Annotated in this window: 402 protein-coding genes, 4 tRNA genes, 2 pseudogenes and 3 riboswitches (1 of these 411 running past the window's edge); of the genes and pseudogenes, 189 read left to right on the forward strand and 219 right to left on the reverse strand. The window is 69.2% G+C overall.

Annotated elements, in window-relative coordinates:
* Window positions 1-2,704, reverse strand: partial view of a glycoside hydrolase family 32 protein gene (locus H5398_RS01085; RefSeq protein ID WP_182798678.1) — the 5' portion only. It extends 161 nt beyond the left edge of the window; 2,704 of the gene's 2,865 nt are visible here — the first part of the coding sequence; it begins with the start codon at window positions 2,702-2,704; its stop codon lies beyond the left edge, outside the window.
* A 99-nt stretch (window positions 2,705-2,803) separates the two neighbouring features.
* Here H5398_RS01085 and H5398_RS01090 point away from each other — a divergent pair, with 99 nt between their 5' ends.
* Window positions 2,804-3,829, forward strand: a complete 1,026-nt coding sequence (locus H5398_RS01090; protein ID WP_220489037.1) for a LacI family DNA-binding transcriptional regulator — start codon at window positions 2,804-2,806, stop codon at window positions 3,827-3,829.
* Window positions 3,830-3,891: 62 nt separating this feature from the next.
* Here the strand turns inward: H5398_RS01090 and H5398_RS01095 are convergent, their stop codons facing one another.
* Entirely contained in the window at window positions 3,892-4,956 is a 1,065-nt protein-coding gene (locus H5398_RS01095) for a hypothetical protein (protein ID WP_182798679.1), read from the reverse strand.
* A gap of 188 nt (window positions 4,957-5,144) precedes the next feature.
* Here H5398_RS01095 and H5398_RS01100 point away from each other — a divergent pair, with 188 nt between their 5' ends.
* The 4 genes from H5398_RS01100 to H5398_RS01115 all read left to right on the forward strand — a co-directional run bounded on the left by H5398_RS01100 (window position 5,145) and on the right by H5398_RS01115 (window position 8,415).
* Window positions 5,145-5,816, forward strand: a complete 672-nt coding sequence (locus tag H5398_RS01100; protein ID WP_182798680.1) for a fructose-6-phosphate aldolase — start codon at window positions 5,145-5,147, stop codon at window positions 5,814-5,816.
* 81 nt (window positions 5,817-5,897) lie between these two features.
* Window positions 5,898-7,271 (forward strand): MBL fold metallo-hydrolase, encoded by a 1,374-nt coding sequence (locus H5398_RS01105; RefSeq protein WP_182798681.1) that lies wholly within the window; start codon window positions 5,898-5,900, stop codon window positions 7,269-7,271.
* Window positions 7,268-7,615 carry a rhodanese-like domain-containing protein gene (locus H5398_RS01110; RefSeq protein WP_220489038.1) on the forward strand — a complete coding sequence of 116 codons (348 nt, stop codon included), beginning with the start codon at window positions 7,268-7,270 and terminating at the stop codon, window positions 7,613-7,615. The genes H5398_RS01105 and H5398_RS01110 overlap by 4 nt, the downstream gene beginning before the upstream one ends.
* Window positions 7,612-8,415 (forward strand): sulfite exporter TauE/SafE family protein, encoded by an 804-nt coding sequence (locus H5398_RS01115; protein WP_182798682.1) that lies wholly within the window; start codon window positions 7,612-7,614, stop codon window positions 8,413-8,415. Before H5398_RS01110 ends, H5398_RS01115 begins: the two co-directional genes overlap by 4 nt.
* On the opposite strand, the gene H5398_RS01120 is transcribed toward H5398_RS01115, so the two are convergent.
* Entirely contained in the window at window positions 8,385-10,052 is a 1,668-nt protein-coding gene (locus H5398_RS01120; protein WP_182798683.1) for an alpha/beta-hydrolase family protein, read from the reverse strand. The two genes, H5398_RS01115 and H5398_RS01120, sit on opposite strands and share 31 nt — an antisense overlap.
* Window positions 10,053-10,177: 125 nt before the next feature.
* Here H5398_RS01120 and H5398_RS01125 point away from each other — a divergent pair, with 125 nt between their 5' ends.
* From H5398_RS01125 to H5398_RS01145, 5 genes are read left to right on the forward strand one after another with little or no spacing between them, the layout of a single operon-like run.
* A complete protein-coding gene (locus tag H5398_RS01125) occupies window positions 10,178-10,606 on the forward strand; it encodes a hypothetical protein (RefSeq protein ID WP_182798684.1) in 429 nt (142 codons plus the stop codon).
* Window positions 10,607-10,652: 46 nt separating this feature from the next.
* The gene (locus tag H5398_RS01130) at window positions 10,653-10,955 is read left to right on the forward strand and encodes a helix-turn-helix transcriptional regulator (RefSeq protein WP_182781656.1); all 303 of its coding nucleotides are present in this window, start codon (window positions 10,653-10,655) and stop codon (window positions 10,953-10,955) included.
* A 3-nt stretch (window positions 10,956-10,958) separates the two neighbouring features.
* Entirely contained in the window at window positions 10,959-11,999 is a 1,041-nt protein-coding gene (locus H5398_RS01135) for a permease (RefSeq protein ID WP_220489039.1), read from the forward strand.
* A 21-nt stretch (window positions 12,000-12,020) separates the two neighbouring features.
* The gene (locus H5398_RS01140) at window positions 12,021-12,257 is read left to right on the forward strand and encodes a thioredoxin family protein (protein WP_182798685.1); all 237 of its coding nucleotides are present in this window, start codon (window positions 12,021-12,023) and stop codon (window positions 12,255-12,257) included.
* Between the two features lie 23 nt (window positions 12,258-12,280).
* A complete protein-coding gene (locus H5398_RS01145) occupies window positions 12,281-13,330 on the forward strand; it encodes a biotin/lipoate A/B protein ligase family protein (RefSeq protein WP_182781653.1) in 1,050 nt (349 codons plus the stop codon).
* Between the two features lie 267 nt (window positions 13,331-13,597).
* Here H5398_RS01145 and H5398_RS01150 read toward each other — a convergent pair whose 3' ends face one another.
* The 7 genes from H5398_RS01150 to H5398_RS01180 all read right to left on the reverse strand — a co-directional run bounded on the left by H5398_RS01150 (window position 13,598) and on the right by H5398_RS01180 (window position 22,202).
* Complete coding sequence (locus H5398_RS01150) at window positions 13,598-14,035, reverse strand: RbsD/FucU family protein (protein WP_182781652.1); 438 nt, start codon at window positions 14,033-14,035, stop codon at window positions 13,598-13,600.
* Window positions 14,036-14,150: 115 nt separating this feature from the next.
* Entirely contained in the window at window positions 14,151-15,134 is a 984-nt protein-coding gene (locus H5398_RS01155; RefSeq protein ID WP_182798686.1) for a LacI family DNA-binding transcriptional regulator, read from the reverse strand.
* Window positions 15,131-16,543 (reverse strand): FGGY-family carbohydrate kinase, encoded by a 1,413-nt coding sequence (locus tag H5398_RS01160; protein WP_182798687.1) that lies wholly within the window; start codon window positions 16,541-16,543, stop codon window positions 15,131-15,133. Before H5398_RS01160 ends, H5398_RS01155 begins: the two co-directional genes overlap by 4 nt.
* A gap of 105 nt (window positions 16,544-16,648) precedes the next feature.
* Window positions 16,649-18,418 carry an L-fucose isomerase gene (locus tag H5398_RS01165; RefSeq protein WP_182798688.1) on the reverse strand — a complete coding sequence of 590 codons (1,770 nt, stop codon included), beginning with the start codon at window positions 18,416-18,418 and terminating at the stop codon, window positions 16,649-16,651.
* Between the two features lie 147 nt (window positions 18,419-18,565).
* Window positions 18,566-19,615 carry an ABC transporter substrate-binding protein gene (locus H5398_RS01170; RefSeq protein ID WP_182798689.1) on the reverse strand — a complete coding sequence of 350 codons (1,050 nt, stop codon included), beginning with the start codon at window positions 19,613-19,615 and terminating at the stop codon, window positions 18,566-18,568.
* Between the two features lie 65 nt (window positions 19,616-19,680).
* Window positions 19,681-20,688 (reverse strand): ABC transporter permease, encoded by a 1,008-nt coding sequence (locus tag H5398_RS01175; RefSeq protein ID WP_370585674.1) that lies wholly within the window; start codon window positions 20,686-20,688, stop codon window positions 19,681-19,683.
* On the reverse strand, window positions 20,685-22,202 hold the full coding sequence (locus tag H5398_RS01180) for a sugar ABC transporter ATP-binding protein (protein ID WP_182798690.1): 1,518 nt from the start codon (window positions 22,200-22,202) through the stop codon (window positions 20,685-20,687). Before H5398_RS01180 ends, H5398_RS01175 begins: the two co-directional genes overlap by 4 nt.
* 143 nt (window positions 22,203-22,345) lie before the next feature.
* On the opposite strand from H5398_RS01180, the gene H5398_RS01185 reads away from it, so the two are divergent.
* A complete protein-coding gene (locus H5398_RS01185) occupies window positions 22,346-22,696 on the forward strand; it encodes a rhodanese-like domain-containing protein (protein ID WP_182781646.1) in 351 nt (116 codons plus the stop codon).
* Between the two features lie 72 nt (window positions 22,697-22,768).
* On the opposite strand, the gene fbaA is transcribed toward H5398_RS01185, so the two are convergent.
* The 6 genes from fbaA to H5398_RS01215 all read right to left on the reverse strand — a co-directional run bounded on the left by fbaA (window position 22,769) and on the right by H5398_RS01215 (window position 28,259).
* Complete coding sequence (gene fbaA / locus H5398_RS01190; RefSeq protein WP_182781645.1) at window positions 22,769-23,797, reverse strand: class II fructose-bisphosphate aldolase; 1,029 nt, start codon at window positions 23,795-23,797, stop codon at window positions 22,769-22,771.
* A 97-nt stretch (window positions 23,798-23,894) separates the two neighbouring features.
* The gene (locus H5398_RS01195) at window positions 23,895-24,434 is read right to left on the reverse strand and encodes a hypothetical protein (RefSeq protein ID WP_182798691.1); all 540 of its coding nucleotides are present in this window, start codon (window positions 24,432-24,434) and stop codon (window positions 23,895-23,897) included.
* Between the two features lie 22 nt (window positions 24,435-24,456).
* On the reverse strand, window positions 24,457-25,092 hold the full coding sequence (locus H5398_RS01200) for a TrmH family RNA methyltransferase (protein WP_182798692.1): 636 nt from the start codon (window positions 25,090-25,092) through the stop codon (window positions 24,457-24,459).
* 91 nt (window positions 25,093-25,183) lie between these two features.
* Window positions 25,184-25,729 (reverse strand): YceI family protein, encoded by a 546-nt coding sequence (locus tag H5398_RS01205; RefSeq protein WP_182781642.1) that lies wholly within the window; start codon window positions 25,727-25,729, stop codon window positions 25,184-25,186.
* Between the two features lie 204 nt (window positions 25,730-25,933).
* Window positions 25,934-26,713, reverse strand: a complete 780-nt coding sequence (locus tag H5398_RS01210; protein WP_182781641.1) for a LemA family protein — start codon at window positions 26,711-26,713, stop codon at window positions 25,934-25,936.
* Window positions 26,714-26,786: 73 nt separating this feature from the next.
* Window positions 26,787-28,259: a helix-turn-helix transcriptional regulator gene (locus H5398_RS01215; RefSeq protein WP_182798693.1), complete on the reverse strand. Its 1,473-nt coding sequence runs from the start codon at window positions 28,257-28,259 to the stop codon at window positions 26,787-26,789.
* Window positions 28,260-28,405: 146 nt separating this feature from the next.
* Between H5398_RS01215 and aceA the strand changes: the two genes are divergently transcribed.
* Window positions 28,406-29,668 carry an isocitrate lyase gene (gene aceA / locus H5398_RS01220; protein WP_370586031.1) on the forward strand — a complete coding sequence of 421 codons (1,263 nt, stop codon included), beginning with the start codon at window positions 28,406-28,408 and terminating at the stop codon, window positions 29,666-29,668.
* A 34-nt stretch (window positions 29,669-29,702) separates the two neighbouring features.
* A complete protein-coding gene (locus H5398_RS01225; protein WP_220489041.1) occupies window positions 29,703-31,940 on the forward strand; it encodes a malate synthase G in 2,238 nt (745 codons plus the stop codon).
* On the opposite strand, the gene pyrE is transcribed toward H5398_RS01225, so the two are convergent.
* The 10 genes from pyrE to H5398_RS01275 all read right to left on the reverse strand — a co-directional run bounded on the left by pyrE (window position 31,933) and on the right by H5398_RS01275 (window position 41,026).
* Window positions 31,933-32,475 (reverse strand): orotate phosphoribosyltransferase, encoded by a 543-nt coding sequence (gene pyrE / locus H5398_RS01230; RefSeq protein ID WP_182798695.1) that lies wholly within the window; start codon window positions 32,473-32,475, stop codon window positions 31,933-31,935. The genes H5398_RS01225 and pyrE overlap by 8 nt on opposite strands.
* Window positions 32,472-33,281, reverse strand: coding sequence for a sortase domain-bontaining protein (locus H5398_RS01235; RefSeq protein ID WP_182798696.1), 810 nt, complete (start codon window positions 33,279-33,281; stop codon window positions 32,472-32,474). The genes pyrE and H5398_RS01235 overlap by 4 nt, the downstream gene beginning before the upstream one ends.
* 236 nt (window positions 33,282-33,517) lie before the next feature.
* Window positions 33,518-34,573, reverse strand: a complete 1,056-nt coding sequence (gene cobT, locus H5398_RS01240) for a nicotinate-nucleotide--dimethylbenzimidazole phosphoribosyltransferase (RefSeq protein ID WP_182798697.1) — start codon at window positions 34,571-34,573, stop codon at window positions 33,518-33,520.
* A 341-nt stretch (window positions 34,574-34,914) separates the two neighbouring features.
* Window positions 34,915-37,689, reverse strand: a complete 2,775-nt coding sequence (locus H5398_RS17060) for a cobyrinate a,c-diamide synthase (RefSeq protein WP_255443437.1) — start codon at window positions 37,687-37,689, stop codon at window positions 34,915-34,917.
* The gene (locus H5398_RS17065) at window positions 37,683-37,808 is read right to left on the reverse strand and encodes a hypothetical protein (protein WP_255443438.1); all 126 of its coding nucleotides are present in this window, start codon (window positions 37,806-37,808) and stop codon (window positions 37,683-37,685) included. Before H5398_RS17065 ends, H5398_RS17060 begins: the two co-directional genes overlap by 7 nt.
* Complete coding sequence (cbiT, locus tag H5398_RS01255; RefSeq protein ID WP_182781635.1) at window positions 37,805-38,404, reverse strand: precorrin-6Y C5,15-methyltransferase (decarboxylating) subunit CbiT; 600 nt, start codon at window positions 38,402-38,404, stop codon at window positions 37,805-37,807. Before cbiT ends, H5398_RS17065 begins: the two co-directional genes overlap by 4 nt.
* Window positions 38,401-39,213 (reverse strand): energy-coupling factor ABC transporter ATP-binding protein, encoded by an 813-nt coding sequence (locus H5398_RS01260; protein WP_370585683.1) that lies wholly within the window; start codon window positions 39,211-39,213, stop codon window positions 38,401-38,403. The genes cbiT and H5398_RS01260 overlap by 4 nt, the downstream gene beginning before the upstream one ends.
* A complete protein-coding gene (gene cbiQ, locus H5398_RS01265; protein WP_182798698.1) occupies window positions 39,198-39,941 on the reverse strand; it encodes a cobalt ECF transporter T component CbiQ in 744 nt (247 codons plus the stop codon). The genes H5398_RS01260 and cbiQ overlap by 16 nt, the downstream gene beginning before the upstream one ends.
* A gap of 142 nt (window positions 39,942-40,083) precedes the next feature.
* Window positions 40,084-40,359 carry an energy-coupling factor ABC transporter substrate-binding protein gene (locus H5398_RS01270; protein WP_220489042.1) on the reverse strand — a complete coding sequence of 92 codons (276 nt, stop codon included), beginning with the start codon at window positions 40,357-40,359 and terminating at the stop codon, window positions 40,084-40,086.
* Window positions 40,352-41,026, reverse strand: coding sequence for an energy-coupling factor ABC transporter permease (locus tag H5398_RS01275; protein WP_182781632.1), 675 nt, complete (start codon window positions 41,024-41,026; stop codon window positions 40,352-40,354). The genes H5398_RS01270 and H5398_RS01275 overlap by 8 nt, the downstream gene beginning before the upstream one ends.
* Before the next feature lie 213 nt (window positions 41,027-41,239).
* On the opposite strand from H5398_RS01275, the gene H5398_RS01280 reads away from it, so the two are divergent.
* From H5398_RS01280 to H5398_RS01295, 4 genes are all read left to right on the forward strand, one after another.
* On the forward strand, window positions 41,240-41,893 hold the full coding sequence (locus H5398_RS01280; RefSeq protein ID WP_182781631.1) for a precorrin-8X methylmutase: 654 nt from the start codon (window positions 41,240-41,242) through the stop codon (window positions 41,891-41,893).
* Window positions 41,894-41,933: 40 nt separating this feature from the next.
* Window positions 41,934-42,749, forward strand: a complete 816-nt coding sequence (locus H5398_RS01285; protein ID WP_182798699.1) for an alpha/beta fold hydrolase — start codon at window positions 41,934-41,936, stop codon at window positions 42,747-42,749.
* A gap of 164 nt (window positions 42,750-42,913) precedes the next feature.
* Window positions 42,914-43,996, forward strand: a complete 1,083-nt coding sequence (locus H5398_RS01290; protein ID WP_182798700.1) for a histidine kinase — start codon at window positions 42,914-42,916, stop codon at window positions 43,994-43,996.
* A complete protein-coding gene (locus H5398_RS01295; RefSeq protein WP_182781628.1) occupies window positions 43,993-44,649 on the forward strand; it encodes a response regulator transcription factor in 657 nt (218 codons plus the stop codon). The genes H5398_RS01290 and H5398_RS01295 overlap by 4 nt, the downstream gene beginning before the upstream one ends.
* Here the strand turns inward: H5398_RS01295 and H5398_RS01300 are convergent.
* On the reverse strand, window positions 44,646-45,017 hold the full coding sequence (locus tag H5398_RS01300) for a hypothetical protein (protein WP_182798701.1): 372 nt from the start codon (window positions 45,015-45,017) through the stop codon (window positions 44,646-44,648). The genes H5398_RS01295 and H5398_RS01300 overlap by 4 nt on opposite strands.
* 229 nt (window positions 45,018-45,246) lie before the next feature.
* On the opposite strand from H5398_RS01300, the gene H5398_RS01305 reads away from it, so the two are divergent.
* On the forward strand, window positions 45,247-46,341 hold the full coding sequence (locus H5398_RS01305; RefSeq protein WP_182798702.1) for a cobalt-precorrin-5B (C(1))-methyltransferase: 1,095 nt from the start codon (window positions 45,247-45,249) through the stop codon (window positions 46,339-46,341).
* A gap of 223 nt (window positions 46,342-46,564) precedes the next feature.
* Here H5398_RS01305 and H5398_RS01310 read toward each other — a convergent pair whose 3' ends face one another.
* From H5398_RS01310 to H5398_RS01335, 6 genes are all read right to left on the reverse strand, one after another.
* Window positions 46,565-47,635 carry a hypothetical protein gene (locus tag H5398_RS01310; protein ID WP_182798703.1) on the reverse strand — a complete coding sequence of 357 codons (1,071 nt, stop codon included), beginning with the start codon at window positions 47,633-47,635 and terminating at the stop codon, window positions 46,565-46,567.
* A gap of 3 nt (window positions 47,636-47,638) precedes the next feature.
* Complete coding sequence (locus H5398_RS01315; RefSeq protein WP_182798704.1) at window positions 47,639-48,283, reverse strand: ABC transporter ATP-binding protein; 645 nt, start codon at window positions 48,281-48,283, stop codon at window positions 47,639-47,641.
* On the reverse strand, window positions 48,274-49,374 hold the full coding sequence (locus H5398_RS01320) for a peptidoglycan-binding domain-containing protein (RefSeq protein WP_182798705.1): 1,101 nt from the start codon (window positions 49,372-49,374) through the stop codon (window positions 48,274-48,276). Before H5398_RS01320 ends, H5398_RS01315 begins: the two co-directional genes overlap by 10 nt.
* A complete protein-coding gene (locus H5398_RS01325; RefSeq protein ID WP_182798706.1) occupies window positions 49,371-49,886 on the reverse strand; it encodes a hypothetical protein in 516 nt (171 codons plus the stop codon). The genes H5398_RS01320 and H5398_RS01325 overlap by 4 nt, the downstream gene beginning before the upstream one ends.
* 304 nt (window positions 49,887-50,190) lie before the next feature.
* The gene (locus H5398_RS01330; protein WP_182798707.1) at window positions 50,191-50,811 is read right to left on the reverse strand and encodes a response regulator transcription factor; all 621 of its coding nucleotides are present in this window, start codon (window positions 50,809-50,811) and stop codon (window positions 50,191-50,193) included.
* A 4-nt stretch (window positions 50,812-50,815) separates the two neighbouring features.
* On the reverse strand, window positions 50,816-51,922 hold the full coding sequence (locus H5398_RS01335) for a histidine kinase (RefSeq protein WP_182798708.1): 1,107 nt from the start codon (window positions 51,920-51,922) through the stop codon (window positions 50,816-50,818).
* A gap of 134 nt (window positions 51,923-52,056) precedes the next feature.
* Here H5398_RS01335 and H5398_RS17070 point away from each other — a divergent pair, with 134 nt between their 5' ends.
* The 9 genes from H5398_RS17070 (at window position 52,057) to H5398_RS01375 (ending at window position 58,542) form a co-directional block, all read left to right on the forward strand.
* A complete protein-coding gene (locus tag H5398_RS17070; RefSeq protein ID WP_255443441.1) occupies window positions 52,057-52,182 on the forward strand; it encodes a hypothetical protein in 126 nt (41 codons plus the stop codon).
* 637 nt (window positions 52,183-52,819) lie between these two features.
* Window positions 52,820-53,371 carry a hypothetical protein gene (locus H5398_RS01340; RefSeq protein ID WP_182798709.1) on the forward strand — a complete coding sequence of 184 codons (552 nt, stop codon included), beginning with the start codon at window positions 52,820-52,822 and terminating at the stop codon, window positions 53,369-53,371.
* Window positions 53,372-53,420: 49 nt separating this feature from the next.
* The gene (locus H5398_RS01345) at window positions 53,421-54,524 is read left to right on the forward strand and encodes a peptidoglycan-binding domain-containing protein (protein ID WP_182798710.1); all 1,104 of its coding nucleotides are present in this window, start codon (window positions 53,421-53,423) and stop codon (window positions 54,522-54,524) included.
* Entirely contained in the window at window positions 54,521-55,168 is a 648-nt protein-coding gene (locus H5398_RS01350; RefSeq protein WP_182798711.1) for an ABC transporter ATP-binding protein, read from the forward strand. Before H5398_RS01345 ends, H5398_RS01350 begins: the two co-directional genes overlap by 4 nt.
* 38 nt (window positions 55,169-55,206) lie before the next feature.
* Entirely contained in the window at window positions 55,207-56,259 is a 1,053-nt protein-coding gene (locus tag H5398_RS01355; RefSeq protein ID WP_182798712.1) for an ABC transporter permease, read from the forward strand.
* Window positions 56,260-56,601: 342 nt separating this feature from the next.
* The gene (locus H5398_RS01360; RefSeq protein WP_182798713.1) at window positions 56,602-56,796 is read left to right on the forward strand and encodes a hypothetical protein; all 195 of its coding nucleotides are present in this window, start codon (window positions 56,602-56,604) and stop codon (window positions 56,794-56,796) included.
* A 415-nt stretch (window positions 56,797-57,211) separates the two neighbouring features.
* Window positions 57,212-57,550 (forward strand): hypothetical protein, encoded by a 339-nt coding sequence (locus H5398_RS01365; protein WP_182798714.1) that lies wholly within the window; start codon window positions 57,212-57,214, stop codon window positions 57,548-57,550.
* A 60-nt stretch (window positions 57,551-57,610) separates the two neighbouring features.
* The gene (locus H5398_RS01370) at window positions 57,611-58,009 is read left to right on the forward strand and encodes a hypothetical protein (RefSeq protein ID WP_182798715.1); all 399 of its coding nucleotides are present in this window, start codon (window positions 57,611-57,613) and stop codon (window positions 58,007-58,009) included.
* Window positions 58,010-58,230: 221 nt separating this feature from the next.
* The gene (locus tag H5398_RS01375) at window positions 58,231-58,542 is read left to right on the forward strand and encodes a hypothetical protein (RefSeq protein WP_182781614.1); all 312 of its coding nucleotides are present in this window, start codon (window positions 58,231-58,233) and stop codon (window positions 58,540-58,542) included.
* 280 nt (window positions 58,543-58,822) lie between these two features.
* Here H5398_RS01375 and H5398_RS01380 read toward each other — a convergent pair whose 3' ends face one another.
* A complete protein-coding gene (locus H5398_RS01380; RefSeq protein WP_220489043.1) occupies window positions 58,823-59,098 on the reverse strand; it encodes a helix-turn-helix transcriptional regulator in 276 nt (91 codons plus the stop codon).
* Between the two features lie 235 nt (window positions 59,099-59,333).
* On the opposite strand from H5398_RS01380, the gene H5398_RS01385 reads away from it, so the two are divergent.
* Window positions 59,334-59,879: a hypothetical protein gene (locus H5398_RS01385; protein WP_182781613.1), complete on the forward strand. Its 546-nt coding sequence runs from the start codon at window positions 59,334-59,336 to the stop codon at window positions 59,877-59,879.
* Window positions 59,880-59,943: 64 nt separating this feature from the next.
* Here the strand turns inward: H5398_RS01385 and H5398_RS01390 are convergent, their stop codons facing one another.
* Window positions 59,944-60,336: a hypothetical protein gene (locus H5398_RS01390; RefSeq protein ID WP_182798716.1), complete on the reverse strand. Its 393-nt coding sequence runs from the start codon at window positions 60,334-60,336 to the stop codon at window positions 59,944-59,946.
* A gap of 191 nt (window positions 60,337-60,527) precedes the next feature.
* Here H5398_RS01390 and H5398_RS01395 point away from each other — a divergent pair, with 191 nt between their 5' ends.
* The 3 genes from H5398_RS01395 (at window position 60,528) to H5398_RS01405 (ending at window position 62,671) form a co-directional block, all read left to right on the forward strand.
* Window positions 60,528-61,073, forward strand: coding sequence for a sigma-70 family RNA polymerase sigma factor (locus H5398_RS01395; RefSeq protein ID WP_182781611.1), 546 nt, complete (start codon window positions 60,528-60,530; stop codon window positions 61,071-61,073).
* Entirely contained in the window at window positions 61,066-62,043 is a 978-nt protein-coding gene (locus H5398_RS01400) for a hypothetical protein (protein WP_182798717.1), read from the forward strand. Before H5398_RS01395 ends, H5398_RS01400 begins: the two co-directional genes overlap by 8 nt.
* A gap of 385 nt (window positions 62,044-62,428) precedes the next feature.
* Window positions 62,429-62,671 (forward strand): hypothetical protein, encoded by a 243-nt coding sequence (locus H5398_RS01405; protein ID WP_182798718.1) that lies wholly within the window; start codon window positions 62,429-62,431, stop codon window positions 62,669-62,671.
* A gap of 406 nt (window positions 62,672-63,077) precedes the next feature.
* On the opposite strand, the gene H5398_RS01410 is transcribed toward H5398_RS01405, so the two are convergent.
* The 7 genes from H5398_RS01410 to H5398_RS01435 all read right to left on the reverse strand — a co-directional run bounded on the left by H5398_RS01410 (window position 63,078) and on the right by H5398_RS01435 (window position 65,614).
* Window positions 63,078-63,311 (reverse strand): CopG family transcriptional regulator, encoded by a 234-nt coding sequence (locus H5398_RS01410; protein WP_182781607.1) that lies wholly within the window; start codon window positions 63,309-63,311, stop codon window positions 63,078-63,080.
* Window positions 63,305-63,811: a tyrosine-type recombinase/integrase gene (locus tag H5398_RS16735; protein WP_220489086.1), complete on the reverse strand. Its 507-nt coding sequence runs from the start codon at window positions 63,809-63,811 to the stop codon at window positions 63,305-63,307. Before H5398_RS16735 ends, H5398_RS01410 begins: the two co-directional genes overlap by 7 nt.
* Window positions 63,733-64,266, reverse strand: a complete 534-nt coding sequence (locus tag H5398_RS16740) for a phage integrase N-terminal SAM-like domain-containing protein (protein WP_220489044.1) — start codon at window positions 64,264-64,266, stop codon at window positions 63,733-63,735. The genes H5398_RS16735 and H5398_RS16740 overlap by 79 nt, the downstream gene beginning before the upstream one ends.
* A gap of 76 nt (window positions 64,267-64,342) precedes the next feature.
* The gene (locus H5398_RS01420; protein WP_220489045.1) at window positions 64,343-64,630 is read right to left on the reverse strand and encodes a HigA family addiction module antitoxin; all 288 of its coding nucleotides are present in this window, start codon (window positions 64,628-64,630) and stop codon (window positions 64,343-64,345) included.
* Between the two features lie 16 nt (window positions 64,631-64,646).
* A complete protein-coding gene (locus tag H5398_RS01425) occupies window positions 64,647-64,925 on the reverse strand; it encodes a type II toxin-antitoxin system RelE/ParE family toxin (RefSeq protein ID WP_182798719.1) in 279 nt (92 codons plus the stop codon).
* Window positions 64,926-64,997: 72 nt separating this feature from the next.
* A complete protein-coding gene (locus H5398_RS01430) occupies window positions 64,998-65,390 on the reverse strand; it encodes a type II toxin-antitoxin system VapC family toxin (protein WP_182781606.1) in 393 nt (130 codons plus the stop codon).
* Window positions 65,387-65,614 carry an antitoxin gene (locus tag H5398_RS01435; RefSeq protein ID WP_182781605.1) on the reverse strand — a complete coding sequence of 76 codons (228 nt, stop codon included), beginning with the start codon at window positions 65,612-65,614 and terminating at the stop codon, window positions 65,387-65,389. The genes H5398_RS01430 and H5398_RS01435 overlap by 4 nt, the downstream gene beginning before the upstream one ends.
* A 214-nt stretch (window positions 65,615-65,828) precedes the next feature.
* On the opposite strand from H5398_RS01435, the gene H5398_RS01440 reads away from it, so the two are divergent.
* Window positions 65,829-66,374 (forward strand): hypothetical protein, encoded by a 546-nt coding sequence (locus H5398_RS01440; protein ID WP_182798720.1) that lies wholly within the window; start codon window positions 65,829-65,831, stop codon window positions 66,372-66,374.
* Window positions 66,375-66,532: 158 nt separating this feature from the next.
* Here H5398_RS01440 and H5398_RS01445 read toward each other — a convergent pair whose 3' ends face one another.
* Window positions 66,533-67,231 (reverse strand): MBL fold metallo-hydrolase, encoded by a 699-nt coding sequence (locus H5398_RS01445; protein ID WP_182798721.1) that lies wholly within the window; start codon window positions 67,229-67,231, stop codon window positions 66,533-66,535.
* A gap of 249 nt (window positions 67,232-67,480) precedes the next feature.
* Between H5398_RS01445 and H5398_RS01450 the strand changes: the two genes are divergently transcribed.
* From H5398_RS01450 to H5398_RS01465, 4 genes are read left to right on the forward strand one after another with little or no spacing between them, the layout of a single operon-like run.
* Window positions 67,481-67,684, forward strand: a complete 204-nt coding sequence (locus tag H5398_RS01450; protein ID WP_182781602.1) for a CopG family transcriptional regulator — start codon at window positions 67,481-67,483, stop codon at window positions 67,682-67,684.
* Window positions 67,681-68,043: a type II toxin-antitoxin system death-on-curing family toxin gene (locus tag H5398_RS01455; protein WP_182781601.1), complete on the forward strand. Its 363-nt coding sequence runs from the start codon at window positions 67,681-67,683 to the stop codon at window positions 68,041-68,043. The genes H5398_RS01450 and H5398_RS01455 overlap by 4 nt, the downstream gene beginning before the upstream one ends.
* Window positions 68,034-68,330, forward strand: coding sequence for a hypothetical protein (locus H5398_RS01460; RefSeq protein ID WP_220489046.1), 297 nt, complete (start codon window positions 68,034-68,036; stop codon window positions 68,328-68,330). Before H5398_RS01455 ends, H5398_RS01460 begins: the two co-directional genes overlap by 10 nt.
* Window positions 68,331-68,335: 5 nt before the next feature.
* Window positions 68,336-68,605: a hypothetical protein gene (locus H5398_RS01465; RefSeq protein WP_255443444.1), complete on the forward strand. Its 270-nt coding sequence runs from the start codon at window positions 68,336-68,338 to the stop codon at window positions 68,603-68,605.
* A 199-nt stretch (window positions 68,606-68,804) separates the two neighbouring features.
* Here H5398_RS01465 and H5398_RS17635 read toward each other — a convergent pair whose 3' ends face one another.
* From H5398_RS17635 to H5398_RS01500, 6 genes are all read right to left on the reverse strand, one after another.
* On the reverse strand, window positions 68,805-69,005 hold the full coding sequence (locus H5398_RS17635) for a ribbon-helix-helix protein, CopG family (RefSeq protein ID WP_370586020.1): 201 nt from the start codon (window positions 69,003-69,005) through the stop codon (window positions 68,805-68,807).
* A gap of 343 nt (window positions 69,006-69,348) precedes the next feature.
* Window positions 69,349-69,552 (reverse strand): hypothetical protein, encoded by a 204-nt coding sequence (locus tag H5398_RS01480; RefSeq protein ID WP_182798724.1) that lies wholly within the window; start codon window positions 69,550-69,552, stop codon window positions 69,349-69,351.
* Window positions 69,553-69,655: 103 nt separating this feature from the next.
* Window positions 69,656-69,955 (reverse strand): ribbon-helix-helix domain-containing protein, encoded by a 300-nt coding sequence (locus tag H5398_RS01485; protein ID WP_182781596.1) that lies wholly within the window; start codon window positions 69,953-69,955, stop codon window positions 69,656-69,658.
* Window positions 69,945-70,235: a hypothetical protein gene (locus H5398_RS01490; protein WP_220489047.1), complete on the reverse strand. Its 291-nt coding sequence runs from the start codon at window positions 70,233-70,235 to the stop codon at window positions 69,945-69,947. The genes H5398_RS01485 and H5398_RS01490 overlap by 11 nt, the downstream gene beginning before the upstream one ends.
* Window positions 70,236-70,362: 127 nt before the next feature.
* Window positions 70,363-70,629, reverse strand: a complete 267-nt coding sequence (locus H5398_RS01495; protein ID WP_182798725.1) for a Txe/YoeB family addiction module toxin — start codon at window positions 70,627-70,629, stop codon at window positions 70,363-70,365.
* Window positions 70,626-70,868 carry a type II toxin-antitoxin system Phd/YefM family antitoxin gene (locus H5398_RS01500; protein ID WP_068751161.1) on the reverse strand — a complete coding sequence of 81 codons (243 nt, stop codon included), beginning with the start codon at window positions 70,866-70,868 and terminating at the stop codon, window positions 70,626-70,628. Before H5398_RS01500 ends, H5398_RS01495 begins: the two co-directional genes overlap by 4 nt.
* Before the next feature lie 438 nt (window positions 70,869-71,306).
* Between H5398_RS01500 and H5398_RS01505 the strand changes: the two genes are divergently transcribed.
* Window positions 71,307-72,110, forward strand: coding sequence for a hypothetical protein (locus H5398_RS01505; protein ID WP_182798726.1), 804 nt, complete (start codon window positions 71,307-71,309; stop codon window positions 72,108-72,110).
* A 278-nt stretch (window positions 72,111-72,388) separates the two neighbouring features.
* Window positions 72,389-72,685: a hypothetical protein gene (locus H5398_RS01510; RefSeq protein ID WP_182798727.1), complete on the forward strand. Its 297-nt coding sequence runs from the start codon at window positions 72,389-72,391 to the stop codon at window positions 72,683-72,685.
* A 346-nt stretch (window positions 72,686-73,031) separates the two neighbouring features.
* Here H5398_RS01510 and H5398_RS01515 read toward each other — a convergent pair whose 3' ends face one another.
* Complete coding sequence (locus H5398_RS01515) at window positions 73,032-73,511, reverse strand: GNAT family N-acetyltransferase (protein ID WP_255443446.1); 480 nt, start codon at window positions 73,509-73,511, stop codon at window positions 73,032-73,034.
* Window positions 73,512-73,728: 217 nt separating this feature from the next.
* Between H5398_RS01515 and H5398_RS01520 the strand changes: the two genes are divergently transcribed.
* Both H5398_RS01520 and H5398_RS01525 read left to right on the forward strand, forming a co-directional pair.
* Window positions 73,729-73,932, forward strand: coding sequence for a CopG family transcriptional regulator (locus H5398_RS01520; protein WP_182798729.1), 204 nt, complete (start codon window positions 73,729-73,731; stop codon window positions 73,930-73,932).
* Entirely contained in the window at window positions 73,929-74,291 is a 363-nt protein-coding gene (locus H5398_RS01525) for a type II toxin-antitoxin system death-on-curing family toxin (protein ID WP_182798730.1), read from the forward strand. The genes H5398_RS01520 and H5398_RS01525 overlap by 4 nt, the downstream gene beginning before the upstream one ends.
* 287 nt (window positions 74,292-74,578) lie before the next feature.
* Here the strand turns inward: H5398_RS01525 and H5398_RS01530 are convergent, their stop codons facing one another.
* The 6 genes from H5398_RS01530 to cobI form a co-directional block, all read right to left on the reverse strand.
* Complete coding sequence (locus tag H5398_RS01530) at window positions 74,579-75,328, reverse strand: phosphotransferase (protein ID WP_182798731.1); 750 nt, start codon at window positions 75,326-75,328, stop codon at window positions 74,579-74,581.
* A 95-nt stretch (window positions 75,329-75,423) separates the two neighbouring features.
* Window positions 75,424-75,780, reverse strand: coding sequence for a hypothetical protein (locus tag H5398_RS01535; RefSeq protein ID WP_182781591.1), 357 nt, complete (start codon window positions 75,778-75,780; stop codon window positions 75,424-75,426).
* A 106-nt stretch (window positions 75,781-75,886) separates the two neighbouring features.
* Window positions 75,887-77,113, reverse strand: coding sequence for a CbiX/SirB N-terminal domain-containing protein (locus tag H5398_RS01540; protein ID WP_182798732.1), 1,227 nt, complete (start codon window positions 77,111-77,113; stop codon window positions 75,887-75,889).
* The gene (gene cobJ, locus H5398_RS01545) at window positions 77,110-79,494 is read right to left on the reverse strand and encodes a precorrin-3B C(17)-methyltransferase (protein WP_182798733.1); all 2,385 of its coding nucleotides are present in this window, start codon (window positions 79,492-79,494) and stop codon (window positions 77,110-77,112) included. Before cobJ ends, H5398_RS01540 begins: the two co-directional genes overlap by 4 nt.
* Window positions 79,491-80,321, reverse strand: a complete 831-nt coding sequence (gene cobM, locus H5398_RS01550; RefSeq protein WP_182798734.1) for a precorrin-4 C(11)-methyltransferase — start codon at window positions 80,319-80,321, stop codon at window positions 79,491-79,493. The genes cobJ and cobM overlap by 4 nt, the downstream gene beginning before the upstream one ends.
* A complete protein-coding gene (gene cobI / locus H5398_RS01555) occupies window positions 80,318-81,088 on the reverse strand; it encodes a precorrin-2 C(20)-methyltransferase (RefSeq protein WP_182798735.1) in 771 nt (256 codons plus the stop codon). Before cobI ends, cobM begins: the two co-directional genes overlap by 4 nt.
* Before the next feature lie 29 nt (window positions 81,089-81,117).
* Window positions 81,118-81,241: riboswitch (cobalamin riboswitch) on the reverse strand.
* Between the two features lie 125 nt (window positions 81,242-81,366).
* Between cobI and H5398_RS01560 the strand changes: the two genes are divergently transcribed.
* Complete coding sequence (locus tag H5398_RS01560) at window positions 81,367-82,290, forward strand: alpha/beta hydrolase (protein ID WP_182798736.1); 924 nt, start codon at window positions 81,367-81,369, stop codon at window positions 82,288-82,290.
* A gap of 263 nt (window positions 82,291-82,553) precedes the next feature.
* Here H5398_RS01560 and H5398_RS01565 read toward each other — a convergent pair whose 3' ends face one another.
* The 3 genes from H5398_RS01565 to H5398_RS01575 all read right to left on the reverse strand — a co-directional run bounded on the left by H5398_RS01565 (window position 82,554) and on the right by H5398_RS01575 (window position 85,474).
* Window positions 82,554-84,008, reverse strand: coding sequence for a cobyric acid synthase (locus tag H5398_RS01565; RefSeq protein WP_182798737.1), 1,455 nt, complete (start codon window positions 84,006-84,008; stop codon window positions 82,554-82,556).
* 109 nt (window positions 84,009-84,117) lie between these two features.
* Window positions 84,118-85,053, reverse strand: coding sequence for a cobalamin biosynthesis protein (locus tag H5398_RS01570; RefSeq protein ID WP_370586021.1), 936 nt, complete (start codon window positions 85,051-85,053; stop codon window positions 84,118-84,120).
* A 73-nt stretch (window positions 85,054-85,126) separates the two neighbouring features.
* The gene (locus H5398_RS01575; protein WP_182798739.1) at window positions 85,127-85,474 is read right to left on the reverse strand and encodes a carboxymuconolactone decarboxylase family protein; all 348 of its coding nucleotides are present in this window, start codon (window positions 85,472-85,474) and stop codon (window positions 85,127-85,129) included.
* 120 nt (window positions 85,475-85,594) lie between these two features.
* Between H5398_RS01575 and H5398_RS01580 the strand changes: the two genes are divergently transcribed.
* Entirely contained in the window at window positions 85,595-86,422 is an 828-nt protein-coding gene (locus tag H5398_RS01580) for an aldo/keto reductase (RefSeq protein ID WP_182798740.1), read from the forward strand.
* Window positions 86,423-86,826: 404 nt separating this feature from the next.
* On the opposite strand, the gene H5398_RS01585 is transcribed toward H5398_RS01580, so the two are convergent.
* Window positions 86,827-87,483, reverse strand: coding sequence for a TetR/AcrR family transcriptional regulator (locus H5398_RS01585; RefSeq protein WP_182798741.1), 657 nt, complete (start codon window positions 87,481-87,483; stop codon window positions 86,827-86,829).
* Between the two features lie 138 nt (window positions 87,484-87,621).
* On the opposite strand from H5398_RS01585, the gene H5398_RS01590 reads away from it, so the two are divergent.
* Window positions 87,622-89,895, forward strand: coding sequence for a glycoside hydrolase family 3 N-terminal domain-containing protein (locus H5398_RS01590; RefSeq protein WP_182798742.1), 2,274 nt, complete (start codon window positions 87,622-87,624; stop codon window positions 89,893-89,895).
* A 92-nt stretch (window positions 89,896-89,987) separates the two neighbouring features.
* Here H5398_RS01590 and H5398_RS01595 read toward each other — a convergent pair whose 3' ends face one another.
* The 4 genes from H5398_RS01595 to H5398_RS01610 form a co-directional block, all read right to left on the reverse strand.
* Window positions 89,988-91,031, reverse strand: coding sequence for a hemolysin family protein (locus H5398_RS01595; protein WP_182781576.1), 1,044 nt, complete (start codon window positions 91,029-91,031; stop codon window positions 89,988-89,990).
* Entirely contained in the window at window positions 91,024-92,388 is a 1,365-nt protein-coding gene (locus tag H5398_RS01600) for a hemolysin family protein (protein WP_182798743.1), read from the reverse strand. The genes H5398_RS01595 and H5398_RS01600 overlap by 8 nt, the downstream gene beginning before the upstream one ends.
* Window positions 92,389-92,461: 73 nt before the next feature.
* A complete protein-coding gene (locus tag H5398_RS01605) occupies window positions 92,462-93,715 on the reverse strand; it encodes an MFS transporter (protein ID WP_182798744.1) in 1,254 nt (417 codons plus the stop codon).
* 15 nt (window positions 93,716-93,730) lie between these two features.
* On the reverse strand, window positions 93,731-94,150 hold the full coding sequence (locus tag H5398_RS01610) for a metalloregulator ArsR/SmtB family transcription factor (protein WP_182781573.1): 420 nt from the start codon (window positions 94,148-94,150) through the stop codon (window positions 93,731-93,733).
* Window positions 94,151-94,254: 104 nt separating this feature from the next.
* On the opposite strand from H5398_RS01610, the gene H5398_RS01615 reads away from it, so the two are divergent.
* The 5 genes from H5398_RS01615 (at window position 94,255) to H5398_RS01635 (ending at window position 101,936) form a co-directional block, all read left to right on the forward strand.
* Complete coding sequence (locus tag H5398_RS01615) at window positions 94,255-95,424, forward strand: sensor histidine kinase (RefSeq protein WP_182798745.1); 1,170 nt, start codon at window positions 94,255-94,257, stop codon at window positions 95,422-95,424.
* Window positions 95,421-96,104 (forward strand): response regulator transcription factor, encoded by a 684-nt coding sequence (locus tag H5398_RS01620; protein ID WP_182798746.1) that lies wholly within the window; start codon window positions 95,421-95,423, stop codon window positions 96,102-96,104. Before H5398_RS01615 ends, H5398_RS01620 begins: the two co-directional genes overlap by 4 nt.
* Before the next feature lie 78 nt (window positions 96,105-96,182).
* Complete coding sequence (locus tag H5398_RS01625) at window positions 96,183-98,360, forward strand: ATP-binding cassette domain-containing protein (RefSeq protein ID WP_182798747.1); 2,178 nt, start codon at window positions 96,183-96,185, stop codon at window positions 98,358-98,360.
* A complete protein-coding gene (locus H5398_RS01630) occupies window positions 98,357-99,667 on the forward strand; it encodes an ABC transporter permease (RefSeq protein WP_182798748.1) in 1,311 nt (436 codons plus the stop codon). The genes H5398_RS01625 and H5398_RS01630 overlap by 4 nt, the downstream gene beginning before the upstream one ends.
* Window positions 99,668-99,758: 91 nt before the next feature.
* A complete protein-coding gene (locus H5398_RS01635; RefSeq protein WP_182798749.1) occupies window positions 99,759-101,936 on the forward strand; it encodes a copper-translocating P-type ATPase in 2,178 nt (725 codons plus the stop codon).
* A 205-nt stretch (window positions 101,937-102,141) separates the two neighbouring features.
* Here the strand turns inward: H5398_RS01635 and zupT are convergent, their stop codons facing one another.
* From zupT to H5398_RS01685, 10 genes are all read right to left on the reverse strand, one after another.
* On the reverse strand, window positions 102,142-102,948 hold the full coding sequence (gene zupT, locus H5398_RS01640; RefSeq protein ID WP_182798750.1) for a zinc transporter ZupT: 807 nt from the start codon (window positions 102,946-102,948) through the stop codon (window positions 102,142-102,144).
* Window positions 102,949-102,966: 18 nt separating this feature from the next.
* On the reverse strand, window positions 102,967-104,232 hold the full coding sequence (locus H5398_RS01645) for an acyl-CoA desaturase (RefSeq protein WP_182798751.1): 1,266 nt from the start codon (window positions 104,230-104,232) through the stop codon (window positions 102,967-102,969).
* 10 nt (window positions 104,233-104,242) lie between these two features.
* Entirely contained in the window at window positions 104,243-105,361 is a 1,119-nt protein-coding gene (locus tag H5398_RS01650) for a ferredoxin reductase (protein ID WP_182798752.1), read from the reverse strand.
* 54 nt (window positions 105,362-105,415) lie between these two features.
* A complete protein-coding gene (locus H5398_RS01655; RefSeq protein ID WP_182798753.1) occupies window positions 105,416-105,973 on the reverse strand; it encodes a hypothetical protein in 558 nt (185 codons plus the stop codon).
* Window positions 105,970-107,253 (reverse strand): DUF58 domain-containing protein, encoded by a 1,284-nt coding sequence (locus tag H5398_RS01660; protein WP_182798754.1) that lies wholly within the window; start codon window positions 107,251-107,253, stop codon window positions 105,970-105,972. Before H5398_RS01660 ends, H5398_RS01655 begins: the two co-directional genes overlap by 4 nt.
* Window positions 107,253-108,227 carry a MoxR family ATPase gene (locus H5398_RS01665; RefSeq protein WP_182798755.1) on the reverse strand — a complete coding sequence of 325 codons (975 nt, stop codon included), beginning with the start codon at window positions 108,225-108,227 and terminating at the stop codon, window positions 107,253-107,255. Before H5398_RS01665 ends, H5398_RS01660 begins: the two co-directional genes overlap by 1 nt.
* Complete coding sequence (locus H5398_RS01670; protein ID WP_182798756.1) at window positions 108,224-108,739, reverse strand: hypothetical protein; 516 nt, start codon at window positions 108,737-108,739, stop codon at window positions 108,224-108,226. Before H5398_RS01670 ends, H5398_RS01665 begins: the two co-directional genes overlap by 4 nt.
* Window positions 108,736-109,464, reverse strand: coding sequence for a DUF4129 domain-containing protein (locus H5398_RS17640; RefSeq protein WP_182798757.1), 729 nt, complete (start codon window positions 109,462-109,464; stop codon window positions 108,736-108,738). Before H5398_RS17640 ends, H5398_RS01670 begins: the two co-directional genes overlap by 4 nt.
* A gap of 124 nt (window positions 109,465-109,588) precedes the next feature.
* Window positions 109,589-109,852, reverse strand: a complete 264-nt coding sequence (locus H5398_RS01680) for a hypothetical protein (RefSeq protein ID WP_182798758.1) — start codon at window positions 109,850-109,852, stop codon at window positions 109,589-109,591.
* A gap of 14 nt (window positions 109,853-109,866) precedes the next feature.
* Window positions 109,867-110,409, reverse strand: coding sequence for a mechanosensitive ion channel domain-containing protein (locus tag H5398_RS01685; protein ID WP_182798759.1), 543 nt, complete (start codon window positions 110,407-110,409; stop codon window positions 109,867-109,869).
* Window positions 110,410-110,488: 79 nt separating this feature from the next.
* Here H5398_RS01685 and H5398_RS01690 point away from each other — a divergent pair, with 79 nt between their 5' ends.
* Window positions 110,489-112,087, forward strand: a complete 1,599-nt coding sequence (locus tag H5398_RS01690) for an NAD(P)/FAD-dependent oxidoreductase (protein ID WP_182798760.1) — start codon at window positions 110,489-110,491, stop codon at window positions 112,085-112,087.
* Between the two features lie 9 nt (window positions 112,088-112,096).
* Here the strand turns inward: H5398_RS01690 and H5398_RS01695 are convergent, their stop codons facing one another.
* Window positions 112,097-112,642, reverse strand: coding sequence for a histidine phosphatase family protein (locus tag H5398_RS01695; protein ID WP_370586022.1), 546 nt, complete (start codon window positions 112,640-112,642; stop codon window positions 112,097-112,099).
* Between the two features lie 7 nt (window positions 112,643-112,649).
* On the reverse strand, window positions 112,650-113,453 hold the full coding sequence (locus tag H5398_RS01700) for a spermidine synthase (RefSeq protein ID WP_370586023.1): 804 nt from the start codon (window positions 113,451-113,453) through the stop codon (window positions 112,650-112,652).
* 35 nt (window positions 113,454-113,488) lie between these two features.
* Between H5398_RS01700 and H5398_RS01705 the strand changes: the two genes are divergently transcribed.
* Complete coding sequence (locus H5398_RS01705; protein ID WP_182798762.1) at window positions 113,489-114,796, forward strand: MATE family efflux transporter; 1,308 nt, start codon at window positions 113,489-113,491, stop codon at window positions 114,794-114,796.
* Window positions 114,797-114,802: 6 nt separating this feature from the next.
* Here H5398_RS01705 and H5398_RS01710 read toward each other — a convergent pair whose 3' ends face one another.
* Window positions 114,803-115,678: a helix-turn-helix domain-containing protein gene (locus H5398_RS01710; protein ID WP_182798763.1), complete on the reverse strand. Its 876-nt coding sequence runs from the start codon at window positions 115,676-115,678 to the stop codon at window positions 114,803-114,805.
* Between the two features lie 151 nt (window positions 115,679-115,829).
* Here H5398_RS01710 and H5398_RS01715 point away from each other — a divergent pair, with 151 nt between their 5' ends.
* Both H5398_RS01715 and H5398_RS01720 read left to right on the forward strand, forming a co-directional pair.
* On the forward strand, window positions 115,830-116,864 hold the full coding sequence (locus tag H5398_RS01715) for a zinc-dependent alcohol dehydrogenase family protein (RefSeq protein WP_182798764.1): 1,035 nt from the start codon (window positions 115,830-115,832) through the stop codon (window positions 116,862-116,864).
* Between the two features lie 251 nt (window positions 116,865-117,115).
* Window positions 117,116-118,303 (forward strand): PQQ-dependent sugar dehydrogenase, encoded by a 1,188-nt coding sequence (locus H5398_RS01720; RefSeq protein ID WP_182798765.1) that lies wholly within the window; start codon window positions 117,116-117,118, stop codon window positions 118,301-118,303.
* Window positions 118,304-118,405: 102 nt separating this feature from the next.
* Here the strand turns inward: H5398_RS01720 and pdxH are convergent, their stop codons facing one another.
* Window positions 118,406-119,050, reverse strand: a complete 645-nt coding sequence (gene pdxH, locus H5398_RS01725) for a pyridoxamine 5'-phosphate oxidase (protein WP_182798766.1) — start codon at window positions 119,048-119,050, stop codon at window positions 118,406-118,408.
* 157 nt (window positions 119,051-119,207) lie between these two features.
* On the opposite strand from pdxH, the gene H5398_RS01730 reads away from it, so the two are divergent.
* Both H5398_RS01730 and H5398_RS01735 read left to right on the forward strand, forming a co-directional pair.
* Window positions 119,208-119,582 (forward strand): hypothetical protein, encoded by a 375-nt coding sequence (locus H5398_RS01730; protein ID WP_182798767.1) that lies wholly within the window; start codon window positions 119,208-119,210, stop codon window positions 119,580-119,582.
* A 72-nt stretch (window positions 119,583-119,654) separates the two neighbouring features.
* A complete protein-coding gene (locus H5398_RS01735) occupies window positions 119,655-120,290 on the forward strand; it encodes a DUF1707 domain-containing protein (protein WP_182798768.1) in 636 nt (211 codons plus the stop codon).
* Window positions 120,291-120,370: 80 nt separating this feature from the next.
* Here the strand turns inward: H5398_RS01735 and clpB are convergent, their stop codons facing one another.
* The gene (gene clpB / locus H5398_RS01740) at window positions 120,371-122,938 is read right to left on the reverse strand and encodes an ATP-dependent chaperone ClpB (protein WP_182798769.1); all 2,568 of its coding nucleotides are present in this window, start codon (window positions 122,936-122,938) and stop codon (window positions 120,371-120,373) included.
* Window positions 122,939-123,199: 261 nt separating this feature from the next.
* Between clpB and treS the strand changes: the two genes are divergently transcribed.
* The 4 genes from treS to H5398_RS01760 all read left to right on the forward strand — a co-directional run bounded on the left by treS (window position 123,200) and on the right by H5398_RS01760 (window position 127,554).
* The gene (gene treS, locus H5398_RS01745) at window positions 123,200-125,440 is read left to right on the forward strand and encodes a maltose alpha-D-glucosyltransferase (protein WP_370585672.1); all 2,241 of its coding nucleotides are present in this window, start codon (window positions 123,200-123,202) and stop codon (window positions 125,438-125,440) included.
* Between the two features lie 113 nt (window positions 125,441-125,553).
* A complete protein-coding gene (locus H5398_RS01750; RefSeq protein WP_182798770.1) occupies window positions 125,554-125,919 on the forward strand; it encodes a winged helix-turn-helix domain-containing protein in 366 nt (121 codons plus the stop codon).
* Window positions 125,920-125,992: 73 nt separating this feature from the next.
* Complete coding sequence (locus H5398_RS01755; protein WP_182781545.1) at window positions 125,993-126,490, forward strand: carbonic anhydrase; 498 nt, start codon at window positions 125,993-125,995, stop codon at window positions 126,488-126,490.
* Between the two features lie 104 nt (window positions 126,491-126,594).
* Window positions 126,595-127,554 carry an L-lactate dehydrogenase gene (locus tag H5398_RS01760; protein ID WP_182798771.1) on the forward strand — a complete coding sequence of 320 codons (960 nt, stop codon included), beginning with the start codon at window positions 126,595-126,597 and terminating at the stop codon, window positions 127,552-127,554.
* A gap of 52 nt (window positions 127,555-127,606) precedes the next feature.
* Here the strand turns inward: H5398_RS01760 and H5398_RS01765 are convergent, their stop codons facing one another.
* Both H5398_RS01765 and H5398_RS01770 read right to left on the reverse strand, forming a co-directional pair.
* Window positions 127,607-128,176: a 1,4-alpha-glucan branching protein gene (locus H5398_RS01765; protein ID WP_182798772.1), complete on the reverse strand. Its 570-nt coding sequence runs from the start codon at window positions 128,174-128,176 to the stop codon at window positions 127,607-127,609.
* A complete protein-coding gene (locus H5398_RS01770) occupies window positions 128,173-128,454 on the reverse strand; it encodes a DUF2277 domain-containing protein (RefSeq protein WP_182798773.1) in 282 nt (93 codons plus the stop codon). Before H5398_RS01770 ends, H5398_RS01765 begins: the two co-directional genes overlap by 4 nt.
* Window positions 128,455-128,521: 67 nt before the next feature.
* Here H5398_RS01770 and tdh point away from each other — a divergent pair, with 67 nt between their 5' ends.
* From tdh to H5398_RS01800, 6 genes are all read left to right on the forward strand, one after another.
* Complete coding sequence (tdh, locus tag H5398_RS01775) at window positions 128,522-129,550, forward strand: L-threonine 3-dehydrogenase (protein WP_182781541.1); 1,029 nt, start codon at window positions 128,522-128,524, stop codon at window positions 129,548-129,550.
* 17 nt (window positions 129,551-129,567) lie between these two features.
* Window positions 129,568-130,767 carry a glycine C-acetyltransferase gene (locus H5398_RS01780; RefSeq protein ID WP_255443498.1) on the forward strand — a complete coding sequence of 400 codons (1,200 nt, stop codon included), beginning with the start codon at window positions 129,568-129,570 and terminating at the stop codon, window positions 130,765-130,767.
* Between the two features lie 111 nt (window positions 130,768-130,878).
* Window positions 130,879-130,974, forward strand: a riboswitch (TPP riboswitch).
* Window positions 130,968-131,843 carry a hydroxyethylthiazole kinase gene (gene thiM, locus H5398_RS01785; protein WP_182798775.1) on the forward strand — a complete coding sequence of 292 codons (876 nt, stop codon included), beginning with the start codon at window positions 130,968-130,970 and terminating at the stop codon, window positions 131,841-131,843. Its footprint overlaps the riboswitch before it by 7 nt.
* The gene (locus H5398_RS01790; protein WP_182798776.1) at window positions 131,840-132,520 is read left to right on the forward strand and encodes a thiamine phosphate synthase; all 681 of its coding nucleotides are present in this window, start codon (window positions 131,840-131,842) and stop codon (window positions 132,518-132,520) included. Before thiM ends, H5398_RS01790 begins: the two co-directional genes overlap by 4 nt.
* Window positions 132,517-133,377: a bifunctional hydroxymethylpyrimidine kinase/phosphomethylpyrimidine kinase gene (thiD, locus tag H5398_RS01795; protein WP_182781537.1), complete on the forward strand. Its 861-nt coding sequence runs from the start codon at window positions 132,517-132,519 to the stop codon at window positions 133,375-133,377. Before H5398_RS01790 ends, thiD begins: the two co-directional genes overlap by 4 nt.
* Complete coding sequence (locus tag H5398_RS01800; RefSeq protein WP_182781536.1) at window positions 133,374-134,060, forward strand: TenA family protein; 687 nt, start codon at window positions 133,374-133,376, stop codon at window positions 134,058-134,060. Before thiD ends, H5398_RS01800 begins: the two co-directional genes overlap by 4 nt.
* Before the next feature lie 3 nt (window positions 134,061-134,063).
* Here H5398_RS01800 and H5398_RS01805 read toward each other — a convergent pair whose 3' ends face one another.
* A complete protein-coding gene (locus H5398_RS01805; protein ID WP_182798777.1) occupies window positions 134,064-135,548 on the reverse strand; it encodes a hypothetical protein in 1,485 nt (494 codons plus the stop codon).
* Window positions 135,549-135,719: 171 nt separating this feature from the next.
* Between H5398_RS01805 and H5398_RS01810 the strand changes: the two genes are divergently transcribed.
* A complete protein-coding gene (locus H5398_RS01810; RefSeq protein WP_182798778.1) occupies window positions 135,720-138,278 on the forward strand; it encodes a glycogen/starch/alpha-glucan phosphorylase in 2,559 nt (852 codons plus the stop codon).
* A gap of 245 nt (window positions 138,279-138,523) precedes the next feature.
* On the opposite strand, the gene H5398_RS01815 is transcribed toward H5398_RS01810, so the two are convergent.
* The 11 genes from H5398_RS01815 to dnaK form a co-directional block, all read right to left on the reverse strand.
* Window positions 138,524-139,330 carry an ABC transporter ATP-binding protein gene (locus tag H5398_RS01815; RefSeq protein ID WP_182798779.1) on the reverse strand — a complete coding sequence of 269 codons (807 nt, stop codon included), beginning with the start codon at window positions 139,328-139,330 and terminating at the stop codon, window positions 138,524-138,526.
* Window positions 139,323-140,342, reverse strand: coding sequence for an iron chelate uptake ABC transporter family permease subunit (locus H5398_RS01820; protein ID WP_182798780.1), 1,020 nt, complete (start codon window positions 140,340-140,342; stop codon window positions 139,323-139,325). Before H5398_RS01820 ends, H5398_RS01815 begins: the two co-directional genes overlap by 8 nt.
* Window positions 140,339-141,313, reverse strand: a complete 975-nt coding sequence (locus H5398_RS01825) for an iron ABC transporter permease (protein WP_182798781.1) — start codon at window positions 141,311-141,313, stop codon at window positions 140,339-140,341. Before H5398_RS01825 ends, H5398_RS01820 begins: the two co-directional genes overlap by 4 nt.
* A complete protein-coding gene (locus H5398_RS01830) occupies window positions 141,310-142,359 on the reverse strand; it encodes an iron-siderophore ABC transporter substrate-binding protein (protein ID WP_182798782.1) in 1,050 nt (349 codons plus the stop codon). Before H5398_RS01830 ends, H5398_RS01825 begins: the two co-directional genes overlap by 4 nt.
* A gap of 27 nt (window positions 142,360-142,386) precedes the next feature.
* Window positions 142,387-143,229 (reverse strand): siderophore-interacting protein, encoded by an 843-nt coding sequence (locus H5398_RS01835; protein ID WP_182798783.1) that lies wholly within the window; start codon window positions 143,227-143,229, stop codon window positions 142,387-142,389.
* A gap of 811 nt (window positions 143,230-144,040) precedes the next feature.
* Complete coding sequence (locus H5398_RS01840; RefSeq protein ID WP_182798784.1) at window positions 144,041-144,643, reverse strand: DUF1707 domain-containing protein; 603 nt, start codon at window positions 144,641-144,643, stop codon at window positions 144,041-144,043.
* 9 nt (window positions 144,644-144,652) lie between these two features.
* On the reverse strand, window positions 144,653-145,108 hold the full coding sequence (locus H5398_RS01845) for a hypothetical protein (RefSeq protein ID WP_182798785.1): 456 nt from the start codon (window positions 145,106-145,108) through the stop codon (window positions 144,653-144,655).
* Between the two features lie 126 nt (window positions 145,109-145,234).
* Window positions 145,235-145,660 carry a heat shock protein transcriptional repressor HspR gene (locus tag H5398_RS01850; RefSeq protein WP_182798786.1) on the reverse strand — a complete coding sequence of 142 codons (426 nt, stop codon included), beginning with the start codon at window positions 145,658-145,660 and terminating at the stop codon, window positions 145,235-145,237.
* Between the two features lie 5 nt (window positions 145,661-145,665).
* Window positions 145,666-146,820, reverse strand: coding sequence for a molecular chaperone DnaJ (dnaJ, locus tag H5398_RS01855; RefSeq protein WP_182798787.1), 1,155 nt, complete (start codon window positions 146,818-146,820; stop codon window positions 145,666-145,668).
* Window positions 146,821-146,853: 33 nt separating this feature from the next.
* Window positions 146,854-147,399: a nucleotide exchange factor GrpE gene (locus H5398_RS01860; protein ID WP_182798788.1), complete on the reverse strand. Its 546-nt coding sequence runs from the start codon at window positions 147,397-147,399 to the stop codon at window positions 146,854-146,856.
* Window positions 147,396-149,246, reverse strand: coding sequence for a molecular chaperone DnaK (dnaK, locus tag H5398_RS01865; protein WP_182798789.1), 1,851 nt, complete (start codon window positions 149,244-149,246; stop codon window positions 147,396-147,398). Before dnaK ends, H5398_RS01860 begins: the two co-directional genes overlap by 4 nt.
* A gap of 203 nt (window positions 149,247-149,449) precedes the next feature.
* On the opposite strand from dnaK, the gene H5398_RS01870 reads away from it, so the two are divergent.
* Entirely contained in the window at window positions 149,450-150,217 is a 768-nt protein-coding gene (locus H5398_RS01870; protein ID WP_370586033.1) for a JmjC domain-containing protein, read from the forward strand.
* On the forward strand, window positions 150,214-151,164 hold the full coding sequence (locus tag H5398_RS17645; protein WP_182798790.1) for a sucrase ferredoxin: 951 nt from the start codon (window positions 150,214-150,216) through the stop codon (window positions 151,162-151,164). Before H5398_RS01870 ends, H5398_RS17645 begins: the two co-directional genes overlap by 4 nt.
* 104 nt (window positions 151,165-151,268) lie before the next feature.
* On the opposite strand, the pseudogene H5398_RS01880 reads toward H5398_RS17645, so the two are convergent.
* A pseudogene (locus H5398_RS01880) lies at window positions 151,269-152,009 on the reverse strand (hypothetical protein); the annotation flags it as partial.
* A 207-nt stretch (window positions 152,010-152,216) separates the two neighbouring features.
* Here H5398_RS01880 and H5398_RS01890 point away from each other — a divergent pair.
* Window positions 152,217-152,570, forward strand: a complete 354-nt coding sequence (locus tag H5398_RS01890; protein WP_182781522.1) for an iron chaperone — start codon at window positions 152,217-152,219, stop codon at window positions 152,568-152,570.
* A gap of 652 nt (window positions 152,571-153,222) precedes the next feature.
* On the opposite strand, the gene pulA is transcribed toward H5398_RS01890, so the two are convergent.
* Entirely contained in the window at window positions 153,223-159,345 is a 6,123-nt protein-coding gene (pulA, locus tag H5398_RS01895; RefSeq protein ID WP_182798792.1) for a pullulanase-type alpha-1,6-glucosidase, read from the reverse strand.
* Between the two features lie 232 nt (window positions 159,346-159,577).
* A complete protein-coding gene (locus tag H5398_RS01900; RefSeq protein ID WP_182781521.1) occupies window positions 159,578-159,886 on the reverse strand; it encodes a hypothetical protein in 309 nt (102 codons plus the stop codon).
* 197 nt (window positions 159,887-160,083) lie between these two features.
* Between H5398_RS01900 and H5398_RS01905 the strand changes: the two genes are divergently transcribed.
* The gene (locus tag H5398_RS01905) at window positions 160,084-161,109 is read left to right on the forward strand and encodes a beta-propeller fold lactonase family protein (protein WP_182781520.1); all 1,026 of its coding nucleotides are present in this window, start codon (window positions 160,084-160,086) and stop codon (window positions 161,107-161,109) included.
* A 54-nt stretch (window positions 161,110-161,163) separates the two neighbouring features.
* Here H5398_RS01905 and H5398_RS01910 read toward each other — a convergent pair whose 3' ends face one another.
* From H5398_RS01910 to mptB, 7 genes are read right to left on the reverse strand one after another with little or no spacing between them, the layout of a single operon-like run.
* Window positions 161,164-162,204 carry a glutathione synthetase gene (locus H5398_RS01910; protein ID WP_182798793.1) on the reverse strand — a complete coding sequence of 347 codons (1,041 nt, stop codon included), beginning with the start codon at window positions 162,202-162,204 and terminating at the stop codon, window positions 161,164-161,166.
* Window positions 162,201-163,373: a flavohemoglobin expression-modulating QEGLA motif protein gene (locus H5398_RS01915; protein WP_182798794.1), complete on the reverse strand. Its 1,173-nt coding sequence runs from the start codon at window positions 163,371-163,373 to the stop codon at window positions 162,201-162,203. The genes H5398_RS01910 and H5398_RS01915 overlap by 4 nt, the downstream gene beginning before the upstream one ends.
* On the reverse strand, window positions 163,366-164,130 hold the full coding sequence (locus tag H5398_RS01920; RefSeq protein ID WP_182798795.1) for an N-formylglutamate amidohydrolase: 765 nt from the start codon (window positions 164,128-164,130) through the stop codon (window positions 163,366-163,368). Before H5398_RS01920 ends, H5398_RS01915 begins: the two co-directional genes overlap by 8 nt.
* 37 nt (window positions 164,131-164,167) lie before the next feature.
* Window positions 164,168-165,595 carry a threonine synthase gene (gene thrC / locus H5398_RS01925; protein WP_182798796.1) on the reverse strand — a complete coding sequence of 476 codons (1,428 nt, stop codon included), beginning with the start codon at window positions 165,593-165,595 and terminating at the stop codon, window positions 164,168-164,170.
* Between the two features lie 31 nt (window positions 165,596-165,626).
* On the reverse strand, window positions 165,627-166,502 hold the full coding sequence (locus tag H5398_RS01930; RefSeq protein ID WP_182798797.1) for an ABC transporter permease subunit: 876 nt from the start codon (window positions 166,500-166,502) through the stop codon (window positions 165,627-165,629).
* The gene (locus H5398_RS01935) at window positions 166,499-167,473 is read right to left on the reverse strand and encodes an ABC transporter ATP-binding protein (protein ID WP_182798798.1); all 975 of its coding nucleotides are present in this window, start codon (window positions 167,471-167,473) and stop codon (window positions 166,499-166,501) included. Before H5398_RS01935 ends, H5398_RS01930 begins: the two co-directional genes overlap by 4 nt.
* A 59-nt stretch (window positions 167,474-167,532) precedes the next feature.
* Window positions 167,533-168,996, reverse strand: a complete 1,464-nt coding sequence (gene mptB / locus H5398_RS01940; RefSeq protein WP_182798799.1) for a polyprenol phosphomannose-dependent alpha 1,6 mannosyltransferase MptB — start codon at window positions 168,994-168,996, stop codon at window positions 167,533-167,535.
* 144 nt (window positions 168,997-169,140) lie between these two features.
* Here mptB and H5398_RS01945 point away from each other — a divergent pair, with 144 nt between their 5' ends.
* The 5 genes from H5398_RS01945 (at window position 169,141) to deoC (ending at window position 174,117) form a co-directional block, all read left to right on the forward strand.
* The gene (locus H5398_RS01945) at window positions 169,141-170,499 is read left to right on the forward strand and encodes an NAD(P)/FAD-dependent oxidoreductase (RefSeq protein ID WP_182798800.1); all 1,359 of its coding nucleotides are present in this window, start codon (window positions 169,141-169,143) and stop codon (window positions 170,497-170,499) included.
* A 2-nt stretch (window positions 170,500-170,501) separates the two neighbouring features.
* Entirely contained in the window at window positions 170,502-170,972 is a 471-nt protein-coding gene (locus H5398_RS01950; protein ID WP_182781510.1) for a DoxX family protein, read from the forward strand.
* Window positions 170,973-171,012: 40 nt separating this feature from the next.
* Window positions 171,013-171,738, forward strand: a complete 726-nt coding sequence (locus H5398_RS01955) for a response regulator transcription factor (RefSeq protein ID WP_182781509.1) — start codon at window positions 171,013-171,015, stop codon at window positions 171,736-171,738.
* Window positions 171,735-173,204: an ATP-binding protein gene (locus H5398_RS01960; RefSeq protein WP_182798801.1), complete on the forward strand. Its 1,470-nt coding sequence runs from the start codon at window positions 171,735-171,737 to the stop codon at window positions 173,202-173,204. The genes H5398_RS01955 and H5398_RS01960 overlap by 4 nt, the downstream gene beginning before the upstream one ends.
* 217 nt (window positions 173,205-173,421) lie before the next feature.
* Window positions 173,422-174,117, forward strand: coding sequence for a deoxyribose-phosphate aldolase (deoC, locus tag H5398_RS01965; protein ID WP_182798802.1), 696 nt, complete (start codon window positions 173,422-173,424; stop codon window positions 174,115-174,117).
* 661 nt (window positions 174,118-174,778) lie between these two features.
* Here the strand turns inward: deoC and H5398_RS01970 are convergent.
* Window positions 174,779-176,656, reverse strand: coding sequence for an ABC transporter ATP-binding protein (locus H5398_RS01970; RefSeq protein WP_182798803.1), 1,878 nt, complete (start codon window positions 176,654-176,656; stop codon window positions 174,779-174,781).
* 123 nt (window positions 176,657-176,779) lie between these two features.
* On the opposite strand from H5398_RS01970, the gene dcd reads away from it, so the two are divergent.
* Window positions 176,780-177,355 (forward strand): dCTP deaminase, encoded by a 576-nt coding sequence (gene dcd / locus H5398_RS01975; RefSeq protein ID WP_182781505.1) that lies wholly within the window; start codon window positions 176,780-176,782, stop codon window positions 177,353-177,355.
* A gap of 751 nt (window positions 177,356-178,106) precedes the next feature.
* On the opposite strand, the gene H5398_RS01980 is transcribed toward dcd, so the two are convergent.
* A complete protein-coding gene (locus H5398_RS01980; RefSeq protein ID WP_182798804.1) occupies window positions 178,107-179,858 on the reverse strand; it encodes an aminotransferase class I/II-fold pyridoxal phosphate-dependent enzyme in 1,752 nt (583 codons plus the stop codon).
* Window positions 179,859-180,076: 218 nt separating this feature from the next.
* Between H5398_RS01980 and ileS the strand changes: the two genes are divergently transcribed.
* The gene (gene ileS / locus H5398_RS01985) at window positions 180,077-183,226 is read left to right on the forward strand and encodes an isoleucine--tRNA ligase (protein ID WP_182798805.1); all 3,150 of its coding nucleotides are present in this window, start codon (window positions 180,077-180,079) and stop codon (window positions 183,224-183,226) included.
* Window positions 183,227-183,347: 121 nt separating this feature from the next.
* On the opposite strand, the gene H5398_RS01990 is transcribed toward ileS, so the two are convergent.
* Entirely contained in the window at window positions 183,348-184,343 is a 996-nt protein-coding gene (locus H5398_RS01990) for a Gfo/Idh/MocA family protein (protein WP_182798806.1), read from the reverse strand.
* 68 nt (window positions 184,344-184,411) lie between these two features.
* Window positions 184,412-185,584, reverse strand: a complete 1,173-nt coding sequence (locus H5398_RS01995; protein WP_182798807.1) for a DUF480 domain-containing protein — start codon at window positions 185,582-185,584, stop codon at window positions 184,412-184,414.
* A gap of 81 nt (window positions 185,585-185,665) precedes the next feature.
* Between H5398_RS01995 and H5398_RS02000 the strand changes: the two genes are divergently transcribed.
* Both H5398_RS02000 and ngcE read left to right on the forward strand, forming a co-directional pair.
* Window positions 185,666-186,940 (forward strand): aspartate kinase, encoded by a 1,275-nt coding sequence (locus tag H5398_RS02000; RefSeq protein WP_182781501.1) that lies wholly within the window; start codon window positions 185,666-185,668, stop codon window positions 186,938-186,940.
* A 114-nt stretch (window positions 186,941-187,054) separates the two neighbouring features.
* On the forward strand, window positions 187,055-188,446 hold the full coding sequence (gene ngcE / locus H5398_RS02005) for an N-acetylglucosamine/diacetylchitobiose ABC transporter substrate-binding protein (protein WP_182798808.1): 1,392 nt from the start codon (window positions 187,055-187,057) through the stop codon (window positions 188,444-188,446).
* Between the two features lie 12 nt (window positions 188,447-188,458).
* On the opposite strand, the gene H5398_RS02010 is transcribed toward ngcE, so the two are convergent.
* Window positions 188,459-190,105 (reverse strand): helicase HerA-like domain-containing protein, encoded by a 1,647-nt coding sequence (locus tag H5398_RS02010; protein ID WP_182798809.1) that lies wholly within the window; start codon window positions 190,103-190,105, stop codon window positions 188,459-188,461.
* Window positions 190,106-190,226: 121 nt separating this feature from the next.
* On the opposite strand from H5398_RS02010, the gene H5398_RS02015 reads away from it, so the two are divergent.
* A complete protein-coding gene (locus H5398_RS02015; protein WP_182798810.1) occupies window positions 190,227-190,520 on the forward strand; it encodes a type II toxin-antitoxin system VapB family antitoxin in 294 nt (97 codons plus the stop codon).
* Between the two features lie 34 nt (window positions 190,521-190,554).
* On the forward strand, window positions 190,555-191,106 hold the full coding sequence (locus H5398_RS02020; protein ID WP_182798811.1) for a LytR C-terminal domain-containing protein: 552 nt from the start codon (window positions 190,555-190,557) through the stop codon (window positions 191,104-191,106).
* A 126-nt stretch (window positions 191,107-191,232) separates the two neighbouring features.
* Here the strand turns inward: H5398_RS02020 and H5398_RS02025 are convergent.
* Window positions 191,233-191,317, reverse strand: a tRNA-Ser gene (locus H5398_RS02025).
* A gap of 116 nt (window positions 191,318-191,433) precedes the next feature.
* Here H5398_RS02025 and H5398_RS02030 point away from each other — a divergent pair.
* Window positions 191,434-192,609, forward strand: coding sequence for an MFS transporter (locus H5398_RS02030; protein ID WP_182798812.1), 1,176 nt, complete (start codon window positions 191,434-191,436; stop codon window positions 192,607-192,609).
* 13 nt (window positions 192,610-192,622) lie between these two features.
* Here the strand turns inward: H5398_RS02030 and tadA are convergent, their stop codons facing one another.
* Complete coding sequence (gene tadA, locus H5398_RS02035; protein ID WP_182798813.1) at window positions 192,623-193,054, reverse strand: tRNA adenosine(34) deaminase TadA; 432 nt, start codon at window positions 193,052-193,054, stop codon at window positions 192,623-192,625.
* Between the two features lie 38 nt (window positions 193,055-193,092).
* Entirely contained in the window at window positions 193,093-193,680 is a 588-nt protein-coding gene (locus tag H5398_RS02040; RefSeq protein ID WP_182798814.1) for a tRNA adenosine deaminase-associated protein, read from the reverse strand.
* A 112-nt stretch (window positions 193,681-193,792) separates the two neighbouring features.
* Here H5398_RS02040 and upp point away from each other — a divergent pair, with 112 nt between their 5' ends.
* Both upp and H5398_RS02050 read left to right on the forward strand, forming a co-directional pair.
* Window positions 193,793-194,434, forward strand: coding sequence for a uracil phosphoribosyltransferase (gene upp / locus H5398_RS02045; RefSeq protein WP_370586024.1), 642 nt, complete (start codon window positions 193,793-193,795; stop codon window positions 194,432-194,434).
* A 122-nt stretch (window positions 194,435-194,556) separates the two neighbouring features.
* Window positions 194,557-195,318, forward strand: a complete 762-nt coding sequence (locus tag H5398_RS02050) for a YwiC-like family protein (RefSeq protein WP_182798816.1) — start codon at window positions 194,557-194,559, stop codon at window positions 195,316-195,318.
* Window positions 195,319-195,384: 66 nt separating this feature from the next.
* On the opposite strand, the gene H5398_RS02055 is transcribed toward H5398_RS02050, so the two are convergent.
* From H5398_RS02055 to rfbA, 4 genes are all read right to left on the reverse strand, one after another.
* Entirely contained in the window at window positions 195,385-196,290 is a 906-nt protein-coding gene (locus H5398_RS02055; protein ID WP_182798817.1) for a 1,4-dihydroxy-2-naphthoyl-CoA synthase, read from the reverse strand.
* 45 nt (window positions 196,291-196,335) lie between these two features.
* A complete protein-coding gene (locus tag H5398_RS02060) occupies window positions 196,336-197,070 on the reverse strand; it encodes a glycerophosphodiester phosphodiesterase (RefSeq protein ID WP_220489049.1) in 735 nt (244 codons plus the stop codon).
* Between the two features lie 105 nt (window positions 197,071-197,175).
* A tRNA-Arg gene (locus H5398_RS02065) sits at window positions 197,176-197,248 on the reverse strand.
* 86 nt (window positions 197,249-197,334) lie between these two features.
* Window positions 197,335-198,198 (reverse strand): glucose-1-phosphate thymidylyltransferase RfbA, encoded by an 864-nt coding sequence (rfbA, locus tag H5398_RS02070; protein WP_182798819.1) that lies wholly within the window; start codon window positions 198,196-198,198, stop codon window positions 197,335-197,337.
* 97 nt (window positions 198,199-198,295) lie between these two features.
* Between rfbA and rfbB the strand changes: the two genes are divergently transcribed.
* Entirely contained in the window at window positions 198,296-199,294 is a 999-nt protein-coding gene (rfbB, locus tag H5398_RS02075; RefSeq protein ID WP_182798820.1) for a dTDP-glucose 4,6-dehydratase, read from the forward strand.
* Between the two features lie 66 nt (window positions 199,295-199,360).
* Window positions 199,361-199,843, forward strand: coding sequence for a methylated-DNA--[protein]-cysteine S-methyltransferase (locus H5398_RS02080; RefSeq protein ID WP_182798821.1), 483 nt, complete (start codon window positions 199,361-199,363; stop codon window positions 199,841-199,843).
* Between the two features lie 68 nt (window positions 199,844-199,911).
* Here H5398_RS02080 and H5398_RS02085 read toward each other — a convergent pair.
* Window positions 199,912-200,005 (reverse strand) — tRNA-Ser (locus H5398_RS02085).
* A 108-nt stretch (window positions 200,006-200,113) separates the two neighbouring features.
* On the opposite strand from H5398_RS02085, the gene H5398_RS02090 reads away from it, so the two are divergent.
* Window positions 200,114-201,811 carry an LCP family protein gene (locus tag H5398_RS02090; protein WP_182798822.1) on the forward strand — a complete coding sequence of 566 codons (1,698 nt, stop codon included), beginning with the start codon at window positions 200,114-200,116 and terminating at the stop codon, window positions 201,809-201,811.
* 143 nt (window positions 201,812-201,954) lie between these two features.
* On the opposite strand, the gene H5398_RS02095 is transcribed toward H5398_RS02090, so the two are convergent.
* The 5 genes from H5398_RS02095 to H5398_RS02115 all read right to left on the reverse strand — a co-directional run bounded on the left by H5398_RS02095 (window position 201,955) and on the right by H5398_RS02115 (window position 203,737).
* Window positions 201,955-202,281, reverse strand: coding sequence for a hypothetical protein (locus H5398_RS02095; RefSeq protein WP_182798823.1), 327 nt, complete (start codon window positions 202,279-202,281; stop codon window positions 201,955-201,957).
* Between the two features lie 43 nt (window positions 202,282-202,324).
* Window positions 202,325-202,636: a hypothetical protein gene (locus tag H5398_RS02100; RefSeq protein ID WP_182798824.1), complete on the reverse strand. Its 312-nt coding sequence runs from the start codon at window positions 202,634-202,636 to the stop codon at window positions 202,325-202,327.
* Window positions 202,636-202,854: a hypothetical protein gene (locus H5398_RS02105; protein ID WP_182798825.1), complete on the reverse strand. Its 219-nt coding sequence runs from the start codon at window positions 202,852-202,854 to the stop codon at window positions 202,636-202,638. The genes H5398_RS02100 and H5398_RS02105 overlap by 1 nt, the downstream gene beginning before the upstream one ends.
* A 320-nt stretch (window positions 202,855-203,174) precedes the next feature.
* Complete coding sequence (locus H5398_RS02110) at window positions 203,175-203,612, reverse strand: hypothetical protein (RefSeq protein ID WP_182798826.1); 438 nt, start codon at window positions 203,610-203,612, stop codon at window positions 203,175-203,177.
* A gap of 40 nt (window positions 203,613-203,652) precedes the next feature.
* Window positions 203,653-203,737: transfer RNA gene (locus tag H5398_RS02115), tRNA-Ser, on the reverse strand.
* A gap of 168 nt (window positions 203,738-203,905) precedes the next feature.
* Between H5398_RS02115 and H5398_RS02120 the strand changes: the two genes are divergently transcribed.
* The 6 genes from H5398_RS02120 (at window position 203,906) to H5398_RS02145 (ending at window position 211,059) form a co-directional block, all read left to right on the forward strand.
* A complete protein-coding gene (locus H5398_RS02120; RefSeq protein ID WP_220489095.1) occupies window positions 203,906-204,724 on the forward strand; it encodes a pseudouridine synthase in 819 nt (272 codons plus the stop codon).
* Between the two features lie 33 nt (window positions 204,725-204,757).
* The gene (locus tag H5398_RS02125; RefSeq protein ID WP_182798828.1) at window positions 204,758-205,417 is read left to right on the forward strand and encodes a VOC family protein; all 660 of its coding nucleotides are present in this window, start codon (window positions 204,758-204,760) and stop codon (window positions 205,415-205,417) included.
* A 20-nt stretch (window positions 205,418-205,437) separates the two neighbouring features.
* Window positions 205,438-206,409, forward strand: a complete 972-nt coding sequence (locus H5398_RS02130) for an NAD(P)H-quinone oxidoreductase (RefSeq protein ID WP_182798829.1) — start codon at window positions 205,438-205,440, stop codon at window positions 206,407-206,409.
* A gap of 99 nt (window positions 206,410-206,508) precedes the next feature.
* Window positions 206,509-208,482: a glucosaminidase domain-containing protein gene (locus H5398_RS02135; RefSeq protein WP_182798830.1), complete on the forward strand. Its 1,974-nt coding sequence runs from the start codon at window positions 206,509-206,511 to the stop codon at window positions 208,480-208,482.
* Window positions 208,483-208,657: 175 nt separating this feature from the next.
* Complete coding sequence (locus tag H5398_RS02140; RefSeq protein ID WP_182798831.1) at window positions 208,658-209,956, forward strand: nucleotide sugar dehydrogenase; 1,299 nt, start codon at window positions 208,658-208,660, stop codon at window positions 209,954-209,956.
* Window positions 209,956-211,059: a glycosyltransferase gene (locus H5398_RS02145; RefSeq protein WP_182798832.1), complete on the forward strand. Its 1,104-nt coding sequence runs from the start codon at window positions 209,956-209,958 to the stop codon at window positions 211,057-211,059. The genes H5398_RS02140 and H5398_RS02145 overlap by 1 nt, the downstream gene beginning before the upstream one ends.
* Window positions 211,060-211,078: 19 nt before the next feature.
* On the opposite strand, the gene H5398_RS02150 is transcribed toward H5398_RS02145, so the two are convergent.
* The 3 genes from H5398_RS02150 to H5398_RS16745 all read right to left on the reverse strand — a co-directional run bounded on the left by H5398_RS02150 (window position 211,079) and on the right by H5398_RS16745 (window position 215,906).
* Window positions 211,079-212,938, reverse strand: a complete 1,860-nt coding sequence (locus tag H5398_RS02150) for a nucleoside-diphosphate sugar epimerase/dehydratase (protein ID WP_182798833.1) — start codon at window positions 212,936-212,938, stop codon at window positions 211,079-211,081.
* Window positions 212,939-213,083: 145 nt separating this feature from the next.
* On the reverse strand, window positions 213,084-214,340 hold the full coding sequence (locus tag H5398_RS02155; RefSeq protein ID WP_182798834.1) for a glycosyltransferase family 4 protein: 1,257 nt from the start codon (window positions 214,338-214,340) through the stop codon (window positions 213,084-213,086).
* A 162-nt stretch (window positions 214,341-214,502) separates the two neighbouring features.
* On the reverse strand, window positions 214,503-215,906 hold the full coding sequence (locus tag H5398_RS16745; RefSeq protein WP_370586034.1) for a L,D-transpeptidase: 1,404 nt from the start codon (window positions 215,904-215,906) through the stop codon (window positions 214,503-214,505).
* 416 nt (window positions 215,907-216,322) lie between these two features.
* Here H5398_RS16745 and H5398_RS02165 point away from each other — a divergent pair, with 416 nt between their 5' ends.
* From H5398_RS02165 to H5398_RS02185, 5 genes are all read left to right on the forward strand, one after another.
* Window positions 216,323-218,224 carry a cell wall-binding repeat-containing protein gene (locus tag H5398_RS02165; protein ID WP_182798835.1) on the forward strand — a complete coding sequence of 634 codons (1,902 nt, stop codon included), beginning with the start codon at window positions 216,323-216,325 and terminating at the stop codon, window positions 218,222-218,224.
* 477 nt (window positions 218,225-218,701) lie between these two features.
* Window positions 218,702-220,711 carry an acyltransferase family protein gene (locus H5398_RS17650; protein ID WP_182798836.1) on the forward strand — a complete coding sequence of 670 codons (2,010 nt, stop codon included), beginning with the start codon at window positions 218,702-218,704 and terminating at the stop codon, window positions 220,709-220,711.
* Between the two features lie 162 nt (window positions 220,712-220,873).
* Entirely contained in the window at window positions 220,874-221,494 is a 621-nt protein-coding gene (locus tag H5398_RS02175; protein ID WP_182798837.1) for a Wzz/FepE/Etk N-terminal domain-containing protein, read from the forward strand.
* A 12-nt stretch (window positions 221,495-221,506) separates the two neighbouring features.
* Complete coding sequence (locus H5398_RS02180; RefSeq protein ID WP_182798838.1) at window positions 221,507-222,733, forward strand: O-antigen ligase; 1,227 nt, start codon at window positions 221,507-221,509, stop codon at window positions 222,731-222,733.
* Window positions 222,718-223,821: a glycosyl transferase family 1 gene (locus tag H5398_RS02185; RefSeq protein WP_182798839.1), complete on the forward strand. Its 1,104-nt coding sequence runs from the start codon at window positions 222,718-222,720 to the stop codon at window positions 223,819-223,821. Before H5398_RS02180 ends, H5398_RS02185 begins: the two co-directional genes overlap by 16 nt.
* Here the strand turns inward: H5398_RS02185 and H5398_RS02190 are convergent.
* Together H5398_RS02190 and H5398_RS02195 are read right to left on the reverse strand one after the other, a co-directional pair.
* On the reverse strand, window positions 223,791-224,855 hold the full coding sequence (locus H5398_RS02190; RefSeq protein ID WP_182798840.1) for a glycosyltransferase: 1,065 nt from the start codon (window positions 224,853-224,855) through the stop codon (window positions 223,791-223,793). The genes H5398_RS02185 and H5398_RS02190 overlap by 31 nt on opposite strands.
* On the reverse strand, window positions 224,845-225,900 hold the full coding sequence (locus H5398_RS02195) for a glycosyltransferase (RefSeq protein ID WP_182798841.1): 1,056 nt from the start codon (window positions 225,898-225,900) through the stop codon (window positions 224,845-224,847). The genes H5398_RS02190 and H5398_RS02195 overlap by 11 nt, the downstream gene beginning before the upstream one ends.
* 94 nt (window positions 225,901-225,994) lie before the next feature.
* On the opposite strand from H5398_RS02195, the gene H5398_RS02200 reads away from it, so the two are divergent.
* From H5398_RS02200 to H5398_RS02220, 5 genes are all read left to right on the forward strand, one after another.
* Window positions 225,995-227,293, forward strand: coding sequence for an O-antigen ligase (locus tag H5398_RS02200; protein ID WP_182798842.1), 1,299 nt, complete (start codon window positions 225,995-225,997; stop codon window positions 227,291-227,293).
* A complete protein-coding gene (locus tag H5398_RS02205; RefSeq protein WP_182798843.1) occupies window positions 227,280-228,611 on the forward strand; it encodes an oligosaccharide flippase family protein in 1,332 nt (443 codons plus the stop codon). Before H5398_RS02200 ends, H5398_RS02205 begins: the two co-directional genes overlap by 14 nt.
* A gap of 79 nt (window positions 228,612-228,690) precedes the next feature.
* Entirely contained in the window at window positions 228,691-229,746 is a 1,056-nt protein-coding gene (gene wecB / locus H5398_RS02210; protein ID WP_182798844.1) for a non-hydrolyzing UDP-N-acetylglucosamine 2-epimerase, read from the forward strand.
* A gap of 29 nt (window positions 229,747-229,775) precedes the next feature.
* On the forward strand, window positions 229,776-230,936 hold the full coding sequence (locus H5398_RS02215) for a DegT/DnrJ/EryC1/StrS family aminotransferase (RefSeq protein ID WP_370586025.1): 1,161 nt from the start codon (window positions 229,776-229,778) through the stop codon (window positions 230,934-230,936).
* Window positions 230,933-231,547, forward strand: coding sequence for a sugar transferase (locus H5398_RS02220; protein WP_370586026.1), 615 nt, complete (start codon window positions 230,933-230,935; stop codon window positions 231,545-231,547). The genes H5398_RS02215 and H5398_RS02220 overlap by 4 nt, the downstream gene beginning before the upstream one ends.
* Before the next feature lie 7 nt (window positions 231,548-231,554).
* Here H5398_RS02220 and H5398_RS02225 read toward each other — a convergent pair whose 3' ends face one another.
* On the reverse strand, window positions 231,555-232,535 hold the full coding sequence (locus tag H5398_RS02225; protein ID WP_182798845.1) for an ATP-grasp domain-containing protein: 981 nt from the start codon (window positions 232,533-232,535) through the stop codon (window positions 231,555-231,557).
* A 32-nt stretch (window positions 232,536-232,567) separates the two neighbouring features.
* Entirely contained in the window at window positions 232,568-233,752 is a 1,185-nt protein-coding gene (locus H5398_RS02230; RefSeq protein ID WP_182798846.1) for a hypothetical protein, read from the reverse strand.
* 171 nt (window positions 233,753-233,923) lie between these two features.
* Between H5398_RS02230 and H5398_RS02235 the strand changes: the two genes are divergently transcribed.
* The 8 genes from H5398_RS02235 (at window position 233,924) to H5398_RS02270 (ending at window position 243,541) form a co-directional block, all read left to right on the forward strand.
* The gene (locus H5398_RS02235; RefSeq protein ID WP_182798847.1) at window positions 233,924-234,529 is read left to right on the forward strand and encodes an acyltransferase; all 606 of its coding nucleotides are present in this window, start codon (window positions 233,924-233,926) and stop codon (window positions 234,527-234,529) included.
* Window positions 234,526-235,617, forward strand: a complete 1,092-nt coding sequence (locus H5398_RS02240) for a DegT/DnrJ/EryC1/StrS aminotransferase family protein (protein ID WP_182798848.1) — start codon at window positions 234,526-234,528, stop codon at window positions 235,615-235,617. The genes H5398_RS02235 and H5398_RS02240 overlap by 4 nt, the downstream gene beginning before the upstream one ends.
* A 2-nt stretch (window positions 235,618-235,619) precedes the next feature.
* Window positions 235,620-236,609 (forward strand): Gfo/Idh/MocA family protein, encoded by a 990-nt coding sequence (locus tag H5398_RS02245; protein WP_182798978.1) that lies wholly within the window; start codon window positions 235,620-235,622, stop codon window positions 236,607-236,609.
* Window positions 236,610-237,003: 394 nt separating this feature from the next.
* Window positions 237,004-238,353: a polysaccharide deacetylase family protein gene (locus H5398_RS02250; protein WP_182798849.1), complete on the forward strand. Its 1,350-nt coding sequence runs from the start codon at window positions 237,004-237,006 to the stop codon at window positions 238,351-238,353.
* Window positions 238,354-238,562: 209 nt separating this feature from the next.
* The gene (gene argG, locus H5398_RS02255; RefSeq protein ID WP_182798850.1) at window positions 238,563-239,984 is read left to right on the forward strand and encodes an argininosuccinate synthase; all 1,422 of its coding nucleotides are present in this window, start codon (window positions 238,563-238,565) and stop codon (window positions 239,982-239,984) included.
* Window positions 239,985-240,303: 319 nt separating this feature from the next.
* Window positions 240,304-240,843, forward strand: a complete 540-nt coding sequence (locus H5398_RS02260; RefSeq protein WP_182798851.1) for a winged helix-turn-helix domain-containing protein — start codon at window positions 240,304-240,306, stop codon at window positions 240,841-240,843.
* Between the two features lie 77 nt (window positions 240,844-240,920).
* The gene (locus H5398_RS02265; RefSeq protein WP_182798852.1) at window positions 240,921-241,877 is read left to right on the forward strand and encodes a TIGR03885 family FMN-dependent LLM class oxidoreductase; all 957 of its coding nucleotides are present in this window, start codon (window positions 240,921-240,923) and stop codon (window positions 241,875-241,877) included.
* 5 nt (window positions 241,878-241,882) lie between these two features.
* Window positions 241,883-243,541, forward strand: a complete 1,659-nt coding sequence (locus tag H5398_RS02270) for an alpha-amylase family protein (protein ID WP_182798853.1) — start codon at window positions 241,883-241,885, stop codon at window positions 243,539-243,541.
* 33 nt (window positions 243,542-243,574) lie between these two features.
* Here the strand turns inward: H5398_RS02270 and H5398_RS02275 are convergent, their stop codons facing one another.
* Window positions 243,575-244,369, reverse strand: a complete 795-nt coding sequence (locus H5398_RS02275) for an HAD family hydrolase (RefSeq protein WP_255443450.1) — start codon at window positions 244,367-244,369, stop codon at window positions 243,575-243,577.
* 99 nt (window positions 244,370-244,468) lie between these two features.
* Entirely contained in the window at window positions 244,469-245,743 is a 1,275-nt protein-coding gene (gene serS, locus H5398_RS02280) for a serine--tRNA ligase (RefSeq protein WP_182798854.1), read from the reverse strand.
* 216 nt (window positions 245,744-245,959) lie between these two features.
* Between serS and H5398_RS02285 the strand changes: the two genes are divergently transcribed.
* Together H5398_RS02285 and H5398_RS02290 are read left to right on the forward strand one after the other, a co-directional pair.
* The gene (locus tag H5398_RS02285) at window positions 245,960-247,165 is read left to right on the forward strand and encodes an MFS transporter (RefSeq protein WP_220489052.1); all 1,206 of its coding nucleotides are present in this window, start codon (window positions 245,960-245,962) and stop codon (window positions 247,163-247,165) included.
* A 54-nt stretch (window positions 247,166-247,219) separates the two neighbouring features.
* Window positions 247,220-248,764 (forward strand): diacylglycerol kinase family protein, encoded by a 1,545-nt coding sequence (locus tag H5398_RS02290; protein WP_182798855.1) that lies wholly within the window; start codon window positions 247,220-247,222, stop codon window positions 248,762-248,764.
* Window positions 248,765-248,846: 82 nt separating this feature from the next.
* Here H5398_RS02290 and pheA read toward each other — a convergent pair whose 3' ends face one another.
* Genes pheA through aat form a run of 4 tightly spaced genes read right to left on the reverse strand, consistent with a single transcriptional unit; the run spans window position 248,847 to window position 252,237 of the window.
* The gene (pheA, locus tag H5398_RS02295) at window positions 248,847-249,746 is read right to left on the reverse strand and encodes a prephenate dehydratase (protein WP_182798856.1); all 900 of its coding nucleotides are present in this window, start codon (window positions 249,744-249,746) and stop codon (window positions 248,847-248,849) included.
* Between the two features lie 43 nt (window positions 249,747-249,789).
* Window positions 249,790-250,602, reverse strand: coding sequence for a DUF1206 domain-containing protein (locus H5398_RS02300; RefSeq protein ID WP_182798857.1), 813 nt, complete (start codon window positions 250,600-250,602; stop codon window positions 249,790-249,792).
* Between the two features lie 29 nt (window positions 250,603-250,631).
* Window positions 250,632-251,495 (reverse strand): DNA-formamidopyrimidine glycosylase family protein, encoded by an 864-nt coding sequence (locus H5398_RS02305; RefSeq protein ID WP_182798858.1) that lies wholly within the window; start codon window positions 251,493-251,495, stop codon window positions 250,632-250,634.
* The gene (gene aat / locus H5398_RS02310) at window positions 251,488-252,237 is read right to left on the reverse strand and encodes a leucyl/phenylalanyl-tRNA--protein transferase (protein WP_182798859.1); all 750 of its coding nucleotides are present in this window, start codon (window positions 252,235-252,237) and stop codon (window positions 251,488-251,490) included. The genes H5398_RS02305 and aat overlap by 8 nt, the downstream gene beginning before the upstream one ends.
* A gap of 88 nt (window positions 252,238-252,325) precedes the next feature.
* Here aat and H5398_RS02315 point away from each other — a divergent pair, with 88 nt between their 5' ends.
* Window positions 252,326-253,012, forward strand: a complete 687-nt coding sequence (locus H5398_RS02315; protein WP_182798860.1) for an EcsC family protein — start codon at window positions 252,326-252,328, stop codon at window positions 253,010-253,012.
* A 3-nt stretch (window positions 253,013-253,015) separates the two neighbouring features.
* On the opposite strand, the gene alr is transcribed toward H5398_RS02315, so the two are convergent.
* Entirely contained in the window at window positions 253,016-254,131 is a 1,116-nt protein-coding gene (gene alr / locus H5398_RS02320) for an alanine racemase (protein ID WP_182798861.1), read from the reverse strand.
* Between the two features lie 71 nt (window positions 254,132-254,202).
* Window positions 254,203-255,309 carry a YihY/virulence factor BrkB family protein gene (locus H5398_RS02325; protein ID WP_182798862.1) on the reverse strand — a complete coding sequence of 369 codons (1,107 nt, stop codon included), beginning with the start codon at window positions 255,307-255,309 and terminating at the stop codon, window positions 254,203-254,205.
* A 200-nt stretch (window positions 255,310-255,509) separates the two neighbouring features.
* Here H5398_RS02325 and H5398_RS02330 point away from each other — a divergent pair, with 200 nt between their 5' ends.
* Both H5398_RS02330 and H5398_RS02335 read left to right on the forward strand, forming a co-directional pair.
* Window positions 255,510-255,989 carry a transporter substrate-binding domain-containing protein gene (locus H5398_RS02330; RefSeq protein WP_182798863.1) on the forward strand — a complete coding sequence of 160 codons (480 nt, stop codon included), beginning with the start codon at window positions 255,510-255,512 and terminating at the stop codon, window positions 255,987-255,989.
* Window positions 255,986-256,981, forward strand: a complete 996-nt coding sequence (locus H5398_RS02335) for a cation diffusion facilitator family transporter (RefSeq protein WP_182798864.1) — start codon at window positions 255,986-255,988, stop codon at window positions 256,979-256,981. Before H5398_RS02330 ends, H5398_RS02335 begins: the two co-directional genes overlap by 4 nt.
* A gap of 291 nt (window positions 256,982-257,272) precedes the next feature.
* Here the strand turns inward: H5398_RS02335 and H5398_RS02340 are convergent, their stop codons facing one another.
* The 3 genes from H5398_RS02340 to H5398_RS02350 are packed head-to-tail and all read right to left on the reverse strand — an operon-like array spanning window position 257,273 to window position 259,313.
* On the reverse strand, window positions 257,273-257,929 hold the full coding sequence (locus H5398_RS02340; RefSeq protein ID WP_182798865.1) for a DUF3618 domain-containing protein: 657 nt from the start codon (window positions 257,927-257,929) through the stop codon (window positions 257,273-257,275).
* Window positions 257,929-258,462 carry a phage holin family protein gene (locus tag H5398_RS02345; protein ID WP_220489053.1) on the reverse strand — a complete coding sequence of 178 codons (534 nt, stop codon included), beginning with the start codon at window positions 258,460-258,462 and terminating at the stop codon, window positions 257,929-257,931. The genes H5398_RS02340 and H5398_RS02345 overlap by 1 nt, the downstream gene beginning before the upstream one ends.
* Window positions 258,459-259,313 carry a hypothetical protein gene (locus H5398_RS02350; protein ID WP_182798866.1) on the reverse strand — a complete coding sequence of 285 codons (855 nt, stop codon included), beginning with the start codon at window positions 259,311-259,313 and terminating at the stop codon, window positions 258,459-258,461. The genes H5398_RS02345 and H5398_RS02350 overlap by 4 nt, the downstream gene beginning before the upstream one ends.
* 286 nt (window positions 259,314-259,599) lie before the next feature.
* Here H5398_RS02350 and H5398_RS02355 point away from each other — a divergent pair, with 286 nt between their 5' ends.
* Window positions 259,600-260,100 (forward strand): DUF892 family protein, encoded by a 501-nt coding sequence (locus tag H5398_RS02355; protein WP_182798867.1) that lies wholly within the window; start codon window positions 259,600-259,602, stop codon window positions 260,098-260,100.
* Here H5398_RS02355 and H5398_RS02360 read toward each other — a convergent pair.
* From H5398_RS02360 to H5398_RS02400, 9 genes are all read right to left on the reverse strand, one after another.
* Window positions 260,097-261,518, reverse strand: coding sequence for an ANTAR domain-containing protein (locus H5398_RS02360; protein WP_182798868.1), 1,422 nt, complete (start codon window positions 261,516-261,518; stop codon window positions 260,097-260,099). The genes H5398_RS02355 and H5398_RS02360 overlap by 4 nt on opposite strands.
* A gap of 105 nt (window positions 261,519-261,623) precedes the next feature.
* A complete protein-coding gene (locus H5398_RS02365) occupies window positions 261,624-261,992 on the reverse strand; it encodes a hypothetical protein (protein WP_182798869.1) in 369 nt (122 codons plus the stop codon).
* Window positions 261,993-262,139: 147 nt separating this feature from the next.
* Window positions 262,140-262,310, reverse strand: a complete 171-nt coding sequence (locus H5398_RS02370; RefSeq protein WP_182798870.1) for a CsbD family protein — start codon at window positions 262,308-262,310, stop codon at window positions 262,140-262,142.
* A gap of 77 nt (window positions 262,311-262,387) precedes the next feature.
* Window positions 262,388-263,950: a dihydrolipoamide acetyltransferase family protein gene (locus tag H5398_RS02375; protein ID WP_182798871.1), complete on the reverse strand. Its 1,563-nt coding sequence runs from the start codon at window positions 263,948-263,950 to the stop codon at window positions 262,388-262,390.
* A 9-nt stretch (window positions 263,951-263,959) separates the two neighbouring features.
* On the reverse strand, window positions 263,960-264,919 hold the full coding sequence (locus H5398_RS02380) for an alpha-ketoacid dehydrogenase subunit beta (RefSeq protein WP_220489100.1): 960 nt from the start codon (window positions 264,917-264,919) through the stop codon (window positions 263,960-263,962).
* 14 nt (window positions 264,920-264,933) lie between these two features.
* Window positions 264,934-266,031 (reverse strand): pyruvate dehydrogenase (acetyl-transferring) E1 component subunit alpha, encoded by a 1,098-nt coding sequence (gene pdhA / locus H5398_RS02385; RefSeq protein ID WP_370586027.1) that lies wholly within the window; start codon window positions 266,029-266,031, stop codon window positions 264,934-264,936.
* 238 nt (window positions 266,032-266,269) lie between these two features.
* Window positions 266,270-267,256, reverse strand: a complete 987-nt coding sequence (gene argF, locus H5398_RS02390; protein ID WP_182798873.1) for an ornithine carbamoyltransferase — start codon at window positions 267,254-267,256, stop codon at window positions 266,270-266,272.
* Between the two features lie 75 nt (window positions 267,257-267,331).
* Window positions 267,332-268,339 carry an NAD-dependent epimerase/dehydratase family protein gene (locus H5398_RS02395; RefSeq protein WP_182798874.1) on the reverse strand — a complete coding sequence of 336 codons (1,008 nt, stop codon included), beginning with the start codon at window positions 268,337-268,339 and terminating at the stop codon, window positions 267,332-267,334.
* A gap of 64 nt (window positions 268,340-268,403) precedes the next feature.
* The gene (locus H5398_RS02400) at window positions 268,404-268,862 is read right to left on the reverse strand and encodes a low molecular weight protein-tyrosine-phosphatase (protein WP_182798875.1); all 459 of its coding nucleotides are present in this window, start codon (window positions 268,860-268,862) and stop codon (window positions 268,404-268,406) included.
* Between the two features lie 98 nt (window positions 268,863-268,960).
* On the opposite strand from H5398_RS02400, the gene H5398_RS02405 reads away from it, so the two are divergent.
* From H5398_RS02405 to H5398_RS02440, 8 genes are all read left to right on the forward strand, one after another.
* The gene (locus tag H5398_RS02405) at window positions 268,961-269,647 is read left to right on the forward strand and encodes a response regulator transcription factor (RefSeq protein ID WP_182781433.1); all 687 of its coding nucleotides are present in this window, start codon (window positions 268,961-268,963) and stop codon (window positions 269,645-269,647) included.
* 32 nt (window positions 269,648-269,679) lie between these two features.
* Window positions 269,680-271,068, forward strand: coding sequence for a HAMP domain-containing sensor histidine kinase (locus tag H5398_RS02410; RefSeq protein WP_220489101.1), 1,389 nt, complete (start codon window positions 269,680-269,682; stop codon window positions 271,066-271,068).
* A 16-nt stretch (window positions 271,069-271,084) separates the two neighbouring features.
* The gene (locus H5398_RS02415) at window positions 271,085-271,786 is read left to right on the forward strand and encodes an AzlC family ABC transporter permease (RefSeq protein WP_370586028.1); all 702 of its coding nucleotides are present in this window, start codon (window positions 271,085-271,087) and stop codon (window positions 271,784-271,786) included.
* Window positions 271,783-272,094, forward strand: a complete 312-nt coding sequence (locus H5398_RS02420) for an AzlD domain-containing protein (RefSeq protein WP_182781431.1) — start codon at window positions 271,783-271,785, stop codon at window positions 272,092-272,094. The genes H5398_RS02415 and H5398_RS02420 overlap by 4 nt, the downstream gene beginning before the upstream one ends.
* 260 nt (window positions 272,095-272,354) lie before the next feature.
* On the forward strand, window positions 272,355-272,690 hold the full coding sequence (locus tag H5398_RS02425) for a type II toxin-antitoxin system Phd/YefM family antitoxin (protein ID WP_182781430.1): 336 nt from the start codon (window positions 272,355-272,357) through the stop codon (window positions 272,688-272,690).
* A 39-nt stretch (window positions 272,691-272,729) separates the two neighbouring features.
* Complete coding sequence (locus H5398_RS02430) at window positions 272,730-273,308, forward strand: type II toxin-antitoxin system RelE/ParE family toxin (protein WP_182798877.1); 579 nt, start codon at window positions 272,730-272,732, stop codon at window positions 273,306-273,308.
* Window positions 273,309-273,787: 479 nt separating this feature from the next.
* The gene (locus H5398_RS02435; RefSeq protein WP_182798878.1) at window positions 273,788-274,342 is read left to right on the forward strand and encodes a carboxymuconolactone decarboxylase family protein; all 555 of its coding nucleotides are present in this window, start codon (window positions 273,788-273,790) and stop codon (window positions 274,340-274,342) included.
* 166 nt (window positions 274,343-274,508) lie between these two features.
* On the forward strand, window positions 274,509-274,727 hold the full coding sequence (locus tag H5398_RS02440; RefSeq protein ID WP_220489054.1) for a DUF4332 domain-containing protein: 219 nt from the start codon (window positions 274,509-274,511) through the stop codon (window positions 274,725-274,727).
* Window positions 274,728-274,753: 26 nt separating this feature from the next.
* Here the strand turns inward: H5398_RS02440 and H5398_RS02445 are convergent, their stop codons facing one another.
* Window positions 274,754-275,725, reverse strand: coding sequence for an NAD(P)-dependent oxidoreductase (locus tag H5398_RS02445; RefSeq protein WP_182781416.1), 972 nt, complete (start codon window positions 275,723-275,725; stop codon window positions 274,754-274,756).
* Between the two features lie 71 nt (window positions 275,726-275,796).
* Here H5398_RS02445 and H5398_RS02450 point away from each other — a divergent pair, with 71 nt between their 5' ends.
* A complete protein-coding gene (locus H5398_RS02450) occupies window positions 275,797-276,480 on the forward strand; it encodes a DNA alkylation repair protein (protein ID WP_182798879.1) in 684 nt (227 codons plus the stop codon).
* Here H5398_RS02450 and H5398_RS02455 read toward each other — a convergent pair.
* Complete coding sequence (locus H5398_RS02455; RefSeq protein ID WP_182798880.1) at window positions 276,477-277,826, reverse strand: ATP-binding protein; 1,350 nt, start codon at window positions 277,824-277,826, stop codon at window positions 276,477-276,479. The genes H5398_RS02450 and H5398_RS02455 overlap by 4 nt on opposite strands.
* Window positions 277,827-277,830: 4 nt before the next feature.
* Complete coding sequence (locus H5398_RS17095) at window positions 277,831-278,484, reverse strand: response regulator transcription factor (RefSeq protein WP_182781413.1); 654 nt, start codon at window positions 278,482-278,484, stop codon at window positions 277,831-277,833.
* 81 nt (window positions 278,485-278,565) lie between these two features.
* On the opposite strand from H5398_RS17095, the gene H5398_RS17100 reads away from it, so the two are divergent.
* The 7 genes from H5398_RS17100 (at window position 278,566) to H5398_RS02495 (ending at window position 284,730) form a co-directional block, all read left to right on the forward strand.
* On the forward strand, window positions 278,566-279,771 hold the full coding sequence (locus tag H5398_RS17100; RefSeq protein WP_182798881.1) for a hypothetical protein: 1,206 nt from the start codon (window positions 278,566-278,568) through the stop codon (window positions 279,769-279,771).
* Window positions 279,768-280,709, forward strand: coding sequence for an ATP-binding cassette domain-containing protein (locus tag H5398_RS02470; protein WP_182798882.1), 942 nt, complete (start codon window positions 279,768-279,770; stop codon window positions 280,707-280,709). The genes H5398_RS17100 and H5398_RS02470 overlap by 4 nt, the downstream gene beginning before the upstream one ends.
* Window positions 280,696-281,529, forward strand: a complete 834-nt coding sequence (locus H5398_RS02475; protein WP_182781410.1) for an ABC transporter permease — start codon at window positions 280,696-280,698, stop codon at window positions 281,527-281,529. Before H5398_RS02470 ends, H5398_RS02475 begins: the two co-directional genes overlap by 14 nt.
* A 101-nt stretch (window positions 281,530-281,630) precedes the next feature.
* On the forward strand, window positions 281,631-282,041 hold the full coding sequence (locus H5398_RS02480) for a hypothetical protein (protein ID WP_220489057.1): 411 nt from the start codon (window positions 281,631-281,633) through the stop codon (window positions 282,039-282,041).
* Window positions 282,042-282,075: 34 nt separating this feature from the next.
* On the forward strand, window positions 282,076-282,519 hold the full coding sequence (arfB, locus tag H5398_RS02485) for an alternative ribosome rescue aminoacyl-tRNA hydrolase ArfB (RefSeq protein ID WP_182781409.1): 444 nt from the start codon (window positions 282,076-282,078) through the stop codon (window positions 282,517-282,519).
* Between the two features lie 125 nt (window positions 282,520-282,644).
* Window positions 282,645-283,634: an SDR family NAD(P)-dependent oxidoreductase gene (locus H5398_RS02490; RefSeq protein WP_182798883.1), complete on the forward strand. Its 990-nt coding sequence runs from the start codon at window positions 282,645-282,647 to the stop codon at window positions 283,632-283,634.
* Between the two features lie 217 nt (window positions 283,635-283,851).
* Window positions 283,852-284,730 (forward strand): aldo/keto reductase, encoded by an 879-nt coding sequence (locus H5398_RS02495; RefSeq protein WP_182781407.1) that lies wholly within the window; start codon window positions 283,852-283,854, stop codon window positions 284,728-284,730.
* Window positions 284,731-284,755: 25 nt separating this feature from the next.
* Here the strand turns inward: H5398_RS02495 and H5398_RS02500 are convergent, their stop codons facing one another.
* The 5 genes from H5398_RS02500 to H5398_RS02520 all read right to left on the reverse strand — a co-directional run bounded on the left by H5398_RS02500 (window position 284,756) and on the right by H5398_RS02520 (window position 290,961).
* On the reverse strand, window positions 284,756-285,301 hold the full coding sequence (locus tag H5398_RS02500) for an NAD(P)H-dependent oxidoreductase (protein WP_182781406.1): 546 nt from the start codon (window positions 285,299-285,301) through the stop codon (window positions 284,756-284,758).
* Window positions 285,302-285,467: 166 nt separating this feature from the next.
* The gene (locus H5398_RS02505; protein ID WP_182798884.1) at window positions 285,468-287,330 is read right to left on the reverse strand and encodes a hypothetical protein; all 1,863 of its coding nucleotides are present in this window, start codon (window positions 287,328-287,330) and stop codon (window positions 285,468-285,470) included.
* Window positions 287,327-287,836: a SigE family RNA polymerase sigma factor gene (locus tag H5398_RS02510; protein ID WP_220489058.1), complete on the reverse strand. Its 510-nt coding sequence runs from the start codon at window positions 287,834-287,836 to the stop codon at window positions 287,327-287,329. Before H5398_RS02510 ends, H5398_RS02505 begins: the two co-directional genes overlap by 4 nt.
* 697 nt (window positions 287,837-288,533) lie before the next feature.
* Window positions 288,534-290,228: a long-chain-fatty-acid--CoA ligase gene (locus tag H5398_RS02515; RefSeq protein ID WP_182798885.1), complete on the reverse strand. Its 1,695-nt coding sequence runs from the start codon at window positions 290,226-290,228 to the stop codon at window positions 288,534-288,536.
* Between the two features lie 61 nt (window positions 290,229-290,289).
* Window positions 290,290-290,961, reverse strand: a complete 672-nt coding sequence (locus tag H5398_RS02520) for an SDR family oxidoreductase (RefSeq protein WP_182781403.1) — start codon at window positions 290,959-290,961, stop codon at window positions 290,290-290,292.
* Between the two features lie 153 nt (window positions 290,962-291,114).
* Here H5398_RS02520 and H5398_RS02525 point away from each other — a divergent pair, with 153 nt between their 5' ends.
* The gene (locus H5398_RS02525) at window positions 291,115-291,951 is read left to right on the forward strand and encodes a type II CAAX prenyl endopeptidase Rce1 family protein (RefSeq protein WP_182798886.1); all 837 of its coding nucleotides are present in this window, start codon (window positions 291,115-291,117) and stop codon (window positions 291,949-291,951) included.
* Between the two features lie 22 nt (window positions 291,952-291,973).
* On the opposite strand, the gene H5398_RS02530 is transcribed toward H5398_RS02525, so the two are convergent.
* The 3 genes from H5398_RS02530 to H5398_RS17655 form a co-directional block, all read right to left on the reverse strand.
* A complete protein-coding gene (locus tag H5398_RS02530; RefSeq protein WP_182781401.1) occupies window positions 291,974-292,192 on the reverse strand; it encodes a dodecin in 219 nt (72 codons plus the stop codon).
* A gap of 113 nt (window positions 292,193-292,305) precedes the next feature.
* Window positions 292,306-292,701, reverse strand: a complete 396-nt coding sequence (locus H5398_RS02535) for an ACT domain-containing protein (RefSeq protein ID WP_182781400.1) — start codon at window positions 292,699-292,701, stop codon at window positions 292,306-292,308.
* 4 nt (window positions 292,702-292,705) lie between these two features.
* Window positions 292,706-293,668 (reverse strand): NAD(P)-dependent alcohol dehydrogenase, encoded by a 963-nt coding sequence (locus H5398_RS17655; protein WP_182798887.1) that lies wholly within the window; start codon window positions 293,666-293,668, stop codon window positions 292,706-292,708.
* Window positions 293,669-293,739: 71 nt separating this feature from the next.
* On the opposite strand from H5398_RS17655, the gene H5398_RS02545 reads away from it, so the two are divergent.
* The gene (locus tag H5398_RS02545) at window positions 293,740-294,423 is read left to right on the forward strand and encodes a TetR/AcrR family transcriptional regulator (protein ID WP_182798888.1); all 684 of its coding nucleotides are present in this window, start codon (window positions 293,740-293,742) and stop codon (window positions 294,421-294,423) included.
* 166 nt (window positions 294,424-294,589) lie between these two features.
* Here the strand turns inward: H5398_RS02545 and H5398_RS02550 are convergent, their stop codons facing one another.
* The 3 genes from H5398_RS02550 to H5398_RS02560 form a co-directional block, all read right to left on the reverse strand.
* Complete coding sequence (locus H5398_RS02550) at window positions 294,590-295,000, reverse strand: type II toxin-antitoxin system VapC family toxin (protein WP_220489059.1); 411 nt, start codon at window positions 294,998-295,000, stop codon at window positions 294,590-294,592.
* Entirely contained in the window at window positions 294,997-295,233 is a 237-nt protein-coding gene (locus H5398_RS02555) for a type II toxin-antitoxin system Phd/YefM family antitoxin (RefSeq protein ID WP_182781396.1), read from the reverse strand. Before H5398_RS02555 ends, H5398_RS02550 begins: the two co-directional genes overlap by 4 nt.
* Window positions 295,234-295,300: 67 nt before the next feature.
* Complete coding sequence (locus tag H5398_RS02560; RefSeq protein ID WP_182798889.1) at window positions 295,301-296,113, reverse strand: hypothetical protein; 813 nt, start codon at window positions 296,111-296,113, stop codon at window positions 295,301-295,303.
* A gap of 191 nt (window positions 296,114-296,304) precedes the next feature.
* On the opposite strand from H5398_RS02560, the gene H5398_RS02565 reads away from it, so the two are divergent.
* Both H5398_RS02565 and H5398_RS02570 read left to right on the forward strand, forming a co-directional pair.
* Window positions 296,305-299,526 (forward strand): DEAD/DEAH box helicase, encoded by a 3,222-nt coding sequence (locus tag H5398_RS02565; protein WP_182798890.1) that lies wholly within the window; start codon window positions 296,305-296,307, stop codon window positions 299,524-299,526.
* A 90-nt stretch (window positions 299,527-299,616) separates the two neighbouring features.
* On the forward strand, window positions 299,617-299,901 hold the full coding sequence (locus tag H5398_RS02570) for a hypothetical protein (protein WP_182798891.1): 285 nt from the start codon (window positions 299,617-299,619) through the stop codon (window positions 299,899-299,901).
* Between the two features lie 16 nt (window positions 299,902-299,917).
* Here the strand turns inward: H5398_RS02570 and H5398_RS17660 are convergent, their stop codons facing one another.
* Together H5398_RS17660 and H5398_RS02580 are read right to left on the reverse strand one after the other, a co-directional pair.
* Window positions 299,918-301,114 (reverse strand): galactokinase family protein, encoded by a 1,197-nt coding sequence (locus H5398_RS17660; RefSeq protein WP_182798892.1) that lies wholly within the window; start codon window positions 301,112-301,114, stop codon window positions 299,918-299,920.
* Entirely contained in the window at window positions 301,111-301,959 is an 849-nt protein-coding gene (locus H5398_RS02580) for a nucleotidyltransferase family protein (RefSeq protein ID WP_182798893.1), read from the reverse strand. The genes H5398_RS17660 and H5398_RS02580 overlap by 4 nt, the downstream gene beginning before the upstream one ends.
* A 182-nt stretch (window positions 301,960-302,141) precedes the next feature.
* On the opposite strand from H5398_RS02580, the gene H5398_RS02585 reads away from it, so the two are divergent.
* Genes H5398_RS02585 through H5398_RS02595 form a run of 3 tightly spaced genes read left to right on the forward strand, consistent with a single transcriptional unit; the run spans window position 302,142 to window position 305,710 of the window.
* On the forward strand, window positions 302,142-303,557 hold the full coding sequence (locus H5398_RS02585) for a phosphoglucomutase/phosphomannomutase family protein (protein ID WP_182798894.1): 1,416 nt from the start codon (window positions 302,142-302,144) through the stop codon (window positions 303,555-303,557).
* Window positions 303,558-303,617: 60 nt separating this feature from the next.
* Window positions 303,618-304,502 carry an ABC transporter ATP-binding protein gene (locus H5398_RS02590; protein WP_182798895.1) on the forward strand — a complete coding sequence of 295 codons (885 nt, stop codon included), beginning with the start codon at window positions 303,618-303,620 and terminating at the stop codon, window positions 304,500-304,502.
* Entirely contained in the window at window positions 304,499-305,710 is a 1,212-nt protein-coding gene (locus H5398_RS02595; RefSeq protein WP_182798896.1) for an ABC transporter permease, read from the forward strand. The genes H5398_RS02590 and H5398_RS02595 overlap by 4 nt, the downstream gene beginning before the upstream one ends.
* Before the next feature lie 34 nt (window positions 305,711-305,744).
* Here the strand turns inward: H5398_RS02595 and H5398_RS02600 are convergent, their stop codons facing one another.
* The gene (locus H5398_RS02600) at window positions 305,745-306,719 is read right to left on the reverse strand and encodes a sugar-binding transcriptional regulator (RefSeq protein WP_220489060.1); all 975 of its coding nucleotides are present in this window, start codon (window positions 306,717-306,719) and stop codon (window positions 305,745-305,747) included.
* 383 nt (window positions 306,720-307,102) lie between these two features.
* On the opposite strand from H5398_RS02600, the gene H5398_RS02605 reads away from it, so the two are divergent.
* Together H5398_RS02605 and H5398_RS02610 are read left to right on the forward strand one after the other, a co-directional pair.
* Window positions 307,103-307,798, forward strand: coding sequence for a response regulator transcription factor (locus H5398_RS02605; RefSeq protein WP_182781387.1), 696 nt, complete (start codon window positions 307,103-307,105; stop codon window positions 307,796-307,798).
* A gap of 11 nt (window positions 307,799-307,809) precedes the next feature.
* Window positions 307,810-308,874: a sensor histidine kinase gene (locus H5398_RS02610; protein WP_370586029.1), complete on the forward strand. Its 1,065-nt coding sequence runs from the start codon at window positions 307,810-307,812 to the stop codon at window positions 308,872-308,874.
* A gap of 249 nt (window positions 308,875-309,123) precedes the next feature.
* On the opposite strand, the gene H5398_RS02615 is transcribed toward H5398_RS02610, so the two are convergent.
* The 3 genes from H5398_RS02615 to H5398_RS02625 all read right to left on the reverse strand — a co-directional run bounded on the left by H5398_RS02615 (window position 309,124) and on the right by H5398_RS02625 (window position 310,888).
* Entirely contained in the window at window positions 309,124-309,861 is a 738-nt protein-coding gene (locus tag H5398_RS02615; protein ID WP_182798898.1) for a DUF2202 domain-containing protein, read from the reverse strand.
* A gap of 98 nt (window positions 309,862-309,959) precedes the next feature.
* Window positions 309,960-310,622 (reverse strand): PIG-L deacetylase family protein, encoded by a 663-nt coding sequence (locus H5398_RS02620; protein WP_182798899.1) that lies wholly within the window; start codon window positions 310,620-310,622, stop codon window positions 309,960-309,962.
* 32 nt (window positions 310,623-310,654) lie between these two features.
* A complete protein-coding gene (locus H5398_RS02625) occupies window positions 310,655-310,888 on the reverse strand; it encodes a hypothetical protein (protein ID WP_182798900.1) in 234 nt (77 codons plus the stop codon).
* 76 nt (window positions 310,889-310,964) lie between these two features.
* Between H5398_RS02625 and H5398_RS02630 the strand changes: the two genes are divergently transcribed.
* Both H5398_RS02630 and H5398_RS02635 read left to right on the forward strand, forming a co-directional pair.
* Window positions 310,965-312,728 carry a DNA integrity scanning protein DisA nucleotide-binding domain protein gene (locus H5398_RS02630; protein WP_220489061.1) on the forward strand — a complete coding sequence of 588 codons (1,764 nt, stop codon included), beginning with the start codon at window positions 310,965-310,967 and terminating at the stop codon, window positions 312,726-312,728.
* Window positions 312,729-312,985: 257 nt separating this feature from the next.
* Window positions 312,986-314,758 carry a SulP family inorganic anion transporter gene (locus H5398_RS02635; protein ID WP_182798901.1) on the forward strand — a complete coding sequence of 591 codons (1,773 nt, stop codon included), beginning with the start codon at window positions 312,986-312,988 and terminating at the stop codon, window positions 314,756-314,758.
* A gap of 5 nt (window positions 314,759-314,763) precedes the next feature.
* Here the strand turns inward: H5398_RS02635 and H5398_RS02640 are convergent, their stop codons facing one another.
* Both H5398_RS02640 and H5398_RS17665 read right to left on the reverse strand, forming a co-directional pair.
* Window positions 314,764-315,426 carry a response regulator transcription factor gene (locus tag H5398_RS02640; RefSeq protein ID WP_182781381.1) on the reverse strand — a complete coding sequence of 221 codons (663 nt, stop codon included), beginning with the start codon at window positions 315,424-315,426 and terminating at the stop codon, window positions 314,764-314,766.
* Complete coding sequence (locus H5398_RS17665) at window positions 315,423-316,574, reverse strand: sensor histidine kinase (RefSeq protein ID WP_182798902.1); 1,152 nt, start codon at window positions 316,572-316,574, stop codon at window positions 315,423-315,425. The genes H5398_RS02640 and H5398_RS17665 overlap by 4 nt, the downstream gene beginning before the upstream one ends.
* Window positions 316,575-316,738: 164 nt before the next feature.
* On the opposite strand from H5398_RS17665, the gene H5398_RS02650 reads away from it, so the two are divergent.
* Entirely contained in the window at window positions 316,739-318,214 is a 1,476-nt protein-coding gene (locus tag H5398_RS02650; protein ID WP_182798903.1) for an alpha/beta fold hydrolase, read from the forward strand.
* A 17-nt stretch (window positions 318,215-318,231) separates the two neighbouring features.
* Here H5398_RS02650 and H5398_RS02655 read toward each other — a convergent pair whose 3' ends face one another.
* From H5398_RS02655 to H5398_RS02665, 3 genes are all read right to left on the reverse strand, one after another.
* On the reverse strand, window positions 318,232-318,597 hold the full coding sequence (locus tag H5398_RS02655) for an RNA-binding S4 domain-containing protein (RefSeq protein ID WP_182798904.1): 366 nt from the start codon (window positions 318,595-318,597) through the stop codon (window positions 318,232-318,234).
* A 233-nt stretch (window positions 318,598-318,830) separates the two neighbouring features.
* Window positions 318,831-319,112 carry a hypothetical protein gene (locus H5398_RS02660; RefSeq protein ID WP_182781377.1) on the reverse strand — a complete coding sequence of 94 codons (282 nt, stop codon included), beginning with the start codon at window positions 319,110-319,112 and terminating at the stop codon, window positions 318,831-318,833.
* Window positions 319,112-319,756: a hypothetical protein gene (locus H5398_RS02665; RefSeq protein WP_182798905.1), complete on the reverse strand. Its 645-nt coding sequence runs from the start codon at window positions 319,754-319,756 to the stop codon at window positions 319,112-319,114. The genes H5398_RS02660 and H5398_RS02665 overlap by 1 nt, the downstream gene beginning before the upstream one ends.
* A 1,288-nt stretch (window positions 319,757-321,044) precedes the next feature.
* Here H5398_RS02665 and H5398_RS02670 point away from each other — a divergent pair.
* A complete protein-coding gene (locus tag H5398_RS02670; protein ID WP_182798906.1) occupies window positions 321,045-321,701 on the forward strand; it encodes an LON peptidase substrate-binding domain-containing protein in 657 nt (218 codons plus the stop codon).
* Window positions 321,702-321,763: 62 nt separating this feature from the next.
* Here the strand turns inward: H5398_RS02670 and H5398_RS02675 are convergent, their stop codons facing one another.
* Complete coding sequence (locus H5398_RS02675) at window positions 321,764-322,597, reverse strand: alpha/beta fold hydrolase (RefSeq protein WP_182798907.1); 834 nt, start codon at window positions 322,595-322,597, stop codon at window positions 321,764-321,766.
* 277 nt (window positions 322,598-322,874) lie between these two features.
* Between H5398_RS02675 and chvE the strand changes: the two genes are divergently transcribed.
* On the forward strand, window positions 322,875-324,029 hold the full coding sequence (gene chvE / locus H5398_RS02680; protein WP_182798908.1) for a multiple monosaccharide ABC transporter substrate-binding protein: 1,155 nt from the start codon (window positions 322,875-322,877) through the stop codon (window positions 324,027-324,029).
* 99 nt (window positions 324,030-324,128) lie between these two features.
* On the opposite strand, the gene H5398_RS02685 is transcribed toward chvE, so the two are convergent.
* Window positions 324,129-324,470: a cupin domain-containing protein gene (locus tag H5398_RS02685; protein ID WP_182781372.1), complete on the reverse strand. Its 342-nt coding sequence runs from the start codon at window positions 324,468-324,470 to the stop codon at window positions 324,129-324,131.
* 134 nt (window positions 324,471-324,604) lie between these two features.
* Between H5398_RS02685 and H5398_RS02690 the strand changes: the two genes are divergently transcribed.
* Window positions 324,605-325,843: a glycosyltransferase 87 family protein gene (locus tag H5398_RS02690; protein ID WP_182798909.1), complete on the forward strand. Its 1,239-nt coding sequence runs from the start codon at window positions 324,605-324,607 to the stop codon at window positions 325,841-325,843.
* A gap of 18 nt (window positions 325,844-325,861) precedes the next feature.
* Here the strand turns inward: H5398_RS02690 and H5398_RS02695 are convergent, their stop codons facing one another.
* Window positions 325,862-327,178, reverse strand: a complete 1,317-nt coding sequence (locus H5398_RS02695) for a glycosyltransferase (RefSeq protein WP_182798910.1) — start codon at window positions 327,176-327,178, stop codon at window positions 325,862-325,864.
* A 46-nt stretch (window positions 327,179-327,224) separates the two neighbouring features.
* Between H5398_RS02695 and H5398_RS02700 the strand changes: the two genes are divergently transcribed.
* The 4 genes from H5398_RS02700 to H5398_RS02715 all read left to right on the forward strand — a co-directional run bounded on the left by H5398_RS02700 (window position 327,225) and on the right by H5398_RS02715 (window position 331,567).
* On the forward strand, window positions 327,225-328,256 hold the full coding sequence (locus tag H5398_RS02700; RefSeq protein ID WP_182798911.1) for a GNAT family N-acetyltransferase: 1,032 nt from the start codon (window positions 327,225-327,227) through the stop codon (window positions 328,254-328,256).
* A 54-nt stretch (window positions 328,257-328,310) separates the two neighbouring features.
* Entirely contained in the window at window positions 328,311-328,667 is a 357-nt protein-coding gene (locus H5398_RS02705; protein WP_182781369.1) for a helix-turn-helix transcriptional regulator, read from the forward strand.
* Window positions 328,668-328,669: 2 nt separating this feature from the next.
* Entirely contained in the window at window positions 328,670-329,158 is a 489-nt protein-coding gene (locus H5398_RS02710) for an SRPBCC domain-containing protein (protein WP_182798912.1), read from the forward strand.
* An 84-nt stretch (window positions 329,159-329,242) separates the two neighbouring features.
* Window positions 329,243-331,567 carry an excinuclease ABC subunit UvrA gene (locus tag H5398_RS02715; protein ID WP_182798984.1) on the forward strand — a complete coding sequence of 775 codons (2,325 nt, stop codon included), beginning with the start codon at window positions 329,243-329,245 and terminating at the stop codon, window positions 331,565-331,567.
* A gap of 653 nt (window positions 331,568-332,220) precedes the next feature.
* Here H5398_RS02715 and H5398_RS02720 read toward each other — a convergent pair.
* The 11 genes from H5398_RS02720 to H5398_RS02770 form a co-directional block, all read right to left on the reverse strand.
* Window positions 332,221-333,246, reverse strand: coding sequence for a Gfo/Idh/MocA family protein (locus H5398_RS02720; RefSeq protein WP_182798913.1), 1,026 nt, complete (start codon window positions 333,244-333,246; stop codon window positions 332,221-332,223).
* A gap of 42 nt (window positions 333,247-333,288) precedes the next feature.
* Window positions 333,289-334,185: an oxygenase MpaB family protein gene (locus tag H5398_RS02725; protein WP_182798914.1), complete on the reverse strand. Its 897-nt coding sequence runs from the start codon at window positions 334,183-334,185 to the stop codon at window positions 333,289-333,291.
* A gap of 87 nt (window positions 334,186-334,272) precedes the next feature.
* A complete protein-coding gene (locus tag H5398_RS02730) occupies window positions 334,273-334,449 on the reverse strand; it encodes a hypothetical protein (RefSeq protein ID WP_182798915.1) in 177 nt (58 codons plus the stop codon).
* Window positions 334,450-334,536: 87 nt separating this feature from the next.
* Window positions 334,537-334,983: a 50S ribosomal protein L9 gene (gene rplI, locus H5398_RS02735; RefSeq protein ID WP_182798916.1), complete on the reverse strand. Its 447-nt coding sequence runs from the start codon at window positions 334,981-334,983 to the stop codon at window positions 334,537-334,539.
* Between the two features lie 17 nt (window positions 334,984-335,000).
* Window positions 335,001-335,240 carry a 30S ribosomal protein S18 gene (rpsR, locus tag H5398_RS02740; RefSeq protein ID WP_182781363.1) on the reverse strand — a complete coding sequence of 80 codons (240 nt, stop codon included), beginning with the start codon at window positions 335,238-335,240 and terminating at the stop codon, window positions 335,001-335,003.
* Between the two features lie 98 nt (window positions 335,241-335,338).
* The gene (locus H5398_RS02745) at window positions 335,339-335,893 is read right to left on the reverse strand and encodes a single-stranded DNA-binding protein (RefSeq protein WP_182798917.1); all 555 of its coding nucleotides are present in this window, start codon (window positions 335,891-335,893) and stop codon (window positions 335,339-335,341) included.
* A gap of 157 nt (window positions 335,894-336,050) precedes the next feature.
* Complete coding sequence (gene rpsF, locus H5398_RS02750) at window positions 336,051-336,338, reverse strand: 30S ribosomal protein S6 (RefSeq protein WP_182781361.1); 288 nt, start codon at window positions 336,336-336,338, stop codon at window positions 336,051-336,053.
* A 266-nt stretch (window positions 336,339-336,604) separates the two neighbouring features.
* Window positions 336,605-337,357 carry an SGNH/GDSL hydrolase family protein gene (locus H5398_RS02755; protein WP_182798918.1) on the reverse strand — a complete coding sequence of 251 codons (753 nt, stop codon included), beginning with the start codon at window positions 337,355-337,357 and terminating at the stop codon, window positions 336,605-336,607.
* A gap of 1 nt (window position 337,358) precedes the next feature.
* Window positions 337,359-337,736, reverse strand: coding sequence for a rhodanese-like domain-containing protein (locus H5398_RS02760; protein ID WP_182781359.1), 378 nt, complete (start codon window positions 337,734-337,736; stop codon window positions 337,359-337,361).
* A gap of 45 nt (window positions 337,737-337,781) precedes the next feature.
* Window positions 337,782-338,114, reverse strand: coding sequence for a hypothetical protein (locus H5398_RS02765; RefSeq protein WP_182798919.1), 333 nt, complete (start codon window positions 338,112-338,114; stop codon window positions 337,782-337,784).
* Entirely contained in the window at window positions 338,111-339,901 is a 1,791-nt protein-coding gene (locus tag H5398_RS02770; protein ID WP_182798920.1) for a long-chain fatty acid--CoA ligase, read from the reverse strand. Before H5398_RS02770 ends, H5398_RS02765 begins: the two co-directional genes overlap by 4 nt.
* Before the next feature lie 151 nt (window positions 339,902-340,052).
* Here H5398_RS02770 and H5398_RS02775 point away from each other — a divergent pair, with 151 nt between their 5' ends.
* The gene (locus H5398_RS02775) at window positions 340,053-341,990 is read left to right on the forward strand and encodes an AarF/ABC1/UbiB kinase family protein (RefSeq protein WP_182798921.1); all 1,938 of its coding nucleotides are present in this window, start codon (window positions 340,053-340,055) and stop codon (window positions 341,988-341,990) included.
* Window positions 341,991-342,000: 10 nt separating this feature from the next.
* Window positions 342,001-342,795 carry a deoxyribonuclease IV gene (locus tag H5398_RS02780; RefSeq protein WP_182798922.1) on the forward strand — a complete coding sequence of 265 codons (795 nt, stop codon included), beginning with the start codon at window positions 342,001-342,003 and terminating at the stop codon, window positions 342,793-342,795.
* 44 nt (window positions 342,796-342,839) lie between these two features.
* Here the strand turns inward: H5398_RS02780 and H5398_RS02785 are convergent, their stop codons facing one another.
* A complete protein-coding gene (locus H5398_RS02785; protein WP_182798923.1) occupies window positions 342,840-344,009 on the reverse strand; it encodes an ATP-binding protein in 1,170 nt (389 codons plus the stop codon).
* A gap of 167 nt (window positions 344,010-344,176) precedes the next feature.
* Between H5398_RS02785 and H5398_RS02790 the strand changes: the two genes are divergently transcribed.
* The 6 genes from H5398_RS02790 to mnhG are packed head-to-tail and all read left to right on the forward strand — an operon-like array spanning window position 344,177 to window position 350,452.
* Window positions 344,177-347,197, forward strand: coding sequence for a Na+/H+ antiporter subunit A (locus H5398_RS02790; RefSeq protein WP_220489062.1), 3,021 nt, complete (start codon window positions 344,177-344,179; stop codon window positions 347,195-347,197).
* Entirely contained in the window at window positions 347,194-347,622 is a 429-nt protein-coding gene (locus tag H5398_RS02795) for a Na(+)/H(+) antiporter subunit C (RefSeq protein WP_182798924.1), read from the forward strand. The genes H5398_RS02790 and H5398_RS02795 overlap by 4 nt, the downstream gene beginning before the upstream one ends.
* On the forward strand, window positions 347,619-349,172 hold the full coding sequence (locus H5398_RS02800; RefSeq protein WP_255443456.1) for a Na+/H+ antiporter subunit D: 1,554 nt from the start codon (window positions 347,619-347,621) through the stop codon (window positions 349,170-349,172). Before H5398_RS02795 ends, H5398_RS02800 begins: the two co-directional genes overlap by 4 nt.
* Entirely contained in the window at window positions 349,169-349,759 is a 591-nt protein-coding gene (locus H5398_RS02805) for a Na+/H+ antiporter subunit E (protein WP_182798925.1), read from the forward strand. Before H5398_RS02800 ends, H5398_RS02805 begins: the two co-directional genes overlap by 4 nt.
* Window position 349,760: 1 nt before the next feature.
* Window positions 349,761-350,081: a monovalent cation/H+ antiporter complex subunit F gene (locus H5398_RS02810; RefSeq protein WP_182798926.1), complete on the forward strand. Its 321-nt coding sequence runs from the start codon at window positions 349,761-349,763 to the stop codon at window positions 350,079-350,081.
* Window positions 350,078-350,452: a monovalent cation/H(+) antiporter subunit G gene (gene mnhG, locus H5398_RS02815; protein ID WP_182798927.1), complete on the forward strand. Its 375-nt coding sequence runs from the start codon at window positions 350,078-350,080 to the stop codon at window positions 350,450-350,452. Before H5398_RS02810 ends, mnhG begins: the two co-directional genes overlap by 4 nt.
* A 10-nt stretch (window positions 350,453-350,462) precedes the next feature.
* On the opposite strand, the gene H5398_RS02820 is transcribed toward mnhG, so the two are convergent.
* Window positions 350,463-351,530 carry an LLM class flavin-dependent oxidoreductase gene (locus H5398_RS02820; protein WP_182798928.1) on the reverse strand — a complete coding sequence of 356 codons (1,068 nt, stop codon included), beginning with the start codon at window positions 351,528-351,530 and terminating at the stop codon, window positions 350,463-350,465.
* Window positions 351,531-351,698: 168 nt separating this feature from the next.
* Between H5398_RS02820 and H5398_RS02825 the strand changes: the two genes are divergently transcribed.
* From H5398_RS02825 to H5398_RS02870, 10 genes are all read left to right on the forward strand, one after another.
* The gene (locus tag H5398_RS02825; protein WP_182798929.1) at window positions 351,699-354,806 is read left to right on the forward strand and encodes a S8 family serine peptidase; all 3,108 of its coding nucleotides are present in this window, start codon (window positions 351,699-351,701) and stop codon (window positions 354,804-354,806) included.
* Window positions 354,807-355,511: 705 nt separating this feature from the next.
* Window positions 355,512-357,569 carry a phosphate acetyltransferase gene (gene pta, locus H5398_RS02830; RefSeq protein WP_182798930.1) on the forward strand — a complete coding sequence of 686 codons (2,058 nt, stop codon included), beginning with the start codon at window positions 355,512-355,514 and terminating at the stop codon, window positions 357,567-357,569.
* An 18-nt stretch (window positions 357,570-357,587) separates the two neighbouring features.
* Window positions 357,588-358,778, forward strand: coding sequence for an acetate kinase (locus H5398_RS02835; RefSeq protein WP_182781346.1), 1,191 nt, complete (start codon window positions 357,588-357,590; stop codon window positions 358,776-358,778).
* A 149-nt stretch (window positions 358,779-358,927) separates the two neighbouring features.
* On the forward strand, window positions 358,928-359,704 hold the full coding sequence (locus H5398_RS02840) for an SDR family oxidoreductase (RefSeq protein WP_182798931.1): 777 nt from the start codon (window positions 358,928-358,930) through the stop codon (window positions 359,702-359,704).
* Window position 359,705: 1 nt separating this feature from the next.
* Entirely contained in the window at window positions 359,706-360,509 is an 804-nt protein-coding gene (locus tag H5398_RS02845) for a lysophospholipid acyltransferase family protein (protein WP_370585666.1), read from the forward strand.
* Window positions 360,506-362,212 (forward strand): FAD-binding oxidoreductase, encoded by a 1,707-nt coding sequence (locus tag H5398_RS02850; protein ID WP_182781344.1) that lies wholly within the window; start codon window positions 360,506-360,508, stop codon window positions 362,210-362,212. The genes H5398_RS02845 and H5398_RS02850 overlap by 4 nt, the downstream gene beginning before the upstream one ends.
* A 318-nt stretch (window positions 362,213-362,530) precedes the next feature.
* Entirely contained in the window at window positions 362,531-366,130 is a 3,600-nt protein-coding gene (locus H5398_RS02855) for a hypothetical protein (protein WP_182798932.1), read from the forward strand.
* A gap of 21 nt (window positions 366,131-366,151) precedes the next feature.
* On the forward strand, window positions 366,152-366,922 hold the full coding sequence (gene yaaA, locus H5398_RS02860; RefSeq protein ID WP_182781342.1) for a peroxide stress protein YaaA: 771 nt from the start codon (window positions 366,152-366,154) through the stop codon (window positions 366,920-366,922).
* 236 nt (window positions 366,923-367,158) lie between these two features.
* Window positions 367,159-368,712: a sodium-dependent transporter gene (locus H5398_RS02865; RefSeq protein WP_182781341.1), complete on the forward strand. Its 1,554-nt coding sequence runs from the start codon at window positions 367,159-367,161 to the stop codon at window positions 368,710-368,712.
* The gene (locus H5398_RS02870; protein ID WP_182781340.1) at window positions 368,709-368,831 is read left to right on the forward strand and encodes a methionine/alanine import family NSS transporter small subunit; all 123 of its coding nucleotides are present in this window, start codon (window positions 368,709-368,711) and stop codon (window positions 368,829-368,831) included. The genes H5398_RS02865 and H5398_RS02870 overlap by 4 nt, the downstream gene beginning before the upstream one ends.
* Window positions 368,832-368,936: 105 nt before the next feature.
* Here H5398_RS02870 and H5398_RS02875 read toward each other — a convergent pair whose 3' ends face one another.
* From H5398_RS02875 to ptsP, 5 genes are all read right to left on the reverse strand, one after another.
* Window positions 368,937-369,563 carry a hypothetical protein gene (locus H5398_RS02875; protein WP_182798933.1) on the reverse strand — a complete coding sequence of 209 codons (627 nt, stop codon included), beginning with the start codon at window positions 369,561-369,563 and terminating at the stop codon, window positions 368,937-368,939.
* A 740-nt stretch (window positions 369,564-370,303) separates the two neighbouring features.
* Complete coding sequence (gene ppdK, locus H5398_RS02880; RefSeq protein WP_182798934.1) at window positions 370,304-372,952, reverse strand: pyruvate, phosphate dikinase; 2,649 nt, start codon at window positions 372,950-372,952, stop codon at window positions 370,304-370,306.
* A gap of 119 nt (window positions 372,953-373,071) precedes the next feature.
* Window positions 373,072-373,959 (reverse strand): pyruvate, water dikinase regulatory protein, encoded by an 888-nt coding sequence (locus H5398_RS02885; RefSeq protein WP_182781337.1) that lies wholly within the window; start codon window positions 373,957-373,959, stop codon window positions 373,072-373,074.
* Between the two features lie 196 nt (window positions 373,960-374,155).
* Window positions 374,156-375,919: a PTS transporter subunit EIIC gene (locus tag H5398_RS02890; RefSeq protein WP_182798935.1), complete on the reverse strand. Its 1,764-nt coding sequence runs from the start codon at window positions 375,917-375,919 to the stop codon at window positions 374,156-374,158.
* A gap of 13 nt (window positions 375,920-375,932) precedes the next feature.
* Window positions 375,933-378,533 (reverse strand): phosphoenolpyruvate--protein phosphotransferase, encoded by a 2,601-nt coding sequence (ptsP, locus tag H5398_RS02895; protein ID WP_182798936.1) that lies wholly within the window; start codon window positions 378,531-378,533, stop codon window positions 375,933-375,935.
* 230 nt (window positions 378,534-378,763) lie between these two features.
* Here ptsP and H5398_RS02900 point away from each other — a divergent pair, with 230 nt between their 5' ends.
* Together H5398_RS02900 and H5398_RS02905 are read left to right on the forward strand one after the other, a co-directional pair.
* Window positions 378,764-379,162: an SRPBCC domain-containing protein gene (locus H5398_RS02900; protein WP_182781334.1), complete on the forward strand. Its 399-nt coding sequence runs from the start codon at window positions 378,764-378,766 to the stop codon at window positions 379,160-379,162.
* 271 nt (window positions 379,163-379,433) lie between these two features.
* Window positions 379,434-381,953: a sodium-translocating pyrophosphatase gene (locus tag H5398_RS02905; RefSeq protein WP_182781333.1), complete on the forward strand. Its 2,520-nt coding sequence runs from the start codon at window positions 379,434-379,436 to the stop codon at window positions 381,951-381,953.
* A gap of 339 nt (window positions 381,954-382,292) precedes the next feature.
* Here H5398_RS02905 and fumC read toward each other — a convergent pair.
* Together fumC and H5398_RS02915 are read right to left on the reverse strand one after the other, a co-directional pair.
* Window positions 382,293-382,523: pseudogene (gene fumC / locus H5398_RS02910) on the reverse strand (class II fumarate hydratase); the annotation flags it as partial.
* Between the two features lie 338 nt (window positions 382,524-382,861).
* Window positions 382,862-383,233, reverse strand: a complete 372-nt coding sequence (locus tag H5398_RS02915) for an FKBP-type peptidyl-prolyl cis-trans isomerase (protein WP_182798987.1) — start codon at window positions 383,231-383,233, stop codon at window positions 382,862-382,864.
* Between the two features lie 212 nt (window positions 383,234-383,445).
* Here H5398_RS02915 and H5398_RS02920 point away from each other — a divergent pair, with 212 nt between their 5' ends.
* Genes H5398_RS02920 through H5398_RS02930 form a run of 3 tightly spaced genes read left to right on the forward strand, consistent with a single transcriptional unit; the run spans window position 383,446 to window position 386,256 of the window.
* Window positions 383,446-384,063: a DUF4282 domain-containing protein gene (locus tag H5398_RS02920; protein ID WP_182781331.1), complete on the forward strand. Its 618-nt coding sequence runs from the start codon at window positions 383,446-383,448 to the stop codon at window positions 384,061-384,063.
* 37 nt (window positions 384,064-384,100) lie between these two features.
* Window positions 384,101-385,228 (forward strand): peptidoglycan bridge formation glycyltransferase FemA/FemB family protein, encoded by a 1,128-nt coding sequence (locus tag H5398_RS02925; protein WP_182798937.1) that lies wholly within the window; start codon window positions 384,101-384,103, stop codon window positions 385,226-385,228.
* Window positions 385,229-385,230: 2 nt separating this feature from the next.
* Window positions 385,231-386,256, forward strand: a complete 1,026-nt coding sequence (locus H5398_RS02930) for an alanine racemase (protein WP_182781329.1) — start codon at window positions 385,231-385,233, stop codon at window positions 386,254-386,256.
* 7 nt (window positions 386,257-386,263) lie between these two features.
* On the opposite strand, the gene H5398_RS02935 is transcribed toward H5398_RS02930, so the two are convergent.
* From H5398_RS02935 to H5398_RS02955, 5 genes are all read right to left on the reverse strand, one after another.
* Window positions 386,264-387,607 (reverse strand): glycosyltransferase 87 family protein, encoded by a 1,344-nt coding sequence (locus tag H5398_RS02935; RefSeq protein ID WP_182798938.1) that lies wholly within the window; start codon window positions 387,605-387,607, stop codon window positions 386,264-386,266.
* Window positions 387,608-387,648: 41 nt separating this feature from the next.
* Window positions 387,649-389,901, reverse strand: a complete 2,253-nt coding sequence (locus H5398_RS02940; RefSeq protein ID WP_182798939.1) for a transglycosylase domain-containing protein — start codon at window positions 389,899-389,901, stop codon at window positions 387,649-387,651.
* Window positions 389,902-389,993: 92 nt separating this feature from the next.
* Window positions 389,994-390,401 carry a hypothetical protein gene (locus H5398_RS02945; protein WP_182781326.1) on the reverse strand — a complete coding sequence of 136 codons (408 nt, stop codon included), beginning with the start codon at window positions 390,399-390,401 and terminating at the stop codon, window positions 389,994-389,996.
* Window positions 390,398-390,853, reverse strand: a complete 456-nt coding sequence (locus H5398_RS02950; protein WP_182781325.1) for a hypothetical protein — start codon at window positions 390,851-390,853, stop codon at window positions 390,398-390,400. Before H5398_RS02950 ends, H5398_RS02945 begins: the two co-directional genes overlap by 4 nt.
* A 712-nt stretch (window positions 390,854-391,565) precedes the next feature.
* Window positions 391,566-392,438, reverse strand: coding sequence for a mechanosensitive ion channel family protein (locus H5398_RS02955; protein ID WP_182781324.1), 873 nt, complete (start codon window positions 392,436-392,438; stop codon window positions 391,566-391,568).
* A gap of 9 nt (window positions 392,439-392,447) precedes the next feature.
* On the opposite strand from H5398_RS02955, the gene H5398_RS02960 reads away from it, so the two are divergent.
* Genes H5398_RS02960 through murJ form a run of 3 tightly spaced genes read left to right on the forward strand, consistent with a single transcriptional unit; the run spans window position 392,448 to window position 399,655 of the window.
* The gene (locus H5398_RS02960) at window positions 392,448-393,971 is read left to right on the forward strand and encodes a CCA tRNA nucleotidyltransferase (protein WP_182798940.1); all 1,524 of its coding nucleotides are present in this window, start codon (window positions 392,448-392,450) and stop codon (window positions 393,969-393,971) included.
* 43 nt (window positions 393,972-394,014) lie between these two features.
* Complete coding sequence (locus H5398_RS02965; protein ID WP_255422003.1) at window positions 394,015-395,910, forward strand: DUF6049 family protein; 1,896 nt, start codon at window positions 394,015-394,017, stop codon at window positions 395,908-395,910.
* A complete protein-coding gene (murJ, locus tag H5398_RS02970) occupies window positions 395,894-399,655 on the forward strand; it encodes a murein biosynthesis integral membrane protein MurJ (RefSeq protein ID WP_182798941.1) in 3,762 nt (1,253 codons plus the stop codon). The genes H5398_RS02965 and murJ overlap by 17 nt, the downstream gene beginning before the upstream one ends.
* Here murJ and H5398_RS17670 read toward each other — a convergent pair.
* The 5 genes from H5398_RS17670 to H5398_RS02995 form a co-directional block, all read right to left on the reverse strand.
* The gene (locus H5398_RS17670; protein ID WP_182798942.1) at window positions 399,642-401,879 is read right to left on the reverse strand and encodes an ATP-dependent DNA ligase; all 2,238 of its coding nucleotides are present in this window, start codon (window positions 401,877-401,879) and stop codon (window positions 399,642-399,644) included. The genes murJ and H5398_RS17670 overlap by 14 nt on opposite strands.
* A gap of 696 nt (window positions 401,880-402,575) precedes the next feature.
* Window positions 402,576-404,093, reverse strand: coding sequence for a glycerol kinase GlpK (gene glpK, locus H5398_RS02980; protein ID WP_182798943.1), 1,518 nt, complete (start codon window positions 404,091-404,093; stop codon window positions 402,576-402,578).
* A gap of 22 nt (window positions 404,094-404,115) precedes the next feature.
* Window positions 404,116-404,889: an MIP/aquaporin family protein gene (locus tag H5398_RS02985; RefSeq protein ID WP_182781318.1), complete on the reverse strand. Its 774-nt coding sequence runs from the start codon at window positions 404,887-404,889 to the stop codon at window positions 404,116-404,118.
* Window positions 404,890-405,105: 216 nt separating this feature from the next.
* A complete protein-coding gene (locus H5398_RS02990; RefSeq protein ID WP_182798944.1) occupies window positions 405,106-407,469 on the reverse strand; it encodes a YhgE/Pip domain-containing protein in 2,364 nt (787 codons plus the stop codon).
* Complete coding sequence (locus tag H5398_RS02995) at window positions 407,466-410,123, reverse strand: MMPL family transporter (RefSeq protein ID WP_182798945.1); 2,658 nt, start codon at window positions 410,121-410,123, stop codon at window positions 407,466-407,468. The genes H5398_RS02990 and H5398_RS02995 overlap by 4 nt, the downstream gene beginning before the upstream one ends.
* Before the next feature lie 110 nt (window positions 410,124-410,233).
* On the opposite strand from H5398_RS02995, the gene H5398_RS03000 reads away from it, so the two are divergent.
* The 4 genes from H5398_RS03000 (at window position 410,234) to H5398_RS17145 (ending at window position 412,671) form a co-directional block, all read left to right on the forward strand.
* A complete protein-coding gene (locus H5398_RS03000; protein ID WP_182781315.1) occupies window positions 410,234-410,824 on the forward strand; it encodes a TetR/AcrR family transcriptional regulator in 591 nt (196 codons plus the stop codon).
* Window positions 410,821-411,426, forward strand: coding sequence for an MBL fold metallo-hydrolase (locus tag H5398_RS03005; RefSeq protein WP_182798946.1), 606 nt, complete (start codon window positions 410,821-410,823; stop codon window positions 411,424-411,426). Before H5398_RS03000 ends, H5398_RS03005 begins: the two co-directional genes overlap by 4 nt.
* A gap of 82 nt (window positions 411,427-411,508) precedes the next feature.
* On the forward strand, window positions 411,509-412,498 hold the full coding sequence (gene galE, locus H5398_RS03010; RefSeq protein WP_182798947.1) for a UDP-glucose 4-epimerase GalE: 990 nt from the start codon (window positions 411,509-411,511) through the stop codon (window positions 412,496-412,498).
* 47 nt (window positions 412,499-412,545) lie between these two features.
* Entirely contained in the window at window positions 412,546-412,671 is a 126-nt protein-coding gene (locus tag H5398_RS17145) for a hypothetical protein (RefSeq protein ID WP_255443458.1), read from the forward strand.
* A gap of 95 nt (window positions 412,672-412,766) precedes the next feature.
* Here the strand turns inward: H5398_RS17145 and H5398_RS03015 are convergent, their stop codons facing one another.
* Window positions 412,767-415,382, reverse strand: a complete 2,616-nt coding sequence (locus H5398_RS03015; RefSeq protein ID WP_370586035.1) for an FAD-dependent oxidoreductase — start codon at window positions 415,380-415,382, stop codon at window positions 412,767-412,769.
* Between the two features lie 68 nt (window positions 415,383-415,450).
* Between H5398_RS03015 and H5398_RS03020 the strand changes: the two genes are divergently transcribed.
* Together H5398_RS03020 and H5398_RS03025 are read left to right on the forward strand one after the other, a co-directional pair.
* Window positions 415,451-416,656, forward strand: coding sequence for a histidine kinase (locus H5398_RS03020; protein WP_182798948.1), 1,206 nt, complete (start codon window positions 415,451-415,453; stop codon window positions 416,654-416,656).
* Window position 416,657: 1 nt separating this feature from the next.
* Window positions 416,658-417,311, forward strand: a complete 654-nt coding sequence (locus H5398_RS03025; protein ID WP_182781311.1) for a response regulator transcription factor — start codon at window positions 416,658-416,660, stop codon at window positions 417,309-417,311.
* A gap of 16 nt (window positions 417,312-417,327) precedes the next feature.
* On the opposite strand, the gene H5398_RS03030 is transcribed toward H5398_RS03025, so the two are convergent.
* Both H5398_RS03030 and H5398_RS03035 read right to left on the reverse strand, forming a co-directional pair.
* Window positions 417,328-418,656 carry an MFS transporter gene (locus tag H5398_RS03030; protein WP_182798949.1) on the reverse strand — a complete coding sequence of 443 codons (1,329 nt, stop codon included), beginning with the start codon at window positions 418,654-418,656 and terminating at the stop codon, window positions 417,328-417,330.
* 9 nt (window positions 418,657-418,665) lie between these two features.
* The gene (locus H5398_RS03035; RefSeq protein WP_220489065.1) at window positions 418,666-419,856 is read right to left on the reverse strand and encodes a TerC family protein; all 1,191 of its coding nucleotides are present in this window, start codon (window positions 419,854-419,856) and stop codon (window positions 418,666-418,668) included.
* Window positions 419,857-420,066: 210 nt separating this feature from the next.
* Between H5398_RS03035 and H5398_RS03040 the strand changes: the two genes are divergently transcribed.
* Window positions 420,067-421,974, forward strand: coding sequence for a penicillin-binding transpeptidase domain-containing protein (locus H5398_RS03040; RefSeq protein WP_182798951.1), 1,908 nt, complete (start codon window positions 420,067-420,069; stop codon window positions 421,972-421,974).
* A gap of 52 nt (window positions 421,975-422,026) precedes the next feature.
* On the opposite strand, the gene H5398_RS03045 is transcribed toward H5398_RS03040, so the two are convergent.
* Window positions 422,027-422,401 carry a multidrug efflux SMR transporter gene (locus tag H5398_RS03045; protein ID WP_182798952.1) on the reverse strand — a complete coding sequence of 125 codons (375 nt, stop codon included), beginning with the start codon at window positions 422,399-422,401 and terminating at the stop codon, window positions 422,027-422,029.
* Window positions 422,398-422,712, reverse strand: coding sequence for a multidrug efflux SMR transporter (locus H5398_RS03050; protein ID WP_182781305.1), 315 nt, complete (start codon window positions 422,710-422,712; stop codon window positions 422,398-422,400). The genes H5398_RS03045 and H5398_RS03050 overlap by 4 nt, the downstream gene beginning before the upstream one ends.
* 18 nt (window positions 422,713-422,730) lie before the next feature.
* Window positions 422,731-422,796: riboswitch (guanidine-III (ykkC-III) riboswitch) on the reverse strand.
* Window positions 422,797-423,108: 312 nt separating this feature from the next.
* Between H5398_RS03050 and H5398_RS03055 the strand changes: the two genes are divergently transcribed.
* The gene (locus tag H5398_RS03055) at window positions 423,109-424,149 is read left to right on the forward strand and encodes an LLM class flavin-dependent oxidoreductase (protein WP_182798953.1); all 1,041 of its coding nucleotides are present in this window, start codon (window positions 423,109-423,111) and stop codon (window positions 424,147-424,149) included.
* 26 nt (window positions 424,150-424,175) lie between these two features.
* Complete coding sequence (locus H5398_RS03060) at window positions 424,176-425,840, forward strand: DUF885 domain-containing protein (protein WP_182798954.1); 1,665 nt, start codon at window positions 424,176-424,178, stop codon at window positions 425,838-425,840.
* Here the strand turns inward: H5398_RS03060 and H5398_RS03065 are convergent.
* From H5398_RS03065 to H5398_RS03075, 3 genes are all read right to left on the reverse strand, one after another.
* Window positions 425,831-426,580: an extensin family protein gene (locus H5398_RS03065; protein WP_182798955.1), complete on the reverse strand. Its 750-nt coding sequence runs from the start codon at window positions 426,578-426,580 to the stop codon at window positions 425,831-425,833. The genes H5398_RS03060 and H5398_RS03065 overlap by 10 nt on opposite strands.
* Before the next feature lie 95 nt (window positions 426,581-426,675).
* On the reverse strand, window positions 426,676-427,173 hold the full coding sequence (locus H5398_RS03070) for a flavodoxin domain-containing protein (RefSeq protein WP_182798956.1): 498 nt from the start codon (window positions 427,171-427,173) through the stop codon (window positions 426,676-426,678).
* A 90-nt stretch (window positions 427,174-427,263) separates the two neighbouring features.
* On the reverse strand, window positions 427,264-427,866 hold the full coding sequence (locus tag H5398_RS03075) for a DsbA family protein (RefSeq protein WP_182798957.1): 603 nt from the start codon (window positions 427,864-427,866) through the stop codon (window positions 427,264-427,266).
* A 172-nt stretch (window positions 427,867-428,038) separates the two neighbouring features.
* On the opposite strand from H5398_RS03075, the gene H5398_RS03080 reads away from it, so the two are divergent.
* The gene (locus H5398_RS03080; protein ID WP_182798958.1) at window positions 428,039-428,713 is read left to right on the forward strand and encodes an AAA family ATPase; all 675 of its coding nucleotides are present in this window, start codon (window positions 428,039-428,041) and stop codon (window positions 428,711-428,713) included.
* Between the two features lie 46 nt (window positions 428,714-428,759).
* Here H5398_RS03080 and H5398_RS03085 read toward each other — a convergent pair whose 3' ends face one another.
* From H5398_RS03085 to H5398_RS03095, 3 genes are read right to left on the reverse strand one after another with little or no spacing between them, the layout of a single operon-like run.
* A complete protein-coding gene (locus H5398_RS03085) occupies window positions 428,760-429,995 on the reverse strand; it encodes a dicarboxylate/amino acid:cation symporter (protein ID WP_182781298.1) in 1,236 nt (411 codons plus the stop codon).
* Between the two features lie 48 nt (window positions 429,996-430,043).
* A complete protein-coding gene (locus H5398_RS03090; RefSeq protein ID WP_182798959.1) occupies window positions 430,044-430,820 on the reverse strand; it encodes a fructosamine kinase family protein in 777 nt (258 codons plus the stop codon).
* The gene (locus H5398_RS03095; RefSeq protein ID WP_182798960.1) at window positions 430,817-431,761 is read right to left on the reverse strand and encodes an NAD-dependent protein deacetylase; all 945 of its coding nucleotides are present in this window, start codon (window positions 431,759-431,761) and stop codon (window positions 430,817-430,819) included. The genes H5398_RS03090 and H5398_RS03095 overlap by 4 nt, the downstream gene beginning before the upstream one ends.
* A 172-nt stretch (window positions 431,762-431,933) precedes the next feature.
* Here H5398_RS03095 and H5398_RS03100 point away from each other — a divergent pair, with 172 nt between their 5' ends.
* Window positions 431,934-432,863 carry a DUF808 domain-containing protein gene (locus tag H5398_RS03100; protein ID WP_182781295.1) on the forward strand — a complete coding sequence of 310 codons (930 nt, stop codon included), beginning with the start codon at window positions 431,934-431,936 and terminating at the stop codon, window positions 432,861-432,863.
* Window positions 432,864-433,143: 280 nt separating this feature from the next.
* Here the strand turns inward: H5398_RS03100 and H5398_RS03105 are convergent, their stop codons facing one another.
* On the reverse strand, window positions 433,144-434,748 hold the full coding sequence (locus H5398_RS03105) for a carbohydrate-binding domain-containing protein (RefSeq protein WP_182798961.1): 1,605 nt from the start codon (window positions 434,746-434,748) through the stop codon (window positions 433,144-433,146).
* 298 nt (window positions 434,749-435,046) lie between these two features.
* A complete protein-coding gene (locus H5398_RS17675; RefSeq protein ID WP_370586036.1) occupies window positions 435,047-435,493 on the reverse strand; it encodes a VTC domain-containing protein in 447 nt (148 codons plus the stop codon).
* Here H5398_RS17675 and H5398_RS03115 point away from each other — a divergent pair.
* A partial coding sequence (locus tag H5398_RS03115; RefSeq protein WP_182798963.1) for a transposase domain-containing protein occupies window positions 435,384-435,999 on the forward strand: 616 nt, incomplete at its 3' end. The two genes, H5398_RS17675 and H5398_RS03115, sit on opposite strands and share 110 nt — an antisense overlap.

The following is a 435,999-nucleotide window of genomic DNA, read 5'->3' on the forward strand; positions in this document are numbered from 1 at the left end:
CCGAAGAGAGCGTGACGATCATCCGCTCGTCGGTGGGATTGGTCACTGTCACTGTGGCGCCCGCCGAGCAGGAGTTCTTCACCGACACCTCAGGAGAGGTGGTGCCGGTGTGGACCGATTGGGCGAGCGGCGTGGCCACCACGGAGGTGAACCTCGCCTTGCCCCCGAGGCTCACCAGCGACAACCCAAGCGAGTCGGCCGCAGGGAAGACCTGGTTGGTGAGGGTGCGCACGCCGTCCTCGGCGAAGACCTCCACCGAGGACCTGTCGACGTAGACCTGGAAGGTCAGCGAGCCGTCGGGGTTGGTGAGCGGTGCGGAGGTGACGACGGGGAAGTCGGGATCGAAGTCCACGGCGCCGGACCTGGTGCGGTCCACGACGATCTTGCCCGCCTCCGTGTCGATGCCGACGAAGGTGCCCTCGCCGGAGTCGGGGCCGTAGTCGTTGCTGGTGCGCACGGCCACGCCCGCCAGTTCGGCGTCCTTCGGGTCGACGGTGACGTCGAGCACGTAGGCGTCCGAGCTCCAGGGCAGCGCGACGGCGCCGTCCTTGACGCTGACGTTGCGCTTCCGCAGGGAGTCCTTGGTCACCTCGAGAGTGGCGACCTCCTCCACCGGTGCCTGGACGAGTTCGTACTCACCGTCGATCACCTCGAGGGTCACCTCTCGCGGGAGGGCCATGGCGCTGCGCCACTCCCCCGTCGGGATGTTCTCGGCGTAGGACCAGTCGTTCATCCAGGCGAGCATGACCTGACGGCCGTCGGGGGTGTTGCTGAAGGAGATGGCCGCGTAGTAGTCACGGCCCCAGTCCAGCCAGTCGTACCGTTCCACCTGCCGTGGCTGCGGGGCATCGCTCGCCACGATCTGGTCCACCAGGATGTGTCCCCATCCCGCGCGGTTGTTGTCGATGATGCGGATCTGCGCCGTCTCACCCTGCAACCCGGACAAGTCCCACGACACCCAGTCCAGATTCTCGGAGTTCTGGCCGGTGGCGGACCGCACCACCTGGCCGTCGACCACCAGGTTGACCGTGGTCTCGTCGGTGCGGGGCAGCGCCCTTTCGTCACCGATCACGACGTGGTCGAGGGTCAGGTGCCCCCAGCCGCCGGTGGCCTGGTCGACGATGCGCAGCTGAGCCGTCGAGCCGTCCAGCTCGGACACGTCCCAGGAGTGCCAGTTGAGCGATCCGCCGTCAGTGCCGGAGGCCGAACGAACGGGCTCGCCGCCCACCAGGAGCTGGACCTCCAGGCCCCCCTCCTTGTCCCGTCCACCGCCCACGAGGAAGCTGACGTAATCCCCGTCAAGCGTGAACTCGGGAGAGGTGAGCGTGCCGACCCTGCCATCGCCCCCGAGCCCTCCCTCGAAGGTGTTGATCCGGGCTTCGCCGATGTAGTAATCCCCGCCCGCGTAGGACGGACTGGCGTTGGCCGCGAGATCACCGGACCCCGTCCAGCCGAACTCCTCCAGCGTCTGGCCGCCCTCGAAGCCGTTCCACAGCAGCGTGCCGGCCGGAGGCTCGTTGTCGAGCCTCCCGCCCTCGAGGTGCGGATGGTTGCCGCCGCCCACCAGGAGGTTCAGCCACGTCGTATCCACGGTGAACGGCTCGGAGGTCAGGGTGCCGACGGGCCAGTCCCATCCCACGAAGCTGTTGACGAGCTGCTCGCCTCGGAAGCCGCTGACCGGCTGTTGATCGGCGAACGTTCCGGGGAACGGGCCGGTCGCGAACGGCCCGTCCTGCGCGTTGCCCGGCTCGTTCTGCACGGTCCACCCGGAGCCGTCCCAGGACTCGAACTCGAAGTCCTCGATCACCGTGCCGAGGGGGTCAGCCGCCCCTTCCACGATGGTCTCGGCGGTGAAGCTGGTGCCATCGAACTCGCCCACGAAGTACTGCGCGCCCGACCCGCCCGCCACGGCTCCGGGGTTGAGGTTGACCACCATGACCCACTTGGTCTCACCCGTGTCACCCACGGGGAGCTCGAACAGGTCCGGCACCTCCCAGATGCCGCCGGCGGCGTTGGCGGGTCCGAACGTGGAGAGGTAGGTCCAGTCCACGAGGTTGTCCGAGCGGTAGATGACGACCTCGTGGTTCACCGCCTCGACCGCCACCATGACCCAGTAGGCCTCGCCGTTGGCCGCCGTGTAACGTATAACTTTCGGGTCGCGGAAGTTGTTGGAGTTGCGGTTGAGGACGGGGTTGCCCTCGTACTTCTGCCAGGTGTAGCCGCCGTCGAGCGAGTAGGCCAGCGACTGGGCCTGTTTCCCGGCCAAGGTGGGATGCGCTTGCGTGTACGCGCTGGTGTAGACGGCCACCAGCGGCGGGTTCTCCGCGGTGCCGAGCCCACTGGAGTTGGTCTCGTCCACCACGATGGAGCCGGAGAAGATGTCCTCCACCGCGACCTCGTCGTCATTGAACGTCTGGGGGATGGCGAGCGGCTGCTCGGTCCAGGTGACCAGGTCCGGGCTGGTGGCGTGGCCCCAGGACATGTTGCCCCACCGGGTGCCGAGCGGGTTGTACTGGTAGTACATGTGGTAGACGCCGTCGTGGTAAACGAGTCCGTTGGGGTCGTTCATCCAGTTGTGCTCCGGCGACCAGTGGTACGCCGGCCGGTAGGGCTCCTGGCCCGCGGAGTGCTCCGCAGCCGCCGGGACGGTGAGACCGCCGAGCAGCACCGCCCCCGCCAGTCCGATTCCTAGTGCCTTCTTCACGTCTTCTCCTTGCCTATGACAACGTTGTCATGACCAGGGTCACACGGCGTCCGGTGAGATGTCAACCCCCTTCCAGCCGCTATCGAGGAGAATGACGGAGTGGCACTCCACTCACACAGGCCCACCATTCGCGACGTTGCAGTCGCGTCCGGCGTCGCGATCAAGACCGTCTCCCGCGTGATGAATGGCGAGCCGCATGTGCGTCCCGAGACCACGCAACGGGTGCGCGCCGCCGCCGCCGAGTTGGGCTACGTACTGCACGAGCAGGCCGCCGAACTGCGCCGCCGCGACGGCGGGAGCCGCGCTCTGGGTCTGCTTGTCTCCAGCGTCAGCAACCCGTTCGACAGCCAGGTGCACGGGGCCGTGGAACGGGTTGCCCGGGCCGCCGGGCTGATGGTCATCGCCGCCAGCACGGGCGACGACCCTGACCTCGAGCTCACCGCCCTCACCACGCTCCTGGGCCGGCGCCTCGACGGTCTGATCATCTCCACCATCCGCGAGGAGCACGGGCTCCTGGCGCGGGAGATCGCCAGGGGCTGGCCCGTGGTGTTCGTGGACCGCACCGTCGACGACATCGAGTGCGACACGGTGACCGTGGACAACGTCGGGGGCGTCCGTGCCGCCGTGCGACACCTGCGCGCCCACGGGCATCGGCGCATCGCCTTCCTGGCCAACAAGATGGCCATCCGCACCACCCAGGAGCGGCTTCGAGGCTTCGAGGAGGAGACCCACGGCGATCCCGACTGCCTTCGCATCCCGGACCTGGCCGTCGAGGACGACGTGAGCGCAGCCGTCACGGCACTCCTGACTGGGGAGGACCCACCCACAGCGTTGGTGACCGCCCGCAACGAGATCTCGATCGCCACCATGCGGACGCTCCAGCGCCTCGGGAGACAGCACTCCGTGGCGCTCATCGGTTTCGACGACATCCCGATGGCCGATCTGGTGACGCCTGGGCTCAGCGTCGTGGCTCAGGATCCCGACGCCATCGGCGAGCTGTGCGCGCGCAAGGTCCTCGCCCGGCTCGCGGGTGATGTGTCCCCGCCCCAGCACACGGTCCTTCCCACCACCCTCATTCCGCGAGGCAGCGGGGAGATCAGGGCTGAGCCCGGCGCCGGTCGTTGAGCGTCACAGGCGAGCCATCGGACTCGACTCTCCCCCGTGGCCCGGAATCGTGAACGAGGCCGTCAGCCCGTGGGCGACGGCTCCGGACCGAGGAACGCGTGCAACTCCTCAGCCAGGTCGACCGGCGGCTTCCAGTAGGTGAACTCGGTGAGGGCGCCCGGGTCGACGGCGAAGTTGCCGTCGTGCAGCGGCACCAGCGAGATCGTCGAGCCCCACCCGTCGACCAGGACGAACGCACCGCGGTCGTCGATGCCCATCCCGGGGACCTCCCCGCCCACGTCGGTCTTGAGCGACTCCGCCATGCGCGCCAGCAGATCGTCGGGGACCTCCTGCAGGATCCGGATGTCGCCGAAGTTCCGGGAGCAGACGTAGCCGGCCATCACGTCGTCAGGGGTGGCTGCAACAAGCGTGGTGAGCGGCGGGCACACCTCCGGCGCCTCCGTCGGGGCCGGAAGCCCTGCGCGCTGGTCCTCCCACAGCCTGACGACCGTGGCCAGGAACCCGTCGGCTCCGGCGAGCCGGCGCTCGCCGTCGCTCACCGCCCGGCAGCCGTGCAACTCTCCGCTCAGCCGCTTGGCCCCATCCGCGTAGTCGACGACCACCACGTAGGTCATCCGGTACTCCATGGTGCAAGCGATGTCCTGGGGCAGTGGCTCAAGGGCGTTGAACGCGGCCACCAGCTCGTCCACCCCCTTGGTCAGCGCCTCGGCCGGGCCACCCGTGGACGTGAAGCCCTCATTGGGGTCGCCGCACAGCCACGCGCTCACGGCTCCGTCGGGAAGGTCGCCGTCGAACGGGGTGAGCTGGAAGCGGTCCTGTGCGGCCTCCTCCGAGCTGCCCGGGCACCGGTTCTCACCGGGGCCCACGGGAGGCTCCGACGACGCGGAGGGCAGACCGACCGACGGGGTCGGACCCACCGGCGTCTCTGGGCCCGAAACGGTGGGACTGGCGCTCGGGGTGTCGCCCGGGACCGCGCGGTCGGGACCCCACAGCGCCTGATACCCCAGCGGGATGGCGACGGCGGCGAGAATCAGTCCGCCGACCACGGCACCGGTCACCCACCGCCGCGACCCTCGAGCCTCGGGACCCGGGTGCGCGCCCGCAGCCGCACCGTCGTCGTCCACCATGGAGCACCTCGTTCCTGAACCACCCCACGGCCACCGTGAGGCAGGCTGAGCCCATTGTCCCGCCGGAGCACGACGGGCGGTAGCCCTGGCTGGGCATCTGCCCGGATCCGCCGCGACACTCCCCGTCCGCGGCACCCCGGTGCTGGAATAGTCACAGGGCCTCCGCCCCGCTCTCCCGAAAGGCTCCCATGGACATCCTGTTCGACACCGCCAACCTCGACGACATCGAGCGCCTCACCCCGATCTACCCTGTCACCGGCGTGACGACGAACCCGTCGATCCTCAAGAAGGAGGGCCAGATCGACTTCTACGCCCACCTGAAGCGGATCCGCTCGATCATCGGCCCGAACCGCACGCTTCACGTGCAGGTGCTGGCCAAGGACGCGCAGGAGATGATCGACGAGGCCCACCGCCTGCTGGACAAGATCGACGCCAACGTCTACCCCAAGATCCCCACCACCGAGGCCGGCATCCAGGCCATGCGCACCCTCAAGGAGGAGGGTGTGAGGGTCACGGCGACCGCCATCTATTCCAAGACGCAGGGATTCCTCGCGATCGCGACCGGCGTCGACTATCTGGCGCCCTATTACAACCGCATGCAGAGCCTGGACATCGACACCCGCGGAATGATCAGCACCCTGGCCAGCTTCATCGACCGCTTCGACGCACCGAGCAAGATCATGGCGGCCAGCTTCAAGAACATCTCGCAGGTCTCACACGCTCTGGAGTCGGGCGCGCACGCCGTCACGCTGTCGCCGAAGCTGCTGCGCCAGGCCTTGTCGGCGCCCATGATCGAGGACGCCGTCGACGCCTTCATCTCGGACTGGAAAGAGGTGCACGGGACGACCACGCTCCCCTGAGCGCACCCCGTCATGGTCTGCTGAGGCTCGACGACGCATACCCCCTGGGGTATATACTCCTGTGAAACGAAGGAGTGACCCATGGCCAAGATCATCACAATTGCCACCCCGACCCTCGGCGACCGCAGCTACGTGGTCCACGACGGGAACGTGGCGTTCGTCATCGACCCCCAGCGCGACATCGATCGCGTCACGACGATCCTCGACGACGAGGGCGTGCAGCTGAGTGCAGTCTTCGAGACCCACATCCACAACGACTACGTCACCGGCGGCCTGGCCCTGGCGCGCGAACGCGGCGCGGACTACTACGTCAACGCCGCAGACACGGTGTCGTTTGAGCGCACGCCCATCGTCGACGAGCAGGTGGTGGAGGTGTCACCCACCATGTCGGTCAAGGCGCTGGCCACCCCCGGGCACACGTTCACCCACCTGTCCTACGTCCTCTTCAACCCCACCGCGGACGACGACGACGCCCAGGGTCAGGCGGTCTTCAGCGGGGGATCCCTGCTGTTCGGTGCCACCGGACGCCCGGACCTGCTCGGCGCCGCGCACACCCACGACCTGGTCCGGCACCAGTACCACTCTGCACACCGCCTCGCCACCGAGCTCCCGGACGCCACGGAAATCATGCCCACGCACGGCTTCGGCAGCTTCTGCGCCGCCACGCAGACCAGCGGCACCGAGTCCACGATCGGGCGCGAGAAGCGCACCAACCCGGTGCTGACGCAGGACGAGGCCGAGTGGATCGACGAGATCCTGGCCGGCCTGGACGTCTACCCCGCCTACTACGCGCACATGGCCCCGGCCAACTCGTCCGGTCCCGGCGCGCCCGACCTCGCCGAGCCCACGCAGGCGGACAAGGACGAGATCCGCGCCCGCCTCGAGAAGGGCGAGTGGGTGGTGGACCTGCGCAATCGCACGGCCTACGCCGCCGGCCACGTGCCCGGCAGCTTCAACTTCGGCCTGGACGGCCAGCTCTCCACCTACATCGGCTGGATGATCCCGTGGGGCACCCCGCTGACGCTTCTCGGCGAGTCGAGGGAGCAGGTGGCCGAGGCGCAGCGGGAGCTGGTGCGCATCGGCATCGAGCACATCGCCGCCAGCGCCACCGGCACCCCGGAGGACTGGACCGACGCCCCCGCCACGCTGCAGCAGGCGAACTTCGGCGACCTCAGCCAGGTCCGGCACCACCGTCAGGTGGAGATCCTCGACGTGCGGCGCACCTCCGAATACGACACCGCGCACATCGACGGCGCCGTCAACATCCCGCTCCACGACCTGCTCACGCGCATCAGCGAGGCCCCAGACGGCGAGATCTGGGTGCACTGCCAGAGCGGCTACCGCTCCTCCATCGCTGGCTCGATCCTGGCGGCGAAGGGCCTCAACGTCGTCATCATCGACGACAACTTCGAGAACGCAGAGAAGAACGGCCTGCCGATGGCGAGTGCGCAGTGAGCACGGCCGATGTCGTCGAGTGCACCATCTCGGAGCTGCACGCGGCCTGGAAGCGGGGCGACTTCATCCTCGACGTCCGTGAACCGGATGAGTACGCCGAGGGCCACGTGCCGTCGGCGATCCTGATCCCGCTCGGCGAGGTCGCGTCGCGGGTCAACGAGGTGCCGACGGACCGCCCCATCTATGTGGTCTGCCGCAGCGGCCGCCGGTCGATGACCGGGGCGCGCGCGCTGGCCGACGCCGGGCGTCAGGCGATCTCCGTCAGCGGCGGGACCCTGGGCTGGATCTCCGCGGGTCTCGCCGTCTCGGCGCGCCTCCACGGGGCGGGCTCAGGCAGCCGATGACGTGGTGGATCGCCCCCCTGGCCATTGCCGTGGGCCTCATCATGGGGGCACTCGGGGGCGGCGGGGCGATCATCACCGTCCCGGTGCTGGTGTATCTGGCGGGTCAGCCGCCTGCCGCCGCGATGGCCGGCTCGCTGATCGTGGTCAGCGTCACGGCCAGCGCCGGGATGATCGGGCACTGGCGGGCCGGTCTTGTCCGCCCCTCCGAAGGGGTGGCGTTCGCCGCACTGGGCTCCGCGGGGGCGATCGGCGGATCGCTGATGTCGATGCAGATGCCGGGCAACGTGCTCATGGCCCTGTTCGCGGTGCTGCTGCTCGTCGTCGCGGCTGTGATGGCGAAGAAATTCCTTCGCCCGTCGTCGGCCTCGCCGCGCCACGTGCCGCCCATGATTGAACGCGAACCGCTTCGCGTCAACTGGCGCCAGGTCGGCCTCGCGGCGCTGACCGCGACCGGGGTAGGCCTGCTGACAGGGTTCTTCGGAGTGGGTGGCGGGTTCGCCATCGTCCCCGCACTCGTGCTCGCCCTGGGGTTCACAATGCAGCAGGCGGTGGCCACGTCTCTGCTGGTCATCGTGCTGAACTCGCTGGTGGCGCTCGCCACCAGGCTGACGGTGGCCACCGACATCGACTGGGCGATGATCGGATGGTTCAGCGCGCTGGCCGCCGTCGGCGCCATCCTCGGCGGCAGGGTGGGCCGACGGCTCCCGGCCAGGACCCTGGGCCTCGGTTTCGCGGCGCTGCTCGGCGTGACTTCGCTGGCGATCCTGGCTCAGACGTTGACGGGCTTGATCACCCAATAGTCCTCGATGACGGCGCGGATCTCCGCGATCGTCGCCTCATCGAGGCCCCCGTCGCCGGTGACGGCCACCCAGCCGTCGATCATCACGTCGCCGAACGCGTGCCCGTGCCTGGCGGGGACGTCCACGCTGACAAGCATGTCCAGGAATACCTGGACCGCAGTCACCACCGGGATCCAGCGCATGTGCGGACTCACGTCCGGCGCCCTGCCGCCCTCGGTCAACCACTCCGGGCGCTGCCAGATGAGCTCAGGCCCCAGCCAGGTGATCGGATCAGTTGCGTGCTGGAGGATGGCCACCCGCGGCTCGGACCAGTCCCCCTCCAGCGTGTCGAAGTCTCCGGACTGCGAGGCCCAGCGCACCCGTTGCCCGCCGTCGAGGACCGGCTGCCACGGCGGTGATCCTGCGTCGCGCGCGGCCTGCAGCTCCTGCCACAGGGGCGTGGCGTAGGTGGGCCCGACGAGCAGCGCACCCTGGGTGCGCTCGGTGAGCGCACCCAGGGTGCCGAATGCGTTCATCAGGCCCTGGGCGCCGAGGCTGAGCCCGTAGACCACCAGCTTGGGGCGCTCCTCCTCCGGCAGGGTGAGCCAGTGACCCCGCACCCCGGTGAACAGCGCGGAGGCGGCCTCGACCGTGAGCTCCGGCGCCGTGACCGCGGACACGAAGCTCGGCGTGTAGGCGTACTGGAGGGCCACCGTGGCGGTGTCACCCGAGTGCAGGTACTCGACGGAGTCCACGCCCTGCGGCTCCACCCAGCCTGAGCCGGTCGTGGCGGCGACCACGAGCACCTCGCGCTCGAAGCCGCCGGTGCGCACGAGTTCCCGGACGGCGGTGGCCACCCGGTCCGCGAGCGTTCCGCCGGCCCCGACGCCCACATACACGCGCACGGGCGTCATCGCCGGCTTCCCCGTGAGCGCGCTGATCTCGTCGGCCGTCGGGCCACCGGTGACGAAGTCTCCACCCTGGCGCCCCAGCTCATCGAACGACACCTCCGACCCCGGCCCGCCTGAGCGCTCCGGGGAGTCCGGCGCGACGACACCGCCCGCCGGCTGGCCGTTGATGCCCCGGTATGCGACGTTGAGCAGCCCGAAGAAGCCGATGCCCAGCAGGGCCAGGATCAGGACCGACGCCACGGCGGCCCGGAGGCTCGCCAGCTTGAGGGCGACGGCGGGCGTGCGTCCGCCCTCCACCATCCGACCCAGCGTGCGCCGCCACGCGGAGCGGACCAGGCGGCCGAGTCCGAGGCTCGCCAGGCTGGCAACAGCCAACGCCACCACGAACCCGAGAATGTTGACGTTGTCCTGCGGGGGCAGCTCGACGAGGCGGCGCACCTCGTTCTGCGCGGCGACGCCGCCGATCATGGCAGCGATCAGGACCGCGCCGTACAGGGGCCATCCCACCAGACGCAGCCAATGCAGCCACTCCTGCGGTGGACGCCACCGGGTCAGCCTCGCCCCCAGGACGGCCAGCGCCACGCCGATCAGGTAGCCGACGCCGAACACTATGCCGGAGCCCACACCCTGCAGGACCGCGGGCCTCGGAAGCAGCGACGGCGTGAGCGACAGCGCCAGCAGGACGGCCCCCACCGCGACACCTACCGGGTTCAGGCTGCGCAGAAACTGCTGAAGGTGCTGCTTCATGTGACCCTCCGTGTGCGGTGCGGGTCCAACGCCCCCACCGGGCGTACCGCCGGCACACAGGCTACGGCAGTGTGCCTCGTGGGCACCTCCCCCGATCCGGGGGGACGCGTCCCTAGGATGAGCCCATGGCAGATCCTGCGGCACCCCGGCGTCGGTGGCTGTCGGCCGCAGATGTGGTCGATGTCTTCGTCTACGTGGTGGTCCTCAACCTGGCCGCGGAGTACATGCCCGCTGTGATCTCAGAGACTTTCACGCTCTCGTTGCTCACGGCCGTCATCCTCAAGCTGGTGCTGGAGGTGGTGGTGGCATTGAAGGATCGGGCCAAGGCACGGTTCAAGGCAGCCACGACGCCGGTGGGCCGCATCGTCGCTGGCCTCATGCTCTGGGCGCTGCTCATCAGCAGCAAGTTCGTCGTCCTGGAGCTGATCGCCCTGCTCTTCGGCGACAGCGTGAAGCTCGGCGGCTTCTGGGCCGTCACCGCTCTCATCCTCGCCCTCATGTTCGCCCGCAGCGGGGTACGCCGGCTCCTTGCCACCCCGGATTCCAGCGCCTAACCCACCCCGGCCTGCCGCCCGTCCACCAGAGGCGTACGATTCAACCATGCTTGAATCAAGCCTCATTGAACTGACCCTGCGCGAGGACCGCGCGGTGGCGGTGCTGCAGGCCGTCGCGGACCCCATCCGGTGGCGGGTGCTGTCGCGGCTGTCGTCGTCGACACAATGCGTCTGCGACCTCCAGGCCACGATCGACATCGCCCCCAACCTGCTCAGCTACCACCTCAAGGTGCTGCGCGAGGCCGGCCTGATCGTCGGCACCCGCCGCGGCCGCTGGATCGACTACACGCTGGCCGACGGCGCCGCCGCGCTTGTCCGCTCCGCCCTGCCCGGCGAGTTGAGAGGCTGACCGGTGTCCGCGACACTCACCCCCCGCTCCACCAGAGGCCTGATCGCCGCCCTGGCGGCGGCCGCCGTCGTCTGGGCCGGGCTGTACGCGCTCAACGAGGTCCTCTGGGACGCACTGTTCGAGCGCGCCATGGGGCTGGACCTGGCCCAGCGCATCCCAGGCGCCGTCCACTTCTTCCTGTACGACACCTCCAAGATCCTCCTGCTGCTGGTCGGCATGATCTTCGTGATCGGCCTGGTTCGCACCACGCTGCGCCCCGAGCGGGTGCGCGTGTTCCTGGAGGGGAAGCCGCTGTGGCTCTCGCTCGTGTTGGCCGCCCTGTTCGGGGCCATCACACCGTTCTGCTCCTGCAGCTCCATCCCGCTGTTCATCGGCTTCGTGGGCGCGGGCATCCCGCTGGCAGTCACACTGACGTTCCTCATCGCGTCTCCGCTGGTCAACGAGGTGGCCGTCGTGCTGCTGGCAGACACCTTCGGGATCCCCAACACCATCGCCTACGTGGTCGCGGGGCTGACCGCAGCCGTGACCCTGGGCTTCATCTACAGCCGGCTCAAGCTGGACCACCTCGTCGCGGACTTCGTCTTCAAGACCCCCGTCGCCGTGTTGCACGCCGACGGCCACCGCCCGACACTGCACGAGAGGGTGGAGGCGGCCCTCGAGGAGACCCGCGACATTGTGGGCCGGGTCTGGAAGTGGATCCTCGTCGGCGTCGGAGTGGGCGCGGTCATCCACGGCTGGGTGCCCACCGATTTCTTCGCCACCTACGCCGGCGCGGACAACCCGTTCGCGGTCGTGCTCGCCACGCTGGCCGGCGTGCCCCTGTACGCCAACGCGGCAGGGGTGATCCCCATCGCCGAAGCGCTGTGGACCAAGGGCATGGCGCTTGGCACGGTGATGTCGTTCATGATGGCCACCGTCGCCCTGTCCCTGCCGGAGTTCATCCTGCTCAAGCAGGTGCTCAAGCCCAAGCTCCTGGCGCTGTACTTCGGCAGCGTCGCGATGGCCATCATGGCCATCGGATTCGTCTTCAACCTGTTCGTCTGACCCAAGAGAGAAGGAACCCCCATGCTGATCAAGGTCCTCGGCCCCGGCTGCAAGAACTGCGTCAACCTCGAGAAGAACGTCCGGGAAGCGCTGACCCGGCTCGGCGTCGACGCCGACGTGGAGAAGGTCACCGAATACGCCGACATCATGGCCCACGGCGTGATGTCCACCCCAGGATTGGTGATCGACGGCGACGTCGTCTCCTACGGCCGCGTCCCCACGCCCACCCAGATCGTGGAGCTGATCCAAGCCCGCTAGGAGTGCCCCGATAGGGTCGGGGCATGCGTGGTGAGTACAAGGTCCCGGGCGGCAAGCTGGTCGCGGTCGATGTGGAGAGTGACGACGGCCAGATCACCGAGGCCGCGGTCTCGGGGGACTTCTTCCTGGAGCCCGACGAGGCGCTCGACGACATCAACGGCGCCCTGCTCGGCATGCCGGACACGTCGTCTGTCGCGGATCTCGCCGCCGCCATCGTCGCCCGGCTGGACCCCGCCGCGACACTGATCGGCTTCACCCCCGAGGCAGTGGGCATCGCGGTGCGCCGCGCCCTGGGGCACGCCTCCGACTGGTCGGATCACCTGTTCGACGTCATAGGCCCGGTCTCGATGGATCCGCGGATGCACGTCGCCCTCGACGAGGTGATCGCAGGCAGGCTCGCCCGAGGCGAGGCCAACCCCAGCCTCCGCATCTGGGACTGGGACCAGCCGCTGGTGGTGATCGGATCCTTCCAGTCCTACCGCAACGAGATCGACGACGAGGGCCGGGGGCGCCACGGCATCAACGTGGTGCGCCGGATCACCGGCGGCGGGGCTATGTTCATGGAACCCGGCAACTGCGTGACCTACTCGCTGGTGGTGCCCGCGTCGCTGGTGGAGGGGCTGAGCTTCGAACGTAGCTACGAGTTCCTGGACCAGTGGGTGATGGGCGCTCTGGCCGAGCTCGGCGTCAACGCCCGCTATGTGCCGCTCAACGACATCGCCTCGGACAAGGGCAAGATCGCCGGCGCCGCTCAGCGTCGCGTGACGGGTGGAGTGGTGGTGCACCACGTGACCATGGCCTACGACATTGACGCGGACAAGATGCTCGAGGTGTTGCGCATCGGCCGCGAGAAGCTTTCCGACAAGGGCACGAAGTCCGCGAATAAGAGGGTAGACCCGCTGCGATCGCAGACCCGCCTCCCCCGCGATCAGATCATTGCGTCGTTCCTCGCCCATTTCGAGGGGCGCTACGCCACCCAGCGTCGGGGCTACACCGACGCGGAGCTGGCCGCCGCTCAGCACCTGGTGGAGACGAAGTTCTCCTCCGAGGCGTGGACCAAGCGGATCCCCTGACCTCGCTCCTCTGAGGAGTTGCACGTCGCGAAGCGACCGTGGGACCCACTACCCCGCTCCCTGAGGAGTTCCGCGTCGCGAAGCGACCGTGGGACGTCTCGAAGGGTCGTCACTCAAACCCGCAGCAAGAACCCTTGCCAGGTCACGACACGACCCTTCGAGACGGCACCCGCGCCTACGGCGGTGCGCCTCCTCAGGGATCGAAGGGAAGACACCGCCACCCCCGCTTCAGCGGTGCACCTCCTCAGGGATCGAGTCACCGGACACTTACTCGCCGGGCTGGCGGACCCCGACAGTGAGGATCAGGTTCGCGTACAGCCGCTGGTCCGCGCTCACGATCACGACGGACACGTCCTCGGACTTCGCAACGTCGTAGAAGTCCCACCGCGGGATCTCCACCACCTCGATGCCCGGCAATGCCGCGCGGTACTCGTCGTGCGCCGGGATGGACTCGGGCACCTCTGTGGCGTCCGCGGCGGGGACCATGATCCCCGCCTGCTCGATCGGGATGGTGAGCTTCAGCACCTCGAGGATGTCTGAGACCGTCAGCAGCCCGGGCGCCAGGTTGAGGTAGATCCGCTCCGCCGAGACGGGGGCGCCGGTGGCCGCCGGGTAGTTGCCGTCGGTGATGAGGACCTTGGAGCTGTGGCCGGCGCGACCGAGAGCGCCGAGGAGCTGGGGGTGGGTCATGGGTCCGTAGAGCATTGTTCTCCTTTGATCTGGGCCGACGCGGAGGGCCTCCGGCGGATTGGGTTGTCCTGAGGTTCAACGGCCGAAGGGGTGCACCGGGACGGTGCACGGCTTCCTGCCGCCGTGGTGATCACGTGCTGGAGCGCACCACCAGGGTGGGCGTGATGATGGTGGAGTGGGCCTCGTCACCGTTGAGCAGGAGGCTCAGCGCTGCCACGGCCGCTTCTCCCACCGCCCGAAAGTCCTGACGGACGGTGGTCAGCGGCGGCAGGAACGACTCCGAGCCCAACGCATCGTCGAACCCCACCACCCGGACCTCGCCGGGCACCCTCCGCCCCGCCAACTGGAGTGCGGTCATGGAGCCCAGTGCGAGGTGGTCGTTGGCCGCGAAGATCCCGTCCACGCGCCGATCCAGACCGGTCATCAACGGGCTGGCAGCCGCGGCGTCCCAGGATCCGGCCTGGAGGACCAACGGCTCGAGGGCGGCCGCCGCGCAGCCGGCGAGGTAGCCCTCGTGCCGCAACCGCGCGTCGATCCACTCAGTGGGCCCCTCCACGTGGGCGATCCGCGTGGCGCCCCTCCCGACGAGGTGTTCGACGGCCATCAGCGCTCCGGCCCGGTGATCCACCGCGACCCCGACGGCCAGCGGCGGCAGCTCCTTGACCTGACCCACGTAGACCGTAGGCAGCCGGGTGGCCACCGTGTTGACCCACTCCCCCGGCTCGTAGCGACCGCCGAGGATCACCACACCGTCGGCGCCTACCGGCACGAGTTCGCGCAGCGCGAGCCCGCCGAGCTCGGACCTGACGACGGAGGTGGAGATATGCAGGCCCAGCGCCGCCAGCTGCTGGCAGATCACGACGTAGGTGGTGGCGTGGCCGTGGAGCAGCGGCACCGCGTCGATGATGTGGATGGACCCGGTGCGGCGGGCCGACAGCGAGCGCGCCGCCATGTTGGGCTGGTAGTTGAGCTCCTCGATGGCGGCCAGCACCCGGGCGCGCGTGGCCTCGGCCACCACGTCAACGCCGCGCACCACCCGCGACGCCGTCTGCATCGAGACCCCCGCGGCCTCGGCGATGTCGCGGAGATTCGCCCGCTCGCCCCGCCTACTCATGGCCGCGGCTCGTAGCGCACGGTTCTCGCCGACGCGCCGATCACAGCGTTACGTTCGCCCGGATCCAGCCGGCCCATGATCTCGAGCTGCGCCAGCAGCGAGCCGAGGACGGAGGCCTCAACCGGCCCGGCGATGACCGGCACCCCGATCGCGTCGGCGGTCAGCTGGCAGAGGAGCGCGTTGCGGGAGCCTCCACCGACGAGGTTGAGCTGCTTGGCCGGGCGGCCGGTGAGGGCCGCGAGATCCGCCGCCCCTCGCGCGTAGCGGGCGGCGAACGACTCGAGGACCACCCTCACGACGGCCCCCTCGTCGAGCCGGTCCACGTCAGCGCCCTGGGCGCGCAGCGCGTCGGTCACCCGCCCCACCATGCCTCCGGGCTGCGCGAACTGCGGCTCGTCGGGGTTGATCAGGTAGCCCAGCGGCTCGGCGGCCCTGGCCCGCCCCACCAGTTCCACGATGTCGTGGACGCCGCCGGTGGCCCTCCACTCACGCTGGCACTCCTGCAGGATCCACAGCCCCGTGATGTTGAACAGGGGGCGTAGCCCGTCGTCGGCGCGCGCCTCATTGGTGAGCCCCAACTGGTAGGCCTCACGTGACACGAGCGGCTCGTCGCGGAGCACGCCCAGCACCGACCAGGACCCGCAGGACAGGAAGTAGGACTCGTCGTCCACGTCGCGTTGAAGTGCGTGAACCGCGCAGGCGGTATCGTGCGCGCCGGCGGTGACCACCGTCAGCTGCTCCAGCCCTGCGACGGTGCACGGCCCGACGACGGCGTGCTCTCGGGTTACCTCCCCCACCCAGAGTCGCGGGATGCCGAGCGCGGCGAACACCTCGTCGCTGAACTCGTGGGCCCCCGGGCGGCAGAGACCCGTCGACGACGCGTGCGACCGGGACCAGCCACGGACCCCGGAGAGCAGGAAGGTGAAGTAGTCGGGCAGCAGAAGAATCTGATCCACCCTCGCCGCGACCTCCGGCTCCTCCGCCAGGAAGGCGAACAGCTGGTTGGCGGTGTTGATGGTGGCCGGGGCGATGCCGGTGGCGTCCCAGGCGGCCTGATCACTGAGCTGAGCGCGGAACGCCGCGTGGGTCCGGGCGGTGCGCTCGTCGCGGTAGGCGCGTCCGGGGGTGAGCCGATCGCCCTCGGCATCGAGGGGGACGTAGTCCACGCCCCAGGTGTCGACCGAGACGCTGATCGCGTCGGGGAAGCGGGCGACGGCGTCCCGCAGCCCCTCCACCACCTCGGCCCAGATGAAGTCCAGATCCCAGGACAGGTACCCGCGCTGCATCGAGGCTTCGTGGGCGAACCTCCGCACCTCCACCTCCTCCACCCTGCCGTCGCGGAAGGTGCCGGCGATGACCCGACCCGACGACGAACCGAGGTCCACGGCCAGCGCGGTGACTGGATTCACGGTGGTCCTCCTGGTGGGATCGGGGCGGCGGGGGGTGAAACCCCGCCGCGTCACCAGTATGGGTCGCGGCGGGGTCACTGCCTCAGGCTGGGGGAACCCGAGACGTCAGTTGTAGAGCGGACCGAACTGCGCGCAGGCGCGGTAGTCGGCGCTCTCCAGATCGGCGGAACCGAAGCCCAGCCAGTTCTTCGGGCGGAAGATCCGCTCCCTCGACACGTTGTGCATGTTGACGGGGATGCGGAGCATCGAGGCCATCGTGATGAGCTGGTGGCCGATGTGGCCGTAGCTGATCGCGCCGTGGTTCGAGCCCCAGGCGTTCATCACGTCGTAGACGGAGGTGAAGGCGCCCTCGCCGGTGATGGTGGGCACGAACCAGGTGGTGGGCCAGCCCGGATCGGTCCTCAGCTCGATGGTCTTGGCCACCTCGTCGGGCAGTTCGACGGTGTAGCCCTCGGCCAGCTGCAGGACCGGCCCCAGCCCGTCGACCCAGTTGATCCGGGTCATGGTGACCGGCACGTCTCCCGCTGAGCGGAAGTGGGTGGAGAAGCCGCCGCCGCGGAAGTAGCCGGTGTTGGCCGGGTGGAAGGTCGTGGCCTCGGTCATCGCGGCGATGTCCTCGTCCGTCAGGTCCCACCAGGGCTTGATGCAGGCGTTGCCGTCGGCGTCCTTCGCGGCGAAGGTGCCGTCCAGGGTTGTGGCTCCGGAGTTGCGCAGATCGATGATGCCTTGGGCTGCGCGGCCCTCGGGGCGGTGCCCCGTGACGCGTTCGATGGCATCTGCGCTCCAATAGGTGCGCACGTCGGAGAAGATCTGCGCGCGGTTGGTCAGCAGGTAGTTGAACAGCATCGAGGCGCCGTTGAGGTTGTCGTTCTCCGTGGCCATGACCTGCGGCTGGCGCTTGCCGTTCCAGTCGAACTGGGTGTTGAGGAGGGTCTCCATCAGGTCGCCGTTGGGCAGGTAGTCGGTCCACTGGCGCTGCCCCTGGAAGCCGGAGACGAGCGCGCCGTGACCCAGCGCCTCCTCCCCGAACCCCTTCTCGGCGAGCTTCGGGTTGCCGATCATGAGGTCGCGGCCGATCAGGACGAGCTTGGTGACGTAGGCCCACCACTCCTCGTGGTCCTCGGCGGAGCGCTGCCATTCCTCGGGGTTGAAGTCCTCCCCCTGGACGAGGTTCTCGCGCACCCAGGCGTAGGCCTTCTCGTACTCGGCCTCGTCGTAGATGCCGAGCTTGATGCGGCGCTCGAGCTCCACCATGTCCACGTACTCGTTGCGCATGCCGAGCCAGTAGTTCCAGAACTCCTCCTTGACCACGCAGCCGGCGATGCCCATGGACACGCCGCCGATGGAGAGGAAGGACTTGCCCCTCATGAGCGCGACGGCGAGGCCCGCGCCCGCGTAGTCCAGCAGCCGCTGGCGCACATCGTCGGGAATGGAGTCGTCGTCGGCGTCGCGGACCTCTTCGCCGTAGATGCCGAAGGCGGGGATGCCCAGCTGGGTGTGACCGGCGAGCGCGGCGGCGAGGTAGACGGCCCCCGGGCGCTCCGAGCCGTTGAAGCCCCAGATGGCGTGGGGCATGGTGCGGTCCATGTCGATGGTTTCGGAGCCGTACGCCCAGCACGGCGTGACCGACAGCGTCAGGCCAACGTTCTCGCGCTTGAACTTCTCAGCCGTGGCCTGGGCCTCGGGGACTCGGCCGATCGTCGAGTCGGCGATGACCACCTGGACGGGGGTGCCGTCGGGGTAGCGCAGCTCGGCCTCATACAGTTCCTTGACGCGCAGCGCCATGTTCATGGTCTGGTCTTCGAGGCTCTCACGGACGCCGTTGCGCCGCCCGTCGATGATGGGGCGAATGCCGATCTTGGGGTAGTTGGACACGAAACACACCTTCTTTGATCAATGTCTTGCGGTTCTCATGGGTGCCGGTGCGGTGCGGTGGGCGCAGCTGGCCGGCAGGGGCTGCGCCCGGGGTACGGGATGTGGGGGCGTGGGACGGGGTGGGCCCGAAGGCCCACCCCGTATCTCTCACTCGTAGAGGTTTGCGGCGATGTCGGGATCGTCGATGTTGCTGGCGTCGTACCAGGCGAAGCCGGAGTCGATGATCTTCGGCAGTTCCTGGCCGTCGATGGCGCGGATGGCGGCGACGACGGTCTCGTAGCCCATCTTGACGGGCGACTGGGTGATGGCGCCGGCCTGCTGGCCGTTGCGGATGGCGTCGAGCTGGGCCTTGCCGGAGTCGAAGCCGACCACGGTCAGTTCCTTGCCGGACTCGATGGCGCCCTGGAGCGCGCCGATGGCCGAGGCCTCGTTGGAGCCGTAGATGCCGGTGATGTCCGCGTTGGCCTGGATGAGCGCCTTGGCGGTGTTGGCGGCGAGGCCGACCTCACCCGCGTACTGGGGGTCAAGGACCTTGATGTCGGGCGCGTTGGCGGCCATGTACTCCTGGAAGCCCTCGCAGCGCTGCTTGCCGGTGGCCGAGGTCTGGTCGTGGCAGACCATGCCGACGGTGCCGGTGCCGCCCAGCAACTCCACCATGTTCTTGGCAGCCTCAGCGGCGGCGGCCTTGTTGTCGGTGGAGACGGTGGTCAGCGGGATGTCGGAGTCCACGCCGGAGTCGAAGGCGATGATCGGGATGTTCGCGGCCTGGATCTCGGCCAGGACGGGGCCTGCTGCGCCGGAGTCGAGGGCGGCGAAGCCGATGGCGGCGGGCGCGGACTGCAGGGCGGTGCGGAGCTGGTCGAGCTGCTGCGTGACGGCCTGCTCGTTCTCCGGGCCGACGAACTCGACCTTGTAGTTGTATTCCTTGCCGGCCTCCTCCGCGCCCTGCTTGACGGCCTGCCAGAAGCGGTGCTGGAAGCCCTTGGAGACGAGGTAGATGGTCTGGGTGCCGTCGCCCATGGGGACGTCACCCTCGGCGGGAGCCGAGGACTCGGCGGGAGCCGACGACTCGGCGGGAGCCGAGCTGCTCTCTGCCGGGGCCGGCGCGGAGGAGGTGGTGGTGGACGAGGTGGAGCAGGCGGTGAGGCCCAGGACAAGCACTGACGACACTGCCAGTGCGGAGCGCAGCATGCGCATGGCGGTTTCCTTTCGGTTTCTGGGAGGACCGCCCTCCCGTGACGTGGATGAAGTTGTGGGTGGATCTAGACGGCGGAGGCGCGCTGACGGCGCAGAATGTCCGCGTAGACGGCGAGGAGGACGACGACGCCGGTCACGACGAGCTGCCACTGCTGGGCGACGCCCATCATCTGGAGGCCGACGGTCAGCGTCATCATGAGCAGGGCGCCCATCATGGTGCCGACGATGTTGGCGCGGCCACCGGAGAGCGAGGTGCCGCCGATGACCACGGCCGCGATGACCTGGAGCTCCATGCCCAGACCCTCAGCGGGCTGGACGAAGCCGAAGCGGCCGGAGTAGAGGATGGCGCCGAAGGCGGTGAACACGCCGGCGGTGACATAGACGAGCGCCTTCCAGAACTTCACGTTGATGCCCGACAGCCGGGTGGCCTCCTCGTTGGAGCCGATCGCCAGGGCGTAGCGCCCGAGCAGGGTCTTCCCGAGGATGACGGCGGCGATGATGCCCATGAAGACGAAGATGAGCGCCGCGTTGGACAGGAAGGGGATGATCCGCCCGTTGGAGATCAGCGAATAGTCCGGGTTGGCGATCTTGATGCTGGAGGCGTTGGAGATGATCAGAGACAACCCTCGGGTGACCATCATCATCGCGAGCGTGGCGATGAACGGCGGGATGTGGAGATACGCGATGAGGAGGCCGTTGACCAGGCCCATCGCCGCGCCCACCACGATGGTGAGGAGCAGGCCGATGCCCAGGGGGAGGTTCATGAACTCCGCGGACATGAACACGCCCGCCATGACGGCGGTGAACGTCATGCCGGTGCCCACCGACAGGTCGATGCCGCCGGTGGCGATCACGAACGTCGCCCCGAGCGCCATCGTGCCGATGGCGGCGGCTTGGAGCAGGATGTTGGGGATGACGACGCCGGCGTTGAAGTTGGGCGCGAAGATCATGAAGAAGACGAACACCACGATCAGCGCGGCGAAGACGAACACCTGCTGCAGCGACGATTTGAGGAACTGCTGCACCCGGGATGGTTCGGCTGGTGCTGCCTTGGTGGCGGTGTCAGTGCTCACGCTGCGTGTCCTTTCAACTGAGCCATGCCGACGGTGGCGAGCTCCATGATGTTCTCCTGGGAGGCGTCCTCGTTGTCGAGGAAGCCGGTGATGTGCCCGTGTGCCATGACGGCGATGCGGTGCGACACGCGCAGCACCTCCGGCAGCTCGGACGAGATGACGATGATCGCCTTGCCCTGCCCGGACAGTTGCTCGATGAGGTTGTAGATCTCCTCCTTGGCGCCGACGTCGATGCCGCGGGTGGGCTCGTCGAAGATCAGCACGTCGCAGTTGCGCACGAGCCATTTCGCGATGACCACCTTCTGCTGGTTGCCGCCCGAGAGCTTTCCCAGCAGCTGATTCACGTTGGGGGTCTTGACGCGCAGCTTCTGCGAGTACTCGGTGCCGACAGTCTTGATCTTGCCGTCGAGGATGAAGCCGCCGATGTGGAAGTCCTTCATGGCCGCCATGGCAGTGTTGGCCTTGACGTCCTGATCCAGCAGGACCCCGAACTGCTTCCGGTCCTCGGAGAGGTAGCCGATGCCGGCGCGGACGGCGTCTGCCGCGGTGCGGATGTTCACCTTCTGGCCGTGCACGAAGATGTCTCCGCTGGTGCGTGGGTCCGCGCCGAAGACGGCACGAGCCACCTCGGTGCGCCCGGCGCCCATCAGCCCTGCGAATCCGAGCACCTCACCCTTGCGGACCTCGAAGCCCACGTCCCGGACAAGTTTCTTGCTGTTGAGGCCTGCGACCTTGAGGACCACCTCGTCGGAGACCGGCTTGGTGCGGGGTCGGGCGTCGCCCGAGACCTCGCGGCCCACCATCATCGAGATGATCTCGCGGATCTCGACCTCCTTGGTGACGACGGTGCCGATGTACTGGCCGTCACGCAGCACGGAGACTCGATCGGTGATCTCCTCGATCTCCGGCATACGGTGGGAGATGTAGATCAGGCCGGTCTCCGGCGTGATGAAGTCGCGGATCATGCCGAAGAGCGCGTCGGTTTCGGCGAGCGTGAGGGCCGCCGTCGGCTCGTCCATGACCAGGATCCGCGAATCGTAGGACAGGGCGCGCGCGATCTCGACCATCTGCTGGCGCGCGACGGAGAGGTCGCGGACATAGGTCTTGGGATTGAGGTTCATGCCGAGCCTGTCGATCAGCTCTGCGGCCTCACGGTTGAGCTTGGCGTCGTCGATGTAGCCGCCCTTGTGGCTGCCGGGGCGGCCGAGGAACAGGTTCTGGGCGACGGTGAGGTCAGGAACCATGTTGAGTTCCTGATGGATGATGCTGAGGCCAAGGTCACGGGCATGGTTGGTGTTGCGTACCTCCACCCGCTTGCCCTGCAGCCAGATTTCCGCCCCGGGATCCGGGGTATAGATGCCGGTGAGGATCTTCATCAGCGTGGACTTGCCGGCGCCGTTCTCGCCGCACAGGCCGAGCACCTCGCCCGCGTTGAGATCCAGGTGGACGTTGCTCAGCGCTTTCACGCCCGGGAACGTCTTCGAGACGTTCTTCAGCTCTAGAAGTTTGGTCACACGTACTCCTTCGTACCTGCCGGATCGGTTGGGCTCTCGCGCCCAGCCCGACGGATGCTAACGCTATCATTCCGCGATCCGAGGTGCCACCGTCGTTACCGAACTGTGACGAACGTATACCCGTAGGGGTATAGACTGTGCGCATGAAGCTACGCATGCCCCTCCTCGCCCTCCTCGTCGCCGTCGCCGCCCTGCTCGGGCTCAGCGGATGCTCCGACGCCGGCGCCGACACCGCACGCACGGCAATCACCGACGGCGCCACGGTCATCGATGTGCGCACCCCCTCCGAGTACGCGGCCGGCAACATCGAAGGCGCGCTCAACATCGACGTCCAGGCCGCGGACTTCGCCGACCGCGTCGGAGAGCTCCCCAAGGACGACACCTACGTCGTGTACTGCCGCTCCGGCAACCGGTCCGCGGCCGCGATCGACATCATGGAGGACCTGGGCTTCACCAGCCTCATCGACGGCGGCGCCTACACCTCCCTGAAGTAGCCCCAGACCGAAAACGGCGTGTGGCCGGCCCCCGAAGGGACCGGCCACACGCCGTTCGAACCGTGGTTCAGCTCACTTGGCGCCCATGGTGGTGCCGGCGGAGCGGAGGTTCTCGCACGCCTCCACGATGCGGGCGGCCATGCCGGCCTCGGCCAGCTTGCCCCACGCGCGCGGGTCGTAGTGCTTCTTGTTGCCCACCTCGCCGTCGACCTTGAGGACGCCGTCGTAGTTGCTGAACATGTGACCGACGACGGGACGGGTGTACGCGTACTGCGTGTCCGTGTCCACGTTCATCTTGATGACGCCGAAGTCAACCGCGTCGGAGATCTCCTGTGCGGTGGAGCCGGAACCGCCGTGGAAGACCAGGTCGAACGGCTTGTCCTTGCCGTACTTGGCGCCGACGGCGTCCTGGATCTCCTTGAGCACCTCGGGACGCAGCTTGACCGCGCCCGGCTTGTACACACCGTGCACGTTGCCGAAGGTGAGGGCCGTCATGTAGCGACCCTTCTCGCCCAGGCCGAGCACCTCGATGGTGCGCATGCCGTCTTCGATGGTGGTGTAGAGCTTGTCGTTGATTTCGGCGGAGACGCCGTCCTCTTCGCCACCGACGACACCGACCTCGATCTCGAGGATGATGTTGGCGGCCTTGGTGAGGGCGAGCAGCTCGTCAGCGATCTGCAGGTTCTCCTCCATCGGCACGGCCGAGCCGTCCCACATGTGGGACTGGAACAGGGGGAGCTGTCCGTTCTTCACGCGCTCGGCCGAGATGGCCAGCAGCGGACGGACGAACGAGTCCAGCTTGTCCTTGGGGCAGTGGTCGGTGTGCAGCGCGATCTGGATGGGGTAGTTCTTCGCCACCTCCTGCGCGTACGCCGCGAGCGCAGCGGCGCCGGTGACCTTGTCCTTGATGGTGGACCCGGAGGCGTACTCGGCGCCGCCGGTCGAAACCTGGATGATGCCGTCAGAGCCAGCCTCCGCGAACCCCTGGATGGCCGCGGTCACCGTCGACGATGAGGTGATGTTGATAGCCGGGTAGGCGAACTTGTTCGCCTTGGCCCGATCGAGCATTTCGGCGTAGATCTCGGGAGTAGCAATGGGCATGGATGCCTCTTTTCTGAGTGAGACTTCGGGTCGCCCCAACCTTATCGCCTCAGGGTCCCGGGAGGGAGGGCGGGGTCAGCACTCAGGAGCGCTCAGCTCAGAGCACCCTGTCGAGCGCTGAGACGTCCAATCCGACGCGGCCGAGCGAGTAGGCCCGGGCAGCCGAGTCGATCACCGCCGGGCTGGCGTCGACGAAGCTTGCGGGCACCTTGGCCACCGCGACACCGTCGGCCTCCAGTACGACGGACGGCCCGGCACCGGAGAGTCCCCCGGTGAGCTTGAGGGCCGTGACGCGATCCCACGGGACTGGCGGCGCAGGCGGGGTGACGAACTCGACACCGTCGGGATCGAGGTAGAACGCGACTCCGTCCTGGATGCGGCCAAGGTCACGCTTGGCGCGCTGCAGGCCGAACACCGAGACCACGATCCAGAAAGCCGACGAGCCCACCCAGATCGCCACCATGGCGATGGTCCACTCCTGCGGCCAGTCGCGTCCGATGGTGAGGATGATGACGGCCAGGATGGCCAGCGAGATGACGGTGGAGATGATCCGCCAGCGGAGCGCACCGCGCTTCTGTGTCACGCGGGCCGCCGTCGGAAGGGGGGTCAGGCCCGCCGCGAAACGCTCTGGCTGCATGGTCGCCACAATAGCCCGCGGGTCAGCGAGGGCCGGCGTGCTGGAGGCTCCAGTGGTACATCGCGATGGCCGCGGCGGCGCCGGCGTTCATCGAGCGGGTCGATCCCCGCTGCGTGATCGCGACGAGGCGCTCGCACCCCGCGACCATCGCCTCGGTCAGGCCCGGGCCCTCGGAGCCGAAGACCAGGCAGCAGCGCTCTGGGAGCTGTGCGGTCTCGAGCGGCACCGACCCTGGAAGATTGTCGACCCCGATCGGGGTCACGCCCTGCTCGGCGAGGTGAGCCAACAGCGACGCCTCGTCCTCGTGGTGGACAACGTGCAGGTAGCGGTCGGTCACCATCGCTCCCCTGCGGTTCCACCGTCGCCTACCCACGATGTGCACCGCCGCGACATTGAAGGCGTTGGCTGTGCGGACGATCGAGCCGATGTTGAAGTCGTGCTCCCAGTTCTGGATTGCCACGTGCAGGGGCACCCGCGTCCGGTCGAGGTCCGCGACGATCGCCTCCATCCGCCAGTAGCGGTACCGGTCGATCACGTTGCGGCGGTCGCCCTCAGCGAGGAGCTCGGGATCCAGGCGCTCGTCGTCGGGCCAGGGCTGGGGGTGCGGGCCGACGCCGACGGTGGGCGCCGTCGGGTCGTGGGGCTCGGCGTCGGTCACGGAGCGAAGCTTGTCCCACTCCGCCCTGAGAGGCAAGCGCCGGGGACGCACCAGCGCCCCGGCCGACCGGCCGGGGCGCTGTGTGGGTGGATCAGGCGGCCTGCTGGATCGCGGAGATCTCAACCTCGATGGCGACCTTGTCCGAGACCAGGAAGCCGCCGGTCTCGAGGGCGGCGTTCCAGGTGAGACCGAAGTCAGAGCGCAGGATGTCGGTGGAGCCCTCGAAGCCCACGCGGACGTTGCCGAAGGGGTCCTTGGCGGCGCCCTGGTACTCCAGCGGGAGGGTGATGGGACGGGTGGTGTCCTTGATGGTGAGGTCGCCGGTCACCTCGACGACGTCGCCCTTGATGGCGAAGTCGGTGCCCTTGAAGGTCCAGGTGGGGTGGTTCTCGACGTCGAAGAAGTCGGCGGAGCGGATGTGACCGTCGCGGTCGGCGTTGCGGGTGGTGATCGACGCAGCGTCGATGGTGACGTCCAGCTTGGTGTTGGCGGGGTTGGCGGCGTCGACAACTGCCGCACCCTCGAACTGCTCGAAGGAGCCGCGGACCTTGGTGACCATCGCATGGCGGGTCACGAAGGAGAAGGTGCTGTGGGAGGGATCGAGAACGTAGGTGCCGTTGAGTTCGTTGAGGGCCATGAGATGTTCCTTTCGTGGGCTGTTGGTACAACCTTAAACGACTGTTGTTGAAATGTCAACCAGTTCAGAGTTTCATCACACCCGAGTCCATTTCGACGCCGCCGCGGGCGCTTCGCGCCGCGGCGGGCTCAACCAGCGAGGATCCTTCCCCTGGGCATGCGCGAGGCCCGCCCCCACGCATGGGAGCGGGCCTCGGCGCGCAGGTCAGCTGGAGAACGGGGGACGGTAGCCGCCCTCGCCCTGCGTGGGATTCTGCGACGGCGGGGGCACCGCCGGCTGGGCCGGGGGCTGATCCTGGGCGCGCTGCGGCGGCTGGTAGGGCTGAGCCACGTCGTCGTACCTGGGCGCCTGGATCTGCTGCTGCGGCTCAGGTGAGGCGGTGGGACGCTGCGAGATCTCCCCGAAGTTCACGTCGGGGGCCTGGCGCACGATCGGGTCGTTGACCTCGAAGTAGGTGGCCTTCTCGAACTTCGCGAAGCCGGCGATGATGTTGCTCGGGACCGACTCGATGCGCGTGTTGTAATCACGCACGTTGGCGTTGTAGAAGCGGCGCGAGGCGGCGATCCGGTCCTCGGTATCGGTCAGTTCGCGCTGCAGCTCGAGGAAGTTGGTGTTGGACTTCAGATCCGGGTAGGCCTCGACCGAGACCAGCAGGTTGTGCACGGCCTGCGTCAGCTCGGACTCGACGGCGGCGCGCTGTTCGCTCGGCTGCCCGTGGCTCTGCTGGGAGAGGGATCGGGCGGTGTTGCGCAGGGCGGTGATCTGCTCGAGCGTGTTGCGCTCGTGCGCGGCGTAGCCGCGGACGGTCTCGACCAGGTTGGGGATCAGCTCGTAGCGGCGGTTGAGCTCAACATCGATCTGGCGCCACGACTCCTGGATCAGGTTGCGGCTCCGGACGAAGCCGTTGTAGGCGCTCACGCCCCAGCCCACCACGGCGAGAGCGACGACGACCAGGACGATGAGGATGATCAGGATGATGTCCACGGGGGTCTCCTTCTAACAGTCGACTTCACGGTAGCGCAGCCGAGGATTCACCCGCAGCAACACCACCGGCCCACTACTGCTGGTGGTGGGCGTCCAGGAACTGGTAGACCTCGGTGTCATCGACGCCGGGGAAGGTGCCGGGCGGCAGCGCCGCCAACAGGTGGGCGTGGGTGCGGGCGCTCGGCCAGGAGTGCCCCGACCACCTCGTCGCCAGATCCTCGGGGGCACGCCTACAGCAGGAGGGGTCCGGGCACGTGGACACTGAGTGTTCCCTCGTGTCGCGGCCGCGGAACCACTTCGAGTCCCGGTACCGCACCCCGATCCCCGTGGAGAAGAGACCCGAGCCGGTCCGTTCGACCCGCGCGGTGCACCAGAAGGTGCCCGTGGGCGTGTCGGTGTACTGGTTGAAGGCGTTGAACTTGTCCGCGACATCGAACACCTCGCGAGAGGTCCAGTACCTGCAGGCGGGCTGACCCTCGATGGCGCCGAGATTGTCGCGGGGGAACGCCACTCCGTCGTTCTCGTAGGCCTTGTAGATGATTCCCGACTCGTGGACTCGCTGGAAGTGCACTGGGATCCCGAGGTGCTTCGTCGCCAGGTTGGTGAACCGGTGCGCGGCCGCCTCGTAGCTGACGGCGAAGGAATCCCGCAGGTCTTCGAGCGCCAGCTCCCGTCGCGCCTTCGCCTTCTGGAGGAACTCGACGGCGGGTCCCTCCGGGAGCAGGAGGGCCGCGGCGAAGTAGTTGGTCTCGATGCGTTGACGGAGGAAATCGCCGTAGTTGGCCGGCGGCGCGTGGTCCAGGATGTGATGGCCGAGCGCCTGCAGGAGGACCGATCGGGGGTCGTACTCCCTGGACCAGGCCGCGGCCAGGTAGATGCGTTTGTTCTTCAGGTCCATCACCGAGCGCGTGGAATGCGGCAGGTCCCCCACGTGGTGCAGCGTGAAGCCGAGGTGCGTCGTGATCTCACCGATGAGGTGCTGGGAGAGGGGGCCGGAGACATAGCCGCACCGCTTCAGCAGGGCGGCGGCCTGAGCCTCGATGGCACCGAAGTAGTTGTCGCGCCCCCGCATCTCGTCGCGGAGCTGCGCGTTCGCCCGCCGCGCCTCCTCAGGCGTGGCCATCCGTTCCGCGGCGTCGTGGGCGAGCTCCCGGTGCAGGGCGACGAGCGCCTCGAGCACATCGATTGGCATCCGGGGCGAGATCCGCACCATGGGCAGCCCCTTGGCCCGGGCCAGCGGGGACCGCATCAGGCGCTCCAGCTCGATCTCGAGCTGCGCCCGGCGGCTGGGCACGGGTGCGGTCAGGTCATCCAGGGTCGCCCCGTAGACCCGGGCCAGCGTCTGGAGCTGCGAAAGGCGGGCCTCGCGCTTGCCGTTCTCCATGAGCGAGAGCTGGGAGGCGGCCAGCCCGGACTCCCCCGAGACCTGCGCCAGGGTGAGGCCGCGCTCCTTGCGGAGGTGGCGGAGCCGTCGTCCCAGTGAAAACGGGTCGAAAGGCCCCTCCTGGTCCTGGGTGCGCACGGGTCCATCGTCGTCGACTGGCATGAAATTGATGCTAACGGAATTTCTGCGTTTCTTCACCAGGAATTTCTGACCAAATGCTGGCAGAGCCGCCCAGGATGGTGACATCGCACCGCCCGAGGCAAGCAGAGAAGCCGCCACCACCGGAAGGAAATCCCATGAACGACCCGATGTCCGCAGAGCTCCTGAAGTACGACTGGAAGATCAACCCCCGCTGGACCCACGTCCAGCGCGACTACACAGCCGACGACGTGGTCCGCCTCCGCGGCCGCGTCCAGGAGGAGCACACCCTGGCGCGCCGCGGCGCCGAGAAGCTCTGGGAGCAGCTGCACAGCGAGGACTTCGTCAATGCGCTGGGCGCGCTGACCGGCAACCAGGCCGTGCAGCAGGTCAAGGCCGGCCTGAAGGCCATCTACCTCTCCGGCTGGCAGGTGGCCGCCGACGCCAACCTCTCCGGGCACACCTACCCGGACCAGTCGCTGTACCCGGCCAACTCGGTGCCCCAGGTGGTCCGGCGGATCAACAACGCACTGCTGCGCGCGGACCAGATCGAGCACGCCGAGGGCATCCGCACGGTCGAGGACTGGCTGGTTCCCATCGTCGCCGACGCCGAGGCCGGCTTCGGCGGGAGCCTCAACGCCTACGAGCTGATGAAGTCCATGATCTCCTCCGGCGCAGCCGGGGTGCACTGGGAGGACCAGCTGGCCGCGGAGAAGAAGTGCGGCCACCTCGGCGGCAAGGTGCTCATCCCCACCAAGCAGCACGAGCGCACCCTCAACGCGGCCCGGTTGGCGGCCGATGTCGCGGGCGTGCCGACGGTGATCATCGCCCGCACGGACGCCGAGGCCGCCACCCTGATCACCTCCGACGTGGACGAGCGCGATCAGGAGTTCATCACCGGCGAGCGGACCAGCGAGGGCTTCTACAAGGTGCGCCCCGGCATGGAGCCGAGCATCGCCCGCGGCAAGGCGTACGCCAAGTACGCCGACCTGCTCTGGATGGAGACCGGCGTCCCGGACCTGGCCGCCGCCAAGGAGTTCGCAGAGGCCATCAAGGCGGAGCACCCGGACCAGATGCTGGCGTACAACTGCTCGCCGTCGTTCAACTGGAGGAAGCACCTCGACGACGACACCATCGCGAAGTTCCAGCGCGAGCTGGGCGCCATGGGCTACACGTTCCAGTTCATCACCCTGGCCGGGTTCCACGCACTCAACTACTCGATGTTCGAACTGGCGGAGGGCTACGCCACCCGCCAGATGAGCGCCTACGTGGAACTGCAGGAGCGCGAGTTCGCCGCCGAGGAGCGCGGCTACACCGCCACCCGTCACCAGCGGGAGGTCGGCACCGGCTACTTCGACGCCATCGCCGCCGCGATCAACCCCTCCAGCTCCACCACCGCCCTCGAGGACTCCACCGAGTCCGCGCAGTTCTGACCCCCCACCTCGCGTGCAAGCAAGGAGCACTCCCATGACGATGACACTCACCGCCCCCACCCAGCCGCACCCCCCGTCGGCGACCCACGCCCCCGTCGGGCGCCTGTGGGTGGACCGGACGCTCGTGGACTTCCTGGACCGCGAGGCGCTGCCCGTGGCCGGGGTTGACCGAGAGCGGTTCTGGGCCGGCTTCGAGCGCGTCTTCGGCGAGTTCTCCGAGCGCAACCGAGGCCTCCTCGACGAGCGGGAGCGGATGCAACGCGCCATCGACGCCTTCCACCGCGCCACCCCCGGAACCCCCTACGCGCCGCACTACCGGGCGCTGCTGCGGGAGATCGGGTACCTGCTCGACGAGCCCACCGGGATCCGGGCCCGCACCACGAACGTGGACGCGGAGATCGCGGAGATGGCGGGCCCGCAGCTGGTGGTCCCGGTCACCAACCGCAGGTTCGCGATCAACGCCGCCAACGCCCGGTGGGGCTCGCTGTACGACGCGCTGTACGGCACCGACGCCATCAGCGACGACGGCGGCGCGGGCCGTGGGGCCAGGTACAACCCGGCGCGCGGCCAGCGGGTCATCGCATGGGCCAGGGAGTTCATGGACCGGGCCGCCCCCCTGGCCTCGGGCTCCCACGGCGAGGTGGTGAGCTACGCGGCCGGGAAGGAGCTGCGGGCGACCCTGGGCTCGGGCGAGACCATCGGACTGGCGACGCCGTGGGCGTACGTGGGCTACCGGGGTCCGGCGGAGTCGCCGTCGGCCATCCTGATCGAGAACAACGGCCTCCACATCGAGCTCCGGATCGACCCCACCGGGCCGATCGGCCGCTCCGATCTGGCCGGGATCGACGACATCGTCCTGGAGTCCGCCGTCACCGCGATCATGGACTTCGAGGACTCCGTGGCCACCGTCGACGGCCCCGACAAGGCGATCGGCTACCGCACCTGGCTCGAGCTCAACGCAGGCACCGCCTCGGAGGAGATGGAGAAGGGCGGGCACTCGTTCCTCCGGACCCTGGCCGACGACCGCACCTTCACCCGGGCCGACGGCGGGGAGCTCACCCTGCACGGGCGGGCGCTGATGCTGTGCCGCAACGTGGGGCACCTGATGACCACACCCGCCGTCCTCGACTCCGAGGGCCGCGAGCTCCCCGAGGGCATCCTCGACGCCCTGGTCACCAGCCTGTGCGCCATCCCGGGGATGTCGTCGCACAACCCACGGCGCAACTCACGCACGGGATCGATCTACATCGTCAAGCCCAAGCAGCACGGGCCGGCCGAGGTGGCCTTCACCAGCGACCTGTTCGCCGCCGTCGAGGACGTGCTGGGCCTGCCCCGCACCACGCTGAAGATGGGGATCATGGACGAGGAGCGGCGCACCACCCTCAACCTCGCGGCGTGCATCGCGGAGGCGGCGGACCGGATCATCTTCATCAACACCGGATTCCTGGACCGGACCGGCGACGAGATCCACACCTCGATGGAGGCCGGGCCGATGACCCGCAAGGCGGAGATGAAGCAGGCCGCCTGGATGCAGGCCTACGAGGACTGGAACGTCGACGTCGGCATCGCCTGCGGCCTGCCGGGCCGGGCGCAGATCGGCAAGGGCATGTGGGCGAAGACGGACCTGATGGCGGACATGGTGGCCGAGAAGATCGCTCATCCCTCCTCGGGGGCGACCACCGCATGGGTGCCTTCCCCCACCGCCGCGACACTGCACGCCACCCACTACCACCGCGTCGACGCGCGGGGGCGGCTGGACGAGATCGCGGAACGTGGGCGGCGGGCGTCGCTGGATCAGCTGCTGGAGATCCCACTGGCGCCCAGCACCCGCTGGACGCCTGAGGAGCGGCAGCAGGAGGTGGACAACTCCTGCCAGTCCATCCTGGGCTACGTCGTCCGCTGGATCGACCAGGGCGTCGGGTGCTCGAAGGTGCCCGACATCACCGACACCTCGCTCATGGAGGACCGCGCCACCTGCCGGATCAGCTCCCAGATGTTGGCCAACTGGATTCGGCACGGCATCGTCACCGAGGGCTTCGTCGTCGAGGCGCTGAAGCGGATGGCGCGGGTGGTCGACGCGCAGAACGCCGACGACCCGGCCTACCGTCCGATGTCGCCGGGTGTCGCGGGCGGCGGGGCGTTCGAGGACTCGATCGCGTGGTGCGCGGCCAGGGACCTGGTGATCCAGGGCGCGTGGTCGCCCTCGGGCTACACAGAGCCGATCCTCCACGCGCGGCGCCGGGAGTACAAGGCGCGCTACGGGCTCAGCTGAGGCCGAGGTCCGAAAGGTCCACCGCGTAGCGGTACTCCAGACCGGCGTCGCCGACCTTCTCGGCGGCGCCGGTCCCGCGGTCCACCACCACGGCCACCGCGACCACCTCGCCCCCGGCCTCGCGCACGGCCTCGACGGCGGTCAGGGCCGAGCCCCCCGTCGTGGAGGTGTCCTCGACCACGAGCACGCGGCGACCCGCCACCTCGGTGCCCTCGATCCGGCGCTGCATCCCGTGCCCCTTGGCGGACTTGCGCACCACGAAGGCGTCAAGCCGGCCGCCCTCGGCGGCCTTGGCGTGCAGCATCGCGGTGGCGACGGGGTCAGCGCCAAGCGTGAGCCCACCGACGGCGTCGAAGTCCAGGTCCGCGACCAGCTCGTTCATCACGCGACCGACCAGGGGCGAGGCGGCGCCGTCGAGGGTGACGCGGCGCATGTCGATGTAGTAGTCGGCCTCTTTGCCGGACGCCAGCGTGACCTTGCCGTGCACGACGGCGAGGGCCTTGATGTGTCCGATGAGTTCGCTGCGGTCTGTCATTTCATCTCCGTTGTATCCAGGACGCCGAAACCGACGGCGCGGTCCGGGGTGTCGATGAGGTCTTCGTGGGTGGTCAGAGTGAGGATGGCCTCGGTGGGCGCGAGGTCGGGTTTCCCGGGGACGGGCTCGAGGACCCAGGAGTCGTCGCGGTGCACCGTCAGCTGCGAGGGCGGGAGCGTGACCCGGTAGGTGTAGATGGCCTGGGCTGTCTCGATGACCACCTCATCGTCCACCTGGACGCTGAGCAGGTCCGCGAAGGGTGCCCCGTGCGTGAGCCTGAGCCCGGCGAGGGCGACGTTGCCGACCTGCCCCGGGAGCGCCGTCGACGGGTACCACCCGACGGATTCTGTGAGCAGGTCTTCGTCCACGCCTGCGGCGATGGGCCATTCGAGGTTCTGTCCCGGGAGGCGCAGGATCCAGGCCAGCTCGCCCGGGCCGGGGGCCAGCTCCGCTGGGAGTTCGCCGTCCTCGGCGGGCGGCGTAGGTGTCGCGGTGGCCCACTGGTCGCGGAGCTGGGCCACGCTTTCGGCGGCGGCGCCGCGGGCGAGCCAGGTGGTGCCGAAGACCTGCCAGGCGAGGAATCCGGTGACGGCGAGTGTCGCGGCGAGGATCACGAGCCCGCTGACGGTCAGCGGCGACACGCGACGCCGCGACTCGGCGCCGCGGGACGGCTGCTCAGGCCCTGCCTGGTCCGACTCGGGCTCGACGGCACGGGATGGGCTGACGGGCTTGCCCGAGCCGTCTCGCTCAGCAGCGACCGCAGGCTCGTCACCCTCGCCCTCGCCGGCGGCCCGCTTCGCTTCCATGCGCGCCATTCTTCCCTAACCGGCCCGCCGTGGTGGTCCCGCTCCCAGGCGCCAACCACATCGGGCGATTCGAGGCCGCCGCGCGGTAGAGGCCAGGCGTCAGGCGCGACGCCCGCGGCAGCGGGACGCGAGTTCGAGGCTTCACGCTCAGGAGGAGGTGGGGTGACCGGCACTGGGGTCCCGTCTCCGCGCTTGGGCGCCTCGGGCCGAGGGGAGAGCGGTGAGGGGAGCGCCCGTCACCCCTCCGCGACACCCGCGGAGTCGAACGTCGCCATCTCCCGCAGGATGCGCGCGGCCGCCTGGACCGTCGGCAACGCCAGCGCGGCGCCGGTGCCCTCGCCGAGGCGGAGATCCAGGTCCACGAGCGGCTGCAGGTCCAGCCACGTGAGCGCCGCCTTGATGCCGGGCTCGACGCCCGCGTGACCCGCGATCAGGTATCCGGTCACCGCCTCGTCGAAACCCGCCGCGACACACGCCGCCGATGCCGCGATCACCCCGTCGATGATCACCGGCACCCGGCGCGCCGCCGCGCCGAGGATGAAGCCCGCCAGGGCTGCGTGCTCGAGCCCGCCGACTGCGGCCAGGACCCCCAGCGGGTCCGCGGGGTCCGGGCGGTGCAGGGCCAACGCGCCCTCGATCACGGCGATCTTCCTGCTCAGCATGTCGTCGCCGGCGCCGGCCCCGCGGCCCGTCACGGAGGTCACGGGCAGGCCCGAGAACGCGGCGATCAGCGCGCTGGCGGGCGTGGTGTTCCCGATGCCCATCTCGCCGGTGAGGAGGATGTCGGCGCCGCCGTCGATGGCCTCGTTGGCCGCCTCGATGCCCACCTCGAGGGCCGCCCGGGCCTCATCGAGCGTGAGGGCCGGCTCGACGGAGAAGTCGCGGGTCCCGGACCGGACCTTGCGGGCGCGGATCCCGGGGTGCTTCGGCACCTCCACCGCGACACCCACATCCGTGACCCACACGTCGGCCCCCACCTGGCGGGCGATGGCGTTGATGGCCGCGCCGCCCGAGGCGATGTTGAGCGCCATCTGGACCGTGACCTCCTGCGGCCAGGGGCTGATGCCCTGCACGCAGACGCCGTGGTCGCCGGCGAACAGGCCGATGACGGCGTGCTCGGGCAGCGGGGGCGGGCAGGCGTCGGCGATGGCCGCGAGCCGGTTGCCGATCTCCTCCAGCCGGCCGAGGCTCCCGGCGGGCTTGGTGAGGGTCAACTGCCTGGCGCGGGCCGACGCCAAGGCGTCGGCGGAGGCGGGGCGGAGGGCGGCGAGGGTGTCGTCGAGGAGGGTCATGGCGTCCTTGTCTTCGATGGTTGGATGGGCTGGTGATTCTGATCCTTGGTGGCACCGCGGAGGGCTGACGGCTGGCCGAGGTGTTGGTGGGACGCGATGCGGTGCTCTCGTTGGCCGGCCGGACCCGCGCCCCCCCCCTCGTGGCGGGAGAGGTGCGGATCGGAGGCTTCGGAGGGGTCGACGTGCTGGTGACCAAGGACGCCCGCGGCCCGCACACCGACGCGAAACTGGCTGTGGCCGCGGAGCGGGGCGCCGCCGTCGTGATGATCCGGCGTCCTGCGTCGCCCTTGGGTGCCCGAGGTGGCCGATGTCGCGGCCGCCCTGGCCTGGCTGGGCTGACGTCACGGCCAGCCGTTGAGGTCGGAGAAGGCTGCGGCCAACCGACGGTGGACGTCGGGGGTGCGAACGGCGAACCGCAGCCAGGTGGGGCCGAGGCCGGGGAACGTCTCTCCGCGCCGCACGGCGAATCCGCGTTCGGCAAGCGGCTCCCGCAGCGACATCGGCGACAGCGCCGAGGCGTCGGCCAGCACAAATGGCGCGTGACCATGGACGACGGCGAGTCCCGCGTCCGTGAGGCGCGCGGCGAGATCCGCTCTGGCCCGTGCGGCCTCCTCCGCGAGGCGGGAGGCCTCGGCGGAGGCGCGCGGGGAGGTGCAGGCCACGGACGCGCGGATCGCGGGTGTGGACACCGACCACGGCGGTTGCTGGGCAGCCAGGAGCGCGATGAGGGCCGGGTCGCCGATCACGTAGCCCACCCGCAGGCCTGCTAGCCCCCAGGTCTTCGTGAGCGAGCGCAGCACGAGGCGCCCCGGCATCGTGGGCGCGATGAGGGTCTCGGTTTCGCCAGGGATCGCGTCCATGAAGGCCTCGTCGACGACGAGAATCCCGGCCGGGAGCGCGGCGAGGTCCGCCGCGAGGTGGAGGACGCCGGTGGGGTTGGTGGGGTTGCCGACGATGATCAGGTCCGCCGCCGGAACCTGGGAGGGGACGAGCCGGAAGCCTGTGTCGGGCCGGAGCAGGTGGCGGCGGGGGTCGCGGCCGGCGGCCCGCAGCGCCGCCTCAGGCTCGGTGAACTGCGGGTGGACGACCAGCGCGTCGCCGGGGAGGGCGCGGGCGATGAGGGTGAACGCCTCGGCGGCGCCGGCGACCGGGAGCACGATGGCGGGGTCGACGCCGTGGTGGGCGGCGATGGCGTCGCGGGCGGGGCGGGGGTCGGGGTAGGCGGCGAGATCGCCGTCGCCGAAGATCTCCTCTGCCAGCCAGGTGGGTGTCGCGGGGACCCGGACGTTGACGGCGAGGTCGACGAGGCCGGGGGCGAGGTCGCGGTCGCCGTGGTGCAGGAGGTCCACGGTGCCGGGCACGAGCCGGGTCGGGTCGGGGGTGCGCGGTTGCTGTTCCTCCAGGCAGGGTCTCGGCCCCCTCAGGGGGTCGGGATCCGATCTGGAGGAACGCTGGCCGCGCGCGTGGGTCGAGCCTGCCTCGGGATCGTCCAGCTCCGCCGTCTCCCCCCGCTCCCTGAGGAGCCCCGGCACCGAAGGCACCTCCGGCGCCCCCACCCGCTCCCTGAGGAGCCCCGGCACCGAAGGCACCTCCGGCGCCCCCACCCGCTCCCTGAGGAGCCCCGGCGCCGAAGGCGCCTCGGGCGTCTCGAAGGGTTGTGACCCAGGTCCCCACGCAGGCTTGGGTTCTCGACCCTTCGAGACGGTCCCCGCCGCTTCGCGGGCGGACCTCCTCAGGGAGCGAAGAGAGACGGCCGCTTCTACTCGCTCCTGGGCATGTGCTGCGTCGGCGAAGCGCTGGGCCAACTGTGGGTGGCCGGCCCAGTGGACGTGCAGGTACGACGCGTGGAGGGTCTCCCCCGCGACACCGTCATCCCTGCCGTCCAACAGCCAGGCCGGCCCGACAGCTGCGGTCTCGCCCGCGGCCGCATCCAGACTCACCGTCGTGCGGTGGAACTCGTGCCCCGTCACCTCCTCGTCGGGGCGGCCGAGCAACGTGTCCCGCGACGACACCGCGACCCTGTAGCCCATCGTCAATCGCGGCCCCATCGTCGCGTCCGCCTCGACGGCGCCCACCATCCCGCGACCGTCCAGGCTCCGGCACAGGTACAGCAGCCCGGCGCACTCCGCGACCGTCGGCAGCCCGCCCGCGACAGCAGCCCGGATCTCCCCCGTCAACGGCGAATTCGACGCCAACTCCCCCGCGTACACCTCCGGGAACCCGCCGCCGAGCCACAGCCCGGCCGTCCCCTCCGGCAGCGCGGAATCCACGAGCGGGTCGAACTCCACCACCCGGCACCCCGCCGCCTCCAACAGTTCGTCGGTCTCCGGATAGCGGAACGTGAACGCCCGTCCCCCGGCCACGGCCACCACCGGCCGCCGGTCCGACGGCGGCGACACCTCCCGCGCCGGATCCCACGGGGCGACGTCCAGCTCCGGCGCCCCAACGGCCACCGCCAGCAGCGCCTCCACATCAACGTGCTCGGCCACCACCTCGCCCATCGCCGCGACCCTCGAGTCGTCGCGTTCGGCCACCGGCACCAGGCCCAGGTGTCGCGACGGCGCCTCGATGTCCAGCGCCTTCGGCAGCACCCCCAGCACCGGCAGCCCCACCTCCTCGACGGCGGCGCGGGCCTCCGCGGCGTGCCGGTCGCTGCCCACCTGGTTGAGGATCACCCCCGCCACGCGCACGCGGGGATCGAACCGCGCCATGCCCAGCGCCACCGCGCCGACGCTCCGCGACGTGTGCCGGGCGTCGATCACCAGCACCACCGGCGCGTCCAGCAGCCGCGCCACGTGCGCCGTCGACCCGAATCCGCCGGTGCCGAGGCGCCCGTCGAACAGCCCCATCACGCCCTCGATCACCGCGACATCCGCCCCCACCGCACCGTGCGCGAACAGGGGCCCCATCCGCGCCTCGCCGCACAGGAACGGATCGAGGTTCCGGCCCGGTCGGCCGGTGGCGAGGCCGTGGTAGCCGGGGTCGATGTAGTCCGGCCCCACCTTGAACGGCGCAACCTCCAGCCCGCGCGCCCGCAACGCGGCCATCAGCCCCGTCGCCACCGTCGTCTTCCCCTGCCCCGACGACGGCGCCGCGATCACCAGCCGGCTCACCATTCGATGCCGGCCTGCCCGCGCTGGCACTGCTGGGAGGGGTGCTGGACGAGGGCCATCTCCGTGACGAGGCACCGCGACGATCGGCCGCTGCCGCAGGTCGCGCGTGTGGGCGCGCTCACCGCGACCCCTCCACCACGTACGCCCAACTCACCACTGCGCGCGCGGGCGTCCACCCCAACAGGCGGCCGATGGGTGCGGCGTGCTCGTGGTGCAGCCGGGCGAGCTGCCCGCCCCACCGTCGGTACGCCGCGACACACACCTCCTCGGCCTCCACCGTCACCCCGTGCACGACGAGCCGGCCCCCCACCGGAAGCGCATCAACCGCCCGCTCCAGCAACGAGGCAGTCGCTCCCCCGCCGATGAACACCGCGTCGGGCCGGGGCAGGCCATCCACCGCCTCCGCGACACCGGCCTCCACCAGCCGAACCGCCCCCGCGGGCGCCAGCCGGGCCGAGTTCGCCGCGACCCTCGCCGCCCGCTCCGGCACCCGTTCGACGGCGACCGCCCGGGCCCCGTCGGCCGCCCGGCACCACTCGATGGCCACCGAGCCGGCCCCCGCGCCGAGGTCCCACAGCAACTCGCCTGCCAGCGGCCGCAGCAGCGCCAACGCGGACGCGCGGATGTGTCGCTTGGTGATGAGCCCGTCGTGTTCGAAGACGTCGTCCGGGAGGCCGGGGGTGCGGCCGAGCAGGGCGCCGTCGGGGTCGATGATCATTGGCGGATTCCATCCGGAAGGAGAGCGAGTACCTGGTCGAGGTCGCGCGGCGCGCCGGCGAGCCCCAGGCGGGCCGCGAGCTCCAGGGGCCAGGGGCGGCGCAGCTGGGCGGCGCGGAGCAGGACCTCGTCTCCGAGCAGCGACGGCGGCCCCTGCGTCACGTGACCATCCAGCACCACGGCCACGTCGTCGGCCCAGGCCAGGGCGAGGTCGACGTCGTGGGTGGCCAACACGATCCCCGCGTCCAGACCGGACAGCGTGGCCAGCAGGTCGGCGACCCCTGCGGGATCGAGCCCGGCCGTCGGCTCGTCGAGCAGCAGCAGGTCTGGCCGCATCGCCACCGCCCCCGCCAGCGCCACGCGCTTGCGTTCGCCGAAGCTCAGCTGGTGCGTGGGGCGGGCGGCGAGGTGGGCGATGCCGAGCAGCGCGAGAGCCTCATTGGTGCGGGCGCGGGCGTCGTCGTCGCTGAGTCCGAGGTTGAGCGGGCCGAAGGAGACGTCCTGGGTGACATCGGCGGAGAAAAGCTGGTCGTCCGGGTCCTGCAGCACCAACTGGACGCGGCGGCGGTGCGCCCGCAGCGCGGCCCGCGTGTGGGTGAGCGGCTGCCCGTCGAGGGTGACCCGGCCGTCGGCGGCAGGCAGGGCCCCGGCCAGGCACTGCAGAAGTGTGGTCTTGCCCGAACCGTTGGCGCCGAGGAGCGCCACCCGCCGCCCCGACGCGGCGGAGAGGTTCGCCCCCGTCAACACGGCCGAGCCGCCCGGATACCCGACGACGACTCCCTCGGCCCGGAGCATCACGCCACCGCCCAGCAGGCCAGCCAGATGCCGGCGACGAGGGCGGCCCCCGCAGCCGGGGCCCAGGGGCGGGTGCGGCCCACGGGCCGTAGCGTCGGCAGCGCATCCTCATAGCCGCGCAACTCCAGGCCCGCCTGCAGCCGGGTGGCGCGGCGCCAACTCATCAGCAGGACGGTGCCGATGCCGTCGACGGCGGCCTGGAACCGACGACTGAAGGGCGCGTCGCCCCCGAGACGGGCGGCCTGCGCGGCCTGCAGCGCCAGCGCGCTGCTGAGCAGCACGAACAGCAGCCGGTACATCAGTGCGGCGATCTCCAGCAGCGGGCCGGGGAGGCCGCGGCGATGCAGCCAGCCCAGCACGTCACTCATCGGCGTGGTAGTGGCCAGCAGCAGGACGGCCAAGGTCCCCGCGACGCCGTGCGCGAGCATCTCCGCCGCCCGGAGCCCGCCGTCGGCGGTGATGCGCAGCCCGTCGCCCACCTCGACCGCGAGCGGCAACGCCCCCACCACGAGGAATGCCAGCGGAGGCATCGCGACGGCGGCCACCAGACCCGGCCGGATGCGGGCCGGTCCTAGCATGAGGATCAGCGACGCCCCCGCCACCAGCAGGGTCCCGGGCCAGGCCGGCGTCAGCAGAGCGGTCAGCACCAGAGCGACGGCGAGCCCCACCTTGTGCCCCACAGGGATCGCCCGCCAGGGCCCTGCCCAGGCGGCGTCGTCGACGGCGGTGACGTGGATGCTCACGGGCGTGCGCCGGACGTCGAATGACGGGTGAGGTGGCGGTCGCTGCCGCGCACCGCGCCCCGAGTGTGACTCCCGTGGGTGAACTCAACCCAGGAATTCACACTCGGACGACGGGCCACCCCGGCAACCGTCGCGAGTTCCCTCATGACGCGCGCCGAGCCGTCAACCGGCCGAGGACGAAGCCCAGCAGGATGCCGCCCAGGCCCGCCTGGAGGGCGAAGAGTCCAGACTCGAGCTCCGCGCTCTCGGGCGCGAACAGCGGCTCGAGCCACGGCACGCCGCCGGTCAGGTCCCCCGCGGCGGCGTCGCTGCCCAGGAACTCCGCCCCCGTGGGGGCCAGCGCCAGGCTGCCGAGGTACACCCCCATGACGGCGACCACGAGCGCCACCCCGATCCACACGTCGCGACGGCTAAACACCGGCGTCCTCCTTGAGCAGACCCAGCCGGGCCAACTCCGGGCGCGCCGCACGCGTCAGGAACCCGACCAGCAGCACACCCAGCAGCCCCTCGGCGACGGCCAGCGGGACCTGCGTGACCGCGAACAGCGCGAGGAACTTCACCAGCGCGCCCCCCAGCCCGCTCACCGGGTCCGGATACGCCAACGCCAGCTGCACCGACGTCACGGCATACGTGGCGATGTTCGCCACCGCCATCGCCAAAAACACCGACGCCCACAGCGGGGCCGACAGCCGCGCCGTCGCCCGGTAGATCCCGTACGCCGCCCACGGCCCGACGATTGCCATCGAGAACACGTTCGCCCCGAGCGTCGTCAGCCCGCCGTGGGCGAGCAGCGTCGCCTGGAACAGGAGCACCAGCGTGCCGAGGAACGCCATCACCGGTGGCTTGAGCAGCACCGCCCCCAGGCCTGTCCCCGTCGGGTGCGACGAGCTTCCCGTGATCGACGGCAGCTTCAGCGCGCTCACCACCAGCGTGAACGCGCCCGCCGCGGCGAGGATCAGCTTGCGCTCCGGGTGCTCCCGCACGGTGGTGAGCACGGCGCGGGCGCCGTGGACGACGAACGGGGTGGAGGCGGCCAGCCAGGCCGCGCAGTGCAACGGGGGAAGCATCCCCTCGGCGATGTGCATCGCTCTCTTAGGTCCCTTCGCCCGGGATGACGCGCCCCAGGCAGTCGGCCGTGAGGGTCCAGTTCCTGACTTCCCGCCCGACGGCGGTCCACAGTGGCGCGACCGTGCCGGCTCGTTCCGGCTTCCTGGTCCCCTCGCGGTGTGAATGTGTGGGGCCCAGTCAACCAGAGCCCTGCGTCCCCCGCTATTGCGGGGTCCACTACGGTGAATGGCGTGCGCTACGACTACCTGACCGACGGCTCCGACATCTACCGCGAATCCTTCCGGATCATCCGCGAGGAGACCGATCTCACCCGCTTCCCCGACGACGTGGCCCGCGTCGTCGTGCGGATGGTGCACGCGGCCGGCGCCCCGGACGTCGCCGACGACGTGGCCTTCACTCCCGGCGTCGTGGCCGCCGCCAACGCCGCGCTGCGGGCCGGAGCACCGATCCTCTGCGATTCCTCCATGGTGGCCACCGGCATCATCGCCTCCCGCCTCCCCCGCGACAACGACGTCGTCTGCCACATCAAGGACCCCGGCCTCGCGGCGCTGGCCGCCGAGAAGTCGATGACCAAGACAATGGCCGCGATCGACCTGTGGCTGCCCCGCCTCGACGGCGCCGTCGTCGCCATCGGCAACGCGCCGACGGCGCTCTTCCGGCTGCTCGAGGTGGTCGCGGAGACCGGCGTGAGGCCGGCGGCGGTGATCGGCGTCCCGGTCGGGTTCGTCGGTGCCGCCGAGTCCAAGCAGGCGCTGGCGGCAAACGACCTAGGCCTCGAGTATCTCGTCGTCCACGGCCGACGGGGCGGCTCGGCCCTCACCGTCGCCGCTGTCAACGCCATCGCCAGCACCGACGAGCTGACCAACACCTCACGCCAAGCCTGAGGACCGCTGGCACGTCCGCGTGACGGCTACGCTGAGCCGCATGTCCGCCCGCCGCCACACCACCCGCGAAGAGGTGGTCTACAAGAACAAGTACGTCGGCACGGTGGAGTACCACACCAGCCGCTCCGGGTTCGGCGACGCATCGCTGGTTGCCTACCGGTTCCCCTGCCAGGTCCCGCAGAAGACGAGCCCGGACTTCGTGCTCATCCACGGGATCGGGGTGTCGGCTCGCTCGTACGGCCCGACGGCGGTGGAGCTCGCCAACCACGGTGACGTCCACCTGATCGACCTGGCCGGATACGGCCGTTCGCCCCGCCCTGACCGCGACCTGAGCATCGCCGATCACGCCGCCCTCGTCGGCAAGTACCTGGCGGAGAAGGACCTCGACCACCCGGCGGTGGTGGGCCACTCGATGGGCACCCAGGTGGTGGCGCAGCTGGCCGCCGACTTCCCCGAGGAGGTCGACCACATCGTCCTGATCGCGCCGGTGGTGACGCCGTCGGCCCGCTCGCTAGCGAAGGTCGCGGGGCTGCTGATGGCCAACGGGTTGAAGGAGCCCCCGCAGGTCGCGGCGATGGCGATCTACGACTATCTGTTCCGAGCCGGGGTGCCGTACATGGTCCAGCAGACCCCGCACCTGCTTCAGATGGATATGGAACTGGTCGCGGGGCGGATCGACGCGAAGACCCTGGTGCTCTGCGGGCTCGACGACCCCATCGTTCCCCTCGACTGGGCCGAGAAATTGGCGGGCACGTTCAAGCACGGCTGGTTCGCAACGGTGCCGGGGCCGCACGCCACGATGTTCGCGTCGCCGAAGCTCATCGCCGACCTCATCGACGAGCACGCCCACCGCTGAGCGCCATCGTGACACGGCAGAAGTGATGCCGAGGTCCCCCCAAGACCTCGGCATAGCCGCAGTGTCGCCGCGATTCGGCGCCAACGCATCCGGGAGGGTACGAAAGTACCTTCCCGCGCTCCTCGGCTGGTCAGGCGAGCGTTGCCGACCCATAGGATGACGGCGTGGGACGGAAAGCACTCTCGAGCGGCGCGCTGGAGGTCCTCATCGCGCTCGTGATCATCACGGCCGAGCTCCTCGCGCCCCGAGCGCGGATGGTCCTGACTCCTGAGGTCGTGGCACTCGACATCGCCGCGTTCGTCACGGTGGTGGTCGCGGTCCGGTGGCCGCAGGTCGGCGCGGCATTGACCATCACCCTGGCCGTCGCGGCGGCCGCAATCGACGAAAACTCCCTCGGCTTCTGGCCCTACCTCCTCATGCTCCCTGTCGTCGCCGCCTTACGGAACGGGCGATGGGCCCAGGCAGCGGTGATGGCAGCAACCGTGTTCACGGCGTCGGTGACCGCCACGGCTCGCCAGCTCGCGGAGGACTTCAATCCCTTCGAGGTGATCCTCGGGTGGTTCGCGCTGGACGCCGTGTTCGTGCTCGTCGGATTCGGCCTCAACGCCGTCTCGCGCAACGCCGCCGAGGCCGAGTCCAGGCGCCAGCGGGACCTCAGGCTCCAAGCCACCCTCGACCTCCACGACTCGGTGGCCCGCGAGCTCACTCTCATCGCGATGGAGGCCGACGCCGCGCACAACGCGGGCGGAGCATCTCCGGAGGCGCTGGCCGCACTGTCCGAGCGGGCCCGCAACGCTGGGGCCGCCCTCCGCGACACCATCCGCATGATGCAGCTGGGAGAGAGCGCGCCGACGGACGCGGACTTCCGGGAGACCTTGGCGCAGGAGGTCCGCGAGCTCAAGCGTCGCGGCCACGAGGTGACCACCTCCGGAGACCTCAGCCCCACACTGCATGCGTCCATCGACCGCGCGCTAGCGCAGATCCTCCGCGAGGCGCTCCACAACGTGGCCAAACACGGCCTGAAGCACGGGCCCTGCACGATCGTGGGCGAGCTGTCCGCCGTCGACTACCAGCTGATCGTCACCAACCAGATGCCGCCTGATCGGACGACCGGCGCGGGCCTCGGCACGCTCGGCATGCGCCACCGCGCCACGCTCGCCGGCGGTAGTCTCCGGCTGGCATCCGCGAACGGCACCTGGACGTGCCTGGTGGAGATGCCGCTGACCGTGCGGCAATTGCAGACATGATCAGCGTCGGGATCTGCGACGACGACCCGCTCGTCCTGAGCTACCTCGCCGCGACCCTCGCCCGCGTCGACGACATCGCCGTCGTCCACCAGTGCGCCGGGGGTCACGAGGCATTGGCTGCGCCCCCAGTCGACCTGTGGCTCATGGACATCCGGATGCCCGGTATCTCCGGGGTGGAGACGTGCCGCGCGCTGACCTCCCGCCCGGACCCGCCGCGGGTCCTGCTGCTCACCAGCCTCAGCACCACGAGTCTCACCGAGGCGGTCGGCGCCGGCGCCTGCGGCTTTCTCTACAAGGACACCCCGGCCAAGGCGCTCGCCGCGGCCATCCGGACCGCGGACGCCGGGATCTTCGTCCACTCCCCCGACGCGGCGCGGGGGCTGACCACCAGGGTGACCAGCCGGGAGTCGGCCCCCGACGGAGTGCTGCGCGACGCCGTCGACCACGAGCTGATCCGCGCCATCAACGCCGGACGCGGCTACGACCAGATGGCCGAGGCGCTGGGCATGTCGGTGTCAGGGGTCAAGAAGCGGGTCGGCACCCTCATGAGGCGCGCGGGCGTCAGCAGCCGCCCCCAGCTGATGGCACAGTCCGTCTCCTGGTCAACGCAGCCATCGGAGTCGCCCCGCCCGGATAGTCCTGCTCCGTCCTAGTTGACGGTCCAGCGCGGCTTGGTGAGATCGCACTCTTTGGGGATATGCGTGTCATCGGAGACCTCAGCCGAGGCCGCGGACTCACCGCCGGTCAGTTCAACCGGCCGACCGAGTTCGAAGGTACCTTGCTCTGTCTCGAGTGCACCCTGGTCAGCCCAACTCGGGGCGCCGCGGAAGACCGGGAGATAGTCGGTCCCATCTTCGGCAGTCAGGTACAGGCAGCCATCGTTGAGCTGCAGCATCCCGCTGACCAGGGCCGTGGGTCCGCCGTCGTTGAGCGCCCCCTCCCGCCAAGCTACCTCGGGGGCAGCCTGGCTCGCCGTGCAGCCGAGGCTCAGACCAACCGCAGCCCAAACCAGCCACACCATCAAGTGCTTCATACCGCCTACATATACGCTGCGGCCCGTCGCCGAACAGAAGCGGGACCCCAGAGGGTACTTATGTGCCCACCCATGAGTCCGCGCTACCTGTTCTTCTGCACACTGCAAGGCAGGGAGCGACGCTCGGTCCGACCCCGGCCCACTCACGATGGCGCTCCCGGCTACGCTGGCTACGTGCCCGTCACCGCCCCTCACCCTGTGACTCGAGGCTGCTGAGATGGCGCGCCGCGGGCAACTCGACGACTCCTCGCTCCGGCCCGGCTGGACCACCGGCGCCTGCGCCACCGCCGCCGCGACGGCCGCCTACGAGGCCCTGCTCACCGGGGAGTTCCCGGACCCCGTAGAGATCGAGCTACCCCAGGGCCGCCGGCCGTCGTTTGCCTTAACCCTCGAGCATGTGACCGACGGTGTCGCGATGGCCGCCGTCACCAAGGACGCCGGCGACGACCCCGACGTCACGCACGGCGCCCTCGTCCGCGCCTGGGTGCGCCCGGGCCCGTCGGGCTCGGGCGTGCGGCTCCTCGGTGGCCCCGGCGTCGGCACCGTCACGCTGCCCGGGCTCCCGCTCCCTGTGGGCGAGCCGGCCATCAACCCCGCACCCCGGGCGATGATCAGGGCGAACCTCTCCGCCGTCGCCCGCCGACACGGCGTGCCCCTCGACCTCGAGGTGACCATCGGGGTCGACGACGGCGAGGCCCTCGCGCGGCACACGTGGAACCCGCGCATCGGCATCCTGGGCGGGATCTCCATCCTCGGCACCACCGGCGTCGTGGTCCCCTACTCGTGCTCCGCGTGGATCGACTCGATCCGCCGCGGCGTCGACGTCGCCCGCGCCGCCGGCATGCAGCACCTGGCCGCCTGTACCGGGTCGACGTCGGAGCGCGTCGTCGCAGAGCTGTATGGCCTGCCAGAGCTGGCGCTGCTGGACATGGGCGACTTCGCCGGCGCCGTGCTCAAGTACGTCTCCCGGCACCCCGTCGAACGCCTCACGATTTGCGGAGGGTTCGCCAAGCTCACCAAGCTCGCCGCCGGACACCTCGACCTGCACTCCCACCGCACCCAGGTGGACCTGTCCCACCTCGCGGGCCTGGCCATCGAGGCAGGCGCCGGAGAGGCGCTCGCCACGGCGATCCGTGCCGCCAACACCGCGGCAGAGGCCCTCGACCTGGCCGAGGCAGACGGCATCCCGCTGGGCGACGCCGTCGCCACCGCGGCCCGCGATCACGCCCTCACCGTCCTGCGCGGCTCTCCCGTGGCGGTCGACGTCATCTGCATCGATCGGGGCGGCGCCATCGTCGGCAACTCGGCTTGATGAGGGATGCGGCACGCCGGTCCGGTGAATGTCGGGGATGAGCGCAGACGTTTCAGGGTCCTACCGCCTCAGGTTCTTGAGTCCCTCCCCTACGATCTCGAGCCGCTCCACAGCCGAGCGCCGCAACTCATCACGCAGATAGCCGTCGAGATCCAAAACACGTGCAACTTCCTCACGGTCGAGGTGGGGGCTTAGATTCATGGGCTCCCGGTCTATCGCCGGCTCACCTGTCCTTGAGCTGCTCATGAAGGCCGCCCCGCAGCGCGAGCGGAACCAAGGCTACCCCGAGTGCCCACCCGGACGCGGCGGCCGCACCGATGGCGAGGAGACCTGCACCCAACGTCGCCGCGACGCCGGTCGGCGGGACGGCCTGCAGCGACACGGCCACTGCGAGCGCGGCGACGGTGGCGGCGCAGGCGAGAATCACCGACGGCACGAGGACCAGGGCCACCTCCCCCAACGCGAGGAACATGAGCTCCGCGCGGCTGCTGCCGAAGGTGCGGTAAACCGCGAGCTCTGGGCGCCTGCCCCAGTTGGTGAGCAGGACAAGCAACCCGATCAGCACGCCCGCCACCAGACCCGGGGCCAGGCCCGCGTATCGTTGCCACTGCTCGTGAGGGCTGAGGAGGGCCGAGTCGTCGACGGCGAACGGGCTGACCGCCACGCCGTGCCCTGCGAAAGAGAAATCGAGCAGGTCGCGACCCGCCTCGAACGCCCCAGGGTCCATCCGCACCCAACACTCGCTCATCGCGAAATCGGGCGGGCGCGTCACCACCACATTGGCCAGGAGCCGGGCCGGCTTCACCGAGTCTGGCGTCCGTGCGTCGATGCGATGCGAGTTGCCCTCACCGTCGTAGAGCACCATTCCCACGGCAGCCAGCCCGGTGTCGGCGAGGTCTGATCCTGCAACAACTTCTCCAGGTGGCTCGGCAACCGCCCAGGCAGCCCAGATTCCGGGGGTGGCGACATCGACGGTCACCCCCCGCGCCCCTGAGAACGCATGCCACTCACGCTGCTCCTGCCCGACGGCCCCGGCGCCGATCACCCCGGGCTGACCGTTGAGTTGGGCGCAGAGTCTGGCCGGCACCGGCTGCCCATCCGAATCGGCCTGAATCCACCAGACAGTTCCTCCACGGACCAACTCACCGTCGTGCTGGTTGAGGACGCTCGAAGCGGACATGACGGTGGCAACCCCGCACATGGCGAGCACTGCGGCTGTGACCACTGCCAGCACAGCATGCCGGGGACCGAGGTTTCGGAATGCCTCGCGCAGCAGAAGACCCGGATGCCACACAGTTCAGCCTTCCTCCAGGGATCCGTCGGGCCGGATCCGCACGATCCGGTCCGCCATCGCCCCGATGCGCTCATCGTGGGTGGCCAGGAGCACCGCCGTGTGGCCGGCCGTCGCGAACAGCGCCTCCGCCACCACGTCCGCGGTGCGGGCGTCGAGGTTCGCAGTCGGCTCGTCGGCAAGCAGCAGGCTGGGGCGGGAGATCAAGGCGCGGGCGACAGCAACGCGCTGCGCCTCGCCTCCGGAGAGCGTTCGCGCATCTCGTTGATCCGATGGATCCAGCCCGACGCTGAGCAGCAACTCGCTGGCCGTGGCATCGGCGGTGCCCGACGTGGAGCCCGCGGCCAGCGCAGGGAGCGCTACGTTGTCCAGAGCACTTCGCCGTGGTAACAGGTTGACGCTCTGGAGGATCCACGCGATCCGCAGCCGATGGCGATCCTGCACCGAGCACGCGATCCCATCGATCTGCACCCGCCCCGTCGTGGGAGCCGCGAGAAGACCCGCGACGTTGAGAAGTGTTGTCTTGCCCCTCCCTGAGGCCCCCATCAGGGCTACCGACTCCCCTGATGCAACCGTCAGATTCACCCCGTCCAGCACGGCCCGGTCTGCCCCCGCGTACCTGAACGCCACGTCGACCAGCCTCAGGGACATTCAGCCTCCGGTACGACCTCCAAGGGATTGACCAGCACCCGAGCGCCCTCGCCCAGCTCAGGTGCGATCAGGGCGCTGCCGTCGACCGCCGAGCCGATCAACGTCACTGCCGCAGGACTGTGGTCACCGGCCAGCAGAACGCAAGACGCACCTGACGGGTCCAGCACCAACGCCGCCGGGGGCACTGCCTGCCCGGGCTCCGGATCGGTCAATGCCACTCTGCCATCCACCGTCACACTCCCCGTCGTGTCCGAGGGGGGAGTGGTCTCCTCCTCGACGGCGCCCTCGGCATCAGAAGTTGCGCCAGGTTTCGGATCCAGCAGTGCGGCCAACGCGGCTTCGTCGACAAGCGTCCAAGCCCCCTCGCTCAACGTGACATCGTACGAACTGCCCAGGTAGGAGAACCGGTACGCTCCATCCGGCCCACCGCCCTCCACTTCAAACTTCAGACCCTCGACGGTCGTCACTCCGTCGAGGAAGGCCGCACCGGGGGCCGGCGCCGGCTGCCCGACGCGCAGGGCGACGGACGCGACGCGGTATGTGTCGGTTGGGAGCATTAGGAACCACCGCGGATCCAACACTCCGGTGGGCGTCGTCCCGAGCGATTTCTCGTAGGCGCGCACGGCCGAGGCCGTTGCACTCCCGAAGGTGCCCGACACAGACAGTGATGCACCGGGGACGAGAACGTTGAGAAGTTCCTGGGCCACCTTCACGTCGGCACCCTTGTCTCCCCGCGACAGTGACCTGAACAGTGCAGTGCCGGCGGTGTAGGCACGCAGCGTCACCCCGTCGACATCCACGATTGCGCTGCCCGTTCCCAACTCATCCGAGCTCCCGGCATGGACAGCGGTGACAGTGCCCGCCGAGCCGTTCCACAGCACCGGCTCCGGCGCGACCCTGCGACCCGTCAGCGACGCCGCAGACGAGTAGTCGAGTTGCGCCTCGCGGACCTCGACAACCACCGGTACCGGCGGTGCATCGAGCGCCGCCAACTGACCGCGAAGCGCCAGTGCCAGCCAGGCGCCCGCGCCGATCAAGACCGCCACCGCGATGAACACGGTGACGGGGTACAACCACGACCGACGCCTCACGGGTTGTTCGCGTCTCCCTTGGGCCAGACGCCGCGGTAGCGCTCCATGCACGCCATGGCCTCAATCTCCTCTGGGGTGTCCGACAACTGCTCCCAAATGGCCTTGACGAAGACCCGCGAATCGTTCGTCCCGGCATCCAACCCTGTGACACCGAGGTCCCCCAGGCACTCCATGAGTTCTCGCATCACCGCTTCACGCTCGCTACCCGAGACCCGTTTGGTCTCCTGGTATGCGTTCACAATCTCGTCCATATGCTCCGCATAGCACTCGTTGTAGGCTTCATCGAGCTCAGCGTCACGACCCTGTGTGTTCTGGATTTCCATGGCGTAGTCGTTCGACAGCTCGCTCCAGTCAACGCGCGCATCGAATCCCTTGGAAACGAGGCAGTCCGCACCTGCCTGCCACGCCGCGCGATACTCGGCCTCGGTTGGCGCCTGAGAGTCCGTCGCAGAAGCGGTGCAAGCGCTGAGCAGCAAGACCGCACACGCAGCGGCCGTAATGCGTTCTAACATGTCAACGATGCCGAGGGGCTGTGCCGTGTCAAGGTGGTTTCGGAGCCCACCACACATCCTGCGGCGACAACGCTGACAACCAAACCCCGAAGCCCCATGAGCCCCAACTCCTTCGATCGAGTGGGGACGGCGGAAGTCGCCCCACACACAGACCCTGCACGATCCGGGAGATGATTCGCGGGACAACCGCAGAACGCGGATCGAAAGTACCTGGACACGGTACAGAAGTGCCGTGAATCAGGCCGGTGTGCTCCTTGTGCATCACGGTTGCGATCCGCGCCATCCACTGCAGGCCGGCACTCTCCTACCGCCCGAGGTCCAGGTCTCGGAGCTTGGCCATGAGTTGGGGGCGCGAGTGGACGTCCAGGCGTTTCATGAGCGCCGCGACACGCTTCTTCAGCCCGGACTCGGACATGCCAACACGCGGAGCAATCTGCGCGTACGTCTTGCCCGTCATCACCTCGTCCGCGATCCTCCGCTCGTCCGCGGCCAGGTCGGGAACCTCGACCGGGAGACGGGGCGAGGCGGCGTCGCGTGACCGGGGGATGATGACCGCGGCTTGCGGAGATTGAACCTGGAACCCCGCTGCTGCGGCCCGGACAGCGGTGTGGAGCCGTTCCGGCTGTTCGTCCTTGAACAGGTAGCCCGAGGCTCCTGCCCGGTACGCCTCGGAGACCGTCTCCGAGGTGGAGGCTGTCAGGATCAGCACGCGGGGCGCATCCGTGCCGGCAGTCAGGACGGCACACGCCTGGATACCGGTCATCTCCGGCATGCGTTGGTCCATCAGCCACACATCAACCGGCTCATCGACAGCGATGGCTTCGTCCCCGGAGCGGCAGACCGCAACCACGACAAGGTCGTCCGCGCGGCCGATGACATCGGCGACCAGCCTAAGGACCAGCGGGTCGTCATCACAGACGCCCACCCTATCATGCGACGCCACTGCGGGTGTCCTGCACGAGCGGAAGACTGGCCTCAAGTACCCACACGCCGTGGGAAAGGCCAGCCGACACCAAGCCCCCTCGCGCCCGCGCCTGGTTCCCCATGCTCTCCAGCCCCAGCCCCGAGTGGCCGCCCGCTGCCCCGGCGCGGGGTGTGTTGGTCACCGCGAAATCAAGGGCATCGTCGGTGGCCTCGACCATGATCAAGCACGGCCCGTCGGGGTTCCCGTGCTTGGCCACGTTGTGCAGCCCCTCCAGCATGATCCGGCCCGCCGCGTGATCCACCGCGGTGCGGAGTGGAGCGTCCACCTCGATGCTCACCCGAACCTCGAACCCGAGCCTCTCCAACTCAGCACGCCCCACATCCACCGCCATAGACAAACCCGTGTCCCGCTCGGGGGCTGCGGGCCGACCCCCCAGCAGCTGCATGGTTCGACGGATCGCGACACTCGCCTCGCGCGCCATCTGCGCCATCGACTCCAACTGCTCCGGAGTGGCCGAACCCGCCACAACGGCAGCATCCGCCTGCATGGCCAGAACAGCAAGATTCCGTGCGGTCGAATCATGCAGGTCCCGGGCCAGGTCAAGAGCACGCTCCTGGTAGTCACGGTGCACGCGCTCCTCGGCTACCCTCGCGAGCGCGCGACCCGCGAACCCGACCGCCCACACCAGCCCGTACGTGAACAGCCAGGTGATCGTGATCCCGATCAGGTCCCTGTCGTCCGGGTGAACCCGATAACTCACCCACCACCCCGCGGCACCCCCGATTGCCGTCGCAGCACCCGCCAGTCCGATCCGGCCAAGCCGGATCGCCGTCACGGTCGGCAGCGCGCACAGATACAAAGCCATTCCCGAACCGTCAGGATCCAGCCAGAGAACGACAGCCAGCCCGGGCAGCAGAAGGCCGATCCCCAACCCCAGCCAGCGCAGAGCGACAAGCGCCAGCACCAGCGCCAGCACATCCGCCGCCAACGCAGACACAGAGATCCGGCCGCCCACGAACGCAAAGAACGAAGCCGCAATCATCAGCAGCGCGACGGCTGACTCAGCCCCGCCCCACGCCAGCAGGCGATTCACCACCATTGCACGCTTCACGAGCACCCACCCTAGGACGCCCACAACTCCGACACCCGCAAGAAGGATCTTTCGTACCCAATCCGGGCACGAATGAACCCACCCACACCCCACGGGCGCCTACATCCGCCGGGACCCCTGTCTACTTGGGCAGCATGCCGATCATGGTCTCGCTCCTCGCACTGCTACTCCTCATCGTCGCCCCCGCCGAGGCGCCTTCGCCAGCCGGGGCCGAGGCCCGGGACATCTGCACGGTCTTCCCCTGGTACCCGGGCTGCTGACCGAGGTCAGCCCTCAAACGCCGAGAGAAGCCATGCCCATATGAGTGATACTCGCGCACCTGAAGCAGATCATGCGGGGCCCAGCATTCAAAGGTTCACGAAGGTACTTAAGTACCCTGAGGCGTGCAGCCGCCTATTGAAGCAGTCGTTCCACGTGTTAGTGTCCGACACATGCACAGAAGACATTTCGCGACGGCATTGACATTCATCGCCGCTCTCTCACTGTCCGTTGCTGCACCACTGTCCGCCGGTGCCGCGACGGAATCAGGAATCACACCGACGTGTGTTGCCGGGGCGCGGCCTCTTGTGCGGGGAGAGCAGACGAGTCTCAATACCCTCCGTGTCGACATGCCCAGTGGCACAATTCGTCACAACAACGCGACAAAATACTACCTCGCCTATCAGCATCCAACCATGACCCGCGCTTCATGGTACGCGTCGTCCATCTCCTTGAAGGACTCAGGAACGTATGGTATTTGCGCGCCGGTCTAGTTCCATCGCGGCTGCGCTGCTGGCAGTTCTTGGTCTCTGCGGATGTGTTGCGCAGGAACCGGTTGCTGCCGCTTCCAGCTCGTCGGCGCCCGTCTTCGACCGCAATGAGCCTTGGGCGCCTTATCAGAACATCACTCTCCCGCCGATGACAATGGAGCAGAAGCTGGAGTTCCGGCAGCAGTGGCTCGATGCGGAGTGGCAATCCGTTGTGCAGCAATGGCCAGAGCTGGCAGACGAGGATGCACGCCCGACGGTGGAACTGGTCTCGTTCGGGGATCCCCTCGGCGGAGATGAATTCTTGGCACAGTGTTTCACAGATGCTGGATACCCGGCCGTCGCGGAGGAGGGTGGAGTCAGTTTCCCGGGCGGGGTCCAGGCGTCGCCACAGTATGGCCTGGCACATTACGTCTGCTACTCGAAATTCACGCCCGATCCGCTGATGCTTCGCGATTGGAACGATGATCAACTCGGTCTCCTGTGGGAGTATCTGACTCAGTGGCGCAATCCTTGCCTGGAATCCTTTGGGCTTGTCACCAGTGAAGGTCCGGACCGCGCGTCGTTTATCAACGAGTTTTTCACAGACGGCTCCGAAGCCCGCGCTTGGGCATTCAGCGACCCCACCGTCGGATCCGACAACCGAGACGACATTCTAGCGGCGTGCCCCTCGCTCCCACGGGAACACTTCTATGGCTCCTGACATCGCCACATCCGACACGGCTCCGCCAGGTCCGCCTCGCCGATGGCCAGTGATTCTGGGCGGTGCCCTGCTGCTGGCCACCGCGGCCTTCTGGGCGGGAAGGGTCACCCTGACTCCACCGCCCGGGTTACTTGAGACTGCGGACGAGGATCTGGTGGTCACGGTGACCGAGCGCACGATCGGCCAAACCCTCGACTACGGTGCCCGAACATCCCGCGCATCCCGAACCATCGCCACCAACGCTCTGGCTGGGGTCGTCACGGCGGCGCCGGACCAGCCGGTGGCTGTCCGCGCCGTCGGCGACGTGCTCTACGAAGTGGGGGGCATTCCAGTGCGCATCGTCGAAGGAGAGGTACCGTTCCACCGCGATCTGTCCCTGGGCGTGGCCGGCCGTGACGTGGAGCAGTTGGAGGGCGCGCTCGTCGCTCTGAAATACCTCGACGTGGCAGACTCCACCTTCGACGAGGCCACCGGCCGCGGCGTGTCCGAGTGGCAGCGCAACCTCGGCGTCGCCCCTACAGGAATGGTGGGCCTCGGAGAGCTGGTCGCCGCCGACTCACTGCCCGCCGGCGTTGTGGTCGACGCGCAACAGGTGTGGGCGGGGGCTGTGCTGGGCGGCGGCGAGGTGGCCGTCTCGATGACGACAGGCGACCCTCAGTTCATCCTCCCGTTGTCACCCGGACAGATGAGCCTGGTCCCAACGGACGCGCCGATGACGGTCGAGGGTCTCGGGCACAGCTGGCCCGCGGTATGGGGGGCGAGCCGGCCCAACGACGAGCTGGGCGCGGGCGAACTCGTGACGTTGACCAGCCCGGACGGCGGGCCGGTGTGCGGAGACGACTGTGACGCCGTGCCTGCCGAGCAAATGTGGGTGACGGTGCACATCGAGGTAATCCCCAGGACCACCGGCCCCACGGTCCCGGTGGCCGCCGTCTCTACCGACGCCACCGGGCAGGCCTGGGTGACCGTGGTCGACGGCAACGCGCGCGAACGCAGACCCGTGACGGTCAGCAGGTCGCACGCGGGGCTCGCCGTCGTCGAGGGAGTCGAGGTAGGCGAGTCCGTACAGGCCCTCGCCTCGGCCGACGTCACACCCGAGGCGTCAGCCACAGCGACGTCCTCCGCGAGGCCGTCACCGAGCGAGACTCCGTGACATCGGTGCTCTCCGTGTCCGGGCTGCGGTTCACCTATCCGAGGGGACGCGAGCCGGTCCTCGTCGATGTGTCGGCCGAGTTCGACGCCGGCGAGACGGTTGCGCTGACGGGCCCCAGCGGACGCGGGAAGTCCACCCTCCTCTACCTACTCGGGCTGCTGCTCACGTCGGACGAGGGTGAGGTGGAAGTGCACGGACGGCCCACCTCCACGCTCAACGACGCCCAGCGCTCCACCATGCGCGCCCGCCACATGGGCTTCGTGTTCCAGGACGCTGAGCTCGACCCCGCCCGCACCGTCCTGGATTCAGTGGTTGAACCCGCCCTGTACGCCGGCCACCGCAGGAGGGATGTCATCGCCAGAGCGGGAGAACTGCTCGGCGCGTTCGGCGTGGAAGCCCGCGCTGATCACCTCCCGGGGCAGATCAGCGGCGGCCAGGCGCAGCGGGTGGCGCTGTGCCGGGCGCTGATGAACCGCCCCACGATCCTGCTGGCGGACGAGCCCACTGGCAACCTCGACCGCACCAACGCGGAGAACGTCTTGGACCGCCTCGTCGGGGCCGCCAAGGACGAGTCCGTGGCGCTGATCATCGCCACGCACGACCCCTTCGTCATCTCCCGGGTCGACAGGGTGGTCGAGCTGTGAGGGCGGTCTCGCTTCTCCGGGAGGCCGTTGCCTCCGCGATGGCTGCCCGGGTCCCCACGATCCTCATCCTGCTGGCTGCGGCCGCAATGACCTTCGCCGCAGCCGCCACCTCCGGGCGCGGGGCGGCCCTGCAGGAGCAGTTGGAGCAGCGCCTGGAGGACGCCGGCGCTCGCGTAATCGCGGTCACCGATCAGGGCTCCGATGGGTTCCTCACCCCCGAAGCGGTCAGCGTCATCGCGGACCTCTCCAGCGTCGACACCGTCGCAGCGGTGACCAAGGCGTCCACGGTCACCAACGCCGCCCTCGGCTGGGGCGGGCCGACGGTGAGCGTTTGGGGCCTCGTCGGTACCAGCCCCGACGACGTGGTCACCCTCCGCGCCGGCCGTTGGCCCGAGCCTGGTGAGGCGATCGTCTCGGCCACCTCGGGCGCCACCCTCAGGATGGAGGCCCCGTCGGGGGCACTAGTCACGAGGGACAACCACACCTACGCCGTCGTCGGCACCTACGACGCGGCAGCCCCGTTCGACTGGCTCCGCGACGGCGCCATCTATGTTTCCGCGACACCCGGGGTTGGTGAGCAGGCACGAGTCATCGTCGACGATGTGGGTCAACTGGGCCCCACCGAACGCGGTCTCCGGAGGTTGCTGGCGCCCACCGACCCCGCGAACCTGGGCCTCTCCTCCCCACGGGACCTCGCCGAGACCTCCCAACTGGTGGGCGGGGACGTCCGGTTGGCCGGCTACGAGACCACCCTCATCGTCCTGCTCGTCGGCGCGCTGTTCGTGGGCGCCGTCGCCCTGGCCGACGTGCTCATCCGGCAACGCGACCTCGGCCGGCGGCGAGCCCTCGGCATCACCCGCGTCGACCTCATGAGCCTGATCGTTCTTCGCGCCGCGCTGTCCACCACCGCCGGCGCGGTGCTGGGCATCGTCGCGGTCACGGCCTTCGGCACGGCCACGGAAACCATCGCTCCGCTCGGGCATACCGCCGCCACCGCCACCCTCGTGGTCGTGGCGGCCCTCGTCGCGACGGTGCCCGCAGGCATGGTGGCCGCGCACCGCGACCCCGTGGCGGTACTCCGAACGGCCTGACCATCGCGGATTGTGGGATCCGGTCGCTGGCCCCACGTGCCCGCCGGACCCAGCTGGACCTACCTCACCGGGGCCCTGTCGCGTGACCTGGCCGACGAGCAGGGCGTGACCGTGGGTCGACCCGCCAGTCTGCGCGCCTGGATCACCGCGTACGCCACCGCCACCGCTGGCACCGCGGACTGGGAAACCAATCAGGACCGCCGCAAGCCCCGGCGACGCGGACCCCGCCCAGCAAGGCGACCACCAGCCGCTACCGGCGAACTCAATGGTACGACACCCGCTGAGGGAAGGCTGTGCGCAGGTAACGTGATGCGCACGGCGCGCAGGCGAAGGAGGCCAGGAGTGGTGCGATTCATCCTCGACCTGATCATCGACCTCTCCGTGGCGGCGATCGTCTCCGCGGCCGTCATGGTCACGATGTTCTACCTCGGCCCCTGGGCCGATCCGCTCGGGATGGACGCACTCTGGTGGCTGCTGTCGACCGCAGCGGTCCTACTCGCGTCCTGGCGATGGTGGGCACGCCGATACACCCCTTGATCGCGCGAACTCCTCCCATCGCGGCAGATCCGGATGTTCGGGGCGTCGTCCGAGGCGAGCCTGCCACTGTTCACGGAGTCGGGTCCGCGGGTCGGTTCCCCCTGAGGCATCGAGTCCTTGACGGCATGGAAGGACACGGGACGTCGACCGTCGGCGTGAACCGGCACCCGTGGGACAGTTGTGCTCGACACGAACACAAGCACCGCTGACCGGGGGGCAGCACCATACCCCGGCCGGGACAGGCCCCGAGGACACGCCCATCGTCGTTGTCCCGGTGGAGCCATCTGAGTCATCCGGAGCGACGTCTGAACCCGGTCGGTCCGAGCCTGTTCCCGACGCGGCGCTGGCTGCTCAGATGGTATGCGAGCCGATCAGCCGCGCGACGCGTCTGAGCCATGAATCACGGTGGGGGCCGGTGGACTGGGACGAGGCCGTGCAGATCGCGGTGGGTGAAGGCCTGACCGCGGGAATCAACTGGTGGGTCGTCGTGGCAACCCCCGACGGCGTCACGGGCCGCGCCCGGCTCACCAACGCCGACAGCCTGGATGACCCCGCCGACGGGGAATGGCTGATCGCATCGGGCTGGCAGGCCTACACCGGCGAAGGCATGGCCTCCAACGACTCCTTCTACTGGCAGTACTTCCCCCACGTGAAGTGGGACGCTGCCGGCCATCAGCGCCTCCACGCCGCCGTCGCGAAGGGCTTCGAATGTCTCGACCTCGAATACCCTGAACCCGACCCGTTGAACCGTTGACCACCGGGCAGAGCGACCATCCGCGGCGGGGTGGACCCCTCTGTGGAGTACCTTCGCGGTATGGAGAGCATGATTCGCAACACCAGGATATGGATTCTGGTGCTTCTCGCGATCGCCGGACTGGCGATCGTCCCCAGCTCGGCGTTCGCGGAGACACGGGCGTCCTGGTGCGGTTCGTACTGGTTCCGGGATTTACCCGTGAAGCTCAGAATCGTCAACTGCTCAGTCATGACTCCGAGCGCCAAGTACACCTCCTCGGTTCAGACAATCGGCTACGTGGCAGCGGTGGGTCAGTCCCCGTACTGGATGAGAGTCGAGTTGCGAACCTCTGCCAACGTCCTCGTGGGTACCACATCTGATGCCGGCCAGATCGAGGTTGCAGATGTCACTGCCTCGCACAAGGCCGTGTGCCAAAACGCCTCCGGATACTCGAATGCCATTCAATGCGGCGTTGTCTGAGCGTTTGCGTCGCCCTGGCGCTGCTGCCGACCGGATGTGTGCCACCCCCGTCCAGCCATTCCGACGTGGCGACATTCTCGGCTGTCAGCACCAGCACTGAGGTCTTACCGGCACTGTCCAGTCGATTTGAGAGGCACCTTGGTCCGGAATTTCAGGCCTTCTCTCCGAGCGGCCCACCGGGGATTGACGCCTACATCGCCACCGGCAATGGGCGGGTGTGCGTGGGCATCATCCACGACCAGGTGGCCACATCATGCAACGAGCTGAACTCGCCCGACCAGACCTTCTCGATACTGTCGGTGGAGGTTCCCGGGAGAACCTCGCTAACGCTCGTCGCCGCTCCTGATGGCTACACCGCCGGCAGCATCGGTGCTCTCGAGTGCCGCGTTGAGTCCAATACATTGATGCTTCTCAATGCCGACCTTTCCGAGGAACTCGTTCTGACAGGACCGGGGATGAGAACGTGGCGATTCGCCGGTCAGGTCATGGCCGACGAGTCAGCCACAGAGGGCGCATGCTTTGTGAGCCGGTGATCCCCTCCTCTCCGAGAGGACTGGTGGACTTTGGCGCTATCGCCACGGCAGCCTGGACCGAGCGTCCAGGATGGACGAACTCTGGACGCTGCTGGCGCCCACGGGGCTCCCGTGCGCGTCCTGGCGACGGTGGGCACGCCAACGAACTCCTTGACACGCGAGCTCCACCCAACGCGGATGAGCAGAAATGCGGCTCCTGGTGCCGAGGCCATCACCACGACATGGGATTCTATCAATCCAGTCGCACCCGAGACGATCTTCAACATTCAAACGACCCGGATCAACCCCTGAACCTGATCAAGGTGACCAAGACGGCGCCTCGTCGATTCACAGAATCGGCTGAGTCGCCGTCCTCATCAGCGATGAACTCAAGGATCTCACCCGGCTGGCAATCGAGCACCCGACACATCGCCTCAAGGGTGGAAAACCGCACAGCCTTCGCCCGGCCATTCTTCAAAACCGATACATTCGCCGCGGTGATCCCCACCGCCTCCGCGAGCCCCTGAACCGATAGTCCCCTGTCCACCAAGAGATAGTCCAGTCTCACCCGGATCATCAGATTGGGCCGTCCACGTCCTAACGCCGCATGCGCGCCTGGGGACGACGCTCAGGAAACTGACGTCCGCCTGAGGCACAGGCACTGAACCCCGACTGACGGCCAACGCACATACCCAACGCGGCAATTGAGGGCGGTCGTGCTCGGGGACACCGGAGCCGAAGGCTACCCTCGCACACCGCGGCATGAGAGTAAGCCTGTCGGTGGTGAACCCCGTCCGGTCTACAGTCTCGTCATGGGCAACAAGGGCACGGCATGGATCGCATGGAGCCTGCTCACCGCAGCCAGCACTGCGGGCTGCGCCGTTGGCCCGTCTCTGGAGGTGCCTGACAACAGCACCCGAATCTGCCAATCCACACTCGCTGGCGACACCGACTACTGGTTCGGCGTGCCGATCACGAACACGAGCCCACACGCAATCACGCTCAAGTCCGTACAGGTCGGCGAGCATGACCACGTCAAACTCAGCGACGTGGTGGTCGTACCCCCAATAAGACTCGAAGACGGCACAACCCTGGGGTTCGGAGTCACCCATGACCCAGCGGCCCAGAATGCCGCCCTATGGGCCGGACGCCAACCCGTCGCCGCATACCTGATACCTCCAACCGCCACAGTGAGCCTGGCCATCGCATTGCGACCGGAGGCAGCGGACACAGGAAGCGCCGCCAGCCAAGTGGTCACCTACCGCGTCGACGGAGAGCCGCGCGATAGGACTGCGACATCGCGTCTCACCCTGGTCCTGGCGAGCGACTGCCCAGCCGCGCTGGAAGAAGACTCGTAAAGAGACTCCCGCCTTCATCTGCGACGCGCAGGATGCGGCAAATGCGCGCATTCTGCAGGGGGTCTCAGTTCGCGAGGAAGATGTCGTGTTCCGCGCACTTCGCAGGGACAGTGACACCGCCCGCGAGGAAATCGCCTGCCTCAACGTTTCGCGACGAATGCTCCAGAACGTAACCTCCAGCGACAAGCACCTCGTCGCCAAGGGTGTAAGTCCCCACGGTGGGGATCCGGATCGTCAACGGCTGGTCCTGGACAACCTGAGTACCGTGCGGCCACACGATGACCGAGCCACCCGCTCCGAGGCAACCGCCAACCACTTCCAGCGTCCCTCCACCTTGAGCGGCCATGCCACCGTCGGCGCGTTCCGACACCAAGACGGAGACGTCACCGGACTGGACGACCTCCCCTTGCCCACCGCACGCCGCCAGACCAGACACCATCAGAACCGTCAGCCCCACCCTCGCCAAACATCTCACATCCCGCCCCCTTCATGCGACCGCATCTGCGCTCAGTATGCCGGGGCATCAATCCAGGCATCGGCCGTGCGGGCTAGACGAGGATGGGACGATGGGGAACCGCCGCGGGAACGGACAGTGAACAGATTGCGGTCCCGTTGTGACGCGCGGGCCCGATCCGGGAAGTACCAGATGTGAGCCGCTACCAGCCTTCCGACCATGAGCGCCTCGAAGATCTCTTCGAACTCCACTCGAGGGCGGTTCGCGCATACGCCATCCGCCGGATCGGACCCCATGCCGCAGACGACATCGTGAGCGAGGTGTTCACCACAGCGTGGCGCCGCCTGGGGGACGTCCCCGATCCTGCGCTGCCCTGGCTGTTCAGGGTGGCCCACCACACGATCCTCCACGAACGGCGCTCCCTGGCCCGGCGCATGAGGGTACGCGACGCAGTCGCCGATGACCCGCCGCGTCACCACCCGGCGCCCGAACACAGTAGCCGGGCTCTCGCTGAGAGCGTGTTAGCCCAGCTGCCGGACCTCGACGCGGAGATCCTGCGACTGACGGCCTGGGAAGGCTTGACGCCCACCGAGATCGCCGTCGTTCTCGACCTCAGCGGCTCAGCCACCCGCAACCGCCTGATGCGCGCCCGACGACGCGCTCAGCAACTGCTCTCCGACGACCACACCTCACTGCCTCTGGCCGTCGTCCCCGCACCACAAGGAGCCCACCATGCGTGACATCGAAACCCTCCTGCGCGAAACCGACCCCGCAGCCCACACCCCCGCCTACAGTCAGGACGAACGTCGCCGCCTCCTCACCCAGGCACTCACCGCCCCCACCCCGAGACGGAGCCACACGTGGCGCATCGCCGCGGTCGCCGCGGCCAGCGCACTCGTCGTCGGCCTGGGGCTCTTCCAACCCCCAGGCACCGGCGCAACAGCACAAGCCCAGGAAGTCCTCACCGAGGCAGCCATCAACGCCGTCGACGAACCCACCGAACCGGGGCAATACTGGAAGATCGTCAACCAAGGCGAGACACTGCTCATCGACAATGCGGCAACCTGCCTCGTGAGCTTCACAGACACCATGTACGTCTCCGTGGACGGAACTGAACCCACCTGGTACGACCGAACTCAACGCGAACTCGCCCAGGTACTCCACGGTGACGGGTGCCGGGTCGACGGCCCACCCGAGGCGTGGGCCGGAGACCTCGGACCCAACGACCTACCCGCCTCCTGGCAATCACCCTCCATGCGGTTCTTCGCGGAACTCCCCCGCGACCCCGACGCGCTGCTCGAACGCCTCCAGGCCGACACGGAAGACCGGGGCCGCGGGAAAGACCACGCCGTCCACGTCTACGTCGCCGACGTACTGCGCTCCGGTATCGTCCCCGCGGACCTACGCAGCTCACTCTTCGAAGTCCTGAAGAAGCTCCCCACCGTGGAAGTCACCAGCCAGCGCGTGATGGACGGAATCGACGTCACCGTGATCGGCGCCAAGGACAGGTACGGCTACACAGACGAACTCCTCATCGACCCCGCCCGCGGCCAAGTGGTCGGAGAGATCTGGCGACACCCCGACGAAGAGCATGAGTCCGTCGAGACGATCCACCGACAACTGGTCGACGATATCCCGCTGGAACTACAAGAACGCGCCGACCGATGCCAGTACCAAGTACACGACAACGGCTCAGTGGGCTGCCAGTAGACACCCTCGCAGCAGCCCTCCACATCCTGCGGCCCCACCCGAAGAAGGTCAACACACCATCGTGCAAGGCATCGAGTCGATCCATCCCAACCAAACGACCGACACCCTTCGCCTCGACTCACATCCCAAGCCATCCCAGCGGAACCCGGCAGCGGGATTCCGATGAACCCCACGCCGCGCCGCTGGCCCACGGTCCTGCCGGCATTCCTGGCCACAGTGATCGTGGCGGCTCTTGCTACATGGCAGTTCACGAGTAGCGACCACTCCGTTTCCGACCCGGCCCCGGCAACCCCGAGCACCATGAGCGAGTGTGCGCGAGCAGGTCCGACCCAACCGCACCGGTCAGCACCTTCACACAGGCCGTCCCCGATGGCATCCTCGGAAGATGACCGTCTCGCCACTGCCCCGGCGCGGGATCGCACTTGAAGGACGCGACCGTCCTGGCCGTGTGCTGCGCGTCTCGTCTCATCCCGAGACCGGCAGGACGATCCTGTCCATCTGGGAGGACAACACCTGCCGTGCCACGGTGCGACTCTCGCCTGCAGACGCCGCCGAACTCATCGGAGCACTCGCGAGCTCCATCGCAGAAGCGAACCAGCTCAAGGAGTTCGGGAACAACGTCAGCTGACGCCCCCGCACCCACTCGCCCCCTGAACAGCTGTACATGCCTCGCGGTTGCTTGAGAGGCCCGACGACGACCCTTGCAAGGGTTCGCTGTAACTCCATGCCGAACTGTGTGCCAAGGTCCCCGGCTCAACGCACGAGGCGCGGCATGAGCGAGCATCGACCGGTCAGCTCAGGGCAGGAGGTCCCAATACTGCTTGCGCGCAGGCATGGCATGAATGACCATCTCCTCACCACTCTCGAAGACCAGGACCACGGTCTCGAGTAGACGAGCCTGGGTGTCGAAGCCGAGTCGCAGTTCTCGTTGCGGCCAGCCGTCATCGTCAAGCGGCTCAATCCACAGGACCAGTCGGCGGCCTGCACCGCGTCCTCGGGCAGGACCCCATGCTTGCCTGCGCTGCGGTGTACCTTCACGCGGCGTAGCCGGCAAGCGCGCGCCGGATCGCTTCAGAGCGTGACACATTGTCACGCTCGGCCAGCGCGTCCAATGCCGTGATTTCCTCGGCCGTCAGGCGTACCGCGATGACCTGCATCGGCTCGGCACCGCGCCCGGGACGGCCACGGCCGCGACGCTTCAACTCCGCAACGTCGTAGCCGGCTTCGGCCTCATTCGTCCATTGTCGGATCTGCTCTTCACTCACCATACAAATATCGTATAACGGAATCTGCAGCCGCGAAAGAGCCCCGCAGTCAGGTCCCGGAGGCCATGTAGGCGGCGGGGATGTAGTTGGGGATGCCCGTCGAGGTTCCTGCGGGCACGGTCGTAGCGCATGGTGGTTCTTTGGTCGGCGTGGCGGGCGGCGATCTGGACGTCACGTAGGTCGACTCCGGCATCGAGCATCGTGGTGACGAAGGTGTGCCGCAACATGTGCGGGTGCATCCGCGGAAGCTGGATCGCGGCGGAGTTGTCGAGGTGCTTCAGCCGCCGGGTGGCAGCGTGACGGTCCATCCGTGAGCCACAACGGTTGAGCAGAATCGGCCCCTCCGCTCGTCCCGCGACGGCACGTTCGATCGCCCGCTGAACAGCCGGCGCCAGTGGAGTGAGAACAACCTTGCCGTGAACCCTCAGCACGCGATGGCCATGCTCCTCTCCCAGCTCCTCGACGTTGGCGCCGCATGCTTCGAAGATCCGGAGCCCAAGCAGCCCAGCATCACCAGAGCGAAGTCATTGACATTGGCAGACAGCCGGGAAGCGCTGAGCAAGGCTTCGAACTGAAGATGAGACAAACCCAGAGTCGGAGACTCAGCCGGCACGTTCGGGCGCCGCACGTAGTCCGCCGGTGAAGCAGCGATCACCTGGTCAATGACACAGGTCCGGTAGAAGCCCGCTATCACAGAGACACGCCGGCTCACGGTCGAGGGCTGGAAGTGACGGACTTCTTGCATCCAGCGCACGTACAACTCGACCTGAGCGCGGCTCGCACCCAGGGGGTCGACACACCGCTCGCGGCACCACACCAAGAAGCTACGCAGGTCCGACTCGGTATGGACGCGGGTCTGCCCACGGTAGCGGGCGAGGTAGGCGGCGACTGCCCTCACCAGAGGATCGGTCGCAGCATCGAGGAGGACCGGGAACAAGATGGGCTCAAGACTGGTCATACATGATGCTGCGCTCACCCCGACCACAACGCCAGAGGCAGCATCTTCGAACTGGCTGCGGCATTTGCGGATGTTGTCAGGCGACGGGGTCGAGCCTGCGGACGGTGGGTAATCCGGCGGCACGCTCGGCCGCGAGGTCAAAAGCCGACTGCAGGGCCAGCCAAACGCGGGCGGTACCAACGCCTGCTCCCTCCAGTCGAACAGCAAGGTTGGGGCTCACGCGGGCATGGCCGTGCAGGACTCGGCTCAACGTCACCCGGGAGATCCCGAGCCGGGACGCGGCCTCCCCAACACTCAGCCCGAGATCGGCCAGCACGTCCTCGCGAAGGATCTCGCCGGGATGGACCGGGGTCCTCATCACCATGTTGTCCACCTCCTGGTCAGTGGTAGTCCTGATAGTCGACGAGTTCGACGTCGCTCTCAACGAAGCGGAACGTCACTCGCCAGTTGCCGTTCACCCAGATCGACCAGTGCCCGGCCAGGTCCCCTGTGAGGGGGTGGGTCCGAAACGACGGGATCGCGAGGTCGTCGGGGGTCTGTGCCACGTCCAGAAGCGACAAGATGCGAAGCAACTTGGGGATGTGAGTCGCTTGAACACCCTTCTTCGAACCGTCGCGATACAGCCGCTCCAGACCCTTGTGCCGGAAGCTGACGATCACAAAAAGCATCGTATCGCGTAGCGCTACACGATACAAGCCCCACCCACGCCGTCAACGACCACCAGCGGCAGATCAGTGCGTTCGGTGGAGCAGGTGAACCTTGGCGTGGTGGCCGCCGCGGTCGAGCTTCGCGTCACAGGTGTACAGCGGTGCGTCCAGCGCCTCTGCCAGAGCGAGGTACGCGGCGTCGTAGCTCGTGTACTGGTGACGCAACTGCCAGATCCGATCAGCCAATGGTGAGACCTCGTAGCGATTGATGACGAACGCGAAGTGGTCGCGACGAACCTCCTCCGCAACAGCAGGATCGAGTTTGCCGCCCAGGAGCAAGCCCCGGAGTACGGACAACACCTCGACGTCGAGCAGGTGCGGTGCGTGCACGTCGCCGGTGAGAGCATCCAGCAACTCGTCGGCCACCTCGCTGCCGATCAGCGCCTCGACCATCGCGGAGGCGTCTAGCACGATCACCGGCGGCCCGCCTGCACGGCAGCGACGATGTCGTCGGAACTGGGCCCACTGGAGCGATCCCGCGCCCTGAGCCGAGCAACGATCTGCTCGTTCGTGGGCCGTGCGGCGATCTTGGCCAACTCTGCGGCGACGTAGGCCGACAACGACATACCTTCCGACGCCGCCCGCTCCTTCAAGGTAGCGGCGACATCGTCGGAGACGTCACGGATATACAGGGTCGTCATGACAACATGCTAGCACTCTGCAAGCACGCTCAGTCAACACGCGGGTCCCTCACAAGAGGATCGGTCGCAGCATCGAGGAGAGGACAAGGAACAAGATGGGCTCAAGATTGGTCATACGTGATGCTGCGCTCACCCCGACCACAACGCCAGAGGCAGCATCTTCGAACGGGCTGCGGCATGAGGGTGCGAGAGTCTGCATGGCAGACTGGTCGAGGTGACGAATGTTCGCCCCGCAGAAGACGCGGCGCCTGCTCAATGGCTGTTTCAGCCTGGTGCTGATTGGTGGGAGCTCGTTCGTTACGGGCCGCCGGGCTTTGACGTGTACGTGCGGATTGCGTTCCCGGAGAACGATGCCGGCGACGCCGTCCGCGAAGCTCTGGCCATCCTTGCCTCGTGCACATCCACGGCAGGCAAAGGCTACGCGGCGGTTTGGGAGGGGTGGGGCGGAAATCCGCCCGCACCTGCAGCACCACGCTTGAACATTCCCAACCGAGAGATGCTGCTCTTCACTGGTCCCATCGAAGTGTTAAGGGATGCACCAGCCCTAGCCTGGGACGAGCCAGGAATCCACGTCGCCCCTCATCTCGCATGGCCTGAGGACAAGGCCTGGTGTCTCGCATGCGAAGTCGACGAGGAGATCGAGTTCACCGTCGGATGCTCTCTCGTCGTGGCACACGTCCTTGCCAACGCCTTCCCGGAAAGGACCCGACAGGTGGAATACGGCGCCGAGCTTCCGTTGTACCGAGACCAGCTTGAGTAAGTCCGTCTGCGGCACCACCTTTTGGTCAGGTGCGGACGACTGAGAGCTGGCCGCCCATAGGGGTTGCCGTCCATTGAGAGGCGCGAGCCTGGCGGCGGTGAAGGCACCCTTGGGATTGTTGAGTTCAAGCACTTACCAGCACCTAGTAATTGCAGGAATCAACCGAATCGCCGGCCCGGTATCGGTAGTTCGCTCAACGGGAACGGTTTGCCGTGCCCTGGGTAGAGGGTCTCGACGCCGAGGCCGCTCAGCTTGCGGATGCTCTCGTGCGCTTGGGCCAAGTCGTCTATGTAGTAGTGGAGTGAAGGTCTCATCACGTTCACGAGCAGGTCCCCACAGAACAGGACCCCACCGCCCGCAAGGATACCGATTGATCCGCTCGAGTGACCCGAAAGATGCACAACCCGCGCATCGAGCCCATAGGCCGAGAGGTCCTGCTCATCCTCCAGGAGTACGTCCGGCTCGAAGGCTTCGAAGTCCACACCCGTCCTGGTGATTTTGTACAGCAGCCCAGAAGCCCATGTCAGGAACCGAAACGCGAGAGTGTGCCTGTCGGGCTTGTCCGTCCGGCCGGCGGTCATGTCTCCGCTCCGGACTATCTCGGCATCTTGGCGATGAATCGCAATGGGGGCATGGTGAGTACTGCGCAGATGTGCACAGTTGCCCGCATGATCGACATCGCCGTGGGTCAGGACGATGAGGCGCAGATTGTCAGGCCCGCAACCTGCTGCAGCAAGTTCGGCGTCGAGCTTGTCCCGCTGGTTCGGGAAGCTCGTGTCGATGAGAACGTAGCCGCCCTCAACATCAATGAGATAGCAGTTCACGCCGAAGTCGATCCTGCGGATTCTGCCGACCATGCTGTCCCCCCGGTCTCGGCGAGCCGCACCTTCCGGACCCGCGACACCCACGCTACGCCTCACAGGCCCGGAAGACCGAGACGAGACCGGACCCACAGCCGTCCTTGACTAACGGGGGCCGAATCCGGGCGAGCGTATCCGCCCTCAGCGCGGTAGTTGAGGGCGGTCGTGCCCGGCGACACCGAAGCCGAAGGCTACCCTCGCACACCGCGGCATGATCGCGAGATACCACACTGGTATCATGACGGCATGGCAATGACACTCCGGCTGGAACCTGAGGACGAGAAGGCCCTCGCGCTGCTCGCCGAGGCAGAGGGTGTGAGCAAGCAGGAAGCCACAGTGCGCGCTATCCGGGAAGCCGCCGCACGACGGCTCCGCGAGGATAAGGTGCGGCTCCTCTCCACTGCGGCTCGGACCCGCTACGCAGACCTGCTCGACCGGTTGGGCCAGTGATCGAGTACCTCACCCTCGAGGACATCTTGTCGTTGGTGGAGGACCTTGGAGTCGGCCCCGTTCGCGACATCGGACTGCTCGACTCCGCGGTCCACCGCCCGCGTGTGAGCGTCTTCGGCCGGGATGCGTACCCCGGCGTCGATGACAAGGCTGCCGTGCTCCTGGAATCGTTGGTCGGCAACCATGGCCTGGTCGATGGGAACAAGCGTCTCGGCTGGCTGTCGCTGGTGGTGTTCTACGGACTCAATGGCATCGATTTGGACGCGCCTGACGACGAGGCGTACGACCTGGTCATCGCGGTCGCCAGCGGGACCGCGACGTACCAAGAGGCATCGGCGCGCCTCGCGTCTTGGCACTGACCACCACCAGCACATCCGGATATTCCCGGGCACTTGACCTGCATGCTCGCAAGTTATCTTGGGACGATGGACGATCCAGTCTTCGCACCGTCCGCGGCGGGCATGGACTTGGTGAAGCTGAGATCCTCCACGCCGACCGCAACCCGGTCCGGATCTGGGATCTCGGCGACGGGTTCATCATGATCGTGGGTCCCAACCAGTCCGCGATCTTCTTGGAGGTCGGCTATGTCGATGGCGATCACGTCATCGTCCACGCAATGAAAACCCGCGAGAAATTCCTGGGGTGATGACCATGCCACGCACTGTTGACGAGATCCTGCAGCACGCCGACGAGCTGGCGGCGCGCTTCGAGTTCCACGAACCCAATCCCGACGACGCGCCCGACGCCGGTGCAGTTGCCCTGCTCCGAGCAGCGGTGGCGGAGAGATCCGAGGCCGAGCGCCACGTGATTGATGCCATCCGCACAGCCCGCGAAGCCGGCATGCCATGGTCGGCGATCGGCGCTTTCGTCGGCACCAGCGGAGAGGCCGCCCGCCAGCGCTACGCAAGCAAGGTCGCCTGACGCACCAGGCGCGGCATGAGCGAGCATTGATCGGTCAGCTCAGGGCAGGAGGTCCCAATACTGCTTCTGCCCAGGCATGGCATGAATGACCATCTCCTCACCACTCGCGAAGACCAGGACCACGGTCTCGAGTAGACGAGCTTGGGTGTCGAAGCCGAGTCGCAGTTCTCGTTGCGGCCAGCCGTCATCGTCAAGCGGCTCAATCCACAGGGACCAGTCGGCGGCCTGCACCGCATCCTCGGGCAGGACCCCGTGCTTGCCTGCGCTGCGGTGTACCTTCACGCGGCGTGCCAGCAAGCGCGCGCCGGATCGCTTCAGAGCGTGACACATTGTCACGCTCGGCCAGCGCATCCAATGCCGTGATTTCCTCGGCTGTCAGGCGTACCGCGATGACCTGCATCGGCTCGGCACCGCGCCCGGGACGGCCACGGCCGCGACGCTTCAACTCCGCAACGTCGTAGCCGGCTTCGGCCTCATTCGTCCATTGGGCAGGAAGTCCGTCACTTCCAGCCCTCGACCGTGAGCCGGCGTGTCTCTGTGATGGCGGGCTTCTACCGCACCTGTGTCATTGTCCAGGTGATCGCTGCTTCACCGGCGGACTACGTGCGGCGCCCGAACGTGCCGGCTGAGTCTCCGACTCTGGGTTTGTCTCATCTTCAGTTCGAAGCCTTGCTCAGCGCTTCCCGGCTGTCTGTCAACGTCAATGACTTCGCTCTGGTGGTGATGCTGGGGCTGCTCTTCACTCAGCACATCCAGCGCACGTACAACTCGACCTGGGCGCGGCTCGCCCCCAGAGGGTCGACACCCCGCTCGCGGCACCACACCAGGAAGCTACGCAGGTCCGACTCGGTATGGACGCGCGTCTGCCCACGGTAGCGGGCGAGGTAGGCGGCGACTGCCCTCACCAGAGGATCGGTCGCTGCATCGAGGAGGACAGGGAACAACATGGGCTCAAGACTGGTCATACATGATGCTGCGCTCACACCGACCACAACGCCAGAGGCAGCATCTTCGAACTGGCTGCGGCAGAGGCGGATGTTCGGGGGCCCGTCAGGCTACACGGGTTGCAAGGTCGTCGAGTTCTGCCCGGATCCTGGCAATCAGCGCCTTGGCGGACTCGTCTGGGCCCGCCAATTGTGACAGCAGGAGGTCGCGAGCCAGAGTGGAAACGGGAAGCCCGCGCTGCTCGGCCAGCCGCGTCAACGTCTCCAACTCCTCGACGTTCAGGCGAACCTGGAGCGTCTTGGCACGCTGATGGCCGCGGGTGACCTTGCTGCCGGGCTTGATCACGGCGTCGGGGTTGCGTTCAGCCGCCTCGGCCTCGGTCGCGATGAGATCACTAATCGACATTTGTCCGCTCCTCTCTGTAACGGCGCTGATCGGTGGTGTTCGATGGCCACGCGTTGACTCCCCAAATGACGTCCTCGTCGGGAAGGACAATGATCGTGACCAGTCTCCGGACGGAGGCTGCCCAGCCGATGACCCGAATGGTTCTGCCCGACACGGACGCGGGATCCGGATCGATGACCAGCCTGTTGGGATCGGCGAAAGCTTCGTCGGCAACAACTGGGGTCAGCCCATGCTTGGCGATGTAGTCGCCCCGATGGCGCCAGTCGATGCCTTCATCCACCATCCCAGCGTACTACACGCGCAATACGGCCACCAAGCCCGTCGTCACCCCGTCTCAGACAAGTCGTCACCCGTCTCAGACAAATCGTCCGCGCACCACGCGGCATGTCCGGATGTTCGGTGAGTGGCTACTCGTAGTGGGTCCACATCCTCAGGATGTGGACGACGTGGCGATCAGGGAGCACCTCATAGACAAGTCGGTGCTGGATGTTGATGCGCCGTGAGTAGCAGCCAGCGAGGTCGCCGACCAACTTCTCGTACTTGGGTGGCGTGGTGAACGGGTCCTGGGCCAGAACCTCTAGCAGGTGCTGCGCCTTCGTCTTCAGCCCTGAGGAGGCCAGCTTCTTGGCGTCCTTCTGGGCTTGGCCTGAGTACACCAGAGTCCAGGGACTCACCAGTCAAGCTCGGTCGAGCCCGCGTCGACGCCCTCCGCGCGGGCGCGCCGGATGGAATCGGCCAACCCCGGTACCGACTCAAGGAACAGCGTCTCCTGGATGGCGAGCCAGTCCTCCTCGCCGATAAGCACCGCGTTGCCACGCTGGCCGGTGATGGTCAGCGGCTCGGACTCCTCGTTGACCTGGTCGATCAACCGGTACAGGTTCGCGCGGGCAGACGTTGCGCTTACAGCAGTCATGGGCACCACCTCCACCAAGCAGCGTACGTTATGACGTACGTTCCTGCAAGTATGGACGGAAGAGTCAAGGTCACGCGGCAGGGGCAACGATGCGATTCGGTCTGGCTATACACCTGCCACACCGGATTCAACCGTCCCAGGAGCGGCATGATCAGACGTTTAGTAGAGCGTTGCTGCAACGGATCAGGGTTCGCGAGACTGAATCGCCGTTGTGGCGAGGTTCAGGCAGGGACCGGGTAGACGTGGCGGCACAGGCAGGTGTGTACTTCCGACATGAGTGATTTCGGGACCCGGATCCGGGAGAGTCGCCGCCGAGCGTCGCCAATCCCGGTTTCGGCGGTCCCGCTCGGTCCGGTCGACCGCGCCGCCCGACCGGGCCACCAACCTGCCGTCCCTACAGTACGGCGCTGGCTGGCGGCAGCCGTTGGCATCGTCGTGGTGGCCGGCATCGGACTGGCCGCCTCGGGCTGCAGCACGCCAGTCTCCGACGCGCCCGCGGCCCCGCCCGGCCGGACCACCGTGATGGTCGACCTTTACTCGGGACGGGAGAACCCGCAGCTCCCGCTCGACCCTGACGTTGCCGAGGAAATGTACCTGATGATCGGCGATAGTGCGGCTGCCGGGGAGGTGATCCCTGCCGACCCGCCGGACCCCGGGCCCGGCTTCCGCGGCTTCGTCGTCACCCCCGCCGACGCGGACCTCCCGGTGCTGCGGATCCTGCCGACGGCCGTCTATCTGGACGAGTCGGGCACCCCCGGGCGCGTCGACGACCCCGGCAGCGGCTTCTACAACCGGGTGTACGACGCCGTCCGCCCGCTGCTTGACGACGCGACCCGGACCGCCCTGCCAGATTCGAACCCGGCGATCCCCGATGTCACCGCGACGATCCCGCCCCAGGTGGGCGCAGCCGCGACCTGGACCCTCGCCGACTCCGAGCGCGTGACCGCCACGTCGACGACCGTCACTATCGAGGTCACTCGCGCAGAGTGCTCCAGCGGGGTGACCGGGGCGATCGCCCAGCCAGTTGTCTCACTCGGCATCGACGACATCATCATCCGAGTCGACGCCGAACCGCTCCCTGGCAACGAGCCCCAGAACTGCCAGGGCAACGACAGCGTCCAGATGACCGTTTCCCTTCACGAGCCCCTCGGCGATCGCGCCCTGGTCGACGCTGCCTGCCTCGAAGGCCCGGCAGTCCGCACCAGCTTCTGCGAAACCGGAGCCACCCGCTGGAGCCCATGACGTCGCCAAGCGACTGTGGCCCACGGTGGCCGCAGGTCTGCTTTCGCTGGTCGCTGTCACTGCGTGGTTTGCATCCTTGGCTGTGCAGCCCTCCGTCGGGCCGTGAGCGCACTCAGATCCTCAGGTCCGAGCCTCACCGCGTGGGAAGCGGTGTCGGCAGACATCGGGTCGTTTGGCTTCTGAGCCCGATCTGGTTTCGCGGCATGGATCCACTCGGACGGGCGGGGTGTTCCCAGCTCCAGGGTCCGAGAGGGCTGGCCCGCTGTCAGACTGGGCCCATGGAACGCGTAATGCCGCCCGCGGAAGAGCGGTTCGACCCGATCACCGGGCGGTGGATCAACGATCCACTTCCCGATCCCGCCCGGACCTGGGTTAACCCAGCCGGCGACGCTCCCGTGACCGTCGTCGGCGAGATCCCGCCTGAACTCTCCGAGCACGACAGGCCACCCACCCCCGGCTCCACCGCTGGAGAGGCGCGGGCCACGCGGACCCAGCGCCTGCGTTGGCTGATCATCGTCGTTTTGGTGGTCGCGGTCATCGCGCTCGGGATTGCGACACTTATCGCCACGGCGTAGACGCAGCATCAATCGCAGGCCCACGAGTTCGACGTCGAAGACCCGCCGACTCAAGCCCAGGATCACGATCGCGCGAGCCCGACCGCAGACTTCTCAAGGCGGAGCGCAGCTGGACATGCAAACGCGAGAAACGTACGCTCGGTCGGCGGCAATTGAGGGCGGTCGTGCTCGGGGACACCGAAGCCGAAGGCTACCCTCGCACACCGCGGCATGACCGGATGTATCTGACCGAAGCGGACAGTTCAACACCTGCTCGGGCGGGCCTCCCTCGGGGCGGCTCCCAGGCCACGGGAGCAAGGCGCAGTCCGAGTGGCCCACCGCGTGGAGCGCCACTCGGACCTCGCTGTCAGCGTTGCTGGAACCCTGCCCGGGTGTAGAGCGCGAGAGCCGCTGGGGAAGTGCCCTCGCCGACGCGCAGCGAGAGGGTGGCATCCTCGGCCCGCGCGCAGGCGTGCACCGCGTCGTCGAGCAGGGCTCGGCCGACGCCCATGCCTCGTACGTCGGGATGCACGAAAAGGTCGATGATGAAGGGCCCGTGCAACTGGGGGTCCCAAATCGACTTACCTACCACCAGGATCGCACCGACGGGTCGGTCCTCGAAGGTGGCGACCCGGGTGAGATCGTGGCGCAGTGCGCCGAACTCTCCAGTGAAGGTGTCGTCCATCTCCTGCCGGGCGTCGTTCAGGCTGGTGGCCGCGACACCTGGCGGGTATGCCGCGAGATAGGCGGTGGCGAGGGCGTCGCGATCAGAGGTCTGGATGCCTCGGAGCTCGACGGCGTCGAGGTTGGCGGGAGTGGTTGTGCGACGGGTAAGTGAGAGGGTCATCAGGTCAGAGGGCATGGTTGTTCCGTTCGTGTCGATGGGCGTTGGTGATCTGTCCTCAGGAGCGGAACATGAGCCCATAGTAGGCACGGGTGACGAGCTTCACGGAGAAATCAGCTGTCGAAGATCTGGGTGCCGCACGGAGCATTTTGCCCGCCGAACTTGGGAACACCACTCGCAGCGGCATGAGCGTGAGATACCACACCGGTATCATGATGGCATGGCTATGACACTCCGGCTGGAACCTGAGGACGAGAAGGCCCTCGCACTGCTCGCCGAAGCCGAAGGGGTGAGCAAGCAGGAAGCCACCGTGCGCGCCATCCGGGAAGCAGCCGCACGACGGCTCCGCGAGGACAAGGTACGACACCTCTCCACCGCGGCTAGGGCACGCTACGCCGACCTGCTCGACCGGTTGGGCCAGTGATCGAGCACCTCACCCTCGAGGACGTCTTGTCGTTGGTGGAGGACCTTGGGGTCGGGCCCATCGCCGACATCGGACTGCTCGACTCCGCGGTCCACCGCCCGCGCGTGAGCGTCTTCGGCAGGGATGCGTATCCCGGCCTCGACGACAAGGCAGCGGTGTTACTGGAATCGTTGGTCGGAAACCATGCCCTGGTCGACGGGAACAAGCGCCTGGGCTGGCTGTCGCTGGTGGTCTTCTTCGGACTCAATGGCATCGACTTGGACGCGCCTGACGACGAGGCGTACGACCTGGTGATCGCGGTCGCCAGCGGGACTGCGACGTACCAGGAAGTATCGGCGCGCCTCGCGTCTTGGCACTGACCACCAGCGGCATAGGAACGCGCGTGGCTGAATCACACATGCGGGCCCCCACCTCGCCGTCGCGTGCCACACCGAGGGTGCTCAACACCACTGTCGGCTCACCGTCGGGACCCACGCCACGAACCGCCACATGACGACCCGCCAGGTCAAAGACTCGACCATCGAGCGCTACCGGGGGCCAAGACATGCCGCCATGCTAAACGCCACGCGGCAAGCCCCCGAGCCCGGCCCGCACTCAGCGTGTTCCCCAGGCAGACCAGCCACCTCATGCGCGGCATGATCGTGCGTTACCGCTGTAGTACGCGGCTCCAGTCAGCTTGGTGTCGCTGGATGAACTGGGTCGTGTTGAGCCAGTGGTCGCCGTGGAAGTCGGGGTACATGCTCGCCCAGGGTTCGCGTCCGATCTCATGGGAGGTGCGCAGGAGTTCATACATGGCGACGGACCGGTCGACCATGAGTGCAGGCAGTTGCTCGCGGAGCGCCTGGTCAGCATCGTAGCCCTCGGCGAAGGCGGCGAGGCGGTCACAGCTGTCGCGGACATCAGCCCCGGGGAACAGGTGCCCGAACGCGATCGCGGCATAAGCCACGTCCCAGGGCCGGCTGCTGGGGGCCGCGCCGTCCCAGTCGATGAAGACGAGCCGGTCGCCGTCGATGACGAGGTTCCACGTGGCCAGGTCGTTGTGGCAGATCAGATCGGCGTGCCGTGCGGGCAGCAGGCCCTCAGGCCAGTCGGCAGGGACGGGCAGTCGTGCGCTGACGTCGTGGATGCTGCGGATCAGCGAGCCCACACGTCGCACGACGTCGAGCGGCAAGGGGGCAAGGTCGATGGCCATCGTTCCTGGCACGAAGTCGAGTACGAGGCGCCCCTGCTCATCGCGGCCGTGCGTTCCAGGGACGTCGATCCCTCCCTCGCGCAGGGACTTCATGAACGCCACGACGCGCGGTGTCGTCGCCAGCCAGGGCTTGCGCACCGTGTCGCCGACACGGACCACATCACCCGACGTGTTTCCTCCGTCGAGCGCCTCTGTTTCCTCCATGCCCAGACCATGCCCGCTGGGTTGCAGTCGTGGCAAGAATGCGTCGCGCCTGGGCCACTCGCGATGCCACGCACCGAGTGCGGCAGTTGAGTGCGTCACTGGCCGTAGGAGAAGCGGAGGTCAGCGAACAGCAGGTGGTTGAGTCGTCTCCGCATGTGTCCGAGCTTGCTGGCGTCGGGTTCCTCGTCGGGCGTCGACAGGATGAACCGCAGCAGCGTGCCACCGTCCTTGGGGCTGAGCTCGAGGTCCACGAGGTCGTTGGGCCGCGAGGGCCACAGGGAGCTCCACTGGACACGGTGCGGCTCGTGACTGCTGAGGATGACGGGTGGCACCTCGTCGTCCAGGAGCACCAACCAGGGACGCGCCCCGGGAAGGCCTGGGTGTGTCAGGGAGGTGAACACGACGTGCGGCGGCGCCGGCAATTGTCGGGTCCTATCTCCCAGGATCTGCATGGGGCAAGGCTAGACAAGGGTCCGTGAGCGTCGCGCGAAAGCTCGCTTCTCGGCATGAGCGGAAGTAGCCCGGCGCATTCGGGCAGCACGCTGGAACGAGAGCCGGTCATTCACCTTGAGTCGAGTGTGGCGGCTCCGAGAGTGCCGCCACGATCGCATCGCGGACATCGCGCGTTCGTCGCGGCTCCCGGTTCCCGACCACGCCCACCGTCACACCCCGCACCTCCGCCGTCGCCGGGGTCCACGCCGAACCGCCGCGGGCGTCGTCGGCCCGCACGCAGAACGTGTGCCTCAGCTCCGCGCCCTCCGCGACCTTCGCATTCACCTCCGGCGAGTCGGTGGCCGCCATCACGTACCAGGTGCCGTCGAGGTCGGCGTCGTCGAACTCCCGCGCCAGCCAGGTCAGCCGACCGGCGTCGGCAAGGGCCTCCACGGCCCGCGTGACCGACGGCGCCACCACCCGCACCCGGGCACCTGACTCCACCAGCCGCGACACCCGCCGGCTGGCCACCTTGCCGCCCCCGACGACGAGCACGTCACGCCCACCCAGCATCAGCCCGGCCAGGTAGGCCGGCGACCCGCCCTCCGACACCGGCAGCGTCTCCCGGTACCGCTCGGCCACCACGTCGGCCAGCGCCGCGCACGCCCCGATCACGTTGGCCACCCGCACCTCCGCGTCCGGGTGCGCCCCCTGCCACTCCGCGGCCTGCTCTCGGGTCCAGCCCTTGAGCCGGCCCGCGAACAACCAGTGCCCCATGACGACGATGCGCCGCGCGCCGTGCGCGTAGGCCCGGTCCAGCGCCTCCGGCAGCGACGGCCGGGTCACCTGGATGAACGCCGACTCGACGTCGGCCCACCCGCCCCGCTCGTAGAGCAGCCGCGCCACCCGGAGGTGGTCGGCGTTCGCCTCGGGCACGAGGGCGCCTCGGCCCACGAACACCACCGTCGTCTCGCCGGGGACCCACTCTTCCGCGGCCTCCGTCAGCCGCGCCTCGACGGCCTCGATCAGCCTCGGCTCCGGGCCCAAGTGCCGCGCGTATTCCACGCGGCTGCCCGGCACCCGCGCCGTCGCTTCGGCGATGAACTGCGGGATGTCGGAGCGGACGTGGCCGCCGGTGCCGAGCATGAGGGGCACGACGACGGCGCGGCGCCCGCCATGGGCCAATGCGTCGACCAGGGCGTCGGTGATGGTGGGCTCCGCGAGCTCGACGTAGCCGACCGTGACCGGGACGCCGGGCAGCCGCTCCGAGACCAGCCCGGCCAGTTCCTCGCACTGCGCGACACCCTCGCCCACGCGGGTGCCGTGGGCGGCGATGATCAGCGGCACGCTCATGCGTCCACCTCCTCCGCCGTGTCCGGCATCCACTGATAGTCGCGCGGCGTGACGATCAGCCGCCGCCCGCCGCCCGAGGTGACAAACCTCGTCGTCGACGATCCCACCACCACCAGCGAGTTCATGTCCACCCACTCGGGCTGGAACTCCGCCAGCGTGCTCATGATCACCTTCTGCCGCGGCCGGCACGCCTGCTGCACCACCGCGACGGGGGTCTCCGGCGAGCGGTGCGCGCCGAGGATCTCCAGCGCGCGGGGCAGGTGGGCCGTGCGGGTGCGGGATCGGGGATTGTAGAGCGCGACCACGAAATCGCCGACGGCCGCGCCCTGCAGCCGTCGCTCGATGTTGGGCCACGGGGTGTGGAGGTCGGACAGCGAGATGGTGGCGTGGTCGTGGCCCAGCGGTGCGCCGAGGATCGCCGAGACAGCGAGGCTGGCGGTCACGCCCGGCACGATGTCGACGTCGATCCCGTCGGTGCCCTGCTCCAGGACGGGGCTGGCCATGGCGTAGACGGCGGGGTCGCCGCCGCAGACCAGTGCCACGTTCTCGCCGTTGCGCGCGGCCTCGATCGCGGCGGAGGTGCGGGCCTCCTCCGTGCCCATCTTGGAGGCCATGACGCGGACGCCGGGGCGGATGAGGTCGCGGATCTGCTTGACGTAGGGACCGTAGCCGACCACGAACGTCGCCTGCTGGAGGCGCTCCTTGGCTCGCGGGGTGAGGAGGTCGCGGACGCCGGGGCCGAGACCCACCACACTCAGCCGCCCGCGGGCTGGGAGGCGGCCGACGGCGCACGTCGCGTCGGTGCTGCGCTGCTTGGGCACGATCAGCTCGGCGCCGTGCGCGAGGACGGACGCCTCGGCCACCGACGGCGTGCCGACGTGCCCCTCCACCATTGCGCTGGGCGTCGGCACCGGTTGGGCGGCGAGCTCGTCGGCCGGGTAGTCGACAAGCTTCACGCCGAGCTGCTTGACGAGTTGGAGCAGGCCGATCTCGCCGGCCTTGAGGTCGACGGTGGTGATCGCGGCGACGGAGTCGAGGGCGAGGCCGTGGTCGGAGAGGGTGCGCTCGAGGAGGTCGCGGAGGTGGGCGACGTCGGTGCCGCGGTTGCAGCCCATCCCGACGACGAGACTCTTCGGGTGCAGGACGACCGTGCCGCTGAGTGGTTGCGCTTCATAGGCTTCGAGGCCGCTCCGCGGCACCTCAGCCAGCGGATCCGGCGCGAGCTCATCGGTCACGACGATCCGCACGACGGCGTCGTCGGCGTCCGGCGACACGTTGGCGGGCAGCGGCGGCAGCGGCCACGGCTGGGACTTCTCCAGCCGCACGGGGCGACCATCGAGGATGGCCCTGGTCACGCCCGCGACGTCGCCGTGATACGCCCACCCGAGCGTGTCGAGGGCGGGGATGTTGAGCGCGTCGGTGGCGGTGGTGAGCACCGGCGTGCCCCCCGTCGCGTCGGCGATGCGCTCGGCCAGCTCGTTGGCGCCGCCTGCGTGTCCGCCCACAAGCGGGACGGCGAACCGGCCCGCCTCGTCGACCACCACCACGCCCGGGTCGGCCTTCTTGTCCGCGAGCAGCGGGGCCAGGATTCGGGCGGTGGCGCCGAGCGCGAGGTGGGAGACGACGAGGTCGCACTCCCGCCACGCCCGCACCAGTCCCTCTGCGGCCGGGCCGTCGTAGCGGCGGGTGGCGGCGCCGAGGGCTGCGTCGATCGCGTCGGCGTGCCGGCGCGAGGCGTCCGAGTTGGTCACCTGCCCGATGACTGGGCCGTGGGCGTCGCGCGCCGCAGGGGCGGAGTCGTCGAGGATCAGCACGACGTTCGGCTCCGCCACCTCGGCGACGGCGGCCTCCTCGGCGCTCAGCTCGCGCACCCGCTGATCCGGCTCCCCGAGGCGCTCCGCGACCACGTAACGCCGCGACCATCCCTCGAGCGCCGCGGCCAGCTCGCGGACCCCGGCGCCGGGCCCGGTCAGCACCGCGACCTTGGGGTGCCGCCGCGCCGCTGCCACGGCGTCGTCGATGGGGCGGCCGTGGGCGGAGACCACGACGGCGTCGTCCCAGGGCAGCGCGACGGCGGCGAACGCGGCCGCCACCGAGCTGACCGCCGGCGTGACCGCGAGCTCCAGCCCCTCCTCGCGGAGGCGGCGGACGATGCCGTGGAATCCGGGGTCGCCGCTGGCCAGCACCAGCGCGTCGTCGCCGTCGGGCAGGGCCTTCAGCCGTTCGACGGCGGGGCTGAGCGCGCCGAGGACGACGCGCCGCTCGTCGGGCACGCCGAGGGCGTCGAGGTGGCGGCGCCCGCCGACGACGAGCGCCACCCGTCCGGCGAGGCTGCGGGTGGCCGGCGAGATCTCGCCGAGGTAGCCGTGGACGTGGATCATCGGTCCTCCTCCAGGACGCCGCGGGTGCCGTGGGCGCGCAGGTCCGCCTGCGCCTCGGGTTCGGCCGCGCGGTACTCGTGCCGGAAGCCGGGGTGGTAGAGGTGGCTGCGGGTGGCGAGGGTGCCCTCGGCGAGCGCCGGCCCGACGAGGACGACGGTGTGCTTCCACAGTTTGTGCTCGCGCATGGTCTGGGACAGGTCTTTCAGCTCGCAGCGCAGCATCAGCTCGTCGGGCCAGGACACCTGGTAGCCGACGATGCAGGGCGTCTCGGGTGGGTAGCCGCCGGCGAGCAGTTCCTCCTGGAGTGCCTTGTTGCGGGCGGCGGACAGGTAGAGCGCCATGGTGGTGCCGTGGGCGGCGAACCCGCGGACGGTCTCGCGCGGGGGCATGGGGGTGCGGCCGCCCTCGAGGCGGGTGAGGACGAGGCTCTGCGACACCTCCGGAACCGTGATCTCCACCTCCATCCGCGCCGCGGCGGCGGAGTAGGCGGAGACGCCCGGGACGGACTCGAAGTCCAGGCCGAGGCTGCGGATGAGGTCGCGCTGCTCTGCGGTGGCGCCGTAGATGGCGGGGTCGCCGGTGTGGACGCGGGCCACCAGCAGGCCCTCGTCGCGGGCCCGGCGGTAGAGGGGCTCGATGTCCTCCAGCGACGCCGACGCCGAGTCGACGAGCTGGGCGCCCGGCTTGGCGCCCGCGACGATGCCGGGGTGGACCAGGCTGGAGGCCCAGATGATGATGTCGGCCTCGGCGATGACGCGGGCGCCGCGGACGGTGATGAGGTCCGCCGCGCCGGGGCCCGCGCCGACGAAGACAACCTTGCCGGTCACAACCGGCCCCCCGTCGTCGCACGGCTCGGGGCCGCGAGGACGGTGGAGAAGTACGGGGCGGACTCGCCGTCGGCCAGGTCCGAGAGCCGGACCAGGCGCTGGTTCGGGAGGGAGACGTCCACGCCCATGACCGCGTCGCGACCCTCGCCGCGCAGCAGCTCCGCGACCTCCGGAAGCCGCCGTCCGCCCTTGTACGCGACGGTGGAGTCCGCCACGGCGAGCACCTCGCGCAGGCGCTCCAGTCCGGCCGTGACCGGCACCAGCGCGAGCACTTCCTGCCCCTCGACCAGGGGCGTACGGCTGGCCGCGGCCAGCGCCTGCATCGCGGTGATGCCTGGGATCACCTCCACCTCCACGTCGGGCAGCTGCTCGACGACGTGCGCGGCGAGGTAGGAGAACGTGGAATACACGCTGGGGTCGCCGACGGTGGCGAACGCGACGGTCGCGGCGCCGTCGGCGAACGCGTCGACGGCGGCCTGGGCCGAGGTCAGCCACGCCTGCTTGCGTCGCGGCGAGACCCCTGACTTGTCGGCCATGGAGAAGGGAACGCGGACGATCCGGGTCGCGGCGTCGGGGCAGGCCTCCTCGACGATCCGCTCCGCCCGGCCCGGCCCGTCGCCGGACTCCTCAGTCGCGGGGACGAGGATCGCGTCGGCGGCTAACAGGGCGCGCACGGCCTTGACGGTGATCAGCTCAGGATCCCCAGGGCCGACGCCGACACCGATCAGTCGTCGTCCTGGAACAGGGGGAAGGGTGGGTACGGTCATCTGCCGTGGCCTCCTGGGGTCGCTCGCCCGAATGGTTGGCCGCGCAGGCCCGAGTTCCTGACTGCCCCATCGGGGTCACAGTGGCGGCACCGTCCCGGACTCACACCGGGTTCCTCGAAGTCGCCTGCGCGCAGCCTCAGTCTGTCAGAGCCCGCAGTTCGACCTGACTTGGGGTCGTCTAGCAGATTCGCGCCTCCGAGCCGTCTGCGGCGGCGCCGAGCGGCGCTCCCCGCGGGCGGGCGAGAACTAGGGTGGTGGCATCGAGAAGGCAGGGTCGGATGAAGAGGTTGTTGGCGGCAGCAGGGTGGGTGGCGACGGGCGTCGCGCTCGGCGTCGGGGCCGTGGCGGGGGCCACCGCCTGGACCCTGAACGGGCCGAGGCGCCCCTGGCCGAACTACACCTTCACCCCGTTCGAGGTGGGGGCTCCGTCGGAGGACGTCCACTTCACCGCAGCCGACGGAGTTCCCTTGGCGGGCTGGTGGCTCGACCAACCAGCGTCGTCCACGGTCGTCGTCTGCGCCCACGGCCATCGAGGCAACAAGTCGGACATGTTGGGGATCGGCTCGGGTCTGTGGAGGGCGGGTCATAGTGTCCTGCTCTTCGATTTCCGTGGCAACGGAGATTCCGGTGATGGCCCACAGTCCCTCGCCCACCACGAGCAGCGGGACCTGAGTGCCGCCTTGGACCTGGTGCGCGAGCGCCGCCCGGACGCCCGGATCGCCGTCGTGTCATTCTCGATGGGCGCGTCCACGGCCATCCTCACCGCCGCTCAGGATTCCCGGGTTGAGGCTCTCGTCGCCGATTCACCGTTCGCAACGCTCAGTGACGTCGTCGCCACGGGATATCGCCGTCACCGCCTGCCGAGCGAGCCGCTCATCCCGATCGCCGACCTGGCGAACCGATTGCGCTACGGCTACGCCTTCTCCGAGGTCCGTCCCCTCGACAGGATCGGCGCGATCTCCCCTCGTCCGCTTCTGCTGCTACACGGGACGAACGACAGGGTCATCCCCTACGACCACGCGCTGCAGTTGGCCGCAGCAGCGGCCCCGGGGCCGGTCGAGCTCATCACCTTCGACGGCGCGGACCACTGCGGCGGCCATTTCGCAGACCGGGCGGCCTACATCGCGCTGGTGGCAGATTTCCTTGACCGTTGGCTTGGTAACCAGCAGGACTTGGAGTTGCGCCATGCCGACAACGCTTGACCTGACGTATCCCTTCGCGGGCCGGTGGCTGGCCCGGAACAGCCCCGCCACCAGGGTCCCGAGCCACGGCACCACACCGATCCCTGAGGTGCGCGCGTCGCGAAGCGGCCGCGTGGGTCTCGAAGGGTCGTGACGCGACACCCTCAGGCAAACTCCCAGTCAGGTCACGCTACGACCCTTCGAGACGGCCCAGGCTGCTTCGCGGCTGGGCCTCCTCAGGGAACGAGAAGGCCGCCACTGGGATGTCACGCGAAGGCTGACCGTCAACGGGCCAAACCCATTAGTCGATCCAGGTCTGCGTGGGCCTCCAGGGCGTCGGCGACCGTCTCGATCATCGACTCCCGCCTGGCCGCGAAGCCGGGCGCCTCCGTCGGCACCCACGCCACTCCAGCGGCGTCCGCGACCTCAGCGAGCCACGCACGGCGGAACCCGTCGGACTCCAGCGATCCGTGCCACATCGTCCCCCACACGGCGCCGGACCGGACACCCTCGAGGAACGGCTCGTGCCCGTCGTCGACCCGCACCCGCCCATGGTGGATGACGTAGCCCTCGACGTCGTGCCCCCGCCAGTCTCCCGACGGCCGGCCCAGCACCTTGTCCGGGTGGAACACGGTGTCCGCGGGCAGTAGCCCCAGGCCCGGAACCGCGCCGGGGTGGCCGGCCTCGACGGGGTCCGTGATGGTGCGCGTCAGCATCTGGAAGCCACCGCAGATTCCCAGCACCGGCCGCCCGGCCTCAGCTCGGGCAGCGATCGCCGCCGCGATACCGGTCTCCCGCAGCCACGCCAGGTCCGTCAACGTGGACCGAGACCCCGGCAGCACAGCCAGGTCAGCCGCGGCCACCACACCGGGGTCAGTCGTCACCACGACGTCGACCCCCGGCTCCTGGGCAAGCGCATCGACATCGGTGGCGTTGGAGATGCGCGGCAGCCGGACGACGGCCACCCGCAGCGTCCCGCTCCCAGCGCGAGAGACGGGCCGGGCGTCGCCGCGCCACCGGCCCACCTCGAGCGCGTCCTCCCCGTCGAGCCACACGCCGGTCAGCCAGGGCAGGACCCCGAACGACGGCAGCCCACAGCGTCGGGTGAGCTCGGTGAGGCCCGGGTCGAGGATGGCCTGGTCGCCGCGGAACTTGTTGATCAGGTACCCGGCCAGGAGGGCGCGGTCGTCATCTGCCAGGAGGCCCCAGGTGCCGTAGATGGAGGCGAGCACGCCGCCGCGGTCGATGTCGCCGACAAGCACCACCGGCAGGTCGAAGGCCCTGGCCAGGCCCATGTTGGTGTAGTCGCCGTCGCGGAGGTTGATCTCCGCCGGGGAACCGGCCCCCTCGCAGATCACCAGCTCGTGCGCGGCGGCTAGTTCCCGGTACGCCTCGTGGGCGGCCTCGGCCAGCAGACGCCGACCCGTGGCGTACTCCCCCGCCTCCAGCGCTCCGGCGGGCTCGCCGCGCAGGACGACGAAGGAGCGGCGGTCGCTGCCGGGCTTGAGCAGCACCGGGTTCATCGCCGACGTCGGTGTCTTGCCCGCCGCGATCGCCTGCAGGTACTGAGCCCGGCCGATCTCAGCGCCGTCGGCGCACACCATGGAGTTGTTGCTCATGTTCTGCGCCTTGAACGGCACCACGTCGATCCCGCGACGGCGGGCGGCGCGGCAGAGGCCGGTGACCACCAGGGACTTGCCCGCGTCCGACGACGTGCCCGCAATGAGGATCCCGGTCATGCGCCACTCCCCTCCGAGACTTGTTCCAACAGCGTGCCCGCAAGGTCGCGTTTCCTAGGCTTCGAGGCCGCTTCGCGGCACCTCAGCCAACGGGTGTCGAGGAGCACCGTCAACGGGGGCACCTCCTCATCGAGGCTGCTGCGGCGAGTCCTGTCGCCATCGCCGTCACCACGCCCACGAGCCGCGCGGCCCTCCGCACCTCGGCCGCGCGCGGGCGAGGGCCGTCGCCGAGGAGGCCCCGCTCCTCCACGCGGGAGAAGTACACGTTGCGGCCGCCCAATTGCACGCCGAGGGCGCCGGCCCAGGCCGCCTCGCACCACCCGCCGTTGGGTGAGGGGTGGTTGCGGGCGTCGCGGCGCAGCACCCGCCAGGCCTCCGCCGTCGACCCGCCGACGACGGGCGCGGCCACACATGCGAGCGCGCCGGTGATGCGGGCCGGGATGTAGTCGAGGGCGTCGTCGAGGCGCGCCGACGCCGTCCCGAAGCGGGCATAGCGGTCGTTGCGGTGGCCCACCATGGCATCGAGGGTGTTGACCGCCCGGTGGGCGAGGAGGCCGGGGATCCCGGCGACGGCGCCCCAGAACAGCGACGCCACAACGGCATCGGCCGTGTTCTCCGCCATGGACTCGACGGTGGCGCGGGCGAGCTCGGGCTCGTCGAGGCCGGCGGGGTCGCGGCCGCAGAGATGGCCGAGCCGGGCGCGGGCGCCGTCGAGGTCACCCTCGTCGAGGCGCTCGGCCATCAGCCGGCCCTCGCGGGCGAGGCTGCGGGCGCCGAGGACGGCCCAGGTGGCCAGCGCGGTCGCGGCGAGGTGGGCGACGGGGTGACGGCGCGTGGCGCGCTCGGCCACGACCCCTGCCGCGAGAACCGGCGCCACCGTCGCGGCGGTGAACGCGGCGCCTCGGGCGCGGTCGTCGGCGTACAGGGGCTGCTCGACGCGCCCCGCGAAACTCCCGAACCACGCGACGGGATGATGCCGGGCGGGATCTCCGAGTACGGCGTCGGCCGCCACCCCGAGGACGATGCCGAGCGCGCGCGTGATCACGGCGCCGACGCTAGCAGCAGCCAGAGGCGGGTCGGGTGGGCGCCTCGGCAAAGGCGCGCCAGTGCGCGGACCGCTACTCCAGGAACTCCAGGAAGGCGTCCATCGCGCGCGGACCATAGACCGTCGCGGGACCACCGCGCATGAGGATGGCCACCCCGAGCGCCTCGGCCACCTCGTCGGCGGTCGCACCCGCGCGCGCCGCTCCGCGGGCGTGGCTGGCGATGCACCCGTCGCACTTGTCCGTCACGCCGATCGCGAGCGCGATGAGCTCCTTGGTCTTCGTGTCGAGCGCGCCCGGGCCGAGCACCGCCTTGTGCATGGCCGAGTAGCCGGCGTACACCTCCGGAATCCGGGAACGCAGTTCCTTGGCGGGCGCCTGGAGGTCCTGCAGCACCTTCTTGCCGTGTTCGTGGGTGGTCATGTCTCTCCTGACTGCCGTAGTGCATGGTGAGCCTTGACCAATTATCAGCCTCCCGGGGCACCGACGTCGGCGGCCGGCGACATTCCCGCCGAGGCTTGACCGGTCCGCAAGAATGGGCCCATGACAACGCTTGCTCCCCGAATTCCCCTGACCGGCGGCACTGCGATCCCGGCGATCGGCGTCGGCACCTGGCCGCTCAACGACGACGAGGTCCGCGCCATGTGCCTGACCGCGTTCGAGATCGGCTACCGCCTCGTCGACACCGCGGAGAACTACCGCAACGAGGCAGGAGTCGGGCGGGCCGTGCGCGAGTCGGGGCTGGCTCGCGAGGACGTGTTCGTCACCACGAAGTTCAACAAGACGTGGCACGGCGACGCCGTCGCGGGAGTGGAGGGAAACCTCGGCCGGCTGAGCCTCGAGTACGCCGACCTCGTCCTCATCCACTGGCCCAACCCGGATCAGGACCTGTACATCCACGCCTGGGAGGGGCTGATCGAGGCGCGCGAGCGCGGGCTGACAAGGGCGATCGGGACGTCGAACTTCAAGCCCGAGCATGTGCAGCGCCTCATCGATGCCACGGGTGTCGCGCCGGAGGTCAACCAGATCCAGTGCAACCCGTTCACCGACCGCACGGCTGAGAGGGCATTCCATGAGAAGCACGGGATTGTGACGGAGTCGTGGGCCCCGTTGGCCGCCGGCACCGGGCTGATCGGCCATCCTGCCGTCTGGGAGGTCGCGGACGCGCATGACGTCTCCCCCGCCCAGGCGGTGCTGGCCTGGCACCTCCAGCAGGGCCTGCTCCCCATTCCGAAGTCGTCGAACAGGGAGAGGCTGGCCGAGAACTTCGCCGCCCTCGGCCTCCAACTCACCGACGACGAGGCCCGGACCCTGACCGCGCTCAAGAGTTCCGACTACCACCTCATGGACTCGGACCACTTCGGCCACTGAGCCCCCACCTGCTGAGTGAGGAGTGAGGAGCGCGCCCGCGGGCTGAGGCGCGAGGAGCGCAGCGACGAGCCTCGAAGCCTCAAAACGTCCCTTGTCAGCCTACGTTTCTTAGGCTTCGAGGCCGCTTCGCGGCACCTCAGCCAGCGGTTGGGGTCGCGCAGATCCGAGGGGTTTAGGCGGAGCGGTGGATGAGGGGGACCGGTCGCGGTGGGTCGGGCGTTGGGCAAGGCACGCCGCGTTTGGGCGTGCCGAGGGCGCCCATGGGCGAGGCCGGTCCCCCTCAGCCACCGCGGAACCCCAGGCGCCTGGGAAGCCAACGTCGACGCACGCTGCGCCGCTTCGCGGCTTGGCCCGGCTCAACCCGCGGGGGCGGCGGGACTCGACCCAGGTTCAGCGAGACCGCGTCAGATGCGGGACAACAGGTCCTGAACCGCCGCCCTTGCCTCCATCGCGTTCTGGCCGCTGATCTCGCGGAACGCCTCGGTGATCTCCTCGGCGAGGTCGAAGTCGCGGCGGATCAACCAACTCTGCTGCAGCCCGTCCCACACCGCGACGAACTGGCGAGCCATCCGCACGGGGTCGCGATCCGGATGCACCACGCCCGCTGCCTGCCGGGCCTTCATCAGATCGATCATCTCGGCCATGACCCGCTCGTAATGGCGCCGGAAGAACGCATGGGCCGGATGCGCAGGGTCCTGCGCGGCCGAGGCCAGCGCCACCTGGAGTTGGAGTCGCTTGTCCTCACCGGGCGACCGGTGGGCGAGTCGGTCGATCAGGTCACGGAAGTCCTCAGGCGGAGCCAGCGGCCGCTCGCCCTCCGGCCCCTCTCCCTGCACGATGAAGCCCTCGAAGTAGTCGATGGCCGCCACAAGCAGGTGGTCCCGGGTTGGGAAGTGGTAGAGCATCGTGCGCTCCAACATGCCCGCCTTGGCGGCGACCGCCGCCGTCGTCAGCTGAGGATGCCCCACCTCCATCACCACCTCATAGGCGGCCTTGGCGATGGCGGCGCGCTTCTGAGCAGACTTGGCGTACGGTCCACGCTTCGACGGGGTTGTCGACACAGCCACCTCCTTCTAAAGTTTCCTCAACCAAAACCTTGAGGCCTCATCCTACCTGATGTCGACCTCTTGACCGTCTTGAACTATGCTGTTCACTACGAATTGAACTCGACCCGTCGATCCCGATCGCGAAGGACCTCCATGACCGACTCCCCCTCCTACCGAGACCCCTCCCTCCCCGTGGAGGAGCGCGTCGAGGACCTCCTCGGACGCCTCACGCTGGAGGAGAAGGCCGGCCAGCTGACGCAGTACTTCTACTTCGGCCAGCTCGACACCCCGGAGGTCTCCGACGAGGACCTGGCAGCGATGCCGTTCGAGCAGCGGCAGTTCCTCGACTTCCCGCGGATGGTGGACAAGGAGATCGACGCCGGACGCGTCGGCTCGCTGCTGTTCGTCCGCAATGCGGCACTGGCCAACCACCTGCAGCGCAGGACCATCGCCGGCAACCGCCACGGCATCCCGGCCCTCTTCGGCTTCGACGTCATCCACGGCCTCCGCACCACCTTCCCCGTGCCGATCGCCGTGGCGGCCAGCTGGGACCCCGAGGTGGCCGAGCAGGGCCAGCGGGTCGCAGCCCGCGAGGCCCGCGCCGTCGGCATCCACTGGACGTTCGCGCCCATGGTGGACATCGCCCGCGACCCCCGCTGGGGCCGCATCATCGAAGGCGCCGGCGAGGAGCCGTGCCTGGGCGGCGCGATGGCGGCCGCGCAGGTCCGCGGGTTCCAGGGCGACGGCGGCGCCGAGTCCGTCATCTCCGGCCCCAAGCACTTCGCCGGTTACGGCGCCGCCCGCGGCGGCCGCGACTACGAAGACTCGGACATCTCGGACGCGGAGCTGCACAACGTCTACTTCCCGCCCTTCAAGGCGGCCATCGATGCCGGCGCCAAGAACATCATGAGCGCCTACATGGACCTCAACGGCGTGCCCGCGAGCGGCAACCGTTGGCTGCTCACCGACATGCTCCGCGACGAGCTGGGCTTCGATGGCTTCGTCGTCTCAGACGCCAACGCGGTGCGATCGCTCGAGACCCAGCACTTCGCCCGCGACCTCACCGACGCCGGCGCCCTCGCGGTCTACGCCGGGCTGGACATGGAGATGGCCATGTTCGACGCCTCCTATACGCGCCTCCCGCAGGCCGTGGCGGACGGGCTGGTCGACGAGGCCACCATTGATCTGGCCGTCCGACGCGTCCTCACCGCCAAGTTCGCCGCAGGACTGTTCGAGCAGCCCTTCGTCGACGAGGCCACCAGCGCCGCGATCCTCGGCGATCCCGCCCACCGCGACGCCGCCCAGGACGCCGCCGAACGCACCGCCGTCCTGTTGAAGAACGACGGCGTCCTCCCGTTGAAGGCCCCCGCCTCCATCGCTGTGCTCGGCGACCTCGCCAACTCCACGCGCGACATCCTCGGCCCCTGGATCTTCGACTTCGACGAGTCCGAGTCCGTCACCCTCCTCGACGGCATCCGCCGCCGCGCCGGAGAGGGGACGCGCGTCGAGTACGCGCCGGCCACCGCCGTCGCCACGCGGCTCTACCCGTCGATGTTCGACAGCCACGAGTCCGGCACCCTGCCGCACACCCCCGAGGGCTTCGACGAGGACGCCGAGCTGGAGCGCGCCGTCGCGCTGGCGGCAGAGTCGGAGGTCGCCGTCGTGGTGGTGGGCCAGCCGCAGAACATGATCGGCGAGAAGGCCTCGGTCTCCACTCTCGATCTGCCCGGCCGCCAGCTCGAACTCCTGCAGCGCGTCCACGCCACCGGCACGCCGATGGTCGTGCTCGTCATGTCGGGCCGCCCGCTCGACCTGCGCTGGGTCGACGGACACGCCGACGCCATCGTCGAGGTCTGGTACCCGGGCGTGCGCGGCGGAGACGCCGTCGCCCGGGTGCTGTTCGGCGACGTCTCCCCCGCCGGCCGCCTGCCCTTCACCTGGCCGCGACACGTGGGCCAGGTGCCGATGGTTCACTCGCACTACCGCACCTTCCAGCCCGAGGAGGCGGACAAGCGCTACTGGGACGAGGAGAGCACCCCGCTCTACCCCTTCGGCCACGGCCTCACCTACGCGACGGTGGGCTACTCGGAGCTGCGGGCGCCGGCGAGTGTCGCGGTGGGCGAGACGGCCACGGTTGCGGTGACGCTCACCAACACCTCCGAGGTGGATTCCGACGAGGTGGCCCAGCTGTACATCCACCAACGCTACGGCACCTCCACCCGTCCGGTCCGCGAGCTCAAAGGCTTCCAGCGCGTGCACGTGCCCGCGGGTGCCTCGGTGGAGGTCGAGTTCGAGCTGGGTCCCGACCAGTTGCGCTACTGGAGCGCCGCCACCCGCACCTGGGTGCAGGACGCCACGGTGATCGATGTCTTCGTCGGAGGCAGCTCCGCCTGCAACCTGACCAGCACCCTGGAGATCACCCTCTGATCGGCATCGATCGTCTGCAACTATCTACCTAGAGAGCGGCATCTGCGTATATGCACAGATGCCGCTCTCTAGGTAGCAGAATGCAGAGGCGCCTACCGCCGCGCCACCGTCGCAGCGTCCTTGACCTCACCGATCAGCCGCTCGACGACATCCTCCAGCATGGCCGCGCCCACCGTCTGCTCGCCGTCAATGACGAGCGCGAAGTGCGTGCCTCCGGCCTGCATCGCGGCGAGCGTGGCCTCCAGGGTGGCGTCCTTCGCGATGGTGGCCAGCGGCCGGACCACGTGCTCGCCTAGGGGACGGGTGAACTCGTCGTCGGTCAGCCCGAGGAAATCCTTGAGGTGGACGTAGCCGACGACGTGGCCCTCCTGCGCTGCGACGGGGAAACGCGAGTATCCCGTGCGCAGGAACTCCGCCTCCACCTGGGCCGGCGTGGCCTCGGAGGGGAGCGTCACGAGGTCGCCTAGCGGGACCATCACCGCCTCGACGGTCTCAGTCCCGATGCTGACCGCCCCGCTGAGCAGCTGGTGTTCGCGATCCTCGAGCAGCCCCTCCTCGCGCGACTCCGCGATGAAGGCGGCCACCTCGTCGGCGGTGAACGCGGAGGCGATCTCCTCCCTTGGCTCCACCTTCAGCAGGCGCAGCACCGCATTGGCGATCCAGTTGAGCAGCCAGATCAGCGGGCGCAGCACGAGCACGATCCCGTAGAGAATGGGGCCGAGGATCATGGCGGATCGCTCGGGACCGGAGATCGCGATGTTCTTCGGCACCATCTCGCCGAGCACCATGTGCAGGAACACGACGATGGCCAGCGCGATGATGAAAGACACCGTGTGGAGCGCGGCGCCGCTGATGCCGATGGCGGCCAGCGGGATCTCCAGCAGATGCGCGACGGCGGGCTCACCGATGGCGCCGAGTCCGAGGGAGCACATGGTGATGCCCAGTTGTGCACCGGCCATCATGAGGGAGACCCGCTCCATGGCCCGCAGCGTGATCCGCGCCGAGCGCGATCCGGCCGCGGCCCGCGGCTCGATCTGCGTGCGCCGAGCGGCGATGAGCGCGAACTCGGCACCCACGAAGAAGGCGTTGCCGATCAGCAGGGCGATGGCAATGAGGATTGCAGTGGAATCAAGCATCGACCTCACCTTCCTCTGCATCCTCGACGGTCAGGGTGAGCCTGTCGACGCGCCAGCCATCCAGACGGGTGACCTTCAGCCGCGCGACCGCCGGGGTCGGTAGCCCATCGCCGTCGGGTCTGGTCTCGTCGCGGACGCCGAGGAGCACCTCGTCGCCCACCCGCGGGAAGCGGCCGAGCTGCTCTGTGATGAGGCCGCCGAGGGTGTCGGACTCGCGTCCCTCGGGCAGTTCGATGCTCAGTGTCTCGCTCGCTTCGTCCGGCCGGAGCAGTCCAGACAAGGACCAACGCCGCTCCTCCAGCTGGCGGTAGGCGCGGGTGGGGTTGTCCTGCTCGTCATCGATCTCGCCGACGATCTCCTCCACCACGTCCTCAAGGGTCACGATGCCGTCGGTGCCGCCGTATTCATCGACGACGACCGCCATCTGTACCCCGAGTCGAAGGACCTCGAGCACCGAGCCCAGGGGCATCGTCGAGGGCACGGCCCGGATGGGGCGGACCAGGTCCTGGACGGTGCGGCCAGCCCGGTCCGCCGAGGGGATCGCCAGGGCGTCCTTGAAGAGCACGACCCCTCGGACGTCGTCGACGCTCTCGCCGATGACCGGGAAACGCGCGTGGCCGCTGGCGCGGACCGCATCGAGAACGTCCGACGCGGTCTCGTCGAGCTCGAGGAAGCGGACGCGGGGTCGCGGGGTCATGGCGTCGGAAGCAGTGCGTTCGTTGAGTGCCACGGAGTGTTCGAGCCGCCTCGCAAGCTCCTCGCCCAGCAGGCCCTGCTGTGCGGAACGGGCGGCGAGCGATCCCAACTCCTGCGCGGAACGGGCGGAGGCGAGCTCCTCCTGCGGCTCCATGCCCAGCGCGCGGACGATGTGGTTGGCAGTGCCGTTGAGGAACCACAGCAGCGGCCTGCTCACCCAGGTGAAGCCGCGCTGGAACCCCACCACCGCCCGCCCCACCTTCAGCGGCTCAGCGATGGCCCAGTTCTTGGGCACCAGCTCGCCGAACACCATCTGGGCCATGGTCGCGATGAGGAAGGCGGCGGTGAAGGCCACCACGGAGGCCGTCTCCTCGGGCAGGCCGGCGGCGCGGATCGGCACCTGAAGCAGCGCCGCGATCGAAGGCTCCGCGATGAAGCCGACCACCAGGCTGGTGATGGTGATGCCGAGCTGCGCGCCGGAGAGCTGCGTCGACATGGTGCGGAGCGCCTCGCGCAGCGACTTCGCCTTCGGGTCCGTCTCGGCGAGCCTCGCCACGCTGGGGCGATCCACGGCCACCAGGGAGAATTCGGCGGCCACGAACATGGCGTTCGCGGCGATCAGCACAACCACGGCCAGGAGCAGTAGCCACTCGATGATCATCGTCGCCTCACCCCCGGCGAAGGGCTCAGCGACTTCTGGGCGGCCCCGGAGGGCAAAGGACTATGACCGTCGTTCACGCGTCGATCGTACGTGAACCTCGGTGGACGAACGTCTCGTCCGAGACCTGGGGTACCACCGTCCACGCCGAGCGCGCCCACCCCACGCCGACCACCGCCACGCCCACAAGCACCGCCGCCACACCTGGCAGCCCGAACTGGGCACCCAGCAGTCCTGCGAGCGGATACGTGAGGAGGAAGCACGCATGCGAGAGCGAAAACTGGGCGGCGAACACCGCCGGGCAGGTCTGCTCCGTCGAGTTCCTGCGCAGGAGCCGCGCCGACGGCGTGAGCACCGCAGAGGTCGCGGCGCCGATGACGAACCAGAGCACGAGCATCAGCAACCAGGCGAGCGCGTTGTCGACCCAGGCGAGGACTCCGGCGGCCATTGCCAGTGCGACGGGGAGGATGGCGGCGCCCGCGAGCATCACCCGCGTGTCGGGCAACTGCTCGAGGAGCCGCGGCACAACCAACGCCAGCAGCATCGAGCCGGCCCCGTAGGCGGCCAGCAGCAGGGCCACGTCACCCTGATCGCGCCCGAGGTACGCGCGCACGATCACGACGGTGTTGACGATCACCATCGCGGTCGTGGCAGCCACGACGAGGTTGATCCCCAACAGCCCGCGCAGTTCGGGCGCGGCCCAGAAGTGCCGGGTGCCGCTGGTCAGGCGCTCGAGGAACGGCGCGGGAGGGGGCGGCTCGACCTGTGGGAGCCGGGTGACAGCCACCAGAACCGCTGAGCCGGCAAAACCCACGACGGTGCCCACGAACAGGTCCTGATATCCCACCACCGCCAACAGAAGGGCGGCGATCATGGGGCTGGCGAGGGCCTCCGTGTCGTAGGCCAGCCGCGACAACGAGAGCGCCCGCGTGTACTCCCGCTCTTGGGGTAGCACCGACGGGATCAGCGCCTGGAAGGCCGGCGTGAACGTGGCCGAGGCCGACTGAAGCAGGAAGATCAGCGCATATATCTGCCACGGCTCGCTGACGAACGGCAGGCACAGAGCGACGCCGGCGCGTACCAGGTCCGCGGTGATGAGCAGCGGCTTGCGCGGCACCCGGGCGACGACGGCGGACATCACGGGGGCGACGCCAACGTAGGCCGCCATCTTGATGGTCATCGCGAGCCCCATCACCGCGCCGGCGCTGTCCGGCGAGACCTCGAAGGCCAACAACCCTAGGGCGACGGTGAGCAGGCCGGTGCCGAGAAGCGCGATCATCTGGGCGGAGAACAGGGTCCGGTAGCTGCGGTTGCGAAGGACTATCAGCATAGTGAGGACCCGCGCTCAGGCGTCGGAGGACCTGCGGCGGGGGCCCAGCCTGTCGGTCCCCCGCTGCGGGGCGTCGTCGTTCACGACGGTGTGGTGCAGCGGCGTCTGCCCGGTCGCAGCGACGGAGTGCTCCGCCTGCCTGACGGCCTCCAGGATGACGCCGAGGGCGTGCTCGTCGGCGAGCTTGTACAGAACCTTGGTGCCGTCCTGCCGGGTGGTGACCATGCGCGCCATCCGGAGCCGGGCAAGGTGCTGGGACACGCCGGAGGGATTCTTGCCCACCCTTTCGGCCAGTTCACCCACGGACAGCTCGTCCGTGGATTGGAGGGAGAGGATGACCCGGATCCGGGTGGGGTCCGACAGCAGGGCGAGCACCTCGGCGGCGAGGTCTACGAACTCCGAGGGGACGTCATGAGCCTTCTTGTCCGCGTGCATACGCAGATACTAATACACATCATGTCCTACTCCGCCCGCAGTACCCCGCTCAGCCTGCGCCCGGACGACGCGCCCGCCCCCGCCTCGCGCCTAAGGTGACGGCTATGGCCCCACGTCACACCCTCCGCCTACCCGCGGAGCTCGCCATCGTGGGCGCCGCGGCGATGCTGACCCTCGTGGCGGGCCCCACGATTGCTTCGAGCCCGCCGCACGGGGGCGCGCCGTACGCCTACGGATGGTTGGACATCGTCCTCACCCTGGTGGCGGCCGCTGCGGTGGTGGGTCGCCGCTGGCACCTCGCCCCGGCCTTCTGGGTGTCCGTGGCGGCGTCCGCCATCGCGCAGGCGAGCGGCCACCCGTTGAACCTGGCCCCGTTCGCGCCCGCCGCGCTGGCCTTCTCGCTCGCCCTGCACCGGGAGCGCCGCACGGTGATGATCTCTGCCGCCGGCGCCACCGTCGTGCTCGTGAGCGCGACCCTGGCGGGCGTGCTCTCGGGGGCGCCGTGGTGGGGGAAGCCGGGCGAGGGATTCCTCTGGTTGTGGATCGGGACGGCGATCGGGTTGGCGGCGCGCAGCCAGCGTCTGATGGTGGAGGCCCTCGAGCAGCGGGCAGAGCGCGCGGAGGCGGCCAACGACCAGTTGGCGCTGCGCCTCGTCGCCGAGGACAGGGTCCGCATCGCGCGCGAGCTGCACGACGTGATGGCCCACCACGTGAGCGTGATCAACGTCCAGGCCGGCGTCGCCGGTCACCTCCTGCGCAGCGACCCTGCCACGGCCGAGGCGTCGATCGGCCACATCCGCACGGCCGCGGCCACCGTGCTCGACGAACTGCAGGGCATCCTCGGCGTCCTGCGCCAGGACGAGAGCCTGGTTCCCTCCGCCGCGGCTCCCGCCCCCACGGACCTGGCCGACACGTTCGACGCGGCCCGCAGGCTCGGCGTGCCCCTCACCGTCACCGGACCCACCGGCCTCGACGGGGTGGCCCCGCTGGCCGGCCACGCCGCGCATCGACTGGTGCAGGAGGCCCTGACCAACGCGCGCAAGCACGCCCCGGGCGCCCCCGTGAGCGTGGTCATCCGCCGCGGGGACACGCTGAGCATCGAGATCAGCAACCCGGTGCCCCCCGGGGAGCGGGAACAGGGGCCATCGAGCGGCTTCGGCCTGATGGGGATGCGCGAACGCGTGCTGGCCGCCGGCGGAACTCTCACCCTCACCCACGACCCCGGCCTGTTCGTCGTGACCGCCGAGCTGCCCCTTCTGAGGGAGGACTCATGACCATCCGAGTGGTGCTCGCCGACGACCAGGCCCTGGTCAGGAGCGGGTTCGCGGCGTTGATCAACTCGGACCCCCAGCTGGAGGTGGTGGGCCTGGCCGCCGACGGGGAGGAGGCGCTCCGGCTGGTGCGCGAGACGGCCGCCGATGTCGTCCTCATGGACGTGCGGATGCCAGTGCTCGACGGGTTGGAGGCCACCCGCAGGATCTGCGCCGACGACGACCTGGCCGGGGTCCGGGTTCTCATCCTGACCACCTTCGAGCTGGACGAGTACGTCTTCGAGGCCCTCCGCGCCGGGGCCTCGGGGTTCCTCGGCAAGGGAGTCGAACCGGCGCAGCTGCTGGAGGCCATCCGCATCGTCGCAGCCGGCGAACAGCTGCTGTCGCCGGCCGCGACGAAGGGGCTGATCGCCAGGTTCCTCGCCCAGCCCACGAGCGTCGCCCAGGCCACCGAGGCGGGTGGCCGACTCCCGCTCCCGCTGCTCACCGACCGCGAGCGCGAACTGGTGGCCCTGGCCGCGGAGGGCCTCACCAACGACGACATCGCGGCCCGCCTGGTGCTCTCCCCGTTGACCGTGAAGACGCACCTCAACCGGGCTATGACCAAGTTGAACCTGCGCGACCGCGCCCAGCTGGTGGTGGCGGCGTACCAGTCCGGCCTGGTCCGCGTCGGGCATCCCTGACCTACTGCGATCGGAGTAGGCCCCGGTTGCCGCGCCGGGCGGATGTGGGGCGCAGAGGCCCTGGCAGAGGATGAAACCATGTCGCATCACGCCAGCACCGTGTCACTCCGTCCGCCCAGCGCGGGGCTGTGGCTCCGCCCCGGAATGGTGGCCACCGTCGCGGGTGCCGTGGTCATCGCGGTGCTGTGGATGGCGCTGCTGCCGGCCGACAAGCCCCTCGGTGACCGCGTGGGCGAGACCCTGGGCGTGGAGGCGATCTGGTTGATGTCCGCCGCCATGCTCTCGATCACCCAGCGCCCGGCGCCAGCGAGGCTCTTCGGTGGGATCGACGCGCAGCTGTGGTGGCACCGGGTGGCGGGGACGCTCGGGTTCGCCCTGGCCATCGTGCATCCCCGGATCATGGCCACGCGGGGCGAGCCGAGTGCCACCTCAATGGTGATGGAAGTCATGGAGAAGGTGACCGTGCTGCTGATCGCCTGGGCGTTCCTCGCGCCGGGAACCCGGGCGGCGCGCTGGCGAGGCCCCCTCGGGTGGATCGCCCGCAGCAGCTACGACATCTGGCGGATCATGCACGCCGTGCTCGCCGTGTACGTCCTTGCCGCCATGTATCACGGCTTCGTCGACGCGGAGCTGACCCCCTCGTCGGTGGCCCTGCGCGCGGTCTACCTCGTCGTGTGCGCCTACGGCGTGTGGGCGGTGCTCGACCGGACGCTCGCCCGCCACGCCCGTGGCTGGTTTCGCAACGGCACCGTCACGCAGGTCCACCGGCTCAGCGACCTCGTGGCCATGGTCCACGTCAAGCCCGATCGCGACCGCGGATTCCTGCCGGGCCACTTCGTGTACCTGGGGCTTCGGTCCGCGCGCGAGCGGGCGCACCCGTTCACCGTCGCCGGCGTCAGCCCCGACGGGGAACTCGAACTGGGGGTGAAGGCGTCCGGCAAGGGCACGCGCCGGCTCGTCGAGCGCGTGGCGGTGGGCGACCGCGTGTGGCTCAGCGCCCCCCAGGGGTCCACCGATCCCGTCCCGCACGAGCCCAGCAACGTCTGGGTGGCTGGCGGCGCGGGGATCGCGCCCATGATCGCGACCATCAGGACGGCCGGTGAAGACGGACCGGGTGGACGGGTGACCCTGCTGTGGTCACGCCGGGACGCCGTCGCGAGCCCCATGGAGGGGGAACTGCTGGACAGCGCCGCCCGGTATCCGTGGCTCACCGTGCGCTTCATCGACACCACAGCCGAGCCCAGGGTGAGCGCCGCGGACGTCCTCACCGCCGGGGGCGTCGACGCGGACCAGCTGGGAGTGCGGATGTGCGGGCCCACGTCGATGATGCAGCAGTTGGCCTCCGAGCTGCGCACGGCCGGCGTTTCCGCGGAGCGGCTGCACGTGGAGCCTACGCGTTCCGGTGAGACCCGGCTTGGGCGAATCGACGGCAGCGCCACCTACCACCGGCGCAGTACCGCAGGAGCCCACATCGAGACGATGCGTCAGGGGCGCAGGCTGCGGATGATTGAAGATGCCGCCCGCTTCCACGCGGCCGGCTTTCATCAGGAGGATCAGTTGACCAGCCCCATCATCTCGGCCCGCGAGGTGCACAAGACCTACGGCCGTGGCCAGAGCAGCTTCGAGGCGCTCCGCGGCGTCACCCTAGACATCCAGCCGGGCGAGAGCATCGCGATCCTCGGCAAGAGCGGATCCGGCAAGTCCACCCTCATGCACACGCTCGCGCTGCTGGACGCGCCGACGTCGGGCAGCATCACGCTGGAGGGCGTCGACACCGGTGAGCTGCGCGGACGGCGGCTCAACCGCACCCGCAACCAGACCTTCGGGTTCGTGTTCCAGCAGTTCTTCCTCACGCCGAGCGCGACGGTGCTCGACAACGTCACGCTGCCGCTGAAGATCGCGGGAATCCCGCGCAGCGAGCGACGACGGCGGGGCATGGAGGTGCTGGAGCAGCTCGAGCTCGACGACAAGTCCAGGAACAAGGCCAGCGACCTGTCCGGCGGCCAGAAGCAGCGGGTGGTGATCGCGCGGGCCCTGATCAACACTCCTCGGATCATCTTCGCCGACGAGCCCACCGGCAACCTCGACTCGGCCACCGGCGCCGTCGTCGAGAACATCCTGCTGGACCTCAACCGCCAGCACGGCATCACGCTCATCATCGTGACCCATGACGACGACCTCGCCGCACGCTGCGACCGCCGCCTCCTCATCCGCGACGGGCTCCTCGTCGGCGACGAGCAGGTGGTGGCGGCATGAAGGCCCACGACCTCGTCTCATCGGCGTTCGCCAACGTGTGGCGCTCCAAGACCCGCACCATCCTGACGGTCCTGGCGATCTTCGTCGGGGCGTTCACGCTCACCCTCACCAGCGGGCTGGGCACCGGCATCAACCGCTACATCGACGACACGGTCACCGCCGTCGGCGCCTCGGACGTGCTCACCGTGACCCGCACGGCGGAGGGCGAGTCCGGCATGCGCGGCGCCTCCGGGCCCCGCGAGTACGACCCCGACGCCATCAGCAGCGACCATCCCGGCCCCGGCGGCGGCGGGGTGGTCACCGCGCTCACGCAGGACGACCTCGACGAGCTGGCGGGCATCGACGGCGTGCTGGACGTGCAGCCCACCAGATCGCTCAACCCGGACTTCATCCAGGCGGGCGACGGCACCCCCTACGTCGTCAACGTGGGCAGCCTCGTATCAGGCCAGGAGATCCAGCTGGTCGCCGGCCAGGCTCCCGACGACGCGTCGGACGAGTCGCAGCTGGTGCTGCCCGTGTCCTACGTCGAGCCGCTCGGCTTCGCCGACGAGGCGGACGCGATCGGGCAGAGCGTGACCCTGCAGATCAGCGACGCGCTCCGCACCGCGCACACCATGGAGGCCACCGTCGTCGGCGTCGCCGAGGAGGGACTCGCCTCCCCCACGGGCGCGAGCATCGTGCTCAACGACACCCTCAGCGTGGCCCTCGAGGAGGCGCAGAACACGGGCCTCCCCGCCGACGAGGAGGACCGCTACGCGGAGGCATCCGTCTGGTACGACGCCGGCGCCACCACGGAGGAGACCGAAGCGCTCCAGGACCGGCTGGCGGACGCCGGCTACTCCGCCGTCACGGTCTCCGACCAGCTGGGGACCTTCACCACCGTCATCGACGGGATCGTGCTGGTGCTCAACGCGTTCGCGATCATCGCGCTGCTGGCCGCCAGCTTCGGGATCGTCAACACGCTGTACATGTCGGTGCAGGAGCGGACCCGCGAGATCGGCCTGATGAAGGCCATGGGGATGGGGAACGGGCGGGTGTTCGGGCTGTTCAGCCTGGAGGCCACCGTCATCGGCCTGCTCGGGAGCGTGCTGGGCGTGGGTGTGGCCATGCTGGCGGGTGGCGTCCTGAGCCGCATGCTGTCGCGCACCCTCCTGGCGGACCTGCCGGGACTCACGCTGATCGCGTTCGACCCCCTGGCTGTGGGGGCGGTCATCGCCCTGGTGGTTGCCATCGCCTTCCTCGCCGGGACGTTCCCGGCGGCGCGGGCCGCGCGGGCGGATCCGGTGAACTCGCTGCGCTACGAGTGATCCCGTGTTGCCCGGCGCTCTGGGGGGCGTCGGGCAACACGTTTCCCCCAAAGGCTTGATTTGATACCCCCTGGGGGTATATACCTGAGACATGGAGCAGTCACAGCACCAGAACCATCACACCTCCCCCGACCCACACGCTGGCCATGCCGATCACGGCGGCGTGGCGGTCGACGACAACCACGCCGGCCACAGCACCCACGGGCAGGCGATGCCCCACGGCGCCGCCCACTCCGGGGCAGACGATAAGCAGGTCCACTCTCACGGGGAGCACGCCGGACACTCGACGGCGATGTTCAAGAACCGCTTCTGGGTGTCCCTGGCGCTGACCATCCCGGTGGTGGTCTTCAGCCCCATGGTGGCGCACCTGCTCGGATACCACCTGCCGGAATTCCCCGGCTCCACGTGGATCGCGCCCGTCCTCGGCACCGCGATCTTCGCCTACGGCGGGGTGCCGTTCCTCAAGGGCGGCTGGCGCGAGCTGAAGACCCGACAGCCGGGGATGATGCTGCTGATCTCGCTGGCCATCAGCGTCGCGTTCGCGGCCTCGTGGGTCACCACGCTCGGCATCGGCGGCTTCGAGCTCGACTTCTGGTGGGAGCTGGCGCTGCTGGTGACCATCATGCTGCTCGGCCACTGGATGGAGATGCGGGCGCTCGGCGCCGCCTCCTCGGCTCTCGACGCGCTGGCAGAACTGCTGCCCAGCGAGGCGGAGCGGGTGACCGACGACGGGACGGTCGTCGTCCCGATCGCGGAACTGGCGGTCGACGACGTGGTGCTCGTCCGCGCGGGCGCCCGGGTGCCTGCGGACGGGACGATCGTCGAGGGCGCGGCGGAGTTCGATGAGTCGATGATCACCGGGGAGTCGCAGCCAGTGGCGCGGGGCGAGGGCGAGCGCGTCGTCGCCGGCACCGTCGCCACGGACAACACGGTGCGGGTGCGGGTCGAGGCCACCGGCGACGACACCGCCCTGGCAGGGATCCAGCGGATGGTGGCCGACGCTCAGGCCTCGTCGTCGCGGGCGCAGGCCCTGGCCGACCGGGCCGCCGCGCTGCTGTTCTGGTTCGCGCTCGGCGCGGGCATCCTGACCGCCATCGCGTGGACCCTGCTCGGCAGCCCCGACCAGGCCGTGGTGCGGACCGTCACCGTGCTGGTCATCGCCTGCCCCCACGCACTGGGCCTGGCGATCCCGCTTGTCATCGCGATCTCCACTGAGCGCGCCGCCAAGAACGGCGTGCTGATCAAGGACCGCATGGCGCTGGAGCGGATGCGCACCATCGACGTGGTGCTGTTCGACAAGACCGGCACGCTGACGGAGGGCGCGCACGCGGTGACGGATGTCGCCGCGGCCGGGGTGTCCGAGGCGGAGCTGCTGTCCCTGGCGGCCGCAGCCGAGGCAGACAGCGAGCACCCCGTCGCGCGGGCGATCGTCGCGGCGGCCGCCGAGCACCCGGAGGCGTCGGGCATGCGACTGCGCGGGACAGACTTCTCCGCCTCCACCGGCCGCGGGGTGCGGGCCACCGTCGACGGCTCGATCATCCAGGTGGGCGGGCCTACCCTGCTGCGCGAGCTGGGGCTGAAGACGCCGTCGGCCCTCACGGAGCAGACGGGATCGTGGTCCGGGCGGGGAGCCGGCGTGCTGCACGTCATCCGCGACGGCGAGGTGATCGGGGCGGTCGCCGTCGAGGACAAGGTCCGCGCGGAGTCGAAGGCTGCGGTCAGGGCGCTGCAGGATCGCGGCGTGCGGGTGGCGATGGTCACCGGCGACGCACGGCAGGTCGCCGAGGCCGTCGGCGCCGAGCTGGGCATCGACGAGGTGTTCGCCGAGGTGCTGCCGCAGGACAAGGACACCAAGGTGACCGAGCTGCAGGGTCGCGGGCTGACCGTGGCGATGGTGGGCGACGGCGTCAACGACGCCCCGGCCCTGGCTCGCGCCGAGGTGGGGATCGCGATCGGGGCCGGGACGGACGTCGCGATGGAGTCGGCCGGCGTGGTGCTGGCGGGCAACGACCCACGGGCGGTGCTGTCCATGATCGACCTGTCGCGGGCGAGTTACCGCAAGATGATCCAGAACCTGGTGTGGGCGGCGGGCTACAACATCGTCGCGGTGCCGCTGGCCGCCGGCGTGCTGGCGCCCATCGGGGTGGTGCTGTCCCCGGCGGTGGGGGCGGTGCTGATGTCGTTGTCGACGATCATCGTGGCGCTGAACGCACAGCTGCTGCGTCGCATCGATCTGGATCCCGATCACCTCGCCTCTCCCGCTGGCTGAGGCGCGAGGAGCGGAGCGACGAGCCCCTCCCGCTGGCTGAGGCGCGAGGAGCGACGAGCCCCCTCCCGCTGGCTGAGGCGCAAGGAGCGAAGCGACGAGCCTCGAAGCCTAAGAAACGCTCCTTGTCAGCTCACGTTTCATAGGCTTCGAGGCCGCTGCGCGGCACCTCAGCCAGCGGGGACGGGCGGCCGGGGCCCCGTGTCCCTCAGGCCGCGGCGAACAGGACCAGGCTCGCGGCGACGATCGCCATCCCGGCGAGCATGCCGTAGATGGTCTGGTGCTTGTCCGTCTGGTAGCGCCACGACGCCTGCAGCATCTCGTCCAGCGCAAGGAACACCATCATCCCGGCCACCAGCCCGTAGAACAGTCCCAGCACGGACTCCGGTACCACCCAGCTGATCAGAGCCGCGGCCACCAAGGCGCCGATGGGCTCCGTCAACCCGGAGACGGTGGCCCACCAGAAGGCCTTGCCCCGCGACCCCGTCGCCGCATAGACCGGCGCCGCGACAGCGATGCCCTCCGGCACGTTGTGGATCGCGACGGCGACGGCGAGCGTCAGGCCGATCTTCGGGTCCTGGTAGGTGCTGAAGAACGTGGCCATGCCCTCGGGGAAGTTGTGCAGCCCCAGCACCAGCCCTACGAGGAGGCCGCTCCGGAGCAGGCGAGTGTTGCGCGCCGCGTCCTTGGACCCCATGGCCGCCTCGCGGCCCTCGATCTCGCTCGGGTTCAGCGAGGCGGGGAGCAGCCGGTCGATCGCCAGGACAAGGAGGATGCCGACGAAGAACGCGGCGAAGACAAGCGCCTCGGCCGTGGCCAGCGAGTAGGTCTCCGCCATCCATTGGATGCCCAGCGGCAGGATCTGCATGAAGGAGATCATCAGCATGGCGCCTGCTGCGAACGCCAGCGCGACGGCCAGGAACCGACGCCCCAACGTCTTGCGGCGCACCACCAGAAGCCCGCCGATGGAGGTGGCCAGACCGGCGAACAGCGAGACAAGAAGCGCAAGGATCATCGTGCGCTCAGGCTAGCGCTAGGCCATGGCGCCGATGGCCGCCTGCCGCGGGCGCCGCCACATTCCGCGGGTGGAGTCCACCACGTCGCCCACCGCGGCGCGGGCGGCCGAGGCCACCTCCGCCCACTGGCTCGTGCCCGGCTTCTTGTTGGGCAGGGAGTACCTGAACACCTTGCCCCACGCGGAGGCCACCTGCTTGGGCAGCGGCCCTGTGACGTAGCGCAGGTGATAGCGCTGCATGAGCGCCTGGACCCTCGGGGAGATCTCGGCATAGCGGTTGCTAGGCATGTCTGGGAACAGGTGGTGCTCCACCTGGTGGGACAGGTGCCCGGTCATGATGTGCATGAGCTTGCTGCCCGAGATGTTGGCCGACCCGAGCATCTGCCGCACGTACCACTCGCCCCGCGTCTCGCCCTCGATGGACTCCGTCTCGAACGTCTCCACGCCCTCGGGGAAGTGGCCGCAGAAGATCACCGAGTGCGTCCACACGTTGCGGGCGGTGTTGGCGATCGCGTTGGCCATCAGCGTCGACAGCGCGGAGGGCCCCGACAGCAACGGGTGCACCAGGTAGTCCTTCGTCATCTGGGTGCGGATCTTGGCGAAGACCTTCTTCAGGTCCTCCCGGAACACCTGCTTGTCCTTGGTCCCCTCGCTCCAGCCCTTGAGGTCGAGGTCGTAGGCCGCGATGCCGTACTCGAAGAACAGCGCCGTGAAGAAGTTGGTCACCGGCTGGAACAGGTGCAGCAGCTTCCACTCCTGGTCCGGGTCCACGCGCAGCACGTTGTAGCCGAGGTCGTTGTCCATGCCCACGACGTTGGTGTAGGTGTGGTGCTCGACGTTGTGGGACTTCTTCCACTGCTCGGCGGGCGAGGCGAAGTCCCACTCCCACGTGCTGGAGTGGATCTTCTCGTCGCGCATCCAATCCCACTGGCCGTGGAGGATGTTGTGCCCGATCTCGGTGTTCTCGATGATCTTGGCCACCGTCAGCCCCGTGGTGCCGAGGACGAACGCGGGCGGGAACCTGGAGAACAACAGCACGACGCGGCTGGCCAGCTCCAGGGAGCGCTGCGTCCTGATCACACGCCGGATGTAGGCGGCGTCGTCGGATCCGCGGCTGGCCATGATCTCGTCGCGGATGGCGTCAAGCTCGCGACCGATGTCCTCGATGTCCTCGGGGCTGAGGTGGGCGATGGGATTGTGCTTGCCGCTGGCCGAGATCTCGGCTCGTTCCTGCGGGCGGGAGGTGGTGATGCGGTTCGGGCGGTTCTGGACTGTCTCGGTCATGGTGAGGCCTTCAGATTCGGAGATGGCATGGACCGGCCGCAGCCGACACACAGGTCTGGATGATGACGGGGTCATCGGGGTTGGCGGTGGTCAGGTCCCCCGTGCGGAGGTCGCGGACACTGCCCTCGGTCATGGGGACGACGCAGTTGAAGCAGATGCCCATCCGGCAGCCCGACGGCATCAGCACGCCGGCTTCCTCGCCCGCGTCGAGCAGGGTGGTGGAGGCGTCGGCCGCGGTGGTGATTCCTGAGCGTGTGAAGGTGATCTCCCCGCCCTCGCCGACGGCGTGGATCCGGGGGCGGAACCGCTCGGTGTGCAGGTGGTCGGCCAGGCCGGCGTCGGCCCAGTGTGCCTCGGCGTCGTCGAGCAGGGCGGTGGGGCCGCAGGCCCAGGTGTGCCGGGTGCGCCAATCCGGGACGACGGAGTCGAGCTCGGTCACGGGCAGCACGCCCGCCGCCCTCGTGAAGCGGGTGATCAGCCGGATCCGACCCGCGTCGGCGAGCGCCCGGAGCTCGGTGCGGAACAGCATCTCCTCGGGGGTGGGCGCGGAGTGGACCACCACCACGTCCCGCGGCAGCGGCGAGTTGCGCAGCATCCCCATGACGGGGGTGATCCCGCTGCCGGCGGTGAGGAACAGCACGGCGTCCGGCACCTGGCTGGGGAGGACGAAGTCTCCCGTGGCCTGGTCCAGCAGGATCACGGCCCCGGGCCTGAGGTGCGCCTTGACGTAGTTGCTGACCTTGCCCTCAGCGATGGCCCGGATGGTCAGCGTGATGGTGCCCGCGTCGTTGACCGGGCTGGTGATGGAGTAGGCGCGCCACTGGCGGACCCCGTCGACGTCCACGCCGATGCGGGTGTACTGGCCGGGCTTGTGGGTGCGCCACCCGCGCCCCGGCCTGATGACCACCGTGGTGGCGCTGGCGGTCTCGGGGCGGACTGCCACGACGCGGCCGCGCAGGTCCGCGCCGGAGCGCAGCGGGTCGATCAGGTCAAGGAAGTCCTCGGGGAGCAGTGGCGTGGCGAGCGCCTCGGCCACCTTCCGGGCCCCCGAGCGGGCCTGTCTCAGCACGCGCTTGACCACCGAGCTGTGCGCCTGAGGCGGGGCGCCGGTGGCGCCCTGAAGAGTCATTACCTACAAGGTTACGCTACCGTAGGTAAGCGCTCAAACAGCGCGTTTCAGCCCCTAGCCGGGGCGTCTGAGCGCGGCCACCAGACCCACCGTCGCCGAGGCCAGGGCGAGCGACCCCGCGACCACCCACCAGAGCCCGAGCGCATCGTCGGGCAGGGCGGTCAGGACGATCACTCCGGCCCCCACCGCGACACTCACGCCCACGAAACCCGCCAGCCCTCGCACCATCCGGTGAGCCGCGCGGCCGGTGATCGTCGCGTACGACGGCGCCGCCGCGGCGAACGCGACGCTCAGGTGGAACACGGCCACCAGGCCGGCCACCGCCAGCCACTCCCACCACGACGAGCCCGCGCCCCCGGACAGCCACGACAGGGCGACGACGGCGACCAGCCCCAGCGGTGCCGCGGAGTCCGGGCGCACCACCGACGCGAACGCCATCAGCACCGCGACCGCAAACAGGGCGGACGAGACCACCGTCGGGAACCACACCGCGCACAGGGCCGCGGTGGACAGGCCCGACGCGAGGACCACCATCCGCAGCACCCACTGCTGACCACTGGTGATCCGCAGCGCGTAGATCCACGCGGCGACCAGTTCGGCGAGGTCCCTCATCGGCCGAGCACCCGCCTCGGGGCGGAGCGCGCCGCCTCCATCGAGAGCAGCACGCTCGCCAGGCTGCTCGTCCCACGCCACGGAGTCACCGGGATGCCGATGCCGCGCAGCCGCTCGATGGCGTCGTCGCGCTCCATCCGGCGCATCATCCAGGCCTCGCCGAGGAAGGTGTCGCGGCGGAAAGCCCCGATGTCCTCGAACCGCCCGATCCCCTCCGGCAGCGTGTCCACCGCGATCACCTCCGCACCGAGTCTGCGGAGCCGCACCAGTTCGTCCTGCGACTCCCGCTCCAGCAGCGGCGAGCAGAAGAACACCAGCATCCCGCTGGTCACCGTGCCGACGGGCCGCAGCATGTCCCAGTCCGGCACGCTGCGATTCGCCCGCGACAGCACGTTGAGCACCACCCTCGCCTGGCGGGGCCCGGTGCCGGAGCGGACATGGCCGATCCGTCGGCCGAGGTCGTGGACCGCCACGCGGTCCCCGAAGCCGACGTAGTGGCGGGAGATCGCCGCGACCGCGCGCACCGTCGCATCCAGGCTCGTGGGCGCCGTCGGATCCGCGGGGACCACGTCGAGGAGGGTGTCGACGACGATGAGGACGTCCGTGTCGCGCTCGGTCAGCGTCGAGTTGACGTGCACCTTCCCCAGCCGCGACGTCACCCGCCAGTTGATCCGCCTCAGCCTGTCCCCGGGGCGGAACTCGCGCACATCGGCCAGGTCGCTGCCGTCGCCACGATGCCGAGAGCGGTGCATGCCGACGATGCCGATCGGATGGGCCACCCCGCTGCCGCCCTCCAGCGTCGAGGACGCCGGCCGCACGGTGATCTGCACGCGGGGCAGCGCGGCCGAGGCGCGCCAGCTCCCGCTCAGGTCCGCCACGGACACCGAGCCGGGGCCCACGTCGTAGCGACCCCAGCGCTCGGGCTGCACCGCGACACTCGAGCCCTCAACGGCCACCGCATCCAGCACCGTGCCGGCGTCGGGCTCCACCGCGATCCCCGGCCGCACCGGCCACTGCAGCGTGACAACGGACGACGGCCACGCCTGCGACGCGCGAGTCACCAGCGGCACCGACTCCCCCTCGGGCACCACCACCGCCTTCGGCCTCACCTCCACTTCGGGTTCGCCGCGCCGTCGAACCGCCCACGCCCACGCCAGGTGGACGACGAAGGGCGCCATCAGGACCGCGACGTCGGCCCGCTGCGCGACGATCGCGAGCACGCCCAGCACCGCCGCGACCCCGAGGGACCGCAGCAGCGCGGGGGTGTGCGTGACCTGCATCAGAGGCTCTCCGCGTCCGGCACCGGCACCACGTCCAGGACCGCCCGAACGATCGATTCCGGCGCTACGTTGTTGAGCCACAGCTCCGGCCGGATCACGATCCGGTGCCCGAGCGCGGGCACGGCGAGGCGCTTGATGTCCTCGGGGATGACGAAGTCGCGGCCCTCGATCAGCGCCAGCGCCCGCGAGCACAGCAGCAGCGACAGCGACCCTCGCGGCGACGCCCCCACCATCGTGTCCTGATGCTCACGCGTGGCGCGGACCAGATCGATGGCGTAGCGGCCCACCGATTCCGCCACGTGGATGTTCTCGACGCAGTCCTGCACGGCGAGCAGCCCGGCAGGGCCGAGGACGGCGTCGACCACGATCTCCTCCCGCCGTCGCCCCATCCGCCGGGAGAGCACGTCCCACTCCTCGTCGAGCGACGGATACCCGAAGGCCAGCCGCAGCAGGAACCGGTCGAGCTGAGCCTCGGGCAGCGGGTAGGTGCCCTCGTGCTCGATCGGGTTCGCGGTGGCCAGCACGTGGAAGGGTCGCGGCAGCACGAACGTGTGCCCCTCGACGGTGACCTGCCGCTCCTGCATCGCCTCCAGCAGCGCGGACTGGGTCTTGGGCGGCGTGCGGTTGATCTCGTCGGCGAGGAGGAGTCCGGTGAAGATGGGGCCCTCGCGGAAGCTGAATTCGCTGGTGTGCTGGTCGAAGATGTAGGAGCCGGTGAGGTCGGCGGGGAGCAGGTCCGGGGTGAACTGGGCGCGGGTGAACTCCAGGCCGAGCGCCTGCGCCAGGGAGCGCGCCGCCAACGTCTTGCCCAGACCGGGCAGGTCCTCGAGCAGCACGTGGCCGCCGGCGAGCACACCCGCCAGCACCAGGGTCATCTGATCGCGCTTCCCCACGAGGGCGGTGTCGACGGCGTCGAGCACCTGCTGCACGAGCGAGGTGGCCTGGGCCTGGGTGAGCGCGGCGGGGGTGCTCATAGCGAATCGATCTCCTTGAGGTGGGCGTGCAAGGTCTTGCGGTTGAGCACCTGGGGGTGCTCGGCCTCCGCGCTGCGGAGGTAGGTCAGCAGCGCGGGCGAGAGGTGTGCGTCGGCGCCGTCGAGGGGGTCGGCGCCGCGGGCGGGTCGATCGATGCGCCCGGAGGTGACCAGGCGCCTCACGGTGAGCTCGGTGAGTTGGCGGGCGACGCGCCGGGAGTCGAAGCCCCGGCCCGGCTGCGCGTGGGCGAGGACCGAGGCGAGGCGGCGGGTGCGGATGTCGGCCTGGAAGTGCGGGGAGCGGGTGTGCCAGGACGGCTGCTTCCACTCCGGCTGGTCCGCGGCGGGCAGGACCTGGTTGACGGCCCACGACGCCGCGGCCGCCACCATTCCGGCGACAAGCGCCAGGGTGGGCTCGACTCGGAGATAGGCCACGTCGTCGATCAGGATGAACAGCGAGGCGACGCCGATCCCGACGGCGAGCCGGGCGATGAGGCTCCATGCGGCCGTCACGGCGCCGCCCTCCCGCTGAGCTGCGCGCTGAGGGCCTCAAGGGCGGAGACGGCACGGTCGCGGTGGGCGTCCGTGAGCTCGTGGGTGGAGAACATCGCCTGGCGATACAACTCGGCGAGTTCCTCGAGGGCCGCGGCGTCCACCACCGCCCGGCTCAGCACCTCGACGGTGAACTCCTGGGACGTCTGCGCGGGCTTCCTGAAGATGCCCGACGAGACCGCGGCCTGCTCGAGCCGCCGCCAGCACGCGATGACGGCGCCGTCGACGGCCATGCCCAGACGGAGCTCCTCGACCGTCTCGTCCAGCGCCTCGACCAGTTCCTCGTCGTCGATCTCCGGGATCTCGGACTCGGCGCCGGTGGGTTCGGCAGCGTGCCGACGCTCGGTCCTGATCAGCTCACCGGACAGGCGGTAGAGGAAGGTCCCGATCAGCGCGAGGAGTGCGACGGCGGCAAGGATCCGGACCACATCGTCGGCCCACCCCGGCAGCACCAGAGGCTCCACGTCCGGCATGGGATACACCGGAGACTGTGACGGCAGCGGGTTGAGGCTGGGGAGGGGGACCTCGGGCCCGAGTGTCGCGGTGGGTGTGGGTCTGGGGAGGACCTCGACCAGCGGAGGCCGCGGGCTGGTGGCGCCGAGCGTGACAAGGATGAGGACAATGAGCGCGACGGCGATGACGAGGGGGAGGGTTCCGCCTCGTCGCGGCGGCTTCGGTGCGTCCACAAGGGTGGAGTCTACGGACAGGCCTGCGGCAGTTGTTCCTCCAGAACGGTCCTCGAGGCCCTCAGGGGGGCGAGAGCGGTTCTGGAGGAACACTGACCGCACGCTGGGCTCCTGCCGGGCGGGCTCACTGGATGGAGGACTCCGCGCGGCCGCCGTCGACGAGGTTGACCGTCACGACGTCGTCGCCGGACTTCACGCTGTGCTGCCTGAAGGCCTCCACCACGTGCTGGATCACTGCGTCCTGCGCGGTACGCGTCTCCAACTGGCGGGCTCCGGACCAGAAGCGGAGATCCATCTTGACCGTGGCCGTGCCGATCTCGCGCAGTAGGGCCTCAGGCGCCGGCTCCGAGAGGATCGACGGGATCTCCCGCATCGCCTCCAATGCCACAAGCCGCGCATGGGTCAGGTCTGTGGCGTCGTCGAGTCCACGGTCACCGTCGAGCGGACACGCTCATATCCCGTCTGGACTGTGACGATCTCCGAGTGCAGGGATGAGTTGGGAATCAGGACCAGCCGGCCGTCGAACGTGCGCAGGGCGGTGTGGGACAGACCCATTTCGCTGACCGTTCCGGAGTGGTCGAGCACAGAGATCTGGTCGCCGACGCGGAACCTGTCCCGGGCCAGGATCACGATGCCGGCGAACATGTTGCCCAGCACGGTCTGGAACGCGATGCCGGCCGCCAGGGAGACGATGGTGATGCCACCCAGGACATCGACGGGCTTCACGCTGGGGAACACCACGGTGATCGCGGCCGCGGCGGAGAGCACGACGATCACGCCCTGCGCCAGCCCGGAGAATACGCGGGTGGAGCTCTCGCTGCGGCCGCGCCAGGTGAGGAACCTCTCCGCGACGAGCCTCGCCACGAAACCGACCCCCACTCCGACGAGCAGCACAATCAGGCCGGTCAGCACCGCCTGCCAGGTGATGGGTGGGAGATCGATCACGGTCGCGGCTCCTCTCGTCGCTCCTCCGAGCCTACGACGGCAGGCACTCCCGCCTTGCCGCGTACATAGGATTCGGGGCATGGGTGAACGGGTGGTCGACGCGGTGGTCATCGGGGCGGGCCACAACGGGCTGGTCGCGGCCACCCTGCTGGCCGACGCGGGCTGGGACATCCTCGTCCTCGACGGGCGGTCCAAGGCTGGAGGCGCCGTCGCACATCGGGAGATCGACGGGTTCGTCGTCGACGAGTTCTCCTCCTGCTACCCGCTGGGGAAGGCCTCCCCCGTGCTGCGGGCGCTGGAATTGGAGCGCCACGGGCTCGAGTGGGCGGACCGGCGCCCGGCCGTGGTGCACGTCTCCTCCTCCCACGACGCTCTGGGCTCCGCCATCGAGGCCACGCCCGAGGAGACTGCGGCCTCGCTGGAGGCGGACCACCCCGGCGATGGCGAGGCGTGGCTGAGGCTCGTCTCGGGCTGGCGGCGGGTGAAGGATCCGCTGCTGGACGCGCTGCTGCGCGGCTGGGCGCCGGTGGGCGGCGGGGCCCGGCTGGCCGGGGCGCTGGGGGCTGCGGGGTTGCTGGACTTCGCGCGCTTCGCGCTCCTGCCGTCGGACCGGATGGGGCAGGAGCGGTTCGGGGGGAACCGCGCCCGCGACCTCCTCGCCGGCAACGCCATGCACGCGGATGCTTCCCCACTGGCGCCGGTCAGCGGCCTGATGGGGTTCCTCCTGGCGATGCTCGCCCAGGACGTCGGCTTCCCGGTGCCTCGCGGCGGCTCTGGGGCGTTGGCTGGGGCGTTGGTGTCGCGGGCAGCCTCGGCGGGGGCGGCGGTGGAGCTGGCCTCCCCCGTCGTCGGGATCTCGGTCAGCGGAGGGCGGGCGGTCGGGGTGCGGCTGGCGGACGGGACGACGGTGCGGGCGCGGCGCGCGGTGGTCGCGGACGTGTCCGCCACGGCGCTGTACCGCGCGCTGCTGCCGGCCGGCTCTGTCCCAGGAGGTCTGCTCAGACGGCTGGAGCGGTTCGCGTGGGACCCACCGACGCTGAAGGTGAACCTGTTGTTGGGCGGGGCCATGCCGTGGCGGGCGTCGCGGGCGCGGGAGACCGCCGTCGTGCACGCGGGGTTGTCGTCGCGGGAACTGGTGCGCTGGCACGCCGACATCGCGGCCGGGGAGGTCCCGGACCGGGCGTTCGCCCTGGTGGGGCAGATGACCACGGCGGACCCGTCGCGTTCGCCGTCGGGCACGGAGTCGCTGTGGGCCTACACGCACCTGCCCGTGACGGGGGCCGACGGGGTGGCGCGGTCGCTGGGCACCGTCGAGTCGATGTTCGACGAGCTGGCGCCCGGGTGGCGCGACCTCGAGCAGGGTCGCTGGGTCCAGACTCCGCAGGATCTCGCGGCCGCCAACCCCAACCTCGTCGACGGCGCCCTCGGGGCGGGCACCTCGCAGCTGTTCCAACAGGGGCCGTGGCGTCCGGTGGCCGGCCTGGGCGGGCCGGTCACGCACCTCGACGGGCTCTACCTGGCCTCGGCCGGCACCCACCCCGGCGGAGGCGTTCACGGTGGCGCGGGCTTCAACGCCGCCAGGGCAGCGCTGCGGGGCGCGGCGTGGTGGTCGCGGCCGGTCAGCCGGGCGGCGACGCGGGCACAGCTGTGGCTGCAGCGCCGCGACCCGGCCTTCTGACCACGCGCCTCAGAGGGTACGGGTGAGGATCTGCCCGTTGGCGAACTCCACCCACTCCACCTCCCGATGGCCGCGACCCTCAAGCACCGCAAGCAGGATCCGCAGGGTGTCGCCGTGGGAGACGACGGCGAGTTCGGCGCCTGGGGCGTGGGTGTTGCGGAGGGTGGCGACGAAGGTGGTGAGCCGGGCGTGCACGTCGCGGACCGACTCACCCCCACCCCATCGGATCTCGCTGATGTGCTGGCCGTCCGGGACCGGTTCGGCTGTGAGCTCGTCGTAGGTCAGACCCTCCAGCGCGCCGAGGGCCTGCTCGCGCAGGAGCGGCGTCCGGTGGGTCGGGACCCCACGAGGGGCCGCGATGGCCTCAGCCGTCTGGAGCGCGCGGAGCTGGTCCGAGGTGACGACGGCGGCCAGCGGGACGTCGGCGAGCGCGAGGGCGGCGCCGTCGGCCTGTGCCCGGCCGAGGGCGGTGAGCGGCACGTCCATCCGCTGCCCTTGGAGGCGCCGCTCCAGGTTCCAGGTGGACTGACCGTGGCGGACCAGGTGGAGGATCACGGCGCGCCTACCACCCGCGACCCGCAGGTCCCGGCGACGGCTCGGCCTCGCCATCGACGAAGGGCTGCGCGCCTCCCGGCCACGCCTTGGCGTCGCGGCCGGTGATCCAGCGGTAACCCACGCTCACCCTCCGGGACTCGCGCTCGATCCCGGCGAGGTCCGGGCGCGCATCGCTTCCCACCAGCACAACGTTGCCGAAGCGTTTCCCCTTGTGGACCACCGGTTCCGCGCCCAGGAACAGGTGCGGCCAGCGCTCGGCGAGCCCGCCGGCCAGCCGCTTGCCCCAGGCGAACGGCGCGCGGTCAGTGACGTTGTAGATTACGACGGCCTCGTTGCGGGCCACCCGACGGAGCTCGTCCAGGCACTCGACGGTGGCGAGCTCGCCGGGCACCTGGGCGCCGTCGAACGCGTCGACGATGATGACGTCGGCCCAGGCGTCCGGCATGGCCCGCAGGCCCGCGCGGCCGTCGATGTCGCGGACCTTGATCCCGGAGCGCGGGGACAACGGGAGCTTGCGCCGGACCTCCTCGGTGAGCTCCGCGTCCGGCTCGCACACCACCTGGGCCGTGCCCGGCCGGCGCCAGGCGACCCACCGGGGAATGGACATGCCCGCGCCGCCCAGGTGGACGATGCGGAGCCGGCGGTCGACGGGGGCGCCGAGGACGGTGTGGTCCAGAACCATCGCGATGTGCTGGACGTATTCGAAGGCCAGGAAGTCCGGCCGGGCCGGATTCACCCACGATTGCGACGTCGGGCCGAACCGCACCCAGAACGCGCCGGGAGTGTCGCGGTCAGGGATGAGGCGGTCCACCAGGCGAGCCTAGCCCGCGTAGACTCCCGCACGCCATGAGCCTCTCCCGCCGCATCCTCGCCCTCGCCGTGCCCGCGTTCGCCGCCCTGGTCGCGCAACCGCTCATGATGCTGGCCGACACGTGGATCGTCGGCACGCTCGGGACCGTCCCCCTGGCGGGTCTCGGCATCGGCTCGGGCCTCCTCACCACCGTCACCGGTCTGATGATCTTCCTGGCCTACGGGTCGACGGCGGTGGTCGCCCGGCAGATCGGCGCCGGCCAGCGGTCCCACGGCATCGGGCTCGGTGTGCAGGCGATGTGGCTGGCGGGGTTGATCGGTCTGAGCGTGGGCGCCGCTGTGTGGGCGACGGCCCCGTGGTTGGCCTCCGCGCTCGGCGCCACCGGCGACATCCACACCCACGCGGTCACCTACCTGCGCTGGTCCATCCCCGGGCTGCCCGGAATGCTGGTGATGCTCGCCGCGACAGGCACCTTCCGCGGCCTCGCGGACGCCCGCACGCCGCTGGTGCTGTCCATCGGCAGCGCGGTCCTCAACCTGGTCCTCAACGTGGCGCTGGTGTTCGGCGCGGGGATGGGGATCGCCGGCGCCGCGCTCGGCACCGCGCTCGCCGAGGTGGCCCTGGGGACGACGGCGGCCGCCCTGGTAGCGGTGCAGGCCCGTCGCGCCGGGGCCCGGCTGAGCCCGTCGTGGGCGGAGATGATGGGCAGCCTCGCCGTCGGGGTTCCGCTGCTGCTGCGGACCGTCACGCTGCGGATCGCCCTGCTGATCACCACGTACGTCGCGGCCGCGCAGGGCGCCGCCGGACTGGCTGCCCACCACATCGTCATGCAGGTGTGGGGGCTGATGGCCTACGCGCTCGACGCCCTGGCCATCGCCGGGCAGACCATCATCGGCACCGCCCTGGGCGCCGGCGACGCCCGCGAGGCCCGCTCGTCGACCCGGCTGATGACCTGGTGGTCGGTGGGCGCTGGCGCAGTGATCGGGCTGGTCGCGGTGCTGCTGCGGCAACCCGTGGCCTCGTTCTTCTCCCCCGACGACGAGGTCAGCGCCCTGGTGGCCCGGTTGCTGGTGATCGTGGCGGTGGCGCTGCCGCTGGCCGGGTACGTGTACCTGCTCGACGGGGTGCTGATCGGGGCGGGCGACGGACGTTACCTGGCCATCGCCGGCGTGATCACCGTGGTGGTCTACGCGCCGGTGGCGCTGTTCGGGCTGACCCTGCCCGCCGGGGAGCCTGGGTTGACCTGGCTGTGGGTGTCGTTCAGCGGGGTGTTCATGGGCGCACGCGCGGTCACCCTGGGGCTGCGGGCGCGCGGCGACCACTGGATCCGCCTCGGCGGCTGACCACGATCAGGCGTCGGCCCGGTCCGGCATGGGGATCGACGTCGCCGCCCAGCTGGCCAGCAACTGGAGCGCGTGCTCAGAGGCCGACCCCGGCTCGGCCGCATACACCGTCATCGCCACTCCCCCGCCCGTGCGGAGGTCCACCGTCTCGTAGGCCAGCGTGAGGTCGCCCACCACCGGATGATGGAAGTGCTTGGTGCCCGCAGCATGGATGCGGACGTCGTGAGCGCTCCACCGTCGGCGGAACTCCTCGCTGCGCGTCGACAGCTCACCGACCAGCTCGTGGAGCTGCCGGTCGCGGGGGTCGCGGCCGGCCTCGGTGCGCAGGTTGGCCACGGTGATGTCGGCGAAGTAGTCCCAGTCCGGGTAGAACCGCCGGGCGGCCTCGTCGAGGAAGGTGAAGCGTGCGAAGTTGGGCCGCGGATCCTTGAGCAGGTCCGAGTAGAGCGCCCTCCCAAGGTGGTTGGCGGCCAGCAGGTCCCCGCGGCCGTTCCCGATCGCCGCCGGAGCGTCGCGCATCGCGTCGAGGATCCACTGCAGCCCGGGGGTGGGGGTCCACTGCTTGTCGGAGCGACGACGCGGCCTCGCCACCATCCCGCCGCCCTGGGCCGCCGATGCGAGGTCGAAGAGGTGCTCGCGCTCGGCGTCGTCGAGGCGCAGCGCCCGCACGATCGCCTCCAGCACCGACGGCGACGCCCCCGCCAGTTGCCCCCGCTCCAGCTTGGAGTAGTACTCGACGCTCATCCCCGCCAGCGTCGCGACCTCACTCCGCCGCAGCCCCGGCACCCGACGCTGCCCGGACGCGGGCACGCCGGCCTGCTGCGGGGTGATCTTGGCGCGCCGGCTGGTGAGGAACTCGCGCACTGCGTCTCGGTTGTCCACCCACCCACGGTAACGCCGCCCGTCGCGCCCGAGGGATGCCCTGCCGGTACACCTCATGACAGGCCCTTTCCCGGAGGGTGCGGGGCGGGTTTCATGGGTGATGGGTGAGTGCGGGCAACGGTCAGCACCCCAGGACTATGAGGAGAACACCATGCGTGGAGTTGTGATGTACGGACCCGGCGACGTTCGCGTCGAGGACCGCGACAGGCCGGCCATCGTCAAGCCCACCGACGCCATCCTGCGCGTCACCGCGTCGTGCATCTGCGGCTCGGACCTGTGGCCGTACCGCGGGATCGAGCACCAGGACGGGCCCACGCCGATGGGCCACGAGTACGTCGGCGTGGTCGAGGAGGTGGGCAGCGACGTCCGCACGGTGAAGCCGGGGGACTTCGTCGTCGGCTCCTTTTTCGCCTCCGACAACACGTGCGAGATCTGCGCGTCGGGCTACCACACCCACTGCGTGCAGCGCCAGGCTGCGGCGTCGACGGGGGGCCAGGCCGAGTTCCTGCGCGTCCCGCTGGCCGACGGCACCCTCGTCGCCACGCCCGGCATGCCCGACGACGACCTGGTTCCTTCCCTGCTGGCCGCCTCCGACGTGCTGGGGACGGGCTGGTTCGCGGCTGTCGCGGCGGAGGCCGGGCCGGGCAAGACTGTCGCGGTGGTGGGCGACGGCGCCGTCGGCCTCCTCGGCATCCTCGCCGCCAAGCAGCTGGGCGCGGAGCGGATCATCGCGATGAGCCGCCACGCGGACCGTCAGGCGCTGGCTCGGGAGTTCGGAGCCACGGACATCGTCGAGGAGCGCGGCGACGAGGGCGTGGCCCGGATCAAGGAGCTCACCGGCGGGCTGGGTGCGCACTCGACGATCGAGGCGGTGGGCACGCAGGAGTCGATGATGCAGGCCATCCAGGCCACGCGCGCCGGCGGGCATGTGGGGTACGTGGGTGTCGCGCACGACGTGAGCCTGCCGGGCATGGAGCTGTTCTTCTCCGGTGTTCACCTGCACGGCGGCCCGGCGCCGGTGCGTCGCTTCCTGCCTCAGCTGATCGACCTGATCTGGCGCCGCGAGATCGACCCTGGCAAGGTCTTCGACCTGACGCTCCCGCTGGATCGGGCGGCCGAGGGCTACACCGCCATGGACGAGCGCACCGCCATCAAGGTGCTCCTGACTCCTCCCGTTGGCAGATGATCCTCCAACTGGCTGAGCATCTTCCGGCTGTACGGCCACTGAGCGCCCTACCTCCGCTGGCTGAGGTGCCGCGTAGCGGCCTCGAAGCCTCAAGAAAGTGACCTTGTCAGCTCACGTTTCCTAGGCTTCGAGGCTCGTCGCTGCGCTCCTCGCTCCTCAGCCAGCGGATGGGCGCTGCCAGCGGGAGCGGCGAGGGGCAGTGCCGGCGCTGCCCGGCCGCCGGCTTGAGGGGGGAAGGTAGCGTCGATGCCATGCGACGACTCGCCCCAGCCGCCCTTGCGCTCGCCGGACTCGCCGCCTGTTCGGGCCCGGCCGAGACACCCCCTACCACGTCTGCGCCCAGCCCGGACACGTCCTCAGCCCCCGCTCCCACCGCCTCCGCCACGACCCCTGCCGCAGAGAGCACCGTTCCGGAGACGCACGAGTTCACCGTCGTGGAGCACGAACGCTTCGACGAGCCGTGGGCGCTGGCGTTCCTCCCCGGAACCGGCACCATGGCCGTCACCGAGCGCGGCGGCACCCTCAAACTCCGCGACCCCGACGGCACGGTTCGGGAAGTCAGCGGAGTCCCCGACGTCGTGGCCGCGGGCCAGGGCGGCCTCGGCGACCTCATCCCCGGCCCAACCTTCGCCGACGACGGCACCGTCTACCTCTGCTGGGTGGAGCGCGGCGACGGCGGCACCGGCGCCGTCGTGGGGCACGCCCGCCTGGACGTCGAGGCAGCCACGCTCAGCGCCGTCGACACCATCTGGGAGCAGACCCCGAAGGTGGACGGCGACGGCCACTTCTCGCACCGACTGCTGATTCAGGACGATCACCTGTTCGTCAGCTCCGGAGACCGCCAGAAGTTCGATCCCGCCCAGGCGATGGACGGCAACCTCGGAAAGATCGTGCGCCTCACCCTCGACGGGGACCCTGCGCCTGAGAACCCGTGGGCCACCGACGGCGGTGTCGCGGCCGAGTTCTGGAGCATCGGCCACCGCAACCCGTTGGGGTTGGCGGTCGACGACGAGGGTCGGCTCTGGGCCTCGGAGATGGGTCCGCAGGGCGGCGACGAACTCAACCTCGTCGTCGCGGGGGCGAACTACGGCTGGCCGGAGGCCTCGAACGGGTCCCACTACGGCGGCGGGGAGATCCCCGACCACACCGACGGCGATGGGTTCGAGCCCCCGAAGGCGTTCTGGACGCCGAGCATCTCGCCCGGATCGCTGATGATCTACACCGGTGACCTGTTCCCCGCCTGGAAGGGCAACGCCTTCCTCGGCGCGCTGTCCGGAGAGGCCCTCGTGCGGGTGGACCTCGACGGCGAGGCGGCGAGCCCTGCGGAGAACTGGCCCATGGGTGCCCGCATCAGGGCGGTGGCGGAGGCACCGGACGGGGCGATCTGGCTGGTGCAGGACGGTTCCCGGGGACGCCTGCTCGAGCTCAGGCCCGCTTAGCCCCCCACCGCGGAGGATGGTCCCCAGTGCGGGGCTTCGCGCTCAAGTGAGGTGAGGGAGGGTGCCGCTACGGGCACGTTTTCGCGGGCCGGGCCCAAGCCCTCAGGGTTGGAGTCGTCTGGCGGCCCATCCACTGGCGGTCAGGCGGCACGAGACCCGGTCGTTCAGCCTGCTCGGCTGGCCCTGCCAGAACTCGAACTCGTCGATCCTCACCCGGTAGCCGCCCCACCCCGGGGGGCACGGCACCTCGTCGACGCCCGCGAAGCGCTCCTGCGTCGCCGCGACCTTGGCCTCCAACTCCGCTCGCGACCCCAACGTCCGCGACTGCCTCGACGCCCAAGCCCCCACCTGGCTGGCCCGCGGCCTGCTCCGGAAGTACTCCTCGTTCTCCTCGGCAGTCAGCCGATCCACGTCGCCCACCGCGCGGACCTGGCGCATCAGGGTGGGCCACCACAGGTTGATCGCAGCCGACGGCGTCGCGAACAGCTCGTCGCCCTTGGGCGAGTCGTAGTGGGAGAAGAACACCAGCCCCGACGGCGACGCCTCCTTCAGCAGCAGCACCCGGCTGCGTGGGCGGCCGTCCAGGCCGACGGTGGACACCGTCATCGCTGTCGGCTCGACCTCCTCGGAGGCCAACGCGTCCGCGATCCACGAGTCCAGGAAGGCCCACGGGTCGAACGAGCCCAGGTCTGCGGGGAGGCCCTCGCCGGAGTAGTCACGTCTGACGTCTCGGAGTGTGGCGTTCATGCCTTCATCAAACCAGTGACCGGGGGGTCATGGATCCCGGGGTGGCGTGCGGGCGAGGGCCGACCCCGCGGCCGCCACCCGCTTCGGGTCGCCGACGGCGCAGAACTCGCCCCACCACCGGCTCAGCGGGGATATCGTCGACGCAAGGAGGCCCCCCATGAGCTACGACATCCTCGTCTTCGATCCCGCCTCGGTGCCTCGCGACATCGAGCCGTTCCTGGCCTGGACCGAAGGCCTCGGCTACGGCGGCGCCGGCCTGGATCTCGATGATCCCGAGAACGGCACCATCGCCCTGCGCAGCTGGTACTCGGACTTCACCGAGAGCTTCCCGCCCGTCAACGGTCCCCTGGCTGACGCCGACGACGGCACAACAACCTACCGGTGCGGCTCGTCGTTCACGATGGCTCTGTGCCCCAGCGGGGAATCGCGCAAGGCCGTGGAGGCCGCCCGGAACCTGGCCAGGAAGCACGGGGTGGGATTCTTCGACCCCAACACCGACGACGACCCGATCTATCCCGCCGAGCAGCCGTAGCCTCCGCAGTCAGAGTCAGAGGAGACCCGGGTCTGACGGCCGTGCCCGCTGGCCGGGAGTACCCTTTTCACCATGGCCTACGACGAGATGCGGATCGGTGATCAGGAGCGCGACGAGGCCGTCGAGCTGCTCCAGGAGCACATGTCCGAGGGCCGCCTCACTGCTGATGAGTTCGGCGAGCGGATGTCCAAGGCCCTCGAAGCGAGGACCCTGCGAGACCTGACCGTCCTCTTCACGGACCTCCCCGGGCGCAGGCCCGGCCAGCAGCACGAGCAGGTGATGCCGTTCGGCGACCCCGCCTGGAGCACGCCCGCCCCACCACCCACCTATGGCGCCGAGGCCCGGCCGCACCGCGCCGCCCACCCGCATCACGGCGTCGGCAAACCCTGGTACACGCAGTGGTGGATCTTCGTGCTGGCCATCATTCTCACGTCCATGACAGGCGGCCGGATGGGTTTCCTCATCCCCGCCGTCGCCATCTGGATCTTCGTGATCGCCCCCGCGATGGACAGGGAGCGGCAGCGGCGCCAGCAGGCGGTCGCTGCGCCGCCACGGCCGCTGACGTTCTACGAACGCGAGGAACTGCTGGACGAGATCCGCTCCGGCCGCCCCATCACCGCCATCAAGCGGTACCGGGAGCTGACCGGGGCGGACCTGTACACCGCGAAGATGACCGTCGAGGCCCTGCGCCGCGAGATCGGCCGCTGACGCCCCAGAGCTGGTCGCTCTCAGGGTTGGTCTACCCACCCACATAGCGACCGGTTCCGGAGGGACTCGCCGGCTCGGGCTCAGACCATCGAGATGCCGTCGCCCACCCTGTCGAACCGCACCGTCTGGCCGTCGTGGATCTCCCCGGACAGCAGCCCGCGGGCGAGCTGGTCCTCGATGGTCGTCTGCACCAGCCGACGCAGCGGACGCGCACCGTAGACGGGGTCGAAGCCCACGTCCCCCAGCCACTGCTGCGCCGCCTCCGACACATCGATCGAGATCCGCCGCGACTCGAGCCGGCGATTGAGCCTCGAGATCTGGATGTCGACGATCCTGCCCAGCTCTTCGGGGGTCAGGGCGTCGAACAGGACCACATCGTCGAGCCGGTTGAGGAACTCAGGCCGGAACGCCTGGCGCACCACGCCCATCACCGCGGCGCGTTTCTCCTCCCGCGACAACTGCTGGTCCGCCATGAACTGCGACCCCAGGTTGGAGGTCATGATCAGCAGCGTGTTGCGGAAATCCACCGTGCGACCCTGGCCGTCGGTGAGGCGGCCGTCGTCGAGGACCTGGAGCAGGATGTTGAACAGGTCCGGGTGGGCCTTCTCCACCTCGTCGAGCAGCACCACGGAGTAGGGCCGACGGCGGACGGCCTCGGTGAGCTGGCCGCCCTCCTCGTAGCCGATGTAGCCGGGAGGGGCGCCGACGAGGCGGGCCACGGAGTGCTTCTCCGAGTACTCGCTCATGTCGATGCGCACCAGCGCCGTCTCGTCGTCGAAGAGGAAGTCCGCGAGCGACTTCGCGAGCTCCGTCTTGCCCACACCTGTGGGGCCGAGGAACAGGAACGAGCCGGTGGGCCGGTTCGGGTCCGAGATGCCGGCGCGGGAGCGCCGGATGGCGTCCGAGACGGCCTTGACCGCGGGGGCTTGGCCGATCAGGCGCTCCCCGATCCGCTCCTCCATGTGCAGCAGCTTCTCGCTCTCGCCCTGCAGCATCCGCCCGACGGGGATGCCGGTCCAGGCCGCGACCACCTCGGCGATGTCGGTGGCACTCACCTCGTCGGAGACCATCTGGGCGGTGGTATCGGCGGTCTCGGCCTCGGTGAGCTCGCGCTCGACAGTGGGAATGTCGCCGTAGAGGATCTGCGAGGCGCGGGTGAGGTCGCCCTCGCGCTGCGCCTTGTCCGCCTCGACGCGAAGCTGGTCGATGCGTTCCTTGAGGTCGCCCACGCGGTTGAGCCCGCTCTTCTCCGATTCCCACCGCGCCTCCAGTCCGCGCAGCTTCTCCTGCGCGTCCGCCAGCTCGGCGCGCAGCGCCGCCAGCCGCTCCTTCGACGCCTCGTCCTCCTCCTTCTCCAGGTGGAAGGTCTGCATGGTCATCCGGTCCACGTCGCGGCGCAGCATGTCGATCTCCTCCGGGGAGGAGTCGATCTCCATCCGCAGCCGGGAGGCGGCCTCGTCGACCAGGTCGATGGCCTTGTCAGGCAGCTGTCGCGACGTGATGTAGCGGTCAGACAGCGCGGCCGCGGCCACCAGCGCCGAGTCCGTGATCCGCACCTTGTGGTGCGCCTCGTAGCGTTCGCGCAGGCCGCGCAGGATCGCGACGGTGTCGTCGACCGACGGCTCGCCGACGTAGACCTGCTGGAAGCGTCGCTCCAGGGCCGGGTCCTTCTCGATCCGCTCGCGGTACTCGTCGAGCGTGGTGGCGCCGATCATCCGCAGCTCGCCGCGGGCCAGCATGGGCTTGAGCATGTTGCCGGCATCCATCGCGCCCTCGCCCGAGGCCCCGGCGCCGACGACGGTGTGGAGCTCGTCGATGAAGGTGACGATCTGCCCCTCCGCCTCGCGGATCTCGGAGAGGACGGCCTTGAGCCGCTCCTCGAACTCGCCGCGATACTTGGCGCCGGCCACCATCGACGCCAGGTCCAGCGAGACCAGACGTCGGCCCTTGAGGGAATCAGGCACGTCTCCGGCCACGAGCCGCTGCGCGAGGCCCTCGACGACGGCGGTCTTGCCCACGCCAGGCTCGCCGATCAGGACGGGGTTGTTCTTCGTGCGGCGTGCGAGCACCTGGACGACGCGTCGGATCTCGGAGTCGCGGCCGATGACCGGGTCCAGCTTGCCGGAGCGGGCGCGCTCGGTGAGGTCGATGGAGTACTTGTCCAGCGCGGATTCGCCGCCCTCGGACTCCGCCGAGGTCACCCGCTTGCCGCCGCGCAGCTCCGCGAACTTCGCCGTCAGTGCGTCCGTGGTGACGCCGGCGCGGTCCAGGATGGTCTTGGCATCCGAGGCCACCATCGCCAGCCCGATCAGCAGGTGCTCGGTGGCGACGAAGTCGTCGCCGAGGCTGTCGGCGAGGGTCTCGGCTGACGCCAGGACGCGCGCGAACGGACCGGACAGCGCCGGTTGGGAGACCGAGGAGCCGCTTGTGGAGGGCAGCTTCGCGATGGCCGCGGTGGCCGCCGAGTCGACCTGCGCGGGGTCGGCCCCGGCCGCTTCGAGCAGCGCGCCGACGGTGTTGTCGGGGGTGAGCAGGAGTCCGTGCAGCAGGTGCACGGGCTCGGTGTTCGGGTTGCCGTGGGTGAGGGCCTGTCGGGCCGCCGCCGTGACGGCGTCGCGGGACTTCGTCGTGAGCTTTTCGGTGTTCATCAGGGTGCCTCCTAGGAGCGGTTTCAGAGTTGAGTCTACTACACTCAACCCTGATTTCCGGATTCGGTGGCACGCCCACGGCCGTGCACGAAACGCCGCTTCGATCGGGCTCCGGACACGCAGGGACACCCGATGACCGGAAGCGACGGCGTGTCGTGCCCGCTCCGCTGCTTCCGTGACGCGCCCCCAGGCTGGGCCGGGTCGAGAGCTGCAGCGGCGAAACCCCGCGACACTGCGGCGCGGGCCGGTAGCCTCGGACGCGTGATCAAGCGCACCGACGAAGCCCCCGAGAAGACCGCCGCCCCGGAGCCCGACCGTGTCGTCGAGCCATATGAGGAGGAGATGCCGGAGATCACCTTCGACGAGGCCCGCTTCGCCGCGCGGCCGGCGCGGCTGCGCCCCCGCGCCCGCCGTCGTCAAGGCGACGAGAGCCCCATCACCCCGCCCTTCGAGCCGTCCGGCACGAACCGCGCCTACGTCGAGTGGTTGGAGGAGCAGTCGATGCTCCACGACGCGGAGAAGGTGGCCCGGCAGCTCGCCGGCAGCCACACCATGTGGTCCAACCCCTACGCCCACCCGGACCCGCGGGCCGCCCTTCAGCGGGCCTCGGTCTGGTACACCGCCTACCCGCTGTCGCACATCACCGCACCCGGCCAGTCCTTCCTCGGGGCGCTCGGCTCGGCCGAGCTGTGGGAGGCGTTCGCCGCCGTCGGCATCGACGCCCTGCACACCGGCCCGGTCAAGCTCGCCGGCGGGCTCGACGGATGGGAGGTGACCCCCAGCGTGGACGGGCACTTCGACCGCATGTCCATGGCCATCGACCCGCTGTTCGGCACGGAGGACGAGTTCCGTGAGATGGGCGAGATGGCCACCCGTCACAACGGCACCATCATCGACGACATCGTCCCCGGCCACACCGGCAAGGGCGCCGACTTCCGGCTCGCGGAGCTGAACTACCGCGACTACCCGGGCATCTACCACATGGTCGACATCCCCGAGGTGGCGTGGCACCTGCTGCCGGACGTCCCGGAGGGGCGGGACTCCGTCAACCTCACGCCGGAGGTGGAGCGGGCGTTGGCCGACGAGGGCTACATCATCGGCGCGCTCCAACGCGTCATCTTCTACGAGCCGGGCGTGAAGGAGACCAACTGGTCAGTCACGCCGCCGATCCGCGACTACAAGGGCACGCTGCGCCGCTGGGTCTACCTGCACTACTTCAAGGAGGGGCAGCCCACCATCAACTGGCTGGACCCCACCTGTGCAGGCATGCGCCTGGTGATGGGCGACGCCCTGCACTCGCTACTGGATCTGGGCTCGGGCGGACTGCGGCTGGACGCCAACGGCTTCCTGGGCGTGGAGCGCGCCGTCGACGCCCCCGCCTGGTCCGAGGGCCATCCCCTGTCCCAGGCCGCCAACCAGTTGATCGGCTCGCTGGTACGCAAGGTGGGCGGCTTCACCTTCCAGGAACTGAACCTGGCCATGGACGACATCCAGCGCACGGGCGCCGTCGGCCCGGACCTGTCCTACGATTTCGTCACCCGGCCCGCCGCCCAGGTGGCGTTGGCCACCAGCGACACCGAGTTCCTGCGCCTGGTGCTGCGCGAGGCGATGGAGATCGGCATCGACCAGGCCTCTCTCGTCCACGCGATGCAGAACCACGACGAGCTCACCTACGAACTGGTCCACTTCGCGGCCGCACACCGCGACGACCTGTACACCCTCGGCGGGGTCGACTACCGCGGCAACGACCTGGCCGAGCACATCCGCCAGACCATGCGCGACACGCTCACCGGCGACGCCGCGCCCTACAACGCGATCTTCACCCAGAACGGCATCGCGAGCACCACCGCATCGATCGTCACCGCCTCGCTCGGCATCTCGGACCTGAACGCCATCACCGACGCCGACGTCCGGCGCATCTCCGCCGCTCACCTGCTGCTCTGCATGTACAACGCGTGGCAGCCGGGCGTGTTCGCGCTCTCCGGTTGGGACCTCGTCGGGGCCCTGCCCTTGGAGCGTGACGCCGTGAAGAGCCTCATCAGCAGCGGCGACACGCGCTGGATCGAGCGCGGCGCCTACGACATCCTCGGGGTCGCGCCCGAGGTGAAGAAGTCCGCCTCCGGGATGCCCAGGGCCCGCACGCTGTACGGCCCGCTGCCCGAGCAGCTCAAGCGCGACACTTCCTTCGCCTCCCGCCTGGCAGCCGTCCTCAAGGTCCGCAAGCGCAACGGCCTCGCGTCGGGTCGCCTGGTGGACGTGCCGGAGGTGGGCAACAAGGCGTTGCTGGTGCTGGTCAACGAGCTGGAGGTCGGCGCCACGCAGATCACCGCCCTCAACTTCGGGGCCGAGAAGATCGAGGCCCGCATTCAGTCCGAGGCGCTGCCGTCGGGGAGGGTGTTCGACCTGAGCACCCGGCGGAAGGTGGGCACCGTCGACGATCTGGGAGGGTTCAGCGTCGAGCTGCCGGCCTTCGGCGGTTTGGCCATGATCATCCGGGACTGACCTCCCCCAGTTTCAGGACGACGGCTCAAGCCGGTGTCCTGAACCTGGGCGGCGCCGTTTCGATGGGATGTGGCCTGATTCCTGAACTACAACTCGCGCAATAGGATTCATCCATGCCATCGGACGACTGGACCTTCCTGACCAACTATGGGCATGTGCTCGTGGCGCTGTCCAAGGATCCGACGGCGCGCATGCGCGACCTCGCGGAGCAGGTGGGCATCACGGAGCGGGCGGTCCAGCAGATCGTGGGCGAGCTGGTCGCGCACGGCTACGTTGTCAGAGAGAAGTCCGGCCGTCGAAACAGATACAGCCTCGCGGACAACACCTACATGCGGCACCCACTTGAAGGGAGCGTCAGCATCGCGGACTTCATCGCGACCCTCGGCACGGCCGACGACGCTGCCGAGGACGGCTCCCCGACACCGGGCGCGTCCGCCCTCGACGACGCCTCCCACAAGACTGATCCTCGGCCCGGCTGAGTCACGTCGGGCTCGCATCGGTCTAGATTTTCCGGAATTGTATTTCGTATGTTGGGTCACTACCGTTCATCACATGGACCCGCTCAGCTTCAGTGACCTGCTGTCCGCCAATCGCCGCTACGCGCGGTCGGCCCCCCGCCCGTTCGATGGGATAGCCCACGCCGGCGTCGCCGTCGTCACCTGCATGGACTCACGGCTCGAACCGCTCGAGATGATCGGCCTCACGCTCGGGGACGCCAAGATCCTGCGCACCCCTGGGGGTCATGTGACTCCGGACGCTCTCACCGGCTGCGTTCTCGCGGCCCACCTGCTCAACGTGAACCGGATCCTGGTGGTCCAGCACACCCACTGCGCCATGGCCAGCGGCGAGGACGACGCCATCCGACAGCGCGTCCTCGACACCACGGGCACCGACCTCGGCCCTCTTCCCATCGGCGCAGACCCGGACCAGCACGGGCGGATCCGCAGCGACGTCCACCTGCTGCAACAGCACCCGCTGATCGCGGACCGGGTGACGGTCGCCGGATTCCTGTACGACGTCGAGACCAGCCTCCTGGAGCAGATCGCGTGAGCGCGCCCCCTCCCCGAGGCAACCATCCGGTGACATGGGCGCGACCGCCTCATCTGGCCGGCGTTTGGCGTCCACCGGCTTGCTCGACCTGACAGAATCGACCCATGTCATCAGCCCAGAACAGGGAAGGCGCCAAGCTGGCCATCGTCGGCGCGGGCGCGGTTGGATCGTCACTGGCCTACGCGGCCCTCATCCGGGGCGTCGCCCGGCATGTCGTCCTGCACGACGTCAACGGCCCGAAGGTGCGGGCAGAGGCACTGGATCTCGCCCACGGCGGGCAGTTCCTGCCCGAGGCGGTGATCGAGGGCTCGGACGACGTGGACATCACGCGCGGCGCTGACGTCGTCGTCGTCACGGCCGGGGCCAAGCAGAAGCCTGGCCAGACGCGGATGGACCTGGCCGGCTCGACCGTTGGGCTGATCCGCAAGCTGATCCCGCCGTTGGTGGAGCGCTCCCCCAACGCCACCTTCATCATGGTCACCAACCCCGTCGACGTCACCACCCAGGCCGCGCTGAAGATCAGCGGGCTGCCGTCGAACCGGCTGTTCGGGTCCGGCACCGTGTTGGATTCGTCGCGGCTCCGGCAATTGATCGCCACCACCTGCGATGTCGCGGTGGGCAACGTGCACGCCTACGTGTGCGGCGAGCACGGAGACACCGAGACCCCCATGTGGAGCACCGCGACCATCGGCGGCGTGCCCCTGACCGAGTGGGAGCGCACGACGGGGCGGCTGGGCGAGCATGAGCGGGACGCCATCGCGCACCGTGTGGTCAACGCGGCCTACGAGGTGATCGAGGGCAAGGGGGCCACCAACTACGCCATCGGGTTGGCCGCCACGCGGATCATCGAGTCGGTGCTGCGCGATGAGCGGCGGGTGCTGCCGGTGTCGCGGATGCTGGAGGGTTGGCACGGGATCTCGGGTGTCTGCATGGCGGTGCCGACGGTGGTGGGCCGAGACGGCGCGGGCACGCAGCTGGAGCTTCCGGTGTCCGAGGACGAGTTGTCACGGCTGCGCACCAGCGCGGAACACATCCGCGCGATGTCAGAGGGGTTGGGCTTCTAGATCGGCTCGGTCGCTCGTCGCGCCACGACCCTGCACACGGTGGCGAGTCCCCTCAGTGGAGGATGGCGAGCACGTCGTGGCGCGGGCCCTCGTGGTCCGTCCAGCGGCCGATCAGCGAGCCGGCCGCGTTGTCCGGCGTCGGCACGGCCCTGATCAGCAGGCGCATGACCTCCAGGCGTTCGCCCTCTCCGGGGAGCGCTCCGGTGCCGTCCGCCGTCATGGTGATCGGGAGCTGCGCCCCGTGGGCGTCGCGCAGGTCGGCCTCGTGGTCCGCCTCCCGGATGATCCGCGACGCCTCGTCGACGAACACCGGGTCCGTCGCCGCGTCGTAGCAGTAGCGCAGGCCAAGCTCCGAGTGCTGCAGGGTGCCGATCGGCTGCACGCCGTCGAGCGGCGCGGCGCGCCACGTCACGGGCACGAAGTAGTACTCCCCTCCGGCGGAGATCACCATGCAGTCCAGCCCCACCTCGCCGTCGGGATCCAACAGCCTGAAGCCGGCGGCGCGCTGGAGCGTGGCGGGATCGCCGAAGAACCAGCGCTGCGTGGGCAGCCAGGCCTGGAGCAGCTCGATCTTCGACGGCGTGAGCCTGGCCCCCACGTGCAGCTCGGCGGCGCGCGTCACGATGCGGCCTCGGTGGCGTAGCGCTTGGCGGCGCGGGCCTGGGCCTTCACGCGCTCGGCGTCCCGGTCCTTCGGCGGAGCGGTGGTGACCAGCTCGTCGAGCAGGTCCGCCGTGATGTGGGCGATGGCGTGGACCGCGCGATGGAACGCCTCCTCGTTGGCCTTGCTGGGCTTGGTGACCCCCGCGACCTTGCGCACGTACTGCAGCACCGCGGCGTTCACCTCGTCGCTGGTGGCGGGAGGCTCGAAGTTGTTCAGCGGCCGGATGTTGCGACACATGCCGTCAAGCCTACGTTCACATCCCGCCCGGGCCCACCGCCCGGGAGTCATCTGCCACGATGAGTCCATGTTGGCGCTAGCGAAGACGCGGCCGGGCCCCGGGCTGGAGCTGATCGAGCTGCCGCGCCCCACCCCGAGCCCGAACGAGGTGCTCATCCGGGTCATGCGCACCGGGATCTGCGGCACCGACCTTCACATCGACGGCTGGGACGGCTGGGCGTCGCAGGTGGTGACCACCCCGCTCATCCTGGGGCATGAGTTCTGCGGCGAGATCGTGGAGTTAGGCTCGTCGGTGACAGGCCTCGAGGTGGGCCAGTTCATCTCCGGCGAGGGGCACTACGTGTGCGGGCGCTGCCGGGCCTGCCTCGCGGGGAAGCGGCACCTGTGCCGCAACACCCGGGGCATCGGGTACCACGTCGACGGCGCCTTCTGCGAATACTTCGCCATGCCGTCGTCGAATGTGTGGGTGCACCATACGCCGGTGGAGCCGGATGTCGCGGCGATCTTCGACCCGTTCGGCAACGCCGTCCACGCCGCCCTGCAGTTCCCGGCGCTCGCCGAGGACGTGCTGGTCAGCGGGGCCGGACCGATCGGGATCATGGCGGCGCTCGTCGCGAAGTTCCAGGGGGCGCGCAACGTGGTCATCACGGACCTCGGCGACGAGCGGCTCGCACTGGCTCGACGCGTGGGGCTGAGCAGCACCGTCAACGTCGCCCGTGAGGACCTGGCGGACGTCTACGAACGCTTCGACATGCGGGAGGGATTCGACATCGGGCTGGAGATGTCCGGATCTGGCGCGGCGCTGTCGTCGATGATCGCGCACATGACCCACGGCGGCCGGATCGCGCTGCTCGGGACGCCGTCGAAGCCGCTCGAGGTGGACTTCACCACCATCATCTTCAACATGCTGACCATTCAGGGGGTCACCGGCCGGCAGATCTTCGAGACCTGGTACGCCATGAGCGCCCTGCTTCGCTCCGGGCTGGACATCTCGGGGGTCATCACGCACCGCTTCCCCGCAACAGGGTTCCGCGAGGCGTTCGATGTCGCGGCGGCGGGGCACGCCGGCAAAGTCATCCTGACCTGGGACGAGTGAGGAGCACCATGGCATTCATGGACCACATCCGCGGCGAGCTCGAACAGCTGCGCGCGGACGGGCTGTACAAGACGGAGGCGCCGCTGACCACTGCGCAGGCAGCGCACGTCGGGACACCGTCGGGCGAGGTGATCAACCTCTGCGCCAACAACTACCTGGGGCTGGCGAACTCGCCGGTGCTGATCGCCGCCGCCAAGCGCGCCTACGACAGGTGGGGCTTCGGCATGGCGTCGGTCAGGTTCATCTGTGGAACCCAGACGCTGCATCAGGAGCTCGAGGTGCGCCTGACGGCGTTCCTGCGCAGCGGGCCCGACGGTCACGACGGCTGGGACACCATCCTGTACTCGTCGTGCTTCGACGCCAACGGCGGCCTGTTCGAGACCCTCTTCGGGGCGGAGGACGCCACCATCTCCGACGAGCTCAACCACGCCTCCATCATCGACGGGGTGCGGCTGAGCAAGGCCGCCCGCTACCGCTACCGCAACCGCGACATGACCGATCTGCGCGCCCAGCTGGAGGCGTCGCGGGGGGCACGGCACCGCGTCATCGCCACCGACGGGGTGTTCTCGATGGACGGTTTCGTCGCCCCGCTGGACGAGATCTGCGCCCTGGCCGACGAGTACGACGCGCTGGTGATGGTCGACGACTCACACGCGGTGGGCTTCGTCGGCGAGACGGGGGCCGGGACGCCGGAGCGGTTCGGGGTCATCGACCGCGTGGACATCCTCACCGGCACCCTCGGCAAGGCGCTCGGCGGCGCGTCGGGCGGTTACACGTCCGCGAGGCGTGAGGTGGTGGAGCTGCTGCGTCAACGGTCGCGGCCGTACCTGTTCAGCAACTCGCTGGCGCCGTCGATCGTCGCGGCGACAATCGCGTGCCTGGAGCTGCTGGAGTCGTCGTCGTCGCTGCTGGAACAGCTGGCCGAGAAGACGGCGTACTTCAGGCGGCGGATGGTGGAGGAAGGCTTCGAGATCCCGGAGTCGGACCACGCGATCGTGCCGGTGATGCTCGGTGACGCGGTGCTGGCGGCGAGGATGGCCGACGAGGTCCTCGCCCGGGGCGTCTACGTGAGGGCGTTCTCGTTCCCCGTCGTACCGAGGGGGGCTGCCAGGATCCGGACCCAGATGTCGGCGGGATTGTCGCGGGCGGACTTGGATGTCGCGGTGGAGGCGTTCGTGGCGGCCCGCGCCGCCGTCGGCGACGCTCACCCCGCCTAATCCGCGGAGACGGTCCCCCAGTGACGGGCCCCACGCTCAGACCACCACCGGGACACCGCCACAACGGGCACTTCTCCGCGGTCAGCGGGGCGGGAAGGGCGGCTGGTAGGCTCGCCGACGCCGGGGTGCCCCGAAGTCGGGGCTGAGAACACACCCGCAACACCTGATCTAGGTCGTGCTAGCGAAGGGAGCCACCACTCATGACCAACCCCACACCCTCCCCACCCGACGACGCCACCAAAGCCAGCGACGCCTCCACCCTCGGACCGACGAGCGCCATCCTCACCGCCGTCCGGGCCGCCACCCCGCTCGTGCACTGCATGACCAACACCGTCGTGCCCGAGATCACCGCCAACGTGCTCCTAGCCGCCGGCGCCGCCCCCGCCATGATCGACCTCCCCGAGGAGGCCGCCATCTTCGCGACGGTGGCCTCAGCCCTGCTCATCAACGTCGGCAACGGGCTCTCCGAGCAACACGAGGGCATGAGGCGCGCGGCGGCGGCCGCAGACGGCGCCGGCACCCCCTGGGTCCTGGACCCGGTCGCGGTCGGCGCCCTCCCCGTGCGCACCCAGCTCGCCCGCGACCTTCTCGCCCACCGCCCCACCGCCATCCGCGGCAACGCCTCCGAGATCCTCGGCCTCGCCGGGGCCAGCGGCGGGGGGCGCGGGGTGGACGCCACCGACGAGGTGGAGGCCGCCGTCGAGACCGCCCGCGAGCTGGCCGCACAGACCGGCGCCGTCGTGGCCATCTCCGGGCCCGTCGACGTCATCGTCAGCCCCACCCGCACCACGCGCGTCACCGGCGGCGACCCGCTCATGCCGCTGGTCATCGGCACCGGGTGCGCGCTGGGCGCGACTGTCGCGGCGGCCCTTGGCGCCACCCGTGCCGACGGCCCTGCCCCGCACGCCTCCCACGACGCGGTCGTCGCCGCCCACGCCCTCTTCGGCGCCGCGGGCCTGGCCGCAGCACGCGAGGCCCGCCACCCGGGCAGCTTCCGCACCGCCTGGCTCGACGCCCTTCACGCGCTCACCCCCGACGAGGTCGCCGCCCTCGTCACCGTCGAGGAGCAGCCATGACGCAGGCCACGCCAGGCCTCGCCGACGGTGTGGACTGGCGCGTCTACTACGTCACGGACACCGCGATGTCGGGCGGCCCGGCCCACGTGCCGGGGATCGTCGAGCAGGCCATCCTCGGCGGCGCCGGCGTGGTGCAGATCCGCGACAAGGACCTCCACGGCACCGAGTTCCTCGCCCTGGCCCGCGCCTGCGTCGACGCCCGTGACAGGGCATTCGACGCCACCGGACGCACCACGGCGCTCGTCGTCAACGACCGCCTCCACGTCGCCGAGGAACTCGGCCTCCACTTCCACCAGGGCCAGGACGACGGCGCCATCAGCCAGGCCCGCGCCCGCCTCGGCCGCGACCTTCTCATCGGTCTCAGCATCTCGACCGAGGCCGAGCTGGACGCGGAGCTGAGCGACCTCACCGCGGACGTCCTCGGCCTCTCGCCGCTCTGGGCCACCCCCACCAAGACCGACGCCGCCCCCGCCCTGGGCCTCGACGGCGCCGCCCGCCTGGTCCTGCGCACCGCGGGACGGGCCAAGACTGTCGCGATCGGCGGCATCAACGCCACCAACGCCGCCGTGGCGATCGCCACCGGGGTCGACGGCATCTGTGTGGTCTCAGCCCTCACCACCGCGCCCGATCCCCGAGCGGCCGCCGACGAGCTGCTCGCACTCTGGAGAACCCGATGACACGAACATCCACCCCGAAGATCGCCCTCAGCATCGCCGGCTCAGACCCCAGCGGCGGCGCCGGCATCCAGGCCGACCTCAAGACCTTCACCGCGCTCGGCGTCTACGGCGCGGCGGCGCTCGCCGGACTCACGGTCCAGAACACGCAGGGCGTCCGCCAGGCCCGCCCCGTGGACCCGGCCTTCGTCCGCGACCAGATCCTCGCCGTCTTCGACGACCTCCCCGTCGCCGCCACGAAGCTCGGCATGCTCTCCAACGCAGCCGTCGCCAACGCCGTCGCCGACGTCCTGGAGGAACGCCGCGACGACGCGGGCCTCATCATCCTGGACCCCGTCATGATTGCAACCTCCGGCGACGCGCTGCTCACCGACGACGCCATCGACGTGGTGCGCACCCGCCTGCTCCCCCTCGCGGACCTGGTGACCCCGAACGTCCCCGAGGCGGCCGTCCTCCTGGACCAACCGCCCGTGACCGACACCAACGGCCTCATCCGCCAGGCCCGGCAACTGGTGGCGGCAGGAGTGCGCGCCGTCCTGGCCAAGGGCGGGCACCTCACCGACCCGGAGCTCACCGACGTCTTCGCCCACGGCACAGAGTTGGCGCTGCTGACCGGCCCGCGCTTCAACACCCGCCATACTCACGGCACCGGCTGCACGCTCAGCTCCGCCATCGCCGCCGTCGCCGCCCGCCGCGGCGACACTCGCGCCACTGGCGTGCGGCTGGAGTCGGTGGAGGAGGCCCGGGACTACCTGATGCGCGCCCTGGACTCTGGCTCGCGGTGGACCCTCAGCCGCACCCCCCACTCGGGCCACGGCCCCGTCGACCACCTCGTGGGGCGCGCCGAGGTGGGGTTGTGAGCATCGACTGGGCCCCCGGCCCGTTCAGCACCCAGGCGTGGGAGGCCACCTCAGCCATCCGGGCGCGCATCGACCGTCTCCCACTCCTCACCGAGCTTGCCGACGGCACCCTGGAGCCCCGCCGCTTCGTCGAGTACCTCGGCCAGGACGACTTCTATCTCCGCGGCTACACCCGTGCGCTGGCCACGCTCGCCTCCCGCGCTCCCACCTCCCGCGAGGCGGCCTTCTGGGCCCGGAGCGCCGGCGAGGCCGTGGAGGCGGAGGTCCTCATGCACGACGCCCTCTTGGCCGACGACCGCCTCCGCGACCTTCCGCGCCCCGCCGTCGCATCCCCCACCACCCGGGCCTACGTCAACTCCCTGCTGGCGGCCACCGCCTTCGAGCCGTACGCGGTAGGGGTGGCGGCGGTGCTGCCCTGCTACTGGGTCTACGCGGACGTCGGCGCCACCCTCGCCGACAGGGCCGCCCACCTCGACGGCCACCCCTACGCCGGCTGGGTGGCCGCCTACGCAGACGCGGCCTTCCAGCAGGTGACGCGCGAGGCCATCACACTCCTCGATGAGACGGCTGCCTCAAGCGACGGCGCGACCCGCGAGCGGATGCTCACCGCCTTCGTCGACGCAACCTGGTACGAGGAACAGTTCTGGGCACGGGCCTACGCGCTGGAGGTCTGGGAAGCCTGAGAATCAGGCGGCCGTGCGCTGCGCCGAGCCTCCGGCCAAGGCCCTGCGCATGGCCCGCACCTGATCGAATCCGATCACCCACCCCGTCATCCGGACGCTGCGGTAGAGCGGCGTCTGGAGCAGATCGCCCTGCGCGTCGTACACCTCGGGAAAACCGCGATCGCGGCGCATGGCGGCCTCGAAATGCCCGATGTGGCGATCCGCCTCCTCCAGATACCCCTCCAACCGGGTGGACCGAAAGAGCAGCAGGAGTGTCTTGATGTACTCCATGCCCCAGAAGCTCCAGATCGAGTCGCCACCGTAGTTCGGCACCGCGAAGCGGACCACGGCAAATTGGCGATGCGACCGCCGCTCCTGTTGATATTTGATGGCGAAGGGGTGCGCAATCCCCTCGGCGCGAATGTAATCCACGGACCTCTCGAAATAGTGCCGCTCATCAGGCGACTCGGGATCCAGGAAGCGGGTGGCCAGCACGATGAGCCAATCCGAGGAGTAGAGCCGTCGAGACGTTCCCTCAGCGGAAAGGTCCTCCAGGAAATGTCCGTCATCGTCGAGCCAGAACGTGTTGAGGATGCGCGACTTCAGCCGGGCCAGGAAATTGAGGTCCGTGGGGATGAGGCCCAGGTCCATGGCGAGGTGGGTGGTCTTCCAGAAGACCACGTTGTCGTAGAAGGACGATTCACGCTTCACGATGTCCTTGGCGCCGGACATGGTCACCGACGGATCGATCAGGCCGAGGTCCTCGTCGAACACGCGGCGACGGTAGCCCAGGTAGTGGCGGATCAGCGCGCCCCGGTAGGTGTCGAGCAGCAGCGCCGCAGCCTCCCGGGTGCCGAGCACCGACTGCTCCTCGCCGTAGCTCGCCGCCCGAGCCGGTTCTCTGCCGAGCAGCGCGCCGAGCGCGTACAGCATGCCGTAGAGGGTGTCTGACGGGTAGGAATGGAAGTTGACGCAGGTCGCCTCCCACGGCCCAATCGGGACGATGGTGGTGGCGAGGTCATCGGTCTTGTCGAAAACACCGAGCGCGTAGGCCAGCGTCTGCAGATAGACAAGTTGCCGGTCACGCCACTGATCGTCGGTGGCAGGCAGCTGGGTGTCCAGCGTGGGGTAGTAGAACACGCCGAGATTGCGGACGAACAGCGAAGAGAAGTGGTCTCCCGAGATCAGCAACAGTTTGGACGGATCGAAGCGGAGCCGGTAGATCTCCTCGATGATCCGATCCACTGACGCACCCCTTCCCGTCCGGGGACGCAACGAGTATCGGCTGGCGAGGATGTGAAAGGCGTTCTTTGCCATCCCGAACACCCTGTAGCGGAGGCCTGTGCGCACCCTCAGCCTGGCGTTTGAGTCGATCGCCTCGATGGCGTTGAGTTTCATCTCCGCCACATATGGACGGCGAACGATCGACAACCTGCTGAAGGGATCAGTCATCATGGCCATCAGCGACCCGACGCTCATCGCCCCGAGAAGGACGTAGAGCATCATCATGGCCCCATCCTAGGGATCCGAGTGGGGGGCCGGGGTGGTCGCCGAGCGCACGTCATCGTCGTGCGCCCCGCGATTGCGCGGCGCCCATCCACCTCCCCCGCCGGCCACGGGACGATGTCCGCACCCCGGAGGGTTGCGACTTTCTACCGCCGCTCAACTAATGTTTGCGCCATGCCTGATATCCCGCAGCCTGGACGGCCGTTCCCCGCGGACGAGACGCCCAACACTGATACCCGCACATACGGACCCGCCTCCACCCCGAAGCACCCCCTCGCCACGGCACCCGTCGGCGCCCCGCCGTTCTCGGTCGACGGCTTCGTGCGAGAGTTCCTGCACGAGCTCAACACCAACCAGGGTGTGACCCTCTCGGGCTCGAGCGTCAACGACCAGTACCTCGCCCTCGCCAGCACCGTCAAGAACTACCTGATGGCCCGCTGGCTCGAGACCAAGCGCACCACGCGCGAGGCGAAGGTCAAGACCATCGGCTACCTGTCCGCCGAGTATCTCCTCGGACGGCAGCTGGGCAACGCGCTGCTCGCCACGGACCTGAGCGACATCGCCAAGCAGGGCCTCGAACTCTGTGGGATCGATCTCCCCACGCTCCGCGCCCAGGAGGTGGAGCCAGGCCTCGGCAACGGCGGCCTCGGCCGCCTCGCCGCCTGCTTCATCGACTCCATGGCCACCATGGACGTCCCCAGCATCGGCTACGGAATCCGCTACGAGTACGGCATCTTCCGCCAGACCTTCGTCGACGGGCGACAGGTCGAGCAGCCCGACACGTGGCTGGCCCTCGGCTCGCCGTGGGAGTTCCCGCACCCCGAGGCCAGCGTCCAGGTCAATTTCGGCGGTCACACCGAGACCTCCCTGGACGAAGACGGCCGCGAGCACACCCGCTGGGTTCCCGCCTGGAACGTCCTGGCCGTCCCCTACAACTACATGGTGCCGGGGTACCTGAACGGTCGCGTCAATACGCTGCGGCTGTGGAGCGCATCGGCCAGCAAGGCGTTCGATCTCCAGATCTTCAACGCAGGTGACTACGCCCAGGCGGTGCGAGCCCAGACCTTCGCGGAGAACATCTCCAAGGTGCTCTATCCCGAGGACTCGACGCCGCAGGGCAAGGAGCTGCGCCTGCAGCAGCAGTACTTCTTCGTGGCGGCCTCGCTGCACGACTTCCTCACCAACGAGCTCGAGGAGGGCTTCGACCTGCACAACCTGTCGGAGCGGATCATCTTCCAGCTCAACGACACCCACCCCGTCATCGCCGTGCCGGAGCTCATGCGCGTCCTCATCGACGACAAGGGCTTCGAGTGGGACGAGGCGTGGAAGGTCACCAGGTCCTGCTTCGCCTACACCTGCCACACGCTGCTGCCTGAGGCCCTCGAAGTGTGGTCGACCGAGCTGCTCGGGCGCCTGCTGCCGCGCCACCTGGAGATCATCTTCAGGATCAACGAGGAGTTCCTCGCCGAGGTGCGCGAGGCGTTCCCGGGCGACGAGATGCGCGCCCGCAGGATGTCGATGATCACCGAGTACCCGGAGCGCGGCGTTCGGATGGCCTACCTGGCCACCGTGGCGGGCACCAAGGTCAACGGCGTCGCCGAGCTGCACTCGCAGCTCCTCCGCGACAAGGTGCTGCCGGACTTCTCCCAGTTGTGGCCGGACAAGTTCACCAACGTCACCAACGGCGTCACCCCGCGTCGCTTCGTGCGGATGGCCAACTTCAAGCTCGCCGAACTCATCACGGACCACATCGGCCCCGGCTGGGTCACGGATCTTGAGCGGCTCAAGGAGCTCGAGCCCTACGCCGACGACCCCGAGTTCCAGGAGAGGTTCCGCGAAGTCAAGGCGTGGAACAAGAAGCGCCTGACCGATCTGCTGCTCAAGCGCGACGGTATCGAACTCCCCGCCGGCCACATGCTCGACGTGATGGTCAAGCGCCTCCACGAGTACAAGCGCCAGTCCCTCAAGCTGCTCCACATCGTCTCGCTGTACGAGCAGGTGATCAGCGGCAAGATCGAGGCTTCCGAGGTCACGCCGCGCACCGTCGTGTTCGGCGCGAAGGCGGCCCCCGGCTACCGGATGGCCAAGGACACGATCCACCTGATCAACTCCGTGGCCAGGAAGGTCAACTCCGACGAGCGGCTCGAGGGTCGTCTCAAGGTGGCGTTCCCGGCCAACTACAACGTGACCCTGGCTGAGAAGCTGATCCCGGCCTCGGACCTCTCGGAGCAGATCTCGCTGGCCGGCATGGAGGCCTCGGGCACGGGCAACATGAAGTTCGCGCTCAACGGCGCGCTGACCATCGGCACGGACGACGGCGCGAACGTCGAGATCCGGCGCCTGGTGGGCGACAAGCACTTCTTCCTGTTCGGCATGGTTGAGCCGGAGGTCGCGGAGCTGGGCGCGAAGGGCTACAACCCGGGCTCGTACTACGAGTCCAACCCGCAGCTGAAGGCGGCGCTGGATCTCATCCTCTCGGGCGAGTTCAGCTACGGCGACACCCACATGTTCGACTCGGTGGTGTTCAACCTGCTGCACCACGACCGGTTCATGGCGCTGGCGGACTTCCAGCCCTACATCGAGGCGCAGGCGAAGGTGGAGGCGAAGTACGCCGACCAGAAGGCGTGGACGCGTTCAGCCATCCTCAACGTGGCGCGCAGCGGCTACTTCAGCTCGGACCGCTCGATGCGCGACTACCTGCAGCGCATCTGGCACACCACCCCGATGATCTGACCCCGGTTCACCGACGCTGAGGGCCCCTGCTGACCGGCAGGGGCCCTCAGCGCTCCCAGCCGCCGTCCCACCGCTGGCTGAGGAGCCGCGAACCCGTCCCCCACCGCTGGCTGAGGTGCCGCGAAGCGGCCTCGAAGCCTAAAGAACGTGACCTTGTCAGCTCACGTTTCACAGGCTTCGAGGCTCGTCGCTACGCTCCTCGCTGCTCAGCCAACGGAAGGGGTCGTCGCTATGCTCGTCGCCCCTCACCCAGGAGGTGGAGGGCTGACGTGGTGGCGGCCGATCGGGACCACCAGTGGGGTGCCCGAGACCGGGTCGGGGATCACCCGGCTGGGCACGCCGAAGACGTCGCGCACCATCTCCTCCGTGACGACCTCCGACGGCGCACCCGCCGCGACAACGGCGCCCTCGCGCATCGCGATCAGCCGGTCGCTGTAGCGCGCGGCCAGGTTGAGGTCGTGCAGCACCATCACCACCGTCGTGCCCCGCTGCCGGTTGAGGTCGACGACGAGGTCCAGCACCTCGACGGCGCGCGCGATGTCGAGGAACGAGATGGGCTCATCCAGCAGCAGGGTCGCGGTGCGCTGCGCGAGCACGGTGGCGATCCACACCCGCTGACGCTGCCCGCCCGACAGCTGGTCCACCCGTCGCCCCGCCAACTCCGCCGTCCGGGTCATCCCCAGGGCCTCGTCGACGGCGTCCTGATCCGCCCGCGACCATCCACCCAGCATCCCCCGGTGCGGGTGCCTTCCCAGGCCCACCAGCTCCGCGACCGTCATCGCCTCCGGCGTGATCGGCGACTGCGGCAGCAACCCCAGCCGCCGCGCCAGCTCGCGGGCGGGCAGCGTGGCCACGTCGTCGCCGTCGAGCAGGATCTGCCCCGACGACGGCGCCAGCAGCCGGCTGAAGCCGCGCAGCAGCGTGGACTTCCCGCAGCCGTTGGGCCCGACGATGCTCGTGATCCGCCCCGCCGGCACCTCCAAGTCCAGGTCCCGTGCGACGACACGCTCGCCGTAGCCCAGCGTGACCGAGCGTGCGATCAGCTCACCCATGGATCTCCTCCTCCGAGGTTGAACGCAGCAGCAGCGCCACCAGCATGGGCGCGCCGAGAAGCCCGGTGATGATCCCCACCGGCAGGGGCCCCCACGGCCACCGGGCGTCACCCAGCAGGTCCGCGCCGAGGACGACCATCGCCCCGACGAGCGCCGCCAACGGCAACGACGAGCGCCCCTGGTTGAGCCGGCGCGCGATGGGTCCGGCGAGCAGGCCGACGAAGGCGATCGGCCCCGCCACCGAGGTCGCCGCCGCGGTGAGCAGCACCACCACCAGCAGCACCGCGAGCCGCACCCGCGACACCCGCACGCCCAGCCCGCCGGCCAGGTCGTCGCCCACCTCGATCAGCCGCAGCGGACGGCCCAGCATCAGCAGCAGCGGCAGCCCCACCGCAACAGCCACCCAGATCCGGCCAACGCCGTCCCAGTTCACCCCGCTCAGGCTGCCGCCGAGCCACCTCATCGCGTCGCGGGCCTGGTAGACGCTGCCGCGGATGAGCACCCAGTGGATGACCGCCTGCAGCGCGAACGCCAGCCCGAGGCCGATGAGGATGATCCGGTTCGACGCCGAGTGGGCGCCGCCGGAGAGCGCGAAGATTCCCACCGCCACCGCGAGCCCGCCGGCGAAGGCCGCGGCGGTGACCTGCGCGCCGCTCAGCCCGAACACGACGAGACCGGTGATGGCGGCCGCGCTGGCGCCGAGCGTCACGCCCATCACGTCGGGGCTCGCCAGGGGGTTGCGCAGCATCGACTGGAACGCGGCGCCGGAGCCACCCAGCGCCATCCCCGAGGCGAGGGCGACCAGCGCGATCGGCAGTTTCGTCTCCAGGAAGATGAAGCTCGCCGGGCCGAGGTCCTCACCCATCAGGATCCGCACCGCGTCGACGGCGGCGATCTGGTAGTCGCCCAGCAGCGCCCGCACGAGGAACAGCCCCACGGTCACGGCAGCGGCGGCCGCGAGGAGGAGCCGGCGGCGGCGCACCGTCGCGGCGAGGAGTGAGGCGGCGCTCATGCGTGCACCGACCTGCGCACCAGCGCCACCAGCACCGGGGCTCCCAGCAGGAGCACCACCAGGCCGGCGGAGATCTCCGCGGGGGGCATTACCACGCGGCCGATGATGTCCGCGGTGAGCAGCAGCACCGGGCCCAGCACCAGGGAGCCAGCGATCACGACGCGGTAGTCGGGCCCCATCAGCAGCCGGACGACGTGCGGCACCACGAGCCCCACGAACCCGATGGGGCCGACGACGGCCACCGAGCCGGCCGCGAGCAGCACCGCGCCGGTGGTGAGCACGGCCCTCGTCCGGCCGAGGCGGGTCCCGAGCGCGGTGGCCAGCTCGTCGCCCACGGCGAGCGTGTTGAGCGTGCTACCGGCCCACACCGTCAACCCGGCACCGGCGAGGAGAACGGGCAGGGATGGCAGCAGCAGCGGCAGGCCGCGGCCCCCGATGGAGCCCACCTGCCAGAACCGCATCACCTCCAGCGCCGCCTGGTTGCGGATCGTGACGGCGGACACGGCGCTGAGGCACGCAGCGGTGACGGCCGCGCCGAGGAGGACGAGCAGGACCGGATCGTTGCGGCCGCGGCTGAGCAGCGCGACGAAGACGGCGGCCGCGCCGGCGCCCAGGAGGCTCAGCCCGACGACGGTCCCCTGGGAGGCCCCGACTCCGGTGACGACGCCGAGCGCGATCGCGAGCGCGGCCCCGGCGTTGATGCCGAGCAGGCCCGGGTCGGCGAGCGGGTTGCGGGTGACGCCCTGGAGGATGGCCCCGGACAGAGCGAGGGCCGCCCCGCAGACCACACCGACGAGGGTGCGGTCCACGCGGGCGGCGAGGATCGTGGCGGTGGCCGGGTCGCCGCCAGTGAGGAACGACGCGACGTCGACCACCGGCACGCGCACCGAGCCGAGCGCGAAGGAGGCCAGCACCCCGGCCGCCAGACAGCCGACGGCGATGAGGCCGCCGGCCGCCCGGGTCAGCGTCACTGCACCTTCGCGGCGGCCTCCGCCAGCAGCGGCAGGAACTTCTCGACCGCGACGGGGATGCTCAGCGGGGTGGGGCTGGACAGCGGCAGCGCCAGCTCCGGGTCCCCGGAGGCCACGAAGGCGCCGCTCTTGAGCGCGGGAAGGTCCTGAATCAGGGGGGCGGCCTGCAGGTCCTCGAGCTTGACCGAGTCGTCGACGTAGAACACGATCACGTCCGCGTCGAACTCGGAGGCCCGCTCGGCGGACACGTCGACGGAGAACTGCCCGGGGGCGCCGTCGCTGAGCTCGCTGACGATCGCGGGCGTCTCGAAACCGACGGCGTCCAGGAACCTCGGGCGGGCGTCGGTGGCGGTGTAGAGGCCGAACTTGGAGTAGTCGGCCGCGGCGAACCACAGCCAGGCCGCACTCGTCCCGGCGATCTCCGGGTACTCGGCCCCGGCGTCCTCGAGAAGAGCGTTCATCTCGGCCTCAACCTCCGCCGCACGGTCGCTGCGGCCGACGGCCTGGCCGACGAGCTCCAGCGAGTCCTGCCACGAGGTGGACCACGCCGCCTCGGGGTAGGCGACCACGGGCGCCACCTTGCTCAGAGTGTCGTACTCCTCCTGCGTGAGACCGGAGTTCGTGGCCAGGATCAGGTCCGGCTCAAGCGCCACGATCTCCTCGATCGGGGCTCCCGCCGAGTCGTCGTAGCGGCTGGGCTGCTCGCCGCCCAGCTCGGCCACGGCCTCGTCGAACCAGTCCGTGGAGCCCTCGGCGTTGCCGCCCCAGGTGATCTCCACCGCGCCCACGGGGACGACGCCCAGCGACACGAGCGTCTCGTGGTCGGTCCAGCCGATGGTCGCGATCCGGGTGGGCTCGGCCTCGATGACCGTCTCCCCCAGGGCGTGGGTGACGGTGACGGGGAAGGCGTCGCTCGCCGTCGAGGCTGAGCCTGGGCCGGTGGCCGACGAGGTGGCGCCGTCGGTCGTGGCGGAGGGGCCGGTGGAGCAGGCGCTGAGCGCGAGCACGGCGGCAACCGCGCCCGCAACGCGGGACAGGAGGGGCATATCGGGTTTCCTTGAGGGTAGGGCCGGTCAGACGCGTGCCTGGCCGAGCTTCCAGTAGCCGGAGAACAGGACCGTGTGCCTGTCGACGCCACGCTCGGAGACGAGGTAGCGGCGGCACGAGGAGGCAAGGTCGCTCTCCCCGCACAGATAGAAGTAGTCGAACGCGTCCGCGTCGAGCTCGCGCAGCAGCGCGAGGGCACGCTCGCCCGGGGCCGCGCCGTCACGGCTCACCACGGTGAGCCCGGGGTGCCACGGCATCGGAGTGAGGTGGGCCGGGTCCGAGGCCTCGACGATGAGGCGGCAGTCCGGGTCCAGGTCGCGCGATTCCAGGATGGCGCTCAGGCCGGGCGCGGCGGTCTCGTCGACGACGAAGCACAGGCGCGAGGCGTCGCCAGGGAGGAACAGCGCGCCGCACTGGCGGAATCCGACGCGATCCCCCGCCGCTGCGGACAGCGCCCACGCCGAGCCAGGCCCCGCGGTGCCGTGCGTGACGATGTCGACATCCAGGGTGCCAGCGATCGGATCGTGGCGGCGCACGGTGTACCAGCGCAAAACAGGCCGATCCTCCTCCGGGATCTCGGCGACGGCGGCACGGATGTTGAGGCGGTCAGGGTCCGGCAGCACCAGGCGGCCCGAGGGGCCGGGCATGAGGAGCCCGAAGTACTCGTCGGCGCTGGCGAATCCCAGCCCGACGAAGCCCTCCGCATGGAGGGTGATGCGCCGGACGGAGGCGGCTGGGGATCCGACGGCCACCACTTCGGCCTCGATCAGCCGATGCCCGGCCGATTCCGGCATGGGGGCCATAGCGCCCCGGTTGGTCGCCTTGGCGATCCGGGACTGTGCCTTCTCCAGCAGGGTCGAGATGCTCACGCGAGTAAGGGTACCCTAACCTGAGCATTACGCAAAGGGCGTCTTGCTTAATGAGCATCGGGAAGGCCGGCCCCAATCCTGAAGAGGGCCGACCCCTACCCGCACCCTGAGGAGGCCGCCCTCACTCGCTCCCTGAGGAGGGCCGCCCGAAGCGGCGCGGCCCGTCCTTTCGCTCCCTGAGGAGGCGCGCCGCCGAAGGCGCGGGTGCCGTCTCGAAGGGTCGTGACTACCACCTTCACGCCGATCTTGTGGTCAGGTGCGGTGAGCCGTGAGTCGATGCCCGGGCGGCCGTTGCCCAGGGTCTCGATGTGCCGGTCAGCCGGGTCGGTGGTCGGATTGTGGAGGCCGCCCGGGCATAGCCTCGCGTCTCCCCGCACTCGTCCTCCCTGTGGCGTGGTCTCGTCCCGGGTGTGGGCCGGCAGGGCGGCGCTGGGGTCGGGTCTGCTTGGGCGGGATGCCGGTGGGGTGATCCTCGGGTTGGGCACCGCTGCGCAGTGCCGCCCTGCCGTCCCCCACCCTCGCTGTCAGGTCCGAGTTCTCGACCCTTCGAAACTCCCACGGTCGCTTCGCGACGCAGGACCCTCAGGGACCGAACTTAGCCGCCCTGCCGTCCCCCACCCCTGTGTCTGGCCGCGGGTTCTCGACCCTTCGAGACGTCCTGCGGTCGCTTCGCGACGCAGGACCCTCAGGGACCGAACTTCCGATCCGTGAGGAGGGCCGCCCGCGAAGCGGCGTGGCCCTGTCTCGAAGGGTCGTCACTGGAGCTGACAAGCAATCTCAACGGTCACTGTGAACAACGGGGATGAGGATGCTAGCGGCCGGACGACAGCTTCACGTCGTTGCCCGCCCAGAACAGGAACCCCTTGAGGATGAGCGTGCCGTTGGATCCGTCGCCCCTCGCCCCGGATTCGACGTCGTTGCCGGCCATGATGGCGATGGACTCATCGATGACCCGGACGCCGGGCGGCACGAAGATGTCGTGGCCGGCCATGACCGCAGACAGCTCCATCGTGAGCACCACACCCGGCCCCATCACGTCGTCCAGGTGGATGGTGTCGCCACCCCACCACGCGAAGTTGCGGTACAGGGTGGTGCCGGGCGCGACGTCGACGTCCCTGCCCGTCAGGATGGTGAGGGAAGGATGCGCTCCCTCGACACCAGCCGGCAACGGGTGGGGCCGCGGCGCCGGCGTCGCCGGGTGGCCGACAGCGAGCTCGCCGCCCTCCGGCAGGTCCGCGACGAGCTGGGGGAACTCGTCGGTGAACCGTGCCAGGAGGGCGGCGTCCTGCCGCTCCCCCAGCTCCTCGACGGTGAGCCGACCGGCGGCGTGCGCTCGTTGAAGCACGTTGAGCACCGCGTCCCGGTCCGCGTCACCGGCTCGAAGGCGCCTGTGGGGAAGCAGCTCGTCGGACATGCCAACAGTCTAGGAGGCGGGCGGTCCAGGCTGATCGACGGGTGTCTCCGGCTCGCCGGGCTTGTCAGCGTCGGCGTGGCGGGCTTCCCCGCGGCCGCGCTCAGCCATGTCGCGGTATCCCTTGGTGAGCTCGTCGACGAACTTGTTGACCTGCTCGCGCATCTGCGCCAGGAACGCCTTGGCGCCCTCGCTGCTGTCGGTGTCGGGGTGCGAGGCCACGTACTGGCGCTGCTGCTCCTCGTAGAACGTCTTGGCCCTGTCGCCCACGAAGCCGGCGAAACCGACGGCGGCGTAGGCGGCCTCGGTGGCCACCTTGACGATGTTGTCTCCCAGGTTCTCGGGGGAGATCTTCTCGGGCTGCTCAGACTCGACCACCTGCTCGTGCTCGGCCTCGAAATCCTTCGCGTCCTCGGCATCCACGAAGTTGGCCGTGGGGGTGGTGTCGTCGTGCTCGTGCTCAGTCATGATGGTTCTTCCTTCTCTCCGGGCGCCTCGCCCGGCGTCGTCTTCCAGTGTGCCCCGGATGGCGCCGTCGCCACAGGGGTGAGGGCCCTGAATTGTGCCCGGAGCCGACCCTGGTCCGGGCCGGGTCTATGCGTTCTCGGTGGCCGGCAGCGCGAGCCGCCGGACGGGGCGGAAGCGTCCCGCGTGCACCGCGCCGGAGGATTCCGCCGTGAAGACGCGCATGGCCGCCTCGTGGGACTGGAGGCGGCGGATGGTGTCGCTCAGGCGGTCCACCTGATCCCGCAGGCCTTCCACCTCGGCCTCCAGCGCCAGGATGCGGCGGATGCCCTCGAGGTTGATCCCCTCCACCTGGCTGAGCTGCTGCACGTGGCGCAACTTGGCCACGTCGCGGAGAGAGTAGCGGCGGCCGCGGCCCCGGGCGCGCTGAGGCACGACCAGGCCCAGCCGGTCGTAGCCGCGAAGCGTCTGGGCGTGCATGTCCGCCAGCGACGCCGCCACGGACACCGGGAAGACGGCCGCGTCCACGTCGAAGAGTTGGGGCAGGCTCGTCATCCCACTCACCCGCCGAACAGGGAGGCCCGCGGGTTGGACTCGTGGGCCTTCTCGGCGTACTCGAGCAGCGCACGCTTGGCCTCCTCGGTCAGGCCTTCGGGGACCTGCACGTTGAGCGTCACCAGCAGGTCACCCATGGTGCCGTCCGACTTCCGGGCACCCTTGCCGCGTACCCGCATGGTGCGCCCGTTGGGGGTCGACGGCGGGACCCGCAGCTTCACGTTGGGCCCGCTCAGCGTGGGGATGGTGATCTCCGCGCCGAGGGAGGCCTCCGTGAACGTGACGGGGACTTCGAGGGTGAGGTTGTTGCCGCTCCGGCCGAACAGCCGATGTGGGGTGACCTTCACCGAGACGTAGAGGTCGCCGGAGGCGCCGCCGTTCTCACCGGCCGCGCCCTTACCCTTGAGCCTGATCCGCTGCCCATCTGCCACGCCCGCGGGGATCCGCACCTGCATGGTCTTGGCGGACCGGCCCCGGCCCGAGCCCTCGCAGTCCGGGCACGGGTCCTCGACGATCAGGCCGCGGCCGAGGCACTCGGTGCAGGGCTCGCTCATGTGGAACACGCCGCCCGCCTGGGAGGACTGCATCCCGGACCCCTCGCACCGCGGGCAGACGCGCGGCAGCGAGCCGGCCTTCGCCCCGGTCCCCCGGCACGACGGGCACGGCTGATCCGAGATGGTGCGCATGGTCACCGTCGCGCCCTCGACGGCCTGCTCGAACGTGATGGTCACGTCCCCCTCGATGTCCGCACCGCGGCGCGGACCCCGCTGGGTGGCGCGACGGGTGGCGCCCGTCTGCCCGAACAGGCCACCGAAGATGTCGCCCAGGCCCGCATTGCCCTGGCCGCCGGCCTGGGCGTTGCGGATCAGGTCCTCGAACCCCGGCGAGCCGCCCGGGCCGGGACGGGTGAACTTGAACCCGCCCCCGAAGAGGCTGCGGGCCTCGTCGTACTCCTTGCGCTTCTCGGTGTCGCTGAGGATGGCGTTTGCCTCCGACGCCTCCTTGAAGCGCGCCAGGGCAGCGTGGTTGTCCGGGTTCTGATCCGGGTGGTTGGCCTTGGCGATCTGCCGGAACGCCTTCTTGATCTCATCGGCACTCGCGCTCTTGGAGACGCCGAGGACCTTGTAGTAGTCCTTTTCGAGCCAGTCCTTCGTGCTCATTAGTCGTTCATCTCCTTTCCGCTCGTGCGTGGATCAGGGGTTGGCCACCGCGACGCGCGCGGGCCGGACAACCCGGCTGCCCAGCAGGTATCCCTGCTGCATGACCTGCGAGACGGTGACCACCTCGACCGGTTCTTCCATGGGGACCGCCATCAGCGCCTCGTGGAGGTTCGGATCGAAGGCCTCACCGACCGCGCCGAAGACGGTGAGCCCGTGCTTCGCGGCCACCTTCGCCAACTCGTCGGCGATCATCTTGAAGCCGCCCTCGAGGTTCTCATGCTGCCTGGCCAATTCGATGTGGTCCAGGACCGGCATCAGGTCGTTGACCACGGCCTCGATGCCCGCCTGGCGGGCGAGGTCGCGGTCACGGTCCACCCGCTTCTTGTAGTTGACGTACTCTGCGGCGACCCGCTGAAGATCCAGGGTCCGCTCGGCGACGAGCGCCTCGAGCTCGGCCACCTTGTCTACGGCTTCCAGGAGCTCCAGGCCCTCCGCCGGCTCAACGGCCTCGGGTGAGGGCGTCTCCTCGACGCCCTCACCCACAGCCTCGCCGTCCGGAACGAACTGCGAATCGGTCACTTGTTGTCCTTCTCCTCATCGACGATCTCGGCATCCACCACGTCGTCGTCACCCTGAGCGGACTCGGAGGAGTCATCGGCCGCGGCCGACTCCTGAGCCTGCTTCGCCTGGGCAGCGGAGTAGATGGCCTGGCCCATCGAGGCGGCCTTCGTGTTGAGATCATCGATCGCGGCCTTCACCACATCGTTGTCCTCACCCTTCAGGGCCTCCTTGAGCGCCTCGGTGGCCTCCACAACCGGAGCCTTGACGTCTTCACCGATGGTATCGGCGTGCTCGGCCAAAAGCTTCTCCGTGCGGAACACCAGGGCGTCGCCCTCGTTGCGCATGTCGACGGCCTCGCGGCGCTTGCGGTCCTCCTCGGCGTGGGACTCGGCGTCTCGCACCATGCGGTCGATGTCGTCCTTGGCGAGCGCGGAGCCGCCGGTGACCGTCATCGACTGCTCCTTGCCGGTGGCCAGATCCTTGGCGCCCACGTGCACGATGCCGTTGGCGTCGATGTCGAAGGTCACCTCGATCTGCGGGACCGAGCGGGGAGCCGGGAGCAGGCCGGTGAGCTCGAAGTTGCCGAGGCTCTTGTTGTCGCGGGCGAACTCGCGCTCACCCTGGTACACCTGGATCATCACGGCGGGCTGGTTGTCCTCGGCGGTGGTGAACACCTCGGAGCGCTTGATCGGGATCGTGGTGTTGCGCTCGATGATCTTGGTCATCACGCCGCCCTTGGTCTCGATGCCGAGGCTCAGCGGGGTGACGTCGAGGAGCAGCACGTCCTTGACCTCGCCCTTGAGCACGCCGGCCTGGAGCGACGCGCCGAGCGCGACGACCTCGTCGGGGTTGACGCCCTTGTTGGGCTCCTTGCCGCCGGTGAGTTCCTTGACCATGTCCACGACGGCGGGCATGCGGGTGGAGCCGCCGACCAGCAGGACGGTGTCGATCTTGTCCACGGAGGTCTTGGCGTCCGAGATCACCGCGTTGAACGGGGCGCGGCAGCGGTCCAGCAGGTGCTGGGTCATGCGCTGGAACTCGGAGCGGGTGAGCTTCTCATCCAGGTGCAGCGGGCCCTCGGCGGAGGCCGTGATGTAGGGCAGATTGATGGAGGTCTCAGACGCCGAGCTCAGCTCGATCTTCGCGCGCTCGGCGGCCTCCTGCAGGCGCTGGCGGGCCATCTTGTCCTTGGACAGGTCCACGCCGTGCTTGTTCTTGAACTGCGTGGCCAGCCAGTCCATCACGACGGCGTCCCAGTCGTCGCCACCGAGGCGGGGATCACCCTTGGTGGCCTTCACCTCGAACACGCCGCCCTCGATCTCCAGCAGGGAGACGTCGAAGGTGCCGCCGCCGAGGTCGAAGACCAGGACAGCCTGCTCCGTGTCACCCTTGTCCAGGCCGTAGGCCAGGGCCGCGGCAGTGGGCTCGTTGATGATGCGGTCGACCACTAGGCCGGCGATCTCGCCGGCCTCCTTGGTGGCCTGACGCTCGGCGTCGCCGAAGTAGGCGGGGACGGTGATGACGGCGTTGGTGACCGACTCGCCGAGGTAGGCCTCGGCGTCGCGCTTCAGCTTCTGCAGCACGAAGGCGCTGATCTGCTGGGGACGGTAGTCCTTGCCGTCGAGGGTCTTCTTCCAGTCGGTGCCCATGTGGCGCTTGACGGAGCGAATGGTGCGATCCACGTTGGTGACCGCCTGACGCTTCGCGACCTCGCCGACGAGGACCTCGCCGGAGGTGGAGAACGCGACGACCGACGGGGTGGTGCGGGCACCCTCCGCGTTGGGGATCACGGTGGGCTCGCCGCCCTCGAGGACGGCGACGACGGAGTTGGTGGTGCCGAGGTCGATACCTACTGCACGGGCCATGAGTGTTTCCTCCAGTGTTGGTGACATGGTTGAGCGTTGTTGACTCAAGTTAAGCACATGAGTCGTGCACGCTCAAGGTTTAAGTTGAGTTCACTAGACTCAACCCTGGAAGGTTCAGGGTTATTCCCGTTCGGATCGGCGATCAAAACCCTGCGCGGTGATCCGGCCCTGACTAGTGTCGGAGCTGCCGTCACCTGGCGGCGATCTCCCGAGCGCACCCCTGCCAGGCCAACGCCTACCTCACCCCGCCCGGCTCGCAGGGCTTCGCGCTGCACTCTGATTCCCACGACGTCATCGTCTTCCAGACCTACGGTGCCAAGGAGTGGGAGGTGCACGACGACGCAGGCGCGCACCAGGTGATGATGACGCCGGGAACCTCGATGTACCTGCCCACCGGCACGCCGCACATGGCGCGGACGCAGGCGACGGCGTCACTGCACGTCACCGTCGGCATCAACCGCTACGTGTGGCGCGACCTGGTGCAGAAAGTCATCGATCCCGTGCTGGCGTCGAAGGACCTCGACGGCGCCCTCCCGGCCGAACTGTTCCACGACAAGCACGCGCTGGCGGAGGCGCTGCGGGCCAAGGTGGAGGAGGTCGCCGCGGCGCTGACCGGTGCGGATGTCGACGGCGTGCTGCGTCGCTTCGAGACCAGCTTCGCCACCGGCCGCCAGCCGGTGCTCGGCGGCGGGTTGCTCGACCGCCTCGCGGTGGACTCGATCGACGCGGGCACCCGGATCCGTCGTCGGCCCGGCTCCAGCATGACGCTGCGCGACGCGGGAGACACCGTCGAGTTGCTGCTCGGCGACCGGCTCGTGGCCGTGCCGTCGCGGATCAAGGGCGTGGTCGAGGGCCTCGCCGGGCGCGACGGCGACTTCCCGGCCGGGGACATCGAGGGGCTCGACGAGGCGGGTTCGCTCGTGCTCGCCCGGCGCCTGGTGCGCGAGGGATTCCTGGAAGTCGTGCAGTGAGCGAGGGCACGGGATCCGCGCCTCCGACGGGGCTGCGGTTGGACATCACGGTGGCCGAGCCGCCGCCCGACCGCAGCTTCCGGTGCTCGACCGCCAGCCGCGAACGCGGTGAATCGCTGGTGGCGTCGGCGTCGACGGTGTCGCGCTACCTGCTGATCGAGGAGCCTGGGCCGTGGGGCCCGGCCGTGCTGAACTGCCGTCGACTCCCCGTTCCCGCGCTCGAGGCGTGCCGCGACTGGGAGGCCCGGCTCGGCGTCCGGCCGCTGCTGATCCGGCGCCCGGGTCGCTCCCCCGACGGCCCGCGCCGCGTGTTCGTCGTCAACGCCGCCCACGGCTGGTGCGAGACGACGCTGCTCGATTCGCTGGATGGGGTCGCCGCCCTCGATCTGGCGGGCGTCGACTCCCCTGACGGGATCGGCCTCACCCCGCACGGCCGGCCCCTGCTGTTGGTGTGCACGCACGGGCGCCACGACGCGTGCTGCGCGGAGCGGGGCCGCCCGCTCGCCGCTGCGCTGGCCGAACGATGGCCGGAGGAGGTGTGGGAGTCGTCGCACCTCGGCGGCGACCGCTTCTCCGCGAACCTGCTGGCGCTCCCGGGCGGGCACTGCTTCGGCAGGCTGGAGCCGGCCGAGGGGGTCGAGGCGGTGTCGCGGCTGCTCGATGGGCACCTCTCGCTCGACTTCTACCGTGGCCGCTCGACCCGACCCTGGGTCGCGCAGGCCGCCGAGGCCGAGGTGCGCCGTCGGCTCGGGCTGACCGGCATCGACGACGTCGCGACGCACGTGGTGCGGCGGGGTCGGGAGGCCGCCGTGGTGGAGGTCGTCGCCGAGGGGGCGATGCATACGGTGCGGGTCGCGATAGGGGCGGCCGAGCCCGCGCGGCTCACCTGTGGTTCGGCGCAGGCGTCGAGTGCGCCCCATTACCGCGTCGAGGCGCTCGGCGGCTAGGTCGACGGCGCGGTCTCGTCGGGCATCGCCGACCCCGGAAGCCGACGAGGGGCGGTGGACACCGTCGTGCCCACCGCCCCTCGCCGGTTCAGCCGGATACCCGATCAGAGGGCCGGGCGGTTGTAGCGGCGGAGGCGACGACGGCGCTCGTCGATCGAATCCTCGATCCCGACGCGCTCGTCCAGCGGACGGTCGTCGCCGATGTGCTCGCGGCCGTAGTCCTTGACGTCGCCGCGGAAGGCGCTGCCGTCGTCGACGACGTCGCCCGTGCGGACACGATCGTCAACCACGTCGCCCGGGTTGCGGTTCTCGTGGCCGGGGGACCAGTCGTCGGTGTCGCTGACGCGGGCGTCGCGACCCTCGGTCCAGCCGTCGGCCGCGCGGTCGCCGGACAGCACGCCGTCGGCGCGGACGTTCTCCGCCACCTGGCGGTCGCGTTCGGCGGCCTGCAGGTCCAGGTCCTCCTGGACGCGCAGGTCGGTCTCGTCGCCGTAGGCGATCCGGTCGTCGACTCGGACGTCGCGGTCGTCGAGCCGCCCGTCGTCGTCACCGAGGCGGTGGGCCTGGTCGACGTCGCCGCCGACCGGCGAGTAGGCGCGGCCATAGTGCCCGTAGAGGCGTTCTTCGTCAGCCTCGTCGAGGACGGTGTCGGTGTCGACGCGGGGCGCGTCCTTGATGACGGCCTTCTCGTAGGGCACGTCGATGCGGCCGTCGACGACCGTGGTCGATTCGTCAATGGGGACCAGGCTCTCGGACAGCCCGAAGAGGCCGGTGTGGACGGCGACCCAGCTGGGGGCGCCCGTCTCCTCGTCGAGGAAGAGTTGGCCGACCCGGCCGACCTTCTCCCCGTCGCGGTCCTAGACCGTGGCGTCGATGAATGAATTGAAGTCCTGCTCGTCGAACATTGTTGCTCCTTACACGTGGGACTACTGCGGCACCCACCGCTCGGTGAAATGCCTAGTCACGATCATATGCACGCAATTTCCATCCGTGGGCCGAAGTGGAGAATCCATGGCCACCCGCGGGTCGGCGCGTGGATCTAGTGTTGGGGCATGTCCGTCATTGATGACTACCTCACCGAGTACGACGGCGAACACCGCCAGCTCATGGACGAGTTGCGCGCCCTCATCGTCGAGCTCGCCCCCGACGCCACCGAGGCGATCTCCTGGTCGATGCCCACGTACAAGCTGCACGGCAACCTCGTGCACTTCGCCGCCGGCAAGAACCACGTCGGGCTCTACCCCGGATCCGACGGCGTGGCCACCTTCGTCGACGACGTCAAGGCCCTCGGCCTCAAGCACAGCAAGGGCGCGATCCAGTTCCCGCTCGACAAGCCGCTCCCCCGCGAGCTGGTGACCAAGATCGTCAACTTCCGGGTCGAGCAGCAGCGGGGCAAGGGTTCCTGACCAGGCGGGAGGCACCGCTGGTTGAGCCGACCGCCTGGTTGAGCCCGCCGTGAGCCGCTAGGCGAACGCGGTGTCGAAACCGGTCTGGCTCCCCAAGGACCCGACCACAAGTCCACGAACCGGGCGCAGGATGGCTTCGACACCGGCCGGCGCTCGTACCTCGCGCGGGGCCGGGCTCACCCAGCGAAGGCCGGGCTCACCCAGCGAGGCACTGCACGAGTCGGGCTGTGGTTCGGGGGTCGACGACGCTAGAAGCCGCCGGCAGGCCCCACACCGAGCGACTCCGCAGCAGACGCGCACACCCGCGCCAGGGACGGCGTCGACCCCCGAACCACAGACCGACCGAGCCCCGCGATTAGTCCACGGAGATTGCTTCTGCATTCTTCTAGCCATACGTCACGCTCCGCAGATATATGCAGAGCGCGACGGATAGCTAGAAGAACGCAGGGTCCCAGTTCTGGACGGCTTCGACACGGCCCTCGCGCAGAGCGCTCGCGGCCGGCTCACCCAGCAAGGACCGGCTCACCCAGCGTGGAACGGCGTCGACCCCCGAACCACAGGCCGTTGACGGTCCACAGTTCGGGGGTCGGGTCACGCGTCCTTCGTGGGGCGCCGGCTCGTACCTCGCACGGCGGCCCCCTCAGGAACCCGGTCAGGCGATCGTGTCTCCCTCGAACCACCTGCCCTTGCCGGGCTTACCCGGCTTCTCCGGCTTACCCGGCTTGTCGGGCTTACCCGGCTTCTCCGGCTTACCCGGCTTCTCGGGCTTACCCGGCTTCTCGGGCTTACCCGGCTTCTCGGGCTTGCCGGGCTTCGTCGGCTTGCCCTTCGCCTTCTCGACCGTCATCTCGAACGACATCGTCGCCGAGTTGCCCGCCGCGTCCGTGACCGTGACGGTCGCCGTGAACGTGCCGACCGTCGTCGGGGTGCCGGAGATGAGGCCGGTCGCCGGATCGATGGTGAGCCCGGGCACCCCGGAGAACTCGTAGCTCAGCGGCAGCGACTCATCCGTGGCCTCGACCTGGACCGCGAACGCAGCCCCGACCTTGCCCGTCTGCGCACCCAGCTGGGTGATCGACGGCGCCGTGGTGTCGGGCGTCTTCACCACCAGCAGGGCAGCGGTGCGGGCCGGGATGGTGAGCTGGCCGTCGACGAAGCGCGTGGCCTTGACCACGTCGTCGGAGCCGTCCGCCTGGATCTCGCTCAGGGTGAGGTTCCAGTCGGCCACCTCGGGCACCGCGACCGTGATCGCCTCGGGCGTCGCGTTGATCGCCACCAGCGCACCGTCCAGTGCAGGGTCGACGTCGGCGGCGAAGCCCTTGTCGGCAACGGCCATCAGGACCAGACCCGGCACCGCGGTGCCGCCCGACCCCGGGAACGTCACCCGCTCCTTGACCAGCTCGGCCGAGCCGAGGGTCAGCAGCGGGGTGGACTTCCGCAGGCGCAGGAGGTCGAGGGCCTGGGCCTTAGCTCCGGTCATCGCGGCCGTATCGGGCTTCAGGTCCGGGTTCTCCAGCAGCGGCTTCATGATGGGCCATTTGTCGCTGTTCTTCTCGGCGCCGGGCAGTCCGGAGCCGAAGGTGTTCTCCGTCAGGCTCCAGTCCACCTGGTTGAAGTGGTCGCCGGAGTTGTAGGAGTCACGGTCGAGGCTCTTCGAGCGCAGGATCTCGGTGCCGGCGTGCCAGAACGACGGCGACTGGCCGAGCGTCACGGTGGCCAGCGAGACCGTGTTCATGCGCACCCGGTCCGCCATCGTCGTGTCGACGGGCAGCTTCATGACGCCGAGATCGTAGAGCGTCTCGTTGTCGTGGGCGTCGACGTAGTTGACCGACTCCTGCGGCATCGTCGCGTAGCCCGCGGGCGCGCCGTTGTAGTCGAGCTGGTCGCCGCGCTTGACCGTGCCGTCGGAGGCCTCGAAGGTGTAGTCCTCGAGGTTGCCGGCCATGCCGATGCGGATCAGATCGGTAGCGTGCTGCAACGAGGCGCGCTGCTGCTCCGGGGTGGCCGGGTTGAGGCCGTTCGGGTCCGTGAACAGGCCGGTGCCGAAGCCCTGGTGCACGCGGTGGTCCTCATCGAACGGTCCGCCGCCGTGGACGGCGTCGCGCAACCGGTCGTTGAACGCGCCGATGCCGGTGCCGTCGAGCTGGCCCTGCGTGGCCTGGTAGAACCGGGCGTTGTCGGCCACCTCACCGAAGTTCCAGCCCTCGCCGTAGAGGTAGATCGACTCGCCGTCGACACCGTCGGCCTCGAGCGTCAGCTCGTCGAGGGCCGCGCGGATGGCCTCCATATTGGCGCGGGAGTGGTGGCCCATGAGGTCGAAGCGGAAGCCGTCCACCTTGTAGTCCCTGGCCCACGTCACCACGGAATCCACCATCAGCTTCTCGGCCGCGGCGTGCTCGGTGGCCACGTTCTCGCAGCAGGTCGAGGTCTCGACGGTGCCGCTCGGGCTCAGGCGGTGGTAGTAGCCGGGCACGACCTTGTCGAGCACCGACTTCTCCGACTGGCCCGACTGCGCGGTGTGGTTGTACACCTCGTCGAGTACCACCTGCAGGCCGGTGGCATGCAGCGCACCCACCATCTGGCGGAACTCGTAGCTGCGGGCGCCGCCCTCCTGGTTGGCGTCGGTGGCGTAGGAGCCCTCCGGCGTCGTGTAGTGGTACGGGTCGTAGCCCCAGTTGAAGGCGTCCTCGTCCTTGACGACGGCGACGGCGGCCTGCTGTTCCTCGGAGGCCGGGCCGGCGTCGGGGATGTCGGCGACCTTCTGCTTGGTGCGATCCTCCTCGATGGTGGCGATGTCGAACGTGGGCAGCAGGTGCACGGTGTCGATGCCGGCCTCGGACAGCTCCGCGAGGTGCTGCATGCCGTCGGACTGGGCGTGGGTGAACGCCTTGTACGTGCCGCGGTCGCTGGCCGGGACGGTCTCGTCGGTGATCGAGAAGTCACGGACGTGGAGCTCCCAGATCGCGCGGGACGCATCGTTGAGCACCGTCGGCCGCTCGGTGGTGGCCCACTGCTCGGGCGCGAGTTCCGGGTTGTCGAGGTCAACGACGACGGAGCGCTTCGAGTTGAGGGTGAGGGCCAGCGAGTAGGGGTCGGTCACCTGGTTGGTGACCACCTCGTCGAGGCTGGGCACGTAGACGTCGATCGACCACAGGTACTGGGCGTCCTCCCACGTGCGGTCTCCGGCGACGGACCAGGAGCCGTCCGCGGCGCGGGTGGCCGCGACGGTGGCCGGTTCGCCGGAGCCGTCGGCCGGCCATCGCAGCAGCGACACGCTTTGGGCGGTGGGGGCCCAGACGCCGAGGCTCAGGGCGTCGCCGTTCCAGACCGGGCCGAGCTCGGCGTCGGTCAGTGCATCGCCGTAGAGCGAGTCGAGCACGCCCGGGATCTGGACCCCGGTGGCCGCCTTCAGATCGTCGCCGTCGGCGGCACTCACCAGGAGCTCGCCCTCGAGCAGCTCGGCGGCGCGTGCCGCGTCAGCCTCCGCGAGGGTCAGCGCAACGTAGTTGCTGAGGTGCGGGTACTGCTCGACGAGGTCGGCCGGCAGAGCGCCACCGTAGGTGAGATCGATGGTCTCGCCGCCGGTCGCGTCGTTGTCCACCGAGCCGTCGGCGGAGTGGTGCAGCGCGAAGCTGAGCGTTGTCGGATCGCCTTGGACGAGAGTGCGCGGCCACGCGATGGTGGTCGGCGTCAGCCACTGGGCCCACGCCTGCCCGACGCCCGCGAGCGGCGGGTTGGACTGCTCGAACGTGAGCACGTGGGTGGTCTCGTCGTAGGTAGCGGTGAGCGTCTCGCCCGGGTTGACGGTGACAGAGTAGTTGGAGCCCCCGGGGGCCCCGCCCACGCCGTAGTTCTCGTCCCAGCTCCGGCCGACGGCCACCTTCAGTTCGTAGGTGCCAGCGGGGAGCTGGTCGGTGGAGAAGGTCCAGGTGCCGTCGCCGTTGGGCTGCATCGCGGTGGCGAGGCACTCGGGCTGCCAGTCTCCGCTGCAGCCGAGGGCCACCTGCCAGGAGCCGGGCAGCGTCACGATGCCGTCGGTGTGGACCGCCCAGGACTGCTTGGTGTCTGGGTTGTGGAAGAACGTCACCTCGGTGCCGTTGGCCTCGAGGGTGAGGTTGCTGCCGTTGGGGGTGCCCCCGGCTCCGTAGTTCTCGTCCCACGAGCCGTTGTAGGCCACCTTCCACTCGTAGCTGCCGGCGGGCAGGGTCCAGGCGCCGACGTAGAGGCCGGATCCCGCGTCGAGGGCCAGTCGGGCCTTGTCGCAGGAGGGCTGCCAGTTGTCGGTGCAGCCCATGGCGGCGTTGAGCGAGCCGGAGACGGTGATGGTCAGGCCACCGGGCTCCTCCGTGGCGGTGCCGCTCAGGGACAGGTCCTGGCCGACGACGGCCAGAGCCGAGTCGCCGCCGACGGTGCCGGTGGCGTCGACCGTCACCGCGCGCACCTCGAGGAGGGTGCCGGTGGGGGCGGCCGAGACGTCGGCGAAGACGCGCGGGGTGTCGTCCTCGGCCACGCCGGCGGTCTGCCAGTCGGTGGCGCCGAGCTCGCGGAGGGCGAAGGTGGTCTCGGCCCAGCGGTTGTCGGCGATGGTGGCGCTGATCGGCGCGGTGTCGCCGGCCAGGCTGGCGCCGTCGACCAGGTCGACGGTGGGCACGCCGGCGCCGGCGGCCACGGTGCGGTCGGCCTTCAGCACGACGGCCGAGAGGGCCGGCACGCTGATGGTGGCCGCGCCGTCGGCGGTGGCGGTGACGGCGGTGCCGCCGTAGACCGGGGTGTAGTCGGCAGACGGGGTGAGCGTGGTCACCTCGGCGGTCTGGGTGGAGGCGGTGTTGTTGAGCGCGACGACGTACTCGATCTTCTGCTCGCGGTCCACGCGGCTGAAGGCGTAGAGGCCCGCGCCGTCGGTGGCGTGCAGCTCGATCTGCGCGCCGTCTGCGAGCGCCGGGTGGGCCTCGCGGAGGCTGGCGAGCTCGGCGATCTCGGAGTAGAGGCGGGCGTCGGTGTCGTAACGGTCGACGGCCCCTGCTGTGGTGCCGTTCAGCAGCGGCTGAGTGGCGTACTCGGTGACCTGGGTGGCGAACATGTCCTGACGTGCGGACTTGTCGTTGCCGATGCCGGCGAAGCCCTGCTCGTCTCCGTAGTAGACCACGGGCTGGCCGCGGGTGAGGTACATGAGCTGGTGGGCCAGCAGGGAGCGGTCCTCCTTACGGTCGGAATCGCGCAGGAGGTAGCCGATGCGGCCCATGTCGTGGTTGCCGACGAAGGTGGGCAGGGTGGCGGCCGAGGTGTCGGCGGTCAGGTAGAGGTCGTCGGCGGTGAAGAGGTTGGACAGGCCCTTGGTGGTGAACCCCTTGGCGAAGTTCTCGGCCTGGCGCTGGAAGGCGAAGTCGAGCGTGGCGTCCATCTCGGTCTCGCGGACGTAGGGTGCCAGCAGTGCCGGGTCGGCGTCGTAGACCTCACCGAAGGTGAAGAAGTCGGGGTTGGTGGCGTCGGCGTGGGCCTTGATCTTCTTGGTCCACTGCTCCCAGAACTCGAAGTTCACGTGCTTGACGGTGTCGATGCGGTAACCGTCGATGCCCATGTCCATCCACGCCTTGTAGATGTCGACCATGCCTTCGACCACAGTGGGGTGCTCGGTCATGAGGTCGTCGAGGCCGTCGAAGTCGCCCTGGGTGACCGATTCGCCGTTCCAGGTGGAGTTGCCGCGGTTGTGGTAGAGCGTGACGTCGTTCAGCCAGTTCGGGGTCTTGGTGACCTCCGGGTTCGCCACCGGGGTGTAGGGGAAGGACTCAGTGGGGCTGAGGGCGGGCCAGGTCTCGGAGGTGGCGAGCTCGTCGATGTCGATCACGTTTCCGGCGGCGTCGCGGTAGGGCTCGGTGGCGGTGTCGATGTAGCTGTACTGGCCCTCTTCGTAGGCGATGCCGTCGGCGGTGTGGTTGGTGATGATGTCGAAGTAGACCTTCATTCCTCGGGCGTGGGCCGCCTCGGTGAGTTCAGCGAGGGCCGCGTTGCCGCCGAGGTGCGGGTCGATCGTCGTGAAGTCGGTGATCCAGTAGCCGTGGTAGCCGGCGGTCACGTCGTCGCCCGAGCCCTGGACGGCGCGGTTGGTGAACGACGGCGTCAGCCAGATGGCGGTGGTGCCGAGGCCCTGGATGTAGTCGAGCTTGTTGACCAGGCCGCGGATGTCGCCACCGTGGTAGAAGCCGTTGTGGGTGGGGTCGAAGCCGTGCTCGAGGCGGGTGCCCTCGATGCCGCCGGTGTCGTTGGAGGGGTCGCCGTTGGCGAAGCGGTCGGTCAGCACGAAGTAGAAGTTCTCCACCTCACCCTGGCGGACGGCGGGCAGCGCGATGGCGGCGTCGCCTTCAACTGAGACGCCAGTCTCGGTGAGCGGGGCGGAGACGCCGATGCGCTTGGTGGCCGAGTCGAAGGAGAAGGTGAGCTCGGTCTCGGCGGCGGGGCGGATGATCGCGTTGCCGGCGGGGTCGTTGTTCGGACCGAAGGTCTGCTCCCAGCCGCCGTCGAGGGCGACCTTGAACTTCTGCTCCCCCGCCGGGACGGCAAACGTGCCGGTGAAGATGCCGTCGCCGTCGGGATCGGTCAGGGCTGTGTTCGTGCAGGCGGCGTCCCAGTCGGCGGCGCAGCCCGCCTCGCTCTGGAACGTGCCGGCGATGACCGGCCCGGTTGCCGCCAGCGCAGGGGCGGCCGGCCCCAGCGACAGTGATCCGACGGCCAGTGCCAGTGCCGTGCCTACGGCTGCCAGGCGCGAAATGCGATTCATCCTCGATGACTCCCTCGTCGTCCTCCTCGCGTCAGCGCGGAGAGGTGTTCGGTTGCGAGGAACAGTACTGGCGAGGTCGGACCGTGTAAAGACGTTGCACACATTTCAGCAAATTGTAAATTTCTTGCAATCCGAGGGGAATGACGCCAAACGACATCCAAACGCGACCGGAGGGCCCCAATCGAGGGTTCTCGGCCGTCTGGATGTCGTTTCGCGTGTTGCGCGGAGTCAGCTACTCGGCAAGCTTGACATCGTTGCCGCCCCACCAGAGGAAGCCCTTGAGCACCAGGGTGCCGTTGGAGCCGTCGCCCTGGGCGCGGCGCTTGATGTCGTTGCCCGCCATGATCGCCACCGACTGGTCGATCACGCGCACCCCCTCGGGGACGAACACGTTGTTGCCGCCCATGATGGCGTGCAGGGTCAGCGTGACGATCCGGCCGGGGCCCATCGCCTGGGTCAGATCGATGTTGTTACCGCCCCAGAAGGCCAGGTTGCCCCAGTCACGGGTGCCAGATTCGAGCACGATGTCGCGGCCGCTCATGATCGAGACGGTGTATCCACCGTCTGCCGGTCCCACCTCGGGCCGTGCCACGGATGAGGCCGTCTGGGGACCCGCGGTAGGTGTTCCTCCATGACGGAGTTTGGGCCCCCCAGGGTCCCGAGGCCCTGCCTGGAGGAACACCTACCGCACTCCCCAACCAGAGCCACCGAGCCGTGCCCCAAAGCTAGGCTGGCGGCATGGAATCTCTCCTCGCCCTCGTCGCGAACTCCAAGGACGGCACCATCTCCACGCTGCGGCTGGCCGACGGTACCCTCACCCAGGTGGCCACCACGATCGTGGCACCCGGGCTGCCGCTGGCTGTGGACCGCGCCCGCGGTCTGGTGTATGCCGGAACCAGCGAGCCCAGGGGCGTCACCGTCCTCCGGCTGGATCCCTCCGGGTCGCTCACCACGTTGGGCAGCTACCCCGCCCATGGGGCTTCGGTCTACCTGACGCTCTCCTCCGACGGCGGACTCCTGTTCAGCGCCTCCTACCACGACCATCTCGGCGAGGCGTGGCGCGTTGCCGAGGACGGCTCTCTCGCCCCCGTCGGGGAGCCCATCCCCCGGCAGAACATGCACAGCGTGCAGCTGAGCGCTGACGACAGGTTCGCGTACTTCGTCTCCCTGCGGGAGGACCTGGTGGCGCAGTTCGCCGTCGGCGACGACGGTGCGCTCACACCGCTGGATCCCCCGACGGCGACCGCCCCCGAGGGCTCCGGCCCCAGGCACCTGATCTTCGACGCCGCGCAGACGTCGCTGTACGTCAACACCGAGTACTCAGGGGAGGCGCTGCGCTACGACCGCGACCCGTCCACCGGCGTGCTGACGGCGGCGGAGGTCGTGACCAACATCCCCACGGATCGCGGCCTGTCGCACAGCCGCTTCGGCGCCAAGCCCCGCGAGGAGGACCTCATCTGGTGCTCTGACCTGCGGCTCAGCACCGATGGGCGGCGCCTCTTCAGCGCCGAGCGCACGCGCGGCACGATCACGGCCGTTGATGTCGCGGCGGACGGCACGCTGGGCGCCGCGACCGCGCACTCCGACGTGGTGGCGCAGCCGCGGCACTTCGTCGTGCTCCCCGATGACAGCCTGCTCGTCGCCTCCGAGATCGACCGGGTGGTCGCGCTCTACCGGCCGGACGCCGACGGCGCGCTGACGGAGATTGCCCGGCACGACGTGGGCCTCGGCGCCAACTGGATCGAGATCGTCACGGTTGGTTGAGTTTCTCCGATCGCAGCCCCTGGAGGGTGCCGGGAGCCCTTCTGGCGCAGGACACTAGAGCGTGGCGAGGTTGACGTTGGTCAGGCCCGAGTGGTGACGCCGGATGTCGAGCTTGCGCTCCAGATCCTGGATGATCGGGATGGCGAAGTTCTCCTCGTACAGGGCCTGGCAGCTGCCGAGGCCGCCGGGGCTGAAGACGTTGACCTCCATGAGCTTGTCGCCCACGATGTCCAGGCCGACGAGGAACATGCCGTCGGCGACGAGCTTGGGGCGCACCACGTCCACCATGGCGAGCATCTCGTCGGTCACCTTCACAGACAGCGCCTTGCCGCCGGCGGACATGTTGGAGCGCATGTCCGAGCCGCCGGACTTCCGGCGGAAAGCCGCGTACTTCCCGTTGACCATCAGCGGCTTGCCGTTCATCACGAACATGCGAACATCGCCGTTCTTGGCCTCCTCGAGATACTCCTGGGTCACCACGTACCCGTCTCGGGCAATGGCCTCGATGATCTGGTTCAGGTTGGGCGACTCGTCGGTGTTGACGAGGAAGACCCCGCTGCCGCCGGAGCCTTGGAGCGGCTTCAGGACCGCCTTGCCGCCCAACTCCTTGACGAACGCGGTGATCTGCGCGTCGTCGCGCGAGATCAGGGTCCGGGGCCGGACCACCTCCGGGAAGTGCTGGAAGTAGGCCTTGGACAGGGCGTTGGCCAGTGAACCTGGGTCGTTGACCACCAGCACCCCAGTGGACGCGATCAGCTGGCCGAAGGCGACGCCGGCGTTGTTGGCCCAGGCGGCGCCCTGCGCGTCGTCGGCGGGATCGCTGCGCAGCATCACGACGTCGAACTCGGAGAGCTTGAGCCGCTCCTCGACGTCGGGGCGCTGAACGTCCTCCAGGTACCGCTCCAACGATCGGTAGTTCTTGCCGTCGCCGCCCCGGGCGCGGGCGCTGAGCGAGCCGTCCGGCTCGTAGGCGAAGTTGCCCATGCCGATCAGCCACGCCTCGTGGCCGAGGTTGGCCGCGTGCATGGCGAGGCGGGTGGTGGTGTAGGTGGGCTTCTCGGTCATGACGTCGTTGACGACGAATCCGATCTTCATGGGGCAACTCCTTGGATGAGGGCGGTGGGGTCTGTGACATGGGAGGCTGCCTCGAGGCGGCCTCGCCCGGCCGGGTCGTCGAACCAGCGGGGCAGGAGCACGGGAGGGTGTAGGACGCCGCGGGCGGCCAGCTCGTCGACCAGCGGCAGGTCCACGAGCGAGAACTTGCCGAGGAACAACGCATCGAGCGAGCCCCCCCGGCGCAGGTGGGCCAGCAGGTCCAGCAGTCCGCGCAGGTAGATGGCGTCCTTGGTGAGGCCCCCCGAGCGGAACACCCGCATGACGGTGGTGAAGGCGCCGGCGGGGTGGAACCCGATATCGACGAGGCCCGCCCAGCATTCGCGGAACGAGGAGCCGCCCAGCATCCGGTGCACGGTTACGACGCGGCCGGCGAGCTGCCGCATCCTCGACGCCGTCAGCTCTCCGCAGGCCACCTCCGCCAGCACCGCCAGGCCCTCCTGTGTCTCGTCGTAGCCCGCGAGCCCGGTGCCCAGCACCTGGAGCGGCTGGTGGGACCCGTTGACCTGCGTGACCAGGTGCGTGCCCACCTCGTGCTGGATGAGGGCCGTGGCGCGTTCGGCCGCCACCGACGACTCAGGCCCGATGAGCAGCAGGTTGCCCGACACCATGACGCCGGTGGAGTCCGGGCGGATCTCGGCGTGGATATCGACGTCGGGCTCCAGGGAGCGGTAGTAGTCGATCTCCTCGCGGGCCAGGTCAAGGAACTCCTCGGGTGTGAGCCGGTCCCCGCCCCAGGACTGTGGCTCGACGCGGGCCAGCACGGACTCGGCGGCGGAGAGCAGGTCGGGGTGCACCCCGCCGTAGAGTTCGACGCTCAGCTGGCGGAAGTCGGCCGAGTCCCGGGCGCGCAGCATGGCGAGCTGCAGGCCCAGCTCGCGCTTCTTCCCGCCCAGCAACGCCGCGACACTCCCGTCCCGGACGGCTCCGACGTCGATCCGCTCCAGCACGTTCTGCAGCACCTCGGGGTCCGTCTCCAGCTCCCGGTAGGTGAACGACGGCTCGTCGAGGTCGCCGGCCAGGAACGCGTCCTTCACGTCGTCGGCGTCGACGGGGGTGACGTCCAGCACGAACCGGAAGCTCTGCCCGAGCTGGGACAGCTGGTGGTCGATGGCGCGGTCGATCACCGCCAAGGGGCTGGCCTCAGGCATCGGGCAGCGCCTGCAGAACGGGCTCCATGGTGCGCCCGAGGGCCTCGGCGAGGAACTCGATCCGCGCTTGGTCGGGCTCTCCGGTCCACTCGTCCATGAACGTCTTCTTGAACTCGATCGCCAGCACACACCCCACCCCCGGGTAGCGCTCGTGGACCCACCAGGCCAGGTTCTGGCCCTTGAACTTCACGTTCTCCCGGATGTCGAAGCCCTGCGCCTGCATCGAGCCGCGGAACGCCTCCACCACAGGAGAGAAGCGGTCCAGGTCCACGCTGCCGGTGCCGAGGTTGACCTCGGGGTTCTCCTCCCAGGGCTCGGCGTCGGCGTCCTCGCCGTGGCGTCGATGGTTGTAGGAGTGGACGTCGTAGAGCACGAACGGCCCGCGCGCGGCCACCTCGTCGAGCCGCTCCCCCAGCGCCTCGAAGAAGCCGTCGTAGACCTCCAGCGATCTGGCCACCACATCGTCGGGCAGCGGATCGAGCGACCACATGTGCAGGCCCCACGCGTCCTCGGGGCGGCGGTAGACGGTCTTGTCGCGCACGCGGTTGAGGTCGGTCTCGAAGCGGGAGCGGTTGACCCGGACCCGTGCCGGGGCGCGCGACGCGATCCGGTCCGTGAACGGGTCCTCCTCGCGCAACCTGTCTTCCTCGCTGAGGATCGACAGCTCGGCGATCTCGGGGCGCAGGTCATGGCCGGCGTGGATCGAGGTGGCGATGAGCTGCCCCGACCAGTCTCCAACGAACTCGTAGGCGTCCATGGCCAACTCTTACCCTAGGAAGGCCCGGCTCAAACCCCTAGCGCGAAACCGACCTCTCCTCGATCAGCGCCCGGAGCGCATCCGGGCTGCACGGGAGGTCGACCACGTGGCGGGGCAGATCCTCGATCCCCTCGAACCGCGGCGGCCGCGGCGGCACCATCCCGGTGGCCTCGACGATGGTGTCGGCGAACTTCACCGGCAGCGCCGTCTCCAGCACCACGATCCTGCCCTCGACGCCCGATCCGCCGGCCACGTGGACCGCGTCGGCGGTGTGCGGGTCGATCATCACCTTGTCGGCGGCGTACACCCGCCTGATCTCGGCCAGCCGGTCCTCGTGCGTCGAGGTGCCCGCCACGAACCCGTATCGCCCCAGCTGGCCCAGGAACTGGGGCGCGGCAGACAGGTCGAACGCGCCGTCGGCCAGATCGTCGACGAACAGGGCGCGCAGGCGGGCGGCGTCGCGGCCGAGCAGATCGAACACGAAGCGCTCGAAGTTGGAGGCCTTCGAAATGTCCATCGACGGCGACGACGTGGCCAGCGTCTCCGCGGACCCACGCACCCGGTACCGCCCGGTGCGGAAGAACTCCTCCAGCACGTTGTTCTCGTTGGTGGCCAGGATGAGCCGGTGAATGGGCAGGCCCATCTCGCGGGCGATGTGCCCGGCCGCGATGTTGCCGAAGTTGCCCGACGGCACCGCGAAACTGATCGGCTCGTCCCCTGGGAGCTGCAGCCAGGCCGCGAAGTAGTAGACCACCTGCGCCATCAGGCGGGCCCAGTTGATGGAGTTGACGGCGCCGAGCCGGTGGCGGGCCTTGAAGGCGGCGTCGTTGTTGAGCTCCTTGACCAGGTCCTGGCAGTCGTCGAAGACGCCGTCGACGGCGATGTTGACGATTGCGGGGTCGTCGATGGAGAACATCTGCGCCTGCTGGAACGGCGTCATCCGACCACGCGGGGACAGCATGAACACCTGCACCCGCGGCTTCCCGAGGAGGGCGTACTCCGCCGAGGAGCCGGTGTCACCGCTGGTGGCGCCGAGGATGGTGATGGTCTCGCCGCGACGCTCCAGCTCGTAGGCGAACAGCTCTCCCAGCAGCTGCATGGCCATGTCCTTGAACGCCACCGACGGCCCGTTGCTGAGGTGGGCCAGCCACAGCCCGTCGCTCAGCCGGGTGACCGGCACGACGGCGGGGTCAAGGAACTTCGCCGGCTCGTAGGCCCGCTCGACGATGCCGCGAAGATCGGCCTCCGGGATGTCGTCGACGAAGAGCCGCACGATCTCGAACGCCAGCGCTGCATAGCCTCTCTCGGCCAGCAGCGTGCGCCACTGGGCCAGGGTGTCCCGCGACACCGTCGGGTAGCTCTCCGGCAGGTACAGCCCCCCGTCGGCGGCCAGGCCCTCGAGCAGGATGTCGCTGAACCGCTTGCCGGGCAGGCCTGCAGTGTCGCGGGTGGAGACGTAACGCATGGGCGCCATGCTACCGAGCCGCTGGTCTTCGCTAGTTCTTGATGTCGCGGCGTTCGAAGACCGGAAGGGTGACGGCCGCTGCCACCGCGGTGACGACGAGGTGGTAGACCACCGCCTCGCCGCGACCGATCTCGTACAGCCGCTGCCCGTGTGCGCCGTGTCCGAGGACGACACCGTCCAGCAGCGCTATGCCCTGCTGGGTGGGGAGCAGATGGGGCAGCCAGGCCGCGGCCTTGGTTTCGGACAGGATCAGCTGCGCCAAGATGTCGGCCACGAAGACGCCGACCACCAGCACTCCGGCACCCGAGGCTCCGCCGAGGAGCACCGTGAGCAGTGCCCCCAGGACGCCCAGGATGGCCCCGTAGAAGCCGGCGGACAGCACCAGCGCGAGCAGGCTGGTGGTGGCGTCGAGGGCAGCGTATCCATGCATCGCCACGAACCAGACCGCCGACACCACGGTGCTGGTGACCATCGCTGTGGCCATCAGGGCGGCGCCAAGCAGTCCGGCGACCGCGGCACGGGCCACGACCAGAACCGATCGACGGGGCGTGAAGGTGAGCTGGGTTCCGATGGCCCCGGACCGCAGATCGGAGCTCACCGACAGCATCACGATCAGCAGCGCGAGAGCGCCCATCATCATCGCGTACGGCATGAGGCCGGAGTTGACGACGTCGCTGAACGTCCACGGGGTGCGCAGGTAGTCGGAGACCCTGCAGTCCGGGCACTGCTCGGCCGGGATGGTGGCGAAGATCTCCGCCGCCTCGTCGTGGTCCGCGCCGGTCAGGGGACGCGCGCCCTCCATCCACAGCACCGGCACCATGAGGCTCATCAGCAGGACCCCGACCAGGCTCCACCTGGTGCGGCGCCTGTAGCGCAGCCGCGACAGTTCGGCTCTCAGCAGGTTCATGCGACCTCCCGACGACGGCTCTGGGAGCCGACGAGATCCGCGCCGGAGGTGAGATCCAGGAAGACCCGTTCGAGGCTCTGCCGATCCAGCGAGAGGTGATCGGGCCAGAGGTCCGCGCGGCCGAGTTGGCGGGCGATCTCGGCAGGGTCCGGCGCAGCATCGTCGCGGCCGAGCACCCGCAGACCGCCCTCGGCGGGCTCCACCCGCCACCCGCCGCGCCGCAGCACCTCGGCAGCCTCGACGGGGCGGTCGATGCCGAGCCGGACGTGCGGCGCCGCGCCGGCGAGGAACTGGTCCATCGGCCCCTCCGCCACCACCCGGCCCTGCGCGATGATCGACACCGAATCCGCGATCTGTTCGATCTCGGAGAGGATGTGCGAGGCCACCAGCACTGTGATGCCGGCGTCGGCGAGGTCGCGCATGGTGGCACGGATGTCGCGGATGCCGACGGGGTCCAGCCCGTTGGTGGGCTCGTCGAAGATGAGCAGCTCGGGGCGCTTGAGGAGGGTGGCTGCGATGGCGAGCCGCTGCTTCATGCCGAGGGAGTAGGTGGTGAAATCCAGCTCCGCGTCCGCCGCCAGGCCCACCTCGAGCAGCACCTCGGTGACCCGTCGGCGGCTGACGCCGATGGAGTCCGCCAGCACGTCGAGGTTGTGCCGCCCGCTCATCCGCGGCGCGAACTTCGGCGATTCGACGATGGCGCCCACCCGTCCGATCACCGCGGGCAGGTCTCGGGGCACGTCGTGCCCGAGGAGCGTGACGGTGCCCGCCTGCGCCCTGACGAGGCCGAGCAGGATGCGGAGAGAGGTGGTCTTGCCGGACCCGTTGGGGCCGAGCAGTCCGTGGACGCCGCCGCGGGGCACGTGAAGGTCCAGCCCGGCGAGGACCGGGTGCCTGCCGTAGCGCTTCACCAGGCCGGTGGCCTCGACGGCCCACTCAGTGCCGCCGTCGGGCCAGGAGATCTCTGACATAGGACACGACGGTAGTGCGGATGGCCGCTGCCGCCATCCCCCCGTGGTCTCCGTCCGGGTCAACGAAGCGAGGACCGCGGGGGCAGCGGGGAGACGCCCCGCCGCGACATCTCGCTCCACAGCCACCACAGCGGCACCGCGAGCAGAGGCATGGCGATGAGCGGCGCCACCAGCGTCTGCAACGCCGGCAGCAGGGTGAACCCGACCACCACCACCAGCCACGCCCGGTCCCAGCGTGGACCCGCGAGCCAGAACACGTAGAGCGGCAGCAGCATGGTCAGATACCAGGGCTGCAGCGCGGGCCCGAGCACGCAGAAGGCCGCCAAGACGGCCAGCATGAACGCCCAGGGGCGCCTGGGGTCGTCGCCGCGGGGGCCGATCCTGACCCACAACGCGACGAAGGCCGCCAGCAGCAGCACCGTCGACACGGTGGTGACGGCCGGGTTGACCACGTCGTCCGGCAGCGGGTAGCGCAGCGCCTCGGCCAGCCAGGACAGGGGGGCGTTGCTCATGGCCCCGATCGGGTTGCCGGCGGTGGGGTTGCCCCAGCCGAATCCGAACCGCAGCGACACCAGCGCGAACACCGCGATCGTCACGGCGCCGGGCACCGCCGCGACCACGGCGAGCCTCCACCAGCCCGCCGTCGGGCTTGGGGCTGGGGCTGCGCCGTCGCGAGTCGGGGGCGCAAGCCCGTGCGGGAAGCGGGCCGCCCACCCGACGGCGACCACCCCGAGCCCGTACAGCGCCGCCGTCTGTTTCACGCCCATGGCGAGCCCCAGCAGCACACCGGCGACGAGGACTCCTCGCCACCCGCGCCACCCCAGGTCCGTGACGGCCAGGACGGCGGCGACGGCGAGGGTGACCATGACTGCGTCGTTGTGCACCCCGCCGATCCACTGCACGAGCATGATCGGGTTGAGCACGCCCGCCCACAGCGCGAGGCCCTCGTCGACGCCGAACCGCCTTGCCAGCCGTCGCACCACCCAGGCGAGGCCGATGAGGGCCAGCACGTTGGGCACCCTGAGCGCCACCGTCGTCCAGAAGAGGTCGCTGCCGGTCAGCCGCGCGATCATCCCGAACAGCTCCAGCGACAGCGCCGGGTACACGGCGGTGGTCTTATGCCAGTGAACGCCCACCAGCAGCCCGGGCAGGCCGGCCTCCCCCAGGGGGGTGGTGTAGGGGTCCAGACCGCGCGCCACCATCCAGCCCTGCGCGGCGTAGGCGTACGCGTCGCGGGAATACATGGGCAGGGCGAACATCATGGGCGCGGACCAGATGGCCGCCGCCACCAGGGGATGCCGCCACAAGGGGCCAAGCTGCCACCAGGCCAGCACGAGGACGCTCAGCGCGGGCAGGGACACCAGGGGCCGCCACCAGCTGTCGCCGCGCTCCAACAATCCGGGCGCATCAGCGAATTGGGCCCCGACAAGGATCAACACCGCCAGCAGGCCCGCCGTGATCCACCACCACGGGTGCACTGGCCGGCCGTGTGGTGTGGGTCTGAGCCAGGCGGCCAACGTCACGCGGGGGCCCTCCTCCTCGGTCCAGGACGGTTCAGCCTACCCCGGCCGCGATCCGCGACAGTGCGGTGCCCCGCCTGCGGGCGGTTACCCTTTCTGAATGAACGACACGGCCGGCACCCTCCCCCAAGACCCCGAGGCGGCAGCATGAGCAGGCATCGCGTAGTCATCATCGGCTCCGGATTCGGCGGGCTGTTCGCGGCCAAGGCGCTGAAGCGGGCGGACGTCGACGTCACGCTCATCGCGAAGACCACCCACCACCTCTTCCAGCCGCTGCTCTACCAGGTGGCCACCGGGGTGCTGTCCGAGGGCGAGATCGCGCCCGCCACCCGCGAGATCCTGCGGAGGCAGTCCAACGCCCAGGTGCTCCTGGGCTTGGTCGAGGACATCGACCTGACCAACCGCGTGGTCAAGTGGCGCTTCCACGACCAGTTCAGCGAGACCCCCTACGACTCCCTCATCGTCGCCGCCGGCGCCGGCCAGTCCTACTTCGGGAACGACCAGTTCGCCACCTTCGCGCCGGGCATGAAGTCCATCGACGACGCCCTCGAGCTACGCGCGCGCATCTTCAGCTCCTTCGAGATCGCCGAGTTCACCCGGGACGAGGAGGAGCGACGGCGGATGCTGACCTTCGCCGTCGTCGGCGCCGGCCCCACCGGCGTCGAGATGGCCGGGCAGATCCGCGAGCTGGCCACCTCGACGCTGCGCGACGAGTTCCGCACCATCGACCCGAGCACGGCGCGCGTCCTCCTCATCGACGGCGCCGCGCAGGTGTTGCCGCCGTTCGGCCCGGAGCTGGGCGCCAAGGCGCAGAAGACGCTGGAGCGGCTGGGGGTTGAGGTCAAGCTGAACGCGCTCGTCACGGGCGTCGACGAGAACGGCCTCACCATCAAGTACCAGGACGGCACGCAGGAGCGCATCGAGTCGTTCGCCAAGGTGTGGGCTGCCGGAGTCCAGGGCAACGAGCTGGGCCGCACGCTGGCGGACCAGTCGGGCGCCGAGCTGGACCGCGCCGGGCGTGTGGTGGTGGCCGAGGATCTGTCGCTGCCCGGGCACCCGGAGGTGTTCGTGGTGGGTGACCTGATGTCCGTGCCGGGCGTGCCGGGCGTGGCCCAGGGGGCGATCCAGGGCGCGAGGCACGCCGCGGCCAAGATCCGCTCGCGCATCGAGCACGCGGGGGATCCGGGAGCCTTCACCTACAAGGACAAGGGCTCCATGGCCACCATCTCCAAGTTCGCGGCGGTGGCGACGATCGGCTCCATCAAGCTCACCGGTTTCGTGGCCTGGGTGGCCTGGCTGTTCCTGCACCTGCTCTACATCGCCGGGTTCAAGCAGCGCGTCACCACGCTGCTGAGCTGGGCGTTGACGTTCCTCACCAACGGGCGGTCGCAGCGCGTCGTCACCAATCAGCAAATGGTGGGACGCCTGGCGTTGGAGCACCTGGGATCGAGAAGTTCTGGCAGGCTGATCAGAGGTAAGAAGGACGAACTGAAGCCTGGGGGCTGAACATGAAGGCATTTCTGCGGGTGGTGCGCGACATCGCGCTGCTGATAGCGCGCATCGTCGCAGGCGTCACGCTGGTGGCGCACGGGTGGCACCGCTGGCAGGAGACGGGCATCGACGCCCAGGTGGCCCTCCTCGAAGCAGCCGGGCTCCCCTACGGGACTGGGCTGGTGGTGACCACCATCGCGTTCGAGCTCATCGGTGGAGTGCTGCTGGCGTTCGGGCTCGCAACGCCACTGGTGGGTTTGGGCATCGTGGTGCTCAACGTGGCCATCATCCTCACCACGAACGCCAACGGCCCGTTCTACCTGCACCTGGGCGGCTGGGAGTACAACGCCATCCAGGCCGCGCTCGGCCTGCTCTTCCTCGTCTACGGCTCCGGACGCGCAGGGCTGGACGCCCTGTTCGTGCGCCCCAGGGACGAGACAGACAGCCTCATCGACGAGGCGCCTGGCACACAGACTTCTCACAGGTAACCCATAGCTGGGGCCCCAGGTGGGGTGCCACAGTAGTGCCATGGCAATCACCGATCCCCTCACGCGCCCCGACGGCACCGCGATCCGCATTCTCACCGTCGACGACGAGCCCAGCCTGATCGAGTTGCTGTCGATGGCCATGCGCTACGAGGGGTGGGACGTGTACACGGCCTCCACCGGCAGCGACGCGGTGCGCGTGGCGAGGGAGGCCCAGCCGGACGCGCTGGTGCTGGACATGATGCTGCCGGACTTCGACGGCCTCGAGGTGATGCGCCGCATCCGCGCCGAGCAACCCGACGTGCCGGTGATCTTCCTGACCGCCCGCGACGGGGTGTCGGATCGGGTCGCCGGGCTCACCGCCGGCGGCGACGACTACGTCACCAAGCCGTTCTCGCTGGAGGAGGTCATCGCCCGGCTCCGTGGCCTGCTGCGGCGCAGCGGCGCCACCAGCGTGCGGCTCGACACGCAGCTCGTGGTCGGCGACCTGGTGCTGGACGAGGATTCCCACGAGGTGACCCGGGCCGGGGCGCAGATCAAGCTGACCGCCACCGAGTTCGAGCTGCTGCGCTTCCTCATGCGCAACCCCAGGCGCGTGCTGTCGAAGGCGCAGATCCTGGACCGCGTCTGGAACTACGACTTCGGCGGCCAGGCCAACGTCGTCGAGTTGTACATCTCCTACCTGCGCAAGAAGATCGACGCGGACCGCGAGCCCATGATCCACACCATGCGCGGGGCCGGCTACGTGCTTCGCCCGGCGGGCGCATGACACGGGAGCAGCAGCGGGGGTCGCTGGCGGGGCAGCTGCAGCCGCGGCTGGTGTTGACGGTCGCGGTGATGGGCATCCTCGTGGCGCTCACCACGGTGCTGGCGCTGCGCACCATCCTGTACAACCAGCTCGACGCGGAACTCGACGCGGCGCAGGTGCGTCAGAGCCGCAGCGACGGACCCTACGACGGCCCACCCGGCCTGGAGACCCCCGGCATGAGGGTGGGCACCGTGATCGCGGCGGAGCTCACCAACGGCACGGCCCTCGGCGGGGTCGTCGGCGACGGATCCACCAGCTCGTCGATGACGGTGGCGGCGTGGGAGGCGCTGCTCGCGGTCCCGGTCGACAACAACAAGCACACCGTCAGCGTCCCCGGGCTCGGCGACTACCGGGTTCAGGCGCGCGCCACGCCGATCGGGACGGTGGTGGTCGGCCTACCGGTGGCGGACATTCAGCGGACGGTGCTGTGGTTGTCGCTGTTGGCGGCAGCTGTGAGCCTCGTGGCGATCTCGGCCACCGCTGCGGTGACGCGCGCGGTGCTGGTGAGCGCCACCCAGCCGCTGGTGGCGCTGACGGACACAGCCGACGAGGTGAGCCGGCTGGAGCTGGAGCGCGGCTCGGTGGCTGTGCCACGGGTCGAGACCGGGCCGCTGCCCGAGAACAACGAAGTGACGCGGCTGTCGACGGCGTTCAACCAGATGCTGGGGCGCGTCGAGGGGGCGCTGCTGGCGCGCGAGAGCTCGGAGGCGAAGCTTCGGCGGTTCGTGGCAGATGCGTCGCACGAGCTACGCAATCCCCTGGCGGCGATCCGCGGATACGCGGAGCTGGGGCAGCGTTCACCGGAGGGGACCCCGCACGCGCTGAACCGGATCGGGGCCGAATCGGAGCGGATGACGAAGCTGGTCAACGACCTGCTGCTACTGGCCCGGCTGGACGCGGACGCATCCGTGGAGCTGAGGCCTGTGGACGCCGTCGAGGTGGTGCTCAACGCTGTCAGCGACGCGCAGGCCGTCAGCCGCGACCACCGCTGGATGCTGGACCTGCCGGAGCAGGGCGTCGAGGTGCTGGCGGACGCCGACCAGTTGCACCAGGTGATGGTGAACCTGCTGTCCAACGCCCGCACCCACACCCCGCCCGGCACGACGGTGACCACCGCCGTGTCCGCGCTGCCGGGGGCACCGTTCGGTGGGCACGCGGCGGGCGCGGGTGTCGCGGTGATCCACGTGATCGACGACGGGCCGGGGATCCCTGAAGAGGCGCTGCCGCAGGTGTTCGAGCGGTTCGTGCGGGCCGACGATGCGAGGGCCCACTCGGCGGCGCAGTCCACCGGGCTGGGGCTGGCGATCGTGCGCGCGGTCGTCGAGGGATTCGGCGGGACGGCCTCTGTGGAGTCGCGGCCGGGACGGACGTGCTTCACGGTGACGCTGCCGCTCGCGCAGGCCCACACTCCGAATCCGGCCCGGTGACCACCTCCCCGGGGGAGGGGCTTTTCCAGTGGGGATTCTGGGACGGTAGACCGTCCCTGGGGCCACACTGAAAATGCGCCCAGCGGCGTCGGTCCCGCTCATCGGGCCGTCCAAGGCTGTAGCCCGCTCCGAAACACCAGGAACGCCCCGCATCCACGTAGTCTCGTGGCCGTTGAAACAGCCCACCGTCGGGCCAGCAGGAAGAGAAGGACAATCCATGGAGATCACGCGCTCTGCGCTCGCCCAGATGGTGGACCACACCCTGCTGAAGACCGACGCCACCCGCGCCCAGGTCTCCGCGCTCGTCGCGGAGGCGCGGGAGCTGGGCCTGTACTCGGTATGCGTGTCTCCGTCGATGCTGCCCATCACAGAGGATCTGGGCGACGTGAAGGTGGCCACAGTGTGCGGGTTCCCCTCGGGCAATCACACCGCTGCGACGAAGGCTGCTGAGGCGGCGGAGTCGTCGCAGCTGGGCGCCGATGAGATCGACATGGTGATCAACATCGGCCTCCTCAAGGAGGGCCGGGCTGACGCCGTCGAGGCGGAGATCCGCGCCGCGCGCGAGGCGACCACCGGGCTGCTGAAGGTGATCATCGAGTCCGCTGCGCTGACCGACGACGAGATCGTCGCGGCGTGCAAGGCCGCCGAGGCGGCGGGCGCGGACTACGTGAAGACCTCCACCGGGTTCCACCCGGCGGGCGGGGCGTCGGTGCACGCGGTGAAGTTGATGGCGGCGACGGTGGGCGAGCGCCTGGGCGTCAAGGCCAGTGGCGGGATCCGCGACTACGCGACGGCCAATGCGATGGTCGAGGCGGGGGCGACGCGGCTGGGACTGTCGGGGTCGCGGGCGGTGCTCGACGGAGCCGACGGCGTCGCCACCTCGAAGCACGTCGGCATGGGCTCCGCCTACTGACCCTGGTCGCGTGACTACTCCGCACTAGAGCGGGTTGTGCGGGGATCCGGGAGCCGACGCGCGGGCGGCCCCCTGGTGGCGGGTCGGATCTTCGTCCGTGGCATTGCTGTGGCTGGGCAGATTGAGGGCCGCCCGCGCCTCGGTTCCCGGCTCCCCGCTGATGTGCCCTGTGGCGTGGTCGGGTCCGGAGGACGGTAGTCGGGGCGGCGCTGTGGCCGGGCCTACCTGAGCGGGATGCGAGCTGGGTGATCCTCAGGATGGGCACCGCTGCGCAGTGCCGCCCCGCCTCCGTCCCCCTTGCTCGCTGGGTCCAGGGCGTCAGTCGCTGAAACGAGCATGGGGAATCGAAACGAATCCTCGAGGGTGGGGAACGGCAGGGCGGCTCCGCGTCGGGATGCCCAACCTTGGGATCACCCGGCTGGCCTCCCGCCTCGGCGGACTGTTGCCAGGGCCGCCCTGACGGGCCGCACCCGGACCCGACGACGCCACGCGCAGAACGAGTGCGGGGAGGCGGGAATCGAGGCCCGGGCGGCCTCACGACCCGACCCAAGCAGACCTGCGGGTGCGAACGGATCATGGACCAGCGGCCGCCCGGGTCTCGACTCACGGCTCCCGGCACCGGCAGCCGTTTCGGTCAGCCGGTCGGATCGCCGTCGCGCCCTCAGTCGCTGAACTGGGTGGCGTACAGCGTGGCGTACGACCCGCCCGCGGACAGCAGCTCAGCGTGGGTTCCCCGCTCGACGACCCGGCCGTCCTCCACGACGAGGATCTGGTCCGCGTGCCGCACCGTCGATAACCGGTGGGCGATGACGATCGCGGTGCGGCCGGCCCGGGCGGTGTCGAGCGCCCGCTGTACCAACGTCTCCGACTCCGAGTCCAGGTGCGCCGTCGCCTCGTCGAGGACCAGGATCGGCGGGGCCTTCAGGAGCAGCCGGGCGATCGCGAACCGCTGCCGCTCCCCGCCGCTCAGCCGGTAGCCGCGCTCGCCCACGACTGTGCCCAGCCCGTCGGGCAGCCGCCGCACCAGTCCCGCGATCTGCGCCGCCTCCAGCGCCGCCCACAGTTCCTCGGCCGTTGCTGACGGGCGGGCGTAGCGGAGGTTTGCCTCGATCGTGTCGTGGAACAGGTGCGCGTCCTGGGTGACGTAGCCGATCTCATCCTGCAGCGAGGCAAGGGCCAGCCGTCGCACGTCCTCCCCCGCGATCTCGACCCTCCCGGAATCAACGTCATACAGCCGCGCGAGCAGGTGGGTGATGGTGGTCTTCCCCGCCCCCGACGGCCCCACCAGCGCCACGGTCTGCCCCGGCTCAGCTTCGAACGACACCCCCTTGAGCACCGGCTGGTTGGCCGACTCCCCGGCGGCGGCCGTCGGCTCCAACGACTCAAGCGACACCGTCGCCGCGTCCGGATACGTGAACCATACGTCGCGGAACGCCACCGAAGGAGGACCGGAGACGGGCTTGGCATCTGGGGCGTCGACGATCAGGGGTTCGAGGTCCAGGACCTCGAAGACCCTCTCGAAGCTGACCAGCGCGCTCATGATGTCCACCCGCAGGTTGGACAGCTGCATCAGCGGCCCGTACAGCCGGGCGAGGAGTGCCACCAGCGCCGTGAGCGTCCCGACGGTCAACTCGTCCTGTGCCGCCGCGACCCCGCCGAACCCGTAGAACAGCGCCGTCGCCAGCGCCCCGACGAGCCCCATCGTCGTCATGAACACCCGCGAGATCATCGCGATCTTCACACCCGAGTCCGCCACGTCCTTGGACTGCTTGGCGAAGATCCGATGCTCGGTGTCCAGGTCCCCGAAGAGCTTGACGAGCAGCGCCCCGGAGACGGTGAACCGCTCGGTCATGGTGGCCGACATCTCCGCGTTCTGGGTCATCCGCAGCCGCGACAGTCCCGCCAGCTTGGTGCCCACCATCCGTGCCGGCACCATGAAGATCGGCAGCAATACCAGCGCCGCCAGGGTCAGTGGCCAGGACAGCGCCAGCATTGACGCCAGCACCAGCACCAGCGTGATGGAGTTGCTGACGACGGTGGACAGCGTCGAGGTGAACGCCTGCTGGGCGCCGTTGACGTCCGACTGCAGCCGCGACACCAGCTTCCCCGTGTGCGAGCGGCTGAAGAACGCGATGGGCATCCGGAGCATGTGGTCGAAGATCTGGGTGCGCATCGAATAGATCAGCCCCTCGCCGATCCTGGCCGAGCACCATCGCTCCACGATCTGCAGCAGCGCCGACCCCACCGCCATACCGGCGACGGCGACCGCCAGCCAGATGATGACCTCGATATCGCCCGCGAGCACGCCGTCGTCGATGATCCGCTGGAACAGCAGCAGCGGCGCCACCGACAACGCGCTGCTGGCGATCACGGTGACGAGGAAGATGATGATGAGGCCCTTGAAGGGCGAGCCGTAGGCAATCACCCGACGGGCGGTGCCGCGGTCCAATTTGTGCTGCTTGATCGCCGGGTCCGCCGCGAGGCGCCCGAGCATCCGACCGCCGCCCATGCCGCCGCCGCCCCCCTGCCCGACGCTCATCCGCCACCCCTCGCCGCCCGTCGTCGGGCTGGTCGCCGGGGCCCGCGCCGCGGCTCACCCAGCCTAGCCGTGCCTGCATGGTCCTGATGTCGCTGAGGGCGTGCGGGGCGTTAGGCTCTGCCCATGCTGCTGAGCGACCGCGACATCCTCGGAGAAGTCCACACAGGGGGGATCCTCCTCGACCCCTGGGATCCCAGCATGGTCCAGCCGTCCAGCGTGGACGTGCGGCTCGACAAGTTCTTCCGGGTGTTCGAGAACCACCGCTACCCGTCGATCGACCCGTCGGTGGAGCAGCCGGATCTCACCCGCCTCATCGAGACGCCGGTGGACGAGCCGTTCGTGCTGCACCCCGGCGAGTTCGTGCTGGGGTCGACGTACGAGCGGGTCACGCTCGGTCCGGCGGTCGCGGCGCGGTTGGAGGGGAAGTCGTCGCTGGGCCGCCTCGGCCTGCTCACGCATTCGACGGCGGGCTTCATCGACCCGGGCTTCTCCGGCCACGTGACCCTCGAGCTGTCCAACATGGCGACGCTGCCGGTGAAGCTCTGGCCTGGGATGAAGATCGGCCAGCTGTGCTTCTTCCAGCTCAGCTCGCCCGCGGAGCATCCGTACGGGTCGTCGCAGTACGGGTCGCGGTACCAGGGCCAGCGCGGGCCGACGCCGTCGCGCTCGCACCTCAACTTCCACCGCACCTCGGTATAGCCCCCTCTCTCGACATGCGACGACGCTGGCGGGCCACTCCCCACCGCTGGTTGAGCCAGCCGCGGCGCGAAGCGCCCGCTGCTGCGTCGACGTTGGTTTGCTGCAGTTGCTGAAGTTGGTTTGCTGCAGTCTCGTCGTGTTGCTGTGTTCGTCGGATGGGTGTTCTGTCTCGTCGGATGAGTCTTGATGGACGCAGTCGTCGGTTTCGACGCGGGCTGCGCCGCTTCGCGGCTTGGCCCGGCTCAACCAGCGTGGGGAGTGCGCGCCGCGGCTGGGTCAGGCGATTGCGGTGACAGCCAGGGTGGGGGACGGCAGGGCGGCACTGCGCAGCGGTGCCCAACCCGACGATCACCCAACTGGCGTCCCGCCCCGGCGGACCCGAACCGAGGCCGCCCTGCCGGGTCGCGCCCGAACGCGACGACGCCACCGGCAACCTAGTGCGCGGAGACGGGAGCCGAGGCGCGGGCGGCCTCATTCCCAGACCACAGCGTTGCGGCCACTCAGAGCCAGACGGTGACAACGGCCGCCCGTGCGTCGGGTCCCGACTTCGCGCACCGTGCGCGGGTCGGTTTCGACGCGGGTTGCGCCGCTTCGCGGCTTGGCCCGGCTCAACCCAAGTCGACGCGGGCTGTGCCGCTTCGCGGCTTGGCCCGGCTCAACCAGCGGGAGGCGCGGCTTGGCCCGGCTCAACCCAAGTCGACGCGGGCTGCGCCGCTTCGCGGCTTGGCCCGGCTCAACCGACGGGGGTGGGTCAGCCGCGGGGCGGTTCGATCCGGAGCGACACACCCTCGCCGATGTCGAGGATCGTCATCATCTCCACCCGCGCGGACGCGCCGTCGCGCAGGGTGAACGGCGTGCCGTCGGGCGGGATCACGAGAGTGCCGTTGACCGCGTGGAGGTCTCGCACGAGGATATCGCCGCCCCCTGCCACCTCGACCGCCAGATGGTTGCGCGAAATGTCCAGGTGCGGGCTCGGCACCCGTAGCAGGTCGGCATCGATGAACCCGGCCGCCCGCTTGGGGTCGCGGCCGATCACGACGGCGGTGGTCACGTTGATGAAGTCACCCGAGTTGGTGTGCACCCCAGCCAGAGGAGGGAGCGGCATGGGGGCCGTCGGGGGTCCGGCGTGGGTGACGGCCGGCATCGGCGCAGTCGGCGGCCCCGCATCGATGATGGCGGTCATGGGCGCGGTCGGGGGTCCGGCGTCGGTCACGGCCGGCATCGGCGCCGTCTGGTGCCAGGTGGGTACGCCGACGGTGGGCTCGCTTCCCGGGACCTCCGCGTACCCGCCCAGAAGGGGGGTTGCGTCGTCCAGACCGGGCGCGTCGGCCAGGCCCCACTCGTCGATGATCGGCTCTGCACGCCGGGCGCGCACAGCAGCGGAATCCGCGCGCATGCCCGCCAGCGCGGACGACATGCGCTCCACCGCTTCCGCGATGATCTCCCGTGAGGTGGCCAGGTTCACCCGGACGAACTGCTTCGTCTCCGGTGAGAACTCGCGGCCGAGGTTGAACCGGACACGCCCCACGTCGTGGAAGTGCTTGCCAGGGCTGTCGAGCCCCAGCGCCGCGCAGTCCAGCCACGCCAGGTATGTGCCTGCGGAGGGCGTGTAGCTGAGCTCAGGGACCTGCAGTGACAGCTCGTCGGCGAAGAACTCCTTGTTCGCCGCGACCTCCGCAGCCGCCTCGGCCACCCAGTCACGCGCCTCGTTGAGCGCTGCGGAGTGTGCGAGCACTCCGAAGTAGCTGGCGCCGTCGGGGGTCATGGGGTTGAGCTTCTTCAGCAGCCCGCGGTCGCCGATGATGAGCGCGGCCTTGATCGCCGCCAGGTTCCAGGACTTCGACGCCGACGTCACGATCAGCGCGTTGGCCGCTCCAGGCACCGCCAGGTAGGGGGTGTGCTCCTCCCCCGCCAAGGGGGCGTGAATCTCGTCGGAGACCACCACGACGCCGAAACGTTCAGCCAGTTCCGCGACCTTCGCCAGCTCGTCGACGGTGTGGATGGTCCCGTTGGGGTTGTGTGGCGAGCACAGCAGGTACACCTTCGGCCGCTGCTCGGCGAACGCTGCCTCCAGCCCGTCCAGATCCAACCGATCCGATACCAGCGGCACGTCGGCGATCCGGCGCCCGGTGCTGGTCACCACGTGCCGGAACGGTGGGTAGATCGGCGAGTTGATCACGACGGCGTCGCCCGGCTCGGAGCAGGCGAGGACCGCCTCGCGCATCCCGGTGACCACGTCCGTGGCGAGCTTCTGGTCCGCCACGTCGATCCGCCAGCCCCACTGCCAATCGGCGTAGTCGGCGAATGCCTCCTGGTAGGCAGGCAGCTCCGGGTAGCCGGTGTCACCGTCGGCCAGCGCCCGTTCCAGCGCTTCCCGGATGGGCGGCGCCAGGTGGGCGTCCATCTCGGCGACGAACAGGGGCAGCACGTCGGGCTCCCAGCGCCGCCACTTGATGGTGCCGCGCCGGCGCAGCTCGCGAAGGGGGACGTCGAAGATCGCCATGAGCCCAACCTAGCGAAGTGCGGCATAATGGACCCGTCCGCACGGCATTGATGAGGCCATCACCTCGGAGCTGCCGGAAGAACGGCGGGGTCACCCCGCTCAGTAGAACCGGCCGCGGCATGAACAAGAGGGGCGCCTCGGCGTCCAAGGAGGGTGGTACCGCGGGCTTCGGCTCGTCCCTTCACAGCTCAGCGAAGAACGATGAGAAGGACCACCCGATGACCGAAGACCCCACCATGGACACCCCCGGCTACCTCGCCGTCCCCGCGCAGGTGGACTTCCCCGCACTTGAGCACGAGATCCTCAGCCTCTGGGGCGAGCGCGACACCTTCACGCGCTCCCTCGAGCGCACCGCCGGCGGCGAGCCGTGGACGTTCTACGAGGGCCCGCCCACCGCGAACGGTATGCCGGGCACGCACCACATCGAGGCCCGCGTCTTCAAGGACCTGTTCCCGCGCTACAAGACGATGCGCGGCCACCGCGTGGAGCGGAAGGCCGGCTGGGACTGCCACGGCCTCCCCGTCGAGCTGGCGGTGGAGAAGGAACTCGGCTTCTCGGGCAAGGCCGACATCGAGGCCTTCGGCATCGAGGCCTTCAACGCGCAGTGCCGCACCTCCGTGCTCCGCCACGTCGACGCGTTCACCGAGCTCACCGAGCGGATGGGCTACTGGGTCAACATCGACGAGGCGTACGTGACGATGACGCCTGAGTACGTCGAGTCCCTGTGGTGGGCGCTGAAGCAGATCCACGGCAAGGGCCTCCTGGAGGAGGACTACCGCGTGGCGCCGTATTGCCCGCGCTGCGGCACGGCACTCTCGGACCACGAGCTCGCGCAGGGCTACGAGGACATCACCGACCCGTCGATCTACGTGCGCTTCCCGCTCACCTCCGGCCCGCTCGCCGGCGAAGTGGACCTGCTGGTGTGGACGACGACGCCGTGGACGCTGGTCAGCAACACCGCCGTCGCGGTGCACCCGGAGGTCACCTACCGGGTGGCGACCCACCCGGAGCAGAAGGCCCTGGTCATCGCCGAGCCCCTGGCCGACAAGGTGCTCGGCGACGAGTGGACCCTCACCGACACCTTCACCGGCCGCGACCTTGAACGTTGGGCCTACCAGCGCCCCCTCGAGCTGGTGGAGTTCCCGGCACCCGCCCACTTCGTGGTGCTCGCCGAGTACGTCACCACCGAGGACGGCTCCGGCCTCGTGCACCAGGCGCCGGCGTTCGGCGAGGACGACATGCACGTCTGCCGCGCCTACGGCCTCCCGTTCGTCAATCCCGTGCGCCGCGACGGCACCTTCGACGAGGACCTCGACCTGGTCGGCGGACAGTTCTTCAAGGACGCAGACAAGGCGATCGTCGCCGACCTCCAGGCCCGCGGCCTCATGTTCCGGGTGCTGGACTACACGCACAGCTACCCGCACTGCTGGCGCTGCCACACCCCGTTGCTCTACTACGCCATGCCGTCGTGGTACATCCGCACCACCAAGATCAAGGACCAGTTGCTCGCGGAGAACGAGGCCACCACCTGGCACCCGGAGACCATCAAGCACGGCCGCTTCGGTGACTGGCTGAACAACAACGTGGACTGGGCGCTCTCGCGGACCCGGTACTGGGGCACCCCGCTGCCGATCTGGCGCTGCGAGGACGACCATCAGGTGTGCGTCGGGTCCCGTGCCGAGCTGAGCGAGCTCACCGGTACCGACCAGAGCGCGCTGGATCCGCACCGCCCCTTCGTCGACGACATCGCCTTCCCCTGCCCCACCTGCGGGAAGGAATCGCGGCGCGTTCCGGAGGTGATCGACGCCTGGTTCGACTCCGGCGCCATGCCGTTCGCCCAATGGGGCTACCCGCACGTGCCCGGCTCCGAGGAGGTGTTCGCCGAGCGCTACCCGGCGGACTTCATCTGCGAGGCCATCGACCAGACCCGCGGCTGGTTCTATTCCCTGATGGCAATCGGCACGCTGGTATTCGAGCAGTCCTCCTACCGCAACGTCGTCTGCCTCGGACACATCCTCGCCGACGACGGGCGCAAGATGAGCAAGCATCTCGGCAACGTCCTGGAGCCGATCCCGCTCATGGATCAGCACGGCGCGGACGCGGTGCGCTGGTTCATGGCCTGCTCCGGCTCGCCGTGGGTGGCCCGTCGCGTGGGCCACCAGGCCATCGGCGAGACGGTCCGCAAGGTGCTGCTCACCTACTGGAACACCGTGGCCTTCCACACCCTCTACGCGCGAGCCGCGAACTGGACGCCCTCGGGCGAGGCGCCGCCGGTGTCCGAGCGGCACGTGCTGGACGTCTGGCTCACCTCGGCCACCCACCAGCTCATCGTCGACACCACCCGCGCCCTCGACAATTTCGACACCCAGCACTATGGCGCGGTGCTCAGCCAGTTCATCGACACGCTGTCCAACTGGCACGTGCGCCGCTCCCGCCGCCGGTTCTGGGCGGGCGACGACGGCGCCCTCTGGACGCTGCACGAGACGCTCAATGTGCTCACCCGCCTGCTGGCGCCGATCATGCCGTTCGTCACCGAGCGCGTGTGGCAGGACCTGTTCTACGCGGCGGATCCCGAGGGCCCGGACTCTGTGCACCTCGCGGACTGGCCGGTGGCCGACGAGTCGCTCATCATCCCCGAGCTCAGCGAGGCGATGGAGCTGACCCGCCGCACCGTCGAACTGGGCCGCGCGGCCCGGGCAGAGTCGAAGGTGAAGATCCGGCAGGCGCTGCGTCGGATGCTGGTGCCGTCGACGATCTTCGAGCGACTCTCGCCTGACCTGCAGGCCGAGATCCGCGCCGAGCTCAACGTGGAGTCCATCGAGTCGTTCGCCGCCCACGGTGATCTGGTGGACTACTTCGCCAAGGGCAACTTCCGCAACCTCGGCAAAAGGTTCGGTAAGCGGACCCCGACCGTCGCCAAGGCGATCACCGAGTTGGACGCTGCCTGGCTGGCCACCCAGCTCCGCGACCTCGGCCGCGCGGTGCTCGACGTGGAGGGTGAGGCCGTGGAGGTCACGCCGGAGGACGTGCTCATCACGGAGCGCCCGCGCGAGGGCTGGTCGGTGGTCAACGAGCAGGGCGAGACGGTGGCTCTCGACCTCGAGCTCACGCCCGAGCTGCTCCGCTCGGGTCTGGCTCGCGAGGCCATCCGGTTCATCCAGGAGTCGCGGAAGCGCGCGGGCCTGAACGTGTCGGACCGGATCATGGTGGAGCTCGAGGCGGACGCCGAGCTGGCGGAGGCCGTCGAGGCTCACCGGCAGTTCATCACCGACGAGGTGCTGGCGGTTGCGCTGACCGTCGGCCCCGTCGAGGCTCCCACGGACGAGGACAGCGAACTCGGCCTCAGGGTGGCCCTGCGCAAGGCCTGACCACCTGCCGTGGGCGTCGGACCCTTGACAGGTCACGACGTCCACGGTTGACTCGCTACATCCATTGTGTGGTCACCACCAGTCCCAACACGCCGGATATGGGGGGACGAGGAGGCTGCCGTCACCCCAGGTCGACGGTGGCCTCCTGGTGTGTCATGCCTGCCTGATGCAGGCACGCCTCCGCGATCCGCATCACCTCGAGCGTGTCGTTGAGGGGCATCGTCGGGGATTCCGTCAGCCCCTCGCGGATGCGCTGGGTCACCTCCGCGAACTCGTGGGAGTACCCGCGCCCCGTCGGCATCGCCTCGATGATCCGGGGAAGCACCCCGTTGCGATGCACGGTGAGCATCGACGGGTGGTGGAAGCGGGGCTCCACCTCGATCCAGCCCTTCGTCCCGACGATGACCATCCGGCCAGGGCCGTAGCCGTCGAACCCGAACGTCAGCGACGACAGGGCATCACCGGCGTGCACGAGGTTGACCGCCGAGGCCCGCTCGACACCCGACGGGTACAGCCGGGACCGGCTGCAGATCTCCTTCGCGTCTCCGAGGAAGGCCTGCGCGAAGCTGATCGGATAGACGCCGAGGTCCAGGATCGCGCCGCCGCCGAGCTCGGGCGCAAAGAGGCGGTGTTCGGGTTGGTACTCGCGGAACGAGTAGAGGTCGCCTTGGACGCCGACGACGTCGCCGATCCGTCCCCAGGCCACCACCTCGCGCGCGGCGGCGATCACGGGGAGGAACCGGGTCCACATCGCCTCCATCGCGAACACGCCCTTCGCGCGGGCGGCATCGACCACCTGCTGGGTCCCGGCGAGGGTGGCGGTGAAGGCCTTCTCAACCAGGACGGCCTTGCCGTTGGCGATGGCCGCGAGAGCCACGTCGCGGTGCTGCGGGTGAGGCGTGGCGATGTAGACCACGTCGACAGCTGGGGACTCGAGCAGCTCGCGGTAGGAGCCGAACGCGAGCCTGATGTCGTGGTGGGCGGCGAACTCCTGCGCCTTGCCCCTGGTCCGCGACGCGACGGCCACCAACTCCGCCCCGGGGACGAACTGGAAGTCACCGGCGACGCCTTGCGCGATAGCGCCTGTTCCTACGATCCCCCACCGGACGGTATTCATGGCCCCAGGCTAGTGCCGGACTCCTGCCCAGGTGTGGGAACCTCGTCGGGATATCCGGTCGGGGAGTGTCAGCCACAGGCGATGAGGTAGAGGCGCTCGACCGGCTCGTCGTCGGAGACCAGGTAGGTCTCGACGTAGCCGAGACCCGCCGCCTCCACCGCCCTGCGCACCTCCGCCACGTCGTGCCGCACGAAAGTCAGATTGACTGCGTGCCCGAACCACTCGTCGCGCCTGTCCAGGGTTGCGCCGGTTTCCATCGCCAGGGCGAGCACCCCGTCGGGCAGCAGCACCTCCGCGAGGCCGCGGATGATTCCCCCGAGCTCGCTGGGCGCGAAGTGCGCCAACGAGTGCCAGGCCACGACGGCGCCCCACCCGGCGGCGGTCGTGGGGCGCAGCAGCCGGCGCATGTCGCCCACCTCGACGTCGATGTTCGGGTGCCGGGCGGCGGCCTCCGCGATCATCGCCGTCGAGACGTCGATGCCCACCGGATCAGCGCCCTCCTCGGCCAGGAACGCCGTGACCGCGCCCGCCCCGCAGCCGACGTCGGCGGTGCGATGCGGGCCGGCGAGCTTGACTATCCGGGCCAGGAACCACTCCTCGAACTCCCCCAGCGCCCGGCGGTCCTCCGCGTAGGCCGCCGCGACAGCGTCGTAGGCGGCCACGACGTCGGCATCGCGCGCGGCCGCCCCCTCCGCCAGCACCTGTTCGCGGTCAACGCCGGCCGGAGCCGCGCCGACGGGCGGCTCACCGAGGAGATGCAGCCACCGGGCGTCCTGCTGCCCGGGTTTGCGTTCGAGTTGAATCACGAGGGGCTCCTCGCGAGCCACCATCGACGCCAGGCACGCCTCGACGGCCGCCCGATCCGCGAAGGGGCGCAGCCGCTCGGCGCGGGTCTTCAGCTCGCCCGCGGACTGCGGGCCGCGCAGCAGCAGCAGCGTGAGCAGCGCCCGTTCGTCGTCGGCGAGCCCCAGCGCCGGCACCACCGACTGCGCGTACTTGAGGGTGCGTTTGCCGTAGTCAAGCCAGGTCACCCGCACCCAGCCGCGTTCCTTCAGGGAGCGCAGCGCGTCCTGCACGGTCCGCTCGTCGTACTCGACGACGGGCTCGCGGCTGTTCTTCTGGTTGCAGGCGCTGCGGAGCGCGTTGAGGGTGAGGGGGTAGGTGTCCGGGACGGTGATCTCCTTCTCCAGGAGGCACCCGAGCACGCGCTGTTCTTCGGCGGTGAGGATCGGCAGCGTCACACGCCTGACCCTACCCTCGGACGAAGTTCCCGCCCATGCCCCGCGGCAACTATCCTGTGACGGGTTCCAGGGAGGTCTTGCATGGGTCGCATTGTCCAGAAGTTCGGTGGGTCGTCGGTGGCCGACGCCGAGTCGATCAAGCGCGTCGCGCGGCGCATCGCCCGCACCCGGGCGGACGGCCACGACGTGATCATCGTCATCTCGGCCATGGGAGATACCACCGACGAGCTGATGGATCTGGCGCTTCAGGTCTCCCCGCAGCCGAAGTCGCGGGAGCTGGACATGCTGCTCACGACGGGAGAGCGCCAGTCCGCCGCCCTGCTGGCGATGGCGCTGTCGGACCTCGGCGTGGACGCCGTGTCCTACACCGGCTCACAGGCGGGCGTGATCACCACCCCCACCCACGGCAACGCCCGCATCATCGACATCACCCCCGGCCGCGTCGAGAAGGCGCTGGAGGAGGGCAACGTGGCCATCGTGGCCGGCTTCCAGGGCGTGTCGCAGACCACCAAGGACGTCACGACGTTGGGTCGCGGCGCCTCGGACACCACGGCCGTCGCGTTGGCCGCGGCCCTCGGCGCGGACTTCTGCGAGATCTACTCCGACGTCGACGGCGTCTACACCGCGGACCCGCGGATCGTCCCGTCGGCGCGCCACATCCGCGCCATCGGGTACGAGGACATGATGGAGATGGCCGCCTCGGGCGCCAAGATCCTCCACTTGCGCTGCGTCGAGTACGCGCGCCGCGAAGGGGTGCCGGTCCACGTGCGCTCCTCCTTCTCAGACAAGCCGGGTACCTGGGTGAAGAGCCAGGACGAGATCGACAAGGACGAATCCATGGAAGAAGCCATCATCACCGGTGTCGCGCACGATCGTGGCGAGGCCAAGGTCACGGTCGCGGGTGTCCCGGACAAGATCGGCGAGGCCGCGCGCATCTTCAAGGCCATCGCGGAGCACGACATCAACATCGACATGATCGTGCAGAACGTCTCCCGTCTCTCGGACGTGCGCACCGACATCTCCTTCACGCTGCCCATGGCCGACGGGGCCCGCGCCATCGCCGCGCTCGAGAACATCAAGGACGAGGTCGGCTACGACGAGCTGCTCTACGACGACCAGATCGGCAAGGTGTCCGTGGTGGGCGTGGGGATGCGCTCCCACCCGGGCGTGTCGGCCACCTTCTTCGAGGCGCTGGCCGGAGCGGAGGTCAACCTGCAGATGATCTCCACCTCGGAAATCCGGATCTCGGTCATCGTGGGAGCCGACGAGGTGGATCGGGCCGTCCAGGCCGCCCATTCCGCCTTCGGTCTGGACGCCGACGAGGCCGCGACCGTCTACGCGGGCACCGGCCGCTGATCGGAGCCCTGCGGCGGAGGCCGCGTTCGGGGGGTGGCCGGGGCGTGGCCGGGGCGTGGCCGGGGCGTGGCCGGGGCGTGGCCTATAGTTGCCTGGCTCACCCGGAGGAAGCCAATGACCCGTCCCAGTCGTCGTAGCGTGCTGTCGGCGCTCGCCGTCGCCGCCGTCGCGCCGCTCACGGCGTGCCCGGGCGATCCGTCACCCGGCCCCTCGTCCTCCCCCTCGGCCACCCCTGCCTCCTCCCCCTCCCCCAGCCAACTCCCCTTCGGACTGGTCACCCCCTCGACGGTGGAGTCCGTCATCTTCGACGGCGCGTTCGGCACCGGCTACGTCGAGTTCGCCGCCGACATCATGAAGGCCAGCTATCCCGGCGTGCGGGTGCGGGTGACGGCCGTTGAGGATGTACGGGCCGCCGTCGAGCCGCGCCTGGCAGACGACGCCACCCCTCCGGACCTGGTCGACAACTCCGGGGCCGCGCTGCTGCCCGTGGCCACGCTGGCGGACCGTTTCGTCGAACTCGACGACGTTGTCGAGTCCCCCTCCCTGGAGGGCGAGGTGTTGCGCGAGACCCTGTACCACGACGTCCTCGCCGCGGGCACCTTCAACGGCAGGCTCCTGGCGATCAACTACGCGCTGAGCGTGTACGGGTTGTGGCATTCGGCCTCCGAGTTCGCCGCCCAGGGCTGGGAGCTGCCGCAGACATGGGATGCCATCCTGGCGTTGGGCGACGCGGCGCGCAGGCTGGGGCGGTCGCTGTTCGTGTGGGGCGATGAGGCCGCCGACTACTACCAGGAGCTGGCCATCGCGTCGGCCGTCAAGGAGGGCGGGGACGAGGTCCGGGTGGCGTTGGACAACCTGGCCGAGGACGCGTGGGCGCACCCCGCCGTGAAGGGCGTGCTGGAGCAGCTCGAGACCTGCGTCCGCGAGGGGTTCGTCCTGCGCGGGGGCGACTACCTCACGGCTCAGGCGGCCTGGGTCCGCGAGGGCGCCGGCCTGCTGTATCCGGCCGGGGCGTGGATCGCCAGCGAAATGTCAGAGGTGGCCCCTGCCGACTTCGCGATGACGGTCGCCCCGGTGCCCACCCTCACCGCGGCCCCCACACTGCCGATCTCGGCGGTGCACGCCTCCCCGACGGAGCAGTTCCTGGTGCCGAGGGACGGGCGCAACGTCGCGGGCGCCAAGGAGTTGCTGCGGACCATGCTGTCGCGGGAGACCGCCGCCCACTTCTCCCGAACCCATCTCATGCCGACGATCGTGCGGGAGAGCGTCCCGGCGGACCTCGAGTCCACCGCGTTGACCTCCCAGGCGCGTCTGCTGGCCGACGCCGGGGAGCACGTGTTCTCGTGGCGATTCGTCACCCACTACGGGTTGGGCCCGGAGACCAACGCCGCGTGGGCGGAGTTCCTGGGCGGCACCCTCTCCGCACAGGGCCTCGCCGAGCAGCTGCAGGCCATCTCGGACCGCGTCCGTAACGACCCGGACGTGGAGCGCTACACCGTCGAGTGACGACGGCGCCGCTCAGCTGCGCCGGCCGGTGCCGAAGATGCCGCGGATGATCTCGCGCCCTGCAGTGCGGACGAGGTCCTTGAACACGGTGGACTTGGTCACCTGCTCCACCAGCCCCGGGTTCTCCCGCTCGTAGCGGCGGCGGGCGGCCTCCTCCGCGCGGGCCTCCTTGTCGCGGCGGGCCTGCTCCGCCCGCGCCTCCCTCTCCAGGCGGGCCTGCTCCTTCTCGGCGGCCGCCAACTCCTTCTCCATCTGCTGCAGCTGCTTCGCCCTCTCAGCCTCGAGGCGCTCCGCCTCGGCAGCAGCGGCCCCCTGCGCGAGCTTGTGGGTGAGCGCCTCGTAGGCGGAGTGCCTGTCCAGCGGCGTGCCGTACTTCGCGGTCAGTGACGACAGAGCCACTCCTGCGCGGAGCTGATCCTCGGGCGTCGGCCCCATCAGCGATTCGGGGGCCCAGATGCGCGTCCAAGCCACGGGGGTGGGGGCACCCTTCTCGCTCATCACGGTGACGATGGCCTCCCCGATCCCGAGCTGCTGCAGGACCTCCTCCAGGTCGTAGCCGGAGTTGGGGTAGGTGGAGACGGTGGCGCGCAGGGCCTTGGCATCGTTGGGGGTGTGGGCGCGGAGCTGGTGCTGCACGCGGGAGCCCAGCTGGGCCAGCACGTCGTCGGGCACGTCCTTGGGGGTCTGGGTCACGAAGAAGATGCCCACACCCTTGGAGCGGATGAGCCGCACGGTCTGGGTGATGGAGTCGAGGAACGCGTCCGAGGCGTCGTTGAACAGAAGGTGCGCCTCGTCGAAGAAGAACACCAGCTTCGGCTTGTCGATGTCGCCCACCTCGGGCAGCGAAGTGAAGAGGTCCGCCAGCAGCCACATCAGGAACGTGGAGAACAATGCTGGGCGCGTCGACAGCTGGGGCAGCTCCAGCAGCGAGACCACGCCCCGGCCGTCGGGGGCCACCCTCAGAAGTTCCGCGGGGTCGAACTCGGGCTCGCCGAAGAACACGTCCGCCCCCTGATCGGAGACGGTGATCAACGAGCGGAGAATCACGCCGACGGTGGCGGTCGAGATGCCGCCGATGCCCTTGAGCTCGGGCTTGCCCTCGTCCGAGGTGAGGTACTTGAGCAGCTCGATGAGGTCCTTGAGGTCCAGCAGCGCGAGGCCGGCCTTGTCCGCGTAGTGGAACACCAGGCCGAGCGAGGACTCCTGCACCTTGTTGAGCCCCAGCACCTTGGACAACAGGATGGGCCCGAACGACGAGATGGTGGCGCGCACAGGCACCCCCACGCCCTCGCCTCCAAGGGCGTAGAACTCGCACGGGAATGCCTTCGGCTGCCAGTCCTGGCCCTGCTTCGCGACGCGGGCCAGCAGCTTCTCCGACGGCGAGCCGGGCGAGGCCATGCCGCTGAGGTCGCCCTTGATGTCGGCGGCGAAGACGGGGACGCCGGCGTTGCTGAGCGCCTCGGCGAGCACCTGGAGGGTCACCGTCTTGCCTGTTCCGGTGGCGCCGGCCACCAGGCCGTGCCGGTTGAACATGGCCAGCGGGATGCGGATCTTCGCGTCGACGAGGGGGCTCTCGTCATTGAGGACCCCCAGTGTCGCGGCGGGGGCGTCGAAGGTGTAGCCCGCGGTGATGGTCTCGATCTGTGCCTCGTTGCTCACTCCCCTACTCTGGCACAGGCCCACAGGGTCGCGCCGCGGATCTGTGGGTGGGCGGCGCGTCCCCAGCGCCGAGTCAGGACACCTACGTCTCTTCGCTCGGGCCCCACGGTAGGGTGGCCTCGTGATCTTCAAGCGAGTTGGTGACTCCTGCCCCTACCCGGACCACGGCTTCACGCAGAAGCAGTGGATCGCGATCGCGCCGCATCAGGTCCGGCTGGACGAGCTGGTCACCACCAAGCGGACCCTGGATCTTGAGGCCCTCCTTGAGGAGGACTCGACGTTCTACGGCGATCTCTTCGCCCACGTCGTGTCCTACCAGGGCGATCTGTACCTGGAGGACGGCCTTCATCGGGCTCTGCGCGCTGCGCTGCAGCAGCGGCAGACCCTGCACGCCAGAATCCTGGAACTGAACTAGCCCCACCGGACGACCACGAAGGAAACCCTCGCCCGTGCGTATCTTCAGGCTCATCGCCACCCCCATCCTGCTGCTGGGCCTGCTCGCCCTGCTCCTCTGGGGTGCGACCTGGGGATGGAAGGCGCTGACCGAACCGTTGCCGTCGCCGTCGCCCACCCCCTGCGTGGTTGGTACGGCCGAGATGATCACCCCCGCGGACATCTCTGTCCGGGTATTCAACGGTGGGTTCACCAGTGGTTTGGCCAACCGCGTGGGCGGCCACCTCGAGCGCGCGGGCTTCAACGTGGTCAAGGTGGGCAACACGGAGGAGCGCATCGTCGGCACCGTTATCCGGGCGAACGAGCGGGAATCGGTTCAGGCCGCGGTGACGGCCGCTCAGTTCATCGAACCCGTAGTTGAATACGACGATCGCGTCGATGGCACCGTAGACGTGCTGGTGGGCACCGATTTCAAGGGCAGTACGCCGTCCCCCAGCATCACAGCGGCCCCGCCCACCGACGGTCAGGTGTGCCGGGTCCCGTCGCCGTCGCCATCGGTACCCCTGTCGCCGTCACCGTCCCCTCCTGCACCGTCACCCACCCCTTAGCAGCTCCCCCGCTGCCCGGCTCCCTGAGGGTCCGCGTCGCGAAGCGACGGCGGGGTGTCCCGAAGCGCCAGGAACGCAGGAAACCCCCAGCCTGAAGCTGGGGGTTTCTCGTCCTGACGGACTCCGCGGTGATGGAGGGATTTGAACCCCCGGTGGGTTGCCCCACTCTCGCTTTCGAGGCGAGCTCTTTCGGCCGCTCAGACACATCACCGCCGGAAAGTTTACCGAGGGCGCCTCCCTTTGACCAATCGCGCTGGTGGGGGGGCCGGTGGGCGGGTTTCGTCGGCCGGTTGGTGGGCCACGAGGCGCGGCCGTATGGTTGGGCCGGTGCGTGACTTTGCGGCGTTGATGAAGGCCCCAGGGCTTGCCCTGATCCTGGTCGCCCAGCTGGCCGCACGGTTCCCCGCCGGCATGTACTCGCTGGGTGTCCTCATGCACGTGCGCGCCACCCAGGGCAGCTACACCGCGGCCGGGCTGGTCCTCGCCTCGTTCTCGGTGGGCATGGCGGTGGCCGGCCCGATCGTCTCGAGGCTGTTCAACCGGTTGGGCACCTTCCGTGTGCTCACCGCCACGCTGGTCATCTCGGTGACCGCGTTCGTTCTGCTCGCGCTCCTGACTGTGCCGCTGGGCGGCGCCATGGCCTTGGCCGCCGTCGGCGGCGCGGCGATGCCGCCGGTCATCCCAGCGGTCCGCACGTTGTACCCGAAGCTGGCTCCCAGCCACCTGCTCACGGCGCTGTTCAACCTGGACGCCGCCCTGCAGGAGGTCATCTGGATCATCGGGCCGGTGGCGATCACGCTGCTGGTGGGTGCCCTCGGGTCCGGGCCGGCGCTGCTGGTGGTGATCGTGATCCAGGTGGTGGGCGGCCTGATGTTCATCCTGACCCCCCGGGTCCGTCACCTGGAGATTCCCGCGAACCGCCGACGCTTCGGCCGCGTCCTGGCCAACCCCGCGGTGCTCCTCATGACGGTGACGTCGCTGCTGATGATCGGCGCCTTCGCCGCCATGGAGGCCGCCATCGTCGCGTCGTTCGGCGACGGCTCGGTCCTGGCCGGCGGGGTGCTCGCTCTGTCAGCGTTCGGCTCCCTCCTCGGCGGCCTGGCAGCCGGCAACCGCCCCATCACCCGCTGGTCGATGGCTCTCCGCATGCTCGTGGTGGTGGCCGGGTTCTCGCTGGCCACGGTGCTCAGCGGCTTCTGGGGCTTGTCGCTGGCGCTGTTCCTGGCCGGCTTCGGGATCGCGCCCGCCCTGGCGGCGGTGTCGTCGGTGATCGCCGGGAGCGTCCCGTTCTCGGACACTGCCGAGGCCTACGGATGGATCGGCACCGGGCAGCTGCTGGGCGCCTCCGTGGGGTCGGCCGCGGCCGGGATCGCCATCGACGCCTCGGGAGGGCACGGCGGCATCCTGGTGGCGGCGGGGATTGCGGTCTCGGCGGTGCTGGTGGCCGTAGCGTTCCGGGGCGTGCAGCCCGATCTGCGGGGCGGCATCGTCGCGCTGGACTAGCGATCCTTGGTCGTTAGCGCCGCTCCCCGAAGAAGGATTCCAGGACGGCGCCGCACTCGTCGGCGAGGACGCCGGAGGTGACCGTGGGGCGGTGGTTGAGGCGCGGGTCGCGCACAACGTCCCACAGCGAGGAGACGGCGCCCGCCTTCTCGTCGAACGCGCCGAACACGAGGTGTCCGATCCGGCTCGCGACGATGGCCCCTGCGCACATCGTGCAGGGCTCAAGGGTGACCACCAGCGTGCAATTCGTGAGGCGCCATTGACCGAGCTCCTCGGCCGCCCGACGGATGGCCACCACCTCGGCGTGGGCTGTGGGGTCGCCCGTGAGCTCGCGCTCATTGCCCGCGCTTGCGATCGGTGCTCCGGCAGAGTCGAGAATCACGGCGCCGATCGGCACGTCCCCATGCCGCCGGGCGGCCTCCGCCTCCTCCAGCGCGAGGCGCATCGCCTCGTGCCAGCGCGTGCCCAAGCTAGTGCCCGGCTCTAGTCGTCGAAGGCCTCGACGGCGCCCTCGAACTCCGCCGCGACCTTCAACTTCGCCGCGATCCTGCCGAGGAGGACGTCGGAGTCCTCGTCGTAGTCCGTGGCGATGGCTTCGAGCTCCATCGCCCGCAGACCGCTGGCCGCGTACATGGATAGGTCTCCCAGGGGGGCCGGATCGTCGTCCTCGTCGGGCATCTCTTCGCCAAGGTAGTCCACGACGTCGCGCGCGATGGGCCAGTCGTTGGCCGCCGTCACGTCCGAGAGCAGCACCTCGACGGTGCGCCCGCGCACGCGGCAGATCACGAAGAATTCGCCCGCGACCGAAACCCAGCCGTCGGCGCCCGAGTCCCCGGGGAGGCGTCCGAGCTGGGTGATGAGTTCGTCGAGGTCATTGGCAAGGTCCACGTCCATGGGCACCGCGACCGCGCGGCCGTCCTCACGGTAGAGAGCCACCACCAGGTCCACGTCGTCCTCGGTGGCGTCTTCGAGGTCGTCGAAGTCCTCCTCGGAGTCCTCCGAGTCTGCGGAGTCTTCGCTGTCCACGTCGTTGAGGTCGAATGGCTCGGCGTCCTCTTCGAATACGTCCACGGCTCACTCCTTTCGTCGCATGCGCACCCCATCCTTGCATGACTGCCCCCGGGAAACATCCCCAGGGGCCCAACCACTGCACGCTCGGGCCGGATGTGGAAAGGTAAGCGGCGTGGAACTCTGCGTCGTCACTCATCCCCTCGTCGATCACAAGTTGACACTGCTGCGGAACAAGAACACGGAGCAGCCGGTGTTCCGCAGGTTGGTAGAGGAGTTGGTGACGCTGCTGGCCTACGAGGCCACGCGTGGGGTGCGGATCACGGAGACCCACATCGAGACGCCGGTCACCGCCGCCACCGGGGTGAAGCTGGCGCAGCCGGCGCCGCTGGTGGTGCCCATCCTGCGCGCGGGCCTGGGGATGTTGGACGGCATGCTTCGGCTGATGCCCACAGCAGAGGTGGGGTTCCTCGGGATGATCCGCGACGAGGTGACCCTGCAGCCGGTGACCTACGCGGAGCGTCTCCCCAATGACCTGTCGGGCCGGCAGTGCTATGTGCTGGACCCCATGCTCGCCACAGGTGGCTCGCTCGGTGGGGCGGTGCAGTATCTGGTGGATCGCGGCGCGGACGACATCACCTGCATCTGTCTCCTCGCGGCGCCTGAGGGGATCGAAAAGCTGAACCGGCTGCTGGCGGACCTGGATGTCCCGTGCACCCTGGTGGTGGCGGCCGTCGACGAGCGGCTCAACGAGCACGGCTATATCGTGCCCGGTCTGGGCGACGCGGGCGATCGCCTCTACGGCCTGGCCAACTGATCTGCAGGACGCTATCCCTGGGGCGGTTTCTGCGGATATCCGCACAAACCGCGCTCTGCGTAGATTGCTGCAGAGCCGGGGGCGCCCCCAGCGCCCGGCATCGGGTGGGCTAGCGTAGCCGGATGGCTGGTCGGTCGGCGGGCTGGGTGCCCAAGCAGCACGGCGCTTGGGCCATGCTCGTCGTGCCTTTCCTGGCGGGCCTGGTGATGGCGCGGGACGCGCGCCCTCTCGACGCCGGCGACGCGATGCTCGGCCTCACCTGGTTGGCCGCGTACTTCGCCTACAACGCGGCGACCCTCCTGCTCCGCGCCCCCGCCACGCGTCGCGGCCGCTACCTGCCTGCTCTCGCGGTCTACGCCGCCGCGACGACCATCCTGGGGTTGACGACCGTGGCCCTCAAGGGGTGGGGGCTACTTCTGTGGGCTCCGCTATATGCCGTGCTTGTCGGTGCCGGGCTGTGGCTGGCGTGGAAGAGACGCGACCGCTCACTGGCGTCCGGCGTCCTCATGGTGATCGCGTCCTGCGGGCTGATGGCGGTGTTGCAGCCGTGGGGCGCCGACGACCCGACGAGGTGGCGGGACGTGGCCATCATGCTGATGATCACCGCCTACTTCGTGGGCACGGTGCTGCACGTCAAGGCCCTGATCCGCGAGCGGAACGAGCCGGCCGCGGCCCAACGCTCGCAGGCGTATCACGCCGCCGTCGCGCTGGTGGCCTTCGCGGCGTGGGGTGCCGGGTGGCTGGGGTGGTGGTGGCTGCCGTGGACGGCGGCGCTGGTCGCGAGGTCGTTCTGGATGCCGCGGGCCCCGAGGCGCCCGGCGCAGATCGGCGTGCTGGAGATCCTGCTGTCGGCCTGGGCATTGGCACTCACCCTCCTCGGCTGAGCGCAAGAGCGGCCGCGACTCCATCCATCGGCTCAACTCACACCGGGCAGTCGGCGGCGCCGCCGCTCAGTAGTAGTAGGGGAACTTCGACCAGTCCGCAGCCCGCTTCTCCAGGAACGAGTCGCGACCCTCAACCGCCTCGTCGGTCATGTACGCCAGGCGCGTGGTCTCGCCGGCGAACACCTGCTGACCGATCAGCCCATCGTCGATGGCATTGAAGGCGAACTTCAGCATCCGTTGGGCCGTCGGCGACTTTCCACAGATCTTCGCTGCCCACTCCAGGCCCAGGTCCTCCAGCTCGGCGTGCGGCACCACCCTGTTGACCATGCCCATGCGGTGCGCGTCCTCGGCGTCGTGGACGTCGCCCAGGAAGAAGATCTCGCGGGCGAACTTCTGCCCCACCTGCCGTGCAAGGTAGGCCGAGCCGAATCCGGCGTCGAAGGAGCCGACGTCGGCGTCGGTCTGCTTGAACATCGCGTGTTCCCGCGACGCGAGCGTCAGGTCCGCGACGACGTGCAGCGAGTGCCCCCCGCCTGCCGCCCACCCATTGACCAGGGCGATGACCACCTTGGGCATGAATCGGATGAGGCGTTGGACCTCGAGGATGTGGAGGCGGCCGAGCTTGGCGGCGTCGACGGTGTCCGCGCCCTCGCCTTCGGCGTACTGGTATCCGGCGCGGCCGCGGATCCGCTGATCGCCGCCGGAACAGAACGCCCAGCCGCCGTCCTTCTCCGAGGGCCCGTTGCCGGTGAGCAGCACGCAGCCGACGTCCGATGACATCCGCGCGTGGTCCAGCGCCCGGTACAGCTCGTCGACGGTGTGCGGCCGGAAGGCGTTGCGCACCTCCGGGCGGTCGAAGGCGATCCGCACCGCCGGGACGTCCTTGGCGCGGTGGTAGGTGATGTCGGTGAAGTCGAATCCGTCCACCGCGTCCCAGAGTTCGGGGCGGAACGGGTTGCCGGGGGCGCTCATGGGGCGAGCCTAGTGGCCGTCCGCTGGCCGTCGCGACCGATCGGGCTAGCGGCCTGGGGCGCGCAATACCTCGGCAAGCCGGTCCGGGAGGTTGGTGATCAGCGCATCGACGCCCAGGCCGGCGAGCCAGAGGGCATCGTCGTCCTTGTTGACCGTCCACGCGTGCACCTCTATGCCCGCCTCGTGGCAGAGCCAGACGAAGTTGGGCTGCTGCAGGGCCAGGTAGTGGGGGTGCAGGGCGCCGGCACCGAACCACTTCGCGTACTTCCAGGGGTCGTAGATGCCGTCCGAGTAGAGCAGGCCGATCTGCTCGCGGGCCACCCGGCCGCGCAGGTTCGCCAGCGAGAAGTGGTTGAACGACGAGTACAGCACCTGGTCTGCCATGCCCGCGTCCCGCACGATGCTCAGCACGTCGTCCTCGAGGCCGGGATACAGCACGACGGTGTTCTTCAACTCGATGTTGACGCGAACGTCGGTGCCCCGGAACAGGTCAAGCACGTCGCGCAGGGTGGGGATCCTGACGTTGCGGCGCCCGGCGAAGCCGTTGGAGAAGTCGCAGTGGCGGAGATCCTCCAGAGTCTGATCCACGACGCGGCCGAAGCCGTTGGAGGTGCGGTTGATCGTCTCATCGTGAATGGCAACGACGTGCCCATCCGCGGTGCGCTGCACGTCGAGCTCCACGCCGTCGGCCCCCATCTGGAGCGCCAGCTGGAACGCGGGCAAGGTGTTCTCCGGCGCATACGCGCTCGCGCCCCGGTGGGCCCAGACTTCGGTTGTCACTGGGACATCCTTCCAACTCGGCGCTGTCCGCGCCATCTACCAACGCGGCCTGGCTAGGCCGGGAAGGAGAAAAGGCGCCGGGGAAACCCCGACGCCTATCCCCAGCGCGCTCGGAGGGACTCGAACCCCCAACCTTCTGATCCGTAGTCAGATGCTCTATCCGTTGAGCCACGAGCGCTGGCCGAGTCGTAACTATACGTGGCATTGAGGTGATCGGCAAAAACGCAGGTCCAGCGGCCCGAGCCGACTGGCGTCAACCTGTTGTCAGCCCAACAAGTTGCGCAGGTAGGTGCCGTAGCCGGACTTCTCGTAGCGCGCCGCGCGCTCGGCCAGTTCGTCGTCTGTGAGGAAACCCCGCCTCCAGGCCGCCTCTTCCGGGCAGCCGACCTGCAGGCCCTGGCGCGCTTGGAGCGTGCGCACGAAGTTGCTGGCGTCGTTGAGGGAGTCGAAGGTGCCGGTGTCCAGCCAGGCGGTGCCCCTGGGGAGGAGGTCGACGTGGAGGCGGCCCTGTTCCATGTAGGTGCGGTTGACGTCGGTGATCTCGAATTCGCCGCGCGGCGATGGCCGAAGGTTGGTGGCAATGTCGACCACCTGCTCGTCGTAGAAGTAGAGACCGGGCACGGCCCAGTGGGACTTCGGGTGGGCCGGCTTCTCCTCAATCGAGAGGGCCAGCCCGTTGCCGTCAACCTCCACGACGCCGTAGGCGGTGGGGTCTGCCACCTGGTAGCCGAACACCAGGGCGCCGTCGATCGACTCGGTGCGCCGCTGCAGTCTCGATCCCAGGCCGGGGCCGGAGAAGATGTTGTCGCCCAGGATCAGGCACGACGGGCCGCCGGAGACGAAGTCCGCCCCGATCGTGAACGCCTGCGCCAACCCCTTGGGCTCGGGCTGCACCGCGAAGGTGAAGTGGACGCCGAACTGTTCGCCGTCGCCCAGGAGATGATGGAAGGCGGGCGCCTCGTGGGGCGTGGTGATGATCAGGACGTCGCGGATCCCCGCGAAGATCAGCGTGGCCAGCGGGTAGTAGATCATCGGCTTGTCATAGACCGGCATCAACTGCTTACTGGTCCCCAACGTGATCGGATGAAGCCTGGAGCCGGTCCCGCCGGCAAGAATGATCCCCCGCATGGGTCTTACCTTGGCATAGACGCACACAGGGCGGACGCGGATGCCCGCCCCCGGCCTGACCGGTGGCTCGGGCCTCGGCCAGGTAGGCTCACTGGCTGTGAAGACGATTCTGGTCACCGGTGGAGCCGGGTTCATCGGCAGCAACTTCGCGCACTGGCTGGTGGACAACACGGACGTGTCGGTCACGGTCCTGGACGCGCTGACCTATGCGGGCAACACCGCCAACCTGGCCGGCCTGGACCCCGCACGGGTGCGCTTCGTCCACGGGTCCATCCTCGATGCGCCTCTTCTCGGCACACTGGTGGCCGAGCACGACGCCGTGGTCCACTTCGCCGCCGAGTCGCACAACGACAACTCCCTCGAAGGCCCCGGGATCTTCGTCGAGACCAACATCCTCGGCACCTTCCACGTCCTGCAGGCCGTGCGGCAGTTCGACAAGCGCCTGCACCACATCTCCACCGACGAGGTCTACGGCGACCTCCAACTCGACGACCCCGCCAAGTTCACCCCCAGCACCCCCTACAACCCGTCCAGCCCCTACTCCGCGTCCAAGGCCGCCAGCGACCACCTCGTCCGCGCCTGGGTCCGCTCCTTCGGCGTCAACGCCACCCTCAGCAACTGCTCCAACAACTACGGCCCCCGCCAACACATCGAGAAGTTCATCCCGCGCCAGATCACCAACGTCATCGACGGCATCCGCCCCAAGCTGTACGGCGCCGGGGCGAACGTGCGTGACTGGATCCACGTCAACGACCACAACTCCGCCGTCTGGCGGATCCTGACGCACGGCCGCATCGGCGAGACCTACCTCATCGGAGCCGACGGCGAGCAGGACAACAAGACGGTCATCGAGCTCATCCTCGAACTGATGGACCAACCCGCCGATGCCTACGACCACGTCACCGACCGCGCCGGACACGACCTCCGCTACGCCATCGACGCCACCCTGCTCCGCGAGGAACTCGGCTGGACGCCCCACTACACCGACTTCCGCCTAGGCCTGCAGGCCACCATCGACTGGTACCGCACCAACGAGGACTGGTGGCGCCCCCTCAAGGCCGCCACCGAGGCCAGGTACGCCGCCAAGGGCCAGTGATCCTCGGGGCCTGTCGAACACCTCGGCGGGTCGTATCCTGGCACCACAGCGGAAGGTGTGCGCGACATGACCCACAGCGTGATGGACTCCCCCATCGGCCCCCTGACCCTCGTCGTCAGCGACGGAGCCCTCGTGGCTGTTCTGATGGACGGACACAAGAGCCCTCCGGTGCCCGGGTCCGCGTGGGGCGACCGCGTCGACGACGCGCTCCCGGAAGCCACCCGCCAACTCACTGAGTACTTCGCCGGGGAACGCACCTCGTTCGATCTTCCCCTGGCGCCTTCCGGGACCGACTTTCAGCAGGAGGTGTGGGCGGCGCTCGCCGCGATCCCCTACGGGCAGACGCGCAGCTACGGACAGCTGGCCGTCGCCGTCGGCCGCCCCGGCGCCTCACGGGCCGTGGGGTTGGCGAACGGGCGCAACCCGATCAGCATCGTGGTGCCCTGCCACCGCGTGGTGGGGTCCGACGGGAAGCTGACCGGCTACTCCGGCGGCCCGGAACGCAAGCAGTTCCTCCTCGATCTGGAACGCAGTCACCTCGCCTTGTAGCGGAGTGGGGTCCTCTACGGCAACGACAAAGCCCCCGGGAGCACAGCTCCCAGGGGCTTGATCACAACTGGCGGAGGCGGCGGGATTTGAACCCGCGATGGGGTTGAAGCCCCAAACCCGCTTAGCAGGCGGGCGCCATAGACCGGACTAGGCGACACCTCCAGTGCCGTCACAGCCTAGCCGAGCGCTCGGCGCAGCGGCAAAACACCCACCCGCACCGCCGCAGAGCCCTGACCGGCCCGGGGTTAGACTTGCCGCAGGAGGAGCCTGATGAGCGAAGACCGCCCGGCACGACGCGCCGCGCCCGACGATGACGGTGACGCCATTCCGTCATCGGGCGCTACTCCGTCGCGTGGATACGAGGCCGACGGCGGGGCCGAGATCCCCTTCCCGGCCAACGTGCGGCGCCGGATGGCCACCGATGGCGGCCCCAGGCAGTCCCTGAGGAAGTCGATGGGGCTCACGGTCATCTCTGCACTTATCCCTGGCCTCGGCCTTCTTGGCGCCACACGGCCGGCCTTGCGCGCACTCGGCCTCCTGACCGGGCTGGCCGCGATCGTCGGCGTGGTCTCCCTCGCCTACTACGCCGCGACGAACACCACCCGGCTGGCCACGCTGGCGGTGAGCACTCAGTTCCTCGCCATCGCGAGCGTGGCTCTGATCGCCCTGGGGCTCGTCTGGGTCACGCTCATCACCGTCACGCAACTCGCCACGCGTCCCCGTTGGCTGGGCAGCGGCAAGCGCGCCATCGGTGCGGTGCTGGTGACCGTGCTGGCGTTCGGCGTCACCGCACCCACAGCCATCGGCGCCCGCTACGCGCGCGACCAGGCGCTTCTTCTGGACAACGTGTTCACAACGGGCGAGGACGAGGTGACCTCCTCCTCGAGGCCCACGCTCACCGCCGAGGCGCACGAGGACCCGTGGGCCGACATCCCTCGCATCAACATCCTTCTGCTCGGCGCGGACGGCAGCGATTCCCGCGCTGATCAGGTGGAGGAATTCAGCATCCGCACCGACACCATCATGCTGGCCTCGATCGACACCGGCACGGGCGCCACCACACTCATCCAGATCCCGCGCAACCTGCAGTACACGCCCTTCCCCGAGGGCAGCGAAATGGACGAGGCTTTCCCCAACGGGTTCCGCGGGGAGCCCGCCGGCGACTGGTACATCAACAGCATCTGGGCGCACACCGAGCTCGGCTTCCCGGACCTGTTCGCCGGCTCCACCTACCGCGGCGCGGAGGCCCTCAAGCAGGGGGTGGAGGGGATCACCGGGCTCAAGGTGGACTACTTCGCGATGCTCAACATCGACGGCGTGCAGCAGCTCATCGACGCGATGGGCGGGGTGACGGTCAACATCAATCAGCGCTTGGCCATCGGTGGCAACAGCGAGGGTAAGCGGCCCTCCGGCTACCTCGAGCCCGGCCCGGACCAGCACCTGATGGGCTATGACGCAATGTGGTACGCCCGAAGCCGCCTGGACTACTCGGACTACGACCGGATGGCGCGCCAATCCTGCCTGGTCAGCGCGATCATCCGGCAGGCGAACCCGGCCACGATGTTGACGCGCTACGAGGCGATCGCCGCGGCATCGTCGCAGATGATCGTCACCGACATTCCACAGCGCGACCTGACGGAAATCGTCGAGTTGGCGCTCCGCGTCAAGGACGCCCCGGTGACGCGCCTCGTGTACTCGCCCGGCAAGAACGGGTACTCCTACGAGTACCCGGACTTCGAGGCGATGCGCGCCGCCGCTGAGGAGGCCGTCGCGGCCACCATCGCGTCCCCCAGCCCCACCGCCGTTCCGTCGGTCAGCGCCGCCGCATCGCCCACCGGTTCCGCCAGCGCTTCCGCGTCACCGTCGGCCAGCTCCGCCTCACCCTCCCCCACCGGCGACCTGACAGACGGCGCGCAAAATGTCACGGACGCGTGCGCGTGGCACGGCGCGGAGGACGATGAGGGCTAGGTCCGGCTTAGCCCAGGCTTAATCCTGGCCTACTGTGCTTAGGGCGTTTGATGCAGTGCAGGGGTCGACGGGTCCTCGGTACGGCTGGTGGAGGCCTTTGATGGTCGCCTCCGAGGGTTCTTGGCGACTGGTTCGACACGTTCCTACGCGTCTGGGCTGACGGTCGGTTCGGGACTGTGTCCCGTGAGGCCCTGCCCCCAAGCCAGGAGGCGACGCTTGATCGCGTCCAGGTCTGTGGAGCTGATGCCGTACTCCGCGATGTCGTCGGGAACCAGCGATTCGACAGCGCGGAGTCGCGTGGCGAACAGGGTCACGTCGAATCCCGGGTCATGCTGGGCGGCTAGAGACAGGAGATGATCCTCGGCGAAGCGGCCGGATTCTCGGATCGCATCGACATCGAGGTAGTCGCGTGGCTCGCCTCGGCTGTACAGCGCGCCCACCTTGTTCGCGACTGCGTCCTCGATCGCCAAGACCGGTCCAACTTCCAGCCGGATCGGGTCGTGGGCACGCCAGTCAAGCCCCCAGATCCACCTCGAAGACGTAACCCTCACGTGTGGTGAGCAGCAAGCGAGCGAAATGGCTGCTCAGCCGGCCCACTTCGCAGGTGTAGCGGTGGGCTGTCAGCGTCGCTATCGCCGTGTCGATGGCATCGCTGAACCCAGCCGCTGCCCGGGCCGGCGCGAACAGGTCGATATCGTTGGTCGGCCGATCGATCAGCCCGTGCTCGCGGATAGCACCCGAGCCTGCGAGAGCGAATCCTGCCGGACCGATCGCAGCCAGAATGATGCGAGCGGCTTGCCGCTGGTGCTCTTCACCGGTCGGCATCAGGTCGACGCCGCCCGACGCAACTCGGGGAACCGGGACTCCCACAGGGCAAGGCATCGAGGAGGCAGCGCGAGGTCAGGCCACACCTCGACCAGCCGGGCTGCGTTGAGCATGGCCTCCTGAAGGTCAGTGGTTCCTTCCCGCACCAGGTTGCGGTACGCCTTGTGGAGGCCGCTTCGCGTGTCCAGGTCGGCAGTCGGATCAGGGCCCCAGTGCACCGTACGAGGCAAGATAAGCACCCCAGTGGCGGGGCCTCGCAAGGCATCCAGCGATCGCGGAGTCTCGAAAGGAAAGAGGTCCTGGTAGAGCACGCGCGCTTCCATGGCTGCAACTCCTTCCCGTTCGGGTCTAGTCCCATTCAGCGTAGCGGGCGACACCGACACTGCCCAGAGGCCTCCTTCACCCGACTCATCCCGGCCACCGTCATCCTGGTGGCCGGTGGCCGTGAGCGGCGCGGATCACTCGTTAGGCGCTAAAGGCCATCCAGGCGCATCTAGAGGTGGGGGCTAGGTCTAGGTCGGGCTAGGTCTAGCCCGGTCTAGCCCTTCGTGGCCTTGAGGCGGGCGCGGACCTCGGCCAGCACTTCGTCGATCTGGGCGCGATCCCCTCCCGGGAATAGCAGGTGGGTGCGGCGGACGGCGCCGTGGTAGATCGTCACGTGCGAGCCCTCCTGTGACTGCGTCACCTTGCTCACGTCTGCCCACTGTCCCGCGTGATCGACGCCTGGGCCGAGGAGCCGGTAGCCCTCGTCGGTCAAGGTGAACCGGACAGCCAGCCTGTTGAGCGACACGAACGCGCCGATCATCAGGGCAGTTCCGGCGACAAGCAGGAGTATCGCCACCACCACGAACGCTATATGCCAATCCTGGCTCAGCGCCGCCACCAGCAAGAGTGCGCCGGCAAGGTCGGCCACCGCGGCGGTGACGAAGGCGCGCACGGGTGGCTGCGGCTTGATGACGTGGGTGCTCTCGGGCATGGACCCAGACTACTCAGAGTGGGCTTCGGGCCCCGGGAAGCGGCGAGGGTGGGATTCGAACCCACGGAGAGTTGCCCCTCGGCCGCTTTCAAGGCGGCTGCACTAGTCCACTATGCGACCTCGCCAGTGCGCGACCATGGTAGCGCCTCGACGCCGGCGGGTAGGGTGCGGTATCCGAGCTGGAGAGGAGTGGGATGCCGCCGAAGTCACCGCTGCCGCCCCGCCACGGATTGCAGGCCGCCTGGGTGCGCACCCCGGACCGCGACCCCTCCGATCCGCTGCCCTGGCCGACGATGCGTGACTGGCTGGTGCACAAGCTGGCGCCGTCCCCGGAGGACGTGGACGAGATGCTGGCGCGGGGCGTCTTCGTCGACGACCGGGGCCGGGCGTGGACCGGGCTGGAGAGCTATCGCCCCCACACCTTCGTGTGGTTCCATCGGGAGCTGCGCGACGAGGCGCCGGTGCCGGGGGAACTCACGCTCCTCCACCTCGACGATCGGGTGGCGGTCTTCGACAAGCCGCACTTCCTGTCCACCATCCCGAGGGGGCGGCACGTGCTGGAGTCGGCCGTCGTTAAGGCCCGGGCGGCGCTGGATCTGCCTGAGCTGTCGGCCGCCCACCGGCTGGACCGAGGCACAGCCGGGGTCCTGCTCATGACGACAGCGAAGCGGTGGAGGGGCGCGTACCAGAGTGTCTTCGCCGAGCGGCTCGCCACGAAGGTCTACCACGCCATCGCCCGGTTCGACCCGGCCCTCGAGTTTCCGAGGCGCGTCGAATCGCACCTGGTCAAGCGCGTGGGCACGCTGCAGACCGAGACTCTCGACCTCCCGCCGAACGCAATCACCGACATCGACGTCCTTGAGGTGCGGGGGGACCATGCGCTCTATGAGGTGCGCCCCCTCACCGGCCGCACCCACCAGATCCGCGCCCACTTCCACCAGTTGGGCATTCCTCTCCTCGGGGACCCCCTGTACCCGGTTGTGCTGTCCACGGAGATCGACGACTTCTCCACCCCTTTGCGGCTGCTCGCCCACCGCCTGGAGTTCCCCGACCCGGTCGACGGCGCCCCGCGCAGCTTCGTGAGCCGCCGGGGGCTCGTCTGGCCCGGCTGACCCGACTCCGCGCGTCTGCGGTTAGTGTGAAACATGGCACTCTCCCGCAAACAAGCCTCCGCGGCTCTCCCCGTCTGGCGCTACCTCCTCGGCCGGATGCACCTCACTGTCGACGCCGGCTCCTTCCCGTCCGCGCTCGCCTTCGTCAACGACGTCGCCCGGATCGCGGAGGAGCACAACCACCACCCGGAGATCGACCTGCGCTACTCCCGGGTCCACCTCGCGGTGGCCAGCCACGACGCCGGCGGCATCACGGAACGAGACGTCGCCTTCGGCTCGGCGGTCGCGGACCTGGTGACCGCTCGAGGTCTCGAGGCGGTGACGTCGGACCTGGCCGAGATAGAGATCGCCATCGATGCGCTCGACATCCCCGTCGTACTCCCCTTCTGGCGCGCGATCACGGGCTATGCCGACGACGGGCCGGAGGCGCTGGCCGACCCGCTGCTCATCGGACCGCCGATCTGGTTCCAGCAGATGGACGAGCCGCGCCCGCAGCGCAACCGCATCCACATCGACCTCACGCTGCCGCATGACGAGGTCCGCACCCGCTTGGACCGTGCGCTTGCCGCGGGCGGGACGCTACTCAGCGACGCAGCGGCCCCCAGCTTCTGGGTGCTGTCCGATCCCGAAGGCAACGAGGTGTGCCTCTGCACGTGGCAGGGCCGCGACGAGTGGGACGCGCTCGACGCGTGAGCCTGTGGCAGGGTGGGGGCATGCGCGCAGTGATCGTGGAGACCCCCGGAGACGTCGACGCCCTCACCCTCAGTGAGGTCCCCACCCCCACCCCCACCCCCGGTCGCGGGGAGGTGCTGGTGCGCACCGTCGCCTCTGGCGTCAACCGGGCCGACGTGCTTCAACGCCAAGGGCACTACCCGCCGCCGCCCGGCGAGAGCGACATCATCGGGCTCGAGGCCTCGGGCGTCGTCGAGGAGGTCGGCGAGGGAGTCGAGCGCTGGAAGCAGGGCGACGAGGTGGTGGCCCTGCTGGCGGGGGGCGGCTACGCAGAGTTCTTCGTCGCTCCGGAGGGGCAGCTCATCCCTCCGCCCCCGGGGGTGGACCTGGTGTCCGCAGCCGGGGTGCTGGAGGTGGCGGCGACGGTGCTGTCGAACCTGCGCGCGGGCCAACTCAAGGCCGGGGAGGTGTTCCTGGTCCACGGCGGCGCGGGGGGCATCGGCACGTTCGCCACGCAGTACGCCAAGGCGCTGGGCGCCACCGTCGTGGCCACTGCCGGGAGCCCCTCGAAGCTCGAGCACTGCCTGGAGCACGGCGCCGACTACGCGTTGGACTACCACGACGACTGGGTGGCGGCCCTCAAGGCGGCCACGAAGGGCGCCGACGTGATCCTGGACATCATCGGGGCGAAGTACCTCGAGGCCAACCTCTCGTCGTTGAGGAAGAGGGGCCGGATCGTGGTCATCGGGCTGCAGGGCGGGGTGAAGGGAACCCTCAACCTGGGCGCGATGCTGAGCAAGCAGGCCACCATCACCGCCACCTCGCTCCGGTTCCGCCCAGCCGAGGAAAAGGCGGAAATCTGCGCCGCCGTCGAGGCCGAGGTGTGGCCGATGCTCGCCGACGGCCGCATCCGGCTCTCACCCGAGACGCGGATCCCGTTCGACGAGGTGCGCCGGGCGCACGAGCAGCTGACCGGCGGCGACAACGTAGGCAAGATCGTCCTGGTGCACTGACCTTCGGCCACACCCCACGGCCGTCGGCGGCGGTGAACCTCAACCTTCGCCTCACCTTTCGGGTGACGGATCTACGCGCCGGCAGATTGAATGACCACCATGCCTTCCCCGCGCATCCTCCTGAGAGTGCTGCTTGCCGTGGCACTCGCGGCCACACTCCTGCCCATCGCCAGACCCGCGGCCGCTCTGGACGCAGCCACGTTCGTGGCGAAGACCTCGGCCTGGGCACAGGCCGAGGAGCGGGAGTATGGGGTGCCCGCGTCGGTGGCGATGGCGCAGGCAATCCTCGAGTCCGGCTGGGGCGAGTCCTCGCTGACGAAGAACGCGCGCAACTGGTTCGGCATCAAGTGCTCCTCCACCGTCAGCCCGCACCAGAACGGCTGCTACGCCGTCAACACCACCGAGTACGACTCCAGCGGCACCGCCTACACCACCACCGCACAGTTCCGGAAGTACGACACCGACCAGAACTCGTTCATCGACCACGGTTACTTCCTGAGCAGGTTGACCCGATACGCCAAGGCGTTCAGCTACACCAACAACCCGGACCGCTTCATTGTCGAGGTGCACCTGGGCGGCTACGCGACTGATCCGCAGTACGCCAACAAGGTGATCAACCTGATGGTCAAGTACAACCTCTACCAGTACAACGTCACCGCCGCCGCCACAGGCGCCAGCGAACTCGTGATCCGCCCGCAGACCCAGGCAAAGGTGGGCGCCACGGCGTACGTCACCGGCCTGCTCAGCCCCGGCGGAGGAGGACGCGAGGTCCTGACTCAGGCCTACACGGCCTCCGGGTGGTCCACCGACCAGCGGGTCACCTCTGGAATACGGGGCCAGTTCTCGATCCCGTTGACATCCGGCACGAACACCGTAGGTAACACCAGGTACCGCGTGCAGGCGGCCTCGGCGGCGGGGACGCTGACCAGCGCCGAGTTCACGGTGGACCGACTCGGCTCGATCAGCGTTCAGGCTGTGTCGGGGGTGCTGGTGGGAGGGACCGCACGCCTGAAGGGCGCCGCCGTCGGATACGCCGGCCGCACCGTCACGTCACAAGTGCTGGTGAGCGGCGCCTGGCAGAACCACACCACGGCCACCGTCAACAGTGACGGGAGCTTCGACCTGCCGCTGACCTACAGCCAGTCGACGGCCGGGACCCGCACGTTCCGCGCGAAGCTGATCACCGCAGCGGGGGCCACTCTCACGTCCGGACAGGTCACCGCGACCTGGAGCGGATCGTCGGCCGCCCCGGCTCCGGTGGTGCAACCGTCGCCCGCACCCGCCCCGACCCCAGTCCCCGCGCCGAGCCCGACACCCGTCCCCGCGTCGACCGTCCGCCTGCTGAACGGTACCTCGATTGGCCAGGGCTGGACGGCGGAGCGCACCATCTTCCCAGGCGATTGGGACCGGAACGGTCACGAGGACCTGATGCTCCGCACGTCGGCGGGTGATCTGCTCCTCTACCGGGCGTCGGCGACCGGGCGATTCGATCCCGGGGTGAAGATCGGCAATGGCTGGGGCGCAGCCGTCGAGATCATCGGCGGTCAGGACTGGACGGGTGACGGATGGGCGGATCTGGTCTCCCGCTTTACGGACGGCCGGCTTGTGCTCTATCCCGGCAACGGGAAGGGCGGCTTCGCGATGCCGCAGCAGATCGGACACGGCTGGCAGTCCTTCGCTCGGCTGACCTCTGTGGGTGACTCGGTCGGCGGCAATCCGGGCGTGGTGGCCGCTCGCGTCTCTGGCGAGGTGCTGCTCTATCCCTCAAACGGATCCGGGGCCCTCGGCCTACCACTCCAGCTGGCCACGGACTGGGGCGCCCTCCGGTCGATTACCGGAGTCGATGACTGGGACGGTAACGGCTTCTCAGACCTCGTGGCCATCGAGTCCACCGGGCACCTAAGGTACATGGCAGTGGGCGCGAACGGCCTGGTCTCATCGCAGCATGGGATCGGCACGGGATGGGGCTTGATGCGGGAACTCGGCGGCATCTCAACCACCAGCACCACGCGATTCCTGTTCGCGGTCCGCACCGACGGGCGGCTGTTCAGCTATGAGGTCGCGCGCGGCTGACCACGCCTCCCCGTTAGCGCTGACGGCGCTCGCCCAGCCCTCGCCTGGTCGTAGTCGGACCGGCGGATCGCCAGGACCAGTGTGTGGACCCCATGCTCGCCGCGGGCCGGCGCGCCGATGGGTAGACTGCGGCCGGGTGCGCATCGCCATCCACAGGTGGAAGGGACGAAGAAGAGTGAAGATCGCTGTCATCGCCATGGGCAAGATCGGCCTCCCGCTGGCCGTGCAATTCGCCGACATGGGCCACGAGGTGATCGGCGTCGACGTGCAGCAGGGCGTCGTCGATCTGGTCAACTCCGCGGTCGAACCATTCCCCGGCGAGGCCCACCTCCAGGAGAAGCTCTCGGAGCTCGTGCCCGCCGGACGCCTGCGCGCCACCACGGACTACAGCGACGCCATCCCCGGCGCGGACGCCGTCGTCATCGTCGTCCCCCTCTTCGTCAACGACGAGACCTGGCTGCCGGACTTCGGCTGGATGGAGAACGCCACGCGCAGCTTCTCCGAGCACCTCACCCCCGGCACGCTGGTCAGCTACGAGACCACCCTTCCCGTCGGCACCACCCGCACCCGGTGGAAGCCCATGATCGAGGAGATCTCGGGGCTCACCGAGGGCAAGGATTTCCACCTGATCTTCTCCCCCGAGCGAGTGCTGACCGGCCGCGTCTTCGAGGACCTGCGCAAGTACCCCAAGCTCGTGGGCGGGCTCTCACCCGAGGGCGCCATGCGCGGCGTGGAGTTCTACGAGGCCGTGCTGAGCTTCGACGACCGCCCGGACCTGCCGCAGGGCAACGGCGTGTGGGACCTGGGTTCGGCAGAGGCCGCCGAGATGGCGAAGCTGGCCGAGACCACCTACCGCGACGTCAACATCGGCCTGGCCAACCAGTTCGGCAAGTTCGCAGCCGCCAATGGCATCGACGTCCACAAGGTCATCGAGGCCTCCAACTCGCAGCCGTACAGCCACATCCACCGTCCGGGCATCGCCGTCGGCGGCCACTGCATCCCGGTCTACCCGCGCCTCTACCTCTACACGGACCCAGACGCCACCATCGTGCGCACCGCCCGAGAGGCCAACATGACCATGCCGGAGTACGCCATCGCCCTCGCCGAGGGCGCGCTGGGCGACCTGCGCGGCATGAAGGTGGTGGTCCTCGGGGCCTCCTACCGCGGCAAGGTGAAGGAGACCGCCTTCTCCGGCGTCTTCCCCACCGTTGCGGGCCTCAAGGCGCGCGGCGCCGAGGTGAGCGTCCACGACCCGATGTACACCGACGACGAGCTCGCCAAGTACGGCTTCACGGCCTACCACCTCGGTGATCCCGTGGACGCGGCCATCCTCCAGGCAGATCACCCCGAGTACACCTCGCTCACCCCAGCCGACCTCCCGGGTGTGCAGGTGTTCGTCGATGGCCGCAATGCGCTCAACCGCTCCAACTGGGAGGGCGTCACCTACCTCGCGATCGGCGACGGCTCACGCTGATGGAGCCGATCCGAGGCCGCGTACGCCACCTCACGAGCGTTCATGACATCGGCGACACCCGCATCTCCCACAAAGAGTGCCGCTCGCTGCTGGAAGCCGGATACGACGTGGCGCTCATCTCCTGCCATGACGGCGACACGCGCGTGGGAGACGTGCCCGTCGTGGGCCTCGGGCGTCCCCGCAACCGGATCGAGCGAATCTTTCTCAAGACCTGGCAGATCTTGGCCAGGGCGCTGCGCGACAAGGCCGACATCTACCACTTCCACGATCCCGAACTCATGGGCGTAGGTCTTGCTCTCCGCCTCTGCGGCAAGAAGGTGGTCTACGACGTGCACGAGGATGTCCCCCTGCAGATCGCCAACAAGACGTGGATTCCGGTCCTGCTCAAGCGGCCGCTGTCAGGACTTACGCGGGTTCTCGAGACGGTCGCCGGCCGGAGTATGAGCGCGATAGTGGCCGCCACCCCCTCGATCGCCGAGAAGTTCCCAGCAACACGGACGGTCACCGTCCAGAACTTCCCGGAGAAGGGACTGGCCCTCGAACGCAACCCGATTCCCTTCGGCGAGCGCCGCTACGCATTCGTCTACGTCGGGGGGCTCTCTGAGCAGCAGGGGTTGTTCGAGATGTTGCGCGCATTCGAGCAGCTTCCCGAGGGCGCTACCGGCGTACTTGCCGGGAAGTTCAAACAGTTCCGGAGCACGGCCGAAGCGATGCCAGGATGGACGCACGTGCACTACCCTGGGCTGCTCGCCCGCGACGGCGTCGTGGCCGCCCTGCGAGACGCCAAGGTGGGCATCGTCCTGAACCATCCCATCAGCAACTACCTCGAGGGCTACTCCACCAAGATGTTCGAGTACATGGCCTGCGGCCTACCGGTCATCGCATCCAATTTCGAGCTGTGGCACGACATCTTGTCCGGAGCCGACTGTGGCGTCACGGTCGATCCGTTCGACGAAGCGGCCGTGGCCGCTGCCCTCCTATACCTGCTGGATCACCCGCGCGATGCCGAACGCATGGGTGAGAACGGCCGCCAGGCCATCCTCAACCGCTACAACTGGGACGTTGAGTTCGAGAAGCTCCTGGCCTGCTACCGAGCGCTCTGACCAACCGTCGGCCCTCGCGTCACCCCTCCGGGCGAGTCAGTTCGATGCCTTCCAAGCCACGGGCAGCCTCCTGCTGACTGCGGTGGAGTGCGGCCTCCCCATGTCGCTGTCTGGTGAGACGGGACAGGGACTCCGGGTCCGAACCGTCGACCGTCTCCAACTCAGCCGGCTCCAGGGGCGGGACGCTCACGCGGCTGATGAGCTCATGACCGGTAGGGCGGCGCTCCTCGTCGTCGCTGAAAAGGGCCTCGTGAAGCTTCTCGTTCGGTCGTAACCCAGTGAAGATGATCTGAATGTCCTTGCCAGAGCGGGCGATGAGCCCCTTCGCCACGTCCATGATCCGAACCGGCTCCCCCATGTCCAGCACCAGGACGTCGGCTGCTTCTCCGATTGCCCCGGCCTGGATGGTCAGCTCGCAGGCCTCTGGAATGGTCATGAAGTATCGGGTGATGTCCGGGTGGGTCACGGTCAAGGGGCCACCCGCCTCGATCTGGCGGGTGAACGTGTGAAGCATCGATCCCCGAGAACCCAGCACGTTGCCGAAGCGCACCGAAAGCCAGGTGCGGCCCGTCTTGTGGGCGAAATGGGCGGTCAACTCCTCGGCCAGCCGCTTGGTCTTTCCCAGAACGCTGGTCGCATCTGCCGCCTTGTCGGTGGATACGTTGACGAATCTGTCTACACCGTACTTCTCCGAGACCCGCAAGAGGTTCAAAGTTCCGATGGTGTTGGTCTTCCAGCCCTCCAAGGGGTACTGCTCGAGCATCGGCAGGTGCTTGAGCGCCGCAGCATGGAAGATGACGTCCGGTCGGTGATCTGCGAACACCTTGTCAAGCGCCTCGACGTCACGAATGTCCGCCAGAACCATGTTCGGAGTGTCGAGCAGGCCCTGGTTGAAGATAGACAGCTGTGTCCCGTGCAGGCCGGATTCGTCGCGGTCGAGCATTACGAGTTCCTTCGGCCCGAACCTGTGCACCTGGCGGGCAATCTCTGAGCCGATCGATCCGCCGGCTCCAGTGACCAGCACCACCTTGCCTGACAGATAGTCCGAGATCTCGCTCAGATTCGTCTTGATCTGCGCCCGCCCGAGAAGGTCCGAAACGTCCAGCTCGTGAAGGTTCGAGAGCTGAACCTTTCCCCCGACAATGTCCCTGGTCGGAGGCATGACCAGGGTCCTGATGCCTGCTGGTTCGGTCAACTGGTTGATCTCACGCATCAGCTCACGAGAGGCCGTGGGAAGCGCAACGATGAGTGTCGAAACACCCCGCTCCAGCGCGGCGCGAACCAACTGGTCCCGGCCACCAAGCACCTTGGCACCGGAGAGGTGCAGGTTGCGCTTCGTTGCGTCGTCGTCGATGTACCCGACGATCGTGTAGGGCGCGTCGGGATCGTACTCAAGCAGCCGCCCGAGTTGGGCGCCCGCGTTCCCCGCCCCGTAGACCAGCACTGGTTCGGCGCGGTCGCCCCCCTGGGAGTGGGTGGACAGGGTCCTCAAGATGAAACGTCCGGCTGCCATGAGGATGAGCGCCGCGAAGGGGACGGTGAAAGTCATGACCCTCGGGTAGCTCGTGGGTCCCAAGAGAGCGAAACCGACCGCGAGGGCCACTCCGATGGCCAGGCCTATGACAGCCAGTTGAGTGGCCTCTTCGAACGACGCTATGCGGTGTCTGCCGCGGTAGAGGTTAGTGAGGGTGCCCGCGACAACCTGAGCGGCCATCGCAATGACCGCGTAGACGAGAACCATGCGCGTCTGATCGCTGGAGAGGTCGAAGTTGTAGCGGGTGATCACCAGGGCCAGCGCAGCAACAGCCCAGCACCCGGTATCCCACACCGCCAGGGCCAGGCGTTCCCAGCGCACCCGGGCGCGTCTCGCATCAGCCATGCTCACTCCTTGCACTCATCACACGCACGATCCTATCGGCGCGAAGCCCGGCAGGCTCGCCCCTCTCCCCCCAGCCCCAACGTCGCTCACGCCGACAGCCCTTCGGGCTCCCCCGGCCGGGAAGTAGTTATCTGCTCACCGCACGTCAGCCTCGCCAGAACCGCCAGCCCACGCCAGCAGCGGCCACAACACCGAGGACCGCTCCCACGAACGGCAAGGCCCCCCGTCGTCGCGGGCTCTTGGCCACCGCCGCGTCCAACGCCTCCCCCAGGGACTTCGCGGCGTTAGTGCGTGAGAAGCGGTCGAGAAGTGCGGCCGCGTTGCCGGCCCACCTCACACGTGTGGCCTCATCCGCCGATCTGACGCGCGTGATGCCCTCTACCAGCTCCTCTGGCCCCACCATGGCCCCTACCTCCCCATCCGCGGCAACCCGCCGCAGTGGGTAGCGCGCATTTGACACGACCGGCAGTCCCGCGGCGAGGTAGTCGAAGAGCTTGTTAGGGCTCATCCCCTTGTCGAGCACCTTGAGCGGCGCGATGACGTGAAGGCCCACATCACAGGCGCGCAACAGACCTGGCAGCTCGGACTTCGGAATGGGGTCCCGGAACTCGATGTTTCCGAGGCCCCGCCGCCTCGCTTCGTCGATGGCCCACTGCTTCCTGGCACCCGATCCGATCATGAGAAAGTTGACGTCCGGGAGCGCCTCCGCGGCGTCCATTGTGAGGTCCACCCGGTTGGCGGGCCCGTGGGCTCCCGCGTACACGGCCGTGTAGCCCGAGATTCCATACCGTCGCCTGAGCTCGTCGCGGCTTTGGGTGACCTCGAAGTCCGATGCCTCCGTGCCATTGGGCACCGCAATTACCCTGCTGCGGTCAACGCCGAAGGCTTCGAAATGGTCCTCCCAACCCGGAGTGACGACGACGATGCGGGAAGCACCGCGGTACAGGTAACCTTCCAGCGCGACGAGCATCCGATGGACCACTGAGCCCTCCTCGAGATGCCCCATGGCCACGATGGACTCAGGCCAAAGGTCCCGGACCTCCATCACGAACGGAACGCCCTTCAGACGTGCGATGAGCAGGCCGGCCAGCGCAGACAGGAGTTGCGGTGAAGACCCGTACACCGCGTCCGCCGGACGCGTGCACCCCACTACGGTCGCCTGTGCCGCGAAGATCCCCCAGCCGAGCATCCGCATAACACCATTGCCCGAATACACCGGGATGGGCACGAGGATGAATCGCCTGTCAGTGGTGGTGTACGGCTTGCCCGTGTAGTGGCTGACGTTGCTGGCGATGAACGACGCCTCCCAGCCCTCGACCCGATCGAACAGATCCACGTGGCGGGTCCCCCCGCCCTGGTCACGCGGCTGCGAATACTGCTCCACGACGATGACTCGCTTCACTTGCTACTCCTGCTCGATGTCTGGCGATCATCCTAGGCCTTCCACAGACCTTGACCGGATGTAGACGTCCGGCAGGGCCGGACCTGTGAGCAAGGAAGTGTCGAGCGGCTGCACCGCGCACGTGATGCAGCCGTTGATCTCGAGCCAGACGACGCATAGTGATCAGAAGACGATCACCCGGTCACCCACACGTGCCAGGTCGAACAACTTCTCACTCATCTCGTAATCCCGGGTGTTGACGCAGCCGGCGGAGTTGCCTGCGTAGCCGTACTGGGCGAAGGACCGAGAATAGTGGACCGCTCGCCCACCGTCGAAGAAGAGCGAGAACGGCATCGCAGAGCCGTAAATTGAGGAAACGTGGTTTCGAGACTTCCGTGTCACCCGGAAGTCGCCGTTACGAGTCGGCAGCTTGGACGAGCCGAAACGGACATCCATTGTGAACTGGATCTGGCCGTTGACAACCCATCCCAGTTCGTACTGGCTCTTGGAAATACAGATGACCCGCCCAGTCCGGCAACGTGCGTCGAGGATCATGGCCGGGGTGACGATAGCCTGAACGGGTACGGTGACAGTCTGCCATCCGCCGGCCACCGTGACGCCGGGGAGATGTCCGTTCGTGGCGACGAACCTGAACTGGGCTGCGCTGCCGACGGGCAGCACGAGCTTCCATGATCCGTCGCTACCCGCAGCGGTGGAGGAAAACTGGCGCCATCCCTTCCAGGGGTACGCGTCCCACCACACCACAACCTTCATGCCCGGAGTGGTCCGACCCGAGAATACGTAGTTGGCGCCGATGACGAAGCCACTCGATGACGAGGACAGGACGGACATACGCGTCGAATAGACACCAGCAGGAACCGCGTTCACATAGACGGCCTCCGCCTCCCACGCCCCGAGCGCGGCCAGCTCCCCCGGGGCATGCCCGCTGGTGGCGGCGAAGCGGAACTGCGCCGCGCTGCCAATGGCAAGCTCGAGCCGGTAGGAGCCGTCAGCCGCGGCCGTCGTGGACCCGAACTTCCGCCACCCCTTCCAAGGCAGCGCGTCCCACCACACCACCACCGGGGCGCCAGGCAGCGCCTGCCCGGCAAAGACGTAGGTGGACCCGACCTGAAAACCCCCAGGGCTGGAACCGGCGGCCAGGGTGCCCGCCCCGGGCGCGATTCCAGTTGCCGTCACGCTCACGGGGGCGGACTCCCAGGAACCAGCTGGCGCGGCACTGCCCGGCACATGTCCGCTTGTCGCCGCGAACCGGAACTGGCCGACCTCTTCGATCGGCACCTCGAGCCGGTACGCGCCTTCAGAACCGGCTGTGATGGTCGTTAACGGGCTGTAGCCAGCCCACGGTTCGGCATCCCACCACACGTATACGGAGGAGCCGGGCTCGCTCTGTCCGGAGAAGATGTACTTGGCACCGAGGGGGAAGCCAGCGGGGTCAGACGTCACCAGGAACGAGTGCTCCACCCCTGCGTCCACGACCGGCTCCTCGCCCGTTGCCTCCGCCGAGTTGGGCTCGGCGAGGACGTGATCCTGGTCCTGGCCGTCGAGGGACGCCTCATCCTCGACCACGGTCAAGGGCGGAACCGACTCTGGGTGCGGAACTGACCCAGACTCTTCCCCCGGTGCCACACTTCCTTGGGTGGCCTCACTCTGTGGCTGTCCTGACACGCTCACGATGCTCTCGCCAGTCGGCGCGGCGCTTGCATCCTCCTCCTGTGCCGCGCTCCCCAGGGTGGTCTCACTCTCTGGCTGTGCTGACACGCTCGAGATGCTCTCATCCGTCGGCGCTGCGCTCTCGTCTGCCCACGAGGTGGCTGCGGCGCCCAGGGTGAGTGCGACGGCCATCCCCAGTCCTATCAGCCTTCGGCTAGCTCGGCCCAGCCCAAAAATCCCGGTCACTGCCGGCCCCCAATCTCTCGCGTGTATCAGACCGTCTCGACGCTTCATCGCCGCCTGCCGGTCACCGGCTATATGATGCCAGCATCATGAAGTGGAGGGCATTCGGGGCCGTGGTGGGATTCATAAAGGTGTGGCCGGCTCTCATCGGTGCTTTGATGATGTCTGCGCTCATGTGCCTACCAGCCGCGGCTGAGGGGGAGGCGCCGAGCCCCCTAGACGCCTCAACAATCCAGCGCACGGCCGAGCAACGCATCGGCGGCGCCGATCGCTTCGGGACCGCGGCAAATCTGGCGCGCTGGTTACCGGTTGGCGATGGTCACCGCGTCGTCGTAGCGACAGGTGAGGCATTCCCCGATGCGCTGAGCGTGGGGCCGTTAGCGGCCCGTGAGCAGTCACGAGTACTCCTGACCCGCGGCGGGTCCCTCCCCGACCCAGCCGTGGAGGAGTTGCGGCGCAAGGTGCCTCAGGAGATCCTGATCGTCGGCGGACCCGGTGCCGTCTCTGACGCTGTAGCCGCACAGCTCAGCTCAATCGCGCCCGTCACGCGCGTCGGCGGCACGGATCGCTATGAGACCGCCGCCCTCGTGGCCGCTGGCATGACCAGCGACCACGTAGTCGTCGCCTCCGGTCAAGTCTTCGCCGACGCTGTGCCCGCGGGCCCGCTCGCGGCCAAGTTGGGAGCGCCCCTCCTGCTTACACGGCAAGGAGAGCTTCCCTCTTCCACAGCGCAGGCCCTCCGTGAGCTGGCTCCCAGCGTGGTGACAGTGATGGGCGGACCCGGTGCAATCAGCGAAGCTGTTCTGCAGGAGATAGAACGAGTCTCTGGGGCGTCGGCAACTCGGATCGGCGGGGCGGATCGGTTCGAGACGGCGAGCCTCGTCGCTCGGACCTACTTCCCGGAGGCCGACACGGCGCTTGTGGCGTCCGGAATTCAGTTCCCCGATGGACTGAGTGGCACGCCACTGGCGCATGCCTACGGTGCGCCAATACTGCTGAGCACCGGCAATTGCGCGTCGGCCTTTACCACAGGAGCCTTGGCGGCGATTTCCCCCCTCCACACCATCTACCTTGGCGGACCCTCAGCGGTGACCAGCTCGCCCGCTCCGTGTGGCACATCGGCCCTTCGCGCCGGCATCAATCCTCCACGGGCGGCGGTGCCGGACGAGGTCCCGCTCGGCAGCCCCGCCGAAGAGGCTTTCTATTTCGTGCCGCACCAGGACGATGAGCTCATCTCGATGGTGGGGGGTATCGCCCGCGACATCAACGACGGCCGACGCGTTCACGTCTACCTCATGTTCGCGGGCTACTGGACCAGGGTCAAAGACGCCCTCTGCACGCAGCTGAACCGATGCCTAACCAATGAGCAGATGACTGCCTCTCGCAACGCGGAGCTATTGAGCTCACTGGAACGGATCGGGGTGCCAGCGGGCAACGTCCACTTCCTCTACATCACGGAAGAGGCATCCGACTCCGAGGCCACTGCACGCGGCGTCATCACGCAGGTCATGACCAAGGCTGGACCCAGCGCCCGCTACCGCACCATGAGTTGGCTGGATGGGCACCCCAGTCACTTCAGGTTGGGTCACGCGGTCAAGGATCAGTGTGAGTCGGACTCGATCGTTGACTGCCTCTTCTTCCAGTCACCGCTGTATCAAGAACAGCCCGAGGCCATACAGTCGAACCCTGTCGTCACGCCCCAGGGCACCGTGCTCACGGCACTCCCCGAGCGGGTTGCCGCGGCCGCGGCGGCCTACAAGGAGGACTACCCCAAGTTGGGACGACACTCGGTGGGATGGCGCTCGGTCGAGTCTCAGATCACCTGGATCGAAAACCACGCCTACTCGTGGGCACACGGTCGGGTGTGGGCGTCTGCGGCCGACGAACTTGCTGCGGCCGAGTGGATCGACCGGTACCAGTCTGTGTACTCGGCCAGCGGCAGCGCCAGGACTCCGACAGCAACGATCCCATTCGAGGAAGACATCGACTGACCCCGAGTGCCGCAGTCGTGAGGGCCGCCCGAGCGGAGCTACGAGGGGCGCTCTCGCGACTCGTCCCGCGGAGCCCGATTAGCCTGCATGATCGGCGGTTCGTGCCCCCTGTCTCGTCGCACGAATTAGTCCAAGATGGAGAGGTGTTGGCGGCCGCGCTGGAGGATTCACGAGGCGTGCTGGCTGCGGCGATTTCCCTAGTTTCTACGGGCATGGGGAACGGCTCGACTTGGAGCGCCCGCTTTGGGAGGTCGACGAGCGGCGAGCCTATCCGGGACGTGGTAGACCGGAGCGGACGTCATCAAGCCTCAGCGCGCCACCGCTGGTTGGGAGTGGTCGTAACCCGCGTCGCTCCGCAACGACCAGACATTCGGCAGTGCCTGTGCCGCCGGACCTCCCACTCCGCCGACGAGCGGGCTGATCACTCACCCCCAACCGTTGTCATCCGGGGACGCCATCAACAGGTAGGATCACGCGGTGAAGACCGTCTCGACCTCGGCCCAGGACAGTGCAGTCGAGCCCAACGTCCCGATCCAGCTACGAGCGGCCGCGGACTCCTACGTCCCAAGCCTCGATGGGCTCCGCACGATCGCCGTAGGGCTGGTCATCGCATTCCACCTGAGCCTCCCCGGTGCGGGCCTGGGTTTCGCCGGTGTCGACGTCTTCTTCGTGCTGTCCGGCTACCTCATCACCGCCGGCCTGTTGCGCGACGTCGCGAGCCATGGCCGGCCACGGTACGGGAAGTTCTGGCAGCGACGCTTCCGGCGCCTTCTACCGGCCGCGACGCTCGCGCTCCTCGCGATGTTGGCCTACACATCATTCTTCGTGCCACTGTACCGGCGGGTTGACGTGACCTGGGACATCATCTGGACGTCCTTATATCTCGGTAACTGGCACTTCATGGGAGCGAACAGCTACTTCGCCAGCGACGGAACGCCATCACCGCTCCTGCACATGTGGTCCTTGGCCGTGGAGGAACAGTTCTACTTTGCTTGGCCGTTGCTGATCGGCGGAGGTGCCTACGTCGCGACGTGGATGGGAGTGGGGACCACCGCGAGGCGGCGAACGGTAGCTATCCTGGCCGGTGTCACCGCGGGCCTGATCGCAGCGTCAGCGATCCTGCTGGCGGTGCTATTCGATCCGGCGGCCCCTGACAGGGCATACATGGGCACAGACGCCAAGGCTTTCGAGCCCTTGCTGGGGGCGCTGCTAGCGATCGCCTTCACCAGCCCGAGTATCCGCGACTGGTTCGCGGGGCACCACCGGCTCGTGGCTGTGGTGGGCGCGTTCGTCGGCATCTCCGTTCTACCGTTCCTCGCCGGCCCGAGCGAGTTCTACTTTCGCGGAGGCGCAGTGGTTCTCAGCCTCGCCGTGGCCCTTGTCATCGGGGCCCTCGTTGCCCAGCCGCACTCGACGAGCCTGAGCGCCTTCCTGTCCTGGACCCCAATGGCCTACCTGGGCCAGATCTCATACGGGCTCTACATCTGGCACTGGCCGTGGAGCGTGTGGCTCGGAGTTGCGCATCACGAAGAGTTCCGAATGTTGCGTGCGCCCGCCGCTTTGGCCGGCACACTGGTCTGCGCCGTGGTGTCCTACCACCTGGTGGAGCAGCCGATCCGGAGCGGCCGACTCGCCACGCAGCTGACGCCGCGACGCTTGCTCGCCTCAGTGGCCGTTGTGATGGCCGCTGTTATCATCCTGGCGGCTGCGGTCCAAATCAACACGACGAACCGCCTCCGGTCCGAGGGCCCGGACGGCCTCAACACCACGAGCATCCTCGTTGTCGGTGACTCGGTCCCGCTCCGCATGATGGAGTCCTTGTCCGGGGCTGCCGAAGCGAGTGATGCCGTTCTAGACAGCGCCGCCCGTGGCGGCTGTCCACCGCTTGCCATCGAGATGCAGGAGTACCTCAAGGAGGACCATGCGGGAAGCGGGGACTGCAGAATGCTGGAGGGCCTTCAACGCGACAAGTTGGAGCAGATCCAGCCGGACATCGTTTTCTGGTGGTCGAGATATGAGGTCCACCAGCGCTGGGTAGAGGGACGGCTCGTCGGCCCCGAGGACGAGGCCTTTTGGCCAGCCCTCGAAGCTGACCTCGAGTCGACGGTCGATCGACTCACTGCAGGGGGAAGCCGCCTCGTGATCGCCCAGACGGAACGGCCCGGTAGTGGGATGCTCACGCGCTGTACGCCGCAGGATTGCCATCCATTGCTCGATCTAATGACCAACCATGACGAGTTCCGGCGCCGTTGGAACAATATGGTCGTTGATCTCGCGGCGACCGACCAACGCGTGAGCACGTTCCGAATGGACCCGATTCTCTGCAAGGACCCCGAACCCGCTGCTCCCACCCGGCCAGCCCTGTGCGACGACTCGCGCGAAGGTGGTCTTCTGCGACCGGACGGAAGTCACGTCCAAGTCGATCCATACGGCCAAGAGGCCGCCGCTGCAGTGCTTCAGGCCATGCTGACGGCCTCGGGCGCCTAACTGTTACGACCCTAGGGGAGCGCCCTGGAGCGCTCTTGAGCATCCACTGATGGACCCGTGTGCGCAATTGGCTTGTATGATGAGGCTCCATCATCGGGGCGCTGCGCCCAGATCTCAGTGGCGACATGCTCGTCTTGTGGACCGGTGGGGCGAAAGGGAGACATGCAGCCGAGCGACGACCGCGTCATCGACCTGTGGGGGTTCGTCAAGCAGGTGTGGCGCAGCCGGTGGGTGTGGCTCCTCATCTTCACACTGGTGGTTGTCGCTGGAGCCGTGTACACGATTACACGTCCCACGTTGTTCACCGCCACGCAACAGGTGCTCCTGGCGCCTGCCCTCCCCAAGGGTGAGGCGGAGGCCATCCAGCAGCAGACGTACGCCAGCAGCATGGTGGTGACTGTCGTGGCGCTCGCGCTCGATCCCCGGATCGCCGAGCCACTCTCAGACAAGTATGTGGAGTTGGAAGACCCGGCGAACCTGCCCGCAATCGCCTCCGCGGAACTCAAGACCATCAATCTCGTGGAGGTGAGCATCAGCGGCACGGATGGGCAACGCGCCGTCGCTCTCGCGAGCGACGTCGCGGCCAGCCTCGCCGAGAATCTCGAAGCCCTCACGCCGCAGGTCGAACCGCACCTTCGTCCCACCCTGGTTCTTGTGGGCACAGCACGTGTTGAGCCTCAGGGCCCTGGCCGAACCATCCTTCTGGGCATTACCGCGCTCGCCGCGGTGGCCGTAGCCACCATCGCCACCGCGGGCTGGCAGCGGCTAGGTCACGGCCGCTGACGGCTTCTGCACATGCACAAGGACGAGCGCTCGGGGATGAGCGTCGGCGCACTAGCTTCGTGGCTGCTCTGGATCAGTGCTTTTATCCTGGTCCTCCGTCTGCCCGGGTCAGTGATCCTGAGCGGACTTCTCCCGCTGAGCGCGCTGCTCCTGACAAGACTCTGGCACCCGCGCGCGGACAGCAGACTGCTGTGGCTGTTCTTTGCCCTGGGGCTGGCGAGTTCCGCGATAGGGGTCGTCCTGCACCCCAACCGCGTCGGCATCATCAACTACTTCTCATTGACGGCCATCTTTGCGATCTTCAGTGCCGCCATTCTCGCGGGAGGTCGCGAGCAGCGGGCCTCCGCGTCAGTGATGCACGCGCTGTACCACGCCTTCATGCTCACCACTCTCATCGGGTGGGCCGAGGTCGTCAGCGGATTCAAGCTGCAGTCAGTGCTATATCCGGATGCCTCAACGCTCGTATTGCCGGGACGCTTCTACGTGGCGGCGTTCCTTCCCAACATCAACGACTTCGCGGTCATCGTTACCATGTTCGGCCTCATGGCCTTGACGAGGATCCTCTGGGAGGGCAACGCCCGGCACACGGTTCAACTCGGCCGCCTCATCGGCGTCCTAGGCGCCTTCGTGTTGGTGCTCCAGGGTGGCTCGCGAGGTGCGCTCGCCGCGTTCCTAGTGGGCACCGCTGTGATCCTCTTCACCAGCGTCCGGGTGGCTAGCCCAGGCACGATCCGGCCTTGGATGATCGTCACCTCGGCGCCGCTCGCGGTGGGCGCAGCAGCCCTCATCTGGACCTCGCCCGCCATCCAGGACAACTCGACCAAGGCCCGCGGGGACATCCTGGCGCAGACTCTTGCCATCTCGTTCAACGACCCGGCAACCCTCTGGTTCGGATGGGGTCACCAGGACGCGTTCATGGACGCAGCATCGCGCGCGTTCCCAGGCGAGTTGCTGGACCCGCACAACGTGCTGCTCGAACTGCTCACATGGTACGGGTTGCCGACGGTGGTGGCGCTCGTGGTCTTCTGGTGCCTCGTCTCATGGCGTGGGCTGTGGAAGCTGCAGCTGCGCCCCGGCTGGACCAACGCTTCAGCTGCTCTCCTGTTCCTGCTCATACCGGTGCTGGGCATCGTCCCGTCGAGCATGATGCGCTACTACTATCTGTTTCTTTTCGCCTCCTGCGCGATGGCCGCGCTTCAACCCCTTAACCGGAAGGCGATGCCGTGCAACGCAGGATGATCTTTCACGCGCCCTTTCCGCTCGACGAGAACGCCACGTCCGCCTCCGGGATCCGGCCCATCCAGATGCTCGCCGCCTTCGAGGAGCTGGGTTATGAGGTCTGGCTGGTCACCGGCTACTCCCGGGAGCGACGCCGCCAGATTGCGCGAGTCAGGAGCGCCTTGCGCGCCCGGACGAAGTTCGACTTCTGCTACTCGGAGTCATCGACCATGCCGATGACCATGACCGACCCCCATCACCTTCCACTTCATCCACTCCTGGACCACGGGCTGTTCCGTCACTTGCGTCGACACGGCGTGCGCGTAGGTCACTATCTCCGGGACATCCATTGGGTCAGTCCCAACTACCGCACCGCGGTGCGCTTTCCGAAGCGGCAGGCAGCGCTGCTGGCCTATCGCTTCGATCAGGCGATGTTTCAGCAGTGCCTGGACGTGCTCTACCTCCCGAGCCGCCGTATGGCGGACCTGCTGAGCCTGCCTCCCGGCCTCGTCCGCGAACTGCCGCCGGCCACCCAGCCGATGTCTGCCAGCGCCTTGCCGAATCTGCCGCCACTCAGGCTGTTCTACGTCGGAGGAATGGGTGCCCACTACCAACTGCACCAGTTGTTCGCTGGCGTCACCCTCGCGGCCGAGCGTGGGTGCGGCGTCGAGCTGACGGTCTGCACCATCCCGGAACAGTGGCAGGCGGAACGAGCCGGCTACGAGCGGTACCTGTCCGATGCCATCCACGTGGTTCACGGACGTGGCGCCATGGTGACAGAGCTCCTCGAAGACTCCCATGTGGGCACGTTCTTCGTCGCTCCGGACGACTACCTGGCGTTCGCCGTACCCGTGAAGACCTACGAGTACATCGGGGCCCATCGCCCCATCATCGCCTCAGAGGGCACCCTGGCCGGGGAGTGGGTGGAAGCCCAAGGGGTGGGCTGGTCGATCCCCTACTCGGCGACTGCGCTCGCCGATCTCCTCGAGCGTCTCGTCGCGGACGGCGAACTCATCGCCGCCAAGGCAGCGCATACGGGCGAACTCGCGAGGGAGCACACGTGGGTTGCCCGGGCGCGTCAGGTGGCCGCGGACCTCAGCCCGAGATAGCTCTCCAGGGCCGCTGCCGCCGCACGCCCGTCGTGCCAGCGGCGTACGAAGTCCAGGTTGCCCCGTGCTCGGGCGCGCGCCTGCTCGCGATCGTCCAGGATCTCCATCAACCGGGGCTCCAAGGTCAAGGGATCTGCGTCCACCAGCCCCGGAACGTCTGGCATCCTGGCGGACACATCGGGAGCGAGCCCACCGATGACCACCCTCCCGGCCGCCATTGCCTCAACCGCGGCCACCCCATAGGAGCCAGTGAGGATCTGGTCCACCACAATGTCGACGGTGTGCACCAGCTGCTTGACCTCCCGGTGCGGCACGGACTCGGGTGACACGTACTCGATGAGGCCACGCCGCTCGAGACCGCGCATGACCGGGTCGACGTACTGCGTGCCCTTGATGGGAGGGTGGCGCCGACTCGGCAGGTGCAGCACCCGCGGCACAGCGCGCTCCAGAACGGGGGCTCCGCTCTCCCAGGACCGTACGTCGATGCTGAGCGGTAGCCAGGTCGCGGTGGGTTGGTCGAGCAGGAGGTCCGGCGTGGACACGAACAGCGGACAGCCGAGTTCCAGCGCCTCGCGGCGATTCCGCCCCGTGGAGGAGGCGAGGCTGGTGAACCAGGAGTCGTCGCCCTCGTTGAAGAAGGACCATCTGAGCCGCTCGCGATGCTGCACCGGGTCACGGACATCGGTGCCGTGGGCGATCAACGCCACCTGCTTGCCCTGTCGCTCGAGGAGCCGCATGTCACGAAGCACAGTGGGTGCGTGGGGGTAGCGGTAGAAAGGCTCATAGCCGTCGACTGCCACGTGCGTTGCTCCACGCAGCAGCCACCGCGACCTCATGCCCCTGCCGACCCCTACGTAGAAGGGGATGGGGTGGATGCTGTGGTGGGTTGGGAAGCCGAAGCCAGACGCACGCACCGGGCCTCGCGCGAACGACCACGCAGCCGCGGGCAGATTGCGATTGACCGCCTCGGCCCACTCGTAGGCCTGCCCCGCGTAGTTTGCTGGGCCGATTGCGAGGACGGGGCTACTGCTCACTTGCGTCAACCCCAAGAAACCGGCTGAGCCGACGCGCCGACTCCGTGCCGTCGTGCCAGCGGTGGACGAACTCGACATTCAACCTCGCCCGCTCCCTCCACTCATCCCGCTCATCGAGTACCTTCAGCAGCACGTCGGTGAGGGTAGCGGGGTTGGCGTGGGCTAGGAGCGGCGACGCCGGCATCTTCGCCGCGACGTCGGAACTCAAGTTCCCGACCACCACCCGCCCAGCCGCCATTGCTTCGACGGCCGCAACCCCGTAGTACCCGCTGAGCACCTGGTCCACCACGACATCTACCGAGTGGACCAGGGCCACCATCTGCTCGTGCGGCACCGCTCCGCTCCGCACATACTCGATCCTGCCCTGACGGTCCAGCTCTTCGAGCACGGGCTCAACGTACTGCGAGCCCTTGATTGGCGGTGTGCGGCGGCTCGGGAGGTGCAGCACCCTCGGACGCCTCCGCTCAAGGAGCGGTTCCTCGCATGACCACTGGCTCGGGTCCAGGCACACGGGCAACCAGGATCCCATGGGGAGGTCGAAGGCCAGGTCCGGAGTCGAGAAGAAGACGGGCAGCCCGCTGGACTCGGCGATCCGGCGGGCCTGGGCCGCCTGCGAGCCCAACGCCTCCCGCCAACTCGCACTGCCCTCCTTGTAGTAGGACCACTCCTCACGCTCCATGTGCGCCTCCGGGCTGCGGACGTCCGAGCCGTGGGCGATGAGAGCGACCGCATAACCTGCCCTGCGCAGCTGCTCCACGTCGCCGGCGAACTTGCCCCGCGCACGAAGGTGGAAGAAGGGCTTGAACCCGTCCAGGGCTACGTGGGTGGCGCCACGCAGCAGCCGCTGGGCTCTCCAACCGCGCAGAAGCGGATTGCGGTAAGCCTTGCGCCCGATCAGCCTATCTGCGGGGAACTGAAACCCGCCGCGGCTCGAAACGCTGAACGACCAGGCCCGGGAAGCGCCGCGGCGGTTGACTGCCTGTGCCCACGCGTTCGCTTGACCTGCATAGTTCGCGGGGCCGATGGCCAAGACTGGATGATGCACGCCACCTCCACTGCCAGAGTGCGCGCAGTCTAGCAGCGAACGCCCCGTGCACTCCGGATCCGGGGAGGACCTGGCTCGGGCCTATACTGACGCGATGGACTCGAGCGCGCCACTGCCTGCGCGTTCGCGGCAATGGCTCGATCGGGCCGCTCGGGTTCTGGTGGCTCTCCTGCCCACACTGGCGACCGTCGCCCTCTACCTTCCCAAGGGGGCACTCATGCCCTCCCGCCTCGCCGTTCTGGCGCTGCTCGCGCTGGGAGTGGGCTCCGTCTGGATCCGACGACGTCTCGACGCTCCCCGGACCGCGGCCACGACAATCATGGTCTTTGGTGTGATGCTGGGATTCGGTGCTCTGTCCTGGGCGCGCTTCCCCGAACCGGACCTCGCCGCATTCAGTCACGCCGCCTTCATCGCGGCCGCCGCCCTCGCGACGGCACTGACGGTGGTCCGGCTCCCCATGCTCCACGTCCTGGTGGCCGGCTGGGCCGTCTCGGCCGCCCTTGCCGCCGCCATCGGGTACTGGGAGGTGGTGACCGGCTCCCACCTCCCCGGTAACCTTCCCGCGCAGAAGTACGACGACGTGATCCCCGGGTGGAACGTGATCTCGTCCTTCTTCGACAACCCGAACCTCTACGGCTATCACTGCGCCGTCGTCCTGGTTCTGCTGCCGTTGGCCTATCAACTCGCACAGGGGTGGCTCCGGCCAGGCGTGATCGTTCTCGGCGTGCTGGTCTCGGGCGCGCTGTACTGGTCCTCCAGCCGGATGGGGTTGGTGGCCGCGGTCGTCGGGCTCGTGGTATGGGCCCTGACGCGCCGATGGTCTGTGATCGTCATGCTGCTGAGCGCGGTCACCGTGGGGGTGACGGCTTTGGCCGGATGGCCGCCGGGCCGCACCATCGCTTACCACGTGCGTCAACTCACCGAGAATCTCCAGTGGGGAGAGCTCACTTCCTCAGGCTCGCGGCTCCAGCTCATCCGGACCGGGTGGTGGATGACCGGCGAGAGCGGCTACCTCGGGGTCGGCCCTGGGCACTTCGCGACGTGGGCGGCGTCGCCGAATAACCCCTACCCGTCCGGCCTCGTGAATCCACATTCAGGCGTGGTGGAAGTCATGGCTGAGTACGGGCTGATCTCGCTCGCGACACTGGGCGTCGGAGCGCTTGCGGCAGTGCTGCTATGTGTCCGCGCCTTGGCGCGCCTCCCAATGGAGGCATCCGCAGCGCGGGCGTCTGCCTGGTGCTCCATCGCGCTGGTCGCCAGTTTGCCCTTCGTGTCCCACACGCACTCCAGTTGGCTCAGTCAGCCTCTGACGATGGTCCACATCGCCACCATCACCGGGCTCTTGGCGTTCGTTGAGTCCGCGACGAGAGAACTCATTCGTGTCGAGAATTAAGCGGGCTCTCCTGGGAAAGGCCGGGCCGCAGAGCTTCCTGCGGCAGGTCATGACGCTAATGTCGGGCACCGCACTGGCGCAGCTCATGCCGCTTCTGGCCTCACCGATCATCGCCCGCCTGTACTCCCCCACCGAGATGGGCGCGTTCACCGCCTTCATGTCCCTCGTCGGAGGGGTGGTGACCATCTCGACATGGCGCTACGACCTTGCGATCGTCCTTCCTAAACGTACGGAAGACGCACGGGCCCTGGTGAAACTGGCGTCCAGACTAAATGCCCTGACGTGTATGACGCTCGGACTCGCGTTGTTGATCTTCGCCGGACCCATCACCGACGCGCTCGGGCTTCCGGAGCTCGAGCAATGGCTGGTGGGGGTCGCTCTGGTGTCCTGGGCATTCGCGCAGGTATCGATCTTCAACTACTGGTGCAACCGACACCAGAAGTACGGCCTGCTCGCCGCCAACAGGGTGGGTCAGGCGGCCACAACGACCGGGACCCAGCTCGGCTTGGGGGCCCTGGCCTTCGGGACGACGGGGCTGGTGGTGAGCACCCTGCTGGGCCAACTCGTCTCCGCCGCCAACCTGTTCTGGCGAACCCGTCGGGACATCTACGGTCAGCCCAGATCCTCGCTGCGCGCGGTTATGTCCGAGCACAAGAAGATGCCATTGCTGAACGCCCCCACAGCAATCCTCGACACCATCCGCGTCAACGGGGTCCAGTTGATGATCAACGCGTTCTTCTCGTCCGCCATGCTGGGGCAATTCGGCCAGGCGTGGCGACTCCTTCAGGCTCCTTCTGCTCTCATCAACTCGGCGCTCTCGCAGGTGTTCTACCAACGGCTGGCAACCGTCCAGCGCGGGCACCTCACCAGCCTGGTCCGCGCGAGCATCGCCCGGTCCGCCCTCATCGGCATCGTTCCTTTCGTGCTCATCCTCCTGCTGAGCCCACCTTTGTTCCCCGTGGTTTTCGGTGGACGATGGGCGCTCGCGGGGCAAATCGGCAGTGCCCTCGTTCCTTGGCTGTACATGAACTTCATCACCTCACCGGTGTCAACGGTCTTCGTGGTCACGAGGCGACAGGGCACCCTCTTCTGGTTCGGGCTGCCCTTCACCGCCGCACCGCTCCTCCTCATTCTGGTTTTCCACGCGGATATGCTGCGGCTCATCTGGGCGCTTTCCTTCCTGATGGCCGGCATGCTCGGCTGCTTCCTCATCCTTGCGATGTGGGTGAGCCGGGGGTTCGACAAGGGAGTCGGGCTGACAGACACCGGATCGGACCAGCCCCCCGTAGGGCCGTCCGGCGCCCAACTGCCCACCTGAAACCACAGGTTCCTCCGGAGACCCGGACGAAGAGCGCTGCGGTAGGCTGACCGCACCCGTCCCAGGCAGGAAGTTCCCCATGCGAGTCGTCAGCATCGTCGGAGCACGTCCCCAGTTCGTGAAGTTGGCTCCAGTGGCGAAGGCCTTCAGCGCTGCAGGCATCGACCATCAGATCATCCACACCGGACAGCACTACGACGTGAACATGTCCGAGTCGTTCTTCGTCGAACTCGGCATTCCGGCCCCGGACCTCCACCTCGGCGTCGGCGGCGGAACCCATGGCGTCATGACCGGACGCATGCTCGAGCAGCTAGATCCAGTGCTGGAGCGGTTGGCCCCTGATTGGGTGCTCGTCTACGGGGACACGAACTCGACGATCGCGGGGAGCCTGTCTGCCGTCAAGATGCACCTCAAGGTGGCCCACCTCGAGGCCGGTCTACGGTCCTTCAACCGACGCATGCCCGAGGAACACAACCGCGTCATGACAGACCACGCGGCAGATCTCTGTCTGGCCCCCACCCGGGTGGCTATGGAGCACCTGGCGGCGGAGGGCCTGGCGGAGCGCTCGGTGCTCGTGGGCGACGTCATGACTGATGTGTGCCTCCAGATCCGTGACTCGGTGCTCAGCAATCCGCGGACAGTCCCCGGAGTGGGCACCGGGCAGCCCTACGTCCTCGCCACCGTCCACCGAGCTGACAACACCGACGCGCCAGACCGCCTCAACACCGTGCTGGACCGCCTAGGCTCCCTCGACGTCGATGTCATCCTGCCCATCCATCCTCGCCTGCGGGCGCGCTGCGAGGCGGACGGCATCGCAATCGAGCGGGGACGGCTACGGGTGATCGACCCGCTGCCGTACCCGGACATGATCAACGCCGTGGTGCGTGCCCAGGGCGTCATCACCGATTCCGGCGGCCTCCAGAAGGAGGCTTTCCTCCTCGGCACCGTGTGCACCACCATCCGCACCGAGACCGAATGGGTGGAGACTCTGCGAAACGGTTGGAACGCGCTGGACCCGGATCTGGATCGGCTGGCCGAACTCGCCACCCGCCCAGCTCCGGTAGAGGATTTATCTGCCCCGTACGGCGACGGCCATGCGGCGCAGGAGGTTGCCCGGGTTCTCCTCGCACTCTGACCCGGAGGCCGGCAGAGTATCCTCTCCCTGTGAATGAGCGCGTCTTCCTCTCCCCGCCCGACATGACCGAGCTGGAACGTTCTGCCGTCTCCCGCGCCTTCGATGGAGGGTGGATCGCGCCCCTCGGCCCGGAGGTCGACGGCTTCGAGGCGGAACTCGCTGCCTACTGCGGCCGGGGCCACGCCGTCGTCCTCTCCTCCGGCACAGCCGCCCTGCATCTGGCGGGGTTGGCACTGGGGTTCAAGCCGGGCGACGTCGTGATCACCGCGTCCATGACCTTTGCGGCCACCACCAATGCCATCACCTACACCGGGGCGACGCCGGTGCTGGTTGACTGCGACGAGCAGGGCTCCATCGACGTCGACCTCACGAGGCAGGCAGTTCAAGACCAACTGGCCAAAGGGCGTCGTGTCACCTCACTGGTGCCGGTGGACCTCCTCGGCCACGTCGTCGACCACGCCGGCCTGCGACAGGTGGCCGACGAGTTCGGGCTCAGCGTCCTGAGCGATGCCGCCGAGTCCCTCGGCGCGATCCACGCCGGACGGCCGGCTGCCGCCTACGGCGACATGTCCGTGGTCTCCTTCAACGGGAACAAGGTGATGACCACGTCGGGAGGCGGCGCCGTGCTCACGGACGACGCCGCCGAGGCCGCCCGGATCCGCTACCTGGCCACGCAGGCCCGCCAGCCCGTGCTGCACTACGAACACACCGAGGTGGGCTACAACTACCGGATGTCGAACCTGCTGGCGGCACTGGGCCGCGCGCAACTGTCGCGCCTGCCGGAGATGATCGAGCGCCGCCGCGCGCACCGCCTCCGGTACAAGGCCCTGTTCGAGGGCGTCGACGGGGTGTCCTTCTTCGGGCAGCCTGATGGTGCGGACGGCCCGGTCTTGGCCGGCGTAGACCACGACAACTTCTGGCTGACCTCCCTCATCGTGGATCCCGCAGTGGCGGGATTCAGTCGTGACGAGATCATCGCGGGACTCGCCGCGGACAACATCGAGGCACGCCCGGTGTGGAAGCCGATGCACGCGCAACCGGTCTTCGCGCACGTGGACGCCTACGTCAACGGCAACTCTGACCGACTCTTCGCCACCGGGGTGTCCCTCCCGAGCGGCTCGGCCCTCACCACCGCACAAATGGACCGCGTCGAGGCGCGCCTGCGCAGTGTCCTGGAGCGGAGGCGGTGAGGCGGCCCTACGACGGCGTCAAGCGGGGGATGGACCTCGTCATCGCCTGCGCGGCACTGGTGGTCTCGGCACCGTTGCAGGCCGGGGTGGCCGCGTTGGTGCGGTTTAACCTCGGGTCCCCTGTCCTCTTCCGACAGGAACGACCCGGGCTCAACGGCAAGACCTTCACCATGTACAAGTTCCGCACCATGCGTGACTTCGGTCCGGGCTGCGTGACCGACGAGGAGCGCATCACTGCATTCGGTTCATGGCTGCGCTCCACCAGCCTTGACGAGCTCCCCGAGCTCTACAACGTCGCGCGCGGGGACATGTCCCTGGTAGGCCCGAGGCCCTTGCTGCCCGAGTATCTTCCCCTCTACACGGCGCGCCAATCCAGGCGCCACGAGGTGCGCCCAGGGATCACCGGGCTGGCCCAGGTCAAGGGTCGAAACTCGATCCCCTGGGCCGAGCGGCTCGCCTGGGACGTCCGATACGTGGAGACGCGAGGCTTCCTGCTGGATTCTCGGATCATCCTCGACACCATCGCGGTGCTCTTCCAGCGCGAGGGGATCACCGAAGAGGGGCAGGTGGCCATGACGGACTTCATGGGAGCCCCGGACGTCGACCTCTGACCGCGCCTCAGTGTTTGGACAGACCGTCGATGCGCTGCATGAGTACACCGTCGTACGCCAGCATCGCCCAGTCCTCCTCGTAGTCGCCGATCGAGCGCTCGTTGGCCACCCCCGCCACGTTGCGGAGCAGCATTGACGGGAAGTCCACCCCGCATTCGTACGCGTGGGGATAGACCCCACCGAAGCGCGGGTTCACCTCCAGGATCGACCAGCCGTCGTCGGTGGAGAAAAGGTCCACATCGATCGCGCCCCTGAACCCGGCCCGTGCGGCGAAATCGGAAACCAGCTGAAACAGGGAGTCGTCCTTGAACGAGACCGATTTGTCCGCTGTCCCGGCCCGCATCCGGAGCTTCTTCTTCGCGAACATCGAGACGACCTCGCCCGACATGAGGTCCACGTAGACGTCCACATCGACCGGGTCACCCGGTAGGAACTCCTGGATGAGGAGATCTGGTGTGGCCTGCATGGCCGACTCGAGCTGCGGCAGCGAGTCGATCTTGGCGATGCCGGCCGACGCGGACCCGGTCCGAGACTTGACGAACAGGGGGAAGTCGGCGCTGCCCTCGCGTAGGTCTGCGCGGACTTCCTGAATATCGATCCAGGACCTCGGCGTCGGGAGCCCCTCGGCGGCAAGCCACTGATACATGGCCCACTTGTCGAACGCGCGTTCGACCACTTCCGACGGCGAGACCATCACTTGGGTTCCGATGACCTCGAACTCTTCCACGTGCCTGGCGAGCAGGCTCAACTCGGGGTCCAGAAGCGACAGAACCACCGCGATCTCGTCGTCGCGACAGATCTGCAGAATGGACGCCAGGTAGTCAGGAGCCGTGATCAAGGGGACGACATGATGGCCGTCGGCGGCGTAGAGCGCCGGCGCCAACTCGCTTGCGTCGGTGGCGATCACCCGGCCCCGCCCAGCCAACGCACGCTTGAAGTAGGTGACGGTCTGCACGCGGCTGCCAGCCGTGAGGATGAGGACGTTCATGCCCCTGCCATGTCCCTTCGGTACCTGGTTGGTCAGTTCCATGTGTTGCCCGCCAGGTACTCGTCCACACCCCAACGTCGCCTGACCTCGACGAGGCTGGAGTCGGGGTGCCGGGCATAGACCCGCGGCAGGTACTGGATGAACAATGGGTTGAACGCCATCGTGTAGGACCCCACCTTGTGATAGACGATACGGTCGCCTTCGACGAGTCGGGGGGCGCCCTTCAGCGTCATCAGGCGATCGTTGTCGAGGCAGGTGAAGCCGGCGATCACCTGAGGGGTGTCCGTCGGATCACCGTCGCTGACGAGCGTGTGCTCGTAGCCCGTCTTCCTGAAGAAGCTGTCCAGATTGGTGCGTGAGCCGTCCGTCACGACGATTATGCGGTCCCCCACCGGCTTGGCGTCGACCACGCTGGTGTGGAAGTCCACTGCCACGGCGACCAGTGCCGCGCCTGGCTCGATGATCAGGCACGTGCGCGCCGGGTCCACCGTCGGGAGCAGCGCGTCCCTGATGGCGGTGATGTAGGCCTCCGGCGTGGGGAATCGGTCTGAGTCCCCTCCGAAGAAGCCGCCACCAAGATCGATCCAGTCCAGGTCAAGGCCATAGCGTTCGACGATGGCACGCGCCGTCATCCCAGCTGAGGTGTAGGTATCGAGGGCGCGGGTAAGGGAGGTGACGTGCAGATGTAGACCCGCGACCCTCACGCCAGCGGCGCGCAGTTCGACGACGGCCCAGTCCAGCTCACCGTTGTCGACATGGAATCCGAAGCGCAGCCCGGCGCCGCCGCTGGCCGTGTGCCCCGGTGCATCGCGTTCGACATCCCAGTTGACGCGGAGACCCACGCTGTCCACCCGCTCACCCCGGGCAGCCCGCTCGACCACCCACCGCAACTCCCGACGGGAATCCAAGTTGACGGGAGCGCCTACATCCAAAGCCTCCGCCATGAGCCTCGCGGTCTTGATGGGGCCGTTGACGACGACCCGGGTGGGAACGTGACCGAGGCGCCGCGAGAGGTCCCACTCCTCTTCGGAGACGATCTCTGCCGGGACGCCGTGGCGTCCCATCCAAGCGACGAGCCACGGGAGCGAATTCGTCTTCACCGAGTAGCTGAGTACGGAATTCGGCCAGATACGGTGCAGGGCGGCACGGAAAGCGTCGACCTGACGCGACAGCCGCGCCTCATCCACCACGAAGGCGGGGGTCTCGATGGCGGTCATAGCTCTCCTTATGCGAATCGGCCACATCCTACCCACGTGCGTCCGGCCTCAACGGTGACCAAGCGATCATCATCGCCCTACCCCGGTACCCGCGCGAGAGAGGGGGAGGTCTGGCAACCCAGCGCGACCGCTCGCACTAGACTGCCTCCAGCAGTAAGACAAGGAGCACTCATGGGAGAACCCCGCATCCTCCCGTCGGCCGACCTGGACGACGGCGTCACCATCGGCGACGGCTCGTCGGTCTGGCACCTCGCGCAGGTCCGCGGCGGAGCCGTACTCGGAGAGAACGTCATCGTGGGCCGCGGCGCCTACATCGGCAGCGGCGTCCACGTCGGCAACAACTGCAAGATCCAGAACTACGCGCTGGTGTACGAGCCGGCTTACCTGGAAGACGGCGTCTTCATCGGCCCCGCCGCGGTCCTGACCAACGACACGTTCCCCCGCGCGATCAACCCTGACGGAAGCGCCAAAAGCGCCCACGACTGGGAGCCGGTAGGCGTCACCCTCAGGCAGGGCGCCTCGGTGGGCGCCCGCGCCGTGTGCGTGGCACCGGTCACCATCGGCGCCTGGGCGACGGTGGCGGCCGGCTCCGTTGTCACGCGCGACGTGCCCGATTACGCTCTCGTCGCCGGTGTCCCCGCTCGTCGGATCAAGTGGGTGGGCCGCTCAGGCTTCCCGCTCGAGCAGACCGGCGAGAACACCTTCCGAGACCCCAAGACCGGCGATGAATTTGAACAGTCCGGCGACACTCTGACACTGGTAAAGGAATCCGCATGACGTACGACTTCATCCCCCCGGCGAAGCCCTTGATCGGTGACGAGGAGCGTGCGGCGGTGGACCGCGTGCTGCGCTCCGGCATGATCGCCCAGGGCCCGGAAGTGGCCGCCTTCGAGACCGAGTTCTCCGAGCACTTCAAGCTCGGGCGCGCCTGCGTCGCGGTCAACTCCGGCACCTCGGGCCTTCACCTCGGCCTGCTGAGCTGCGGCATCGGCGCGGGCGACGAGGTCATCGTCCCCTCCTTCACCTTCGCGGCCACGGCCAACTCCGTCGCCCTGACCGGCGCCAAGCCGATCTTCGCGGACATCTCCGAGGACGACTTCACGCTGGACCCGGCCTCCGTTGAGGCGTCGATCACCGAGCGCACCAAGGCGATCATGCCGGTGCACCTCTACGGCCATCCGGCCAAGATGGACCAGCTGCGCGCCATCGCGGACAAGCACGGACTCATGCTGTTCGAGGACGCCGCCCAGGCACACGGCGCCGCCCTCCACGGCACGCCCGTCGGCGCGTTCGGCGAGTTCGCCATGTTCTCGCTCTACCCCACCAAGAACATGACCTCCGGTGAGGGCGGCATGGTGTCCGCGGCGAACGCGGAGATCGAGCGCAACCTCCGGCTGTACCGCAACCAGGGGATGCTTCAGCAGTACCACAACGAGGTCGTCGGCCTGAACAACCGCATGACGGACATCCATGCCGCCATCGGCCGGGTGCAGTTGACCAAGGTGGGAGCTTGGACCAAGACCCGCCAGGAGAACGCCGCATTCCTCTCCGCCAACCTTGAGGGCGTCACTCCCCCGCCGATCGCCGACGGTGCCGTGCACGTCTTCCACCAGTACACGGTCCGCGTCGCGGGTGACCGCGACGGCCTGTCCAGGGCGTTGAAGGAGGAGTACAACGTGGGATCTGGCATGTTCTACCCCGTGCCCAACCACCGCCTCAAGCCGTTCATGGCAGACGTCGAGCTGCCGGAGACGGAGCGAGCGGCGAAGGAGTGCCTGTCGCTGCCTGTGCACCCGTCACTCAGCCAGGGTGACCTGGAGCGCATCGTGATGGCCGTCAACGCCCTCGCGAAGGCGGGTGCGTGAGCATGGCCAACCTACGGGCCGGCCTGATCGGGCTGGGCATGATGGGGCGCCACCACGCCCGGAATCTCCGCTCCATCGATGGGGTGGACCTGGTGGCCGTCGCGGACGCTGCAGGCGACCCGCACGGTCTCGCCGGTGACCTCGCGGTGCTCCCCGACGTGGACGCCTTGCTCGAGCAGGGGCTGGACTACGTGGTGGTGGCCGCTCCCACGATGTATCACGAGGAGATCGGCTTGAAGCTGGCCGAGGCCGGCGTGCACGCGCTCATCGAGAAGCCCCTGGCGAAGACCGTCGACGGGGCACGCGCCCTGGCCCGGGCCTTCGCCGACAAGGGGCTGGTCGGGGCCGTCGGCCACATCGAGCGCTACAACCCCGCCCTGCAGAGCCTGCGCAAGCGGCTCGAGGCCGGGGACCTCGGCGACCTCTACCAGGTGTGCACCCGGCGCCAGGGCCCGTTCCCGGCCCGCATCGCCGACGTGGGCGTCATCAAGGACCTTGCCAGCCACGACATCGACCTCACCGCATGGGTCACCCAGCGCAAGTATGAGCTGGTGGCGGCCCGGACGATGTTCAAGGCCGGCCGAGAGTACGAAGACATGGTCTCGGCCACCTGCCAGCTCGAGGGCGGGCTCATGTCCAACCACCTCGTCAACTGGCTGACCCCCACGAAGGAGCGGCTCACGATCGTCACCGGCGAAAAGGGCATGTTCGTGGCCGACACCCTCACGGCCGACCTCACTTACTATGCCAACAATAACGTCGTCACAACGTGGGCTGACATCGCTCAGTTCCGTGGCGTCTCGGAAGGCGATGTGACTCGGTTCGCAATTGCGAAGCCCGAACCGCTTCGCACCGAGCATGAGAACTTCCGTGACGCCGTTCTTGGGATGGACGCCGACATCGTGACCCTTGAGCAAGGTGCTCGTGTCGTGGAGGTCTGCGAGGCCATGATCGAATCGGCCAAGACCAACCGGTTCATCGGCGTCAGCTGACAGCCGTCCACGCGCTCTGGCCTGTTCCTAGGCCAGTGCGTTCTCCGCCCATCGCGAACACGTTTGCCGTGGTCAGAGACGAATCCGCCTTCTGCGGGAGCTTCGGAGGAGTCCAGCGCGCTGATCGACCGGGTGGCGCGACTCCTGGCCTCGGCCGACGCTGGTGACCTGGCAGCTGAGGAGGACCTGGAGCGCCTTGATTGCGGCAACGCCCGACTGCAGCCGGCCGGTGAGGAGTTTTCGATCGATCCGCTGGGCGGTCCCTCTGCCACCGATTCCCTGGTGCACCCATGACATGGCATCCCAAGGAGTGTCCGTTGCCTCAGCGATCCCAGGGCTCCCGTCTGCCTGGTCCCCCTTGTGGACGCCCGCTACCGGGACTACCGTCGACGACATGAAGGCCCCGAAGCTCCACGCTCTGATCCTGGCTGCGGTGCTCTCGCTCGGAGGCGCCGTCGCGCCGTTGGCGACGGCCTCCGCGGGTGCAGCCGCTCCTCATTCCGGAAGCCTCCGGCCCGCGAATGCCCCTGCTGGGCTGCCCGAAGTGACGACCGCTTTCGAAGGGCGCGTTGACGTCCTCGCCCGTGATGCTGCAGGACTGTTGTGGCTGTACCGCGGCAACGGTCGCGGGGGCTGGGCCGCGTCGGGGGTGCAGGTCGGCAACGGATGGCAAGGAATGACAGCCATCATCGGGCCCGGGGACTTCTCCGGTGACGGAAACGTCGACGTCCTCGCCCGTGATGCTGCAGGACTGTTGTGGCTGTACCGCGGCAACGGTCGCGGCGGCTGGGCCGCGTCGGGGGTGCAGGTCGGCAACGGATGGCAAGGAATGACAGCCATCATCGGGCCCGGGGACTTCTCCGGTGACGGAAACGTCGACGTCCTCGCCCGTGATGCTGCAGGACTGTTGTGGCTGTACCGCGGCAACGGTCGCGGCGGCTGGGCCGCGTCGGGGGTGCAGGTCGGCAACGGATGGCAAGGAATGACGGCCATCATCGCGGTCGGCGACTTCGACTGGGGAGGCGAAGAGCCAACGGTCAACTGCGCCGTGGTCGCCTGCGTGGCCCTGACGTTCGACGACGGGCCCTCCGCGTACACCGAGCGTCTACTTGACACCCTGATCTCCCGGGATGCACCCGCCACCTTCTTCGTCGTGGGGAGCCAGGTGGCCAACCGGCCGGCGACGGTGAGGCGGCAGGAGGCGTCCGGCTTCGCGGTGGAAAACCACAGCTACTCGCATCCCGACCTGACCAGCTTGAGCCGAGCCGGCCAGTTGAGTGAGGTGCAGAGAGCCGACGACGCCCTGGCCGCGGCCGGGGTGGCACGCAGCACGCTGCTGCGCCCCCCCTACGGAGCGTGGAACTCCGACACTCGCCAACTCGGCAAGCCGCTCATCCTGTGGTCGGTCGACCCGCGCGACTGGGATGGCAAGACAGCCGATCAGGTTCGCTCCCACGTAGCAGCGAACGCGACCGCAGGTTCCATTGTCCTGCTGCACGATTCCCACTCCACCACAGTGGACGCCGTCCCCGGCATCATCACCGATCTGCGGGCGCGCGGCCTCACCCTCGTGACCGTCGAGACGCTCGTGCCGACGATGAAACCCGGAGACATCGTGCGAAGCCGCACCAACATCACTACGGCCGACAGCCAGCCGACTACCCAGTCTGAGGTCCTGCGGGCTCGTGACGGATCGGTCCTCGGGCCAGTCGTCGATGATGCACCGTTCGTTCCTGACAAGTGATCCCTCATTCGGTGATCCGGTGGTGCCCACACCAAGGCGACACCGGTTGAACTGCAGGCGGCTGATCGGGGCCGCGATGCTGCCGCTTCCGCCGGTGCCGCCGGTGGTCGGGAATGGGGTACCCAAGCAGCAGACAACCGATCTGATCCCCATCGGCCCGCCCGCGGGACGGCCCGCGTACGTCGACGTGCATCATCTACAGTGACCCCGTGTCCAAAGTCTTGACTTCCCTCCCCGTCGGCGAGCGCGTCGGCATCGCATTCTCCGGCGGGCTCGATACCTCCGTCGCCGTCGCGTGGATGCGCGAGGCCGGAGCCGTGCCCTGCACCTACACCGCCGACATCGGCCAGTACGACGAGCCCGACATCGATTCGGTTCCCGGCCGAGCCGTGCAGTACGGCGCTGAGCTGTCGCGACTGGTGGACTGCCGTGCCCACCTCGTCGAGGAAGGCCTCTCCGCCCTCGCGTGCGGCGCCTTCCACATCCGCTCAGCCGGCAGGGCGTACTTCAACACCACCCCCATCGGCCGCGCCGTCACAGGCACGCTGCTGGTCCGCGCCATGGCTGAGGACAACGTCTTCATCTGGGGCGACGGCTCCACCTACAAGGGCAACGACATCGAGCGGTTCTACCGCTACGGCCTCATGGCCAACCCTCAGCTGCGCATCTACAAGCCGTGGCTGGACGAGGAGTTCGTCCACCAACTCGGGGGCCGAGACGAGATGAGCCAGTGGCTCTCCGAGCGCAAGCTCCCCTACCGCGACTCCAAGGAGAAGGCCTACTCCACGGACGCCAACATCTGGGGCGCCACCCACGAGGCCAAGACCCTCGAGGACCTCAACGTGTCGCTGGAGACCGTCGAGCCCATCATGGGCGTCAAGTACTGGGACCCGACGGTGGCCATCGCCACCGAGGACGTGACCGTCCGCTTCGAGCTGGGCCGCCCCGTCGCGCTCAACGGCACCCGCTTCGACGATCCTGTCGCGCTGGTCATGGAGGCCAACGCCATCGGTGGCCGCCACGGCCTGGGGATGAGCGATCAGATCGAGAACCGCATCATCGAGGCGAAGTCCCGCGGCATCTACGAGGCCCCCGGCATGGCGCTGCTGTGGATCGCCTACGAGCGCCTGCTGAGCGCCATCCACAACGAGGACACGCTCGCGAACTACCGCTCCCAGGGCCTCCAGCTCGGCCGGCTCCTGTACGAGGGCCGTTGGCTGGACCCGCAGTCGCTGATGCTGCGCGAATCCATCCAGCGCTGGGTGGCCTCCGCTGTCACCGGCGAGGTGGATGTGCGGCTGCGTCGCGGCGACGATTACACCATCCTGGACACCCGCGGCCCCCACCTCTCCTACCAGCCGCACAAGCTGTCCATGGAACGTGTCGAGGACGCCGCCTTCGGCCCCACGGACCGCATCGGGCAGCTGACCATGCGCAACCTGGACATCGCGGACTCGCGCGAGAAGCTGGAGCTGTACGCGGCACAGGGAACGCTGTTGGCGGGCCACCAAGACCTGATCGGGCGCCTCGAGGCTGGCGGCGCCGCAGCCATCGCCGAACTCGGCGCCACCGGCCCCTCCGACGTCGACGAGGCGGTCGCCAGCTCCTCCATGGAGTCCGGCACCGACTGACCCCCTCGCCCTCCCCCGCGACACTCAAGCCGCCGCTCACCTGCCCAGCATGGTGAGCGGCGGTTTCATAGTGGCCGAAAGTCAACTCCTCCCACCGGTGGGCGAACGGCACGCAACGTCGCTGGTCACCCCGCTCCCGCGCCTCCGCTCCGCGCCCTCAACACGGTGGAAATGAGTATCCATACTCAATTGACCGTCGCTAAGCACTCACATTATTCAGGTAGGCACCCCCATCCCTGGGACCGGGACACGGCCCGGCTATTGGCAACGTTGGTGCCTGGGATTCCACCCATGACGGCAGCAGCAGCGAGGGGCAGCTATGGCTGAAATGACAGAGTGTGTGAGGTACAGAAACGTCTTCCTCCACCCATTACTCGACGACGGGGTCACTCCGGACTCCCGGAGCGAGCGGCGCGAACAGGCGATGGTGCGGGCGCAGGCGGAGACGATGTGCGCCCAATGCCCGCGGCTGGCCGCGTGCCTCACGGACGCGGTGACCAAGTTCGACGTCGCCGGTTTCGTGGCGGGCACCACCAGGCGCCAGCGGCAGGAGATCCGCGCCCGCCTCGCCGTCGAGGTGGCTCCGGAGGACTTCGACTCCGCCGTCGGGGTCAGGTCGGGGCGCCAGTACGACCCGCGCGAGATCTACCGTCTCCGCACCGCCCATCCGAACCTGCCGCTGGTGGTGATCGCCAGCAGAGTCGGCTGCTCCGTCTCCACCATCAAACGTCACCTCCGCAGGATCGAGGAGGAGGGGCTCGACTGGCGCAGGCCAGAACGGCCGGCACCCACCCCCGTCGAGGTGATGACGGTGGCCTCCGACGTGCTGCGGGGGTCGCGGCGGGTGGTCGCCGCCTGAGCCCAACGTCGGGGGAAGCTCGGAACAGTTTCGGCAAATCCTTGAATCCACCGCACTGATCGGGTGAGAGTTGGGGCATGACCCGAATCGGCTTCCATGCCTCCCACGAACAGATCTCGCCGCGCCAGCTGCTCCTCGACGTCCAGCAGGCCGAGCGCGTCGGCTTCGACATGGCGATGTGCTCAGACCACTACAAGCCGTGGTCAGAGCGGCAGGGACACTCCGGTTATACCTGGTCCTGGCTCGGTGCCGCGCTCGCGACCACCGGCCTGGAGTTCGGGTGCGTCTGCGCGCCCGGCCAGCGCTACCACCCCGCCGTCGTGGCGCAGAAGATCGGCACGCTCGCGCAGATGTTCCCGGGGAGGTTCTGGACGGCTCTGGCCAGCGGCGAAGCCATGAACGAGTCGATCACTGGTGACCGCTGGCCCGCGAAGGACGAACGGGTCGAGCGCCTCGAGGAGTGCGTCGACGTGATCCGCCGCCTCCTCGACGGCGAGGAGGTCAGCCACAGCGGCCTGATCACCGTGGACCGCGCGAAGGTGTGGGACCGGCCTGAGGAGCCGCCGTCGCTGCTGGTCCCGGCCGTGTCGGCCGCCTCCGCGGCGAGGGCTGCGGCCTGGGCGGACGGCCTCATCACCGTCAACCAGGACCTCGAGGTGCTGCGCGAGGTGATCGCGGCCTACCGAGGGGCGGGCGGTCGCGGACCGGTGGCGCTCCAGCTCCATCTGTCGTGGGCGCCCACCATGGAGGAGGCCGAACAGATCGCCTTCGACCAATGGCGCTCGAACGTGCTGGGCGAGCCGCTCGCCTGGGACATCGCCACCGTCGAAGGCTTCGACGCGGCCTCGAAGCACGTCACCCTGGAGTCGGTGCGCGACGTGGTGCGCATCTCGTCGGACCTGGACCAGCACGTCGCATGGATCCGCGAATACGCAGACCTCGGGTTCGACGACATCTACCTGCACTACGTGGGCCAGGACCAGTCCGACTACCTGGACGCGTTCGGCGCGCACGTCCTCCCCAAGGTCCGGTGACGACGATGAGGATCACCGACACCAGCGACCTGTGGTGGAAGAGCGCAGTGGTCTACTGCCTGGACATCGAGACCTTCCTCGACTCCAACGGCGACGGGGTGGGAGACCTCGGCGGCCTCTCGCAACGCATCGACTACCTCGCCCAACTCGGCATCACCTGCCTGTGGCTGATGCCGTTCTACCCCTCACCGGACCGCGACGACGGCTACGACGTCAAGGACTTCTACGGCGTCGACCCGCGGCTGGGCAACCACGGCGAGCTCGTCGAGGTGATCCGCACCGCCCACGACCGCGGCATCCGCGTGATCGCGGACCTCATCGTCAACCACACCTCGGACCAGCATCCCTGGTTCGTCGCGTCGCGGCGCAGCACCACCAACCCGTTCCGCGACTACTACGTGTGGCGCGACACCGACCCGGGGGACACCTCCGCCGAGGTGGTCTTCCCCGACGAGGAGGAGGGCATCTGGACGAATGACGATCGCACCGGCGAGTGGTACCTGCACCACTTCTACGCGCACCAGCCGGACCTCAACCTGGCCAACCCGGCCGTCATGGACGAAATCCTGCGCACCGTCGGCTTCTGGCTGGAGCTCGGGATCGACGGCTTCCGGGTGGACGCCGTCCCCTTCCTCATGCAGAACGCGGACAACACCGGCACCCAGACCATGGCGGTGGACCCTCACGACGTGATCAGGCAGCTCCGCGCCTTCATGCAGCGACGCAAGGGCCACGCGATGCTGCTGGGCGAGGTCAACGTCCCCCACGCGGAGCAGCGGAAGTTCTTCGGCGGCGACGCGGGCGACGAGCTGCAGATGATGTTCGACTTCATCGCCATGCAGGCCACCTACCTGTCGATGGCGCGTGAGGACCCCCGCCCGCTGGTGAAGGCCCTGGAGACCCGCCCTCAGATCCACCCGACGTGCCAGTGGGCCACGTTCCTGCGCAACCACGACGAGCTGACGCTGGACAAGCTCACCGACTCCGAGCGCCAGGAGGTGTTCGACGCGTTCGGGCCGGAGCCGGAGATGCAGCTCTACGGGCGCGGGCTCAAGCGCCGCCTGCCGCCGATGCTGGGCGGCGACCCGCGCCGCGTGCGGATGGCCTACAGCCTGATGTTCTCCCTCCCCGGTACACCCACGCTCTACTACGGCGAGGAGATCGGCATGGGCGAGGACCTCGAGGCGCCTGGCCGGATGGCGGTGCGCACCCCCATGCAGTGGGGGCCCGGCCGCAACGGTGACTTCTCGACGGCGGCCCCGGGCAAGCTGATCCAGCGGGTCGTGCCCGACGGATACGGGCCGAAGCACGTCAACTTCGCAGACCAGGAGCACGATCCGGACTCGCTGTGGGCGTTCCTGCGCACGCTGATCGGCGTGCGGCGCCGTCGGCCGGAGATGGGATGGGGAGAGTTCTCGGTGATCCCGACCGAGGCTCGAGCGGTGTTGGCGCATCGGATGTCGCTGGAGGGGTCTGCGGCGGTCGCGGTGCACAACTTCTCGGCCGATCCGGTGTCGGTGTCGCTGCCGGATGTCCTCGGGGACGACGATGTGGTGGAGGACCTGCTCGACGGCGACGCGATGGTGGTGCACGACGGCGCCCTGTCGGTCACCCTGGAGGGGTACGGCTACCGCTGGTTCCGCGTGCGGCGCCCCCCTCTCTGAGGAGCCCCGCACGCGCCTGCAGCGGGTCGGCCCTCAGAGAAGGCCGGGGAACCAGCGGGCAAGCTCGTCGACCGTGCCGAGGTCCGCGAAGTTGCCCGTGACGGCGTCCGCGGACTCCTTGACCACGTCCGGAGCGTCACCCATCGCCACGCCGCGACCCGCCCATTCCAGCATCTCGATGTCGTTGCGGCCGTCCCCGATGGCCAACACGTCAGCCGGGGCGATGCCCAGCTCGTCGCACACGATCTGCAGCCCGTGGGCCTTGTCCACGCCCTTCGGGGCGATGTCCAGCCACGCCGACCAGCCGATGAAGTAGGCCACCTCGTGCAGCCCGAGCTGGCTGACCATGCCGTTGAACACCTCCTCGGAGCTGTGGGGGTCGCGCACGATGACGCGCGACACCTCCCGCGACGCCAGCTCCTCGATGCTCTCGATCGCCACGTCCCCCTGCAGCTCGCCGTCGGGGAACGGGCGGTTGACCCGCCAGTGCAGCCCGTCCTGGACGGCGATACAGGCACTGGGTGCCAGCTCCGCGACCCTGTGGACCGTCTCGCGGGGGTCGAAGCGCGTCTCGTGGCGCACCTCGAAGGGCGGGTGGGTGACCACCATGGCGCCGTTGGACGTCACCGCCCAGCCGGGCGGGAGGTCCAGGTGGGTGTGGATGATCTCGGTGGAGATCCAGGACCGACCCGTCGACAGGACCACCGGCACGCCGGCGTCAACCACCCTGCGTACGGCGGCCCGCACCTCCGGCGGCATGTCGCCGAACGGGTCGACGAGCGTGCCGTCGATGTCGAGCGCCACCAGTTGGGGGCTGAACTGCGTCAACGCGTTACCTCTCTTGTCTGGCTCCGGCGGGCCGGGCGTCCCGTGAGCCTGCCAGATCCGCGTGAACGGCCGGTGACCTCCGGCCGAACGACGGGTGAGCTAAGCCGGCGGGACCAGCGCTTCACGGCCGCCCAGGTAGGGGCGCAGCGCCTCGGGGACGCGCACCGAGCCGTCGGCCTGCTGGTGGTTCTCCAGCAGCATGATGATGATGCGGGTCATCGCACACAGCGTGCCGTTGAGGGTGGCGACGGGGCGCACGCCGTCGCCGAACCGCCCACGGATCCCGAGACGCCGGGCCTGGAATTCGGTGCAGTTGGACGTGGAGGTGACCTCCCGGTAGCGCTGCTGCGTGGGCAGCCAGGCGTAGCAGTCGAACTTGCGGGCCGCCGACAGGCCGAGATCCCCCGAGGCCACGTCGAGCACCTGGAACGGCACCTCCAGCAGGTTGAGGAAATCCTTCTCGAAGCCGAGCAGCTTCTGGTGCCACTCCTCCGCATCCGCCGGATCACAGTGGACGAACATCTCCACCTTGTCGAACCAGTGCACGCGGAAGATGCCGCGCGTGTCCTTGCCGTAGGAGCCGGCCTCGCGGCGGAAGCACGGCGAGTACGCGACGTACTGCCGGGGCAGGGTAGCGCCGTCGAGGATCTCGCCCGAGTGATAGGCGGCCAGCGCAACCTCGGAGGTGCCGACGAGGTAGAGGTCGTCGGCGGGAAGATGGTAGACGTCCTGGGCCGCCTGGCCCAGGAAGCCGGTGCCCTCCATGGCCGACGGCTTCACCAGCGCCGGCGGGATCATGGCCGTGAAGCCCCACTCCGCCGCCTTCGTCATGGCGAGATTCAGCAGCGCCAGCTCCAGCTGCGCACCGATGCCGGTGAGCACGTAGAACCGCGACCCGGAGATCTTCGTGCCGCGCTCCATGTCGATGGCGCCCAGGAGCTCACCGATCTCCAGGTGGTCCTTCGGTTCGAAGCCCTCAGCGGCGAAGTCCCGCGGCGTGCCGACGGTCTCCAGCACCACGCCCTCGTCCTCGCCACCCTCGGGGACGCCGTCGAGGACGAGGTTGCCGAGCTGCTTCATCAGGGTGGTGAAGTGGGCCTCCGTGGTGTCGACGGAGGCCTGGGCCGCCTTCACGTCCGCCGCCAGCTGCCCGGTGCGTTGAAGCAGGGCCGCTCGCTCCTCGCCCTTCGCCTTGGCCACCTCCTTGCCGAGGCCCTTCTGCTCGGCGCGCAGGGTCTCGTAGGCGAGGATGGTGGAGCGGCGGGCCTCGTCGGCTGCGATCAGGTCATCGACGAGCTCGACCGAGGCGCCGCGCGCGGCCTGGGAGCGTCGGATGCGGTCTGGATCCGTGCGGAGCCACTTGGGATCGATCATGGCCCCAACCTTACCGAGTTCGGCCCCCACCACCCGCCGGCCATTGCCCCTGCGGGGTGCGGAACTGGCGTGGGTGAGGGGGTTTGAGCAAATGGCAGGGTTCACGGCGAGGCCCACGCTCGGCCCCCGCAGGAGGGCCTCCGTGACCCCTGTCATTTGCTCAAACCCCTCAACCCCGGCCCCGGCCCCAGGCCCCGGGTCGCATAGGGTGGGTGGGTGAAGGACGGGCAGGCGACGGGGCGACGGGAACCGATCTCCGCCGAGATCTGGGTGCTGGTCGCCGCCGCGATGATCATCGCGCTCGGCTTCGGCATCGTCGCCCCCATCCTCCCCCAGTTCGCCCGCTCCTTCGACGTCGGGCTGATGGCCGCGTCGTCGATCGTGTCGGTCTTCGCCCTCGTCAGGCTGCTGTTCGCCCCGGCCGGCGGCGCCCTGGTCAACAAGCTCGGGGAGCGTCGGGTCTACATCGTCGGCCTGCTCGTCGTGGGGACCTCCAGCGTGCTCAGCGGGCTGGCCACCAACTTCTGGTGGCTACTGGTGTTCCGGGGCATCGGCGGCATGGGCTCGGTGATGTTCACCGTCTCGGCGATGGCGCTGCTGGTGCGGTTGTCTCCCCCCGCCCAGCGCGGGCACACGTCGTCCCTCTACGGCACCGCATTCCTGCTCGGCAGCATCTTCGGCCCCATCCTGGGCTCCGCCATGCAAGGCCTGGGGCTGCGGATCCCGTTCTTCATCTACGCCGGTGCGGTGTTCACCGCGGCCGCGGTGGTGGTGGTGTTCCTGCGCGGCGGCACCGGAGGCCGCCCCGTCGACGGGGAAGCCCGCGACACCCTCTCCCTCGCGGAGGCCATCGGGCTTCCCTACTACCGGGCGCTGCTGGTCACCGGCTTCGCGCACGGCTGGTCCAACTTCGGGGTGCGGATCGCGCTGCTGCCGCTGATGGCCGCGGCCATCCCCACCATCGGCACCCAGGCCGCCGGGATCGCGCTCACCCTCTTCGCGCTCGGCAACGCCGTCACCCAGCAGGCCACCGGCCGCCTGGTGGACCGGGTTGGGCGCCGGCCCTTCCTGGTGGTGGGCCTCGCCGTGTCCGCGCTGGCCACGGTCTTCTTCGGCTGGGTGGACAACCTGTGGATCTTCCTCGCCCTCTCAGCGCTGGCCGGGGCCGGGGCCGCGTTCATCGCGCCCGCCTCGCAAGCCCTGATGGCGGACATCATCGGCTCCAACCGCAGCGGTGGCCAGGCCCTGTCGAGCTATTCGATGTCCATGGATCTCGGATCCATCGCCGGCACCTTGGTGGCCGGGGCCATCGCCGACGCCGTCGGCTTCGGCTGGGCCTTCGCCGTCACCGGCATCGTCATGGGCGCGGCCGTGCTGCCCTGGTTGTTCGTCCGCGGACGACCCTGGCGCGCCCGAACCTGACCGAGCCCACCGCACCCCGCCCCCAGCCCGGCGCGCGGTGGAAGAATCGGACCCATGATGCGACGGTCGCCGGTGACGGTCGCGGCGACACTGGCCTTCGGCGCCGCCTTCCTGCTGTGGACACTGCTGCTGCCCACCTTCGTCGACGACTTCTGGCCGCACTCCCCCGTCTCCGACCGTTCGGTGGTGGGACAGGCCGCTGCCGCGGTGGCGTTCATCACGGCGCCCACCCTCGTCTACCCCGCCCTGCTCGTCACCTCCTGGTGGGCGTCCCGGCGACGATTCCTCGCCATCGCCCGGGCGATCCTCATCGCGGTGGTGCTGGCCGTCGCCGGCACGGCACTGCTCAAGCTCACCATCGGCCGCGACCGTCCGGACAGCCCCTGGGACTACCTGGTCAGCAGCGACCCCCTGAGCTACCCGTCGGCGCACACCGTCGCCATCACTGTCGCGGCGATGCTCCTGGGCATCCTCACCACCATCACGCGGCGGCCGCGGCGGGTCGTACTGGCTGCCCGCGCGGTGGGCGCCGCGACGGTCCTGGTGGTGGCGGCGGACCGGCTGCTCCTCGGCGCCCACTTCGTCACCGACGTAGTGGGCGGATTCCTGTTCGGCGGCTTCGTCGCCTCCCTGGCATGCCTGATCGCGGACGTACACATGCTTCCCGTGCCTCCCGCCCACACAGGGCCAGGCCGTCTGGTCGTGGTGTACAACCCGACGAAGGTGCGCGACCTCGCCGTCCTGCACCGCCTCGTCGGGCACGAGACGGAAGTGCACGGCTGGGAGCCGCCGATCTGGTTGGCCACCACCGAGCACGATCCCGGTGGGGGCATGGCGCGGGCCGCGCTGGAATCGGAGGCGGACCTGGTGCTCGTCGTCGGTGGCGACGGCACCGTCCGTGAGGTGTGCGCCGCGCTGGCAGGCAGCGCAGTGCCCGTGGCCATCCTCCCCTCCGGCACCGGCAACCTGCTCGCCCGCAACCTGGGCGTGCCGCGCGACGCGGGACGGGCGATCGCGCTGGCGCTCACGGGCGAGGCGCAGGACATGGACCTGATGCGCTACGAGGACCTCGACGGCGGGGTCGCGGGTGTCGCGGCGGTGATGGTGGGGCTCGGCGCGGATGCCGCCGTCCTCCACGACACCGACGAGGCCCTCAAGCGCGCGCTGGGACCCGCGGCCTACGTGTGGGCGGGGTTCGGTCACATCAGGGCACGGCCGGTGTCGCTGCGGCTCACCGTCGACGGTGGGGAACCCCTGGAGCGGGAGGCGTCACTGGTGGAGGTGGGCAACGTGGGCGACCTGTACCCGGGGGTGTCACTGATGCCCGCGGCGAGCGCGCACGACGGATCGCTGGAGGTGCTGGTCGCGTCGCCGCGGACGGCAGGCGACGTGGCCCGGATGATCGGTGGGGTGCTCAGGCAGGCGTCGGAGGAGCCGCTCCTGGACCGTATCGACGCCCGGAGCGTCACGGCGGAGTACGCCGAGCCGGTGCTGTGCCAGGTGGACGGCGACGTGGTGGGGACGGTGCGGAGGATCCGCTTCGACGTTGTGCCGGCCGCGGTGCGGGTGGTCCTGCCGGCTGGCCCAACTCAGAAATAGCTAATTGTCAGGCTCAGAGTCGTAGTCGACACTCAGCATGACATTTAGCTGGAAGGCCCCTCCCCCTGCTCAGCCGCGAGGGTCAGCCCAGGGTGCGGATCCACTTCGCGGCGGCGTCGAACTCCTCGTCGGTGAACCCGTGGCCGACGACGGGGCGGGCCCTATCCGCGCGCGGGTAGGACCCGAGGAAGTGCACCGTGGGGCAGACCCGGTGCAGGCCCTCCATCGCCTCCTCGACCCGCTTGTCGTGCAGGTGTCCCTCCACGTCGATCGAGAAGCAGTAGGAGCCGAGCGTCGTCTTCGTGGGACGCGACTCGATCCGGCTCAGGTTCACGCCGCGCACCGCGAACTGCTCCAGGATCTCCAGCAGGGCGCCCGCGTGGTCCTCGCGCATGTAGGCCACCAGAGTGGTCTTGTCCGCGCCGGTGCGCTCGGGGACCGGTCCCGCGACACCCACCTCGACGAACCGGGTCACCGCCCCGGGGTTGTCCTCGATCTGGTAGGCCAGTTCCTCCAGCCCGTACAGTTCCCCCGCGACCCTCGCGCACACCGCCGCGTCGTAGCGCGAGTCCGGGCGGGCCACCTCGGCGGCGGCGCCGGCGGTGGACCCGGCCTCGGTGATGTGTGCCTGGGGCACCATGAGGCCGAGCCAGTCGCGGCACTGGGCGGCAGCGTGGCCGTGGGTCAGCACCTGCTGGACCTCATCGAGCCGGGTGCCCGGCCGCACGTACAGCCCGAACTCGACGGGGATGACGATCTCGCCGCGGATCGCCAGCGGGGCGCCGGCGATCAGCTCATCGAGGGTGGCCGAGACCCCGCCCTCGACGGAGTTCTCGATGGGCACGACGGCGCCGCGCACGTGGCCTAGCCGCACCGCGTCGAGCGCCTCGCGGACGCTGGCGAACGCGAGCGCGTCATCGTCGGTGATGGTGCGCAACGCCTGATGGGTGAAGGTCCCCGCGGGGCCGAAGTATCCGAGCACGCCCCTCAGGGTAGGCCATCGGCCGACGGCGACGACGGAGCCGTCAGCGACCCTTGCGCGCCGTGGTCCTCGCCCTCGCGATGCAGTAGACGCCGTAGAGGATCAGACCCACCCCGATGGCGATGAGCACCACCTGGCCGCCCGGGACGCCCGCGAGCGACTTCAGCGCGCCGTCGAGGCCGCCGGTGTCCGACGCATCCCGGGTGAAGACCGCCACCACGAACAGCACGCCGACGATCACCACCGCGAGCCCCTTCGCCAGGTATCCGCCGATGCCCAGCGCCGTGAACCCCAGGCGGAACCGCGGAGGAAGCTCAACATCCTCGAGGAACGAGCGCGTGATGCCCTTGGCCATCATCGCCGCGCCGATCACGGCGATCACCACGCCGGCCAGCACCAGGAGCGCCGAGCCCCACCAACTCTGCAGCAACTCGGCGCTGAGCGACTCGGTGGACTCCTCACCGTCTGCCGTGCCGCCCATGGCGTAGACCAGCGCCGCGGCGCCGACCACGGCGTACATCACCGCACGGCCGACGCTCTTGGCCGCGTCCCGCTTCTCCCGAGTCACCTCACCGACGGCGACCGCCAGCGAGTACACGGCCAGGGCGAACAGCGCCCCGGCGACCAGCCACAGCGCGGCCGCGCCCATCGGGTTTGCCCTGATCGCCCGCATGGCGCCGGACTGGTCCGCGGATCCCCCGGCCCCCTGGGCGATCCCGATGGCGATGGCCCCGATGATGGCGTGCACGACGCCGTTGACGACGTGCCCTGCTCCGGCGACCCAGGCGGCGGCCGGATGGTGCTCGACGTCCTTGGCCTTGTCTTGGATGTCGCCGATGACTCCGCCGTCGCTCATCTCCTCATCGTAGGGCGCGGGGGACACGGCTACTTCAGGAGTCTGGACATCCGACGGTCCGCCAGCGGCTTCCCGCCGGTCTGACAGCCAGGGCAGTACTGCAGCGACGAGTCAGCGAACGACACCTCGGCGATGGTCGAGCCACACACCTGGCACTTTTCGCCCGCGCGCCCATGGACCCGCATCCCGGCGCGCTTGGCGTCCTTGAGCTGCGCGATCGGCACCTGGGCGGCCGCCGCGACAGCCTGGCCCAGCACGTCACGAAGGTGCCCGAAGAGCTCAGCCGAGGCCACCTCGTCGAGGCTGTTGGCGGGCTTGAAGGGACTCAGCCTGGCGGCGTGCAGGATCTCGTCGCTGTAAGCGTTTCCGATCCCCGCCAGAATCTTCTGATCACGCAGAACCCCTTTGAGCTGGGAGCGACCCGCAGCGGCGAGCACGGCCCGGAAGTCATCGACGGTGAACTCGGGGCTCAGCGGGTCTGGACCCAGCGCCGCGACCCCCGGCACCTCCTCGGGGCTCTCCACCACGTAGAGCGCCAGATGCTTCTGGGTGCCGGCCTCCGTCACGCTGAAACCCGAGCCGTCGTCGAGGACGATGCGCAGCGCCAGCCCGGACTTGCCCGGCCTCGCCGGGACCGGCGGGGCCTCGTCGTGCCAGGTGACCCAGCCCGCGCGGGCGAGGTGGAAGATGAGGTGGACACCCTGCGCGTCCACGTCGACGAACTTACCGTGGCGGGAGACTCCGGCCACCTCCAGCCCGGCCAGCGCCTCCAGCGGGAGCCGGAACGTCTTCAGTGCTGCGAAGGACACCAGGTGGCCCGCGGCGATCACGCGGCCGCGCAGCCTCTCGTCGAGCGCGCCCGCCAGGGCGGCCACCTCCGGCAGCTCAGGCATCGCCGCCTCCTCTCCCAGACAGTGTGCCCGCTGAGCGCACCACGTCCCAGGACTTCAGCAACTCCGCCCCGTCCATGGCCTCCCGCGGCCGCCACGACAACCGGGGAAGCTCCAGTGCCACACTGAGCTTCCCCAGATACTCCTCCCGTGGCACCTCGTAGGCGCCGAGCGACCCGAGGTGCTCGGTCAGCCACTGCACGTCCAGCAGCGCTACGCCCGCGTCCGCCAGCTCGACGGCGAGGCGCAGCAGCGCCACCTTCGACGCATCCCGCCCCCGCTCGCGATGGTGGAACATCGACTCCCCCGCGAAAACGCCGCCGACGTGGACGCCGTACAGCCCTCCGACCAGCCGCCCGTCCGCGTCCCACGTCTCGACGGAGTGCACCCACCCCTTCTCGTGAAGCGTCGTGTAAGCCTCCTCGACCCGCGCGTCGATCCATCCGCCGTCGCGCGACGGGTCCGCGCACGCTTCCAGCACGTCCCCGAAGGCCTGGTCCACCGTCGTGGTGTAGCGCTTGGCTGACTTCCTGAGCGACCTGGTGACGTGGAGGCCGCGGATGGGCAACAGCCCGCGCTGCATCGGCGACCACCAGCCCATCTCGTCCCCGTCGTGGTAGATCGGCATCGGGAACACGCCGCACGCGTAGGCCTCGAGCGCCAGACCGGCGCCGAACTCCTCGGAGTATCCGATGAGATCTTGGCTCGGCCACTCCTCGGGCCGGCCGAACGTGGCGCCCAGCATCCCCCCAGTCTGGCAGCCCCTAGGGACATTTCCAGGGTCGACGCGCTTGCGGGCGTGTGCGACGCTTGGGGCAGAGAGGGGTGTGCTGATGAGTGATCAAAACGTCGTGGCGGTAGCCGAGAACTTCACCGCCGACGTCCTCCATGAGCTCCTGCAGCTGGCCATCGACGGCAAGGGCAAGCTGCCGGGCGCCAAACACGCCGCCAAGCAGCTGCTGGCGCAGCGCTCGGACGCCGAGTCGGCCATCTCCTGGATGATCAACCAGCACGTCGCCATGGCCGGCGGCCAGGGCTTCGTGACGAACTGGGGTGGGTTCTTCGTGGCTCTGGTGGCGGTGCCGGCCAACATCGCCGCAGCCACGTTCCTCCAGGCCAGGCTGGTGGCGGGCATCGCGCACCTGCGCGGCTATGAGCTCAGCGATCCGCGCGTCCGCACCGCCATCCTCATGGTCATGCTCGGCCCGTCCACCATGGCGGACCTGGTGAGCAAGGGCGTGCTGCCCAGCTCGCCGCTCGTGGTAGCCACGGCGCCGGTGTTCGACGCGCGGCTCGACGGGCAGGTGTCGCGGGCGCTGCTGGACCGGGTGCTGTATCAGGTCAGCGGGAAGCGCCTTGGTGTGCGGGCGCTGCGCGGGATTCCGTTCGTGGGTGGTGGCGTGGGCGCTGCCGTCGACGGGTGGAGCACCCGGAGCATCGGCATTCATGCCATGAATGAGTTTCCCAGCAGGCGACCCAAGCAGCCCCGTAGCCGCGCCGAGGGCGCGCCCGCCCAGTAGCGGTCAGTAGGTCCGGGGGACGCGGGCGGTGATCAGGCAGGTCACCTCGTAGGTGATGGTGCCCATCAGCTGGGCGATCGCCTCCACGCCGATGCGCTCGCCGCCGCTGCTGCCCATCAGGACCACCTCGTCGCCCACCCCCACGGTCGGCTCCTCGGGACCGAGGTCCAGCATCGTCTGGTCCATGCACACGCGCCCGATGATCGGGTACGAGCGGCCGTCGATCAGCATCCGGCCCCGCGACGACTGCAGCCGCGAGTACCCGTCGCCGTAGCCGACTGCCACTGTGGCCACCCAGGTGTCGCGGGGGGCGGTCCAGGTGCGCCCGTATCCCACCGTCTCCCCCTCCGCGATCCGCTTGAGGAAGCTCACGCGGGAGGTCCAGCGGCCCACATCGCGCAGCTGCCGGGTGGGGGGCGTGGCGGCGTCAGGGTAGGAGCCGTAGATCATGATCCCAGGCCGCACCATGGTGGTGCGGCCGAGGTCGTGACCGAGGACCGCTCCGGAGTTGGCCGCGTGCACCAGTTCGACGGGGCCCACCACCTCTTCGATCCGCGCCACCGTCGCCTCGAAGAGCGCCAGCTGGCCGCGGGTGAACTCCTCGCCGGGCACCACGTCGCTGACCGGGAGGTGCGTGAAGATGCCCCCGACTCTCAGGTGCGACGACGAGGCCAGCCTCTCTGCCAGCGCGACGGCGTCTGCCGGGTGGACCCCCACGCGCCGCATGCCGGTGTCGATCTTGAGGTGCACGTCGACGGTGGCCCCCGCCGCCTTGGCCGCCGCCTGCGTCTCATCCACGGAGCGGGAGTCCCCGACGGACAGCGTCACGCCGGCGGCGATGGCCTCAGGCAGGTCCTCGGCCAGGGTGGGGGTGAACTTGAGGATGGGCAGGGTCACTCCGACGTCACGCAGGGCTTGCGCCTCCGTCGTGAGGGCCACCCCGAGCCAGTCCGCGCTTCCCCGCTGCTGGATGCTCCGCGACACCTCCACGAGTCCGTGTCCGTACGCGTTCGCCTTGACCGCCGCCAGGACCTTCCGCCCGCCCGCCAGGTCGCGGGCGACGGCGAGGTTGGCGTGCAGGGCGTCGAGGTCGACGTGGAACCGGGTGGGCGAGGGCATGGCAACAAGTGTTTCACTGTCGGTGTCGCGGCCGTACTCTCGGGCCCAGGACCCGACACGTGGATCCGGCCTCACTCGTCCTGGGAGTGGTCCCTCCCCCGCTCGACCCGCAGCTCTCTGCCGCGGCTGACGAGTTCGCCGTGCTTGTCGGAGAGCTTCTCCGAGGCCCTGGTGTCGCGCGGCGGCAGCTTGATGGTCTCCTCGGCCTCGATCCCTGCCTGGAGTTGGCGCCCCCGCTCGATCTCCGCGTCGATCTCCGCGCCGAAGAGCAGGACGTTGTTGATGATCCACAGGCCGAGGAGGAGCACGATGACCGAGCCGATCACGCCGTAGGTGGCGTTGTAGGAGGCGAAGTTGGACACATACACCGAGAAGCCGGCCACAGCCAGGGCGGCCACGAGCAGCGCGACCACCGCGCCGACGCTGATCCAGCGGAACCTCGGCTGTTTCACGTTGGGGGTGAAGTAGTACAGCAGGGCGATCAGCAGCACCGCCAAGGCGATGACCACCGGCCACTTCGCGATGTCCCAGATCAGGACGGTGGTGTCTTCGAGACCGATGAGCCCACCGATGTCTCGTGCGATGTCCCCGGACAGCACCAGCGCGAAGACGATGACGGCCAGGATGATGACCAGAACCAGCGTCAGGAGCAGCATCTGCGGCTTGTGCTTCCAGAACGGCCTGCCTTCCTCCACCTCGTAGATCCGGTTCATCGCACGGGAGAACGCCCCGACGTACCCGGACGCGGCCCACAGGGCACCCGCAAGGCCGGTCGCCAACGCCAGCCCCGCACCCCCCTGCGTGGCCAGGCCTGTGATGGTGTCGCCGAGCAGTTCCGAGAGCTCCGCCGGCGCGTAGGTCTCGATCAACCGGTTGATGCCTTGCGCGGTCTGCTCTCCCTGCCCGAAGACGCCCAGCAGTGAGACCAGCGCCAGCAGCATTGGGAAGAGCGACAACACGGCGAAGTAGGTGAGGCTCGCGGCCAGATCGGTGACGTGGTCCTTGGAGAACTCTGCCGCGGCGCGCTTCAGCGAGTACCGCCAGGAGGGCCCGTGCAGGTCCGACGGGGAGTCCGGCTTCCTCGGGTCGTCGGGGTGCGGCGCGGTCGCGGCCTTCTCCCTCGTCTGCTCAACAGATTCTGGCTCACTGTCTCGGGTGGATCGTTCACCGGGCGACATGTGCATGCCCTCCTTCAGCTACTCAACCGGCGCCGGCCACATCGGGCCCACGGCGCGTCTCTGCTTGTCCGGGGCGACGGAGACCCCCGTCGGTCACGTACCCACATCCGGTTCATCCGAAACACGCGGCGCACAGCCCGGCTGTCGGGGCAGCCCAGATGACCCTTGGCCGAGGGCCGGTCCCGTGGCAGACTCCGGAGATGATTCGCAGCCTGTGGCGCATCAGCGTCGTCCTGTTGGTGCTGCTGAGCGGGTGCGCTGAGCCGGCCTTCCCCCGGGACCCGGACGGAACCCTGGAACGGGCCACGAACGGCCCGCTCCTGGTGGGTGTCTCCTCGCATCCGCCGCACGCCGAGATCTCCGACGACGGGACGGTCGGAGGTCCCGAGGCCGAGATCGTCGAGGCCTACGCCACCACCATCGGCGCCACCGTGGAGTGGCGCGAGGGGGCCGAGAGCGAGCTGATGGAACTGATGAAGCTGGGCCAGCTGGACCTGATCATCGGCGGCCTCTCCTCCGACTCGCCGTGGTCCACCCACGCCGCCCTCACCCGGCCGTACACCACCACCATCGGCGCGGACGGCAAGGCCGTGAAACTCATCATCGCGGTCCGCCTGGGAGAGAACGCGTTGCTGACCAACCTGGAGCGGTTCCTCGCCGCCGAAGGGCTCCGGGCATGAGCGCCCGCGATTCGGTGCTGCCCCCGAAGCAGTCCGAACTCCTCCACCGGGCCATCCGGCTGGAGTGGATCTCGCTGGTGGTGATGGGCCTCATCATCGCGGCCGTCGGTCTCACGGCCGGCCAGTCCCAGGCGATGCGCACGGCCTTCGTCGAGGACTCGCTCGCCCTCCTGCCGCCGGTGGCATTCCTGATCGGGGTGTGGCGGGCCGGCAAGCCGCGCACACCCGAGCATCCCTACGGGCACCACCGCGCCATCGCGGCAGGTCACCTCGTCTCGGCGGTGGCCCTTCTGACCTTCGGAGCGTCACTGCTCTACAACGGGGCTTCGGGCCTGATCAAGGGCGAGCGGCCACCCGTGGGCGCCGTCACCCTCCTGGGATACACCTTCTGGTCCGGCTGGTTGATGATCGTGGTGATGACACTCAGCGCCATCCCACCGGTCATCCTCGGCCGGATGAAGCTGAGACTCGCCGAGCAGCTGCACGACAAGACACTTGCCGCCGACGCCGACATGCTCAAGGCCGACTGGCAGACCGGTCTGGCGACCGTGGCCGGTGTCACGGGAATCGGGTTCGGCCTGTGGTGGGCGGACTCGGTGGCCGCGGCCCTGGTCTCGGCCAGCATCGTCAAGGACGGCGTCACGAACGTCCGTGGAGCGGTCGCGGCCCTGCTCGACGCCCGGGCGACCCCGATCGATTCCGACGACCCGCACCCCGTGATCGAGAAGCTCCGCCAGGCCGCGCTGCGGACCGAGTGGGTGGCCGAGGCCGAGGTCCGCACCCGCGACATGGGCCACGTGTTCCACAGCGAGGTGTTCGTCGTGCCTGTGGAGGGCGCGGTGCTCACCGTGGCTCAGATCGAGGACCTTCGCCGACGGTGCTCCGACGTGGACTGGAAGACCATCGACACGGTCGTTGTGGTCAGCGACGCCATCCCGCAAGGTCTCTCACCCCTGGCGACTACCCCGAGAGCCAATAAGGCCGAGCACTAACCTCCCCCTTTACTGGCGGTGGTGGCTCTGATTGAACACCCGCAGTTCCAGGGTGCAGGACCACCTCGACACATCCGTCCTTCTTCTCACGGAACAAGGTGTAGACACCCTGCCTGAGCCCGGTAGAGGGCACGTGGTGAGTGGCGAAACCCTCGACGCCGAAGACGTCGTCGGCTCGTGACAGAAGCCCGCTGGGGTGTTGCCACAGAACTCCCGGGAGCGGCGGGGCAGGGGCCGCCGTCTGCAGCGTGCTCGGGGCCGGCCCGGAAACCCCCCGGGCCGGCCCATCGGTCAGGTGGTGCGGAGCCGGTCCGCTTCCGCCTTGGTCTCGTCGGCCTTGACCTGAGCGTCGGCCTTGACGGTCTCGGCAGAGACCCTGGCCTGCTCGGAGACCTCGTCGGTGGCGGCCTGCGCGTCGGCCTTGATGTTCTGGCCGGCGCCCTGCGCCACCTCCTTGACGTTCCCCGCGACCTCCTCGGCGAGCGGCTGCAGGTTGTCCTTCGCCTCCGTCGCCATCGCCTTGAGCTCCTCGATCGCCGGCTCCGCGGCGTCCTTGAGCTGCGTGGCGCGCTCCTTCTCCATCTGCGAAGCGGGGATCAGCCCTCCGATGAGCGCCCCGATCCCGGCGGCGATGAGGCCCGCGGCGAGCGGGTTGCCCCGGGTCGACGCCTTCACCTGGCGCGGCGCGGCGGCCACTGCGTCGCGGGCATCGGCCACAGCGGTACCGGCCTTGTCTCCCACCGCGCCCACCGCGCCATCGTCGTAGGGGTTGGTGTCGGAGCCGAAGATCCGCTCCTTGATGCCGTGGACCCCCTCCTTGACCTGGTCCACCTGCTCGCGGACCATGTTGCTCGGCTTGGCGCTGTCGCCGAGGGCGTTGACGTTGTCACTCAGCTCAGCGCGGGTGCGCTCGATATCTCGACGGATCTCATCCGGGTTGGTGCTCATCAGTTCTTCTCCTCATTGCCAGTGGCAGCGTTCGGGATCTTCTTCACGGTCTCAGCGGTCCGGGGCAGTCCCCGCACCTTGGCGAACTCACTCTTCCCAGCCATGGCGAGGATGGCGGCGATCGCGAACCAGATCACGGCCACGATCACCCCGCTCCATCCCAGGGATGGGTTCTGGGCCGACCCCATCAGGACGGCCAGGCCCCACCAGAGGGCCAGCGTGAGAGCGATCAGGCCCAGAAAGGCAGTGACGCCGGCCCCGGCGAGCATGCCGGCGCCCTTTCCCGCCTTCGACGCCGACTGCTTGGCCTCGACCTTGGCCAACTCCACTTCCTGACGGATCAGGGTGGTGGCGTTGTCGATCAGGTCCGAGGCGATGTCGCCAAGCGACCGCTCCTCGGCCCGGTACCGGGCGTAGCTGGCTTCCTTCTCAGCCTCCTCGGGGTCCATGCCCAGCGGGATGGTCGGGTCCGCGTAGCCGGAGCCGTAGGGGTCTCGGGCCGTGGGGCCCGGATCGGTGTAGGGGGAGGTCATCGGAGACCCTCCCGCCAGGGATCCCCACCCTCGACGGTGAGATCCTCGTACTGGGACTCAGGCTCGACGAACGTCTCGTTGGCCACCTGCGACTCGCGGCGAGGGGCAGCGCCCGAGGGCGTCGGCGGGTACTGGTCGCCGAGGTGCGGCGTGGGATAGGAACCGGGCACCGCAGCCCCTGGGCGATACACGGGCGCGGGCTGCGCCCGGCTGCCTTCATCAGCCTTGGCTCCCTGCAGGCCGCGGTAGATGCGCGCACCGACGAACCCGACGCCGGCGGAGATGGCCAGGAACTGCCAGGGGTTGCGTGCGGCGTAGCGACGCACCGACTCCAGGACCTCGTCGGGCTGCCGGCTCTCCAGCCACGCGGCCGCGTCGTCGCTGAACCGCTGCGCCTTGTCCACATAGCCGGCGAGCATGCCGTCCTGGTCCGCCTGTGACATGGACCGGAGCTCTCCACTCAACGAGCGGGCCAACTCCGCGACCATCTGCTGACCGGTCCCGGCCTGGGCCCGAAGCTCGTACACCGATTCGTCGAGCAGCCGCCGGCCTTGCGCCTTGGCCTCGTCGATGACCTCAGCGGCCTCCTGCTTGGCGGTGTCGACGACGTGGCCACCCGCATCCTTGGCGGTGTCGGTGACGGCCTTCGCCTCGTCCTGGGCCGTGGCCGCGACATCCTTGGCCCGGTCACCCGTATGAGAGGCGACCTCCTTGGCCTGGTCGGTGCCCTTCTGATCGGCGGAAGACCCGGTCCAGGTGGTTGCGCCGGACTGCCCTGGCACAGTGGGGGGCGCCACAGTTGCGCCGTACTCGCTCTGCCCACCGGCGGGTGTCTCATTCGGGTACGCCATGGTGATCCTCCATTACGTTTCGGTCATGCGAGAGCTTGTGCTCTCCTGCACAGTCCTTACCCACAATCGCGATGTCTAAACATGGATCGAGCAAAGTGATCACGCCGGATAAGCCCATCGAACATTGGACAGGCGGAGCCAGTCAGCCCTATTACGTACCCACTTCCGCAGATTCTAAACAGGGGCGATTCAGGGCGAAATACTCCCCCTGTCCACCTCTTGACAGCCGGGCCGATCGGACTAGCGTGGAGCACATTCCACACACCCCGAGAAAGGAACAGAAACCGTGGCTGAAAAGGATCTGGCCGCATTGTTCTTCGCAACCATGCGAGACATGTACTACGCCGAGCGACACATCCTCTCGTCACTCCCCAAGTTGCAGGAGGCGGCGGTCTCCGACGAGCTGAAGGCGGCGCTCGAGCACCACCTCGGGGAGACCCAGGGGCAGATCGATCGCCTCGAGAAGGTCTTCGCCATGATCGATCGCAAGCCCACCAGCAAGCGCTGCGACGCCATCGACGGCATCCTGAAGGAGGGCGATGAGCACCTGGAGGAGTACCAGGGCAGCCCTGCCGCCGACGCCGCCCTCATCGCCTCGGCACAGGCTGTCGAGCACTACGAGATCACCCGCTACGGCACCATGCGACGGTGGGCCAAGATGCTCGGACTCAACGACGGCTACGACCTCCTCACCCAGTCTCTCGAGGAGGAGTCGCGCACCGACGAGCTCCTCACCAAGATCGCCGAGACCGAAGCCAACGCCACGGCGGCGGCCGGCGGCGCCTAAAGCGTCTCCGGGTCCGCGCCGGTCTCGATGACGAGCTCCGCCACGGCGCGGAGCTTCAGGTTTCGGTCCTGGCTGGCGCGCTTGAGCCGTTCGAAGGCGTCGGCCGGCGTCAGCCTGTGCCGCTCGACGAGAATGCCCACCGCCTGACCGATCAGGCGGTGGCTCTCGATCCCGCGGGCCATATGCTCCTGCCTGTCAGCGCTCTGCTGCGCGAGAATCAGGCGATCGACGGCTAGGCCGAAGGCCTGCGCGAGAAGGTCCGCCACGATCATCTCGTCGGGCCTGACCTGCCTGGGTCGCGGGAACTGGATCCACGCCCGGCAGTCGGCGAGGCTCGTCTGCGGGACGAGCAGGATGCCGGGCCGCAGGCTGACGCTGTCGGCGCTCGGACGTCCAGCGATGCCGGCGAGGACCTCCGGGGGCAGCTCGTCGGCCGACACCGTCGACCCACCGTGGAACAGGACAGGGCCTCCCAGGTCGATCTGGATGGTGCACCGCCCCACGAACAGCAACTCGAAGCCGTGGGTCGAGAGCCCCAGCAGGGTCGCGATGTCGTCCTCACCCGCGAAGCTCGCGCTGACCTGCGCGGCGGCCGCGCGGCGACTCTCGGCCTCCTTCTGACGCGTGATGTCCCGGAACGTGCGGATGGTGGCAGTGAGGCCCGTTTCAGGATCCGTGACCGAGGCGTCCGCCGCCGAGACCCAGAAGGGTCGACGCTCACAGTCGTAGAACATCGCCTCGCTGGCCCCCGATGACCCTTCCCGGGCCTCGAGGTGGCGCTGGGCGATCGCCGCTCTCTGCTCCGCGTCCTCCTCCTCGGTCGGCCACCACGGGTAGGGAGGCCGGAACGGTCCATCGGCCATCGTGTACCCGGACAACTGGGAGAAAGCGGGGTTCATGTCCATGACGACGCCCGCCGCGTCGAAGATCAGCACGCCGTCGTGCAGCGAGGACAGAAGCGCGCGCCGCCACGCCGCGTCCAAGGAACGCTGCCGGGCCCTGGCCAGCGCGGCCGCGAGGCGGATTCGCAGTTGGGGAAGATCCACGGCGACCTCACCCGACTTCTCCGGCGGGTCATCGAGAAGGACCACCGCGCTCCCAGCCAGCGCCGGCTCGGCACGGAGGGCGCGAAGGAAGTCCAGGCCCGCGGACCAGCCTGCCAGATCCGCCAGGACGATCTCCGGGGGATTGGCCAGCAGAATGTCGATGGCGCCCTCGATATCGGTCACCGCGACGACGTCGTAGCTGTCATCCAGCGCACTGCTCAGCAGTTGCGCCCGCTGGGACCCCGGTTGGACGAGAGCCAGCCGTGCCCGCGGCGGTGCCACCAGCTCAGGATCCGGCACGAACATGTCGATGCCGACACGGGGCGCCGCTGAGGTCGGAGCCCCCTCTTCGCCACTGAGACCGAGGGTCATTCGAGGTTCCTCTGGGTGAGGCGACGGCGTGGGTCGCCGTACTTTCGCACACTAGCGGAGGAGGAGGGCCAAGGGCAGCCAGCGATCAGGAGGCCCGGCTCAATTTCACTCCCCGCGCTTCTCCGCGTCCGGCGGCTCGGCCGCCGGACCTGGCGCCAGGTAGTCGTCGAGGATCTCCTCCAGCAACCCGGCCTCGATCACGAAGTCCAATGAATCCCGGCGAACCATCTCCAGGAAGGCGATGGACGCGGCGATGGCCCTCTGGGAACGCGCGGCCTTGCCATTCCAGGTGCCGCCGAGGGGGCCGCGCGGCGCCACGAGCCGTTCGGGGTCAGCGTGGACGGCCAGGAGCCGCCTCAGGGTGTCGAAGGCCGCGTCCCTGCTCTGCGGGACGCCGACGCGCACTTGGTGAAGCACCTCCGCCAGTGGCGGGTGCACCTCAGCGAGCGCCTCAGGTTCAGGGGGTGTTGTCACCATGCCACCTGCAATCCACAGACGGGGCGAGCCCACATCGATGCGCCGTACTCCGCTCCGGACACAGCAACGGCCGACCACGTGAGTGGCCGGCCGCGCTTTCGCCTTGATGCGAAGTCAGACTGAATAAGCTCGCCCGGGGGGGCTCTACTTGAAGACGTCCTTGATCTTCTCGCCGGCCTGCTTCACATCGGCCGACGCCTGATCGGCGTGTCCCTCAGCCTCGAGTCGTTCGTTGTCGGTCGCCTTGCCGACGCCCTCCTTGACCTTCCCGGCCGCTTCCTGGGCTGCATTGCTGATCTTGTCGTCGACTCCCATGATTCCTCCTCGTAGTGGGTTGGTAGTAGTGACGTACCCACAATCCGGCCGACTAAACAGCATCGACCGGAACGCGCTCAATAAAGCAGCGCCAAGGCCGGCTCCTGAAGAATGGAGGCCACGTCGTGCAGGAACCGCGATCCCTGCTCTCCGTCGACGATCCGATGATCGAAAGCCACCGCCAACGTGGTGACCCATCTGGGCACGACGCGCTCGTCGGCCCCGGTGCCCACGACCCACGGGCGTCGCTCGATGGAGCCCATGCAGAAGATGGCTGACTCGTCGCCGTTGATGATGGGGGTGCCCGCATCGATGCCGAAGACGCCGACGTTGGTGATGGTGAAGGTGCCGTTCGAGTAGTCGCCGGGTTGGAGCTTCCCCTCGCGCGACACCTGAACCAGCTGAGTCACCGCCTGGCACAGCTGCAGCAGGCTCAGATCCTGGGCGGACTTGATGTTGGGCACCATGAGTCCGCGGGGTGTGGCGGCCGCGATGCCCAGGTTCACGTCGCCGTAGTAGACGATCTCCTGCCGCTCCTCATCCCACGACGAGTTCAGCTCCGGATTGCGCGCAAGGGCCAGGCAGATGGCCTTGGCGTAGACCAGCAGCGGCGACACCCTCAGGCCCGTGAACTCGCGGCGACCCTTGAGCGTCTCGACGAAGTCCATCGTGGCGCTGACATCGACGGTGATCCACTCGGTGACGTGCACATGTGTCTGGCTGGAGCGCACCATGTTCTCCGCCGTCGCCTTCCGGACGCCCTTGATGGGGACACGGCGCTCGGCGCGGCCCTGCCGCGGGTTGGAGCCCCCGAGCCCCTCCGTCGGCCCGAATCCGCCGCCGAAGCTGGACCCTCTGAACGAGGTCCCCGCGTGCGCCTGCCCAGAAGCACCACCTGCAGCCTCGCCGAGCCTCGGCTCGGCTTGGAAAGCCGCCTGATCGTTGAGAATGCGCCCCTGCTTGGGCTGCTCGTCGAGGTAGCGGAATGCGGCGGCGGCCTCCACGTCGCGGCGGGTGATCGTGCCCTCCGGCCCGGTGCCCACCACCGTGCCCAGGTCCACGCCGAGATCCATCGCATACTTGCGCACCGGAGGCTTCGCCCGCGACGATCCATGATCCGAGGCCAACACCAACTGGGACTCCGACGGCGCCCGTCCCGGCGCCGGCAGCGGATCTCCGGAGGCCTGGGCGTGGACCGCCCCCGCGGGGTGCACCTCGTCCGCCCGGCGCCCCGGCTCGTGGTGCCCGTAGGCCGCGGACATCGCCTCGGCCACCGAGGCCTTGTCCGCACCCTGCCCCCGACGACGACGTCGCGCGGGTCCCGGATCGGATGGCCCATAACCCACCAGGTTGGGGCCGGCCTCAGCAGGCGCCTCCTCAGTGGGCGCCTCATCGCCGCTCACACCGTCGTCGATCTCCACGATGGGGCTCCCGACCTCCACCGTCGTGCCCTCCGCCACCAGCAGTTCGGTCACGGTTCCGGCGAACGGTGAGGGGAGCTCGACGAGTGACTTGGCCGTCTCGATCTCCACCAGCACGTCGTTGACGTCGATCACGTCACCGGCCGCGACCCTCCACGCCACGATCTCCGCCTCGAGCAGGCCCTCGCCCGGATCCGGTAGCAGGAATTGATGCTTCATCTCAGGCTCCTAGTAGGCGAGCGAACGGTCGACGGCGTCAAGGATCCGGTCCACACTCGGAAGGTACTCCTCCTCCACCCTGGCCGGCGGATACGGCATGTCGTAGCCGGCCACCCGCTGCACCGGGGCCTCCATCACGTAGAACAGGTCCTCGTGCAGCTTGGCCGCGATCTCCGCGCCCAGCCCCAGCGTCTTCGGCGCCTCGTGCACGACGACGGCGCGCCGCGTGCGCCTCACCGACGACTCGATGGTGACCCAGTCGATGGGGCTCAGCGTGCGCAGGTCCACCACCTCCAGGGACGTCCCCTCCTCGGCTGCGAGCACCGCGGCATCCAGGCAGGTCCTGACCATCGGCCCGTAGGCGAGGAGCGTGGCGTCCGTGCCGTAGCGCACCACCTGCGCCTGGTGCATCGGAGCCGGGCGGGCCGAGAAGTTGACGGTGTCCTTGACGTGGTAGCGCCGCTTCGGCTCGAAGAACACCACGGGGTCATCAGAGGCGATGGCCTGCTGGATCATCCAGTACGCGTCGTTGGCGTTCGAGCACGTGACCACCTTGAGCCCGGGGGTGTGCGCGAAGTAGGCCTCGGGCGACTCCGAGTGGTGCTCGATGGCCCCGATCCCACCGCCGTAGGGGATCCGGATCACCATGGGCATCCTGGTGTGTCCCCCGGTGCGCACGTGCAGCTTTGCCACCTGCGTGACGATCTGGGAGAAGCCGGGGAAGACGAAGCCGTCGAACTGGATCTCCAGCACCGGCCGGTAGCCGCGCATGCAGAGACCCACAGCGGTGCCGATGATGCCCGACTCGGCCAGCGGCGAGTCGACCACGCGATTCTCCCCGAACTCCTGCTGCAGGCCCTCGGTGATCCGGAAGACGCCGCCGAGCTTGCCGATGTCCTCACCGGCGAGCAGCACCTTGGGGTCAGCCTGCAGGGCGCGCCGCAACCCACGGTTGAGGGCCTTGGCCATGGTCAGGGTCTCGCTCACGCGTCCTCCCCGAAGCTCGCGGCGAACTCGGCGTACTCGCGGCGCTGCGCCTCCAGCGCGACGGTGGGCTCGGCATAGACCGTGGCGAACAGCTTGTCCATGGTGGTGTTCTCCATCAGGGGGATCGACGCCCGGGCGGCGGCCCCCAACTCCTTGGCCTCGGCGTCGACGCCGGCGAACCACTCGTCGTCGACGGCGCCCTCCGCGCGGAGATAGGTGGTGAGGCGGGCGATGGGGTCGCGGCCGCGCCACTCCTCCTCGTCGGACCGCTCGCGGTACTTGGTGGGGTCGTCGGAGGTGGTGTGGGCGCCCATCCGATAAGTGAAGGCCTCGATGAAGGCCGGCCCCTCGCCGGCGCGGGCCCGGGCCATCGCCCAGTCGGTGACGGCCTTCACGGCCAGCACGTCGTTGCCGTCCACCTGCACGCCGGGGAAGCCGAACCCCTGGGCGCGCTGGAACAGGGGGATGCGCGACTGCAGCGCGATGGGCTCCGAGATGGCCCACTGGTTGTTCTGGCAGAAGAACACCACCGGCGCGTTGTAGGAGGCGGCGAACACGTAGGCCTCGTTGACGTCGCCCTGGCTGGCGGCGCCGTCGCCGTGGTAGACGATGACGCCGGCGTTCTTCTCGTCGTCGTGGTTGCCGACGGCGCCGTCGAGCTGCAGGCCCATCGCGTAGCCGGTGGCGTGCAGCGCCTGGCAGCCGATGACTATCTGGTAGTTCTTGAAGGTGTCCAGCTTCTCCCAGTAGCCGCCGTTGGTGCCGCGGAACAGCGACAGCATGTTGGTGAGCGGGACGCCGAGCACCATGGCGACGGCGTGCTCACGGTAGGACGGGAACACCACGTCGGCGGGGCGGAGTGCGTGGGCCGAGCCCACCTGGGCGGCCTCCTGCCCGATCAGCGGGGTCCACAGGCCCAGCTCGCCGTGCCGCTGGAGGGCGGTGGCCTCGGCGTCGAAGCGCCGGGCGAGGACCATGTCGCGGAGGTAGCCGACGAGGTCCGCGGTGGTGCCGGTGAACTCGAAGTCGTCGTGACTCACGCGTCGACCCTCAGGGGTCAGCAGCTGCACCATGTCCTGGCTTTGACCGCGCACGCGGCCTCCTCTCCACTAACTTACGCATCCGTAGCTTACGTCTTGGGCGCCTCGAAAGGGACTCCAGCGGCAGACCCCTCGCTGGCTCAGGAGCGAGGAGCGCAGCGACGAGCCTCGAAGCCCAAGAGAAGTGACGTTGTCAGCTCGCGTTTCTGAGGCTTCGAGGCCGCTGCGCGGCACCTCAGCCAGCGGGAAAGGGAGCGAGGCCGCTGCGCGGCACCTCAGCCAGCAGAGGAGGTCAGCCGGCGAGGGTTGCGACCAACACCGCCTTGATCGTGTGCATCCGGTTCTCCGCTTGGTCGAACACGACGCTCGCCTCGGACTCGAACACCTCGTCGGTCACCTCAACGCCCTCGATGCCGAACTGCTCCAACAGGTCCCGACCCACCGTCGTGTTGAGGTCGTGGAACGCGGGCAGGCAGTGCATGAACTTGGTGGCCGGGTTGCCGGTGGCCCGCATCAGCTCGGCATTGACCTGATACGGGCGAAGCAGCTCGATTCGCTCGGCCCACACCTCCTTCGGCTCACCGAGCGAGACCCAGACATCGGTGTAGACGAAGTCCACGCCCGCGACACCCGCGGCCACGTCGTCGGTGACGGTGATCCGCGCACCCGTCGACTCCGCGAGGCGGCGCGCCTCAGCGACGATCTCGGCCGCGTTCTGCTGCGACGCCGGCGCCACCATCCGCACGTCCATGCCCATCAGTGCGCCGCTGATCAGCAGAGAGTTGCCCACGTTGTTGCGGGCATCGCCGAGGAACGCGAACGAAACCTCCTCCAACGGCTTGCCGCTGTGCTCGATCATGGTGAGCTGGTCCGCCAGCATCTGGGTGGGGTGCCAGTCGTCGGTGAGCCCGTTGTAGACGGGGACACCGGCGTGGGCCGCCAGGGTCTCGACGACGTCCTGCCCGGAACCGCGGTACTCGATCGCGTCGTACCAGCGGCCGAGGACGCGGGCGGTGTCCGCGGCGGACTCCTTGTGGCCGATCTGCGAGCCGGCCGGGTCCAGATAGGTGGTGGTGCCGCCCTGATCCGCGACAGCCACCTCGAACGCGCACCGGGTGCGGGTGGAGGTCTTCTCGAACAGCAGGGCCACCTGCTTTCCGGCGAGGAGCGGGCTCTCGCGACGCTGCGCCTTCAGCTCGGCCGCGAGGTCCAGGAGCCCGCGCCACTCGTCGGGGGTGAAGTCCAGCTCCTTGAGGAAGCTGCGGCCCAGCAGGCTCATCGTCGTCGCCTTTCGCTCGCGATCCAGGGAAGGACACAGGCTACCGCGCCGTCCGCGGCCCGCCGCGGCCGGCCGTCACACCGATCTGGCGTGGTCGACGAGCCTGTCGAAGCCCGCATCCATCGCCCCGTCGACAATCTGCCTCTCCGGGTGCGCGTCCCACCAGGCGACCTGCTCCGCGACCGCCTGGTCGTAGGTGATCGTCGGGTTGAACTCCGGCACCAGTGCCCGCAGCTTCGAGCAGTCGAAGACCATGGAGTGCGCCTTGTCTCCGAGGAGCCCGGGTCCGACGTCGGGCAGCACCCGCGCGATGGTCTCCGACGCCACGTGCACCAGTTCGGGGCTGGCCACCCCGGCCGCGTGGGCCAGCCACGTGTAGATCTGGTCCCAGGTGGGTGCGTGGTCGCCCATGATCTGGAAGGTGTCGCCCACCGCCTGCGGGTTGCCGAGGAGACCGGTGAAACCGACGGCGAAGTCGGCCGAGTGCGTCACGGTCCACTGCGTGGTGCCGTCGCCGTGCACCACAACAGGCCGGCCGGCCCGGAGCCGGGCGATGTCCGTCCAGCCTCCGGTGGTGAGCAGCAGGGTGCGGTCGTAGGTGTGGGAGGGGCGCACGATCGTGGCGGGGAATCCGTTGTCGCGGTACTCGGCCACGAGGAGGTCCTCGCAGGCGATCTTGTTGCTCGAGTACTCCCAGAACGGGTTGCGCAGCGGGGTCGATTCGGTCACCGGCATCCGCGACGGCGGGCTCTGGTAGGCCGAAGCCGAGGAGATGAACACGTACTGGTCGGTGCGCCCGGCGAAGCGGGCCACGTCGCGCCCCACGTGGTCCGGGGTGAAGGCGATGAACTGGGCCACGACGTCGAACCCGCGGCCGCGGAGGACCTCGTCGACGGCGGCACCGTCGTGCACGTCGGCCACCAGGAACTCCACGTCCTCGGGAAGCGGGTGCGTGGTGGACTGCCCCCGGTTGAGGACCGTCACATGGTGGCCGAGCCGGACTGCCCGTTCCACGCTCGGGTGGCTGATGATGCCGCTGCCGCCGATGAACAGCATGTCCAGGGGATTGCGTGTGAGTGCCATCCCCGCATCCTTCCATCCAGCCACCACTGCTGGTGCGGACTGGGTGCGATAGCCGCGCCCCGGATCAGTCGCGGGTGACGGCCTCGAGCACGCCGTCGACGGCGGCCTCGATGTCTGCCAGCGTCTCCTCGAACCCCTCCTCCGTGCCGTACCACGGGTCAGTCAGCGGCTCCCCCTTGGTCTTGTCCGGGTTGAAGTCGTTGAGCAGAACGATGTTTTTGGCAGACGGGGCGATGCGCTGCAGGCGGGCGACGTGCAGCGGCTCTGCGGCCACCACGAGGTCCGCGCCCTTGATGTCGGCTGCCCCGATCTTGCGCGCCTGGTGCCCCGAAGCGTCGTAGCCGGCACGCTCCAGGGTGCGCGCGGCGCGGTGGTCGATGGGGTTGCCCACCTCGTCGCTGGACACCCCGAAGCTGGCGATCCGCACGTCGAGCCCACGCTCCTCGGCTCGGCGCCGTGCAACCCGCTCGGCCATCGGGGAGCGACAAATGTTGCCCCAACATACGAAGAGAATCGTTGACATTGGTCACACTTTAGCCGCGCGGGTCTGGCTCACCGAGGCCGGGGGCACAGGTGGCTAGAATGAGCCACCGGCGTGGAGGAAGGTTTGGGGGGACGATCATGCAGATCTTGGTGGTTGACGATGATCAGGCGGTACGCGATTCGCTCGCCCGCTCACTGACCTACACGGGCGACGATGTGCAGACCGCCGCAGACGGCGTCGAGGCCCTCGCGAAGCTGGTCAGCTACACACCCGACGCCATCATCATGGACGTGATGATGCCCCGTCTCGACGGCCTCGAGACCACCCGAATGCTTCGGGACGGCGGCAACGACACCCCCATCCTCATCCTGACTGCGCGCGACGCCGTCGGGGACCGCGTGGACGGGCTCGACGCCGGCGCAGACGACTACATGGTCAAGCCCTTCGCCCTCGACGAGCTCCTGGCGCGCCTGCGGGCGCTGACCCGGCGCTCGAAGCCCGTGCCGGAGGCGGAGTCGCGGGTCCTGACCTTCCAGGACGTCACGCTGGACACGCAGCACCGCGAGGTGACGCGCGCCGGGCAGCACATCTCGCTCACCCGCACCGAGTACGCGCTGCTGCAGGTGTTCATGGAGAACCCGCGCCGCGTCATGGAGCGCAATACCCTCCTCAATGAGGTGTGGGGCTTCGAGTTCCCCACCACGGCCAACTCGCTCGAGGTCTACATCGGGTATCTGCGGCGCAAGACCGAAGCTGGCGGCCGGCCCCGGCTCATCCACACAGTGCGCGGCATCGGCTACGTCCTGCGTGAAACTCCCCCGTGATCGGAAGCTGGTGGATCCGGCTTCGCCGCGGCCTGGGCCGCCTCGTCAGTGGCCAGTCGCTGCAGTGGCGCCTTGCCCTCCTGACGGGCATCAGCGTGGCGCTGTCGGTCCTGGTCGTCGGCACCACCTCCTACGTCGTGACGCGGTGGTCCCTGCTGGAGCAGTTGGATCGTGAGCTGGTGGCGGTGGCCCAGACGGCGTCCGGGACCATCGCGTCGAACGTGTCCAACATGGGCGGGCTCTCGGGTGACCTGATGGGGTCCTCCGATGGGCTGCTCGCTCTTGTCGCGGCGGATGGGCTGGTCAAGCAGGTGCCCGGCCAGCCGGTGTCCCTGCCTGCCGGGTCCGAGGAGATCGCGGTGGCGCGGATGCAGTCCGGGTCCTCGGCCCGCACCCTGGATGCGGACGGCACCTCCTACCGCGTGGTGTCGGTGCCGATGTCGGTGGACGGGGCGTTCTACGCCGTGATCTACGGGCGGCCCACCGTCGCACTGGAATCCACGCTCGGCTCACTGTGGGCCGCGCTGCTGGCGGCCGGCGCGCTGGGCGTTCTGACCACCACGCTCGCGGCGCTGTGGGCGGCGCAGACGGTGCTCGCTCCCGTGCGTCGACTCTCGCAGGCCGTGAAATCCGTCACGCAGACCGATCAGCTCAACCCCATCCGGATCTACGGTCGAGATGATCTGGGTGAGCTGACCAAGTCGTTCAACCTCATGCTGCGCTCGCTGCAGACGTCGCGGGAGCAGCAGAGCCAGCTGATCGCCGACGCCGGGCATGAGCTGCGGACCCCCCTCACGTCGATGCGCACCAACATCGAGCTGCTGCTGGCCGACGACACCTCCGGCATGCTCCCGGAGGGCGCCCGCTCGGTGATTTTGGGCGACGTCGCCGCGCAGCTGGGCGAGTTCTCCGCACTGGTGGGAGACCTCGTGGCACTCACCCGCGACGACCACCTCCAGCGCCCGCACGAGCTCCTGGACATGGCGGAGGTGACGGAGTCCGCCATCGAACGCGCCCGCCGTCGAGGCCCCAACATCACCTTCGACGTCACCCTGGAGCCCACCCCCGTGATGGGGGATCCGTCGACGCTGGAGCGCGCGATCACCAACCTTCTGGACAACGCCGTGAAGTTCTCACCCTCCTACGGCACCATCGTGGTCACGCTGGAAGACGGCACCCTCACCGTCGTCGACGAGGGCCCGGGCATCGCCGACGAGGACCTCCCGCTGATCTTCGACCGCTTCTACCGCTCGGACCGGGCGCGGAACACCCCCGGCACCGGGCTGGGGCTTTCCATCGTGGATCACACGGCGCGGGCGCACGGCGGCTCGGTGCGCGCGGGCAACGACCCGGACCGCGGGGCGAAGTTCGTGCTGCGGCTGCCGGTGATCGCCGAGTCCGCGGAACAGTCTGTCCTGTGAGGTCAGTGGAGTGAGGGTGGCGCTGAGCCCCGCGCAGCGGCGCGGGCTGTCGGTGGGCGTCGCGACGGGGCTCTACGGGATCTCGTTCGGGGCACTGGCCGTGGCTGCCGGCCTGACGGTGGGGCAGGCATGCGTGCTCAGCCTGCTGATGTTCACCGGCGGCTCGCAGTTCGCGTTCGTCGGCGTCGTCGGCGGAGGTGGGGCGCTGGCGTCGGCGACCGCAGCCGCCTCGCTGCTGGGGGTCCGCAACGCGATCTACGGGGTCACCGCCAACGCCATGCTCCGCCCGCGCGGCTGGCGACGTTTCGTGGCCGCGCACCTGACCATCGACGAGTCCATCGCCACCGCGTCGGCCGCGGAGGACCCCGTCGAGGAGCGGCGGGGGTTCTGGGCTGGAGGTGTCGCGGTGTTCGTCCTGTGGAACCTGTTCACACTGTTGGGGGCCCTCCTCGGCGACGCCCTGGGCGACCCGAAGGCCTGGGGGCTCGACGGCGCGGCTGTCGCGGCGTTCCTGGGTTTGCTGTGGCCGCGGCTACGGAGCCGCGACCCGATCGCGATCGCGGTGATGGCCGCCGTGGTGACGGTGGCGGTGGCACCGTTCGTACCGCCGGGGATTCCGATCATCGTGGCGGCAGGTGTCGCGGTGGCGATGACTCTGGCCCAGCATCGCCGCGACTCGACGGTCGCGCCGGACGTCGATCGGAGTGTCCCACGATGACGATGTGGCTCTGGATCATGGCCGCCTGCGCGATCGCGTACGTCACCAAGCTGGTCGGCTACCTGCTTCCCGAGCGATGGCTCGAGAATCCGTGGGTCGTGAAGCTCTCGCACGGGGTCACGGTCGGGCTGCTCGCCTCGCTCGTGGCCACCAACGCGTTCGTATCTGGCACTGCGGTGGCGCTCGACGCGCGCGCCGCGGCCCTGCTTGTGGCCGCCGTGGCCCTGGTGCTGCGCGCGCCATTCCTGCTCGTGGTGATTGCCGGGGCTGCCGCCGCCGCGTTGGCTCGCCTGGGTGGCCTCGCGTGATCTCTCCACAGCCTTATCCACAGCTGTGCACAGATTACGTCGGTGTAATTTCGGCTCCTCGGGCCTGCGGCGAGGCGCCCCAGTCCGCCACCTCCGGAACCTGTGAACGTCCGAGCGGTCCGCGGCATGACCGGACGTTGCGCAGCTCTCGTTCAAGGGCCCTCTTGGGCCAGACCTCTAGTCGCAGGATCGATAGCTTCTCACCGGGGAGGTACGCGCACGCTCTTGCAATCTGCACAGATTCCTATACAGTTCTTGTCATGACCATCTTCGCTGACCTGCACCGCGAGCGGACTCTGTCCGTTACCGCAGCCTCCAGCCGCGGTGTCGCGGGCTTGGTCAAGGATGCGGAGCGTGGTGAGGACATCATCGTCGAGCGCCACGGGCGCGCGGTCGCTGCCGTTATCTCCGTTGAACAGTTCGACGAGCTTCACCGTGTTCGGGCTGACCTGATCGCCGCTTCCCTCGTCTTGTCGCGCGAGCTCTCTGACACTGGCAGCCGCACCGATCTGGACGACGCCATCGCGGCGTTCGGGTTCGACCGGGTGGAACTCGAGGCCGAGCTCGACGCTGACCTAGCCACCGGCCGCGAGTGACAACGCAACTCCGGTCCGGCCCCGGGCCAGCGGTTACGCATGGTTGAAAAGAAGCACCCGGAAGTACCCGGGTGTCTAGTGCGCCTGACCGGGGATGCGGTCGAGGACCTGGAGACCCTGTTCAAGGCCGACCCGCAGATCGTGCGCTGGGCCTTGAAAAAGATGATCCAGATCGAGCGCGACCCCAACGCAGGCGCCCCCTTGCTGGGCGGTCTCATCGGCTACCGCAAGATCGCCGTCGGCGATCGTGACTGGCGCGTCGTATGGCGAGTCGTGCAGGACGACGCAGGAGACTTCCGAGTGGAGGTCGCGGAGGTCTGGGCAGTTGGGTACCGCAAGGACAACGAGGTCTACGAAGAGATCAGGCAACGCGTCGCTAACGCTGGCTCCTCACCGAAGACCAAGGCGCTCACGGAGGTTCTGGAGCTCTTCGCCAAGCAGGCAAGCGACCTGACCGCGACCCCGGAACCGGAGAAGCCTGAGCCAGTCCCGAGATGGTTGACCGACGCACTGCTCTACGTGGTGCACCTCCCGGCCTCCCAGGTCCAAGAGATGACACTCGAAGAAGCCGAGAGGGCTTGGACGGACCATATTTCCGGTGCGGGTTCGGGAACGTAGCTGGGCCTCTGCTGAGGCTGCCCTCCCTGCCGGCTGCGCTCATCGCGGCAGATCCGGTAGTTGTTCATCGCGTGCGGGCCGGAGTGGTATCCCGGCCGAACCCGCCCTCATGCGAGGAAAGACGGTCCCCCTGGTTTGTGTTTGTCTGCAACTTGCTACCCATAGAGCGGCATCTGCGCATATATGCAGAAGCCGCCCTCTGGGTAGCAAGTTGCAGACCCCTCGTCGTCAACGACACCATTCCGGCGGCATCAGCACCTCGGCAGGAGCGTGAAGCGCACAGTCCGGGGCTTCGACGGCGCTGGGCGCCACCTGAGCCACCGGGATGGCGTGTGTGGCTGAGCCCCACAGCGAACGCTCAGCTGTCTGACGACAACCTAAGACCCCGACCCTTTGGGCCGGGACATCCACAAGACGCGCGTGGTCTTGGCGTTGCGGAGTTCCCGCCCATTGTCCGAGTGCGCTGCCATGATGGCGCCATGGCACTGATCGGTGAACCGCGCCGGATGAATCCGCTGCTGCGACTCGGGGTCAGGATCGCCGAGCGCACGACAGGGCGCCGGATGGAGCCCGCCCGGCTGCTCGCCTGGTATCCCAGGGCTGCGATCGGCTCCGGCCTGCTGGAAATGCTGGTGGCGCATCGCGAACCTTCCGAGCGGCTGCTGAAGCTGGTCCGCGTCACCGCGTCCATCACCGCGAACTGTGCGTTCTGTGTGGACATGAACAGCTACGAGCATGACCGCGCCGGGCTGAGCGACGCCGAACTGGCCGCGCTCGCCCGCGGCGACCCTGACGGCATCCAGACCTTCACCCACCGGGAGCGGCTGGCCATCGAGTGCGCAAGGCTGATCTCATCCACACCGCTGACGTTTCCCACAGAGCACCTGGCGCGGCTCAGGGCGGAGTTCAGCGAGCGTGAAATCGTGATCCTTGCCACCACTGCCGCCCAGGTGAACTACTGGGCGCGGGTGATCCAGGCCCTCGGTGTTCCACCGGCCGGCTTCACCGAGGCGTGCCGGGTGCCGAACCCCTGAGGTCCTCGCGACCGCCTCGGAGCTTACGCTCTGTGGTTCACACCCGGGCACGAGGCGTGACAAGAAAGCCAGGAGCGGCCTAGTCAGATCGACACCCGCGGCGACAGGGCTGGATACGATGGATGAGTCCAACGAAGGATTGCACCGAACACTTCGAGGAGCTGTGATGGCATCCGTAGAGAACGACCTCGCCAGGATCAAGGGCATCGGACCGAAGTACGCGGAGATGCTCAAGAGCATCGGGGTGGACTCCGTCAAGGAGCTCCGGCACCGCAACGCGGCCAACCTGAAAGAGATGATCGAGACCCGTCACGGAGCGGTGATCGGGCTGTCGGTAGCTGAGTGTGAGGACTGGGTGACGCAGGCGAAGGCACTCGACGTCTGAGTGATCGCTCAGGGTGGCTGCGCTCGCTACACCACCAGCGGCGCCGCGACCTCCAACTCTCCGTGCTCGATCAGCCACCTCACTGACTCGAGGATGGCCTCGTCCGGCTGATACCTGGGTTCGTACCCGAGCGCGTATCGCGCCTTCCCGATGCTGAGGTAGTGGTTGCGCAGCAGGTGCTCCCAGCTGGCCTCTGCGGCGCCTTCGGCGGCGGACGCGCGGAACTCGTCCCAGCTCACCGAGCGCAGTTCCGCCGCCTGCCCGAACCATCCCGCCGCGATCCTCGCGTACCCCCGCACGTTCAACGCCGACGGAGCCACGACACTGAAGTCCTCCCCCGCGGCCGCGGTGCGGTGCACGATGGCCGCCTCGAAGGCCTGGGCCACATCGTCGGCGTGCACGTGATGGAGGAACTCGCCGCCGAGCCCGGGGATCTCGAGCGGTTGGCCGGCTGAGAGGGTGCGCCACACCGTCGGATCGACGTTGCCGAGCGGGCCGATCGGATGCCAGCCGGGGCCGACGATGTGGCCCGGATGCAGCGACGTGGTGACCAACCCGCCGGACCTCGTCTCCTCCTTCAGCATGGCCGCGATGGCGGACTTCGCGATCCCGTACTCCCCAGCCGGCGGCGTACCGCCATCCTCTGTGATCGGGAGGCGCTCGCTGGGGCCGTGACGCCAGATGGACCCGCAGTGCAGCAGGTGCCCAGTCTCCCCGCGGAGTCGCTCGACCAGCGCGGTGGCAGAGTCCAGCGTGAAGCAGATCAGGTCCACGACGACGTCGGGCCGGAGCGCAGCGACGCGGTCGGTGAACGTCCCCTCGCGCTCCTCGGCCTCCCGATCGGCGACCACCTGACGCACATCCCGCCAGGCCGGGTCCTCGACGTAGCTGGCTCGCTGACCACGGCTGATGCTGACCACGTCGTGCCCGGCCCGGACCAACCTCGGGACAAGGTAGCTCCCGATGTGCCCGCTTCCGCCGATGACAACGATTCTCATGTCGCCACATTAGGGCGCTTGCCCCGCCGCTGCCGACGTAGGCTGAATCCGCACATCACGAGGGAGACGACATGAGCGAGGCGGCGACCACCGCAGCGACGGCGGCCGAGCTGCTGGCCGAGCTTGCTGCGCTGGAGGACCCCAAGATCCGGGCCATCAACGAGCGCCACGGCGACGATCACGGGGTGAACCTCACGAGACTGCGGGCCGTGGCGAAGCGGGTCAGGACCAACCACGACCTCGCCGTCGAGCTGTGGTCCACAGGCGACTCCGCCGCCCGGCTGCTCGCACTGCTCATCTGCCGGCCGAAGCTGTACTCCCGCGACGAGCTCGACAGCATGCTCCGCGGGGCCGGCTCGCCGAAGGTGCACGACTGGCTCGTCAACTACGTCGTCAAGAAGAGCACCCACGCGGAGTCGCTGCGCCTGGCCTGGTTCGCGGACCCGGACCCGGTCGTCGCGAGCGCGGGGTGGGCGCTGACCAGCGAGCGCGTGGTGCGCAGCCCTGAGGGGCTCGATCTGGACGGGCTTCTGGACCTGATCGAGGCGCAGATGGCGGAGGCGCCCGAGCGGCTGCAGTGGGCGATGAACCATTGCCTGGCGCAGATCGGCATCGAGAACCCGTCGCTGCGTGAGCGCACCGTCTCGATCGGCGAGCGACTGGGCGTGCTGCGCGACTACCCGACGCCGCCCGGTTGCACCTCACCGTTCGCACCGATCTGGATCGCGGAGATGGTGTCGCGGCGGGAGACCTAGTCCACGTCTGGAGGGCCCACCGGAAGCGACACCGTCGCGCTCAACCCGCCCAGGTCAGACTCCCCCAGGGTGACCTCGCCGCCGTGGTCGCGGGCGATCTCCCGCGCGATCGCCAGGCCCAGCCCGCTGCCGCCGCCCTCGCGCTCACGCGCCTCGTCCAACCGCACGAAGCGCTCGAAGACCCGCTCGCGATCCCCAGCCGGGATCCCCGCCCCGTCGTCCTCGACGACCACCACCCCGTCGGACACCGTCACCCGCACCACACCACGGGCGTGCCGGGCCGCGTTCTCCACCAGGTTGCGCACAACCCGCCCGACGGCGGCCGCGTCCACCCACGCCCGGCCGGCTCCGCGCACCTCCACCGCGACACCCGCGCGCACGCCGGCCACAGCGTCACCGACGAGGGCAGCCAGGTCAGCGTCGTCTCGCCGCGCCCCCGTCGCACCCACCCGCGCCAGCAGCAGCAGATCGTCGACGAGCGCCTGCATCCGCCGCACCTCCGGCGCAAGCTCGGCCGCCAACTCCCCGCTGGTGAAGGCCGCCGGGTGCGCCTCCGCCACCTCGACGGCGGCGCGCAGAGACGAGATCGGCGAGCGCAGCTCGTGGGCCGCGTCCTCAACGAACCCGCGCTGCCGAGCCGCGGCCCGGTCCAGGCGGTCCAGCATCTCGTTCAAGGTCCGCGCAAGCGCCCCGAGCTCGTCGTCGGCTGCGGGCACGGGCAACGCGCCCGGCCCGCCCTCGCGGGCCACCCGGGCGGCGGCCACCCTGAGCTGCTCCACCGGCCGCAGCGCCCGGCCGAGCGCCAGCCAGATGACGCCCGCGAGCAGCAGCGTCAACGTGGGCACCACCCCCACCAGCGACACCCGCAGCGCTTGCAGCACCCCCTCGACGTCGCGCAGCGGCAGCGCCACCACCACCGTCACCGGTGCCCCCCGCCAGTCCGCCGCTCGGGCCACCACCCGCGCCCGCGCGTCGTAGGCCGTCGGCATCGTCGCGGGGCCGGCTCCCGTGAGCGCCGGGAGCTCCGACGGCGCCACCACCGGCAGCGTCCGGCTCGCGTTGGCCGAGCTCGCCACCACCAGGCCGTCGCCGTCGAGCACCTGCGCGATCTCCCCCGGCTCCGCCACCGGTAGCGGCTCGGGCAGCCGGTCATCGGCCACCAGCCGCGACACCGTCAGCGCCCGAGCCTCCGCCAGCTCGTCCAGCGCAATCACCCGGCTCGCGGACACCACCGTCGACAACGCGACCGCCCCCAGGGAGAGCCCCACCGCCAACAATCCGGCGGTCACCAGAGTCAGCCGCAACCGTAGTGAGAGCCCGCCCCACCGTCGCCCCTCGCCGGGCACGCCGTCAGCCCACCACTCGGTAGCCGGCGCCGCGCATGGTGAGGACGACGTCGCGGCCCAGCTTCCGCCGCAGGTAGCCGACGTAGACCTCCACCACGTTGAGGTCCTCCCCTGTGCCGTCCCACACGTGGTCGCGCAGCTCCACCTTGCCCACCACGCGGTCCGCGTGCCGCATCAGGTACTCCAGCAGCGCCAGTTCGCGGGTGGTGAGATCCACGGGCACCCCGTCGAGTGTCACGGTCCGGGCGGAGGGGTCCATCACGAGCGCGCCGACGGCGAGCACCGACGGCCTGGCCTCCGCGGGACGGCGCACCAGGGCACGGAGCCGGGCCACGAGCACGACGAAGGAGAAGGGCTTGGTGAGGTAGTCGTCGGCGCCGAGGTCCAGCGCATCTGCCACGTCGTACTCGCCGTCCTTGGCGCTCAGCATCAGCACCGGGGTCCACACCTTGCGTTCACGCAGCGCGGCCACTACGTCGTAGCCGTTGCGCCGGGGCAGCATCACGTCCAGGACGATCGCGTCGTAATCGCCGTGGGTGGCCAGCGAGAGGCCCGTCTCGCCGTCGTGCGAGCAGTCCACCGCGAACCCCTCCGCCGCCAGGCCGCGCTGCAACGCCCGGGTGAGCCCCCGCTCGTCGTCGACCACCAGTACCCGCACGCCCCCATCCTGCCAGCGGGCCAGTGGCGGCGGGCGGGCGCTCTCAGCGTCCTCACAGCGACGGCGGTCTACCGTGGGCGCATGACCGAACGACGCTCTGCCCTCCGCACCCCCTGGATCGCCCCGATAGCCGTGGCCGGCGTTGTCGCCGTCGGCCTCCTCGTGCAGCCGCTGCTCGCCTCCGGCGAGTCCAGCAACCTGCCGGACCTCACCGCCGAGGAACTGGTGGCGCGGGTCCTCGAGTCCGAGCCCCAGGCGATGTCCGGCACCGTCGTGCACACCGCCCGCCTCGGGCTCCCCGAACTCCTCTTCACCGAGGCCTCCGGCGCTGATCCCATGTCTCTTCTCGGCGGCAGCTCGACGCTGCGTGTCTGGACCGACGGCGACGAGCGCGCCCGCGTCTCCCTGCTGGGCACCATGAGCGAGTACTCGATGGTGGCCGACGGCACGGACGTGTGGACCTATTCCAGCTCCGACGATGAGGTGGTCCGCTACACCGTCAGCGACGCGGACCGCGCCCGCCTGGAGACGATGAGCGACGAGGCCCGCGAGAAGGCCCTCGCAGGCCAGGACGAGCTGCCCACCCCGCAGGAGGCCGCGGCCAAGGTGCTGGCCAACGTCGAGGAGTACTCGACGGTGCGCGTGGACTCGCAGATCAGCGTCGCCGGGCGCGATGCCTACCAGCTCGTCGTCACCCCTGACACCGACGGCACCCTCGTCGATCACGTGGTGCTGGCAGTCGACGGTGAGACCATGACCCCGCTGCGGGTGCAGACCTGGAGCACGCAGGACGAGGCGGCCCCCGCCGTCGAGGTGTCGTTCACGGACGTGGACTTCACCGCCCCCAACGAGTCCGTGTTCGAGTTCTCCACCCCCGCCGGCGCCACCCAGCGCGACGTCGTGATCCCGATCCCCGCCGAGGGCACCGAGATGCCCGCCCATGAGGGCGACCACCAGAAGCCCACGGTGTACGGCACCGGCTGGGAGAGCGTGGTCGAGCTCACCGGCGTTGACGTCGCCGCGATGATCGCCCAGGATCCGGGCGCGATGAGCGGCATGCCCACCCCGTCGACCGGCTCCGATGAGGCGCAGGACCTGATGGACGAGTTCAAGCCCGAGCATGGGCCGGGCATGGACCTCGACGCCGCCGCCCTCTACGAGCAGCTCACCACCGAGGTGCCCGAGGGTCGCCTGCTCACCTCCGCGCTGCTCAGCGTGCTGGTGACCGACGACGGTCGCGTCCTGGTGGGGGCGGTTCCCGCCGAGACCCTGCGCGCGATGGCGTGAGCGCCCCGGCAATCCGCACCGAGGGGCTCACCAAGCGATTCCGATCCGGCCAGGTGGCCGTCGACGGGATCGACCTGGTGGTGCCCCGCGGCGCTGTCTACGGATTCCTCGGCCCCAACGGGTCGGGGAAGACCACCACGATCCGGATGCTGCTCGGGCTGGTGAAGCCGACGGCGGGTGCCGCCTGGCTGCTCGACGAGGCCATGCCCGAGAGCGGCGGGTCGGTGCTGCCGCGGGTGGGTGCGCTGGTGGAGGGGCCGGCGTTCCAGCCGTACCTCAGCGGGCGGGCCAACCTGGTCCGCCTCGACGCGTGCGACGCCACGGCAGACCCGGGCACCTCACGGTCCCGGATCGACTCGGCGCTCGAACGGGTCGGCCTCACCGCCGCCTCGGGGAAGCTGTACCGCCAGTACTCGCTCGGCATGAAGCAGCGCCTCGGCCTGGCGGCCGCCCTGCTGCGTCCGCGCGAGCTGCTCGTCCTCGACGAGCCCACCAACGGCCTGGACCCGCAGGGCACCCGCGAGGTCCGCCACCTGATCCGTGAGCTCGCCGCGGAGGGCTCCACCGTGCTGGTCTCCTCCCACCTGCTTGCCGAGATCGAGCAGGTCTGCACGCACATCGGCATCATGGGCCAGGGCAAGCTCCTCGCCCAGGCGGAGCGCCACGAACTGGCCGCAGACGACGATCCGCGCGTGGTTGTCACCACCACCGTCGACGGCGTGGCCGAGGCCACCGAGGTGCTCGGCACCCTCGGCTTGGCCGAGGTGCGCGTCGACGGCGTGGAGGTCCAGGCGCGGCTCGGGGCCACGCCCCCGGAGCGCGTGTCCGCCGCGTTGGTGCATGCGGGGGTGGACCTCGTCGGTCTCACCGTCCGCCGTCGCAGCCTGGAGCAGCTGTTCGTGGAACTGACTGGGGAGGGCTTCGATGTCGCGCGCTAGGGGTTCCTTCGGGAGGTTGCTGCGCAGCGAGCTGCGGCTGCTCTTCGGCCGGCGCCGCACGCTGGCGCTCCTCGTCGGGCTGGCGTTGGTGCCGCTGCTCCTCGCCGTCGTGCTGTTCATCGCGCAGGGTTCCGGGCTGGAGGGTCAGGGGCCGGGGTTCATCGGACGGGTCACCGGCAACGGGCTGTTCCTCGTCGTCGCGGCCCTGTTCATGTGCCTGCCGTTCCTGCTGCCGCTGACCATCGCCATCACCGCGGGCGACACGATCGCGGGCGAGGCCCAGGCCGGAACGCTGCGCTACCTCCTGACCCTGCCCGTCGCCAGGACGCGGCTGCTGCTGGCGAAGGCTCTGGTGGCACTGGCGTTCGCGGTGGTCGCGGTGCTGGTGATCGCCGTCATGGCGCTGGCCGCCGGGGGCGCGTTCTTCGGCTTGGGAGAGATGACTCTGCTGTCGGGCACCACCGTCTCCCTGGGGGCCGGGATGGCGCGGATGCTGGGTGTCGCGGGGTATGTCGCCCTGTCCCTGACGGGGCTGGTGGTGGTGGGGGTGTTCATCTCCACGCTGACCGAGGTCCCCGTCGGGGCGATGGCCGCGACGGTCGTGGTGGCGGTGGTGTCCACGGTGCTGGACTCCCTGCCACAACTCGCGGCCATCCACCCCTACCTGCTCACGCACCACTGGTTCGACTTCGCCGAGTTCCTCCGCCTCGAGGTGGACTGGGGCGTGCTGGGATCGGGGCTGCTGGTGCAGGTTGGGTGGGTTGCGGTGTTCGCGTCGCTGGCGTGGGCGAGGTTCCGCTCCGCCGACGTGACGTCCTGACGGGTTCCGCCGCGGCAGGACCCTGCCGTGGCGGGTGCGGAAGGAGCGCGAGTTCGGCCCCCGTCGACCTCATCGGGGGTGCCGGGATGGACACTGAGGAGGTGAACCTCTCTCTGTCCGGCGCGCTGCGTCTCTCAGCGAGCGGTCCGCTACGGGTGGACGAGGTGTGGGAGCGCTACACCCGGCCGGTGTGGTGGACCCGATGGGCGCCGCATCTGCGCGGCGTGGAGTACGCGGAACCGATGGTGACGCCGGGGACGACCGGCCGGGTGACGGGCCTGGGCGGGATCGTTGCGGACTTCCGCATCGATGCGGTCGACGAGGCGGCGCGGACCTGGTCCTGGAGCGTCCGCAGCGGCCCGCTGAGGCTGTCCTTCGAGCACGGGGTCGACGCGGCGGCGCCCGGGTCGGGTCGCGCGAGTGTGGCGTGGCTCGTCGTGCACGGGCCGTGGCCGGTGGTCCTCGGCTATGCGCCCATCGCCCGCTACTCGCTCGGGCGGCTCGTCGGCTGAGCCAGGCGAGGCGTAGCGGCCTACCCTGGACACTGTGAGCGAGCTGCGGATTGCACCGGGGCCGGGGCTGCCGGAGGGCTTGGTGGTCCCGGCAGGTGAGCTGACCGAGCGGTTCTCGCACGCGTCCGGTCCCGGCGGCCAGGGCGTGAACACCTCAGATTCGAGGGTGCAGCTGTCCTTCGATGTGGCCGCCTCCGCCGTGCTTGACGACGTCCAGCGGGAGCGGCTCCTGCACCGGTTGCGGTCCCGGCTTGCGGGCACCGTCCTCACCGTCGTGTCTGCCGAGTCCCGCTCGCAGCGCCAGAACCGGGGTGCGGCGCGGGAGCGTCTGGCTGCGATGCTCCGTGAAGGGCTCGCCCCGCCGTCGCCGCCGAGACGCCGCACCCGCCCGACACGGGGCTCGGTTGAGCGCAGGCTGACCACCAAGCGCCGCCACGGGGAGATCAAGCGCGGTCGCGGACGCCCCGAGGACGCGTAGCGCAAGCAGGAACAGGCTGACCCCCGGGGTGTATTAGCGTGTGCCGGACAGCCTCCTGGTGAGTATCTGCTGGCGGATGGGCCGCGCAGCATGCGGAGGCCCACCGCGTACCCCAGGAGTCACGTATGGCAGCCCCTGAGTCACACACCCAGTGCCCGGCGCGGGGCCATCGGCACCGCCTGACGGACCTGACCGGCCTGACCGCCGTCGTCACCGGCGGCGCGACGGGGATCGGCTACTTCACGGCCGAGGGACTCGCAGCCCTCGGAGCGCGCGTCGTGATCGCGGGGCGCAACGCCGACAGGTTCCGCGCAGCGCAACACGCGATCCAAGCCAGGATTCGGGGGGCGGAGGTCTCGTACCAGCCACTGGACCTGGCTGACCTGTCGACGGTGCGTGCCGCGGCCGAGCGGCTGGCTGGCCTCCCCACGCTGGACCTGCTCGTGGCCAACGCGGGGGCGATCGGCTACCCCAACCACGTCAAGCCCGGGGCGGACAAGGGCATTCGCGGGCGGACGACCGCTGACGGTCAAGAGCTCTTCTGGGGCACCAACTTCCTCGGCCACTACGCGCTCGTCGCCCTGCTGTTTCCGCTGATCAACGCCTCGAACGGCCGGTGCGTGCTCGTGGGCAGCATCGGCGACCGGGGCGCACCGCTGGCGGCGGACGCGGTGCCGCGGCCCGACCTCCGCGCCTCGGACCTGGCGAAGTACGGCCAGTCGAAGCTGGCCACGACAACCCTGATGCACGAACTCGCCCGGCGTCTTGCCCGCCACGGCGGTGGCGCGGCTGCAGTGGGCGCACACCCGGGCACGGCCGTCGACTTCCTCTCCCCACCGCGGGCAGGGGTCGCGACCAACCAGCCCGACGGTGCCCGCCTCCTGCGGGCGCCCGTGCGCCTCTTCGCCCACGGCAAGCACGACGGTGCGCTCCCGGTGCTCACCGCCGCGGCATGCCCCGAGGCGCGCAACGGCGACTACTGGGGCCCGCGCCGGATCACCAAGGGCCCGCCGGTGCTCGCCCGGTCCTCGCGGGCGACGCAGGACCCCGTGGACGCTGCTCGCCTCATGGACGCCGCAGCGGAGCTCACCGGCCTGACGCTTCCGCTGGGGTAGGGCGGGCGTCGTCTAGGAGTGTGCTGAACAATGCTGTCTCCGGCGAGGACGCGCCGGGCGGGATGAGGTGGTGCCACTACATCTGGTGCGTGTACTTGACGTCCATATCCAGATGGAGGGGTGCCAGATCGCCCGATCCGGTGCGCCGCAGCCGAGGCATGATTGTTCAGCAGGCTCCTAGGGTCGGGGCATACGACGTAGACCGCAGGAGGCACCCATGGCACACGTTCCCACCACCCCCGTCACGCTCGGCGCGTCGCGCCTCGGCGAGCGTCCCGACGGCGAGGCCCTGGCTGACGCTCTGCTCGCGTCCCCGCTCGGCCATGTCGACACCAGCAACAACTACGCCGACGGACGCAGCGAGCAGTTCCTCGGCGACGCGATCCGTCGGGCCGGTGGCGTGCCGTCGGGCAAGGCCGTCTTCTCCAAGGCGGACCGGGATCCGGCCACGGGGATCTTCGACGCCGCTCGAGTGCGGCGCTCGCTCGAGGAATCACTTGAACGGCTCGGTGTGGACCACCTGCCCCTGTACCAATTCCACGATCCGTTCACGATCACCGTCGACGAGGCCCTCGCACCTGGTGGCCCCGTCGAGGCGTTGATCGCGCTGCGGGACGAGGGCGTTATCGGGGCGATCGGGATCGCGTACGGATCACTGGCGGAGACGCGCGCGTATGTGGAAACGGGGCTGTTCGACGTGGCCCTCAACCACAATCGCTACACCTTGGTGGACCGCTCCGCGGAGGAGCTCTATGTGCGGGCGCGCGAGCTCGGCATGCAGGTCTTCAACGCGGCGCCCTTCGGCGGCGGAACGCTGGCCAACGGGGAGAGCACCTACGGCTACCACAGCATGCCGGTGGAGTTCGCGGCGCACGTCGGCAGGGTCCGCGAGTTGGCGCGGGAGGCCGGCGTCGATCTGGCCGCTGCAGCACTGCAGTTCTCGATGCGCAGCCCGCTGGTGGACACCACGGTCGTGGGCATCCCGTCGCTGGCCAGGCTCGACGCGCTGGCGGGGTTGATCGAGGCCGAGGTCGCGGACGAGTTCTTCGCCGCCGTCGAGGCGCTGGGCGCGCCTCCGGCCAGCGGCAACAACTGAGTCGCCACTGACCGGAGGAGGGGCGTCAGGCCGCGGCGTCGTCCGAGGCGGCGGCGTCTGCGAGCTTGTCGGAGAGCGAGTGCAGCTCGGCGAGCTTGTCTGCGCCGGCCGTCACCCGACCCTCCATCGTGACATCGGTGTTGAAGATCAGTCCCGTGGTGCCCACAACGTCGGCCTTGAGGTTCTCCATCAGCTGAGTGAGAGCCTTCGTCGCGCGGCCACCGCCACCGAAGCCGTAGCCCACGAACGCGATGGGCTTGCCCTCCCACTCGGCGTAGAGGTAGTCGATGGCGTTCTTCAGCGGCGCGGGGAAGAAGCCGTTGTACTCAGGCGTGACGATCAGGACCGCGTCGGCGGCGTCGATCGCGGCCTTCCAGGCCAGCGTGTGGGGCTGGGTGTAGACGCCGGAGCCGGCGGGCGCGCCCTCGTCGATGAACGGGAGGTTGATCTCCGCGAGGTCGAGCATGGTGACGTCCCAGTGGGAGTCCAGGGTGTCGGCCACCCAGTCACTCACTGTGCCGCCGATGCGCTGGGGACGGGTGGACGAGACGATGATCGCGAGATTGTTCACGCCTCAACTGTGGCACGAGATTGCTTGACCTTTCAATTACGCTGTGGGCGGACGCGGCACCCCCCGTCCCCCATCGTGAACGACACGCCGTTCCGATGGCCACCCGGTGCCCAATGCGGACACGGCCTCGCACTCGGGCGGCGTTTCGTGCACGCGTTCCGTCCACTCAGGGGGTGCCGCCGCGTAGGCCGGCGAGGATTTCACTCCACGCCCCCGCCAGGTCGCCGTCGGGGGTCCAGGGACCGCCGTCGGGGACGCCGAGGGGATCCAGCCGGAGCTGCAGGTCCTCGTCGATCAGGTAGGTGACCGGGTCGCCGTATTGGGTGAGCATCACCACGTACGGCCCGTCCTCCGGGATGTTCCATTGGTCATCCGGGGTGGCCGTGGCCTGGGAGATGGCCAGGACCAGGTCGCCCGGGAGCTCACGCTGCATCCATTCGTCCCCGACGGCGGGCTCCGCGGGAAGGCCGCACACGTAGCCGCGGTAGAGCGAGCCGCGCTCCACGGGGCCTAGCGAGTTGAGTCCGACGATCCCCGCGTTGTCGCTGCAGAGGGAGACCTCGTCGAGGAAGGGCTCGGGGTTCGCCTCGCGCTGGGCCGTCCACAGCGGGAGCAGGTCCTGGAGCAGCTGGGCGCCGCCCGCGCGGTTGCCCCAGCCGCCGACCCACTCGCAGTTGACGGTCTCGGCGGAGACGACGCGACGCGTGCCGTCGGGGTAGTCGAGCACCACGTGGTAGGTGATCCCGCCCATCTCCCGGCACGCCTCGTAGTCGGGGCTGGGCAGCGCGTTGACGGCGTCGACGACGCGGTCCGGGTCCGTGGTCAGCGGTTCGATGGGGCCCACGCCGCCGAACGTCTCCCAGCGGTCGCCACACAGCCATGCCCTCGCTGCGCCGTCGGGGAGGTTCTCGGTGCTGGGGAGTTCCTCGGCCGCGAGGGCGCCGGTCTGGATGTCGTCGCACACCTGCGAGACCAAGCCGTCGCCACGCTCATCCGGGAGCACGACGGGGGTCGGGCTGGGCGACGGGACAGGTCCGCCGTCAACGCCCTGCGCCTCGACGATGCGCGCCTCGAGGGCAACGTCCAACGGCCCCCACATCCAGCGGGCCGTGCCGTCGTCCCACCAGTAGGTGGCGTCATTCCGGTGGAGCGAGACGGGATCGCCCGTGGGCGTGAGCAGGACCAGGGCCGGGAGCGGCGCCTCCCACCCCACCTCCGTGCTTGCCAGCGCGTCGCCGGACTGGAGCGCGGCGAGGAGATCGGCGGTGAGTTCGGCGTCCAGCTCGACCGCCGAGCCGTCCGCACGGCAGGCGACCGCTCGCGTCAGACCGTCCAACTCCAAGGGCCGGAGGACGGAGGCGTAGGAGGAGTCGCAGAGCGCCGCCCCCGTGAACTGGAACCCGGACTCCTCGCGCTCGGCCTTCCACAGCTCGCGGAGAGTGTTCAGGTAGCCGGCGCCGTCGGCTCGGAAGATGTCGAACATGCCGGTCGCGTCCCGGAGGTCGCCGCAGCCGGCGATCCGCACCGCCCGGTGCACGCCGTCGGCGTACTCCACCACGACGGTGTAGTCGAGCGGGTTCGGCATGCAGTCCAGCACGCCCACGGACTTCTCCAGCACGTTGAAGGCTTCGACGGCGGCACCAGCGCGCGCGACGAGCGGATCCGGCATGCCCACCAACTCCAGCTCCGATCCGGTGTCGGAACGGCCACACAGCCAGACGCGGGTGGCGCCGTCGGGGAGGTCGTCGTCGACGAGGGGCTCGGCTCCGGGGAGGGGGTCGCGGCAGGGGTCGGGGACCAGTGGCGTCGCGGCGGGGGTGGGGCTCGGGGTGGCCAACACCACCGACGGAGGCGCGGTGAGCTGGAGCGCCAGCGGCGTGGCCATGCCCACGACGGCCACCACCGCGGCCGCAGCCACGCCCATTCGCCGCTTCCGCGCACGGTTCCTGGCGGCGGCCGCCCAGCCGCGAGCGCTCGGGCGGGGCGGGACGCCGTCGCGGAGGGCGTCGGAGAATTCCTGTTCGTTCATGGCCTGTCCTCCTGGGCGAGGTGGGGGGAGATGCGCAGGGCGGCGAGCCCGCGGCTGACGTGGGAGGTGACGGTCCCCTCGGGGATGCGCAGCAACTCGGCCACCTCGCGGGTGGGGCGGTCCTCGAAGTAGCGCAGCACGAGGCAGGTGCGCTGGAGTCGCGGGAGTGCGGCGAGGGCGCGGTGGACGTCGGTGCCGAGCGATGGTTCGCCTGCGTCCGACGGCCGGTCCGGCGGGCTGTCGGAGGGCACCTCCGAGCGCCACTGGAGCCGGCGCCACCAGGAGATGAACGTGCGGTACATCGTCGTGCGGACGTAGGCCTCGAAGTGGTGGTCGTTGTCGAAGGAGTCGTAGCGGCTGTAGGTCTTGGACAGCGCCGTCTGGACGAGGTCCTCGGCGTGCTGCCGATCCCCGGTGAGCAGCCAGGCGGCCACCCAGAGTTCGCCACCGCGGGCGGCGACGTACCTGTCAAACCCGTTGGTCATCACCTCGACCGGGTGCTCCATCACAGCCTCCATACCCTGTAGACGCGGTGAGTGGTCCGCTTCACTGCACTGGGATCAGCGAACCAGACCCGACGTGCCCACACTGCTCCCGAGCCGCGACCCGCGATGCCTGTTCGGTGGATCTGGTGCCGACTACGCGCCCAGTCCCACCGGACAGCCAGAACCCGGAGCCAGAATCGGCCCACTCACGCGAGATGCCCAGCAGGGGCGACGGCGGGGTCGAGGGGCGAGGGTCCGGCAGGACGCGTCGTGGCCCGCGAGGGTGGGGGACGACAGGGCGGCTGCACGCCGCGCTGCCCGCGAGGGCGACGGCGGGGTCGAGGGGCGAGGGGCGAAGGTCCGGCAGGACGCTGCGATGCCCGCGAGGGCGGGTGACGGCAGGGCGGCTGTGCGTTGTGATGCCCAACCCGACGATCACCCAACTGGCATCCCGCCTGAGCAGACCCGAGCCAGGGCCGCCTTGACGGCACACTCCCGGACTCGAGCACGCCACAGGGAAACGAGTGCAGGGAGCGCTGGCACGAGGCCCGGGCGGCCTCCACAACTGAACCAACGGCCGGCCGGAGGCCGACGGGGAGGGCTGTGGACAAGGGGGCCGCCCGGGCATCGGGTCAGGGCTCCCTGCACCGGGCGCGGTTCGGTTTCGACGCGCGTTGCGCCGCTTCGCGGCTTGGCGCGGCTCAACCAGCGGGAAAGATCAGGGAGCGGAGACGGCCCGTGCGGCGAGACGGTCGCGGACCTGCTTGCGCAGCACCTTGCCCAGCATCGACTTCGGCAGCTCGTCGACCACCACCACCTCGCGCGGCACCTTATAGGCGGCCAACCGCTCCCTGCACCACGTGCGCACTGCCTCCGGATGCACCGTGGCGCCCGGGCGCGGAACCACCTCCGCCACGACGCGCTCTCCCCCGCCCTCCAGCTTCAGGCCGACGACGGCGGCGTCGTCGATGTCCTCGTGCGCACGCAGGACCGCCTCCACCTCCGTCGGCGACACGTTGAAGCCGCCCGTGATGATCAGCTCCTTCACGCGGTCCACGATGGTGGTGAAGCCGTCGGCGTCAACGGTGACCAGGTCGCCTGTGCGCAGCCATCCGCCGGGCAGCAGCACCGCCTCGGTCTCCTCCGGCGCGTTCCAGTACCCCTGGAACACCTGCGGACCGCCCAGCAGAAGCTCACCACGCTCCCCCTGGGGCACCTCACGGGACGGGTCCTCCGGGTCCACCACGCGCATCCGGGTGCTGGGGAACGGGATGCCGATGGTGCCGGTGCGCCGCGACGGGTGGAACGGATTCCCCAGCGCCACGGGGGCGGTCTCGGTGAGGCCGTAGCCCTCGACGAGGAGCCCCCCGGCCACCCCCTCCCAGAGCTCGACGATCGGGTCGGTCAGGTTCATCGCCCCGGAGATGCAGAAGCGGGCCGACTTCAGGCTCACGCCACGCTCGAGGGCCCGTCGGGCGGTCTTCTCGTAGATCGGCGGGACCGCGCAGTACACCGTCGGCGGGGTGGTGCGGGCGGCGTCGAGGACCATGTCTGCGTCGAAGCTCGGGAACAGGACGATCCGGGCGCGCTTGAGGATGCCGAAGGTCAGGTACAGCGTCATGCCGAACGCGTGGAACATGGGCAGGACGGCGTAGATCACCTCCCGGTCGTCCACGGCGTCGTGCATCCATGCCGCGCCCTGCAGTGCGTTGGCGTAGAGGTTGCGGTGGGTGAGGATCGCGCCCTTGGCGCGGCCGGTGGTGCCGCTGGTGTACTGGATGACGGCCACGTCGTCGACCGCGGGGCGCGGATGCGCGGGTTCGAGGGCGGGCGCCCGGAGCAGGTCCTCCCAGGGCATGGTGCCGGGCGCCGGCTGGGTGAGGCGGTCGCGGGCGGCGCGCAGCTTCGGCACAGGCAACTGCAACGCCAAGCGCTTGACAAGGGGAAATGCCCGCAGCAGGTTGACCGAGACGACATGCTCGACCTCGATGTCGCTCGGCTGCTCGCGGATCTTGCCCACGGCCGCGTCCCAGGCGACGACCACCCGGGCGCCATGGTCCTCGAACAGGTGACGCAGCTCGCGCGCAGTGTAGAGGGGGTTGTGCTCCACGACGATCGCGCCCAGCCGCAGGACCGCGTAGAACGCGACGACGTGCTGCGGGCAGTTGGGCAGGATCAGTGCCACGCGGTCGCCTGCGCGGACGCCCAGCCTGCGCAGGCCCTCGGCGACGCGGGCAATCTGCTCCCCGAGACTCCGGTAGCTGGTCTCGCGGCCGAAGAACTGCAGCGCCACGCCGTCGCCGCCCTTGGCGACCGCCTCCTCACACATCTCCACCAGTGAGGTGGGCGGGGTGGCGATGTCTGCCGGGACCCCCGGCTGGTAGTGCTTCACCCAAGGGCGCTCGTCAGTCATGGGTCCATCCTGTCAGGGCCCGGCTCGGCTCCCACCAGTGGCCCCGTGCGGGCCTCGACCGTCAGCCGTCGAGGTCCATATCGCCGGCGAAGTGACGGAACTGCTCCTTCGTGGCGTGCATCTCCCAGAGCCGTTCGGCGAGCACCGTCGGGTCCTTGCGGGGGTGACCCTCGATGATCCCGCCGGGGATGATCAGCTGGGTGACGTGGATGTTGTCCGGCGCCAAGGCGTCGTGCAGCATCTGACCCAATGCCGACTCCCCCGCGAACGCCACCGACGTGCCGGCGAATTTCGCCACCGGGCGCACCGCGCTGCCACCGTTGACGAGCAGGATCGTGCCGCCTCCGCGGAAGCGCATGTGCTGCATGACGTGATGGATCGCCACGAGCGGCCCGTAGACGGAGAACTCGATGGCCGGCTGCAGGTCCTCGACGGTGGTCTCCAGCACTGGGCGCAGGAATTCCTTCGCCGGCAGCGGGCTGTACTGCAGCACGTCGATGGGGCCGAGGTCAGCGGCCGCGTCGTCGAGCGCGGACCGCAGGGAATCGTGGTCGCGGACGTTTGCCACGTAGCCCCGGGCCGTGATGCCCTCTGCGGTCAGTTCCTCGGCGAGGGCATGGACGCGTTCGGCGGTGCGAGAGATGAGCGCCACCGAGAAGCCCTCCTTGGCGAAGCGGCGGGCGACTGTTGCGCCGAGTCCGGCTCCGGCACCGATGATGGCAAGCGTGGGCATGGTGATCCTCCCGTGGTCGTCGTTGACTACCCCACCGAGCCTACTCACCTCGACGGCGCGGGAGACGCCGGCCCCACTCGACAGCGCGGCTCATGGGTCCATTCATGAGCCGCGCGCCCCACCGTCGGGCGTCTCATGCGGAATGCTGGACCCATGGCCTCCCCACCGACGCCCCTCGCTCAGGACCCGTCGTCGGCTCAGGCATGGTCGGTGCGCGATCTGATCCCCGCGGCGGGGGTGTCGATCTCTGCGGTCCTGTTGTTCGCGTTCCAGCTGGCCGGATGGGGGCACGCGCTGCTGCTACTGAGCCTGCTGGCCGCCTGTCTCGTGAACCGCGAGCTGGGCAGGGACCTGCTGCTGATCGGGGTGGGTGTGGCGATCGTCAGCGCCACCTCCGTCGAGGCCGACGTGAGCTGGGACCGCTTCCTCATCATCGGAGCGGTGCTGATCCTCGCCGTCTCGGTGCCGCTGCTGATCGACCGCTTCGTCTACCGCCGCCGGGCAATCACGTTCCCCTGGCGAGGGGAACATCGATGGTCTCGGCTAGAGGTCATCTACGTGGTCGCGGTGCCGTTCCTGGGCTGGGCGATCCTGCCGTTCTACTTCATCCGCTCCGGCGCCTACCTCAACTGGCCGCACATCACCGACGCCAGTGAACTGGCGCGGTTCTTCGTCGGCGTCAACGCGGTGGGCACCTGGGACGAGCTGTTCTTCATCTGCACCTGCTTCGCCCTGCTGAGGCGGCACTTCCCGGTGTGGCTGGCCAACGCTCTGCAGGCCACCATCTTCGTCTCGTTCCTGTGGGAGCTCGGCTACCGCGAGTGGGGACCGCTCCTGACCATCCCGTTCGCACTGATCCAGGGCTTCCTGTTCGCGCGCACGGGCTCCCTGCTCTACGTCCTGGTGGTGCACCTGCTGTTCGACGCCATCGTGTTCATGGCCATCGTGCACGCCCACAACCCGGACATGTTCGCCTTCTTCATCTACTGACGACGACGGTCCTGCGTCGCGCTCACGCCGTGTGGTCCTCCAGGCGGAATCCGAGCTTCAGGCCCACCTGGTAGTGGGCAACCTGGCCGTCCTGGATGTGGCCGCGGATCTCGGTCACCTCGAACCAGTCCAGGTGGGACAGCGTCTGCGACGCCCGCGCGACAGCCCCATCGATGGCCTGCTGCAGGCCCTCGCTCGAGCTACCGACGATCTCGGTCACCTTGTAGGTGTGGTCAGTCATGGCGAACTCCCTCGTTCAGGGTTGCCTTCCGCAACCAGGATCCCTCCAGGCTAAGCGACGGATCGCGGCTGCGAGCCTCCCCCGTCGATCTCCTCATCGCTGGGCCGGCTCGCTCACACCCGCGCGTTTCCGGCCAGGCGACGAAGGGCCGCCAGGGCGTCGTCCAGCCGGTCGGCCGGGACCAGGAGGTGGTCGTGGTGGTACCCCGCGACGACGTTGCAGCTGATGCTCGCCTCCGCCAGCGCCGTGCTCACAGCCGCTGTCAGCCCGACGGCGGCCAGCGATGACTGCACCGTGAGCGTGATCCACCCCGCGACGTAGTCGTAGTCCAACCCGAGCCGGTCCGCGTCCTCCTTGCGAAGCACCATGCTCAGACCTTCCGATTCGACGACGCTGGCCAGCACCTCAGCCTCCACAGGCCCGGGGCCAACCACGAAGACGAAGGCCCCAGGGCACACGACGGGGGACATCGTCGCCAGCAGGGTGGTCAGCTCCGTCTCGCCGCTCATGGCCTCAGCCTGCCTCATTGGGTTCGGGGATGAGCACGAGGTTGCCCACCTTGCGGCCGGAATCAACGCGCCGGTACGCCTCCGGCAGCCGGCCAAGCCCCTCGAACTCCTCGACGGCGGGGTCCAGCCGGCGCTCGGCGACGAGGGCCAGCAGGTAGGCGAAGTCCTCGGGCCGCTCGGGAGCTGGGCCGGCATGCACCCGGCCGCGCGCCCGGAGGGTGTCCCAGAGCCCGGCGACGGCGAGGACCAGAGCACCCTCCTGTGAGACGAGCCGGAGCCCCTCAGAGCGGGAGACGTTGCCGACTGCGTCGAACATCACGTCGTAGGTGCCGGTCAGCCGCGACACCGGCGTCTGCGAGTAATCCACCACCCTGTCCGCTCCCCACCGGGTCACGACGGCGGCGTTCGTCGCGCTGGTGACCGCCGTGACGTCCGCGCCCATGACCTTGGCCAGCTGCACAGCAGCGGACCCGACAGATCCGGAGGCCCCGTTGACCAGCGCGGTCTGACCGGCCCGCAACCCGGCCCTGTCGCGCAGGAAGTACAGCGCCGTGGTGCCGCCGAACAGGACCCCGGCCGCCTCGGCGTGGGTGATGCCGGCGGGCTTCGGCACCATGCGGGCTGCCGGCACCGCCACGTACTGCGCGTGCGCCCCGAGGGCGCCGGACATGCCCGCCACCTCGTCGCCCACCGCGAGCCCCGCGACCTCGGCGCCCACACCGACCACGACCCCCGAGAGGCTGCCGCCCAATACCCGACGGCGCGGCCCGCGCATGCCCAAACCCAGCCGGGCGAGTACCCCGAACCCGGCCGGGAACCGGCCGGCCCGCATCCGGGCGTCGCCGGAGGTGACGGCCACCGCCTCGACGCGGACGACCACCTCGCCCTGGCCGGGCTGGGGGATGGGAACCTCGACGATCGCCACCTCCTCGGGGGGTCCGTAGCGGTGCACCACTGCTGCTTTCACGACTCTCCTTACGGGTGTAAGTCTGCTCGCTTCACTGTAGCCTTACACCTGTAAGAACACAAGGAGGAGCCATGGAATCCCGCACGCCACTCAGCCTGGAGCGCATCGTCGAGGCCGCCGTCGCCGTCGCGGACCGCTCAGGACTCAGCGGGGTCAGCATGCGCACAGTGGGGCGGGAGCTCGGGGTGGAGGCCATGTCGCTGTACCACCACGTGGCCAGCAAGGACGCCCTCCTCGACGCGCTGGCCGATTGGATCTTCTCCCGGATCGAGCTGCCGCTGGGCGGGGAGCCATGGCGCGCCGGGATGGTTCGCCGGGCCTCGTCGGCGCGAGCGGTGCTCGCCGCGCACCCGTGGACGTTGGGGCTCATCGAGTCGCGAACCAACCCCGGCGCGGCGCTGCTCAACCATCACGATGCGGTGCTCGGGTGCCTGGTGGGCGGCGGGTTCCCGCCGAGGTTGGCATCTCACGCGTTCTCCGTGATCGACGCCTACGTCTACGGGTTCGCCCTCACCGAGCAGAACCTCCCGTTCGACTCCTCCCGCGCTGAGGGCGCCGAGGACTACGCGGCCGCGGTGGGATCGCTGCTTCAGCCCTACCCCCACCTGGCCGCGCTCATCGACGAGGTGGCGACGGGCTACACGTTCGCAGACGAATTCGGTTACGGCCTCGAGCTCATCCTCGACGGGCTGGAGGTTCGGCTGGCCACCCACCGGCCCGCCGGATCCCCCACCCCGGGGGAAGGAAACCGATAGCCCCGGCCAGCGCCTCAGAGGCGACCAACCGCGACTCGGCCGGGCGCGGGGACGACCGGCTCTCCGGCGAAGTCCACGGTGGTAGCCGTCCGTGGCGACGTTCTCGGGGACGCAAGGGACGGCCCGGCACTGGCGCGGCTGCGCTATCGAAGCCCCTCTTGACGCCTCAGGACTCGGCGTGCGCGGCCCGGACGGCCCGCACGTCGAGCCCCGCGATCCCCTCGAAGTCACGTGGGTTGGCCGTGTAGATCGGCAGCCCGCGTGACAGCGCAGTGGCCGCGATGAGCGCGTCGTACGCGCGCGCTGCAGGCTTTCGCCCCGCAGACCTCAGCGAGGCGGCCACCACCCCGAAGGCCCTCGCCGCGGCACCGTCGAACGGGATGGGGTCGAAGTCCGCCTCCGCCTGCTGCACCAGCGCCTGGCGGGCCGCACGTTCCACATCCGAGCGCGCAACGTGCGGCCCCACTGACAACTCCGCCATCGTGACTGCGGTGATCATGGGCTCGGCAGGCAGCGAGGCGGGTTCCAGGATGCCCAGGTCGATCACTGCGGAGGTGTCCAGAATCCCTTCACTCACAGCGACGGATCCAGCACGGTGTCGATGTCTGCCTTGAGCGCTGCCGCATCCACCCGTGGCAGCGCCCTCCATCTGTCGACCAGCTCGGCGGCACCTCGTGGACGACGCGGGAGCGGAACCACTGCCGCCACCGGCTCGCCGTCTCGCGTCACCGTCAGGCTCTCACCGCGAGCCACGCGCGCCAGCACATCCGCGCTGCGGTTGCGCAGGTCTCGCACCGTCACACTTCCCATCTCCTCACTGTATCACCGGTGATACATCACCTTTGGCTGCCGCCTGGGAGCATCACCAAGCTGCGAATCAGGCCGCGCGGACGTCGTCGGCCGAGATCTGGTTGTTCACCAGATCCTTGCGCAGGTTCTCGGCCAAGGGGAGAGCGTGCTTGCTCAGCTCATTGACCAGCCGGTGGGCGAGGAGCCACAGCCGGTGGCACTCGGCCTCGGCCGCGGCGGCCGCCTCGGCCCGGGAGGTGGGCAACGCCCCACACCAGCTTCTGATGATCTCCCCGGCGGGGGCCTCCTCATCGGCGTACCAGCGATAGTCCCGGCGGGGTGAAAAGTAGCCGGGGCGCTCGTCGTCGTAGTGGTCCGCGTAGCTGTCTCGCCCGCGCGCGATCTGCAGGGCCTCGGCCGGGTGCGCGACGCACAGCGCCATCGCGATCCTCTGGCCTCCCAGCGCCGACACCCGAAGACTGCTGCCTTCCGCAACCTGTCCGCACGCCGCCAGCAGGACATCCATCGGCAGCCCCGTCCGGGCAGCCAGCCGAGCAGTGTCGTGGATGACGACCTGACCAGAGTGCTCCAACGTGGCCACCTCGCGCGGGACCAGCCGGAAGACACGTCGGATGGATCCTGACAGGCGGGAATCCGGGGCCTGATTCCGGATGAGCTCCTCCGCGGCCAGCTTCTCCTCGTAGGCCCGGGCGTCCTCCCATCTGCACTTGAGACGCGTCCGCGCGACCTCCCGCTCGCGGCCGTCCTCGAAGCGGATGAGGTAACGGTCCTTCTTGGGCCGAGGCACGATCTCCAGGATCTCGACTCTGCTCGCGTTGGGCCGGTAGTCGTCCGGGTAGTACGCCCAGACCTCGCCCACCTGCACGTCCATTGCTTCCATCTCCGTCGCCCTTCTCTCTGAGGTCGCCCCATCACAGCAGCCGCCGCGGCCGATTCGGGACTTCATCGACCCCCTGTGGATAACTTCCGACGACTGTCCCCAACCTGGTCGTTGTCCGGGATGAACGCCAGGAGCCGGGACACCGGCGACGCGGAGCGGGCGGGAGGCCGTAGCGGGTACCCTCGTCCGTTATGGGCCCTGACGACGTGGAGTGGGTTCGGGAGTTCTCCGAGCCCGAGCTGAAACGGGTCTTCGGCGCATCCACCTACTTCCGCGGCAAGGGCTACTTCGACGCCGGGCACGTCCGCGACCTCACCGTCGCGCCCGACGAACTCGGGGCGCTGGTCACCGGCAGCGGGCGTCATGTTTACGAGGTCGAGGTCACCCGCAGTGGCCGGCGCCTCGACAACTGGTGCAGCTGCCCGATGGGCCGCTCCTGCAAGCACGTCGCCGCCGTGATGCTCGCGGCGCGCGCCCGGCTCCGCCAACGCCCCGCCAGCACCACGTGGGAGAGCCAGCTCGCGCACCTGATCAAGCTCGGCGACGCCTCCGCCACCGCCGGACGGGCGCTCGCCCTCGAGTTCTCCGTCCCCACCCTCCACTACGGCGCCGCCGTGTCGCGCATCACGCTGCAGCCCCTCCGCGAGGGCGCCCGCACCCCGTGGGTGAAGACCGGCGCCTCGTGGGGCGACATCACCCAACCGTGGCGGGCCGCGGAGCTGAACCCCGCGCATCGGGCGGCCCTGGCACAGCTGCACCTCCTCAGCCCCGACAACGCCTACTCCTACGGCGTCCCCGCGACAGTGGACCTCGCGAGCCTCGGCCCCCTCGCCTGGCCGCTGCTGCGGCGCGCGGTCTCGGCCGGCGTCGTCCTCCTCGCCGGCGAGGGCCTGCGGTCCGTGCGGATCGGCGACGACTCCGCCACGGTCGCGCTGGACCTCACGCGCTCGGCCGACGGCGGCATCACCGCCCGGCCGCGCGTCTCCCTGGTGGATCCCGACGCCCCAGGACGGGTCCTGCTGTTCGGCAACCCGGCCCACGGGGTGGGGCAGCTCGACGGCGGCGCCCTGACTCTCTGGCCGCTCGCCGCCCCACCGGCCGAGGGGCTGGACCGGCTCCTCGCCGACGGGAAGGCGGTCGAGATCCCCGCCGAGGACGTCAATCGCTTCCTGACCCTCTATTACCCGGCCCTCGCTCGCACGGGAGCGGTGTCCACCTCTGACGGCACCGTCGAGGCCCCGGAGATCGTCCCACCCGTCCTGCACCTCACCCTCACGCACCTCCCCGGCCACGTCACGCACCTCAGGTGGGGGTTCGCCTATCCGTCGCCGGTGGCCGGACAGGGCCCCACCGTCGTCCCTCTCGCGCACGCCGCAGGGGATCCGCCGCGCGATGTGCCGGTGGAGCGGCGCCTCACCGAGGCGGTGGTCGCGCTGCTCAGCGTCGTGGGCGCCTCACTGCTGGAGGCCACCCCCCGCCCAGTCCTGATCGCCCACCACGAGCTGCAGGGCATGGCGGCCGCCGCGTTCCTCGCCGACGTCCTCCCCCACCTGCTCGAAGCAGGGGTGCAGGTGCAGGAGGAGGGCGACGCGGTGGCCTACGAGGAGGCCTCGGAGGCCCCCGTCGTGCTCCTCACAGCAGACGACACCGAGGACCGCGACTGGTTCAACCTCCACATCACCGTCTCCGTCGACGGCCAGGAGGTGCCGTTCGAGGAACTGTTCAGAGCCCTGGCCGCAGGGGACGACGCCCTGCTCCTGGACTCCGGCACCTGGTTCCGCCTCGACATCCCGGAGCTGCAGGACCTCCGACGACTCATCGAGGAAGCCCGCGAGCTCACCGACGGAAGCCCCAACGGCCCGCTTCGCATCGGCCCCTACCAGGCCGCCCTGTGGGAGGAGCTCGTCGAGCTGGGCGTGATCGCGCGCCAGAGCAAGCGATGGCTGGCCTCCGTGGAGCGCCTCCTCCCCGACGCCGACCGCCCGGCGCCCGCCCTCCCGGACGGGATCCGCGCCACGCTGCGCCCCTACCAGCTCCGCGGCTACGAATGGCTGGCCGCGCTCTGGGACGCGCGGCTGGGCGGGGTGCTTGCCGACGACATGGGCCTCGGCAAGACGCTCCAGACCCTCGCCCTGCTGGAGCGGGCGCGCGAGGCCGGGGAGCTGGACGGCACGCCGGTGCTCGTCGTGGCCCCCGCCAGCGTGGTGGGAACCTGGGCCGACGAGGCGGCGAAGTTTGCGCCAGGCCTGAATGTCGCGGTGATCACCGCCACGGGGAAGCGCCGGGGCGACACTGTCGCGGCGGCTGTCGCGGGCGCACACGTCGTGGTCACCTCGTACACGCTGATGCGGCTGGAGGACGCCGAGTACCGGGCGCTGCAGTGGAGCGGGCTGATCCTCGACGAGGCCCAGTTCGTGAAGAACCACCGCTCCCGCACCTACCAGGCCGCCCGACGGCTCGGCGCCCCGTTCACGCTGGCCATCACGGGCACCCCCCTGGAGAACTCGCTGATGGACCTGTGGTCCATGCTGTCGCTGTCGGCGCCCGGCCTGTTCCCGCGCCCGGACCACTTCACCGAACGGTTCCGGAAGCCCATCGAGAACGAGCGCGACCTTCTGGCCCTCGAGACCCTTCGACGGCGGATCAAGCCGTTCGTGCTGCGCCGGACCAAGCGCGAAGTGGTGCAGGAACTGCCGGAAAAGATCGAGCAGGTGCAACGCGTGGAGCTCACTCCCGCGCACCGCAGGGTCTACGACAAGTACCTCCACCGGGAGCGGCAGCGGGTACTCGGCATGCTGGAGGACATGGACCGCAACCGGGTGGCGATCTTCCGTGCGCTCACGAAGCTGCGGCAGCTGGCGCTGGACCCGGTCCTGGTGGACGCGGAGCACGCCTCGGGGGCGCCGTCGGCGAAGGTCGCCGCCCTGGTGGAGCAGGTCACCGAACTGGCGGCGGAGGGCCACCGGGCGCTGGTGTTCAGTAGCTTCACCGGCTATCTCAAGCTCGTGCGGGAGGCGCTGAGCGAGGCGGGCATCAGCCACGTCTACCTCGACGGCCACACCCGCGACAGGCCGGCCCGCATCGCCGCGTTCCGCGAGGGCGAAGACCCGGTGTTCCTGATTTCGCTGAAGGCCGGCGGCTTCGGGCTGACGCTGACCGAGGCGGACTACGTCTTCGTGCTGGACCCGTGGTGGAACCCGGCCGCGGAGAGCCAGGCCATCGACCGGACCCACCGCATCGGCCAGACCAGATCGGTCAACGTGTACCGGATGGTCTCGGAGGACACCATCGAGGAGAAAGTGGTGGCGCTGCAGGAACGCAAGCGGGACCTGTTCACCTCCGTCATCGACTCGGGCTCCTTCTCCTCCGGGGCCATCACGGCCGCAGACATCCGCGGCCTCTTCGACGAATAGGCCCCCGGCGCTGGGCCGCGTCGCTCCCGGCACGCAGAAGGAGGCGCGCAAACTCCTTGTCTGGCACCGATCCCGTGCAAGGCTGGGCGCATGAGCATGGACGCGCAAGACGGCAGCATTGACGGACTCGAGCAGCTGGACGCCGAGGACGTCGCCGACGCCGAGCACCCCTACGGCGAGGTGACAGCCGAAGACCTCGGCACCGCTGACCTCATCGACGACGGCGCTGACGCCGCCTCGATGGTCCCGAACGATCCCCAGACGCCGGTGGACTCGGCTCTCCACACCGACGACACCGATCACGACGAGACCATCGAGGAACGGCTGCGCCAGGAGGAGCCGGACCCGTCGTCGAGAATCACCTACGGCGGGTAGACCGCCTCCCTCTCCCTCAATCGGCCAGAGCGTGAGCCGGCCCCGCGGGCCTGGTGACCAGGGTGGCGGCACGGCTTCCCGGCTCCGGGTGGGCCCGCACATAGCCGGCGAGCCATTCGGCGGCGAAGCTGTCGGCACCGTCGCGATCCACGAGCGCCCACACGCTGCCACCGAACCCGGCCCCGAAGGAGGAGGCGGCCACCGCACCGAGCCGTCGGCCGTCTTCGACCAGCGCCTCGGTCTGGGGGATCTGATTGTCGAGACCGTCGGCCGCCCACCTCTGGGAAGCCGCGACCAACTCGCCCAGCGCGGCACGGTCACCGGCGCGAAGCGCCTCGACCGACGCCGGCACGATCCAGGTGGATTCGGCGACGAACTGGCGGAGGCGCGCGAGCAGTCGCGGCTCGTCCGCGACGAGCGACTCGATCACCGCTGCGGCCTCCGGGTCGGATTCGACGGCGGCGGCCAGGTTCGCGTCTCCGCGCCCGGCGGCGGCGTTCCAGCGGGCCAGCAGCTCAGCGACCCCGCGTGAGGCCTGGTTGTAGGCGTCCTTCGCCGCGCCGGTCTTCTCCGCCGACACGCCGCTCACCGCCACCACGAAGGCGAGGTCGTCCGGGAGCCGCACGCGCTCCACGAGCGCGGCCGGGTTGAAACTGAACAGTCCGAGGTGGTCGGCCTGGCTGCAGAGCATGGCCGTGTGATCCTCGGATCCCCCGAACGTGCCGACGCCCGCCCGTCCTGACAGCGCACCGAACGCGCTCCCGTTCTCGACGCAGGCCAGGTACCCGGCCAGCGCAACCTCGTCCCGGATCGCCGCGACCCAGGCCTCGGACTCGTCGAAGCCGTTGAACTGGGCCAACGCCATGGCTGACGCCACGACCAGTGCCGAGGAACTGCTCATGCCGCTGGCCAACGGCAGGTCCGCGTCGATGGCAAGCCGCGCGGGGCGCAGGGGCCCGAAGTTGGCGCCCAGCCGGTCCACCACCACGTTGAGGTACTGCCCCCAGTGCCCGGCAGGAAGGCGCACCGCAACGCCCGGCTCCAGGGTGATGGCGTCCTCCTGCGCCGTGCTCCGCGCCTCGATCCCCCGTCGGCCCGGCTCCACCGTCGCGGTCACACCCCTGTTGACGGCGCACACCAGCACGTTGCCGCCGGCGTAGTCTGTGTGCTTGCCGAGGACCTCGATGCGTCCGGGTGCGAACCAGCCGCTCACAACCGCACCGGACGGCTCGCGAGGGCTGCCGCCACCAGGGGCACATCGGTGCGCCCGGACATGTCCAGCACCCCTTCGGCCACCGGGACCACCGTGACGGGCTCGCCGGCCGCGATCAGCCAGCGGACGGCGTCGACGATCTCGTACTCGCCCCGCGCCGAGGGTCTGATGGCGTCGCAGGCGTTGAAGATGCTCGCACCGAACAGGAAGCAGTTCATGGAGATGCGCGCGTGCGGGCCGAAGCGCGCCACCACGTCGGCGGGGGGCTTCTCGATCAGGTCGACGAGGTAGCCCTCGGCGTCGGTGTCCAGGATCGCGAAGGCGGCGATCCTGTCGGCGGGGATGTTGGACCTGCTGACCATCGCAGCGGCGTCGAAGCCGACCGTGGCCGTCCCGGGCGCCCGCCTGAGTGCGCGGACGGCGTCGGCGGGATAGAAGTTGTCGGCGTTGACCATCACGAACCGGTCCCCTCCGGCGAACCCGCGGGCCGCCCGGACCGCGTCGGCCGTGCCGAGGGCCTCCACCTGGACGGCGAACGAGATCCGCACCCGCGACAGGTCGAGCGTCGCGTAGTAGTCGCGCACGAGGTCGTGCTCGGGGCCGATGACGAGGCAGATGTCGGTCAGGCCAGCGTCGGCGAGCTCGCTGATCACATGGTCGAGGAACGGGTGTGCCGGTTGCCCTCCCCCGGAGGTGTCGCCGAGACCGACTGGCATCATCGCCTTGAGACCCAGTTCAGCCGCCCTGCGCTGATCCTCGTCGAGGTCGACGTCGGCCGCGCGGCGCATCCGGGTGCCGAGGCCGCGGGCAAGGATGACGGCCTTCGTGGGCATGGTCTCGTTCATGGCCCTCATCCTAGGATCAGCGCCCGGCCCGGCTCCTCCTTCGCGCAGCCATTGTGCGCTTCCGCCCGCCCCACGGAGGCGGCGCCGTCGAGGAGGCGGGTCCGCTCAGGGGCACTGCGCAAACGCGCAATGGTCCTGCCCCGATGCTCCTCGCCGGGAGGCGGCTCAGCTACGGTGCGAGCATGATCGAATTCGGCACGGGTGGCTGGCGCGCAATCATCGCCGACGGCTTCACCAAGGAGAATGTCCGGCTGCTGGCCCAGGGTCTCGCTGACCGGATGAACGCCGAGGGGGTCGCCGGGCGCGGCACCGTCGTCGGCTACGACCGCCGCTTCCTCTCCTCCGACGCCGCGTGGTGGGCCACCGAGGTGCTGGTGGCCAACGGGATCCCGGTCACGGTGATCGACCGCCCGGCCCCCACGCCCATGATCATGTGGACGGTGCGCAACAAGGGGTGCGCCTACGGGTTGGCGATCACCGCCTCCCACAACCCGGCCGTCTACAACGGCGTCAAGGTGTTCGTCGAAGGGGGTCGTGACGCGGACGTCGAGGTCACCGCCGCCCTCCAGGAGCAGATCAACGCACTGACGCCGGCAGACGTGCGGTCGGTGCCGGACTTCGAGGTGCGCACGCATCCGTTGGTGACCGTGCAGTTCTCGATGAACTGGTACATCGACGCCATCCTCGAGCAGCTCGACGTGGAGACGATCCGGCACCGTCATCTGAGGGTGGTGCTCGACCCGATGTTCGGGGTGTCGCAGACCTGCATGCAGACCGTCCTGATGACCGCCCGCTGCGAGGTGGACGTGATCAACTCCCGCCACGACGCGATGTTCGGGGGGCGGCTCCCGTCCCCGAAGCTCGAGACGCTGCACCAGCTGCGGCAGACGGTCATGGAGAAGGGCGCCGACCTGGGCATCGCCACCGACGGCGACGCGGACCGGCTGGGCATCATCGACGACCAGGGCAACTACCTGTCGGCCAACCAGATCATGGTGCTCCTGTACGAGTACCTCCTGACCGGCAAGGGCTGGACCGGGCCGGTGGTGCGCAACATCGCCACCACGCACCTGCTGGACCGGGTCGCGGCTGCCCACGGGCAGCAGTGCTACGAGGTGCCCGTGGGTTTCAAGCACATCAGCTCGAAGATGGCCGAGACGGATGCCGTGATCGGCGGAGAATCCTCCGGAGGGCTCACGGTCCGGGGCCACATCGCGGGAAAGGACGGCGTGTACGCCGGGTCGCTCCTGGTGGAGATGCTCGCGGCCAGCAACCGGAAACTCAGTTCGTTGTGGGCCGACGTCGTCGCCCGGTACGGCGATGCCCAGATGGTGGAGAACGCGTACTCGTTCACCCCCGCGCGCCGCGCCGAGCTCGTCGCCACCCTTTTCGAGCGCCGCGAGCTGCCCGATTTCACCCCCGCCGTGGACCACACCAGCTACCTCGACGGCTGCAAGGTCTACTTCTCCAACGGCGGCTGGCTCGTGGTGCGCTTCTCCGGCACCGAGCCCGTCCTGCGGGTCTTCGCCGAGATGCCCACCCTCGCGGAGGCGGAGGCCGCCATCGCCGAGCTGGTGGACTTCCTGGGCCTCGGCTGAGGCCCGCGGAGCCGCGCTGCGCGACCGGTACTGTGGCGAGCAGGCAGGAGGGGGACGAGGATGCTGCAGCTCAGGGGCCTGACCAGGAGGTTCGGACAGCTCACCGCGGTCGACGACGTCTCCTTCGATGTCCCCGCCGGGCAGATGGTGGGATTCGTCGGCGGCAACGGCGCAGGGAAGACCACCACGATGCGGATGGTTATGGGAGTGCTGCAGCCATCTGCCGGCGAAGTCCTGTGGCGCGGCCGGCCGGCCGGGCAGCCCGACCGGGCGCGGTTCGGCTACCTGCCGGAGGAGCGCGGGCTCTACCCGAAGCAGCAGGTGCTGAGCCAGCTGGTGTACCTGGGGCGCCTCCACGGCATGCGGGCCGCCGCGGCACGGGAGCACGCCGAGGAGCTGCTGGTCCGCTTCGGCCTGGGCGACCGGACCCGCGACAAGGTGGAGTCCCTCTCGCTCGGCAACCAGCAGCGTGCCCAGATCATCGCCGCCGTCCTCGGCGGCCCACAAGCCCTGATCCTCGATGAACCATTCTCCGGCCTCGACCCCACGGCGGTGGACCAGATGGCGGCGTTGCTGCGGGAACACACCGCGGCCGGAGTGCCGGTGCTCTTCAGCAGCCACCAACTGGAGCTGGTCGAGCGGCTGTGCGACCGGTTGATCGTGCTGCACAAGGGCCGCGTGGTGGCTGATGGCACCGTCGACGAACTACGAAGCACGGCACCTGTCCGGTACCGGCTCGTGGTGGACGGGGACGTCGGCTGGGTGCATGCGGCCGGCGGCGTGCGGGTGGTGTCGTCGGGGGCGACGAGCGTGGTCGTCGAGCCGGAGAGCGACGAGGCGGTGCAGCGGCTGCTCGTCGACGCCGTCGGGCGGGGCCCGGTGAGGGAGCTGGCGCGGGTGGTGCCCAGCCTGAGCGAGATCTACCGGGAGGTTGCCTCCGTATGAACAGGACCGACGCACGCCCCGCCCACGCAGAGCCGGGGAGGCGGACGCATCCATGGGCCCTGGTCACGGCCCGCGAGATCAGCGTCAAGCTCCGCGACCGCAACTTCCTGCTCTCCACGGGCTTCAGCCTGGCCCTGATCGTCGGCCTCATGGTGGTGCAGTTCTTCCTCACAGCCGGGGCCTCCACCTACACGGTCGCGGTGACCGACAACGACGGGGCCCGCCTGGTCGCCGGCCTCGACGCGCGGATGCAGGCCGCCGATCCGGAGGCTCGTGCCAACGCCGTCCGGGTCACCGATGTCGCGGCGGGGGAACAGCAGGTGCGCGACGGGGACGCCGACGCCCTGCTGGTGAGAGAGGGCGGAGTCTGGACGTTGGCGACGGACGGGCAGTCGGGTCGGTTGCTGCAGCTGGGGCTCATCGAGCTCGTGTCCGCGTCGGCGCTCGAGGACAACGCGCAACGCCTGGGCGTCGGGGTCGATGACCTGCTCGCCGGAACCCAGTTGGCCACCCGTGACCTGAGCGGTGACACGGATCAGGGGCTGGTGGTCTACATCGTCGGCCTGATCTTCGCTGTGCTTTTCTACATGTCGTCGCTGATGTTCGGGATGGCGATCGCCACCAGCGTGGTGGAGGAGAAGCAGTCGCGGATCGTGGAGATCCTGGCCGCGGCCATTCCGGTGCGGCACCTGCTGCTGGGCAAGGTGCTCGGAAGCACGGCCTTGGCGTTGCTGCAGCTGGCGCTGATCGCGGGCGTGGGGCTGCTCGGGCTGCAGTTCATCGACCTCAACATCGAGCTTCCGGGGCTGGCCGAGGCGGTGGCCTGGTACCTGCCGTTCTTCCTGTTCGGCTTCCTCGCGCTGGCCTGCATCTGGGCCGCAGCCGGGTCGATGGCGTCGAGGATCGAGGACGTGCAGGCCACCTCGATGCCGCTGACGCTGATCCTCGTCGGCGTCTTCGTCCTGGGCATTAACCTGGACGGCCAGGCTCAGGTGACGGGTTCGTTCGTCCCCGTGATGTCCACCATCCTGATGCCGATGCGGATCCTGGCCGGCGAGACCACCTGGTGGGAGCCCGCGGTGGCGTTGCTGTTGACCCTGGCCTTCTGTGCGGTCACGATCCTGGCGGGGGCCAGACTGTACCGTCGCGCCCTCCTCCACACGACGGGGCGCCTGTCGTGGCGGAAGGCGTGGAGCGCCGGGGGCTGAGTGGGCAACCCGTCAGTCGGCCCCTCTGCCGCGCTCAGCCGTCGGCAAGCAGCGCGCGAGCGGTCCGCGAGTCGGTGATCAGAACGTCGCACCACCCGCCCACGAGCGCCGCTCGGATCGCGGCATGCTTCCGCTCGCCGCCGGCCACACCGATGCGCCGTGGGATGGCCTTGAGCGTTTCCTCGTCGATCCCCAGGGTGCGGTCCACCAGTTCGGTATCGACGTGCACGCCGTGCGCGTCGAAGAAGCGAAGGCAGACGTCGCCGACCGCGCCCAGCCGCGCGAGGGCCTCAAGATCGGCCTCCGGGAGAGTGTTACCGGAGGAGACGAGCAGCGCGGACGGCCGGACGCTCCCGATGCCCACGAGCGCCATCGTGAGCCCGGTCCATTCGTCGCGGATCGCCGCGATCTGGGGGTCCGACATCAACGACGCCCGCACCTCGGGGCTCGAAACCACACCGGGGGCGTTGAAGTAGTGGACCTCCGCGCCTGTGACCTGCGCCAGACGGTCCGCCAGCCGGGTGGCCTGCACCTGGGCCCGGGGGTCTCCGACGCCGCCGATCACCTGCACGATGCGCTCGGCGGTCCGGGTGGTGCGGGGGGTCATGGCATCCACCACCGCCAGGAGCGACGCGGACCAGGATGACAGCCCTACCCGGTCGCTCGGAAGCATGGTGGACTCGAGGTAGCGTGCGCCCGCACTGCCGATGGCGCTGAGCAGGGCCGCGTCTGATTCGCCGGCCTCGTCCGGCCCTCCCGCCACCACGACGTCACGCAGCCCGTAGGCGTCGCGCACCTGGTCCTCGAGCTCGGAGAACATACCCGGCGGCTCCACGACGATGGTCCGCACGATGCCCGCCTCGACGCCTTCCTTGAGCAGCCGCGACACCCGCGACTGGGACATGTTCAACCGCGCGGCGATCTCCGGCTGACGAAGTCCGTGCTCGTGATAGAGGCGCGCGACCTTGACGACGAGGGGGAGCCGCTCGGGCGCAATGCGAATGGGCACGCTCGGAAACTAGCACGGTCCTGAGCGGGCCGTCGACGCGACGGCATAACTGTTCGGGAGTGGCTAGATAGTCGGACGGTTGGCCGGGTGCCTGCGAGCTGGCTATCCCGCGGCAGCCCACATCCTGACATAGGCGTTCCTGAATGACCAGTTGGTGCCGCATAACTATGCACAGGTGCTGACGAATGGGCGCAAGGCGGGTGATCCGACCGCATCTCGTGGTCAGGGAATCGACCGCACCACTCCCCTGAACCCTGCCGGCCGCGGAATCGTGCCCGTAGCGACGGTCACCTCGACCTGGGCTGAGCGTGACCGGCGTCACTGGGGTCCCGACTCCGCGCCCGCCCATACCCATCTGGGTATTGTGTGACCCAGGAGGCACCGTGGCACCCACCGTTCTCGTCGTCGACGACGCACCCGAGATCCGCACCCTTCTTCGGACCTACCTTGAGGCCGAAGGAATGGCGGTCCTCACTGCCGGCACAGGCGAGGAGGCAGTCCGGCTCGCCGGAGAGCAGCGCCCCGACGTGGTCCTGCTCGACCTCGGCCTCCCAGACCTCTCCGGCCTTGACGTCCTCGGCAGGATCCGCGCAAACTCGTCGGTCTACGTCATCGTGGTCACCGCACGGGCTGAAGAGGTGGACAAGATCGTCAGCCTCAGCCTCGGAGCCGACGACTACATCGTCAAGCCCTTCAGCCCCCGCGAGGTGGTGGCGCGCGTGCACGCCATGATGCGCAGGCCGCGCGGCGCCGACGAGGCACCCGACGAGACTCTCCGCTTCCCGGGCCTCACGCTGGACCCGGCAGCCCGCGAGATCACGCTCGACGGCGAACCCGTGACGCTCAGCGCCCTCGACTTCGATCTCCTCCTCGCCCTCGCCCGTAAACCCGGCCGCGTCTTCTCCCGCGCGCAGCTGCTCGAGCAGGTCTGGGGCTACGCCTTCTACGGCGACGAGCGGGTCGTCGACGTCCACGTCCGCACCATCCGCGCGGCTCTCGGCGACGACGGCACCGTCGTCATCGGGACCGTTCGAGGGGTGGGCTACCGGTTTCTCAAGACCCCTTCGGGGAAGCCGTGAGGAGCCTGGCGGTGCGGCTGGCGCTGAGCCATGTCGCGGTGGTGGCGATCGGCGCTTTGGTCACGTTCCTCCTCTCGCGGGCGCTGGCCCCGGCCCTGTACGACCGCATGCAACAGCGCGGTCCCCACGCCGGCCAGGGGCAGGGCTTCCGGCAGCAGATCGTCGAGACGATGGACCTGGCGTTGCTCATCGGCACGGCCGCGGGGGTTCTCGTCGCCGCGACGCTCGGGATCCTCGTCGCCCGCCGCTTCATGCGCCCCATCCGCCAGCTGCAGGAGGCGGCTAGGCAGATGGCCGCTGGGCGCTACGACATCGCCGTCCCGGAGGCGTCCGAGCGGGAGCTCAGCGACCTCGGTTCCGACCTTCAGACGCTCGGCCAGTCCCTGGCCAGCACGGAAGCCCGGCGCGTCAGACTGCTCGGCGACGTCGCCCATGAGCTCCGCACCCCCCTCACCGTCGTGGGCGGGTACGTCGAAGCGATGACCGATGGAATGGTTCCGACAGATTCCGAGCACCTCGGCCTCATTGGGCGCGAGGTGGAGCGGATGCGTCGTCTGGCCGACGATCTCGGGGCGCTGTCGAAATCACAGGAGGCGGGCACGGCGCTGCGGCTGGAGCGGATCGACGTCGGGGCCACTGCCGCCGAGGCCGCCGAGAGGCTGCGCCCTCAGGCGGTCGACGCGGGCGTCAGCCTCACAGTCGACTCCGAGGCCGCCTGGGCCGACGCCGACGCTCAACGCATCGGGCAGGTGGTGACGAACCTCGTGGGTAACGCGCTGCGGGCGGTGTCGCGGGGCGGGAGTGTCGCGGTGAGGTGCCGCGCGGAGTCCGGGCGGGTGGCGGTCACGGTCGCTGACGACGGGGTGGGCCTGGCGGCCGAGGACCTGGAGAAGGTGTTCGAGCGGTTCTACCGGGTGGATCGCCGGCAGGGGGATCAGCGGGGCGGAGGATCGGGCATCGGCCTGACGATCGCGCGGCAGATCGCGCGGGCCCACGGCGGGGACCTGGTCGCGGCGTCTGCCGGCCCGGGTCGGGGCGCGACGTTCACCCTGACCCTCCCGATCACCCCCAGCTGACGCGAGCGCCTGCGCCCATCCGGCTGAGACGCGATCCCCGACGAACGCGAGCTGACAAGGTCACGTTCTATAGGCTTCGAGGCCGCTTCGCGGCACCTCAGCCAGCGGGATCAGCGCGAGCCCTCACCGCTGGCTGAGGCGCGAGGAGCGCAGCGACGAGCCTCGAAGCCTACGAAACGCAAGCTGACAAGGTCACGTTCTATAGGCTTCGAGGCCGCTCCGCGGCACCTCAGCCGGCGGGATCAGCGATCAGGCGTTGCCGCGGTTCATGCCACGACGCGGGGCGTCCTCGTTGCCGGTGCCGTCTCGCAGCTGATCGCCCGAGCCGTCACGCGGGGCGTCCGCGTTGCCGCGGTCGGTGTCTTCCATGCCGGTGCCGTCACAGACCGCGCTGCGCTCCGCACGGCGCGCCTCGTTCTGCTGACCCCGCATGCCCTGGCCCTGCTGCAGGCCGGTGGTGTCGCCGTTGGCCCAGGCGGTGAACGCCGCGAGATGGTTCTCGGAGCCGGCGAGCAGGCGCTCGTAGACGGCCTTGATGTCGTCGTTGTCGGTGGCCTTGATCTGCTTCTCGAGGTCGGCGATGTCGCGCTTCTCCAGCTCGATGGCGGCCTTGAACGCCTCGTCCTCGGACTTCAGGCCGTCCTCCAGCCATCCGTCGTACAGCTTCTGGAGCTGCTTGTCGTCGTACATGCCCGGCTCGTCGCCCGCTGTCGGGTCAGCGACGTCGAAGTCGGCGAGCAGCCGCCCGATGGCCTCGAAGTGGCGCTGCTCGCTGTTCGCGATGCGGTCCCACACGGCGCTGTCGTACTTCTCGCCGAAGGCGGTGTAGAGGTCGTGAGCCATCTTCTCCTCCTGGCGGCTGAAGGCGAGGGCCGACTGCTCCTTGGCGTCCGGGGCGTCGGTGTCGGCCGAGGCGAGGGTGGCCCCGCCGAAGGTGAGGGCGGCCACGGCCAGCCCTGCGGTGATGAGGGAAACGGTGCGCTTCATGGTGAGCTCCTTGTGGATGTGATCACTGGTTGGTGATGTATCCAGTTCACCGCGCCGTCGTGAAGCTCCCGCCATGGGAATGTGAAGCTTTCGTGAAGTCAGGCGGGCAGGGTGAGCCGGAGATGCTCACGGTCCCCCAACAACTCAAGCCGGCGCCACAGCACGCTGCCCGGGACGGCCTGAGTGACATGCAGGTGCGCGGCGGCCACCTGCCTGCTGCGATCGACGGCCACGACGATGGGCAGCGCCGCCTCGTCGTGCCCGGTGAACCCTCCGCCGAACTCGTCCTGCAGCGTCGACGCCACGGACGCCGGCAGCCCCCACTCCAGCACCGACAACCCCTTCCTCCCAGCGACCGCGATGGCGGCCCGGCTGGCCGCCTCATGGTCCGGATGGCCGGTCACGCCGCCCTCGACGGCGAAGACGAGCAGGCCGTCGGGGTCTGTGGTGTCGAGGGCGTCCTCGATGTCGGCCACCAGTTCCGCCTCGCGGCCACCCAGCCCGCCGTCGGGATGGTTGAGCAGGGAGGTGGTCCGGCAGCCGAGCACCTCGGCCGCGGCCTCGAGTTCGAGCGCGCGTGTATGCGCGAGGTCGGGCGCGGCGCCGAGGGTGGACGCCTCACCGGCGGTGAGGCACAGGACGCTGACCTCGGCCCCCTCGTCGACGAGGCGACCGATGACTCCTCCCAATCCGAAGGACTCGTCGTCGGGCTGCGCCACCACAACGAGGACGCGCTTCCATGGGGGCAGTTGGGTTTCCATCCCCGTAGTTTATACCCCCTAGGGTATCCTTCTCAGCTGGTTCGACGGCCCCATCGCAGGTAGGTGCACGGCAGCAGGCCCATGGAACTCACCACGGCCAAGGCGGGAACCCAGACCGCCTTGGATCCGTTGATCTCATCCTCAGGGCGCCTGGCCACGTCGACCAACGCGTACACCCGCAGCGCCGCATCCGCCATCCCGCCCAACGCCAGCGCAGCGCGTAGCCAGGGCGGCAATTTGTCCCACTTCTTCGTCGCATGCTTCATTGCAAGCCTCCTGTCCCCCAGCGTACGCCCGCCCCCGCAGGTACGTTGGGGTGGAACGAGAGGGAAGGGGCGTGCATTGTTCATCGATGAGTGGACGTGGGACGATCCCAACGTGAACGCAGAGCTGTGGGAGGGCCAGGCCACCTACCGGCGCTCCCTGGAACAGGTGGCCAACGATGTCCTCGACGCGGCCGGGACGGGCCTCGACGCCCGCGCCTTCGTCGTCGGGATCCCCCTGGACCGGGACGCCGGCGTGGTCGTGGAGCCCGCGCGCGGCCACTTCGACCGTGCCATCGTCGCCCAGTCCACCCACCTGGCCACCCGACGGTTCAACAAGCTTCTCCGCGACGACGACGCCGCGGAGATCTCCCCCACCTATCTGGCCGCGCTCGAGGCGCGCACCAGGAGGCGCGCCGTCGCGGACAAGCTGGACGCCGCCGCCCGCGCCGGCGGGCGCATCCACTTCGTGGGCGTGGGCGTGACGATCGGCGATCACACCGTCTTCCCCGTCCTCGCCCTGCAGGAGGACCAGTGGAAGGAGCTGCCCCAGCTTCCCGACGACGCCGGAGACGACTTCCTCACCGCCCGCTCGTTCCAGGAGGCGGTGATCAACAGCGTCCTCGACGTGGCCTCCCGCGAGCTGGACCGGCAGATCCCCGGCTCCCTGGTGCGGATCGACCCAGAGTTCGTGCTGCGTTCCGCCGCGGACCTGTTCGTCTCCGCCGTCGTGGCCAGAACCGGGCAGGAGTTGGCCTTCGGGGCCCTCCAGGCGTTCGACGCGGTCTCCGCGCAGCCCTACGAGGGGCGGGCGGGCAAGGGGTCCCTCCTCCTGGCACCTCACGGCGGGGAGGGGACCACGACGGTGATGTCGCTCGAGCACCCGGTACCCATCGGCCGGGCCCAGTCGCTGCGCAAGGTGCTGGAGCTGTCCGCCGGGGACCTGCACCTGCTGTGCGACGGCCGCGAGGTCTACGGCTTGGGCAAGCTGGAGGAGGGCGCCTCCCGCGAGCACACCTTCGTGGCGCGGATCTCCGGCAACGGGTCCTGGGAGCTGTGGGACGGCGACGTCCCGTTCCTGCGGGTCGACAACGGCGTGGCCGCGATGCCTCGCGAACTCCTGGACGAGGACGAGTTCTCCGTCACCGTGGACCGCGTGTTCCCCGAGGTGTCCGCCCGCAACGCCCGCTACCTGTGGCAGATCGCCCGTGCAGCACTGCAGCAGCCGCACGGCACCATGCTCGTGGTCCACCCCGAGGCCGAATCAGAGGCGCAACGCCTCCTACCCCAGGCCTACGCCATCACCCCCAGCCGGCTGGGCCCCGAGGCGCTGTCGGCCGCCACCGGCATCGACGGCGCCGTCCTGGTCTCTCCGGACGGCAAGTGCCACGCCGTCGGCGTGATCCTCGACGGGCTGGCCACCGGCACCGGGGACCCGTCGCGCGGCTCCCGGTTCAGCTCCGCCATCCGCTACCTCGCGGGCGCGGGCAGGGGCGCCATGGTGATCATCGTGTCCGAGGACGGCAAGATCGACCTGCTGCCCAAGACGAAGCGGCGGGTCCGCCGGGCGACGGTGCAGAGAGCGGTCGACAGGCTCGTCGCCGCGGCATCCGACGGCGAGGACGGCGACCGGTTCCTGCGCGCCGACAAGGCGGTGGAGGCCATCGAGTTCTACCTCAACCAGGACCAGTGCGACGCCGTCAACGCCGCCCGGGAAGAGGTTGAGGGCCGACAGTGGGACCAGGCGCGGGTACGTCGTCAGTACGTCCCCATCGCCCCCGACCCGGCGATGGACGACTCCTACTTCGTCGATCGCGCCCACGACCCCGACGCCGAGTCCTGACCCTGCGCCCATGACCGGCTCCCGCCCCCCTCCGGGTGGGGGGTGAGTTGAGCAAATGGCAGGGTTCGCGGAACCCGCCCCGCGTGACCTGAGCGCGCGACCCACCGCGACCCTTGCCATTTGCTCAACTCCACCCCCCCACCCGGAGACTGGCCGAGCCGATCGTGCTCGCGGCCCTGGCCACCCCGGAACACACCGAGGCCCGCTGGGGCGAGGAATCGCAGCAAACCTCTGACGCGGGACACTAGATTCGGTCCATGGACCCGTCGACGACGACGCCCGCAGCCTGGGAGCGCTACCTCCCCGGGGTCGCGGTGCTGCGCCGCTACGAGCGCCGCTGGCTGCGCGGCGACACTGTCGCGGGCGTGACGGTGGCCGCCTACCTCATCCCCCAGGTGATGGCCTACGCCGTCATCGCCGGCCTCCCCGCCGTCGTCGGCCTGTGGGCCATCCTCGCTCCGCTGCTGCTCTACGCCGCGCTGGGATCGTCGCGGCAGATGTCCGTGGGCCCGGAATCGACGACGGCGCTCATGACGGCGGCCGGCGTCGGTGCGCTGGTGGCCGCGGCGGGCGGCCCCGAACAGTATGCGGAGGTGGCTGCCCTGCTCGCGATCGCCGTCGGCCTGGTGTGCCTGGTGGGATGGCTCGCGCGGTTGTCGTTCCTGGCGACGCTACTGTCGCGGCCTGTCCTCGTCGGATACATGGTGGGGATCGCGGCGCTGATGATCGTCAGCCAGTTCGGCAAGGTGGCCAAGCTCGAGATCGAGGCCGAGTCCACGCTGGGCGCAACCTGGGAGTTCGTGACGCGCCTCGGGGAGGCCCACCTCCCGACGGTGGCAATGGCCGCGGTGGTGCTCGTGCTGCTGTTCGTGGCGAGGTGGTTGGCCCCGAAACTCCCCAGCCCCCTCATCGTGCTGCTGACAGCGGCCGGGGTGGTCGCGTTCTTCGGGTTGGAGCGCTACGGCCTCGACATCGTCGGCGACGTACCGTCCGGGCTGCCCGCGCCCAGACTTCCCGGGCTCGCCGACGTGTCGCTGCTCGCGCTCCTCCCCTATGCCGCGGGCATCGCCGTGGTGGGCTACTCGGACAACGTGCTCACCGCCCGCGCCTTCGCGGCGAAGCGGCGCCAGAACATCGATGCGGGACAGGAACTGTTCGCCCTCGGTGCCGTCAACGTCGCGACCGGCCTGCTGCAGGGGTTCCCGGTCTCGTCCAGCGGGTCGCGGACGGTGTTGGGCGACGCCGTCGGGTCACGCACGCAACTTCACTCGCTTGTGGCACTGGCCGCGGTGGTCGCCACTCTGCTGTTCGCCGGTCCGGTCCTCTCCACTTTCCCGATGGCGGCCCTCGGCGCGCTGGTGATCTACGCCGCCACCAGGCTGGTGGATGTCGCGGAGATCCGACGGATCGCTAGGTTCCGGTGGAGCGAGCTCGCACTGACGGCCGTGACCACGGTCTCCGTCGTGGTGTTCGGGGTGCTCGGCGGCATCGGAATCGCCATCGCGCTGTCCCTGCTGGATCTCATCCGGCGGATGGCCCACGCGCACGATGGGGTGCTCGGCTACGCGCCAGGCGTCGCGGGCATGCACGACATCGACGACTATCCCAACGCCACCCAGGTACCCGGGCTTGTGGTGTACCGCTACGACTCCCCGCTGTTCTTCGCCAACTCCGACGACTTCCTCAGCCGCGCCGAGGCGGCCGTGGACCGCGCGCCCCAGCCCGTGCGGTGGTTCCTGCTCAACGCCGAAGCCAACGTGGAGGTGGACCTCACGGCCGTCGACACCCTCGAACTCCTCCGGGAGCGGCTCGCGGCCAGGGACGTCATCTTCACCATGGCCAGGGTCAAGCAGGACCTCCACGATCAGTTGGCCGCCGCGGGCTTCGTCGACAAGGTGGGCGACGGCCGCATCTTCGCCACGCTGCCGACGGCGGTGCGCGCCTACGCAAGGTGGCACCGCGATGAGCTGGGAGAGACACCTGATGGGTTGCCACCGGAGATCCTCCGCCCCACCGAGCCGCCCGCCTGAATGGTTCAGCCGCCCGGCTGGACCAACCCGTGCTCGTAGGCGATGATCACGAGCTGGGCGCGATCCCTGGCGTCGAGCTTGGTCAACAGCCGGCTGACGTGGGTCTTGGCCGTGGCATAGCTGATCACCAGCCTCTGCGCGATCTCCGCGTTCGACAGTCCGGCCGCCACCGCGGCCAGCACCTCCGCCTCGCGGTCCGTGAGGGCGTCAAGCGCCGGCCCGACGGGGACCATCGGTGGCGCGCCGCGACGGAACTCCTCGATCAGGCGGCGGGTGGCGTGAGGCGCCAGCAAGGCCTCCCCCGAGGCAACCACGCGTAGCGCCTCCAGCAGCCGCTCGGGTTCGGTGTCCTTGGGCAGGAATCCGCTCGCCCCCGCCCGGAGCGCGGCGAAAACGTTCTCGTCGTGATCGAAAGTGGTCAGCACGAGCACCCTGCAGCCGTCTGTGGACGGGTCGCCGACGATCCGCCGCGTAGCTTCCAGCCCGTCGATCCCCGGCATCCGGATGTCCATCAGCACCACGTCGGGGCATTGCTCGCGCACCAGCGAGACGGCCTCCAACCCGTCGCCGGCCAGACCCGCGACCTCGAAGCCAGGCTCGTGGCGAAGCAGTAGCGCCAACCCGCTCCGGACCAGGGCCTCGTCGTCTGCGATGACAACCCGGATCATGCGTCGGCCTCCTGTCGCGGCAATCTGGCCACCACCTCGTAGCCACCCTCGTCGCGTGGTCCCGCCTCGAGGCTGCCTCCCCACATCGTGACCCGCTCCCGCATTCCGAGCTGACCGGAAGCCGGGCCGACCCCCGCCGAGGTGCCACGTCCGCCGTCGATGATCCGCAGCACGAGCTCCGCCGGGGCGAACGCGACCCGGACGGTTGCCCGACCGGTGCCGGCATGCCGGACCACGTTGGTCAGCGACTCCTGCAGCACGCGGTAGACGGCCGTCTCCATCGACGCCGGCATCGGCCACGGCTCACCGCTCTGCTCAAGATCGACCCGCAGCCCCGCGTCAGCCAGTGAGGCGACCAGCGCGGGGATGGCCGTCAGACCCGGAGTCGGGTCCGCGACATCCAAGGGCTCCCGCACGGTGGCGAGGATCTGGCGGACCTCGCGCAGCGAGTCCCGGCTGCGCTCGGCGATGGCCAGCAGGGCAGCCTTCGCCTCGGCTGGATCCGAGTCCACGACCCGCGCCCCCACGCCCGCCTGCAGGGCGATCACGCCGAGGGAATGCCCCACCACGTCGTGCAGCTCCCGTGCGATCCGCAGCCGCTCCTCCGTGAGCGACGCTCTCGCCTCCTCGCGCTGGATCCTGACCGTGAGCTCCGCCCGCACAGCGGCCAGCACTGCGGCGTCGCGCCGCAGCCGCATGGCCCGCCCGAGCACGAACGACCCGGCGAACAGTGCCAGGTTGGTCACGGCCTCCCCGAACGGCATCCGGTCCGGGAAGGCGGCGGAGACCACCACCACCAGGCACGTCGCGAAGACGGCCCCGACGACGGTGGCGGCCCGCGAGCCGTGCGCCGCGACCGTGTAGGCGACGAGGAACAGCCCCGCCCCGACGACCGCCGTGCCGAAGCCGAGCCCGATCATCGCAACCACCAGTGCACCGGAGGCCAGCAGGACTGGGAGAGGGGCGGCCCGCCGGGCGGCGTAGAGGGCGGAGGTGGCCACCGTCAGCCCGAGCTGGAGCGGTGGAATGGACCCCGTGGTGGCGCCCGCGGCAAACAGCGAGGCTGCGAGCAGGCCCAGCGCGAAGGCGGTGTCCAGGACCCAGGGTCGGGCCTGGTCCACTCGGCGGAGGCTCGCCCAGATGCTCACCTCAGCAACGTAGCCCGACGGGAGGGGCCCCGACAACGGTCTACAGATGTATCTCCGCCTACATCTCCAGCGAAATCGTCTTCCGGTGTGCCCCCTCAGGAGGATGCAGGAGACCAGTCCTCCGCCCGACGCGGCACCCACTCCGCGTCGGCGACGCTGATGCCATGACACACGGTGATGCACTGACAGCTCCACTCCACTCGTCCCGCTGGGCTCGCCTGGCGCTGGCGCACCTGACCGCCGCGGGAGGCGGCGCGATCGCGGGGCTCATCCAACCCGTCGGGCCGGTGACGGCGGCAGGCGGGATCGCACTGATGGCCGCCGCGCTCGCCGTCGGCCTGCTCGCCGGCGCGCTGGCCCGCACCCGCTGGGTCCTGCCCCTGGCTCCGGTGGCCTGGATCCTGGCCTTCGAGGTCGCCCGGGCCGGCGCGGGGCTGGCGACCACCGGGCCCCTGGACCTGGGCACCGCGTTCGGAGCCATCGCCTTCGCCCTCGGCCGGGTCGCGGCCTGGGGCCTGGCCGGGCTGGCTCTCCTCGTCGGCGCGGCGTGGGGAAGCCGTCGCGACGCCGGGGCACGGCGCCCGGTGGTGTTGGCGCTCGCCACGGGCCTCGTCGCGCTGCTGGCGCTCTCGCTGCTGCTGCCCCCGACCTCACCGGCGCTCCGGGGACCCGACGGCGTCCCAGTCGACGGCGCGGTCTCAGAGCTGGTGCAGGTGGAGCTGGGCGGTCACGAGCAATGGATCCAGGTGCGCGGGGCGAATCCGGACCTGCCGGTGCTGCTCTACCTGAGCGGCGGCCCCGGTCAGAGCGACCTTTCCTACTCTCGGGTGCTGCTGGAGCCGCTCACCCAGGACTTCCTCGTGGTGGGGTGGGACCAGCGCGGGACCGGCAAGTCCTATCCCAGCCTCGACGCAGCCACGCTCACGCTCGAGCAGGCGGTGGCCGACACCGTTGAGTTGTCGCGCTGGCTGGCGGATCGCTACGGCGAGGAGCGGATCTACCTGCTCGGCGAGTCGTGGGGGACGCTGCTCGGGGTGCTGGCCGTGCGCACCGCGCCGGAGGTGTTCCACGCCTACCTCGCCAGCGGGCAGATGGTGGACCCGCTCGAGACCGACGAGGGCATCTACCGCGACCTGGTGACCACGGCCCTGGGCAACGGCGACGGCACGCTGGTGGCCGACCTGGCCGCGATGGGCCCTCCCCCGTACGGCGACGTCTTCGACTACGCGATGATCATGGCGCACTACCCCCTCCTGGAGGAGGGATACATCCCACCAGAGGCCTACCGGCAGCGCGGGGAGGCCAGCGGCGTCGGCCCGTGGGGGGTCCTCGGCCAGGAATACGGGCCGCTCGAGAAGCTCAGCGTGGTGCGCGGCGTGATGGACATGTTCGCCGTCATGTATCCCCAGCTCCAGGACCTCGACCTGCGCCGCGACGCACCCCGCCTGGAGGTGCCGGTCTACCTGCTGGTCGGTGAGCACGAGCTGGCCGCCCGCGTGGGGCCGGCGAAGGAATGGTTCGACCTCCTGGAGGCGCCGGAGAAGCGCTGGTACAGCCTGCCCGACGCCGGCCATTCGGTGGCCTTCGAGCAGGCCGATGAGCTGCATCGGATTCTGCTGGAGGACGTGCGCCCGGCGTGACGCGATCTGCTGCGAGGTCAGCGATCCCGTAGCCGGTCAAGGTCGCGGCGCTCCCGCTTGGTGGGTCTGCCCGCGCCGCGATCGCGGACCGCCACCCGGCCCACCATCTCCGGGATCGGCGGCGGCTTCTCGGGTGTCCGGTCGAGGTAGGCGGCCTGGGCGATCGGCGCACCGACCCGCTTCTCCAGGTTCGGGTCCACCACCTGGATCAGCTTCTCCTCCTGCTCGCGACGCACCCTGATCACCTGCCCGGGCATGACGTGCTGCGACGGCTTGGCGAGCTTGTCGTCGACCCGGACGTGCCCGCCGCGCACCGCGGCCGTGGCGGACGAGCGCGTCTTGTACATCCGCACCGCCCACAGCCAGGAGTCGAGTCGAGCCATGGCCCGATCCTACGCGGACCAGGTTGCCCACAGCGTTATCCACAGCTGGGGAAAACTACGCGCGTGTAATTCAAGTGAAGAACGCGCGGTTGGTGGCAGGTGTCCGTTTACCACGAGCCGCAGCTACTTTTTATAAACGGGCCAGGGTCGGGAGCTTCTCGGCTCGTTAGCATTCTAGGGCCCCGTAACCGCACCCCGGCTGTGGCCTCCGAGGGGCCGCAGCAAGACCGCCACTACCGCGCCTCGCCCTCGCGGGATTGAAGGTGGTGATGAACCGTCGCCTCTTCGAGCGTGAGTCCCTGGATCACCGACTCCATGAAGCCCCAGTCAAGCCCCAGGTCGTTGCCAATGCTCGGCGACATATCCTCACTTCGAGCTAGCTCCTGCAACTCCGCATAGGCCCCACCAGCAGCATCCAAGTGCTCGTTCAATCGGCGGGCCGCAGACTGCATGGCGAGCAGGGTCTCCGGAGACGGCGCGCGATGCCTCCCAAAAGGGGGGAAGGGTTGCGTCATCAGCTCACCTTGAAGTTGCAGGCAAGCTTGACGTTGTCACTCTTGACCACGCCCATCTTTTTGCTCTTCAAGGTCACCTCTGCCTGGATCTGAAATTCCTTGGTGTAGGTGGTGTCACACTTCTTGACTCGATGCGCCGTCACAACCTTGCTCGAGACAGATTCCAACGGGCTCATAGCGGTTTCCTGCTTGGTCTTCTGGAACGCAAACGCTCCCGTCTGCATCCAGAGTTGCGCCGAGATTGAACGCACATAGGTCGAGGCAGAGCCGTAGACATTGCAGTCATTCCATGCACCCCACTCGACATTGGAGTTCACCTTCTTGGGCAGGAAAAACCCCCCCTTGCAGATGCCTACACCAAATTCGATATTCATCGGAGATGCGGCGCTGCCACTCCCGCTCTCTGTGATTGTCCAGTTCTGCCCATCGGAAACCAGTGTGTACTCGCCGAGGGGCTGGATATTGACCTCCGCCCCCCGCACCCCGGCCCTCTCCAACAAACTCCGTTCGCTAGGCGGCAACTCCGACTGGAGGACCGTGGCCCCCTCGTCCTTGCCGTCCTCGTCGGCCATCACTGGCCCAGTAGACATCCCGACCAGGGATGCGGCCAGGACGGCCGCCATCAACATCTTCTGGGTGCGCATCTCGACTCCTGTCGCTGTACCTGGCAATGACGCTAGCCACCGGATGCGGTGGCGGTACCCATCGGGCATCGAATCCCCGCCAAACGCTCATTCACCCTGAGTGGCGCAGTTCCCGCCCGGTCCACAGTCACTCGCGACGGGGGCAGGACGAGACAGAGACTCAAGGCCAACGGATCGCGACGACGCTCCATCCGCGCGCGTACTCGCCGAGGAGACTCACTGCGCGATCTGTGGCCAGTGGATAGACAAGGGGCTCAAGACCCCCGATCCGATGAGCCCCGAGGTCGATGAAGACATCCCTCGAGCACGAGGCGGGATCTCAATACGACCGGACTCGCCCGCCCTACATTGAACGAGTCGCCACCATCAACTCGTATTTTCAAACTAGAGACCGGGATCTCATTCAAACTAGAGCGCGTCTCGACAGGTGTCGAGGGAGCCGCAACCTAGAGATGCCCCCAAGCCCCCCGATAGCCTGGGACATCAAGACCTCAATTCACAGTTGAGTCGTTCATCGAGGGTGTCTCTGTTCCCGCAGCGGCGCCCTCACTTCATGTCAGGACGCGCGCCTTCAACACCACAGCACCTTGGGGGCCACCCGCCACCGCCTCACAACCAAGCGGGCCCGGGAAGCGTCCGCGCGGTCCGCGGCAGTTCCGTGCGTTGAGTCTGCCTGGGACAACCTGCGCTAGCGTGCATCAAGCCCGCCGCCCAGGTTGGCAGGTGATCCTGGTGGCATTGGTCGGGCTGTGGGGGCTGTTGCTCATTGTTCTCACAGCGTTCCTCCTCGCGATGTCTACCGTCGGACAAGAGTTCAGCGTCACAGCCCTCGGGACGGGGATCGCCGTGGGCATCGGCGCGATCATCACCCTGCTGCCCGTGCTCGCCTGGCTTCGCGATCACGGCGCCAAGCGACTGTGGCCCACGGTGGCCCCCGATCTGGTTTCGCGGCATGGATCCGCTCAGACGGGCGGGGTGTTTCCAGCCCAGCCGGCCCGACGTGTCAATGGGGGCCTGCAGCGTCTACACCTTCCGTCTACCCGAAGTCGGAGCAGGTTCTCGGTGCCACGCGGCAGATCCGGTAGTTGTTCATCGCGTGCGGGCCGGAGGGGGATCGATCCCAGTCGAACCCACCCCTCGTGCGAGGAAAGGACGGTCCCCCTGTTTGTGTGTCTGCAACTTGCTACCCATAGAGCGGCATCTGCGCATATATGCAGAAGCCGCTCTATGGATAGCAAGTTGCAGACCCCCTCGTCGACGACGACACCATTCCGGCAGGATCGCTGTCATGACCGGCGCAACGCGTGAGCTACCGATGTTTCCGCTCGGCTCTGTGCTGTTTCCGGGCATGCCGTTGCAGCTGCGGGTCTTCGAGCCGCGCTACGTCGCGATGCTGTCAACGGTTCTCAGGGAAGCCGAGCACGAGTTCGGGGTGGTGCTGATCGAGCGAGGCTCCGAGGTGGGGGGCGGCGACGCGCGGTTCGGGGTGGGCACCGTAGCGCGCATCGTGTCGATCGAGCCCAGCGAGGACTCGATTCTCCTACTGGCCTCCGGCGCCTCCCGCTTCGAGGTGGTGCGCTGGTTGCAGGACGACCCGTTCCCGCGGGCCCTGGTGCGCGACCTCGCCGCTGTGGAGCTCGACGACTCCACCGCCTCTGCGCTCAGCGAAGCCGAGTCCCTGGTGCGCGCCACCCTCTCCAGGGCGAGCGAGTTCGTGGAGCTCCCCTGGCCGGCCGACATCGAACTGTCGCCGGAGTTGGCGCAGCGCATCTGGCAGGTCTCCGGCATCGCACCGCTGAGCCCGATGGACCAGTACGCGCTGCTGCGCTCGGGAACCGCCTCCGAACTGCTGGCCCGGCTGGTTGAGGACACGCAGGGGGCCGACGTCCTCTTCTCCGCCGGGTGGGGGTCCGGCCTACCCGACGCCGGCGGCCTGCCCGAGTGAGGCCCCAGCCGTCCGCGACCCATCCGCGATAGCCACTGGATCCCGTCGGGAGTAAAGGATCCTCATCTGATCCGATCAAGGATCTCTGCTCCCACCACCTCCGGCCGCTTCTCAGGAAGCCAGTGGCCGGCGTCCATCTCGACGAACCGGTAGTCACCGGTGCAGTACCGCGCAGTGTCCTCAGCCGCCACGCGGCCAAGGTAGGGGTCGCGGTTGCCCCACAGGTACGTGATGGGCACCGACACCGGGGTATCGAGCTTCACAGCCTCGGCGCCGGCCGTCGCGAACAGCCCTCGGTACGGGCCGAGCATCCCGCGCACCGCCTCAGCATCGCTCATCTGGGCGGCATAGGCGGCCGAGAGGTCCGCGGGGACCCCGAGGCGCCGGAGACCCTCCTTGCGCACCAGCCGCGACAGCTGCATCTCGGGCAGTGCGGGCACCTGCATGGCCAGCATGTACCAACTCTTCAACCCCTGCGACGAGCGCAACACGGCCCGTCGGATCGCCGCTGGATGGGGCGTTGACAGCACCGTCAGGCTTCGCACCCGCTCCGGCGTCGTCATGGCGGCGGCCCAGGCCACGCCACCTCCCCAGTCGTGACCCACGACGTGGGCCGAATCGAGGCCTGCCTGGTCCAGCAGCGCGAACACGTCTCCGACGAGGCGTTCGATCCGGTAGGCGCTCCGCCCTGGGGGCCGCGCGTTCGCGGTGTAGCCGCGCAGGGACGGCGCCAGCGTGCGGACCCCGGCCGCGTGTAGCAGCGGCGCCACCGCGTCCCAGGCCGCGGGCGACTGGGGGAATCCGTGGAGCAGGACGACGGTGTGGTCGGAGTCAGCCCGTCGGGGGCCAGAGTCGCGCACCTCGAACGTCAGCCCGTCATTGGCAAAAGTCTCCATGGGCCCAAGTCTCCCTCCGTGCATCGTCGCTGGGGTCGTTCGGTGCTGAAAAAGGCGGATCTGTCCTAGCCACAAAATTGTTATGGAACTGCAACTAAATGTTCACGCTCTTTCCTTGACAGCGATGAAGCCGCGCAGGAATATTTAGTACTGGAGAGAGACAAAGTTGTCGGTCATGGAGACTCGCGACCATCGGGCTGCTCATGCGCATCTCCCGCTTCACAGAAACACGGGTCTGGGCAGCACTCAGATCCCTTGACGTTCTCAGGAGGAACGAATGAAGATGACCACACTCATGACCGCAGCCGCGGGCATGGTGCTCACCGTCGCCCTCACCGCGTGCGGTGGCGGCGGCGCAGGCAGCACCACGGACCCCACCACGTCCGGCGACGCGTCCGCCACCACCAGCGCACCTGCGGGCGAGGCCGGCGGTTCCGTCGGCGTGTCGATGCCCACCCAGACCACCGAACGCTGGATCGCCGACGGCGAGGCCGTCAAGTCCCAGCTCGAAGAGGCCGGCTTCGACGTCGACCTCCAGTTCGCCAACGACGACATCCCCACCCAGGGCCAGCAGATCGACCAGATGATCACCCAGGGCGTCAAGGTCCTCATCATCGCCGCCATCGACGGCACCGCACTCGCCCCCCAGCTGGAAAACGCCGCCGCCCAGGGCATCAAGATCATCTCCTACGACCGCCTGATCCGCGACAGCGCCAACGTCGACTTCTACGTCTCCTTCGACAACTTCAAGGTCGGCGTCGCCCAGGGCCAGTCCCTCATCGACGGCCTCGAAGCCCGCGGTGAAGGCCCGTTCAACATCGAGCTGTTCGCCGGCTCGCTTGACGACAACAACGCCCACTTCTTCTTCAACGGCGCCATGAGCGTGCTGCAGCCCAAGATCGATGACGGCACCTTCACCGTCGTCTCCGGCCAGACCGACATCGAGCAGGCAGCCACGCTCGGTTGGCAGCAGGAGGCCGCGCAGAAGCGCATGGAAGACCTCCTCACCGCCAACTACCAGGGCGACGCCAAGGTGGACGGCGTGCTGTCGGCCAACGACGGCCTTGCACGCGGCATCATCACGGCGCTTCAGAACAACGGCTACTCAGGCACCGTCGCAGACGGCTTCCCGATCGTCACCGGACAGGACGCGGAGATCGCCTCGACGAAACTCATCCAGGACGGCATCCAGTACTCGACCATCTTCAAGGACACCCGCCTGCTGGCCGAGCAGGCCGTCACCGCTGCCCAGGACCTCCTGGCCGGCAACGAGCCCGAGGCCAACAACACCGAGGATTACGACAACGGCGTGAAGGTCGTCCCGTCCTACCTCCTCGATGTTGTCACCGTCACGCAGGACAACCTCACCGAGGCCCTCGTCGACACCGGCTACTGGACCCAGGAGGAGATCGACGCCGGCGTCATCTCCTGACCACTCGCCCAACAGATGGCCCGGTCCCCACGCGGGGCCGGGCCATCGCACGCCCAGGACCCGTTGAAGAGAGTCCGCAGGGACGCGGATCAAGGGCTATCAGCCACCAACGTCGACCATCACCAGGCTCATCCGGCACGGCTCGAGCGCCACCAGGGCGTGCCGCTCGTTCGGCGCCAGATACACCACGTCCGCTGGGGCGAGGGTGACCTCGTCGTCGCCGACCGTGAAGCTCATCCGCCCCTCCAGCAGCTGCACCACCACCGCACGCGGGGACGTGTGCTCGGTCAGCATCTCCCCCTCGTCGAAGGTGAACTCGACCACGCGCAGCAGGGGATTGTTGTGGATGACGCGCGAGGTGGTGGACTCCTTGACGACGGGCACCTCGGCCGCGACCCCCGTGTAGTGGGCCGATTGGGACAGGGGCTTGGGTTCCTTCATGTCTCCTCCTCCGGTGACGCAACGTTCAGACTGGACCCAGCTCAGCACACCCCTCGCGCTACCGGGCGCAATCGCGTCGACCGGCGCCCCGCCCGGATTCTCACGCTGCGCGCGCGGGACCATACGATGGCCCGGTGACCCCACGCCCGACGACGCGCTCCAGATGGCTCGGCGTGCTGATGATCGTCGCCGCTGCGGTGATCTCCGCCTACGCCGTCGTCTACGGCCGCCCGGGCGAGGTGCCGTTCCTGCCCGAGCGGTTCAAGCTGACGCCCCCCTACCGGATCGACCTCGATGTCTACCGGCTCGGCGCCGAGACCCTGCTGCGCGGCGGCGACCTGTACGGCACCCTTCCGGACACCGAAATCGGCGCCAACCTCCCCTTCACCTACCCGCCCATCGCGGCCATGCTGTTCGTGCCTCTCGCGCTGCTGACGATGCGCGACGCCAACCTGCTGTTCTCCTTCGGCACCCTCGGGCTGCTAGTCGTGGTGATGGTCCTCGTCATCCGCGAGCTCACCGACGTCCGGGGTCAACGGCTGCTGCTGGCGGGCTTGGCGGCCGGAACCATCGGCTTCTGGCTGGAGCCGGTCCGGGAGACGGTGGAGTTCGGCCAGGTCAACGTGGCCCTGATGGCGCTGGTGGTGGTCGACGTCGTGGTCGGTCGCGGGAAGCGCTGGCAGGGAGCGCTTACCGGCCTCGCCATGGCGATCAAGCTCACCCCTGCGGTGTTCCTCGCCTACTTCCTCGTCAAGCGCGAGTGGCGCGCCCTCGCGACCGCCGTCGCCTCGGCGCTCCTGTTCACCCTGCTCGGATTCCTCGTGGCCTGGGAGGAGTCAGTCCGCTACTGGACGGGGACGATCACGGACCCGGACCGAATCGGCGGCCTGGCCTACGTGTCGAACCAGTCGATGAACGGCGTCCTGCTCCGGCTCGGCCTCGACGGCGGGGAGGCCACGCTCACCTGGTTCCTGCTGTCCGCCGTGCTGGGGCTGTCCCTGCTGGTGCTGATGGCCCGCCTGTTTCAGCGAGGACACAACCTCGCCGCTGCGTTGACCATGGGTGTCTACGCGCTCCTGGCCTCACCGGTGTCCTGGTCCCACCACTGGGTGTGGGTGGCGCCGGCCCTCCTCATGCTGGCCATCTGGGCGAGGCGTTCGGGAAGCCCCTGGGCCTGGGCGCTGGCCGGCAGCGGGGTGGTGATCTTCGTCACCCGCCTCATCTGGGACCTGCCGGACGAGCACCTCGAGGGAATGGGGTGGACGTGGCAGGAGCAGCTGACCGGCAACGCTCAGGCCGCCTGGGCGCTGGCCTTCCTCGCCTTCCTGGGGTTCGGCTCCCCCGCCCGCGACACCACCAGCCCTGACGCCTGACAGCCGAAGCCATCTGGGTCACGCGGTGATCAACCCAAGCCGCGCCATCACCTCGATCGTTGCGCCCACGCCATCCTCACCGCGGATCGTCGCGGCCACCTCGCGGGCGCGCTCGCGGTAGCGGGCAGCGTCGGGTCCCTCGACCAGGTCGTGGATCAGCCGCGCCAGCCGCCCAGCGTCGAGGTGACGGAAGGGCACCGGCGAGGGCCCCACCCCCAACGCGGCGAGCCGCGCGCCGTGGTACGGCTGGTCAACCCCGAACGGCACCGCCACCGACGGCCGCCCGGACCGCAGCCCGGTGTGCGTACTGCCCGCGCCGCCGTGGTGGATCACCCCAGCCGTGTGGGGGAACAACGCCTCGAAGGGCACGTCGGAGACGGCGTACACCTGACCGTCTCGGGAGCCGACGTGGGCGGCCGTCGGCGCGAGGGTCACGATCCTCCGCCCGGATAGCCGGGCCGCCTCCGCCAGGATCGCCAGGCCCCTGTCGCCGGTTGTCGAGGCGAGGCTGCCGGCGCCCACGAAGACCGGCGGGTCGCCTGCCGCCAGGAAGGCTGTGAGGTCCTCCGACAGCGGAGCGTCCTCGTCCGGTGGGTTGAGATACCCCGTCTGGTGCGCCGTGGGCCGGAGATCCGGCGGCGGTGGGGCAAGCGTCGGGCTGGCCGCCACGAGCACCGGGTGCCGGTCCAGGGCGGCGACAACGGGCTCGTACCTGGCGAGAGCACCTAACCGGCCTCGTAGGCCGGTCTTCGGCTCCGCACCCGGCCCACGACGGCCGCGGCGGCCGACCCGCCGCCGCACCTCTGCCGCGAGCGGGGCCCCCAGCGAGGCCGCGACACTCCAGCTCAGTCCCGTCCCCCACCTGTTGTACGCGTCCCAGGGCCCGAACCAGCTGGCGAAGCAGTGGCTGTCGCGGTAGACCGTGGGCAGCTGGGCCGTGAACAGCACCGTCGCCGCCCGGCCCCCCAGCCCCTCAGCTGCGGCCACCGCAGCTCCGGCCCCCAGGATCCCGCTGAGCAGGGAGTCACCCGGGCGCGCGGCCGCGAGCACCGCGTCGGCCACCGGCCCTGCCACCTCGGAGACCCAGCGGCGCAACAGCCATCCCTGCCCGAACGCCGTGCCAGCCACGAGAGGATACCGCCTGGCCGTCTCCAGGGCCGACGTCAGATCCGCCCGGATGGGCACCGCCTCCGCGCCGTAGCGCCCGGCCAGATCGGCGTACTCCGCCAGCGCCACCACGCGGGCCTCGACGCCGCGGCGCGCCAACTCGCCACCCAGGACCGCCATCGGCTGGACATCGCCCCTGGATCCCAGCCCGATCAACACCACCGCCATCGCAGCCTCCTCTCCCTCAACCGTATCCGCGCGTAGCGTTGGCACCATGCCAGACGACGACGCCGCCCTCCGCGGTCTCGCCCACTCCCCGCTCCAGACGCACCGCCTGAGCCTCACCCCGCTGACAGTCGACGACGCGGCCGCCATGGCCGAGGTCCTCGCCGATCCGTCGATCCACCGCTACACCTTCGACAGCCCGCCGTCCGTCGAGGAGCTTCAGCGGCGCTACCGGGCTCAGGAGGCCGGGCCGCCCCCTCCGTCGACGGCGGTGTGGGGCAACTGGGCCGTCCGGCTGCCCGACGGCACCGCCATCGGGTTCGTTCAGGCCACCGTCGATCCGCCTACCTCCACCGCGACACTGGCCTGGGTGATCGACACCCGGCACCAAGGCAGCGGCTACGCAACCGAGGCGATGCGCGCGCTCAGCTCCGCGCTGCGCGGGGCCGGAATCCGCCGCTTAGTCGCTTTCGTCCACCCCCGCAACGTCGCATCGCGACGGGTGGCGCAGAAGCTCGGCCTCGCCATGCCCGCCCCGCACCGCCCGTTCGACGGCGAGGACGAGTGGGTCTGGGACGAGGCGGCGCCGCTCCCCATGGCGGACCGGCTCGTCTTCCGCCGGATGGGGCACGCGGACCTCGACGCCATGGCCGGCCTCCTCGGCGACCCCGAGGTGATGACCTACTACCCCCGCCCCAGGACCCGCGACGAGGCGGCCGAGTGGATCGAGTGGAACGTCCGCAACTACGCCCGAGATGGTCTGGGCCTCTGGATCATCAGCACCCCCGACGGCGAGTTCGTCGGAGACTGCGGCCTGACCTGGCAGCTCATCGACGGCGTCGAGGAGCTGGAGGTGGGCTACCACGTCATCCCGAGGCTCCAGGGGCGGGGCTTCGCGACGGAGGCGGCTGCCGCCTGCCGCGACCTTGCGCGCTCGCTCGGCCACCGTCGCCTCGTCTCGATCATCCATCCCGAGAACGTCGCCTCCCAGCGGGTCGCGGAGAAGAACGGCCTCTGGCTGGACCGTGAGACGCTCAGCCGCAGCGGCGTCCCGGTGCGGATCTACGCGGTGGACCTCTGAAAAAACTCCTCCGAACCCTTGACAACCTATAACCAAACGGTTGAACATAGTTCCATGACAGTGATCGACGAGGAACGGACAGACGCCCTGTTCCACGCACTCGCGGACCGCACCCGCCGCGACATCCTGCGCCGCGTGCTGGCCGGCGAGCAGTCGGTCACCGCGCTGGCGGCCCACTACGACATGAGTTTCGCCGCCGTCCACAAGCACATCACGGTGCTCGAGAGGTCCGCTCTGGTCTCGCGCCGACGGCAGGGGCGCGAGTCCCTGGCCAGCGGCAACGTCGAGGCGGTCCGGTCTGTGGGCAGCCTGCTCACCGAGCTCGAAGGCATCTGGCGCGGCCGCGTGTCGCGCATCGACGATCTCATCGCCGCCACACCACCACCCACCCCCACCACACCCCAGGAGTGACCATGCCCGTCATCGACGTCCAGAAGGACCTGGACAACCGACGCCTCATCATGACCGCGCAGTTCGCGGCCCCCGTGGAACGCATCTGGCAGCTCTACGCCGATCCCCGCCAGCTGGAGAGGGTCTGGGGCCCGCCCACGTACCCGGCCACGTTCGTGGACCACGACCTGACCCCGGGCGGGCGGATGACCTACTACATGACCGCCCCCGACGGTCAGAAGTACTGCGGGTTCTGGAACGTGAAGGAGGTCGACGAGCCGCGCAGCTTCACCTTCGAGGACGGCTTCGCCAACGAGGACTTCACGCCGGACACCTCCCTCCCGGTGGGGATCAACACGTACTCCTTCAGCCGCCACGACGACGGGACCCGCGCGGTGTACGAGGCCGTCTACCCCTCCATCGAGGCGCTGCAGCAGGTGCTGGACATGGGCATGGTCGAGGGCGCCACCGGTGCCATCAACCAGATCGACGCCCTCCTGGCCGAGGGTTAATGCAGAGGAACCCTGGCAATTGTCGCGGTGGGGTGGCACGGTAGCGCGGTGAGCACAGCAGAGCATCCAGCAGACAGCCACGACATGATCCGCGTCCAGGGCGCCCGCGAGAACAACCTCAAGGACATCGACGTCGACCTTCCGAAACGCCGGCTGACCGTCTTCACCGGCGTCTCGGGCTCGGGCAAGAGCTCACTGGTGTTCGGCACCATCGCCGCCGAGTCCCAGCGGATGATCAACGAGACCTACAGCGCCTTCGTCCAGGGCTTCATGCCCACACTGTCGCGGCCGGACGTAGACCACCTCGACGGGCTCACCACGGCCATCATCGTGGACCAGGAGCGGATGGGCGCCAACGTGCGCTCCACCGTCGGCACCGTCACCGACGCCAACGCCCCGCTGCGCATCCTGTTCAGCAAGCTGGCTCAACCGCACATCGGCTCCCCACAGGCGTACTCGTTCAACGTTCCGTCGGTCACTGGCTCAGGGATGATCAAGACGGAGAAGGCCGGCAGGGTGCAGAAGGAGGCCAAGACCTACACCCTCGTCGGCGGCATGTGCCCGCGCTGCGAGGGCAAGGGCAACGTCTCGGACATCGACCTCACCCAGCTCTACGACGAGACCAGATCGCTCAACGACGGCGCCCTCACCATCCCCGGCTACACCGGCGACGGCTGGTACGTGCGCATCTTCACCGCCTCCGGCTTCCTCGACCCTGACAAGGCCATCAAAGACTACTCCAAGCGCGAGCTCGACGACCTCCTCTACAAGGCGCCCACCAAGATCAAGGTGGACAACATCAACCTCACCTACGAGGGGCTGGTGCCGAAGATCCAGAAGTCGTTCCTGTCCAAGGATCCCGACGCGATGCAGCCGCACATCCGCGCGTTCGTCGAGCGGGCGGTGAAGTTCGACACGTGCCCCGAGTGCCGGGGCACGCGGCTGTCCGAGGGAGCACGGGCGTCGAAGATCGCAGGCGTCAACATCGCCGACGCCTGCGCCATGCAGCTGACGGATCTCGCTGCCTGGATCCGCGGCCTGGACCGGCCGGAGGCCGCGCCGCTGCTCAGGAACCTGCAGCACCTGCTCGACTCGTTCGTGGAGATCGGGCTGGGCTACCTGTCGCTGGAGCGCCCATCAGGCACGCTGTCAGGCGGCGAGGCGCAGCGGGTGAAGATGATCCGCCACCTCGGCTCGTCGCTGACGGACGTCACCTACGTGTTCGACGAGCCCACCATCGGCCTTCACCCCCACGACATCGAGCGGATGAACACGCTGTTGGTGTCGCTGCGGGACAAGGGCAACACGGTCCTGGTGGTGGAGCACAAGCCGGAGACCATCTCCATCGCGGACCACGTCGTCGACCTCGGCCCTGGCGCGGGCACGAAGGGCGGGGAGATCTGCTTCGAGGGGACAGTGGCGGACCTGCGCGCCAGCGACACGCTCACAGGCCGACACCTGGACGACCGCGCCACCCTGAAGACCGCCACGAGGACGTCGACGAGCGCGCTGAAGATCCGCGGCGCGTCGACGAACAACCTCAAGGACGTGGACGTCGACATCCCGCTGGGCGTGCTCACCGTGCTGACGGGTGTCGCCGGATCGGGCAAGAGCTCGCTCATCCACGGCTCCATGCCCGCCGACGCCGGAGCGATCTCCATCGACCAGACCGCCATCAAGGGGTCGCGACGCAGCAACCCAGCCACCTACACCGGCCTGCTGGAGCCCATCCGCAAGGCCTTCGCCAAGGCCACCGGCACCAAGCCGGCGCTGTTCAGCGCCAACTCGGAGGGAGCCTGCCCCGCCTGCAACGGCGCCGGCGTCATCTACACCGAGTTGGGCTTCATGGACACGGTCGCCACCCCCTGCGAGGAGTGCGAAGGCAAGCGGTTCCAGGCCGCGGTGCTCGAGTACCGCTGGGGCGGGAAGAACATCGCCGACGTGCTGGCCATGCCGGTGACCGAGGCACTGGAGTTCTTCGGGGCCGGGGAGACGAAGACGCCCGCCGCGCACGCCATCCTCGGGCGGCTGAACGACGTCGGCCTGGGATACCTCTCCCTGGGCCAGCCGCTCACCACGCTCTCGGGCGGCGAGCGGCAACGGCTCAAGCTCGCGGTGGCGATGGCGGACAAGGGCGAGATCTACGTGCTCGACGAACCCACCACCGGCCTTCACCTGGCGGACGTGGCCCACCTGCTCGCCCTGCTGGACCGCCTGGTGGACTCCGGCAAGTCAGTGATCGTGATCGAACACCATCAGGCGGTGATGGCGCACGCCGACTGGATCATCGACCTCGGTCCAGGAGCGGGCCACGACGGGGGGCGGATAGTGTTCGAGGGCACCCCTGCTCAACTCATCGCCGACGGGTCCACCCTGACCGGTCGGCACCTGTCCGCCTACGTCGGCTAGATACCGCTCCCTGAGGAGGGCCGCCCGCGGAGCGGCGTGGTACGTCCCATCGCTCCCTGAGGAGGACCGCCCGCGAAGCGGCGTGACCCGTCCCTTCGCTCCCTGAGGAGGGCCGCCCGCGAAGCGGCGTGGCCTGTCTCGAAGGGTCGTGACTACCACCTTCACGCGATTCTTCTGGTCGGGTGCGGTGAGCCGTAAGTCGATGCCCGGGCGGCCGTTGTCCTTGGTCTGAAGGTGGCTACCGGTGTGGTCGGTGGTCGGGTTGTTGAGGCCGCCCGGGCATCGTCTCCCGTCTCCCCGCACTCGGTCCTCCTGTGGCGTTGCCAGGTCAAGGTGCGGGCCGGCAGGGCGGCGTTGTGGCCGGGTCTGCTGAGGCGGGATGCCAGCTGGGTGATCGTAGGGTTGGGCACCGCTGCGCAGTGCCGCCCTGCCGTCCAGCACCCTCGCTGTCAGCCGTGGTTCTCGACCCTTCGAGACTTCCCCGGTCGCTTCGCGACGCGGGACCCTCACCGACCGAGCTTGGCCGCCCCTGTTTCGCTCCCTGAGGAGGGCCGCCCGCGGAGCGGCGGCGGCCGTCTCGAAGGGTTGTAACTCCAGCTGACAGGCAATCTCTGGATCGCTGGGGCCGCTCCCCCCTTGCATCCGCGGGCTGGTCAGCCGAGGTCGATCGACCGGCCCTCGAGGGCGCTCTGACGCGCGGCGTCCAGAACCTCCAGGGTGCGGATTGCGTCGGCGCCAGTGACCGGCATGGGCCCCTCCCCTGCCACGGCGCGCGCGAACTGGGAGTAGAAGTCCTGGTAGGCGCCGCGCTCCGACGGCATCCGGCGCTCGCCCGTCGCCGTGCGCAGCGCGCCCCAGCGCTCCTCCGCCTCGTACCCCCAGCGGTCACCCTCGTCGACCGGGCGCCGTCCGGAGAAGACGGCGGCCGCCTGCACGTCGCTCATCTGCGACTCATAGCTTCCCGCGCTCCCGTAGACGCGCAGCTCGCGGGCGACGAGGTGGTTGGCCTTGCTCGCACGCATCGTCGAGCTCACCCCCGAGGCGTGGCGCAGGACCACGGAGAAGCCGGCGTCTGTGCGCCCCTGCGGCAGATCGATCCAGTCCAGCTTGGCGTAGACCTGCTCCACGGGGCCGAAGAGCCACAGCAGCTGGTCCGCCAGATGCGTGCCAAGGTCCCGCAGGAGTCCGCCCGTCGGCCCCGGGTCGAGGGTGGAGGGCTCGTCGAGATCGAAGCGGGACTCCACCCGCCACGGCGTACCCAGCTCGCCGGCATCGAGGAGCGCCTTGAGGGTCCGCACGTCGGTGTCCCACCGCCTGTTGTGGAACACGGCCATCGGGGCTCCGAGGCGTTCGACAGCGGCGACCAGCTCGCGGGCATCCTGGGCGCTGGGGGCGAAGGGCTTGTCCGCGACGATCCCGACGCCCCGCCCTGCCGCCTCGAGCACGAGCTCCCGCCTCGTCTCCGGCGGGGTGGTGATGGTGACGGCGTCGACGCCGGAGTCCAGCAGGGCGCTCATCGAGTCGAACACCGGGACGCCTGGAAGGTCAGCAGCGACCTCCGCGCGGCGTTCCGGGCTGCGCGTCACCACGCCTGCGAGCTCAAGTCCCCCTGCCGCCTGAATAAAGGGGGCGTGGAAAATCCTGCCGCCCATGCCGTAGCCCACCACGCCGATCCTCATGGCGGCAGTATGCCCGGTCCATCCCCGCGACGGTGGGCGGGCTCACGTGGATGCGTCGGCGCCGGCGCGCGCCCAGCGCCCCACCCTGCTCTCCGGCGTCAGCGACCATCGGACCACGGCCGTGGCGAACCGCCCGCACGGCAAGCCCACCAACCTGTCGAACCAGCGGCTGGCCGGGAGCCCCAGCTCCCGGCGCGCCCACACCGGCAGAGTCGAGATGGCGCCGGCCGCCAGCATCCAGTACCCGGGACGGGCCGGCCATGGGATGGGTGGGTGACGCAGCAGGAAGGTGACGGTGTCGACGGCGGCCGCGGAGGCGCGCAACTCGGGGCGATACCGCTCGAGGGCCGCGAGCAGGTCGGCCTCGGTCCGAGGGAGGTCGACGGCGCCGAGGAGTTCACCGACGGGGGCGGCCTGGGCCACGTACTCGTCGGCCTCCCCCCGGCTGAGCCGCCGGTCCCCGAAGTGCTGGAAGCTGGCCAGGAAACTCTGCGTCTCGGTGAGGTGCACCCACTCGAGGAGGTGCGGGTCAGACGCCCGGTATGGAGTGCCGTCGTCGGTCTTGCCCCTGACGCGTTCGTGGACGGCCTTGACCCGCTCGATGAGCGCCAGCGCCGACGGGATGGGCCCGTAGGTGGTCATGGCGATGAACTCGGAGGTGCGCTGCAGGCGGCCCCACGGGTCCGACTTGTAGCCGGAGTGCCCCGCGACACCCGCCATGGCCGCGGGGTGCAGCGTCTGCAGGAGAAGGGAACGGATGCCGCCCGCGTACATCGCCGCGTCCCCGTTGACATGCCAGATCACGTCGTCGGGGGTGTGCCACCGCTCGCCGTCGACCTGCCAGATGAAGTGCGCCTTCTCGTCGGCGTCGTCGCCAGCGACTCGGCTGCGGAGGGTCCGCCCGATCAGCACTCGGAGGCGTTCGATGGGGCTGCGCATACTTCCGAGAATACGTCGGACGGCCGATGCACCGGAGTCAGCCACTGGCGGGGACCATCCCTAGACGCTGTCTTCCTGATGGTGTCACTACTCGACGACGCCCGCGGACCCATCGTCGGCGGACTCGGTGCGCTCGTTGAGCTCGATCCAGGAGGTGTCACAGCCGGGGCACCGATACACGGGCGCGCCCTCCACCCGCTCGTCGGTCTCCACCGTGCCGCACGCGTCCTGGCACGGCCACGTGGTGAGGAATCGAGCGCTCATCCCCCAACCCTACGGCCAGCCCAAGGCCCCGAAAAAGCGAGAGAGCCCCGGTCGAAACCGGGGCTCTCTGCTGTGGGTTGCCTCAGATCACTGGGCGACGACCTCGAAGGGAACGTACGCGGTGACAGCCTGGTGCAGCTTGACAGCGGCGGTGTGGGTGCCGACGGACTTGACCGGCTTCGCGAACGAAACCGTGCGCTTGTCGATCGTGGGGCCGCCGGCCTTCTTGACGGCGACCGCGAGGTCGCTGGAGGTGACGGAACCGAACAGGTGGCCCTGATCGGAGACCCGTGCCCCCACCGAGACGGTGAGGCCCTCGAGCTGGACGCGCAGTTCCTGCGCGTGCTCGACGCCACGCACCTCACGGGCGTCACGCGCCCGCTTGATGCCGTCGATCTGCTTCTCGGTGCCACGGGTCCAGCGGATCGCCTTCGACTGTGGCAGCAGGAAGTTGCGGCCGTAGCCGTCCTTGACTTCAACGACGTCCCCGGCGATGCCGAGCTTGTCGACGGTGCTGGTCAGAATGAGCTTCATTGTTTCTCCTCCTGCGCTCAGCGAGCGGTCGACGCGTAGGGCAGCAGGGCCACCTCACGCGCGTTCTTGACGGCGATGGCAACCTTGCGCTGATCCTGAACCGACAGCCCGGTGACGCGGCGGGCGCGGATCTTCCCACGCTCAGAAATGAACTTCTTGAGCAGGTTGACGTCCTTGTAATCGACGTTTGCGACCCGCGTCTTCTTTACCGGAAGGATCTTCTTCTTGTTCACAGGCTTGCGCTGTGGACCGGCCATTGTGGTGCTCTCCTTTACTCCCGGGCTTGCCGCCCGTGAAAGCCCGTCTTGCGACGGAATGTGCCAGCTAGCCCAGGAGGGCTAGTTAAGCGGATGGATCAGAACGGGGGCTCTTCCGGCTGGGACTGTGCCCAGGGATCGTTCCCGCCGCGGTTGCCGCCGGGTGCACTGGGTGCACCGGCTGCTCCGGAGCCGGACCACGGGTCGGACTGCTGTCCGCCACCGCCGCCAGCCTGGGCGTTACCGCCGCCCTGATTGCCCTGCCAGCTACCGCCACCGCCGCCGCCACCCTGAGTACGGGTGATCTTGGCCGTGGCGTAGCGAAGGGCCGGACCGACTTCGTCGACATCTACCTCAAACACGGTGCGCTTCTCACCCTCGCGGGTTTCGTAGCTGCGCGACTTCAGCCGACCGGAAACGATGACGCGGGTGCCCTTCTGCAGGGACTCGGCCACGTTCTCGGCGTACTGACGCCACACGGAGCAGTTGAGGAACATGGCGTCGCCGTCCTTCCACTCGTTCGTCTGACGATCGAACGTGCGGGGGGTGGACGCGACCGTGAAGTTCGCGACGGCCGCCCCATTGGGCGTGAAACGAAGCTCGGGATCGGCGGTGAGGTTGCCGATGAGCGTGATGGGGGTTTCGCCTGCCATGTCTGTGTGTGCCTTCCGATATCGGACTTGGGTTGCCTCTGCTACCTTACGGCGCCCCTCCGACACTCGGTGCCGGATCTGCGCCTGGTGCGACTGCCTTCACTCTTGGCTGATCGCCCCGAGTTTTCTCAGTCTGCACAGAGGCTGTGGATAACTTTCAGTCCTCGCGACGCAGCACCTTGGTGCGCACGATCCGCTCGTCGATGGACATGAGTCGATCCATCTCGGACACGATCGCGGGCTCCGCGGTGATCTGCAGCACGGCGTAGATCGCTTCGGACTTCTTGTTGATGTCGTAAGCGAGACGACGACGACCCCAGTGGTCGGTGTTGTCGACGGTGCCACCACCCTTGGTGATGACTTCGAGATGCTTATCGACGAGCGCGGGAACAAGGCGTTCATCAACTTCAGAATCGATGAGAACCATGACTTCATACTTGCGCATGCTCAGCCCCACCTCCTTCGGACTAACGGCCACGGGTCTGTCCCGCGGCAGGAGGGCATGACTGACTTCGGATGTCAGCCGACCGCCTAGGTTACCCGTCGGCACTGCGCGGGGGAAATCGCCGGTCCCCGCCGGAGGGGTGCGTTGAGCAAATGGCAGGGCTCAACGATGCGCCCACGCTCACGCTCCCCCGGCCCGGCTCCACGACCCGTGCCATTTGCTCAACGCCCTCCCCCCGGAGGACCAGAATCCGAGACCGGACCGGATCAATCAGCAACGCGCAACTGGTCCAAGCGCCCGCTGGCCACGATCGTCCCCCAGAACGCCTCCGCCCACCCCTCGTAACCGCGGTCGTTGGGATGGAAGAAGTCGCCGGCGGTGTGCCGGTGATAGCCGAGCATGCCGGTCTGCCGCGACACCCGATGCAGCGGCACCAGGTGATGCCCGTGCCGCTCCACCAGCGCCGCGGCCAGGACCGACATCCGCTGGGACTGCCCCCCGAGCACCGGCACCATGAACCACGGAACGTCGGCGACGAAGCTCCCCGCGGGCAGCGCCGCGAGGATCTGGTCCAGGCTGCGCTCGAACGTGGCGGCGTTGTGCCCGGGGTAGATGACGTCGTTGCCGCCGATGTCCAGGGTCACCAGGTCCGGAACGAAGCCCAGCTCGGCGAACTGCGGAAGCTGGTCGCGCACCACGTCGTCGCTGGTGGCGCCCGAGACCGACAGGTTGGTGACCAGAACGTCGCGGCCGCTGGCGGTGCGCAGCCGTTCGGCGACCCTCGGCACGTACCCGCGGGTCACGGCCGTGGCGCCCACGCCCTGGGCGGCCGAGTCCCCCAGCGCCACGTAGCGCAACTGTCCCTCGGCCCCCTCGGGACGCTGCCCCCAGTGGGCGCGGTAGTCCTCGACATGGCGGTCGATGGTGCGGCGCCCCTCGAGCCAACGGGTGGCCAGCGCGGACGCCGTCGCTCCGGCCAGCACGCCGCCGACGAAGGGCGCCACCCAGACGGGACGCACCTCAGCGCCGTCGGCGGTAGGGGCCGGGGAGCACCGGGTTGCCGTCCTTCGCCCAGGCTCGGAGCCCGCCCGCGACCGACTCCGCCAGCAGCCCCTTGGACCGCAGCTCGGCCGCCGCGATCGAGGACCGCAGGCCGTTGTCGCAGATGACGATCACCGCACCGTCGCGCTCCGCGAGCGGGTCGTCGCCGTGGATGGCATCCAGGGGGTTCTCGTGCAGGGCCTTCGGGTCCACCGGACGCGCGCCCGGCGCGTGGCCTGCCTCGTACTCCACCTGGGTGCGCACGTCGATGAGCACCGCGCCCTTACTGAGCGCCATCAGCGTCTCCTCGACGGAGAGGCCGGGCGAACGCTTCCCGAGGAAGTCAAGCAATCCCATGGGCATATGGTGCTCCCTCCGTGTCGGGCAGCCAAGTCAGCCGCCTCACAGGATGCCGAACATCACCAGCCCGACGGCGCCCACGACGGCGCTGAGCCCCAGCCCGAGCAGCAGGTACCCGGCCCACCGCTTCCGGGCCCAGCGACAAGTCAGCACCGGCAGCGCCAACGCCGCGACACCCACAGCCAGCGCCACCCCACGGGTGAACATCCCCTGCCCCGCGACCTCGAAGTCCACGCCCACGCCCCCGTCGTCCGGCAGCAGCGCCGTGCCGAGCAGCGCGACGATGCCCCAGGCCGCCATCGCCAGCGAAGCGGCCGCCATGGTCAACGCCCCCGGCCAGGTGGCCCACCAGGGGCGACGGTGCGTCCTCGTCACGGCTGCGCGCGCCGGGCCTCCATCCGGGCGTACATCTCGTCGACGAGCGCCTTGAACCGGGCCTCGACCGCGCGGCGGCGCACCTTCAGGGTGGGCGTGAGGAGGCCGTTGTCCATGGTGAACTCCTCGTTGAGTACCTGCGTGTCCTTCGGCCGCTCCTGGCTGGGCAGCTTCGCCGTCATCTCGTCGACCCTCTTCTTGAGCTCCTCGAGCAGTTCGTTGCTGGCGAGCCAGTCGTGCACCTCGCCGGGCCACGCGCGCGTCTTGGCCAGGGCTTCCACGTGCGGCAGCGACGGCTTCACCAACAGCGTGACGAAGGGGCGGTTGTCGCCGAGGAGCACGGCGTGCTCGAAGAGGGGGTCCGACAGGATGAGGCCCTCGATGGGCTGGGGGGCCACATTCTTCCCGCCGAGGGTGACGATGATGTCCTTCAGCCGATCCGTGATGGTGAGGAACCCCTCGGTGTCCACATAGCCGACGTCGCCGGTGTGCAGCCACCCGTCGATGAGCACCTCGGCCGTGGCCTCAGGGGCGTTCCAGTAGCCGAGCATCACGTTGGGGCCCTTGTAGAGGATCTCGCCGAGGTCCCCGATCCGCAGCTCGCCGCCAGGGAGCACCTTGCCGACGGTGCCGGCCTTGAAGTCGTCCGGCGCGTTGAACGAGATCAGCGGCGAGGTCTCCGTCAGCCCGTAGCCCTGTTGGATGGGGAGTCCCACCGAGGAGAAGAACTCCTCGATCTCCGGGCGCAACGGCGCGCCGCCGCAGGCCAGGACGGTCTTGGGGCCGCCGAGAGCCGCGCGGACGTTGCCCAGCACCAGCTTGTCCGCCAGCGCCAGCTGGGTGCGCAGCAGGGCGCTGGGGCGCCTGCCGGAGCGGTAGGCGTACTGGTTGTGGCGGCCCACCTTGAGCGCCCAGGCGAAGATCTGCCGCTTGGCCGCGGACGACTCAACCTTCGCGTGGGCAGTGGCGTACACCGTCTCGAACAGCTTCGGCACGCTGACCATCATCGTGGGCTGCGCCAGCACCATCTGCTCGGCCACGGTCCGCGCGTTCTCCACGTAGGTGTTCATGGACCCGTGCAGCAGCACCACGTAGGTCCACGCCCGCTCCAGCGCGTGTGAGAGCGGGAGGAAGCTCAAGGAGTGGTCCTCGGGCTGGATATTGAAGAAGCTGTCCAACGCGTCGCTCTGCGTCACGAAGGCGCTGTGCTGCAGCATCACGCCCTTGGGGTTGCCGGTGGTCCCCGAGGTGTAGATGATCGAGGCGAGGTCGTCGCCGCTGGCTTCGGCGAAGCGGGCCTCGACGGCGCCGTGGTCTGGCTCGGCCAGGAAGTCCGCGTAGCTCGTCACGTTCTCCGGCATCCCCGGGTAGGGCTTGAGGATCACGACGTGGGCCAGGTCCGGCAGTTCGTCGGCCACCGACAGGACGCGCTCACACTCGCTCTGATTGCCGACGAACATCACCGTGAGTCCGGAATCGGCCGCGATGTGGCTGATCTGCTCAGGAGTGGAGGTGGCGTACAACGGCACCGGGACGGCGCGGGCGGTGGCCGCCCCGAAGTCGATCTCCGACCATTCCGGCCGGTTGGCGAGGAAGATCCCGACACGGCCGCCGGGCTCGACGCCGAGGTTGATCAGCCCCTGCGCGACGCGGTTGACCTTGCCCTGGAACTGCGTGTACGTCTGCGTGACCCAGCGCTCCCCCTCGCGGATGCGGGTGGCGGTACGCGACCCGTGCTGCGCGACGACCGCGCGAAGACGCGTGACGACGTGGTTGATCTGAGGCATGGTGAGCTCCCGTTGACGGCCTGTTGAGCACAGGCTACCCACGCGGTCTGCGGCCTTGAGGCCGCTTGACAGGATCCGACTCGACCTCGGCGTGCGCCCGCTCCCACCGAGGTCCTCTGGGAGACTGGGACAACACGCGGAGGAGAACGGCATGGACGTCTTCATCGGAGCCCTCATCAACATCCTGGTGCTCATCTACCTCACCCGGAGGCTGCTCGGCGTGCCCGTCGGATGGGGCCGCGTGCTGATCATCGCCGCGCTGGCCAACGCGACAGCCTGGGAGACCGGCGACGATCTTCTCACTTCCCTGGCCGTCACGGCGGACAGTCCCCCGCTCCCGCTGCTCCTCATCGCCGTGGTCGCGGCCGGATCCGTCATCACCGGCCAGATGATCGTGCTCACGGTCCTCGAGGTGATCCTCCCCACGAGCCGCGTCCCCAGCCTGTCGTCCGTCATCACGGGTATTCCCGGCGCCCTCCGTCGGCTACGCCGCTATGTGGTGATCTGGTGGATCCTGCTGCGTCGCGGGCTGACCGCCTACCTCGGGCCCGTGGCGAAGGCCGACGTCGGCTCGCCACGGGTGGCGCGCTCGCTTCGCAAGGCGCTCACCGACGCCGGGGTCACGTTCGTCAAGTTCGGCCAGATGCTCGCCACGCGGGCCGACCTGCTGCCGCCCACCTTCGTCCGGGAGCTGTCCACACTGCACTCGCAGGTGGAGGCCGAGCCGTGGGCGGACATCCGCCCGGTGCTGGAGGCCGGCCTGGACCGCCCCCTGTCCGAGGTGTTCGACACCGTGGAGGAGAAGCCGATCGCAGCAGCGTCGGTGGCTCAGATCCACGCGGCGCGCCTGGCCGACGGGACAGACGTGGTGGTGAAGGTCCAACGTCCTCGTGCCCGACGCCAGGTGACCGCGGACCTGGACATCCTGCTCCGGCTCGCCCATGGCCTGGAGCGTCGGACCGTGTGGGCGCGACAGATCGGCGCCGTGGGACTGGCGGAAGGCTTCGCGGCCTCGCTGCACGAAGAACTGGACTACCGGGTGGAGGTGGCCAACATGCGCGGCGTGGCCGCCTCCGGCACCCTGATCGTCCCGCAGGCCTTCGACGAGCTGTCGTCCGAACGCGTCATCGTGATGGAGAGGCTTTCCGGCGATCCGTTGTCCACGGCTGGGGACGCGCTAGCTTCATTGCCCAGCGAGCGGCGCCGTGCGCTCGCGGAGGAGCTTGTCGCCGGCATCGTGCACCAGGTCTTCGTCACCGGCGTGTTCCACGCCGACCTCCACCCTGGGAATGTGGTCCTCACCGACGACGGCGAGCTGGCCCTGCTCGACTTCGGTTCCGTGGGACGACTCGACCGCCCTGCAAGGTCCGCGCTCGCGATGTTGATGTACGCCGTGGAGCGGCAGGACTCCCTCGTGGCGACGGACGCGGTCCTCGATCTCATGGATCGCCCGCCCGGGCTCGACGATCGCGCGCTCGAGCGCGACATCGGAGGACTCGTCATGCGTTTCAGCGGCGACTCGGCTCCGGGCGGGGCGGCGGCGATGTTCGCCGAACTGCTGGACCTGGTGGTGCGGCACGGATTCAGGGTCCCGCCGCAGCTGGCCGCGGTATTCCGCACCCTCGGCACCCTGGACGGCACCCTCCGGCTCCTCGATCCCCGGATCGACCTGGTCTCCGTCGCCCGCGCCAAGGGCGCCGAACTCGCCCACGAGTTGGCGAGCCCGGAGAAGATGCGCGAGCAGGCCTCGCACCAGCTGGCTGCGCTGCTCCCCTTGCTGGCTCGCATGCCGAGGCGGTTGTCCCGCATCGCCGAACACCTGGAGGACGGCACGCTGCAGGTGAACGTGCGCGGCTTCGCCGACCCCGACGAACGACGGTTCCTGGCGGGGATCGGTCAACAGCTCAACCTCACCCTGATCGCCAGCGTGCTCGGCCTCGGCGGCCTCTTCCTCCTCACCCGCGACGGCGGGCCGTTGATGCTGCCGACGGTGCCGCTCTGGGTGTTCCTCGGGGTGACCTGCCTGTTCCTCGCCTTCACCCTGGGCGCCCGGGTGCTGGCCACCATCTTCTTCCAGCCCCGCGGATAGGGTTGGGCGCATGACTCTGCGACTTGGCGCCCACGTCGACTCCACGGATCCGCTGGCCGAGGCCGCCGCGCTCGGCGTGGACGTGGTCCAGATCTTCCTGGGCGACCCGCAGAGCTGGAAGAAGCCGGCCACCCTGGTCGACGGCGGGGCCGCTGCTCTGAAGTCCGCCGCGGAGGCCGCCGGCGTCGGCATTGTCGTGCACGCCCCCTACGCCCTCAATGTGGCCTCCACCAACAACCGGATCCGCATCCCCTCGCGCAAGCTGCTGCAGCAGACGGTCACGGAGGCCGCCGCCATAGGCGCCATCGGCGTGGTGGTCCACGGAGGCCACGTCACCGCCAACGAGGACCCGGCTGTCGGATTCGTTAACTGGCGCAAGTGTGTGGACGCGCTGGAGCTGGAGGTGCCGATCTTCATCGAGAACACCGCCGGCGGCGGCAACGCGATGGCCAGGCACCTGGAGGCCATCGACAGGCTGTGGGACGCACTCTCGGGCTCGCCGAACGCGGACCGGGTGGGCTTCTGCCTCGACACCTGCCATGCGCACGCCGCGGGTCTGGAGCTCGACGGGCTCCTCGGGAGGATCACCGCGATCACCGGCCGGGTGGACGTGCTGCACTGCAACGACTCGCGCGACGAGGCGGGCAGCGGCGCGGACCGGCACGCCAACCTGGGGCAGGGGCTGATCGACGGCGACACCCTGGCTTCGCTCGTCCGGGAGGCCGACACGATCACCGTCCTCGAGACCCCGGGCGGGATCCCCGAGCGGACCCTCGACCTCGCCTGGCTGCGCGGACACCTCTAGGATCGGTACGGCTCGCGCTCCAAACGTCTGGCCGCAACGGCGGGCTACAGCGCCTGCCGCCTCACGAACTCGGCCATGGCGGGAACTGTGTAAGCCACCACCCCGTGATCCGGCGAATAGATCAGACCCTTGTTGATGAGGTTGGCCCGGACGGGCCCGAGAGCGGTGGTCTTCTTGCGCAGGCGAGCGGCAACCTCACCGGAGCTGCTCCCACCATCACCATCCACCGCCATGGCCTTCAGATACTCCTTCTCTGCACTGGTGGCCCGATCCCAGCGGATCCGAAAGAAGCCCGTGTCGAGCGCGAGTTGGCCGATCGCCACCCCTAACTTCGCGTCTGGCAGGGTGATCGGAGGCAGCTCCGTCGCGTTCCACGTGTCCTGACCGAACTGCTGAAGGAAGTACGGGTAGCCGCTCGCCGCCACCACAATGTGGTTCATGGCTGCCTCCTCCCACCCCACACCCTCTGCTTCGGCGGGAGTCACCAGTGCGGCAGCGGCGTCGTCATCGGCGAGCGCATCGACTGTCCGGTAGTTGAAGAGCCGTTCGGCGTAGGACTTCGCCTCCGCGAGCTTGCGTGGGAGACTCGGCAACCCGGCGAGTGCGAGAACGAGGCGATCCTGCCGCTGGTTGGCTGCGTGGACGATGGAACACAACGCGATCAGCTCCTCGTCGGGAAGGTCCTGAGCCTCATCGACGAGAACCGCCACACCAACCCCCTGTTCCTCCGCAGCGCCACCGAGGTCCCGAAGGAGCTTCCCCAGATCGGACTCGAACGTCCCGGTGTCCGCGCCTCCGCCTGGGCTGTCGTTGAGGTTGACGCCGAAGTTCCACGTGCCGGTGACGTCGTACGAGGCTTTGAAACTCAGGGCGGTCTTTAATGCCTTCAACACCCTGGCGCCCACACCGGGCTTCGCCAGGTCCACGAGATCGTCATGGAGTGCCTCGCCCACCATGTCACGCACGGACCTCCCAGATTTCGCCTCGATCTGGGCCACGATCCAGCCCCGTTCGCCGGCCATTCGGGCGAACTGGGTAAGCAGCACCGTCTTTCCCACCCCGCGGAGCCCATATAGGACAACAGACTGGGCGTCCCTCCCGATAGTGATTCTTCGGAGCGCGACGTCCCAGGCCTCGAGCTGCGTCCCGCGCCCGACCAGCGCCGCTGGAAGGCGTCCCGCCCCGGGTGAGTACGGATTCGACACTGGATCCACGACGACCTCCCTGTGTATCGATTGATGTCCCAATGTATCAAGAACTTATACAGGCCCACAGATGGCTATAAACCTCGCCGGTGTCGATGTTCCGGCATCACCGGAGGCCTTGTGCGCCCGATAGACTGACCCCGCCACCACGAACCCAAGGAGATGGGAGTTCTGGCGTGCTTCTCGCGCTGATCGCCGCCCACGCGGTCCTCGGCGCGCTCGCACCACTCTTCGTCCGATGGCTCGGGGCCCGCTCCTTCTTCGTGCTGATGCTGGGCCCGCTGGCAGCGGCGGTGTGGCTCACCACCCTCGCCCCCACCGTCGTGGCCGGCGGCGAATACCTGGTGAGCTACCAGTGGATCCCGCTGCTGGGCGTGGACCTCACCCTCAGGATCGGGCTGCTCCAATGGGTGCTCGCAATGATCGTGACCTGGATCGGCGCCCTGATCCTGCTCTACAGCCGGTGGTACTTCGACGGCATGACCGTGGCCCGGTCCGCGGCCATCCTGACGATCTTCGCCGGCACGATGCTGGGGCTGGTCACCGCGGACAACCTGGTGGTGCTCTACATCTTCTGGGAGCTGACCACGATCTTCTCCTACCTGCTCATCGCCCACGACCCCACCCGTCGGGCCAACCGCGGCGCCGCCCAGACCGCGCTGATCGTCACCACCACCGGCGGACTGGCCATGCTCGTGGGCATCGTCGCGCTCTGGCAGACCTCCGGCACGCTGTCCATGCAGGAGATTCTGGCGGAGCCGCCGACGGGCACGCTGGCCACCGTCGGCGCGCTGCTGATGCTGGTGGGCGCGCTCAGCAAGTCCGCCCTCGTCCCGTTCCACTTCTGGCTGCCCGGCGCGATGGCTGCCCCGACGCCCATCTCGGCCTACCTGCACGCCGCCGCCATGGTGAAGGCCGGCGTGTACCTGGTGGCCGCGCTTGCGCCCGCCTTCGCGTCGGTGCCGTGGTGGCGGCCCACCGTCATGCTGCTGGGCATCATCACCATGATCCTGGGCGGCTGGCGCGCCCTCCGCCAGACGGATCTCAAGCTCCTCCTCGCCTACGGCACCGTGAGCCAACTCGGATTCCTGGTGCTGCTGGTGGGGCTCGGCACCGAGGCGGCCGCCCTCGCCGGGCTCGGCATGGTCATCGCGCACGCCCTGTTCAAGTCCACCCTCTTCATGTGCGTGGGCATCATCGACCACTCCGCCGGCACCCGCGACCTCCGGGAGCTCAACGGCGTGGGGTACCGCGTGCCGTGGCTGGCCGCCCTCGGCGGGCTGGCCGTGCTGTCCATGGCGGGGGTGCCACCGCTGGTGGGGTTCGTCGCCAAGGAGGCCGCCTTCGAGTCCATCGAGTACCTCGTCTCCGGAGACGTCGAGGCGGTGACCCCACTGGCCGCCGCCGCGCTGGCCGCCGCCCTGGTCTTCGGCTCCGCGCTCACCGCCGCGTACTCCCTGCGCTGGTGGTGGGGGGCGTTCGCGTCCAAGGACGGCGCCCCGGAGCTGTCCTGGCACCGGCCCGCCGTCGGGATCGCCGCCGTGCCGATGTTCCTGGGCCTGCTGTCCCTGATCGGCGGGTTCCTCGGCCCCCAGCTGACTGATCTGCTTGACCCCTACGCCCGCACCGTCGCCACCGGCAAGGCCAGCCACGGCTTCGCGCTGTGGCACGGCTTCACCCCGCCCCTGATCATGTCGATCGTCGCGTTGGTGGCCGGTGTTGCCCTCTTCGTGTTCCGTGAGCGCATCGCCCGCATCCAGGCCACGTTCCCGCAGGTCACCACGGCCGAGGAGTTCTACCACCGCTCCATGCACAACCTGGACCGGGTGTCGGTCGAGGTCACGGCCCGCTCCCAGCGCGGATCGCTGTCGATCTACCTGGGCACCATCCTCGTCACCCTGGTGACCCTGGCCAGCTACGCGCTGCTCCGGGTCCGCCTCTGGCCCGAGATCCGGGTCTTCGACCACTGGGCACAACTGCTGGTGGCGGCCGTCATGATCACCGCCGCCGTCCTGGCCGCAGGATCGCGGGGCCGGATCCGCGGCGTCCTCCTGGTCGGCGTCACGGGCTACGGGTTGGCGCTGATGTTCGCCATGGCAGGCGCCCCCGATCTGGCCCTCACGCAGGTCCTCGTCGAAACCGTCACGCTGGTGGTGTTCGTGCTGGTGGTGCGCAAACTGCCCCGCTACTTCACCAACCGGCCCCTCAGCTCCACCCGGTGGTGGCGGGTGCTTGTAGCCGCCGCGGTGGGGACCACGGTGACCCTGGTGGCGATCGTGGCAGCCGGCGCCCGGGTGGCCGATCCGGTGTCCGACGCCTGGTACGAGGCCGCCTACCAGATCGGCTACGGCAAGAACATCGTCAACGTCGCCCTGGTCGACACGCGCGCCTGGGACACCCTCGGGGAGATCGCGGTGCTGGTCATCGCGGCCACCGGCGTCGCCTCGCTGATCTTCCTCCGCTCCCGCGTGGGGTCGGTCACGCGCACCGACGAGGTCTTCGAGGACCGCGAGGACGCCCCCATGTCGGACACCGCTCCGGGGGTGTGGCTGCGGGCGGGCCAGACGCTGTCCCCCCTGGTCCGGTCGCTGGTCTTCGAGGTGATCACCCGGCTGTTGTTCGGCGTGATGATCATCCTGTCGGTCTATCTCCTGCTGGCCGGCCACAACTCCCCCGGCGGCGGCTTCGCCGGAGGGATGGTGGCGGGCATGGCCCTGATCATCCGCTACCTGGCGGCGGGGCGTCACGAGCTCGACGAGGCCGCCCCGTTCGACGCCGGCCGCCTACTGGGCGGAGGCCTGTTCCTGCTGCTGGGAACCGCCGTCGTCCCGGTGCTCTTCGGCGGCAAGGTGCTGGAGAGCTACGAGTACTACTGGGACGTGCCGGGCCCGGACGCGCTCTCCACGCCGTGGGGCGCGCTCCCCCTCTTCGGTGAGGTGCACCTCGTGTCGTCGACGATCTTCGACCTGGGCGTCTACCTCGTGGTGGTGGGCATGCTGCTCGACGTGGTCCGCAGCCTCGGCTCGGGAATCGACCAGCACGCCAGCGACCAGCTGGCCCCCATGCCGCTCCCGGACTCCACCATCGCGCTTCCGGCGCGGCACGGCGGAACCGCCGAGGACCGCGGCCGGCCGGACGCGCACGACGACTCCCCGCGCCACACCCGGCACACCCGACGCGGGGAGGAGCTGCGATGACAGCCAACCTCGTCCTGGCCGTCACCGCGGGCATCCTGGTGGCCTCCGGCGTCTACCTGTTGCTCGAGCGCTCCCTGACCAGGATCCTGCTCGGCGTCCTGCTGGCCAGCAACGGCGTGAACCTCCTGTTCATCGTCGCCGCCGGAGAACCGGGCGCCGCGCCCATCGTCGGACTGGCGGATCCTGATCAGACCTCGGACCCGCTGCCGCAGGCGATGGTCCTCACGGCCATCGTCATCACCATGGCGGTCGCGGCGTTCGTGCTCACCGTCGCCTACCGCAGCTTCCAGCTGCACGGGCACGACGAGGTGGCCGACGATGTCGAGGACGCCCGCATCCGGCGGCTCGCCGAGGCGGATGTGGCCTCCGAGTCCTACGAGGACACCACCTTCTCCGACACCGGCGAGGACGTGGTGAGCGAATGATGGAGAACCTGCTCCCCGTGCCGGTGCTGCTGGCCATCTTCGGCGCCGCCGTCGCCCTGGCGCTACCGCGGCGCCCGGCCACCCAGCGCATCGTCTCGGTGCTCAGCCTCTCCGGCATCGTCGTGGTGGCCGGCATCCTGATCTGGCACACGCATCAGGTGGGGCCGATCGCCTTGTGGCTGGCGAACTGGCCGGAGCCGCTCGGCATCGCGTTGGTGGCGGACCGGCTGAGCTCCCTGATGCTGTTCGTGGCATCGGTGGTGGCCCTGTGCGTCCTCCTCTTCGCCACCGGCCAGGACAGCGACGAGGTGCGCCGCGAGACCCCCGTGTCGATCTTCCACCCCACCTTCCTGCTGCTGATGGCCGGCGTGTCGAACGCGTTCCTGGCCGGGGATCTGTTCAACCTGTTCGTGGGATTCGAGATCCTGCTGTTCGCCTCCTACGTGCTGCTCACGCTGGGCGGCACGGGGGACCGCATCCGCGCCGGCACCACCTATGTGATCGTCTCCCTGCTCAGCTCATCGCTGTTCCTCATCTCCATCTCGGCGGTCTACGCCGCCACGGGCACGGTCAACCTCGCACATCTGGCGGTGCGTCTGCGGGACCTCAGCGAGCCGGTCCAGCTACTGCTCGAGGTGCTTCTGATCGTCACCTTCGCCGTCAAGGCGGCGATGTTCCCGCTCGGGTCCTGGCTGCCGGACTCCTACCCCACAGCGCCCGCGCCCGTCACCGCGGTCTTCGCGGGCCTGCTCACCAAGGTGGGCGTGTACGCCATCATCCGCACCGAGACGCTGCTGTTCCCGTCGTCACCGGTCAACGACGTCCTGATGGTGGCCTCGCTGCTGACGATGGTGGTCGGCATCCTGGGCGCCATCGCGCAGGTGGAGATCAAGCGCATGCTCTCCTTCACCCTCGTCAGCCACATCGGATTCATGATCTTCGGCATCTCGCTCGGCAGCGACGCGGGGATGGCGGCCACCATCTTCTACACGGCCCACCACATCACCATCCAGGCCACCCTGTTCCTCGTCACCGGGCTCATCGAGCGTCGCGGCGGCACGTCGTCGCTGGAGGGCCTCGGCGGGCTCCTGAAGGTGGCTCCGCTGCTGGCCGTCCTGTTCTTCCTCCCGGCCATGAACCTGGCCGGGATCCCGCCCTTCTCGGGGTTCATCGGCAAGCTCGGCCTGCTTCAGGCCGGGGCCGCCCACGGCGGCGCGCTGGCCTGGGCGGTGGTGGCCGGCGGCGTGGTGACCAGCCTCCTCACCCTGATCGCCATGGCCAAGGTGTGGAACCGGGCGTTCTGGGGCGTCACCCCGGCCGAGCATCGCCGCGCGGAGTCGGAGCGGCTCAACGAGGACCTGGACGAGCTCATCGACGACGACACCCGGCCCATGCCGCCGCTCCAGGTGGGCGCCACGATGGCGCTGGTGGCGTTCGGCCTGGCGCTGACAGCCTTCGCCGGCCCGCTGTACGAGTACACGCACGCCGCCGCCGCCGCGCTGCGCGACGGGTCGTACATCGTCGCCGTCCTCCCCGAGGGGTTGCGATGATGAAGTCCGCCACCCCGTGGCGCCAACGGGTGAGATTCCGGCCTCTGTCGGTGTTCGGCATGGCAGGCGTCTGGGTCCTCGCGTGGGGCAGCGCGTCCCCGCTGGTGCTGCTCCTGGGCATCGCGCTGGGCTGGGTCATCGGCGTGATGTTCCCGCTGCCCCCGATCTTCTGGCAAGGCAGATTCCGCCCCGTCGGTTTCGCCCTGCTGACCTGGCACCTCCTCTACGACCTGGTGGTCTCGTCGGTCCGCCTGCTGCGCCTCGCCTTCCAGCGGGAGGTGAACCTCCACGCCGGGATCGTGCGCGTGGACCTCCACACCGACGACGACCTGTACCAGGTCCAGGTGGCCGAGATCCTGTCGCTGGTGCCGGGGACGGTGGTGATCGAGGTGGTCCGCGAGCCGCGCCGCCTGTACATGCACGCCCTCGAGCTGGTCGACGACGCGGCCCTCGACAGGGTGCAGCACCTGGCCATGGCCGTCGAGTCGCGGGTGGTGCGCGCCTTCGGCTCCGACGAGGAGATCGCCGCCTTCGACGCCGCGTGCCTCACCCACCCCGTCAACGCGTCCCCCCGGATGGAGGAGTGACATGGTTCAAGTGCTCACCGACGTGATCCTGAGTGTCGCGGCCGTGGTGCTCACGGTGTCCGCGATCATCGGGGCAAACCGGATCGCGGAGGGCCCCACCCAGCTGGACCGCTCCGTGGCCGCGGACCTGATCGTGGCCGTCGTCGTGGCATCGCTGGGGTTGTGGACGGTGTGGTCCGACAGCTCCACGGAGGTGCTCATCCTGGTGTTGCTGTCCATGCTGGGCTTCACCAGCGCCGTGTCGGTGGCGCGGATGGTGGCCGACCGGATGGCCACCCGGCGCCACTACAGCGCCAACCGAGACCGGAAGGGGGCCCAATGACAGACGAGATCTTCGACCTCATCGCGTCGCTGTTCGTGCTGGCGGGCGCGCTGCTGTGCTTCGGCGCCGCCGTCTCGCTGGTGCGCTTCCCCGACGTGCTGGGAAAGATGCACGCCATCACCAAACCCCAGGTGCTGGGGTTGATCTCGGTCACGGTGGGTATCACGCTCAGCCTGCGCACCTGGTGGGCAGTGGGTCTGTGCCTGCTCGTCATCGTGCTGCAGCTGCTGACCGCGCCTGTGTCCGCGAGCCTGGTGGCGCGCGGCGCCTACCGCGCCGGGCTGATCAAGGACGAACTGCTACTGGTGGACCATCTCACGGAGGACCTCGAGCAGGCGGGATATACCCGCCCCCCGGAGAGCAGCCGCTGAGCGGGTCAGCTCACAGCAGCGCCTCGGCCAGGAGCTCCAGGCCGCGGAGCTTGGCCGGCCAGGCGTCGGCCGGGTCGCCGTCGCGGGCGCCCGCCACTGGATGGACCATGATCTCGTCCACCCCGAACTCGTCGGCGGTGGCAAGCAGCTGGTCGCGGACCTGCGCCACGTCGCCCACCGCCCAGCTGGCGACGGCGGGCGTGACGGCGGCGCGGAGGTCGTCGGTGAACAACGCTCGCACCTCGTCGCCGACGTGCGGCTGCGGGTCCATGCCTCCGCGGGTGGTCAGTGAGGCCATGAGGTACTGATGGGGCTCGGAGAGGTCCCATGCCTCGTCGGCGGTTTCGGCCACGCACACGTTGACGCTGACGAAGGTGCGCGGGCGGGGCTCTTGCCCGCCGGGCTGGAAGCCGCCGCGGTAGAGGTCGAGGGCGCGTTGGGTGCCGCGGCCGGAGAAATGGTGCGCGAACACGTAGGGAAGCCCGAGGGAGGCCGCGAGCTCAGCGGAGTAGTCGCTGGAACCGAGCAGCCACACCTGAGGTGCCGCCTCCAAGGTGGGCGCGGCACGCAGCGTGTAGGTCTGACCGTGGCGGAGGCGGATCTCGGCGCCCTGGGGGCTGAGCAGGGCGAGGATGTCGGTGACGTTGCGTGGGAACTCCAGCACAGGATCCATCGGCCGGCCCGCCGCGTCGACGAACTGCCCGCCGCCGAGGCGGCCGCGGATCGCGGCTGAGGTGACGGGGTCCGTGCCGGGCGCGCGCCCGATGCCGAGATCGATCCTGTCGCCGTAGACGGCAGCCAGCAGCGCGAACTGCTCGGCGATCGCGAGCGGGGCGTGGTTGGGCAGCATCACGCCGCCAGAGCCGAGCCGGATCCGGGAGGTGTCCTGCCCGAGGTACATGAGCTCGACGGCGGGGGACGTGGACGCCACAGAGGTCGCGTTGTGGTGCTCCGCCACCCAGTAGCGGGTGTAGCCGAGGCGGTCCGCCGCGTCGACCAGGGCCTTGCCCGCGCGGAGCGCCTGGCCGGTGCTCTGGCCGCGGCGGACGGGGAGAAGATCGAGGACGGAGAGGCGCATGAGTCCCGAGCCTATGCGCCCCCCCCCGAGTCCGCGCCCGTCCTGGACTGTCCCGCCCGGGATGCTCCTCCGCTTCACCCACCGCGCGACTTTCGTTCATTGACTCGCTCAGACAGCACTCATAGTGTGACGGCCAGCACTATCTCCCCTAGTGATTTGGCGGAACGCATGAAGAAGGTCGGCGCCGTAGCCCTCACCGCACTGCTCGCCCTGGCAGTCCCCGCGACAGCGCAGGCGGCCCCGGAAGACCCACTGGACCGGTTCGAGCGCGTGGACGGCGGCCAGATCTCCTCAGACTTCGTGCCCGTCTCCGCCGACGGCGAGGCCAAGGTGACCGTCATGGTCGAACTGGCGTCGGACCCCGTCGCCGTCGTGGACGCCGCCTCCACCCGGCCCCTCACCAAGGCGGAGCGCGACTCACTCAAGGCCCAACGCAAGGCTGAGCAGGACCAGCTGAAGCCCGCCCTCAGCAAGCTTGGGGCCCAGGTCCGCTCCCAGGTGCAGTCCGCCTACAACGGCATCAAGGTGTCGGTGGCGCGCAAGGACCTCCCTGCATTGGAGGCGCTGCCCGGGGTCAAGGCGGTGCAGCGGGTGCAGACGCACGAGCCCACCACCCTCACCTCCGTCCCCTACCTGGGCGTCGATCAGGTGTGGCAGGACAACGGGTACACCGGCGCGGGCGTCAAGGTGGCGATCATCGACACCGGGATCGACTACACCCACGCCACCTTCGGCGGCCCGGGGACCCCGGAGGCCTTTGCGGCCGCGTCCGCCACCAACACGACGAACCGAGCCTGGATCGGCGACGCCGCTCCGCGGGTCAAGGGCGGCTGGGACTTCGTCGGCGACTCCTACAACGCCAGCGACCCAGCCAACTCGACACCGAAGCCCGACGCCAACCCCATCGACTGCAGCGGCCACGGCACCCACGTGGCCGGTACCACCGGTGGCGGCGGCGTGACCGACGACGGCATGCCCTACACCGGGCCCTATGACGCCACAACGTTCGGGAACACCTTCCGGGTCGGGCCGGGCGTGGCGCCAGAGGTGGACCTCTACGCGCTGAAAGTGTTCGGCTGCCAGGGCTCAACGGACCTCACGGTCGAGGCCATCGACTGGGCGGTCGAGGCGGGTATGGACGTCATCAACATGTCGCTCGGATCCGATTACGGCAACGCCGACGACCCGGCCTCGGTCGCGGCCAGCAACGCTGCCGCCAAGGGAATCGTCGTGGTGGCCTCCGCGGGCAACGCCGGCCCCAACCCGTATCTGGCCGGTTCCCCGGGCGCAGGCAACGGGGTGATCAGTGTCGCGGCCAACGACTCGACGGCGACGTTCCCTGGGGCGAACCTCACGCTGGGCGGCGAAACCATCAATGCGATCAACGCCAACGACGCCGACCTCGCGGTGGGTCCCTATGACGTGGTGGTCCTGACGGACGATCCAGACACTGAGGCGGCGAACGAGGCCCTCGGCTGCGCAGTGAGCGACTACACGGACGCAGGCATCAGCGCGGCGGCGTCCACGCCCCAGATCGCGGTGACCACCCGCGGAGACTGCGCCCGCGTGGCGCGCGCCGCGTACGGCCAACAGGCAGGCGCCGACGCCGTCGTCATGATCAACGACAGCGACACCCTTCCCCCGTTCGAGGGGACGATCACCGAGGTCCCCGACGTCAACGGTGGCCCCTCGGAGGAGTTCCTCGTCACCATCCCGTTCCTCGGCGTGACGAGCAGCGACGGCCCTCTGCTGGTTGGAGCCGACGGCCAGTCCCTGTCCATGACCGCGAAGGACCTCGCCAATCCGGGATTCGAGCGCTACGCCTCATTCAGCTCAGGTGGGCCGCGGATGGGCGACTCAGCGCTCAGGCCGAGCGTCACCGCCCCTGGCGTGTCCATCTCCTCGGCCGCCGTAGGCACCGGGTCCGGCGCGCTCATCCTCTCGGGGACCTCGATGGCGGCCCCGCACGTCGCGGGGGTCGCGGCGCTGGGTGTGCAGGCCCACCCGGACTGGTCCGGTCAGGATGTCTCGGCCGCACTCGTCTCGACGGCGGATCCCGCCGAGGTGGCGGGCTACCGCCTGACCCTCGGCGGAGGCCTCGTCGACCCGGCCGGCCTGGTGAACGCCGAGATCTTCGCCTACGGTGACTCGGCGAAGGGCAGGGGCGCCTTCCGGGAGTCCACGCTCAGCTTCGGCTTCGCCGAGGTGGCGTGGGACTTCACCGCGACCAGGACGGTCACGCTCGTCAACCGGAGTGCCTCCGCCCGCACGTACACCGTCGGCTACGAGAAGACGGCCGAGTCGTTGCCCGCCAAGGTCACGTTCAACCGGAAGAGTGTCGCGGTGCCGGCAGGCGGCACCGCAACGGTGAGGGTGACCCTCGCGGTGAAGGCCACAGATGTACCCGGCTCAGTCGGCGCCACCCAGGCCAACCTCGCCGAGGTCTCCGGCACCGTGGTGCTCACCAGCAGCGCCGACACCCTGCGGGTGGGCGCCCTCCTGGTGCCGCGGCCCTCGACCAAGGTTTCGGCGACTGTGAGCGGCTCGCTCAACGGCCCCCAGACGCAGGCCACCTTGGCGGTGTCCAACATGGGTGCCGTCACCGCCGGTGTCGCTGACGTGTACACGTGGGGGCTCGAGGACCGCAAGGACCAGCGTCTCGGCGGCGGTTTCGACCTCCAGGCGGCAGGAGTCCAGTCGTTCCGGGTCCCACGGGTCGACCTGGATGGTGCCCCTGAGGACGACCTCCTGGTGTTCGCCGTCTCGACGCACGACCGCTACAGCAACGCCGCCAGCATCGAGTTCGACATCCCGATCGACACCGACGGGGACGGCGCCGACGACGTGGTGCTGTTCAGCTACGACGCCGGGGCGATTCTCACCGGCGACCACAACGGGGACAACTGGGTGTTCATCTACAACCTCGAAACTGAGGCGATCTCCTTTTCGGGCTTCGCTGCGGGATCGCCCACCAACTCCAGCACGGTGCTCCTGCCAGTTTTCGCCGGCGACCTGGGGATCGAGGGCGCCTTCAGCTACACCGTCGTGTCCTTCAACGGCGACGCGTTCGACCAGTTTCCGGGCAGGGCGACGTACAACGCGACCGCGAAACCCTTCAACGACGGCGGATACGTCGAGGTCGCGGCGGGGGGCAAGGCGAGCGTCCCTGTGACGAAGGATCCGGCGGCATTCTCGGCACTCAAGCCGTTGGGCCTGATGGCGGTGTCGTACGACAACCCGGCCGGCAAGGAGGCCTCGCTTATCCGGGTCAAGTAGGTCCTTCGCCCAGGGCATCGCTGGTCGAGCGGGCCTCGCGCGGGTCCTCGAACCGGGTGCGGGGGGCTTCGACGCGGGAGCGGCGCCCCCCACCACCACCGTTGGCTGAGGTGCCGCGCAGCGGCCTCGAAGCCTCACAAAGGGGAGCTGACAAGGAACGTTGCACAGGCTTCGAGGCTCGTCGCTGCGCTCCTCACTCCTCAGCCAGCGGATGAGTTGACCCTCAGAGGATCGTGCCGTTCGACGCGCGGCGCTCACTCAAGACCTTCTCGCAAGGGTGGGGAACGGCAGGGCGGCACTGCGCACGGCAGGGCGGCACCGCGCACAAGGGTGGGGAACGGCAGGGCGGCACTGCGCAGCGGTGCCCAACGCTAGGCTCGCTCGGCTGGCATGCCGCCAAGGACCAACCCAAGCCAATGCCGCCCTGCCGGTCGGCACCCGGGTGCGGAAGGGCAACAGCGGGACGACTGCGGTGAGCCGGAAGACGAGGCACGGGCGGCCTCACTCCCCGGCCACAGCCCAACCGTCACGCACACCCATTCTGTGGACAGCGGCCGCCCGTGACTCGGGTCCCGGCTCACCGCACCAGGGGCCTGCCCGAGCCAGCGACGTCGCCCTCCCGAACGAACTACGGGCGGATGCTCAACTCCTTCCCCGATGGAATCACGGGCCGGGGTGTCCCGGAAAGGGCGATAAGGTGTCCCCGTGACGAAAAGCGTTTACATTGCCTCATCGGAGCGGCAGGTCAGCAAGTCGTCGATCGCCCTCGGCCTCATCGACCTGTTCGCCCGCCAAGTGCGTTCCATCGGCGTCTTCCGCCCGCTCGTGCACTCCACCGAGTCGGACCCGGTCACCGAAGCGCTCCTCTCACAGAAGGGCGTCAAGGAGAAATTCGACGACGCCGTCGGCGTCACCTACGAGGACTACGCGGCCAACACCGGCGACGCAATCGACACCATCGTCGCCAAGTACAGCACCCTCGCCGCGGCGCACGACGCGGTGGTGGTGCTCGGCTCCGACTACGAGGACATCGAGACCCCGTCCGAGTTGGGGCACAACGCCGTGATCGCCGCCAACCTCAACGCCCCGGTGCTGTACGTGTGCAAGGCCCTGGGCCGCACCGTCGAGCAGGTGGCGCGCCTGGCCGAGTCGGCCATCGAGGCGTACGAGGCCAAGCACAACACCGTGATCGGCATCATCGTCACCCACGTCGACGAGGCGGACGGAGAGTCGCTGCGGGCGGCCCTCCGCGCGGTGCGGGACGTGGCGATCTCCGTGCTTCCCGAGGATCCGGTCCTCACCGCGCCACTGGTGGGCGCCCAGTTCGACGCCGTGGACGCCGTCCAATGGTTGGGCAAGCCGGAGTTCCGCTCCCACGAGTCGCTGCACAACATCGTGGCCGGCATGACGCTGCCCAACCTGCTCCCCCGCCTCAAGCGCGAGGCCACCGTCATCATGCCCGCGGACCGCCTGGATCTGCTTCCTGGGCTGGTGATGGCGCACCGCTCCCCGGACTACGGTCCGCTGGCGGCGCTGATCCTGACCGGCGGCTTCGAGGTGCCGGAGTCGGTCTCCAAGCTCTTCGCAGACTCTGAGATCGATCTGCCCATCGCGGTGACCCAGCGCGACACGTTCTCCACCGCCGTGCGGCTGCAGAGCGTCCAGGGCACCTCGACGAGTTCCCCGCGCAAGATCGAGGTGTCGCGCGCGCTGTTCTCCCAGCATGTCGACGAGGCCGCGCTCCTGGCTGCCATCGACCTGCCGCGAACCGAGATCCGCACGCCCACCATGTTCGAGCACCAGATCATGCAGATGGCGCGCACCCGCAAGCAGCGCATCGTGCTGCCCGAGTCCGCCGACGACCGGGTGCTGACGGCCGCGGCCGTCGTGCTGCAGCGGGCTGTGGCGGACATCATCCTGCTGGGGGATTCGGCGAAGATCAGCCGTCGCGCCTCCGAGCTGGGCCTGAACCTCGCCGACGCCACCGTGGTCAACCCCGAGGATCCCGAGCTGGCGGAGAAGTTCTCCGGCGAGTACGCCAGACTTCGCTCCCACAAGGGCGTGAGCATCGAGAAGGCCCGTCTGACGTTGAAGGATCTGTCCTACTTCGCCACCATGATGGTGCACTTCGGCATGGCCGACGGCATGGTCTCGGGGGCCATCAACACCACGGCCAACACGATCCGCCCATCGCTGGAGTTCATCAAGACCACCCCTGGGGTCTCGGTGGTCTCCGGGTCGTTCCTCATGTGCATGAGTGATCGCGTCCTGGTCTACGCGGACTGCGCCGTCAACCCGGATCCCACCGCTGAGCAGCTGGCGGACATCGCCATCTCGTCGGCCAAGACGGCGGAGAGCTTCGGCATCGAGCCCCGGGTGGCCATGCTGTCGTACTCGACGGGCGACTCGGGCTCCGGCGCGGAGGTCGACAAGGTCCGCGAGGCCACCCGCCTGGTGCGGGAGCGGGCACCCGAGCTGAAGGTGGAGGGCCCCATCCAGTTCGACGCCGCCGTCGACGAGGTGGTGGCGAAGAAGAAGATGCCCGGCTCCGAGGTCGCGGGCCGCGCCACCGTGTTCATCTTCCCGGACCTCAACACCGGCAACAACACCTACAAGGCCGTCCAGCGCACCTCCGGTGCCGTGGCCATCGGCCCGATGCTCCAGGGTCTACGCAAGCCCGTCAACGACCTGTCGCGCGGCGCCCTCGTCGACGACATCGTGTCCACCATCACCATCACAGCCATCCAGGCCCAGGCGGTCTGAACCCGAAGAAAGGGCGTCATGTCCCAGCCGATCCTCCTGCTCAACTGCGGGTCGTCGTCGATCAAGTACCAGTACCTCGACCCCGCGATCGGTGTGCCTCAGGCCGTCGGCATCGTGCAGCGGATCGGGCAGGACGTCTCCACCATCACCCACGAGGTGGGTGAGGCGGAATATCACGACGAGCGCCCGTTCGCGAACCACACGGAGGCAGTGGCAGCCGTGGTGGCGATGTTCCGGGACCACGGACCCAGCCTCGACCACGTGACGGCCGTCGGTCATCGCGTGGTGCACGGCGGGGCGAAGCTGGTGCACTCCACCCTCATCGACGACGACGTGGTGGCCCAGCTGGAGGAGCTCTCCGGCCTCGCTCCCCTGCACAACCCGCCTGCTGTGGCCGGCATCCGCGGCGCGCAGGAGGTCCTGCCTGGTGTGCCGCACGTGGCGATCTTTGACACCGCGTTCTTCTCCACCATCCCGCCGGCGGCCTACACCTACGCCGTCGACTACGACACCGCCCAGCGCCTGGGGGTGCGGAAGTACGGCTTCCACGGCACCTCGCACAGCTTCGTGTCCAAGGAGGCGGCGAAGTTCCTCGGACGCCCGCTGGAGGAGACGAAGATCATCGTGTGCCATCTCGGCAACGGGGCGTCGATCTCGGCGGTCGACGGCGGTGTCGCGGTGGACACGTCCATGGGTCTCACCCCTCTGCAAGGCCTGGTGATGGGCACCCGCTCCGGAGATGTTGATCCTGGCCTCCACGCCTACCTCGTGCGCAACGGGATGACCATCGACGAGGTCGACGACCTGCTCAACAAGCAGTCCGGCATGGGCGGCATGTGCGGCTACACCGACATGCGCGATGTCGCGGCCCAGATCGAGGCCGGCGACGAGCGCGCCAGGCTCGCTCTGGACGTCTACGTGCACCGGCTGGTCAGCTACATCGGCTCCTACATCGCCATCCTCGGCGGATGTGACGCGCTGGTGTTCACCGCCGGCGTGGGCGAGAACGCCGCGCACGTGCGGCGGCCCGTCATCGACCGGCTGAAGGGTCTGGGCTTCGAGTTGGACGTGCACGCCAACCTGGTGCGCTCCAGGGAGCCCCGCGAGATCTCCACCCCGGCGTCCAAGGTGCGCGTCCTCGTGGTACCCACCAATGAGGAGCTGGCCATGGCCCGCGAGACGGTCGCGGTCACCGCGGCCGCCGAGTAGTCAGGGACGCCGTCGACAGACTGCGCGGGCCGGCTGGTTGTGGCACCCCCACAACCAGCCGGCTCTTTGATTGTCGGACTACAACGAACGGGCGCGTCAGGGCGCCGTACGCATCGCGGCGACCCTCCCGGGTGGCGTACCTTAATCCCATGGCTTCAGCACTGATCACGGGCGGGACTTCAGGCATCGGACACGCGTTCGCGCGCGAACTCGCCGGCCGCGGGACGCACCTGATCCTCGTTGCCCGCGACACCGACAGGCTTGAGTCCGTGGCCGCAGAGTTGCAGGCGGAGCACGGGGTCGACGTGGAGGTGATCAGCGCGGACCTGGCCGTCCGGGCCGATGTGCTGCGCGTGGCTGAGCGTCTCGAGGATCCCGCCCGCCCCGTCGACCTGCTCGTCAACAACGCGGGGTTCGGCCTGCACACCACGCTGCTGGACAAGAACGACATCGACATGCACGCCAAGGCCCTCGACGTGATGTGCCTGGCCGTCCTGATCCTCGGCGGCGCCGCCGCGAGGTCGATGCGCGCGCGCGGCCACGGCCGGATCATCAACGTCTCATCGACGGCGGGCACCATCTTCACCGGCAACTACTCGGCGGTGAAGGCCTGGTGCACCACCTACTCGCAGGCCCTGGCGCTGGAGCTCAGCGGCACCGGCGTCACGTCCACCGCGCTCTGCCCGGGGTGGGTGCGCACCGAGTTCCATCAGCGCGCCGGCATCCGGGCCACGTCCCTGCCCAGCATCGTGTGGATCGACGCCGAGACCCTGGTGCGAGGGGCGCTCGCGGACGCCGAGAAGGGGCGCTTCGTCTCCGTTCCCACCCTGAAGTGGAAGGTGGCCAACTTCATCGCCGTCCACGGCCCGCGGTCGTTCACCCGCTGGTTCTCCCACAAGCTGAGCGCGTCGCGGAAGAAGCACTGACGTGGCCAAGGACGTCGATCCGGCCAATACCAGGTACACCTCGAAGGTTCAGGCCACCACGCGCCAGACGGCCCAGATGCTGCTCCTCAAACCGGCGCTGCTGCGGATCCTGAAGATCCACGTGCACGGGTTGTCCAACCTGGACGGGTTGGAGGGCGCGTTCGTGGTGTTCGGCAACCACTCCTCGCACCTGGACGCCCCGCTCATCCTGTGCTCGCTGCCCACCCGGCTGTCGAAGTTCGTCGCCACTGGCGCGGCCGGCGACTTCTTCTTCGACAACTGGATGAAGTCGATGTCGATGTCGCTGTTCATGAACGCCTTCGCGATCGACCGCGGCAAGGGCGGCAAGGGCAAGCGCGGCATGTCGGCGCAGCTTCTCGACGACGGGGTGCCGATCCTGCTGTTCCCGGAGGGCACCCGCTCCCGCACCGGGGCGATGGCGCCCTTCGTCCCGGGCGTTGCGTCGCTGTGCATCTCCAGGGGGGTGCCCGCACTGCCCGTGGCCCTCGTCGGAGCGTTCGACGCGTGGCCTTCGCGGCAGAAACACCTCCCGAAGGGCCGGCCTGAGGTGCACGTGGTGTTCGGCCGCCCCATGACCCCGTACCCGGGCGAGATCGCCCACGAGTTCAACGAACGGATGCGCCGCCAGGTGCTCCAGCTCCACGACACCACGGCCCGCGCCTACGGCAAGAAGACCCTCGCCGAGTATGCCCGCACCGAGGCCATCGAGCTGGCCCAGAAGTCCCACATCGCCGCCTTGGTTGAGGATGCCAAGGAACAGGCACATAAGCAGGAGGATCGATGATCGACGGCGTCAAGCAGCAGAAGTGGTGGGGTTGGGGTGAGGAAGGCAAGGCCTACCGCTACGAGGACAAGCCGAAGTTCCCGCCCTTCGTGATGAAGATGGTGGGCGTGGACATCACGGCCCCCGTCGAGCCCATCCCTCCGTTCTCCTCCCTCGAGGTGCCCGCCAGCCGTCTCTCGGACACGCTGAGGGCCGAGCTCGCCGGGATCATCGGCGAGGGCTTCGTGCAGACCGACGACGAGACCCGCGTCGTTCACGCCTTCGGCAAGGGTGTCCGTGACCTCCTGCGCGTCCGCAGCGGCCTGCTGGGACGCATCCCGGACGCGGTGCTCTACCCCGGAACGCAGCGCGAGGTGGAGCTGCTCGTCGACGCGGCTGTCGCGGCCGACGCGGTGCTCATCCCGTTCGGCGGTGGGTCCAACATCGTCGCCGCCCTGGAGGCGCAACCCGGTGAGACGCGCCAGGTGCTGTCGGTGAACCTCGGCCGGATGAGCAGGGTACTGGAGATCGACGAGGTCTCCGGGCTCGCTCACATCGAGGCGGGCGTCTTCGGGCCGGACATGGAGGATCAGCTGAAGGCACGGGGCTGGACGATGGGGCACCACCCGGACTCGTTCGTGTGGTCCACGCTGGGCGGCTGGATCGCCACCCGGTCCTCGGGCATGCAGTCGGACAAGTACGGTGACATCGCTGACATCTGCCGCGGTCTCACCATGGTCATGCCCGGCCAGGTGCTGACGCTCCGGCCGCTTCCGTCGTCGTCGTCGGGTCCGAGCGTGCGGGAGATGGTGCTGGGGTCTGAGGGCCGCCTGGGGATCATCACGTCGGCGTGGGTCAACGTGCACCGCATCCCGGAGGTGCGGGAGCTGCAGGCCTACTTCTTCGCCACGTACGAGGACGGCCTGCGGGCCTGCCAGGAGATCGTCGAGTCTGACGCCTCGGTGATGATGGCCCGCGTCTCTGACGCCGTTGAGACGCAATACATCATGGCCAACGGGAAGAAGTCCAGCCGGCTGGGCTCGCTCAGCAGCAAGGCCATCCAGCGGATCATGCTCCAGAAGGGCTGGGATCTGGAGAAGATCGCCATGAGCTTCGTGGGCTACGAGGGATCCCCCACGCACGTGCGCTACGAGAAGGGCCTCGTGGCCAAGATCGTGCGCAATCACGGCGGGATCGGCGTCGGCAAGGGCCCCGGCTCGCTATACGACCAGAAGAAGTACGACACCCCCTACATCCGGGATTTCATGCTGGACCGCGGCCTGGTGGCCGACGTGTCCGAGACCACTACGCCGTGGGCCTATGTGGAGCAGATCCACACCAACACGGTCGCGGCGTTCCACAAGGCGATGGCGGAGATCGGGGTGCGCGGCGTGGTGTTCTGCCACCTCAGCCACTCCTACCATTCGGGAGCGTGCCAGTATTTCACGTTCGCCATCGCCGACAAGTCGGACAACGCCATGGTCACCTACGACGTGGCCAAGCGCGTGCTGCAGCAGTCGTTCATGGACAATCACGGCACGGTGTCGCACCACCACGGCGTGGGCGAGGAGCACAGCCCCTGGATGGATCAGGACATCTCTCCGGCCGGCGTATCCATCCAGCGTGCACTGTTCGACGGCGTGGACCCGGGGCACAACCTGAACCCTGGCAAGATCATCCACGAAGGCCGGCCGGGCATCTCGACCAACTCGCTGGACGCCTGACCCCCACGACTGACGAGACCCTCGGATCCGGCACCTGTGTGCTGGATCCGAGGGTCTCGGTTCGTCTGCGGCCTCGTTGGTGCCCTCCCCCCCCGGGGGACACCCTCCCCGATGCGAGGCCACAGCCTCGCATCCCCCCGGGGCGGGGATCGCCGACATCTCCGAGACTAGGCACCAACCCCCCGCGTGGACGAACCACCAGCTGTACGAGAGTGCACCGGTTACACAAACCCGTTGTCAGGCCCACGTGTCGCGGGGCCCGTCCAGGCGGGACGACCCGCCGAATCCGCGGGGGGACGGGGCAAGTATCGTGCCGCCATGCAGCCACCACTGAGCCGCGAGGCCCTCGCCGAGCACATCGGCGCGGCGCGACACGCCACCAACCTCTCGATCCGCCGAGCGGCGTCGCTGGCGAAGGTGCCGCCGTCGACTGCCCAGGGCTGGTTCGAGGGAAGGCTGCCAACACCGGCGCTCACCTCCAACTTCCTCGACCTGCTCGAGGCACTGGGGCTGGTGACCTCGCCGGAGGAGCGCGAGGCCTGGCAGCGGGCGGTGGCATCCGCCAGGTCCGCCCCCGTCGTCGAGGCGTCCCCCTTCGTGGGCCTGCGCAGCTACACGGCGCAGGAGAGCGCCGTCTATGTGGGCAGGGAGCGCGCCTACCAGGCTCTGGTCGAGGCCTGCCTGCGTGACGACGCGCCCCGCCCCGTCGTCGTGCTGGGAGACTCCGGCGCCGGAAAATCATCGCTGCTCGCCGCGGGCCTCATCGGCACCGCCTGCGCCCCGGATGGGCCGCTGGCTGCGTTCACGCCCGTTGCCGTGCGGGTGGCCGACCTTCACACGCTGACGCTCCCGCCGGGCCGGGTGCTGCTCGTGGTGGATCAGGTGGAGGAGGCCGCTGCACTCCCCGCCGCCGAGCGCGCCGCGTTCTTCGACGCCCTGACCGGGCTGCCGCCTCGCGTGACGTCGGTGGTGGCGATCACCGCCGACGCGTTCGGGTTCGCCATGCGCGACGAGCGGCTCGCGGCCTCGCTCGCGGCGCCGATCCTCGTCGGGCCGCTCAGCACGGCCGAGTACACCCGCATCATCGAGGAGCCCGCCCGCCGGCACGGCCGGACCGTCGCGCCTGACCTGGTCCGGCTCATCCTGCGTGACCTGCGGCTCTACGGGGAACCCGCACCCGGCACCGCGCTGCCGCTCCTGTCCAGCGCAATGCGGCGCTGCTGGGCCGCGGCGCACGGCGCCACCCTCACCCCCACGCACTACCTCGCCATGGGCGGGCTGTGGTCGGCGCTCGATGAGGAGGCCGAGGCGGTCCACGCCGGCCTCACCGAGCAGCAGAAGCCGCTGGCCCGGAGGCTCCTGCTCGCCCTGATCCAGCTCGACGGCGACCGTGTGCTCCGCGGCAGGCTGCCGCTGGAGGACCTCTCCGAGGAGATGTCGCCGATCGTCGACGCCTTCCTCGGGTCGCGCCTGTTCACCCTGTACGGCGGCAGTGTCGCGGTGTCCCACGATGCCCTGCTGAACAGTTGGCAGCGCCTCCGCGGCTGGATCGACGAGGAGCGGACGTCCCTGCTCATCGCGCGCCGCATCCAGATGGCGGCCCAGGTGTGGGAGGAGGGCGGCAGGCAGGACGACGCTCTGATGCCGGTGGAGGCCGAGCTGTGGAGCACGTGGGCCAGGCAGGCGGGCGCCCCGCTTCTGTCTGCCCGGGAGAACAGCTTCATCACCGCCAGCCTCGATCTGGCAGACGCCCAGCAGCGCGCGCAGGCGGACACGATCCGCACGCTGCGCCGACGGCAGCAACTCGCCGTCGCCGCCGCCGCGATCGCCATCGCGATGCTCGTCGTGGCGGTGGGGGCCGGCCTGCAGTCCTCCAGCCTGCGCCAGGCCGCACAGGCCTCGGAACGATCCGCGCAGGCGCGGCAGCTGGCGCTCATCGCCGACGAGATCCGGCCGTCCGCCCCCAACCGCGCGGCGCAGTTGAGCGTGGCCTCCCTGGCACTCGACGAGAGCGTGGAAAGTCGCTCGGCGGTGCTCAAGTCAGCCGGCACCCCACTGTCGACGCGGTCCGTCGGGCCGAGTGGGACCACCATGGTGTCCCACGTCGACGGGGCGGATGTGACGCTACGCGCTGACAGCTCCGGGAGCGTGACGCTGTGGCGCGGCGGCTCGATCACGGGCGAGGCCGAGACGTTCGACAGCGGCGGCGGCCAGCTGTTCGTCCTCGAGGGCGCGACCGTGGCGGGGCGCGCCCTGGTCCTGGTCGGGGGCCAGCAGACCGCTGCAGTGTGGGACGTCACCGGTGAACCCACCAGGCTCCTGGAGTTGGGAGACGACACCGTCGCGTACAGCGCTGCGTGGTCCGGTCCAACGGTCGCCGTCGGCACCCTCGAGGGTGACGTGCGCCGTGTGGACCTCACGGACCCGGATGCCCCGGTGCCGTTGCCCGATCTCAGCCTCGACGAGCCGATGGCGGTGACGGGGTTGGCGATGACGCCCGAGACCGTCTTCGTCGGTGGCGTGAGCGACACCGTGACGGTGTTCGGCGTCGACGGCACGCGGCAGGCCGATCTGGCCGTCGCCGGCACCGTGATCTCGATGAACGCCTCTCCGGACGGCAGCGAGGTGCTTGCTGGGACCACGCAGGGGTTCGGCTACCGCTTCGCCACGCCGCCCGCCGGCCCCTCCCTGATCGACTCGGTCGAGTTCGAGGCCTCAGCCAACGCAGTCCGGCACCTCGGGGACCGGCTCCTGGTCGGAGGGGCCTTCGGGGAGCTGCGTGAGTACCTCCCCGGGTGGGAGTTGGTGCGCAGTTTCCCCGAGCCGACGGTCGTGACCAGCCTGGGTGCGCGCGGCGATGTCCTGCTCGCGGGCGCGACGGGCGGCGCGGTGACCGCCTGGCCCACGGCTGAGGACCCGAGGGTCCTGCAGCTGGCGGAGGGCCGCTTCTTCGGTGTGTATGGCGGCGCCGACGCCGTGATGCTGGGCTCCTCCTCCGGCGGGCTGGTGCTGGGACGCGACGACGACGCCTGGGTGGAGCTCCCCGTCGAGGCTCCGGCCGACGGAGACACCTACAACGGCTTCGCCATCCTGAGCGAGGATGCCTCCGTGCTGGTTAATCTCACCGAGGGCGGCACGCTGGTCACCCTCGAACGGACCGAGGACGGGTTCGCGGCGGCGCACCGCATGCCCGGTCAGGGCGGTCTGGCGGATGTCGAGGTCTCCGCGTCCGGGCGCTATCTGGCGCTCGGCTACCGCGGCGAGCCCGGCTACCACCTCTTCGAACGCGACGGCGACGGCTGGGCGCTCGTCAGCGTCCTGGAAGACACCTGGCCCGGCGGGTCGGGGTTCACACCCGACGAGAGCACGTTCGTGGCCATGCACGTCGACGGCAAGTCGGCCGTCCTGTGGCGGCTCACCGACAACGGCCCGGAGGAGGCCGCCACCCTGACGTTGGCGGACGACGCCATTCCCATCGACTACGCATTCTCGGCTCGAGGCACCCTCGCCGTCGGCGACACCGCGGGGCGGATCACCGTCTTCGATGTCTCCACGCCTGAGGCTCCGCAGGTCCTGCACGAGCTGAACCAGGCGCAGTCCGAGTTGACGCAGGTGGGCTTCGGACGCGGCGGCGACCTGCTGTACGCCGCCACCCGGGCGGGGCGGCTCTGGGTGTGGCGCATCGATGACGGCTCGGCGCGCCTCGAGCTGTCGCTGAGGCCGGAGGCCACCAACCTCACCGGGGCGGCGTGGGTCGACGGCCACTTCGTGATGGCGCTCAACGGGGGCCGCGCCGTCGCCTGGCCCGACGACCCGAAGGCCGCCGTCGAGGACCTGTGCGGCCGGTTCGGGTCCCGCGTGTCACAGGAGGAGTGGGATGCGCTGGTGCCCGGGGTCGAGCTGACCGACGGCTGCTGAGGGGGCGTTAGACTCGCTGCCATGCTCACCGTGCTGTCGCCGGCCAAGTCGCTGGACTTCGAGTCTCCGCTGCCCACGAGGAAGCGGTCCGAGCCCAGGCTGCTCGGCGAAGCCAGCGAGCTCATCGAGATCATGCGCGAGAAGTCCCCGTCGGACATTGCGGCGCTCATGCACATCTCCGACGACCTGGCCCACCTCAACGCCACCCGATACGCGGAGTTCACAGCCGACCACACACCCCGTAGCGCCCGGCCGGCGGTGCTGGCCTTCAACGGTGACGTGTACCAGGGCCTGGCTGCGCGGACCCTGGACGAGCGGGACTTCACCGAGGCCCAGAAGACGCTGCGCGTCCTGTCCGGCCTATACGGTCTCCTGCGCCCGCTGGACCTGATCCAGCCGCACCGGCTCGAGATGGGGACCCGCCTGGAAACGGGGCGGGGCCTTTCTCTGTATGACTGGTGGGGCGATCAGGTCACCGACCTGCTGCGTCGCGACCTCGACGAGTCGCCCGGCGCCGACGTCCTGATCAACCTGGCCTCGCAGGAGTACTTCGCATCGGTGCGGCCCGAGCGCCTCGGTGCCCGCATCATCAGCCCGCGCTTCGAGGACCGGGACCCGCACGGGAAGCCTCGGGTGGTCAGCTTCCACGCCAAGCGGGCCCGCGGCACCATGGCCGGCTGGATGATCCGTGGCCGGGTGCGCACGCCCGGGAAGCTCGCGGACTTCGACGGCGACGGCTACGCCTACGATGAGGCCCGCTCCACGAAGGACCAGCCGGTCTTCGTCCGATGAGCCCCTCCGAGTGGGGTGGAGCCGGCCCCGATGGGCGAGGTGCAGCCTGGCCCCGACGACTGAGAGGCGGATCTGGTGGCGTAGTCGACACCAGATCCGCCGCCTGAGACTCCTGCTCCAGCAGACGGGGGGCTCGCGCGACACGACGGACCAAATCCCCACCCGCCCGCATGCGGCGGGTTGCGTGGAATACGCTACGCGGGTCAGCACACCCCCACTCCCTGAAGGGAGGGCACATGTCCGAACCCAAGACCGCGAACCGTGAGGTCTTCCACTCACGAAACGTGTTCATCCTCGCCGCCATCGGCTCCGCCGTCGGCCTGGGCAACATCTGGCGTTTCCCGTATGTCGCCTACACCAACGGCGGCGGCGCGTTCGTCATCCCCTACCTGGTCGCTCTGTTGACCGCAGGCATTCCGCTGCTCTTCTTCGACTACGCGCTGGGGCATCGCTACCGCTCCGCTCCCCCGCTTGCTCTCCGTCGCGCCGGGAAGAAGTGGACCGAGGTGTTCGGCTGGTGGCAGGTGCTGGTGTGCTTCGTCATCGCCGTCTACTACGCCGCCATCCTGGCCTGGGCCGCGATGTACTTCTTCTTCAGCTTCACCGAGGCCTGGGGCGACGATCCGGGCGGCTTCCTGATGGGCGAGTTCCTGCAGGTGGCGGAGACGCCGAGCGTCGGCTTCGACTTCGTGCCTCAGGTCGCTATCCCGATGGCTGCGGTGTGGATCCTGGTCATCGCGGTCATCGCGCTCGGGGTCAAGCGGGGCATCGCCCGCGCCAACGTGATCATGATTCCGCTGCTTGTGGTCATGTTCCTCGTCCTGGTCATCCAGGCTGTCACCCTGCCGGGCGCGATGGATGGCCTCAACGCCTTCTTCACCCCGAACTGGGCCGCCTTGGGAGACCCAGGGGTGTGGGCCGCCGCCTACGGCCAGATCTTCTTCTCGCTGTCTGTCGGCTTCGGCATCATGATCACCTACTCGTCCTACCTGAGGCGCCGCACCAACCTCAGCGGGTCCGGGCTCGTGGTGGCGTTCGCCAACTCGGGCTTCGAGCTGCTCGCCGGCATCGGCGTGTTCGCGGCGCTCGGCTTCCTCATGCAGGCCACGGGCCAGCCGATGGAAGAGGTCGCGGCCGGCGGCATCGGGCTCGCGTTCATCGCCTTCCCCAGCATCGTGTCTTCGACGTCCTTCGGACCTCTACTCGGCGTACTGTTCTTCGCCTCGCTGGTGTTCGCCGGGTTCACCTCGATGATCTCCATCGTGGAGGTCGTGGTCGCGGCTATCCAGGACAAGCTCGGCCTGGGCCGACTCAAGGCCACGCTGGCCGTCAGCGTGCCGATGGCACTGGTCTCGATGCTGCTCCTCCCCACGACGACGGGGCTCTACTTCCTGGACATCACGGACGAGTTCATCAACAAGTTCGGCATCCTCGCCGGAGCCTTCTCGATGGTGGTCGTGGTGGCCTGGGTGCTACGCAAGCTGCCGCTGCTGCAGCGCCACGTGGACCGCGTCTCGAGCATCCGCTTCGGCCGGCTCTGGCTGGTCCTGGTGGGCGTTGTGGTGCCCATTGTCCTGGGATACATCCTGGTCAATGAGGTAATCACCAAGGTCACCGCGCCCTACGGTGACTACCCGCTGGGCATGCTGGGCTTCTTCGGCTGGGGCATGTCTGCGTTGCTGATCGTCGTGGCCGCGGCGCTGGCGTTCACGCCGTGGAAGCGTTCCACCATCACTCACGTCGACGAGGATGCTCTCGACGCCAGGTACGAGGAGATCATGGCGAAATGACCACCACCGCACTGATCATGATGATCATCGCAATGCTCACCCTGTGGGGCGGGCTCGCCGCCTCGATCGTGCACCTCGTGCGCACGCCGGAGGTCGTCGTCGACGAGGGCGACGACTGACCTTCAGAAACCGACGAAGGGGGCGGGTCGACCATCAGGTCGGCCCGCCTCCTTCGTCTCCCGACCCCGTGGGGGTCTCAGGCGTGTAGGGGCGCCTGGGCGATGCTAGAAGCCGGTGGTGGCGAAGAGCCCGAACATGAAGACCAACCAGACGATGGTGAGGACCACCGAGGCGATCTGGATGATGCCCAGGATCTTGCCGATCAGATAGCCGATCTTCAGGGTTCCGTCCCACTGATACGGCGCGCCGGACTCGATCTGCCTCTTGATCTGGCCGCCCATGTACCAGGCGACGAACGGCACGATGGGCACGAAGAAGCCCAGGATGCCGAGCACCAGGATGGTGGTGGCCTGAGGGTGTTCCGGGTAGCCGTAGCCGTAGCCGGGCTGCTGGCCGTAGGCCTGCTGGCCGTAGGGCGCCACGCCGTAAGACGGCGGGATTCCCTGGCCGTACGGCGCCTGGCCGTAGGGGGTCTGGCCGTAGTCGGCGCCGTAGGAGGGCTGGGCCGGATCGCCGTAGGCCGGCTGCGCGTAGCCCGTCGCGGACCCGCCGTCGCGCGGCAGCTCGCCATAGGTGGGCTGCGCGTAGGGATCCGGGGAGCTCGGCGGGTAGATGGGCATCCGCTCGGTCTGGCCGCTCTGCTCCAGGGGCTGCGCGTACGGGTCTGCCGACCCGGGGTAGGTGGGCGACTCCTGCGGATCGGGCTGGCGGAATCCGGGCTGGTCGGACATGGCGCTCCTTCAAAGGCGTTGCTACCTCATGATTGTCCTGGATCGGAGGTCCACACGCCACCTGGTGACGCCCCTGGCCCGGCCCTGGTTCCGCGTACGAGCGGATCAGGGGGAGGGCCCAGCTCCGCTGGCTGGCTTGACGACAAGTCCGGTTGGGCGTGTCAGGGAACTCCAGTGCGGTGAGCCGGGCCGCTCCCCGCGGGTTGAGCCGGGCCGCTCCCCGACGCTTCTATGCCGTGTCAAGTCGGGCGGCCATGTTCGATCACAGAGCATCCCGCTCCCGAGAGCAAGGGTGGAGGACGTCAGGGCGGCGCCGCGTCGCGGTGCCCAACCCGACGACCACCCAACCGGCATCCCGCCCGAGCAGACCCGACCCCAACGCCGCCCTGCCGGCCCGCACCCGGGACCAGGCAACGCCACAGGAGAACGAGTGCGGGGAGACGGGAGGCGAGGCCCGGGCGGCCTCAACAACCCAACCACCAACCAGACCAGCAGCCGACACGGGACCCTGGACAACGGCCGCCCGGGCCTCGACTCACGGCTCCCCGCATCCGACCACGAGAACTGCGTGAAGGTGGTAGTCACAACCCTTCGAGACGGCACCCGCGCCTTCGGCGGCGCGCCTCCTCAGGGAACGATGGGGACGCACCACGCCGCTCCGCGGGCGGCCCTCCTCAGGGAGCGAAACGAGGGGCGGTCGGCAGCACACTGCTGCCGACCGCCCCATCATCCAGTTGCGCTCAGCGCTGCTTCAGCACCGCCTTCGCCGCCGCGAACCGCGCGATCGGCACCCGGAACGGCGAGCAGCTCACGTAGTCCAGGCCGACGGAGTTGAAGAACTCGATCGAGTCCGGATCCCCACCGTGCTCACCGCAGACACCGGTCTTGAGCTTCGGCTTCACCGAGCGGCCCTTCTCGACGCCCATCTGGACGAGTTGGCCCACGCCCTCGACGTCGATCGTCTCGAAGGGGTTGCGCTCCAGCACGCGCTCCATCACGTAGGTGGTGAGGAAGCCGTTCTCGGCGTCGTCACGCGAGATGCCGATGGCGGTCTGGGTCAGGTCGTTGGTGCCGAACGAGAAGAAGTCCGCGAACTCGGCGATCTTGTCCGCCACCAGCGCGGCGCGCGGAAGCTCGATCATGGTGCCCACCGTGTAGTCCAGCTCACGGCCGGCCTTGGCCAGCTCCTCCTCGACAGCCGCGACGACGATGGCCCGCTGGGTCTCCAGCTCCTGGGTGAGCGCGACGAGCGGGATCATGATCTCCACGCCCACCGTCTCCCCCTCACGGTCCAGCACCGCGAGCGCGGCGCGGACGATGGCGCGGGCCTGCATGTCCGGAATCTCCGGGTACAGCATGGCGAGGCGGCAGCCGCGGGTGCCGAGCATCGGGTTGATCTCGTGCAGCCTCTTGACCTGGGCGAGCGTCGCCTTGGCGTCTGCCAACTCCTGCGCGTCCCCACCCTGCAGCTCCAGCCGCTGCACCAGCAGCGACTGCTCCACGAGGTTTGGCAGGAACTCGTGCAGCGGCGGGTCCAGCAGGCGAACCGTGACCGGCAGCCCCTTCATGGCGGTGAAGATGCCCTCGAAGTCCACCTGCTGCATGGGCAGGATCTCGGCGAGCGCGGCGGAGCGCTGCTCCGGGCTCTCCGCGAGGATCATCTTGCGCACCGCGGGAAGGCGGTCCTGCGCCATGAACATGTGCTCGGTGCGGCAGAGCCCGATCCCCTCGGCCCCCAGCTCGCGGGCCTTCGTCGCGTCCTCGAAGTTGTCCGCGTTGGCCCGCACACCGAGGCGGCGCACCTCGTCGGCCCACTCGACCACACGGGAGAAGTCCTCATTGATCTGCGGAGGAATGAGCTCGAGCTCCTCGCCGTAGACGAGGCCCTCGGTGCCGTCGAGGGTGATGATCTCGCCCTCGGCGATGACCCGATCACCGATGGTGAGGGTCTTGCCCACAGTGTCGATCCGGATGCCCTGAGCGCCGGCCACGCACGGCTTGCCCATGCCGCGTGCCACGACGGCCGCGTGCGAGGTCATGCCACCGTGGGCTGTGAGGATGCCCTGGCAGACGATGACGCCGTGGATGTCGTCAGGGGTGGTCTCGAAGCGGACGAGGACCACGGGCTCGCCGCGACCCCCGCGCTCCGCGGCGGTGTCTGCATCGAAGACCACCTCGCCGACGGCGGCGCCGGGTGAGGCCGGCAGGCCCTGGGCGATGGGCGTCTTGCCGTGATGCGGGTCGATGGCCGGGTGCAGCAGCTGGTCCAGCTGTCCGGGCTCGATGCGCATCAGGGCCTCCTCCTGCGTGAGCAGGCCCTCGTCGACGAGGTCCGAGGCCACCTTGAGGGCGGCTGCGGCGGTGCGCTTGCCGTTGCGGGTCTGCAGCAGGTAGAGCTTGCCGTTCTCGACGGTGAACTCCATGTCCTGCATGTCGCGGTAGTGCTGCTCCATCTTGTGCATGGTGGCGATCAGCTCGTCGTAGGCCTCGGGCAGCACCTCCCTCATCTCACCGAGCGGGCGGGGGGTGCGGATGCCGGCGACGACGTCCTCGCCCTGGGCGTTGACCAGGAACTCGCCGTAGAGGGCCTTCTCGCCGGTGGAGGGGTCGCGGGTGAAGCAGACGCCGGTGGCCGAGGTGTCGCCGCGGTTGCCGAAGACCATCTGCATGATGTTGACCGCGGTGCCCAGGTCCGCAGGGATGTTGTGGGCGCGGCGGTAGACGTCCGCGCGGGGGTTGAGCCAGGACTTGAACACGGCGTCGATGGCCCGGTTGAGCTGCTCAACGGGGTCCGAGGTCCACTCGCCGCCCAGGTGGTCGTTGGAGATGTCCTTGAAGGACTTGACGAGGCCCTTGAGGTCCTCGGCGGACAGGTCAGTGTCCAGCTCGACGCCGCGCTGGTGCTTGAGTGCGGTCAGGGCATCCTCGTAGGCATGCCCGGGCACGCCCTCCACCACTTCGCCGTACATCTGGATGAAGCGGCGGTAGCAGTCCCACGCGAAGCGCTCATTGCCGGACTCCGCGGCCACCGCGGCCACCGACTCGTCGGAGATGCCCAGGTTGAGGATGGTGTCCATCATTCCTGGCATCGAGTGGACGGCGCCGGAGCGGACGGAGACGAGCAGCGGCTTCTCGCTGCCGCCGAGCGTGCGCCCGGTGCGCTCCTCCAGGCGGGCCAGACCGGCCGCGATCTGATCCGAGAGGCCCTCCGGCCATTCGCCCTTGCGCTTCATGGTCTGGACGCAGGCCGTGGTGGTGACGGTGAACGCGTCGGGCACGGGAACGCCCACGCGCTTCATCTCCGCGACGCCGGCGCCCTTACCTCCGAGGAGGTTACGCATCGTGGCGTCACCCTCGGACAGGTCATAGATGTAACGATCCTCGCTCATGCTGGGGAAAATCTCCTTTGACAACCCTGGGGACCTCGATGTCCCCATCCGTCGCCCAGCCTAGACCCGACGCCTCGGCACCGCGCCCCAGGGGCGAACTTCTCCCACCCCTTGCGGGATCACGGAGACCAGGGCGTGCCCGGCCGGACGATGCCCGGTGGGCGACGGAGTCGTGCGCCCACCTGCTTGGCCCGATCGTCGACCATTTCGATGATCCGCGACGCCGCCTCCTCGATGGCCACCCCAGTGGTGTCGACGATGGGGCACCCCAGGCGCTTCTGGACCTTGCCGATCTCGTCGAGTTCGTCATAGATCTTGACCAGGTCCGCGTAGCCGTCCTTGGTGCCGAAGCCGCCCATGCCCCGCACGCGCTGCCCGCGGATCTTCAGCAGCCGCTCGGCGTCCATCGTCAATCCGACGATGCGCCACCGGTCCAGCTCGAAGAGTTCCTTGGGTGGCGTGATGCCGGGCACCAGCGGCACGTTGACGGCCTTGTAGCCCATGTAGCCCAGGTAGATCGACAGGGGCGTCTTCCCGGATCGCGACGGCCCCACCAGGCAGATGTCGGCCTCCCGCAGCGCTGCAGGGAGGGAGCCGTCGTCCATCCGGACGGCGAAGTCGATGGCCGCCATCCGCACGAAGTACTCGGCCTCCACCCCGGGGGGACGCATCGCCACCTGGTCCGCCTCGATGCCCGAGATGCGCTCCAGGGCGTGCATCGCGTCGGTCATCAGGTCCGCGTACGGGAGGTCGGCGTCGCGGCAGAAGTTGCGCACCAGGTCCGCCAGCTCCTCGTTGACGAGGGTGAAGAACACGGCTGCGGCAGGCGCGCTGTCGCGGACGGCCTCCAACGCGCGCAGCAGGGCCGCGGTGGTGTTGATCTTGCGATGGCGGACGATGGTGAAGTCGCGGCTCGGGAACTGGGTGATCGCCGCCCGCGCGATCCGGGCGGCCGTCTCCCCCGTCGAGTCGGCGATGATGTGGATTTCCAGCGGCTCTGCTGACATGGTCCACACTCTATGACCCCGGGCTCGGAGCGAGAGGCCGCCCCAGCGCTCGGGCCAGGCTCGGGTTTGAGCAAATGGCATGGGTCAACGCGGACTCGGGCCTATTTGATCGATCCAGAGAACCGTGAGCCCTGCCATTTGCTCAAACCCCTCCCAACCCGCCAGCCCGGGAGGCGGCGGGTGATGGGGCTAGGAGTCAGACGGAGGCGAGGCGCCGTCGCATCCCCTCGGCGTACTGTTCCGCCTCCAGACCGGCGACGAGGTGCCACGTGTTGGGCGCCACCTTGACCGCGCCTGCCAGGCCGGCCCGCTGCAGCGCCTCGACATCCACGAGGGAGTCGTCCTTGACACCGACGCGCACGCGGGTCTCAGCGATCCACTCCACGCCGTCGACGTTCTCCTCGCCGCCGAGGGCCGTCACCCACTGGCGGGCCTGGTTGACCTGGACATCGTCGACGACGATGATGCGGGGCTCCGCCGTTGCGGCGACGTCGGCGTCCACGTTGCCGCGGCGTGCGGCCGCCTTCTGCTCCGGCGTGCGGTAGTCGGTGAAGACGACCAGCAGCATCGAGGTGAAGAACGCAGCCGCGATGGCCAGGGCGTAGAGGGCGATGTTGTCGAACGCCGGGATGGTCAGCAGGGAGGTGAACACGAACGCGCTCGTCTTCAGGCCACCGCCGAAGCCGATGATGACGCCGCCGACGAGGCAGCCGGCCAGCAGGCGCGGATAGATCTTCTTGAATCGCAGATGGATGCCGTAAAGGCTGGGCTCGGAGATGCCGCCGAGCAGGCCCGCGGCCAACGCACCGGAGGCCGTCTGCCGCATCTGGACATCGCGTTCCTTCCACGCGAGGTACAGCACTCCGGCGGTGGCCCCGAAGCAGGCGAAGTTCCAGGCGCCCATGGGGCCCTGGATGTAGTCGAACCCGTTCTGCGAGATGTTGAGCAGCATGATGGCGTTGATCGGCCAGTGCAGACCCAGCGGCACCATGAAGGGGTATGCCAGGGGGACCACGATCGCGAAGATGAACGGCGAGAAGGCGTTGATGGACTCCAGCACCGAGGCCAGGCCGGCGCCGGCGTAGACGCCGATCGGGCCGATGAGGAAGGCCGTCAGCGGCAGCATGACCAGCATGGCGAGGAACGGCACGAAAATGAGGTGCAGGTTCTCAGGGATGACCTTCTTCAACAGCTTGTAGAGCGGGCCCAGCACCCCTGCCATGAGCAGCGGCGGGAACACCTGCGAGGAGTAGTTGAAGATGGTCAGCGGGACGCCGAAGATGTCGACCAGCGTCACCTCGCTCCCCGCGATCATCGCCGTGTAGGCCTCGTCGATGCCGCCCAGAGCGCTGAAGCCCGGCAACATGACCAGGCCCATGATCGCGAACCCCACCCATGGGTCAGCGCCGAGCTTCTTCGAGGCGTTGTAGGCCACCATGAGCGGCAGGAACACGAACACCGACTGCCACAGCAGGTTCATGAACTGCCACGACGGCGGGAGCGTCACGCGCGGATCCGCCCAGTTCCCGATCACGCCGAGGGTGCTCATCAGCGACATGAAGGTGATGAACAGGGAGGCGCCGAGCAGGGCGCCGAGGATGGGACGGAAGCTGTCCGAGAGGAACTCGAAGAACGAGTCGATCCAGGCGAACCTGCCCCGTACTCCGCCGGCCCGGGCTGCGGCCTTGAGCTCCTCGTCGCTCAATGGCGTCTGGTTCTTGAGCTCCGGCAGCTCGTTGATCTCGTTGTAGACGTTCTGCACGGCGCCGCCGATGATCACCTGGAAGCGTTCGCCCGACTGGGGCACCGCGCCCATCACACCCTTGATGGATTCGACGGCGGCCACGTCGATGCCCGAGGCGTCGCGCAGCTGGAACCGGAGGCGGGTGGCGCAGTGGCTCAGCCCGACGATGTTTCCGCCCCCACCGACGGCGGTGACGATGTCCTGTGCGGTGCTCATCTTGGATCGCCTCTCAGTTCTCAGCCATGGGCACGAGCGCCCGGACTTCTTGCGGGGTGGAGCAGGCCACCGCACGGGCGGCCAACTCCTGACAGGTGACCAGGTCGTAGGCGCGGACCATGGCCTTGACCGCCGGGATGGCGGGGATCGAGCAGCTGAGCTCGTCCACCCCGAGCCCGACGAGGAGTGGCACGGCCTGCGGATCCGAGGCCACACCTCCGCACACGCCCAGCCACTTCCCGTGCGCGTGCAGCGCCTCCGCGGCGCCACCGATCAGGGTGAGGACCGCCGGGTTGCACGGATCCACCTGGGCTGCGAGCTTCGGGTGGCCACGGTCCATGGCGAGGGTGTAGCTAGTCAGGTCGTTGGTGCCCACGCTGAAGAAGTCGCAACCCTCCTCAGCAGCGAACTGCTTGGCCATGACGGCCACCGACGGGACCTCCATCATGATCCCCACCACCACGTCCGCGTCCGGCGCGTGGGCGGCGCGTTCCTCGTCGAAGATGGCCTTGGTCCGCCGCCAGTCCTCGATGGTGGCGATCATCGGGAACATCACGTGCAGCTTCGCGCCGGCGCCCGCCGCGTCGAGGATGGCCCGGATCTGGGTCCTGAGCACCTCCGGCTGCTCCAGCCCGACGCGCACGCCGCGGATGCCGAGGAACGGGTTCTCCTCGGCCGGGATCGGAAGGTAGGCCAGCGGCTTGTCGCCGCCCACGTCCAGCGTCCGGATGACCAGGGGCTGGCCCGGGCTGAGCGCCCGCGAGCACTGGGCGTAGATCTCGGCCTGCTCGTCCTCCGTGGGCGCGGTGGCGCGTCCCATGAACACGAACTCGCTGCGCAGCAGGCCGACGCCCTCGGCGCCCTTGGTCATGGCGCGCTCGGCGTCCTCCACGCCGCCGATGTTGGCCACCACCGCGACGCGATGACCGTCGGTGGTCACGGCAGGCTCATCCTTGGCCGCCTCCTCCTCAGCCTTGCGGACGGCGAGCCGCTCCTGCCTCCCACGGATCTCCTCCACCTGGTCCTCGGTGACGTTCATCCGCAGCGAGCCCGCGGTGCCGTCGAGGACAACCAGGGTGCCGTCGGCGATCTCGAGAGCCCTGCCCTCGATTCCGGCGACGGCCGGGATGTCGAGGGAGCGGGCGATGATGGCCACATGGCTGGAGGCGCCGCCGGCGGAGGTGGCGAAGCCGACGACGCGGCTGCGGTCCAGCTGGGCGGTGTCCGACGGGGTGAGGTCCTCGGCGATGAGAATGGTGTTCTCCGGCAGCTCGGCGCGCTCGGAGCGCTGGCCGGTGAGCTCCTCCAGGACCCGCTGGCCCACGTCGCGGACGTCGTTGGCGCGCCCGGCGAGCACCTCGTTACTCAGGCCGGCCAGCTGATCGGCGAAGGTGCCGAAGGCGGCGCGCCATGCGAACGGCGCGGACTTGCCCTTATCGATGGCGCTTGCCGCCAGGTCCAGCAGGTCGGGGTCCGCCAGGATCTCCTGGTGCGCGGCGAAGATGGCCGCCTTGTCCTCCGACGCCTCGTCGGCGAGCCGCTTCTCGAGGGCGGACAGGTCCAGCAGGGCCCGGTCGATGGCCGAGTTGAGCTTGCGCCGCTCCAGGTGGTGATCCTCGGCCACCTCGTCGACGTCGATGTCCTTGCGCCGCATCTGGAGTACGCGGCCGATCCCGAGGCCCGGCGAGGCCGCGACACCCAGCATCAGGTCCCAGTCCCCGGACTTCGGGCCGACGGCCTGCGGCTCCGGCCCTGGCTCGACCTCGGGCTCCGGCTCGGCGACGGCCCGCCTCGCGGGAACCTCTTCCTCGGCGGCGGTCAGCGGTGGGCAGTCCTCCCCCAGGCCATCACGAACGGCCTGCGCCAACGCCGCGACGGCGTCCTCGGCGTCCGGCCCGTGGGCGGTGAACGTCACCTTCTCGGCGCGCGCCACGGCCAGGCCCATCACGGAGACGATGGACTTGGCGTTGGCCGATTCGTCGCCACGGCGGAGCCGGATATCGGAGCGGTACTGCTTCGCAAGGGCGGACAGGGTCGCGGCCGGGCGGGCGTGGATACCGGTGGGGTTGGGCACCAGGATGCCGTCGGAGGCCGCGGTCCGCGCCGGGCCGGCGGCGGCAGGGTCATCGTCGGAGGCAACCGCCAGGACGACGGTGGCAGCCACGTCGACGCCAGCCGTGACCAGCCCGGTGGCAGCTTCGATGCTCGCCACGGCGTCCGAGTTGGTGATCACCATCTGGGTGAGGAGGCTCTTGGCCTTGCGGCCCACCTCGTCGAGGTCGAACTCGATCAGCGGATCCCCGACCGCGACGCGCTGGCCGGCCTTGACCTTGGGTGTAAACCCCTCGCCCACGAGGCGCACCGTGTCCAGCCCGATGTGCATGAGGATCTCGAGCCCCTCGTCGCTACGCACGGTCACGGCGTGCGCGGAGGGCTGGACGTCCATCACCTCACCCGCCACCGGGGAGATCAGGATGTGACCGAACGGGTCGATGGAGATCCCGTCGCCCACCATCTTGCGCGCGAACACCGGGTCCGGCACCTGGTCCAGCGGCACAAGCACTCCGGTCAGCGGCGCCAGCAGCGTCACGACTGTCGGGTTCTGAATGCTCACGGGGACCCCCTTCAGCGGCGCCGCCGACCCGGGGATCGGGCCTCGTCAGCGGGACCGTTCGATTGCTTGGGAGCGTATCCGTTTCAGGGCTCAGATGGAGGGAGAATTCTCTGATCTGCGGGGTCCGGGCGGGTTTCTGCCCATCCCCCTGCCCGACGTCAGACCGGCGGTACTACGCTGGATGGACAAGGGCACCACAGTCGTTGCCCGGCTTACCAGGAGGTGCAGTCATGGAGACCATGGAGGAGACCACCGAACCGAGAAGCGTGCGGGTGACACGCGTGGTCGCCCACCCGTTGGACAGCGTGTGGAATGTCCTCATGAAACCCCACGGAGCCGAAGCACTGCTCGGCGAAGGGGGACAGCTGGGTAGTAAGGGCGAGGATTGGCGCGCCTCAGACGGCACGTACGGCGTGACGCGCAGCTTCCATCCCAGAGAACAGATCAGATTCTCCTGGCACGCGAGCGACGGCGCCCCGCGCACGCTCGTGGACCTGCACATGCGTCAAGCCGGAGACCGGACCGAGCTCGAACTCGTCCATGAGCACCTGCCCAAGGACGTCGACGCGGATGAGTTGGAGCGGCGCTGGCAAGCGGCCCTCGAGAGGATCGACAGCGCGGCCTCGTGAGACGGCAGCTGGCCCGGGAGCGATCCCGGGCCAGCGTCATTTCTGCCTGGAGGAGGGTGCGCGCCCCCGCATCAGGGAACTCGGAAATGTACTAACTAACCCCGCCCGAGTGTCATTACTACCGGGCGTAGGATGTTCGCGACGGCATGGGCGCCGTGACCTGTTTCAAGGACATGAGCACCCACATGGAAGCTCAAACAACCTCAAGGAAGACATCGTGACGAATCCCTCGCTCGTTACCCAACCCGCCACAGGGAGGCCGCGCGGTTTCATGCGCGCGGCCCTCTACGGCGCGCTCGGGCTCCTTACTCTGACCCTGGCCGCGTGCTCGGGCGGCCCGGCTGAGCCCGCCGAAACCGGCTCCCACACCTCCGAGTTCGACCTGCCGCTGCCCGACCTGCACGCGGTCACGTTCTTCGGCGGGACCATCAGCGGCTGGTGGCTCCTCATGGTCGGCATGCTGATCTGTGTGGCCGGATTCGTGTTCGGGATCCTCAGCTACATCAAGCTGAAGAACCTCCCCGTCCACTCGTCCATGCGGGACGTGTCCGAGCTGATCTACGCCACCTGCAAGGCCTACCTCCTGCAGCAGGGCAAGTTCCTGATGTTGCTGTTCGCGTTCATCGGTGCCGTGATCTTCGTCTACTTCGGGTTCCTCAACACCACCGGCGGCTGGGCCCGGGTGTTCATCGTGCTGGGGTTCGCGATCATCGGCATGCTGGGCTCCTACGCCATCGCCTGGTACGGCATCCGGCTGAACACGTTCGCCAACTCGCGGACCTCGTTCGCCGCCTTGGAGGGCAAGCCGTTCAAGGTCTACGACATCCCGATGCGTTCCGGTATGAGCGTGGGCATGGTGCTGATCTCCACCGAACTCATCATGATGCTGGCCATCCTGATGTTCGTGCCGGCCGACATCGCCACCGCCTGCTTCCTCGGCTTCGCGATCGGTGAGTCGCTGGGCGCCTCGGCGCTGCGTATCGCCGGCGGTATCTTCACCAAGATCGCCGACATCGGTTCGGACCTGATGAAGATCGTGTTCAAGATCGGCGAGGACGACCCGCGCAACCCCGGCACCATCGCCGACTGCGTGGGCGACAACGCCGGAGACTCCGTCGGCCCCTCCGCGGATGGCTTCGAGACCTACGGCGTCACCGGCGTCGCGCTGATCACCTTCATCCTTCTCGGCGTCCAGGCGGACCTGCAGGCCCACTTCCTGATCTGGATCTTCTTCATCCGCGCGATCATGCTGGTGGCCTCGGCGCTGTCCTACTTCGGCAACGCGATGTGGGCCAAGTCGAAGTTCGGCGACGCCGACGAGATGGAATTCGAGACCCCGCTGACATCGCTGGTGTGGCTCACCTCGATCGTGTCCATCGTCCTGACCTTCATCATGTCCGCCATCCTGATCCCCGACGTCGGCGGCGACACCACCCTGTGGTGGAAGCTGTCCCTCATCATCTCCTTCGGCACACTCGCCGGCGCGGTCATCCCCGAGCTGGTCAAGGTCTTCACCGGCGTCCGCGCCAAGCACGTCCAGGAGGTCGTGAAGTCGGCCAAGGAAGGCGGCGCCTCCCTCGACATCCTCTCCGGCCTGGTCGCCGGCAACTTCTCCGCCTACTGGCTGGGCATCGCGATCGTGTCCCTGATGGCAGGCGCCTACGGCGTCTCCACGCTGATCGAACCCGGCGCGATGGTCGACGGCGTGGTCACCGGCGGCGTCATGCTCGTGCCCGGCGTGTTCGCGCTGGGCCTGGTGGCCTTCGGTTTCCTGGGCATGGGCCCGGTCACCATCGCTGTGGACTCCTACGGCCCGGTCACCGACAACGCGCAGAGCGTCTACGAGCTGTCTCAGATCGAATCGCTCCCCGGCATCCGTGAGGAGCTCGAGCGCGACTACGGCATCACCCCCAACTTCGAACGGGCCAAGTACCTGCTCGAGGCCAACGACGGCGCCGGCAACACCTTCAAGGCCACGGCCAAGCCGGTGTTGATCGGCACCGCAGCGGTGGGCGCCACCACGATGATCTTCTCCATCATCATGGGCCTGACCTCCGGCCTGACCACCAACGTCGAGAACCTGTCCCTGCTGCACGTCCCGTTCCTGCTGGGCCTGATCACCGGCGGCGCGATCATCTACTGGTTCACCGGCGCCTCCATGCAGGCCGTCACCACCGGGGCGTTCCGTGCGGTGGAGTTCATCAAGGCCAACATCGACCTTGAGGGCACCACCAAGGCCTCCGTCGAGACCTCCCGCAAGGTGGTGGAGATCTGCACCCAGTACGCCCAGAAGGGCATGTTCAACATCTTCCTGGGGATCTTCTTCGCCACCCTGGCGTTCGCCTTCGTCGAGCCGTACTTCTTCATCGGCTACCTGATCTCGATCGCCATCTTCGGGCTCTACCAGGCCATCTTCATGGCCAACGCCGGTGGCGCCTGGGACAACGCGAAGAAGATCGTCGAGGTGGACCTGCAGGCCAAGGGCACCGAACTCCACGACGCCAGCATCGTCGGCGACACCGTCGGCGACCCGTTCAAGGACACCTCCTCGGTGGCCCTCAACCCGGTCATCAAGTTCACCACCCTGTTCGGCATGCTGGCGATCGAGCTCTCGATCATCATCGGCAACCCCGCCATCAACGCCGTCCTCGCCGTCACCTTCGGCGTGGCGAGCATCTACATGGTGTACCGCTCCTTCTACAACATGCGGATCGACGCACCCATGCTCACCTCCGCGGACTTCGCCTACCTCAAGGAAGACTCGACGAAGGATCAGATCACCGTCGCCTGAACACAGCACTGACCGCGCGAGGGCCGGAGGCAGATTCTGCCTCTGGCCCTCGTGCTGTGCCGATGGAAGACAGAGGGTGGAATCCAACGAAAAAGGCAGTAGATGAACAGCCCACGTTTCATAGGCTTCGAGGCCGCTGCGCGGCACCTCAGCCAGGGGAAGCGGACCTGCGCGGCACCTCAGCCAGCGAGATGGACACTCCGCGGCACCTCAGATGGCGGGTGGGACCCCACCCTCTGCAACTTGCTATCCAGAGCGCGGTATCTGTGTATATACGCAGATACCGCGCTCTGGATAGCAAGTTGCAGACCCGTCCTCCCTCGCCGGTGCCGGTGAGGGCTACTTCCCCGTCATGTCCGCCGGAATCACCCACGCGTCGAAGTCCTGACCGCTCACCCCGTTGGCCAGCGCCGACTCCCGCAGCGACGTCCCCTCCTTGTGCGCCTGCTTGGCGATCTTCGCCGCCTTGTCGTAGCCGATGTGCCGGTTCAGGGCGGTCACCAGCATGAGGTTGGTCGACAGGTTGTGCTCGATGCGCGGCAGGTTCGGCTCGATGCCGACGGCGCAATGCATCGTCCACTTCGAGATCCACGCGGGGGACGTCCCGCAGGCGTCGACTTCTATGTGGCCGGCCTTCGCTGGAAGGCGGAGGACTGGACCGCCTTCACCACTTCGCCCTACATCGGGTCACGACGCACGAGGAGGGTGAGCCCGGCATCCGCTCCCCGCGGTCAGTTGACTGGTGCGGGAACCGGGTTCCGCTGCCCCGATCACCGTCCCTTGCGAACCCTAGGACCCCGCGTCCCGACGACCAGCCCTAGGGCAGCGATCCGCTGAGGAGGCGATCCCGTGTAGGAGTGATCGACGGGGCTGGCCGCGGTCGGGCCTCGGAATCCGGAACGTCAGGGTCAGTTGAGCGCGACCAGGTCGCACACAAAGACCAGCGTCTCCCCGGGCGCGATGACGCCGCCGGCGCCGCGCTCACCGTAGGCCAGGTGCGACGGGATGACGAGCTGGCGACGACCGCCCACCTTCATGCCCTGGATGCCCTGATCCCAGCCCTGGATGACACGGCCGGCACCGAGCGGGAACGACAGCGGCGCGCCGCGGCCCCAGGAGGAGTCGAACTCCTCGCCGGAGCTGAACGCCACGCCGACGTAGTGCACGTGGGCTGTATCTCCGGCCTTCGCCTCGACGCCGTCGCCCTCCACGATCTCCGTGATCTGCAGGTCCGCGGGGGCCTCGCCACCGGGGAAGTCGACTTCTGGCTTCTCATTCATGTTCGTCATGCTGCGAGCCTAACGCCCGACCCGGACAAGCCCAACCCTCCCGCCCGGGCCACCCTCGGGCACGACACGCCGCCTCAGACCGCACCCAAGCCCACCAGCGGACCCGGAGGGCAACTCCGACGGCGTTTCGTGCCCGCCGGACTCGTGACGGCGACCCGACGATGTGCGACAGTGACCGCGTACCACCCACGAAAGGACTGACGATGAGCGATCAGTACCCGCAATACCAACCCCCTTCCGACGGAGGCCCCGGTCAGCCCCAGGGCCAGCCGGACGACGCCAGACGGTTCGACGCGCCCTACGGCCAGCCCGGCCCCTCCGGTTACGGCGCCCAGCCAAGCGATCCGTCGCACTACGGCGCCCAGCCTCCCGGCCCCTCCGGCTACGGACCGCAGGCACCCGCGCCCGGGTCATGGACACCCGACCCGGGCTACCAGTACCAGACCCCTCAGCCCGGGCCGCCCCACGCCGGGCCGCCACCGGGACCGCAGCCCTGGCTGGCCCCAGGCACCGCGACAAACGTCGGCAACTCTGCAAAGGGCTTCCTGGCGGCCCTCTTCGACTTCAACTTCGACACCTTCATCACGCCGAAGATCATCAAGGCCGTCTACATCGTCGTGACCGTGATCATCGGGTTGACCGCGGTGGGCTTCCTCCTCTCCGCAGTCGTCAGCGGTGAACCCGGCTTCATCGTGCTCGCACTCATCGGCGTGCCCCTGGCCGCCATCGTGTACCTCGCCATGGCCCGGATGACGCTCGAGCTGTACTTCGCCGTCGTCCGGCTCTCCGAGGACGTCCACGAGCGTCTGCCGCGACAGTGAAGCCTTGAAGCAGCCGCCGTCGCGGTAAGTTGGCGGGGTGAGTATCACCTGTGGACCCATCACCGCCGAGCAGCATCTCGTGTTCATCGAGCAGCGCGGTGCCGCGTCGTTCCTGCAGACGCCCGCCTGGGCGAAAGTGAAGCCGGAGTGGCGCGGGGAGTCGGTGGGGTTCTTCGCTGACGGCGAACTCACGGGGGTGGCGCTGGTGCTCTACCGGCAGCTCCCCAAGCTCCCCCGCTACCTGGCCTACCTGCCCGAGGGACCGGTCCTTGATTGGGGCCGCCCGGACATTGCCGCCCACCTGGAGGCGCTCGTCGCCCACGCGAAGCGCAGCAAGGCGTTCGCGGTACGGATCGGCCCGGCGCTGGTGCACCGCCGCTGGAGGGCGGACACCATCAAGGCCGCCATCGCCGACGAGGCCGTCACCCGCCTCTCGGACGTGGCGCCGGACGAAACCACCCTCGTCGGCACCCGCGTGATCAACCAGCTCATCCACGGCGGCTGGCACACCGACGAGAGCGGCCACGGCTTCGCCGCCGGGCAACCCATGTTTAATTTCCAGCTGCCGCTGCGCCACGACGACGGCACCCAGAAGTCCGAGGACGAGCTCCTCAAGGGCATGAATCAGCTGTGGCGGCGCAACATCAAGAAGGCGGCCAAGGAGGGCGTCGAGGTGCGCCGCGGCACCCGCGAGGACCTGGCCTCCTTCCACCAGGCCTACCTGGAGACCGCCGCCCGCGACGGTTTCACGGGACGCTCGCTGGCCTACTTCCAGACCATGTGGGACGCGCTCAACGCCGAGGATGAAGACCGGATGCGCGTCTACCTCGCCGAGCACGACGGCGACCAGGTGGCCGCCACCACCTTCGTCCGCGTCGGCGAGCACTCGTGGTACTCCTACGGCGCCTCCACCAACGCCAAGCGGGAGGTCCGGGGCTCCAACGCGGTGCAGTGGCAGATGATCCGCGATGCCAACGCTGCCGGGTGCGCCGTCTACGACCTGCGGGGCATCGTCGAGGGGGTCGGCGCCGATGACCCGGAGATCGGGCTGATCCAGTTCAAGGTGGGCACCGGCGGCGAGGCAGTGGCCTACCTCGGCGAATGGGACTACCCGATCAACAAGGCGCTGTACCGGGCGTTCGACCTCTACCTGAAGAAGCGCTGACGATGACGCTCACCCTCACCATCGACCGCTCCCGATGGCAAGCGCACCAGCGCGCCATCCTGGAGGACGCGCCGGGCCTGGTTCCCGTCGCGAAGGGCAACGGCTACGGCTTCGGGCTGAGGCTGCTGGCGTCCGAGTCGGCGCGTCTGGGCGTGAAGACCATCGCGGTGGGCATCGCCCAGGAGGTGCCGGCCGTGCGCGCGGGCGGGTTCGACGGCGACATCGTCGTCCTCAGCCCCTGGCGCCCGTTCGACGACGCGGCCACCGCACTGCTGCACGACCCGAAGGTGATCACGACGGTGTCGCGGGCCGAGGATCTCCGCGCGCTGGCCTCGGCGCACCCGGGCGTGCGGGTCATCGTCGAGATCGAGACCTCGATGCACCGGCACGGACTGGATCCCCGCACCCTGACGGAGCAGGACTTCGGCCCGCTGACCTTCGAGGGCTGGACCATTCACCTTCCGGCCAATGGCTCGCTCGACGAGGCGAAGAGGCTGGCGGGCGCGGGCCTCGGGGTGCGCCGCGGCCCGGTGTGGGTCTCGCATCTGAGCGTCACCGACTATCGCGTGCTGCGCACCGCGCTGGGCGTCCGGACGCATCTGCGGGTGGGGACGCGGCTGTGGCTGGGTGACAAGCGCGCCTACGCCACCACCGCCACTGTGCTTGACGTGCACCGGATCACCTCGGGCTCTCCTTTGGGCTATCACGGAGTCAAGGCGCCGGGCAACGGATGGCTCGTCATCGTGTCGGGCGGCACCGCCCATGGGGTGGCGATGAGCGCACCCACACCGCAGCGGTCGCTGCGCCAGCGTGGCGTGACCGTCGCTCAGGGCGTGCTCGACGCGTTGGGGCGCTCACTCTCGCCGTTCACGATCGGCGGCCGGAAGCGCGCCTTCGCCGAGCCGCCGCACATGCACTCCTCCATGGTGTTCGTGCCGGGATCCGATGCCCCCGCCCAGGTGGGCGACGAGGTGCCGGTGACCACCCGGATGACGACGGTCACCGTCGACGAGATCCGCCAGGTCTGAGCCGGCCTCAGTCTGGGATGGGAGCCAGTTCGCCGGTGTTGAGCTCGCCCCCCAGGGGGTCCGGCTGGTCCGGCCTGCGCAACGGATCCCGACCGGGGTCCACGATGTCGGTCAGCGACGACGCCAACACCCACGCCTCCACCGCGGCCCGGGCGATGATGGCGCCCCAGTACACGCCGTAGGGGCCGAGCTGACTGAGGGTGAGGCTCCCCGCCAGCCAGCCCCAGACGGCCAGGTAGTGGGCAACGTGCGCCACCGACACCGCCGCCCACTCCTGGCGCAGCGGCCGCGACACCAGTACCGCGAACATCACCCACAGCGAGGTCTGCGGTGGGAAGGACGGCCCGAGGAGGGTGGCGGCGAGGATCATCACGGCCACCAGCGATCCGACGCGTGGCCGCCGCCGCGACACGTACAGGTACGCCACCAGGACCGCGAGGAACAGGGCCAGGAACAGGAATCCGAGTGAACCGGCGTGCCTGAGCGGACGGCCCAGCAGCGACATCAGGTACCACAGTGAGCCGTAGCCGGCCTCCTTGTGGATCTCCTGGTGGTAGAAGCCGAACACCTTCCCGGCGTCGGCGAGCAGCAGGGGCAGGTGCACCGCGGCGACGGTGATCGCCGCTGGGCCGGCGAAGGTGAGGGCCTGCCGCACTCCGCCGCGCAGCCCCGCCGCGACCGTCACTGCCAGGATGACGGCGAACGGCATGGTGCCGGCGCACGCGGCCAACCCCAGCACGATGCCCGACTCCAGAGCACGCCCGCGGGCGTACTGGGCCAGCCCGAGCGCCGTGATGGCCAGCGGAAGCAGGTCCCAACTGATCAGGCCCACCGCGAACACGATCGGCGATCCGGCCACGAGGATGGCGTCCCACGACTGTGCGCGCCCTCGGCGGCCGAGCCGGGAGGTCGCGGCGATCAGGAGGAGGAAGCAGAAGAAGAGGCCGACGACGGTGATGCCGAAGAACGCGACGCTGGAGTCGACCTGGTCCTGCAGGGGCGCCCCGGGTCCGACTGGGGCGCCCAGGAGCGCCGCCGCCCGGACGGCCAGCAGGATGGCGACGCCGACCAGCGGAGAGAAGGCGAGCTTCTCCCCGCTGAACGGGGTGGCGCCGAGGCCGAACCCCTGGCCGAGGAACGTGCCCTGAATGTCGGAGTAACACAGCAGTGCGTAGCTGTTGATCTGGACCTCGGCGTCGGTCTGGACGCACTGGGTGTGCCGCAAGAACAGGACGAGGAACAGCACGGTGCCGACGGCGATCGCCCAGGGGAGCGCCGCGAACCAGAGCCCGCGCCCGGCGGCGTGGCGACCCATCGGTCCGCCCAGGCCGGGCAGCAGCGCGTTGTCCACGCCGGACACTCTAGCCGGGGGTCACCCGGCCGGAGTCAGCGTCAGGTGGTGGGGTTGGGCGTGGGACGTACCCCGGCCCCCACCCCTGCACCGGCCCCGGGTGCGTCCTCGGTGACGGTCTCCTCTACGGTCTCGCTGGGAGTGGGCGTCGGCTCCGGGCTCTGACCGGGTGGCGTCGGTTTTCCGCTCTGGCCAGGGGGCGTGGGCTCCTCGGTCGGCTCCTGCTCGGTCGGCTCCGGGGTGGGAGTCTCCGTGGTGGGCTCCTCAGACGGGGTGGGCGAGGGCGTTTCGGAGGGGGTCTCCGACGGCGACGGCGTGGGCGTGGGTGATGGCGACGCGCTCTCTGAGCCCTTCGTCGCCCGGATTTCGCGCGGCACGTCGAACTGCTCGACGGGCATGCCATCGGTGGCCCGGGTCATGAACTCCACCCAGGTCATGAGGGGATAGCTGGAGCCGAAGAAGGTGGGATCCTGGGGGCGCTTGTAGTCGTCGAGATCCTCGTTGCCGGAGTCGCCTGCCACATACATGACGGCGGTGGAGATCTGCCTGGTGTATCCGACGAACCATGCCGAGGTGATGTCGTCCTCGACGCCGTTGGTGCCGGTCTTGCCCGCGACGGGGCGTCCCAGCTCGGAGGCGCGCCTGCCGGTGCCCTCCTGCACCACGGAGGTGAGGGAGTCTGTCACGTTGGCGGCCACATTCTGGTCGATGCTCTGCACGCCCTCGGGGTTGGCCTCGAGGAGCACCTCGCCGTTGCGTCCCTCAACCTTCGCCACGACGTGCGCGGGGTTGCGCCGGCCGCTGTTGGCCAGCGTGGCGTAGGCGGTTGCCATGTTGACCGGGCTCACCTCGGCGGCGCCGAGCGCGATGCGATTGTTGGCGTCCCAGCCGCGGCTGGTGGGCGCGCCGGCGTCGTTGGCGGCCGTGATCACCTGGTTGGCGCCGTCGGGGATCTGCTGAGTCATGTCGACGAAGGCGGTGTTGATGGACTCCGCCGTCGCCTCTCGGAGCGTGACCGGGCCGTACTGGTTGCTGAACTCGTTGCGGATGGTCTGGGTGTCGCCGTCGGGGGTGAACGTGTTGCCGTTGAAGATCGACTTGAGCGAGAATCCGTTGCGGAGTCCGGCGATGGTGGCGAACGTCTTGAACGTCGACGCGGCGGGGCGGTCGGTCATGGCCCAGTTCCGGGAGCTCGCCACGTAGTCCGGCCCGCCGTACATCGCGAGCACACCACCGGTGGCGGTGTCGATGGAGGCGATGGCGGCGTGCAGCTGCGCGGGATCCTGGTCGCCTTCCGCGTCCTCCGCGGCCTGAGCTGTGTACTTCTGGGCCGTCTCCACGGCCGCGGCCTGCATGGACTCGTCGAAGGTGGTGGTGACCTTCAGCCCGCCGCCCTGAATCTCGCCCTCGGTGAAGCCGCTGGCAAGAAGCTCATCCTCCACGGCTTTGATGAGGAAGCCCTTCGGGCCGCCGTAGCGGTCGTTGACCGGTACCTCCGGGAAGGCGGGCAGCTGCGGGCGGGCCGCGACGTGCTCAGCGTCGGTGATGGCGCCCATCTCGAGCATGCCGTCGAGCACGTACTGGTAGCGACCGAGGAGTCGCTCCACCTTCTCCGGGCCACCGGACGGGTTGAAGCCGGCCGGGTTGTTGAGGATCGCGGCCAGCGCCGCCGTCTCCTCGATGGTGAGGGCGCTGGCATCCTTGAGGAAGTAGGACTTGGCTGCCGCCTGGATCCCGTAGGCGCCGCGGCCGAAGTAGATGGTGTTCAGGTATCCCTCGAGGATCTCCTCTTTGGAGAGTTCCCGCCCCATCTTGATCGCCAGGAACAGCTCCTTGACCTTGCGGGACAGGCGCTGACCGGAGTCCAGGTAGAGGATCTTGATGTACTGCTGAGTGATGGTTGAGCCGCCCTGCAACTCGCCGCCGGTGGCGATGGACACCATGCTGCGCGCGATGCCTGAAGCCGAGAACCCCGGATCCTCCCAGAAGCTGCGGTTCTCAGCCGCGACGACGGCGTCCTTCATCAGCTGCGGCATCTCCGCGTAGTCCAGCGTGACCCGGTTCTGGACCGCGAGGGAGCCCAGCTGGGTGGTCCCGTCGTTGTAGTAGAGGAAGGTGGTGTTGGTCTGGAAGTCCGCGTTGGGATCCGGGAGATCCGTGGTGGCGTAGAGGTACGCGAAGGCGCCCAGTCCGGTCAGCCCCGTGATGATGAACAGCACAAGGGCCGTGAGTCCGATCCGCTTCCAGATCGTCCCCGCCGTCGTCTTCTTCGCAGCACGCTTCGCTTTAGCCATAGAGGTTCTCTACTCGTCTCTTCTTGACACCACTTCCGTTCAAGGGTAGGTGTCGCGGCGCGGAGCGCCAAAGACGGGCGGTTGGTGAGTTGTCAGTACGGGTTGAACATGACGTAGATGATGACGTACACCCACGCACCGATGACTGCCGCCCCGATCAGGAGACCTGTCCACGTCGGCCAGCCCCGATCGCCCCGTTTGAGGGCGAGACCGGCGGTGGCCGCAGCAGCGATCCCGGTGACCGTGCCCACCATGTAGAGGCTCTGCGAGTCGAACTCTCCTGAGGCCGCCGCAGCCTCGGCCTCCGACGCGAAGTCAGGCGCGAAGGCGTAGCCGACGGCGGCGAGGATGAGGGTCAGGACGCCGAGGCCCAGCGCGGCCCACCCGAATCCGGTGGAACCGCCTTGGGAGTCGCCACCTTTGGCTGCTCGGACGATGAGGACGACGACGAGCGCCGCCACTGCCAGTCCGCCAAGAACGGCCAGCACCATCTGAGTCATGATGAATCCCTTCCATCCTCCACGGGCGCCGGGCGCCTCGTGCCGATCAGTCCGGCGAGCGCCGGTCCGAGAAGGATGCAAAGCAGGTAGACCCACGCGCCGAGCAGCACAAACACCTGTACAACCCCGGGCTGGAGTCCCAGGAGGAACTGGCTCAGCCCCACGACGGCGACCCAGACGGCGCCGCGCTTGAGGCCGTCGGCCACCCCGTCGGTCTTCAGCAGCCAGCCGAGCAGGAAGCTGAGGATCAGCATCCCGACGGAGGCGAGAAGGTACATCGCGTTGATCTGGTCGAGCAGCGCGGGCGGGGTGCTGCCGTCCTCCGGAGCCATCTCGTAGGGCATCGGGATGCCGAGCATCGGGCCGGTGAAACTCGCCGCCAACAAGACGAACTGGCCGGCAATCGCCAGGCCGAGGCCGGCTGCGACGTCGACGAAGACTCGCTTGATCATGAGGTCCTCCGACCACGAGTAGTACCTCCAACGCTACTCCTGAACACACCTCGGGCGCGGAAAGCGCAGCCAGCGGCTGGGCCCGACCGCCTAAATGTCAGAGCTGGTGTCGACTACGGCACCAGCTCTGACATTTAGCGAACCGGAAGGCAACGCGAGGGCGGGAGACGGCAGGGCGGCACTGCGACGCGAGGCGGGAACGCGAGGGCGGGAAACGGCAGGGCGGCACTGCGACGCGAGGCGGGAACGCGAGGGCGGGAACGCGAGGGCGGCACTGCGACGCGAGGTGGGAACGCGAGGTGGGAACGCGAGGCGGGAACGCGAGGGCGGGAAACGGCAGGGCGGCACTGCGCAGCGGTGCCCAACCCGACGATCACCCAACTGGCATCCCGCCCAGACAGGCTCGACCCAGGGCCGCCCTGCCGGGTCGCGCCCGAACGCGACGACGCCACGGGCAATCCAGTGCGGGGAGACGGGACACGAGGCACGGGCGGCCTCGACACCCGACCCGAGTCCAGCTGGCGTGTGCGTGCTGTGGTGGGAAGAGCGGCCGCCCGGGCCTCGTGTCCCGGCTCCGTGCACCGGTCCGGGGGGTTTCGACGCAGCAGCGGGGGGTTCGACGCAGCAGCGGGGGGTTCGACGCAGCAGCGGGGGGTTCGACGCAGCAGCGGGCGCTTCGCGCCGCGGCTGGCTCAACCAGCGACATACGGGATCAGGGGGCGGCGGGGCGGGCGCCGGGGAGGATCGGCCCGCGGATCCCCTCGGCGGCCAGCGCACGCTGCGCGCGGGCCCGCGCCTCCCGCATCGGCCCCCACTGCTTGTCGGGCCCCGTCTTGAGCAGGATCCGCAGCACCATCGTGCCCTCGCTCATCGACTCGACCCCCAGCACCGTCGGGTTCTCAAGCAGCACCTCGGACCACTCGGGCTCCTCCCCCATGGTCCCGACGGCGCCGCGCAACACGTCCTGCACCCGGTCCGGGTCCTCGTCGATCGCCACCGGGACCTCGACCAACGCCGTCGAGAACCCCTGCGACACGTTGCCCAGCGTCAGCACTTCACCGTTGCGCACGTACCAGACCGTGCCCGACGGGTCGCGCAGCTTCGTCACCCGCAAGGTCACCTCCTGGACGGTGCCGCGGAGCTCCCCCACCTGGATCAGGTCTCCCACCCCGAACTGGTCCTCGGCGAGCATGAAGATGCCGGACAGGTAGTCCTTCACCAGGGACTGCGCGCCGAAGCCGAGCGCCACGCCACCGACGCCTGCCGAGGCCAGCAGCGGCGCCATCGGCACCCCGAACGTGGCCAGGACGGTCAGCACCACCACCACGATCAGCACCACGTCTACGACGCTGCGCAGCAACGACCCAAGCGTGGTCACCCGCTGCCTCTGGCGCTCGTCGCCCAGACCGCCCGCCCTCGCGAGGATGGAGCGGGCCTTCGCCCCCAGGTCGTCGTTGCGGTCCTTCGGCTTGCTCGCCAGGGCCTTCACGGATCGTCTGATCACGTGGACCAGGACGGCCCGCAGTATCAGCGCGACCACGAGCACGACCGCGCTCAGCAGTACCTTCTCCCACACATCAGCCATGCCCCCATCATGACGCACCGCGATACCCCGCCCGCGGCGGAGACCTCCCCGCACCGCCGTCGGAGCGCGCACGACGTAGACTCAACCCTCGTGCCGGACCTGACTCAAGCGCAGACCAACGCGATGCATGAACTGCTGCGCATCGCGCCCGTGATCGACGACCTGGGCCGCCTGTACCGCGAGGAGGGGCACCAGCTGTACCTCGTCGGCGGCTCCGTCCGCGACGCGCTCCTCGGCTCCCTCGGCCACGACCTGGACTTCACCACCTCCGCCACGCCGGAGCAGACGCACGAGATTCTCAAGCGCTTCACGCCCACCACCTGGGACATCGGCAAGGAGTGGGGCACCATCGGCGCCTTGAAGCGGGCCGCGGATCAGGACTGGCAGATCGAGGTGACCACCTTCCGAGCTGATGTGTACCGCAGCGAGTCCCGCAAGCCCGAGGTGACCTTCGGGGACACCATCGACGGCGACCTCCACCGCCGCGACTTCACCGTCAACGCCATGGCCGTGGACGTGTCCACCCGCGCCTTCGTCGACCCGTACGGCGGGCTCGCGGACCTGGCGGACCAGGTGCTGCGCACGCCGTCGACGCCCGAGTCGTCCTTCTCGGACGACCCGCTGCGCATGATGCGTGCGGCCAGGTTCGCGTCCCGGCTCGGGTTCCAGGTGGCGCCCGAGGTGGTCGCTGCCATGACGGACATGGCAGAGCGCATCACGATCGTCTCGTCGGAACGCATCCAGGGCGAGCTGACCGGCCTCCTGCTGACGGACAATCCGCGGGTGGGCCTGGATCTCCTGGTGAGCACCGGCATCGCGGACCACATCCTTCCTGAGCTGCCGGCGCTGCGGCTGGAAGTCGACGAACACGCCCTCCACAAGGACGTCTACCAGCACACCCTGACCGTGCTGGACCAGGCGATCGAGCTGGAGAAGGCCCGCGGCCACGAGCCTGACATCGTCAATCGGCTCGCCGCCCTCCTCCACGACATCGGCAAGCCCGCGACCCGCCGGTTCGAGGGATCGAAGGTGACGTTCTACCACCACGACATCGTGGGGGCGAAGCAGGCGACGAAGCGGCTCAGGACGCTCAACTACCCCACGCAGGTGGTGAAGTCGGTGGCCAAGCTGATCGAGCTTCATCTCCGGTTCCACGGCTACTCCGACGGCGAGTGGACCGACGCGGCGGTGCGCCGCTACGTCCGCGACGCCGGCGACGAACTCGAGCACCTGCACATGCTGACCCGCGCGGACTGCACCACCCGCAACCGTCAGCGCGCCACGAAGCTGCGCCGCGCCTACGAGGAACTGGAGTGGCGGATCGACGAGCTGGCAGGGCAGGAGGAGCTGGCCGCGCTGCGCCCGCACCTCGACGGGACCCAGATCATGGAGATCCTGGGCATCTCACCCGGGCGCGCCGTCGGGGAGGCCTACTCGTTCCTGCTGGAGCACCGCACCGAGCACGGCCCCATCCCCCACGACGACGCCGTGGCGCTGCTCCAGCAGTGGTGGGCCGATCGCGGCGGCCAGTGACGCGAGCTTCCGCGGGGGCCCCGGCAACTACCATGGGACGGTGATGGTCGGTCGGTTCGCGCGCGCGCTGCTGGTGGCGGCGCTGCTCGCCCTGGCGGTGGTGATCGTCGACCCCCGGCCCGCCGCGGCCGCCACGGACTACCTCGAGGTGGAGCTGACCAGCGTCTCCACGCCCACCCTGGATCTGGCAGACCCGGCGCAGGTGGTGGAGCTGAGCGGGACTCTCACCAACGTCTCCACGGTGCCCATCCGCTACGTCAACGTCCACTTCTGGCGGCTGAGCACGCCGCAGACCACCACCACCCAGCTGGCCCAGACCCTGGCTGACGTGCCGATCGGCGCCAGGCTGTTCGACGAGCAGGCCGGCAACCTCGACATTCTCACCCGGGACGAGGACTTCGCGCCCGGGCAGCGCGCCGACTTCACCGTACGGGCCACCGTCGCTCAACTGACCGCCGGGCAATACGCCTTGACCAGGACCGATGCCGGGTATCTGCTCGGCGTGCAGGTGCGCGGCATCCCGGCCGATGGCCCCAACCAGGTGGTGGGCGAGGACCAGGTGGTGGTGGCGGCCACCACGGAACCCGTGGAGTCCAGCGCCCTCGTGCTGCTCACCGCCCCACCCACCTGGCTGCCCGACGGGGACTTCATCGACGACTCCCTCGCCCGCGACCTCGCCGGCCGACTCGACACCCTCCTGGCCAGCGCCGAGCGCGACGGGGTGGTCGCGGCCGTGGATCCGGCTCTGCTGGAGGCCGTCGAGCTGATGACCGGGGACCACGTCGTGGGCGGGGTGAGCACCCCCGGAAGCGGGGTGGCGCTCGCCTGGCTGCGGCGCGTCCAGGCCCTCGCCGAGCAGGACCGGCTCTGGCGGCTCCCCTACGCCAACCCCCATCTGACCAGGGCCGACGCCGCCGGTGAGCTGGACCGGGTGCTGGAATGGAGCGCCACCGCCACCCCGCCGTCGATGCTGGCGCTGCCGGGTGTCGCGGTGATGGAGGACGGCGCCGGCGAGCAACTGGCCGAGCAGCTGACCGACGTCGACACCGTCGTGGTGCGGAACGCCAGCGGCAGCCGCGGCGGCGCGCCCGCGCTGCTGGGTGCCTCTCCCCTGGCCAGCTTCGCGGCGCTACCGCCCGGCGTGCGGCTGGGCAGGCTGATCACCGAGGAGTTGCTCGCCGACGCGACGCCGCTCTACGTCATCTCGACGGTGGAGGCGGCGGAGGCGGACGCCACCCCCGGCGCTCAGCGGCGCCACATCGCCCCCGGCTCCAGCCCCGCCGGCCGGCTTGTCTGGCCGGATGCCACCGAGCCCGCCCAGTGGCCCGCCCTGGCAGACCGCCTGCACGCCATCGAGGCCGACGCGGAGTTCCTGCGCCAACTCATGGGCTCCGACGAGCCGACGGACCTGTCCAGGATCGGGTCCACGGCCTTCTCGAAGGACTTCGCCGACGAGGCCGCCGCGCTGGCCTATCTCGACGCCGTCGCCCCCTCCCGCATCGACGCCTCGCTGGTGACACTGCGGGCGGCCGAATCGTTCGTCATGGGGTCGCGCACCAACACGTTCCCGGTCACCGTCACCAACGGCCTGGGCGTTCCCATCCAGGTGAGGCTGGAGTTCGCGTCGGACTCCCCGCAGCGCATCCGGGTCCCCGCGGTGGGTCCCGTGACGGTGGGGCCGGGCCAGGCGGCCACCGTCGACATCACGCCGGAGGCCACCGCCAACGGGGTCGCGATCGTGCGCGCCCAACTGACCACGGTGGCGGGCGACCCCTTGGGGAGGCCGCTGCCCATCGAAATCAGCGCTACCGACTTCGGGCGCGTCGGCTGGATCATCATCGTCGTCTCGGGTGCTGTAGTGGTGGGGGGCACCGCCCTCCGGATCCGCGCCGTGCAACGCGAACGTTCGGGCAAGGAGAACAGTGAGCCAAGTCAGTAGCACCAGGAAACTCATCGGCGCCGGCGCCATCATGGCGTCCGGGACGATGATCTCGCGCATCCTCGGAGTCATCCGGGTCATGCTCGTGGCCTTCATCCTCGGCAACGGCACCCGGCAGGCGGACATGCTCGCCCTGGCCACCATGGTGCCCAACTCGCTCTACATCCTGTTCGCCGGCGGTGCGCTCAACACCGTGCTGGTGCCGCAGATCGTGCGCGCCATCAAGAACGATGACGACGGCGGCGAGGCCTACACCAGCCGCATCATGACCGCGTTCATGCTGATCATCACGGTGGTGGCGGTGGTGGTCACCATCGGCGCGCCACTCGTGACGGCCATCTACACCTCCCCCGCCTGGCGCGGGACGGACCTGGAGGCCCAGTACGCGTCGCTGGTGGCGCTGACCTACCTGACCCTGCCGCAGATCTTCTTCTACGGAGCCTTCTTCCTCCTCGGACAGGTGCTCAACGCGCGGGACAAGTTCGGCCCCATGATGTGGGCACCCATCGCCAACAACATCATCTCCATCGCCGTGATGGCCCTCTACTTCGTCGTGTGGGGCAACGACGACGACCACTCGAGTGCCTTCACCACGCCGCAGATCCTCCTGCTGGGTATCGGCACCACGCTCGGCATCGTCGCGCAGACCGCCGTCATGATCCCCTACATCCGGAAGCTCGGCTTCAAGCTGCGTCCCCGGTTCGACCTCAAGGGCACCGGGCTGGGCCACACCTTCTCCCTGACCAAGTGGACGATGGGTTTCGTGGCCGTCAACCAGGTGGGGCTCATGGTGGTCAACAGGCTCGCCACCTCCGCGACCGCGGGCGGTAGCGGCGCGGGCGTCACGGTCTACGCCAACGCGCACCTGCTGTGGATCCTGCCGCACTCCCTGATCACCGTTTCCCTGGCCACCGCCATGCTGCCCAATGCGTCGCGGCTGGCCGCGGGTGGCGACTTCAGTGGTGTCGCGGGCGAGTTCACCAAGACGGTGCGGCTGGCCATGGTGGCCATCGTGCCCGCCACCGTCGCTTTCCTGGCCCTGTCGGGCCCGATGGCCGGGCTTCTCTTCGGACAGGGCACGGGCGCCACGGACGCCGTCTGGATCGCGTGGGCGCTGATGGCGTTCGCGCTGGGGCTGATCCCCTTCACCGTCCAGTTCGTCTGCCTGCGCACCTTCTACGCGCTGGAGAACACGCGCACCCCGTTCTTCCTGCAGACCCTGATCGCGGGCCTGAACATCGCGGGCGCCATCGCGCTCGTGTGGTGGGTGAATTCCGACGCCTGGGTGGCGGGGGCGCTGGCCCTGGCGTACTCGCTGGCCTACTCCATCGGCGTGCTCGTTACCTGGCAGGCGTTGCGGCGCAGGGTGCCGGACCTCGACGGCCGGGCCCTGGTCATGCACCTGGTTCGGCTGCTGCTGGGCGCCGGAATCGGCGGCGTGGCCGCCTACTACCTGTCGGGATGGCTGATCGGGGTTGTGCCGGGCCGCACCGTCGGCCAGATCGTCGCGCTGGCCGCGGGCGGACTGGTGATCCTCGTCTCCTTCCTGCTGATGGGCAAGGCGCTCAAGGTGAAGGAGCTCGGCAGCCTGTCGGAGCTGGTGGGGAGCCGGTTCGGGCGCCGCGGAGGGTCGCGGGCCGGCGCCGTCGAGTCCTCCCGGGATGACCGCTCGCAGGGCGACGACCAGATGCCGACCGCCGTCGTGCCGGCGCTTCGCGACGACATGATCGACTCCTTCGACACGGGTCCCGCGACGGTGGTGCGCAACAAGCCGGCCACCACAAAGCACACGTTCCCCCCCGTCGCGGGCACGCCGTCGGCCCCCTCCTCCGTCGACGAGGACACCGGCCGGATGGCGCCGTTGGCACCGGCCGGGCCGCGATCCGCCGCGGTGGACTGGTCCGACGGTGGGGAGCTGGCCGCGGGTGGCGAAGCCTCCGACCAGGACGAGACCACCGGGGCGCTCGACATTCCGGGCCTGTTCCGCGACGCCACTCCCGCCCGGATCGCCGCCGCCGGGGCCCTGCTCAGCACCCGCTACGAGCTGGTTGAGCGACTGGCCTCCCTGTTCGGCACCGAGACGTGGCGGGCCCACGACCAGGTGCTCTCTCGCGACGTCGTGGTGCACGTCATCGCACCGGGAGACCCGCGCATCTCCGACGTCATGCTGGCGGCCCGCAAGGGCGCCGTGGCCACCGACTCGAGGTTCCTGCGCGTGCTCGACGCCGACGAGGTGCTGGACCCCACGCAGGGCATCGGGGCGTTCGTCGTGCGCGAGTACGCGCCCGGCCGCTCCCTGACCGACATCCTGGCTGCTGGACCGCTGAGCGCGATCGAATCCGCCCACATCGTGCGTGACCTCGCCGACGCGCTCGTCGCCGTCCACGCCCAGGGGCTGTTCCACGAGCAGCTGAGCCCGGACAACGTCATCATCACCACCTCGGGGGCGGTCCGGCTCGGCGGGTTCGGCGTCGAGGCGGCGCTGGCTGACCGCGCCGACCACCAGCACGCCTGGTCCGCGCGCGAAAGCTCTGACGTCGTCGGCCTGGGAAAGATCCTGTACGCCACCCTGGTGCGGCACTGGCCAGGGGAGGCCGCCTTCGGGATGCCCGCCGCGCCCATCGTCGCTGGGGAGACCGCGCCGGCACACACGGTCAAGGCGGGGGTCTCGCCTGCCCTGGACCGGATCTGCACCGTCACGCTCACCCAGCGAGGCGCGATGAGCGAGCCCCGGATCTCATCCGCGGGGCAGCTGGTGGAAGCACTGTCCATGGTGCTGGGCACCGCGAACGCCGCGGCTGACCTCGAGGAGCGCGTCCGCGGCCTGGATCGCGCGGTGCCGTCCCCCTCGGGCGCCCCGCACGACCCGTTCCGGCGCCCGGGCGAGACCCGCGTCGGGATCTGGGCCCCGGTCTCCGGGACCGCACCGGAGGAGGGCACGGACGTCGAGGCGGCCACCCTGGCGCGCTCGGCCGGATTGTCGCGGGAGGGTGACGGCGCGGGCAGGCCAGTGCTCAGCGACGACCTGTTCACGGGCCCGCGCCGCACTCCCGGGGATGTGGTTCCCCCGCCGGTGGCGTCCACGAGGGTCGCGGGCGAGGACCCCGACCGTCCCCGAACGCGCCGCGGGGTGGTGGCGCTGCTGGCGCTGCTGGTCCTCATCGCGGTGGCGTCGATCATCGCGCTGTGGACGGCGGACCCGGATCAGGCGACCACCTCGCCGTCCGGCCCCGGCGCGTCGAGCCCGGCAGCGCAGTCGCAGTCGCCGTCGGTGTCGCAGGGCGCTGCGGGGTCTCCGGCGATCGTCGGCGTGCGGGACTTCGACCCCGAGGAGGACGGCGGAAACGGCGAGGAGAACGGGGACCGGGCCGCGACCGTGATCGACGGGGACGCGGGCACCACGTGGGTGACGATGCGCTACCTCCGCAGGCCGGACATGGGCGGGCAGAAGCCCGGCGTCGGGCTGATCCTGGACCTCGGTGCACCCACCACGGTGACGAGCGCGACGGTGACGTTGGTGGGCGGGGAGACCGCCGTCGAGCTGAGAGTGCCGTCGGGGTCTGAGCCGTCGATGCGCACCGAGGCTGACTGGACGATCGTCGGCTCGAACCCTGCCGCGACGGGCACGGCCACCATCGCGCTGGATGAGCCGGCGGAGACGCAGTACCTGATGGTCTACGTCACGAGCCTGCCGCCGGTGGAGGGCGGGTTCCGCGCCGAGATCGCGGAGGTCACCCTGCAGTAGGGGTGTGGTTCCCGAGGACCCGGGCCAGGTCGTAGCTGACCGGCTCGTCGAGCTGGTCATAGGTGCACGACGCGGGATCCCGATCGTCCCTCCACCGCACGAACTGGGCTGTGTGACGGAATCGCTTGTCTTGTCCTGAGCCCTGCGAGGAACGAGCAGGTGTCGAAGGGCCCTCCATGTGGTCGTAGCGCACCTCCACCACCCGCTCCGGGCGCAGCGGAGTGAAGGACAGGTCCTTGGTGGCGTTCCAGCGCGAGTGCGCGGCCGCCGTCGGGGTGCGGGGGAAGGACTGGTCGCGGTTGTCGGCCTCCGTGTCCTCCGGCTCCGCCCACGCCCAGGGATGGCCCTCGAACGACGTGACCAGGGGCTGGAGCTCCTCGAACAGCTCGCGGCGCCGCGCCATCGGGAGGGCCCCGATCACCCCGACGGAGTTGAGCGTGCCGTCGTCGGTGTACAGCCCCAGCAGCAGCGAGCCGATGGCGTCGCGCTCGCCCTTGTACAGCCGGTACCCCGCGACAACGCAGTCCGCGGTGCGCTCGTGCTTGTACTTGAACATCACGCGCTTGTCCTCGGCATACGGCTCGCCGAGTGGCTTGGCGATCACCCCGTCGAGCCCTGCCCCCTCGAACTGCTCGAACCACTGCCCCGCGACACTCACCTCCCGCGTAGCCTGCGTCAGGAAGATCGGGGGCCGCGCCCCCGCCAGCGCCGTCTCCAGCGCGGCTCGCCGATCCCGGAACGGCTTCTCGGCGAAGTTCTCCATGCCGAGCGCCAGCAGGTCGAACGCCACGAAGCTGGCGGGCGTGGCCTCGCTCAGCTTCTTGATCCGCGACGCGGCGGGGTGGATCCGCTGCTGCAGCGCGTCGAAGTTGAGCCGGTCGCCTGTGTCAGGGTCGATCATGACGATCTCGCCGTCGATCACCGAGTGGTCCGGGAAGTTCTCGACGACGGCGCGCACCAGCTCGGGGAAGTAGCGGGTCATGGGGCGCGAGTTGCGCGAGCCGATCTCCACCTGGTCGCCGGAGCGCCAGATGAGGGAGCGGAAGCCGTCCCACTTGGGCTCGTAGAGGAAGTCGCCCTCGGGCAGCTTCTTCACCGGCTTGGCGAGCATCGGCCCGTACGGCGGGGCGATGGCGGTGCCCCATTCGGCGTCGCGTTCGGCCTTCGGCGCCATGTACTCGTCGTCGGCCCGGTCCGCCTTCCGCTTGCTCGGCGGCACTCTGGGCGGTTCGCCCGGCATCTTGGGGTAGTCGGGCGGGAAGTTCAGCTCGCCCAGCCCGCACTCCAGGTCCGCTGCCCACAGCGACAGCGCGCCGGACACGTCGCCCGCCTCCTCGTCGATGTCCGCCCAGGCGCAGCCGCGCCCCATCAGCAGCGCCGTGACCGTGCGGAGGGTGAGCTCGCGCGGGTCGGCATCGGGGAGCTCGTCCCAGGTGAGCGGCGTGGAGACGGGGGCGCCCGGGAGGGGTCGCGGGGAGTAGGCGGCGGCGATGGTGCGGTCGCGGTTGGCCTGGTTGAAGTCCACGAAGATGCGTTCCCCGCGCTCCTCCTTCCACCACGACGTGGTGACGAGGTCCGGGAGGCGACGTTCCAGCTCGCGCGCGATCCCGATCACCCCGTGCCGCACGTCCTGGAACTCGTGGGTGGGGAGGATCCGGGCGTAGACGTGGATGCCGCGGTTTCCGGAGGTCTTGGCGTACGCCTTCAGCCCCGCCTCGGCCATCACCTCGCGCAGGGCGAGGGCGGCCTCGACGGCGTCGCGGAAGTCGCGGCCGGGCTGGGGGTCGAGGTCGATGCGGAACTCGTCGGGGTTGTCGAGGTTCGCGGTGCGCACCGGCCAGGGGTGGAAGGTGATGGTGCCCATCTGTGCGGCCCAGGCCAGCGCCGCGGGCTCGTCGAAGGTGAGTTGGTCGTGCTTCCGGCGCGACGGGTAGGTGCAGGTCACGCGCCGCAGGAACGACGGCGCGCCCTGCGGTGGCCGCTTGGAGAAGAACTCCTCGCCGTCGATCCCCTCCGGGAAGCGCTGCAGGGTCATGGGCCTGTCGCCGTTGAGGTGGAGGAACGGACCGGCGACGGCGATGAGGTAATCGGCAAGGTCGCGCTTGGTGACCGCCACGCCGTCGGACATGCCGTCGCCTGGCCACAGCACCTTGTCTGGACTCGTCAGCTTGACCTCGCGCGCACCCTCGGGACCGTCCACCTGCAGGATCACTGAGTCAGCCATGTCGGCAAGGCTAGTCGGCAGAGGCCCCCTCATCGCCTAGTGGCGCATACCCGTCGCGGGTACCGCTCGCCGTGCCTCCAGGGCGCTGGAGGGTCCTGCCTGCGAGGCGCGTCGCTTTCACGGTCGCGGTGGGTCCCATCGCGCCTGCGATAAATCTCCCCGCCCGCGCCAGAGCGCAGGCGTCGACAACGAGGGCAGGCAGCCCGGACGCGCCTGCGTTCTAGTGCAGGCGTCGACAACGAGGGCAGGCGTCGGGACGCAAGGCAGGCGGCTCGGACGCGCCTGCGATAAGTCTCGCCGCCCGCGCTAGAGCGCGGGCCCACCAACATAGGGCAGGCGGCTCTGACGCGCCCGCGCTGTAGCGCAGGCGCTCATAACGAAGGCAGGCGCCGAGACCCAAGGCAGGCGCGGGGTGGCGGAGGCGGGAGGGGAGGCACCGCAGAGCGGTGGATGAGGGGGACCGGTCGCGGTGGGTCGGGCGTTGGGCAAGGCACGCCGCGTTTGGGCGTGCCGAGGGCGCCCATGGGCGAGGCCGGTCCCCCTCAGCCACCGCGGAACCCAGGTCCCTGGGAAGCCAACGTCGGTTTCGACGCACGCTGCGCCGCTCCGCGGCTAGGCGTGGCTCAACCAGCGGGGAGGGGACGCGAAAGGGGCGCCGGTTGCCCGGCGCCCCTCGCGTGAATCAGCCTTGGAGGATCACTCCTTGACGTCCTCGTCGACCCAGTCGAAGGTCCGCGTGACGGCCTTCTTCCACAGGCGGAACTTGCGCTCCCGCTCGGCCTCGTCGACCACTGGCTTCCAGCGCTTGGCCTCTGCCCAGTTGTCGATGACGTCCTGCTCACCCTCCCAGTAGCCGACGGCGATGCCGGCTGCGTAGGCGGCGCCCAGGGCCGTGGTCTCCGCGACAACGGGGCGAACCACGTCGACGCCGAGCTGATCGGCCTGGAACTGCATGAGCGTCTCATTCATCGTCATGCCGCCGTCAACCTTGAGCTCGGCGAGCTTGACGCCCGAGTCCGCCTCCATGGCTTCCAGCACCTCGCGCGTCTGGTAGGCGGTGGCCTCCAGCGCTGCGCGGGCGATGTGGCCGCGGTTGACGTAACGGGTGAGGCCGACCAACGCGCCGCGCGCGCTGGACTTCCAGTAGGGCGCGAACAGGCCCGAGAACGCGGGCACGAAGTACGCGCCGCCGTTGTCCTCGACCGTGCTGGCCAGCTCTTCGACCTCGGGGGCCGAGTTGAACATCTTCAGGTTGTCGCGCAGCCACTGCACCAGCGAGCCGGTGACCGCGATCGAGCCCTCAAGGGCGTAGATGGCGGGCTTGTCGCCGATCTTGTAGCACACGGTGGTCAGCAGGCCGTTCGTCGACGGGACGATCGCTTCGCCCGTGTTGAGCAGCATGAAGTTGCCGGTGCCGTAGGTGTTCTTCGCCATGCCGGGCTCGAAGCAGGCCTGGCCGAAGGTGGCCGCCTGCTGGTCGCCCAGGATGCCGGCGATGGGGACGTCGGGCAGGAGACCTGCCGCGCGACCCACGCCGTACACCTCGGCCGAGCTCTTGATCTCGGGCAGCATCGACATGGGGATGGTCATGTCTGCCGCGATCTCCGCGTCCCAGCTGAGGGTGTTGAGGTCCATCAGCATGGTGCGCGAGGCGTTGGTCACGTCGGTGACGTGCACTCCGCCGTCGACGCCGCCGGTCATGTTCCACAGCACCCAGGAGTCCATGGTGCCCATGACGAGGTCGCCGGCTTCGGCGCGCTCGCGTGCGCCCTCGACGTTGTCGAGGATCCACTTGACCTTGGGGCCACAGAAGTAGGTGGCCAGGGGCAGGCCCACGCGTGCCTTGTACTTGTCCTGGTCTCCGCCGCCGAGCTCGTCGACGATCTTGGCGGTGCGGGTGTCCTGCCACACGATGGCGTTGTAGACGGGTTCACCGGTCTTCTTATCCCACACGACGGTGGTCTCGCGCTGGTTGGTGATGCCAACCGCCGCGATCTGCTGGTGGTTGATGGATGCGCCGCTGAGTGCCTCGGCGACGACGGCGCGGACGTTGTTCCACACCTCGACGGGGTTGTGCTCAACCCAGCCTGCGCGCGGGAAGATCTGCTCGTGTTCCTTCTGACCGGTGGCGACGATCTGGCCGCTGTGGTCGAAGACGATGGCCCGGGAGCTCGTTGTCCCCTGGTCGATTGCGAGTACGTACTTGTCAGCCATTACTTAACTCATTTCCTTTCGATCAGATTGCCGGCAGGAGAACGCCGGAGAGGAGGCCGGCCAGGACGCCACCGATGATGGGGCCGACGACCGGCACCCAGGCGTAGCCCCAGTCGGAGCTGCCCTTGCCCTTGATGGGCAGGATGGCGTGCACGATGCGGGGGCCGAGGTCACGCGTCGGGTTGATGGCGTAACCGGTGGGGCCACCGAGGCTGAGGCCGATACCGAGGACCAGCAGTGCCACGCCGAGGGCGCCGAGCCAGCCGAGGTTGGCGGGGGCGACGCCGCTGTTCGCTGTGAAGTTGCCTGCCGCGAGGACGACGAAGACCAGGACGAAGGTGCCGATGACCTCAGTGACCACGTTCATGGCGTAGTTGCGGATGGCAGGGCCGGTGGAGAACACGGCGAGCTTCAGGGCCGGATCCGGCTCCTCATCGAAGTGGTCCTTGTAGGCCAGCCAGCAGAGGACCGCACCGATCATCGCGCCGAGAAGCTGGGCAGCGATGTAGACGACGGTGGACGCGGCCGTGATCGGGACGCCCGTGGCGTAGTTCTCAGATCCCGAGGCGAGGATGCCCAGGGTGACGGCGGGGTTGATGTGGCCGCCCGACTTGTACGAGACGAGGACGCCCGCGAAGACCGCGATACCCCAGCCCCAGTTGATGAAAAGGAAGCCCTGCCCGTTGCCCTTGGTCTTGGTGAGGATCGCGCTAGCGACGACACCACCACCAAGCAGCAGCAGCATGGCTGATCCCACGACTTCCGAGAGGAAGACAACACCCAAAGAGGTTTCCATCCCTCACTCCGTTCCTGACAGCTCTGTCAGTCCGGCGTCACCAGTGACGCATGCTTCATGACGACCCCAACGGCCGCCGACCACAAGCCAACTCTGGTCTGCACGTCCTTGCAAGGACGGTGCACGTTCGTGCACCATCAGGTTCTGACAATGCACCTTTCGGAACAGACTGCGCGTCGACTTGCAGAATCCGGCAGACTGCCGGGGCCCGCACGATCAGGCGGCGCGCAGGTACTGCTCCACGGTGATCCGACGGCGGCTCGAGACCGCCAACACCGACAGCAGCAGCCCGACCGCCGCCATCAGCACCGCCATCGTCGCGAGGCCGATCTCGCCACTGCCTCCGGACAGCCAGGCGCGCACCAGCAGCAGGCCGTTGTGGAGCGGGGAGACGGCCGCGATCGGGCTCAGCCAGGACGCAGCCGACGACAGGCCCAGGGCCACCGTCATGACGAGCAGGAGCAGCGACACCGCTCGCCCAGCGTTGCCCAGCCACCCGGCCAGCGCGTGGTTGGTGAAGACGAACGACGCGCCCATCACCACCAGGAGCGCGGCGAGCGCCACCGTCGACCCGAACCCGACGTCGAGGACCACGCCGCCGACGAGGCCGAGCACCAGGCCCTGGGCCGCCACGACCGCCAGCGGCAGCCACATGGTCTGCGCCCACATGGCCAGACTGGACGCCCGGGAGGTCACCACATCGCGTGGGATGGGGCGGGAGACGACGAAGCCGGCCGCCGCGCCGAGCCACAGCCCGGCCACCAGCAGCAGAGACACGAGCGGCACGCGTCCGCTCTCCAGCAGGTCGTCGGGGGTGTCCACAGGCGCCGCCACGACGGTGGCGAGCCGCTCACGATCGCGCGGGGAGTAGGTGGGCACCTGGTCCGCGCCCTTGGCCAGCTCGGTGGCGAACGTGGTCACGCCGTCGTCCAGCTGCCGGGCACCGTCGGAGAGCTGCGAGAGCCCATCGGCGAGGAGCGCGGTGCCGTCGGCCGCCGACGTCACGCCCTCGGTGTACTGGGTCAGGCCGTCGACGAAGGTGGCGGCGCCCGTCTCGAGCTGGCCGACGCCGTCGTCGAGCTGGGCGACCCCGTCGGCGAACTGCAAGGCGCCGTCGGCGAGTTCGCCAGCGCCGTCGTTGAGCTGGGTGGCTCCGGCGGAGATCGCGGGGGCGTTGTCGACGATCGGCTGGGCCTCGGTGGCCAGGGTGTCGGCGCCGTCGCGGATCTGGGTCAGGCCCGCCTTGAGTTCGCCCAGTTGGGCCTCGGTCTGGGCGGGCAGCTCGGTGACCAGCTGGTCCACGCCGTCGGCCAGCTGGGCTGCTCCCCCGGCCAGCGCCTCCGCGCCGGCCACGAGCGACAGGCCGGTGGCCGCGTCCGGGGTGGTGAGGGCGGCGGACGCGGTGCCGGTGCCGGCCTGGAAGCCTGCGCTGACGCCGGCGGACGCTCCCGCGGCGAAGGTCTGCTGAAGCATCTCGCAGGTGGCCGGGTCGGCCACTGGGCACTCGAAGCCCGCGGCGATCTGGCCGCCGATGGCGGTCACCTGGTCGGGCGCGGGGATGGCGCCTGAGCTGAAGCCCTGCATGGCCTGGTTGACCTGCCCAATGCCGCCGGAGAGCCCCGCGGCGCCGTCGGCGGTCTGTCTGGCCCCGGCGGCGAGCTGTTCGAGCTGGGAGAAGTCCTGCGGCTGGTCCAGACCCGCGATGACCTGGTCCAGTCCGTCGCGCAGCTGCCCCACCCCGCCGATCGCCTGCGCGGCACCGTCGGCGAATGCGGGGATGCCCGTGAGGAGCTGATCCGCCCCGTCGGCGAACTGCTGCGTGCCGTCGGCCAGCTCGGCGGCGCCGGCGGCGAGCTGGGAGCTCCCGGAGCTGAGCTCGCGGATGCCGATGACCAGCTGGTCGCCGCCGTCGGCGAGCTTCGGCCCGTTCTCGCCGAGCAGCGCCATGCCGTCGCTCAGCTGGTTGGCACCCTGGGACGACTGGAGCGTCCCGTCGGCCAGCTGGGCGGACCCGTCGCTCAGCTGCTGCGCGCCGTCGACGATCGTGGAGAACTGCTCACCCACGGTGTTGAAGCCCACGTAGATGCCGTCGAGGTAGCCCTCGGTGAGGGTGGCGTTGATGGTGTCGGTGGCAAGGCGTGCGATCTGCTGGGCGAGCTGCGCGTCGGTGACGGGCGCGTTCTCGCTGACCTGCACCTCGATGGTGGCCTGCTGGGCGGTGTCGGCGTCGTTCTCCGAGAACGAGGTTGCCGCTGCGGAGAAACCCTGCGGGATGGTCACCACGGCGGCGAACTCCCCCGAGGCGAGCCCGTCCGCCGCGCTCGGCTCGTCCGCCAGCGTCCAGCTGACGTTCTCGCCGTCACGCTCGATCATGGCGGCGGCCAGCTGGCGGCCCATGGGGACGAGCTGCCCGTTGACCGTGACGGCCTCGTCGAGGTTGACGACGGCGGCGGAGATCTGTTCGTCACCGCCCGGCCTGGTCAGGGCGAGCAGGGCCGCCACCGCCAGCAGCGGGACAAGGACCAGCGCGACGATGGCCGGCCAGGTGACGCGGCGTCCGGACTGGGTCTCGGGTGTCATGCCCGGCTCCCCTCGTGAGCGATCGACGGGGCGGCGTAGACGCCGTCCAGGGTGTGGTCTGCGAGGTGGTCCTCGACCGCCGCGCACAGCACGACGGCGCCGTCCGCGCGGACGCGGTCCACGAGTGCGTTGAGGGCGGCCCGGGCCTCAGGGGTGGTGACGAGGTCCACCGAGTCGATGAACGCCACCCTCCCCGGGTTGGTCTGGGCGAGCGCCAGGGCGGGATCGTCGACGTGGGCGAGGTCCAGGTAGGTAACCCGACGCCGGGCGTTGCCGGCGGCCTGCGGCAGGAGCGCCCCGGCCACGCGGGCACGCCCGCCGGTGGTCTCCAGGCGCCCGCTGAGCGCCAGCGCCGCGCCGGTGCGCGCGCCGACGGGGCCGACGAGCCCGATCACGTTGCCGGGCACGAGCTTGAGGTCAATGGGCCCCACCACGCCGTCGACCGTGAGGCCCTCGGCGTAGAGCAGGGAACCATCGCCGGGCCAGCCCTTCAGTGCCATCTCGGTGGAGAGCACCTCGCCCTCCACGTCGAAGGTGGGCAGGAGCCGGTCCAGCCACTTCGGGAGCCACCAGGCGCGCTCACCGAGCAGCGCGAGGACGGCGGGCACCAGGGTCATCCTGACGAGGAACGCGTCCACCGCGACACCCACCGCCAACGCGAAGGCGATCGGCTTGATGGCGCTCATGCCCTGCGGCACGAAGAACGCGAACACGGCCACCATGATGACGGCCGCCGCCATGACCACCGGCCCGGAGGCGACGAAGCCGCCGCGGATGGCCTCCAGGGGCGACTTGCCGTGGACGTACTCCTCCCGCATGCGGCTGACGAGGAACACCTCGTAGTCCATGGCCAGGCCGAACAGGATGCCCATCAGCAGGATGGGCAGGAAGGAGATGATCGGCATGCCGCGCTCGAGGTTGACGACCTCCTTGAGGAAGCCGTAGTTGAACACCAGCGCGGTGGCACCGAAGGCGGCGCTGACGCTGAGGAGGTACCCCACCGTCGCCTTGATGGGCACCCAGACCGAGCGGAAGACCGCAGCCAACAGGACCAGGGAGAGCCCCACCACGAGGAGCCCGAACGGCAGCAGGGCTGCCGTGAGCTTCTCGCTGATGTCGATCTGGACTGCCGTGAGGCCGGTCACGTTGGTGGAGACGCCGTAGCTCTCCTCCCAGTCGTCGGCCCGGCCCTGGAGGGCGCGGACGAGATCCGCGGTGGCGGGGTCGTCGGGGCCGGTCTCGGGCACGATCTGGATGAGGCCGGTGTCGGCGTTGGGGTTGGGGGTGGCGAGCGGGACGCTGGCCACCCCGTCCATCTGCTCGATATCCGCCTTGAGACTGGCCATGAGGCCGAGGGGGTCGGTGGAGCCGATGATGTCCGCGGTGACGATGAGGGGCCCGTTGACACCGGGGCCGAAGTGCTCGGCGATCAGGTCGAAGGCGATCCGTGCGGGTTGGTCCGGGCGCTGCTGGCCCGCGTTCGGCAGCGACACCTGCAGCCCCAGCGCCGGAAGCGCCAGAGCCACCAGGCTGCTCACCACCAGCACGATGGTGAGGACGGGGCGGGAGGTGGTGAGGTTGACCCACCACGCGAACGCGCCGCCGTGCTTCCTGGGCTTGGCGGCCGCCTTGCGCGGCTTGGGGCGCATCCGCTCCCCCATCACGCCCATCAGCGCGGGGAGGAAGGTGAGCGCGATGGCCACCGCGACGGCGACGGTGATGGCCGCGAAGATGCCCATGACGGTGAGGAAGGGGATGTTGGCCACCCCAAGTCCGAGCAGCGCGATGAACACGGTGAGGCCGGCGAAGACGACGGCCGAGCCTGAGGTGCCGACGGCGCGGCCCGCGGATTCCTCGGGGTCCAGCCCTTCGCGGAGCTGGTCGCGGTGCCGGGAGAGGATGAAGAGGGCGTAGTCGATGCCGACCGCCAGCCCCAACATCACCGAGAGCAGCGGAGTGGTGGAGTTGATGTCGAAGATGCTGGTCAGCAGGAACATCAGTGCCATCGCGATGCCCACGCCGGTGATGGCGGTGAGCAGCGGAAGGCCGGCCGCCACGATGGAGCCGAGCACCACCGTCAGCACCACCAGCGCCACCACCAGCCCGATGGCCTCGATGACGGAGAGGTGAGGCAGTTCGATGTTGTAGGCCTCGCCGCCCATGCTGACCTGGGTGCCCTCCGGCATGGCCGCCTGGAGGGCATCGGCCACCTCGCTGATGGGTTCGAGCTGCTCCTCGGTGGGCGACTGGCCGTCGAAGTCCAGGCTGAGCTGGATGATGGCGGCGCGCCCGGAGTCCGAGATCAGCCCGTCGACGTACTCGTTCCACGGGGACGTGACGGCCTCCACCATGGACAACTCGCCGAACTCCTCGAGGGAGGCCTCGATCTCGGTCCGGGAATCAGTCACCTGCTCACCCTCGGGGGCCACGACGATGGCCAGGGCGGAGAGCGCCGCCCCTTGCGGGAACGTCATGCGCAGCTTGTCCAACGCCTCCTGGGACTTCGAGGACGGGATCTCGAACGCGTTGTTGAACGACCCCCCGAAGGTCACCGCGGCGAGGCCCAGCACAAGGAGGGCCGAGAGCCAGAGACCGATGACGGTGAGGCGGCGCCGGTAGCACCAACGACCAACGGCATAGAGCCAAGCAGACATACTTCGGGGCCTCTTCTTCAGATCGATCCCAAGCCGGATAGGCTCACAGGATACAACTATGCACCGAAATGCCTACATTTCTGCATCCATCCTTCTGGAGGTCCGCGACCATGACTATCGAACTCACGCGACGCCGGTCTGAGACGCGGCGCAGGCTCGTCCTGGCGGCGATCGAGGAGTTCAGCCGGCGCGGCATCGACGCCACCAGCGTCGAGCACCTGTGCGCCGCCGCCGGCTTCACCCGTGGCGCGTTCTACTCCAACTTCGCCACCAAGGACGACGTGTGCGTCGAGGTGATGCGGCACGTGGCCGAGGATCAGGTGGCCCTGTATCGCTCATCGCTGGCGGCGCTGCCCGACGAGATGACCACCGAGCAGATCATCGCCGGCATCCTCGACGTCAACCAGGCGGGGCCCGAGGTGATGCGGACGTTGATGGAGATCGACCTGCGCGCCTACCGGGACCCGGAATTCGGCGAGCGGGTCGACGAGATGCGCAAGGACGTCTGGCCCCTGTACGTGGACCTGGTGACCTCGGCGGCCGAGCGGGCCGGGCTCGAGTTCGAGGTGGACGTGGAGGATCTGCTGCTGATCTTCGAGGCCATCTGGCATCACCCGCGCACCGCGGCCAGCGATCAGCCCGGGCTCCGCAACCGGCTGATCACCGCCGTCGCCCGCCACCTCACCCGGGAGAAGGCGTGACCGCGCGGGTGCAGCGACTCCTCACCGCGGGAAACCACGACCCCGCCGGTCCGCCGGTGCACGAGAACAACGTGTGGATCGTCGGAGAGGGCGCAGACGTAGTCGTGATCGATCCGGCCCACGATGCTGACGCGGTGGCCCGGGCTGTCGCGGGGCGGAGGGTCACCGCGATCCTGCTCACCCACGGGCACTGGGATCACGTGCGGGCGGCGGTGGAGTTCGCCGCGCTGGTGGGGGCGCCGGTGCACCTGAACGAGGCGGACCGGTTCCTGTGGGCGGCCGAGCACGGCGAGGCGACGTTCGAGCCGCTGCGGGACGGCGACGTCTTCCACGCGGGCGGGGTAGAGCTCGTCGCGCGGCATACCCCTGGCCACACCCCCGGCTCGACGTCGCTCGTCGCGGCGAGCCTCGGCTGCGTGTTCAGCGGCGACACCCTCTTCGAGGGCGGCCCGGGCGCCACGCGATGGGACTACTCGAGCTTCGAGCAGATCATCGAGTCCATCGAATCGCAGTTGTGCACACTCCCCGACGAGACGGCGGTGCATACCGGCCACGGCCCGTCGACGACCATCGGCGCCGAACGCCCTGCGCTCGAGGACTAGATTCGCCGCGGCTGGTGACCGCTGCCCGTCCGCGTGGCCCCCTCGGCAATAGGATGAGGGAAGGCACCAGGGAAGGGTACGAATGAAGGTCTTGATCACCGGCGGCGCCGGCTACATCGGCAGCACCGTCGCATCGGCGTGCGAGGACTCCGGACACGAGGTGGTGATCCTCGACGACTTCTCGACCGGCCGTCGCGAGTTCATCGGAGACCGCGACGTCTATGAGGGCGACTTCGCTGACGAGGCCCTCCTGGAGCGGGTCTTCTCCGAGCACTCGATCGACGCCGTGGTGCACTGTGCCGCCAAGATCGTGGTGCCGGAGTCAGTCGAGCAGCCGCTGGACTACTACGAGAACAACGTCTCCAAGACCATCACGCTGCTGCGGGCGATGGAGCGGGCCGGGGTCCTGCGGTTCCTGTTCTCCTCGTCCGCCTCCATCTACGCGCCGGACGAGAACTTCATCGTCACGGAGGACTCGCCGCTCTCCCCCGGCTCGCCGTATGCGCGCACCAAGTACATCGTCGAGATGATCCTCGAGGACTTCACCAGGGCCTCGGCCATGAAGGTGCTCTCGCTGCGCTACTTCAATCCCATCGGCACGGACCCGAAGCTGCGCTCCGGCCAGCAGCTCGAGAAGCCCAGCCACGTGCTGGCCAAGCTGCTCGAGGCGTGGAGCAAGGGCGAGACGTTCACCGTCACCGGCGTCGAGTGGCCCACCCGCGACGGCTCCGGCATCCGGGACTTCATCCATGTCTGGGACCTCGCCCAGGCCCACGTCGCGGCTCTGGAGGGCTTCGACAAGGCCACGGCCACCTCGTCCTACGAGGTGTTCAACATCGGCACCGGCAGCGGCGTCACCGTCAAGGAACTGGCCGCCTCGTTCGAGGCGATCTCCGGCGACGCGCTCAAGGTCCAGGAGGGCCCGTCCCGGCCTGGCGACGTGGCCGGCGTGTACACGGTGTCGTCGAAGGCCAAGGACGTGCTGGGCTGGGAGGCGAAGCTCACCGAGCAGGAGGCGGTGCGTGACGCCATCGCGTGGCTGCCCGTGCGCAAGGAGATGCTCGGCTACTGATCGGGCCGGACTGGCTCGTGGCCCGGGCCCCGCTTACAGTGGGGACCATGATGCGCAAGGTGCTGTGGATGGTGGCCATCCTGGTGATCGTCTCCGCGGTGTCGACCTTCGTCGACCAACGCGAGGCAGCCCGCCGTCGCGCGCTCTGGGCCGAGGCCACGGACCCCGTCTGAGCGTCGGGTGTCAGTTCTGGTGTCGTAGTCGCCACCAGAACTGACACTCGCCTGAGCCGCACCCGACTGGTACGGCCGGGGCGCACGCCCGCGGCTCAGATGAACAGCGTGGTGCCCGACTTCTGGGCCTCCCCCAGGAAGGTGGCCACTCCACCCAGCTCAATGCCCTCGATCAGGTCGGATTCGGCCATGCCAAGCAGGTCCATCGTCATGGTGCAGGCGATCAGACGCGCCCCGTCCCTCTGCGCGGCCTCGATGAGCTCGGGCAGCGTCGGCACGGAGTGATCCTGCATCACCTTCTTGATCATCGCCGCCCCCATGCCCGCCATGTTCATGGTGGACAGCGGCAGCTTCCCAGGCCCGGACGGCATCATTGTGCCGAACATCTTGTCCAGCATTCCCCGGTCCCGCTTGGGCGGGTCCTGCCGACGAAGCGCGTTGAGCCCCCAGAAGGTGAAGAACATCGACACCTTCTGCCCCATCGCGATGGCGCCGTTGGCGATGATGAACGCGGCGAGCACCTTGTCCATGTCACCGGCGAACACGACGAACGACACCTGATCCAACCGCTGGGACATGGCACCCATCGGCTGCTGGCCACCCTTGCGGAAGGTCGCGGCGAAGCCGGGGCCCTCGGGCACCATGGTGAGCAGCTCGTGCCCCTTCGTCGCGGCCCACGCCGGGCCGTCGGCAGCGAAGCCGGGGTCTGAGACGTGGACCACGATGTCGTCGCCGGGGGCCAGCTCGTCCATCTTCTTCGAGAGCTTCATGATGGGCCCCGGGCAGGCCAGGCCGGTGCAGTCGAGATCGACGACCTCGCCCGTGCCGCGCTTGGCAGTCACGAGGTCGATCGCCTCGGCGTAGGAGATCTCCGGGTTCCTGGCCGCATCGCCGACGGGCTCGAGGTCGTGCCAGAACCGGAAGGTGTGCGAGCCGCCCGACAGCGTCTTGACGTCGGCGAACCCGCGCTGGACGAGCAGGCGGTATGCCAGATAGCTGCGGAAGCCGACGGCGCAGTACAGGCGGATCGGGACGGACGTGTCCCACGCTCCGCAGACCTGCCGCATGGTGCCCAGCGGCACGTTCTCGGCGCCGGGGAGGTGCCAGATGTCGTACTCCTCGGGCGTGCGGACGTCGATGATCCGCGCCCCCTCTACTGCGGCGGGGAAGTCCTTGGCGTACCAGAGCTTCAGGTCCCCTCGGAGGACGTTGGTGGCGACGAAACCGGCCATGTTGACCGGGTCCTTCGCGGAGCCGAACGGCGGCGCGTACGCCAGCTCGAGGGTCTCGAGGTCCTGGACTGTCGCGCCGAGCCGGATGGCGGTGGCGAGCACGTCGAGGCGCTTGTCGACGCCGTCGAACCCGGCGATCTGAGCCCCGAGCACCTTGCCGTCGACAGGCGAGAACAGCACCTTCATGTGCATCATCGCGGTGCCCGGGTAGTACCCGGCGTGGCCGGAGGGGTGCACGTGCACCGTCTGGTAGGCCACACCCTCGCGTTCGAGCTGCCGCTCGGTGGCGCCCGTGCCGCCGGCTGTCATCTCGAAGACCTTGACGATCGAGGTGCCCTGGGTGGAGAGGTATTCGGTGCTGCGGCCGCAGATGTTCTCGGCGGCCACGCGCGCCTCACGGTTGGCCGGGCCGGCCAGAGGCGTGATCCACGAGCCGGGGAGCACGGTGTGCGGGGTCTCGACGGCGTCGCCGGCGGCCCAGATGTGCGGGTCCGAGGTGCGCATGTGGGTGTCGACGGCGAGGCCGCCGCGGGGACCCAGCGCCAGCCCGGCCTGCTCGGCGAGGCCCACGTTAGGGCGGACGCCTGCGGAAAGGATGACCAGGTCCGCCTCCAGGGTGCGGCCGTTGTTGAGCTCCACCTTGAGACTGTCGCCTGGCCCCTTCGCGAACGCCGCCGCCGCGGTGCTGAGGATCAACTCCACCCCGCGACCACGGATGTGCTGCTCGACCGGGATCGACACCTCCTTGTCCAGTGGCGGCAGGATCTGGTCACTCAACTCCACGACGGTGACTTCGGCGCCGCGGTGGCGCAGGTTCTCGGCCATCTCGATGCCGATGTAGCCGGCCCCGATGACGACGGTGCGGACCGGGCGGCGGGCGGCCTCGGCTGCCTTGAGGGCGGCGTCGAGGCGGGCCTTGATGTCGTCCATGTCGTGAATGTTGCGCAGGACGTGGACGCCGGGCAGGTCGATGCCGGGAAGCTTCAGCTTCAGCGGGTCCGCCCCTTGGCACAGCGCCAGAGCGTCGTAGGACTCGGTGTACTCCCTGCCGGTCTTCACCTCGCGCACCGTCACCGTCCTGGCCTCGGCGTCGAGCGCCACCACCTCGGTGGCCACGCGCACGTCGATGGCCAGCGATTCGTTCAGGCTCTCGGGCGTCTGGAGGAGCAGTCGGCTGCGATCGGTGATCACCTCGCCGATGTGGTAGGGCAGCCCGCAGTTTGCGAAGGACACGTACTCGCCCCGCTCGAAGACGATGATCTCTGCGGACTCATCCAGGCGGCGGGCGCGCGCCGCGACCGACGCACCTCCCGCGACACCGCCGACGACGACGATCTTTATGACAGGGCTCCTCTGCTCACGGGTGGACTCACCTCTGTCAGGACAATACCCGTGGGGGTACCCGCGTCTGCGGGCGGGGTGGGCGTTGGCATCTCCTGCCTCGGCCGCCTGGGACCGGACGGTCAGACCCGGGTACACCCTCAACGAGGGATCGACGCCGACGGTCTGACCCCCCCTCGGCCACCTCCCCCTAGGCTGACCACATCATGATGGACAACCGGTGGTCACGCGACGGGCGCACCGTCCTCCGCGACGCCGCCCTGGCTGCGGTGTTCGCCGTCGGCACCGGGGTCCCCGTCCTGGCTGTGCCGGATGTGGACTTCTCGCGGCGGGCCATCGCCTGGTCGCTGCTCATGTGCGCCTCGTTGGTGGTGCGACGCGTGGCGCCGTTGGCCGCGCTGGGCGTCCTGAGCGCCGCGGGCGTCGGCATGGCCGCGACACTCACCACCCCGGTCCCCGCCCTCCTCGCCGTCCCCGTCGTCGTCTACAGCGTCGGCAGGTATCAGCGGATGTCGGCGGTGCTGCTGGTGGTGGCCTTCGGCGTGGCCGGCTCGCTGGCCGGGCCGCTCAGCTGGACGGGCGGCATGCCGCAGCCGTACCGCCTCGTCGGCACAACGCTGCTGGTGCTGCTGTGCCTGGCCATCGTCGCGCTGAGCTTCCTGTGGGGACGGTTCCTGCGCGAGCGCGCCTTGACGGAGGCGCTTGACCGCGAGATCGTCACCGAGCGGTTCACGGCCGCCCAACGCTCCGAGCGGCAGCGCACGGAGCTCGCCGCGAGGCGGGCGCGCACCGAGGTGGCGCAGGAGCTCCACGACGTCCTCGCCCACTCGTTGTCGATCATCGTCGTGCAGGCCGAGGGGGCCCGCGCGATGGCGGCGAAGCGCCCAGAGGCCGCCGTCGAGGCCCTTGACGTGATCGCGGACACGGGGCGCAAGTCGATCGGGGAAGTGCGCCGGATCGTGGCCCTGATGCGCGGCGACGCGGACTCCCCCGCCTTCGGGCCGTCGCCGTCGCTCACCCAGATCCCCGAACTGATCGCCGGCGCGGGCGACCGGATCACGTTGGAGGTCGACGGCGAGGTCCCGCTGGTGCCCGAATCGTTGGGCGTGACCGCATTCCGGGTCCTGCAGGAGGCCGTCACCAACTTCCTCAAGCACGCCGGCCCCACCGCGACCGCGGAGGTACGCGTGGGGTTCACCCCGGAGGCCATCGAGATCCAGGTCCGCGACGACGGGCTGGGCGCGCTGTCGACCTCCGACGGACACGGCTCAGGGATCCCCGGGATGCGGGAGCGGGTGCTGGCGATGGGCGGCGAGTTCACGGCCGGGCCGTGGGCGGGCGGCGGGTACGAGGTGCGGGCGCGGCTTCCGATGCCGAGCCAGCTGGGCAAGAGTTGGCTGAGAGGGGCCTGACGTGATCACAGTGCTGTTGGCGGACGATCAGTCGTTGGTGCGCAGTGGCTTCCGGATGCTGATCGACTCGGCCGACGACATGGAGACCGTGGGCGAGGTGGACAACGGCCGCGACGCCGTGGCCGCGGTCCGGACCAAGCGCATCGACGTGGTGCTCATGGACATCCGGATGCCCGTCATGGACGGCATCGAGGCCACCCGGCAGATCAGCGCCCTGGGCCTGGACACCAAGGTGCTGGTGCTGACCACCTTCGACCTGGACGAGTACGTGTTCGCGGCCATCCGGGGCGGCGCGAGCGGGTTTCTGCTCAAGGACGCCCTCCCCGAGGAGCTGCTGGGCGCCATCCGCGCGGTGGCCAGCGGCGACGCCGTCGTGGCGCCGTCGGCGACCCGCCGGCTGCTCACCCAGTTCGCGCCGCTCCTCCCCAAGGCTGGCCTGGCCCCGGACAGCCGCCTCGACGCGCTCACGGACCGCGAGCGGGAGGTCCTCGAGCAGGTGGCGCACGGGGCGAACAACACAGAGATCTCGCAGCGCCTGTACATGGCCGAAGGCACGGTCAAGACCCACGTCGGGCGGCTGCTGAGCAAGCTGGGCGCCCGCGACCGGGTTGGCCTGGTCCTCATCGCCCACGAGTGCGGCCTGCTCGACACCTGACCCGGGTGGAGGGGGCTCAGGAGCGCAGGAGATCCTCGGTACCGCGCTCCAGCGCCTCACGGCCCAGCCGTCGGCTCACGTCCACCAGCACCACGACGCAGGCCGCATAGACGACCGCGATTCCCAGGAAGGCGGGGGTCGAGAGCCCGCCCGGGGGGAGCACCGCCACGGCCACCAGCCCGGCCAGCACGAAGGCGCCGTTGAAGCCCACGTCGTAGAACGTGAAGGCCCGGCCCTTGTACTCCTCGTCGACGTGCGCCTGCACAATGGTGTCGACGCAGATCTTGAACGACTGCACGGTCAGGCCGATGAAGAAGCTCGCCACCAGCAGCGGCAGCATGGACGTGGTGAGGGCGGCGCCAGCCGAGACGACGGCGGCCGCGGCGAGCAGCGCCGTGGCGGCCCGTCGAAGCCCGAGGAGGCGAACCAGGGTGGGGACCACGGGCGCCGCGAGGATGAACCCGGCGCCCGTGACCAGCCCCCACACGGTGAGGTCCGCGAGCGCATCCCCGGGCCTGTCGACCGGGTTCCACACGTGCCTCGCGGCGAGGATCACCGCGACACTCCACACCCCGAACAACAGGCGCGTCACCGCCATCAGCGCCAGCGCCAGCACCGCGGCGGGACGGGTCTGGAGGTGTCGCCCCGCCTCGGCGAGGCCCGCGAGGACCCGCCTCAGGCTCGTCCGCTCTCCAGCGACGTCCGGCCCCAGCGCCCCGCGGGCGAACCCGCGACACACCAGGACCGAGCCCACAAACATGGCCGAGGCAAGCCCGAACACGACGGCGTCCGCCTGGTGCGCGGGCACCACCCCGCCGAGCGCGGCGCGCGTCACGAACCCCAGCACGGCGCCGATGACCACGCCGAGCGGCCCCACCGTCGGCAGGATCGACGACGCGGTCAGGTACTCATCGGCGTCGACGGTGTGCTGCAGCCCCGCCGACAGCCCCGCCAGCATGAACCTGTTGATGCTCATCGCCAGCAGCAGGGCGCCGTAGAGGACCACCGCCCATCCCCCCGTCGTCGCGCCCGAGGCGATGACCAGGCCGATGAGGGCCGCGAGACCGGCTCGGGCGACGTCGGAGTAGAGGGCCACGTTGCGGCGCGGCCAGCGGTCCAGCAGCGGGGAGACGAACGGCCCGATCACCGTGAACGGCAGAAGCGTGATGGCCAGCACCCCGGCGATCGCGGCCGCATTCGGCTGCGACTGTGGCGAGAACAGGATGTAGGAGGCCATCCCCACCTGCAGGGTGCCATCTGCCGCCTGGCTGAGCGTGCGCAGCGCCAGGAGACGGCGAAACGACGCGTGACGCCAGAGCCGCCGGAGGGCGGCGATCACCTGCATCCGTGACGGCTAGCGCCTGGTGGCGTCCGCGTGCATCCGGTGAGCCTTCTCCACCGCGCGCAGGGCCCCGGTCTCCTCCATCTGCTCCATGAGCTTGTCCTGGTCGAACTGCGTGAGCGCCGACTCGGCGTCCAGCATGCGCTGGTAGTTGGCCTCGCGCTCCACCTCGTCGCCGTGGTACTCGGTGTGGACGTAGCCGTAGGCGAGGCGATCGATCTGACGGACGGCGGTCTGCATCTTGCCGGTGGGGCTGAAGATCGACGCCAGCACCGTGACGACCAGGATGCCGAGGATGACGGTCAGCGACAGCCCGATCTCGATCTCGTAGACCGGCACCGGCTCGCCGTCGTTGATGAACGGCAGGTTGTTCTCGTGCAGCGCGTGCAGGATCAGCTTGACGCCGATGAAACCGAGGATGAGGGACAGGCCGTACTTGAGGTAGATGAGCCGGTCCAGGAGACCGTCGATGAGGAAGTACAGCTGGCGAAGCCCCATCAGGGAGAAGGCAGTGGCCGTGAACACGATGAACACGTTCTGGGTGAGGCCGTAGATGGCGGGGATCGAGTCCAGCGCGAACAGGATGTCCGTGCCGCCGATGGCGATCATCACCAGCAGCATCGGGGTGAGCACGCGGCGCCCGTTCTCGATGGTGAAGAGCTTGTCGCCGTCGTAGTGGTCCGTGGTGCGCAGGTACTTCTTGGCCAGGCGGATGATGAAGTTGTTGGCACCCTCCTCCTCGCCGTCCTTCTCCGGCGCCAGCAACTTGCCCGCCGTGAAGATGAGGATGAGCCCGAACAGGTAGAACGTCCAGGAGAACGCCTCGATCATGGCCTTGCCCGCGAAGATGAACCCGGTGCGGGCGATCAGCGCGAACACGATGCCGAACAGCAGCACCTTCTGCTGGTCCTGCCTCGGGACGGCGAAGCTGGACATGATGATGAGGAACACGAAGAGGTTGTCGACGCTGAGCGCCTTCTCCGTGATGTAGCCGCCGAAGTACTCCGCGCCCATCTGGGCGCCGCCGAAGACCCAGACCAGCACGCCGAAGAGCAGCGCCAGCCCCACGTAGATGGCGGACCAGATGGCCGCCTCCCGGAGCGTCGGGATGTGCGCCTTGCGGACGTGGAAGAAGAAGTCGAAGGCCAGCAGGCCGAGAATGACGAGGATGGTGATGGCCCACACCCAGAGGGGTACGTTCAACGGAATTCTTCTCCTGTGTTGAGGCGACTGGCTCGGGAAGACCCGGGTAGAAGGTCTGCGAGACGCCATTTCCAGGGTACCGGGGCACGGGCCGACCACCAATCCGCGACGAGGCACGCCTGGATGGCGAGCCTCCGCCGTTTCCCGACGGCGGGGTCACCGAAGGTGTCGGAAGGCCCCGGTAGCCTTGTCACGAACAGGAGGTCCCCCATGAGACGACGTCTGCTGGCCGCCGCGATGACGCTGGCACTGCTCCTGGCAGGGTGCGCCCCCGGGCCGGACCCTGATCCCAACCCCAGTGGTTCGCAGGCGGGGCGCCCGGATCTGCCCCCCATCGACGAGGCCCTCACCGCCGTCGTGGATGCGCTCAACGCGCAGGACGTCTCCGGCCTCCCGATGGTGGGCGTGGCCGCGGAGGCGCAGACAGACTTCGAGGCCATCTTTGCGGGAATGGACGAGATCTACCCCACCGTCAGCGCCGGGCCCGTGGCCTACCAGGCCAACGACGACGTGGCCGTCGCCACCCTCACCATGAGCTTCCAGCTGGGTAAGGAGGGGTGGACCTACCCGTCGGAGGCGAGGCTGCGCTATTCCGGGGACAAGTGGCGGTTGAGTTGGGCGCCCTCGATCATCCACCCGGAGCTCACCGAGGCCACCCGGCTGCGGCACACGCTCACTGAGGGCCGCCGGGCACCCATCAACGACAACGCCGGCGTGGCGATCGTCGAGGAGGGGGCCATGTTCGAGGTGGGCCTGGACAAGTCCTCCGTGGAGGCAGCCGAGTGGCCGACGGCCTCGTCGGACCTGGCCGCCATCCTGGAGGTGGACGCCGCGGCGTTCACGAAGAAGGTCCTGGCCAACGGCCCCAGGGCGTTCGTGGTCGCGGCCACCATGGTCCAGGCTGAGATTCCGCCCACCATCAGCCAGGTGCCGGGCGCCTACGTCCGCGAGATCTCGGCCATCGTCGGCCCCGGCGGCTCCTTCGCGGCACCCATCCTGGGCTCGGTCGGCACCCCCACCAAGGAGATGATCGACGAGTCCGGCGGCACGCTGACCATCCAGGACCGGGTCGGGCTGAGCGGCCTGCAGGCCCGCTACGACGAGCAGCTGCGCGGCGTGCCCTCCGTGCGGGTGGACCTGGTGCCGCGTCAGGACGCCACCGCGTCGGAGTCGGCGTCGCCCGCCCCGGAAAAGGCGCTGTTCCAGCAGGATCAGAGCGTGGGCTCCGGCATCGACCTCAGCCTGGACCGGGATCTGCAGACGAAGGCCGAGGAGGTGTTGAGCACGCAGACCGGCATGGCGGCGCTGGTGGTGCTGGACGTGGCCGACGGCGGCGTCCTCGCCGCGGCGCAGTCCCCGGCTGGCGGCACCTACCCGCACGTGACCTACGGCAACTACGCGCCCGGCTCCACCTTCAAGGCGGTCTCCGCCCTGGCCATGCTGCGGTCCGGGCTGACGCCGTCGTCGACGGTGAATTGCCCTGCCTCGCTCACGGTGGGCACCTACACGTTCGGCAACTATTCGGGTTACCCGTCCGGTTCGCTGGGCCGGATCCCGCTCAGCACAGCCTTCGCGCAGTCGTGCAACACGGCCTTCGCTGGCGCGTCGGAGTCCATCACGGGTGAGCAGCTGCACGCGGCAGCGGGGTCGCTCGGGGTGGGCACCGATTACGACGTGGGCTTCACGTCCAACTTCGGCACGGTCCAGCCGGCCAACTCCATCGACCTCGCGGCCTCGATGATCGGGCAGGGTCAGGTCACCATGTCACCGCTGGGGATGGCGACGGTCGCGGCGTCTGTCGCGGCCGGGCGGACGGTGCTGCCCTGGTTGGTCAAGGGCGAGGAGGCCACCCCGACGGCGGCGCCGCTCACCGCGGCAGAGGCGGAGTCGCTCCAGTCCCTGATGGAGACGACGGTGACCTCGGGCACGGGCCGCTCGCTGCAGGGCATCATGACGGGCGCGAAGACGGGCACCGCGCAGTGGGGTACGGCGGGGGCGCTCCAGACCAGCGCGTGGATGATCGCCTACAACGACAGGTACGCGGTGGCGTCGTTCGTCGAGGTTGGGGATTCGGGCGGCACCACGGCCGCTCCCCTGATCGTCTCGCTGTTCCGCTGAGCGTCAGGCGCCCCCGTGGGTGAGGCGTCGGGGACGTTCGGCAGGGCGGGGCTCAGGACGCCACAGCCTGTTCGGCACCATCTCTGTTCCCGGCGTGGCCGCCGTCGAGCCGCTTGAGCCCGATCACGCACCCGATGATCCCGGCCAGGAACAGTGCCTTCAGCCAGGTGATGCCCTCCGCCCCGATGGCAACCGAATACGCGACCGTCAGCACCGTTCCGACGCTGGTCCACACCGCGTACGCCGTCCCAGTCGGGATGTGGCGCATGGCGAAGGCCAGCCCGACGACCGAGGCAACCGTGGCCACAAGAAACACGAAGACGGGCACTGGGCGGGTGAAGCCCTCACTGGCCGACAGGGCGTTGGCCCAGACGGCCTCGAGTACGGCGCTGGCCAGCAACATGGGCCAGGCCCATCGCGCGGTCATGCCAGCACCTTCAGGCCGACGACGCACGTGACGATGCCCACCAGCAGCAGGATCTTTGCCAGGCTCACCGGCTCGACGCGGGTGAACATCGCCCACGCAACTGTCAGCGAGGCGCCGGTGGCGGTCCACACGGCATAGGCGGTGCCGGTGGGCAGCGTGTTGAGCGCGAACCCAAGCCCGACAAGGCTGAGGACGGCCGTGACCGCGAAGATCAGGGTGGGGGTGGGGCGGCGCAAGCCGTCGGAGCGACCGAGGGCGGTTGCCCAGACTGCCTCGAGGACGCCGGAGGCCAGCAGAATGACCCAATCCATGGACGAATCCTTTCAAGGAATGGCCAGTCTTGTCGTCACCGGGTACTGATCCGTCGTCCAGGGCGGGTCGCCGCGGCCCACGCTAGCACCCAGCGCGGAGACGCCGCCCCATGCGGCCCCCCGCGCCTGCGCTCGGTCTCGACGCCTGCCCTAGTTCTCGACGCCTGCGCTCGGTCTCGACGCCTGCGCTAGATCTTGGCGCCCGGGCGGGCGCCTGCGCTAGCTCTGGCCGCCCGCGCTCCAGCGCCGGCGGCTGAATCGAAGGCAGGCGCAAGAAAGGCGCCTGCGCTAGAGGGCAGGCGTCCGCACCGAGGGCAGGCGTCCGCACCAAGGGCAGGCGCCGGCCTGAGCGGGTAGGCTGGGAATAGTTGATCTCTCAATCTTTGCGAGGAACCCATGGACATCGACCGGCTCGAATTCGGCATCGACACCTTCGGCGACGTCACCGCCGGCCCCGACGGCGCCCTCCTCCCCCACGATCAGGTGATCCGCAACCTCATCGACGAGGCGGTCCTGGCCGACGAGGTGGGCCTCGACGTCATTGGCATCGGCGAGCACCACCGCGACGACTTCGCCGTCTCAGCCCCCGACATGGTGCTGGCGGGCATCGCCACCCGCACGACCCACCTGAAGCTGGCCACCGCCGTCACCGTCCTCTCCTCTGACGACCCCGTCCGCGTCTTCGAGCGCTTCGCCACCCTCGACGCCCTGAGCGGCGGCCGCGCCGAACTCATCGCCGGTCGCGGCTCGTTCATCGAATCCTTCCCGCTGTTCGGCTACGACCTCGCCGACTACGAGGCCCTCTTCGAGGAGAAGCTCGCCATGCTCGCTCAGCTCATCCATGGCGGGCGGCAGACCTGGTCGGGTCAGCTCACGCAGAGCCTCGACGACGTGGAACTGTTCCCGCGCCTCGCCACCGCACCGCTCACCACCTGGGTGGCCGTCGGCGGCAGCCCGCAGTCCGTGCTGCGTGCGGCCAACTACGGCCTGCCGCTCATGCTGGCCATCATCGGCGGCTCCGTGGACCGGTTCGCGCCGTTCGCCGACCTGCACCGCCGCGCCCTCGACGAGTTGGGCAAGGAGCCGCAGCCTGTGGGCTGGCACTCCTACGGACACCTCGCCGCCACCGACGATCAGGCCCGCGAGCGCATGTTCAAGCCCTGGCTGGAGCAGACCTCGAAGATCGGGCGCGAGCGCGGGTGGGGCCGGATGACCCGCGCCCACTTCGACGACGAGGCGGAGCACGGCGCCATGGCCGTCGGCTCACCCGAGACGGTGGCGGCCAAGGTCGCCCACGGCTTCCGTTCGCTCGGCGCGCAGCGGTTCCAGCTCAAGGTGTCCACCGGGCGCCTGTCCCACGAGGCCATCATGGACACCATCGGCCTGTACGGCACCGAGCTGGTGCCACTGGTGAAGGACATGCTCGCCGGAAGCTGACGGAGCCCGCTGGTAGCGTCGGCGCCATGACCAACCGCGTGAGCACCCCGCTGGACATGGTCGCCGACGCCTACGTCGACACCATCGTCACCCTCAGCCCCATCACCGCCACCGGAATCGGCGCGCCCGGCCACGATCACCAGCTCGACGACTTCTCCCCCGCCGGCCTGGCCGCGCGGGCCGAGGCCACCCGGGCGGCGCTGCGCCTCGCGGAGGCCACGGAGGCCGTCGACGACGTGGACGCCGTGACCGCCGCCGCGATGCGCGAACGCCTCGGGCTGGACCTCGAGCTGTTCGAAGCCGGGGAGGACTACGCCCAGCTCAACAACATCGCCTCCCCGCTCCAGCACATCCGTGACGTCTTCGACCTCATGCCCACCGCCACCACCGACGACTGGGAGATCATCGCCGCGCGCATGGGCGCGGTGCCCGCAGCCGTCGACGGGTACATCGAGTCGCTGCGCCTCGCCGTCGACCAGGGCCCCGCGCCGGCGCTCCGGCAGATGGAGATGGGCATCAGACAGGCCGACGAGCTCGCCGGGGACGGCTCCTTCTGGACCTCCCTGGCGGCCTCCCCGGATGCGTCCGGGCCGCTCGCCGACACGCTGAGCCACAACGCGGACCAGGCCCGCGGCGCCTACGCCCGGCTCGCGGAGAGCCTGCGCGAGCTCGCCCCCCGCGCGCCGCGGGCCGACGCCGTCGGCCGGGAACGCTACGGTCGGCTGTCGCGGCAGTTCCTGGGCGCCACCATCGACCTGGACGAGACCTACGAGTGGGGTCGCGAGGAACTGGCCCGCATCGTCGCGGAGCAGGACGAGGTGGCGCATCAGCTCTACGGTGACGGCACCACCGCCGACGAGGCCATGCGTCTCCTCGACGAGGACGTCACCAGACAGCTCCACGGCACCGACGCCCTCCAGAGCTGGATGCAGCAGACCTCGGACGCCGCCGTCGAGGCGCTGGCGGGCACCCACTTCGACATCGCGGACCCCATCCGCCGGCTGGAGTGCTGCATCGCCCCCACGCAGCACGGCGGCATCTACTACACCGGCCCCACGGACGACTTCTCGCGGCCGGGGCGAATGTGGTGGTCGGTTCCCCCGGGCGTCGAGAGCTTCGGCACCTGGCGCGAGAAGACGACGGTGTACCACGAGGGCGTGCCGGGGCATCACCTTCAGATCGCGCAGGCCGTCTACCGCGCCGGCGAGCTCAACAGATGGCGCAGCCTGATCTGCTGGGTGTCCGGGCACGGCGAGGGCTGGGCGCTGTACGCGGAGCGGCTGATGGAACAGCTCGGCTTCCTCGACGACCCGGGAGACCGGATGGGGATGCTCGACGCCCAGCGGATGCGGGCCGCCCGCGTTGTCCTCGACATCGGCGTCCACCTCGGCAAGCCGGCCCCCGAGGAGTGGGGCGGCGGCACCTGGGACGCGGACAAGGCGTGGCCGTTCCTCAAGGCCAACGTGAACATGGCCGAGGAGTTCGTGCGCTTCGAGTTGGAGCGGTACCTGGGCTGGGCAGGGCAGGCCCCGGCGTACAAGGTGGGGCAGCGGCTGTGGGAGCAGGCCCGCGACGAGGCGGCGGCGCGTGACGGGGCGTCGTTCGACCTGCGAAAGTTCCATAGCCGGGCTCTGGACCTCGGGTCCGTCGGCCTGGACGTGCTGCGGGAGGCGCTGAAAGCTCAGCGCTGACCCGCGGCGCCCGTGAGGAACTCGCGCCACCCGTCGGCCGAGGCCAGGGGGACGCTGATGCCCAGCTCCCGCTGGACGGCGCGGACCGCGGACCTGGTCTGCTCGTCGTAGCGGCCCGACGCCTCGACGTCGCGGCCGAACAGATGCCGCAGCACGCCCTGCACCAGCTCCACCTGGGTCCGCGACCCCTCCCGGAACGACGCGGCCTCGTAGCCGTTGATCCCGTTGTCGATGTGGATGTGGTTGTGGTGCTGCGCGTTGTAGCGGTAGGTCAGCGTGTAGGTGAAGCGGGACGCGACGGAGGCGGCGAGCCGCCAGTAGCCGGGGAGCTCGGCGGGGTCCTCGCCCCAGAGGTCGTAGCGGCAGGACACGCGGCCGCCCTCGTGCACCAGCTCGGCGAAGTCGAAGGCGCGGCCGGCGGCGTGCCAGGAGTCGCACCTGTCGACGAAGGCGCCGTACGTGGATACCTCCCGGAGGGGCCCTAGGCCGCTGACCGAGACCCACTCCGCGGCCCATTCCTCGAGACGCTCGATGAACCGGGGGTCGGCGCGGAACGCCTGCGGGGTGCCGGTGATTTCGTAGCTCAGCGGTGCGCCGCCGAGCGAGGAGAAGGACGTCAGTGAGTCGGGTGTGCGGCACCCGCCGAGGCCGCCGACGTCAGGGATGGGCAGCGACACGGGACCTGAGCAGGCCGCCGCCGGGAGTGCGGCGGCTCCGAGGAGGAAGGCACGGCGTCGCATGCCTTCGATGGTATGCGCGCCTGGCTCGGGTCGGCGTCGGGGTGGGGGTCACCACCCGTTCGAACGGGGCCCCGCGCTACCGGCGGGGCCGTCGCTTAGACAGCGGATGAGGGCACGTCGAGGGTCGACGCCCAGGCGCGCACCGCGCCGAGATCCAGGTTGTCCTGCATCGGCTTCTGCATCGTGTGCAGAAACCATCTCCTCCACCAGCTCACACGCTCGGGAACGAACCGCCCGGCGAACGACTCGCTCGCCTCCGCGCCCAGCCGTTGCGCCATCGAAGCGTTGTAGGCCAGCGACTCGACGCGTTTGGCCGGATCCGCGGCGTTGAGGCAGGCGTTGAACACCGCGACACTCACCTCCCGCAGCGCGCCCTCCTCCGCCGCGACCCACGCCGTCGCCTCCTGATACCAGCTGCCCGCATTGATCCCGCTGCCGAGCACCACCAGCGCCGCGCCGTCGACGGAGGGGCGGGACTTCAGGTCCGCGACGAGGACCTGATGCCCGGTGGATCTCAGGACCGAGCCGACGGCCTCGGCGATGTCGCGTGCGGTGCCCCCGCGGGTCGCGTACGCAACCAGAACCTTGCCCATGGCGCACACGCTAGCCAACGGGGTCCGCCCCGTAGCTCCCGGGGTGGACTAATAAGTCCAAATGTCCGGTGCTAATTGCGGCTTCGGCACTCAGTCGAAGATCGGGTCCGTGGTTCGGGTGCGCTTCAGCTCGAAGAAGCCGGGGTAAGCGGTGACCTTCACGAAGCCGTCGAACAGGTTGCCCGCCTCCTCGCCCTTCGGCGCAGGGGAGATCACGGGCCCGAACAGGCTCATCCCGTTGACGCGGAGCACCGGGGTACCCACCTCGTCGCCCACCGGATCCATGCCCTCGTGGTGCGAACGGCGGAGGTCGTCGTCGACGGCTTCGGTCTGCGCGATGTCCAGGATGTCGGCATCGGCGCCGACGGCGGCCAGCGCGGCCTCGACGGTCTCCGGCCCCTGCTTCTCACCGCCGGGGTGGAAGCGGGTGCCGAGTTCGGTGTAGAACTCGCGCAGCATGTCCGAGCCGTGGCGCTGCTCGACGAGGAGCGCGGCGCGGGCCGGCATCCAGGCGCGGTCCATGTGCCGCCGGTACGCCGGGGGCAGGTCGCGGCGGTGATTGAGGACGGCCAGGCTCATGACGTGGAAGGTGACCTTCACGTCGCGGACCTTCTCCACCTCGAGCATCCAACGCGAGGTCATCCAGGCCCAGGGGCAGATGGGATCGAACCAGAAGTCAACGTCAGTGGTCATGGGGCCATCTCACCACAGTCCGGCTTGGTCGCCGGTTGAGATCGCTGAGGGGGATGACAGCGCCGCGTCGAGGGACGCGGGCGATCAGGGATCGCCGCGCGGGGGCGCTGCGGCAGGACTACAGTCGGATGCAGGAGCGGACACCGATGTCCGCGGGCTCGAGGAGGTAGTCATGGCCGTCATCACCGTGTCGCGTCAGCTCGGCAGCCAGGGAGGCCGGATCGCGCAGGAACTGGCCCATCAGTTGGGCTACGACTTCGTGGATAAATCGACCATCAACAAGGTCATCCGTCAATACGGCGTCACCCGGCTCGATGCGATCTACGACCACAAGCCCAAGATCTGGGAGTTGTTCAAAGAGGACAGCGCCACGACCATCCAGATGATGAACGAGACCATCGCGGCCTTCGCGGCCCGCGGCAACGTGGTGATCCTGGGCCGGGGCGGATTCCGGGTGCTCCAGGGCATGGCGGACGTGGTGAACGTGCTCGTCAAGGCGCCGGACTCGGTGCGCGCGGGCCGGGTCGCCAAGCGCACCAGCATCGAGCCCGACGAGGCGGCCCGCCTGATCAAGGCCGACGACGAGATCCGAGCCCGGTTCGTTCGTCTGTTCTACAACGTCGACTGGTCTGACGAGTCCAACTTCGACCTCGTCATCGACAGCGACTCCATGTCCGAGCGGGCCGCCATCGCTCAGATCGCGGCGGCAGCAGCCGCCCTCCCGGCCCTCACCGGAGGAGAACGCGCTGCCGCCACCATTCAGGTGGACCCGGTTCTGGCGACGACCGCGGAGGCGGCGTTGTCGCGCAGACCGTCCGGGTCCGATCAGGCTGCACCCGAGTCCTGAGGCTGATGGTCGCCGCCCAGGCTCCACTGGGCGAACGCACCCAGCGTCAGGCGGCGGCCCGGACGGCGGCCTCGTCGGCCAACTCGTCCTTGTGCCTGGACCGCGACACCCACTTGTCGACGATGGCCGCCAGGGCGCCGTCGCCGGTGACGTTCGTGGCGGTGCCGAAGGAGTCGATGGCGATGTAGGCCGCGATCATGAGGCCCACCTGCGCCTCGGTGAACCCGAGCATCGTCGAGAGCAGGCCCGCCGCGGTCATGATCGCGCCGCCGGGCACCCCTGGCGCCGCCACCATCATGACGCCCAACATCATCACGAACCCGATCATCACGCCCACGTTGATCTCGATCCCTGCGAGCATCATCACGGCCAGCGCAAAGCAGGTGATCTTGATGGTGGATCCCGCGAGATGGATGGTGGCGTTGAGCGGGATGGCAAACGCGGCCACCGGCTGCGACACGCCCATCTTGATCGCCTGGCGCAGCGTGACGGGGATGGTGGCGGCCGAGGACGAGGTGCCGAGCGCCGTGGCGTAGGCCGGCAGCATGGTGACCAGCATCTTGAGCGGATTCCGCCCGGTGATGATCCCCGCGACGGTGTACAGCGCCAGCAGCATCACCCAGGTCAGGATGAACACGAACACCACCACACCCAGGAAGGTGGCGATGACCGTGTACACCTGGCCGCCCTGCGTCATGTTGAGGAAGATGCCGAAGATGTAGAACGGCAGCAGGGGGATGAGGATCTTCTGGATGACCATGTTGATCACCTCGCGGAACTCCTCGAACCCGCGCTGCAGCGCGCCGCCCTCGATCATCGTCAACGCGACGCCGACGATGAACGCCAACACCAGCGCCGACATGACCCCGAACAGTGGCGGAATCTCCAGCGCGAAGTAGGGCGCGAGCAGCGCCTCGTCGGGGTTGGTGAGCGACGGCGCACCGCCTTCGGGCAGCACCCGCGGGAGGACGAGCAGCGATGCGCCCAAACCGATGAGGCCGGCGCTCAGCGTCGACGCGTAGGCCAGGGCGGCTGTCACCGCCAGCCACCGGCCCGCGCCGCGACCCAGCTGGGCGATGGCCGGGGCGATGAGTCCGAGGATGATCAGGGGGATGGCGAAGCCGAGGAACTGACCGAAGACGCCGTTGAAGGTGACGAAGACGCGCGTCAGCCAGTCGGGAAAGAAGTTCCCGAACAACACGCCAAGCGTGATGGCGACGACGATCCGGGGCAGAAGACCGAACGTGAACTTCTTCTTCTGGGCGACGGCTGCAGTGCTCATGCGCGCAAACCTAACCCAGCATCCCTCCACGGGCTACCCGAGGCCCCGCTAACGCAGGAGCCCGCGCGCCACATTCAGGGCCATCGGCAGGTATCCGCCCCCGAACAGGACCACGTGAACCAGCAGCATGTGCAGTTGGTGCAGGGGAATCCGCTGGCGCATGCCCTCCGCCGGCGGGCTGACCTCGCGGTAGCCGTCAAGGATGTCGGAGATCTGCCCGTTCCCGAACAACGCCAACTCCGCCAGGTCCGTCTCTGCGTGTCCTCCGTTGGCACAGGGGTCGATGAGCGTCCCCACCCCGTCGGCCGTCCACACCACGTTGCCGGCCCACAGGTCGCCATGGATGCGCGCCACCTCCCCACAGAGCGCGGGTTGCGGCGAGTCGAACCGCCCCGTCGCCACGGCGTCGCACGCCCGGTGAAGCAGCCGGTTGTCCTCGGCTTCAAGTCCGGCGGCCATCGCGACGTAGGGCCTGAGCCGCCCCTCGGCGTAGTACTCGCCGAACGACCGCCAGGTGGGCACTGCGGCGGCGGGCGTCGGCAGGTTCGCCGTCGCCAGATCCGCCGGCTCCAGACCCGGTGGCGCCTCGCCCCACCACCTGGCGCCAGCGGCGTGGGTCAAGGCCAGCCGGCGGCCGAACTCGGCTGCGTCGTCGCGCGTCGGCGCGCCGTGGTCCAGCAGAGCCGTCTCCAGCCAGGTCTCCCCGGAGCCGGCGAGTTCGGCGACCGCGGCGCCCCCTCCTGGGGTCGCCTCGGACAGCCAGCGCAGGCTGGCCACCTCGGTGGCGATCGCCCGCCGGGTGCCCGCCTTCCGGAACGTCTTCATCCGAGGCGTGCAACCCAGGCGGCGAGCACGTCCTCGAGCCTTCCGTGGAGGCGCAGGGTGGCGAGGTCGTCGCCGCGGGTGGCGCCGTCGTTGACGATGACGACGTCGTGGCCCCGCTGGGCGGCACGGCGCACGAACCGGAGGCCGCTCATCACCGACAGGCTGGACCCGAGGACGAGCAGCGTCGCGGCCTCGTCGAGCAGCGCCATCGCTTCGCCGACGACGGTGCGGTCCGCGTTCTCCCCGAAGAAGACCACGTCGGGTTTCAGCATGCCTCCGCAGCGCCGGCAGTCCGGGTAGAAGAAGTCGTCCGTTCGATCCACTTCGGCGTCCCCGTCGGGCGCGGTGCGGCTCTCGACGGCGAGCGCGTCGAGGCGCTCGGCGAAGTGCGGGTTGAGCGCGAGGAGTTGCTCCTGCATGCCGTCCCGGTCAATCAGGGTGCGGCAGGCGAGGCAGACCACCCGTTCGAGTGCGCCGTGCAGGTCCAGCACCGGCCGCGACCCCGCCGCCTGGTGCAGCCCGTCGACGTTCTGCGTGACCACGCCGGTGAGCGGAGTCAGCTCACCCAGGTCCGCCAGCGCGTGGTGCGCCGCGTTGGGGCGCGCCTGGGCGAACCACCGCCAGCCCACCGTGCTGCGCGCCCAGTAGCGTCGACGGCTGAGGTCAGAGCCCACGAACTCCTGGTAGGTCATCGGCGAGCGGGGCACCGCGTCGCGGCCGCGGTAGTCGGGCAGGCCGGAGGCTGTCGACATGCCGGCGCCAGTGAGGACCATGGCGGGGCGCCCCCGGAAGAGGTCAACGGCGGCCGCGAGGTCGTCGTCGTGGGAGCGCAGCCCGAAACCGCCCGTGCCGGGCCCCCACGAGGGTGTCGACGGCAGCGCGACGGCGTCCGCGGCGGTGCGAAACCAGCCGCCGACGTCCGGAATCGGGGCACTGTTCATCGGTCTCCTTCCCGGCCAAGCCTAGGCCTCTCCAGAGTGGCGCCTGGGGGTCGGTCTAGCATCCCCGAACCCCCAGTGAGCAGGCACTCACTCGCGGGCGGGGCTGCGGGCACCCTGCGGGTGCCGCCCACCACCGTAGAATCGCCGACGAAACCTGGTGAGAGGGGAACCCATGGCCGGCGGCCTTGCAGCACTACTCGACGACGTGGCGGCCATCGCCCGTGCGGCGGCGGCCTCCGTCGACGACATCGCGGCCGCGGCCGGCAAGGCGTCCACCAAGGCGGTGGGCGTGGTGGTCGACGATGCGGCGGTCACCCCCCGCTATGTCGACGGCTTCACCCCGGACCGCGAACTGCCGGTGATCTGGAAGATCGCCAAGGGATCGATCCGCAACAAGCTGTTGTTCATCCTGCCCGCAATCCTGCTGCTGAGCCAGTTCCTGCCGTGGGCACTGACCCCGCTACTCATGGTGGGCGGCCTCTACCTCTCCTACGAGGGCGCCGAGAAGATCTGGGAGGCGGTCAGCGGCCACTCCAAGGTGAAGGAGGCACCGGTCGCGATCAAGGGCGAGAACCACGAGGACAAGATGGTGGGTGGCGCCATCCGGACCGACTTCATCCTATCCGCGGAGATCATGGTCATCTCCCTCAACGAGATCGCCGGCGAGGGCTTCTGGATGCGGGCGATCACGCTCGTGGTGGTGGCCTTCGGCATCACCGCGTTGGTCTACGGCGTCGTGGCGCTGATCGTGAAGATGGACGACGTCGGCCTCAGGCTGGCCGCCAACCCGCCCACCAGCCGGCTGGGCGAGGGCTTGGTCAAGGCGATGCCGATCGTCATGAAGGTGCTGTCCACTGTGGGGATCGCGGCGATGCTGTGGGTGGGTGGACACATCCTTCTGGTCGGCATCAACGACCTGGGCTGGCCCGTCATCTACGACTTCGTGCACCACTGGGAGGTGTTGGCGGCCGAGGCGGCGGGCGGCTTCGTCGGCTGGTTGGTCAACACGCTGGCGTCGGCGGTGCTCGGCCTCGTGGCCGGCGGGATCGTCGTGGTGATCATGCACCTGATCCCGCGGAAGAAGAAGGTCGCGGCGCACTGACCCTCGCCTCCTGCAGCCTGCTCTCCGGGCAGCGTGGTCTGGTACAGGATGCCCGGATGCGCGACGGCAGGGCGGGCCTGGGTCGGGTCAGCCCAGGCGGGACGCCAGCTGGGTGATCCCCGGGTTGGGCATCACTGCGCAAGCCCGCCCTGCCGTCCCGCATCCTCGCTGTCGGGCTCAGGCGCTCCGCGGCAGCGGGCCACGCGCGGCGGCTGGCTCAACCGTTTTTTGGGGGGGGCTCTACCCACGACGTAGCCCAATCAGCGTTCGGCGTGGCGGGTCAGCGGTTGGGGCGACCGCCTCCTCCACCCATCCCGCTTCCGGTCGAGGTGCCGGCGGTCACGACCACCGACTGCCCATCCACCGCGACGGTGTACTCCTGGCCGCTGCTGATGCCCTCACCGGAGTAGACGACGTTGGAGAAGTCCTTCTCAGCGGTGAACTCACCAACCATCTCGGAGCCCGAGAGGATCTGGACGGTGGAGCCCGCGGAGCCGGAAACCGTCGCCTGCACCCACCCCTGCGCCGACTCCGCGTCCGGGGTCTCGGCCATCCCGGAGGAGCCGACCGCCAGCAGCGTGCCGCCGCTGATCGTGAACGTGCCGTTGACGTCCAGCGCGCCGTTGCCGTCGTTCAGCGGCCCGTGCACGATGACCGTACCGCCGGTGATCTCGGCGTCTCCGTTGGAGTCGAACCCGTCCCCACCTGCGTCGATGGTGAGCGTTCCGCCGCTGACCAGCGCCGACCCGTCGATGACCCCCATCCCTCCCCCGCCTGGGCCGCCGCCCATCTGCCGGTCCGTGGAGGCGGTGTCGGTGGACGTGGTGGTGTCGGCGGCGGAGACGTTGAGGCCGTCATCCTCCGCGGTCACGTCGATGGTGCCGCCGGTGATCGCGATGTACTGCGCCTCGAGGCCCTCGTAGGACCTGGCCAACGTGACCTCGCCGTCGCCGATGACGAGGCTGAGCTCGGCGTGGATGCCGTCGTCGCCCGCCTCCACCGTGACGGTGCCCCCGGAGATGATCACGTCCGTGGCGGCGTCGAAGCCGTCGGACCCGGAGGTGAGCGCCAGGGTGCCGCCCGAGATGTCGATGAAGCCGGATTCTACCTCGGTGTCATTGGTGGACTTCAGCGCGTCACCACCCGCCTCGACCGTGACGGCGCCGCCCGTGATGGCGAGGTGGTCCTTGCCGCGGATGCCGTCGTCGGCCGCGGTGACCTGGATGCTGCCGCCGACGATGGCCAGGCCGTCGGCAGTGGCGATCCCGTCGAGGCTCCGCCCGGTGACCGTGAGGGAGCCGTCGCCGCCGATGGTCAGGTCCGCCTTGGAATAGAGGGCCGCGGTGGGCGCCTCGTCGGAGGTGCCGGCGTAGCTGGCCGCGTCGGTGAGCGTGCTGCTCGTGCCGTCGGCGAGCACCACCACCGCCTCGCCGGCATCGGCGATGGTGATCGCCCGCCCCGTGTCCGAGGTGATCTCGGCGTCGGAGAGGACGAGCTTCACCTCGTCGTCGGAGGCCGAGTTGACCACCATCTGGCCGTCGAGCGAGCCGGTGAGCACGTAGGTGCCGCCGGCGGTGATGGTGACGGTGTTGCCGTCGATGGTGACGCCCTCGCCGTCGACGGTCGCGGTGCTGCCGCTCAGCGTGATGGTGGTGGCCGACGATGCGTCCCACGTCACGTCGGCGGCGTCCGGCGTGGCGTTGGCGGCCCGGGTGGCGTCCACAGTGAGGGCCGCGCCGTCGACGGTGGTCGCGGTGGTGGTCGTGGTGGTGGCGGAGGTCGTCCCGGCGGCGGCCGTGCTCCCGACGCCGGTGGCGCCGCAGCCCACGAGCAGGGCGCCGACGGCGAGGGAGGACAGGGAGGCGAGGAGTCGCTTGGGGGTCATGGTCATATCTCCTGTGGTGCTTGGTGGGTGTCGGGTTGGGTCGGGTGACGGGGGGGTGTGACTGGTTGTCAGGTTGCGTTTCTTAGGCTTCGAAGCTCGTCGCTGCGCTCCTCACACCTCAGCCAGCAGAAGGGTGAGCGACCACTTCCCGGGTCACTCGGCGGCGGCCCCACTCCGCTGGCTGAGGTGCCGCGCAGCGGCCTCGAAGCCTACGAAACGTAGGCTGACAAGGTCACGTGTATTGGGCTTCGAGGGTCGTCGCTGCGCTCCTCACACCTCAGCCGGCGGTGGAGGGTGGTCAGGCGGCGGCGAGTTCGGTGTGGGTCATGAGGCGGTGCCAACGGTTGTGGGGCAACTCGGGGCGGAGCGTCGCCAACCCCGTGGCGTACTTCGACATGGACACGGGCCGGTGCCCGCGACCCCACAGCACCCGGTCCGCCACCGACGCCCCGGCACTGGACTTCGTCTCGACGATCACCAGGCCGTCGGCCGATCGCTCGTGGCCGGTCTGTCGGTCGGACCACGTCAGGTGCGTGTCGAGCGTGGCGCGGGCGGCGCCGTCGGGCATGAGGAACGTGGACCGGGTGTAGGTGCAATACCGTTCAGTTAAGCTCCTGTCGGTGTAGTGTGGTGGTATGCCGCGTGCGGGATGGAAGAAGCCGGAGACCGAGCGTCGTTTGTCCGATCTTGTGTCGGTGGGGGTGTTGACCCGGGTGTTCCCGCCGGGTCTGGTTGATGAGGTGATCGCCGAGGTCGGCCGGACCGAGCAGCGGCATCGATCGTTGCCGGCGCGGGTGATGGCCTACTTCTCGATTGGGATGGCGTTGTACTCCGAGGGCTCCTATGAGGACGTGCTCGGTCAGTTGACCGACGGGTTGTCGTGGGCTTCGGGGTGGAGGGAGTCCTACGCTCTCCCGAGTAAGTCAGCGATTTTCCAGGCCCGTGCCCGGCTGGGTGCTGAGCCGTTGAAGGCGCTGTTTGAGCGGGTCGCGAGGCCGATCGGAACGGACCAGACGCCGGGGGTGTGGCTGGCTGGGCGGCGGCTGGTCGCGATCGACGGGATGTGTCTTGATGTCGCTGACACGACAGCCAACGCCGAGCACTTCGGGCGTCCGGGGGTCAACAAGGGCGAGCGGGCTGCCTTTCCCATGGCTCGGGTGGTGGCGCTGGCCGAGTGCGGGACGCATGCGGTCTTCGCAGCCGAGATCGGCCCCTACTCGCAGTCGGAGGCCACCTTGGCCGAGCCGCTGC

This window comes from Tessaracoccus sp. MC1679, assembly GCF_014164775.1.
Classification (GTDB): Bacteria; Actinomycetota; Actinomycetes; order Propionibacteriales; family Propionibacteriaceae; genus Arachnia.

Excerpts from the sequence above, each read along its gene's own strand:
- H5398_RS01095 (WP_182798679.1), bottom strand. The coding sequence starts at position 4,956 with ATGGTGGACGACGACGGTGCGGCTGCGGGCGCGCACCCGGGTCCCGAG.
- H5398_RS01100 (WP_182798680.1), top strand. The coding sequence starts at position 5,145 with ATGGACATCCTGTTCGACACCGCCAACCTCGACGACATCGAGCGCCTC.
- H5398_RS01105 (WP_182798681.1), top strand. The coding sequence starts at position 5,898 with ATGGCCAAGATCATCACAATTGCCACCCCGACCCTCGGCGACCGCAGC.
- H5398_RS01115 (WP_182798682.1), top strand. The coding sequence starts at position 7,612 with ATGACGTGGTGGATCGCCCCCCTGGCCATTGCCGTGGGCCTCATCATG.
- H5398_RS01120 (WP_182798683.1), bottom strand. The coding sequence starts at position 10,052 with ATGAAGCAGCACCTTCAGCAGTTTCTGCGCAGCCTGAACCCGGTAGGT.
- H5398_RS01125 (WP_182798684.1), top strand. The coding sequence starts at position 10,178 with ATGGCAGATCCTGCGGCACCCCGGCGTCGGTGGCTGTCGGCCGCAGAT.
- H5398_RS01130 (WP_182781656.1), top strand. The coding sequence starts at position 10,653 with ATGCTTGAATCAAGCCTCATTGAACTGACCCTGCGCGAGGACCGCGCG.
- H5398_RS01140 (WP_182798685.1), top strand. The coding sequence starts at position 12,021 with ATGCTGATCAAGGTCCTCGGCCCCGGCTGCAAGAACTGCGTCAACCTC.
- H5398_RS01145 (WP_182781653.1), top strand. The coding sequence starts at position 12,281 with ATGCGTGGTGAGTACAAGGTCCCGGGCGGCAAGCTGGTCGCGGTCGAT.
- H5398_RS01150 (WP_182781652.1), bottom strand. The coding sequence starts at position 14,035 with ATGCTCTACGGACCCATGACCCACCCCCAGCTCCTCGGCGCTCTCGGT.
- H5398_RS01155 (WP_182798686.1), bottom strand. The coding sequence starts at position 15,134 with ATGAGTAGGCGGGGCGAGCGGGCGAATCTCCGCGACATCGCCGAGGCC.
- H5398_RS01170 (WP_182798689.1), bottom strand. The coding sequence starts at position 19,615 with ATGCGCATGCTGCGCTCCGCACTGGCAGTGTCGTCAGTGCTTGTCCTG.
- H5398_RS01185 (WP_182781646.1), top strand. The coding sequence starts at position 22,346 with ATGAAGCTACGCATGCCCCTCCTCGCCCTCCTCGTCGCCGTCGCCGCC.
- fbaA (WP_182781645.1), bottom strand. The coding sequence starts at position 23,797 with ATGCCCATTGCTACTCCCGAGATCTACGCCGAAATGCTCGATCGGGCC.
- H5398_RS01195 (WP_182798691.1), bottom strand. The coding sequence starts at position 24,434 with ATGCAGCCAGAGCGTTTCGCGGCGGGCCTGACCCCCCTTCCGACGGCG.
- H5398_RS01205 (WP_182781642.1), bottom strand. The coding sequence starts at position 25,729 with ATGGCCCTCAACGAACTCAACGGCACCTACGTTCTCGATCCCTCCCAC.
- H5398_RS01215 (WP_182798693.1), bottom strand. The coding sequence starts at position 28,259 with ATGCCAGTCGACGACGATGGACCCGTGCGCACCCAGGACCAGGAGGGG.
- aceA (WP_370586031.1), top strand. The coding sequence starts at position 28,406 with ATGTCCGCAGAGCTCCTGAAGTACGACTGGAAGATCAACCCCCGCTGG.
- H5398_RS01225 (WP_220489041.1), top strand. The coding sequence starts at position 29,703 with ATGACGATGACACTCACCGCCCCCACCCAGCCGCACCCCCCGTCGGCG.
- pyrE (WP_182798695.1), bottom strand. The coding sequence starts at position 32,475 with ATGACAGACCGCAGCGAACTCATCGGACACATCAAGGCCCTCGCCGTC.
- H5398_RS01235 (WP_182798696.1), bottom strand. The coding sequence starts at position 33,281 with ATGGAAGCGAAGCGGGCCGCCGGCGAGGGCGAGGGTGACGAGCCTGCG.
- cobT (WP_182798697.1), bottom strand. The coding sequence starts at position 34,573 with ATGACCCTCCTCGACGACACCCTCGCCGCCCTCCGCCCCGCCTCCGCC.
- H5398_RS17060 (WP_255443437.1), bottom strand. The coding sequence starts at position 37,689 with ATGGTGAGCCGGCTGGTGATCGCGGCGCCGTCGTCGGGGCAGGGGAAG.
- cbiT (WP_182781635.1), bottom strand. The coding sequence starts at position 38,404 with ATGATCATCGACCCCGACGGCGCCCTGCTCGGCCGCACCCCCGGCCTC.
- H5398_RS01275 (WP_182781632.1), bottom strand. The coding sequence starts at position 41,026 with ATGCACATCGCCGAGGGGATGCTTCCCCCGTTGCACTGCGCGGCCTGG.
- H5398_RS01285 (WP_182798699.1), top strand. The coding sequence starts at position 41,934 with ATGTCCGCCCGCCGCCACACCACCCGCGAAGAGGTGGTCTACAAGAAC.
- H5398_RS01295 (WP_182781628.1), top strand. The coding sequence starts at position 43,993 with ATGATCAGCGTCGGGATCTGCGACGACGACCCGCTCGTCCTGAGCTAC.
- H5398_RS01300 (WP_182798701.1), bottom strand. The coding sequence starts at position 45,017 with ATGGTGTGGCTGGTTTGGGCTGCGGTTGGTCTGAGCCTCGGCTGCACG.
- H5398_RS01305 (WP_182798702.1), top strand. The coding sequence starts at position 45,247 with ATGGCGCGCCGCGGGCAACTCGACGACTCCTCGCTCCGGCCCGGCTGG.
- H5398_RS01315 (WP_182798704.1), bottom strand. The coding sequence starts at position 48,283 with ATGTCCCTGAGGCTGGTCGACGTGGCGTTCAGGTACGCGGGGGCAGAC.
- H5398_RS01325 (WP_182798706.1), bottom strand. The coding sequence starts at position 49,886 with ATGTTAGAACGCATTACGGCCGCTGCGTGTGCGGTCTTGCTGCTCAGC.
- H5398_RS17070 (WP_255443441.1), top strand. The coding sequence starts at position 52,057 with ATGCCGATCATGGTCTCGCTCCTCGCACTGCTACTCCTCATCGTCGCC.
- H5398_RS01340 (WP_182798709.1), top strand. The coding sequence starts at position 52,820 with ATGACAATGGAGCAGAAGCTGGAGTTCCGGCAGCAGTGGCTCGATGCG.
- H5398_RS01355 (WP_182798712.1), top strand. The coding sequence starts at position 55,207 with ATGGCTGCCCGGGTCCCCACGATCCTCATCCTGCTGGCTGCGGCCGCA.
- H5398_RS01370 (WP_182798715.1), top strand. The coding sequence starts at position 57,611 with ATGGAGAGCATGATTCGCAACACCAGGATATGGATTCTGGTGCTTCTC.
- H5398_RS01380 (WP_220489043.1), bottom strand. The coding sequence starts at position 59,098 with ATGATCCGGGTGAGACTGGACTATCTCTTGGTGGACAGGGGACTATCG.
- H5398_RS01385 (WP_182781613.1), top strand. The coding sequence starts at position 59,334 with ATGGGCAACAAGGGCACGGCATGGATCGCATGGAGCCTGCTCACCGCA.
- H5398_RS01400 (WP_182798717.1), top strand. The coding sequence starts at position 61,066 with ATGCGTGACATCGAAACCCTCCTGCGCGAAACCGACCCCGCAGCCCAC.
- H5398_RS01405 (WP_182798718.1), top strand. The coding sequence starts at position 62,429 with ATGACCGTCTCGCCACTGCCCCGGCGCGGGATCGCACTTGAAGGACGC.
- H5398_RS01410 (WP_182781607.1), bottom strand. The coding sequence starts at position 63,311 with ATGGTGAGTGAAGAGCAGATCCGACAATGGACGAATGAGGCCGAAGCC.
- H5398_RS16740 (WP_220489044.1), bottom strand. The coding sequence starts at position 64,266 with ATGACCAGTCTTGAGCCCATCTTGTTCCCGGTCCTCCTCGATGCTGCG.
- H5398_RS01420 (WP_220489045.1), bottom strand. The coding sequence starts at position 64,630 with ATGGTGATGAGGACCCCGGTCCATCCCGGCGAGATCCTTCGCGAGGAC.
- H5398_RS01435 (WP_182781605.1), bottom strand. The coding sequence starts at position 65,614 with ATGACGACCCTGTATATCCGTGACGTCTCCGACGATGTCGCCGCTACC.
- H5398_RS01445 (WP_182798721.1), bottom strand. The coding sequence starts at position 67,231 with ATGGTCGGCAGAATCCGCAGGATCGACTTCGGCGTGAACTGCTATCTC.
- H5398_RS01450 (WP_182781602.1), top strand. The coding sequence starts at position 67,481 with ATGGCAATGACACTCCGGCTGGAACCTGAGGACGAGAAGGCCCTCGCG.
- H5398_RS01465 (WP_255443444.1), top strand. The coding sequence starts at position 68,336 with ATGCCACGCACTGTTGACGAGATCCTGCAGCACGCCGACGAGCTGGCG.
- H5398_RS17635 (WP_370586020.1), bottom strand. The coding sequence starts at position 69,005 with ATGCAGGTCATCGCGGTACGCCTGACAGCCGAGGAAATCACGGCATTG.
- H5398_RS01480 (WP_182798724.1), bottom strand. The coding sequence starts at position 69,552 with ATGTTGTTCCCTGTCCTCCTCGATGCAGCGACCGATCCTCTGGTGAGG.
- H5398_RS01485 (WP_182781596.1), bottom strand. The coding sequence starts at position 69,955 with ATGTCGATTAGTGATCTCATCGCGACCGAGGCCGAGGCGGCTGAACGC.
- H5398_RS01500 (WP_068751161.1), bottom strand. The coding sequence starts at position 70,868 with ATGACTGCTGTAAGCGCAACGTCTGCCCGCGCGAACCTGTACCGGTTG.
- H5398_RS01510 (WP_182798727.1), top strand. The coding sequence starts at position 72,389 with ATGGAACGCGTAATGCCGCCCGCGGAAGAGCGGTTCGACCCGATCACC.
- H5398_RS01515 (WP_255443446.1), bottom strand. The coding sequence starts at position 73,511 with ATGACCCTCTCACTTACCCGTCGCACAACCACTCCCGCCAACCTCGAC.
- H5398_RS01520 (WP_182798729.1), top strand. The coding sequence starts at position 73,729 with ATGGCTATGACACTCCGGCTGGAACCTGAGGACGAGAAGGCCCTCGCA.
- H5398_RS01530 (WP_182798731.1), bottom strand. The coding sequence starts at position 75,328 with ATGGAGGAAACAGAGGCGCTCGACGGAGGAAACACGTCGGGTGATGTG.
- H5398_RS01535 (WP_182781591.1), bottom strand. The coding sequence starts at position 75,780 with ATGCAGATCCTGGGAGATAGGACCCGACAATTGCCGGCGCCGCCGCAC.
- H5398_RS01540 (WP_182798732.1), bottom strand. The coding sequence starts at position 77,113 with ATGAGCGTGCCGCTGATCATCGCCGCCCACGGCACCCGCGTGGGCGAG.
- cobJ (WP_182798733.1), bottom strand. The coding sequence starts at position 79,494 with ATGATCCACGTCCACGGCTACCTCGGCGAGATCTCGCCGGCCACCCGC.
- cobI (WP_182798735.1), bottom strand. The coding sequence starts at position 81,088 with ATGACCGTACCCACCCTTCCCCCTGTTCCAGGACGACGACTGATCGGT.
- H5398_RS01560 (WP_182798736.1), top strand. The coding sequence starts at position 81,367 with ATGAAGAGGTTGTTGGCGGCAGCAGGGTGGGTGGCGACGGGCGTCGCG.
- H5398_RS01565 (WP_182798737.1), bottom strand. The coding sequence starts at position 84,008 with ATGACCGGGATCCTCATTGCGGGCACGTCGTCGGACGCGGGCAAGTCC.
- H5398_RS01575 (WP_182798739.1), bottom strand. The coding sequence starts at position 85,474 with ATGACCACCCACGAACACGGCAAGAAGGTGCTGCAGGACCTCCAGGCG.
- H5398_RS01580 (WP_182798740.1), top strand. The coding sequence starts at position 85,595 with ATGACAACGCTTGCTCCCCGAATTCCCCTGACCGGCGGCACTGCGATC.
- H5398_RS01590 (WP_182798742.1), top strand. The coding sequence starts at position 87,622 with ATGACCGACTCCCCCTCCTACCGAGACCCCTCCCTCCCCGTGGAGGAG.
- H5398_RS01595 (WP_182781576.1), bottom strand. The coding sequence starts at position 91,031 with ATGCTTGATTCCACTGCAATCCTCATTGCCATCGCCCTGCTGATCGGC.
- H5398_RS01600 (WP_182798743.1), bottom strand. The coding sequence starts at position 92,388 with ATGATCATCGAGTGGCTACTGCTCCTGGCCGTGGTTGTGCTGATCGCC.
- H5398_RS01605 (WP_182798744.1), bottom strand. The coding sequence starts at position 93,715 with ATGCTGATAGTCCTTCGCAACCGCAGCTACCGGACCCTGTTCTCCGCC.
- H5398_RS01610 (WP_182781573.1), bottom strand. The coding sequence starts at position 94,150 with ATGCACGCGGACAAGAAGGCTCATGACGTCCCCTCGGAGTTCGTAGAC.
- H5398_RS01615 (WP_182798745.1), top strand. The coding sequence starts at position 94,255 with ATGGCCCCACGTCACACCCTCCGCCTACCCGCGGAGCTCGCCATCGTG.
- H5398_RS01620 (WP_182798746.1), top strand. The coding sequence starts at position 95,421 with ATGACCATCCGAGTGGTGCTCGCCGACGACCAGGCCCTGGTCAGGAGC.
- H5398_RS01625 (WP_182798747.1), top strand. The coding sequence starts at position 96,183 with ATGTCGCATCACGCCAGCACCGTGTCACTCCGTCCGCCCAGCGCGGGG.
- H5398_RS01630 (WP_182798748.1), top strand. The coding sequence starts at position 98,357 with ATGAAGGCCCACGACCTCGTCTCATCGGCGTTCGCCAACGTGTGGCGC.
- H5398_RS01635 (WP_182798749.1), top strand. The coding sequence starts at position 99,759 with ATGGAGCAGTCACAGCACCAGAACCATCACACCTCCCCCGACCCACAC.
- zupT (WP_182798750.1), bottom strand. The coding sequence starts at position 102,948 with ATGATCCTTGCGCTTCTTGTCTCGCTGTTCGCCGGTCTGGCCACCTCC.
- H5398_RS01645 (WP_182798751.1), bottom strand. The coding sequence starts at position 104,232 with ATGACCGAGACAGTCCAGAACCGCCCGAACCGCATCACCACCTCCCGC.
- H5398_RS01650 (WP_182798752.1), bottom strand. The coding sequence starts at position 105,361 with ATGACTCTTCAGGGCGCCACCGGCGCCCCGCCTCAGGCGCACAGCTCG.
- H5398_RS01655 (WP_182798753.1), bottom strand. The coding sequence starts at position 105,973 with ATGAGGGACCTCGCCGAACTGGTCGCCGCGTGGATCTACGCGCTGCGG.
- H5398_RS01660 (WP_182798754.1), bottom strand. The coding sequence starts at position 107,253 with ATGCAGGTCACGCACACCCCCGCGCTGCTGCGGTCCCTCGGGGTCGCG.
- H5398_RS01665 (WP_182798755.1), bottom strand. The coding sequence starts at position 108,227 with ATGAGCACCCCCGCCGCGCTCACCCAGGCCCAGGCCACCTCGCTCGTG.
- H5398_RS01690 (WP_182798760.1), top strand. The coding sequence starts at position 110,489 with ATGGGTGAACGGGTGGTCGACGCGGTGGTCATCGGGGCGGGCCACAAC.
- H5398_RS01705 (WP_182798762.1), top strand. The coding sequence starts at position 113,489 with ATGAGCCTCTCCCGCCGCATCCTCGCCCTCGCCGTGCCCGCGTTCGCC.
- H5398_RS01715 (WP_182798764.1), top strand. The coding sequence starts at position 115,830 with ATGCGTGGAGTTGTGATGTACGGACCCGGCGACGTTCGCGTCGAGGAC.
- H5398_RS01720 (WP_182798765.1), top strand. The coding sequence starts at position 117,116 with ATGCGACGACTCGCCCCAGCCGCCCTTGCGCTCGCCGGACTCGCCGCC.
- pdxH (WP_182798766.1), bottom strand. The coding sequence starts at position 119,050 with ATGAACGCCACACTCCGAGACGTCAGACGTGACTACTCCGGCGAGGGC.
- H5398_RS01730 (WP_182798767.1), top strand. The coding sequence starts at position 119,208 with ATGAGCTACGACATCCTCGTCTTCGATCCCGCCTCGGTGCCTCGCGAC.
- H5398_RS01735 (WP_182798768.1), top strand. The coding sequence starts at position 119,655 with ATGGCCTACGACGAGATGCGGATCGGTGATCAGGAGCGCGACGAGGCC.
- clpB (WP_182798769.1), bottom strand. The coding sequence starts at position 122,938 with ATGAACACCGAAAAGCTCACGACGAAGTCCCGCGACGCCGTCACGGCG.
- H5398_RS01750 (WP_182798770.1), top strand. The coding sequence starts at position 125,554 with ATGCCATCGGACGACTGGACCTTCCTGACCAACTATGGGCATGTGCTC.
- H5398_RS01755 (WP_182781545.1), top strand. The coding sequence starts at position 125,993 with ATGGACCCGCTCAGCTTCAGTGACCTGCTGTCCGCCAATCGCCGCTAC.
- H5398_RS01760 (WP_182798771.1), top strand. The coding sequence starts at position 126,595 with ATGTCATCAGCCCAGAACAGGGAAGGCGCCAAGCTGGCCATCGTCGGC.
- H5398_RS01770 (WP_182798773.1), bottom strand. The coding sequence starts at position 128,454 with ATGTGTCGCAACATCCGGCCGCTGAACAACTTCGAGCCTCCCGCCACC.
- tdh (WP_182781541.1), top strand. The coding sequence starts at position 128,522 with ATGTTGGCGCTAGCGAAGACGCGGCCGGGCCCCGGGCTGGAGCTGATC.
- H5398_RS01780 (WP_255443498.1), top strand. The coding sequence starts at position 129,568 with ATGGACCACATCCGCGGCGAGCTCGAACAGCTGCGCGCGGACGGGCTG.
- thiM (WP_182798775.1), top strand. The coding sequence starts at position 130,968 with ATGACCAACCCCACACCCTCCCCACCCGACGACGCCACCAAAGCCAGC.
- H5398_RS01790 (WP_182798776.1), top strand. The coding sequence starts at position 131,840 with ATGACGCAGGCCACGCCAGGCCTCGCCGACGGTGTGGACTGGCGCGTC.
- thiD (WP_182781537.1), top strand. The coding sequence starts at position 132,517 with ATGACACGAACATCCACCCCGAAGATCGCCCTCAGCATCGCCGGCTCA.
- H5398_RS01805 (WP_182798777.1), bottom strand. The coding sequence starts at position 135,548 with ATGATGATGCTCTACGTCCTTCTCGGGGCGATGAGCGTCGGGTCGCTG.
- H5398_RS01810 (WP_182798778.1), top strand. The coding sequence starts at position 135,720 with ATGCCTGATATCCCGCAGCCTGGACGGCCGTTCCCCGCGGACGAGACG.
- H5398_RS01815 (WP_182798779.1), bottom strand. The coding sequence starts at position 139,330 with ATGGGTGAGCTGATCGCACGCTCGGTCACGCTGGGCTACGGCGAGCGT.
- H5398_RS01820 (WP_182798780.1), bottom strand. The coding sequence starts at position 140,342 with ATGAGCGCCGCCTCACTCCTCGCCGCGACGGTGCGCCGCCGCCGGCTC.
- H5398_RS01830 (WP_182798782.1), bottom strand. The coding sequence starts at position 142,359 with ATGCCCCTCCTGTCCCGCGTTGCGGGCGCGGTTGCCGCCGTGCTCGCG.
- H5398_RS01840 (WP_182798784.1), bottom strand. The coding sequence starts at position 144,643 with ATGTCCGACGAGCTGCTTCCCCACAGGCGCCTTCGAGCCGGTGACGCG.
- H5398_RS01845 (WP_182798785.1), bottom strand. The coding sequence starts at position 145,108 with ATGACTGAGCACGAGCACGACGACACCACCCCCACGGCCAACTTCGTG.
- H5398_RS01850 (WP_182798786.1), bottom strand. The coding sequence starts at position 145,660 with ATGACGAGCCTGCCCCAACTCTTCGACGTGGACGCGGCCGTCTTCCCG.
- dnaJ (WP_182798787.1), bottom strand. The coding sequence starts at position 146,820 with ATGAGCACGAAGGACTGGCTCGAAAAGGACTACTACAAGGTCCTCGGC.
- dnaK (WP_182798789.1), bottom strand. The coding sequence starts at position 149,246 with ATGGCCCGTGCAGTAGGTATCGACCTCGGCACCACCAACTCCGTCGTC.
- H5398_RS01890 (WP_182781522.1), top strand. The coding sequence starts at position 152,217 with ATGTCCGTCATTGATGACTACCTCACCGAGTACGACGGCGAACACCGC.
- pulA (WP_182798792.1), bottom strand. The coding sequence starts at position 159,345 with ATGAATCGCATTTCGCGCCTGGCAGCCGTAGGCACGGCACTGGCACTG.
- H5398_RS01900 (WP_182781521.1), bottom strand. The coding sequence starts at position 159,886 with ATGAGCGGCCGCGACATCGTGCTCGAATCTGGCACCCGTGACTGGGGC.
- H5398_RS01905 (WP_182781520.1), top strand. The coding sequence starts at position 160,084 with ATGGAATCTCTCCTCGCCCTCGTCGCGAACTCCAAGGACGGCACCATC.
- H5398_RS01910 (WP_182798793.1), bottom strand. The coding sequence starts at position 162,204 with ATGAAGATCGGATTCGTCGTCAACGACGTCATGACCGAGAAGCCCACC.
- H5398_RS01915 (WP_182798794.1), bottom strand. The coding sequence starts at position 163,373 with ATGCCTGAGGCCAGCCCCTTGGCGGTGATCGACCGCGCCATCGACCAC.
- H5398_RS01920 (WP_182798795.1), bottom strand. The coding sequence starts at position 164,130 with ATGGACGCCTACGAGTTCGTTGGAGACTGGTCGGGGCAGCTCATCGCC.
- thrC (WP_182798796.1), bottom strand. The coding sequence starts at position 165,595 with ATGCGTTACGTCTCCACCCGCGACACTGCAGGCCTGCCCGGCAAGCGG.
- H5398_RS01930 (WP_182798797.1), bottom strand. The coding sequence starts at position 166,502 with ATGAACCTGCTGAGAGCCGAACTGTCGCGGCTGCGCTACAGGCGCCGC.
- H5398_RS01935 (WP_182798798.1), bottom strand. The coding sequence starts at position 167,473 with ATGTCAGAGATCTCCTGGCCCGACGGCGGCACTGAGTGGGCCGTCGAG.
- H5398_RS01945 (WP_182798800.1), top strand. The coding sequence starts at position 169,141 with ATGAGCAGGCATCGCGTAGTCATCATCGGCTCCGGATTCGGCGGGCTG.
- H5398_RS01950 (WP_182781510.1), top strand. The coding sequence starts at position 170,502 with ATGAAGGCATTTCTGCGGGTGGTGCGCGACATCGCGCTGCTGATAGCG.
- H5398_RS01955 (WP_182781509.1), top strand. The coding sequence starts at position 171,013 with ATGGCAATCACCGATCCCCTCACGCGCCCCGACGGCACCGCGATCCGC.
- H5398_RS01960 (WP_182798801.1), top strand. The coding sequence starts at position 171,735 with ATGACACGGGAGCAGCAGCGGGGGTCGCTGGCGGGGCAGCTGCAGCCG.
- deoC (WP_182798802.1), top strand. The coding sequence starts at position 173,422 with ATGGAGATCACGCGCTCTGCGCTCGCCCAGATGGTGGACCACACCCTG.
- H5398_RS01970 (WP_182798803.1), bottom strand. The coding sequence starts at position 176,656 with ATGAGCGTCGGGCAGGGGGGCGGCGGCGGCATGGGCGGCGGTCGGATG.
- dcd (WP_182781505.1), top strand. The coding sequence starts at position 176,780 with ATGCTGCTGAGCGACCGCGACATCCTCGGAGAAGTCCACACAGGGGGG.
- H5398_RS01980 (WP_182798804.1), bottom strand. The coding sequence starts at position 179,858 with ATGGCGATCTTCGACGTCCCCCTTCGCGAGCTGCGCCGGCGCGGCACC.
- ileS (WP_182798805.1), top strand. The coding sequence starts at position 180,077 with ATGACCGAAGACCCCACCATGGACACCCCCGGCTACCTCGCCGTCCCC.
- H5398_RS01990 (WP_182798806.1), bottom strand. The coding sequence starts at position 184,343 with ATGAATACCGTCCGGTGGGGGATCGTAGGAACAGGCGCTATCGCGCAA.
- H5398_RS02000 (WP_182781501.1), top strand. The coding sequence starts at position 185,666 with ATGGGTCGCATTGTCCAGAAGTTCGGTGGGTCGTCGGTGGCCGACGCC.
- ngcE (WP_182798808.1), top strand. The coding sequence starts at position 187,055 with ATGACCCGTCCCAGTCGTCGTAGCGTGCTGTCGGCGCTCGCCGTCGCC.
- tadA (WP_182798813.1), bottom strand. The coding sequence starts at position 193,054 with ATGCGCCTCGCGCTGGAGGAGGCGGAGGCCGCCCGGCGGCATGGGGAC.
- H5398_RS02050 (WP_182798816.1), top strand. The coding sequence starts at position 194,557 with ATGGCTGGTCGGTCGGCGGGCTGGGTGCCCAAGCAGCACGGCGCTTGG.
- H5398_RS02055 (WP_182798817.1), bottom strand. The coding sequence starts at position 196,290 with ATGAGCGCCCCCGGCAACCCGTTCCGCCCCGAACTCTGGGACGCGGTG.
- rfbA (WP_182798819.1), bottom strand. The coding sequence starts at position 198,198 with ATGCGGGGGATCATTCTTGCCGGCGGGACCGGCTCCAGGCTTCATCCG.
- H5398_RS02080 (WP_182798821.1), top strand. The coding sequence starts at position 199,361 with ATGACCCACAGCGTGATGGACTCCCCCATCGGCCCCCTGACCCTCGTC.
- H5398_RS02090 (WP_182798822.1), top strand. The coding sequence starts at position 200,114 with ATGAGCGAAGACCGCCCGGCACGACGCGCCGCGCCCGACGATGACGGT.
- H5398_RS02100 (WP_182798824.1), bottom strand. The coding sequence starts at position 202,636 with ATGCCGACCGGTGAAGAGCACCAGCGGCAAGCCGCTCGCATCATTCTG.
- H5398_RS02110 (WP_182798826.1), bottom strand. The coding sequence starts at position 203,612 with ATGCCCGAGAGCACCCACGTCATCAAGCCGCAGCCACCCGTGCGCGCC.
- H5398_RS02120 (WP_220489095.1), top strand. The coding sequence starts at position 203,906 with ATGCGTGACTGGCTGGTGCACAAGCTGGCGCCGTCCCCGGAGGACGTG.
- H5398_RS02125 (WP_182798828.1), top strand. The coding sequence starts at position 204,758 with ATGGCACTCTCCCGCAAACAAGCCTCCGCGGCTCTCCCCGTCTGGCGC.
- H5398_RS02130 (WP_182798829.1), top strand. The coding sequence starts at position 205,438 with ATGCGCGCAGTGATCGTGGAGACCCCCGGAGACGTCGACGCCCTCACC.
- H5398_RS02135 (WP_182798830.1), top strand. The coding sequence starts at position 206,509 with ATGCCTTCCCCGCGCATCCTCCTGAGAGTGCTGCTTGCCGTGGCACTC.
- H5398_RS02145 (WP_182798832.1), top strand. The coding sequence starts at position 209,956 with ATGGAGCCGATCCGAGGCCGCGTACGCCACCTCACGAGCGTTCATGAC.
- H5398_RS02150 (WP_182798833.1), bottom strand. The coding sequence starts at position 212,938 with ATGGCTGATGCGAGACGCGCCCGGGTGCGCTGGGAACGCCTGGCCCTG.
- H5398_RS02165 (WP_182798835.1), top strand. The coding sequence starts at position 216,323 with ATGAAGTGGAGGGCATTCGGGGCCGTGGTGGGATTCATAAAGGTGTGG.
- H5398_RS02175 (WP_182798837.1), top strand. The coding sequence starts at position 220,874 with ATGCAGCCGAGCGACGACCGCGTCATCGACCTGTGGGGGTTCGTCAAG.
- H5398_RS02180 (WP_182798838.1), top strand. The coding sequence starts at position 221,507 with ATGCACAAGGACGAGCGCTCGGGGATGAGCGTCGGCGCACTAGCTTCG.
- H5398_RS02200 (WP_182798842.1), top strand. The coding sequence starts at position 225,995 with ATGGACTCGAGCGCGCCACTGCCTGCGCGTTCGCGGCAATGGCTCGAT.
- wecB (WP_182798844.1), top strand. The coding sequence starts at position 228,691 with ATGCGAGTCGTCAGCATCGTCGGAGCACGTCCCCAGTTCGTGAAGTTG.
- H5398_RS02225 (WP_182798845.1), bottom strand. The coding sequence starts at position 232,535 with ATGAACGTCCTCATCCTCACGGCTGGCAGCCGCGTGCAGACCGTCACC.
- H5398_RS02230 (WP_182798846.1), bottom strand. The coding sequence starts at position 233,752 with ATGACCGCCATCGAGACCCCCGCCTTCGTGGTGGATGAGGCGCGGCTG.
- H5398_RS02235 (WP_182798847.1), top strand. The coding sequence starts at position 233,924 with ATGGGAGAACCCCGCATCCTCCCGTCGGCCGACCTGGACGACGGCGTC.
- H5398_RS02240 (WP_182798848.1), top strand. The coding sequence starts at position 234,526 with ATGACGTACGACTTCATCCCCCCGGCGAAGCCCTTGATCGGTGACGAG.
- H5398_RS02245 (WP_182798978.1), top strand. The coding sequence starts at position 235,620 with ATGGCCAACCTACGGGCCGGCCTGATCGGGCTGGGCATGATGGGGCGC.
- H5398_RS02250 (WP_182798849.1), top strand. The coding sequence starts at position 237,004 with ATGAAGGCCCCGAAGCTCCACGCTCTGATCCTGGCTGCGGTGCTCTCG.
- H5398_RS02260 (WP_182798851.1), top strand. The coding sequence starts at position 240,304 with ATGGCTGAAATGACAGAGTGTGTGAGGTACAGAAACGTCTTCCTCCAC.
- H5398_RS02265 (WP_182798852.1), top strand. The coding sequence starts at position 240,921 with ATGACCCGAATCGGCTTCCATGCCTCCCACGAACAGATCTCGCCGCGC.
- H5398_RS02270 (WP_182798853.1), top strand. The coding sequence starts at position 241,883 with ATGAGGATCACCGACACCAGCGACCTGTGGTGGAAGAGCGCAGTGGTC.
- serS (WP_182798854.1), bottom strand. The coding sequence starts at position 245,743 with ATGATCGATCCCAAGTGGCTCCGCACGGATCCAGACCGCATCCGACGC.
- H5398_RS02290 (WP_182798855.1), top strand. The coding sequence starts at position 247,220 with ATGATGCGACGGTCGCCGGTGACGGTCGCGGCGACACTGGCCTTCGGC.
- H5398_RS02300 (WP_182798857.1), bottom strand. The coding sequence starts at position 250,602 with ATGAGCGACGGCGGAGTCATCGGCGACATCCAAGACAAGGCCAAGGAC.
- H5398_RS02305 (WP_182798858.1), bottom strand. The coding sequence starts at position 251,495 with ATGCCTGAGCTGCCGGAGGTGGCCGCCCTGGCGGGCGCGCTCGACGAG.
- aat (WP_182798859.1), bottom strand. The coding sequence starts at position 252,237 with ATGCTGGGCGCCACGTTCGGCCGGCCCGAGGAGTGGCCGAGCCAAGAT.
- H5398_RS02315 (WP_182798860.1), top strand. The coding sequence starts at position 252,326 with ATGAGTGATCAAAACGTCGTGGCGGTAGCCGAGAACTTCACCGCCGAC.
- alr (WP_182798861.1), bottom strand. The coding sequence starts at position 254,131 with ATGCCCTCGCCCACCCGGTTCCACGTCGACCTCGACGCCCTGCACGCC.
- H5398_RS02325 (WP_182798862.1), bottom strand. The coding sequence starts at position 255,309 with ATGTCGCCCGGTGAACGATCCACCCGAGACAGTGAGCCAGAATCTGTT.
- H5398_RS02330 (WP_182798863.1), top strand. The coding sequence starts at position 255,510 with ATGATTCGCAGCCTGTGGCGCATCAGCGTCGTCCTGTTGGTGCTGCTG.
- H5398_RS02335 (WP_182798864.1), top strand. The coding sequence starts at position 255,986 with ATGAGCGCCCGCGATTCGGTGCTGCCCCCGAAGCAGTCCGAACTCCTC.
- H5398_RS02340 (WP_182798865.1), bottom strand. The coding sequence starts at position 257,929 with ATGAGCACCAACCCGGATGAGATCCGTCGAGATATCGAGCGCACCCGC.
- H5398_RS02345 (WP_220489053.1), bottom strand. The coding sequence starts at position 258,462 with ATGACCTCCCCCTACACCGATCCGGGCCCCACGGCCCGAGACCCCTAC.
- H5398_RS02350 (WP_182798866.1), bottom strand. The coding sequence starts at position 259,313 with ATGGCGTACCCGAATGAGACACCCGCCGGTGGGCAGAGCGAGTACGGC.
- H5398_RS02360 (WP_182798868.1), bottom strand. The coding sequence starts at position 261,518 with ATGACCCTCGGTCTCAGTGGCGAAGAGGGGGCTCCGACCTCAGCGGCG.
- H5398_RS02370 (WP_182798870.1), bottom strand. The coding sequence starts at position 262,310 with ATGGGAGTCGACGACAAGATCAGCAATGCAGCCCAGGAAGCGGCCGGG.
- H5398_RS02375 (WP_182798871.1), bottom strand. The coding sequence starts at position 263,950 with ATGAAGCATCAATTCCTGCTACCGGATCCGGGCGAGGGCCTGCTCGAG.
- H5398_RS02380 (WP_220489100.1), bottom strand. The coding sequence starts at position 264,919 with ATGGCCAAGGCCCTCAACCGTGGGTTGCGGCGCGCCCTGCAGGCTGAC.
- argF (WP_182798873.1), bottom strand. The coding sequence starts at position 267,256 with ATGAGCCTGCTGGGCCGCAGCTTCCTCAAGGAGCTGGACTTCACCCCC.
- H5398_RS02395 (WP_182798874.1), bottom strand. The coding sequence starts at position 268,339 with ATGGCACTCACACGCAATCCCCTGGACATGCTGTTCATCGGCGGCAGC.
- H5398_RS02400 (WP_182798875.1), bottom strand. The coding sequence starts at position 268,862 with ATGTCAACGATTCTCTTCGTATGTTGGGGCAACATTTGTCGCTCCCCG.
- H5398_RS02405 (WP_182781433.1), top strand. The coding sequence starts at position 268,961 with ATGCAGATCTTGGTGGTTGACGATGATCAGGCGGTACGCGATTCGCTC.
- H5398_RS02420 (WP_182781431.1), top strand. The coding sequence starts at position 271,783 with ATGACGATGTGGCTCTGGATCATGGCCGCCTGCGCGATCGCGTACGTC.
- H5398_RS02425 (WP_182781430.1), top strand. The coding sequence starts at position 272,355 with ATGACCATCTTCGCTGACCTGCACCGCGAGCGGACTCTGTCCGTTACC.
- H5398_RS02430 (WP_182798877.1), top strand. The coding sequence starts at position 272,730 with ATGGTTGAAAAGAAGCACCCGGAAGTACCCGGGTGTCTAGTGCGCCTG.
- H5398_RS02435 (WP_182798878.1), top strand. The coding sequence starts at position 273,788 with ATGGCACTGATCGGTGAACCGCGCCGGATGAATCCGCTGCTGCGACTC.
- H5398_RS02440 (WP_220489054.1), top strand. The coding sequence starts at position 274,509 with ATGGCATCCGTAGAGAACGACCTCGCCAGGATCAAGGGCATCGGACCG.
- H5398_RS02445 (WP_182781416.1), bottom strand. The coding sequence starts at position 275,725 with ATGAGAATCGTTGTCATCGGCGGAAGCGGGCACATCGGGAGCTACCTT.
- H5398_RS02450 (WP_182798879.1), top strand. The coding sequence starts at position 275,797 with ATGAGCGAGGCGGCGACCACCGCAGCGACGGCGGCCGAGCTGCTGGCC.
- H5398_RS17100 (WP_182798881.1), top strand. The coding sequence starts at position 278,566 with ATGACCGAACGACGCTCTGCCCTCCGCACCCCCTGGATCGCCCCGATA.
- H5398_RS02475 (WP_182781410.1), top strand. The coding sequence starts at position 280,696 with ATGTCGCGCGCTAGGGGTTCCTTCGGGAGGTTGCTGCGCAGCGAGCTG.
- H5398_RS02490 (WP_182798883.1), top strand. The coding sequence starts at position 282,645 with ATGGCAGCCCCTGAGTCACACACCCAGTGCCCGGCGCGGGGCCATCGG.
- H5398_RS02495 (WP_182781407.1), top strand. The coding sequence starts at position 283,852 with ATGGCACACGTTCCCACCACCCCCGTCACGCTCGGCGCGTCGCGCCTC.
- H5398_RS02505 (WP_182798884.1), bottom strand. The coding sequence starts at position 287,330 with ATGAACGAACAGGAATTCTCCGACGCCCTCCGCGACGGCGTCCCGCCC.
- H5398_RS02510 (WP_220489058.1), bottom strand. The coding sequence starts at position 287,836 with ATGGAGCACCCGGTCGAGGTGATGACCAACGGGTTTGACAGGTACGTC.
- H5398_RS02515 (WP_182798885.1), bottom strand. The coding sequence starts at position 290,228 with ATGACTGACGAGCGCCCTTGGGTGAAGCACTACCAGCCGGGGGTCCCG.
- H5398_RS02520 (WP_182781403.1), bottom strand. The coding sequence starts at position 290,961 with ATGCCCACGCTTGCCATCATCGGTGCCGGAGCCGGACTCGGCGCAACA.
- H5398_RS02525 (WP_182798886.1), top strand. The coding sequence starts at position 291,115 with ATGGCCTCCCCACCGACGCCCCTCGCTCAGGACCCGTCGTCGGCTCAG.
- H5398_RS02530 (WP_182781401.1), bottom strand. The coding sequence starts at position 292,192 with ATGACTGACCACACCTACAAGGTGACCGAGATCGTCGGTAGCTCGAGC.
- H5398_RS02535 (WP_182781400.1), bottom strand. The coding sequence starts at position 292,701 with ATGAGCGGCGAGACGGAGCTGACCACCCTGCTGGCGACGATGTCCCCC.
- H5398_RS02545 (WP_182798888.1), top strand. The coding sequence starts at position 293,740 with ATGGAATCCCGCACGCCACTCAGCCTGGAGCGCATCGTCGAGGCCGCC.
- H5398_RS02555 (WP_182781396.1), bottom strand. The coding sequence starts at position 295,233 with ATGGGAAGTGTGACGGTGCGAGACCTGCGCAACCGCAGCGCGGATGTG.
- H5398_RS02560 (WP_182798889.1), bottom strand. The coding sequence starts at position 296,113 with ATGGAAGCAATGGACGTGCAGGTGGGCGAGGTCTGGGCGTACTACCCG.
- H5398_RS02565 (WP_182798890.1), top strand. The coding sequence starts at position 296,305 with ATGGGCCCTGACGACGTGGAGTGGGTTCGGGAGTTCTCCGAGCCCGAG.
- H5398_RS02570 (WP_182798891.1), top strand. The coding sequence starts at position 299,617 with ATGAGCATGGACGCGCAAGACGGCAGCATTGACGGACTCGAGCAGCTG.
- H5398_RS02580 (WP_182798893.1), bottom strand. The coding sequence starts at position 301,959 with ATGAACGAGACCATGCCCACGAAGGCCGTCATCCTTGCCCGCGGCCTC.
- H5398_RS02585 (WP_182798894.1), top strand. The coding sequence starts at position 302,142 with ATGATCGAATTCGGCACGGGTGGCTGGCGCGCAATCATCGCCGACGGC.
- H5398_RS02590 (WP_182798895.1), top strand. The coding sequence starts at position 303,618 with ATGCTGCAGCTCAGGGGCCTGACCAGGAGGTTCGGACAGCTCACCGCG.
- H5398_RS02595 (WP_182798896.1), top strand. The coding sequence starts at position 304,499 with ATGAACAGGACCGACGCACGCCCCGCCCACGCAGAGCCGGGGAGGCGG.
- H5398_RS02615 (WP_182798898.1), bottom strand. The coding sequence starts at position 309,861 with ATGAAGCGCACCGTTTCCCTCATCACCGCAGGGCTGGCCGTGGCCGCC.
- H5398_RS02620 (WP_182798899.1), bottom strand. The coding sequence starts at position 310,622 with ATGGAAACCCAACTGCCCCCATGGAAGCGCGTCCTCGTTGTGGTGGCG.
- H5398_RS02625 (WP_182798900.1), bottom strand. The coding sequence starts at position 310,888 with ATGAAGCATGCGACGAAGAAGTGGGACAAATTGCCGCCCTGGCTACGC.
- H5398_RS02635 (WP_182798901.1), top strand. The coding sequence starts at position 312,986 with ATGGACCCGTCGACGACGACGCCCGCAGCCTGGGAGCGCTACCTCCCC.
- H5398_RS02640 (WP_182781381.1), bottom strand. The coding sequence starts at position 315,426 with ATGATCCGGGTTGTCATCGCAGACGACGAGGCCCTGGTCCGGAGCGGG.
- H5398_RS02650 (WP_182798903.1), top strand. The coding sequence starts at position 316,739 with ATGACACACGGTGATGCACTGACAGCTCCACTCCACTCGTCCCGCTGG.
- H5398_RS02655 (WP_182798904.1), bottom strand. The coding sequence starts at position 318,597 with ATGGCTCGACTCGACTCCTGGCTGTGGGCGGTGCGGATGTACAAGACG.
- H5398_RS02660 (WP_182781377.1), bottom strand. The coding sequence starts at position 319,112 with ATGACGCAACCCTTCCCCCCTTTTGGGAGGCATCGCGCGCCGTCTCCG.
- H5398_RS02665 (WP_182798905.1), bottom strand. The coding sequence starts at position 319,756 with ATGCGCACCCAGAAGATGTTGATGGCGGCCGTCCTGGCCGCATCCCTG.
- H5398_RS02670 (WP_182798906.1), top strand. The coding sequence starts at position 321,045 with ATGACCGGCGCAACGCGTGAGCTACCGATGTTTCCGCTCGGCTCTGTG.
- H5398_RS02675 (WP_182798907.1), bottom strand. The coding sequence starts at position 322,597 with ATGGAGACTTTTGCCAATGACGGGCTGACGTTCGAGGTGCGCGACTCT.
- chvE (WP_182798908.1), top strand. The coding sequence starts at position 322,875 with ATGAAGATGACCACACTCATGACCGCAGCCGCGGGCATGGTGCTCACC.
- H5398_RS02685 (WP_182781372.1), bottom strand. The coding sequence starts at position 324,470 with ATGAAGGAACCCAAGCCCCTGTCCCAATCGGCCCACTACACGGGGGTC.
- H5398_RS02695 (WP_182798910.1), bottom strand. The coding sequence starts at position 327,178 with ATGGCGGTGGTGTTGATCGGGCTGGGATCCAGGGGCGATGTCCAGCCG.
- H5398_RS02700 (WP_182798911.1), top strand. The coding sequence starts at position 327,225 with ATGCCAGACGACGACGCCGCCCTCCGCGGTCTCGCCCACTCCCCGCTC.
- H5398_RS02705 (WP_182781369.1), top strand. The coding sequence starts at position 328,311 with ATGACAGTGATCGACGAGGAACGGACAGACGCCCTGTTCCACGCACTC.
- H5398_RS02710 (WP_182798912.1), top strand. The coding sequence starts at position 328,670 with ATGCCCGTCATCGACGTCCAGAAGGACCTGGACAACCGACGCCTCATC.
- H5398_RS02715 (WP_182798984.1), top strand. The coding sequence starts at position 329,243 with ATGATCCGCGTCCAGGGCGCCCGCGAGAACAACCTCAAGGACATCGAC.
- H5398_RS02720 (WP_182798913.1), bottom strand. The coding sequence starts at position 333,246 with ATGAGGATCGGCGTGGTGGGCTACGGCATGGGCGGCAGGATTTTCCAC.
- H5398_RS02725 (WP_182798914.1), bottom strand. The coding sequence starts at position 334,185 with ATGCGCAGCCCCATCGAACGCCTCCGAGTGCTGATCGGGCGGACCCTC.
- H5398_RS02730 (WP_182798915.1), bottom strand. The coding sequence starts at position 334,449 with ATGAGCGCTCGATTCCTCACCACGTGGCCGTGCCAGGACGCGTGCGGC.
- rplI (WP_182798916.1), bottom strand. The coding sequence starts at position 334,983 with ATGAAGCTCATTCTGACCAGCACCGTCGACAAGCTCGGCATCGCCGGG.
- rpsR (WP_182781363.1), bottom strand. The coding sequence starts at position 335,240 with ATGGCCGGTCCACAGCGCAAGCCTGTGAACAAGAAGAAGATCCTTCCG.
- H5398_RS02745 (WP_182798917.1), bottom strand. The coding sequence starts at position 335,893 with ATGGCAGGCGAAACCCCCATCACGCTCATCGGCAACCTCACCGCCGAT.
- rpsF (WP_182781361.1), bottom strand. The coding sequence starts at position 336,338 with ATGCGCAAGTATGAAGTCATGGTTCTCATCGATTCTGAAGTTGATGAA.
- H5398_RS02760 (WP_182781359.1), bottom strand. The coding sequence starts at position 337,736 with ATGGGATTGCTTGACTTCCTCGGGAAGCGTTCGCCCGGCCTCTCCGTC.
- H5398_RS02770 (WP_182798920.1), bottom strand. The coding sequence starts at position 339,901 with ATGCCTCAGATCAACCACGTCGTCACGCGTCTTCGCGCGGTCGTCGCG.
- H5398_RS02775 (WP_182798921.1), top strand. The coding sequence starts at position 340,053 with ATGGACGTCTTCATCGGAGCCCTCATCAACATCCTGGTGCTCATCTAC.
- H5398_RS02780 (WP_182798922.1), top strand. The coding sequence starts at position 342,001 with ATGACTCTGCGACTTGGCGCCCACGTCGACTCCACGGATCCGCTGGCC.
- H5398_RS02795 (WP_182798924.1), top strand. The coding sequence starts at position 347,194 with ATGACAGCCAACCTCGTCCTGGCCGTCACCGCGGGCATCCTGGTGGCC.
- H5398_RS02800 (WP_255443456.1), top strand. The coding sequence starts at position 347,619 with ATGATGGAGAACCTGCTCCCCGTGCCGGTGCTGCTGGCCATCTTCGGC.
- H5398_RS02805 (WP_182798925.1), top strand. The coding sequence starts at position 349,169 with ATGATGAAGTCCGCCACCCCGTGGCGCCAACGGGTGAGATTCCGGCCT.
- H5398_RS02810 (WP_182798926.1), top strand. The coding sequence starts at position 349,761 with ATGGTTCAAGTGCTCACCGACGTGATCCTGAGTGTCGCGGCCGTGGTG.
- mnhG (WP_182798927.1), top strand. The coding sequence starts at position 350,078 with ATGACAGACGAGATCTTCGACCTCATCGCGTCGCTGTTCGTGCTGGCG.
- H5398_RS02820 (WP_182798928.1), bottom strand. The coding sequence starts at position 351,530 with ATGCGCCTCTCCGTCCTCGATCTTCTCCCCGTCCGCCGCGGCCAGAGC.
- H5398_RS02825 (WP_182798929.1), top strand. The coding sequence starts at position 351,699 with ATGAAGAAGGTCGGCGCCGTAGCCCTCACCGCACTGCTCGCCCTGGCA.
- H5398_RS02835 (WP_182781346.1), top strand. The coding sequence starts at position 357,588 with ATGTCCCAGCCGATCCTCCTGCTCAACTGCGGGTCGTCGTCGATCAAG.
- H5398_RS02840 (WP_182798931.1), top strand. The coding sequence starts at position 358,928 with ATGGCTTCAGCACTGATCACGGGCGGGACTTCAGGCATCGGACACGCG.
- H5398_RS02850 (WP_182781344.1), top strand. The coding sequence starts at position 360,506 with ATGATCGACGGCGTCAAGCAGCAGAAGTGGTGGGGTTGGGGTGAGGAA.
- H5398_RS02855 (WP_182798932.1), top strand. The coding sequence starts at position 362,531 with ATGCAGCCACCACTGAGCCGCGAGGCCCTCGCCGAGCACATCGGCGCG.
- yaaA (WP_182781342.1), top strand. The coding sequence starts at position 366,152 with ATGCTCACCGTGCTGTCGCCGGCCAAGTCGCTGGACTTCGAGTCTCCG.
- H5398_RS02865 (WP_182781341.1), top strand. The coding sequence starts at position 367,159 with ATGTCCGAACCCAAGACCGCGAACCGTGAGGTCTTCCACTCACGAAAC.
- H5398_RS02870 (WP_182781340.1), top strand. The coding sequence starts at position 368,709 with ATGACCACCACCGCACTGATCATGATGATCATCGCAATGCTCACCCTG.
- H5398_RS02875 (WP_182798933.1), bottom strand. The coding sequence starts at position 369,563 with ATGTCCGACCAGCCCGGATTCCGCCAGCCCGATCCGCAGGAGTCGCCC.
- ppdK (WP_182798934.1), bottom strand. The coding sequence starts at position 372,952 with ATGAGCGAGGATCGTTACATCTATGACCTGTCCGAGGGTGACGCCACG.
- H5398_RS02885 (WP_182781337.1), bottom strand. The coding sequence starts at position 373,959 with ATGTCAGCAGAGCCGCTGGAAATCCACATCATCGCCGACTCGACGGGG.
- H5398_RS02890 (WP_182798935.1), bottom strand. The coding sequence starts at position 375,919 with ATGAGCACCGCACAGGACATCGTCACCGCCGTCGGTGGGGGCGGAAAC.
- H5398_RS02900 (WP_182781334.1), top strand. The coding sequence starts at position 378,764 with ATGGAGACCATGGAGGAGACCACCGAACCGAGAAGCGTGCGGGTGACA.
- H5398_RS02905 (WP_182781333.1), top strand. The coding sequence starts at position 379,434 with ATGCGCGCGGCCCTCTACGGCGCGCTCGGGCTCCTTACTCTGACCCTG.
- H5398_RS02915 (WP_182798987.1), bottom strand. The coding sequence starts at position 383,233 with ATGAATGAGAAGCCAGAAGTCGACTTCCCCGGTGGCGAGGCCCCCGCG.
- H5398_RS02920 (WP_182781331.1), top strand. The coding sequence starts at position 383,446 with ATGAGCGATCAGTACCCGCAATACCAACCCCCTTCCGACGGAGGCCCC.
- H5398_RS02930 (WP_182781329.1), top strand. The coding sequence starts at position 385,231 with ATGACGCTCACCCTCACCATCGACCGCTCCCGATGGCAAGCGCACCAG.
- H5398_RS02940 (WP_182798939.1), bottom strand. The coding sequence starts at position 389,901 with ATGGCTAAAGCGAAGCGTGCTGCGAAGAAGACGACGGCGGGGACGATC.
- H5398_RS02945 (WP_182781326.1), bottom strand. The coding sequence starts at position 390,401 with ATGACTCAGATGGTGCTGGCCGTTCTTGGCGGACTGGCAGTGGCGGCG.
- H5398_RS02950 (WP_182781325.1), bottom strand. The coding sequence starts at position 390,853 with ATGATCAAGCGAGTCTTCGTCGACGTCGCAGCCGGCCTCGGCCTGGCG.
- H5398_RS02955 (WP_182781324.1), bottom strand. The coding sequence starts at position 392,438 with ATGGCTGATGTGTGGGAGAAGGTACTGCTGAGCGCGGTCGTGCTCGTG.
- H5398_RS02960 (WP_182798940.1), top strand. The coding sequence starts at position 392,448 with ATGACGCACCGCGATACCCCGCCCGCGGCGGAGACCTCCCCGCACCGC.
- H5398_RS02965 (WP_255422003.1), top strand. The coding sequence starts at position 394,015 with ATGGTCGGTCGGTTCGCGCGCGCGCTGCTGGTGGCGGCGCTGCTCGCC.
- H5398_RS17670 (WP_182798942.1), bottom strand. The coding sequence starts at position 401,879 with ATGGCTGACTCAGTGATCCTGCAGGTGGACGGTCCCGAGGGTGCGCGC.
- glpK (WP_182798943.1), bottom strand. The coding sequence starts at position 404,093 with ATGGCTGACAAGTACGTACTCGCAATCGACCAGGGGACAACGAGCTCC.
- H5398_RS02985 (WP_182781318.1), bottom strand. The coding sequence starts at position 404,889 with ATGGAAACCTCTTTGGGTGTTGTCTTCCTCTCGGAAGTCGTGGGATCA.
- H5398_RS02990 (WP_182798944.1), bottom strand. The coding sequence starts at position 407,469 with ATGACACCCGAGACCCAGTCCGGACGCCGCGTCACCTGGCCGGCCATC.
- H5398_RS02995 (WP_182798945.1), bottom strand. The coding sequence starts at position 410,123 with ATGTCTGCTTGGCTCTATGCCGTTGGTCGTTGGTGCTACCGGCGCCGC.
- H5398_RS03000 (WP_182781315.1), top strand. The coding sequence starts at position 410,234 with ATGACTATCGAACTCACGCGACGCCGGTCTGAGACGCGGCGCAGGCTC.
- galE (WP_182798947.1), top strand. The coding sequence starts at position 411,509 with ATGAAGGTCTTGATCACCGGCGGCGCCGGCTACATCGGCAGCACCGTC.
- H5398_RS17145 (WP_255443458.1), top strand. The coding sequence starts at position 412,546 with ATGATGCGCAAGGTGCTGTGGATGGTGGCCATCCTGGTGATCGTCTCC.
- H5398_RS03020 (WP_182798948.1), top strand. The coding sequence starts at position 415,451 with ATGATGGACAACCGGTGGTCACGCGACGGGCGCACCGTCCTCCGCGAC.
- H5398_RS03030 (WP_182798949.1), bottom strand. The coding sequence starts at position 418,656 with ATGCAGGTGATCGCCGCCCTCCGGCGGCTCTGGCGTCACGCGTCGTTT.
- H5398_RS03040 (WP_182798951.1), top strand. The coding sequence starts at position 420,067 with ATGAGACGACGTCTGCTGGCCGCCGCGATGACGCTGGCACTGCTCCTG.
- H5398_RS03045 (WP_182798952.1), bottom strand. The coding sequence starts at position 422,401 with ATGACCGCGCGATGGGCCTGGCCCATGTTGCTGGCCAGCGCCGTACTC.
- H5398_RS03050 (WP_182781305.1), bottom strand. The coding sequence starts at position 422,712 with ATGGATTGGGTCATTCTGCTGGCCTCCGGCGTCCTCGAGGCAGTCTGG.
- H5398_RS03055 (WP_182798953.1), top strand. The coding sequence starts at position 423,109 with ATGGACATCGACCGGCTCGAATTCGGCATCGACACCTTCGGCGACGTC.
- H5398_RS03060 (WP_182798954.1), top strand. The coding sequence starts at position 424,176 with ATGACCAACCGCGTGAGCACCCCGCTGGACATGGTCGCCGACGCCTAC.
- H5398_RS03065 (WP_182798955.1), bottom strand. The coding sequence starts at position 426,580 with ATGCGACGCCGTGCCTTCCTCCTCGGAGCCGCCGCACTCCCGGCGGCG.
- H5398_RS03070 (WP_182798956.1), bottom strand. The coding sequence starts at position 427,173 with ATGGGCAAGGTTCTGGTTGCGTACGCGACCCGCGGGGGCACCGCACGC.
- H5398_RS03075 (WP_182798957.1), bottom strand. The coding sequence starts at position 427,866 with ATGACCACTGACGTTGACTTCTGGTTCGATCCCATCTGCCCCTGGGCC.
- H5398_RS03080 (WP_182798958.1), top strand. The coding sequence starts at position 428,039 with ATGGCCGTCATCACCGTGTCGCGTCAGCTCGGCAGCCAGGGAGGCCGG.
- H5398_RS03085 (WP_182781298.1), bottom strand. The coding sequence starts at position 429,995 with ATGAGCACTGCAGCCGTCGCCCAGAAGAAGAAGTTCACGTTCGGTCTT.
- H5398_RS03090 (WP_182798959.1), bottom strand. The coding sequence starts at position 430,820 with ATGAAGACGTTCCGGAAGGCGGGCACCCGGCGGGCGATCGCCACCGAG.
- H5398_RS03095 (WP_182798960.1), bottom strand. The coding sequence starts at position 431,761 with ATGAACAGTGCCCCGATTCCGGACGTCGGCGGCTGGTTTCGCACCGCC.
- H5398_RS03100 (WP_182781295.1), top strand. The coding sequence starts at position 431,934 with ATGGCCGGCGGCCTTGCAGCACTACTCGACGACGTGGCGGCCATCGCC.
- H5398_RS03105 (WP_182798961.1), bottom strand. The coding sequence starts at position 434,748 with ATGACCCCCAAGCGACTCCTCGCCTCCCTGTCCTCCCTCGCCGTCGGC.